Here is a 456,913-nt window from a genome sequence, read left to right on the forward strand (position 1 = left end):
CCCCCAGGCGATTCTTGGCCTGCGCGTCATCGCCTGCTTCGACGAACTCATGGTCGGCGAGGTCAATTCCCGTGCCCTCGCCGCGGCCGCCGCGGCCCTTGCCGGCTGCCCGGCAGGGTTTCGCAACGGCGACAGGAGCAGACAGCTGCGCATCGATCCGTCAGGGAGCCCGGGCGCGGGTGCCCGCCCCGCCGAGGTGAGCGCACTGGTCCTGCCGGATGCCTCCGAGGTCTGGCTCGAGAGAGAGGGGCAAGCCCTGCCGAACGACGACCTCATCCTCGAACGGTTCGGCCTGGCCATCGGGGTGAGGTTCGGATTCGAACGACAGCAGCTGGAGACTCCGCGGGACGTGGCGCTCGCATTGGACACCACCGCGCCCACCGAGGAGCGGGTTGCCGCGGCGGTTCGGCTCGGACTCGTGGCCGGACACGGGTACCGGGTGCTCGTCGCTCCGTTGTTTGCCGTCTTCGACAGACGTCCCGCCGGTCCCACCGATGTCGTCGCCAGCGAGTACGGCGCCCTGCAGGTCCTCATCGTCGCCGACCAAGCTGAGAACATCGCCGTGACACCGGCTGGCCTTGGCCCCGTCGGCTTGATCGGCGACCTGCCCCGTTCGCTGCGCGCCGCCGTGGTGGCACTGCGTCTCAGCCGTCCTCCCGAGGAGGGCCTCGTGCGCGCGGAGAACTTCGGCGGCCTCGTCGAACTGCTCGCCGAATCGCCCGACGCTGTCGACCCCGATGCCGCCCGCATCGACGAGATCATGGAAGCACCCTGGGCGGAGTCGACGGTGCGTGTTGTCCTCGAGGCACCGACGATCAGGCAGGCGGCCAGAGACCTCGGTCTCCATCACAGCACCGTGCAGGGCAGAGTCGAGCAGCTCGCTCGCTGCCTCGGCTACGACCCGCTCACCGGGTACAACAGAACCCGGTTGGGCATCAGCGTGCTCAGGTGGCGGCTGCGCAACTCCCACGTCCTCGAACTTCCCGGGCCTGTGGGCTGAAGGCTGGCACTACTCCCTCCCGGAGCTGATCCACGTCGGATTGTTGACGATGTTACGGCTGCCCTCGACCAATGACCGGATGGAATCGAGCTGAGTCATGTCATCGGCGTCGAGACGCAGATCCACGGCCCCAAGGTTCTCCAGCGCACGCTCGGGTTTGCGCGAGCCGGGAATCGGAACGGCGGAGACTCCCATCTGGGCGGCGCGGTGGAGGAGCCAGGCCAGTGCGACCTGAGCGTTGGTGGCGTCGTGACGTCGAGCCACCTCGGCGACGATCTCGACGATCTTCTGATTGGCATCCCACGCCTCGCCCATGCGGGAAGTGCCGCCGCGGAAGTCGCCGGCGACCTGCTCCTTGGTCAGCGTGCCGGTGAGGAAGCCGCGGCCCAGGGGGCTGTAGGGCACGAAGCCGACCCCGAGCTCGGCACAGGCAGGAACGACACGGTCCTCGACGTCGCGAGACCATAGGCTCCACTCGGACTGGAGAGCGGCGATCGGGTGGACCGCGTGCGCTCGCCGCAGCTCTTCGGAGGTGACCTCCGAGAGGCCGATGTGGCGGATTTTGCCCGCCTCGACCAGCTCGGCCATGGCGCCGACGGTCTCCTCGATCGGAACATCGGGATCCGGGCGATGGTGGTAGTAGAGATCGATCGTGTCCACGCCGAGGCGGGCCAACGAAGCATCGCAGGCTGAGCGAGCATATTCCGGGCGTCCATCGGTGCGTTTGGCCGGGGCATCCGTCCCGTCCCTGGGAGCGGTGATTCCGAACTTCGTGGCCAACTGGACCTCGTCGCGGCGCTTGGCCAAGAACGGCGCGAGCATCTCTTCGTTCGTTCCGGCCGTCCGGAAGCGCCCTCGCGAGGTTTGCCGTAGACATCAGAGGTGTCGAGGAAGGTGATACCAGCGTCGACAGCGGTGCTCAGGGTTTCCCGTGCCGCTTCATCGGTGGTGCCGCCGTAGACGTGGGACAAGGCCATGCAGCCGAAGCCGATGGGGGAGACGGTGAGGTCGCCGAGGTGAGTGGTGGTCATGATGGATCTCCTACTGAGGCGGTTGTACGTGATGGGATAGTGGCCGTTGTTGAGTCGTCGCTGGCTGTGCCTGCGTATTTGGCGATCTTGTAGTCCGTGGTGGTCAGGGCCAGCTCCAGTTCGTGGATCTGGGTGAGAATGTGTTCTCGTTGGTCGACCATGATCTGCAGACGCTGCGGTGTCGTTGCCTCCCCGGCTCGGACCAGTTCAACATAGCGCTTGAGCTGGCTGATGCCCATGCCGGAGGTGCGCATGCGCACGAGGAAGTCCAGGCGTTCGACGGTCGCCGAATCGTAGACCCTGTGCCCGGAATGGGATCGGGCCACTTCAAGCAGGCCGGCCCGCTCGTAGTAGCGGGCGGTGTGCGCCGTGATGCCGAGGAGTTCGCTGACCTCGGAGATCGAGAGAACCTTCTCGGGATCGACCGACAGAGCCTGCCTCAGATCTGCAGGGCGTGAGGTGTCTGCCGTGTGCTGGGTCATGGAAACAAACCTACGACTGTGAGTGCACTCTAAGTCAAGGGGTACGGGAGAAACTCAGCGCGAGCCTCAGATAGCGGTGCCTGAGTACCGCCGGCTTTTCCTTGATTGTCCGCGCAAGTGGCTGGATACTTGACCCTATGTCCGCGTCGCAGCAGTCCCTCCGTGCCGTTGTCTTTCTTGGGCTGAGTGTCGATGGCCGCATTGCGCGGCCGGACGGGGACTTGGAGTGGCTGACCAGCCGCGGCGAGGCCGCCGGAGATGCGGGCTTCACGCCGTTCGTTGAGTCGGTTGACGCGGTGATGATGGGCCGGAGGACCTACGAGGCGATCGCTTCCATCCAGGAGTGGCCCTACCTCGGTCGCCCGATCCACGTCATCAGTACGACCCTCGACGCAGATGCAGACCCTCGCATCATCGTGCACCGCTCACCCGAGGCGGCCATCGACGCAGCGGAGCGAAGTGGCTGCAAGTGCGTCTACGTCGACGGTGGGGCGACCGTCCGGTGGTTCCTTGCAGCCAAGCTTGTCGACGAGCTCACGCTCTCCCAAGTGCCTGTGCTCATCGGCGATGGGCCATCACTGTTCGGGTCACTTGGCGGAGATGTGGATCTCGAGCACGTGCGCACCACAGTCCTCGACGGCGGGATGGTCCAGACCACCTACCGAGTTTTGGGCGGACCAACGCCTCACACGTCCGAGTAGATCACGGTGATCGAGAAGTATCACCTGTGGCGGGGTGAGACTCGGAGAGTGATACGGGGCTAAGAGCGGGGGTTCTTCCACCGCCCGTGTCGTCGTTCGAATGCGAACCTCTCCGCTCGAAGTTGCCTGACTCGTTCGACGACGTCTGGGGCGTAACTGTAGGCCGCATCCGTATCAACAATCCCCTCGAGCACGACGGTGTACTTATCGAGTGGCAGCTCGATATGCCGACACAGTGCCTCACGAGCAACCGACGTGTGCTCTGTCTTCTCCAGATCGAGAATCATGCGATCGTGCGCGGAGAGTTCGTTCACGGTGCCAGGGACCATAAGCGCCAGTGTGGCATATTCATTGTGAGACTGTCGCGACTGGGCATTGAAGGAGAATCACGGTGAACGATGGAAGCTCAGCGCGCATGTTGATTATGGCTACTGACGAATCGGTAGCGCTCTACCGTTGGAAAGAAGCTCCCTGGGTAGAGTGGGTGTACCTCGGATGGGTCGTCGCGGGAGCGCGGTCGCGGTCTGGTTTCTGACCTTGATCGTCAGGAGACAGCGTGCATGGTTGCCACTGACTGTTTTGGGTGTCGCGTCTGTCGGTCTGATCGCTGGCGGGTTCTTTCTTCAGATCGGGCAGGGAACCTATACAGATGATGAGGCAATGTGGGCCTGTCCGTCGAGCCTCAACGCAATGCGGATCACCGAAGCAAACGGACTGAATCTGCCGGAGGCAATCGTCGAGTGCCGTGCCGATGCGAAACGAAACGTGGTACTCGGTGGAGCAATGGCAGGAACAGGTATCTTGGTCGCAGTTGTGACCTGCTTTGGGACCAGCATCGTTCGAAAGCGGACCACAGTGTTCTCTGACGAGGGGGTGAAAGCATGAGCGGTCAGACTGTGTATCTGATCTTCGCTGAGCAGGCCTCCCCATTCGATGCTGAAGAGAGGATCGACCCGCTGGTCGGAATCGTCAGCGACGAAGTCGAATGCTTTCGCCTTCGCAGAGAGCATCCTGACGACGCGATCAGCTGGGAAGAGCACGAGGTTGATGACGCAGGCGAGCATGTAATCACCTCCGGGGGCGTGGTCTACGCCTATCACTACATGGCCACAGTTCGAGCAACACCAGACGGGGGAGAGGCCATCGAGCTCCTGACGGATGCTGCCGTCGAGAACGTCTTCTTCGAGGAAGAGAACGCGCGGAAGATGCTTGAGGTCGGAGACCTTCAGGTCATCACCATCGGCGAGCTGAGACTGCACGGCGATTTCCAGATCATCGAATAGCCAGAAACTTGAGTCTGTGTCAGCGCACGCCGACGCAGAAATCTCACTGAGATGCGAGGCAGAACCCTGGAACCTGGCGCGTCACTTTATGACCGATGCCCCTTCACATTGCCCGTAGAGAGCAGATAGCTGAGCACGTCGGTGACTGTGACCACCGCATGGCTGCCATCAGATCGCTCGACCAGTGCCAGCTGTGTTCCTGCATCCTTCATTGCACCGAAGGCGCGACCGACGGTCATCGTTGCGGGCAGGACCTCGACCGAGCGAGCCACCTCGGTGACGGTGTCCCCGCCATCGAGACCGAGCACATCGCGGACATGGACCACGTGAGTCGGTGGTTGCCCAGACGCTGTGTGCACGAGGACGCGTCGGTGGCGATCGCGGCGCGCGGCCTCTCGCACTGTGTCCGCTGTCGCCTGCGGGCCGACGGCAGTCAGTTTCCCCTGCTTCGCCACCAGTTCGCCGAGGCTGAGCTGAGTCAGCTCGAGAGCACCGAGCAGTGCATCCGAGGACTCCCGTTCGATAGTCCCCGCCTGCGCCGAATGGCGCAGCAGCTCGCGCAGGTCATCAGAGGTGTGGCCCTGATCGACCTCGTCGACGGGTTCGACGCCGACGAGTCGCAGGCAGGCGTTGGCCGCGTTGTTGAGCACGTGGAGCAGGGGCCGGGTGAGGAACATGAACGCCCGCATCGGCAGCGCGAGTAGGATCGCGGAGCGCTCCGGGTGCGCCACAGCCCACGATTTCGGGGCCATCTCACCGACGACGAGATGGAGGAACGTGACGATGATGAGGGCGAGGACGAATCCCGTGAGGTCGGCGATCCACAGCGGAAGACCCAGAGCCTCGGCGACCGGCGTGATCCAATGATGAACCGCAGGCTTCGTGATCGCACCCAGCGCCAGGGTGCACGCCGTGATGCCCAGCTGGGAACCGGCGAGGAGGACGGAGAGCTCGGTGGAGCTGCGCAGCGCCGCTCTGGCCGAGCGGCTGTCGGCCGCCGCATCTTCCAGCCGGTGGCGTTTGGCGGCGATGAGAGCGAATTCCACGGCGACGAAGAACGCGCTGAGGCCGATGAAGAGGACAGTGAGGGCGACAATGACCCAGGGGTTGCTCATCGCTGAACCTCGATTCCGATCCGCAGCTGGGAGGGCACGTGGGAGGCCACCTCGAGGACGTCGACGGTGAGCCTGACCGGACTCGGGGCTTGTGTGCCGGCGAGCTCGGCAGGATCGATAGGCAAGGTGATCTCGATCCGGTCACCGACCTCGGGGAAGCCCTTGGCCTCTTCGATGACAAGGCCCGAGAGCGTCTGCGCCGAGGTGGCGGGCAGGTCGCGTTCGAGCGCGCGGGAGAGCTCGTCGAGGGGCATCGCCCCCGGAGCCGTCCAGGTGCCGTCATCATCTGCGACGATCTCCTCGATCGCCTCATCGTGTTCGTCGACGATGTCACCGACGAGTTCCTCGCCGAGGTCCTCGACCGTGACGATGCCGGAGAACCCTCCGTACTCATCGACGACGCAGCCCATCTGGGCCCGGTTCTCAGCCAAGGTGCGCACGGCGTCGGGCAGGGGCAGGGACTCGGGAACGAAGACCGGCGGTTTGAGCAAGGGACGCAGATCGTCTCCGTCAGCGGCGGAGAGGACGTCGAGGAGATCGATCGTGCCCACCACTTCCTCGGCGTCGTTGAGTACCGGGTACCGGGAATGACCGGTCTGCATGAGAGTTCGCACCTGATGAAGCGGCGTGTCCTCGCGGATGACGTCGACCCGTGAGCGGGGCACGGTGGCGTGGTCGACGCTCTGTTGTGGGAAGTCGAGGATGCGGTCGAGGATAAGGGAATCTTCGTCGACGAGATCCCCACTCTGTCGTGAGTCCGCGACGATATGTTTGAGATCGCGACGGGTCGCGGAGTGGTCGACATCGTGGACAGGTTCGATCCCGAGGACCTTGAGCAGGGCGTTCGAGGCCTTGTCGAAGATCGTGATGAGCCAACCGAATACGGCGAGATAGATCGCAGTCGATCGCGCAAGCCAGATAGCCAGGGGCTCAGGCCGGGCGATCGCGAGGTTCTTCGGAAACAGTTCACCGAAGACCATCTGGATGATCGTCGCCACGACCAGGGCGAGCACAGTGCCGATGACGACTCCGGTGCCGGTGGGGATCGCGGTCCCGCCGAGGGCCTCACCGACGGCAGTGCCGATGAGGGGTTCGGCGACATAGCCGACGAGCAGCCCGGTGACGGTGATACCCAGCTGAGCACCGGAGAGCATAAACGAGGTGCGGCGAGTGATCGATTGAGCGCGCTCGGCGGCTTTGTCACCGGCGGCCGACCGGGCAGCCAGGCGAGAACGGTCGACGGCCATATAGGCGAATTCCTGGGCCACGAAGTAGCCGGTGGCCACTGTGATGAGCAGGACGACGAGCAGGCCGATGAGAAGCGAGAGAAGCCAGGTCAACGGAGTTCACCTGCCCGCGCGGGGTGTTGCTGAGGTCTGATACTGCCAATGATGTCCCAGCCGGGACTTCGATAGTCGTCCATGGTCCTTCCGGAAGTCTGCATGTAGGCGGCTGACTACGATTATCCAGATGAAAGCTGGCAGCGCGCTGTGGGTGGGTGCTGCGACGAGGTGACGACTCTCGCCACGCTTCTATGACCACTGAACACGTGTGGTGCAGGTGGCCAGTTTGCAAACTGGCCACCTGCACCACAAGTGATCGATCGTCCTCGGGCCCTACGTCCTCGGGCCCTACGACCCCACGAACGCCGTCGCGAAGAACGGCACGAAGGTCACCAGCGCTAGGGCGGCCAAGAGCACCAGGGCGCTTGGGATGGCAGCCTTCGCCACGCTCATCACGCTCATGCCCGACATGCCGGAGGCGACGAACAGGTTGAGCCCCAGCGGCGGCGTGATCATGCCGATCTCCAGGTTCATCACGACGATGATGCCGAAGTGGATCGGGTCGATGCCCAGCTCCATGGCGATCGGCAGAAGGATCGGCGCGAGGATGAGGATCGCCGAGGATGTCTCCATCACACAGCCCACGAACAGCAGCAGGATATTGACGAGGATGAGGAACTGCCAGGGCTGCAGGTCCCAATTGGTGATCGTCTCCGAGATCGATCCTGGGATCCGTTCGCTGGCCAGGACGAAGGTGAAGAGGATGCCGTTGGCGATGATGAACATGACCATCGCCGAGGTCTTCACCGACGAGAGCGTGACTTCCCAGAGCTGCGAGATCTTGATCTCGCGGTAGATCACCAGGGACACCACCAGGGAGTAGGCGACTGCGACGGCCGCCGCCTCGGTGGGGGTGAACCAGCCTGAGTAGATTCCGCCGAGGACGAGGAACGGCAGTGCCAGTGCGAGGATGGCGTCGCGGAAGGCCTTGAGTTTGTCGGCATTCGACAATTTGAAGCCGGCACCCGCGTGTCCGTAGCCGTTCTTCCATGCCACGAACACGGCCATGCCCAGCAGCATGACACCGGCGAGGACGCCCGGCAAGATTCCGGCTAGGAAGAGATCGCCGATGTTCTGTTCGGTGGCGATGCCGAAGACGATGAGCGGAATCGACGGGGGAATGAGGATGCCCAAGGACCCCGAGGTGGCCACGAGTCCCGTGGAGAACTCCTTCGGATAGCCGTTTCGCATCATGGCCGGGATCATCAGCGCGCCGACGGCGACGACCGTGGCCGGTGACGAACCGGAGACCGCGGCGAAGAACATGCACGCGAGCACCGTGGTGATCGCCATTCCGCCGCGCAGGTGCCCGACCATCGCTGCACCGAAGTCGGTCAGGCGCCGCGAGATTCCGCCCCGGGACATGATGTTTGCCGCGAGGATGAAGAACGGGATCGCCATGAGCGGGAATGAGTTGAGCGCATTGAACAGCCGTTCCGAGACCTGGGTCATCGGGATGAGCGTGAAGTAGTAGAAGTAGACGAGGCTGGTCAGGCCAAGGGCCACCGCGATGGGCGCCGAGGTGACGAGCAGCAGAATGAGGACTGCAATGAGAACGAATGTTGCTTCGAGCATCAGCGATCCCCTTCCTTCGTGTCGTCGTCATCGATGGCGATGTCGTTCACGTCGATGCCGACCGCCGCGGCTTCCTCGGCAAATACGTCCTTGTCGAGTTCTTCGGCCGGGGCCTTGATGGCACGGATGAGCATCTCGGCCGCGCGGATGAAGAACAGCGTCATCCCCACAGCGAGCGAGAGTTCGACGACCCACAGAGGCAGCTTGAGCGCCGGGGTGATCGTTGTCCGCGAGAAGGGCTCACTGATCAGTGCCCATGACAGGTAGGCGATGAACCCCGCGTAGACGAGGGTGGCCAGACCGCCGAGGACGACGAAGAACTTCTTCTTTTTGCCCTTGAGCAGCGTCGGCATGATGTCGACGGCGACGTGCTCGTTGTGTCGCAGGGTCACGACTGCGCCGAAGAAGGTCGAGCAGATGATGAGGTAGATGATGGCCTCTTCGGACCAGAACAGGACATCACCGGTGATGTTGCGCAGAAGCACGGCGAAGACCGCGAGTGCTGTGGCGCCGATGAGACTGGCGCCGGCCAGGAAGTTCTCCACCCGGCTCAGATACTTGTCGAAGGTTCTCATCGTCACTCCCGTTCCTTGTCACGCTGCAGGAGCTCGTCAACGACCTCGGGGCCGATGACATCCCGGTACTTCTCGTACTCCGAGGGCACCACCATGTCCTTGAACGACTGGCGCTCCTTCTTCGTGGGCACGACGATCTTCGTGCCACCGGATTCCTCGATGAGTCGCTTCGACTCCGCGTTGACCTTCTGCGACTCCTGCCGGTTGAATGCGGAGGCTTCATCGGCAGATTCGTCGACGACGGCCTGCAGGTCATCGGGCAGTTCGTCATACCAGCGCTTGTTCACGGTGAGGATGTAGCCGATGTAACCGTGATTGAGTTCGGTGACGTACTTCTGGACGGTGTGCATCTTCTGCGACTCGATGTTCGAGTATGTGTTCTCACCACCGTCGATGAGTCCCTGCTGAAGTCCGTTGTAGACCTCGGCGAAGGCCAGGGGCGACGGGATTCCGCCCCAGGTCTCGAACTGAGTGCGCAGCACGTCCGAAGGTTGGATGCGATACTTCTTGCCCTTCATGTCATCCGGGGACAGCGTCGCATTGTTCGAATGGATCTGCTTCATTCCCGAATCCCACAGGCCCAGAACCTTCAGTCCATTGGCCTCGAGGTCGGGGTTAGCGTAGATGGCCTTGCCGATCTCGGTGTCGGGACTGACGATCTCCGGGATCTCATCCGGGTGATCGAAAATGAACGGCAAGTCGAGAACCTGCAGGCTCGGCGCGATCGTCGTGAACTTCGCGCTCGCCGGGGCGAGCATCTGCACGGCGTTGGACTGCAGCGCCTGCATCTCGTCCTTGTCGCCGTAGAGTTCCGAGTTCGGGAACACCTCGACCTGGATGCGGCCATCGGACTTCTCTTCGATCTGCTTGGCGAAGAAGTCAGCGGCGAGTCCCTTCGGCGTGCTCGTCGAAGTCACATGGGCGAAGCGCAGTTCGAACTTCTCCTGCTTGCCGCTGCGCGCGGGATTGCACCCGCTCAGGGCCAGCAGGCAGATCGACAGGCAGGCAACCAGCGGTTTCCACCTGGGTCGTCGTATCGACGTCATCGTCAGCTCCAGTAATCGAGACCAGTGTCATGTCAGTCTCCGAGGTGACCAGTGCAGACATCGCAGTCTGCTGCACAATGCACGGCAACGTGCCTTGGCGGTGCGCTGAGTCACACAAGGAGTCAAACGATTTGAGCTTAGACGAGAATCAGTCGATTTCCAATATTATCTACCAAAGAATGCATTATTTCTTGAGATGTGGGAATCCAAGGGCGATGGATACAGAGAACGGGGGAGTGGGGCTGCTCAGTCCGCGTCGAAATCGAAGGGGTCGGAGATCGGCTCACCGGCCGTGGACTCGGCCAGGCGCAGGAATCCATTGGTGATGTGATCGCCGAGGTGCTTCGCCGCAGCGTCCGGATCGATGCGTTTCACAGCATCGACGATGGCCTGGTGCTCACTGTGGACCTGATTGAGTCGGTCCGAACTGTCGAGGGTGAGATCCCAGGGAAAGGCCCGCCACCGGGTGGCGATGTCATCGCGCAGGGCCGGGAGTCCGCACCGATCGTAGAAGAAGAAGTGGAACTCCTCGTTGCGGGTGTTGCGGCCCATGGCATCGCCCTCTTCGCTGGCGGAGTCCAGTGCCTCGAGGAGCTTCTCGGCCTGGCGCAGCTCGTGACGGGAGATCCGGGTCGTGGCGCGGGCGATGGCGAAGGTCTCGGTCAGTTTGCGTGTGACGAAGAGAGATTTGAGGCGGTCGACGTCGACGCCGGCCACGCGCACGCCGCGATGGGCCTCGGAGGATACGAGGCCTTCGGATTCGAGGATGCGCAAGGCTTCGCGGACAGGAGTGATCGAGGCCTTGAACCATTCGGCGACCTCGTCCTGACGCAATCGTTCACCGCGTTCGAGCTCGCGGCCGAGGATCTTCCGACGCAGGCCCAGGACGATCTTGTCCCGCTTCGTCGATGCTGATTCCTGCTCCACTCCACAGCCTTCCGTCGCCGCTCGTCGTGCCTCGCCAATTGCCTTCGCTTCGTGAAGTGTATCCCGCTGCAAGGTTTCAGCGTGAATAATGCATGATCCAGAGAATGATGTATTCTGTCGTGGAAAGCTTATGAAATCTCGTTGTGGAGGCCCCGTGCACGCCGAACTTCCGTTGTCCGGTATCACCGTCATCAGCTGCGAGCAGGCCGTGGCGGCACCGTTCGCCTCCAGGCAGCTCGCCGATCTGGGTGCGCGCGTGATCAAGATCGAGCGCCCCGGAACCGGAGACTTCGCCCGCGGCTACGACACCACCGTCAACGGCATGGCAAGCCACTTCGTATGGCTCAACCGCAACAAGGAGAGCCTGAGCCTCGACCTCAAGCACCCGCAGGGCAAAGCGATTCTCAAGAGCCTCGTCGCCGAGGCCGACGTGTTCATCCAGAACTTCGCCCCCGGAGCCGCCGAACGCTTGGGCTTCGGCGCCGATGACCTGCGCGGGACCAATGACCGACTCATCTACGCCTCGATCTCCGGATACGGACCAGACGGGCCGTACAAGAACGCCAAGGCATACGATGCACTTGTGCAGGCCGAAGCAGGATTGGTCTCCGTGACAGGGACCGAGGATCACCCCGCGAAGACGGGGATCTCAACGGCGGACATCTCCGCCGGCATGTACACCTATTCCGGCATCCTCACCGCCCTGTTCAACCGTGAGAAGACAGGCGAAGGCGCCACCCTCCAAATCAGCCTCTTCGACTCCCTCGTCGAATGGATGGGCTACCCCCTCTACTTCACCCACGGCAGCGGCACCCGCCCCACCCGGGCAGGGACCTCCCATGCCGCCATCGCCCCCTATGGTGCCTTCACCTGCGGCGACGGAACCCAGATCATGCTCGCAATCCAGAACGAACGCGAATGGAAGAGCTTCGCCATCCAGGTCCTGGGCCGCGATGACATGGTCACCGACGAACGCTTCGACCGGGCCGCCCACCGATACGCCCACAGGGACGAACTCCAGACCATCATCGAAGAAGTCTTCGCCGACTTCACCGGTGCGCAGTGCGATGAGCTCCTCGAAACTGCCAAGGTCGCACACTCGCGACAGCGCGACATGACCGAGATCGCCGATCACCCGCAGCTGGTCGAACGTGACCGTTGGCAGGATGTCGGCTCCCCGGTGGGACCGATCTCCATGCTCGTGCCCCCGGTCGAAATGTCCGGTGTCGTTCCTCGGATGGACCCGATTCCCGACGTGGGCGACCATACGGAGTCCATCCTCGGTGATCTCGGATTCAGCCCGGAGAAGGTTGCCGAACTCCATCGTGAAGGAGCCATCTGAACGCCATGGCCGATCAATCCGCACCCGCAGCTTCCACCGTCGCCTACACTCCGCTGCTGCCCACTCACGGTGACGGCCCGGCCATGCGGCGCCTCGACATCGACGGAGTCGAAACGGTCCACGCCGATGTGGCCGGCCAGTCCAGGTCCTTCCTGCAGGTGGCACCGTCGACGCTGACCGACCTCGCCGAGGTCGCGTTCAAAGAGGTCTCCCACTACCTGCGCACCGACCACCTGGCCAGCCTGCGCGCGATCATCGACGATCCGGAAGCCAGCGCCAACGACGTCTTCGTCGCACTGGACCTGCTGCAGAACGCCTCGGTCTCGGCCGGAGAGATCCTGCCCATGTGCCAGGACACCGGCACCGCGATCGTCTCCGCCAAACGCGGACCCAATGTGCTCACCGACGGTGACGACGCCAAACATCTCTCGGCCGGCATCCACCGGGCCTATGAGGAACTCAACCTCCGCTACTCCCAGCTCGCCCCGGTCAGCCTCTTCGAAGAGAAGAACACGGGCACCAACCTGCCCGCGCAGATCGAAGTCGGCTTGAGCCCGGCCGATGACTACGAGCTGCTGTTCATGGCCAAAGGCGGGGGAAGTGCGAACAAATCCTTCCTCTACCAGGAGACGAAGGCCGTGCTCAACGAGGACTCGATGCTGAAGTTCCTCGCCGAGAAGATCTCCACCCTGGGCACCGCGGCCTGCCCGCCCTACCACCTCGCGGTCGTCATCGGAGGGCCTTCAGCGGAGTTCACGCTCAAGACCGCGAAGCTCGCCAGCGCCCACTACCTCGACGACCTGCCCACCACTGGTGACGCAACATTGGGTCACGGCTTCCGCGACACGGACTTCGAAGACACCGTGTTCAAGCTGACCCAGACGCTCGGCTTCGGCGCCCAGTTCGGCGGCAAGTACTTCTGCCACGACGTACGCGTCGTCCGACTCCCACGCCACAACGGATCCCTGCCGATCGCAATCGCCGTCAGCTGCTCAGCCGATCGGCAGATCATCGCCCGCATCAACTCAGACGGCGTCTTCATCGAAGAGCTCGAACACGATCCCGCACGGTTCCTGCCCTCCATGGGCCGGGTCGAGGAGATCGAATCCGGCAACGTCACCGAGGTGGACCTCGACCGACCCATGCCCGAACTCCAGTCCCAGCTGAGTGGGCTCGTAGTCGGCGACCGGCTCTCGCTGACGGGCACGGTGATCGTGGCCCGCGACATCGTCCACGCCAACCTGCGACAGCGTCTCAATGAGGGCGGCGAACTTCCCGACTACTTCAAAGACCACCCGATCTACTACGCGGGACCGGCGAAGACACCCGAGGGAATGCCCTCGGGATCGTTCGGGCCGACCACTGCCTCACGGATGGACACCTACGTGCGGCAGTTCCAGGAAGCCGGCGGATCGATGATCATGCTCGCCAAGGGCAACCGGTCCAAACAGGTCAAGGACTCCTGCGCGGAGTTCGGCGGCTTCTACTTAGGCTCCATCGGCGGACCCGCGGCACGTCTGGCCCAGGACTGCATCACCTCCGTCGAGGTCCTCGACATGGAAGACCTTGGGATGGAGGCGGTCTGGCGGATCAAGGTCGAGGACTTCCCGGCCTTCATCATCACCGACGACAAAGGCCACGACTTCTTCGACACCACCGGACCCGACACCACGATCGGACTCGGACGCACACGCACAGCCAAGGACGGCGCCCGCCTGGACTGAACACGGCACGGACCACAACGAACACGGCCACGCCGGGCCACCTCGGCGAGGCATTGAAAAGAATTTTCAGCATCAGAGGATAAGGAATTCGACATGGCAGTCAGCAGCGAAGAGCAGATGATGATCGACACGGTCGCCGAGTTCATCGACCACGACGTCAAACCCCACGTCAACCGGGTCGAGCACGCCGACGAATACCCGGAGAAGTGGATCCAGACCATGAAGGACATGGGCATCTACGGTCTCGCGATCGACGAACCCTGGGGCCCGGGCAAGGTCTCGACCGAGGCCTACGCGCTCATCACGCAGGAACTGGCCCGCGGGTGGATGTCCCTGGCCGGGGCCATGGGCGGGCACACCGTCGTCGCCAAGCTCATCGCCGAATACGGCACGGCCGAGCAGAAGGACAAGTACCTGCCGCGCATGGCCACCGGCGAACTGCGCGCGACCATGGCCCTGACCGAACCCGGCGGCGGCTCCGACCTGCAGGCCATGCGCACCGTCGCGACCAAGGACGGCGAGGACTACGTCATCAACGGGTCGAAGACCTGGATCACCAACGCCCGCAAGTCCGACCTCATCGCCCTGCTCGTCAAGACCGACCCGAGTGCCGAACCTCGACACAAGGGCATCTCGATCATCCTCGTCGAAAAGGCCGAGGGCTTCACCGTGTCGAAGAACCTCTCGAAGCTGGGCTACAAGGGTGTCGAGACCTGCGAGCTCGTGTTCGAGAACCTGCGCCAGTCGCAGTCCCAACTGCTCGGTGAGAAGGAGGGCGTGGGCTTCAAGCAGATGATGAAGGGCTTGGAGATCGGCCGCATCCAGGTGGCCTCCCGCTCACTCGGCGTGGCCCAGGCTGCCCTCAATGACGCGGTGAAGTACTCCCAGGAACGCGAGTCCATGGGCAAGCCCATCTGGAAGCACCAGGCTGTGGGCAATCAGCTCGCGAAGATGGCCACGAAGCTCGCGGCCGCCCGTCAGCTCGTCCTCCACACCGCTCGCACCTATGATTCCGGTGATCGCGTGGACATGGAAGCGGGTATGGCCAAGTATTACGCCTCAGAGATGGCCGCCGAGGTGGCCCTTGACGCTATCCGTGTCCATGGCGGTTACGGATACTCCACCGAGTACGACGTCGAACGCTACTACCGTGATGCTCCGCTGATGATCGTCGGCGAGGGCACCAACGAAATCCAGCTCGGCGTCATCGCCAAGCAGCTCATCGGCCGCAACAAGGCCTGAGAAGGAGTCTCACTATGACGCATAAGCCCAGGCCTAGGCCGAACACCCCGCACTTCATGACCGAGGACAGGCTCGAGATCCAGGCGCTCGCCCGCGAGTTCGCCCACGATGTCGTCCTGCCGCTGGCCAATGAGCTTGACCCGATCGAGGGGCAGTTCCCCGATTGGTTCATCAAGCAGATGGCCGATATGGGGTTCTTCGGTATCCTCATCCCCGAAGAATACGGGGGCCTGGGACTCGGCGTCTTCGAGTACTGCCTCGTCGCCGAAGAACTCTCCAGAGCCTGGATGAGCGTGGGTGGACTGCTGGCTCGGGGCAACGGGATGGGCGGTGGCTTCTCTCCTGAACAGGAAGCCCGCCTTTTGCCGAAGGTCGCCACAGGCGAATACCTCGGCGCCTTCGCCCTGTCCGAGGCAGAAGCCGGATCCGATGTCGCCAACATCCGCTGCAAGGCCACCCGTGCCGAGGATGGCGGCTGGGTCATCAATGGCACGAAGATGTGGTGCACGTTCGCCGATCAGGCCGACTATGTGATTCTCTTTGCCCGCACCTCGACCGATGAGGCCAAACGCCACCGGGGAATCTCGGCATTCCTCGTGGAGAAGAATCGTGGTGAGTTCCCTGAGGGTATGTCGGGGACTGCGGTGAAGAAGATCGGGTACTTCGGATGGAAGACCTGGGATCTGGCCTTCGACGACTTCCACCTGCCAGCCGAAGCACTGCTCGGTGAGGAAGATCGTGGCTTCTACCAAGCCGTCTCAGGACTCGAAGTGGGCCGTGCTCACACGGCGGCCAGGTCGATTGGTTTGGCACAGGCGGCATTGGAGGATTCGATTGCGTATTTGAAGCAGCGGGTCCAGTTCGGTCACCCCCTGGCTGATTTCCAGCATCTGCGGTTCAAGGTCGCTGACATGGCGGCCCAGATCGAAGCCAGCCGTGCTTTGATGTATCACGTGTGTACACAGATCGATTCTGGTGCACGCTGTGACAAGGAGGCTGCCATGGTCAAGTACCTCGCGGCTGAGATGGCGGAGAAGGTCACCTCGGAGGCCGTGCAGATCCATGGTGGTGCCGGGTACACGAAGGACTTTGCCGTCGAACGTCACTGGCGTGATGCCCGGTTGACGAAGATCTTCGAGGGCTCGTCTGAGATCCAGATGCGCATCATCTCCGATGAACTGTTAGGACGTTGACATGACTGAGATCAATCTGCAGGACTGGGTCGGCCGATCCAGCACCGAAGAAGACATTGCTTCGAGCGTCAGTGCTGCCCGCTTGGCTACGTTGCTCGAACAGGACGTATCGTCGTCGACCGAGCCAGCGAAGCTGTTCCCAGTGGGACACTGGTTGCACTTCGCCGAAGACGACGTTCCGATGAGCGAGCTGGGAACAGACGGTCACGTGAAGCTCGGCGGATTCATGCCCCCGGTCGGACTGCCTCGGCGCATGTGGGCCGGCAGTAACCTGCAGTTCCATTCACCGATTCTCGCCGGGCAGAAGCTGTCACGGACGACGACCATCGAATCGATTACGGAGAAGACCGGCGGCAGTGGTCGCCTATGCTTCGTCATCCTCCGCCACGAAGTCTCCGCCGATGGAAACCTCGCGACAACGGATCGACACACGATCGTCTACCGGGAAGCCACCTCGGCGCCGGAGGGATCCACGGCGGCACCAGCTCGGGCCGATTCACCTGCACCGGAGGGATGGGGCTGGGTGCGCTCGGTGCGACCAAACGAGGTCACCCTCTTCCGCTACTCGGCGTTGACGTTCAACTCCCACCGCATCCACTACGACCACCCGTATGTGACGGGCGTCGAAGGCTACCCGGGACTCGTCACCCACGGCCCGCTGACCGCCACGCTCCTGCTCGACGCATTCATGAAGAACCACCCAGAGGCCACGGTCGCGACGTACGACTTCCGCGCGAAGTCACCCCTGTTCGCGAACGAGCAGATCCACCTCGTCGGACGTCGCACAGATGCCGGCGTGTACGAACTCGAAGCCATCGGACCTGATAGCAAGACCGCCATCGCCGCCACCGTGACAACAGCAGAGAGCTGAGGAGCACCCATGTCTGAGACACGACCCGCACCACTGGCCGGACTCAAGGTCATTGAGATCTCCGCCTTCGTCGCAGCACCTTTGGGGGCGATGACCCTGGCGCAGCTGGGTGCCGACGTCATCCGCATCGACCCGATCGGCGGCAACATCGACGCCAACCGGTGGCCGATCAGCGATGACGGGACGAGCATCTACTGGGCCAGCCTGAACAAGGGCAAGCGCTCGGTGACCCTCGATCTCAAGTCTGAGGAGGGTCAGAAGATCGCCACGGACCTCATCGCCGAGGCGGGCACCCTGGTCACGAACCTGCCCGCCCGTGGATGGTTGAGCTACGAGAACCTCTCCCAGCACCGCGAAGACCTCGTCATGCTGCGGCTCAACGGCTCCCATGATGGGAAGCCGGCCGTGGATTACACGATCAATGCGGCCAGCGGCTTCCCGATTATTACCGGCGATGACGAGCGTCCCGTCAACAATGCTCTGCCGGCCTGGGACGTCGCCGCGGGGCTCTATATTGCGAACGGGATCATGGCTGCTGAGCTGGATCGTCGGTCCTCGGGGAAGGGGCAGGAGATCACCCTCGCCCTGTCTGACGTTATGCTCGCGACTGTCGGCAACCTTGGCTACATCGCCGAGGTGCAGGCGACCGGGAAGACGCGTGGGCCGTTGGGCAATGGACTCTATGGTGCCTATGGGCAATCGTTTAAGACCTCGGATGGTCGCGAGATCATGGTTGCCGTCATCTCGAACAAGCACTGGCGGGGGCTGGGGAAGGCGACGGGGCTGAGCGAGAAGCTTGAGATGATCGGGCCAATGCTCGATGTCGACCTCTCGACTGAGGGCGGTCGGTTCGAGGCTCGCGAGGCCATCGATGCGGTGCTGCGTTCGTGGTTCGCCTCACACACGGCCGGTGAGGCTGCAGAAGCGTTGAGTGGTGCAGGTGTGCTGCAAGGGGAGTTCCAGACGTTTGAAGAGCTCGTCAACAACGATCCATGGTGTTCGTTGGAGAACCCGCTGTTCGGTGAGATTGAGCAGCCAGGAGTGGGGACTGTGCTGGCGCCACGGGTGCCGTTGGCGTTCTCAGGGTCGCCTGCGGGTGTGGCCGTTCCTGCTCCTAGGCTGGGTGGGGATACGGAGAGTGTTTTGGCGAAACTTGAGAATTGAGGATTTTACCAGGTTGATGTCCGATGTGAATCTTGATCAAAAATGACCAACGACCAACCTCGAACAAAGAATAGTTTATAAACGCACGTTACATGTATTCGATGATAAGGGCACTAGGGTGGTCGACCTCATGCAACTTAAAAGAAGACATGAACAAAGGCGATGACAGCTCAAATCTCTACGGAAACAGGAAAACCGATGCTACTGTGACAGGGTGATCGACGACACTCAAGACAAAGTCAGCGTGCAGCCCTCCATATCATCCATTGCTGACCTGCTAAGCGTGCTCGCACCCTATACTGCTGATGAGCGCGAGATTTGGTATCGGGGGCATAGAGATCACACCTGGCTACTGACCGCCTCGGCCTTCAGGACGGCAGGGGTCAGATCAGATGAACGAAATATGCTCGCACGATTCAGGCAAGAAACTGCGATCTCCGGAGCGTCGCACTCCTTGGATGAGTGGGGGTGGGTGTCGTTCTCACAGCATCATGGCCTCCCGACGCGACTTTTAGATTGGACTCAGAATCCGCTTGTCGCCTTGTACTTTGCAATAGAGCTGGAAACGACAAATTTGCCGGAAGAAACTGAGCCTGACGGAGAACTCAACATCCTATGGCCGCATGACCTGAACAAGGAAGCCGGCGACAGCGATCAGGGGCATCCTAAGCTTCTTTCTGACGCGGAAGGTCGGCTTGAGTATTATCGGCCGGGAAGAGATAACGAAAATCCATCGAAGCCAAGAGCTGTGATAGCCCCAATGGCATTCGACAGGATTAGATTCCAAGCTGGAACCTTTACAATCGAACAGGCCCCCCAGGGAGCGCGAGACGGGGAGCCGCTGCGCAGCTCTCGTGCAACTCGAAATTTTTCAATTCCAGGAAAAGCGAAACGACAATTGCGGGACGAGCTCGAAATACTTGGTTATAACAATGTGACTATATACCGCGACCTTGACCGGATTGCAGCGCGAATAAAAAATGGCGCGACGAAGGGGTTCTAATGAGAATACGCACCGCGCTATTAGATGAGATCACGCTACTGAGGTTTAATCGCTTGAGGTCCGTTGTAAACTTAGATCCGCCTTATCAACGAGAGGGGGGTATATGGTCAACTGATACAAGACGAACGCTCATAGATTCCATCATAAACGGACTCGACATACCTAAGCTATATTTCGAGGCCAATAGCTCACATAATCTAAACGCCGACGGCCTCACTTACCAGTATTCGGTCATAGACGGGAAGCAGAGGCTGGAAGCAGTCATATCCTTCCTTGATAACGAACTCGCATTAGATGACAAGTTTATATTTTTTGAGGATTTGTCTGTGAGCGCTGCCGGTATGACCCTTGATGAGCTAGATCAGCAATATCCACTTTTGGCTCGTCGTTTTCTTGAATACCAGTTGCCGATTGTTAGAGTCGAAAGCGACAGTGACGACTTGATTGAAGAAATGTTTCAGCGTCTAAATGCATCGAGTTCTTTGAATGCAGCTGAGCGCAGGAACTCGCTGAGTGGGCCGACTAAAAAAGCCGCTAACGAGCTCGCCGAACATGATCTGCTGAGAGAGTCGTCGCCGATACGGAACGCAAGATACAAGTATCGCGAATTGGCGGCGAAGTTTCTTGCTATAGAGCACCAGTTTGATGTGCTGGGGCACGTGACGGACACTAAAGCCGCTACGCTGTACAAGCTCTTTCAGGACACGCGCGGAGAGTCGCCGCGAATTACTTCAGATAGAATGGAGTGGTATTTCAGTCAAGCTTCCGGCCTTCTTAGATCGATGAGGCCGGTGTTTCAGGAAGACGACCGCTTGCTGGCTTCAATCGGAACTGTTGTCGTCTATTATCTTTCTTTTCGCAATGCGAATTTTTCCCGAGTCGTGTCCCGCGATGCTCTTGTTCGCTTTGAAAGTGCGCGCCGAGAGGCGGGGGCTCGGGATGAGCGGAAGGGCCCAGGCCAAGAGAGTGACTATCTGATTGAGTACAATTCTCTCGTGCAATCGACGAATGATGGGGCTGCCTTAATGCGACGCTCCGAGATCTTGGTGGCCTTTGTGGAGAACGAAGGCGGGCCTGCATGGTACGAGCAGTTAGTCGAGGTCGAGGAAGACTTTTTCCCTGAAATGGATGATATCGAATCGGACAGTATCTAATGTTGACAATTTGTGTTAACGGGCTGGAGACGGCCGAGCGTCTTGAATTTCACTATTAAGTGCCCGTATGGGTACGGCTACACTCTCGCATTCTGATCTGACTCATTATAGCTCTGTGGCGTGAGTGACCATTGAGCCGGACGATCTTTCGATCACCTAGATGATCGCTGCGCTATGAAGTCGTGAACTTCAATTTCTAGTTCTTCAACGGATTTATCATTATCTCTTAGTTTCGCAGCCCATGGTCGTCCGGGATGGATCATGTCCCATTTCGGGCGCTGCATATCTTTTCTGCCTGTTCCCGGCGCGTGGTTGCCAAGGCCATCCAAAAGAGAATTCCATACCGGTGTATGCTCCCTGATAGAGACGATTTCTGCCAACGGGACCCAGGTTGGTGCGACCACAAGGTATCGAACGGAGAAATCGCAGATATCTACATTGGTTGCTTGTGCTATGGAAGTTCGATGAGATGAAATCCTGTTTTTTAAACGATTTCCATCCAAGATGTTTTTCTGGTCTGGGTCTCCTTTCCTTTCGCTTTGGGCCTCAGCTTTACCGATATATAGTGGCCATGTTCCAGCAGTTTGTCGATTTTTTTCGGCAATCGTGTTGTACAAGGGGAAGTTTCCCGAATAGTATAATGCGTATATTCCTTGACCGCTGAAATTCGGAAGATTATTGATTGGTACAACTGGGCGCTGGTCGAGTGCCCGGGATATACTTTCTCCGAGGTTTTCGTACGAAAGTGGATCGAACGCAATGTCTTGCTCTAGCCTGATGTTCGTGAAGTGATAATCATAGCGAGACTTGTGGCCGTCTTTGTGCGTGTTTGTTTCTTGAATTATGCCACCTTAACAGAACGTGTTGATTCTTTCGTTACTTTCGCTGAACCCTCAAAACGTAGGTGATTAGCAACGCTGCTCATGACCTGCTCGGCAAGTCTTACGGGCACTGCATTTCCAATTTGTCGCATGGCTTCTCCCCACGCGCCGTGCAACGCGTAGTTATCCGGGAAAGTTTGCATACGTGCGGCTTCGCGGATCGTGAAGTATCGGATTCGACCGTTGGGAAAGCGAATCATGTTTTCGCCTCCAGGCACACCGTGGGCGCCGGCTTTCAGCGTCTTGGCTGGTGAGTCGATGGGTGACCCAGTGTGTCCAGGGTAGCTCCTAGCTCCGGGCTGGAGTACATGGTTTAGCGATTGGTTCGCGTTTGAGCGGGATGGTTTTGGGAGATCGCCGATGGCGTCTCGGACAGTCTTCCATGGGTTCAGGGAAGGGTCACCGGTCGCGCGCTCTACGTTGATTTGCTGTTGACCTGCTACTTCGTGTCGTGACCAGTAAGTTCCGTCTAGTTGTGACTGGAGTAGGGATGACCCAGAATGGGTTGGTTCTGGGAAGGACCATTGCGCTTGTACGTCGGATCTGAATCCGACGATGAATACGCGATGCCGGTGTTGGGGGACTCCATAATCTGCGGCGTTTACCAGTTTTACGACGACATTATAGTGCAGGTCGTCTTCTGAAGAGGTATGAACCTGCTCTAGCCGACGGAGGTGCTCAGTCCAGGTCTCGCCATCACGTTCTCTGAGTAGAGGGTGCTCAAGCCGCAGCCGTATGTAGCTGAAATAGTCTTGAAACGAGGTGCGCGTCAAACCTCGAACGTTTTCTACTACAAAGGCGCGGGGTTGTACATTGGCAATGGCTTCGGTCATGGCTGGGAACATGTCTCTAGGATCGTCTGCAGCGCGCGCTCTACCGCCTAAGGAGAACGGCTGACACGGGGGACCTCCAGAGATGATGTCTATGTTGCGTCCGGCGAATTGTCTCCAATTGACATCTCGTACGTCTCCTCGGATTACGTCTAGGTTTCGAACTAGCGGGTAATCCCGTTTTGCGTTGTTCGCGAGAGTGTCACAAGCCCAGCGATCCCACTCAATTGCTGCCACGTGGTTGACTCCTGACGATGCCGAGCCCAGCAACATCCCGCCGCCTCCTGCGAATAGCTCAATCCCACTTAAGCTCATTCAGTCGGCCCTCTCTAATGTTGAAATGTTATTTGCTGCGAATGGCACCATAGGTGACTGAATCTAGTATGGCCCATCTATTTCTGATTGTTGCATACAGCGGTGACATGGTGGTCTAGGTGCTTCGGCGGGTAACACAATAGATCAACGAAGCGGAGGGGACGGGATGAATCCTGAGTAGTGGACACGCTGAGACTGGCCCATAATGGGCCGGAGAATGCGAGTAGAAACCATGCCGAAGAAGAAGTACTCGGACGAGTTCAAAGCCGACGCCGTCGAGCTGTATGGGACTCATCCTGACATGTCCTATACCCAGGTCGCTGCTGACCTTGGCGTCTCCCGCGGCGCGATCAAGACGTGGGTGTTCCAGACTCGGAAGGCTACGTGAGCGGTACCCAAGAGCGCCCGCTCATCCGGAGACACCGGAAGAGGAGGTGGCTCGCCTACGGGTGGAAAACGACTCGTTACGAGCCGACAAACGGTCTCTGCGCACTGATGTAGAGCGTTTGGAAGAAGAACGGGCGATACTGCGCAAGGCCACGAAGTATCTCGCGGCAGAGACGACCTGGTGATCCGCTTCCAGCTCGTTGACGACCACCGAGACATCCATGGGGTGAAGCGGGTGTGTGAAGTGTTGGGTATTCAACGCTCAAGTTATTACAAGTGGCGAGACTCACGTCAGGATCGAGCTGATCTTCAGGCAGCTGATGATGCTCTGGTTCCGCAGATCGCTGACATCCATCGAGTTTGGGATCGCACGTATGGGTACCGGCGGATCACCGTCGAGTTAGCCGCAGACGGGCCGGTCAACCATAAACGGGTCGCTCGGCTGATGCGTGCGAACAACATGTCGGCATTCACTTGCGCAAACCGCAGATCACCACGGTCAAGGATCCGGGTGCCCAGGTCTTTGCTGATCGGGTGAAGAGGGACTTCACCGCAGACCGGCCCGGTGAGGTTTACGTCGGCGACATCACTTACCTGCCATATGCTCACGAGGGGAAGTTCTTGTATCTGGCGACGGTGATCGATGTGTGTTCGAAGCGAATCGTGGGGTGGTCGATAGCTGATCATATGCGCACCAGCCTCGTCGAAGACGCTCTACAGAACGCATCAAATAATAGAAAAACACTATGGGATGCGATTTTTCACAGTGATCACGGACGACAATATACGTCCACGGCGTTTCAGGCTACGTGCCGCAGTTTGGGGGTGGTCCAGTCGATGGGTGGGACTGCTGAAGGTTTGGTTGACTTCACGACTGGATAAATTCCAGGAAGGATAGAAGTCATGCCAAAGATCTACACCGATGAGTTCAAGCAATCAGCGCTCGAGCTCTTGGACGATGGAATGACCCAGAAGCAGGTGTGTGCCGACCTCGGTATCTCGAAGTCAGCTCTCCAGGCCTGGGTGCGTGACTCGCGGCTACGCGAGCACGGACTCGAGCCCTCCCGTGATGTCGAGGAGTCACGCGCCCAGGCGGCAGCGCTGAAACGCATTCGCGAGCTCGAGCGTGAGAACAAGATCCTCCGCGAGGCCGCAGCGTACCTCTCGCAAGCGAACTTGAAGCTCGGTGGCCATCACCCAAAATGATGTACCCGCTGGTCCTTGACCTTGCTGCCACCGGGGTGCCGGTGGCAGTGACCTGTCGGGTGCTCGGCTTTACCAAGCAGGGGTTCTACAAGTGGTGCGCTCATCCGGTCTCAGCTCGGGACTGGGACGAGGCACATCTGATCAATGCCGCCTACGACGTTCATACGGACGATCCTGAGTTCGGGCACCGGTTCATCGCCGATGAACTCCACGCCGCGGGTCTGCAGATGTCAGAGCGTCGTGTGTGGCGATTGTGCTCGCAGCAGCAGTTGTTCTCGCACACGATCAAACGAGCCCGGAAACACGGCAAGAAGCCCGGCCCGCCAGTGTGTGACGACCTCGTCGAACGCGACTTCACGGCCAAGGCAATCAACGAGTTGTGGCTGACCGACGTTACCGAACACCACACCAGTGAGGGCAAGCTGTACATGTGCGCGGGCAAGGACGTGTTCAGCAGTCTGAGCATTATTCACCTAATGCAACAGTCTAGCTTTCACCTGTCGACGCTCCCTCTCAGAGGGCAATGTCACATAGGGTTGAAGGGGCTGATGCAAGGAGAGGTGACAAATCCCGTGCAGGACGTGGTCGAACCCTTCGGCTAGTGCATGGGCACGAACATCCTTGAGTTTGCGAGCAGACCGGTCCAATTTAAATCACGATTCATTCCGGTGCACTCGAGTGAAGCTGCCAATTCCGATATTCCTCCTGCCTCCTTGCTGGGAGATTCAGCATTTGAGATCTCAACGTCCTGAATTCCTTGTTCCGGCACACTTACCGGACGTCGCTGTCTGCATGAGCACTCCAGTCAGAGGGCAGGGCAACGACGTTGGTCTGCTGGACTGCACAGATCCACCACTTGCCGGCGCACTCGATCAGCGTCCACGTGCCCGAGTTACACCGCACATCACCTTCACCCGCAGTCGTCTCCTGAAGCGTGTGCACAATTGCAATCGTTGGGGCGAGGAAGCCAACGCTCTCCACCTTCAAGGCAACGTGAAGACCGTGCGCGTGCCCTTCCAAGCGTTCTTTGTGATAGCTATGGATCGCGTCCCAACCAGTCATTCTTTGACCTGCGGCAGTGACTTGGACGGCGTCTCGACTGAAATGGGCATCGAAGATGTCGGCGTCTTGCTGATGGAATCCGTCTTCAAGCCGTTTAAATACTGAAGTGATTTCGCTTCTGGCTCGTTTGTCTGAATTGTCGATCAGTCCAGTTGGGCGCACCCTGACTCCTCCGAGATGACGTGTGTCTGCACCTTGTGAAATTCTACGCCTGCGAAGGAGACAGGCACGGTGTCATCAGGGCCCTCGTGCCCTATCCGAAGACGGCTGCTTGTCTCGACGAACCTCGGGTAGACACTGTTCTGTCATTCGTCGGCTCGGCAAAGGCGAGATAGGACGGAAGCTCGCCGAAATAGGTGAGGTACAGTTCGTGCATTGCTCTGGTGCAGGCGATGTAGAGCATGCTTTTGTCGACGTCGGACGTGTACCTGTCAGCGGACACGCCAGGCACAATCACCGTATCGAACTCGAGACCTTTGGCCACGTGAGCCGAAGTGATGACCACTCCGCTTGCGAACTCCTCGCTGTCATAGTCGAGTAAGGTCATGTCAGCACCTGCCTCTCTCAACGCATCATGCAATTCCCTGGCTTGTTCGATTGTTCGGCACACAATGCCCAGCGACTGCTGTGGCCCTGCTGAATGAGAATCGATCAGATTCGTGATCACGGCCACCTCGTCGAGTGTGTCCTCGGTGCGAATGACCTCCGGGGGTCGGCCGTGCCGATCGACCGATTCGAGGCGATCATTGTGTGAGATGCCCTGTGCGAAGGAAATGATCTCAGACGTCGAGCGATAGCTGCGATACATCTCCAAACAGTTGGCCTCGGGGAAGATCTCGCGGATCGTCGACAGGCTCGAGGAGCTGAATGGGTTCACCTTCTGATCAGCATCGCCAAGAATCGTCATGCGACAGGGGAAAAGCGCTTTGACTACGGCGTATTGAGCCGGCGTGTAGTCCTGCATCTCATCGACGAGTAAGTGGCGGATATTCTGATAGGTTTCAAACTCAGTCGTCCTCAGCCGCGTGAGAATAAGCGGAAAGACATCAGCGTATTCGAGTCGATTGCGCCCGGCCATGACAAACAGCCCCTTCTCTTCGCGTGAGGCCAGGAACGCCTTATACATCGACAACGGGTCCTTATAGGGGAACAGTCCGAGAACCTGCTTCCTGACTTCCCGTTCGTCAGCGGTCTTCCACCCGCGACGATCCTTCTTAAAACGCTGTCCCAGAGTGGTCACGGCAATCTTCGCCGCGCGTTCGAGACAAGCGAAGACGGGCAGGAAACTGCATCGTTCGAAGATTTCGGCCATCTCCGCAGCCGAAATCTCCTCCCCACGATGGCTGACCGCACTCGGGGCGAGTGTGGTGGCGATTTCGGTGTGAATCCAGGTTTCGAGATCATCGACGAAATCAGCTCCGGCTTTGTGCCGCATCCGATCGGAAGCCGCGTCGTGAGGATGCTCGAGAACGTGAGAGACCTGCTCATTGAAAGTCTGGAAGCCCAGTTTGGGAGGCAGATATTTCTCTGCCAGGGTCCCGAAATCGATTTCAGCGATCTGTTCCTCACCGAGTTCCGGCAGCACTCCGGAGATGTAGTCGGTGAAGACCTTGTTGGGCGAGAGGATCATGACATTTGACGAGTTGAGGCTCTCTTTGAACCGGTAGAGCAAGAAGGCGACTCGGTGAAGAGCGATCGATGTCTTGCCGGACCCAGCCACGCCTTGCAGGATGAGCACTTCAGCGGCCTCGTTGCGAATGATCGCGTTCTGCTCACGTTGAATGGTCGCGACAATGTTTTGCATTTTGTCATCGGCGGAGCGGCTGAGTTCTCGCTGGAGTATCTCATCGTCGATGTTGAGAGCCGACTCGATGACATATTCCATCTGCCCCTGGGCGATCTTGTATTGCCGTTTGCCAGTGATTTCACCATCAATCTGGCCAGCAGGGGCAGTGAAAGATGCTGGGCCCGACTCGTAGTCATAGAACAGGCTCGATACAGGCGCCCGCCAGTCGTGTACGAGGATGTCCTTGGTACCAGGGCGATAGAAATTGTGGACGCCGATGTAGATCTCCTCAGCAGGAAATTCATCGGAGGCATCCGCCGAGTAACCTGTGCGCTCAGGCTTGTCGCGGGTGAAATCGACACGACCGAAATAAGGAGAATCCTGAAGTTTCTCGATCCTCTTGCGCGTCTTTACCGTGTACTCTCCCAGGCCGACGGCCGTTGAGACCAGTGTGCGGATATTTGCCTTCTCCGCGGCGTCCATATCGCGTTGGTTATTCCAGATGAGTTCCTTCTGCGACTGGATCGTGGCATCACTCGTCGCGATCTGATCGGCGACTCGGACGAGTTCGGTGTCGATGAGGGCAAGAGTCGCCGCCAGCTTCTGTCGCTCCTCAGTTTCCATCTGGGATTCTGTCATGAGTGCTCCGTTCCACAGGGGTATCCACCTATAACTCTACATTTACGTAACTGTAGAGTTGAAGTCGGGCCACCCGGAGGTAACGCGCTCTGGAGTGTGGGGGGTTCTACACGCTTCCAAGTTCGGCGATGAATTCGTCGGCCTTGGCCAGTTGCACCACGAGACGCTCCCGCCGCTGTGCGGCGTCCTGCCGGAAGGCCTCCAGTGCTTCCTCGGCACCAGCGCCGGCTCCAGAGGCGCGCGAATCGATGACCGATAGCAACTCCGACATCTGCTCGAGAGAATAGCCGAGGGGCTTCATGTTCTTAATGAGAACGAGACGCCCGAGGTCGGCGGGAGAATAAAGCCTGAATCCTCCGTCGGTTCGCCCAGAAGGAGCGACCAGGCCGATCTCGTCGTAATGTCGTATCGTCCGCAGTGACAGGCCAGCGCGGTCTGCCACCTCTCCGATGTGCATTACATGGTCATCGGTCACACTACCCACCCACACTTTCGTAATCTCCTGGCGGCGCACACCTTGCCCCGAGTTCATGATTTCGCACCTGTCGATACAGTCTACGAGCATTAGGTCGCGAGACGACCACATTGTCGACTCAACACTCACGTAAGGGTAGAGTTAAGGCCATAGGCAACCGCGCTGCTCACCGACCGCCCTGGCACTGATGAGGGCAACGGCAGCGGTTGACTCCGTATCGCTTTCGCCGTCTACCGGGCGGTGTCTTTGCCGGGACAGCCTGGACCTGTCCCACGACTTAGGAGGTTTTCACTATGGATCCGGTCACTCGTCTCGAACTGGTACGCGCCATATCGTCTGCATTTGGATCGACCTCGGTCTCCTCAACTCAGTTGATTGAGGCCGCCCGCACAGCCCACGCCCGGAAGGAGGTACTCGAGACACTGTCGCAGGTCGATCCGGATGCCTCTTTCCGCACCGTCCGTGACCTCTGGACGGTCTTTCCTGAGATGCCTGTCGACGTCTGACATCACACGCTCATCACACACGTGAAATCTCTACAGAAAGTAGGCCGATTTGCCTGTCAATCCTCGTATCAACGAAACAACTGTCCAAGTACTGTCATCACTGTATGAACACTCACGCAGCTTCGCCTCCGATCATGGGCGTGAAATCGAGGCGATCAACAACAGCAATAGCGTCGAGGTCGCCGAGTTCCTGACCCGCGTCCTCGCCGAAGACGCAGCACGTGCGATCAGATGCCAACACTTGCTCGAGCAGGTCTTCTCCGGCGAAGACGACTTCCTCTCCGGGCTGGCGGAATCAAGCACTCAAGAGACGCAGACACCAACCGTGTCAGGGGACGCCGACGCTAGTCTTTTGCGGCCATGAACGGTTTGCACATTAGATCGGGGTGGGCTCGGCTCACCGATTGCAGGCGCCACTGGTCGCTGAACACCGCGATCAGCTCACCGTCTGCCCGCTCGAGGACCTCCACACCGCGTTCGGCGTTAAGAGTGCCCGCCGATCGCTCATCCGTACGACGCGCCAGCGAATAGTTCAGCATCTCCAAGCGGATCGGAGCACCCAGCTCGCCGCGCAGTCGGTGGTCTGCGACCTCGAATTGCATGGGACCGACAGCGGCGAGGACGGGAGCCTGGTCTCCACGCAGATCTGAGCGAAGCACCTGAACGACACCTTCTGCCTCCAGTTGGGCGATCCCGCGACGAAACTGTTTATAGCGACTGTTGTCCAAAGCCCGGGCCACAGCGAAGTGCTCCGGTGAGAAGGTAGGCATCGGCGGGAACTCAACAGGCGTATGCGTGTAGAGGGTATCGCCAATCGTCAATGCTGAGGCGTTGACGAGACCGACGACATCGCCAGGGAACGCCATATCGACGACGTCGCGAGACTGACCGAACGTCTGCTGAGCATATTTGGTCGCGAATCCGCGGCCCGTGCGGGCAATGGTCACGTTCATGCCGCGTCGGAAGATTCCTGAGCAGATGCGCATATAGGCTAGGCGGTCACGGTGTGCTGAATCCATGCCCGATTGAAGCTTGAAGACGAAGGCACTAAACGGTTCTTCGAGAGCACGAGTCTCGCCGTTGGCGGTGTTTCGAGCTTCAGGTGCTGGGGCGAGGTCAACGAGGATGTCGAGGAGGCGTCGTACCCCGAAATTGCGAACCGCGGCGGCAAAGATCACTGGTGTGGACAGGCCAGCAAGAAAGGTCTCCTGATCGTGATCGTCGCCCGATGCGCTGAGCAGGTCCGCCCCTTCGAGGGCCGTCGTCCAATCCTGGCCGACCCGTGCAGCGGCCTCGTCTGGTGCGAAATGCTCCTCCGGTGCAATCTGTGCACCTCCAGCGGTGGCTGTGAGCTCAACATATTCGCCGGTTTCTCGGTCAAGGAACCCGTGGAAGTCTCCCGATATCCCCACCGGCCAGGTCAAAGGGGTCGGTTCGAGGCCGGTCTTCTCAGTGATTTCGTCCATGAGCTCAAGGGGATCCAGACCTGGGCGATCCCATTTGTTGATGACTGTGATGATGGGAATGCCGCGATGTCTGCACACCTCGAAGAGCTTCATCGTCTGAGTCTCGATGCCCTTGGCTGCATCGATGAGCATGATGGCAGCATCGACTGCTGCCAAGACGCGGTAGGTGTCTTCGGAGAAGTCGGCGTGGCCTGGGGTATCAAGCAGGTTGAGGACGGTATCGCGATACATCAGTTGAAGCGATGCCGAGGTGATGGAGATACCTCGATCTTGTTCCATGTCCATCCAGTCGGAGACGGTGCTTTTGCGACTGGCCTTGCCATGTATGTGACCGGCCTCGCTGATGGCATGAGCGTGGAGGGCAAGTGCCTCAGTGAGGGTCGACTTGCCAGCATCCGGATGACTGATGACGGCAAAGGTGCGGCGGCGAGCCCCCTGCCTGACCGCCTCGACAGCGTCGTCGTGGGTGTGTCCGTTCGTGTGGTTCGTTGTCATCTCGCCTCTCCATCAGTTCCTCGTCATTGACGTTCAGGAGGCTGGTCTAGGCGAAGATGACGACAGCAGTCACCAAAGGGGCCCGCCGATAGGCTCGCACAAGATGGCGTTTGATCGTGGTGGAGATCAAAGCCTCCAGACCGTTCGTGTCGTCAATTTCAGACGTCGCCGGCTTCGCCAAGGCCGAGTCGACCTTCTTTGCCGCTGAGTTGAAGATTGTCTCGTCGTGGATGAATCCGCGAGAGATGAACTCCAGTGGTTCGGCCAAGGTATTGGTATCGGCGTCAACGATCGCGACGACGGTGACCACTCCACCCTCTTGGAGTAGTCGGCGCTCTCCCAGGGTCTTTTCGGTGACTTTGCCAACGGTGTCGCCATCGACATAGACCAATCCAGCCTCGACCTTGCCAGAGATCCGAGCAGCACCGTCAACGAGGTCGACCGTGTAGCCGTCAGCTGCGATGAGGACGTTGTCAGGCGTGATTCCTGTTCGGATCGCCAGATCGGCATTGGCTCGTAAGTGTTTGGATTCTCCGTGCACGGGCATCACGGAGGTCGGTTTGATGAGGTTATAGCAATAGATCAACTCGCCCGCAGAGGCGTGCCCAGAGACGTGGACTTTGGCATTGCCTTTATGCACGACACGCACCCCAAGGTCCGTGAGTTTGTTGATGATGCCGTAGATCGCATTCTCGTTGCCGGGGATCAGGGAGCTGGCCATAAGGACAACGTCGTCGGCATTAAGGCGAATCTGGTGAGTGTCGCTGGCCATGCGCGCCAGGGCCGCCAACGGTTCGCCTTGCGACCCGGTGCACACGATCGTGACCTTCTCATCAGGCATAGTGTGCAGCTTCTTGAAGTCAACGATGAGTCCACGCGGAATCGTGAGATATCCCAGATCCCGGGCGATACCCATGTTCTTGACCATGGATCGACCGACGAAAGCGACCTTGCGTCCATGGGCGTGCGCGGCGTCGAGGACCTGCTGGATGCGATGAACATGACTGGCAAAGCTGGAGACAATGATGCGTTTCGGTGCCGTGGCGAAAACATGATCGATGGCTGGAGTGAGTTCACGCTCGGAGGTGGTGAACCCGGGGACTTCAGCATTGGTCGAGTCTGCCAGGAACAGGTCAACGCCCTCATCGGCAAGTTTGGCGAAATGCCGCAGGTCGGTGATCCTGTCATCGAGCGGGAACTGGTCCATCTTGAAATCACCAGTATGTAGAACAAGGCCGGCCCCGGTGCGAATGGCCACGGCAAGGCCATCAGGGATTGAGTGGTTGACGGCGACGAATTCGAGCCCGAAGGGTTCAGCGTCGTGCCGGTCGCCGGCCTCGACATGAATCAGCTGCGGCGTGATCCGGTGTTCCTTGAGCTTGGATGTGATGAACGCCAGAGTGAGCTCGGAGCCAATGAGGGGAATATCGGGACGTTCTCTCAGCAGGTAGGGAACCCCGCCGATGTGATCTTCGTGGCCGTGAGTGAGTACGATGCCGACAATGTCAGCCAGGCGGTCTCGGATGGAGGTGAAGTCGGGAAGGATGACATCAATGCCTGGTTGGTGCTCTTCCGGGAAGAGGACACCACAATCGACGATGAGCAGTTTTCCGCGGTGTTCGAAGACTGTCATATTGCGCCCGATTTCACCGAGTCCTCCCAATGGTGTGACCCGAAGGCCTCCAGGTTTGAGTGTGGAAGGAGCGGTGAGTGTACGCGTAGAAGAAGCCAAAGAATGGGTCTTTCTTTGTTGAGTGGAACCGCACTATGGCTGGTCCGACTGGTGGTAGTCGATGCCATGGAAACTGGCAGCAACCGAGATCGAATTCCAGTTTAACCTTACGTTACGTGAGAGTTCCACTGGGGCCCGAGGGCAAGGCGACCGGCTCACGTTGCCATCCAGCAAACCTTCCGTTACGGTAGTGTTGCTGAGAAGGTGCTGCACCAATCCAGGCCAGCCCACTCCGCCTTCTGACTGCCCGATCCCTTGAGGAAGCCGACCGCCCTCGGGGGATCGGGCTATCCACGATCTCGAGGATTCTCCGCCCGCACATTCACGTAGCGGTAGAGTTTGCTGTATCAGATTCCCCCTCGACCATTGACTGCACGAAAGGCTCTCCCGACTCATTTCCTCCCTCGACTCTCGCCGTTCAACTCATCGGTCCATCGGCCTGGCCTGGATCGTCACTGTCGTGGCTGGCGGAGTCATCTCTGCAATGACCGCACCTGGACAAACAGCCGGCCTCTCGGTGTTCACTGAGCCGCTTATTGCGAGTGTGGGAATCGACAGAACCGCCCTGTCCTTGTCCTATCTCACCGCCACTCTCATTGGTGCCGCGTTCCAGCCTCTCATCGGTAAGGCCTCGGACCGCTGGAACGCTCGCGTCGTCATGGCTGTCATCGCCATTGGGTTCGCGATCGTGCTGGTGGGGTTGAGTTTTGCCCACGAACTGTTCGGGCTGACCTTCGGCTACATTGGAGTCCGCATGGCCGGGCAAGGGGCACTGAGCCTGACCGTAGTCACCGCAGTCTCCCGGGCCATCGATCACCGTCGGGGCCTGGCGCTGGGAATCGCTTCGGCGATCGGATCGACGGGCATTTCCTTGGCGCCGGTCGCCCTGGAGCGCCTGATCACCGCAGTGGGCCCAGCACAGACCTGGCGGTGGGAGGCCCTCGCTGTCATCGTCGTGGCCATGCCGGCCATTCTGTTCGTCCGATCGACTGGCCGCCGCGAGTACACAACTGGCAACTCATGCGACCCTGACATAGAAGATGACACAGGAACGTCCGTAGACACGGACAGCGCGCAGGTTGCCGATGTGAGGCCCTTAACCGATTGGACACTGTCCCAAGCTCGACGGACCGGAATGTTCTGGGTCCTCGCTGCGGCTGTGGCCAGCTCGTCGATGCTCAGCACCGGCCTGGCCTTCCACCAGATCGCGGTCCTCGGCGGACAAGGACTGAGCCCGGCCGAGGCGGCGGCGAATTTTATTCCTCAGACCATCGCGGCACTGTTGGCGACCCTGCTCATCGGTGCTCTCATCGACTCGATGAATCCCAAGATCTTCATCATCTTCTCCATGGCCACCACCTCAGCCGCACTGCTCATGTTGCCCCTGATCTCTCCCGGATGGACAGCCATCACCTATGGCCTCATCCTCGGTGCCGCAGGCGGGTGCCTGCGCGGCATGGAAGGAGCGACCTTCGCCCGCTATTACGGAGTGACCAACATCGGGGCAATTCGAGGACTAGCCACCGCGATCAGCCTGGGAGCATCCGCCCTGGGCCCCTACGCCATGGCACTGGGCACCGATCTCACCGGCAGCTTCGCACTCCCGGCCGCCCTGCTGGCAGTGATTCCGATCGGCATCGCCACCGTCACCGTTTTCACCTCTCAACCTCGTCATCACGATCCATTGGTGACAGGTTGAGCGCCAAGCACGAGCGCCGCACGATTTTTGACCGTTGGTGCACAGTATTTCGTGTGCCTTTCGCTGGCCCGAACTTTGTCCTTCGTCACATTACAGACAGCGAATTAGCATCGACTCTCACGTCACGGTAGAGTTGGAAATCGTTCGGGTCGTCCAGGCCCCTTCATTCTCAGTTTCCTGATCCGACAGGCACCACGTCACACTGCTGGCAACTTCGCCGTTTGATCACTGTTCGCGCTTCTACACACGAAGCACACTACTGCCCGGAAGGTAGAAGATGACCACTGTCACTGTCGAAACCGACGACACCAAACGGTACAGACCAGAACCCTCGGTGTGGACCGCTCTGCGATCGCCGAAACTCCTCACCCGTGAGGCACTTGCAGGCCTCGTCGTGGCCCTTGCGCTGATTCCCGAGGCGATCTCGTTCTCCATCATCGCTGGCGTCGATCCCCGAGTCGGACTCTTCTCCTCCTTCATCATGGCCGTCTCTATTGCCTTCCTGGGCGGGCGACCTGCCATGATTACTGGCGCTACCGGTGCTATCGCACTCGTCATCGCCCCCATCGCCCACGAGTACGGGCTCGACTATTTCATCGCCACGGTCATTCTGGCCGGTGTTTTCCAGATCGTCCTCGCCCTCTTCGGTGCTGCCAAACTCATGCGATTCGTCCCGCGCAGCGTCATGGTCGGCTTCGTCAATGCCCTGGCCATCCTGATCTTCATCGCTCAGTTGCCACAGCTCATCGGAGTTCCCTGGATGGTCTACCCACTCGTTGCAGTGGGCCTACTCATCATGGTCTTCATGCCCAAGATCACCAAGATCATTCCAGCTCCATTGGTCTCGATCGTCATCGTCACCGCCGCTGTCATCATTGCCGCGATCAACGTGCCGTCCGTTGGAGATCAGGGTGATCTGCCCGATAGTCTGCCGCAGCTGTTCTTCCCCGACGTCCCGATCAGCTTTGAGACCTTCCAGATCATCGCGCCCACCGCCCTGGCGATGGCCCTGGTCGGATTGATGGAATCTCTGATGACTGCGAAGCTCGTTGACGACGTCACCGACACGCACTCGAATAAGACCCGAGAAGGCTGGGGACAGGGAACCGCGAACATTCTGTCGGGATTCTTCGGCGGCATGGGTGGTTGCGCGATGATTGGTCAGACGTTGATCAACATCAAGGCCTCTGGAGCCAGGACTCGGATCTCGACGTTCTTGGCTGGCCTATTCCTCCTCATTCTCGTCGTTGCCTTGGGTGATGTCGTCGCAATCATTCCCATGGCTGCGCTCGTGGCTGTGATGATCATGGTCTCTGTCGGTACCTTCGACTGGCACTCGATCAAGATCTCGACCCTGAAGCGCCTGCCCAAGAGCGAGACCTTCGTCATGCTCGTCACCGTCGTTGTCGTCGTTGCTACCCATAACCTCGCCATCGGTGTCATTGTTGGTGTGTTCGTCGCCTCGGTGATGTTCGTTCGGCGTGTGGCCCACTTCGTCTCTGTCGAACGCGAGCTTGGTGAGTTCAAGGGACGTGCGGAGGCGAAGTACACCGTCACTGGCGAACTCTTCTTCGCCTCGAGTAATGACCTCACGACCTTGTTCGAGTACACGAAAGATCCTGATCACGTGGTCATCGACATGTCCCAGTCACACATCTGGGACGCGTCGACCGTGGCAACACTCGATGCTGTCGAGACGAAGTACGAACAGCAGGGCAAGAGGGTCAAGATTATCGGAATGAATGACTATACCGATGATTTCCATACCCGTCTCACCGGCGGTCTTGGTCAGGGCCACTGACCCCTTGGTCTCCTAATGTGCGGTCGCTGAGATCTCAAGAGTGTAGGCGACGACGGTGCTGAATACTTCAGACGTATGACGGATGAGGAGTTCAGCATCGTCATGTTTCGCCACACCGACTAACCCTTCCCACAACACGGTGAGGTAGTGGCCACCTGCCAACCGGTCCGCCGCTAGGAGAGGACCAGGTCGAGCAAGAGGGGTCTCACTGTCTGTTGGCATTGGAGCAGAAGACGAACACCCATCTGTTCGCAGGTTGTCGATCAGGGTCTGAAACGACAGTCGAGCAGCCTGGCGGAGGTCGACGTCGGCTATCGGAGATGAGTGACTTCCGCTGGCTATAGCTCGTGACATCAAGGTGGCGGTGAGGTCGTCGACGTCGAGGTCGGACAGGAGTTCGTCCCAGCGCTCGTCATCGCCGGGCAGCGGCTGCTCGGCAAGCGATCGGCCGACGGCACTCTCAGGAGAGGGACGATCGTGCCTGTTGTCTCTGCTGACGACATCGTAGGCGCGCCTGCTGGAAGAGGTCACTTTCCCACAATAGATCCGAAGCCCAACTTTTAATATGCAATCCGGAATATTTACCCCTGAGGACCTCAAAGACGAGGCCTCCTCAAGTGAGTTAAAGATCAAGCGGACATCCGAAGACGCCCGCTTGATCGGCCCGGTCAGGGCCTGACAACGTTGCGGCCCGGGCATGTCTCCGAACCTCAACAACCACATTTTACGCCCAGCAAAGCCTGTCAGTAACTGATCCTCGACTTCCAGCCGGAATGAAGCCGGCGCGGGCGACGAATGCCGTGCGCGGCCAGCTAGCTCACGTGCGCAGTAAGAAAAGCCGACCCGTCTCACCCCGGCTCAGCCAAGGTGTCGTGAGTGACGGAGGCCTGGCGGTGTCGGTACAAGGTTGCCCTGGACCAGCCCACCAAGCGTGCTGCATCTTCAGCGGTTCGACCTTTCGCTCGGGCATCCTCGGCAATCGCGAGCTTCTCAGCGATCTCGTCCGGGTCGAGCGGCGGCCGCCCGAACTTGGTGCCGTTGAGCTTGGCTGCGACGATGCCTGCGTTGACACGTTCGGTGATGAGCTCACGTTCATACTCAGCCAGAGTGGCGAGCATTCCTAGCATCATCCGACCCGATGACGTCTCGGGATCAATATTGTCTGAAATAGAACTGATCTTCACACCCCGGTCGCGGAGATGGTTCACGGTTGCCAGAACGTCGAGGAGTGAACGGCCGAGGCGATCGATGCGCCACACGACGACGGTGTCACCATCTTCGGCATATTCGATTAACCGTTTCATTCCCGGTCGTTGTTTCGCCGCCTTACTGCCGGAAGTCACATCAGAGAACACGTCCCGTTTCTGGACTCCCGCACCGACGAGTGCATCGAGCTGGAGCTGCGCATCCTGACCGGCGGTACTGACTCTCGTGTATCCCAGAAGCCTCATACTTCAAGAATGACTCACAAATACCGAAAAGTCACCACGGTAAGACATTCTCCGTCGAGACGGGTTATCGAGACATGTTTTGCCCCTTGAACTCGGACCGCAAAATTTGTGAGTCGCAGCGGTAAATGGCACGTTTCTCGCGGCGTTTAGTGGCCGATGAGGAGAGCCTGCCGAGCTGCCTCTACAACCTCGGGCGTCAACTCGTTGAGGTCGTTCACGGTCTGCACGCGCTCGATCTGGGTGAGTAAACGGTCGACGAGGCGGAAGTTGCCTGCGGTGATCCGGACGATAGTCGCGATCGCGGTTGCGTGGGCGACGCCACCATCGGTTGCCTCGCCCTCAGCTGGAAGTCGTCTGGCCAGGACTGCGGTGAGTTCGTCCGCGCTCAACTGGCGGTACTCGTGAGCGAAGCCGATACGGCTGTAGAGCTGCGGGTAGCGGGCGAGGCGTTTCTCGATGCCCGGCATACCAATGAGGATGACGCCCATATGGTGATGGTCGAAGTAGTCACGGACTTGCTCAAAGCCGGTGGCCTTAAGACGGTCGGCTTCGTCAATGATGAGCAGCTCGGTGCGTCCGCTGGAACGGGACTCGGTATGGACGTAGGGGTCGACGATGCCGTGCTCGGCGAAATCGACGGCGTAGGAGATGCGTTGACATGCTCGTGGCAGGCCCTGGTCTATTTGTTTCGGGGTGGCCACGACCGTGGGAGTGAAAAACGCAGTGCGGGCCTCGAGAACACGTTCCGGCACAGGGCCGAGGGTGTCGGAGAAAAAGGATTCCCATTGTTCCCAGTCATCGACTCCGGAATAGTGCCGGGCGGAGAGTGTCTTGCCGACCCCCGGTGGCCCCCAGCACAGGCCAATATAGCGATGAGTGCGCACCGCGTCAGCGAACTCGGCGAAGCGGCGATGCTCATGAGTCGTCTGGAACGGTGGCAAATCGGGCCGTGGCGGGGCGCTGGAGTTGATCTCCCCGAAATCGCCGAAAAGGAATCGGCTTCCGTCATCGTCCTTGCTGAGGAGACTGTGTTTCGGGTCAGTCGGTGGCATAGAGTCGCAATCCGTGTCGTGGTGGGACTTCGTCGCCGCCGACCGGTTCCGCTTCGGTTGGTTCAGGCGGGACGTAACGGTTGTCAATCGGCAGCGCGTCGGCGAGGCTGCGGCGGTGGCGCAGCTGTCGCTTGAGGTCACGGCGACGTTGCGACCGGGCAGCCTGCAGCTCTCGCAGCGAGACGGACTCGGCGGCGAGCTCGGGAGCGATCGCGCGGCAGAGGTAGTCATCGTTGAAATAGACGCGGATCTCGCCGACATCGCGCGGGTCGAACCGGATAGTTACCTGTTCACCGACGTAGGCGGCCAGCACCGGGGACACATACCGGGTGGAGGAGAACTGAATCCCGTCGCGTTGGACCTTCCTTGTAGTCGCCGCAGTCAGCAGAAGTAGGTCCAAATCCTCCGGCCGTACTGGGGCTCGCGGTATGAAGCCGGAAGCTGCCCAGCGGTGGACGGGGGCTTGGTGGGTTTCGGAGTGTGGGCGCTGGTTGTATTCGGTGACAATGAATCTTTCCAGGATCGCGTCGAGTTGCTCAAGACTGAGCGCCGGGTCCGTGAGAGGTTCTCCGTTCGTTCCGTGCGGGATATACCCGGGTAGGTGCGGCAAGAGCTCGGTGGTGATGGAGCCATAGAACCGCTCGATCTTCCCTCGCCCCTGCGGAACGCCGATGCGTGAGTGGATGAGCTGTATCTGCGTGTCCAGGCAAACCCGTTCGAGGCGGACGGAGGTGAAGTCCGAGCCGTGATCGGAATAGAGCACATCTGGCAGGCCGCAGACCGGCCAGGCAGGATTCGTCTTCTGATTGACCGCTTGGTGTAGTGCCAGAGCTGTCTGTTCGGCTGATGGGGCACCCAGGAAAAGGGTGTAGCCGGCGACTGCGCGGGAGTAGTCATCCAGCAGCACCGTCAACCACGGCCGAACCGGCACGCCAGCTTGGTCGAGTACTGCAACGTCTAAGAGCGTGTGGTCGGCTTGCCACTGTTCGTTCGGGTTCAATGTGGTGCGGCGGAAAACCAATTCGAACTGGTCCCGGTAGGCGGCATCGCCGTGCTGGGCGAGTGTGCGCAGGCCCGGGTCGATGGCACCAATGATCCCCCGGACGCTGGAGTAGCTTGGCGCGGGCAGTCCCCGATCGGCAGCTATGCCGCTGACTCGGCGATGAACAAACGCGACTGAGGGCTCGGGGCAACGAAGCGCCAGAGCTTCGATCATCTCCACAATCTCGGGCAGTATTCGCCTCGTGCCGTTGTCAGCTCGCCGGAGGCGCTGCAGGCCATTGGACGTCGGGAAAGCACCATACTTCGCGGCCCAGCGTGACAACGTTCGCACCGGTACTCCTGATTCGGCCGCGATCCGTGTCCAGGGGACACCGTCATCGTGCTGGCGCAGCAGAGCGAGCCTCTCCTCTGGGGTCCTCTGCGCCATGACGGTCACCAGTCCTGGATCAGGTCTCGGGATCGGCGGCAGTCTTCGGCGCGACTGTCACCGCTTCGGGAGGCCGCGGTGGTAGGTGGCGATACAGGCTGGTACGGGTGATCCCGGTTTTGGCCACGATATCGGCGATGGTGTGTCCGGTCGTGCGCAGGTGCTCGGCGTAGGCCAGTTTGTCCGGATCCACCACTGATGGCCGTCCGATGCGTCGGCCCTTCGCGGTCGCTACCGCTCGAGCGTGGGCGGCACGCTCCAGGGTGTATGTGCGTTCCATCTGTCCGAACAACGCCAGTAGCACGACCGATAGCTGCGCCATCGGATCATCCGGGTTCGACGAGTCCACTCTGATCGGGTCGGCGAGGTTGCGCACACCGATGTTGCGTTCGGAGAGGTCATGAATCAGGTTCAGAGTATCGCGCACCGTTCGCCCAAGCCGATCGAGAGTGTGGACGACGATGACGTCACCGTCGCGGGCATATTCCATGACTGCACGCAGCCCGGGGCGGTCGACCGTGGACCCGGACTTTTTGTCCACATAGATCCGTTCGGCCGCGATTCCGGTCTGGGTCAGAGCATCGATCTGTCGATCCAAGTCTTGTTTGACCGTCGAAACCCGCGCGTACCCCAATTCCATGCGCCCAGCGTACCAATCTTCGTGTCTGTACGGAATGTATGGGACGTTGTTCTGGGCCTTACTTATGGGATGGAAAATCAGGTTCTGGCCCGATCGATGAGGTTGCTCGTCTTCGGTGTCCCACTACCAAGGAACTGGGACACCTGGCCCGACATGTTCGTGGCTGTGAGTTTCAGTGACGCATGGCGGTAGTTGTAGAGCCTGAAAAGGCGACTAAATGCGAGAAGGATCTACTGGCCAAGTCTCCTCCCGGGCAGAACGTAGTCGCCGAGACTACGGGGGCGGTAACGACTCATCGCATTGAGTAGCTCATGAGAGACGACCGCGCCTCGAACCGAATGCCGATTAGCGCGAAGATGCGCACGAACTAACCAGGCAGCATCTCGCCTCGGCATTCGTTTAGTCGAGTGATTCGCTGTCGCCTCATGCTCAATGACGACAGGTTCCGGGTAGAGGAGCCCAAAAGACGGGGACCATCACTGCCCACACTGCTATGCAGTAAGGACACAACACTCCGGTGACAGAGAGGCTTTGAACTCTCGGTCCGAGTCTGCGTTCACTCGAACTTCACTATCTGTCTTCGTTATCGTTCTAAGATACTGAAATGGAACCTGTTGAACCCGAGTCTGCGCAACTCGAACACCGTGACTTACTGTCCGGACTCGTACAGATGCACGTCCTTCATCATGCAGCCCAAGAAGAGATCTACGGCACGTGGATGATCGACGAACTAGCGACCCACGGCTATCGACTCTCGCCTGGCACCCTGTATCCGATGCTCCATCGCATGGTCGATAACGGCTACCTCACCGTCCGATCCGAGCGCGATGGCCGCACTGTCCGCAAATTCTACTCAGCCACAGCAAAAGGTCGCGAAGGACTGGCTCTGGCACAAGAACGCGTTCAAATCTTCATCCGGAAGGAGCCTGGAAATGACTGACACCACCCCCACCCACTTGAAAGGACAGGGCTCTGCCTGGGAAGTGTTCCGCATCTTCCTTCGCCTTGGTCTCACATCCTTCGGCGGACCAATCGCACACTTGGGCTATTTCCGCACTGAAGCTGTCGAGCGGCGAAAATGGTTAGACGAACAGGAATATGCCGATCTGGTCACCCTGTGCCAGTTCCTTCCCGGCCCGGCCTCCAGCCAGGTGGGATTCGCAATCGGCATGCACCGCGCCGGGGCCCTGGGGGCATTGGCGGCTTTCCTCGCTTTCACTGTTCCATCTGCTGTGATCATGGTGGTATTCGCCTATGGTGCGGCCCTGTTTACCGGGCCCGTGGGCGAAGGTCTACTCAACGGCCTCAAGATCGTCGCCGTCGCTATCGTCGCCCAAGCTGTCCTCGGCATGGCCAGAAACCTCACTCCGGACAAACAACGCGCATCGATCGCTGCAGTTGCCGCGGCCGCAGCCCTGCTCATCCCCGGGGCATTCGGGCAAATCACTGCCATCGCACTCGGCGCTATTGCCGGTTATCTGCTGTGTCGTAAGAGCAGTGGAGCGACTGGGGGTGTGTTGCACTTCCCAGTCAAACGCCGCGTAGGAATCACCAGCTTAGTAATATTCATGACGCTACTTTTTGGCCTGCCCCTAGTCGTGGCTGCGACGGGATCGTCGAGCCTGGCGGTCTTCGATGCGTTCTACCGAGCCGGCGCGTTGGTCTTCGGTGGAGGACATGTCGTGTTGCCACTGCTCCAGGCCGGTGTCGTCGACACAGGGTGGGTCAGTGACCAGCAGTTCCTCGCCGGATATGGTGTCGCACAGGCCGTTCCCGGTCCATTGTTTACCTTCGCGGCGTACCTGGGGGCGATCTCAGATGTTGGCCCTGGTGGTGTCCTCGGTGCGGGTGTTGCTCTTGCGGCCGTGTTTCTACCGGGGTTTTTGCTGCTGGTTGGTGTGCTGCCGTTCTGGAATGTTCTGCGTCAGCGGGCGTGGTCCCAGGCCGTGATGAGTGGGGCAAATGCTGCGGTGGTTGGGATTCTCGCGGCCGCTCTCTATCAGCCGGTGTTCTCTACGGCAGTGACCGGGCAGGGCCCATTTGCTCTTGGTCTCGTCTGCTTCGTGCTACTCATCGCCTGGAAGCTTCCGCCATGGATGGTTGTCGTTGTTGGGGCTGCTGGTGGAGTTGTCCTCGCACTGCTGACGTAGGAGCCCACATCGCTAGCAAATGAGACTTGATAGTGTCTCCTTGCCGTTGGAGATCCTCGTAGCAATCGTCGCTGACGGCCTCCTGCTCGCTGGTCATCTCTACATCGCACAGCTTTGCTTCGATTACGGAATAATCCTCGAGCGAAGCTGATCGATGAACTCATCCGCTGCAGCAAGTTGCTGAGCGAGCTTTTCCCGTCGTTCGTTCGCGTCGTCGAGAAATTGCGTCATCGCATCTTCTCCATCGGCGCTTGAAGAATCACCACTGCGAACACTCTCCAGTGCCCTCAAAAGATTCCCCATCTGCTCCAGCGAATACCCCAGCGGCTTCATTCGGCGGATGAGCATGAGCTGGTCATGATCGTCCTCGGTATAGAGGCGGAAACCACCTTCCGACCGTCCGGACGGGGTCAACAGGCCGATCTGGTCATAGTGGCGAATTGTTCGCAAAGACAACCCTGTGCGCTCAGCCAATTCTCCAATGTGCATCATCCCTGCCTCAGGCATGGCGGCAGACCCTCCTCAATTCGCATCAACTCTTACGTTACGTTAGAGTCAATTTTAGTGCCCACACAATTGTGCGGTGGCCTCCTGGTTTCCAGGCCCCAGAAAGGGGCCCGCCGGACTCGCGCAGAAATGCGCGCTCAATCTTCGATGGTGTCACACTCGACCCACTCCTAACCTTGGAGACTCATTAAATGACGACTGCAAGTACGACCGCCGACGACCGAAGTCGATACCACCCCGACCCCTCAGTGATAACCGCACTGAAGACCCCACGCATCCTCACTCGGGAAGTCCTCGCGGGACTAGTCGTCGCGCTGGCACTGATTCCGGAGGCGATCTCGTTTTCAATCATCGCCGGCGTCGATCCAAAGGTCGGCCTGTTCTCCTCGTTCATTATGGCCGTCACTATCGCCTTCGTCGGCGGACGCCCCGCGATGATCACCGCCGCCACCGGTGCGATCGCGCTCGTCATCGCACCCGTGGCCCGTGAATACGGATTGGATTACTTCATCGCCACCGTGCTGCTCGCCGGGGTGCTACAGATCGTGCTCGCTGTCTTCGGCGCGGCGAAACTCATGCGGTTCATCCCGCGCAGTGTCATGGTTGGCTTCGTCAACGCTCTAGCGATCCTCATCTTCACAGCTCAGCTCCCGCAGCTCATCGGTGTGCCCTGGATGGTTTACCCGCTCGTCGCAGTCGGCTTAGTCATCATGATCTTCATGCCAAAGATCACCAAAGTCGTCCCGGCTCCGCTGGTCTCGATCATCATCGTCACTGTCGCAGTCATAGTCTTCGCAATCAATATCCCCGCTGTCGGCGACCAAGGCGAACTCCCACGGAGCCTGCCCGAACTGTTCGTCCCGAACGTTCCACTGACATGGGAGACGCTGACAATCATCGCCCCTTACTCTCTGGCGATGGCCCTCGTTGGACTCATGGAGTCCCTGATGACGGCCAAGCTTGTCGACGATGTCACCGACTCGCACTCAAACAAGACTCGTGAAGGTTGGGGCCAGGGAGTGGCGAACATTCTCTCGGGATTCTTCGGCGGCATGGGTGGCTGCGCCATGATCGGGCAGACCATGATCAACGTCAAAGCCTCCGGTGCCCGTACCCGCATATCAACATTCCTGGCAGGAATGTTCTTGCTGATCCTCATCGTCGCCTTTGGCGACGTCGTGGCGATCATCCCGATGGCCGCGCTGGTTGCTGTGATGATCATGGTCTCGGTCGGAACCTTCGACTGGCACTCGATCAAGCTCTCCACCCTCAAGAGAATGCCCAAAAGCGAAACCGCTGTCATGGTCATCACCGTCGCTGTGGTCGTCGCGACTCACAACCTCGCCATCGGCGTCGTTGTCGGTGTGTTCGTGGCCTCGGTGATGTTCGTCCGTCGCGTTGCCCACCTCATCGACGTTCGCCGGGAGATCCAGGAACAGGACGGGCTGCAGGTCGCTCACTATACAGTCGAAGGACAGCTACTTTTTGCCTCCAGCAATGACCTGACCACACTGTTTGAATATGCTGCCGATCCGGATCGGGTGATCATCGATCTCACGAAATCTCACATTTGGGACGCGTCAACTGTCGCCGCACTCGATACGATCGAGACGAAATACGCACACCACGGTAAGGCTGTCGAGTTTGTGGGCATGAACGACTACACGACTGCGTTCCACGCTCGACTCACCGGCGGCCTCGGCGGCGGCCACTAGAGAGAATACCGCCTTCTACGCCATTAAGCCGGGGTGCTGGCAAGGCTGACGTTAGTCTTCAGGACTAGTCGAGCAGTCTTGCAGGAGTCTCTACAGTGCGTCTCACAACCTACCCGCCTCAAAAGTCATGGCATGGGAGACTCCTTGCGGCTAGAACTCGAACACGTAGGCAATGAGGTTAGCACCGCCACTGAGTGTTGTCAGAAGACCGCCATTTACTGCTGAAGCTCACACGCAAAATTTGCCACGGCCAAACCGATCGGCAGTCTTACTAAACTATAGATTTCCGAGACACCCTGAGCCGCGGTGTGTCTCTCAGGCTGTGGTACTGGACCTTAAGTAAGTCGTGTGCGGAGGATGCGGAGGAACTCGTCGGCACGCTCTATCTGCCGGGCGAGTTTGTTTCGCTTGGTGGTGGCATCGTCGATTAGCGCGAGCAATTGTAGGCGTGCTTGGCTTCGCTGGTCCTCGGCTGCGTCGCTGTCGACAGTATCGAGGAGAGTGAGCATTTCGCCCATCTCGACGGTCGAGTAATTCAAGGCCTTCATTTGCCGGACTGTCATCAGGCGTCGCAAATCGTCGTCGGTATAGACCCGAAATCCGCCCTCGGTTCTAACGGTCGGTGGGAGCAGGCCCATGTCTTCGTAGCGTCGCAGGGTTTGTGAGGATAGCCCTGACTTCTCTGCCATCTCACCGATGTGCACGTTAGCCTCCGTCTCTGTGCTCGCGATTTGCATCAACCCTACCGTGACGTCATTGTTGGTAGTGTATTTGGCCATGCCGAAGGTGCTCTGCGCGTTGCCCCTCGCTTCTTTAGAGCCCCATGTGGCTACAACCGCGACTCCCGCCGGCGAGAGGACTTCATGCCCGGAAACACCCCGCCCCCGCGAGCACTATGGATCGATGGCCTGAGGGGGGTCGCCATCCTCCTCGTCATGGTCTGGCATGCCCTAGTCATCGGCGACGATCAGCGCGTGCAACACGGACCGATCTGGGAGACTTCCGTCGCCTTGCAAGGCCTGCGCATGCCGACACTCTTCTTCCTCTCTGGCCTGCTCCTTCCCCGCGCCCTGGAAAAGCCGGTCGGGTCCTACATCTGGGGCAAGTGGACGAATCTCGTTTGGCCATATCTCGTGTGGCAGCTCATCGCCCTAGTGCAAGCCCCCGACCTTAGCGTGCTCAGACTCACTGACTGGGGACCGCACAACTATCTGTGGTTCATGTTCTACCTCATGGTGTACTTCGCAGTGGCCCTAGTACTGCGATGGATGCCTCCGATAGCGATGCTCGCTGTTGCCCTGGTGGCATTCATCGTCCTCGGAATCGTCGCCGAGGAGGGCAGTCAGCCAATGCGACTGGGCATCTACGCCGTATGGTTCTTCGCCGGCGCCGCCACCGGCCGAGCCTTTGCCGAGGAGAAGCCGGGATTTTCGTGGGACCGCGCTATTGTCCTCTTCTGCTTCCTGGCAGCGGGATGGGTCAACCGGAACATCGCTGGCTTGTCCACGAACCCGGAGGCCAATCCGTTCGTCTTCGTCTATGTCTCCGTCCCGACGGTCGGTGCGGCCGTGGCCGCAGCGCTTATGTTCGCCGGCCACCGGGTCTTCCTGCCGGTGCAGTGGGTCGGCCGCCATAGCGTGATCTTCTACACGGCACACTTCGCCGTCCAGGTCTTCGTCATCGTGGCCTTGGTCGATACGCAACTTGGCGGGCCCGATGCGGCGGTGCTCGGCTTCCTGGCATCGGTCGCAGTTTGCTCGCTCCTCGCTGCCTTGCGCGGTGTCATGGTCGTCAGCGTTCTCTTCAGCTTCCCGGCGCGGTTAATGCCACGAGCCGTGCGGCCCGTCTCCAATATGACGTCACTATCTGCGCCCTAGGGTGGGCGTGGGTCATAACTCTGGGTTCACAGATGGTGACGTCTACGGTCGAGTCTCTTAGCTCCCGGGGCACGCAAGATGAGACCATTCGGGTGCCACGACAGCTGCCAGATCGGACTATTTCGTGAGGGCCGCTTCTTCAGCAGCAACCCGTCCAGCACTTCCACGCTCAGCAAGTTTGCCGATCACGCTAGCCCGCAAGCGAGCTTGCTAACGTTCGGCGTCTGGCATCGTTAAATGCCCCGTCGACGAAATTCTTCCGAGCTTCTCACCATCCTTGCCTTTCCTTTCAGGATCAGTTCTAGGTGCATCAATGATGCATTGAATGCAATACTGGTGACGTGAGTTCTGGACATGGCGGCGTGACCGCTCTGCGGCTGCTTGGGAACGTGCGCCCGCTGGATGAGAAGCAGTTTGTCTACGATGCGATGCTGGCGGGCTGGAGTGATCAGCAGTCCAGTCGAGGGCTCGCCGGCTCGACGATTTACAGCAGAGTGCTCGTGATCCGCCGATTCGAAGCATTCACAGGGCGCTATCCGTGGGAGTGGTCGGCTGGTGATGTTGAGGACTATACGACGAATGCGAAGTCGGGAACGCGCCCTGCGGCGCGGTCGACCATTCGTGCGTTCCAGGCAATCATTCGTCTCTTCTGCGACTATCTGTGTGATGGACGTTACGAGTGGACGTCCGAGTGCGAGCGTCGGTTCAGTCAGGCGCCTCAGCAGATCTGCTACGAGTGGAATACCGCCGCGCATCTGGTCGACTATGAAGGGCGTGCGCAACGTCGAGCGCTCACTTACAACGAGCTCGAACAGTTCTTCGACGCCGCAGACGCCCGAGTCGAGACCATCCTCACGCAGGGGCGCAAGGGTGCGCTTGCTGCACTGCGGGACGCTCAGATTTTCAAGACCATCTACGCCTACGGGCTGCGCCGTGCCGAGGCCGCCGGGCTCGATGTCGCGGACCTGCGCCCCAATGGTGCAACTCCTCGGTTCGGCCGATTCGGTGCCGTCGAAGTTCGTTGGGGCAAGGGCTCGCGTGGCTCAGGGCCGCGCCGGCGATCGGTCCTGACCGTCCCGGAGCTAGGCTGGGTGACCGAGGGGCTCGCGCAATGGGTCGATCACGCACGGCCCCGGTTCTCCGACGAACCAGGCATGCTCTGGCCGACGGAGCGCAGAAGCCGAGTCAGTGTCCGCTATATCAACTCGAGGTTCGCTGACCTCCGCGACCAGCTGGGCCTTCCACCGGAGCTTAGCGTGCATGCGCTTCGTCATACCTACGTTACCAACCTGATCGAGTGGGGATACTCGGAGAAGTTCGTCCAAGATCAGGTAGGCCACGCCTACGCGTCCACCACCGCGATCTACACCTCGCTCGGTGATGACTACAAGACCCGCATGGTGACCCGAGCACTGGCCCGAATCTACGGAGGAAATGATGCCGACAACCGCTGATCAAAATCCGATCGCCTGGCAGCTGCGGCAGGTGATGGCCGCCGCTGGGATGTTCCAGACGACCGACCTCATTGAACCGCTTCGCGAGCAGGGCGTGCAGCTGTCTCGCGAGCAGATCTACCGTCTCGTTTCGAAGACGCCGGAGCGCCTCAACATCGAAGTCCTCGCCGCGCTGTGCCGCATTCTCGATTGCACACCCAACGACCTCATCGAGGTCGCACCGGTTGCTACAGCTCATGTGCCTCGAGCCGTAGGTGAGCCGCGCAGCTCTGGGCCTTCCATTGGCACGCTGCGGCCGATCCCTGCGAAACTCCGCCGCCCCCCAGAGTGAGCGAGGTGCCGGCATGAGCCCTGGATCGAAGCGTAGATGCGACTCGTGTGGCCGCGACGTCAAGGCCAGGTACGAGATCCTCGAACAGCGCATCTGCAACGCCTGCTACTCCCGCTTGCGCCGGAACGCAGCACCTTGCCCGATGTGCGCCCAGATGAAGGTTCTGGCCTTCCGCTCAGGTGACAGCCAGATTGTGTGTGCCGCGTGCGCGGGTGTTCCGTCGCGTTTCGGATGCGACCGCTGCGGGAGCGAGGAACACCTGGCCGGGTCGCACTGCGGGCGCTGTCGCCTCGAGGACCGGCTCGACGACGTCCTCGCTGACGCCAACGGCCGTGTGCATCCGCTACTCGTGCCATTGCGCACTCACCTTCTCAGCGCCAGGGACCCACGTACGGCAGTCCGGTGGCTCCGCCACGAACCGATTGATCGCACGCTTCGAGCCATGGCGAGGGGCGCGAAATCCATTAGCCACGACACTCTCAACGAGCTAGGGCAGTCGACTCGTATCCGCTACTTCCGTCGAACGCTGATCGCTGCCGGTTCCTTGCCTGCGATCGACGTCCGACTCAACGATCTGGAGCTACGAAGTAGGGCGCTCATCGAAGCTCTCCCGGCTGAACACGTCGTCATCATCACCAGGTTCTTTAACTGGGAGACACTGCGGAAGCTGCGCCGCAGGCCGCTCGATCGCCCCATCAGCGTGGGAGTGGCCAACGCCCGAACCACCGAGCTTCGCAAGATTGCCGCCTTCCTTGCTTGGCTCGGTGAGAACAACTTGAAACTCTCCACGCTCAACCAGGTGGCCGTCGATCGTTATCTCGCTCACCACGACCCGAATCTGATCATCGGAAGATTTCTTGCCTGGGTGGTCCGACACCGGATTACGCAACACCTTGACGTGCCTCGTGCCCAGTCGACAGCATCGTCGGCGACCATCGCCGAGGACGCCATCTGGGAGAAGGTCGATGTTCTCCTCCAAGCTGAGTCCACCCCGATGTCGAGTCGGATCATCGGGCTGTTCTTACTGGTGTTCGCCCAGCCGATCAGGGATTCCGTGCGGCTGAGACGCGACGATGTCCAGTTCACCGGAGAGAACGTCAAGGTCCAGTTCGGCAGCACCCCGGTCGTGTTGCCTCCGCCGGTTGCCGAGCTCCTTGTGCGCTACCTCGACGACACGTCCGACTGCCTGCCTTATGCCGGGTCACCACCTGGCTGGCTGTTCGAGGGCGTTATGCCCCAACAGCACCTAAGCGATGCCAGCGTCAGGTTCAATCTGGCCAAGCACGGGCTTCACGCTCGAGAGATCAAACGCGCCCGACTCGATCACCTCGTACAGGTGCTGCCAGCGAGCATCGTCGCGGACATCACCGGAGTCACTGTCAACACTGCGCTACGTCACTCATCGAACACGCGAGCCGACTGGGGAATATACCCGGAGTTGAGAACCCGGGAGTGCAAGGAACTCGACCTAAGCGAATAATGCCGACTACCGGCAACAGAATCATCGGCTATGCCATCGATTCGAGGATGAAATCTCGCCTGGCTGTGGCGGCGATTGATGATGCTGTGGCCCGTCGTGGCGGGTCTGGAATGATTGCCGGGTGTGTCGTTCACTCGGATCGCGGCTCGCAATTTCGTTCTCGGAAGTTCCAGCAGGCTCTACGGCATTACGGGCTCGTCGGATCGATGGGTCGGGTCGGTGCTGCTGGTGATAATGCGGCGATGGAATCGTTCTTCGCCGTGTTGCAGAAGAACGTCCTCGATCGGGGCCGTTGGGACACGCGAGCGAGGTTGCGCACAGCGATCGTCCACTGGGTCGAGCGGACCTATCACCGGAAGCGTCGACAGCGACGTTTGGGTAAACTGACCCCGGTTGAATACGAGCTTGTTCACCAAAAGGCCGTCGCCCTGGCGGCATAAACCCAGGAGTCAACCAAACCTTCAGCAGTCCCGAGTAGTCGAAGCACTTGCCTGCAATGGTCTCTCGATAGGCGTCAGAATTGACTCGTTGCAGACACCGGGTGAAAGTGCTGCGGTGTTTGGCATCAGCACCAAGTTCGTCGAGGACACGGATGCTGTCAGTCTTCGACGTGGGTTCGACAAGCCTTGCGAGGACGAGCTGGAAGAATGCTTCGTCATCGACCACGTCGAATCCGAGTCTGTCGTAGGCGGTGCGGATCGTGTCAATGAGCAGCCGTGATGCTGATCCCTTCACTCGCCGACGCGACGTTGTCGAGACGTTGCCGCCGGTGTCGAGGTCGAGGGCTAGTTGTCCGGTGGACTCGTTGATCTTTTCCCGGCCGGCTTCTTCGAGTGCTGCGAGTTGGGCTGGGGTGTGAGCGGAGCCGAGGTGTTCGATGACGGTGAGTTTGCCGTGGCGTTTCGTCACGATCTGGACCGCGGTTGCCCCAGATGCGGTCGGGACTTTCCTCAGTCGCAGGCTCATGCCTTCATTCTACGGACCCGATTAGTGTCCCAAATTCCCTACATACAGTCCGGTCACCAGGAGGTATGCCGTCGAATCATTCACAATCGGCCAAAGTGAAGCAAGTCAGGTGTTCCTTGCAGAACCCGCAATTCGCCGAGATTGATCAGGCGGGTGTCGGTCGAGTGTTGGAACCGCGGGTGCCGCTGCAGTTCAGTGGGTCGCCGGTCGCGGATGCCATGGCCGCGCCGATGCTTGGTGGTGATATTGATGCGGCGGTGAAGGATCGGCTGAAGCGCTGACTGGGAAGTCTTCGGGAGTTGAAGCTCAAGACGTTAGCGTCGTAAAAATTAAGGCCGTTCATGTGGCGCGCGAGCATCTTCAAAGTGTAAGTAGTATTCAAAGTATCGGCTGAAGCTCAATGAGATGAAACCGTGGCGTCATTGAAACATGTTAAATAAATCTGAAGCGGAGGCGTTATTTTGGCAAGAATTGGCAGAATTTTCTGGGGAGTTGCGTCGGTGAACTTACATCCAACCACGGTTGACGCTGAGTTGCGGGAAGTCAGAGCTTCTGGCGAAGGAATTCTACTGCAACTGAGCACTTTTGGGTCAGCTGACCGCCAGTCGAGACCTAAAGTTAGTCAAACCATTCAGTTCGACAAAGAGCACGCACTTGAGTTGCGGCGTGCTATTGACAGACTTTTTCCTCCCGAAAGCTAGTTCCCAGAATGTTCTTAACGGCGATCGGGGTGCTGATGCTGAACGAGATCGTGCATTAGTTCATACTTCATATTTCCACTTAGTAGAAGATTTGACTTAGTAGGAGAAGCGGGTGGCGCTCCCAGCGCGGGTCAGGATTCGGGAGCCAAATGTGCAAGCGATGGAATTGTTTTTTCGTACGGTGTGTCTGTGAATGTATTTAGAATAGCTTCAAAGATTATCGTCGCCCCTCTTGGGGGGACTGCCATTCCGATCTGCTTTCGAACCGATTCTTTGGAACCGTAAAAAACGAACTTGTCATCGAAAGTCTGCAGCCGAGCCCGTTCCCGATTAGTCAGAGCGCGATTCTGTGACCAATGATAAATGTGGGTGCCGCCGCCGCCGGAGCCTGTGACTGTGTAGGAAGGCTTTTCGGCGTCCAATCGGCGATATATGGACGATAGCTTCGTCCGTGTGTTGATTTGCAGATGTGCTGGCATATCTGGGACCCAAGCGTTTCCGCCAGCGGGAATATGGCTCAACCGTTCAATGACTCTGTTCGATTGCCGGGTCTTCTCTTGGTTTGTCGCCCAAGCTGGTATTCCAGACAATGCAGTTTGAGCGGAAACGTCTACGTCGGCATAAGGGCCGGGACTGGGAATTCCAAATTCCCGATCTATATCGTCGCGGATGCCAATGACGATCATGCGGTGCCGTGCTTGTGGAATCCCGTACTCTTCGAACTTGTAATAGTGTGGATAAACTTTGTATCCGGCGTCGACCATATCGGCCAAGATCTGCTTCAGCGCCATTCCGCCTTTGGCTCGGATTCCTCCGACGTTTTCCGCGAGAAACCAGGCGGGCTTGAACTGTCGGAGTGCTTCCAGCCCATATGTATACAGTGGTCCATATTTGCCGTCGAATCCAAGTCGCTCCCCGACGATGGAGAAGTCGTTGCAAGGAAATCCGAACGCAAGTCCGTCAATCCCGCCGAGCTCGTGAAGGCGCTGGTAATTCAGATCACGAATGTCGGCATGAACCACTGATGGATCGTTTGGATTGCCGCAGACGTTCGCGGCGTAAGTCTTGCACGTGTCTGCGTCGTAGTCGGTGGCCCATTGGTGAACAATCTGCGCTGTCGGGTTCTTCGCAGCTTTGGCTGCCCAGCCCAATCCGCCCGGCCCTGAAAAGAGCTCACCGAGTCTGAACGTCTTATATTCAGTCGCCGCTGATTCCGGTTCCGCAAGTTGTGCAGCGGAGGAGGTCGTCTGTTTCACTGTTCTCTTCTCTAGTCCGATTCGGCGATTCTGAACTCAAGATTACTCAATCTCGCAGCGTATCGCTGCCAGCCGAGATCCTGCACTCCACATTCGTGAGTGATTGCAAACCAGGTGCGTGATACACAGGGTGTGAAGCGCTCGTGAACATCTCGGTTTGTGAAGTAACGGATGAAGATCGTTGTCGGTCACTCTTCACCTTCTTGGTGCTGAGATCAGTGTGACAGTTGGTGCTGAGATCAGTGTGACAGCCAGCACTGACACAACGGCTTGGCGAGTTCAAAAAGGTGAGCACCACGTGTTGTCGGTTGCGAGCTTTTGCGAATGGGAAGGTAGCCCCTCTCGAATTCTGAAGCCTGGCCTGTCAACAAGTCGAGCGGCGTAGTGCGGCCGTATAGGCCGCAGATCAAACAGATAGATCCGGTTGCAGGAAGCTTCCGCGAGGCGGGAACTAATTGTGTCGTTCCCGTCCGTTACGATGAGTCTGAGTCAGCCAAGGAAGGGAAATGATGGGCTCCAGAATTGAGACGGTCCGCCGCATGGTCGATGACGCCCGCAGGGCCAGAAGGCTTTCTTTTGATGATGCTGTTGCCGACGTTCGGACCATGCTCTCGGGTTTCAGCCCTGATTCCTTGTCCGATTTGGATGCACTGGTGGTGGAACACCGGGTGGCTGCTCAGAAGGCTACAAAGCTCTCCGAAAAGACCACTTCGCATGCAGGTTACGAAGACGCGCGTGCAATCGGCTGGTATGTACCGCATGTTCACCCAGGCGGAGTCTGGGAGGGGTTGCGAGATCGAATGGGCTCCAGCGGACTGAGCGGTGCAGTGGAGTCAATCGGCAAGGCTGCAGACGCTGTTATGTCGCACCTGGCTCAGCCGTTGGTCAAGAACGACAAACGCAGGGGCTTGGTGATTGGCAATGTGCAGTCAGGGAAGACGGCCAACTATGCTGCAGTAGTCGCCAAGGCCCTGGACGAAGGCTACAAATTCATCATTGTCATGTCCGGGATTCATTCCAACCTGCGGCAGCAGACTCAGCGACGACTAGAGCGCGATCTTGGTACGCAGATTGACAAAGAAGACTGGCACAGGCTGACGTCAATCGATGGCGACATCGGACGGGCGGATATCAAGAATGCCAGTGGAATTGTCAGTAAGTCCGACCGCATTCTGGCAGTCGTCAAAAAGAACTCAAGGCGGTTGAAGAACCTCGCTGATTTCATCGAAACAGTGGATCCCGCGACCCTAGCAAATACTCCGGTTCTCATCATCGATGACGAATCAGATCAGGCAACCCCCGACTCATCTGCGTCCAAAGAAGCTGAACCAACGGCTATCAACCAGCGGATGAAGGAAATCTGGCAATTGGTTGGCAACGGCAGCTACGTCGGATACACCGCCACGCCATTCGCCAATGTGTTCATGGACCCGAACGACGACACTGATCTGTATCCGGCTGACTTCATCAGTGTGCTTCCAACACCAGGCGCCTACTTCGGCGCCGAAAAACTGTTCGGCCTGTCACAAGACAGCTCTGCCCGAGTCTCCGATCTCATCAGACACATTGATGACAATGAGCTCGAAAACCTTGTTCCCGCGGGCGGGAAGAACGCACCACCTTTCGAGCCACGTGTGACGCCTTCGTTGGAGTCCGCTATCAAGTGGTTCGTTGTTGCTGCTGCGGTTAGGAGACTGCGAGGACAAGCGGGAGAGCATTCGACAATGCTTGTCCACACTACTCACCTAGTTAACCCTCATTTCGCGATGCGTGAGGAAATTCAGTCGTTCCTTCACCCATTGCGCAGGGCGGCCTTGGATGGAGACGTTGACAGCTTCTACGACGTATTTCACGAAGAGATGAACCGCTCGGCCGAACTCTACACAGGTAGTAGCGCCGCTCCTGCTTGGCCAGAAGTGAGTACTGAAATTCGCAGTGTCCTGCGTACTTTGGATGTTGCGGTCGACAATGGCTCTGCTGACGTTGAAGATCGTTTGGACTACACGGGAGACAAACCCAAAACGGTCATTGTGATCGGTGGTGGAACGCTCTCGCGGGGACTGACTCTTGAAGGGCTGTTCGTGTCGTTCTTCTGCCGTACTTCAAATGCCTATGACACCCTACTGCAGATGGGCCGTTGGTTCGGGTACCGCCAAGGGTATGAAGATCTCCAACGGGTTTGGGTCAGCTCTCGATTGGACTCAGATTACCGATTCCTTGCAACAATTGAAGCTGATCTGCGCTCTGAGATCGATAAAATGACCGCGGCACACCGCACTCCTCGGCAGATAGGACTTCGGATTCGCCAACATCCAGGGCGTCTAGAAATCACCTCAAAAAATAAGATGAAGCACGTAGTAAATGTGCAGGTCGACTTCGAGAGCTTTCAGCTCCAGACAACACGATTCGACATTCGAGAGTTGGAACAGTCGAACGAACCAGTGCGAGACTTCTTGGAGTCATTGGCCGAACACCGGTTTGCTGGATCTTCAGGGAAGTCTGTGCTCTACAAGGATGTTTCCGCGGGAAGCGTCGTTGATTTCATACGCGAGTTTAACGTGCACCAGAGCTATTCCGACCTTGTGCGGGGTGCAATCGACTGGTCCGAAAACAAGCTCCCTGACACGCTGTGGAATGTGGTCCTGAGCAGTGGAACGGGCCAGGAGCAGTTCAACGTCGGCGAGGTGAGTGTCAATACTGTCAGGCGTGGCCCGCTACAAACCCGCGCAGATGCGGAAATCGACATACGGGCCCTGATGAGCGCTGGAGACCTCATCGCGGACCTGAATATCGAAAGAGCCGGCTCCGGCGTGATCCCCGGAAAAATGAAGAACGACGATCAGAAGAATCTGCGCAAGAGTCCAGACGGTGCCAGCGGGCGTGGCCTCCTGGTCCTTTACCCAATCAGCCGCACTTCGAAGGACAGTAGCGTGACTAGACGGCCAATGGTCGATGCTCTTTCGGCAATAGATCCAGCCCTGGTTTCAGTAGAACCGTTGTTCGGAGTCGGCTTGGTCGCGCCTTCGGACACGATGAATGTCCTCAAGGACAAGGGCGACTTTGTAGCCGTGCAACCGAACTACACAGACGACGAAGAGGTCATAGAGGAGCCGCCAGCAGACGACGAGAAGGACTTCGGCGGGGATGACGTGTAATGAGAATTGACAGTGTTCTATCCGAAGCTTTGGATTACGGCCAAGTATTAGGCGAGCACGAAGCCAGGGTTGCGCCTGTGCCGGGACTGGAAGTGGGCTCTAGAGTCTGGATTGGCACTGACAACGAGGACCGCCACGTCGCCTATTTTGAAGTTGCAGGAGAGCGATTCAATGCATTCGCGGTGAGTGAAGTCTTGGAAGTCTCATGGGTGGCGACGGCGGTCGGTGATGAATCCGACTTACAGACGGCTAAAGTCATATGTCGCGATGGCCGACTGAATGATGTCTTCCTCTCACTGATAGAAGACGTGGTTTCGCAACTAGGGGAGGGCGACTCTCTTGATGTCCTCTTGGGCTCCGTGGCGGCGTGGAGGCGACTTTTGCAGATCGTCGACAATGGGCTGCCCGAAGCGGCCGCAGCCGGCCTATATGGCGAGCTACTGTTCCTGGAAATACTGGTCGAGAACTGCGGGCCCCAGCAGGTCAACATCTGGCAGATCAGCGAGAACGATGTCCACGACTTCATCGGCACTGAAGTGCGTGCTGAAGTCAAGACTTCATCGTTTCAGAACCAACAGTCCGTGACCGTCCATGGTCTGAAACAGCTTGATGCGGTGAGCGGTGCAGATTTGTTTCTTGCAGTCGCCGAAATCCAACGTCATGGAAACGGGGAGACCATCGATGATGTCGTGAGTCGCCTCTTGGACCGCGGCGTAGACATTGACGCTCTGAGCAAGAAGCTCGAAGCGAGAGGCTTTGTTAGAGGAATGAGCTCCGCGACTGCACTTGAAAAGACATTCGACCTGCAGTCGTGGAGGTTCTGGCCGATAACCTCAGCTTCTCCGGTGATTTCAGCTTCCAGTCTGGGCGCAGCCACCACAACCGCGGTCGCTGACGTTTCATATTCGCTTAATCTCTCGTCATTGGGTGAGGCGATGTCCAGCCTTGACTGGAATCGCTTCTCTCTCTGATATCGCAAAGGAATACCATGAGCACAACACAGCTCAAGCTCTATTCGAAACCTCGTGGCGCGGGTGATCAGACGAGCGGCGGCCGAGGGAAGTTGTTGCGCGCAACCACAGACCTCACCAGAGTCCAAGTGCTTGTCCGGGAGACGCTTCAGAATTCGTGGGACGCTGCCGATCTCGACGATTGGGTCCCGGCCTATGGGGTTCATATATACCGTCCGAACGATGAAGCGAGGGCAGTACTGACTGACAGTATTTTCGCTGAACTTCCACCGTCTCTCTCGGTGCTGGAACAGAGTCTGCAGGACCCTGATATGCACGTGATGGAGATCTATGATCGAGGAACAACTGGACTGAACGGTCCCGTACGTGCCAGCGAAGCCGTTGACCCTGAATCACCGAACAATTTCAATGCTTTTGTATTCGATATCGGAACTACCAAGGCAGATGGAGCGTCTGGCGGTACCTTCGGGTTCGGCAAAACGGCTACTTTCGAAGTATCTCACGCGCACAGCGTTGTCTACTGGTCGGTTTGTGCGACCAGCAGCGGAGAGCTCGAGCACCGTATCATCGCCTGCACTCTTCACGAACCGTACGATCAAGATGGAGCTCGTTATACCGGAGCACATTGGTGGGGCAATCCAGACGACTCTGAAATCGTGCCATTGCGAGGTGACGCTGCTCAAGAACTCGGCGAGGCCCTCTTTAAGACGTCATTCGGTGAAGACGAAACCGGTACGTCGATCCTCGTGATTGACCCGGAGATGACTGACGTCACAGATGGCGACCTTGAGACTGTAGCCGAGCGGAGGCCCGTTCGCTGTGATGCAGAAGCTGACGTCCTTGTTGATGAAATTGTGGAGGCGCTTGCAGACAACGCATGGCCGAAGGTTGTCTACGCGGGCGGAGAGTATCCGCCGATGTTGTTTAAGATCTTCCGCCGTGACGAACAGCTTGAGGTCGCGGCGAAGATCCGTTCAAATTACACTCGCTACTCGACGTCACTGACAGAAGTTCGAAAGACTCTCAAGCAGCTTGAAGGACCTACGGAAGATTCCTCTGAGTTTCAGGTTTTGAAGAGCCCTCCCCCAATTCCTATCAAGCTCCGTCCGGCGCGGACTTTCGATGCGCCGCACTCTGCTTTTTTCGGTGACAGGTTGGATTCAGTTTCTGGATATTTGCACCTTATGCTCACCCTAGACAGTGGTGCGGGCGCCGTCAGCAGTAAGGGTGGTTCAGTGGGAACTGCTCCACGCAACCAGCTGTGTTTGATGCGGTCGAAGGCAGAGTTCGTCGTCTATTACGACAAGATCATGGAAATTGAGCTTGATGGATTGCAATGGACAGGCGTGTTCAAACCGACTCCGGAATGTGATCACCATTTCGCTTCTTCCGAACCGCCTACACACGATGCATGGACGCCGAATACTGCTGAAAGCGAAATATCAAGCTATGTCGTTCGCCGTACTTTAGAGCAAGTCCGAAAGAAGACGCGTGATTTCCTTGAGGCTCAACAGGGCGAGATTAAGGCGGCTAACCGATCAGTTCGAGACGTCTCGGCTGCGCTGCGCAGTTTTTTGCCAGTCTCTGTTTTCGATTCGGTCTCGGATCCGTCTGCCGATCGGCGGCGAGGTTCGACTTCGAAAAAGAAGCGCAGCGGTTCCCCTGAAGTCGTCGTTACGTCGGTGACCCAAGGCGAAGGCTATCGGATCGAGTTCGCAGTGAAGTCGTCGAAAGGCAGTGCTGTTGCGGTGAAGGCAACACCGTCAGCCCGGACGGCCGACGGAAGAATGAATTTGGAAGACCGCGAGTACCAAGTCGAGTGGGCGGGACAAACTCGAGGCGCAAAGAACGATAAGACAGTCGTATACAGGGCGGGTGCTCAAGGGGCACTTAAGCTGAGCACGACTGCGCCCATTGCCCTTGACTTGGACTTCAGGGCGGAGGCAATTGGGTGAGCTCCATCAGACTCTTCCCTTATCCGAGAATCGACAATGCTGTCGAGTGGTCGCGAACGAGCATCATGTCGAATGGTCAGCCTGTGGCTGTCGACGGACTAGCCGATCGCTGGGACGCGGACTCAGTACTTTCCTTCACTGTTTCAGTCTCAGTGCCGAACTCTAAGATCGAATCGCTCAATGACGGCGGGCCGGTGCTCAACCTCTCAATAGGATGCAAAGAGACTGGCGAAAGCACCTATTCACGTGCTCAGTTCTCTAAGGATTCGTCGAAGGCATATGCGACTGCCACGGTCATATTGAACGGATCGGCAGTAGCTGAGCAATTGGAGCTCAGAGCGACAGTCACTGCCCCGTTCGGCAACAGCGCCTGGCTCAGTAGAAGGATTATTGCGTCACGCCCGGTGGAGAAGATCAACCTGGATTCACATCTTGTTGGATTCCCAACCTCGGCTGTGTCGTTCAAGGCCAACAACCTAGCTCCCGCTCCGTGGGTGGTCAGAATTAACGCAGTTTCGCTCAGCGATCCATGCGCCAATTCCATAAGGCTGTTGCTGAACGAAGACTATCCTCGGGTCGTCGAGCTCATCGAGGGACGCGCTCGGCCGTATGTGGAGGAGGCACTTCAGGTCACGATCATCCGATCCTTGCTGTCTACTGCGCAGAGGCTATCCTCGATTGAAGGTGGAATTTCTGTCGTGGCAGACGTCATCGCTGAATATCCCGATTCAATTGCGGCGGCCGCGGAGAAATCCTGCCGCGACTACCTCAATAAGTCGTTGCCTGCCGCGCTCACCCTTTTGGAGAGGGAACCGGAGACTGTCGAGCACTTGATCACCAGTGCAGTGGGTTTCTTGAAGGGACGATGATGACTGAATTCCAGCTGTATCCACGGCTGTCCCCAGATATCGCCGATGCGATCCGGATCGAATTGATTCGCAGTGAGAGAGTTTACGAATTCAAACCGGAGAAGCTTGAGGAAGCTCTGTATGCCGCAGATTCGTTTCCGGCAACAGGAGGTCGGCGGACGAACGCGAATGACCTGCTGGACCTGCGCGACGAATGCCTCAAAGCAGTTGCCTTCTCAGGAGCGTCGAGCTCGCTCACTACTTCCAAGTTCGATTTGCAGCTGGGGCGGGTGCTCTACAAAAGATCGATCGGTTCAACCGGAGAATTCGGCAATGCCCGATTCTGGGACTTTCTGACGCTGATACTTCTGCCTGATATTGCGTCGGCGCGCTTTCCAGGCACGACGAGCAACCTCGGTGCACGATTCACTGGAGGCAACCGTCGACACGTACTTCAACGACTTTGGCGCCGATGGAAAGTGTTCGGTGAGGAGGTTGTCGAGGGTGGGCGCCTCACCGAGGATGACTACGTAGCACTGTTAGAACGTAGACTCACCAGCGAGCGCCCTGCGGTTGCTGCTAAAGCAGCCGCCGCAATTCTCGAGTCGAAAAGGTCCGGCACCAGGAGGCGCGAATACGCGCGAGTACTGATGCGGCAATTGGTCCAGATTTCAGGCATCGTGGAAATTGGAGACGACGAACCGGAGCATCTCGATGCTTTGATGCGTCATGTCAGAGGAAGCGTTGAACTGATGTTTCAAAGCGCTTGATATTGTCTTGGCCTAGGCTCGAGTGGGCCAATGGTTGCATCCGAGCGATACTGTGTGCCGGCAAACGTTGAGTCACTCAACTATCGGAGGGAGCTGGATCGTGGAGTCATCTTGGGCTTCGTCTGAACAAGCACGGCGTACGATGGTGGCCAACAGGAGTCGAGACACCAAACCCGAGCTGGCTTTGCGTTCGATTTTGCACTCGCGGGGACTGCGTTTCCGCGTGGATAGCTCCCCACTGAATGGCGTCCGGTCACGGGCCGACATTGTTTTCTCCAAGGCGAAAATCGCGGTATTCGTCGACGGGTGCTTCTGGCACGGTTGCCCGGATCATTTCATCATGCCCAAAACAAATTCGGACTATTGGTCAACGAAAATCGGAAGCAATACGAGCCGAGATAGGAAGGTCGACCAAACGCTGGTGGACGCGGGGTGGCTCGTGATGCGAGTTTGGGAACACGAAGATTTCATTTCAGTTGCAGCCCGTATCGAAGCTGCCTGGAATGAGGCCACGAGATGATCCGAATTGCACGGCCAGACAGGCACTATGATCTGTCTTGGCCGGATGAACTAATTATCTTGGACCGATAGAAGGGCTTCCCACGCAAACGTTGCCACCCAATGCGACGACATGTACTCATCTGACGCGGCCGCTTCAAGTCCTGGCACCATGAGGGCGTCGACGCCCGCGAGCATGCCCTTGGTTTGAGCGAATAGCTCGTAGTCTCTTGCCTGATCGGCGATCTGTTCGACCTGAGTTCCACAACTGAGCGACGATTCGCCGAATCTCGAAGTATTCGTGCTGGTCATAGGTTCGGGAGGAGTGTTTGTGGGACACTAACGGTCTGTCTACGATGGGTTCATGTCGCCTCGCTTGCGGAAAGTTACTACCGGATCAGGAGCCACGGCCGTCCAGATTGTGCGCAAGGTCCGCGGCAAAGTCACCGTCCTCGAACACCTGGGCTCTGCTCACACACCGGCAGAACTGACCGCGTTGCTCACCGCTGGAGAAGACAAACTCGCGTCCTACGGGGCGGCCGAGCAACTCGAACTCGAGCTGGGACTGCCCGCTGACCCCGACGTCACACCGCATACCAAAACCGTCGTAGGTTCACGCTCTGCTGTGCTCGTCGATGCGATCACCGAGTCCTGGAACCGGCTGGGCTTCAGTGAGGTCGTCGATGACCAAGCCTTCTTCCACCTCGTGTTAGCTCGCTTGATCGAACCGACGTCGAAGGCCGACAGCATTCGTGTCCTTGCCGAGCTCGGCATCAATCCGCCCCACCACAATACGTTCCTCAATTGCCTCGCCCGGGCAAGGGACCGTGACTACCGGTCACAGATCGCTGGGAAATGCTTCGACCACAGTGTGTCCACGTCGGGAATCAGCCTTCTTCTGTATGACGTCACGACCTTGTATTTCGAAGCTGAGAAGGAAGACGACCTGCGGAAAGTTGGATACTCGAAGGAACGTCGTGTTGACCCGCAGATCGTTGTTGGTCTCCTCGTCGACCGGACCGGGTTCCCACTCGAGATCGGCTGCTACGAAGGATCCAAAGCAGAGACTCACACGATCATCCCTGTCATCAAGGCCTTCCAAGACCGGCACGGTGTCACCGACATGGTCGTCGCCGCTGATGCCGGCATGCTCTCAGCCAAGAACCTTACTGAACTGGATCAGGCTGGACTACGGTTCATCGTCGGATCCCGGCAAACGAAGGCCCCGCATGATCTGGCGACGCACTTTCAGTGGAACGGGGACTGGGCCGCTGATGGGCAGGTCATCGACACGATCACCCCGAAAGGGACCAAACGCCTCGACCCTGACCGAGTGAAGAAGAAGCGAGAACCAGTCTGGTCGGCTGAGGAGTTTCCGGATGCGTGGCGAGTGGTCTGGCAGTACCGGCGGAAGCGGGCGATGCGTGATGAGCAGACACTGAATCTGCAGAGGAACAGGGCATTGGCGATCATCGAGGGCGAGAAGCCCGCGAAGAAGGCCCGATTCGTCAAGGTCACCGATGAGGATAAGGAATTCGACGAGTCCTCGTACAAGCGAGCGATGAAGCTTTCAGGCTATAAGGGTTACGTCAGCAATATCCCGGCTGACATTATGTCCGCAGCCGAGGTGATCAGTAGTTATCACGACCTCTGGCATGTCGAGCAGTCGTTTCGGATGTCGAAGACCGACCTACGTGCCCGACCAATATTTCACCGAACCAGGGACGCGATCGAAGCGCACCTGACTATCGTGTTCACGGCGTTGGCCCTTGCCCGTTTCATGCAGGATGCGACTGGAGCGTCGTTGAAGAAGATCGTGACGACTCTTCGGCCGTTGCGAGAGTTCACTGGGCGTGTGGGCGGGCAGGAAATCACGTTCGATCCCGAGGTGACCGGGCTGGCTAGAGACATCGCTGCGGCGCTACTGCCGGGACGTTTTCCGGGGCACTAAAGTTGTGGAACTCAGGTGGAATGAGGCCACGAGATGATCCGAATTGCACGGCCAGACAGGCACTATGATCTGTCTTGGCCGGATGAACTAATTATCTTGGACCGATAGAAGGGCTTCCCACGCAAACGTTGCCACCCAATGCGACGACATGTACTCATCTGACGCGGCCGCTTCAAGTCCTGGCACCATGAGGGCGTCGACGCCCGCGAGCATGCCCTTGGTTTGAGCGAATAGCTCGTAGTCTCTTGCCTGATCGGCGATCTGTTCGAGGCTCGGTGCCAATCTCAACACCGACGCCGCGACAGAGAGTCCCAGCCCGTAGAGATGGCTCTGCTGTCCGTCCGTGGGGTCGAGAACTGTGACCGGCGACAGTGCAGGGGATTCGGGAGACAGATCGGAGAGGAACGTTGGCAACCACACGCCCAGTTCGACGTCAGTGAAAACCTCGGCCATGAGGTCGGCCTCGCATAGCCCGGGGGAGAGGAAGTCGTGGCCGCTGCGCTCCTGACGGAAGTTCCACGCCTGGTCCTCGGCATAGAAACGATGAGCAGCCTCGGCGAGGGCATCGACGACGTCGCGCCGGTCCTGGGCACGGGCACCGACGAGAATGCGGCGCAGAGCGAATGCCGTGTTCGAATGCACTCCATGACGAACCGGTGCGGCGACCTTCGGCAGCCACTCGAGGACCAGCTCAAAGATGGCATCGGCGAGGACCTGAGTGTTCTTTCCCAGCGCCCGCAGGTCAGCGATCTCACTGGTGTGGAGGACTCGATTGAGTTCCACTGCCCACGCCCATCCATAGGGCCGTTCCCAGCTCGGATTGTCTTGGAGGAAATCCGCCTCGGCGCGCATGTTCGCCTCACCGAGGTGCGACGTGAGGATCGCGATGGCTTCGTCGCGCCATTCCGCACTACGGGCTGCCTCGGTGCCCAGGAGCGAGGCCAACAGGTAGTGCATGTGCACACTTGAGTGCCAGTCGAAGGAGTTTGCGAAGGCCGGGTTCTTCTCGCTTGCCGGGACGATGTCGATCAATCTGCGTGCGACGTGGTGGGCGGCGAAGAGATACTCGCGGGTGATGTTGGCCAGGGCTACCTCGGCGAAGGGGCGGACAAAGTCAGCAGTGGATGTCATGGGAACGATTCTGCAACCCAGGGTCGTCGCCCATCTGAAAATCAGACAGTGGACATCCAGAACGACTATTGGAATCGATGAAGCGACGTCATTAGGCTCGAAGCACCACCTCAGCCGGACAGCGGTGGCCCTTTCACTTCACCCATCCACACAGAATCTTGTGCTCGACAGGGCACTCAACATGCCGAGGAAGTCATGTCCAATTCTCAGATTGCCGACCCCGCGGGACCGGCCAGCTCGCGGGATACGAGTCCTACTCAGCAAAAACAGCCGATCGGGCTCTTCACCCTCTCGTCCATCGAGATGTGGGAGCGCTTCAGCTTCTACGGACTCCAAGTCATTCTCGCCTATTACATCTACTACTCGGCCGGCGACGGTGGATTGGGGCTGACCGAAACCGAAGCTCTGGCCATCGCCGGCGCCTACGGTGGCGCCGTCTATCTCGGTCAGCCCGTGGGAGCCTGGTTCGCCGATCGGCTGGTTCCGGCTCGAACAATGGTGATGGCCGGAGGCGCTGTCATCATGGCGGGGCACATCAGCCTCGCGGCCCTACCGGGAATGGCGGGGCTTCTCACGGGCCTGGCGCTCATCACGATCGGCACGGGTGCGCTCGCGCCCAACACTCATGCCATGGTGGGTCGGCTGTACGCTCAACCATCACCTCGGCGGGATTCCGGTTATGCGATCTTCTACACAGGTATCCTCATCGGTGCCCTGTTTGGCCCACTTGCTACCGGGTACCTCCAGGTCGAACTCGGGTTCCACTATGGGTTCGGTGCCGCGGCAGTCGGCATGGCAATCGGTCTCATCACATATTTCCTCGGTCGCAACACAGTGCCCGAAGAATCTCGGATCGTCCCGAACCCGCTGAGTTCGCAGGGCAAGTGGAAAGCTGCAGGGTCCGGCATCGCTGTGGTTGCCGTCATCGCCATGCTCGTGAGCACGGGACTCATGTCCACCGGCAATCTCAACAACTACGTGCTCGGGACGATCCTCATCGTCGCCGTCGTGTACTTCGTGGCCATGCTGCGATCGAAGAACGTGACCGTGGACGAGCGCCTGAAGGTCAAGGCGTTCATCCCGCTCTTCATCACCGGCGCGATTTTCTGGACTATGATCCTCCAACTCTTCACCACATTCGCCGTCTACGCGGATTCACGGGTGGAACTGAACATCGGCAGCTACTCGATGCCCGCCGCTTATATCAGCACATTCGAAGTCATCGCCGGCATCATCGCGGGGCCGATCATCGCCGCGTATGGGCAGAAGCTGGCGAACCGACCCAACCGTCGCGTTCCGAGCACGACGTCGAAGCTCGCATTCGGTTTCGTGTTGATGACGCTGACGTTCGGGCTCTTCGCGATCTTCCCATTGATCTTCTCCGGCCTGATTCCCCTCGTCGCTGTCATCGCCGGCATGATCGTCATGGGCATCACCGAGGTGACCTACGCACCGATCGGCATGTCAGTGGCCTCCCAGCTGTCTCCCGTTGCCTTCAACTCCCAGATGATGGCCCTATGGGGTTTGACCACAGCCGCCGGTGCCAGTCTCTCCGGCTTCATGGGACAGCTGTACTCCGAGACCAGCGAAGTCGGATTCTTTGCCCTCATGACCGTGATCAGTCTGCTCACGGCAATCTTCCTCTACGCAATCCGCGGCCCACTGCGGAAGCTCGGCGTCGCCTGACCTTCCACAGCTCTGCACCTTCCCATGACCAAGGAGTTCCTCATGCCTGTCGCTGACCGTATCTACCGCGGCGGAACCATTCATACGATGGATCCGATGACACTAACAACAGACGCCGTCGCCATCGACGCGGGAACAATCATCGCCATCGGCGATGCCAACTGCACGACAGCGTCCGGTCCCGACACCGAAGTGATCGATTTGAACGGTCGGACACTGATCCCCGGGTTCCATGACGCTCACGCCCACCCCGTCCTCGGCGGGTTGGGGATGGTGGAATGCAACCTCGACGACATCCACGGCTACCAGCCTTATCTCGATCGAATCGCCGAGTACGCTGATGAACATCCAGTCGACGAATGGGTGCTCGGGTCCGGGTGGTACGGGGACGTTTTCACCGATGGATTCCCTCACCGCCGCGATCTGGACTCCGTTGTCAGCGATCGCCCTGCCTCGATCACCAGCCACGATGCTCACGGCACTTGGGTCAACACCCGTGCCCTCGAGGTCGCGGGGATCACTCGCGATACTCCTGACCCTGATGGCGGACGTATCGTCAAGGACGCCGAGGGCAATCCCACGGGGTTGCTCTTCGAAGGCGCAGCGGAACTCGTCACAGGCCTGTTCCCTCCGAAGACCCCGGCGGATGTGGAACTGGCACTGAGGAACTCGCAGGACTACTTCCATTCGCTGGGCATTGTCGGCTGGCAAGATGCCGGCGTCGGGGTCCTCACCGGCTCACCGGTCGACACCTTCCACCCATACATCTCGACTGCCGAAGACGGTAGATTTGCCAGCAAAGTCACCGCCGCGCTGTGGTGGGACCGTGCCGTCCCCTACGCCCAGCAGATCGAGACCGTCAAGGAACGGCGAGCCACGATCCAAGGCATCGACCACAACCGGCGCCGAGGTGGTCTGCAGGCCACGGTCGTCAAGATCATGCTCGACGGTGTCTGTGAGAACCTCACCGGCGCTCTCAAACGCTCCTACCGCGGTCACGATCACGAACATGGTCTGCTCATGTTCGAGGCCGATGAACTCAACGAGATCGTCAGCGGCCTCGACGCCAACGACTTCGACGTCCACATCCATGCCGTGGGCGACAACGCGCTCAAACTGGCTGTTGACGCACTGACCCAGAACGGTGGACCGTCGCCGGCGCGTCGTCACCAGGTCGCCCATCTCGACATCGCCGACCCCGCCGAACTGGCTCGGATGGCGGAGGCCGGAATCATCGCCAATGTGCAGCCCTTGTGGGCCAGGCGTGACTCTGTTCTCGTCGACACCAAGTTGCCGCTGCTCCACGAAGATCAGCAGTCTCATCACTTCATCTTCGCCTCGATGAGGGACGCCGGCGTCCGGCTGTCTTTCGGCAGCGACTGGCCGGTCTCGAGCCCCGATCCGATCTGGGGCATGCACGTGGCAGTCAACCGGACGGCCCCGCATAATGATCCCCATGGTCAAGACGATGTCGCGCAGAATGAGCCACTGCTCGGCGATGAGAAGATCACCGTCGGGCAGGCGCTCCGTGCCTATACAGTCGACGCCGCCTATGCCAATGGGTTCGACGACGTTTCGGGGAGCATCGCGGTGGGCAAGTCTGCGGACTTCGCGATCCTCGACCGGGACCCGTTCGAGGTGGTGCCGGGGGATCTTGGTGACATTCTGGTGGAGACTACAGTGTCTGCGGGAGAGGTTGTCTATCAGCGGAGTTGATTCCTTTTCCTGAAGGATGAGCCGTTGACGACTGTGGTCGGGATATTCGCCGCAGAGTAGATTGTGGACCGAGTGTTTCCCTGACGGACGACAGAGACAATGGCGATGTCGCCACAAGTACTCGGTAAAACGGTCGTTGGCCAGACACGTTGCGCGCATGACTCGACCGAGCTCAACATCATTGCCATTCGTTTCGCTTGCCGTAGGCCGTACTACCCGTGCAATCTCTGCCATACCGAATGCGCCGGGCACCTCGCGAAGCAATGGCCCCGCGAAGAGTGGAACCGGTGTGCCATTCTCTGTGGTGCATGCTGGACACAGCTGACGATCGAGGCTTATATGGGGTGGACGCGTGCCCGAGGTGCACTGCACAATTCACCACCGGGCTCTAAGGCACATTCGTCGTCTATTCGGCACGAGTTTTTCGAACATCTGACTCATAGTGCCAACCACAGGTCAGGTTCAGTTCATGAACTGCATGATTAACAGCATCGTGGCCATGCCAAGGCTTTCGAACATCAGCGCGGGCCGTTTGCGGGTTAGAGCCTGTACCGCGCAGAGCGCAAGTAGCAGCGATACGACGATGACGCTCAACGTGATGACACCGCTGGCGAGAGAGCCGTCGAAGGCCTGCCCGTGGTGCTGATGAACGGCGTGGGCATCGGCACCCGCAGAAGCATGATGGGCGCCATGGTTGAGGACCTGCCAGGCCATGATCGGATAAGCGGCCGCGGACAGGATCGCGGACGATCTTCCTAGGTGAGGGAACGGACGGGCTTTGTGCCACTCGGTTGGTCGCTCCAGCGATGATGACTCGGCCGTGCTGTCCATGGAATTGTGAGCGGGGGCGTGAGCAGTGGTGGCGCTGATAAGAACCTTCTCGGGCAAGGTGGTCATTGCCCTCGCTGTCGGCTTCTCCTTCAGCCTCGACCCGAGTCTCATCGCAATACACAATCCGACGAGGAGCAGCAGTCCCGACCAGAGGACCGGTGGCAGAGCATTGACGAACGCCAGGTCGACCATGGCCAGAAACATCACCGATGATGCGGTGATCGCCATGCGACTCCGTGAATTGATGGCCCCGATGACACAGGGAACTGCCGCAGCGACCATGAGAATGGATGCGATGTGGCCCATATGATGTTCGCCCTCCTTTGGGCATCGGTCGTCCGTGTTTGCATACAGACGACCAGGTATTTGTGAGAGTACCGGAAAGGGCGGTGTTCGAGCATTCAGTCTCGAACACCGCCCTCAAGCGAATGTCAGCCGCACTCGCAGGAACTGCCGCTCTCGGATGCGCAATGCCCCGACTTGGGTCGTGGCACATCGAGTGCGGGGTTCTGATCGAAGAAGCCGTAGGGTTTCATCGAGAAGCCGAGGCGGTCGACAGGCATGATCGGCCAGTCTTCGGGCCGCGGGAAGTGGGTCATCGCAAACGAAGGCCAGAGGACGATGTCATCACCGTCGACCGGACGCTGCTGCTCGACCCACTGGGTGATGGTGCCCTGTCCCGGGTTCTGGTTCGGATAGGTCCCGGATGGGAAACGCTCGTTCTCGTCGAACTGAGTCAGCCACACGTGCTTCGACCCGAATCCGGCGCGCTTCGAGATCGACGATCCCTCGGCGGCCATCATCGTCGGCTCGTCGGGCATGTGCAGCTGGTAACCGACGGGGAACCCATGACGGTTCTGCTTCTCGGGGTTGATGACGTGCCAGACTCGACCGACTTCTCCATTGGCGAGCCTGCCGCCCTCCTCGGTCAGGCGAGTCTGCTTGCGGGTGAACGCATTGCCGTAAGGGTTGTCGTCACCGAAGGGAACGCGCACGACTTCCTGTTCGTCGACCGCGTTCTCGATGCCGTCGACCTGCATGTCCAGGCGGGCACAGAACATGTGCTGGTGGAAGGGCATGCCGAGGCCTTCGTCGCCGAGCGGCGATGACCAGCGCTGACGCTGGGACTCATCGCCGTAGGCCGCGGTGTAGACGATGCCTGTGGCCTTGCACTCGAGCTCGATCGTGCCGTCGAGGTAGAGGTACCAGTAGAAGCCGTAGTCGTAGTTGCCGACGGTGATGAAGAAGGAGATGACGATGCGGCGGTTGCGGCGCACATCGGCAGCTCCGGTGAACTCATCGGTGTGTTTGAACAGGATGCCGGCGTCCTCTTCATGGATGCAGATCGCGTTCTTGATGGTGTGTGCGTGGCCCTGTTCGTCGGCGAGCACGGCATCGGAGTACTGGATCTCGCCGAGGCAGTCGCAGCCGAGTTCGAGCGAGTTCGCGCTCTTGCCCATCGAGTACTCGCCGGCGTCGAAGTAGTTCTGCCAGAAGCGCACCGGGCTCGGATCGCCGTAGGGAACGACCATCTCAGCAACGGAGGCACGGTAGACGATGGGGCGCTGTCGGCCGTTGTCGTCGAAGCCGATCTGGTGGAGGACGAGACCCTCGACCGGGTCGAAGCCGAGGCGCACCTGCCACTTCTCCCAGCTGAGCACGTCGCCCTTAAGGGAGAAGCTCACGCCTTCAGGCTGTGAGATCTCGATCGGCTTCTGCGTCGTGCGAGGTTCCGGCAGCCAGGAGTCGAGGTGGTAGTCGAAACGTTCCTTGGGCACCGGGACGATGTCGGTGTCGATGACGTCGATGACCTCGCCGGTGTTGAGGTCGAGGTAGGCGACGAGTCCCTCGAGCGGGTGTGCCCAGGCATTGTCCTGCGGATCCGACTGGATGAAGGACGAACCCCGCACGAGGCGACGGCCCTCCTCCCCGGGAATGTCGAAGCGGCCGGCAGACAGGGCGCAGATGCGCACGGTCTCGATGTCGGTGATGCCGCGCGCCTCGACTGCGGCACGGAAGGTGGCGTCGTTGCGGATCAGCTGCTCGGCCGATTCGTACTCGGTCATCGTGATCGGTGCCTGACCCTCGTTCGCGACGTCGAGGACTCGGGCGAGAAGAACCTTGCGTTCGGTTAACGAAACAAAGACTTCGGTCTGTTCGCCGCTGCCGCGTTCGACGAGGAGTGAGCGCACGCGACGATCCAGGTTCGTCGCGCCGGCGATCACGTCACGCTTATCTGGTTCGACGAGGCTGACAAGAGCGAACAGTGTCTGCTCGCTGACGTGGCCCGCGTCGACGATGATGGCGCGGTTGAGTTCGATCTCCTCGCCGGTCAGGCGGTCGAGGGGATGTGAACTGGTCGACGTGGGTGACGTCGCCGAGGTGGTCGTAGTCATGGTGGTTCAGACACCTTCCTGTGTTGTGAGTGACTTGTCGAGTTTGTTGTCGAGACTGGCCTGGAGGGTCTCGGGATCGAGAGCGGGACGATACGCGCGGATCCTGGCGCCTCGGATATAGCCGACGATTGCGAGGGCGGCAAGGACGATGAGGGTGCCGAGGGTGAGCGCGGTGAACGGCCCTTGGTCGACTCCCCATTCGTCGAGGAAGTCGTACTCGAGGCCGAAGAGCCGATCGAGAGTGCCTGGGAAGATCGCGACCCAGGACCCGAGCAGGATCCAGAGGAAAGCGATGCCGCCGAGGATGGTGAAGCCTATGTTGCTCACGGGCACGCGGAACGGACGCTCGATTTCCGGGTGCTTCCACCGCAATCTGATGGCCGCCGGAATAATGAGCAGGTAGCTGAGCAAGAAGGTCGAGATTGAAATCGAGAGCACGACGCCGAACAGCGCTCCTGCGTCACCACTGAGTTGCATGGCGGCGATGAGGAAGACGGTGGCAACAACCCCCGAAAGCAGATTGACGTTGACAGGAGTGCCCAGTCTTCGGGAGATCTTGCCGAAGAACCCGCCGAAGAAGGCGCCGTCTGCGGCGGTGAGCGCCTGCATGCGGTCACTCATGATCATCCAGGCAGCGCCCTGTGAAGCGAGGATGATGACGAACAGCAGAGCTGCGACGACGACCATGACATCTGCGGCGGGACCGTAGATCGTAAAGACGGTCTTGACTGCATCGAGCATGCCTCCGATTCCCGTGATGGTCTCGGTGGGAAGTACGAGCAGCATGGCCAGGACAGGCAGGAGGTAGCAGAGAGCCGAGATGAAGCCCGAGCGTGCGATTGCGGCCGGGATGTCCTTTTTCGGGTCCTTCATCTCATCCGATGCGCTGTTTGATGCCTCGAAGCCGAGGTAAGAGAAGAGCAGCAGCGGAACGAGGCCGAGGAATCCGCCGAGGCTGGGGCTGAAGTCGGAGAGGTGCAGTGGCTGCACACCGTGCTGTGCTGCGTAGATGATCGTGGTGAAGAGGAAGAACGCGATGAAGATGACCTTGAGCGCACCGCCGAGAGTGGGCAGCCACTTGGCTTTCGACAGCGACACGATCGCGGCGAGCACAGTGATCCAGATGAAGACGATCTTGAAGACCCAATCGCCGACCGATCCTGCCTCAAGCGGGCTGATGAACTGGTTCCATGTTCCGGTGGCCAAGAACGCCATGGAGCCGCCGACCCACACCGGCTGAGTGACCCAGCTGAGGATGGACGCGATTGCGCCGGCGGGCCGGCCGAAGGCTTGGCGGACCCACAGATAGGCACCGCCCTCGCCGACGAACGAGCTGCCGGTCTCGGCGAAGACGAGGGCATAGGGCACGAGGAAGAAGATGGCGAGGACGAGTGTCCAGGTGAAGGTTTCTGCGCCGAAGCCTGCTGTCTCAGCGAGGACTTCGATGCTGAGCACAGCCGACATGACAATGAGCACGATGTCGAAGCGACCGAGAGTCTTCTTCAGATGCTGCTTCTGTTCGTCCGCGTATGCGGTGGTCTGTTCGTGTGAAGACACCATCCACCTCCTTGTGAGTGGGCGTCCATTTGATTCTTTGGGCTACACCACAAAGAATGGCATGAACGACCAGCAATGAACAGAGGAAAGTGGCACTTTAGACATAGCGATCAGTGTTGAACTAAATCACTTCAGGAGATAATGAAGGTATGGCGAGACCGAAGAATCAGAAGGCGCGTCGTGAGCAGCTGGTCCACTCGGCAAAACGAGCCATCGTTGCACGGGGCCTCAACGGCCTGCGCGCGATCGATGTTGCCGCGTATTCGGAGCTAGGTGCCGGGTCGGTTGCGTACTACTACCCGGACCTCGGCGATCTGGTGCGCGATGTCCACGAGGACGCTGTTTCGCGCTTCTATTGGAATCGGAGGCAGCAGGAGGCCGAGAGTGAGAACCCAGCGGTCAGGTTGCGGCGTACGATCCGCAGCGGAATTCCGACGTCGCTTGATGACATCGACTTCCAGGTTCTCAACGAGCTGCACACTCACGCCTACCGGGATGCGTTTCATGCGCAGCTCATGGCCGAACTGTACCGGCTCGAGGTCTCGCTCTACGTTGATGTGCTGAGCAAAGGTGTGGCAGCCGGCGAGTTCACGATGGCGCTGCCGGTCGAGACGGCGGCGAGCAATCTGGTGGCGATGGAAGACGCCTACGGCCTGCACTTCATGGGCGGGACACCCCTCGAAGCCGATGACATCTATCGGATGATCGCTGCCAATGCGGAGGTCATGACGGGGTGCATGCTCGATCGGCCGACCGAATCGCGGTGAAGTTGTGGCAGTGGCCACTCAGTCTGATTCTGCAAGTTGCGTGATCGCTCAACATTGATTTTGTGACTGACGCACTTCAGTGTGGTTGTGTTTTTTGGTGAACTTGTCCCGTCATGATTTTCGCCGGTGTGGTCGTACTCGGACTTTCTGCCCTTTCAATCGACGAACATGCCCGCGAACTTCGTGTGCTTTCCGGCTGGCAGCCGTTTTCTTGGTTGTAGACCGTTTCACGGCGCGAACGAATTTTATCCTGTCAGTCCATTGGAAAAGTCCGGTGAACCGATAGACCGCCACAGCCTCGGTCCCGAGCTTGCTGGCGAACCTTTTCGCGACCGAAACCTCCGATCGTCCCGAAGCTGTTCGTAGGCGTTGCGTCGCACCGAACAATAGAGCCAGCACCGCCTGCGCTGTGAGCGCCAATGATCCGGAGGCCGCCCGATGTATCCCTCTACGGGTTATTACTGTGCGCGGCTGGCGACGGGATTTCCCGTTGACGTGAAAAATGACTGTGATTGCTTCTTCGTCGACAACTACTTCAATGCCTGCAAAAGACATGGTGTCGTGGCCGACTGGTAAGCGAATTGCCTCTGGGCAAACTAGCATCCACCGATAATGCTGTGTCAGTTCTGCAGCCAGATACCGGGCATCTACATCTAGCTGTACATGGCGCGATGTTGCAACAAACTCTGAGAGCATGAGTAGCTCCGCACTGCTGAGCACAATTACGGCCGCCATCGGCGCCGATTTTTTGATGGCTGGCGCCGCTGTACGCACTGAGACTTTCGGAGTCAGATTGGTGTTCGAAGCCGGCTTAGGTGGAGGCGATTGCAGAGAGTTGGCAGGTTTAGGCCGAGGCATATTATTCTGAGCCTTCGGCTTCCCAGAATTTTCGTCGGATAGCAGTGCCTCGTGATGTCGCCACATGATGTCGGCTGCCTGCGTCATTCCGAGTTCACGTAATGCGTCGCAACCACGTCTAATCAACGCTGAACTTTTTGCCGACTTTGTAGCGTTCGGTGGCATGACAATGCATGCGACCGTCTCATACATCGAAGGTGTCGTGTGACTTGCCCGCTGGAGCTCCGCCAGCTGCGTCACGGGTGCAATTCTTTTCGGATTGAAAAGTTCGAGCGCGCCCACGAGTTGCTGACTGGCGTCAGCCCGTAGATGTGTATTTCGAATTATTTCGGTGACACACTCTGGTACCTCTACATTGCGGATCACATACGCTGCGTGTGCCCAGCGGCCGAATGTATACGGAGAGCAAAGAGGGCGAAAGTGTGCCTCGATGTCGACAGTAGTGAGTGTGTAAGGGTGGGTCATTCGTTGGGCCCAGTCCTCGACCATTCGTGCGGGCACAGGGCCGACTAGCAGGAGGTTCCTGTACTGTTCGGCGATCGCCTGACGCTTAACGCGCTGTGCGTGCTCTTCTTCTGTGTATGCCTTTGTAGTTGCGCTCATCCCGACTCCGCTCTGCGCCAATCTGTTCGTTGATACTGATTGAAGCACACGCCTGTGACATATGTAGTCGAGCTTTTGTGTTGGCTGTTAGGTGGCGTCGACTGGAGAAGGCGGGGGACTTAAAGTCACCGAGAGGGAACGCAGGTTGCTTGCCGATCGTGCAATCGCGTCAAACAAAGATCCAGCCCGGTCGGACGGGTCCGACCGGGCTGAACGATTGAGACAATAGTAGCGCTAGAAGCGTGGGCTGCGAGAGGTACGGGCAATCACCCCCACTGCAGCCAGGTGGTCTTGAAGTCCGAGTAGTTCTCCAGGGCGTGGACGGAGAGGTCTCTGCCGAATCCGGACTGTTTGAATCCTCCGAACGGTGTCGTGAAGCCGAGGGCATCGACGGTGTTGACAGAGACCGTGCCCGCGACGAGGTGGGACGAGACGCGGTGGGCCCGGGCCATGCTGCCGGTCCACAGTGAGGCCGCGAGACCATACGGCGTTCCGTTCGCTTTCTCGATCGCTTCGTCCTCGGTGTCGAAGGGCGTGACGAGAGCGACGGGACCGAAGATCTCATGCTGGTGGAGGCGGTGATCGGTTGGGAGGCCGGTGACGATCGTAGGGTCGATGAACGCTTTGGAGCCATTGATCTCCGGGCGATTGCCGCCCTTGACGATGGTGCCGTCCGCGCGGGCCTCCTCGACGCACTCCCACACCTGATCGGCATGCTTTTCAGACACCAGAGACCCGATCGCCGTTTCCGGGTCCAGGGGATCACCGGGCTGGAAGCCATCGGCCGCGGTTGTGAAGAGTTCGAGGAAGTTCTCATAGACGGAGCGCTCTACGAAGATACGTGAGTTCGCCGAGCACACCTCACCTTGGTTGTAGAAGGCACCGAATGCCGACTTCTGGGCTGCGGTTTCGAGGTCGTCGCAGTCGGCGAAGATGATATTCGAACTTTTCCCACCGGCTTCGAGCGCCAGACGTTTCATGTTCGACGTCCCGGCGTACTGCTGGAGCTGCATGGCCACCTCGGTGGACCCGGTGAAACCGAGCATGTCCACGTCCATGTGCATGCCGAGCGCCTTACCCACGACCGATCCGCGGCCGGGGACGACGTTGAGGATGCCCGTCGGAACCCCGGCCTCGGCGGCGAGTTCGGCCAACAGCAGGATCGAGTGCGAGGCTTCGACCGGGGGTTTGACGACGAGCGCATTGCCTGCCGCCAGGGCTGGAGCGATTTTCCACGTCGCGATTTCCAGCGGGTAGTTCCACGGCACGATGATGCCGATGACCCCGAGCGGCTCACGGGTCACCAGGGCGGTCGACCCTACCGGCGTGACCGGGATTTCGTCCGCGGTCTTCTCGATCGCCTCCCCGTAGAAACGGTAGAGCGCGGCGGAACCAGGGGCATCGATCGTCGAAGATTCCCCGATCGGCTTGCCCATGTCGAGGGTGTCGAGCAGAGCGAATTCGTCGGCCCGAGCCTCGATGAGATCAGCCAGGCGCAGCAGCACTTCACGGCGATGGGTGGCCGAGGTTCGCGACCACTCCCCGGATTCGTAGGCCGCACGTGCCGCACTCACCGCAGCATCGACATCGGCCTGCCCGCCGAGGTGGAGCTGCGAGATCGTCTCACCGTTGGCAGGGTTCGTCTTCGCCTGGATCTGGCCCGAGCGTGCCTCGACGCGCTCGCCGTTGATCACGGGACGTCCGTCGATGGTCAGCTTCGCTGCCTTGTCATGCCAGGTCGTGGCGGTGGTGGGTGCTGGGATCGTGTCAGTCATTGGTGAGTCTCCAGTCGTGTGTGGTGGTATGGATGGCTAAGCGCTCGCCGAGGCTGTTGCCGGGGTGTCGAGATCATCGTCCTTGAGGAGGTCGACGCCCTTGGTCTCTGGAATCGAGACAACGGTGATGATGCCGACGACGCCGACGACGGCCAAGAAGAAGCCCGGGCTGAGCATGCTGCCGGTGTTCTCGATCAGCCAGGTCAGGGCGTAGGGTGCGGTTCCGGCGAACAGAGCGGCCGTGAGCGCATAGGCGATCGAGAGCCCGGTCTGCCTGGTCCGCGTCGGGAAGAGCTCGACGACGGTCACGGCGTGAGTGCCGAGGATGATGGCGAGGATGAACGCCAGGCCGAAGGTCGAGACGAACGCGGCCAGGTCGGACTGGACCTGCATGAGCATGAACAGCGGGATCGCGAGAACTGTGAGGGAGACAGCCGCAGTCATGAGCACGGGCTTGCGACCGAACTTGTCGGAGGCGATGCCCGAGAGCGGAACGATGATGAGTCCGAGTGCCGAAGCCAGGGTCGAGAGCAGGGCCGCTCGGCCGGGGTCGAAGCCCAGCTCGGTCTCCTGATAAGTGAGCAGGTAGACGAGGACGACATAGAACGTGACGTTCATGAAGATCTCCATGCCACACGTCTGGAGGAACTGTTTGGGGTTGCGCTTGAAGACCTCACGCAGCGGTGACTCGGAGACGGTCTCCATCTTCTGCAGGGCTTCGAACTCTGGAGTGTCCTCGATCTTGCGGCGAATGTAGAGGCCTACGAGACCCAGTGGAACGGTGATGAGGAAGGGAATCCTCCAGCCGCCCGCCAGCACCTGTTCGGGGCTGAGTACCTGGGTGAGCAGGAAGACGACGAGGGATGCGAGGAGGAATCCGAGCAGGGAGCCGAATTCCAGCCAACTGCAGCCGAAGCCTCGGCGCTTTCTGGGTGAGAACTCGCCGAGGAACGCCGCCGCGCTGCCGAATTCGCCGCCGGCGGCCAGTCCCTGCACGATGCGGGTGACGATGAGGAGGATCGGCGCGAGCATCCCGATCGTCTCGTAGGTCGGCAGGATGCCGAGGACGAGAGTCGAAGCCGCCATGGCAAGGATGACGACCGAGAGGGTGACCTTGCGACCGAGTTTGTCGCCGAGGCGACCAAAGATGATCGCACCCAGCGGACGGACGAGGAAGGAGACGGCGAAGACGGCGAAGGTTGCGAGCAGGCCCGCCGTTTCGTCGCCTTCAGGGAAGAAGATCGCTGCGATCGTCGTCGCCATATAGGCGTAGACGGCCCAGTCGAACCAGTGGACGAGCACGCCGATGGATCCGGCTGCGACGCTCTTCTGCAGGCCCTTCTTGTAGGCCAGGTCATTCGCGTCGGCAGGGTGTGCACCGCTCATATCGAGTTCCTCCTTTGGAACTTCAGGTCCGCCGGGGACCTTGTTCTGTGGTGTTGCATGCTGTGCGTGTGGCCTCAGACTGAGACCGATGGTGCGGGTAGTTCAGGAACGCCTGGCGCTGACGTCTGCTGCGGTCCACGCCAGAGCCGTGGCGCCGTCGAGGAGCGTGCGTTCAGCCTCTTTTCCGACACAGGATTCGGCGAAGGCGGCCTGGTGGTTGCTGGCCTCACCTCCGACCCCGATGTAGGGGTGGATCGCATTGACGATCTGGGACACATTGCCCATATCCGTCGAGGCGCGATTCATTGTGGCCGCGACCGGGTCGACGTCGAAGTTGCGTCCGAGGGCGATGGCATTGCTCCGGTAGGACTCCAGCGCTTCCTCATCGGTGCGCATCTCGGCATACCGTTTGCTTTCCGGAGTGATCGACAGGCTCGCTCCGGTGGCCAGCGCCCCGGCCTCGAAGCAGTTGATGACCTGCTTCTCGACTTCGAGCAGTTCGTCGGTCGATTCGGCCCGGACGTACCATCGACCCTCCGTCTTCGCCGGGATCGCGTTCGGTGCTTCACCGCCGTTGGTCATCACACCGTGAACCCTGACCGTCTTCGGCAGCTGTTGACGCAGCAGACCGAGGGCCACCTGGGCGACGAGGAATGCGTCATTGGCGTTGATGCCGCGCTCCGGGTAGGCGGCGGCGTGAGCAGCCCGGCCGGTGTATTCGACATGCCAGTGCGTCACGGCGAAGGGCTCGGCTTCGGCGACATCGACGGGTGCGGGGTGAGCCATGAGGGCGAAGTCGAGCTCAGTGAACGCGCCGCGTTCGAGGAGTTCGATCTTCCCACCGCCGCCTTCTTCGGCCGGTGTGCCGATGACCTCGACCGTGATGCCGAGTTCAGCGGCGACTGAGGCAAGGCCGATGGCCCCTCCCACGCTCATAGCGGAGATGAGATTGTGCCCGCAGGCATGACCGAGTCCTGGCAGCGCGTCGTATTCGGCGAGGAATCCGATGGTGAAGTCGCTGGTGCCGAACGTTGCACGAAAGGCGGTCTCGAGTCCGAGGTAGGGATGTTCGACGGTGAAGCCGTGAGCGGCCAAGACGCCGGCAACCGAGGCGGAGGACCGAAATTCCTGCCACCCGAGTTCGGGGTCGTCGTGGAGCGAATCGGACAGACCGATGAGTACCGGGCTCACCTCGGCGAGGCGGGCCGCGATCCGATCCTTCACGGACTGATCTGCGATCGTCACTGAAGCGGCGCCCGGTGTCGTGGACTGTTCGACGTCGGTGGGCTGGCTCATCGCTCGTCTCCGGGGACACCGTAGGACGGTGAGGCTACGGGATTGAGACCGCGGGTGATGTAGTCCTCGCGTTGGGGCATCCAGATGTCGAGAAGCTCACCGAGCTCACCGATGGGATCCTCCTCGGCCCAGTCCACGCGCAGATCAGTCACCCTCCACCCGGCGTCGCTGACGACGGCGAGCCCGGCCGAATGCACGGGACCGGCCTCTCCTCCGGCGTCGAAGGCGGCCTGGAAGGCTGCGAAGAGGCGACGTTCGATCGGTCCCGTCGTGGACAGGGCGGTCTCGATGAAGGCATCGAGGACGTCGAGCGACTTGAGCATGTTTCCACCGGCCACGGCATTCTGCTCGGTGCGGGCACCGAAGATCCCGAGCGCCTCGGCACCGGAATGGGCAGCGGTGTTGCCGGCGCCGTCGATGACGAGTATCTGGCGGTAGGCGATGATCTCGGACTCGACTTGGTCGACGATGGAATCCAGGGCAAGCTGCGCCGGCTTCCCGGTTGCCATCTCGTCGAGGATCCGCCCGCCGAGGCGGGGGTCGGTGACGTTCTGCGAGTTCACCCCGCCGATTCCATCGGCCAGGTTGAGACACCGAGCGGATACGGCCGGGGAGGACGAGGCGATTGCGGCACCGAACTCACCGGTATCTGGATCGTGGAGGAGTAGGGAGAAGGTCACTTGGCCACCTCGGCGGTGGGGGATGCGGCCTTGGATGCGCTGGGTTCGCTGATGACGGCGGTCGCGTCGATCTCGACGAGCCACTCGGGGCGGGCCAGGGCCTGGACGACGATGCCGGTCGAGACGGGGTAGACGCCCTTGAGCCATTTGCCCACGGTGCGGTAGACATCCTCGCGGTAGCGGGGATCGATGATGTAGATGGTGACCTTGACGATGTCCTCGAGCCGACTGCCCGCCTCTTCGAGGAGCATGGCGATGTTGGACATCGCCTTCTCCGCCTGCGCGGTGACGTCACCGATGCCCACGGACTCGCGAGTCTCCAGGTCCTGGCCGATCTGCCCGCGGAGATAGACGACTCCACCGGCGACGACGGCCTGGCACAGATCGTTGTCGAGATTCTGTTCGGGGTAGGTCTCTTTGGTGTTGAACATTCTCAGACGTGTGTGCGTGGGTTCGGCCACTGCGGTCTCCTCTTCGAGCTGATCGGAACATGTCGAACGGGTTGTGGGGCCGTTCGGTGTGTGGTTCCATTCTCGGAAACATCGGAGTATCTGTGAAATAGTTATTATCTAGAGACTCCATCTGAAAAACAGATTCCAAATCTGAAGAATAACTTCACTGACGAAGAGGTCGCCATGGTCCACAGGTTCTCGATCACGCTCACCCAGCTCTCGTACTTCGCAGAATGCGCGAAGACACTGAACATGACCACGGCCAGCCAGGAGCTCCACATCGCCCAATCGGCGGTGTCCACGGCGATCAATCAACTGGAGAAGGCGCTTGGTGCCCCGCTCTTCGTGCGCCAGCACTCCAAGGGCCTCGTGCTCACTCCCGCCGGTGAAGGGCTGCTGCACGAGACCCGCCAGATCTTCGGGCTCATCACTGATGCGGTCGAGTCGATCCAAGCCGGGCAGAACGAGGTCCGCGGCACGATCGTCCTCGCTTGCTTCAAGACCCTGGCCCCGTTCATCCTTCCCCAGCTCATCGGGCGGCTCAACGAACGCCACCCCGAGCTGTCGATCGAGGTTGTCGAGGGTGACCATGAGGAGTGCATGGCCGCGCTGCGCAGTGGGCGGGCGGAGATCGCGATCAACTACGACCTCACCGACGCCGAAGGTATCCAGGCCCAGCGGGTCGGCGAGGTGCGACCGCACGTCATCGTCGACACGAGCCACCGGCTGGCCGGGAAGAAGAGAGTCAAGCTGTCCACGCTCGCCGAGGACCCCCTCGTCCTCCTCGACCTGCCCGACAGCCGCGAGTACTTCCTCACCATGCTGCGTTCGGCCGGCATCACTCCCAAGGTCAAATACAAGTCCTCGAACTACGAGACCGTGCGCTCGATGGTCGCGATGGGGCTGGGGTTCTCGATCCTCAACCAGCGCCCCGACATCGAACAGACCTACACCGGCGCGAAGACGGCGATCCTCGAAATCGCTGACCCTGCTCCGAGCCTGCACCTCGTCGTCTCGGCGTTGTCGCAGGCGGCAGGAACAGCGAAGGCGAGGGCTGTGACGACGATGATGCGCGAGATCTTCGCCGAGGCGGCCTCGCCCGAAACCTCTGCCTGACCGTGTCGATTCCGCTGAGCTTCGAGATACCCGGAAATGATTGACTCCTTACGGCTACATCTACTCAGTAGATGCAATTGACCGTCAACAACTATTGGCATTGACACTCTCAACTGCGGTTTGCTGGATCACGAGAGGGCGGACACCATCATCGCCCCACGAGCAAAGACGCAAGTGCCGTATCTGCAGGTCAGACGCGGTTTTCGAGAACAGGAGTGTCCCATGCCGGGCAAGGAAACTGAGACCACTGAAGTCGTCATCGTCGGCGCGGGCCAAGCCGGAATCGCGATGAGCGAGCACCTGCAGTCCAGGGGAGTGCCGCACATCGTTCTCGAGAAGAACCGGATCGCCGAGGCGTGGCAGTCCAGGCGTTGGGACTCCCTCGTCGCCAACGGCCCCGCCTGGCACGACCGGTTCCCGACTCAGGAGTTCGCTGACGTCGACCCCGACGGATTCGCGACCAAGGATCAGGTCGCCGAATACTTCCGCACCCTCGTTGATGACAACAATCTCCCCGTGCGCACCGGAGTCACCGTGACCACAGTGACCGAACGCGAGAATGCCCGCGGCTATCTGGTCGAAACCGACCAGGGGACCATCGCTGCTGACTACGTCGTGGCCGCTACGGGCCCGTTCCAGACTCCGACCATTCCAGCCATCATCCCTGAGAGTTCCGGGATCACCCAGATCCACTCAAACTCCTACAAGAACCCCGCACAGCTCGACGAAGGCGCTGTACTCGTCGTCGGTGCGGGATCCTCAGGCGTTCAGATCGCTGCAGAGATCAAGAAGTCCGGCAAGAAGGTCTACCTGGCGGTGGGTCCACACGATCGCCCGCCGCGGGCCTACCGCAACCGCGACTTCTGCTGGTGGCTCGGAGCCCTGGGCAAATGGGATCTGGCCGCACCACCTGTGGGCGCCGACCACGTCACGATCGCCGTCAGCGGCGCCGAAGGTGGGCATACCGTGGACTTCCGCAACCTCGCAGCCTCGGGAATCACCCTCCTGGGACGGGCCAACTCTTATCTCGACGGCAAACTGCAGATCGGCTCCGACCTAGGCGCAAACATCGCCCGCGGTGACGACAACTACCTCTCCCTGCTGCGCGAGGCCGATGAGTACATCGAACGCAACGGCCTCGATCTGCCACCCGAGCCTGAAGCACACGTCCTCGGCCCTGAACCCGACAGCGTGACGAACCCGATTCTCGAACTCGACCTTGCTGACGCGGGCGTGACCACCGTGATCTGGGCGACCGGATTCGGTGTCGACTACTCCTGGCTGCAGGTCGACGGTGTCCTTGACGATCGCGGCTACCCGGTCCAGCGGCGTGGTGTCACCCCTGTTCCCGGCATGTACTTCCTGGGCCTGCCATGGCTTTCGCGCCGTGGCTCGAGTTTCATCTGGGGCGTGTGGCACGATGCGAAATATCTTGCCGACCAGGTCGATATCCAGCGGAAGTACCGCGACTATGAGCCAGATCATAACGCCCTTCTCGAGGCCGCAGTATCGTGAGATCCGAGGGACAACCTCGGCGATCATGACGCATCCTCACGACGAAAGAAGGCACCAGCGGTGACCGACAGCGCTTCCGCCCCAACCCGCACCGAGACCGATTCGATCGGCAGCCTCGAAATCCCCGCTGCAGCGTATTGGGGTGTGCACACTGCCCGCGCGAACGAGAACTTCCCGATCGCGCGCCGACCGGTTTCCGTCTATCCCGATTTCGTTCGTGCCTTCGCCTGTGTGAAACAGGCGGCGGCACGGGCGAACCTTGAGATCGGTGCCCTTGATGAGCAGCGGGCCAACCTCATCGACGCCGCCTGCGAAGAGATCAAGGGCGGGCGACTCCACGACGAGTTCACCGTCGGCGTGATCCAGGGTGGGGCGGGCACCTCGACGAACATGAACGCCAACGAGGTGATCACGAACCGCGCACTTGAGATCGGCGGCCACGCGAAGGGCGACTACTCGTTCATCAACCCCAACGACCACACGAACCACAGCCAGTCGACGAACGACACCTACCCGACGGCGATCAAGATCGCGCTGGCCTTCTCACTGCAGAACCTCCTCGGCGAACTCACGCTTTTGGCGGATGCCTTTGCCGCGAAGGGTCGCGAGTTCTCCGACATCATCAAGGTCGGTCGCACTCAGCTCCAGGACGCGGTGCCGATGACCCTGGGCCAGGAATTCAACGCCTTCGCCACCACCCTGCGTGAGGACGTCCAGCGGCTCGAAGACGCGGTCGCACTCCTCGGCGAGGTCAACATGGGCGCTACGGCGATCGGAACGGCGATCAACGCCCCTGTCGGGTATCAGGAAGCGGTGATCAAGCACCTGCGCACAATCACCGGACTCGAGCTCGTCACCGCCGGCGACCTCGTCGAATCCACCTCGGACACCGGCGTCTTCATCACCTTCTCCGGGGCGCTCAAGCGCAGCGCTCTGAAGATGTCGAAGATCGCCAACGACCTGCGTCTGCTGTCCTCAGGTCCGCAGGCCGGCTTCGGTGAGATCAACCTGCCTGCCCGTCAGGCCGGCTCGTCGATCATGCCCGGCAAGGTCAACCCCGTCATCCCCGAAGCCGTCTCCCAGGTCGCCTACTCCGTTGCCGGTGCCGACGTCACCGTGTCCATGGCCGTCGAGGCCGGCCAGCTCCAGCTCAACGCGTTCGAGCCGGTCATCGCCCATTCCCTGTTCCAATCGATCACCTGGCTCGAGCGTGCCTGCCAGACCTTCCGCGTCAACTGTGTCAACGGCATCACTGCCAACGAGGCGGCCCTCGAGGACACCGTGGCCCGTTCCGTCACCGTCATCACCGCTCTGGCCCCGGTCATCGGTTATGCCCCTGCCGCGCAGCTGGCCAAGCAGGCGCTGGCGACGAACGAGCCGATCTCCGACCTCGTCGTGGCCCAGGGGCTCCTCGATAGGACTCAGCTCGAGGAGATCCTCAAACCCGAACGCCTCACCGGCCTGCCTGCCGACCATGGTGTGGAGAACTCGGCAGATAGCGCCGAGGCGGTGCCCCGTGACGAGATGACCTCGGAGCTGCCGGTGGTGCCATCTCCAGAGTGACCAGACTTGGCCGTGGGCGGTGTGAGGTGGGGTCCGCTGGTCAGCGAACCGGTGGAGCGTCGGAACTCGACGAGGGGTTCCTTGTTGCTGTCGTATTCTTCCGTTTACCTGGGTGGCCGCTAACGGCGGTGCCAGGAGCTGGCGCACAGGGCATCGCAGGAGCTGTGCGCCGACGAGCGCAGTGAATATTCCTTCGCCGAGTGCTAAGCTGGGGGCATCAGACATCGTCTCCCTCTGAGTCCTCGGACTCAAGGAGACGATTTTCATTTGCGCGATAATGAGCTGCATGCACTTCACAAAAGCGTTCAAAGAGCGCGAGGATCTGATTACAGACTTGGCTGAAGCTGGGCTGAAGATTCCGAATCACGCACGCGCCCTCGGTTTCCTCACTCGGGTGGGCTACCACCGGTCTGGAGCATACCGCTACGTGTTCCGTGAGCTGCTGCCTGCCGACCAGATCAATGCCGCAATGCGCGAATACCGAGCTGCCACGTACATGACAGGGGCGAGCATCGATCATGTCATAACTCTTGAAGAGTTCGACATGAAGTTGGCCCGCATCTGCCTAGACGGGACTTTGGACTTCGAAATTCGCTTGCGTGCTTCGATTGCGCACGCTTTGGCCAGGTTGGATCCGGCTGCGCACTTAGACCGAAACTGCCTTGACACCGCGAAGTGCAATACGCTGATCCCCAGGAGTCAGCCACCTCAAACTAAATTCCAGGCCTGGAAACGCACCGTCGATAGAGCCATAGGAAGTGCGAAGCCGGAAGAGGACTTTGTTGCTCATCACCTAGCGAAATATCCCTCTCAACCATTACCGGTCTGGGCCGTAACCGAACTTCTCAGTTTCGGGAGCTTGCCGTATCTCTTCGAGCTGATGAAGTCCGCTGATGCCCGGGCTGTGGCCAATGATTTTGGCTTCATGCATCCCGCCCCGTTCGGGAAAGTCGTCCGGGCAGTCGCCGATTTGCGCAACTACTGCGCCCATGGCTCGCGGCTTTTCAACCGACACTTCAAGCGCGCGCAGTCGATCGCGCCCAGGCACACAGCTGGCCCATTGCTGGACCACGTCTCAACCCCTGGATATTCTCGCACTTCAACTGAGAGCAAGCGGCTCTATATAAATGCCGCCGTCTTGGCCTTCATGCTTAGGTCACATTCTGAACCGAGTGATTGGCCTGCCAGGTTTCGAGATCACATCCTGTCCTTCAGCCTCCCGCTAATCACACCCGATGGACATCGTGTAGTCACGCCGGAGTTGGACATGGGCTTCCCTGCGAGTTGGAACACCAAGCTCCTGTGGCAGTAACTTCTGGACGATAGTCGACCACCAGGTTTGGGTGGAGAGCAGACACTTACACGACCCCCGTGCCTTTTGGGGTCCGCAGGTCACCTGCCGTACCTATCCATCTCAATCCTTCTTGAGCTCCAGTACTTCCCACGCAAAAGTCGCAACCCAGTGTGAGGCCATGTACTCGTCGGAGACTGCGGCTTCGAGTCCCGGTGCCATGAGTGCGTCGACTCGGGTGAGGAAGCCCCTGGTGCGGTCGGCGGGGTCCAGATTGCCTGAGTCCTCGGTAATCTGAAGCAGTCGTGGAGCCAAGCGCATGATCGAGGCGGCAACGGAGAGCCCTAGACCATAGAGGTGGCTCTGATAGCCGTCCGTCGGATCGAGGACCTCGACGGGGGAGAGTGCGGGAGACTCCGGCGTCAGTTCCGAGAGGAAGTCCGGCAGCCACACGGCGAGCTCGTCGGGGGTGAGGATCTCGGCCATGAGGTCGGCCTCGCACAATCCGGGGGAGAGGAAGTCCTGGCCGCTGCGTTCCTGAACGAAGTTCCAGGAATGATCGTCGGCGAAGCAGCGACGAGCGGATGCCGCGATTGCGTCGACGACGTCGTGTCGGCCGAGTAATCGTGCGCCGAGCAGAATGCGGCGCAGACCGAAGGCGGTATTCGGGTGGATTCCGTGGCGGACGGGTTCGGGCATGTGTGGAAGCCATGCCACGGTCAGGTCGAAGACCGTCTCGGCGAGCACCTCGGCGCCGGGAGCCAGATCACGTAACTGTGGCTCCTCGCTGGCCCGAAGTGCACGCACGAGTTCGACGGCCCAGGCCCAGCCATAGGGACGTTCCCAAGTCGGGTGCTCGCGGAGGAACTTTGCTTCGGCGGCGAGATTCTCGGTGCTGAGGTTCGAGGTGAGGACTGTGATGGCCTCGTCGCGCCAGGGTGCGGACTGGGCAGTCTCGGTGCTCAGTAGGGTCACGAGCAGGTAGTGCATGTGCACGCTGGAGTGCCAGTCGAAGGAGTTCGCGAAGGCCGGGTTCTTCTCCCGCGGTTCGACGATGTCGGCAGGTGAACCGGCGACGTGGTGGGCGGCGTACGGATAGTCACGGGTGATGTTGCTCAGGGCCACCTCGGCGAAGGGGGTGACGAACTCTGCAGACTGCGGCATGGATCCTCATCGGTTCGGGGATTTCACTCTACTCGGACGGGGCGCGTTGGCAGTTAGAGTGAGAACTGGCAGCGGCTCAATGAGGGGAAGGTGGGCGCGGGGTGGCGAGGTTTCCTCAGGTCTATGGCAAGACGGTCGATGAGCACACGCGTTGTGAGCATTATGCGACCGAGCTCGACATCATCGCCATTCGCTTCGCGTGCTGCGACCGGTACTATCCGTGCCACCTCTGCCACGCCGAGACCACCGATCATCCCGCCCAGCAATGGCCGCGTGAGAAGTGGGATCAGGCGGCCATCCTCTGCGGAATGTGCTGGTCACAGCTGACGATCGACACGTACCGGAGTACCGATGCTTGTCCCGAGTGCGCGGCGGCATTCAACCCTCGGTGTGCGGCGCATTCGAGCTACTACTTCAAGGGCTGACTCAGCGACCGCCACGTAGTTATCGCGGATTCCGCTGGGCGCCGTCCTCTCGTGCAGCTTGCTGCGAACCTCAGCTCACGAGGTGGCCGTCAATATTTACTTTAGGCAATCTAAAGTAAATATTCTCGGGCGGATGGTGACTTTAGCTCTGACCGCCATCGTTGCCAGGCTCTGCGTCCAATTCGTCTTTGCTGTTGCGATCAAAGAGGACGATGAACGTGGCGCCTGCCAGGATCAGCCCTGAGGCAATGACCGCGATGGGTCCGAAGTCGAAGGGCAAGACGCCGCGCAAGATCTCACGGACCGTTGAACTCGGATCGGCAAGAGTGGCGGCGACGAAGATCGCGACCAGGATTGAGACACCCAGGGCTGCGAGACGATTCCATCTGCCGCTGATGCGTCCCGAGAGTAGTCGCCCGGCCTTGATGATTCTGCCTGTACGCAGAATACGTAATGCGCCGACGAGTCGAATGATGCGAAACAGCTGCACGGGGCCGAGGGCGAAGATGACTCCGATGATCACGAGAACTGTGAGCACGATCAGCCACAGGTGCCGTTTGAACCAGGACTTCTTGTCAGGAGTAACGAGGAAGAGTATGAGCGTCTCACCTACGAGGACCAAGCCGGACAAGAGATTGATGACTCTGCCGGCGTCGCTCCACGGCTCAGAGAGGAAGGTGAGGAAGATTGCTGGGATCGAGACGAGTGCGGCGACCAGAACCGGCACTGCCAGGCGTTCCTGCCAGCGTTGCTCCCGGGTCGCTTTTGAGTCATCAGTCATCGTCACTATCAGGATAGTTGGTTGGCGCTGTGCTACCCCTCGAGCAGACCCCGAATGTCCTCGGCCGTCACCGTCTGGCTGAATGCCTGCCCGTTGGGGCCGCGCCCTTCGAAGGCTCCGCCGTCGGTCATGAGCGAGGAGAAGAGCTCGGCCTTCTTCTTCTGCAGGGCCAGGACCTTCTCCTCGATCGTTCCCTCGGCGACGTAGCGGTAGACCATGACGTTCTTCGTCTGTCCGATCCGGTGCGCTCGGTCGATCGCCTGATTCTCCGTCGCCGGATTCCACCACGGGTCCATGAGGAAGACGTAGTCGGCCTCTGTGAGGTTGAGGCCGAACCCGCCGGCCTTGAGGCTGATGAGGAACACCGGGGCGGCACCGGACCGGAACTCTTCGACGACCTGGCCGCGATTGCGAGTCGAGCCGTCGAGGACGACGTAGGGGACACCTCGGCGATCGAGATCCTCGGCGATCTTGGTCAGGAATGAGGTGAACTGGCTGAACACGATCGAGCGGTGGCCCTCGGCAACAACATCCTCGAGGCGCTCCATCAGCGCCGCCAGCTTACTCGAGGGCACACCTTCGTGTTCGCCGTCGACGATGCGCGGGTCCAGGGCGAGCATGCGCAGCAGGGTCAGAGACCGGAAGACGATGAACCGCTGCTTGTCGTACTCCCTGTCGATGAAGCCGAGGATCTTCTTCCGCTCCTTCTGCAGCACCCGATCGTAGAGCTTGCGGTGCGCGGCATTGAGCTCGACATTGATGACCTGCTCCTGCTTCTCCGGCAGATCGGCTGCGACGAGATCCTTCGTGCGGCGCAGCATGAACGGCCTGATCCGCTTCTGCAGCTGTCCCATTCGTCCCGGATCCTCACCACCTTCGATGGGCCGCACGTATTCCTTCTCGAAACGATGCGAGCTGGGGAAGAGTCCAGGTGCGGTGATGGAGAACAGTGACCACACATCGCGTAGAGAATTCTCCAGCGGAGTGCCCGTCAGAGCCAGGCGGAAGGGTGCGTTGACCGACTTCGCGGCCTTGTGGACCTGCGAGGAGCTGTTCTTCACGAACTGTGCCTCATCGAGGATGAACCCTGCCCAGTCCAGGCGGGAGATCGGGTCCTCGTCCAGGCGCAGCATCGCATAGGACATGACGATGAGATCGGCACCGGCGACCACCTCGGCGAGGGGCTTCTGCCTCTTCTTCGTCGACTCGGAAACGACACGAACGTCGAGGTCAGGGGTGAACTTCGCGGACTCCTTTGCCCAGTTGTCCACCACCGAGGTGGGAGCGACGACGAGGAACGGCGGGTGCGGTTCCCCGCTCCCAGAGTTCGCGTGCTCGGCCTTTGCGTGGGCGATGAGTGCCAGGGTCTGCAGGGTCTTGCCCAGGCCCATGTCGTCGGCGAGGATCCCGCCGAGGTGGCACTTGTGCAGCAGCGCCAGCCACCGGAATCCCTGCACCTGGTAGGGCCGCATGGTGACGCCGTTCAGGTGAGGGACTTCGACGGCGGGCAGGTGGTCGAGGTCGAGCAGAGCCTGCGCGGATTCCTGCCACGACTGGGCGGGCTGGGCCTCGTCAGCGAGCTCCTCGAACTCCGACCACAGGCCCACATGCAGGCGCGTGATCTTGGGCGACTCGGGTTCCCACTCGGGGATGAGATCGGCCTCGGCCAGGAGCGCCTTGAGCTTGTCGAAGGCGGGTTTGTTCAGCGAGAGGAAGGTGTCATCGACGAGCTTGATCTTCTTCGTCCCCGACGCCAGGGCTTTGTAGAGCTTGACGAAGGGGATGGGCTTGCCGTCGATGGTGATCTGGAAGCCGAGGTCGAACCAGTCGTTCTTCTCCGACTCGACCGAGGTGATCGTGATGTTCGGTTCCCCGCCGAGCTCACGATAGGGCTGCTTCTTCCCGCGCGTGATGACCTTGACGTGCTCGATCTCCTCAAGCCCAGGCAAGACATTGACGACGAAGTCCGCGGTGTCGACGTCGGAGAGCTCCATGTCGCGGGGGTGACCGGGCGGTTGGGTCTCAGCGAGGACGGACGCGACTTGGTCGAGCACGCCGCCTTCATGCTCTAGGTCGCGATTGTCGCGCGGGTCCGGAGTCGGGGTGGGGCGAGCGCCGGCTGTGGTGCGGATGGCGGAAGTCCCGAGCTTCGACAAGGGCACCACGGGCAGGGTCCGGCGCGGTCCCGAGTACTCCCAGCACCACTGCAGGCTCAGGTGGTCCTTCGCCCCGTAGACCATGAAGAGGACCAGCCGCGGCTGGCTGAACTGGGGGAACTTCACCGTTTCGTCGGTGCTGACGACCTCGGCGGAGGTGCGCAGCAGCGGGTAGTACTCCTCGAAGAACTCCTCGGATTCGCTTGCCGGGATCGTGATCGGGCCGGGCGATTGGAATACTGAGAGTGCTGACTGTGCGGTCGGTTTGGCCGCCGGTGCCATGGCTACGGTGAAGCCCGTGCGCAGATCGACGCCGAAGAACCCGTGCGTCCAGATGGGCTTGGTCAGACCCGGTGAGAATTCGCGTTGATCGATCGTGACCCGTGGCTGCACCCGCAGCTGGTTCTTCACCCGGTTGACGTCGATGATCGCCTTTGACTCACGCCCGATGTGCACGTCCATGCCCTGATTGACGCCGACGAGTTCGATCCCAAGTTCGGCGGCCTGAGCGAACATGTCCCACAGCAGCGGAGTGTGAAAATCGCCGAGGTTGTACGGCGCGCCATCGGGTGTGAAGTCGGTTTTGTCCCGGGTGCGCAGTCCCGAAAGTTGGGTGAACCATTCCTGGTGGCGGGGATCGACGTTGAACTGTCTGGCCATGCGATCGATGGTGCGCCAGGTCAGGGACTTCTTCACCCAGTTGCCGGATTCGCTGAGGATCAGCGGGCGGATCGCAAGGCTGGGATTGGAGCCGGGGGAGACCTCCTGCTTCTCCAGCACGACGGAGTGCTTCGGTTCGAACCAGGTGCGGGCCACGACCTCGACGAGCTCGAATCCCAGGGCCACAGGCGTATGCTCCTGCGGAGCCACCTCGGCGAGGGAGGCGAAGGCATCACGCCAGCCGGCAGCGTGATGGGACGAAGCATGGTCAGTGTCGGGCACTGTGCCATCTTCTCATTGAGGGCGGACATGTCGGTTCTCAGCGCCCACAGAACATCGTGTGGACACGCGATGTGGACACAGTCTTCGAAGGAGAACAGACTGTTGATCATGGGCCACGAGGGGGAGTGCGAATACACCGATGCGCAGAAATGGATGGTCATCAAGGGCCGGAAATGGCGCAGAACCGATCCGGAACTGCCTGAGGATATGGTCGCAGAACTGAAAAGCCACCTCGGCACAGCGCGCAACGCTGTCCGCACCGCACAGAAGACGGGTACGGACGAGGATGTCAGTGTTGCCCGAAATCGGGTCTCTATCGCCAAGCACGGACTCGGAGAACGAGGCGACTATTGGTGGCAGATGGACGTGGACCAGCGAATTGCGCGCGCTGAGGAATCCTTGGCCCGTCTGCGGTGAGGACCGTGGAGCGGTAAGTGCGGCTGCGCGATTAGGGCAGGAATGACGGAGCGCGCGAACGGTGCCGATTCGTACTGGCTTGGGCCCTCCGCTGTGATACCTGGCGGAGTTAGAGTGAAGAATGCCCGCTTATCCCGAAATATTACAGACTGTTCTCGACACGACTGAACCGCGGAGACTGGCGGAGTTCTATCGCCAGTTGCTCGGCTATTCCTATCGAGATGGTGATGCTCCTCCAGCGGAAGACCAGTCTGATGATGCCGACTGGTTGGTGCTCGTCGACGCAAACGGAGGGAGACGACTGGCCTTCCAGTGTGTCGACGAACTTCCGCCGACGACATGGCCGAGTTCGGAAGTCCCGATGCAGCTGCACATCGACGTCACTGTCGCAGATGTCGCTGAACTCGAATTCCATCGGGATCGCGCCTTGGGCATGGGCGCGAAGCTGGTGCTTGATCGTAGGGAAGATCCCGATGAGCCGCTCTACGTGCTCGCAGATCCTTCGGGGCACCCGTTCTGCATCTTTGTCGCGTAGGGGTCGGTGAGAGCGCCTGCGTCAGGGGTTGAACAGTTCGATCTCGTCCGGGGCGTAGTAGTCCTGTGCCCCGGCGCCCGTCCGCACGAGGTACTTTCCGGTCTTCTCATAGAGATAGACGACGGTGCCGACACTGTGTGCCATTGCTCCGGACGTGACCTGGACGGTATCGCCGATATTGAACTCAGTCATGGTTCAGTCTAAACATGCCGACTCGAGGAAGAGGCCAATACACTGGACTCAGTCAGGCAATGATGAGGCACCGACGACGCGGCGGCGAGGGGAACGGCTAGTGGGGTGGAGCACCAGTGAGTTGGCGGAGCTGACCGGGACGACGGTCAACACGATTCGGCACTATCACAAGCTCGATCTGCTCGCGGACCCCGAGCGGATGAGCAACGGGTACAAACAGTACGGACCCTCACATGTGCTCAGGCTCCTGCAGATCCGACGACTGCGCGAACTCGGAATCCCCCTGGCCGACATCAGCTCCGTTGAAGACGACCACGAAGCGCAGCAGCTCGCGCTCAAGCGGCTCGACGTCGAACTCGGGGAGAACATCGCTGAGTTGGAAAAGGCCCGTGAACAGATCGCGAAGCTGCTGCAACACGGCGCCCCAATCGACACCGCCTCAGAATTCATCGACATCGCGGCCACGATGTCCAGCCCCGATCGCAGCCTGATGTCCCTCTACTCGCGTCTCTACGATGAGGCGACGATGGCTGAGATGAAGACGATCATGACCGCGACGACTCCCTATGACCGAGAAGTCAATGACCTCGCCGAGGATGCCGATGACGCCACTCGCGCGAGGCTGGCCGAAGCGATTGCGCCAAGTATGAAGGAGCATCTGGAGACCAACCCCTGGCTGCTCGCCCCGCACCACGGGATGCGCGGAGACGTCGCCATGGGGCAATCGGCCATCATCGGATCGATCACTGAGCTCTACAACGAAGCCCAGATCGACGTCATGCAACGAGCCTTCATCCAGGTATACCCGACCTTGGACGTGGCGGAAGAACACCGTGAGCGTTTCACCGCCTTCATCAAAGCCCGCATAGCCGAGGAATCTGGCTGAGGATTTCCTGAGTTCAGTCCTCCGGACTTGACCCTGTTCTGAGAACACAGTTTCCACTGGTAGTAATCAATCGGACTACTTCCAGAGGACATCATGAACACCGTCATCACCTTCTTCCAGGACCTCGCCTCCCACGTCCCCGACCTCCTGCAACCGCTCATCATCGCGCTCGCCGGCGCAGTGCCCTTCGTCGAAGGGGAGATCTCTGCCGTCATCGGCGTGTGGGCCGGACTCAACCCGATCGTCGCAGGCCTCGCCGGGGCCATCGGCAACTTCGTCTGCGTCACCGTCATCGTGTTGCTCGGTGCCCGGGCACGCAGGGCCGTGGTCACTCGCCGGAGCCGAACTCGGGAGAGCATTCCCGTTGGGGTCGGAGGGCCCGGAGCAGCCATTGCCGACGAGAGCACACCTGCCGATTCGAGCACAACGGCGGAGGGTGAAGCGAGGTTCCTAGACCAGCCACCTGTCGAAAAGAAGCCCGAATCGAAGGGCCGCATCAAGTTCAAACGCTTCCTCAACCGCTTCGGAGTCCCGGGCGCGAGCCTGCTCGGCCCCCTGGCCATCCCCACCCAGATCACCTCGACGATCTTGGTCAGCGCAGGCGTCAAGACCTCCTGGATCCTGCTGTGGCAGGGAATCGCCATCGCAGCCTGGACGACTTTGACCACGCTTATCGCCATCGGAGCACTCGGCCTCATCACCAGTTGAACTAGAAAGGAAGAGTCATGACCACCGCATACCGACACAGGAAAGCCCTCACCTATTCGGCCCTGATCCTCGTGGCCACCGGACTCCCGTTCGCGATACCGTTCTCTGCCACGCTGCTCGGCTGGGCACTCGAAGTGCCGATGCGCCTGGCCTTCTCCGAGTCGATGCTGGCCACACTCGGCGTCTTCCTCGCTTGGTTCGTCATCTCCCGGCTCATCGACGTCATCCTCGATGGCAGCGACATCGGCGGCACGCTGACCGGACGATTGGTCTCGGCCGGTGCCTCGATGGTGCTCCTGGGCGGCGGTTACTTCCTCATCGTCGACTCCGCGCTCGCCTCACTGCTCATGGCCGTCACCGTCTGCGGACTGCTGTTCGCGCTGAGCTTCGCCATCGACCGTGGAATCGGTGCATCCCACGTAAGATGAAGTCAATGAATGATTCCGCCGCTGACAGGTCCCACACCGCCGCCCCCGCACTCATCGGGGCGCTGCTTCACCTCGCCGCGATCGACGCGGGCCTCGGCTCGGCCACGTCATCTGCGCTGAGTCCCGAGGACAGCGAGATCCTCACCGAGGTGGAAGTTGCCCTGCGCAATCAGACCTTGAGCGGGCGAGGCGTGGACGATGCCCTCGCCGAGGTGGCCGGATCCATTGCCAGCGTGCGCAGGTCTGCCAGCCCGGTGCCGCTGACCGCAGCGAAATACGAGAGGCAGCGCACCGCCGTCCTCGGCCACCTTGGCGTGGCCTCGAGCAAGGGCGCGAGCGTGTGGCCGCCGACGAGTCAGACCGCCGTCCAGCGCTTCGGCTCCTGGAACGAGGCGCTGAAGGCTGCAGGGCTGGCGACGAGCTCGGTCGGCCGCGCAAAGGGTCAGCTGCGCTTTGATGAGGCTGCCTACGATCAGGCAATTGCGACGTTCGTCGCTGACTGTGACGACCGTGATCTCGGTGCCACCTACAAGGCCTACGGCGAATACGCCGCCGAACATAAGGGTGAAGTGCCCTCGGCCGCGGCGGTGCGGAAGTTCTACGGAAGCTGGAGCGCAGCGCTCGCCTCGGCGGGGTGAGGGTCTGGTCGCCATCGGCTACCCGAACCTGCAAAAGCGCGGCGCAGGTGGAGTGGTCGTGCAGGTTCGGGTAGCTGGTGGCACAAGGACGGCTCAACACCGCAAATGTGCAAATACACAATTCTGAGTCCCACCTCGGTGTGAAATTTCATTGTCGCCGAAGTGCGCACAGGGAAGAGTGATGACAGTCACTTTCAATTCTGTTCATCTGCACTCCGGGAGGCACCACCATGAGTTCGCCAACTCGCACCGACGACGGATCCGTCGACAACTCGGGCACCGGCACAGCCGCCAGCGCTCGCCTCGATCGCGCGAAGATGCGCAAGATCGCGACCGCCAGCGTCATCGGCACCACCGTGGAATGGTACGACCTGTTCCTCTTCGGCACCGCCTCGGCGCTGGTGTTCAATCAGGTGTTCTTTCCTGAGCTCTCACCGGCTTTGGGTACGATCCTCGCGTTCCTCACCTTCGCCGCTGCCTACCTGGCGCGCACAGTGGGAGCGGTCCTGTTCGGACACTTCGGCGACCGCCTCGGGCGCAAGTCGATGCTGCTCGTCTCCCTCCTCGTCATGGGTGGTGCGACCCTGGCCATCGGCTTGGTCCCCGACTTCAACACGATCGGCATCGCCGCCCCGTTCATCCTGCTCACCCTGCGCATCATCCAAGGGTTGGCGCTCGGCGGCGAATGGGGCGGGGCGGTTCTCATGACCGTCGAACACGCACCTGAGGAGCGCCGAGGCTGGTACGGCTCGATGGTCCAGGTGGGCGTGCCCGTGGGGACCCTGCTGGCCAACCTCGCCTTCCTCATCGTCACCGGTCTCGTGTCCGAAGAAGCACTCATCTCCTGGGGCTGGAGGGTCCCGTTCATCGCCTCCGTGCTGCTCGTGGCCGTCGGCATCTACATCCGCCTCAACATCGAGGAGACGCCGAGCTTCCAGCAGGTCCGCGAACAGGGTGCGAAGGCCAAACTGCCCTTCGCCCACCTCATGCGCCACTACTGGAAGCCCGTCATCCTCGGCGGCGTCGCTACCCTGTCGACCGGGTCAACATTCACGCTCATGGTTGCCTCCGGCGTCAACTACGGAACCCAGGAAAAGGGGCTGTCGAGCAACTTCATGCTCTGGGTCGTCCTTGTCGCCTGCATCATCGGACTCGTCTTCATCCCGGTCTTCGGCCGCCTCTCCGACAAGGTCGGACGGCGCCCGATCATCGCCGCAGGAATCGCCGGCGAAGTCATCCTCGCCTTCCCGTTCTTCTGGCTCATGAACACCGGCAGTCCCGCCGCAGTCTTCCTCGCCTACGGGCTGATGATGATCGCCTTCTGCGCGAACTACGGACCGATCGCGACCTTCCTCGCCGAGCTCTTCGGCGCGAAGATCCGCTACTCCGGACTGTCCGTGTCCTACATGCTCTCGGGCCTGCTGGGCTCGGCAATCACCCCCGCGATCACCGTGTGGCTGCTCGACGTCACCGGCAAGTCCGACTCGATGGCCTGGTACATCGCCGGCTCCGCGGTCCTGTCCCTCATCGCCCTGTTCCTGCTCACCGAAAACCGTCTGCAGAGCATCGACAAGGCGGATACCGCTGAGGCCGGAGTCAACGCTGACACCACCGCCGAGGTGGGGGTGGAGAACCGATGATCCGCCGCATTGAAACAGCCCCGGGTTTGGCCCCGAGTATCGGCCCGTACTCACAGGCAGTGGTTGCCAATGGGTTCGTCTTCACCACCGGGCAGGTGCCCTTCGCCGCCGACGGCATCACGCCTGAAGCGTTCGAAGACCAGGTGAGGACGTGCCTGGGCAACCTGCGATCGGTTCTGGAAACCGCCGGCAGCGGCATCGACCAGGTCGTCAAGGTCAACGCCTATCTGACCGCGCCGGAACAACGGGAACCATTCAACCGTGTCTATGCGGACTTCTTCGGAGAGGCCAAACCGGCACGGACCACCGTGTGCGTCTCCATCTGGGACATCTCGCTTGAGGTCGAATGTGTCGCGGTTGTGGGAGACATGTCCGAAGCCAAGGGTGGGGCTGCATGAGTGCTGCGATCCCAGCTGAATTGATCGAGGCGCTCCGGGAGGTCGAGTTGCCGACGCTCGGTCACTTCCTCGAGGAAGGGTTCTGCACGCCGCGCATGGTCCCGATCAACGCGGGAGCGCAGATGGTCGGTCCGGCTCGAACTCTTGACCTGCGCGAGCCCGATGCGCTCGCCGTCAATCGGGCACTGCACGGACTGAACCCAGGTGACGTCCTCGTCATTCGGGTCGCAAGCGGTATCCACGCCCCGGTCGGGGCGGTCACTGCGGCTGCAGCGATCGCGCAGGGTGCCGCAGGCATCGTCGTCGATGGTCCCGTCACCGACGTGTGTGCACTGCACGACGTGCAGGACCGGTTGCCGGTCTTCGCCACGGGGCTGATCGCACGGACGACGAAACGCACCGGTCGCCTCGGCGATGATGTCCTCGATTGTGCGGTCGACATCGACGGCGTCATGGTCAGCCCAGGTGATCTGGTGCTCGGCGATCGTCAGGGTGTGCTGGTTCTTCCGCCGGCAGGGCCAGGGGACGAAATCCTTCAGGCGGCGTTGGCCTCCGATCGTGGCGAGTCGGCGCTGTTGGCGAGGATCGCGGCGGGCGAGGATCTGCGGGAGCTGCTGCCGGGATAGGCGTTCAGAGGCGTTCGATCATAGTGTTGCAGGCCTCGTATTCCCATATGACTGTGCGTGAAAACGTGACGTTTTCCAAAGCGCACCTCCTGAAAAAAGCGCGCGTCGAAGCGAACCCATGTGATGTCTGCCAGTTTGCGTCAGAAGAAGTGTGGTGCGCGGGCTCTGAACCTTTATCGGAAAACTCCGAGATCTCGCTCGCTGGGTGATTGCCCCTGAGGTCCGGAATCAGCGGCATCGCGACAGCGGTTGGTCCACCGGTACTGGCACGGGCGGCGTGCGACGTCGATATAGACTTCGCAGGAATTTCGTGTGTACGCGCGGTTCCTGGAGCCAGTCTCTACGTCAACGAGCGGCACGCTGCCGTGCGGTCCACTGGGAACCGCACAGCGGACAGAACCTCACTCGAGAAGGCGTCCTCCCTTGATGACGGAGTGAATTGAGCTGTCTGCGTCGCCCAGTACTGAAACGTCGTCCAGCGGATTGGCGTCGAGGACCAGCAGGTCGGCGGAAGCCCCTGCCGCTACCACGCCGAGGTTGCCTTCCTGTCGGAGCAGTTCGGCGGCTGTGGTCGTGGCCGAGCGCAAGACCTGGTGGGAGGTCTGAACTTTGGCGCGAATGGAAAATTCCTGGCCCTGGTGTGGGTGCATTCCGCCCAGCAGATCAGAGCCGTAGGCGATCTTCACATTGTGCTCAGCTGCCAGCTTCAGCGCATCCAGGCCAGCGTAGAGGACGTCGTCGATCTTATTCTGGCTAGCTTCCGGCAGGCCGAATTCAGCGCCATCCTGCTTCAAACGCTCGTATGTCACGAGGGTGGGGACGAGGAAAGCGTTCTTCTCGAGAAGGAGTTCGACGCTCCGGCGATCGATGAGGTTGCCGTGTTCGATGGAGCGAACGCCGAGTTCAAGACCGCGATTGACCGACTTCGCAGTGTAGGCGTGTCCGAGTACATACCGATTCGCCGCTTCTGCTTCCTCAACTGCTGCTCGGATCTCATCGTCTGAGAACTGGGTCGAATCGACGCGGTCAGTGGGGGAGGCCACTCCGCCTGAGAGCATAATTTTGACGTGATCCGCACCCGTGCGCAGATTCTCCCGGGCGGCCTTTCGCACCGCGTCAGCTCCATCGCAGACAATGCCGATATTCGGACAGCACAGGTGCTTGTCCATGACATGAGTCCCGGGCCCGCGCATATCTGCGTGCCCTCCGGTCTGCGACAGCGCCTTGCCGCCGAAGAACAGCCGCGGCGCAGGGAAGAGATTCTCGCGCGCTGCCGCCGCAATACCGAAGTCTGCGCCTCCGGCATCACGCACGGTGGTGAAACCGCGACCGAGCATGTCTCCCATCAGGCGTGCGGCCTGGGCGCCGAGGTAGTAGGGAGATTGATCGCCCAGGTTGCCGAGGTTCGCGGTGGCAGCCAAGACATGGACGTGAGCGTCGATCAGCCCGGGGGAGACGATTCTGCCTTCGGCATCGAAGCAGTCGGACCCCGAAGGAGGGCCGCTTCCGCCGACCTCGATGATCTGCTCGCCATTGATGGTCACTGTCGTCGGCTCGGATATTGTTGCCGTATCCACGTCGAGGACCCGTGCGTTGATGATCGTGCTGATGCCCTGACCGAGATGCATTCCGTGTCTCCTTCATTGGATCCGATTAGGATGATGGGCCCAGAGTAGATGAAATGCAACATTTTTTGCAATGGAGGTCCGAACTGTGAGCAGCTTCTCCGAGTGGGTCGACACTCTTCGATCGGCTGCACGGCTGACGCGTGCGACGAAGACGATACTGGGTGTGATCAAGACGGACCCGGAAGAGGCTGCATACTGCTCTGCCCAAGCTCTTGCTGACATAGCAGAGGTGAATGTCGCCACTGTCGTTCGGGCCGCTCAGTCTCTCGGATACTCCGGTTGGCCGGCCCTCTCCGCCGAAATCCGCACCCGCTATCTGGCGTCGCTGAGCCCACGCAGTCTGTATCTGCACAATCGAAGTCAAGGGCTGTTGGCGACAACGATCGACAAGGACATCGAACTGCTCGAACGAATGCGCGATGGTCTCGATGAGAGCGCTTTGAACAGAATGAGCGAGCACATCATCGCCTCCGAGTCCACGGGTGTGTTCGCGACGGGCTCCTACGCGGCCCCCGGAATGCAGCTGTCGCATGTGGCCCAGATGCTCGGCTACCGAGTGCGTCTGCATTCGGGCTCAGTGACGTCGATGGTGAACGAGGTCAATCTCCTCACCTCGCATGACTGCTTCCTCGCAATCACGCTGTGGAAGTCCTCCCGTGCCGTGGTGCAGCTGGCCGAGGTCGCGCGTGAGCAGGGGGCCAAGGTCCTCGTCATTGCCGATCGACGGACTGCGTTGACCGACATTGCCGACGAATATGTCCTCGTGCCCGCCGAGTCCTCCGAGCTGATCTCATCGCTCGTGTGTGCAACCAGCGCCGTCCAGTATCTGCTGGGGTGCCTTGCCCGACATGACGAGGAGCGGACCCAAAGCATGCTCGGACGCATCGACGACCTCTGGGGAGCCACCTCGGCGATCGCCGAAGAATGAGACGTTTGCAAAATATGTTGCATTCACCTGTGCTCATCGTTGAGAATCGTGGTCAGCGCATCTGTGCTCCACGACACAAGGGAACCCTATGAACCTCACATTCGTCATCGTCCTCATTGCCTACGTGGCGATCATGATCGCCATCGCTGCGTGGTTCGGTCGTGCTTCTGCCATGAAGGACGGCGAGGACTTCGTCCTGGCCGGCAAATCCCTGCCCACCTGGGTTCTCGCCGGGACCCTGCTGGCGACCTTCGTCGGCTCCGGTTCGATCATCGGCGGAGCGAACTTCATCTTCAGCAATGGTCCGCTGGCGGGGATTCTGTTCTTCGGCGGCACCTTCTGCGGGATCATCGTCCTGTACTTCATCGCTCCCAAAGTCCGGAGAAACGGGTTCCGCACCGTCCCGGAACTGTTCGAATCCAAGTTCGGCCGACCGGTTCGCGTTGCGGGCACCATTGTCGTCCTCGTGGCGTTTATCGGCATCACCGCGTACCAATTCACCGGAGCCGGTTATATCCTCACTCTCATTACGCCGCTGAGCACAACGCAAGCGACGATCGTCGCCACGGTGCTCATCACGTTCCTGTCGCTGTCAGGCGGGCTGAAGTCTGTAGCCTGGACCGACTTCCTCTCGGCCGTTCTCATTGTGATCTCCCTGCTTGGAGCTCTCGTCTGGGTGTTCCTCAATGATCTCGGCGGTTTCGGCAGTTACGTCGAACGGCTGGACCCTGCGTTCAAGTCCTTCACTGGTGTACTCACACCCTGGCAGATCCTGGGCTACTTCCTGCCACTGTTCCTCCTCATCCTCGGAGATCAGAACATGCACCAACGCCTCGCATCCGCCCGCTCTCCCAAAGTCGCCCGCAACGCGACGATCCTGTTCTTCATCGGAGCTGCGCTGATCGTCGCGCCGATCATTCTGCTTGCCTCAGGCTCATCCATTCTCATACCCGAGACCAATCCGGACATGGCGGTCCTCGCACTCGCAGAAGGCGAGTTCACGCCCGCGGGCATCGGTGCCGTACTCCTCGTGGCCGCACTTGCGCTCATCATCACCACCGGGTCGTCCTACCTCCTGACTTGTTCCGGCAACGTCGTCTACGATCTCGTATTCATCAAAGACAAGGAACGAGGAAACTCCAAGAAGGGGGTCCTGGTCGGCAGGGCTTCTGTTCTTGCGATCGCGATCTTGGGCTTCATCATGGTTCAGTTCTTCGAATCTGTGCTCGCTCTTCAGATGTACGCCTATACGATGTATGGCGCCGCGATCACCCCGACGGTTCTGGCCGCCCTGTTCTGGAAGCGAGTCACGGCAGCTGGCGCATTGTCGTCAATGGTCGCAGGTGGCGTCGTGACGGTTCTCTGGGAGGTCAGTGGCAGATCCGAGGACATCAATTCCGTCATTCCCGCGCTGCCTGCAGCGATCGTCGTCCTTGTCGTGGTCAGTCTGGTGACCAAGCCGACTGCCGCTCGGAGGAAGTCACCTGAGATGGACAGCAAGATTGTGCACGAGTCGTAGAAGCAGCTTCAGAGCGTACCTGCTCCGGCCACCTGAACCTGCAAAAGCGTCGTGCAGGCGGCGGTGTCGTGCAGGTTCGGGTAGCTGGGGCTGAGGAGCTCACCGCGACGCGGCGAATGCCTCCAGCCGGTCGCATGCGTCGTTGATCGTCTCGGGTGAGACGGCGAATGTCAGGCGCAGGTAGCCTTCTCCGGCGGGTCCGAAGGCGGAGCCGGGGATCGTGGCCAGGTTGTGGTTCTCCAGCAGCGCTATCGCGAGTTCCCAGGAACTCAGTCCCCACTCCTTGACGTTGACGAAGGCATAGAAGGTGGCTTCGGGGCGGATGACGCGCAGCCCGTCGATGGCGTTGATGCGATCGATGAGAATCTCGCGCCGTTCGGCATAGGAGGCCACCATCATGCCGACGTCCGTCTGTGGTCCCTCGATCGCGGCGATCGCAGCCTCCTGAACGAATCCGGGCAGGCTCGAGGTCAGTCCCTCCTGGAGCAGGGACATCGGAGCGATGAGGTCCTCACCTCCGATGACGAAGCCGCAGCGCCACCCGGTCATCGCATAGGTCTTCGAGAAGCTGCCGATGGCCAGGAACCGGTCGAAGTCTGGGCGCACCTCGGCGATGGATGTGAACACGGCATCGTCGAAGACCATCTGGTCATAGACCTCGTCGGAGATGATGGTGAATCCGTGCTCATCGGCGAGATCGGCGATCTGCTCGAGCTCGGCCCGGTCCATGACCGAGCCCAGCGGGTTCGAGGGGCTGTTGATGATCACGGCCGCGGTTCTGTCGGTGATGGCGGCCTGGACATCCTCGGCGCGGAGCTTGAAGTCGTTGACCTCCCGCACGGGAACCGACACAGCCGTCCCGCCGAGGCGGTGGACCTGACCCATGTAGTTCGGGAAGCTGGGATCGGGGATGATGACTTCTTCGCCCGGGGAGACGGTGACGTCGAGGGCGAAGGTCAACGCCTCCATGGCACCGAAGGAGACCATGACGTTCTCCGGGCCGATGCCCCGATCCCAGCGGCCGGAGTATTTGCGGGCGATCGCGCTGCGTAATTCGGGGATGCCGGCATTGGCGACATAGCGGGTGTTGTTGTTCTCGATGGCTCTGATACCGGCGGCCTTGATGTGCTCCGGGGTGTTGAAGTCCGGCTCGCCGACGGTCAGTTTCACCGCATCGGGGAAGTCGAGGGCGAGGTTGAACATCTTGCGAATGCTCGAGGCCGGGTAGTTCTCTGCCACCGGTGAGATGCGGCGGTACGTGCGGGTCATGGAGTCCTTCTTTCGCTACTCGTGCAATCCGGCCAGGCGGGAGCCGAACTGGGCGAGCAGGCTCGTCTTCTTTGCGCCGGTGATCCGTTCCCACTCATCGGCGATGTTGAAGATCTTGTACATCGAGCGGATGCCCAACCACCGGATCGGCTCGGGCTCCCACTGGCCGGAGTAGTGGTCGTTCCAGGGCAGTTGTGTGAGTGCTGTCGAGGCTCCCGATGCCCGGTCGAGAAGCGTCTTCGCCGCCAAGTGCGTGGCCGTGACTCCGTGTCCGGCGTAGCCGCGGGCCACGCCGATGCGCTGGTTGGTATCGAAGAAGATCCCCGCGCACCAGTCCCGGGTCACACCCAGGGCACCGCGCCAAGCGTGGTCGACCTCGAATTCGAGGTTGGGAAAGAGCGAGGACAGGCGCGTGCTCAGCAGCTCGACCACCTCGGCGGGGACCTGCCCGTCACCGGGCAACCGCGAGCCGAATTCGTACGGTGCACCGCGACCGCCCAAGGCGATCCGATCGTCGTCGGTGCGTTGGGCGTAGATGAAGGTGTGCGCGGTGTCGCCGAGGCATTCGCGGCCGTCCCAGCCGATGTCCTCCCACGCCGAGGCGGGCAGCGGGTTGGTCGCGATCATCGACGAGAACACGGGGATGACCTGACGTCCTTCCAGCCCGGGCAGGTCACCGGTGACGGTGTCCGAGTAGCCCTCGAGGCAGACGAAGATCGTGTCCCCGGTGACCGGGCCGCGATTCGTTGCGACCACACCCTTGCCGATGTGACCCGCCGAGGTGTCCTCGCAGATCGTGACGCCCTGATTCTTGAGGACTGCTGCCAAGCCACGCGTGAGGAGTGCGGGGTCAATGCGGGCGGTGCCGGGGAAGAATACGCTGCCGTGAGCGTTGTCGACGTTGATGTGTGCCTTGGTCGCCTCGGCGTCGAGGAACTGCATGTCCTCGGGTCCGTAGCCGTACTGTTTGTCACCCTCGTAAAGTTCGCGCAGTCGGGTTATTCCGGCCTCGGACTGGGCGATGTCGATATGGCCGCCGCGGACCTGATGGGCGTCGATGCCCTCGCTTTTGAGAACCTCGAGGACCTCGTCGATGGAGTCGAAGAGTGCAGACTGGAATGACCTCACGGACTCCACCCCGCTCAGTCCGGCAGAGCCGACCGGGCCGTTTGGGTCGGTGTCGTTGGCACGGTCGACCGCCTCGGCGTACTTGGCCCTGTTGCCGGGCATCAGTGTGGAGAGCCAGCCGCCGTTGCGACCTGAGGCACCGTAGCCGATGTGCTTTGCCTCGACGATGGTGATCTGCCAGTCGGGGTGAGTCTGCCTGGCGTAGTAGGCCGACCACAGGCCGGTCATGCCGCCGCCGACGATGATGAGGTCCTGCTTATCGGTGGGCAGTGGGGAGGGAATGGTGGTCTCGGGAGGGGACTGGGTCAGCCAATGGGAGGCCTCGCCGTTGAGGTAGGACATGGAATCAGTTCTATCCCACCGTTGGAGCGAAGTAAATGGTTGCAGGGCGGCGTATTGCCATATGGATTCCGTGCAGTCCAGGGGCGGTTTCATGACTCGGATCAGTCGATGAACCGCGGCTCTGGATAAACTGGCACCATGAGCGCAATGGAGCCGATCAACACCGACGATTTCCCTCTCGACCACGAGCCCATCGAGGACTGGCAACGGGTCGGTGCAGCCACCTCGGCGACCGACAGCGATGCTGGTTCACGCGTTTCGCCTGCCGACGCGACCACGGCTTTTGCAGAACTCGGTTCGATCGCCGGCGCCGACTACGGCCTGTGGGAGATGAGCGCTGGTGCCATGCGCGATGTCGAAGGCGATGAGGTCTTCATCGTCATCAGCGGCACCGGCCGCATCGAATTCGACGAACCTGACCTGCCTCCAGTTGAGCTCTCGCCCGGCACATTGGTCCACCTCGAAGACGGGATGAAAACTCGCTGGCACGTTGACGAAGCACCCCTGCGGAAACTGTTCATCGCGCCCAGCGAATAGCGGGTCTCACGCACCCGTACGGTGGCGAACCCACACATTCGGCTCGATGTAGACGGCAGTGGCGTGCTCGACATCGCAGGCGGCTCCCAAGACGACTCTGGTTAGACTGGCAGGCAAGTCGACTGGGGCGAAAGGGTCAATGATGATCGACCAGGCTTTTCCGCGGGACCTCGTAATGATCGGCGCGGTGTTCGGACTCGCGGCGTTCATCTGGTCAGGATGGGCGCAGGAGGGCCCGCCGGGTCGCGCCGTCTTCCGCGTCATCCTCGGCGCACTCTCCGTGTGCGGACTCGCCTTGATGGTGCCCAGCATCCTGCTGTCGATCCGACACTGGGACGAAGCGACGGCGATCGCCACCGGAACCACGACCGTCACCGTCTACATCGTCATCGTCTGGGCTGAGATCATCGTCGGCGGTGTGCTCGGTTTCCTCGCCATCCGTTCGGGGCACTCGGACTGGGTTGCGCCGCTGATCTTCGCGATCGTCGGCATCCACTTCTTCGCGCTCGCCATGGTCTTCGCCCAGCCCGTCCTCCACCTCGCCGCGGCTCTGCTGACCGTGGTCGCGGTTGTGGCGCTTCTTCTGCCGCGAGATATCGCCGCACCGAGTTTCTGGTGTGGTCTGCTCGGCGCACCGGTGTTCTTGAGTATCGGACTATGGTGCCTGATGGCCGGTCGCGACGCTCTTGCTGTGAGCTGAGCGCGCTGGCTGCGAACTGACAGCCGGGCACCACTGACATTCGACACCACAGTGTTCTATCGTGAGGGAATCGACGGGAACCGGGAATGCAGATCCGCAGACTTCCACACCGTCAGTGATCTGATTGAAGGAGCCGACAATGAAGACTGCTCGCCGCTTGGAGAACCTCGGCACCGAGACCTCGTTTCGGGTTGCCCAGGACGCCGCCGACTGGAAGGCCCGCGGCAATGTGGTCTATCCGTTCCACCTCGGCGATCTCAATTTCCCCATGGCACCCCACATCGTCGAGGCCATGGACAAGGCGATCAAGGACGGCAAGACCGGCTACTGCCCGGGCCCGGGGATCCCGGAACTGCGCGCAGCACTGGCCGATGACATCGGCTCCCGACGTGGGATGAGCATCGACCCCGCCGAGGTGGTCGTGACCACAGGTGGCAAGCCGGTCATCACGAAATTCCTCCAAACCGTCATGGATCCTGGCGAAGGCGTGCTCTACCCCAGCCCCGGCTTCCCGATCTACGAATCCCAGATCGAATACCTCGGCGGCACTGCCCTGCCCTACCGGTACGTGCCCACCGACGACGGATTCGCCATCGACCTCGACCACCTGCGGGCCTCGATCGACGACCAGACCGTCGCCATCATCTACAACGACCTGCAGAACCCGATCTCGGCCGAATCCACCGATGCCGAACGTGAGGCCATTGCCCAGATCGCCCAGGAGTTCGATCTCTGGGTGCTCTCCGATGAGGCCTACTTCGAGATGCGCTACAAGGGGAAGTCGAAGTCCATCGCCGCGCTTCCCGGCATGCGCGAGCGCACCGTCATCCTCTACACGTTCAGCAAGAAGTTCGCGATGACCGGGTCCCGCTTGGGCTGTGCTGTCGCACCTCGTGAGATCGCCGAGGTGATGTCGACGTTGAACACCAACGACGAATCGTGCACCACCCATTACGTCCAGTGGGCAGGCATCGCCGCACTGCAGGGACCACAGGACGGCGTAGGGAAGATGCTCGAGGTGCTGCGCAAGCGTCGGGACGCCACCTGCTCGATCGTCAACTCGATTCCGGGCATGAGCGTGGCAACGCCTGGCTCAACGTTCTACGTCTTCCCCGATGTCACCGAGGCGATGGCGGCCATGGGGATTGCCACGCTGGGTGAGTTCTCCACCGCGGCACTCCACAACACGGGAGTCTCCTTCTGCACCCGCGAACACTTTGGCCGGAAGCAGGAGTGGGAGGACCGCAGTTACATCCGTCTGGCCTACTCGGGCATCGGCGTCGACGAGATCAATGAAGGTCTTGGGCGCCTACGTGACTGGGTCACGCAGGGCTGAGCCAGCTGGTCGCCGCCGGTCGAGCCAGTTGGCCGGTCGAGCTGATTAGTCGGCGGGTTCGGGCTCAGGTTTCCGATCATTGATGAACGGTGACTTCTCCGGCTCGGGGTGCCGCATCTTCTGAACGACGATGATGGCGATTCCGAGAGCAACCGCGCCAATCGCTGCCCACACATTGGTGCGCAGGCCGAGGACGACGAAGCTGGGGTCGAGGCGAATGGACTCCCAGACGATGCGTCCGGCGCCGTACCAGACGAGGTACATGCCGAAGAGGCGTCCCCACTGGAAGAACAGGTGGCGGCCCAACCACAGCAGGACCAGGGCGCCGAGGCTGTTCCAGATGACCTCGTAGAGGAACGTCGGGTGGAAGAGGGTGTCGACAGGCAGCCCGGGAGGGAAAGCCGGATTGTTCGGGTCGATCTCCAGGCCCCAGGGAAGTGTGGTCGGTTGGCCGAAGAGCTCCTGATTGAACCAGTTGCCGAAGCGACCGCACGCCTGGGCGAGGATCAGTCCCGGGGCGATGGCGTCGAGAAGTGCGGAGAGTTTGATGTTGAGCCGGCGGCACATGATCAGCGCGCCCAGGGTGCCGCCGATGAGTGAGCCGAAGATGGCGATTCCGCCCTCCCAGATCGCCCACACAGAGCCGGGCTCAAAGGGATTCCACGGATTGCGACCAGGGCCGAAGTAGTCCGTGTAGTGGGTGATGACGTGGTAGATCCTGGCCCCGATGATGGCCATCGGGACGGCCAGGGTCGCAATGTCGAGGACTTGCCATTCCTCGACTCCGCGCTTGGTCAGACGGTGATTGGTCAACACGATGGCGATGACGATTCCCGCGAGGATGCACAGCGCATAGAAGTGAATCGTCAGGGGGCCCAGCGAGAAGCTGGAGACGCTCGGGCTGGGAATAGAGGCCAGAACATCGTGGGGCAGCGTGGGCAGGTCGTCGACCGCTGGATTGGCAAGCACGGTGCCAGTCTATTTCCTCGACCCCCTGAAGAGCCATTCCAGCAGCCGTGCGCAGCTTCGTCCACCGGTTGAGGGGTGCCAGCACCGTCGAGTGAGATGATGACACCTATGGCACTCGACTTCACCCTCGTTCAACTGCGGTACTTCCAGGAGGTTGCCCGCAGGGAGAATATGACCGAGGCGGCCAAGCATCTCAACGTCACCCAGTCGGCGATCTCAACGGCCATGGCTCAGCTCGAGCGGACCCTGGGCATCGACCTGTTCATCCGGCAGAAGAACCGCTCCGTGGTCCTTTCACCTGCAGGCAGACGTTTCCTCTTCGAGGTCAATCCATTCCTCGAATCCTCCGATGCCCTCGGCGAGACCGCCCACGGGCTGGCGCAGTCGCTGAGCGGGAATCTCACGGTCGGGGTTTTCTCACCGATTGCTCCGACCCGGCTGCCGCTCATCCACGCCGAGTTCGAGAAACGCTACCCCGATGTGCGGGTCAACTACTTCGAGGCCGACCTCCACGAACTCCAGACCGCGGTCATCGCCGGATTCTGCGACATTGCGCTGACGTACACGCTGGGGCTGACCGACCGGTTCGACTCGTTCCTCATCGACGTCGTCAAACCTCACGCACTCGTCTCACTCAACCACCACCTCGGCGGGGGAGCGGAAGGACCGCGTCCGATCCATCTGAGTGAACTCGCCGACGAAGACTACATCCAGCTCGATCTGCCGTTTTCCCGGCAGTACTACGATGAGCTCTTTCGCATCGCCGGCATCGTGCCGAAGGTGCGGCACAGCTTCGCCGGCTATGAGACCGTCCGATCATTCGTCGCGATGGGCCACGGATACTCGCTGCTGAGCCAGAGCGTGTCCTCGGGAACGTACATCGGGTCGATGACCGTCGACGTGCCGCTGCTCGACGATTTCCCGAGCATCGACCTGTCCATGGTGTGGCCCAAAGAGGTACGTCTGAGCCGACGAGCGCGTGCGTTCAGCGAATTGACCAGGGAGATCCTGGGACCCGCGGAGCAGTAGGCCGACGGCAGGCCCGGGCTAGTCAGCCGGCCCGAGGTGGACGGCTCCGGGACCGAGTCTCTGGGGTCAGTTTCCGAGTCCGAACAGCCTCTGGACGAGGTTGCCCTTCTGCTCGGGTTCCGGATCATGTCCGCCGCACCACTGCTGTGCAGGAACCTCGCGTTTGACGGAGTCGATGTGGAGTCCGCATCCGTCCCAGGTCGTCTTGCCGCAGGTAGTGCAGGTGACTGCTCGGCACATAGTTCGTCTCCTTGAGTGGTCTGTGGGTATGGGGCCTCGCGCAGTTGTGTGACTGCGAGTTTGAGCCTGCGAGCAGTCTCGCACGGCACCGTGCTCGGGCGCATACCCGCGCCACTCAACAACTGGACTTACGGCTCATCAAGTAGATCTATGGCCAGGTTAAAAAGTATCTGTTGGACTGATGCACGAAGCCGGGCAACAATGGTTCCACACCTGAGGACTAGGCAAGGGAGCTTCTATGTCCGCGACACCTGCGACCCCCACGACACAACCGAAACAGTCCGGCAAGACCACGAGCATGCAGAAGAAGGTGCTCGTCGGCGGCAGCATCGGCCAGTTCGTCGAGTTCTACGACTTCACGCTCTACGGGCTCTCGGCCGTCATCCTCTCCGAGTACTTCTTCCCCGACGGTGACCGTGTCACCGGCCTGCTCGTCATCTTCGCCACCTTCGGCGTCGCCTTCGTCATGCGGCCCCTGGGCGGACTGTTCTTCGGTGCCCTCGGCGACAAGGTGGGCAGGCGCAAGACTCTGACCGTCACGATCTTCCTCGTCGGCATCTGCACCGCGCTGATCGGCATTCTGCCGGGCTTCGACCAGATCGGCTGGTTCGCGCCCATCCTGCTCATCCTCGCCCGACTGGGCCAGGGCTTCTCCGCTGGCGGCGAATCGGTCGGCGGACCCTCCTTCGTCTACGAGCACGCACCGGTGGGCAAGCGCGGACTGTGGATCAACATCACCCTGGCCGCCACTGCTCTGCCCTCTGTCTTCGCCGGCGGCCTCATTCTGCTGCTCTCGACTGTGATGAGCGACGCGTCCTTCGACTCCTGGGGCTGGCGCATTCCCTTCCTGTTGGCTCTGCCGCTCTCGGCCGTCGGTCTCTGGATCCGCTCGCGCACCGACGAGTCCGATCTGTTCAAGAAGACCGCGGCCGAACGCCCCAAGGAGTTCAGCCCGATCCGCGACTCCTTCCGCGAGAACTCGGTGGGCATGCTTCAGGTCTTCTTCGTCCTCGGACTCACCGCCCTGGGCTTCTACATGCTCTCGGCCTACTTCGTCACCTACATCCAGACCACCGGCGACCTCACCCGCGAACAATCACTGCTGACGAATGCCATCGCCATGGCCAGCTACACGATCTTCCTTCCCATCGCCGGAGCCATCGGCGACAGAGTCGGACGCAAACCCATGCTCATCGCCGGCTCCATCCTCCTGGCCATCACATCGATCCCCGCATTCGGCCTGGTCACCAGCGGCAACATGGGCCTGGCGTTCCTCGGACAGACGATCTTCGTCATCTCCCTGTGCTGCTACGGCGGAGGCTGCTACACCTTCTTCTGTGAGCGCTTCTCCACGAAGACCCGTTTCACCTCGGCAGCGATCAGCTACAACATCTCCTACGCCATCCTCGGCGGAACCGCTCCGTTCGTCGGCACCTGGCTCGTCGACATCACCGGCGTCAACACCGCACCAGGGTTCTACATGACCATCTGCGCGGTGATCGTCCTCGTCCTCATCTTCGTCACCCGCCTCCCCGAGACCCGGGGCCGGCTGGGGTGACCGCCGGGCCACCTCGGCGATCCGAATCCCACTTCAGCACCAGACTCGCAAGAGAAAGAGACGCACCATGACCACAGCATCCCCCGGAACTTCGACCGCAGCCTCCTCGTCTGCGGCAGCGTCCAGCGACGCTGCCTTCCTCACCGACTTCCACCACGTCGCCACATTCGGCGCCACCGACAACGATGGCGTCGACCGGCAGGCACTGACTCTCGAGGACAAGCAGAGCCGTGACTGGATGCGCGGCTGGGCCGAAGGCAACGGCTTCGAGGTGCGCGTGGACGCGATCGGCAACATGTTCGCCTGCCTCGAACTCGTCCCCGACGCCCCCTACGTCCTCATCGGCTCACACCTGGACTCCCAGCCCCTGGGCGGCCGCTTCGACGGCGCCTACGGAGTCATCGCAGCCCTCTTCGCAGCCCTGCGCGTCAAAGAGAACGTCGCCGAATCCGGACAGAAGCCGCGCTTCAACATCGCCGTGGTCAACTGGTTCAACGAGGAGGGCGGACGCTTCGCCCCATCCATCATGGGCAGCTCCGTCTACGCCGGACTCTTCGGCCTCGACGAGATGCTCGCCGTCCAAGACCTCGAGGGAACCTCCGTCGCCGAGGCGCTCGCCGCCATCGGCTACAACGGCACCGACACCCCGCCCGAGGCGATCTCTTACGCGGAGATCCACATCGAACAGGGCCGCATACTCGAGCGTGAGGCCACGAACATCGGCGTCGTCGAATCCAGCTGGTACACGCAGAAGCTCGACATCGACGTCCTCGGCGAACAGTCCCACACCGGCGCCACCGCCATGGCCGATCGCCACGACGCCCTCGTCGCAGGCGCAAAGATCGTCCTCGCCGTCGCCGACGTGGTCAACGAGTTCGCCGACGAAGCACTCGTGTCCTCGGTCGGCCAGCACGTCGTCGAACCCAACTCACCCATCGTCGTCCCCCGCCGCGTGCACATGGTCGCCGACCTCCGGTCCTCCGATCCGGACATCGTCAAGGCCGCCCGGGATACCCTGCACCAGCAGATCGCGAGCATCGCCCTGGAGCATGACATCACGATTAAGGTTGAGGACTTCGACGTCCGCGGCAAGCTCTATTTCCCGGAGACCGGTGTCGAGCTGGCTGAGAAGGCCGTGGCCAATGAGGGGCTGTCGATCCGGCGCCTCGAGACCATGGCCGGCCACGATTCCGTGGCCATGAACCACCGGGTGCCCGCCGTGATGATGTTCGTGCCCAGCGTCGACGGCGTCTCCCACTGCGAACGCGAGTTCACCACCGACGAGGACATGATCCGCGGCCTCGGCGTCCTCACCAACGTCGCCACGGAGTTGGTCAACGGCGAACTCAGTGAGGACCGCGACGGTGAAGTGTGGGTCGGGAAATCCGTCGCCGAGGCACGCGCATGACCAGCAGCGAACCCTGGGCACTGTCCGCGAGCGAGGCACTGACGAAGTTTCGGTCGAAGGACCTCTCCCCGGTCGAATACCTCACCTCCCAGATCGGAAGGATCACGTCCGAGGACGAGCGCATCAATGCGGTCACGGAGGTCGTGGAGGAGGCGGTCACCTCGGCGAGGGAGGCCGAAGGCTTCTACGCACACGCATCGAATGATGAGCTCACCGAGGCGGCCGCCGCCCGGCCATTGCTCGGCCTGCCCGTGATCGCCAAGGAGAAGCACGCGATCGCCGGGCGGACGCTGAGCCAGGGGCTCATCCACGAACGCGACACCGTGGCCGGAGCAGACGGGGCGATCATCGCCCGCATCCGCGCAGCCGGAGGGTTCGTCCATGCCCGAGCGACCTCGCCGGAACTCAGCTGCGCGACGGTCACCCATTCCCCGATGTGGGGCGTGACCCGCAATCCGTGGAACCCTGAACTCTCACCCGGCGGGTCCTCGGGCGGCTCGGGCGCGGCGCTGGCGGCGGGCTTCGCGCCCCTGGCCACAGCCTCGGACATCGCCGGATCGACCCGGCTGCCCGCCGCGTTCACCGGCACCGTCGGATTCAAGGCACCCTATGGTCGGATTCCCGGCGTCCAGCCCTTGGCCGCCGACTGGTACCGCGGGGACGGACCGATGGCGCGCACCGTCGCCGACACCGCTCTGCTTGCCCGGGTGATGGTCGGCGTCGATCCCAGCGACCACGCCACCATCACCTCACCCGGTTTCCTCGACGGCTTCGATGCCACCTCCGCCGAGGTGGTCGAAGGGTTGAAGGGGAAGCGGATCGCTCTCTGCCTGCGCCTGGGTGACTTCCCCGTCGGTGAGGACATCATCGCCAATACCCGGGCGGTCGCCTCGGCGCTCGAGGCTGCGGGGGCAATTGTCGAAGAGGTCGAACTGCCGTGGAGGGCGGAGCGGATCTTCGAAACCGCGTTCACGCACTTCGGCAATATCCTCGCCCCCGCGATGCGGGCCGCGACGCGCGGGCACGAGGACACGCTGGCCGACTACACGCTCCAGATCATGGCCGACGCCGAGGCGGTCGCCAGCCGTCATACGTTCTACGAAGGGCTGGCCGCTGAGGCGCAGATCCAGGCGGAACTTGCGACCGCAATGGAGAGATTCGATGTCCTCCTGGCCCCCACCTCGGCGGTGGCAGGACTCGAAGCCGATGCCAGCTACCTCGACGGGATCACGATCGACTCGAACGGTGTGGGCCGGGAAGAAGTCGGTGCTGGTAATGGCGCTGGCGGCGACGGCGGGGGAGTGCGGCTCGAGCACTATTGGCAGTCGCACATGACGATGCCCTTCAACATCTGCAACCGGGTGCCGATCGTCAACGTGCCCTCCGGCATGGCCGACTGCGGAATCCCGACGGGCCTACAGGTCATCGCCCATCCCTTCGACGACCGCACGGCCTTCGACGTCGCCGCTGCAGTCGAGCAGCTGGTGCCGTGGACGGGGATCGCACCGGGGTGATTGCTTGCCACGGCTGAGCAGCATGTCGTCTGACACGTCGCTCAGCCTTCTGGCACGATGAGGAGCGTGGGCGAAACCAACGGAGCGCAAGGGGAGCAGGGTTCAATGCAGAGCCTCGAACAGACACTGGCTGCAGTCGAAGGAATCGGTCGAGACCTCAATGCCGTCACCTCGGTGATGGGCGATCGCGCACGCACCCTTGAGAAGAAGTCAGCGGAGCGTGCCGCTGCCGGTGAAGAAGCACGAGCTCTCGAGGGCATTCCCTTCGCGGTCAAGGACGTCATCAATGTGGCTGGATTCCCCACGACGATGGGGTCGAACGTCAGCAGTGGACCCGACCCGAGTGCATCGGCTCCGGTGGTGAGTCTCTTGGAGCGCGCCGGTGCGCTGCCGGTGGTGAAGACGAACTGTCAGGAGTACTCCTACGGCATCCTCGGTGATGAGAGTGCTTTCGGGCGAGTCATCAACCCGGTTGACCCCGCGCTGTGCACCGGTGGGTCAAGCTCGGGGTCGGCAGCTCTCGTTGCTGCCGGAGTGGTGCCGTTGGCGCTGGGAACTGACACCGCAGGTTCCGTGAGAGTGCCCTCCGCCTGTCAGGGCGTCATCGGGTTCAAACCGACCTTCGGCACAGTCTCGGCCGAAGGGGTCTTCCCACTGTCGCCGTCCTTCGACACGGTGGGCCTGTTCGCACGAAACCTGCCGCTGCTCACCGCAGCCTTCAGGGTGATCTCTGGGAATGGGGCGGATGCAAGTCCTGCAGTCTCCTCACCTGCAGAGACGCCGAGGATCGACCTGAGCCTACTCAACGCGGCAGACGAATCGGCCGCGGGGGTACGAGCGTGGGCGAGCGAACATCTCAGTGGATCGGGGAAGGCAACGACCACCTCGGCGAACGTCGATTATCTGACGGAGCTCATTGAGCGGGGGATCGACTTCTATGACATTGTGCGCCGCTATGAAGCCTATGTTCTGCACAAGCAGTTCCTGGATGACCAGGGCGAGCAATACCAGCCAGGCGTCTGGGCGAAGATCCTATCGGGCCAGAACATCACCGAGGCCGAGTATCAGTCCAATGTGGCTTCCTTGGAAGAACTTCGGGCTACCGCCGAATCGTTCTTCGACGACGTTGACTTCATCATCACGCCTGCCATGGACGGTGAAGTGGCTGCGTGGGATGAGCTCGGACCGGAGTCTGCCGCGAAATTCATGCGCTACTCCTTGCCTTTCAACGTTCTCGGGTGGCCGGCAGTGACGTTGCCGATCGGAGCAACCGTGGGGGAGGCCCAGAGCCGCATGGCAGCTGGGGCCAACTCACCTGGGTCGGCCAAGCCGGCGAAACCCGAGTCGGTGCAGATCGTCGGCCCACCGCGCAGCGACGAGAGACTGCTCGAATTCGTCAACGGGCTCTGATCGGGTCTCGGCTACGCTGAAGACAAATTCAGCAGCCACGAACGAAGCGGAGCCGCCCCGTCATGAGGCCCACGCACAGCCAGATGATCACGATCACCGACGATATGCGGGCGAACGTGGCGATGGTGCCAGCCCTGGTCGTCGGCCTCGTGCTCGTCCTGGGCCTCGACTTCAACCCGCTCGGTGCGGAGGCAGGGCAGCTGGGGGATGTCGTTGAAAAGCTCATCGCGATTTTCCTCTTCGCATGGCCGATCTTCGCGCTGATCTATCTGCTGTGGACTCACGCCGGGCTGCACGAGCTCGACGAAACCGAGCTCATAGTGCACTCGCGCTGGGCGCTGGCTCGCAAGCGGCGCTGGTGGTCGCGATACTTCAGCAACGGCGGGGCCGTGTCATGGGCGACTTTGGCTGCGTACGTCGCGATCGTGCTCAACATCTACCTCGTCACCATGGGCTCGGACGGGAGCATCGTCCTATCCGTGATTCTCGGGCTGGCGAACGTGGTCGCTTCGTGGTCGGTCATGGTGTACTCGTTTGCTCTGGAGTTCATGCGACTCGACCTCGGCGGAGGGGGAAGCCTCGGCGCCAGGCAACTCGAGTTCGACATGCCGGAAGAGCGGGCATTCGGTGACTATCTGACGTTCGCGGTGCTGTCCTCGACGATGACGGCAGCTCTGCCAGGGCGAGCAATCACCCGCGAGGGATGGAAGATGGTGCGCAGCAATGTCATTGTCGCCTTCGTCTTCAACTCGGTCGTCGTGGCGACGCTGGTGTCGATGTTCCTGTCCTACCTCAAGATCTGAGGAGTGTCTGACCGGCGCGGTCAGGCGAAGCGGTGCCTACCGACAAGTGCAGCGCACAACGAAAAGTGCGGTGCCGCCTGCTTAGTGAACAGGCGGCACCGCACTTCATGGTGTTGGTCTTGAGGGTCAGCTCATTGTGCTGTCCTCACAATCTCCAGCAGCTGTCAACGGGTGCCTTGCCGTCGAAGGTGCGATTCGTAAACAACTCGACGCGAGGCAGCGAGGCGATGTAGCCGCCGATGTGCGTCGGGCCGAGATTGCCCTCGAACGCAACCTTGTGGCCGGCGTCGCACCATTTCGAGGCCAGTTCTTTGCCCATTTCGAAGGGCACGACGTCATCGAGGCGGCTGTGGTTGACGAGGACCGGGATGTCTGGGATCTCGGCATCTCCCAACCGCTGCTTATCGGCAACATCCATGAACTTCTCTTGGACGAGGTCCTGGAATGAACTTCCGTCCTTCGTCAGAGTGCTCGTGTCGAGGAAGGCGTTCGACAGGACTGCTTCGATCGTGCACTGGTTGGAGGCGCTTTCGACTCTGTCCAGGCCTTCCTGATTGAGGAATTCAGTCAGGTCGACATCTGCCTGATCGGCGAACGAGGAGACTCCGTAGAGCAGGAGTCCTGTCTGCATGCTGGAGAGGCCGGAGACCGTCTTGTAGAGGTCCGTCGGAACGGCACCCGCCGAGGCGGAGGCGAGGCTGAGGTCTGGCGCCCAGTCATCCGCGAGTTCCAATGCCGCGGTCGTGGCATGTCCGCCCTGCGAGTAGCCGCGCAGCTGAAGCTTCGTGTCTTCATTGATGGTGCTGCCTTCGACGTTCTGAACCGCCTTGGCCGCATCGAGGACGGATCGACCTTCCTCCACGCGGTTGAGGTAGCTGTGTGCGCCTTCGGTACCGAGCCCGACATAGTCGACGACGAGAACCGGACGCTTCGCCGCCAATGCAGAGGTCACGGAGATGCCCTCGTATTCGGTGCCCATTGCCATCTGCCGGCTGGGAGCGCACTTATCGGCGATGCCCTGCGTGCCAGGTGAGATGACGACAGCGTCTTTCGCGTCGCCCTCCGCACCTTCCGGGGTCAGCAGCGTGGCAGTGGCCGCTCGTGCTGTGCCCTTTTCGTCGGTGGTCTTGTACATATACGTCGTGGACTTCGCATTGTGCTCAATGAGCTTGATGGGATCGACGTAGAACTTCGACGGCGTCTGCTTGACCACGCCGCCGTTCTCCTCCGGCAACTGGTCCGGCGTCTGGTAGAAGTCCTCGGGGACGCCGGAGTCGGGAAGGTCTTCGAGCGCTGCTGCGTACTCGACATCAGCAGTGGAGATCTCATCCGACTTGTCGACGGCTGCCTTCGCATCCTCGACGCTGACGCTCTCTGGGACATTGCTTCTGTTCAGGGAGTCCGAGTCTTCGGCCTGCCTGTCCTCGATCATGCTCTTGGCTTCGTCTTCGCTCTGCGGGACCAACGATTGTGCCTGGGCGGGTGCCGACACTGTGCCAAGTGCGAGTGTCAGCCCGGTGATGGTGGCAGCGCTCAGCATTGCGAAGCGTCGTGCGTGTGGAAGCGTTCTATGACGGGACGTGCCCATATGTGTCTGGTCCTGTTCTGTCATGTGTCTCGGCATTGAGGATGCGCGAACAGTTGTGGTGTCGCCGACCGACGGGACAAGTGTGCCCGTCCTTCCGATCGTCTCTGATGCAAGGCCTGTATGGTGACAGGCATCACAATCCTACTCGAGGGTAGAACTTATCAGTAACATTTCTTATCGGTCAATCGAGAAGCGCGAATGTGCAGGTGGGCCAGTCGCCGGGTGATACCTGTCGGCAGACATTTCAAGTCAGGCTGAGTAGGTTGCAACCTACTCAGCCTGACTTGAAATGTGCATTTTCCGCATGCACTCGCGATGTTCCCGCTGCTGCGGTGACTCCAGCTTTAGCCTCGGCTGCGCTGGGCGTCCAGTGCCTCCACATCCGGGTAGATGGTCTCCGAAGGGGCAACGCTGCGGTTGCGGAGCATGAAGAAGTAGAGGAGGAATGTCACCACGATGCCGACGATCCACGAGATATCTGCGCCGCCGAGCTTCTCGACCATGGGTCCGGTGTAGAAGGACTGGGCGAGGAACGGAATCTGCACAACGACACCGACTCCATAGGCCACCAAGGCTCGCCAGTTCCACTTGCCGTAGCGACCCTTGAGGTCGTAGAAGGCGGGGATGTCGAAGCGGTCCTTCGAGATCAGGTAGTAGTCGGTGAGGTTGATGATGCTCCATGGAGTGAAGACCATAAGCAGGGCGAGGACGAAGTTCTTGGCCTGCGCACGGCAGAGATCGGTCTGCGACGGGCAGATGACGCCAACATCACGCTCGTGGCACCGCTGCTGAACTGGACCGCGGCCGAGATCAAACTCTGGCGCGGCCATCCCGTCGACGAGGTGATGCGGCGAGCCGACAGCGGAGCCATCCTCAGCGACTACCTGGCGATGCAGGTTCCGGCCAGGATGGTCCGGGCCGTGGCCGCCGATGTCAGGGGCGATCACGACGGACGTGCCGCTGCCTTGCGGGCGCTGCTGGACGTAGACCCCTGGACTCAGGAGCGGAACTCGTTCTGGCCTTGGGCCGCCGAAGTCGTCGATGCCCTCATCATCCTCGGCCACTCGGACCAGGCCCGGCAGATGTCGGACGACTTCGTGGCCAACACCCATGAATCCAGGTCCCATGTGCGCGCATTGGCCGCGGTCGCCTCGGCGCGGATCAGCCAGGACAGCGGCGACATTCCAGCCGCGGAGGAGAGCTTCTCCCAAGCGCTCGAACTCTTCACCGACGGACAGCAGGACACTGCAGCCGCGCGGGTGCTGCTCAGCCGCGGGCAGATGCTGCGCCGGGCCAATCGTCGTCGCGACGCCGTGGAGAGCCTGGTCAGAGCCCGCGAATTCTACGAAGGCGTGGGCGCCACGGTCCTCGTCAAACGCTGCGACCAGGAGCTGCGCGCCACCGGCATGTCCTGGCGCGGGATGTCGGAGTCCGAGGCCACACGCACCTCGGCGAAGAATTCCACCGACTCAGGCGGCTACGTGCCGCTGACCCCACAGGAGAGGTCCGTGGCCGACCTCGTGGTGCAGGGAATGACCAACGCAGAGGTCTCGCGGAAGCTCTTCATCGCAGAGAAGACCGTGCAGTACCACCTCACGCACATCTACGGGAAGTTCGGGATCCGGTCGCGCACCGAACTCGCCGCCGTCCACCTGTCCGGTGACGTGCCGCCGGTGTGAGGCAGCGATGGGTGTGAATGAGCGAGGGCGTCACGGCAATTGCCGTGACGCCCTCCGCGTTGCTCTGTGACTGAGTCAGCTCAGTTTACGAGTTCTGCTCAGCCTTCGGGATCGAGGACGAAGTTGTAGATCGTCATCTCACCTTCGGCATCCGGGTTGTCCTTCGGCTCGAGCAGCAGCTCGGGCTTGACCGCCGAGGCGATGTCGTCATCGTTGTGCGGATCGCCGGGGAAGTAGAGCTGCGAGGTGATGAGCTTGTGACCGGGAGCGTGCACCTTGAAGTGCAGGTGCGCCGGACGCCAGGCGTGCCACCCGGCAGCCTCAATGAGCTGGCCGCAGGCACCCTCTGTGGGGATCTGGTAGGGCGCAGGGCGGATCGTGTGGATCTCGTACTCTCCGTCTTCGTTGGCGACGAAGGTTCCACGCAGGTTCCACTCGGGCAGGCCCGGGGCGAACTGCGAGTAGAAGCCCAGGTTGTCGGCGTGCCACAGCTCGAGCTTGGCTCCGGGGATGGGTTCACCGGTGGTCGAGGTGACCTGGCCCTTGAACATGAACGGGGTGCCCGGTTCGTCGGGGCGCATGTCGATGGTGCCGTTCCACTCGACCTCAGGCGATCCGTCGAGGTAGTAGGGTCCCTCGATGGTGCCCTTCGTTCCCTCACGGTCCTGGTTGGCGACCTCTTCAACTGCGTGCTCGATCCACACGTCGAGGAAGAGCGGCCACTCGCCGTCTTCGCCGACCTTGATCAGCCACGCCTTGAGGGCGTTGTACTCCTCGTAGCTGACCTGCTCCTCTTCGACGATGTCGGTCAGCGCCTTGACAGCCTTGCCGGCCAGAAGCGCCACGCGCTCGTGGTCGACGACTCCGCCGCCGGCCTGAGACTGGCGTTCGCGGAAGCGGGCGGAGGCATTGGCGCCCGAGTCCGCAGCCTTGGCGGTGGTCTCAGTCTGGAAACTGTTCTCTGACATGTCTACTCCTTTGTTGATGTTGTGTACGTCAGGTTTGTGGGGGTGGTCAGCGGTCGATGCGGTAGTGGGTCAGCTTGTCCTCGTCGACGGCATTGCCGACGCCGGGAACGGTGGGGGCGTGGATGTGCCCGTCCTTGATCTCCAGCGGGGAGGCGATGAGATCATCGGCCATGTCGAGGAAGTTCGACATCTCGCCCGGGTACCGAGAGGAGTGCTCGAACGCCGCACCGAAGGTCACCGTGGCGATGCTGCCCAGCTGCGTGTCGATCTGATTGCCCATGAGCACGTCGAGCCCGAGGGCCTCGGCATAGGACAGGATCTTCTGCGACTCCGTGAAGCCGGTCCGCGCGGTCTTGATCGACAGGGCGTTGGCTCCGCCGGTCTGGATCTCGCGAGCGGCATCGCCGAGGTTGGGCGCCGATTCGTCGGCGACGATCGGAATCGGTGATTTCGTCACAAGCTGACGGCGGGTGAGCACCTCGGCGGCATCATTGGGTTCTTCGAAGAACCGGAGGTCGAGCTCGGCTGTGGCCGTGAGCACCTGGGCAGCCTCGGTGGCGTTCCAGCCACGGTTCGCATCGAGGTAGAGCAGGGCGTCAGGCCCCAGCGCTTCACGCAGGGCGGCGACGAGCTCGACGTCGAGAGAGACAGGCCGGCGGCCGACCTTGATCTTAAACGAGCGGACACCGTAGGTCTCCGTGAATGACAGTGCCTCGTCGACGACCGCCTGGGTGGGTGAGAAGCCGAGCATATGCGAGACCTCCAAGGAGGAGGCGAACCCGCCGAGGAGGCGGTGAACAGGGGTCGAATACGCCTGGCCGATGAGGTCCCAGAGGGCGATGTCGACGCCGCCCTTGGCCGTCTGGTTTCCGATCGTGCGATGCAGTTTGGAATGGATCGTCGCGCGATGAGGGGATCAGCGCCGATGAGTGCATCGGAGAAGACCGTGTTGATGACGGCGATGACAGACTCAACGGTCTCCCCGTATGTGTAGGGGCGGGGCGGAATGTCCGCAGTGCCGACGAGGCCGTCGTCGGTGTGGAGGCGCAGCAGCACGTGTTCGATGTGGTGGACCGCGCCGCTGGCGAACTTCAGCGGCTTCTTCATCGGGATCCGGTAGGGCACCGTCTCCAGGTGGGTGATCTTCACGATGTGTGCTCCTTCGGTTCGGCAGGTGATGCGGCCGGATCGGTTGCTGTTTCGTCGATGACGTCGGAGACCACCTCGGTGATGATCCGGGCCATTCGAGTCACGGTCTGGGTTTCTTCGTTCGTGCGCCACGCCAGGGCGAGCTCTGTTCGAGGTGCCTCGGTGATCTCACGGAAGTGGACGCCGGGGATCTCCAAGGCCGTGGCCGTGCGGGGGACGATGGCCGGCCCCAGCCCGGCGGCGACCAGCGACATCAGAGTCGACGTCTCCGAGGCGCGGATCGAATAGTCGGGGGACGCCGACTGCTCGGAGAGGAACCCCGTCGTGACGGCCGAGACCACGGAGTTCTCCGGGTAGCCGACCAAGGCTGTCTCGGCCAGCTCTGCGGCTGTGATCGACTCGAGGTCGTCCAGCGGGGAGCCGGTCGGCACCGCCAGGATGCAGGTCTCATCTCCGAGCACCTGGTAGCTCAGTCCCTTCATCGGGGAACCGTAGCGCAGGAGCGCGATGTCGATGCTGCGCTCGAGCAGCTGGGAGACGAGCCGAGGCGTGGTCATCTCTCCGCTGACACCCAGCTGCAGATTGGGTGCGGCCATGGCTGCGCGGCGCACGACCTGCGGCATCACCCCGTAGGTCGTCGAACCGGTGAAGCCCAAGCGCAAGGGACCCTTGAGCCCCGCGCCGATGAGTTGGACCTCGGTGCCGAGAGTGTCGAGTTCGGACAGGACCCGCCGGGCCTGCTCGAGGAGGTGGCTTCCCGCCGAGGTCAGGGCGACGGTGCGGGTGGTCCGGTTGAGCAGGGTGGTGCCCAGCTGTCGCTCGAGTTTGCGGATCTGCTGGGAGAGATAGGGCTGAGCCAGCTTGAGGCGTTCCGCAGCCTTGCCGAAGTGGCGTTCCTCGGCCACGGTGGCGAAGTACTGCAGCTGGCGGGTCTCGAGCATCATTGCGAGGCACCCGTCAGGTGTGCCGATTCTTCGTCCACCGTGTGGATTCCGCGGAAGTGCGCGGCGTGGACGAAGTCGGCGAAGTTCAGAGCGGCACCGCGGTGGGCGGCGATGCGCAGTGCCAGGCGCAGCACCATCTTGATGTCACGGGCGGTGATGTCGACGAAGTCATGGACCAGGCGGTTAAGCAGGTCCGCGTTGAGCTCGATGTCGTTGCCGCGGGCCATGATCTGCCAGATCTGACGGGCATCCTCGGGACTCGGGGCGTGGTATTCGATGACGGCGGCACAGCGAGCGAGGATCGCCTCGTCGACTCCGTTCATCCGGTTCGTCGTGAGGAAGAGGAGCCCGTCGAAGTATTCGAGGGTGCGCAGGAACTCTGCGACGATCGCGTTCTGGACGAGGTCGAGGCCGCGTTCGAGGACGAAGACATCGGCCTCGTCGAGGAGGAGTACGGCATCCCAGCGCTTGGCCCGGTCGAAGATGACCTCGAGGTTCTTCCGCACGGCCTCGGGCGTGATGCCCAGCGATCCGGAGTGGATCGAGTACAGCGGTTTGCCGATGACCTCGGCATACACCTCGGCGGTCAGGGTCTTGCCGACTCCGGGGCGACCCTTGGCGAGGATGACGTTGCCGGCGGACTTGCCGTTGATGATGTCGCCGGTGAAGACGCCGATGTCCGAGGTGAGAATGGTGAGCAGTTCGCGCTGTTCGTCGGGGAGGACCAGCTTGTCCTGCAGGCTCGGGTCGTAGGCGTAGGCATCGAGGTTGCCGGTATTGACGTCGAGGTAGTCCTGGGCGCCGAGGTCGAAGACGCGCACGGCGGTGAGCAGCGGAATCGTTCCCAGTTCGTCTTCGTCGAAGAGGACGGCGGGGGTGGATCCGCGCAACCCGGCGATCTCATCGGGGGCGACGTCGTTGACGACCTTGCGTCCGGCACGACGATTGGCAGCGCGGTGGTCGTCGGTGCGGATCGCGCGCCCGGTGAAGATGTACTGGGAGCCGAAGCCGTGGTCGATGATCTCCTTGAACTCGGCCAGGCGAGTCGAGTATTCGTCCTTGAGTGACTGATTCTCGCGGAAGGCTCCGGCCGCGGTCAGTGCCTCTTCGGGGGTCTTGCCGACGATCTCGGTGTCTTCGAAATAGAGGACGCGGGGGACTCGGGAGGGGCGCTTGACCGTCGGATTGTCGGCCTCGAGGGTCAGCTTCACGCGGGGTCCGCGGGTCTTGTCGCCGTGTTCGACCGCGATGGTCATCACGAGGTACGGGTGGACGTAACCATCGGATTCGCGCACGTAGAGCCAGCCGTCGATGCGGCCCGCGCGGAGGAATTCGCGCAGGACCTCGGCAGCTGAGGTGATGTCGGGGATGACCGGGTAATCACCGCTGCGGCTGGCTTGGATCGCCGCGACGGTGCGTTCGAAGGGATGTTCGCCGAGCTTGGCTGCCGTCGTCGCGAGATCGGTCAGTGCCTGGTCGGTGAGGTCGCGGTCGGGGATTCCGATCTCCTTGGAGCGCCAGTTCTGAGCCCGGGTGCGGGTGGTCAGAAGGTCCTGGGACTCGGTGCCCGCGACGACCGCGGTGGGGGCAGTGAACATCGTCGTTCCTCTTCTCTGATGCTCGGAGATTCGGTGTTTCACTCGTCACACTATGCCCTTTTCATCATTACTTACAGAATCGATATCGTCTCGATTGAGAAGTAGGTGGCATAAATGGATGGGGAGGTGGCATCGACGACTGCGAGGTGGCACGGATGCTCGAGCCCCACCTCGGCGAGGGTGTCTGATATTTCGGACGGAACTTGATCCAGACCACTTTCGCAAATCTCGCCAGCCGTCAGAATGGATTGTGTAGTCAGGGACGACAACGGCTCTGGGGAATCAATCTCCGCACAGCCGAACCCCCGGAACCATTCCGCTCTGCCGGACACGATGACAAGGAGAGTCACATGACCACGAAGCCCGGCTTCACCCAGCACGATCCCTCACGCGTGATCCGCGCCGATCGCGGCACCGAGATCACCGCCAAGAGCTGGCAGACCGAAGCACCCAAGCGCATGCTCATGAACAACCTCGACCCCGAGGTTGCCGAACGTCCCGAAGACCTCGTCGTCTACGGCGGCACCGGTCGTGCGGCTCGCTCCTGGGAGGCCTACGACGCGATCGTGCGCACCCTCGATGACCTCGAGGATGATGAGACTCTGCTCGTTCAGTCGGGCAAGCCGGTCGGTGTCATGCGCACCCACGAATGGGCACCTCGTGTGCTCATCGCCAACTCCAACCTCGTCGGCGACTGGGCCAACTGGGAGCACTTCCGCGAGCTCGAGGCCGAGGGCCTGATGATGTACGGCCAGATGACTGCCGGCTCCTGGATCTACATCGCCACCCAGGGCATCCTCCAGGGCACCTATGAGACCTTCGGCGCCATCGCCGACAAGCGCTACAACGGCACCTTGGCCGGAACCCTGACGATCACCGGCGGCTGCGGCGGCATGGGTGGGGCCCAGCCGCTGTCCGTGACGCTCAACGGCGGCGCCTGCCTCATCATCGACGTCGACAAGACCCGCCTGGACCGTCGTAAGTCCAAGCGCTACCTCGACGAGGTCGAGACCGATCTCGACACCGCACTCGCCAAGGTCATCGAGGCCAAGAAGAGCAAGCGGGCCCTGTCCGTGGGACTCGTCGGCAACGCCGCTGAGATCCTGCCGATGATCCTCGACCGTCCTGAGGCCGCAGAGGTCGACATCGTCACCGATCAGACCTCGGCGCATGACCCGCTGTCCTACCTGCCCATCGGCGTCAGCGTCGATGACTGGCACGACGAGGCCGAACAGGACGCGGAGAAGTTCACCATCCGCGCCGAAGAATCCATGGCCAAGCACGTGCGTGCCATGGTCGAGTTCCAGGACCGCGGGGCCGAGGTCTTCGACTACGGCAACTCGATCCGCGACGAAGCCCGCAAGGCCGGCTACGAGCGCGCCTTCGAATTCCCCGGCTTCGTCCCGGCCTACATCCGCCCGCTCTTCTGCGAAGGACTCGGACCCTTCCGCTGGGTCGCCCTGTCCGGTGATCCCAAGGACATCGAGGTCACCGACAAAGCTCTGAAGGAACTCTTCCCAGAAAACGAGCACCTCCACACCTGGCTCGATGCCGCCAACGAGTACGTCGAGTTCGAAGGCCTGCCGGCACGCATCTGCTGGCTCGGGTACAAGGAGCGTCAGCAGGCCGGTCTGCTGTTCAACCAGCTCGTCGCCGAAGGCAAGATCTCGGCCCCGATCGTCATCGGCCGCGACCACCTCGACTCCGGCTCGGTCGCCAGCCCCTACCGTGAGACCGAATCCATGCTCGACGGCACCGACGCCGTGGCCGACTGGCCGCTGCTCAACGCCATGGTCAACACCTCATCGGGTGCCACCTGGGTGTCCATCCACCACGGCGGCGGAGTCGGCATCGGCCGCTCCATCCACGCCGGTCAGGTCTCCGTGGCCGACGGCACCGAGCTCGCTGCCAAGAAGCTCGCCCGTCTGCTCACCAACGACCCGGGCATGGGCGTCATCCGCCACGTCGACGCCGGCTACGACCGCGCCGCCGAGGTCGCCGAGGAGCGCGGCATGCGCGTTCCGATGATCCCCGAGCTCGACAAGCGCGACGAGGAGTCCGCCGCGCAGTAACGGCTGCGGGTAGGCCGCGGGGTAGTCGCGGCTGACTCGCCAGCGCGCCTGCACGCCAGCGCGCCTTCGAAAGGGATCGATCTAAGTTGAATAGCCCAGCTTCAAAGAGGGGCTCTGAAACTTCGATCGGTCCCTTTCTCATGATGCGTCCAAATCTCTGGGCGTCCCATGCTCGAGCCGCGACGCTTCACTCTGCGGAACAGTACATAGGTTGCAGCCTGTGTACTGTTCTGCAGAGTGATACAGGTATCTGGTTCTGCCGGTGAGCAGTGCAGGCGGTTGCCCGAGTCTACGAGGTCACAGGCGTGGTTACTATTGAGTTATGACGACTTCGAACACACCTTCCGCACGGGTTCACAGCAATGGAGGAGGAGCCGCTGACGACTTCACCTTCCCCGTCACCGAGCTGGTCGGACTGCCCTTCACCCGCGCCCAGAAGAATCCGCACGGTGCCTGCCTGAGTTGGCCCGAAGGCCGCATGGACAACACCGAGTTCGCCGCGGCAGTGGCCGCGACCGCACGGGAGATGAGCACGAAGCACGGCATCGGCCGCGACTCCGTGGTCGGCGTGCTGCTGCGCAACGTCCCCGAGGTCATCACGACGCTGTTCGCGACCTGGTCACTCGGCGCCGCGCTGACCCCGATCAACCCGGCGCTCAAAGACGACGAGGTGCTCTTCCAGGTCGATGACTCCGGTACCTCCCTCATCGTCGGTGATTCCCGCGCCGAGGCGCTGGCCGGCTCCCGAGAGATCGGTTTCCTGTCCGTAGGCGACGACTGCTTCCGCGGCGATGGCGACCCTGTGGGCACGGTCGATGTCGTTGATGACGACACTTCGCTCATCGTCTATACCTCGGGAACGACCGGCAAGCCCAAGGGCTGTGTGCTGGGCCAGGCGAACATCTCGGCCATGATCTGGTCGATCCTCAACGGGCTCGAATTCGGCGAAGATGCCCGCAGCCTCCTTGTTCTCCCGCTCTTCCACTGCAACGGACTCCTGGCCGGCGCGGTCGCCCCGTTGATGGCCGGCGGCAGCGTCCACATCATCCCGAAGTTCGATCCCACCAACTTCTGGGACGTCGTCGAGGCCGAGCGCCCCACATACTTCTCCGCCGTGCCGACGATCTACTCGGTCCTCGAGGCCATGACGAAGCGAGACGTCGACACGAGCTCACTGCGGTTCGTCATCTGCGGCGCCGCCCCGATGTCGGTCGATGCGATCACTCGCTTCGAGGACCGTTTCGATGTCACGATGCTCGAAGGCTACGGCCTCTCCGAATGCTCGGTCGCCGCGACCCTCAACCGCAATGACGGCACCCGCCGCCCCGGCACCGTCGGAACAGCACTGCCCGGGCTGAAGGTCGGGATCAAGGACCCAGAGGGCAATCTGGTCGAGGCCGGAGAGACCGGTGAGGTCGTCGTGTCCGGCAAGACCGTCATGCGCGGCTACCTCGGTCGCCCGGACGCCACAGCCGAATCACTCAGAGACGGCTGGCTGCACACCGGAGACGTCGGCTACCTCGACGACGAGGGATTCCTCGTCCTCGTCGACCGGATCAAGGACATGATCATCCGCGGTGGCGAGAACATCTACCCCAAGGAGATCGAAGACGCCCTCTTCGGCCACCCGCAGGTCACCGAGGCCGCAGTCGTCGGCAGCCCAGATGACAAGTACGGCGAGGTGCCGGTGGCCCATGTGGCTCTGCGCTCCGGAGCTGAGACCACTGTGGAGGAGTTGCACGAATTCCTCGAATCGCGCCTGGCTCGCTTCAAGGTCCCGAACGAGATCTACATCGTCGAGAGCCTGCCGAAGAACTCCGTCGGCAAGATCCTCAAGGGAGATCTCCGCGAGAAGTGAGGCCCTGGGCCTCAGCTTAGGCCGGAACTGAGCTCAGTCCGGATCGGGTTCTTGTGACTCGAAGATGTAGCTGTGGGCGTAGAGGGCTGCCTCGATGTTGAGCCGATTCGATCCCAGGTCCGTGCCGAGGATCGACTCGGCCATCTCCACGCGGTAGCGGATCGAGTTCTTGTGCATCGTCATCGCGGCAGCCGTGGCCGTGTAGCTGAGATCGTGGAGCATATAGGCCAGCAGCGTCGAGCGGTGCCGGGTATTGGCCTCGGAGTCCTCGGCCAGCGGGCCGAGGACGGAGCGCACCCAGTTCCGGCCTGCCTCGACGTCGGTGGACAGCAGTGAGACGAGAGCCATTCCGGGGTCGTCGTGGGAGCGCAGCGGCACCGGCGTCCGTCCGGCAAGGCACACGTTCTGAACTCGCAGAGCTTCTTGGTGAGAGAGTCGAAATCCTTGTGCCCCGGTGTGGGCAGAACCGAGCGCCAGGTGCACGGCATCGGAGACGCTCGGCCGAGTTCGATCGCGGAGGGACTCCTCGTACTCCCAGCTTTCGGGCACCGTGATCCATCCCCAGGCGGTGTCCTGGTCGCGACTGATGATCAGGGCCGAGCGTGGAGAGCCCATCGCGGCGGCCGCGGCGTTGATGGCGGAGGTGAATCTGCCCAGGCCATCGATGGCGTCCGGCGCCGAATGGTGGGTCCAGGCGATGACCGCCACGTGTCGGGCGGTGAGACTGTAGCCCAGTGTTGCCGCGGCCGCCGCTGCGTCGATGTCCCCGCCTTCGATGATGCCTCTGACCTGGGATTCGCGTGCAGTTGTGCGGTTGGCCAGCCAGGCTTCGCGTTCCTGTTCGTAGAGGAGAGCGACCTTCTGTGACATCCAGTCGATGTATTCCGAGACCTCATCGACCAGCCGCTGGAACACTGCTGATGCCATATCGTCCGGAAGCTCGGCCTCGGAGCTGATGTAGTCGTAGGCGGTCTGCAGCAGCCGCTGCTGACCGAGGCGATAGGCCCTGACCAGGGCGTTGACTGAGATCCCGCGTTGGGCCAGTCGTCTGGCGTATTCGTAGGCGGCGACCGGTGGTTCGAGGTTGTCCGGAGTGATCCCATGCTGGAGCGCATGGAAGATGGTTTCGATATTGCCGTCGATGCTCGCGCGCAGCAGATCGAGGAGCGTGCGCTCCTCCCCGAGCTCGGGGATCCGCGTGGCCAGATAGTCGTAGACGGTCGCAGTCAGCTCCGGCACGCGCGGACTCAGCTCCGCGGCGATGCGGGAGAGCTGTGCCACCACCTCGGCGGTGGCGGGTGTGGGACCTGGCCCGTCGCCGGGCGTCCACGAAGGAGAGGCGACCATAGGAAAATCGTAGCGCGATCTGTCAGCTGTGGTGAGGACTTCGTTGAAAGCTCTGAAAGACTGTTTGTAGCTTTGACCCAAGGATGGGGAATGCTTTGACATCGCGACCAGTGTGCTGACCATCGTGCCTGGATACGCTTGATCTATGCAGACTTCGAATACCGCCGAGGCGGCTGTGACCACAGCCTTCCCCGTGGCCGATCTGGTGGGGCTCCCCGCCGACCGTGCCCGCTCCAACCCGGACGGACCGTGCCTCAGCTGGCCCGGCGGCAGCTACAACAACGCCGAATTCGCCTCTGCAGTGGCCGCGACCGCGCACGCCATGAGGTCCCGCTTCCGCATCGGCTACGGTTCCGTGGTCGGTGTGCTGCTGTGCAATACCCGCGGGGTCATCGTCACGATGTTCGCCACCTGGTCCCTGGGCGCGGTGCTCAACCCGATCGACCCTGCCCTGAGCGACGAGGAGGTGGGCTTCCAGCTTGATGACTCGGGCGCCGTTATGCTTGTCGGCGACACCCGCGCCGAGGTGGTGGCCGACGTCCATAGCCTCAGTTTCCTCTCCGTCGACGACGACTGCTACCGCGGCGGTGCCGAACCGTTGCGCGACCTCACTGTCCGTGACGGCGACGGATCGCTCATCGTCTACACCTCAGCTGCGACGGGCCCGCCGAAGGGCTGCCTGCTCAGCCACTCCAACGTCTCGGCCATGGTGTGGTCGCTCCTCAGCGGGATCGACTTCGATGAGGGCACGCGCAGCATCCTCGTGCTGCCCCTCTTCGACGGCCACGGCATTCTTGCTGGCGCCGTCTCACCCCTCATGTTCGGCGGCAGCGTCCACGTGCTGCCGGAGTTCGATCCGACAACCTTCTGGGACATCGTCGAAGAGGAACGACCGACCTACTTCTCGGCAGCACCGACGATCTTCTCGGCCCTGGAATCCGGCAGCGACCCCACGGCCGATACCTCCTCCCTGCGGTTCGTAATCTGTGGGGACGCCCCGATGTCGATTGACGCGATCACCCGCTTCGAAGCGAAGTTCGACGTGCCCATTCTTGAAGGTTACGGTCGCTCGGAATGCTCGGCGGCGACGTTCAACCGCAACGACGGCACCCGCCGTCTGGGAACCGTGGGAACAGCACTGCCGGGAATCACCGTGGCCATCCGGAACCCGAACGGCCAGCACCTGCCTGCAGGAGAAACCGGTGAGGTGCTCATCTCCGGACAGACCGTGATGCGCGGCTTCCTCGGCCGTCCCGAGGCGACAGCCGAGACGATCAAGGACGGCTGGCTGCACACCGGAGACCTCGGATTCCTCGACGAGGACGGATATCTGACCCTTGTCGAATGCATCAACAGCGCCAAGGCAGTGGCGTGAGTCGCCGATCACGAACTGTCCGAAATATCGGACAAATTCCTTCGCTGACGCTTCAGTGGTGAGCCCGCGCGTCCATACTGAGAGTGAACTACTCTCGATCGCGAAGGACACCCCCTTGCAGCTCATCACCGGGATCAGCGAACTCGTCGTCAATGACCTCGACACACTCGGCGCTCTCAACGTCGTTGAGGACGCCGCAGTGCTCATCGACAACGGTCGGATTCTGTGGTCGGGGCCGTCCGCCCAGGCGGACACCGCACTTCAGGACCACCTCGGCGAGGCCGATTCCACCACCGCCGAGGTGGTCAACGACGATGACATCGAAAACGGCACCCTCACCTCGGCGAGCGGGGGAGTGGAGCTGGAGACGATCGACGTGGACGGCAAGGCCGTCCTGCCCGGCTTCGTCGACAGCCACAATCACCTCATCTTCGCCGGTGACCGGTCCGAGGAATTCGCCGCGCGCATGGCCGGACAGAAGTACTCCGCCGGTGGCATCGCCACGACCGTCGCTGCCACCCGGGCCGCCAGCGATGAGGAGCTCGAGGCCAACCTCATCCACCTCATGAGCCAGGCCACCCGGCAGGGCACGACGACCTTCGAGGTCAAGTCCGGCTACGGGCTCAGCGTCAAGGACGAGCTGCGGGCGCTGCAGATCATCAACCGGCACACCGAGGAGTCCACACTCATCGCCGCCCACGTGGTGCCGCCGGAATTCAAGGACAACCCGGAGGCCTACGTCGACCTCGTCATCGACGAGATCATCCCGGCCGCGACCGGCCAGGCCAAGTGGATCGACGTGTTCTGCGAAAAGAGCGCATTCACCGAAGACCAGACGCGTCGCATCATCGAAGCCGGCAAGGCCGCGGGCATGAAACCGCGCCTGCACGCCAACCAGCTCACCGATGGGGGAGCACTCAAGCTCGGCGCCGAACTCGGCTGCGTGTCCGTCGACCATGCGACCTTCGCCTCCGATGAGGACCTCGCAGTCCTCGCCGCAGCCGGCACCGTCGTCACGCTGCTGCCGAGCATCGAATTCTCCACCCGCCAGCCCTACCCCGACGCTCGCCGCTACGTCGAGGCCGGCGTGAGACTGGCGATCGCCACGGACTGCAACCCGGGCTCAGGATTCTCCAACAGCATCCCCTTCACGATCGCCATCGGCGTGCGCGATATGCGCTTCACCGTCGAACAGGCCGTGTGGGCCGTCACCGCCGGTGGAGCCAACGCCCTGCAGCGCACCGACGTCGGCCACCTCGGCGCCGGAGCTCGGGCCGACCTCGTCATCCTCGATGCCCCCAGCTACCGGCACCTGGCCTACCGGCCCGGGGTCCAGCTGGTCGAACGCGTCTACTCCGGCGGCGAACTCGTCGCCGACAACCGCCCACAGGTCTGACCCACAGGTCTGACCCGTCCAGAGCCGAGCTCGGCCCGCCCACGTCTTCACCGTCTGATGACACACACGAACGCATAACTCACTCAACCGAAAGGTCCCAGATGTCAGTCTTCATCGATCTCGATCCCGATACCCTCACATTCGCCCAGGTGGTCGACGTCGCCCGCCACGATGCGAAGGTGGCCCTGAGTGAGACCACCCTGGCACGCGTGAACAAATACCGCGAAGCCATCGACGCCCTCGCCCAGGCCGAGAAGCCCGTCTACGGCGTCTCCACCGGCTTCGGGGCACTGGCTCAGCGCCACATCCCCGCCGAACTGCGCACCCAGCTGCAGAAATCGCTCATCCGCTCCCACGCCGCCGGCGTCGGCGAACCCGTCGAACGCGAGGTCGTGCGCGCCCTCATGCTGCTGCGCGCCCGCACCCTGGCCACCGGCCGGGCAGGTGTCCGCGCCGAGGTCCTCCAGACCTACGTCGATCTCCTCAACGCCGGCATCACACCGGTCGTCCACGAATACGGTTCGCTGGGCTGCTCGGGTGACCTCGCTCCACTGTCTGCCTGCGCACTCGTCGTCATGGGCGAAGGCGTGGCCGCCGGACCCGACGGAGTCGCCGGACCCGCCGATGAGATCCTGGCCGCGGCCGGCATCACCCCGGTGACCCTGGCCGAGAAGGAAGGCCTGGCGCTGGTCAACGGCACCGACGGCATGCTCGGCATGCTCATCATGGCCCTGACCGACCTGGAGAACCTGCTCACCGCCGTCGACGTCTCCGCTGCCATGAGCATCGAAGGCCTCTTCGGCACCGACGCGGTCTTCGCCCCCGAACTCCACTACGCACTGCGCCCCCACGACGGCCAGTCCGCGGCAGCCGCGAACATGCTGACCTCGCTGAAGGACTCCGGCATCACCGCCAGCCACCGCGACTCGACTCACCTCGTCCAGGACGCCTACTCGATGCGCTGCGCCCCACAGGTCAACGGCGCAGCCCGCGACGCCGTGGCCTTCGCCACGCAGGTCGCCGAGCGCGAACTGCGTGCGGCCATCGACAACCCCGTCGTGCTCACCAACGGCATGGTCTCTTCCAACGGCAACTTCCACGGCGCACCCCTGGCCCACGCCCTGGACTTCCTCGCCATCGTCGCCGCCGATGTGGCCTCGATGTCCGAACGCCGCACCGACCGGATGATGGACGTCACCCGCAACCAGAACCTCACCCCGTTCCTCGCCGATGACGCCGGCGTCGACTCGGGCCTGATGATCGCCCACTACACCCAGGCCGCGATGGTCTCCGAGGCTAAGCGCAACGCCAGCCCTGCCTCGGTGGACTCGATCCCGTCCTCGGCGATGCAGGAAGACCACGTGTCCATGGGCTGGTCGGCCGCCCGCAAGCTGCGCAAGGTCGTCGACAACCTCGCCAGCGTCGTCGGCATCGAGTTCTACGCCGCCTCCCGGGCCTGCGATATGCGCGAAGCGTCACCGGCACCGGTCACCGGCGCCGTGATCTCCGCGATCCGCGAAACCGTGCCCGGCCCCGGCCCGGACCGCTTCCTGTCCCCGGAGCTGGCCGAGACGATCTCCAAGGTCAAGGACGGCTCCCTGGTCGCCGCCGCCGAGTCGGTCTCACCGCTGCAGCACACCGTCACCGAAGCTGCCGGAACCTGGATGCCCGAGGGCGGATCACCGGCGGTCAACGACCCCGAGTTCACCGCCCTGGGCAACCTCGATGCTGCCGCCGCAGCCTCAGGTACGGATGCGGCAACGACTCACCAGGATGCAGCCGACTCCAACGGTTCGGGCGAGGCGAACTGAGATGAGCGATGTCGTCTCCCTCCTGTCCCAGATCGAGGACACCGGCCGTGACACTCGCGGTCCCGGCTACCAGCGGTCCGGGTTCTCGAACACCGAACGCGAACTGCGTGACTGGTTCCTCGCCGAGGCGGCCCGTCGTGGCCTCGACACCGAGATTGATGACAACGGCATCACCTGGGCGTGGGCGACTGCGCCCGGTGACAATGCCGTCGTCACCGGCTCCCACCTGGACTCCGTCCCTGGCGGCGGAGCCTTCGATGGCCCCCTCGGTGTCGCCTCGGCGCTGGCGGCCTTCGACGAACTCAAGTCCTCCGGTGCACTCGAACGCGCCCAGCGTCCACTCGCGCTCGCTGTATTCCCCGAGGAGGAGGGCTCGCGCTTCGGCGTCGCTTGCCTGGGATCACGCCTCATCACCGGCGCCATCGACTCAGACCGGGCGCTGGGTCTCACCGACGCCAACGGCGACACCTTTGCCGATGTCGCCCGCGGCTACGGTCTCGACCCGAACCGCATCGGCACCGACACAGCCCGACTGGAGAAGGTCGGATCCTTCATCGAACTCCACGTCGAGCAGGGTATCGGGCTCATCAACACCGACCAGGCTGTGGCGATCGGCTCCTCGATCATCGGCCACGGCCGCTGGCACTTCGCGTTCTCCGGCCAGGGCAACCACGCCGGGACCACGCCGATGAGCCACCGCGCCGATCCGGTCGTCGCCGGCAGCCGCGTCATCGGTGACATCCCGGTGCTCGCCGCCAGCCACGACCAGGCGGTCGCCACCGTGGGACGCACCCTCATCCACCCGGGCGGGACGAACGTCATCGCCTCGGGCATGAGCTTCTGGCTCGACATCCGTCACGCCGACGACGCTGTCGTCAAGCAGGTCCTCGAGGCGATCTCGAAGCGCGCCCGCGAGCATGCCGAGGGTGCCGGCGTTGAGGTGTCGATCTCCCAGGAGTCCTACTCACCGACGACCTACTTCACCGCCGAACTCAACTCCCGGCTGACCTCCGTGCTGCCAGACGCACCGCTGCTGCCCTCGGGTGCCGGACACGATGCGGGCATCCTGGCCCCACACGTGCCCTCGGCGATGCTCTACGTACGCAACCCGACCGGAGTCTCCCACGCACCCGAAGAGGCCTGCGAAGTCGATGACCAGCGCGCCGGAGTCTCCGCCCTGGTCAAGGTCCTCGAAGGGGAACTGGGGGCCGCATCATGAGCACGCGCTTCTGGTGCGAGACCGCCTGGGTCGACGGGCAGGTCGCCACCGGCGTCCTGCTCACCGCCGATGAGACCGGCACCCTGACCTCGGTCGAGACCGGGATCGACACCCCACCCACCATCGCCGAGGTGGTTCCCGGCTTCACCCTGCCCGGTGGAGTCAACGCCCACTCCCACGCCTTCCACCGCATCCTGCGCGGACGCACCCACGGCGACGGCGGGACCTTCTGGACCTGGCGCGAAGTCATGTACTCCGTGGCCGCGAAGCTGAGCCCGGAGAACTACGAAACCGTGGCCCGCGCGGTCTTCGCGGAGATGCTCGCCGGCGGCTACACCTCGGTGGGCGAATTCCACTACGTCCACCACGCACCCGACGGGACACCGTATGGTGCCGGCGATTCCACCCGCGCACACGCGATGGAACGGGCGCTGGCACGAGCGGCCACCTCGGCGGGGATGCGGATCCGACTCCTCGACACCTGCTACCTCACCGGCGGCATCGACTCCGAGCTCTCGGCAGAACAGGCTCGGTTCGGTGATGGAACCATCGACGGTTACATGGACCGCCATGCCGCGCTATCGGAGTCCTTCGCCACCGAGTTCCCGGTCATTTCCCCTGGCGAGAGCTTCGTCCACGTGGGATCGGCCATCCACTCGATCCGCGCGGTCCCGGCAGCCAACCTGCCCAGATTCGCCGAACTTGACGAACCAGTCCACGTGCACCTGTCCGAGCAGCCAGCGGAGAACGAAGCCTGCCAAGCCGCCTACGGCACGACACCCACGCAGGTCCTCGACCGCTCGGGTGTGGTCGCGTCGAACCTTTCGGCCGTCCACGCCACGCACCTCAGCAATGACGACATCGCGAGCCTGGGCGGGGCCGAAGCCAACATCGTGATGTGCCCCTGCACGGAGGCCGACCTGGCCGACGGCATCGGACCGGCCCGCGAACTCGCCGATGCGGGAGCGACGATCTCGATCGGCTCCGATCAGCACGTCGTCCTCGACGCACTACGCGAGACCCAGGGCCTGGAAGCCGGGGAGCGACTGCACTCGGGCCAACGAGGACGATTCTCACCGGCCGAGCTCATCAGCTCCCTGACCACGGGCGGGGCACGCAGCCTCGACCTGCCCGTCGGCGAACTGGCCGTGGGCAAGGCGTGTGACTTCATTGCGGTGAGAACCGACAGCATGCGCACCTTCGGATCGGTGGGGGAGCAGGTCATCCTCTCGGCCACCTCGGCGGACGTGGCAATGACCGTCAGCGGCGCACATGTGCGAGTCCGCGACGGCGTGCACACCGAACTCGGCGAGATCTCGGAACTCTACCGGGCTGCGTTCGCCGCCCTGGGGATGGAGGACTGAGCCGTGGCTGAGGTTCCGGCACTGCGGCGCTCGATCGCGATTCTCAGGCACCTGGCCTCATCGAATCGTCCGATCACCGCCGGTGCCCTGGTCCGGGCGCTGGAGATCCCGCGCTCGAGTGCCTACGAGCTGCTCACCGTGCTCGAGGAACTCGGGCTCGTTGTCCGCACCGAATCCGGTTACGTGCTGGGCGCCGGCGTGCACGAACTGGGAAGTTCCTACCTGCGCACGAACCCGCTGCAGCGCCTGGCTCAGCCCATCGTGCGGCAGCTGGCCGAGGAGACCTCGGCAACGGCACAGCTGGCCGTGATCCGCGGCTGGGAAACCGTGTACGTGCTCAAAGAGCAGTCGTTGAAATCGGTCGCGGTCATCACCGCCACCGGAGTGCGCATGCCCAGTTACCTGACGGCGACCGGGCGGGCGATACTCGCGCATCTGCCCAAGTCAGAGGTGCTGGCGATGTTCCAATCCGAGTCCGGATTCGTCACTCGCACCGGGCAGGGCCCGACGACGGTGAAGGCACTCAATGCGATCCTGGCTCAGGACAGGCGGGCCGGGTGGGCGATCGAACACGGCGAGGTCACCCCCGGGATCTCAACGATCGCAGCTCCCGTCTACGATGTGCTCTCGCGTCCGATCGCCGCAATCGGTCTTTCGCTCGCCGGTGACGCGCTGGGCTCTGGAGCCTCCGGTGACGCGCTGGACGAGGACGCTGTCACTGAACCGCTCGTGGACAAGGTCCTCGCCGCCGCCGCCGAGGTGACCGCTAAGCTGCGGTGACCTCTCAAGCGTCGGCGACCGTCCTCAGCCAGAACAACAAAGCGGACCACTTGGTGTCGAAAGAGCCGGTTGTGGCGTCTCCCGTCGAAGCTAGGTGGTCCCCTCGATGAAGCGTGGGGCCACCGCTTTCACTAGTTGAGAGATGTGTGGAACTCATAAACAGCGCTCCTGATTTTTATGACTTAGAAGTTGTTCTCATAAAAATGACGTCAACGCTTTATGAGTTCTGCCGCCGTCCGGCACGCTGGGCAAAGGCATCGATCGCCGCGAGGATTTCGTCACTGCGCCAGAACGGACCCAAGCCATGTTCAGCCTTCGAGCTGGCAATTCCTGCATCGACGAGCGCTTTCAAGGGTGGATAGATGTTCGGTTGTGCAACTCTCAGTTCCTCTGCGGCGGTGGCGGAATTGAGGACCGGGTGCTCGATCAGGATGTCGAGCAATCTCCAAGCATTTGAATTCTTCCTGGCGGTCAATTTCGAATCCCAGCTCTCACGAATCCTTCGCAGATCTGTCACGAGTTGAGTACTGTTATCTATCGCCCGGAACGCAGCCTCTGCGAAAATTCGAATGATCGGATCGACATTGCCTCGCCGATACTCTGTCAATGCGCTGTGGTAACGAGAAACATCAGCAAGCAGTCCAGCTGATACTGGTACAGCTACATTGCGAGTGATTCCCCGCTGTCGAAGCATTGTCTGCACAATCGCGCGCCCAGTTCTCCCATTGCCGTCTGTGAACGGATGGATCGTCTCAAACTGTGCGTGCGTGATCGCTATCGCCGTCATCGCTGGAACATCGGCCCGTTCTGCAAAAGCTGTCAAGTCTTTGATGAGTTCCGGCACTCGGGAATGATGAGGTGGCACGAACTCCGCACCTACAGGGGAATCGGCACGGGTACCTATCCACACCTGTTCGTCCCTGAACTCGCCCGGAGTGTGTCGAGTCTGAGTCCCCATGAGTACTTGATGGATCGTTCGTATCGAATCGCTTGAAATGGAATCAGCGCTTTTGAGTGCTGTGAGCAGAGCGTTCGTATTTGCCGCAATCAGCTCAGCGTTGCTGCCAGACCGAGCTCCGAGCTCTGCGGAGAAGATTGCGCGAGCGCTGGCTGTCAGGTTTTCAATTTGAGATGACGATGCTGCCTCTGACCGCAGGAGGACTGGTGCAAAACCTGCAATTTGAAATCCCAGTTCGGCGTCGAATCGGCTCAGCTCCCGAATTGCTTCCTCAGCGACTGCGGCTACTTCAGGGTCTATAGCGGGGGTTCGGTCAGCGATCGTCGGTGGAACTGAGGAGTCATATTTCACGCTTCCAGCATGAATCGCTGCGCTCGGGCCAAAGCCTGAGCGCGATGTCCAGTCGTAGGTCTCGGCCCCGATCGGCGGCCAGTTTGGAGCGTTGCTTTGTGCTGGTTCGAGGTTTCCGGAACTCATCGTCACCATCCCAAAAATTATGAATTATATAAGTTTCTCATAAAAATGACGTCAGCGCTTTATGGGTTGTGCCGCCGCCGAAATGACCTCTGGCTGCGGTGACCATCCTCATCCAGAACAATCGAGCGGACCACTTGTCGTCGAGGGAGCAGGTTGTAGCGTCTCCCATCGAAGCTCAGTGGTCCGCTCGATGTAGCGTGGGGCCAGAGTGAGGCTCAGAGTCCGAGCACGCGCTTTTCGCGGGCGATCTCTTCGACGATCTGGTGGTCGCTCTTCAGCTCCTTGATCAGAGCGATTCCGAGTACGACGACGATGACGGTGAATGGCACAGCAGAGAGCATCGCCGCCTGTTGCAGAGCCTGGAGTCCGCCGAGGAGGAGCAGCACGATCGCGCAAGCGCCGGTGAGGAATCCCCAGGTGGCGATGACCGGTCGGTTCGGCTCGAACGAGCCTCGCGAGGACAGCGAGCTGAGCACAAAGGTGTTCGAGTCAGCAGAGGAGACGAAGAACAGGATCACCATAATGATGGTGAAGATCGAGGCCAGGAGCGACAGGGGCAGTTCCTCGAGGAGGCTGAAGAAGGCGGTGTCGAGATTGGCCGAAGTCGCCTCACCGATCTTCGCTCCGCCCATGTCGAGCTTGATCGCGGACCCGCCCATGATGGTGAACCAGAGGAAGAACACGGCGCTTGGAACGAGCAGCACACCAGCGACGAACTGGCGGATCGTGCGGCCCTTGGAGATCTTGGCCAAGAAGATTCCGACGAAGGCGCTCCAGGACAGCCACCAGGCCATCATGAAGTAGGTCCAGCCGAGCATCCATTCGCTGTCTGCAGCACTGGAAGGCGTCATGAAACTCAGCTGCAGGAAGTCGCCGGCGAAGGAACCGACCGAGCGCACGAACAGATTGGCGACGAAGCCGCTGGGCCCGGTGATGAAGACGAACAGGCCGAGGATGGTCGCCATGGTCAGGGTGATCTGGGAGACGTATTTGATGCCACGGCCGACGCCGGACAGAGCCGAGCCGGTGAAGAGCAGCGTCAGCACACCGATGACGACGACCTGCAGAGTCAGGGTGGCGTCGACGCCGAACACGACTTTGAGGCCTTCGCCGATCTGAGAAGCGCCGAGGCCCAGCGACGTTGTCGTTCCGAATAGGGTGGCGATGATGGTGAGGATGTCTATGAACTTGCCCACCCAGCCGTCGACGAACCGTCCGAGCACTGGGCGCAGCATCGTTGAGACGAGAGCCGGCCGACCTTTCCTATGTGTGGAATAGCCGATGGCCAGGCCGAAGACTCCGAAGATCGCCCAGGCTTGGAAGCCCCAGTCGAGGTAGGAGAACTGCATGGCGCGGACTGCGGCGTCCATGGTCTCCGGCTCCGCCAGGCCATGCGGCGGGACCATGAAGTGCGACATCGGTTCGGCCACACCGTAGCTGACGAGGCCGATGCCCATGACCGCTGCCAAGACCATCGCCAGCCAGGCGAAGGTGCTGTATTCCGGCCTCGAATCCGCTGACCCGAGGCGAAGACGGCCGAATCTGCTGGCGGCGAACCACACGAGCATGACGATCGCGGCGAACGGCACGACGAGGTAGATCCAGCCGAAGCCCGATGACACGGCGGTCATCGCAGTGGTCATGATGCTGCCCAGGCTCTCCGGCGATATCGCGGCCCAGAGCACGAAGGCGATGACGAAGGCCACCGACCAGTAGAAGACGCTGCCGATATTGCTGCGCCGAGCGGAGCCGGTATCTTGTGATACTGCCTGCTCAGCGTCGGTGGTGCTTGCCGCGGGGTCAGGCTCCGAGTCGGCTTCAGATCCGGGGTCAGGCTCCGGTTCGGGTACGTGGTTGTCCAGCATCGTCATCGTGGTCTCCAAGCTCGAGTCCGCCTCGGCGGCGGGCAGGAGCCTTCGTCAGGGGGCGGTGGGGGTAGTGCGCTATGGCAAGAAACAGGCTCCGCGAACTGGGGTGTTCGTGGAGCCTCGTAGGTGACGAGTGTATGCGCTTATGTCAGCAAAGCCTGCCTCGATTCGGCACTCTGCCGAAGAGTGTGAGGTTTCTCGCCCTTGAGAGGACTGGGCGCGTCAGCGCAATGGGCCGGTTATGTCAGGCGTTCGAGTATTTCGACTGCCCGGTCGGTCCCGTTCTCGGCCGTGATCTCCTCTGCCAGGTGTACGGCGTTCCTGCGATAGGTTTCCGTTTCCACGAGGTCAGTGATCCGCTCGGCCAGAGTGTGCGCTGTGATATCCGCACGGGACAGTAATCTCGGGCCCGCACCGAGGTCGTGGACCCGGTTGGCCCAGAACGCCTGATCACCAAGGAAAGGGCAAATCAGGCTGGGGCAGCCAGAGGCCAGCCCGATCCCTGTCGTGCCTGCCCCGCCGTGGTGGACAACGGCGGACACGCGGGGAAACAGCCAGTCGTGCGGCGCCCCGTCGATGACGAGAATGTCGTCAGTGCTTTCAGCAGTGGTTCCTCCCCATCCGGTGGCGACTATCGCTCGGACACCGGTCATCTTGAGCGCCGAGGTGATAGCCTTCCCCCGCTGGTCGGCACCCTGTTCGAATCCCATGGATCCGAACCCGATGTAGAGAGGTGCCTCCCCAGCAGACAGGAAGTCGCTGAGCTCTGCCGGTGGTTCCCACGTCGTCCCACGTCCGGTGAACCAGTAGCCTGTGACGTGGGACGTCGAAGGATAGTCGGCTGGGACAGGAACAACATGTCTCGAATACGGATAGAGGATGTCCGCGGTTCTACCGTCCGGGCCGAGGAGCGGATCGGCCCACCGTGACAGTGATGTGAGACCGAGCTTGCGGCGAAAGTCGTTGACCATGCCGCTGTACAACAGCGACGAGGCACGAGTGAATGCATAGCTCCAGCGGTTCAGCTGAGGTCCCATGTCTCGTGGGATGAACGAAATCGGGTAGGACGTGGTCGGAGTGTAGAAAGGCAGCGGAAGCGAAAGCACCGCCCGAATACCGAGATGCTCGGCCAAATGCGGAGCGCCGAGGCACTTCGGATGATAGACGATGATATCGGGCTGGGTGCTGCGCACCGCTCGGAGCTGATCATCGAAGCTCTCTCGAATGCCCGCGGACATCGCCTTCGCCGCTCGCCGCATGTCGCCTGGACCAGCGATGGTGCCAAAGGAATCCTGCATGACATCGAGCATGAGCGAGTTGCTGGGAACGAAATCGACGCCGAGAGAACGGACATCGTCCTCGTAGCCTGCGGCGGTCGCGACAGTCGCCTCATGCCCCGCGGACTTCAGTGCCCGGCCCAAGGCAATATAGGGTTCGACGTCGCCTTTGGTGCCGAACGTGAGAATGAGTGCCTTCATTCCTCCACGGTAGAGCGCGCCGTGGCTGAGGTAAACAGTTCAGATTTCGAGCGTGAGTAGGTGGTAGCTCATGGTCTTTCCGTGCCCGTCGAGGTTGGGAGAACCGGTGACTCCGCCGCCGAGCAGCCCGGTGAGTTCGAAGCTGAAGGAGTGCAGAGGCGGCAACTCACTGCGAGTGACAGCCTCCGCGTTGAGGCCGAAGTGGAGGGCAACGCGTTCAGCGCTGAGCTCCTGATCGAGGCGGCTATACGCGGACTGGTCATGGGCGATGACGCCGAGGATGAGGGTATCGCCCTTGTCTCCGGTGCGTACCGATGCGAGTTCGTCGATGGTGGTCATTCGTGTCCTCCCATTCGTCTGGCGGCCGGGCTTGTGTCCGTGAAGCCCCCGAGTACCGGTCCTTCCGCTGATTCGTCGACGAATTCGACGCTCAGCAACTCCTCGATGGTCTGTCGATCCACACTGCACGACTTGACCGAGACCACGCTGTGCACGGATTTCCGGGCACCTCCACCGCCGGCCGGGCCGTTGGTGTAAAGCGCCTCGACCTCATCACCGATGATCGCAGCCTCCTGCCGGGTCGCGGCGCTTCCGACGATGCGCAGACGCACCTCGGCGGGGTCATCGACCTTCACCAGACCGCGGAAAGCCGCGGCCATTCCGATGTATTCGACGAACACCGACTCGGGATCGACACCGTAGAGTTCCTCGAGTCTTTCGAGAACGATCGCCGCCGCCAACTCGGCACGTTCCTTCGACCGGAGTCCGGAATAGCTGATCTGTCCTTCTCCCTGCCACCCGGAGTCGTAGCCGAGCGTTACCTTGAGATCACTCGGCCCAGGAGATCCCGTCCCTCCGCTCACACGCACCTGGTCGTCGCCGACCTCTTCAAAGCTCACATGGGAGAAGTCGGCGATGACATCGGGGGTGATGTAGGCGCTGGGATCGGCGACCTCGTAAAGGAGCTGTTCGGTGCAGGTGCGGGTGGTGACTTCGCCGCCCGAACCCTCGAGTTTGCTCAGAAGAGCCTGCGCATCGGCATCGACATCGGCGAAGGGGAATCCGAGGCGAGCGAGACCGGTGACGGGCTTCGTCACCGGGTCGGCGAAGTAGCCGCCAGTCACCTGACCGGCGCATTCGAGCAGATGCCCGATGACCGTGGCACGACCGATGCGATCGGCATCGCCGTGGTCCCAGTCGAAGTAGTGAGCCAGGGCGCCAACATAGAGCGAGGGGTCTGCGACGCGACCGGTGATGACGATGTGTGCGCCGGAGTCCAGGGCTCGCCGAATCGGCTCGGCGCCCAGATAGGCATTGGCCGAAATCAGCTCACCGTCGGCGGCGGATGCTGGCTGCCCCGTTTCCCAGGTCAGCGGATCCTCATCATCGACGATGCCGAGGACGTCGTCCCCGGTGACATAGGCAACGGGCAGGTCGACGCCCAACTCTCGAACCGCCTCGGCGACGGCCTGAGCGGCAGCCCGCGGATTCGCGGCACCGCCGTTGGTCACGATGCGGGTGCCGTTGGCGAAGCAGTGGCCGGCCACTGACCGGATGCGTTCGACCAGGGTCGGGTCGAAACCGGTATTCGCAGTCTCCCGCTCGCGTCGCTGGGCAGCGGCGACAGTTCGCTCCCCGAGGAGTTCGAAGATGAGGAAGTCGAGCTTGCCGTGCTCGGCCAAGGCGATCGCAGGGTCGAGGCGATCCCCGGCGAATCCGGCTCCGGCTCCCACCCGCACATGGTGTGCAGGTTTGGGCGGCGACGAGAGCCCGGACTGGCTCAATAGGTTCAAGCTACCCACAGGGGAATCACTCCGATCACGATTGCGGCGATGAGCACGATGATACTGACCAGCCAGGCCCAGCCGATGAGGCCGAGGATGTGCTTGCCAATCGGGACGTTCGCCAACCCGACCAGCAGGTAGAACGACCCGGTCAGAGGGCTGATGGGGAACCCGAGTGTTTCCTGCCCGATGATAGAAGCCTGCGCGAGCATCACAGGCTCGATGCCGTAGTTCGATCCCACTGCAGACAGGACGGGCAGGACGCCGAAGTAGTAGGCATCGGGGCCGAAGAACAGGCTCATCGGCACACCCAGCACTGCGACGACGATGGGCAGGATCGGCATGATCCCGGCCGGCAGGACTTGGACCGCGGAGTCGGCCATCGACTCGATCATTCCGCTTTCATCGAGGACGCCGAGGAGGACGCCGGCGGCCAAGAGTGTACTGGCCATGAGCATGGCTGATTTGGCACTGATGTCGAACTGCCGGGACTGATTCTCCAGGCCGCGGAAGTTGATGATGAGCGCGAGGATCGTGGCCACGAGGAACGCAATGGCCGGTGAGACGATGCCCCACATCAGCACCACGAGAGTCGCGAGCAGGATCAGCCCGTTGACCCACAGCGGTATGTTGCGGTGGTCCTTTTCGACGACGGCGTCAGCCTTGCCAGCATCGGATGCTCCGTCGCCAGTGGCCGCAGAGCTGCCAGTCCCGCCCGAGGCAGTGCCGCGGGCGTTGGAATCCACCATCACCGAGGTGGTTCGTGAACCCCCGTCATCACCGCCGGAAGAACGCGCGGCCGAGTTGCCATCGTGAGTATGGACAGCCTCGGCGAATTCGGAGGGCTTTCCCTTGGCGATGCGTTTGGCCTCGCGGCCGCCGAGGAACCAGGCGACGCCGAGTGCGGCGATGACTCCGACGATCTGAGCGGGGATCAGAGGTGTCCACACCTCATTCGCCTCGACGCCGACGGTGGCCGCAGCACGAGCGGTCGGTCCGCCCCAGGGCAGCATGTTCATGGCGCCCGCGCCGAGACCCACACATGCTGTCAGCGTCAGGCGACTCATGCCCAGGCGCTGGTAGATCGGCAGCATGGCCGGAATGGTGATGAGGAACGTGGTCGCGCCCGCGCCATCCAGATGGGCGACGGCGGCCAGCAGCGTCGTTGCCAGCGCGACTGTCTTCGGTGACGAGCCGCCGAATCTGATGATCTTGTCGATGATCGGGTCAAAGAACCCGACATGGCGAAGGATGCCGAAGAAGACGATTGCGAACACGAACATCACGACGACACTGGCGACACTGGTGATGCCGGCCAACGCGAATTCGCTGACTTGGGACGGTGAGTTGCCTGCGATGAGAGCCGCGACGATCGGGACTCCAGCCAGCGCAACGATGGGTGAGACCTTCTGCATGAGCAGCAGAGCGAGGATCACCAGCATTGATACGTATCCAATGAGTGAAAGCACCTTTGATTCCTTTCTCAGAGATCAGCTTCTATGATCCAGGCTCATTGAGTGGCTCGTCCAATACCGATTCGCTCTACACTGATGACCTATGGTTATCAATCTGGCGATGTACCACCTGCGCACGATCGAGGCGCTGCACCGGCTGCGCAGCTTCACTCTCGCTGCCGAGGACATGCAGATCTCTCAGCCTGCCGTCAGCAGGGCGCTGGCCGAAGCCGAACGGCGCATCGGCGGCAGACTCTTCGACCGCAGCACACGCTCGGTCGTGCCGACTCGTCTGGGCGAGGAGGTCTCCGCCCATGCCTCCATGGCCGTCGCCACCTACGATGAGGCGCTCGAACGGATCTCTCGGCACATGAATGGTGATGACGGGGTAGTGCGGGTGGCATGCCTGCCCTCGGTGACGGCAACGCTGCTTCCCTCGGTGATCTCTGACTTCCGACGAGATCTGCCGCAGGTGGGTCTGAAGATCCATGACGAACCGCAGGAGAACGTGGCCGAGAAGATCCTCAACGGCACCGTCGATCTGGGAATTCTGGCTCTTGACTCAAGCATCCCGGCCGAGCTTGAAGTCGAAGGGGTTGCCTCAGACCGGTTGGTGGCGATCATGCCCGCTGGTCACCGACTCGCTCACCGGGACGAACTCGACTGGTCCGACTTCGCTCGTGAGAAATTCATCGGCTTCGACGCCGTGACCAGCATCGGACCCTTGGTCACCCACGCCTTCGCCAAACACGATGTGGACGTGGACATCGTGCAGACAGCGCGCAGCATCCCGGCTGTCGGCGGACTGGTTTCGGCGGGCCTGGGTGTCTCCGTCGTGCCGGAGATGGTCGTTCCATTGGTGAAGTTCGAGGGCATCGAAAGCGTACCGATCGCACCAGCCATCGAACGCACCCTAGTCGTCGTCCACCGCAAGCGCGGTCCCCTCCCAGCCGTCGTCGACCGGTTCCGCCAGAGCCTGCTGTCGTGACAAGTCGCGCGCCTTTCAACAGTGGCGAGCAATGTGCTTCGGGCTGTCGGCGACAGCGAGGTTGCGGTCGCGAAGTACGGCTGAGTCCGGTGTCTCTGGATCTTCACAGATCTCGCCCCAGTCGCGAGGGAGATTGTCGGTGTATTCGATGTCGATGACCGCCTGTCCGTAGACGCGACTGTATTCCCCGCACTCTCGGAAAGCAGAGCACTCTTCGGCGACGGCAAAGTCGAAGCCGACCTCGTCGTGCAGGGTGCGGGAAAATTCTGCGGCGTTCTTCTGTCCGACGGCGAGTCCGAGGCGGTGAGAGAGTTCCACGTAGTTGCTCGCGAGAGCCGCATTGTCGTCGATGTCGATTGCCTTCTGCGAGCGAGTGAACGAGTCGAAATTGTCGAATTCGATGGCATCGAAGCCTGCCTCTGCGCACTCGCGTATCCACGGACTGACAGTGTCGAAGACCCTCTCACGTTTGTCACCGGTCGACGTGTCGATCAGAACTTCATCAGGCCACTCGGGATCGACAAGCCGCTCGCGGCTTTTGGACAGCAGCAGATCAGAGTCCCAGAGCTCGAGTTCATCAGGCTGTGTCTGAAAGCCGTTGACGTAGCAGATCGAGTAGCGACTAGGGGCTGGTTCGTCTGACTTGTCGCGGGCAACGATGCTGACGTCCTCGGTCGGCTTGTACGCGCCGCCGAGTTGGTAGTCGGGGAGACCTCCGGCGGGCGGAAGCTCCACCGCATGCGCAGATGGCGTGCCGTCAGCGGAAGAGCTTCGGGGCGGATTCGACGCGCACGCTGAGAGCAAGGCTGCGACCAAGACTCCGATCACCAGGATTGAGCCTTTTAGCCGCATGAACCAGATCCTACACAGCCTGGCTCATCGAAGTCCGAGCCTTACAGGTATGGCTTCGTGATGAGCTCCAGGTACATGCCCGAAGGGTCCAGGAAGTACACGCCTCGACCGTCGTGCTCGGTGTTCGTCTCGTGCAGGCGCTTCCGTTGCGGATCTGCCCAGTAGTCGAGGCCGCGTTCGTCAAACAGTGCCACCGCTCTGTCGAAATGATCATCCGTGCAGATGAAGGCCATATGCACGGGCTGGATATCGACGGTCGGAGGGGGAGACGCGAACTGCAGCATCACGCCGTCGTCGAGCATGATGTTGGAGAAGAGTCCCCACGACTGAGTGTGCTCGACCTCGAGGATGTCGACATAGAACTGAGCCGATTCCACCGGATCGGCGGCGGCGATGATGGTGTGATTGAAGATTGCTGACATGGTGTCCTTTCGAAAAGTGGATTCTGTGCGGGAGAACTTCTCGAAAGGGGTGGACCGCGAACTCTGCGCTCGCGTCCACTGCGGCTCAACGGTCGACCGGGTTACCGATCCGTGAGCGGCTGAAAGCCTGTCCGGTCATGGTCCAAAGTTTAATCGACTCGATGGTCAGCTGCCTATATGTAAGGGATACAGGGTTCTCTGGATTCAGCCGCTCTCAGGGCATGAAAGCTCGAAACGGTTGGTAAGTTCTGCTCGATGCAGGCGACTGGATCAAACAGAACTTACCAACCGTTTCGCCTCGTCTGACGTGTGTGAGGATCGTCTGAGGCCAGAAGGTACGCGCGCTATGCGCAGGCGCCCTCACCGCCGCCGCAGCACCACAGCCACCTCGAGATGCTTCGTATGAGGGAACATGTCGAAGACCCGAGCTTGGCTGACCGTATAGCTCGGCATCTGGTCGAGGTCCTTGGCCAGGGTGAGCGGATTGCAGCTCGAATACACAATGTGCTCGATCCCGGAATCCTCGAGCGCCGTCGACAGCCTGGCCCCGATTCCTCGCCGAGGTGGGTTGACGATCACGCAATCCGGTCGTTCACCGCTGGCCAAGTTCGCCTCGGCGAACTCCGTGGCGTCGTCGGCGATGAACTCGACCGTGGCGCCGGACTGGGAGTCGAAGCCGAGCTCGACGGCACTGATCTTCGCGGATTCGATGGCCTGCTCGCTCAGCTCCACACCGGTGACCCTGCGCGAAGTCTGCTGACCAGACTCCTTCGCGCAGTACAACGCGAACCCGCCCACGCCGCAGTAGAGGTCCCACAGCGAAGCCGGGGCAATCTCGTCGACCCACGCGGCGACTTGGTTGTAGAGACCGATCGCCACATCAGTGTTGGTCTGGAAGAAGGACTGCGGACGCAGGTGCAGGTCGACTCGGTCGAGGTTCATGCGCAGAGAGTCACCGAGCAGCATCTCTTCCCGACTGCCTTCGAGTACCGCCTTGTGCTCCGGCAGCAGATTCACCGAGATGACTGTCGCCGTCGGGAGCAGCGCCCTGAGTTCCTGGCCCCTGGACTGCAGCACGTCGAGGCCGTGCTGGGAGCGGACGACGAACCGGGTCATGAGGTCACCCGAGGGAGCCGCGGTGATGTGGACGAACTTCAGCTCACCTCGGCGAGCCTTTACGTCATAGGGCGCCAGCCCGGTGCCGTTGAGGAAGTGCGCGATCGTCGGGATGACCGCGCGGATCTGCGGGGCTTGGATTCCGCACTCGCGCAGATCGACGCCGTGGAAGTCCTGATCCAGGATTCCCAGGGTGACAGAGCCAGCCGAACCTCCCACGGCCAGCTTGGCCCGGTTGCGGAAATCGCGGTCGAGACCGACCGCGGCAGGCAACCAGGCATCGGGGGAGTGGCCGGCCAGCACCTCGGCGCACCAGGCTTCCTTGTCCGCCACCTGATCGCGGTGGGGTGTCTCGATGAACGTGCAGGAGCGGCACAGTCCCGCGTTGAAATAGTGACAGTCCAAGTGCCCGTGAGCCGCCGAGGTGGGGGTGAGGGGCAATGATGTCATGACCCCATTTTACGGGGTTCAGCGGAAAGCAAATGGCGACAACAGCGCGATAGTGTTGACCTTGAAGTTCGGCAGGGTCGGCGAAGCCCCTGAGATGAGGAAGGACGTGATGGCTCAGCTGCGTGCTCCGCTCCTAACTCCGGTGCTTCGCGTCGACAAGCAACTCGATGAGGATCGACGATGACGATCATCACTTTCAGCATCGTCGCCATCACCGTGCTGATCTCTGCTTTCGTGCAAGGCTCCACGGGCATGGGCTTTGCGATGGTCGCGGCCCCAGTCGTGAGCATCATTGACCCGAGCCTCATCTCATCCCCGTGATGTTGCTCGTGTTGATGATCCCGCTGAACTTCTACATCGCGGCCCGGGAGCGCTCCGAAATCCACTGGTATGGGGTGAAATGGATCAGCGTGGGTCGCTTCGCTGGGACCTTCTTCGGTCTGTGGATTCTCGTCATCGTCAACCTCCACCAACTTGCCTTGCTCATCGGCTGGTCGACTCTGGTGGCCGCTGTTATCGCACTCCTCGCCCCGAAGTTCACCCCGAACAAGCCGGTGTTGGCCATAGTCGGTCTCATTACCGGCGTCACAGAAACCTCGACCGGCGTCGGCGGACCACCCTACGCCTTGGCCTACCAGCACAGCCCGGGCCCGGAGCTGCGCTCGACGGTCGCAGTGTGCTTCCTCGTCGGGGAAGTCATCTCCCTCATCGTCCTCGCGATCAGCGGTCAGGTACATGGGCCGGCGATGCTGTTCACCGCGGCCATGTTGCCCTTTTTGGCCCTCGGTTCGTTTCTCAGCAAGTACGTCCACCATCGACTCGATGGACCGGTGCTGCGCTATATCGTCCTCGGCTTCGCAATCATCTCGGGCACCATCGTTATCGTCCAGGCATGAACGATGGTCTGTCGGACGAAGCCGAGCCTGAACTGCCCCGCGGCGTCAGGCGAAGGTGAAGCTGAGGATCATGAAGAACCCGAAGGAGATGAAGGGAGCCAGGACCGCGATGGCGATGGCAACGACGCCCTGAGTCCTGGCGCGGCTGGTAGCAGCTGCGACAATGCCCATGATGAGGCCTGTGATTCCGAGTGCGGCACACAGAACCTGCAGTCCGGCGAATGCGATCGCGAGGTTCTGATACCAGCTGGGGGCGTCGGTGAAGTAGTAGCCGCCTGTGTTCTCCATCGGGCCGATGGTGATGCCGAGAATGATCGAGACGAGCAGGGACAGCCCCGCGGCGATGATGGTGAGGACAAGGGCGAGCTTGCCGAGCAGCGGTCGGTTCGTACCTGCGGGAGACGTCCCGTCATGGTCGGTCTCAGCGTTGAGTGAGGCAGGTGTTTGGCCGACGACGCTGCCGTGACTGTGACTGGCACCGTGCACGTGATTTCCCAGTCCCAACGCTGCGGTAGAGGGCTGCTGCGCTGCCAACTCATCATCGGTGGGCTGGGGATACATGAAGTCCGGCGAGGTCATGTCTTCGACACTATCGACGCCGACTCCTGCCCGCCCATGCGGCTTCCCTGTACCCGGGGTCGGGAAAACCTGACCATCTGCTGGGGCTGGAGGGCTACCGTTGGGCGGCGATGCGGAAGCGTTTCTGCGTCACCTCGATCGGGGTTCTGCGGGTCGCGAGCCGATCGAGGGCGACGAGGTTGTCGGCCACCGTGAACCCCGGGACGTCCCAGGGGATATAGGCGAGGTACTCGATGATCGCCTCGACGTCGGCGAATTCCATCATGCCGGTCCACTCATCGGCGTCGGTGATGGTGAAACCCTGGGCCTCGAGTTCCTCGAGGCAGGGTCCGAGCTGGTTCTCCGGCGCTTCGGGCCGACCGCCGAACCAGAGGCGGAATTCGCCGGCTTCCGTGCCGTCGACCTGCTGGGTGAGGAAGCGCCCGTCGGGTGCGATGACACGGGCGAGCTCCGCCGGGTCATAGCTCTCATGCCGGTTCATCACGAGGGTGAAGTAGTCGTCGGGCCATGGCATAGGCTGTCCGGTCTCGCTGTCGTACTCACGTACCTCGATGCCGTATTTTTCCAGCGCCGAGGTGGCCAACTCCAGGTTCGGCTTCCATCCTTCAGTGGCATGAACCGAGGATCTGCGGCTGATGAAGCCTCCAACGGTGCTGACGCTTTTGACGAGTCTGCTCAGGCGCTCGCCTCCGCCGGTTCCCATGTCGAGGCACGGCTGCAGACGTGCCATCGCCTTGGCGCACGTGAGATCAAAATCCCAGGGCGGATCATCGGCGACGAGGCGGGAGCCGAGGGCGCCGAAGTCCCACCCGGTCATCACCGCAGTCTCGTGGATCCACTGCCATCGGGCGTATCGGTCCTCTGCAGATTCGGCCACGCTGCCAATCCTTCCGTCACGGTGCCGTCCTCTCGGCCCTGACTCCACTATGAAATCTCCGGGATGGGAAAACAAGCAACCGGGCACGCAGGGCTGAAAATGATCGGAAACTGCAACAGCTCAGGCGCGGATACTCCGGACGACAGCGCGGACCAGACGCCACCTCAGACGAGGAAGCAGAACACGAGGACGAGGACGTTGAGCACGAGCATCCCCAGGCAGTTGAGCCAGAAGTCGCGGCCGATGTATCCCGCGCGCAGATGGGCCCCGGCGGCGGTGAGGAAGTAGACGATGAGGCCGACGATCGCGGCCAGGCCGACTCCTGGAATCCAGAAGCCTGCGATCAGTCCCGCCACGGCGAGGAACTTCACCACCGCCAGCACCCACCACCAGTCACGGGGAAGTCCAACTCCGTCCAAACAGTCGGCGATGACCTTCGGCGGCCAGAAGGTCAGGAGTCCGTCGACGCCGACGATGAAAGCCATCACCGCCACCGGCCACCAGGGATCGGGGAGCAGGGTCATGGTGAATCATCTCCGTGAATCGGGGCGCAGTCTCATACGGGCCTGCGCAGCTGGGTGTGGAAGGCGATGCTCTGCGAGAGCGCATCGGTGGCCTCGTGCAGACTCATATCGCTGGCCGCCCACCGAAACAGGATGCCCAGATAGGAGTCGTAGAGTGCAACGGCACTGGCCTGGGAATATGCTTCGCTGATCCCGATCGAGATCAGACTCGAGGACAGCTTGTCCTGCAGGTCGGTCGCCAGGGTCTCGAACACCTGAGGTTTGCCGGCCACGCGCATCAGCGCGGCCGCATAGTCCCGGGATAGGTCCTCGTGAGCGGCGAAGAATTCGAGGAAGGGCAGGAAGATCCCCACGAGGTGATTCTGCACCGCCGAGGTGGCCGCTGGTTTGGCGCCGCCCCGTGCAGGAGGTGCCTCCTCGGTGATGGCGCGGGCTCGCGCTGGGAGGGTGTAGGTCCCGGATTGGAGCTGTCCGATCCATCGGTCGTAACAGCGGACGAGGAGGACATCCTTGTCACCGGCGGCCATCACTCTGCCCACGGACACCTCGGCGTGTTTGGCGATGCCTCTGACCGTCGTGGCCTTGTAGCCGAGCTCGAGGAAGAGGTCGGCGGCGGCGGAGATGATCTTCTCCTCGGTTCTCAGGCGACGACTGGTACGTGAGTGAACATGTTCAGTGGACATAGTCGGATCATAGGCCTTTCCGTGTTCAGTTACCAGGGCGGTCTCCCAGATTGCTCGTCAATTGAAGTGGGGTGCGCAGTGTTGCCCGCGAGTGAAAGTTAATGTACCTTAACTTTATGACCGTCGATCCGCCCAGCTCCGGCACCTCCGTCACTGCTGCACGCCCGAAGAAGGTCTCGACGTTCTTCCTGCTGGGGCCGGCCTTCGTCGCGGCAATCGCATACGTCGATCCCGGCAACGTCGCCGCGAACCTCAGCGCCGGCGCCCAGTACGGGTATCTGCTCGTGTGGGTCCTCGTCGCGGCCAACCTCATCGCCGTGCTCGTCCAATACCTGTCCTCGAAGCTCGGACTCGTTTCCGGGCAGTCACTGCCCGGGCTCCTCGGGAACAGGCTCAGCCGTCGGTCTCGACTGGCGTACTGGGCGCAGGCGGAGGTCGTGGCCATCGCCACCGACGTCGCCGAGGTGATCGGCGGCGCCATCGCTCTGAAGATCCTCTTCGATCTGCCGCTGTTATTGGGCGGCCTCATCGTCGGCGTCGTGTCCCTGTTCCTGCTCTCGATCCAGTCCACCCGCGGTCAGCGCCCCTTCGAAACGGTGATCATCACCCTGCTCGCAATCATCGCCATTGGCTTTCTAGCAGGCCTGTTCGTCGGCGATGTGAAGTGGGGACAAGCGGCAGGTGGAATCGTGCCCAGACTCGAAGGCACGAACTCGGTGGTTCTGGCAGCCAGCATGCTGGGCGCGACCGTGATGCCCCACGCGATCTACCTGCATTCGGCGCTGTCCGTCGACCGTCACGGCACCGCCCCGCGAGCCTCGATTCCTCAGCTGCTCAAGGCCAGCCGCTGGGATGTGGTGCTCTCCCTCGTCATCGCCGGCTCGGTCAATATCGCGATGCTGCTCCTGGCAGCGGCCTCACTGCGCGGCCAGAGCGGAACCGACACGATCGAGGGTGCGCACGCGGTCGTGACGGCCAACCTCGGCGAGATCGTGGGCCTGTTCTTCGGTATCGGACTGCTCGCCTCCGGCCTGGCGTCGAGTGCTGTCGGATCCTACGCGGGGGCATCGATCATGCAGGGACTGCTGCGAGTCAACGTCCCGATCGTGTGGCAGCGTGCGGTGACGATGATTCCCGCGCTCATCATTCTCAGCCTCGGCGTGGACCCGACCTGGTCGCTCGTCCTCAGCCAAGTCGTGCTCAGCCTCGGCATCCCTTTCGCCATGATTCCCCTGGTCAGGCTGACGATGAACCGGAGCGTGATGGGTCAGTACGCGAACTCACGGATCATCACGATCGTCGCGATCCTGGCCTCGGGGCTCATCATCGCCCTCAACGTCGTCCTCATCGTGCTCTTGGCACTCGGCATCGACTGAGGTCAGCCCGCGCAGGCAGTTGAACTCGGGCAGGCAGGCGAGCCTGTCGGTTTCACCCGTCCCGCAGGTCCGTGGGCTCGACCATGGTTCGAGGCTTCGACCTCACCCACCACGGCCGAGGTTGGCCTTCCTCCCGTGCCCTCCGTCGTTCCTGACCGGTGGCGTAGCGGTAGGTGAAGACTCGTACCCGGAGGAGGGCCGGTGCCTGACCGTCGAAGGGGTCGGGGCCCAGCTGCGTGCGGATCTGCGAGTCCCCGTTCCCGATGCGCTCGAGCAGCGCATAGAACCAGGACTGCCGGTAGTCGCCGAGGGCCGCGAACCACATCAGCCAGTCCAGGCGCAGATGATAAGGCGCAACAATGGGGGAGCGACGATGCACATCCCCGGGCTTGCCCTTGAACACATAGGGGCGCCACTCGCCTGAGTCCATGGTCGCATTCGGGTCGAGGGTGCCCTCGATGATGATCTCATCACGGAACTCGGTCATCGAGCCGAAGGCGCCGTAGGCGTTGCCGAGTCCCCACCGGTTGAAGCTGGCATTCATCTTCTGACGTGACGAGAACAGGTTGCGCAGGGCGGGGACGTTGAGCACGCACTGCCAGATGACGAAGACTGCGATGAGGATCGCCCACCACAGGGGAAGGACGTTAGCCGACCCGAACTCAGCGTTCGACGTCGACGACCCGGCCACCTCGGCGAGGGACCCGATCGGCCAGCCCCATCCGGGCCAGGGCCCACCGACGATCCAGGCGAGGAACGAGTCGCTGATCCCGGCGAAGGCGAGCAGGATCGTCGCCCAGTTCAGCCAGGCATAGTTGCCGGTGATGACCAGCGCCAGCTGCGTAATGATGATGGCGGCGGCCGCGAACGAGGCGATGGGCTGAGGGAGGAAGAGCAGCCACGGTGCGATGAGCTGGACGACATGGCTGCCCAGCGTCTCCCCACGATGCCACCACCCGGGCATGAGGTGGGCGCGGCGGCTGAGTGGGCCCGGCATCGGCTGGGTCTGATGGTGGTAGTCCATGGCGGTGAGATCCCGCCAGGAGCTGTCCCCACGCATCTTGATCATGCCCGCCCCGAACTCGATGCGGACGACGAACCAGCGGAGGAAGAGGATCATCAGCAGTGAGGGGGCCACCTCGTGGGAGCCGAGGAATCCGATGAGGAACCCGGCCTCGAGCAGGAGTGATTCCCAGCCGAAGCCGTAGAAGCGCTGCCCGATGCTTGAGATCGAGAAGTAGAGCCACCACATGAGTCCGAACACGGGGATCGTGGCCCACGCTGGACCGGCTTGGGGGAGGCCGATGACGACGGTCATGGCCGCGAGCATGCCGACTCCGCACACGATGCGCAGTCGGCGGTCGGTGTAGGCGAAGCGCTTCCACCGGAACAGGCTCGGCGCCTGAGCGGAGGTGGTGGCCGCGATGAATCGTGGTGCCGGGGTCAGCCCGTGCTCACCGAGGAGAGTGGGAAACTGGTTCCAGGCGCTGAGGAAGGCGATGAAGAACAGGGCAGCGAAGCCGCGTTGGATGACCTCTCTGGCGATCGTGTAGTCACCGGCGGCCAAGAATGACAGCACCGCGGTCATGTCCACGGTGATCACCTCCCGGTTCTCGCGTCCGCGTGAGTCTCCTCGGGCCCACGCCGTTCCCTGTTCTGACTATGGTGCCCGGAGCGAGATCGCGCAATACCCCGAAGTGGCGCACAAACTCGAAGCGGCGCACAAACTCGAAGTGGCGCAACACTGCGATGAATGCGCCGAGGCTGCCCCCGGTTTCGGGGACAGCCTCGGTTCACGTTCGGCTATGTTCGCAGCCGGCTGCGGTTCAGCGCATCAGCGGGGATCGTCTGCCGGTTCCGGCTCGACTTCCTCCACGTCATCGGGTGACTCGGGCACAGCCGGAACCGAATCCGTGGCAGGGGGAGTCGGCGGGGTCACGACCGACTGGTACGAGTGCTCGTGCGAGTAGGCGAGGAACGACAGGTGGTTCTCGTAGCGGTCGAGGACGTCGTCGATGATCTGCTGCCCACTCAGGCCCATGAGGTCATAGCCCTCGGAGCCGGTCTGGGTGAAGACCTCGATCCGGTAGTACACGTCATCGCCGCGCGGGGCATTGCGTGCACCGAACGAGGGAACGTTGTGTTCGACGGCGGCGACCTGATAGTGGAAGTTTCGCTGTTCGTCCATGTCGACGATGAGCGTGAACTCCGTGATTCCCGATTCTGGGCCCGTCTGCTGAGTCAGCTCGACGGTGTAATCGAGTTCGCGGAACTCGGCGGCCACGGCTTCCAGCGCGGGTTCGACCACTTCGTTGACGAACCTGTCGACGGACTTCTTCGACGGGTAGGAGCGCAGAGTCGCCAGGCGCTGACGCCAGGTCTTCTCCGGAGTCCTGCCACCGTGGGCGGCCGTGGTCCGTCGCTTGCGGGTCCGGCCCTCTCGTTCGGCTCGCTCCATGCGCAGCACCTTCGAGAAGGAGGCCATGACGAGGTAGGCGATGACCGTCACCGGCAAGGCGAAGATCAGGGTCGCGTACTCCATCGTCGTCACCCCTCCCGCGACGAGCATGGCGATGGTCAGCACGGCAGTGACGACTGCCCAGAAGATCCGCAGCCATTTCGCGCCGTCTTCTTCGGGGTTGGGGATCGTCGACGAGAAGTTCGACATCACCATCGCGCCGGAGTTGGCACTTGTGAGGTAGAAGAGCAGACCTGAAAGCGTGGCCAGGCCGATGAGGAAGGTTGAGCCCGGGAACATGTCGAGGAGGGCATACCACCCCTGCTCGGGAGAGTCGATGGCCTGCTGTGCGAAGTCGTCATTGCCGCTGAAGACCTCGGACAGGGCGGAGTTGCCGAAGATCGAGACGATGATGAAGTCGCAGAGCACCGGTGCCGTGATGGCCGCGATGACGAACTCACGCAGGGTGCGTCCGCGGGAGATGCGGGCCAAGAACAGTCCGACGAAGGGACCCCAGGCCAGCCAGAACGCCCAGAAGAACAGAGTCCAGGCACCCATCCAGGCGGACCCGTCGTCGACATAGGCAAACGTGGACAGTGTGCGCTCGGGCAGGGTGAAGATGAAGCGCCCGATGTTCTCGACCAAGGCATTAAGAAGGAACGCCGTCTTGCCGGTGACGAGGATGTAGAACATCATTGCCGCACAGGCCCAGAGGTTGAGCTCGGAGATCAAGCGGATGCCCTTGTCCACACCGGAGGTGCAGGCAGCGATCGTCATGACGACGGCGACGAGGACGAGGGCGATTTGGAGGGCGAGGCCCTGCGGAAGACCGAAGAGTTCGGAGAAGCCGACGTTGAGCAGGACGACGCCGATGCCCATCGAGGTGGCCACGCCGAAGACAGTGCCGACGAGGGCGAAGATGTCGATGACGTCACCGGTGGCACCGCGCACGCGCTTACCCAGCAGCGGGTAGAGAACGCGCGGATCGACAGGGGCATGCCCCAACGGTAGGCGAAGTAACCCATGGCCATGCCCAGCAGTGAGTACATCGACCAGCCGGCGATGCCGTAGTGGAACATGGTCCACACGACGGCGTCCTGCGCGGCGGCGGCCGATTCGGGATCGGCGTTGACCGGCTGGAGGAACTGGGTGATCGGTCCGGTCACCGAGTAGAAGAGCATGTCGATGCCCACGCCCGCGGCGAAGAGCATCGCAACCCAAGTGAAGAGGTTGTACTGGGGGCGGGAATGGTCCGGTCCCAGACGCACGGAGCCTTCCTTAGACAGGGCGACCCAGAGGACGAAGGCGATGACGACGGTGACCGTCAGTACGTAGTACCAGCCGAGGTTCGTCGCGATCCAGTCGACGATCGACTTCATCGTGGTCTGTGCGAAGTCGGGCATGAGCATCGCCCAGATCGAGAAGCCGAGGATCACCGCCGAGGAGATGATGAAGACCTTCCAATTGACCCGAGATCCCCGCTCGTCCGTGAGTTCCGCGGGGCCGCGGCTCATCTCCGTGCTGGAGATCGGAGGGCGCTTCTCAGGGTCGATGTCTCGGCTTGGCCTGTCGGTTCCGCCGAAGCGCTCACGCTCGACGATCGGCCGTTTCATCTTCTCGTCGTTGGGATCCTGCACGCATTACCTCCGGTCGGAAAATCTGGACTGACCCGCATTGGGCACCGATCTATCTTAGGCTCTCGGTGTTTTGCCAGAGAATCCGCCCCCTGTTTTCAGGGTGCGGTCGTTACGGTTCGGTGCGCCGTGTCGGTGCGCCGTGTCGGTATGCAGCGGAGGCGAGGAAGGGGCTGTGACGGCCTGGTGTTCAGCTGCGGATCTGCCCGGTTTGTGCGAGCCGGGTGACCGCCTCGGCGAATTCGCGGGAGTGCTCGGGATCACCGCCGATGACCTGCATGTCCTGGCGGTCACGGAAGTGGGCAGTTGTCATCAGGTCCCGGCCCACACGTCGCGAACTGGCTCCCGTCAGTTGGCTGGGGCTGGCCTGATCGAGGACCGAGGTCCGGTCGGATCCGAGGATCGAGGCGCGGACGAATCTCTGATCTGTGGCGATGAGGAGCTGAGATTGCGGGCTTCGTTCGCTGTTGAAATGCATGAGCACTCTCTCACCGTCTCGGAGCATGTCGAACGGCGGCTGACCTGGGGCAGGTCGATGATGATGGTCGGATCCGGACTTTGTCGAACGCTGTGTTTCCTGAGTGCTCGGCCTGGGACGGTTCGCGTCGATGCGAGCAACCCGGGCGACGGCCCAGGCGCGGACTCCGATGACGGTGATCAGGGTCAACGGCAGGGCGATTGCGGCCATGGTCAATGTCGATTCGGTCGGCTGTTTCGGGAGGTCTGTGAAGCCGAGGCCGATTACGAGGGCGAGGATGGCCATGATGACCCCCGACAGGATGGTGAGACCGAACAGGTCACGGTTGAACGCCTCGCAGATGGAGGCGAATGTGAATCCGATATTGGTGCTGGCCCAGCACAGGAGGAAGACGGTGAGGGCAGACGCTGGCGACGTCGAGTAGTCGCCCCACACGGTTTCCGGACTTCCCGGGAATTTGGCGAACGAGTGCCAGATGAATATCGAGGCTGCGCAGAAGGCAGCGAAGATCGGTCCGACTGAGAGAACCTTGTACCAGGGTTGCCGGATGAAGCCGGTGAACGAATCTGGCTTCTTGGAATCGTGCGGGTCTGTGTCCGCACGGGCTTTCTTCGGCGTATCGTCCTCGACGAAGCAGAGGATCGCGATCACGTGAATGGCGCCGAGAACCATGAAGCCCCCCGAAGCGGCAGTGGTCGGATCGGCGTCGTCGAGGCCAGGGGGACGCGCTCGAGGATTGATCCCGGCATTGATCATGAAGAAGACCGCCGTCGCGATGCCCGCGAGCCCGATCGCGTAGACCACCGTCGTTCTGAAATCATGTCGTCTGCGCCTCATACCGCAATTCTTACAGGTGCGCACTTCGCCCGCATCCGGAAGGTGTTCCAGATTCGCACCGTTCGCTGCGGTCAGCCGCGAACCTTGCCGGTACGTGCGAGCCGGGCGACGGATACGGCGAAGGCCCGGGACTGTGCGGGGTCTCCACCGACGACGCGCATGTCCGAACGGTCGTGAAAGTGCGCAGTCGTCATCAGGTCGTGTCCCACGCGCTGTGAGGTGACTCCCGACAGTTGCCCGGGCTCGGTCTGATCGAGGATGAAGGTCCTGTCAGATCCGAGGATCGAGGCGCGGACGATCCTCTGGTTCGTGACGATGAGGAGCTGGGGTTCCGGTGTGCGCTCACTCTTGAAGTGCATAAGCAGCTTTTCGCCGCGGCGGAGCATATCGAACGGTGGCCCACCAGGGTAGGGAGTTCCCTGAGCTGTGGGATCGATGCCGTCCCACCGAGGTTGCAGATGCTGCAGTTGGCGATGATCGGCGGCGTCCCAGCGAGCTACTCGAACTTTCGCCCACGCACGGGCCCCGACTAGGGCGAATAGGCTCACAGGGAATGCGATGACACTGCTAATCAGAGCACTGCTGGTCGATTGGGCCGGAAGGAACAGGAAGCCGACGGTGATTCCGAGGCCGACGAAGGCCATGGCGACGAGGATCGTGACGAAGAGTGCGAACAGGTCGCGATGGAATGCCTCGGCGCAGGAGGCAAATGTGAAACCGATGTTGACGGCACTCCAGCAGGAGAGGAAGACGATGAGGGCAGGCGACGGCGAGGATCCGTAGTCTCCCCAGACTGTTCCTGACTCTCCCGGGACGGCGGCGATCGCATGCCAGATGAAGATCGAGGTTGCGGCGAAGACCGCGAAGACCGGTCCCACAGAGAACACCCGATACCCCGCCTGCCGGATGAAGCCCGTGGCCGAATCGGGGATTGTGAGTTCGGCCCAGCCTCCATCCGCGGCGATAGCATCATCGTCGGTGAAGAAGTAGATGGCAATGGAGTGGACGAGGCCGAGGATTCCGAACCCCACGATAGCCGCGTACTTGGGGTCGATGTTTCCGTCGTTGACCATCAGAAGATCGATACCGGCGTTGATCGTGGAGAAGGCGATCAGCGCGAGGACAGTGAGTACGACGCCGTAGACCACTGTCATGAAGAATTTGTGTGTTCTTAACCTCATGCTCTGCAGTCTTACAGCTGCGGTCGTCGCAGACGATGCAGGAATGTTCCAGATCTGTGTCGCGCTCAGCCCAGCTCGTCACGCTCAGGCTGGTGTGCTCCGTCGGCTCAGCTCGTCGCGTCAGCGGCGGACCTGTCCCGTGCGTGCAAGGCGGGTGACCGCCTCGGCGAAGGATTGGGACTGTTCGGGATTGCCGCCGAGAACGCGCATGTCCTGACGATCACGGAAGTGGGCGATGGTCACGAGATCGTGCCCCTCGCGCTGTGAGCTGGCGCCGACCAGCTGACTGGGACTGGCCTGCTCGAGGACGAAGGTCCGATCGGTTCGGATGATCGAGGCGCGGACGAATCTGGTGGTCGTGGCGATGAGCATCTGTGGTTCTGGAGTGTGGTTGCTGCGAAAGTGCATGAGCAGCCGTTCACCGCGTTCGAGCATGTCCTGCGGCGGAGGCCCCTGAGGGCGGCGCTGCTTCTGGGAGCGGCGTGGTTTCGAGGAGCTGCCGTGAGGATGGGCCGCGTCGTAGCGATTGACTCTCACGATCGCCAATACGCGGGCACCGATGAGGGCGAGCAGGCTCAACGGAAAAATGATGAGGGCCAATATCAGTGCCGAGCCCGTCGGCTGGTCAACGAGGAATATGAAACCGAAGGTGTTGCCGATGGCGACAAGAAACATCACGATCATGGCAGCGATGAAGAGGCCTGGAACGTCACGGTTGAAGGCCTCGGCGATGGCGGCGAACATGAGCCCGATATTGGTGCAGGCCCAGCACAAGAGGAAGAGAGTGAACGCGGGGGTCACCGAAGTGGCGTAGTCGCCCCAGACCGTTCCTGGAGTTCCCGGGTATTCGGCGAATGAGTGCCAGATGAAGACGGAGGCTGAACAGAAGAACGCGAAGATCGGCCCCACGGACAGCACCTTGTACCAGGCCTGGCGAATGAAGCCGGTGTACGAATCGGGTGGTCGGGGGATATTCGGGTCGGGCGGGGTTTCGGAGGATTTCGGCGAGTCATCCTCGTCGAAGAAGATGATCGCTACGGAGTGGTAGAGACCGAGCAGACCGAAGCACACCGTGGCTGCGCCTTTGGGATCGAAGTCTCCGACAAGACGGTTGGCTCGAGGGTCGATCCCGGCGTTTGTGAGGGCGAAGATGACCAGCATGAATAGCGCGAGAACTACTGCATACAACAACGTGGTGCTCAATTTATGCGTTCTCATCCTCATACCGACAATTCTTGCAGGCCTGGACTGCACTCGCAGTCGAAGGATGTTCCAGATTCGTCTCGTGGTCAGTCTGTACCCATGACCAGAGCCAGTTTCCGCACACCGATGAGCAGAGGAATCGTGACCAGCAGAGTGAGGCTGGCGACGAGTAAACCGGCGAGGGGGTTGGCCGCCTCCAGCCATCCGAACGCCATCATGATGCCGACGCCGAGTGCGACGAAGAGGAGGAGACCCAGGATCGACAGAACCACGATCTTTCGGACGAGCATGGCCAAAGATAAATACGCGAGCCCGATGTTCGTACTCGCCCATGCCGCTGCGAAGACCGCGAGGCAGGGCAGGGGACCGGAGAGGAATTCAGCCCACATGGAACCCGGTGTGCCCGTGTCGACGGCGAAGCTGCGGCAGACCAGCATTGCCAGAGACAAGCAGACTCCCTGGACCGGGCCCATCACCAGAATCCCAGACAGCGAATACTCGTGGAGCACGGTCTGGAACGTAGGTCCCGACCCTTCACGTTGCTGCCGCTCGTGCATCGCGGACCGGCGCCCGAACGAGACCGCGACGGAGAACACCGATAGCAGCCCGAGCAGACCGAACGCCAGACCGGGTGCATTCGACGGGTCGGCGTTGTCGTCAGATCTCAGCGGCTGTCCGGCATTCATCACAGCAAAGAGACCGATGAGCAGTCCGGCGGTGATCACACCGGTGGTGATGGTGCGTCCGAGGTGCATGGTCATGATCGTCTGCTCCGCTGGGTCTGCTCAGGTCTCAGACTCGACTGTAGACGAGGACTGCTTCCGATCCCATCGGCTACGCTGACTGCATGCGTGCAGGTGAAGTGTCCGAGGTCAGCCAGGACTACCTCAAAGCGATCTGGTCGGCTCAGGAATGGGGCGGAACACCGATGACCGCGACCGAGCTCGCGAACCGCTTCGGCACCACGAAGGCCAATGTCACCGAGGTGCTCAAACGCCTCGACGAGCTCGACCTCATCGTCCGCGTCCCCTACCGCCCGCCCGTGCTGACCGCGAAGGGCGAGACGATCGCCGTGTCGATGGTGCGTCGGCATCGCCTGCTCGAGACCTTCCTCGTCGAATCCCTGGGATACGGCTGGGATGAGGTCCACGACGAAGCGGAGATCCTCGAGCATGCAGCCTCCGACCGACTCGTCGACCGCATCGACGTCTTCCTCGGCCGCCCCAAGACTGACCCCCACGGTGATCCGATACCGGGTCCCGATGGGCAGGTCGAGTCCCACGCCTCTTCCCTGATCCTCGCCGAGGCGGGCCCTGGGTCCTACACGGTCATCCGGGTCTCGGACGCGGACCCCGAAGCGCTGGCCCACCTCGCCGAGGTGGGAGTGGTCCCGGGTGCCCAGGTTGAAGTTGTGGACGAAGGTCGTGCGCCAGCTGCCGACCCCTCGACTGCAACGGTCACGATCGACGGCGAAGCAGTCGAGATCGACCGAGCGGTCGCCTCGGCGGTGTATCTGGCTCAGCGCTGAGGCGGACCACCCGGACTAACGCCCTCGGATCTCCCCAACGCCAGTCAGATCTGCCTAACGCTCTGCGTATCTCGAGTCCGCGAAGTAGAGAGCGAGTTCTGCCGAGGCGGCCGGGCTGTATCCCTCTTCGATCACGAGCCGCGGTACGTCCGCCCATAGTTCCGGTTCGAAGGGGACTCCGGGCACATGATTGGGATGTGTGTGCCGTCGATGGGCAGGATGTGCCGGGTGTACATCAGAGTCGATCGACTGAAGGGAGTCGAATACCGTTAGGTAGAGATCCGGGGTGAAACCGCAGTTGCGGGCCGCGGTGGCAACCTTGACCCAGCTCTCGGAGCTAACGATTCGCCCGGCCTTGAGTGTGTTGTTGATGAAGTTCTTGATGGTGGCATTCTGCGGATGAGGAGAGTGCAGGAGGAGGACTCGACCCCAGATGAGGGCCTCTTCGTCAGTGAATCCCGGCCAGTGATTTCCAGAAGATGCGGACACGGTGAAACCAACTTCCTCGGGCGCAGCGCGCCCGGATCGAATCTTGCCAACGCCGTGCGGCGCTGACCCGTTCTATCCCTGGGGCACCCGGTCGATGACGGGTTGCCGCGTGGCCGGCCAGGTACCGATGGCCACGACTCGTGAACGTATGAATGATTCTATCCGCAGCGGCTGACACGAGCTTCGATGAGGTCTGTTCCGGTCGAAACGCACTTCGGCCCGGACCAATGCATCAGATGCTGGTCCGGGCCGAAGAGGTGAACGAATGTGTCTTAGCTGAAGAACGTGCGCAGACTGAGAACGCCGATGGCACCGATGCTTGCGGCGGCTGGCAGGGTGATGATCCAGGCCATGGCGATCGGCCTCATCAGCTTCCAGTTCGCCGAGCGGTTGACCAGTCCCACGCCGATGATCGCGCCGATGAGGATGTGGGTTGAGGAGACGGGCAGGCCGCTGATCGAGGCAGCCATCACGACTCCGGCAGCGGCAAGCTCGGCGGCGAAGCCGGAGGCCGGGTGGATCTCCGTGAGCTTGGTTCCGACCGTGGCGATGACCTTGCGGCCGATGAACCAGAGGCCGGCAACGAGGGCGATGCCGCAGGTGAGCATGGCGGCGAAGGGAACGGTCGCTTCGGAGTCGATGGTGCCGGTCTTGAGCACGTCGAGGACGGCGGCGAAGGGCCCGATGGCGTTCGCAATGTCGTTGGATCCGTGGCTGAAAGCGAATGCGGAGGCGGTGAACACCTGCATCCAGGAGAAGAGGATGAAGGTCGCTCGGGGCACTGTCTGCTTGCGCAGGGTCTTGGCGAAGACGAACACTGCCATCCACACGGCGAGGCCGATCATCGCCATGAGAAGGGTGCCGCCGATGGGGCCGACCGTCACGTCAAGATTCTTCAGGCCCTTGAACAGGAGCATCGCGGTGAGGATGATGGCACCGCCGGCCGCGATGAGCGGAACCCAGCGCTGCAGCGTGGAGTGCGAGCCGACCGTGGAAGCTGTCGTCGCTGACGGGCCGCTTTCGAGGCCCATCTCCGCCTCTGCCGCCTGATTGTCACCGCCGGTCGACGACAGCATGTGGGGCTTCAGGGTCTGTGACAGGGCATCGCCGAGGACGTACTTCTTGATCGCCCCGTAGATGAGGAAGGCGACGATGGCGCCGAGTGCGGGGGAGAGGACCCAGGAGATCGCGATCATGCCGACCTCTGACCACTGCACCATGGCGAACCCGCCGGTGCCGGTGACGAAGCCGATCGTCAGGGAGGCACCGATGATGCCGCCGATGATCGAGTGGGTGGTCGAGACCGGCCAGCCCATGCGGGTGGCGATCAGCAGCCACACTGCGGCACCGAGGAGGGCCGCCATCATGATGTAGACGAAATCCATCGGGTTGAGGGAGACCGCATTGAGGTCGACGATCCCGCTCTTGATGGTGTCGGTGACCTCGCCACCGGCCAGCAGTGCACCGCTGACCTCGAACACGGCTGCGACGAGGAGGGCCTGCTTCATCGTCAGCGTGCCGGCACCCACCGAGGTGCCGAAGGCGTTGGCCACATCGTTGCCGCCGATGTTGAAGGCCATGAATGCGCCGAAGATGACTGTCGTGATGAGCACCATGCGCGGTGCGCCCTGGCCGACATAGCCGAACGACCACAGAGTGAAGGCGATGAGACTGCCCGCAAGCAGCAGGCCGAAGGCGAGGTGCCAGAGGCGATCATTGCTACGACCGACGGTCTGCGTCGGCGTGAAGGTCTCTGGGGCCAGGACCTGGGGCATGCGTGTCTCCTTGCGAGGATCATGAGGTGTGTTTCCGGCTGATGCCCATGATTCTCACTCCAAATGTCCGCAAGGTTAAGGAGCAGGTGAATGGAAGGTGAACACACCGCACGCAGGTGACGAACGTCAGATGCACAATAGATGTAGTTTCCCTGGTGTTCACGTGAAATTCCAGGTCAGATGCTATGAAGCCAGCGTCCTGTGGCAGTGAGTCTGGTACGGGAGAGTAGGAAGATATTGACCTGTGATGATGGACACGCGGGCACGAGTGAATCGTGCCCGCGTGTGGGGATAGGCGCCGAGGTGGCGCTGGAGCCTCAGCCCTGGCGTCGAGGCAGGTTCCACCGTGGTTGCGGCTGGGACGGCTTGCCGTGCTGTGGCATATAGCCGCGCTCGGCCTGCAGATGTCCCTTGTCATGGCTCTTCGACGTGGCATCGGCGTCGAGGCCAGGGATCTGCGCCTCGAGCTTCTTGTTTGCCTGGTCGGCGCCGATGATCGGCATTTCGCCCGTGATCACCGGTTTCTCGGTTCCTTTGTCGTTTCGCATGGTGTTTCCCTTCTCTCGTGATTTCCTGCTCTGCTTCTGTGCAGCCGATGGGTTCTCAGTTGTGCGCAGCGCCGAATACAGTCCGGCCCACTGCTGGGGTTCAAGGTCTCGTGGCAAGGTGTCTCCTCTGACGTCATTGCGGTCCATGGTCGATTGCAGTGTGGTGCGGTCGGTGAGGTTCATCGTGGTAAGGATTCCTTTCATTCCACGTCCGCGTCCGGTGAAGGCGTTTCGGACGAACTGCTGGTAATCCGACCTGTGCCTCTCAGGCACGAGGCTGGCTGTGAGGCGATCGATGGTGAGGAGTCCACCGTCGACGCTGGGCTTCGGTGTGAAGGCGTGGGCAGGTACGCGGTCGATGAGTCGGAAGTCGTACCAAGGTGCCCATTGGGCGGTCATCATGGTCGAGCCGCCGACTCCGGCGCGTTTGCGGGCGACCTCCCATTGGGTGAGCAGAATCGCGTTCTGCCATTTCCTGGCGCGCAGCAGTCTGCGCAGAATGGGCGTGGTCAGGTGGAAGGGCAGGCTACCGACGATCACCGACTGGTCGAGCCGGGATTTCAGGACATCGGCGTGCTTGACCTGGGCGCGCGGGAATGTGTGTTCAAGGTGACTGATCCTCGTCTCGTCGAGTTCCACGAGCGTGAGCGGCCTGCCGAGTTTGTACAGCTGGGCAGTCACCGCGCCGGTGCCGGGCCCGATCTCCAGGATGGGGCCGGTGGTGGCGCGGGTCAGCTCCGCGATCGTGTGCAGAGTTGAGCGTGAGTGCAGGAAGTTCTGGCCGAGCTCGTGCCGGCCGCCGAATGATGAATGGGTTCGCAAGGGTGCGCTCCGGAAATGAAGAAGGGAGCACCCAAGGCAGCGCAATGCGCAGTGACGTATGTCAGTGAATTGCGGCTTCGCCCCGGATGCTGATGATCGTCCGGGTCGACAGCGCGCCGCTACAGATCCTGCTCGATCGGTTCGGCTGCGACAGATCCGTCAGTGGACTGTCGGTGCCGATGCCTCGATGAGGTCAGTGGATCACAGAATGTGAATCGAGCGCGCCGTCAGGCGCGGCGATCACGAAAGTAGAAGCTCAGCGCTGTCATTGCGCTGCGATTTAATGTTCCCATGCTCAATAAGCTAGCACGCGACCTTGCCGTTTTTCCAGGGCTTGAGCCGAATCCGACCGAAACCGGGACGAGCGGCTGAACTCGCCGAGGTGGCCGTGACCTATTCGATGATCTCGCCGCTGATGACGTCGCCGCCGCCGTTCTCCGGGGGCCTGCGGTGGGGATCCTGCCGAATGGCCTGAGCGGTCTTGCGCAGGCGCCAGCCGAGTGCGACCAGCGCGATGCCGACGAGGACGATGAAGCCTGCGAGAGTGAAGATGAGCGCAGTGACGCCGGCGTCGGGGGCGAAGAGGAAGAAGAATCCGAGGACGATGCCGAGGGCACCGATGGCTGTGAGTGCCCACCACATCCGCACACCCAGGCGGCGAATGAACAGGGATACGGTCACGGCGAGGAAGCTGAAGAAGATGACTGCGAACCCGGTCAAGATGGTGACGAAGGCCGCGAAGAACATGGGGGAGAAGAAGATGAGCGCCCCCAGCAGAATCAGCAGCACCGAGCGAGCCACCAGGCTTCCCGAGCGCGTGCCCTTCGGCGCCAGGACGAAGGAGGAAACGGCGATGACGGCCAGCCAGATGGCGAAGATGCGCACGACCACCTCGGCGCTGGTGCCGGGCCAGACCATCATCAGGAGCCCGACGAGAATCGCGATGACGCCGTTGACGATAACTGATCTGCTGGTGCGTTTCAGGTCCATGCCTCAAGCGTAGTCACTCGGGATGGTAGCTCGCTGAACACCGTGGGCGTCGTGCAGCCCGAGCGCACTCGATTTGGCCTAACTGACGGCGCGAGCTCGGTTGAGATTGCCTGGGCGCAATCTTTGAGGGCTTTGGCGACACTGGTGTCCCGTTCGGCAGGGAGCATGATGGGTGTGCCAAGTAGGGCCAGTGTTGCATGGAGTTTTGTACCGGACCAGACGGGTGCAGCGATGGCCACGTACCCTGAATCGCTGGAGCGGAGTCCGAGTCCGGACTCGCGAGCATCTTCGACCAGGGCATCAAGTTCGCGCCGGTGCTCGGGTGGCAACATGCTCATCGTGCGAGCCTCTGCCGCCTGCTGTGCCCCGTACGCCAACCAGATCTGTGAGTGGGCGGAAAACATGTCGAGCTGTGTCCCTAGTGGAACCGTGAGCAGTATTTCATCCGAATGGTTTTCCTCGATGTGAACGACCACCGGGCCGTTCGAGCCGTAGATGCTCAGCGCGGTTGTGAGCCTAGTTGACCGAACCAGCTCCGCCATCCTTGGTGGAGCGACCGTCATGAGCTGTTTTCGCCCCTGATGGAAGGCGGAAAGCTGAGCGAGAAGCGAGCCTATTGTGTACTTCGATCCAGTGCGTTCGAGCAGACCTGATTGCTCCATCGAGGAGAGATATCGGTGTGCAGTAGTGCGATTCAATTTAGTTAAATCTGCCGTGGTCTGTGCGGTGAGATGTTCACGATGCGGACCTAGCAATGAAAGGATCTGCGCGGTTCTTCCAACCGCCTGGATATCGGCAGACGGGTAGTTCCGTGCCGAATCTGCGTCGGTCGTTGAATCACCTGTGGTCTTTGCCAGGGAAGCACCTTTGTCGGAAATAGCCATGTTGTTCATTATGCGCACATTTCTGTGGTGGTCAACTCGAAAAGAATAGCGAAATCAAGCTTGACGTGTACATCGTGAACTCCATATGCTCAATGTGAACATTTGACCACAGCAAGGATGCGTGGAGGAACCATGGAGACAACGAAGCAGCCGGCTCCCAAATATGACCCGGCTACCGCGACACACGATGCGGCTGCGTGGAAGCAGTCACGGAACGGGTTGGTCCCTGCCGTTGTAGTCGGCACGACCCTCGAGTGGTACGACGTGATGATTTACGCGCAGGCGGCGGCAATCATCTTTCCGACGCTCTTCTTCCCCGAAGTCGGTCCAGCGATCGGAACCATTGCGGCATTCGCCACATATGGCGTCGGATATCTTGCACGCCCACTGGGTGCCGTGATCTTTGGCCACATTGGAGACCGATTCGGTCGCAAGGTCGCACTCGTCATCACTCTGCTGCTGATGGGAGGCGCGACAACGCTCATCGGATTGCTGCCCACATTCGCCACCATCGGTCTGTACGCGCCGTTGCTGCTCATGGTCCTCAGGCTTATGCAGGGCCTGGGCGCGGGCGCCGAATATGCCGGAGCATTCGTCATGATCGGTGAAATGGCCCCGCCGAAGCGCCGCGGATATTGGTCATCCATCCCCGGAATCGGCATCTACGCCGGTGTTGTGCTTTCTGCTTTGGTGGCAACGACGGTGTTCTCGGCTCCAGAAGAATGGGTCGCCAGCTTTGGATGGAGGATTCCATTCCTCGTCAGCATCGTGCTCGTTATCGTCGGCCTATTCTTCAGAATGCGTATCGCCGAATCACCGGTCTACGAGAAGCTCGAGCAGGACCGCTCGGCTCGTGCACTGCCGTTCGCTGAGGTATTCCGCAAGACACCGAAACGTCTGTTTCTGGCTGTGCTTCTCACCGCACCCATCGGTTGGAACTCCTATGTGAGTCTGACCTACTCCATCAGTTACGCCAAAGAGATCGGCTATGACAGTAGCACCGCGATACTCGGTACTCTTGTTGCTTCAGTGCTTGCAATCATCCTTGTGCCTGTCACAGGTTGGCTGACTGACAACGTTGGCCGGCGATCGATCTATATCGGCATCTGCGTAGTCGGAATGGTGACGGCGTATCCATTTTTCATGCTCCTTCAATCGGGCTCGATCATCGCTCTCTACTGTGCACACATCCTCATGGTCTTCGGCGTCTACATCATCACGGGTGCGCAGGCGGCCTACCTCACGGAACTGTTCCCAGCTGAGTTTCGCTACACCGGCGTCGCACTCTCTCGCGAGATTTCCACCGCACTGTTGGCCGCACCCGCCCCGGCGGCGGCTGCAGCGCTCTACCTGTGGTCGGGTGGCCCGTGGTGGACGGCCGGGATCATGGTTCTCTGCAGTGCCGCGTGCCTCATCGCAGTCTGGGTGCTGCCGGAAACCAAGGCCATCAATATGAACTACACCGCAGCAGATCTAGATCAGGCAAAAGCCTGAATCTATGGCACTGCCCAAAGAACTGCCGCATTGTGAAAGGACACCAAAATGACAAATGAAACTGTACTGCGCATCCTCGACGGAATGATTGATCCTCACTGTCATCCGGCTCCTTCTGCCATGCCCCGCGAATTCGATGCCGCTACTGGAGCCCGGGACGGTTGGGAACGCGTAAAAATGAGGGCGATGGTTTTCAAGTGCCATCATCACAACACTCAGATGGACGTATTAGCGCAAAAGAGGCTTCTTGAGGACATTCCGACTGAGATTATCGGGGCTGTGGCACTGAACTCGAGTATTGGTGGACTCAATCTCGCCCAGGTGCAGATGTGTCTTGGGCTTGGTGGAAAAGTGGTCTATCTGCCCACCGTCTCGTCAGGCCGCCACATCGACAACCACGCAGAATCGCACGGGTTCCCGTCCACGACTGTCGAGGTCACTACCAAGCGCATCGAAGTAGTCGGACAAGACGGAGATGTCGTGCCGGAGCTTCCGCCGATCTTCGACCTCATTGCTGAGAAGGACGCCGTGCTCAATGGTGGTCATCTGCACCCGGACGACATGGAGGTTTGTTTCACAGCAGCACGCGAGCATGGCGTCAACAAACTTGTCATCTCTCATCCTGATTTCGTCATCGGAGCTGAGCCGGAACAGTGCCGGAAATTCATTGATATGGGTGCAAAGGTCGAACACGAACTGCACATGTACGATCCGGGAGCAAAGATGAAATGGCCGCTCGAACAGCTGCTCGAGTGGATCAATGTCTTGGGTCCTGAAAACACACTCTTGGGATCTGACCTAGGGCAGAAGGGCTTCCCCTGGCCTGTAGACGGCTACATTCGGGTCGTTGAAGGCCTACTGGAGCTTGGGCTGTCTGAGGACGCTTTGCGCACAATCGTTCACACAAACCCACGCACACTGTTCAATATCGAGGACTGAGGAGAAGCTTCCATGTACGACAAATCAGATCCGCGGTCCCAGCTCGCGCAATCATCTTCGGCGCCTATTGGCTCGGACGACATCGCTGCCCCCGAAACCCACGTTTTCACCGATCCACAGACTGCCGTCGCCACTGACGATGGTGCGAATGTCTGGTCGGCCCGCGGTCAGAATTTTCTCGTTCGTTACGTCGAGCTCGACTCAAAAGCGAGTCTCGATTGGGACGAATCTCGCGGCTACGTGCTCATTTCGGCGATTGAGCAGGCTGCCGTAGAAGTGAACCTCGGAGGCGACATCGTCCGATTGGACGGTCGCGGGATCATTGTGGTCCCGCCCGGAAAGAGCCGCATCAGTGCAGAAGGTGCAGTTGTTGTGGCGGCTGTGCTGGACACAGTGGATGTATCCACAGGCGAAGAAGCGGTCAACGCAGGTTCCTATGAACAGCCACATCCGCGCGTCGCCCGTTTAGCAGACGATGCACCCGCTCCCCAAGATCTTACTGCTTACCCGCTTTCCGACTACCCGGCGGAGGATGGTCGTTTCGGTACGATCTTCAGAACTCATACGCTGATGATCAACTTCCTCGACGATCAGGTTGGTCCGCGAGATCCGGAGAAGCTCTCTCCACACCACCATGACGACTTCGAGCAGGGATCGCTGACCATCCAAGGCAAGTGGCGCCACCACATTCGCACCCCCTGGACAACGAAGCAAAGTCAATGGCGAGAAGATGTGCACACGACTGTTTCCGGTCCATCGTTGACTATCATTCCACCGCCAACGGTTCACACTAGCCAGGGTCTAGGCGATGGAACCAACCTCATGATCGATCTCTTCAGCCCGCCCAGAGATGATTTCGCCGCTAAGGGCTGGGTCGTAAATGCTGAGGACTTTCCGCAATGAGCGGCCTGAGAAGTCGCTTGGGAGACAGTGTCACTGTTGGAACATTCCTCAAACTGCCCATAGTCGAGTCAGTGGAATTGATGGCGTTGGCGAAGTTGGACTTAGTAGTCGTCGACCTTGAGCACTCACCGATGTCCATGGAATCGGCGGCTCGACTGCTGGCGATGGCCAAGGCACTCGGACTTGGAACGTTGGTGCGTATCCCCGCACACGGGTACGAATGGATCCAGCGGAGCCTGGACGCGGGTGCTGGTGGGGTACTGGTTCCTCACGTCGACACCAGGGAACAGGCCGAACGCGCTGTCGATGCCGCACGTTTTCCACCTCTGGGTTCGCGCGGTTTCGGCCCGACCACTCGGGCAGGAGACTGGGCACTCGAATCGACAGGAACCTACGTCCGTAACAGTGAGGAAGCTGCAGTAGTGGTCCAAATTGAGTCCTCAGCTGGAGTGGAGAACGTTCGCGAAATCATTGATGCTGGCGTGGACTCAGTTTTTGTGGGTCCAGCGGATCTGTCGGTCGCAATGGGCGTCAGGGGAGACAGCACGGAGCTTGCTCATGCTCGCGATGCGGTATTGACCGCAGCCAAAGACCGGGGGATCTCCTGCGGCATCGCCTCGGGAGATGGCAGCAGCGCTAAACGGCTGATCTCGAGCGGGTTCTCGTATGCGGTGGTCGGCAACGACGCTACGATGCTTGGCCAGAGCGCTCAAAGGATGATGGCAGATTTTCTCTCCTGATCCAACTTCCAAACTGCCCAGGTCGAAAGTCGACCAGGGCCCTCAGCGCTCCAACTGCAGGAAGCTTCTTCGTGTGCTCTTTTCCCTTATAGGGGAGTCAGCTCAGGTCCTGCAGTACGCGATTTCGCCTGGACCCCCTCCTCCGTGCTTTCCTCCACGGAGGAGGTCGTGTCGTTCTCGCCGCCGGGCAGCTTGATCGACGGGGGCAGGTGCATCGTCTCGTTCAGCCGCATCGAATCGGAGAGAGCACGGACCATCCCGCTGAGATCATCCAGCGAATGGCCGGTGTCCTTGGCTCCGAAGGTGGCGCTCAACGAGGGGGTTGCCGCCGAGGTGGTGCTGTCGGTGCTCGTCGTCCCGCGGGACGTCCTCGGCTGTGGTCGCCGCCTTCGGGGTGTTGCCTTCGAGGAAGCGCAGCAGCTCGACGGGGAAGGGAAGGACCAGTGTCGAGTTCTTCTCGGAGGCGACTTCGACGATGGTCTGGAGGAGACGCAGCTGCAGGGCTGCCGGTGTATCGGCCATCGCACTTGCGGCCTGGGCGAGCTTGTTCGAGGCCTGGAATTCGCCGTCGGCGATGATTACGCGTGAACGGCGCTCACGTTCGGCCTCTGCCTGACGCGACATCGATCGCTTCATCGACTCCGGCAGGGCCACGTCCTTAATCTCGACCCGGTCGATATGGACACCCCAATCGACGGCGGGGCTGTCGATCATAATGGCCAGACCCTGGTTCAGCCGCTCCCGATTCGTGAGCAGATCGTCGAGTTCGCTCTGGCCGATGATCGAGCGCAGGGACGTCTGCGCTACCTGTCCGACGGCGAGCTGATAGTTCTCGACATCGATGATGGCACGTCTGGGATCAACGACCTTGAAGTAGATGACCGCGTCGACCCGGACGGTGACATTGTCGCGGGTGATGCCTTCCTGGGCGGGGATCGGCATGGTGATGATCTGCAAGCTGACCTTCTCCATCCGGTCCACGAACGGGACGATGGCCGTCATCCCGGGGCGCTTGGGTTCATCAATGACTCGGCCGAGACGAAACACGACACCGCGCTCGTACTGTTTGACGATCTTCAGACTGTTTCCGAGGCCGATGGCACCGAGCGCGATCAGACCGAAGATGAGAATTAAGAGGAACATCGAACCGCCTCCTCAGACGATTGACTGTCCTTTCAACGCTACGCCTGCGCGGGCAGAAAAGACCCGCCTCGGCGAAAATATCGATCCGACTCCTGGGCGTGACTCAAGGAGGGCGCGAACAGTTCAGCGGTTCGACAGAACAGCCGCGAGCGCCTCAGCGCGTCGGTGCTGTTGCCCGTTCCCGAGCCAGCAGGCGCTTGCCCGCAGGGTAGGCGGCAAGGGACTGCGGCAGATTGATGGGCCGCCCCGAGGCATAGGTGGCGATGACCTCGCCGGTATCGGGCTGATTCGGGCTCACGCCGTGAGCTTCGACGCCGATTCTGCGCAGAGTCTGCTTCGCCACCGGAATCGGGGAGTCGAAGAGCGTGATCGCCCCGGCCCGGGCGGCCATGATCCGTTCGGCGACCAGGCCGTAGTGGGTGCATCCGAGCACGATGGTCTCCATGCCGGGATCCATCTGGTTCAGTGCGGCGTCGATTGCGGCGTCGATGGTGGGCAGATCAGCGTCGTTGATCGCCTCGGCGAGGCCCGGGCAGGCCACCTTTGACACGGTGACCTCGGAGGCGAAGGTGTCGATGAGGTTCTGCTGGTAGGCGCTGCCGGTCGTCGCAGGGGTCGCCCAGATGGCGAAATCCTGCCCCGTCCCGGCCGCCATCTTCACCGCTGGAACGGTGCCGATGACGGGAATGTCGGGTTCATAACGGGCGCGGACGGCCTCGAGTGCTTGAACGGAGGCGGTGTTGCAGGCGATGACGATGGCATCGGGCTCCCACTCGGCGAGCACGGCTGCAGAATTCAGAGCCCTGGCTTCGAGTGCTTCCGGGCTGAGGCTGCCATACGGGGTGAAATCCGGGTCCATGGCGAGAACCAGATCCGCATGAGGCGCCAGATGGAAGAGGGCATCGGCGGTGCCGAGCAGCCCGAGTCCGGAATCGAGCAGGCCGATACGCGTCATGAATCCTCTTTCGGGTAGGCGAATTCCTTGATCTCCTTCAGGTGCGCCTTCGTCAGACCCTGTGCGAACTTCGGAGCAATGAGCTTGAGACGGTTCGACGAATAGTGCTCGACGAAGTAGTCGCGCGTGGCCGGGGCAGCGAGGTCATCATCGATCCACACAGCCCGACCATGCTCATGCTCAGCCAGCCAATCCTCCATCGCACGGGCCTTCCACCACAGGTGCGGATTGTTGGCATACCGATTATGGGTCTCATCGGGCATCTCGATGACCTCGAAGGAGTTGCGCAGACCGAACTTCGGCTCCAACTCCGTTTTGCACCGCTCTGACCAGGTGGAGAGCCACACGATGTCGACCTCGTGGGTCTCGACGAGGCGGTCGAAGAAGGCGATGACCGCGGGTTTGTAGTGGAGTTCGTAATGCCAGGCCTGGAGCTTCTTGCGCCCTTCGGCCATGATGCGCAGCTTGGGCACCGGGTAGGAGTTGAGCACCCCGTCGACATCGAGGAAGACAGTGACATGCCGAGCCTGCCGACGCGCTGATGTCGGCGAGGGGGATGCAGCTGCCATTGTTCCTTCCTGGGGAGTCGCGTACCGGCTAGTCTGAGAGCAGACGGAGTCGGCCTGGGTGGGCCGATGAATTCCAAGAATACCGCTCGAAACTGAAGAAGGACGAGCACCCCGTGTATACGGAGATGCGCATTCCCCGACTGCGCGCCGCACTGTGGACCTCGACCCCGGATGGCACCCCATCGTCTGACCTCGCCGAGGTGGCCGTGCGGGTCCCGCCCGCGACCATCGCACCAGCGGCGTCCGTGATCGTGCCCGACGGTTGTATGGACCTCATCGTCATCGATTCCAGGGTCGTCATCGCCGGAGCAGACTCCAGCGCCCGCACGTTCAGTGCTCCCTCGACTCACGGAGAAGCAACTGGCAGCGCGTCGGTGCCGGCCGTTGCAGAGCCGATCGTGGGCCTGCGGTTCGACCCCGGTGTGCTCCCGCAGCTGCTGGCGACCTCGGCAGCCGAACTCGTCGACCAGGTCACCCCGCTCGATGCGGTGATCGGACGCAGAGCCTTAGGTGCCGGAACTTTCGCGGACGACTCCGCCAGTCGGCTGGTGAGCATTGCGGAGGCACTGACGTCCCGCGTTGAGTTCAATCACAGGCCGGTCGAGCTGGCGATGCTCTTGGATGTCAGCGCCGACCAGCAGCGCAGTGATATCGCCGAGGTGGCTGCGCAGTTCGCGTACTCACCGCGGCAGCTGCGGAGGCTCTCTGCCGACTGGTTCGGGTACGGGCCCAAGCACTTGGCGAAGGTTCTGCGTTGGCAGGCAGCTCGGGCGCACATCGACGCCGGGCGCACCCGTACAGCGGCCGCGGCGGCGGCAGGATACGCCGACGCGGCACACCTGTGGAGAGACGAGAAGTCACTGCTGGGGCTGTGAAGTCAGTGCTCGGGCTGCGAAGTCAATGCTGCGAAGAGGTCGATCGTGTTGTCATCGGGATCAGAGACCACGGCGTAACGCTGACCCCAGAACGCATCCCAGGGTTCATGGACGACGCCGGCTACGGGATCTGAACCGGCGCCACCGGCAGTGAGCTGGGCGAATGTCGTATCGACAGCCTCGGCGTTGGAACAGTCGAAGGCCAGGGACATTTTGTGACCACCGGTCGGCCACGTCCACTCAGGATCGATGCTGAGTATGACCGCCTCGGTGTCAAGCAGCAGGCGGAGGCTGCCGGAGGAGAACTCCGTGTGCGGTGCATCCGCGCCGCCGTCGACGAGGTCGAGGCCGAGCGCGGAGTAGAACTGTACGGCGGAGGGCATGTCTGCGGTGATGATTGAGATCGCGTCGAGTTTCATGCCTTCAGGCTATGCGCATGAGGACCGGCCGGGCATGAACAGAACGGCCATCTTGGCGCACCAATGTTGCACACGGCAGGGCCTCAGAAGGCACCGTCTCAGTCGGCTTCGGGGAGGTATTCCTCGAACACGGCTCGCAGCTGCGGGGTCAGAGGCGTGGGCTTCGCAGAATCACGATCGATGTGGACGAGCACGACGCTGTGGTCGAAGACCTGTCGTCCGTCCTGGTCACCGCGAGTGTTGATGGTGAACGAAGAGTTGCCGAGCTTCGTCACGGACACGCTCATCGTCAGCGCTGGTCCGTACATCACGGGCACCAAATAGTCGATGGACTGGTGTGCGACGAGGAGACCGCCGCCGGTGATGTGGCCGGCCTTGATCTCATGCATCCATCGGATCCGACCCTCTTCGATGAGGGTGATCAGGCGAGCGTTGTTCACATGGCCGAGCATGTCCTGATCGGACCAGCGCACCTCGGGGGAATACTCGAACGTCTTCACAAATGACCTCTCATCTCTCGGCAACCGGCACTCATCGTGTCAGATTATCGATAGGTGCCGAAATCGACCTCGGTACCGTCCTGATCGATCGTTCTATAGTTAAACAGGACTGGTCGACGAAAGGAAATTCCGATGGCGTTCTCAGCCGCGGCGATTCCTGATCTCCTCGTTGACGGCGCCCACGACTTCGTGGAGGTCGCCGATGATCGCGTAGTCGGCGCGCTGGACCATCGTCGACTCCTCATCGGTGTTGATCGCGATGAGCGTCTTGGCGCCCTCGATGCCGGCCATGTGCTGGATCGCTCCGGAGATTCCGCAGGCGATGTAGACGTCCGGTGAGATCCGACTGCCGGTCTGCCCGACCTGCTCCGCATGCGGCCGCCATCCCAGACCGGTCACGACACGAGAGACACCCAATGCCCCGCCGAGGTGGTCGACGAGTTCGAGGACCTCGCCGAATCCGTTCTCCGAACCGACCCCGCGACCGGCGCCGACGACGGCCCTGGCCTGAGTCAGACCAGAGGTGTCATTGCCATCGACAGCTTGGACCTCGGTGCGGACCACACGTGTGCGCAGGTCATCGGCTGCAATGTCGAGTTCGTAGTCGAGCACTTCGGGGCTCGTTGCAGTGGTCTCCTCCGGAGTGCAGGCGTGACCGGCGATGGTGAGAACCTGCAGGTCACCGTCGAGGACGAGCCTTTCGAAGGCCGTCCCGCCGAGCACCTGCCGCAGCAGGCCCCCCTCATCGGCGGCCACGACATTGGCCGCCATCCGCGCCCCGGTCCTCACCGCCACATGCGCCATGAGCTCCATCCCGCGAGGGGTGCCCGAGGCCAACACGGTCCCGGTCTCCGGCGCGATGTCGACCAGAGCCTGCGCCCAGGCGGCCGCAGAGTAGGTCTCGAGGTCAGGATGCTCGAGGTGGTGGATCGTCTCCACGCCGAGGGCTGCCAGCTGGTTGGTGGCGGCCTCGGTGAGCGCGCCGATCACGGCAGCCTCCACCCTGAGGCTTTCATCTGAGCAACCCTCCGGGCGCTGGGCAACCTCTCCCTGGGTTGCTGAGTGACCGGAAGGTTGCTCAGCGGGGAGAGGGGCAGCCAGCGCGGTGAGTGCCTCCGCGTTCGTGCGGGCGAAGGTGACAGCCTCGGCGGAGGTCAGCACCACCTGGCCGGTCTCATCTGTTTCGACGAATACGAGAGTCATGACCTGATCACTCCGATCTCTTCGAGAACATCGACCAGGGCGCCGGCCGCATCGGGGCCCTCGCCGAGGATGGTGACCTCGCTTGTCTTCTCCGGCGGCAGTTCGAGGCCGATGCGCGGATTTCCGGTACCAGGTTCGGGCGCCTCGTATTCGGCGATGCGAGCCTTCTTCGCCTTCATTCGCCCGGTGATCGAGGGATAGCGTGGGTCGACGCCGCCTTCCTGCACGGCGATGACGGCAGGCAGTTCGAGGGCGAAGACCTCAGTCCCCGTCGGCCCGATCCCGCGTGCCTCAATCGTCCCCGATCCGTCGCTGCCTGCGCTGTCTCCGCCGGAGGCCAGCGTCTGGATCCCGGTCAGCACCGGATACTCGAGGTCATAGGCCAGGCGGATGCCGACCTGGAAGTCACCGGTGTCGGCGGCATCATTGCCCAGCAGTACGAGGTCGAAGGATTGTCCCTGTTCGGCACGATCACGGATGACATCGCCGATGATCTGGGCGATGTCCTCGGGACCGAACGCGCCAGGATCTTCAGCTTCGATGAGAATCCCGTCGTTGGCGCCCACGCCCACGGCCGCGCGCAGCTGTTCGACCGCCTCGGCGGGGCCCACGGTCAGGACCGTGACGGTGCCATCGGTGGCCGCTGCCGTCTGGATGGCCAGCTCCACCGCACATTCCTCGTGCGCCGAGGTGGTGTGGCCCAGGCTCGAGTCGTCGATGTCCGTGCCGGAGGCGTCGAGCGTGACCTGGCCCGAGATGTCGGGGATGCGTTTGATGCAGACGAGGATGTCCATGACCTACCTCCGGATGCTCTCGTTGTCGGGGTCGAAGAGGGGAGTAGCGTCGATCGCGGCCACCGTGACGGGGTAGGCCTCCTCCATGTAGACGACGGTGAGCTGGTTGCCCAGGACCGCCTCGGCGGGAGGAAGGAAAGCCATGAGGACATGCTTGCCCAAGCTCGGAGCCGACCCCGCCGAGGTGACCCATGAGTGCCGTCCGTGCCCGTCGACGAGCGGCCCACCGTCCTTGGACAGGATGGGTTCCCCTCCGAGCATGTAGCGTTTCTCCCCGCTGCTGCTCGTGTGGTCATCGACCGTGAGTGAGCAGAGGACCGTCTTCGGGTCCTCCTCTCGGTGGCGCAGGTGGGCGTCTCGGCCGACGAAGTTCTGCGACTTCACCTTCGGTCGGGCCATGCCGACCTCGATGACGCTGCGTTCGGAGTCGAGTTCGGCGCCGAAGGCGCGGTAGCCCTTCTCGATGCGGCCGGTGGTTCCGTAGACGCCGAGCCCCACCGGCACGAGACCATGCTCACGGCCTGCTTCGGTGAGGACATCCCAGAGTCTGAGCCCGGATTCCATGGGGACGTAGAGCTCCCAGCCCAGATCACCGACGTAGGAGATTCTGGAAGCCAGGACCGTCAGCGAACCGATCTCGATGGTCCGGGCAGTACCGAACTTGAAGCCTTCGTGGGACACGTCTGCCTTTGTGACCGGGGAGAGGATGTCCCGTGCTCGTGGGCCCCAGAGGCCGATCGTCGTCCATGACGAGGTGAGGTCGGCGATCTGGGCTCCTGTCTCCGGGAGCCGGTCGGTGAACCATTTGACGTCGACCATGCCGTGGGCGGCTCCCGTGACCACGCGGAACCGGTCGTGGGCCAGCCGCATGATCGTCAGGTCGGAGCGGAATCCGCCGGCTTCGTCGAGGACGGGGGTGTAGACGACGCGGCCGATGCTCACATCCATCTGCGCCAGCACGATCGATTGGACCGCGTCGAGGGCGGCGGGACCGAAAACGTCGAAGATGACGAAGCTCGAGAGGTCGACGAGACCGGCACGCTCACGCATCGCCAGATGCTCCGCGTTGGTGATCGGTGACCACCAGCGTGAGTCCCATTCGGCGGTGCGATCCATCACGTGCTCGCCGAACTCTTCGAGCAGGGGTGCATTGGATTCGTACCATTGCGGGCGTTCCCAGCCGGCGACCTCGAAGAAGACGGCGCCGAGTTCCTTCTCGCGCTCATGCATGGGGGAGAGGCGGACGTTGCGATCGGAGGTCCACTGCTCGCCCGGGTGGACGATGCCGTAGGTCTTGATGAACGCTTCCGAGGTTCGAGCCTTCACGTGCTCGCGGGTGCGCTGATGCGGGTGGAAGCGGGCGATGTCGGCACCTTGGACGTCGATCTCGGGCAGGCCGTTCGTCATCCACTCGGCCACGGCACGGCCCACGCCCGGGCCTTCCTTGACCCACACCGCAGCCGCCGACCACAGACCCTTGACCTCGGGTGATTCGCCAAGAATGGGGGCACCGTCCGGTGTCAGGGAAAGCAGCCCGTTGATGGCGTAGCGGATCTCGACGTCGGGGTTGGAGAGGACATCGGGCATGAGTTCGAGGGCCTGTTCGAGCTGCGGGTCGAAGTCATCATCGGTGAAGGGCATCTCCGTGGGGGAGAGCTTCGCGGCCTCGATCGAGGGGATTTCGTCAGGTTCGTGGAGGATCGCACGGTGGGCGTAGGAGCCGATCTCCATGTCCGAACCGTGCTGGCGTTCGTAGCAGAAGGTGTCCATGTCGCGCACGATTGGAAAGGAGATCTCACCCGTCTGCTCGGCCAGCTGTGGGACTGGGCCGACGCTGATCATCTGGTGCACGGCCGGGGTCAGCGGGATTGCGGCACCGGCCATGGCTGCGATGCGCGGACTCCAGACTCCGCAGGCGATGAGGATCTTATCGGTCTCGATCACACCCTTCGTGGTGTGCACTCGTGCGATCGCCCCATTCTCGACGTCGATGCCGGTCACCTCGGTGTTCGGTGACACCGTCAGTGCTCCCTTGGCCTGCGCGGATTCGCGCATCATGGTGCCCGCACCCACGGAGTCGACGACGCCGACCGTCGGTGTCCAGAAGGCACCGACGATGACGGACGGGTCGAGGAACGGGACCTTCTCGACGACTTCTTCGGGGGTGACCAAGTGGGATTCGATGCCCCAGGCCTTCGCCGAGGCCATCCTGCGCCGCAGCTCCTGCATGCGCTCCTGGGTGCGGGCGACCTCGAAACCGCCGGACTGTGTGAAGACGCCGAGTTCTTTGTACTGACGCACGCTGTCGAGGGTGAGGTCGGTGATCTCGCGGGAGTGATCGACCGGGAAGATGAAGTTCGAGGCATGTCCGGTCGAGCCACCCGGATTGGGCAGTGGACCCTTGTCGACCTGGACCATGTCTCTCCAGCCGAGTTCGGCCAGATGATGGACGAGGCTGTTGCCGACGATGCCCGCACCGACGACAACGACACTGGCCTGAGTGGGAATGGAAGCCATGGCAGGCTCCTCTCCGAAGGCATCTTCGCCTTCAACGGCACATGTTGCGTAATAAGCAACGTGACGCACCATGTGAAACTGAGTGCTTTGATCGTCCTCCGCTCGCCGAGGTGTGTCAAGGGTTTGTTCGGCAGTCGATCCTCAGTGCTGGAGGCTCAGCCCTCGCGCCACCCGAACCGTGAGGAGATGTCGGTCGCCGCAGCCACCAGCAGGTCCTTCGCAGCACCGACCTTTTCGTCGGTGAAGCGGAAGCCCGGACCCGAAGCCGAGATCGAGGCGATGACATCGCCGTGGGCATTGCGGACCGGGGCGGAGACGGCGGTGAGGCCGACCTCGAGCTCATCGATGACGATCGAGAATCCGGCGGCGACCACCTCGGCGACTTCAGTGAGCAGGCGGGGGATCGAGGTCACCGTGTGTGGGGTATAGGTCGGCAGCTTCGACTCGAGCACGGTGCGGATCCCGGCTTCGCTCAAGCCGGACAGCAGGACCTTGCCGTTCGAGGTCGCGTGCAGAGGGATGCGCTGGCCGACCCAGTTGTGGCTCTGGACCGAGGCGTTGCCCGATACCTGGTCGAGGTAGAGGGCTGCGCCATCGGAGAGGACTGCGACGTTGATCGTCTCGCCGGTGCGCTCGGCCAGAAGTTTGGCAATCGGGCGGGCCTCTTGGACGATGTCGAGACGGGCAGTGGTGGCTCCGGCAAGGCGGAGGATGCCCAGCCCCAGACGGTACTTTCCGCGATGCTGGTCCTGTTCGACGAGGCCGCGAGCCTCAAGCGTAGAGACGATGCGGGAGGCCGTTGACTTGTGCACGCCGAGTTCGGCGGCGATCCCGGTGACGCCTGCGAGCCCGGTGCGGGCGATGACTTCGAGGATCGTCACGGCACGGTCGACCGACTGCACCGAGCCGGAGTGCACGGAGCTGGAGTGCGTCTCGCTGTTGCTCATTTCGAAACTGTAGCTCACATGACACAACACGGACAGGGGCGAACCACGGGTGATGTAGGGTGAATGCCGCCGGAGTGCCGATGGTGCCGCGGCGTATCTTTCCCCGACGGAGTTGAGCGCTATGACCAATGGGACCCAGTCGATCGATCGTGCGGCAGAGATATTGTCGCTGGTGGTGAAGGCGGATGACCCGATCTCCTACACGGAGGTGGTGGAGTCGACGGAGTTGGCGCGCTCGACGGTCTCACGCCTGCTCTCCGCCCTCGAACGCAACGGGCTCGTCGAACGTGACGGGGACGGGCTCTATCGCGGCGGGTCGCTGTTCGCCACTTACGCGTCGCGTTTTGACCGGGTTGAAACTCTGGTGACCGCCGCCGATCCCACTCTCCAGCGGCTGAGTGAAGAGACCGGTGAGACGGTCAACCTCGCCGTTCCCAGCTCCACCGGCGTCGTCCAAATCGCACAGGTCGATTCGACCTTCGTCCTCGGCGCCACGAACTGGGTCGATGTCGAGGTGCCGCCGCACTGCTCGGCACTGGGCAAGATCATGTACGCCTTCGAGATCATTCCAGTACCCTCGGGCCGTTTGGAACGGCGCACCCCCTACACATTGGGATCGCGGAAAGAGCTCATGGACAACCTCGCCGAGGTGCGCGAACGTGGGTATGCGATCGTGCACGAGGAGTTCGAGGAAGGCCTCGATGCTCTGGCCGCACCAGTATTCGGCCTCGACGGCAGGGTCGTCGCGGCCGTCGGCATCTCGGGTCCGACCATGCGCATCGCCGACCACCACGAGACCGTCGGCAAACTCCTCGTCGACGAAGCCGGTCTGCTCTCCCGCAGCCTTAAACGCAAGGTCACTCACCGGTAGACACGGGCATGGTCTCGCGGGCCGGGCCCGTACCTACCTCCTCAGGAGGGCCTTGGGACCTCGTCGTTGTGTCCAAGAGCCGCAAGCTGCCTGCGCCGCCAGATCTCCGTGTCTTTGATCTGATTGAACGTGTAGATATGCAGCCCGGCCACGCCCATGCTCGGGTTGTCCAGGACGGGAGCGAGCTTGTCGAGGAACTTCCGGGGGTTGTAGCCGCCGGGTTTGGCCATCTTGGTGAATGTGACGGTGTTCTTGCGCAGGAACCGCGTCGATTCGCCGACCCCGATCTTCGTTGCGACTCGGGCCAGCTTCGCCAGTTCTACCTTGCCTGCGATGCCGAGGATGAGCGGCAGGTCGATGCCTCGCGCTCGCACCCTGGCCAGCCAGGTGGCGATGGTTCCGGGGTCGAAGCACAGGTTCGACACGAGGTGGGTGGCGTAGTCGCGCTTGTCCCACATCGCTTGGACGGTGACATCGTCGGGGATGAGCGGGTGGGTCTCCGGATAGGCACCGACGCCGAGGTGCTGGATCGGTGCCGCCATGCTCGCGAGGTCGATGATGAGATCGAGTGCACCCGCATAGCCACCTGCAGGCGGGGTGGCGTCGCCGGCCGGGACGAAGATCCGATCAATGCCGGCCTGCGTCAGGCGGTCGACGATCTCCTCGAGTTCGGTTCTGCCTTGGACCATCCGTGCCGCGATGTGGGGGACGGCAGTGAAGCCGAGCGCCTGCAGCTGTTCTGCCGTGGACAGAGTCGCCTCGAGAGTCAGGCCGGTCGAGGCGGTCACGGTGATCACGCGGCCGGGTACGACATATTCGTGGACACGGTCGACCACGCCCGCGGTGGGAAGGATTTCGTACCGCGCGGACTTCAGCAGTGAGGCCAGAACTTCCTGTGACATCCTCGGCTCCCTTGAGAGGCTCCTGGGAAGTGGTCGACGAATGATGATTCTCTTCGGAAACCCTTGCGTCCGCCGATACTTCGATCCTACACTAATTGTACCCATAATATGGGAATCCAGTTCCATATTATAGAACTGTTTGAGGCAGGGAACATCATGGACAACAACGTTCCATCAGTGGACCAAAGCGACAGACTAGTCCCCATCAACCTACGCCAATCAGGCCCCACGCCGGTCGAGATGCTCATCGACACCCGGGTGCGAAAGTCACCGTACTGGGAGCTGTCCATGCAGGAAGGCTGCTGGCGGGCCTCGATCTACAACCGGATGTATCACCCACGCGGCTATGTGCCCCGCGACGACGGCGGGATGATGGTCGAGTACCAGTCCCTCGTCAACGACGTGACCTTGTGGAACGTCGCCGTCGAACGTCAGATTCAGGTCAAGGGCCCCGACGCCGAGGCGTTCGTGAACTATGTCATCACCCGCGACGCGACCAAGATCCCCGTCATGCGAGCGCGCTATGTGATCCTGTGCAACGAAGCCGGAGGCATCCTCAACGACCCGATCCTGCTGCGAGTGGCGATCGACGAATTTTGGTTCAGCCTCTCCGACACTGATCTCATGCTCTGGCTGCAGGGCGTCAACGTCGGCAAGGGATTCGACGTCACCATCGCCGAGATCGACGTCTCGCCGGTGCAGGTTCAGGGACCGAAGTCCGTCGACGTCATCGCCGACCTCGTCGGTGAAGAGGGACGCACGCTGCCCAGCTACGGACTTATGGAAGCCCAGGTCGGCGGGCACGACGTCATCATCTCCCAGACCGGGTTCACGGGGGAGAAAGGCTACGAGATCTACCTCAAGGACTCGACGAAGTACGCCGAGGACATGTGGAACGCGGTGCTTGCCGCCGGCATTCCCTACAACCTCAAGGTCGTTGCCCCCAGCCATCACCGCAGGATCGCCGCGGGAATCCTCTCGTGGGGCCAGGACATGGACTTCGAGACCTACCCGTTCCAGGTGAACCTGAGCTACCAGGTGCCGCGGAAGAAGGAGGCCGACTACGTCGGCAAGGCCAAGCTCGAAGCTGTTCGTGAGCAGATCGCTGCCGGAACTCCACCGTTCAAGACGCAGCTCGTGGGGCTTCTGGTCGGCGGCAAACCGATCACGGACTACGCGCCGGACTTCTGGCTGGTCAGCGCCAGTGCAGATGGTGAGTCGGTCGGCTATGTGACCTCACCGTGGTATTCGCCGGAGCTTGAGGCCAATATCGCGATGGCCCATGTGCCGGTTGGAGCCACGGCGTTGGGCACAGAGTACTGGGTGCACCTGCCCGAGCCTTTCGCCGACAACCCGGGAGAGCCCGTCCGCGCCGAGGTGGTGGAGATGCCGTTCCGTTCGAGCGTCAATCCCAACCAGCGCGAACTGCTCAAGGGCCGGGGCCTCGACGCCGCCGTCTGATCCGCGGCGGTGAGTGACTGTCTAGCGAGCGGTCTCTGCCTCGAGATTGCGTTCCCCTGATCCGAGCGCGGTCACTGTGCGATATGCCGGTGGCCGCGCTCGCCTCTGCCTGACACCCGCAACTCCAATTCCTCCCCGCGCCAATAGCAACCGCTGGTTTCACTCGAGGCACCGGAAGTGCCAATTCATACATGTGCGGCGGGGTGATTTGCTGCTTGTGGTGAGGGGTAGCCCGCCGGCGATCGCGCAAAGAAGTGCGGCCACCGGAGTTGTCTCCGATGGCCGCACTCTCATAAAACTGGAACCGTTCTGCACTGCGGTTCAGCCTCCGCGGATCAGTCTCTGTGTCTCAGGCTGCTCCTCACCGCGGTGGCCCCTCAGCGGGTCACTTCTTGCGCAGTGACTTCACCTTCGCGAGCAGTTCGTTCTCCGCATTGGGTCCTGCCTTGACGCCGGTGGGCAGACGGAACATGAAGACGATGCCGACGGCGAGCCAGAGTCCGAACATCGCCCACGACTGCCACGCCAGCTGCGCGGAGTACGGGGTGATGGGCAGATAGAGGATGAAGAGCGCCAAGGTGAGCACGGCCGAGATGATGCCGATGATCATGCCGCCATTGCCCTTGCCGCCGATGCGCAGAGGACGGTCCATCGCAGGTTCGCGCTTGCGCAGAATGATGAACCCGACGCTGACGAGGAAGTAGGCGATGACGATCGCCGGTGAACCCGCGTCGACGATCCACCCCAGAGCGGCCGAGCCGAGGAACGGGGCCAAGGCCGAGAGGATTCCGATGAAGATGATCGAGTTGACGGGGGTGCGGTACTTGGGGTGCAGCTTGCCGAACCAGGCAGGGATCATGCCAGCCACGGCCATGGCCCACATCAGGCGGGACGAGCCCATGAGGAATGCGTTCCACGAGGTGATGATGCCGGCGAGCCCACCGGCGATGACGAGCTTGCCCCAGAAGGCGGAATTGAACATCGCCGCCAACGCGTCGGCCGTGACGAGGTCATGGGTGGCCAGTTCCGAGGCCGGCATCGCCAACGAGGTCATCCAGATGATGATGATGTAGAACGCGATCGCCATGAAGACTGAAGCAACGACGAGCTTCCCGATCTTTGCCGGTGGAAGCTTGATCTCCTCCGCCGACTGCGGGATCACGTCGAAGCCGACGAACAGGAACGGCACGACAGCGACCACGGCGATGAAGCCTGCGCCGCCACCCGTGAAGAGAGGTTCGGTGTTGGCAGCTTCACCTCCGACGAGGCCACCGGCCAGAAGGAGGAAGGCGACGATGATGAGGAATGAGACGACGAACGTCTGCACCAGTGAGGCAAGCTTGACGCCGCGGATGTTGATCCAGGAGATGATGATCGCGGTGACCGTGCCGACGAGCGCCCAAGTTAGGTAGACGTCGAAGCCGGCGATGGTCCACAGCTTGATGTGTTCGAGGTTGGGGAACAGATACAGGGCGGTCTTCGGCACAGCAACTGCTTCGAACATGACAACGCTGATGTAGCCGCCGGTGATCGCCCAGGACCCGAAGAGCGAGACCTTGGGACCCATCGCCCGGATGAGATAGTTGTGCTCACCTCCAGCGTGCGGCATGGCCGCGACCATCTCGGAATAGACCGTGCCGACGAAGCACATGATGATGCCGCCGACGACGAATGCGAGAATCGCACCCAGGGTGCCGGCACCGCTGAGCCATTCTCCGGTGAGGACGACCCAGCCGAAGCCGATCATCGCCCCGAATCCGATGAATAGTGCATCGACTGAGCCAAGCGCCTTGACGAAACCGTGGCCTCGGTCATCGACCTCTGTCTGCTGCTGTTGCGACATCGCATCCCTCTCTTCAACCTACTGTGCTGTTGTGCACAGTAGCAGGATTCTGAGAGTTTCCGGCCGGTAATCTCAACGTCAGCTCCGAAACGGACGCGGGTGCCATTGCGCAGCGCAAGTCGGCTTTCATCCAGCGCATGTGAAACGGCGAGAACACGTGCTGTGAGTTTGCCGTGCCACGGTTTCGGTGGGTGTCTTGGTGCTAGATTTCTCGCTGTGCACAGCACTCATCGTGATGCCATCACCCGTGTGGTGATCGGATACCTCACAGCCCTCGTGATCGGTACGGGACTGCTGATGACGCCTGCCGCTACGGTGGCACCGGGCGGCATCTCGCTGCTGTCGGGACTCTTCACCGCCACCTCGGCGCTGAGTGTGACCGGATTGGCGGTTCTCGACACCGGAGGAGATTTCACCTTCTTCGGTCAGGCGGTCATCCTCGTCCTCATTCAGATCGGCGGCCTCGGCGTCCTCCTCTTCACCGCTCTCCTGGCGATCGTGGTGGCGGGCAAGGCGGGTCTGAGGCTTCGCCAGTCCGTGGCCACGGAGACCAGGAGCTCAACGATCGGAGGAATCGGACCCATGGTGCGGCGCATCGTCGCGCTTGCCGTGGGGGCAGAGCTCGTCGTCGCTGTGGCACTCTTCCTGCGCCTGCGCCTCTTCTACGACGAACCGCTGGGTGCTGCAATATGGAACGCGGTCTTCCACGCGGTCTCAGCCTTCAACAACGCCGGCTTCGGTCTGCGCAGCAACAACCTCATGGACTTCGTGGCGGACCCATTCATCTGCGGCCCGATCAGCTGCGCCGTCATCCTCGGCGGCCTCGGGTATCCCGTGGTCATCGAATTGGCCAGACGCTACCGGTCACCGTTGACCTGGAGTCTGACCACCCGAGCCGTCGTCGTCATGACACCGGTGCTGCTCGTGGGCGGGACGATCTACATCGCGATGATCGAATGGAACAACCCGAACACCATGGGGACTCTCGACGCCTGGGGCAAGATCCAGGCCTCGGCATTCCAGTCCACGATCACCCGCACGGCCGGGTTCAACTCGGTCGACATCTCGCAGATGCATCCCGCGACCTGGCTGGGACTGGACATCCTGATGTTCATCGGAGGCGGACCCGCCGGTACCGCCGGTGGTGTGAAGATCACGACCGTCCTCGTGCTCGGGGCCATGACCTGGACAGAGTTCACCGGCGGTCGAGCAGTGAACCTGCTCGGACGGCGAGTGTCCCGGTCCGTGCACAGGCAGGCGACGACAGTCATCGTGTTGGCCCTGACTCTCATCGTTGCCGCAACCATGATCATCATGCTCGATGCTCCGTCGCTTGGCCTCGATCGGATCCTCTTCGAGGTCATCTCAGGCTTCGGCACCGTCGGGCTGTCGACGGGGATCACGACAGATCTGTCGGGACTCAGTCAGGTGGTCATCATCATCACGATGGCCCTGGGGCGACTCGGCCCCGTGACAATCGCCTCGGTGCTGGCACTGCGAGTGCGCCCGCAACGATTCGAACTGCCGAAGGAAAGGCCGCTGATCGGCTGATGGATGACAGTACCGTTGACAGCCCAGAGAGGACGTCGAAATGAATGAGAAGTCATGGTTGTCTCGGCCCGCGGTGTTCTTCGCCGGAAATCCGAAACCTGCCGCCCGACATGGAGCGGTGGCCGTGATCGGCCTGGGCCGCTTCGGAGGATCCCTGGCGAGGGAGCTCGTCAAGCACGGGGTCGAGGTCATCGGCATCGATATCTCCGAGGAGGTTGTGTCGGACTACGCCGAGGTGCTGACCTACGTCTCCCGCGGTGATGCCACCGATGAGACGGTCCTGCGCCAGATCGGCATCGAGGAAGTCGACCGGGTCGTCATCGCTGTGGGCAGCGACCTCGAAGCGAGCATCCTCATCACCTCACGCATCCTGAAATTGGGCAATCAGCACATCTGGGCCAAGGCCATCACCGAACCCCACGCCGAGATCCTGCATCAGTTGGGGGTCAAGAATGTGGTCAGCCCGGAGAACGACATGGGTCGACGCCTGGCCCACCTCATCAAGGGACACATCTCGGACTTCCTGCCCATCGACGAGGATTTCGTCCTTGCCAGAACCACACCGCCGGTGCGAGTCGCCGACGTTCCGCTGGCATCGCTGGGTCTGCGCACGGAATACGGCGTCACGATCGTCGCCTTCAAACGCGATGGCGGCGGCTCATGGGACATCGCCGACCGTGACGTCACGCTCTATGCCAACGATGAGATCCTCATCGCCGGCACCCCGCGGAACGTGGAGACCTTCAGCGAACTCGACAAGGACAACGACAGCTAGCGCGATCCGATGCCCTCGTCGACGGCGGTCGTCACTCGCCGAGGTCGACGACCTCGAACTCGAGGAGGTTGGCCTGTTCCGAGACCGGTTCTTTGCCGCTGGTCTCGTGTGAAGGCTTGCGGCCTTGGCGCCAGTTCTCGAAGTCTTCGCGTGTGGCCCACTGGGTGTAGACGAAGTACTGGTCACCGCCGGAGACCGGACGCAGCAGCTGGAAGCCTTCGAAGCCGGGTGAACCGTCGACGGAGTGCTTGCGCGCAGCGAAGCGCTTCTCGAGTTCGCCGCGTGCAGCTTCGGGAACGGTGAGGGTGTTGATGGCGACGACTGACATAGACGCTCCTAAAGAAGAGGGTTCGTGACGCCGAGGCGAGTCCGGAGACTGGGATCGACGTCGAGCTGTGGTTTCGACCGGCAACCAGTGGCAATGGCCGGTCGGTCTTCAGCCTACGATCCGATTCTGGATCTCCGCTGAAGTTCTCACCGGGTCAGTTCGTCCGCGGTCTTCTTCGTCGTGTCGATGACGCCGAAGGCAGTACCGGAACCGGCGCCGAGGTGGGGTGAGGTGAACGCGGAATCGGCAGTGCCGTGGCAGTCGGGGCACGTGACGGATTCGGGTTTCCGGCTCATCGGAAAGTCCTGTTCGGTGTCGCCGCAGGTCGTGCATCGGTAGACGTAGGTGGGCACAAGATCACTCTTCTCGAAATCATTGCCGACGGATCAGCGCCGACAGATCAGCCTTGATGTATTCCTACACCGCCACCGGGGAAGACTCAAGTGTGCTGGCGAGAATTCACTGCTCGGCCACCGCGATTTCGGTGAAGTGAAGCTCGGGGTCGTGGCGTTTCGCAGCACGTCGGATCCGCTCCGCTGTGAGCCGGCTGATCTCGGGGAAACCGTCCTCGGAGTCCGCGCCGACCAGGCTGCGCGCGTTCTTCGTCTGCAGCGGTTCCGGGGTCTGGATGAGGATGAACGTGCGTGAGCCTGCATCGCGTTCGTTAGCCGCCATCACCGCCTGCGCAGTTGTGCCAGAGCCGGCGAAGAAGTCGAGGACGATCGCCCCGGGGTCGAAGAAGGTCTGTGAGGCCACAAGTGTCTTGACCAGTTCGACGGGCTTCGGATAGCTGAAGATCCCACCCAGCCCGAGATCCTCGAGATCGTTCTGTCCGCCCAGGGCCTTGATGATCGAGTAGAGCTTGGAGCTCGCCTTCTCTGCCGGCGTCACCCGCACCACGGCATGCTTGCCCGCAGGACCCCAGGGACGCAGAACATATTCGCCCGTGCCCAGCTTCGCATCCACCTCGGCGAGCTTCTTTGGGCCCTTGACCTCGAGGATGTCCTCGTACATGAGCCGACGTTCCTGGCCACGGGCGTAGCGGCCGAAGCCGGCGCGCAGCACATCGGTCTCGACGAGCATGCGTTTGCCGTCGATGATCTCCAGCTTCGCCGGTGCCTTCTTCTCGGTCAGGAACGCACCCGCCTGATCAGCGACTTTGGCCCACACATGGACGTAGTCGTGACCGCGGACGAAGGAGGGGGAGTTGCCTCCGCCCTTCGCACGCTGATGGATCAGGGTGCCCAGCGAATTATCTTCGCCGAAGATCTCGTGCCCCAGCAGCTGCGCCCAGGCACTCTCACCATCGTCGAGGTGAATGAAGATCACACCGTCCTCGCGCATGAGTTCGCGTGCGAGCATCAGCCGCGGCGTCATGAAGTTCAGCCAGCTCGCGTGATCGTGCCCGTGATCCTTATACGCCAGCGCATTGCCCGTGTTGTAGGGCGGATCGATGTAGACGACCTTGATCCGCCCCCGATGCGTGGCCAGCAGCCTGGTCAGCGCCGGCAGATTGTCCCCGACGACGAGCATGTTCTCATCGATCGTGGGCACGTAGGTGTCACCCTCGCGAAGAAAGTGCGGACCCTCGCCGAGGTGGCCGGAAGCATCCGTGGAGATCAGCCGTCGACCGAGTGCGAAGGCAGCGTCCTTGCCAGTCCAGTTCAGGGCCGTCGACATCCTTCTCCTTCTCCGCGATCGGTGCCAAGATTGCTGTATGAGTATTTCACGAGTGGCCGTGGTCGGTGCCGGAATCGTCGGAGTGGCGCTCGCCCGCGAGATCACCAGCCGGTTCCCGGACGCCGAAGTCACCGTCTTCGACAAGGCCGAACGCGTGGCCGCACATCAGAGCGGGCACACCTCGGGTGTCGTGGATCCCGCCCTCGCCGCGCAGCCGGGATCGCCGGAGGCGAAGCTCGCCCACCGAGGTGTGGAGCTGTTGGTCCCGTTCGTGTCCGAACGCGGCATCCCCTACCGCGAGTGCGGTCAGCTGCTCGTTGCACAGAACACGGACGAGGCCGACCGGCTCGAGGAGATCCTCGCCCGGGCCGAAGCGAACTCGATCCCGGGAGTCCGACTGCTTGACCGCAAGGAGATGCGGGAGATCGAACCTAACGCCAGGGGCGTCCTCGCACTGTACGCACCGCACACGGCCGTCACCGACTTCACGGCTCTGACAGAGGCGCTCGCCTCCGATGTCAGCGCGGCCGGCGGCACGTTCCGCCTCAGCACAGAGGTCACCGGCTTCGATGTGATGAGCAACGAGGTGCGCCTGCGCATGCGCGCGGCAGCACCGGAGTCACACGACGGGGTGGAAGACGATGGCGATGCTGGTGGCGACGATGCCGCCGGCAGTAGCGATTCCGAAGGCCGTGACGAATCTTCAAGCCGCGACGAGTCTTCTGAACGCAGCGATATCGACGATCAGGTGCACGAGGCTCCGCGAACGTATCGCGGGGACAACACCACCGGACCGGTCATTGACTTCCGCGATGAGCTGCGCAGCCGCTTCGGCTCTCAGGACTGGTTCAAACAGGTCGAAGACACGATCGGCAACATCAGCGACCGGTTCACCAATCCCGCTTCGGGGCGAGAACGTCCGGCTCCCCATGAGCGCGATCGCCCGGCTGCCCGCGAGCGTGATCGTCCGGATCGTGCCGAGGGCACGGAGGTGTTCGACCTCGTCATCGTCTGCGCCGGCCTCCAAGCCGACCGGCTGGCGGTGGCCTCCGGCTTCGACGACGACCCCCGCATCGTCCCGTTCACCAGCGACTACTACGCCGTCGACGCCCCCGCCGAGGTGGTCCGGGGCATCATCAGCACGGTTCCCGATCCGAGTTCCCCGTTCTCCGAGAGGTCCGTGGTCAGGGGCATCAACGACGGACTGGTCCTGGGGCCGAACACCATCGTGTCCCTGGGGCGCGAACGCTATGACAAGCACGGCTTCGACCTCGGCGATATGGGATCGACGGTCGGCTTCAAGGGGTTCTGGAAGTTCGCCGCACAGACAGCGAAGACCGCCGCCCGTGGAGCTAAATCGGCCGTGAGCACCTCCGCCTTCGTCGAGGAGATCCGGAAGTTCGTTCCGGCCATCGACGCCTCGGCCGTCCGGGCAGACTCCCGCGGTATCCGCGCACAGGCCATCGACGCCGAGGGCACACTCGTGGACGAGCTGCGGGTGACCACGCGCGGCAGGCTCACCATGGTCAGAAGCCTCCCGAAGTCAGGGGCCACCTCGGCGCTGGCGACGGCCGAACGCATCGCGAACCAGGTCTTCGACGGGCCTGCCGACGCGGACGACTGAGACGTACGACTCAGCCGGAGTGGCGTTCGAGGAACTCGTAGACCTCGGTGTCGTCGACGCCTGGGACAGCGCCCGGGGGCACAGCCGCGAGCAGGGATGCGTGCATCTGCGCCGAGGGCAGCGCCTGGTTCTCCCACTTCTCGGCGAGGTCCTCCGGCGCCTGCCGGCAGCAGGCGGGATCCGGGCAGGCCGACTTCGACCGGATCGGTGATTCTCGTCCTTCGAACCACTTCACGTGGGCGAACGGAACGCCCACGCTGATGGCGAAGTCACCGCCGGGGAGCACGCGTGCGGTGCACCAGAACGACCCCTCCGGGGTGTCCGTGTACTGGTAGTACGGGCTGAACCTGTCGGCGACCCGGAATACCGTGCGCGAGGTGAACCGTTTGCACGCGAACTGCCCTTCGATGGCGCCGAGCGGGTCGGTCGGATACGGCAGACCGTCATTCGAGTACGCCTTGTGGATCGTGCCCGAGCGATGGACCTTCATGAAGTGCACGGGCAGTCCCAGATGCTCGGTGGCCAGGTTCGTGAACCGGTGGGCGGCCATCTCGTAGCTGACTCCGAACATATCGCGCAGGTGCTCGACCGAGATCTCACGCTTGCGCTTCTCCTCCACGAGCATCGGCACGGCAGCGCTCTGCGGCAGCAGCACCGCCGCGGCCAGATAGTTCGCCTCGACCCGCTGCTGGAGGAACTCGCTGAAGTCCTTCGGGGAATCATGGCCGAGAACGTGGGCGGCGAGGCTGGTGAGGAGATGGGAGCGCGGATCCGCGGCGGCATCGGCGTTGGGCAGGTAGAGACGGTTGTTCGCGGTATCGGAGATCGACCGGGTCGAATTCGGCAGGTCAGAGACATAGTGGAGGCTGAATCCCAGCTTCTCCGCGATCATCGCCGTCTGCCGCTGTGACACGGTGCCGGACTCGTAGTCGGCTAAGCGCAGCAGCTCCGCGGCCTGGGCCTCCAGGTCGGCGAAGTAGTTGTTCTTCTCGCGCATCCTCTCGCGCAGCTCCCGGTTGGCCCGACGGGCCTCTTCCGGTGTCGCGGCCCGACGTTCGAGAACCTGGCCCAGCTGCCTCTGCAGACCCACGATCGCTTCGAGCGCATCGTGGGGCAGCGATTTGATCCGCACCTGCGGCAGACCCAGCGAGGAGTACATGGGGGAGGCCTGGTTGCGTTCGGCTTCAAGCTCGAGAGCCTGTCTGCCATCGATGGGCGTGGGATCGATGAGCTCGGCGACCTCGGTGTGCAGGGCCTTCGCGATGGCACTGAGCAGGGTGACAGAAGTTTCTCGCTTGCCGTTCTCAATCGTCGAGATCTGGGAGGCTGCACGCCCCACCTTCTCGCCCAGCTCGGTGAGGGTCAGTCCGCGCTGTTTGCGAAAAAACCGAATTCTTCTGCCGATGCTCAGGGTATCCGCTTCTGCTTCTGCATCCCTCAGATCGGTCTCGTTGCTTGTCATTGCGGCTCCAATCGTCATCGTGGCGTGGTTCACATGCGCTGAAAATCAGTATGACAGAACGCCGGAATTTCTAAAACCGGAAAACTGCCGATTATTCATCGGAGAAATGTCTGTCGGGCCCCTTGCGGTCACGGCAGACTGATCTCACCAACCCCGAACGACGAGGAGTGAATGAGAATGACTGAGAACACCACGCAGAGCAACTTGCACGATGCTGAGGCCATCCGCCGCGATTGGGCCACCAATGCCCGCTGGTCGGGAGTTGCTCGTGACTACGAGCCCGAGGATGTCGTCAAACTGCGCGGTTCGCTGATCGAAGAGCACACGCTGGCTCGCCACGGTGCCGAGCGCCTCTGGAACCAGGTGGCCTCCACCGACATCAAGTCCGGCGACTACGTCAACGCACTCGGTGCGCTGACCGGCAACCAGGCAGTGGAGCAGGTCAAGGCCGGCCTCAACGCCATCTACCTTTCCGGCTGGCAGGTCGCCGCCGATGCGAACAATGCCGGACAGACCTACCCTGATCAGTCGATCTACCCGGCCAACTCGGTGCCGCAGGTCGTGCGTCGCATCAACAACGCTCTGATGCGCGCCGACCAGATCGAGACCTCGGAAGGCAAGAAGAACGTCGACGACTGGTTCGCACCGATCGTGGCCGACGCAGAAGCAGGCTTCGGCGGTTCGATCAACGTCTACGAGCTCATGCGCTCGATGATCTCCTCCGGCGCAGCCGGTGTGCACTTCGAAGATCAGCTCGGTTCTGAGAAGAAGTGCGGCCACCTCGGCGGCAAGGTTCTCGTTCCGACCTCGCAGCACATCCGCACCCTCAACGCGGCTCGCCTCGCAGCCGACGTCGAGAACGTGCCCAGCCTCGTCATCGCCCGTACCGACGCAGAAGCGGCAACGCTGATGACCTCGGACATCGACGAGCGCGATCAGCGCTTCGTCACCGGTGAGCGCACCTCCGAAGGCTTCTACAAGATCACGAACGGCATCGAAGCAGGCATCGCCCGCGGACTGTCCTTCGCTCCCTACGCGGACATGCTGTGGATGGAGACCTCCACACCGGACCTCGAAGCTGCCAAGAAGTTCGCGGACGCCATCCACGCGGAGTACCCGGACCAGATGCTGGCCTACAACTGCTCGCCGTCGTTCAACTGGCGCAAGCACCTCGACGATGCCACCATCGCGAAGTTCCAGCGTGAGCTGGGAGCCATGGGCTACAAGTTCCAGTTCATCACCCTGGCCGGCTTCCACGCGCTCAACTACTCGATGTTCGATCTGGCTCACGGCTACGCCCGCAACCAGATGACCTCGTACGTCGAGCTGCAGGAACGCGAGTTCGCTGCCGAGGACCGCGGCTACACCGCAACCAAGCACCAGCGTGAGGTCGGAACCGGATACTTCGACCTGGTCTCGACCGCGCTGAACCCAGAGTCCTCGACGACAGCTCTGGCCGGTTCGACCGAATCCGCTCAGTTCAGCTGAGCCCGCGGTGACCATCGCGGTCATCGGATGACAGGCACCGGCTCTGCCGGTGGACCGGTCACATAGTACTCGGCGCGGGTCGACAGTGTTTTCACGGGGTTTGCACTGTTGATCCGCGCCGGCACACCGGTCATCTCAACACCAACCACAACCTCGGCGACACAAGCAGCACCACCGAAGCACCGCACCACCGAAGTACCGCACCACCGAAGTACCGAAGCACCGCCATCGCACCACACATCAGCAGCACACATTCCGACGGGTGAGGAGAAGCCCCATGTCTCACATCAAAATCAACGCCCCCATCGAACCAGGCTTCGACACAATCCTCTCGGAGTCCGCCCTCAACTTCATCGCGGCACTCCACGATCGCTTCAGCGACCGTTTGGGCAAGCTGCTCGGTGTCCGTGGACGTCAGGCGCAGAGCATCCGGAACGGCACGTTCCCGAGGTTCACCCCCGACACCGCAGGAATCCGGGCCGACACCACCTGGAAGGTCGCCGGCTCGACCGGAGCTCCCGGTCTCGAAGACCGCCGCGTTGAGCTGACCGGCCCCGTCTCCGAACCCGAAGTGATTGCGGCACTGAACTCCCGTGCGAAGGTCTGGCTCGCCGACCTCGAAGACGCGACCAGCCCGACCTGGGCCAACATCATCGGCGGACAGCTCAACCTGTTCAACGCCATCCGCGGCAATCTGCCCGGCGTGAACAACCGCCAGCAGCCCACCATCGGACTGCGCCCCCGCGGCTGGCACCTGCCCGAGAAGCACCTGCTCCATGTTGACGGCCAGGGCAGGGAGACAGAGACCTCGGGCGCCATGGTCGACTTCGGTCTCTACTTCTTCCACAACGCACGCCGACTCGTCGACAGCGGCTCGGGACCCTACTTCTACCTGCCGAAGCTCGAATCCTTCCGCGAAGCACGCCTGTGGAACGAGATCTTCGTCTTCGCTCAGGACTACATGGGTCTGCCGCAGGGAACCATCCGAGCCACGGCACACATCGAGACGATCACCGCTGTGTTCCAGATGGAAGAGATCCTGTGGGAGCTGCGCGACCACTGTGCAGGACTCAACGCGGCCGGCTGGGACTACCTGTTCTCGCTGGTGAAGAACTTCCGCAACTCCCCGGAGTGGGTGCTGCCGGATCGTGAGCACCTGACCATGGGACTGCCGCTGCTGCAGGCATTCGCCGACCGTCTCGTCTCAACCTGCCACCGTCGCGGAGCACACGCGATCGGCACCATGAGCAACCTCATGACCACGCACCCGGACAAGGAATTCGTGGCCTCAGAGATGGTGAAGATGCGCGAAGACAAGGCTCGCGAAGCCTCACGCGGCTTCGACGGCACCTGGGTGGCCGAGCCGGGACTCGTCGATGACGCGCTTGAGGTCTTCGACGCAGCACTCGGCGACAAGCCCAACCAGCTCGACAACCGCCGCGTCGATGCCCACGCCTGCGCCGAGCACATGCTCGACGTGTCGGGACTGGACAAGACGGTCACCGAGGAAGGCGTTCGCCTCAACATCCGCGTGGCCATCGGCTACATGAACGAATGGTTGGGCGGCAACGGCAACGTTGCCCTCGAGAACCTGCTCGAGGACGCCTCGACCGCAGAGATCTCGCGGTCCCAGATCTGGCAGTGGATCCGACACTCGGTGACCTTGGACAACGGCAAGCAGCTGACCCGCGACCTGGTCGAGCGCTACATGGGCGAGGAGCTCGCAGTCATCGAGCGCCACCCCGCCGACCACTACACCGAAGCGGTTGAGATCTTCCGCAAGAGCGCACTGGGTGAGGACTTCCCCGAATTCCTCACGATGCCCGCCTACTCCGACCACCTGGTCGACAGGGTGTCGAAGGGCACGGTGTTCGCGGCCTGATCTGAACTCACCGACTACCCGGATGTCGGACAACAGCCACTCGACAGGCTGCGGTCCGACATCCGGGTTTCTCTGTTCTGGCTCAGCTCGAGCGGAAGAGCTCAGCTCCACTCAGCGGGAGGCCACGGCTGGCCGTTGGCCTGGGCATTGAGCTGGCAGGAGATCGCCCCATCGATGGACTCGCGGATGATGTCGGCATGCCCGGCATGACGAGCGATCTCCGTGGTGAGATGGCACAGGATCCACCGGACATTCATGACGAAGTCCTTGGGCATCCAGGGATTGCCCGGCATCGGAACCACGGTGCCCAGATCGGTTCCATTGACTGCGACAGCCTGACGAGCCAACTCGATTTCGGCGATGCTCTTCTCAAAAATCACCACCACCTCGGCGATGTCGAGGTCGGGAACCGCTGAACCATCGAACATTCCATCGAGTCCGAGCCCGTCGTTGATCGTCGGATACTCCTCTTCATCGATGTATCGCTCGGGCTCCTTCACCTGCAGCAGCCACCCGTTGAGGACCTGCGCCGCATGGGCCAGCAGACCCGCGATGCTCAACGGGCTCGTGGTCGGAGTGCTGCGAGCCTGTTCATCGGTGAGGTCGAGGGCCGTGAGCTTGAGCTGCGTGCACTGCTGCTCGAGGTAGGTGAACAGCGCGTCGGCTTCGGTCGTGACTGATGGGGCGAAGAATGCCATGAGAACTCCTGATCGTGTGTCGTCGATCCGGTCATCCCCGGATCATTGATACCAGTGTCTCCAGCAATGCGGACATATAATGTCCGCTATGACCGTTGAATCTCGCCTGCTCTCCCTCTTGGGGATGCTCGCCGCGGGACGGACCTACACCGCGGGTGAGCTGGGCGCACACTTCGGTGTCACCCCACGCTCGGTTCGTCGCGATATCGCGAGCCTGCGGGAACTCGGCTATGTCATCGAATCCCTCCCCGGAGCGACCGGCGGATACCGCGCCCACTCGCGCACAGTCCTGCCTCCACTGCAGCTGCAGACCGGTGAAGCGCTGGCCACGGCCGTCGGTCTGTCCCTGCTCAACGGAGCCGGGCTGAGCACGACTGATGCGGAGTCGGCCACCGCGAAGCTGCGCACAATCCTGCCTCCGGTCATGCGCAAGACGATCGGAGACATCAGCACGGCGGTGTCCGTCCTCCCTGGTCACGAACCCGGAGTCGACATGACAGCGGTGATGACGACCACCTCGGCGATCGCGTCGAGAAACGTCCTCACGTTCGCCCATGAGAAACGACGCCCCACCAGATCAGAGACGAGATCCGAGACGACGCAGCGCCGCGTGGAGCCGGTGCGCATGGTCGTCCTCGGCGGGCACTGGTACCTATACGCCTGGGATCTCACCCGCAGTGACTGGCGGGTCTTCCGCCTCGACCGGATGAGTGAGATCCACGAAACGACGTTCGCCTTCGTTCCCAGGGACCATCCCGACGCCGAGGTGGCCGTGAGTTCCGCTGTCACCACCGATGCGTACCGCCACACGGTGATCCTGGACGTGGACGCCACCGTGGCCGAGACCAAGGCGTGGTTTCCGACGCGGACCGCGACGATCACGAAGTCCGGCGATGGTGCCCGCGTCGAATTCGGGGTCGAGGACCTGGCGTGGGCGGCCGTGATCACGGCCGCGACTCCCGTGGATTTCCGGGTCATCGAGCCACCGGAACTGCTCGGTGCGCTGCGTGAACTGGGACAGCGGGCGGCCCAGGTGAGCAGAACCGGCAGCACGGAAATGGTGGCAGCCGAACGGAGCGAGCAGTGATGTGCGCCCGGATTCGAAGCACAGCCGGTCTCGGGGTGCGGCGGCGGTGACCGGGGGATGTCCTGTGGATGATACGGGAATGAACGAATCAGGCCCGAGCCAATATACTTCTTAATATGACGATTCTCATTGGCTATCTTCCTGCTCCTGAGGGTGAGGCGGCTCTGCGCGCGGGCTTCGCAGAGGCCAAACTTCGGTCGAGCAATGCTGTCGTGATCAACTCCCAACGACGCGGAGCCAGTGGAACCCCAACCGAGATCGACCAAGACGTCATCGACCGCATCGTCTCTCTGGGCAAGGATTCAGACGTCGAGGTTGAGGTGCTCCAGCCTGATCACGAGGACGACCTGCCGGGAACGCTCAACGAACTCGTCGAAGAGCACGACGCTCAGCTCATCGTCATCGGACTGCGCAAACGCTCTGCGATCGGCAAGTTCATCCTCGGCTCACAGGCACAGCGGATCCTGCTCGAGGCAGAGGTCCCGGTCCTCACCGCTAAGGCCTGAGCTCAGCCACTCGAGACGAAAAATCTCGTCGGACTAGCGGGTGGGTTCGAGACCCCAACCCCAGGCGAGCAGCTCCGGCAGTGACACACCCTGGGCATTGCTGAGGTCGGCGATCTGCGTGCGGCAGGAATATCCATCGGCGAGAACGACCCGAGTCCGGTCACCATCGCCGGCAACGACTCCCGTCCCCGCAGCTCCACCGGCCCCGACCGCATTCGGGATCCGGTCACGCAGCGCCTCCTGCTCGCGCAGCGCCGGCAGCAGAGCCACCTCGGCCACGGCGACCGAGGTCTCATAGTGGCCCTCTTCGACGCCGAAGTTTCCGGCCAGGCCGCAGCACCCGCCCAGGAACTTCGAGGCAGCACCGGTCCTGGCCAGGAGTTCCTTGTCTGCAGCGTTGCCGAAGATCGCCGACTGATGACAATGCGGCTGCACGAGAGCCTCGACCCCATCCAGGTGCGGGAGTTCGGCGCCGATGCTGAGCAGGTATTGAGCGAAGGTCTGCACCCGTGCCGCGACCCGGGCCGCGGCTTCATCGGCCAAGAGCTTCTGTGAATCGTCCTTCAGGGTCGCCAGGCATGAGGGTTCGACCCCGATGATCGGCACATCTCCGGTCGCATCGAGTGCACTGATCGTTTCCCCCAGGTTCGCCTTCGCCGCGTCGAGCTGCCCGGTTGAGATCAGCGGTAGGCCACAGCACACGGTCTGGTCGATCACACGCACGGTGACGCCTGCACGCTCGAGCACGGCCACGGCGGCAGCGAGGATGCGAGGAGCGAAATGATTCGACCACGAATCGGCGAACAGAACGACTTCGCGTGTCTTCATCCCGGCCCTCACCTCGGCGGGGGTGGAGCCTGAGGTCTTCCACCACTTTCGGAAGGTCGTGGCCGCGAACTGGGGGATGGACCTGCGGACATCGATCCCGGACATCTTCTTGGCCACGCTTGTGAGCCCAGGCAGCCCTGAGACGCGGTTGATCACGGGCGCCAAGGGAGTGATGGCGCGTGCCAGCTGCGGGAGGAACCCGAGCGAGTAGTGCTTTATCGGGCGCAGCCTGCCCTTGTACGACTGGTAGAGGACCTCGGCCTTATAGGTGGACATGTCCGTCCCCGTCGGGCACTCGGTGCCGCAGGCCTTGCAGGACAGGCAGAGATCAAGGGCGTCGGCGACCTCGGGGGACTGCCAGGAGGAATCGAGGAGATCCCCGGACACCATCTCCTGCAGCACCCTGGCGCGACCACGGGTGGAATGGCGTTCATCGCGGGTGGCCTGGTAGGACGGGCACATGACGCCACCGCTGTGAGCGGAATCGGCGCGGCATTTGCCGACACCGGTGCACCGATGCACGGCCGAGGCGAACCCAGCGGACTCACCCTCGTAGCTCATCGCCAAACTGCCGGGCAGCTCCTCCCGCAGCGGCAGCTGGGTCAGTCGCAGCGACTCGGTCAGCGCATCGGGATCGACGATGACACCCGGATTGAGCAGATACTGCGGGTCGAAGAGCTCCTTGACCTCCTTGAACAGATCGAGCACCGCCGGCGGATAGACGAGACGCAGCAGCTCGGACCGAGCCCGACCATCCCCATGCTCACCGGAGACGGACCCGCCGTAGCGGGCCACAAGCTTCGTCGCAGCGACCATGAACGTCCGCATCACCTCCGGACCGTCGGGATCTTCGAGCGGGAAGTCCACCCGCATGTGCAGGCACCCGTCACCGAAGTGGCCGTAGGGAATGCCCCACAGCCCGTGCTCGGTGAGCAGGTCCATGAGATCACGCAGGTAATCGCCGAGGTTGTCGACCGGAACCGCGGAATCCTCCCACCCGGCGTGGGCGTCACGACCATCGGGTGTCCGCGACACGAGTCCGGCGCCGTCGGCACGGATTGCCCACACCTCGGCGGCGGCCTGGGCACCGAGCACCGCAGAGTCCAAGGCAGCAGACTCACGGATCAGCCGTTTCGTCTCATCCACCAGCTCAGCTTCGTCCTCGCCGGTGAGCTCGACCACGAGCCAGCCAGCACCCTCGGGCAGACGTGGGACAGCCTCGGCGCCCTTGGTGTCGATGACCCGATCGAGCATGCGCTTGTCTAGGCCCTCGCAGGCCGCGACCGGGAAACCCTTGAGCAGGGGAGCGTCGTGCGCGGCTGCGACCATGTCCTCATAACCGAGCACCACCGCCGCGGTGTGGGCTGGGTCCTTGACCAGACGCATCTTCGCGGCGAGGACGATGCCCCAGGTGCCTTCGGACCCGGCGAAGGCTCGACGCAGGTCGAAGTCGTTCTCCGGCAGCAGGGATTCGAGTCCGTATCCGGAGACCTGACGAGAGAAGGTGCCCAGGTTCGTCCGGATGGTGCCCAGCTGCCCGGCAACGAGCTCGTGCAGGCGCGGGAACGTCTCTGAGGCGTCGGTGTCGTCGAGCGTGACGACGGTGCCGTCGACGAGCATGACGACCAGGGCGAGGATGTTGTCGCCGGTGCGACCGTAGCCCAGCGCACGTGGTCCGCAGGCGTTGTTGCCGATCATTCCGCCGATCGTGCAGCGGGTGTGGGTGGAGGGGTCAGGGCCGAAGCGCAGTCCGTGGGGTCGCGCCTGCGCCTGCAGGTGGGCGTGGATGCATCCGGCTTGGACCCAGGCCGACTGTGCAGTGGGGTCGAGTGAGATGACCTCATTCATATGGCGGGAGAAGTCGAGGATGATGCCTGTGCCGATCGCGTTGCCGGCGATTGAGGTGCCGGCTCCGCGGCTGGTGATGGGAACACCCAGCCGACGTGCGATCGCCAGGGTGGATGAGACGTCTGCTTCGTCGTGCGGGAACACGATGGCCCGCGGGACCAGGCGGAACAGGGACGCATCCGAGGTGTAGGCGGCACGGTCGGTGCCATCGACGCTGAAGTCACGGACGCCCGCCGTCCCCAATTCGGTCGAGAGAACATCGGCGAGGGACATCTCTGTCTCCGCAGATGTTCGAAGTCCACCAGTGCTCTGCGCCGAAGTCGTCATGTTCGCATTGTGCCACTTCGCGTATTTCCCATGTACTCCCAAGCTCAGCGTGGGACAGCGGCGACTCTGCACGGAGCTAGTCGCCGCTCAAGTGAAAACGGGCCGGAATGTTATTGAACTGTTATAAAAATATGCCGGAAGAGTGACTTCTCTTCTATAAATCAAGAATTATTGGATTATTGTCATATGCGTGGTATTTAATAGAACTACATCATTAGCTGGCATCGAGCCAGAGTCGTAAGTAAGGGAAGAAACCATGTCGCGTCGCGCTCGTGAACTAACAGTTGACCAGACAGCCTTAGTTGGTGCAGTTCGGAAGGTTTCTCGCCAGCGAGCAAAAATCAACACTGATTACGTGATGGCGATTCTTCGGGCCCGTGAAGAGGGGGCAACCTTCGGTTCAATCGCCGAGGCGGCAGGCACCTCATCGCAGGCGGTGCAGGAGATTGTGCGTCGGCATGGGCAGGTCCAGCGCCCCGACACCGCAGAATCTGCTCCGACCCCCGCATAATAAGGCCGGCAGGGTGCCCGCGAAGCACTCGAACGCTGCAGTTCGACCGAGGTGGGCAATGCGACCTGCGCATCACAGCGAAGTGATCGGCGCGGGCGCCCACCTCGGGTGTTGAGCGGAGGCCGAAGTCATTCGTTTCATCACTATTTGATAACAAGAGTTCTTTATTGTGGAAATCATGTGAAAACCGTGCATGTGCCATTAACGCAACGATTGACCTGAGGTAATGAAGGCGCCTTCTGACCACGATCGTTTGTGATCGAAAAGTTTGCTCTCGGATCATCGATTTCAGTTCCCGGCAGTGAGGCTCAAGTGGCGGAATTCCTCAGAGTCGATCGACCTCAGCAGGGTGCTTGAGCGGCTTAGATACAAGAAGTACACACTCGCATCTGTATTGCAGTGTTGTTACACGCGAGTGTTCACGACGGCCGACTAGAGTTGCACCATGAGCTCCGAGACCAGCCTTGTGCACAGTGATGTCAGTGAACTTCCCCTGATCCGGATCGCCTCGGATCTGGCCACGATGGCCTGGGAGCAGATGGTGGCCTGGCGCAGTTCCCTCGGCGCGCAGCTTGACGCCTCGGTGGTGGACACGAAGACCTCACCCAATGACCTCGTGACTCTCGCAGATGCGCAGATCGAATCACTGGTCCGCGGCTACCTGGCGAAGGTTCGACCCGCTGACGTCATGGTCGGCGAAGAGGGTGCCCCAGCGCTGGACCCCACCGGCTTCTTCGACACACAGCTTCTGAGCCGACTCAACTGCTTTGATCCTGGCAGCAATGACCTGCTCGACATGAGCGATGGCGGTCAGCCCCTGGAATGGCACGTTGATCCCATCGACGGCACCGTCAACTACGTGCGCAACATCGAGCACTATGCGTTCTCCGTCGGTGTCTGCGAGGCAGGCGAAGACCATGGGCGGGGACTGGGCGAGGAGGGATGGCTCATCGGACTCGTGGCATCCCCGGGGCTGAATGCCACCTGGCTAGGTGCGAAGGGGCGGGGCGCCTATCGCGTCGAGGGGCAGCTGTCCAGGTTCCGAGGGGCGACACCAGCCATCCCGGCTCGACGGCTGCACGGCACGCCGGCCGGGCTCTCGGGCAGACTGTTGGCAACCGGCTTCGCCTATACCGGGGACAATCGTGGTCCGCAGCTGGCAAAGCTGCTGACCCTCATGGACGGCTACGACGATATCCGCCGCTGCGGTTCGGCAGCCATTGACCTGTGCATGCTCGCAGAAGGCAAGGTCAACAGCTATGCCGAACGAGGCCTAGGAATCTATGACTATGCCGGCGGCGGAGTCATTGCCGCCGAGGCCGGCGCCTTTGTGCACCGCGGTGGATCCGGTGGCCCGACCGCCGCCGCAGAATCCGAGCAGGAAGCGCGACGACTCATCGCCTCGATCTGACAGGCCCCTATCTGACAGGTCGATACGGCTGACTACTTCCGCCGTGAATGTGAGATGAATAATGTTAGATTACTGTCACGTATTGTGTGAAGCTTAGGCTAAGCTAATTCACGGTTCGTGTTCATCTGACATCAATGACTTTTGCAGGAAGTAGATCACTATGGGTTCGCCTCGCCTTCGTTACACCGCCTTGGCCGGTGTGGTTGCACTCGCTCTGACCGGCTGCGGCCAAGCAGCCGCCGATGACACCGGCTCCGACGCCAAGGCCGGCAGCACCATCGACATCGAGGACAACAACGGAGCGCAGAGCGTAGCCAGCCCTCCTGCTTCTGTGGTGGCCACAGACAACCGCACCTTCGAGACTCTCGACGCCTGGGGCATCGAACTCAGCGCCGGTGCTGTCGCCTTGATGTCTGAGGACCTCAGCTACACGAAGGACGATTCGGTCCTCGACCTCGGTTCGCATCGCGAGCCTGACCTTGAGAAGATCGTCGAGGCCAAGCCGGACCTCATCATCAATGGTCAGCGGTTCGCGCAGTTCCATGACGATCTCGCGAAGTTGGCTCCCGACGCTACGGTGCTCGAACTCGACCCCCGCGACGGCGAGGACTTCGGCTCCGAACTCAAGCGCCAGACGACCACTCTGGGAGAGGTCTTCGGCAAACAGGACGAAGCGCAGAAGATCATCGACGACTATGACGCCTCGGTGAAACGAGCCAAGGCCGCCTATGACAGCAATGACAGCGCCATGGGCCTCATCACCTCGGCGGGTGACATCGGCTACGCCGCTCCTTCGGTCGGACGAACCGTCGGGCCGGTCTTCGACATCCTCGGCCTCGACCCGGCGCTCGAGGTCGAGGCGAGCAGCGAAGATCATCAAGGAGATGACATCTCGGTCGAAGCGATTGCCGATTCGAAGCCCGACCTCATGGTCGTTCTTGACCGTGACGCCTCATTCGCACCCGAGGAGCGCGATGAAGGATCGGCGCCCGCAGCCGAGGTGCTGGAGAAGTCCGAAGCGCTCAAGGACGTGCCCGCAGTCGAAGACGACAAAATCGTCTACTTCCCGCAGGACACCTACCTCAATGAAGGCATCCAGACCTATACCGAATTCTTCAACTCCTTCGCGGACAAGCTCGAAGAGCAGAAGTAATACTGATCGACCGCGACTGAGATCGAGAGAATGACGAGTACACGCAACGGCTCTGCCGATCACACGGCCGCCCCCAGCTCGGGGGCGGCCGGTTTCGCGGCACCCGAGGCCACCTCGGCGAGGAAGAATTCTGCCGAGACGAAGAGCCCGCTGCTGAGCTGGAAGCTGGCAGTGGGCATCATCGGTGTCCTGCTCCTCCTCGTCCTCTCTCTATTCACCGGCGTCTACGACATCTTCGGCGGTGACGGGGGAGCCGAGATGTTCCAGATCACCCGTGTTCCGCGCACCATCGCCCTCGTCCTCTCCGGCGCGGCCATGGCCATGTGCGGGCTGGTCATGCAGCTGCTGACGCAGAACCGGTTCGTCGAACCGACGACGACCGGAACCACGGAATGGGCCGGGCTGGGCCTCATGCTCACCGTCATCGTCTACCCGGACGCGTCGATCCTGGCACGGATGATCGGGGCCATCATCGCCGCCTTCATCGGCACGCTGGTCTTCTTCCTCTTCCTGCGCCGCGTCTCGCTCAAGTCGTCTCTGATCGTGCCCATCATCGGCATCATGCTCGGCGCAGTGGTCGGAGCGATCTCGACCTTCGTCGCCGTCCAGACCGATATGCTCCAGAGCCTGGGCATCTGGTTCGCCGGCAGCTTCACCTCCATCCTGCGCGGCCAGTACGAGATCCTGTGGGTCGTCGTCATCGTCGTCATCGCGGTCTTCATCGCCGCCGACCGCTTCACCGTTGCCGGTTTGGGCAAAGAGGTCGCGATGAACGTCGGGCTCAACTACAACCAGGTCATCCTCATCGGCACCATCCTCGTGGCCATCGCCACTGGTGTGGTCACGGTGGTGGTCGGAAGCCTGCCGTTCCTCGGCCTCATCGTCCCCAACATCGTGTCGATGATCCGCGGCGATGACCTGCGCAGCAACCTGCCCTGGGTCTGCCTGCTGGGTATTGCCATCGTCACGATCTGCGACCTCATCGGACGAGTCATCATCATGCCCTTCGAACTGCCCGTCTCCGTCATCCTCGGAATCGTCGGTGCCGCAGTATTCGTCGGACTCCTCCTGCGACAGCGAAAGCGGGGCTGAGGCACACCATGAGCGCAGACACGACCGAGTCCACAGCGTCCACGACCACCTCGGCGACGATTCACTCGAAGCGGGACTCAGGACCACCTCGGCGATCGTCGGGGTCCTTGGCCACGTCGAAGGCCAAGCGGCGGTACTGGTCGATCATGGCCGGGGTCATCGTCGCCTCGTTGGCTATCGCGTTCGGCCTTCTGGCCTGGGACAACCCGATGCCGATCACCGACGAAGGCTTCTGGCTCATCGCGCAGATGCGGATGAAGAACCTCGTCGTCATCGCAATCGTCGCCCTGTGCCAAGCCTTTGCGACCGTGGCCTTCCAGACGGTGACGAACAACCGGATCATCACGCCCTCGATCATGGGCTTCGAATCCCTCTACGTCGCCATCCAGACCGGGGCCATGTACTTCTTCGGAGTCACCGCAATCGTCGACCTCAAGGGCCTGGTGCCCTTCACCGTGCAGCTGCTGCTCATGGTCGGACTCTCACTCGCGCTCTACGGCTGGCTGCTCTCGGGCAAATACGGCAACATCGCGATCATGCTGCTCATCGGCGTCGTCATCGGCGGCGGCCTCGGATCGATCGCGACCTTCATGCAGCGGACCCTGACACCCAGCGAATTCGACGTGCTCGCTGCCCGACTCTTCGGCTCGGTCTCGAACTCAGACTCCAGCTACCTGCCGGTCTCCATCCCGCTGTGCCTGTTGGCATGCGCTGCGATCTACATGATGTCCTCGCGGCTCAACGTCCTGGCCCTCGGGCGGGACACGACCAGCAACCTGGGACTCAACCACAAATTCGAGATGATCAAGGTCCTCTTCTTCGTCTCGATCCTCATGGCCGTGTCCGTATCGATGATCGGACCGATGATCTTCCTCGGCTTCCTCGTCGCGATGCTCGCCTACCAATTCTCCGACACCTACGACCACAAGTACGTGCTGCCGATGGCGGGCCTCCTCGGGTTCGTCGTCCTGGGCGGGGCGTACTTCATCATGAAGAACCTGTTCTACGCCGAGGGCGTCGTCTCCATCATCATCGAGGTCATCGGCGGCGGCGCATTCCTCTTCGTCATCATGAGAAAGGGACGCCTGTGATCACGCTGCGCGATGTCCGCAAGTCCTACAGCAACGACGTCGAGATCGGTCCCATCGATCTGCAGATCCCTGCCGGGGGAGTCACCGCGCTGGTCGGGCCCAACGGCGCCGGGAAGTCAACGCTGCTGACGATGATCGGCCGCCTGCTGGGCATCGACGAGGGGGCGATCGAGGTCGCCGGCTATGACGTGTCCTCGACGAAGTCGAAGGACCTGGCGAAGATCGTGTCCATCCTGCGCCAGGAGAACCACTTCATCACCCGGCTCACAATCCGCCAGCTCGTCGGCTTCGGCCGTTTCCCCTATTCCAAGGGTCGCCTGACGGCCGCCGATGAGGAGATCATCTCCCAGGCCATCGACTTCCTCGAGCTCAACGACCTCGAGGACCGGTTCATCGACGAACTCTCCGGCGGACAGCGGCAGCGTGCCTATGTGGCCATGGTGCTGGCCCAGGACACCGACTACGTTCTGCTGGACGAACCGCTGAACAACCTCGACATGAAGCACTCGGTGCAGATGATGCAGCACCTGCGTCGGGCCGCCACGCAGATGGGTCGGACCATCGTCATCGTCCTCCACGACATCAACTTCGCCGGACACTACGCCGACCACATCTGCGCAGTGAAGACCGGCAGCGTCGTCGAGTTCGGAACGCCCGAGGAGATCATGACCGCCGAGGTGCTTTCGCGCGTCTTCGACACCCCGGTCGAGGTCATCGACGGCCCGCGCGGCCGGCTGGCTGTTTACTACTGAAGCGCTGTCGACCTATGAGTGCGGGTTGTCGACGGCAGGCCGGACCCACACCCAGCGGCGAGCCGCCACGATGAGCATGGTGACGAGGCCGAGGATGAGGATCCCGTCGGCGGCGATGTAGAACAGGTGCAAGCTCGACCCGCCGTCGTCGACACCGGCGAGGACAGCATCGGTGCGGTTGTTGAGCAGGGGGCGGATGACGGTGACCTTGATGATGAGGACGGCGATCATGCCGCAGGCCAACCACCGGTACAACCGGCCCACATGGTCCTTGAGCACCGACCACAGCATGATCACCGCGATGCCGATCTCCACCCAGTTCATGGCCGTGAAGACCAGTCGGCCGATGCCCAGGCCCAACGGGATCGTGATGCCCGGGGCGGTGAACTTCAGCGGCGCCTCGATCAGCGAGATGCCGATGATGAGACCGAGCCAGATGGCGGGAAGTATGACGCGGGCACCAGCGGAGAGCCGGGTGTCCTGAGAGCTGAAAACATTGGCCATGCCCCGAATTCTACTCCCGGTAGAAAGTGTGCGTTGCGGAAGTGCGGCACCAGGGCCGGCGGGGCGGGAAAGAACTGCCGTGCACACCTGCCGGGAAGAGCACTCCCTGCGCTCTAGACTGGTGCTCATGCGTCTGTTCTCCAACGCCGTCGTGCGAAGTTTTGACCCCGCCGCCCCCGACACCACCTCGGCGGTCGCACCCGACTCGATCCTCGTCAACGGCGAGAAGATCGTGGCCGTGGGCACCAGGGCTGAACTGCTCGACATCGCCGCCACAGAATCCTCGACAACGGCAGCGCTCGCCTCGGCGGGCGGAATCGGTGCCACCACGGTGATTCCAGGCCTCGAGATCGAAGAGATCGACTGCGCCGGCCAGGTCATCCTGCCCGGCCTCGTCGACGCCCACATGCACTCCGTCCACTACGCGGACTCCCTGACCGACCTTGATCTTTCCAACGTCCGATCCCTCGCCGAGGCGGTCGAGGCCATCCGTGAACGCGCCAGTCAGATGCCCTTCGGTGAATGGGTGGTCGGGTCCGGGTGGGACCTCAATAAGTGGGATGACCCGCGATACCCCGATCGGCAACTGCTCGACCAGGCCGTGCCCGACCATCCCGTGGCGATGTGGTCGGTCGATCTGCACACGCTTTGGACGAACGCCCATGGACTCGAGATCGCCGGCATCGATGACCTCACTGCAGATCCGTTCGGCGGGGAGTTCGTGCGCGACGACGAGGGATGGCTGACCGGACTGGTCCGCGAAGACGCCACCGACCTGGTGGCCCGCTACATTCCCGAACCCACGCGTGAGGAACAGGTCGAACGACTCGACCGCACCCAGAAGCTGTTCCTGTCCCAGGGACTGACCGGGATCCATGACTTCGACTCCATCGCCTCGACCCTGGGCTGGTATGACCTGCGCGAAGCCGACCAGCAGCACATTCGAGTCACGAAATACCTGCGCGGACCCGAGGTGCCCTGGGCGATCGAAACCGGATGGCACACCGGCGACGGCGATGACTGGCTGCACCGAGGCGGGCTGAAGCTCTTCTCCGACGGAGCCCTGGGCTCGCACACCAGCCACATGTCCTCACCGTTCCCCGACCCGAACGCACACGATGACGCACACGACAGCGAGCGGGACGTCGAAGCCGAGCAGGACGCCGAAGCAGTGGAGACGACGGACCGTGAGCGGGACGACGCATCCGGGGACCTCGGTGTCTCCGCAGAAGCATCCGAGCAGGAGTACTACACATACCCCGGATCACTGCCCGAAGAGGCACTGAGCACCGAGGCGGTCGACGCCAACTACGGGATCGCCCAGATGTCAGAGGACGACCTCTTCGACAACGCCAGGCTCGCCACCGAGGCCGGCATCTCGGTGGCCATCCACGCCATCGGCGACCAGGCCAACCACCACGTGCTCAACGTCTTCGAACGCCTCCGCGAAACCACGAAAGACGCCGAGGAGCGCTTCGAGCGACCCCTGCGTCACCGGGTCGAACACGCCCAGTTCATCCAACCGGACGATGTCGCCCGATTCGCCGAACTCGACGTCATCGCCTCCATGCAGCCACGCCACTGCATCTCTGATCTGCACCTGCTCCACCTCATCGACGAATCGGCCCAGCTCGCCGCCTACGCCTGGCCCGACCTGCTGAGCGCGGGAGCGCATGTGGCCTTCGGCTCCGACGGTCCGGTCGAACCAGCCAATCCCTTCGCCGCGATCTATGCGGCGATGACCAGGGCCAACATCTCCGGAGATACGACGACGAGCTTCCAACCTCGGCGGCGGCTCTCTGCCACGGAAGCCATTCGGCAGCACACCTTCGGCCCCGCGTACGCGGCAGGACTCGATGATCGCCGAGGTTATCTGGCACCGGGCATGGACGCTGACTTCATCGTCGTCGACACCGACCCCTGCACCGCCGAGGGTCTGACGGAGCTGACCACGCTCGACCACGACGGGCTGCTCGGCTATGAGTCCGAGGAAGCGCTCTTCGCCCACGCCGAGGCGATCCGTGACACCACGGTCGCACTGACCGTGGTCGGCGGCCAGGTGAAGTACCAGGCCTGACCTGCCGCGCACCCGCCGACCGTTGCGTTGCGACGGCCCACCCCTCATCTCGTCCTGCCGATAAGGATCCTTACGCATGCCTCGTTCGTTCATGGCTCAGGCACAGAAGATCGATGCCGCCACCCCCGCTTCCCGCAACCGCGAGGTCGACTTCCTCCGTGCTGCTGCGATCACCGTCGTCGTGCTGGGACACTGGACGATCATCGCGGTCAGCTCCACCGGAGGCATCGAACCGCATGGACTCCTCGATGAAGCCCGCTGGACTCACCCGCTGACATGGGTGTTCCAGGTGATGCCGATCTTCTTCCTCGTGGGCGGCTACTCCAACGCACTGTCCTGGCGTTCGGCCAGGAGGAATAACACCGGCTACGCCGAATGGCTGCGGGCTCGCCTGCGCCGTTTGGGACTGCCGCTGATCCCACTGCTGCTCGTCTGGCTGGTCACCTGCATCATCGCCCTGAGCGCCGGCGCCGAGCCGGCCGCGGTGCAGTTGGCTTCACAGATGGCGCTGGTGCCCACTTGGTTCCTGGCCGCCTACCTGCTCGTCGCCATCGTCGCCCCACCCTGCCTGATGCTGTGGGAGAAGTGGGGTTGGTGGTCGATCATCCTCGGCATCGCCGCGGCCGGAATCATCGACCTCATCAGCATCACCACTGGCAGCATCCTGGCCGGCTACCCCAACTATCTCCTCGTCTGGGCCAGCTTCCACCAGTTCGGCTACGCGTGGCTTGATGGCAGACTCTCGAGCCTGAAACGCTGCCTGCTGCTCTTCGCCATCGGTGCGATCGGGCTCGGACTCCTCGTCGGCTTCGGCCCCTACCCGGTCTCGATGATCACCGCCGGTACCGATGCGATCTCCAACTCGGCCCCGACCCGGGTGACCATGGCGTTCCTCGGAATGGCACAGGCAGGAATCGTGCTCATGCTGCAACGCCCGCTGGCGGCACTGCTGCGCAGCCCCGGACTGTGGATGCTCACCGTGCTGGTGAACCAGCGGATCATGACCTGGTTCCTGTGGCATCTCACCGCGCTGACGGCACTGGCCCAAGTGCTCCTGGCACTCGACGCCGAGGCACTTCTGCCCACCCCGCTGACCGGTGTGTGGTGGCTGACCCGTCCGCTGTGGTGCCTGGGGCTGCTCGCGATCACCGGCCTCCTCGTGGTGATCTTCGGCCGGTTCGAGACACCGCAGTCTGATGATCGCCCAGCACCGAAAATTTGGATGCCGATCCTCGCCGCCGCATCGATCTGTGCGGGACTGGCGATCATGGCAGACGTGGGAATGGTCGACGCCAACGGTGTGACCTGGATCTGGCCGCTGCTGCCGTTGGCGGGCATGCTCGTCTTCGGTGTCGTCCGTCTCCCACGCTCATTCGCCCGCCGAGCACGCTCATCCGCCCGCCGAGGTTGACTCCGCACAGCGAAGAGCCGACCCCGCACAGCGAAGAGCCGACGTCCTCGCTGGGACGCCGGCTCACCTCGGCGAAGGTGCCTGATGTGGGGATCAGGCGGCCCGCCTGTCAGATGTGGCGACCGCCGGAGATCTCGGTGACGGTGCCGGTGAGGTAGCTGGAGAGGCCGGAGGCCAGGAACAGCACTACCGAGGCGACCTCTTCGGGCTCACCGGGACGGCCCAGGGGGATCTCGGCGAGCTTCGAGTCGATGGCGTGCTGGGGCATGGCCGCGGTCATCGCGGTGTTGATGAAACCGGGCTGGATCGCATTGATGCGGATGCCCTTGAACGCGACCTCCTTGGCCACGGCCTTGGTCATGCCGACGATGCCGGCCTTCGCTGCCGAGTAGTTCGACTGTCCGAGCATGCCGACCTTGCCGCTGATGGAGGAGACGTTGACGATCGCGCCGCCGCGGTCCTGTTCGCGCATGAGACCGGTGGCGACCTTGAGCCCGTTCCAGGTTCCGCGCAGGTGGACGGAGATGACGTCGTCGAACTCCTTCTCGGTCATCTTCCGGATCGTCGCATCGCGGGTGATTCCGGCGTTGTTGACCCAGATGTCGACGCCGCCGAAGGTCTGTGTGGCCGCCTCGGCGAGTTTCTCAACGTTGTCCAGTGAGGCCACATTGCACACGACTCCGGCGGCAGATTCTGCGCCGCCGAGTTCGGCAACGGCTGCCTGCAGGCTCTCCTCGTTCATGTCGCCGAGGACGACCTTTGCCCCGGAGTTCACGAGGCTGCGGGCCATGGCCAGGCCGAGTCCCTGCGCGCCGCCGGTGACGACGGCGACCTTGCCGGTGAGCAGTCCGGGGATCTCGGAGATGCCCTGGGTGGTGGAGGCGGTGGTGGCTGGTGCGTCGGTCATCAGGTCCTTCTTTCCTTGCATGAGGATGTGTCTTCTCAGCGTGTAGACGAGTTACAGGTTGAACTGTGGTTTGTGGGCGCCCTTGAGCAGCTGTCGGGCAACGACGACGCGCTGGACTTCCGAGGTGCCCTCATAGATGCGGAAGAGACGAGCGTGACGGTAGAAGCGCTCGACGGCGGACTCGCGCATGTAGCCCGTTCCGCCCTGGATCTGGACACCCTTATCGGCGATGCGGCCCAGTGCTTCGGAGGCGAAGAGCTTCGCAGAACTGGGGCCAAGCTTCCGATCCTCCTCGGCATCCCAACGTTTCGCAGCCGCGAGCACCAGGGCCTTGGCGGCGGCCACCTCGGTATAGATATCGGCGAGCATCGCCTGGACCAGCTGGAACCGAGCGATGGGCTCTCCGCCCTGTTTCGCCTCGGCGGCGTAGGTCACGGACTCATCGAGAATGCGCGTGGCCTGGCCCACGCAGATCGCGGCGATGTGCAGACGGCCCTTGTTCAGTGAGGCCATCGCGGCGTAGAAGCCCTTCTCCTCCTCTCCGCCGATGAGGTTGGCGGCGGGAATGCGGACGTCGTCGAAGAAGATCTCCGAGGTCCAGGCTCCTGCCTGCCCCATCTTGTTGTCATGAGTTCCGACGGTGACGCCGGCAGTTTTCGTCGGGACGAGGAAGACCGAGATGCCCTTCGAGCCCTTTGCGTTCGGGTCGGTGCGGGCGAAGACCATGAGGACATCGGAGGACTCGGCGTTGGTGATGAAGCGCTTGCTGCCGTTGATGACGTAATCCTCGCCCTCGCGCACGGCTCTGGTGCGCATGCCCGAGGGGTCGGAGCCGGCTTCGGATTCGGTCAGGGCGAACGAGGCGACGACATCGCCGGAGGTCAGCTTCGGCAGCCACTGACTCTTCTGCTCGTCGGTGCCGTAGTTGACGAGGACTTGGCCGGCGATTCCATTGTTCGTGCCGAACACGGAACGAAACGCCGGAGTGGTGTAGCCGAGTTCCATGGCCAGCTGGGCATCCTGCTCGGCATTCATTCCCAAGCCGCCGTACTCCTCAGGCAGCGCCCAGCCGAAGAGCCCCATTTCGGCGGATTCCTTGATGATCGTCTCCGGGATGGCGTCGTTGGCCTCGATGTCGAGTTCGATGGGCACGACCTTCTCGCGGACGAATTCGCGGACGATCGAGAGGACGTCGTCGAGTTCCGAGGTATCCATTCTTCGTTCTCCTTGTGGTTGAGGTGATGTCTGTGTGGTCGCCGAGGTGGCTGCCGGGTTTCGCCGAGGTGGTCTAGAGGCTGTCGAGCCAGGCTCGGACCCGATCGGAGTCGGCCCCTAGTTCTGGCGGGGCGAGGTCGTAGGAGACCTCGGACTTCGACAGGGTGATCGGATTGCGGATCGTGGGGATGACGCGCTCGCCGCCGCCGGTGTCGACGATGGGTTCGAGGCCGAGGTCCTTTGCGCGTTCGACTCCCTGGGCGATGGAGTTGATCGGTGCGCAGGGCAGGCCGACGGCAGTGAGTTTCTCGAACCACTTCTGAGCCGTGTGGGCTTGGAGGGCCTCGAGAAGTTCGGGTTCGAGCTGGTCGCGATTGGCGTTGCGGGTCTTGGCCTTGGCGAAGCGTTCGTCCTCGGCGAGGTCCGGCCGTCCCAATGCGGTGGCGAGCTTGGCGAACTGACCGTCATTGGCTGCAGCCACGATGAGTTCGCCGTCCTTGGTCGCCATCGGCTGGTAGGGGTAGAGACTCGGGTGGGCGTTGCCCATGCGGGTCGGCGTCACACCCGCCGCTGCGTAGGCGCCCGACTGGTTGGCTAGGCCGGACATCGCTGAGGACATGAGATTGGTCTGGACCAGCTGGCCCTCGCCGGTGAGGTTCTTGTGCTGGATCGCGGCCATGATGCCTATCGTCGTGTGCAGGCCGGTGATGACGTCGAAGATCGCGACACCGGCGCGGAAGGGCGAGCCATCCGGGTCGCCGGTGACGCTCATGAATCCGGACATCGCCTGGACGAGCAGGTCGTAGCCGGGCAGGGCATTGTGGGCGCCGAAACCGGTGACCGAGGCGTAGATGACCTCGGCATTGGTCTCTGACACCGAGTCGTAGTCGAGGCCGAACTTCTTCAGCCCACCGGGTTTGAAGTTCTCAACGATGATGTCGGCCCGGGCGGCGAGCTTCTGGGCCACGGCGAGGTCATCAGCGTCAGAGAAGTCGAGGACGATGTCGTATTTGTTGCGGTTGATCGACAGATAGTAGGTGGCATCGTCATCGCGGACCGGGGGTGCCCAGTGCCTCGTGTCGTCGCCACTCGGGCCCTCGACCTTGATGACGGTGGCGCCGAGGTCGGCGAGCATCATCGTCGAATACGGGCCAGCGAGGACTCGAGAGAAGTCGACGACGAGCTGACCGCTCAAGGGACCATTGCCGGTGCGGGGGAGGAAGCCGGCGATGGACTCGGCCCGATTGCTTGCGGTCTTACCCTGATCCGCTGGTGCCTGGCTCGCGGCTGACTCGCCATTCATCGATGAACGCTCCCGGTGATTCTGCTCGTCTCTGAAGTTCTTCAAAGTGTTTCACCCCACAATATAGCAAAGTGAGTCATAATGAGAAGTGATTGTTATCGCAATGATAATTAAGTAGGCAGCGTGGCAACAGTTGCAGTGACTGGTGCAGCCGACGTGGACGTAGGGGAACAGGGGAGCCAGACATGATGGAGATTCAGCAGGTGCGTGCCTTTCTCGCCGTCGCCGAGGAACTGCACTTCGGCCGGGCCGCCGAGCGCCTGGGTGTGCTTCAGCCCCCGCTGAGCCGCACGATCAGGGCTCTCGAGGACGACCTCGGCGTCACCCTGTTCCAACGCACCACCCGGAATGTGAAGCTCTCGCCCGCAGGTGAGGCGCTGGTTGAGCCGGCGCGGAAGATGATCGAATTCCAGAGCCTCGCGGTCGACTCCGTACAGCGAGCGGCAACGGGGGAGACTGGACGCATCAGCTTCGGTTTCGCCCGGTCCTCCTCGCGGACCTTAGCCGCCAGCCTGGTGACGGCCTCGCGGAGACAGAATCCCGGAATCGTCTTCAGCCTCGAATCCAATGTCTTCGCCGAGGAGGGCCTGGCCCGACTTATCGACGGAACCCTTGACCTCGCGCTGGTGAGATGGGGCAAGCAGCCACCGGAAGTGACAGGGCGACCGGTAATGGTCGAGCGTCTGTGCGCGGCCCTGCCCGAGGGTCATCGCCTGGCTGGCCACTCGGCCCTCCGCGTCGAGGACCTTGCCGACGAAGACTTCATCACCCTGCCGGAACACCCCAGCTCGACCCTGCGAGAGAACACGATGCGACTGTGCCGCGATGCCGGCTTCTCGCCTCGTTTGGTCCAGGCTGCCCCGGACTCGCAGACGATCGGGGCCCTCGTCGCCTCGGGCCTGGGCATCTCGATCACCTTCGACTCGGTTTCGGCGAATACGCGTGAGGCCGGCACGGTTGCCGTGCCCCTCGACATTCCGCAGGACCCCTCAACGCTGTACCTGGCGCACCGGACCGAGCATGGCAAGACCGCCCTGGCTGCGGTGCTCGCCCTCGCCGAGGAGGTCCTGCCGAGCGTGGGGTGAGCGACTCCGGACGTGCTCGCCCCGCCGATTACAACTTCGCGTTCCAGGCATCGAGGCGCTCGCGCAGCAACTCGGCAGTGATGTCGGTCCGTCCGATCCCGAGATAGTTCGGCAGCCAGGTCTCGACGCGGTCGTGTGCTCGAGCTGCGGCTTGCACATCCCAAGCGTTGATATCGCTGATCGGGCGGCCCAGGAGTCGTTCATACTCGGCAAGAAAGAGTTCAGCGGCCTCGGGGGAGCCGAGGAGGACGAGATCTTGTCGGCACCAGGCGACGTCGACACCGCGTGGGCCGCATTTGGCGCCTGACCAGTCGACCACTCCGGTGAGGCGCTCGCCCTCCCAGAGTGCATTTCCGCACCAGAAATCTGAGTGGGTGAGCACGGCCTCGTTCATGTCCAGGCGGTCCCATTCCCGTTGGGCTCGCTTGATGATCGGAGCATGCCCACGAGGAGGTTCTGCTGGAGTCGGTCGCAGTCCGGTGCCATCGATTTCGTGAATGTGCACGAGGGCAGCCGCCATTTCCGTGGCCATCGTCATCGGCGAGAGGTCAGGAAGCGGCGTACTGCCGGCAATGCGTGAGGTGACGATGACGGGATTGTCGAGTTCGGTGCTGGCCGCGACCAGATGAGGGACCCAGACGCCAAGTGCGGATAGTCTCTCTAAGATTTCGGCTTCCCGGACCGCCGCATCGTGGTGTGCAGGAAAGGCTCGAACCACAAGTTCGCTCTCACCGTCTGTAGTGAGGATGGTGGTCGCGTGCTGACCGCCGGTGAACTCTTCAAGGAAAGTCAGCTCTCGCCCCAGCAGTGATGAGGCCGATCTCATCGCGCGCAGTTGGGCTTCAGTCATGATCGCTACGCGGCCGCGGGGCGAGCATCCGTTTCAGCCCAGCGGCGTATCGCCGGGCCATCATTCGCTGCGCTGCAACGGACATCGGCGCGGCGGCTTTCAACAGCCGGTGCCCGGGAACGGATTCCGAAGTGATGGAGACGCCGAGGCGACCGTCCGAACCGACGGAGACGAGGAACGTCTGCTCACCCGACTCCAGATGCCCGGGCAGGGTGCGGTAGATGAAGCCGGCCCGGGCCTTCTCATCGATGACCTCGAGAACGATGCATGATCCCACCGGCAGCACCAGATCCCGGCCGCGCCACCGCCTCGGCGCCGAGGGCCAGACTGGATTGAGCCACAGGTCGATGACCTGGCCAGGATGCACGCGGCGCGAAGGGCGAGCGATGACTCCGGCCGATTCCTGCAGCGTCCAGGTGAGGATCGCTTCGCGTGCGCGGGGCAGCAGGTGCGCCTCGCCGAGGTCGAGATGATGCTCCAGATGGTTCACTCCTCCATTGTCTCCTCATCCGCGGGTGCGACCTTCCCCGAGCCCGCCCCGCTCTCCTTGTCTTCGGCCGCAGTCGTGCATACGATGTGATCGGGTCACTGAACGAACGCTCGCTTCACCGCGAGGGCCGCTCGCCGTCTACAGGAACATTGGAGTTCACCTATGTCAGATCGCACCGAAACCTCTCCCCAGTCAGGCCGCCGATTCACCGGCCAGGTCGCCCTCGTCACCGGCGCCAGCCGTGGAATCGGACTCGGCATCGCCCAGCGGCTGCAGGCCGAAGGGGCGACGGTCATCCTCACCGCCCGCAAGCCCGAGGCCCTCGCCGAGGCGGTCGCGCAGTTCCCAGAAGGCACTGCCCTGGCCATCGCGGGGAAGTCTGATGACCCGGCGCACCGGGCGGAGGTCTACGACACGATCGCCGAGAAGTTCGGTCGACTCGACGTGCTCGTCACGAACGTGGGCATCAACCCGGTCTACGGACCGCTCATCGACCTCGATCTCGATGCTGCTCGTAAGATCCTCGACGTCAACGTCCTCGGCACACTTGCCTGGGTCCAGGGCGCCGTCCACCACGAGAAGCTGGGCTTCCGCGAGAACAAGGGCCGGGTCGTGAGCATCTCCTCGGTGGCCGGTCAGGTGCCCAGCCCCGGAATCTCCTTCTACGGCATCTCAAAGGCCGCAGTCTCGCACCTGACGAAGTCGCTGGCAGTCGAACTCGGACCCGACATCCGTGTCAATGCTGTCGCTCCTGCCGTGGTGAAGACGAACTTCGCCACCGCGCTCTACGAAGGCAGGGAAGAGGAAGTCGCCTCCAGCTACCCCGCCAAACGGCTCGGCACTCCCGAGGACATCGCCGCTGCAGTGGCCTACCTGGCTTCTTCCGACGCGGAATGGATCACCGCGCAGGTGCTCACCGCCGACGGAGGAGTCATCACCGCTGGCGGAAAGGCCTGAGCCTTCCCCTGGGCAAAGGGGTGCGGCCACTCTGGCTGAACTGTTCTTCAAGTGGTGGTCGTCCGAACACGGTTCGGGCGGCCACCTCTTTACGCTAAGTGCCGCTGTTTCGCAGCAGGCGAGCTGCCGGTCTGACTAGTTGCCGACGGGCTGTCCTGCTGCGTGACGGCAGATCTTTCCATAGCGCTCGGCCACTCCGGCGGGATCGAGCTCGCCGCCGGGGCGGTACCACTGGGACACACCGGTGCAGATCGTGGTGATGGCGCGGGAAGCGTCCCGCGGGAATTCCGTCGCGAAGCTGCCGTCGGAGACGCATTCGGCGACCACCTCGTCGAGAAGCTTCTGCTGCCGGTCACGTGCGGCAATATGGGCGTCCCGCGATTCGCCCTGCAGGCTGCGGATCTCGCTGAACGCGATGAAGGCGATGTCTGACTGCTGGGCGTGGAAGAGCAGGAGGCATTCGATGAGTCGCTCGAACCGGGGGAGGGGCTCCTGTGGCCCGTCGGACAGGGCCTCAACGCTGCGCGACCACAGATCTGTCATCGCCAGCCGGTCGATCTCTGCCAGGATCGCCTGTTTCGATTGATAGTGGTGGTAGAGGCCGGGAACGGAGAGGCCTGCCGCATGAGCGAGCTGGCGAATGCTGGTTCCGTGAAATCCGCCGAGAACGAAGTTCTCCAGCGCCGCCTGCAGGATCGGAGAAAGCAACGGCGTCTGATAGTTTCTCCAACTGCCCACGAAAATTCCTTGTCTCAAGCGAACGGTGATGACTGCTTCCAGTCCTAATCTACGGGTACTCAGGGGCTGAGTGCCGACGCTCCCACTGCGAAGCGCAGTCGACCCCTTGTGCCTTTCGGTTCCTGTGACTTAGGATACAGGCAATACCGAGCGAGCGCTCGGTCGGTCCAGCCGAAAGCCCCCAGACCAGGAATGGATGTTCGATGACGAATGAACGCCTGAACGCCGCAGATACGGCCCCCGCCTCGTCGCACGTGTGGACACAGCTCTACCCTGCGGGTGTCGGCCTCGACCCGGATATCCGCGAGGAATCAGTGGCTCATGCCTGGAACGCCCGCGTCGACAGTAGCCCTGGGCAGACTGCCATCGTCTATCAGCACCGCAGCTTCACCACCGCGGACATCGATGGGGATGCTGAAGCCCTCGCGGCTGGTTTCCTCGCCCGAGGCTTCGGGAAATCCACGATCATCGGCATCTATCTGCAGAACGTTCCGCAGTTCGCGGTGGCGTTGCTGGCCGCGTGGAAGCTGGGTATCGTCCCGCTCGTCCTCAACCCCATGTACCGGGGGCGAGAGCTGCGGACGCTCATCGATGATTCCCAGGCTGCAGCGATCATCTGCGACGAAGGTGACCTCGAATCCCTCGTGCAGACCGTGGCCGACAGCTCCGTGGGCTGGGTGCTCACCACCACCGATGGCGAGTACTCGACGGAGCGCAGCGAATCGCCTGCTGGTTCCGGGCCCACCCCTTCGGCACCGACGCCTGCTGGCAGCACGGGCGTCGACATCGACTCGTGGCGAACGTTCCTCGACGCGCACCGGGCAGGCTCGACCAGACACGGGGAGCTGCTGCCCGGTCTCGACGACCCTGCTCTGCTCACCTACACGTCCGGCACCACAGGGCCGGCGAAGGGGTCGGTGGCCACCCACCGGAATGTGATGAGCGTGGCCATGGGTTACGGGCAGTGGCTCGGGCTGGGCGAGCAAGACGTGATGCTCGCTGTCGCGCCGCTCTTCCACATCACGGGAGCAGTCGCCTGCGCCGCAACCTCACTGGTCTTCCCGATCACCCTTGCGTTCACCGGTCGCGTCGATGCTGACAAGATCGTCACGGCCGTTCGGGACTATGGAGTGACGGTGACCATCGGCTCGATCACCGTCTACAACGCTCTGCTCGAACACTCCACCGCCACCTCGGCGGACTTCGCCAGCATTCGCTTCCTCTACTCCGGCGGCGCCCCCGTGCCGCCGGCCACGGTCGATCGGTTCCGGAAGAAGTTCGGACACTATATCCACAACATCTACGGAATGACCGAAACCGCCTCGGCGGTCATCGGAGTCCCACCGAACACCAAGGCCCCCGTGGACCCGGCCACCGACACCCTGGCCATCGGAGTGCCCTTTCCCGGACTGGAAGCCCGTGTCGTCGGCATCGCCGATCAGCAGGTCGTGACCGATGGCAGCGCCGGTGAACTCGAACTGCGCGGACCGCAGATCACTCCCGGCTACCTCAATAAGCCCGAGGCAAATGAGACCGCCTTCGACGATGGGTGGTTCCGTACCGGCGATGTCGCCGTCATCGACGAAGCGGGGTGGATCTACCTTGTTGATCGGATCAAGGACCAGATCAACGCCTCGGGCTACAAGGTGTGGCCGCGAGAAGTTGAGGACGTCCTCTACGAACATCCTGCCGTGCTCGAGGCCGCTGTGGTCGGAGAGCCCGACGAATACCGAGGTGAAACGGTCGTCGCCTTCGTCTCGCTGCGTACGGGAGAGACCACCACGGGTGACGATCTCATCGCCTTCACGAAGGAACGGCTCGCGGCATACAAGTATCCGCGGACCGTTCACATCATCGGCGACCTGCCCAAGACACACACCGGAAAGATCCAACGCAGGCTGCTGCGCGGCCAGAGCACGACGGGGAACAGACCATGACGATAGGAGTGCACATGACTGAGCCAAGTATCGGCCGTCGCTTCGAAGGCCAGGTTGCCCTGGTGACCGGAGCTAGCCGTGGAATCGGGCTCGGGATCGCCAAGCGGTTCCAAGCCGAAGGCGCAAAGGTGGTGATCACCGCGCGTAAGCCTGAGGCCCTCGCCGAGGTGGTCGCGACCTTCCCGGAGGGCACCGCAGTCGGCATCGCCGGAAAGTCCGACGACGCCGCCCATCGTGCGGAAGTCTTCGACACCATCGCCTCCACGTACGGCCGGCTCGACGTTCTGGTCACGAACGTCGGAATCAACCCCGTCTACGGGCAGATGATCGACCTCGATCTCGACGCGGCCCGCAAGGTCCTCGACGTCAACGTCCTGGGCACCCTCGCCTGGATCCAGAACGCCGTCCATCACGAAAGGCTGGGATTCCGAGAGAACAAGGCGCGGATCGTCAGCGTATCCTCCGTCGCCGGTGAGGTGCCCAGCCCCGGCATCGGACTCTACGGAATCTCCAAAGCCGCCGTCTCCCACCTGACCAGAACCCTGGCAGTCGAACTCGGGCCAGACATTCGCGTCAATGCCGTAGCGCCGGCCGTGGTCAAGACGAACTTCGCCACCGCCCTCTACGAAGGCAAGGAGCAGGAAGTCGCCGACGCCTACCCGCTCAAACGCCTCGGCGCCCCAGACGACATCGCAGCCGCGGTGGCCTATCTCGCCTCATCCGATGCCGATTGGATCACTGCACAGGTACTCACCGCCGACGGCGGACTCATCACCGCAGGAGGAACAGCATGACCGCATTGCCCACTGAAGTCGAGGAGCTGCGGCTCCGGACCAGGACCTTCATTCGTGAGGTCGTCATTCCGGCCGAGCCTCGGCCCGGGGTCTACCTCGACGAAGAGGTGCGTCTGGAGCTGCAGGCCAAGGCGAAGGCCGCCGGTGTCTTCGCGCCTCATGTGGCCAAGGAATGGGGCGGACAGGGCGTACCGATCGAGCACTGGTCGCCGATCTTCCAAGAGGCTGGTTACTCGCCGATCGGGCCCGCCGTCCTCAACTGCATGGCTCCCGACGAAGGCAATATGCACATGCTCGGACTCATCGCCACCGACGAGCAGAAACAGCGCTACCTGGCACCGTTGGCCGCCGGCGATGTCCGATCGTCCTTCGCGATGACCGAACCGCATCCCGGTACCGGATCGGACCCGGCTGCCTTGGCCACCTCGGCGGTCAAGGATGGCGAGGACTGGGTCATCAACGGTGATAAGCGCTTCATCTCCGGGGCGGAACTCTCGAGTTTCTTCATCGTCATGGCCGCCACGGATTCGAGTGCGTCCCAGGGGGAGGGAGCTTCGGGAAGAGGGCAGTCGGCGACGATGTTCCTCGTCGACCGAGACACCCCCGGCATCGAGGTGGGCCGGTCGATCCACACCGTCGACCGGACCATCGCCGGCGGTCACCCCTACGTCCACTTCACCGACGTGCGCGTACCCGAATCCGCAGTTCTCGGCGCGCCCGGACAGGGATTCGCCTACGCCCAGGTCCGTCTGGCACCGGCTCGACTCACGCACTGCATGCGGTGGTTGGGTCTGGCCCGCCGAGCCCTCGACACCGCGCTCGACCGGTGTGAGAACCGCGAGGTGTTCGGCGACATTCTGGCCCGACAGGGACTGGCCCAAGAGCTGATCGCCCAGTCGGTCATCGACATCGAAACCGCTGACGCCATGATCACAAAGACCGGGCTCGTCCTCGAAGGAGATCAGAAGCAGGCAGGCTCTCTGTCCTCGATCGCCAAGGTCTACTGTTCGGAAGCCGTCTATCGGGTCATCGACCGAGCCGTGCAGCTGTGCGGAGGCGACGGGGTTTCAGATGAACTTCCGCTCATCCAGTACCTCAATGAAGTCCGGCCCTTCCGCATCTACGACGGCGCCACCGAGACGCACAAGTTTGCGATCTCACGCCGCGCCTCGTCGAAGCGTCGGAAGGAAGTCGCCGCAGGCGAGCCACGTCGCGATGTCGTTGGTGGTACCCCTTGAGTGCAACTCTCGTCGATGTCGTCGACACCTTCGCTGAAGCCGCCGAACTCTCGGCACCGCCATTGCTCGTCACCGAGCCGCTCACGGAGTACTTCGACGCCTGCGGGATCGGCAGCGGCCGGCTGCAGTGGTCGAGGATCGGAGAGGGACAGTCGAATGTCACCTACCGGATTCGCCGAGGTGACGCTGATGTTGTCCTGCGACGTGGCCCCAGGCCGCCGATTCCGAAATCGACCCATGACATGGTGCGCGAGGCGAAGATTCAGATCGCGCTCGGTGCCCAGGGGGTCGATGTTCCACGGATCCTGCAGGTCTGTGAGGACGAGTCGGTTCTCGGAGTCCCGTTCTACATCATGGATTTCGTCGACGGCCTCGTCGTCACCGATGCACTCCCGGCGATCCTCGATGAGCGGACCGACAGGCAGAGGTTCAGTGAGATCCTCGTCGATCAGTTGGCGTCTCTGCACAGCGTGGACGTGACCGTCCCCGACGTGGCGGCTCTCGGACGTCCGGACGGATACCTCAAGCGACAGGTGGCTCTGTTCTCCTCGCTGTGGGACCAGAACACGACACGCTCCCTGCCCGAAGTCGCCCGCATCGGTCAATGGCTGGAGGACAACCGACCGGAGACGCAGCGCCACTCGGTGGTCCACGGTGACTACCGGGCCGGCAACGCGATGATCAAGCCGGACCGGCCGATCGAAGTGGCCGCGATCCTCGACTGGGAGATGTCGACGCTGGGCGATCCTTTGGCGGACTTGGGGTACTTCACCGCGACCTACGCAGATCCCAAGTATCCGCAGACCATCATGGATCTCACGCCTGTGACCAGTCAGGACGGTTTCCTCGATCGCGCGCAGATGATGCAGAGGTACCAAGAACACACGGGCCTCGACCTCTCCGCGCTGCCCTGGTATCAGACCTTGGCGCTGTGGAAGGCAGCGATTTTCAGTGAAGCGATCTATACACGTTGGCTCTCGGGCGAAGCTCCGGCCGCTGGCGACTTCACCGGTTCACTCAAACAGGGTGTTCCACTGCTCCTCGAGTCCGCCTCGGCGATCTCGAAGAACCTTGAAAGGTAGAGAAATGACAGCACAAGCAGCAGCGGCAACGGCGCCTCTGCGTCTGAAGAGGCGTTCGGTCTTCGCCAGCACCATCGGCAATGTTCTGGAGTGGTACGAATGGAGCGCCTATGCGGTGTTCACTCCATTCATCGCCGCGGCCATGTTCAACAGTGATGACAAGGTGTCATCGGTCCTTGCCACGCTCGGCGTTTTCGCAGTCGGATTCCTGATGCGGCCCCTGGGTGGAATCGTGTTCGGCAAGATCGCAGACCGCAGAGGCCGGAAGTTCGTCCTCATCGTCACCATGCTCATCATGGCCGGAGGGTCATTCCTCATTGCGATCATGCCCGGGTACGGGCAGATCGGCATCTTCGCCTCGATCATGCTCCTTCTCGTTCGCGTGGCCCAGGGCTTTGCCCACGGAGGTGAATCGGCGACCGCGAACTCCTATATCGCGGAGATCGCTCCCGCGCATCGGCGCGGTTTCTGGGGCAGCATCGTCTTCGTCGCGATCTTCGGCGGATCCGTGCTGGCCTACACCATCGGCGGCATCATCACGAACGTCTTCTCCGAAGCAGCTGTCGGCGACTGGGCATGGAGGATCCCCTTCGCACTCGGTGGTCTGCTCGCACTGGTTGCCCTCTATATGCGCCGGGGCATGATTGAAAGCGACGTGTTCGAAGCCGAAGAAGCCGATACAGCTGCGGTCGTACCGCTCGATCGCCGACGAGTCGCCCGCGCCATCGTCCTCGTCGTCCTGATGACCTCCGGCATCACCGCGGCCCATTACACCTGGTCGTCCTACGCTTCGACATTGGCGATCACCGAACGCGGCATGGACGCACAGACGGCATACTGGGCCACGGTCGGCGCACAGATCATTGCGCTCATCTCCCTGCCGTTCTGGGGAGCGCTCTCGGACAAGATCGGTCGTCGCCCGGTCATCATCGGCTTCGGTCTCCTCATGGTCGTCTTACAGTTTCCGCTCATGGCCATGATCACCTCGGCGGGATGGACACTGTTCGTGGCCTCCTCTGTTGCCCTCCTCATCGTCGCGATGTCCGGTGCGCTGCTGTCCGCGGTGCTCTCGGAAGCATTCCCGACGAAGGTGAGGACCCAGGGCATCGGCTTCGCCTATTCGGTGTCCGTCGCAGTCTTCGGTGGCACGGCGCCCTATCTCAACGGGCTGTTCAATTCGCTCGATCTCAGTTGGCTCTCGAGCGGCTGGGTGATCCTGCTGTGCCTCGGTACGGTCATCGCCATGGTCCTGCTGCCGGAGACCAGGGGCAAGGACCTCGCAGAGATCTGAACCCTGCCCCCGGAGATCGGCTCCAAGTGCGACTTCCGAGTGCGACTTGAGGAACTTCTGGTCCGATCTGCGAGCAGTTTTTCGGACCAAAAGTTCCTCGAGTTGTTCGGTCCAGGAGTTCCTCAAGTTGTTCGGCCCAGGAATTCCTCGAGTTGGGGCGCGGCAGCTTCGGGACGACTCCGTCAGTGTGGGCTCGCGTGCGATTTCCTCGACAGAATCGCACGCGAGCCCACAACCACGGACGGAGCAGCCGACTCACCGGTAACCGCGCCCATCACGGTGTTTGTCCGCCGTGATCGCAGACACTAGACTTGGCCCCATAAGTTCATAGCCACACCGGCTATAGGAATATAGCCACACACAATTGAATACTGCCGTTAAGACATGACGTGGGAGAGCTGCTTCAAGCAGCGCCGTAGGTGCAATTCCCTCCCCGGGAAACTCTCAGGCCCAGTACCACCGATTGCAGGCATATCTGAAGGACCGCCACCGCGCTCGCGCGCTGTCAGTCTGACAGAACGGGGAGGACCACCACTGCTCAGTGCGTCCTCCATAGGCGGGCGCGACACCGACCCGAGGACGGCAATGACCAGTTCACTCGCCCACACAAGTTCACTCGCGCACACCACAGCGCCCACCGGAGACACGGAACGCCCCTTCTCCGACCGGCACATCGGCCCCCGCGCCGACGACACCCAGGCCATGCTGGTCGAACTCGGCTACGACTCCCTCGAAGCGCTCTCCAGCGCAGCCGTCCCAGAATCCATTCAGATCGACGGACTCGACCTGCCCACCGGTCGCTCCGAAGCCGAGGTCCTCGATGACCTCCGCGCGATCGCCGGTCAGAACATCATGCGCACGCAGATGATCGGCCAGGGCTACTACGACACGATCACCCCGGCCGTCATCCGCCGCAACCTGGTCGAGAACCCCGCCTGGTACACCGCCTACACCCCGTACCAGCCCGAGATCTCCCAGGGTCGCCTCGAGGCTCTGCTCAACTTCCAGCAGGTCGTCCAGGATCTCACCGGCCTCGACATCGCCAACGCCTCCCTCCTCGACGAGGCCACCGCCGTCGCCGAGGCGGTCCTGCTGATGCGTCGGGCCGTGAAGAAGGGGACAACCGTCGTCCTCGACTCCGAACTCCACCCGCAGACCATCGCCGTCGTCCGTGCCCGCGCGAAGGCCATGGACTTCCGCGTCACCGTCGCTGACCTGGCCAAAGGCCTCGTGGGCGAAGACATCTTCGGCATCGTCTGCGCCCAGCCCGGCACCACCGGCGTCATCCGCGACTTCACCGAAGCCGTCGACGGCGCCCATGACCGCGGCGCCCTCGTCACCTTCGACGCCGACCTGCTGGCCCTGACCCTGCTCAAGGATCCCGCCTCCCAGGGCGCCGACATCTCCGTGGGCTCGGCCCAGCGCTTCGGTGTTCCCCTGTTCTTCGGCGGACCCCACGCCGGCTTCATGGCTGTGAAGTCCGGTCTCCAGCGTCAGCTGCCCGGCCGCCTCGTCGGTGTCTCCAAGGACGCCCAGGGCAAGCCCGGTTACCGTCTGGCCCTGCAGACCCGTGAACAGCACATCCGCCGCCAGAAGGCCACGTCCAACATCTGCACCGCGCAGGCTCTGCTGGCCAACGTCGCATCGATGTACGCCGTCTACCACGGCCCCGTCGGCCTGACCCGCATCGCCTCCCGCATCCACCGCCTGGCCCAGGCCTTCGCGACCGCTGCGGACACCGCCCCCGGCGCCGAGGTGGTCACCCGTGAGTTCTTCGACACCGTGGCCATCCGCGTCGCCGACGCAGAAGCCGCCCGAGTCGTGTCCGAACGTGCCGGCTTCAACATCCGCGTCATCGACGACTCCACCATCGGCGTCTCCTTCGGCGAATCCCACTCGGTCGCCGATGCCAACGGACTGCTCGAAGCTCTGGGCATCATCGCCCGGGTCGATGAAGCGAACTTCGAAGCCGCCTCGGCGGGCACATTCGGAGCCAACCACGTGCCCACCCCGGCCTTCGACGAGAAGTTCCACCGCACCACCGAGTTCCTCACCCACCCGATCTTCAGCGCACACGGCTCCGAAACCTCGATGATGCGCTACCTGCGCACCCTGGCCGACCGTGACCTGGCACTGGACCGGACGATGATCCCGCTGGGCTCGTGCACGATGAAGCTCAACGCCGCGGCAGAGATGGAACCCATCACCTGGCCCGAGTTCGCCTCCATCCACCCCTTCGCCCCGGCCGAGCAGACCCACGGCTGGCGCACCCTCATCACCCGCCTGGAGAACTCGCTCGTCGAGGTCACCGGCTACGACCGCGTGTCACTGCAGCCCAACGCCGGCTCCCAGGGTGAGCTGGCAGGACTGCTCGCGATCCGCAACTTCCACGTCGCCAACGGCGACACCGACCGCGACGTGGTCCTCATCCCGCAGTCAGCCCACGGCACCAACGCCGCCTCGGCAGTCCTGGCCGGTCTCAAGGTCCAGGTCATCGCGACCGCCGAAGACGGATCGGTCGACATCGCCGACCTCGACGCGAAGATCGAGAAGAACGCGGACAAGCTCGCCGCGATCATGATCACCTACCCGTCGACCAACGGAATCTTCGAGTCCGAGGTCCGTGACGTCTGCGAGAAGATCCACGCAGCCGGCGGCCAGGTCTACGTCGACGGTGCGAACCTCAACGCCATGGTCGGACTCGCCAAGCCCGGCGAATTCGGCGGCGACGTCTCACACCTCAACCTGCACAAGACCTTCTGCATCCCTCACGGCGGCGGCGGACCCGGAGTCGGACCTGTCGCAGTGCGCGAACACCTCGCTCCTTACCTGCCCGGCGATCCCACCTCGGCGGAACTCGTTGCGGGTAAGGAAGACGCTCACGAACTGCCGATCTCGGCCTCGATGTTCGGCTCCGCCGGCGTCCTGCCGATCAGCTTCGCCTACCTCGAACTCATGGGTGGCGACGGGCTGCGTGAGGCATCCCGTGCGGCACTCCTGGGCGCGAACTACCTGGCCTCCAAGCTCCACGACGTGTTCCCCATCCTCTACTCGGGTGAGCACGGACTCGTCGGCCACGAGACGATCCTCGACCTGCGTGAGCTGACCGCAAAGTCCGGCGTCACCGCCGAGGATGTGGCCAAGCGCCTCATCGACTTCGGCTTCCACGCCCCGACCCTTGCGTTCCCGGTTCCAGGGACCCTCATGGTCGAACCGACCGAGTCCGAGGACAAGGCCGAACTCGACCGCTTCATCGAAGCCATGCGCACCATCCGCGCAGAGATCGATGCCATCGGCGACACCTACTCCTACGAGGAGTCACCGCTGGCCGGCGCCCCGCACCCGGCCACCGTGGTGATGGATGACTGGGACGCCAAGTACTCCCGCGAAACTGCCGTGTTCCCGGTCAAGGGATTGCGCCAGACCAAGTACTTCCCACCGGTGAGCCGGATTGACGGTGCCTACGGCGACCGCAACCTGGTGTGCAGCTGCCCACCGCCAGAGGCCTTCGAAGACAACGAGGAAGAGGACGACTGATGAGTACTGAGAATTCGACGCGAGAGACCCCGCTGCACGATATCCATGCCCAGCTGGGCGCATCCTTCACCGACTTCGGCGGCTGGGACATGCCGCTGAAGTACGGGTCCGAACTGGCTGAGCACCGTGCCGTGCGCGAAGCCGCAGGCATCTTCGACCTCTCCCACATGGGCGAAGTCCGCCTCACCGGCTCCGACGCTGCGGCATTCCTCGACTACGCGCTCGTGGCGAAGTACTCGAAGATGAAGATCGGCAAGGCCAAGTACGGTGTGCTCGTCAACGAGGCAGGCTACCTCCTCGATGACCTCATCACCTACCGGATCGGAGACGAAGAGTTCCTCATCGTCCCCAACGCCTCGAACACTCCGACCGTGGTCGCAGCATTGAAGGAACGGCTGCAGGCCTTTCTGCGTGACGAGTCCCCGGGTGCCGATGCCAAACTCTTCGACGAGTCCGACGTCACCGCTCTCATCGCCGTGCAGGGGCCGAACTCAGAGGCCATCATCCTCCGCGCCCTCGACGAGGGTGCACACGGGGAATTCGGGCCAGCGACCACCTCGGCGGATGGATCATCGGCCAACGATGCAGCCGTCGACGGATCCGCGAATGATTCCGCGGTGAACTCGACCGGAATCACCGTCGGCGAGGCGGTCCGGGAGCTGAAGTACTACGCGTGGATGCCGCTGACGATCGCGGGCATCGACATGATGCTGGCGCGCACCGGCTACACCGGCGAAGACGGCTTCGAGCTCTACATTCCCAACATCGCCGCGCCGCGTCTGTGGGAGACCCTGACGACTGCTGGTGCCGACTACGGCCTCGTGCCCTGCGGCCTGGCCTCGCGTGATTCGCTGCGCCTGGAAGCCGGCATGCCGCTCTACGGCAACGAACTCAGCCTCGAGACCTCGCCGTTCGACGTCGGACTCGGCCGCATGATCGGGTTCACAACGAAGGAGAACTTCGTCGCTCGTGAGGCATTGGCGAAGCTGGGGGAGACTGAACCGGCCCGCGTACTCGTCGGACTCACCTCGGCGGGCCGTCGCGCCGCACGATCGGGAGCGAGCGTCTTCGCCTCGGCGGACGAGGTCGGTGCCGAAGGCGGGACAACCGTCGGGACCATCACCTCCGGACAGCCTTCGCCGACGCTCGGGCACCCCATCGCCCTGGCGTTCCTCGATCGCGGACTCGCCGATCCCGGCACACCAGTCTTCGTCGACATCCGCGGCAAGGCGCATGAATTCTCGGTGACCGAGTTGCCGTTCTACAAACGCGGCGAGAACTGATCCGTTGAACCTGGTGCCGATGCCCCCGGTGACTCGTACACTGGGGGCACCTGCTCACCCACACAGCTGTCAATCAAGCAGAAAAGGACGATCATGGCGCAATTGCCCCCACTTCCAGAGAACTTCACCTACTCCGCCGAACACGAGTGGATCAACGCCAGCGCTGACGCCATCGTCGGCAACACGGTGAAGATCGGCATCACCGCAGTCGCCTCTGACGCCCTCGGCGAGGTCGTCTACGTGGACCTCCCCGAGATCGGCGACACCGTCACCGCAGGCGAGACCTGTGGCGAGGTCGAATCGACCAAATCGGTCTCTGACCTGTACTGCCCCGTGACCGGCGAGGTCACCGCCATCAACGAGGCCGCCACGGACAACCCCGGCGTGCTCAACTCCGACCCCTACGGCGACGGCTGGCTGTTCGAAGTCAACGTCACCGAACTGGGCGAAGTGATGGACGCAGCAGGCTACGCAGAGGCCAACTCCCTCTGACACACCCTCCGACCGATGGGACCGACCACGGCTGGAGTCATCCGGACTGACTGGGCCGGAACGACCCGGCCCGGTCGGTCCCATCGATCACCCGAAAAGAATCGGAGTATCTTCCATGCCATTGAGCGTCTTCGATCTCTTTACCGTCGGCATCGGCCCGTCGAGTTCCCACACCGTCGGCCCGATGCGAGCGGCATCGAGCTTCCTCACACTACTGGGCGACAAGCGAGGATCCACCGCAAGCATCAAGGTTGATGTCTTCGGATCCCTCGCCGCCACCGGTGCCGGACACGGCACCTTCGACGCCATCCTCATCGGACTGGAAGGCTGTGCGCCCGACGCCGTCGAAGCCAATGAACTCACCGCCCGCCGGACCCGCATGTCCGAGACCGGGACGATCCTCCTCGGCGACGCAGTCGGGGACGGCGTCGAGATCGCCTACACCGAGGACGACATGGTCAAGCGTCCCCTGACTATCCAACCTCGCCACACCAACGCCATGACCATCGCAGCCTTCGATGCCGAGGGCCAGACCCTGGCCGAAGAGACTTACTATTCTGTGGGTGGTGGCTTCGTCACCTCCGAGACCGAGTTCCTGGAGAAGGAGCAGGCCGCCGAGGTTGTTGCTGAGTCGGGAGAGGACGACACCAGCGAGTTCGCCGTTGCCGATGCTGTCGTCGACGCCGAGCTGCAGTCCTACAGCGAAGAGCTCCCGTACCCGTTCCACTCGGCCGTCGAACTCCTGCAGCGCTGCAAGGAAAGCGACATGTCGATCGCCGAGATCATGCTCGCCAACGAGAAGTCGATGCGCGATGAGGACGAGATCCGTCACGGCCTCCTCCACATCTACTCCGTGATGGAAGAGTGCGCTTCGGCGTCCCTGGACCGCTCGGGCTACCTGCCGGGCGGGCTCAAGGTGCGCAGGCGCGCCCACGACTGGTACCTCAAGCTCAAGGCCGAGGATCCCGACCGCGACCCCGGCTACTACCTGGAGTGGGTCAATCTCATCGCCATGGCCGTCAACGAGGAGAACGCCTCGGGCGGACGCGTCGTCACCGCCCCGACGAACGGCGCTGCCGGCATCATCCCCGCAGTCCTCCACTATGCGCTCAACTACGTGGATTCCGTGGTCAAGGGCGGCGAGGCTGCCAAGCACGCGGCGATCGTGGACTTCCTGCTCACCTCGGCGGCGGTGGGCGTCCTCTATAAGGAGAGAGCATCCATCTCCGGCGCGAGGTGGGCTGCCAGGGCGAGGTCGGATCCGCGTCATCGATGGCTGCCGGGGGACTGGCCGCGATCATGGGCGGCACCCCGGAGCAGATCGAGAACGCCGCCGAGATCGCCATGGAGCACAACCTGGGCCTGACCTGCGACCCGATCTCCGGGCTCGTGCAGGTCCCCTGCATCGAACGCAACGCGATCGCGGCAGGCAAGGCCATCAACGCCTCCCGGATGGCCCTGTGGGGCGATGGCCAGCACAGGGTCAGCCTCGACGAGGTGATCGAGACGATGCGCCAGACAGGTGCGGACATGAGCTCGAAGTACAAGGAGACAGCGCAGGGCGGCCTCGCCGTCAACGTCGTCGAATGCTGAGGTAGCCCGCGGGGCTGTCGTATGGGCGGCCCTTCCAGCGTCCTCGAGGCTGCCGCGCTAGGTTTTCACCCTCCGGTGCCGTCGAAACCCCGCCTGCGCGTCGAAACATCGCTGTGGGCATAGGGGCTTCGACACGCAGGCGCTGTCTCGGTGAAAAGTCGCTTCCTGCTGCCTGTTTCAGCTGCGTGAGAGGCCGGTATCTGACACCCGCTGCCCTCGCCCGCATCCATGCATTGCCCTATCCAGCAACCCTCCCTGCCTTTCCCGCCGTCCAGCCGGATGGCTGTCTCCGGCACCCCGAATAGTCATCCGGAAGTCATGCCCCGAGGTGGCGTCGAAACGTGGAACAACCGTGGAACCGCTGTTCCAAAAGTGCTGAAATGTAACGAAACGATAACGAAGCTCTACCCCGGAATGAGCGCGGAAGAGCGCCCTGGCGCATCCCAGAGATGCCATGGGGAAACCCCGGTTCGTGACGTCGGGAACACGCGCGGGAATCACCACTGAATGGGGCGTGAATCACCGGTTTTCGAGTTGACGCTCATCCTCAGGTCGTTAGGTTTGAAGGCGTGAGAAACGCAGTCGCTGAACCTCAAACAGAAACCGATGTCCGTGTTCCAACTATGGAAGACGGTCAACACATGTGGAGACTGGCTAAAGATTCGGCCGTTCTCGACCTGAACTCCTCGTACTCCTACATTCTGTGGTGCCGAGACTTCTCGGCCACCTCGACGATCGCGCGAATCGGCGGAGAGCCCGCCGGGTTCGTCACCGGCTACACCCGCCCGGATCGGCCTAACACGCTGATGATCTGGCAGGTCGCAGTCTCGTCGGACTTCCGCGGACACGGATTGGCGAAGACCATGCTCAACGAGCTGGCCGATCGCACCAATGCGCTCCGCCTGGAGACGACGATCACCGATGACAACGACGCTTCAAACCGTCTGTTCCAGTCATTCGCTGAGCAGCGTGACGCTAATTGCGAACGAAGCGCGCTGATCACTCCGGATCTGTACCCGGACGGTCACGACACAGAATACCTGTACGAGATCGCACCACTGTGATGCACCGCTGAAAAGCCTGGTGCCACCTGGCGTCCGAGGGATCAACTGATTCCGTCTGAGGGTGCCGACCGGCGACAGCCGTACCCGATGTTGATCGGTCGCGGCCACCGCCTAGGCGCTTGCTCACGAGGCAAGTGCGTAATCCAGAAGTCGAAAGGACTCAAGTGATGACCGAAAACTCTAAGACCACGAAGCCCGACATCTTTGAAACCCGCGAATCAGAGGTGCGAGGATACTCGCGCTCCTGGCCCGCCACCTTTGCCAAGGCACAGGGTGCGAAGCAGTGGGGCGAAGACGGCAAGGAATTCATCGATTTCTTCTCCGGCGCCGAGCACTCAACTACGGGCACAACAACCCCGTCGTGATGAACCCTCTCATCGAGTACCTCCAGTCGGGTGCAGTCCTGCACTCGCTGGACATGAAGACCCCGGCCAAGCGTGAGTTCCTCGAGACCTTCCAGGACCTCATCCTCAAGCCACGCGGACTCGACTACACCGTGATGTTCCCCGGACCAACGGGAACCAACACCGTCGAGGCTGCCCTCAAGCTGGCTCGTAAGGTCACCGGACGTCAGCACATGCTGTCCTTCACCAACGCATTCCACGGCATGACCCTGGGATCGCTGTCGGTGACCGGTAACTCGATGAAGCGCGAAGGCGCAGGCATCCCGCTGACCAACAGCTCGAAGATTCCCTATGACGACTACTTCGACGGCGAGATCCCAGACTTCCTGTGGCTCGAGAAGGTCCTCGAAGACTCCGGCTCCGGCGTCGACAAGCCAGCCGCTGTCATCGTTGAGACCGTGCAGGGTGAAGGCGGCCTCCGCGCCGCACGCGCCGAATGGCTGCGCGCCCTGTCCGAGCTGACCAAGAAGCACGACATCCTGCTCATCGTCGATGACGTGCAGGCCGGCTGTGGCCGTACCGGATCCTTCTTCAGCTTCGAAGAGGCCGGCATCGAGCCAGACATCGTCTGCCTGTCGAAGTCGATCTCCGGTTCGGGTCTGCCGATGGCACTGACCCTCTTCCGCCCCGAGCTCGATGTTTGGGAACCGGGCGAGCACAACGGAACCTTCCGCGGAAACAACCCCGCATTCGTCACGGCGACCGCCGCGATCAAGAACTTCTGGGCTGACAACACCTTCCAGAACGAATTGGCCGACACCATCGCCGCACTGCACCAGCGCCTCGACTCGATCGTGAAGAAGGCAGAGGGAGCATCCATCCGTGGACGCGGCCTCCTCGCCGGACTCCACTTCGAGGATGACGAGGTCGCCGGCAAGGTGGCAGCAGAAGCCTTCGACAACGGCCTGCTCCTCGAGACCTCAGGTCCCAAGGATGAGGTTACGAAGATCATGCCTCCGCTGACCATCTCCTCGCACGATCTGGAACAGGGTCTCGACATCATCGAGGCTGCTGTGCTGAAGTTCGCTCCGGCCACCAACGCAGAACCTGCGGCGGTCTGAGCCAGCTCCCAGCTGAGCGCGAGAGCCTGTAAAGCTGAGTTTCGGTTCGCCGAGACTCGACCATGAAACTTGAATGACGCGTTGCCGGTGGATCGGTCGACATTTCGACTGATGCATCGGCAACCCGTCTGATACCCCGATTGAAAGGACCACGAATGTACGTAGTCAACCGCGATGATCTCAACGACACCGACCGCGACATCAAGTCAGAGACCTGGCGCAGCCGCCGCATGGTGCTGGGCAAGGAGCGCGTCGGCTTCTCGCTTCACGACACCGTGATCTACGCCGGAACGACCTCGACCTTCCACTACCAGAACCACGTCGAAGCCGTGTACTGCGTGCAGGGCAAGGGCACTCTGACCGATCAGGAGACCGGCGAGACCTACCCGCTCTCGGACGGCACCATGTATCTGCTGGACGGACACGAGAAGCACACCGTGGTCGCCGAGGAAGAGCTGCGCATGGCCTGCGTCTTCAATCCGCCGGTCACGGGCCGTGAGACTCACGACGAGAACGGCGTCTACCCGCTCATCGTCGAAGAGGACTGAAGTCCTTCCGTGAGCTGAGAAGCTCACTCGCCGGGGTGGCTGATCCTTTGCTCAGTCACTTAGGCGCCGTCCGGCCTCCGGACACCAGGAATGGTGGACACGGAACCGAGAGAAGCCCGCAGAGCGCGGGGTTCGACCTCGGCTCCGTGGCCACCATTTCCTTGCGCCCGAACTCTTCGGTTCTGTCGAGACTTCAGATGTGATAATATCCAGATCATTCACACTTCAAGTATCGTGACGCCGCCTGCCGACTGAACATCTCAAGACTCCAACTCTGGCATCACTCAGTTCAAATCCACTTTTGGAGTCTCCATGAAGTTCATCAGACGTGCCTTTGTATCCGCTATCGCTGCTGTGGCACTTGTTGTCGGTCCCGCTGTTTCCGCTGAGGCAGCGGGTGGCTCTTTTGATGTGACGAAGCTGTCTGCGAAGAGCATCGTCGTCAGCAATTCGAACTGCCGAAATATCGATGTGAATATGTCGCACAAAAAGTCGGGGGTCAGCGAATGGATGGTCGACGCTGATGTTACTCGTGGTGGAGGAGTGGTTGACTACGCCTTCTTTGCGAACGATGGAAACAGCAAGCGCACACGTGTAATGGTGTGTCCCGACTGGTCTGGGCTTGGGAAGTACTCGCTCGGTCCGTCGGAGGTGATAGCGAACAACTCGAGCTACTCCAATTTCGTCGACCGAACCGACTACACCAAGGGCTCCTTCTACGTCCGCGGTAAGACTTACGCATCGCTGTCCACCAAGCGCAGCGGTAAGACCGTCTCGCTGACCTCGAAGACGAAGGTCTACAACCCTGAGAAGTACGGCAAGGTCAACTACAACCCCAAGGTGAAGTTCCAGGTCAAGTCCGGCAGCAAGTGGAAGACCATCAAGACGGTCACCGCCAATAAGGGCAAGGCTACGTACAAGGTCAAGACGAAGAGCAAGAAGTCCTACCGGGTCACCTTCAGCCAGGTGAGCTGGGCGACCGGCGCCACCTCGAAGTCAGCGAAGAGATGACTTCGGAGTAGAGCAAGCGCTGATCAAGATCACTCGCGGATGATCAGCTCTGTCCCGTGCATATATCCCCGGGATCCTTCGAACGGGCCCAAAGCTTCGAGGACGGGCATACCCAAGACGGCGATGTCGGCAGTCTGTCGAGTTCCGGCCGACTTGGCCATGAGGTTTTGATTGTAACGGAGCTCGCCGATCTCAGCGTCGGTGACAGTCCAGATGACCACCTGCGGTGGATCATCATCGGTGAACGTCACGCGTCGGGCATCGGCCGTGACCGACCATCCGGTCGCCTCGGCGAGGGCTTCGGCCAATTCTGTGCGATCCAACGTCATGGGAGCATCCTTCCCTTCGTTTTGTAGTGAATGCGCATCGGGCGCTCCCTGGATGGGAACGCCCGATGCGATTGTGCTGTCACTGCGTGACCAGGACGCTGGTGTCACTCGTCCGGGCGGACCTTCTTGCCGCGGTCCTGCCAGAACTTTGCAGTGGTGACTTCGTCTGTGCCGTCCCAAGCGTCGATGTCGGTGTTGATGCGCTTGAACGTGGGCAGATCGGAACGGTGGAAGACCGGCTCAAGTCCCTGTCGACGCTGCTGCTGGTAGTTCTTCAGCAGGTTGAACACCAGCGGTGAGAGCATCAGCAGAGCGAAGAGGTTGATGAGAGCCATGATCGCCATGAAGATGTTCGCCGCGGTCCAGACGATGTCCAGTGCCGCGATCGCCCCGATGAAGACCGACACCATCACGATCACCTGGTACACCCGCATGGCAACTTTGCTGGTGGTCAGATGCTCGATATTGGCTTCGCCGTAGTAGTAGTTGCCGAGGATCGAGGAGAAGGCGAAGAGGAAGATCGCGAAGGTGAGGAAGTGGATTGCCCACTGGCCCAGCTGCCCGCTCAGCGCCGTCTGCGTCAGCTGGATTCCTTCGGCAGAGCTGCCGTATTCGGGGTTCGACAGCAGGATGATGAACGCTGTGATCGAGCAGACGAGGATCGTGTCGAAGTACACGCCCAGTGCCTGCACGAATCCCTGTTTGGCCGGGTGAGACGCCGATGCTGTGGCTGCGGCATTCGGGACGGAACCGATTCCGGCCTCATTGGAGAACAGGCCGCGCTGAACGCCGATCAGCATGATCGAGCCGAGCGTTCCACCGGCGATGGAATCCATGCTGAACGCATCGGTGAAGATGGTGAGGATCATGTCGGGGACGGCGCCGAGGTTGAGCACCACGACGATGATCCCGACGATCAGGTAGAGACCGGCCATGATCGGCACGAGGTAGGCGGAGACGTTCGAGATGCGCTTGGCTCCGCCGACGAAGATCAGGTAGGCGCCGACGGCGATGACCACACCGGCGATTGCTGAGAATGCGAAGTTCGAGTCCTCGACATTGAACGATGCACCGACCGCGTCGACGATCGAGTTCGACTGCACCGTGTTGAACACGATGCCGTAGGTGATGGCGACGATCACGGCGAAGACCAGGCCGAGCCATTTCATGTTCATTCCGTGCCGGATGTAGTAGGCCGGGCCGCCGCGGAAGTTCGGGCCGTCCTTCATCTTGTAGACCTGCCCGAGAGCGGACTCGGCGAACGCAGTGGCACCGCCGACGACGGCAGTCAGCCACATCCAGAACACCGCACCAGGCCCGCCCAGCGAAATGGCCAAGGCCACGCCGGCGATGTTGGCCGTGCCCACTCGCGAGGCAGCAGAGATGGAGAAGGCGCGGAACGGGGAGATGTTCTTATTGCCTTCGGAGTCTCGTCCACCCGGCTCGGCGAGCGTGCGGAACATTTCGGGGAGCATCCGCACCTGGATCACTCCGGTGCGGATGGTGAAATACAGACCAGTGGGAATCAGGACTGCAACGAGTACATAGGACGATACGGAATCGATCCCGTTGAGTGCGTTCTGCAGCATCTCCATGGAACTGAGCCTCCTTCGGCAATCATGCGGTCAGAGGTTCGGGCGGAAGAGTGCCTGAACGTCCGCTGTGTATGCCTTCAGTCTGCCACTAACCCACTCCTGCAGTGCGCAGGCAGGCGGCGTTTGGCTCATTACCGACCACGAGGCAGTCGAGCGAGCATACGGAATCACGGCCGCACTTGTGAGCGCCTGCTCTGCCAGGGTTCACGTCACGTCTACCCAATCATCATCCTGCCCTTGCTCTGGTTGCCTAGTCTGATCCGCAACGAACTGCGCCACCGGCCGCTCACCGCCGCTCTGAGCCGCCACCCCTGAGGAGTCCCCGCCATGCCAATCACTCTTTTGAACCAATCCACCGCCGAAGTCACGCACACCCGTGTTCCCCCGCTGGTCATCGCTCACCGAGGAGCGTCCGAGCAGCATCCCGAGAATACGATCCCCGCCTTCGTCGCCGGCATCGATCAGGGTGCGGACATGATCGAGATCGACGTCCACATGAACAAAGACGGCGACCTCATCGTCATCCATGACGACCCCCTCGACCGCACCACCAACGTCCGCACGATCTACCCCGACCGTGCCGATACCAGCGTGAGCGCCATGACGACTGCTGAGATCGCCGCCCTCGATGCGGGCTCGTGGAAGGGGCAGGTGTACAACGGCGTCAGGGTCCCTCACCTCGCCGAGGTGCTGGATCTGGTGCACGTGACCCGCACCGGGCTGCTCCTCGAGGTTAAGAAGCCCGCCCAATATCCCGGAATCGCCGAGGTGCTCGTTGAGTCCCTGACTGCCGTGCCTGAATATCTGGACCGGGCTTTGGCCGCGGGAATGCTCGTCGTCCAGTCCGGCGACTGGGCCTTCGTTCGCGAGTTTCACGCTTTGGCCCCAGAAATCCCTGTCGGTGTTCTGGGTCGGCCCTGCCCCGATGAACTGCTCGACTTTGCTACCTGGGTCGATCAGATCAACCCGCAATACACCGCAGCCGACGCGACCTTCCTCGGCCACGTCCACGAGCTGGGAATGTCGAGCCTGGTGTGGACCGTCAACAGTGTCGAGGACATGGAGAAGGCCATCGACCTCGGCGCCGACGGCATCATCACCAACAGGCCCGACCGACTTCTCGAGGTCGTCGAAGACCTCTGAGGTCGGAGGACCTCTGCAACTGACCTGGGCTCAGCGCCTGGTCTGCGACGTTCGGGTACTCACTCCCGTGGCGCCCGCGCTACATGGCTCAGCGGTGCTTCCCAAGCGGACGGATCGGTCACGGGGAAACGTCGGCCGGACACCTCCTCGGCGATGATCCGAATGAAACGATTCTTCGCACCTCCTTGCCACGGGGATACGTCGAGGCCGACGGTCTCCCGCAGCTCCTCAGGATCGTTGATCTCCTTCGCTATGCCCTTGATCACCACGCTCCAGGCAGTGTTGGTTGCAGGCTCGAATTCGTCGATCTCGAACGCCACACGGGGACGGGCGCGGATAGCATCGACCTTGCCGCCCTCCGCTGACCGGAAGACGATTGCCGAATGTTCGACAGAATAGTTGACGGGGAAGATCTCGGGCGCGTCATCGCCGATGACTGCCAAGCGACCAATGGCGCTGGCGCGCAGGTAACTCCAGCAATCGGTGACGTCCAGGACCATGTTCGACTCGACGTTCATCGCTCTACCTCTCTTCGGGGCGGAGGGTCACCGCGTGTATGGAGCAGCCTCACCGCCAACTTCTACTTATCGTAGAAGAATGTGGTGTAGATGTGAATAGTGCGCCACGGGGTGAGCTCGTGGATCTCAGAACTGCCGGATCGAACGACACGAATCGACAGAGGCCATCCGAGTCGCACCTTCTCAACCAGGGCCGCCCAATGAGACGCTGGGGGTATGGCCAATGAACTCGCGTCGTCCACCAGCCCGTACCTCCGCGCCCACGCCGACAATCCCGTCGACTGGCGGATGTGGACGAAGGACAACCTCGCCGAGGCGGCCCGTCGTGACGTGCCCCTGCTCATCTCGATCGGCTACTCCACCTGCCACTGGTGCCACGTCATGGCCCACGAGTCCTTCGAGGACGAGGCCATCGCCCGCATCATCAACGAGAACTTCCTGCCGATCAAGATCGACCGCGAAGAGCTGCCGGACATCGATGCGTATTACATGAACGCCCTCCAGGCGATGCGTGGACAGGGCGGGTGGCCGATGACGATCTTCGCCACGGCTGCCGGCAGTCCCTTCTATGCTGGCACGTACTTTCCACCGGCTCCGCGAGGCAATCTGCCCGCGTTCACGCAGGTGCTCTCGGCCGTGTCCCAGACATGGACGGATCGCCGCGACGAGGTGACCGAGATGACCCAGCGCATGGACCGGGGATTGGCCGACATGGCCAGCGCCGTCTCCGACGCACTGCCGGCCGAAGCTGCCTCTGAATTGCTGAGCGCCGAGGAGCTCGATTCGGCCGCCGAGTCCCTGCTCGACTCCTACGATCCGGCGTGGGGTGGGTTCGGCAAGGCCCCGAAGTTCCCGCCGCTGATGAACCTCATGCAGCTTCTGGCCACGTTCGTGCGATTGGGCGGAACCACCTCGGCGAGGGAGGGAACACTTGCTCCGGGAAAGGTCGACAGGGTCGGCGCCGACGGTCACCTCGAGGGTGAACTCGTCCTCGACTGCCTCATCGCGGTACGCAGCACCTTCGCGCGGATCGCGAGCGGCGGCATGCGTGACCAGGTGCGCGGCGGCATCGCCCGCTACAGCGTCGACCGGCAGTGGTTCGTACCGCACTTCGAGAAGATGCTCTACGACAATGGACTCTACCTGCGCGCCGTCGTGCAGTGGGCGAAGGTCGAACGCGCGCTGAACCCCACCTCGAAGTGGTTGGCGCTCGCCGAGCGGGAGATCACCGACACCGCGAACTTCCTCCTCGCAGACATCTCCGACGGTGATCGCTTCATCGCCGCCCTCGACGCGGACTCCCTCAACAGCGATGGAGTGCTGGAGGAAGGCGCCGCCTATGTCGTCACACCCGAGGAGTTCGCCGAGGTGGGGGAGGAGGGGCTGCTCCAGCTCGTCGATTCCCCCGCCGCCGCGGAGCTGTCTGGCTCCGTCGTGGCTGCGATCCGCATCATCGACTGGTTGGGCATGGACGAGGTGCCCTTCGATGAGAGCCACCCGGCGCCGTGGGAGACCTCGGCGACGGCTGCGCAGAGGGACGGGCTCAGGAAGCTGTTGGACCAGCGGCCCCAGCCTGCTCGCGATGAGAAGACGATCACCGAATGGAACTCGCTGGCGATCACGGCACTGGCCGAGGCAGCGCTGTACACGGATGCTGCGCTGTCTACTGATGGGTCGCTACCCGCTGATGCGGTGCTCTCTGCTGATGCATCGGTCGGCTGGGGGAGTCAGGCCGCGCACCTGTGGGATGCGATGGTGGCACGCTTCGGCGGCTCCGGCTCGGGACCGAGTGCCGATTCTGCCGCTGGCTTCGATTCAGGTGACAGCCCGCGGCTCGACGTCCGCCGCAGCTTCACCGGTGATACCCCGGGGCCCGGCCAGGCGGGCCTCGCCGACTGGGCCCAGTTCATCACCGCAGGGATCACGGTCCGCCAGCTGCCGGATTCGTCGGTGCAGGTGAACGACCTCAAGTCATGGGGTACGACAATGTTCGCAAACTTCACCGCCGAGGATGAGGTGCTCGAGGTCTTCGACTCCATGGGTGATGAGATCCTCGATGTGAGAGCTTCCGACCCGGTCGACAATACGGTGCCCTCCGGCCGCTCGGCGGCGGCAGAAGTGGCTCTTCTGCTCGCGGAGATCGGCGTGGACGGAAGTGCAGGCAGCAGTGTTCATGCCGGCAACGACGTTGCCGATGACCTCAGCGCCGGCGGACTTCTAGAACTGCGCGACCGACTACTCGGCGTCTACCGGGCGCTCGCCGGCCGAGCACCTCGCGGCTGCGGCCACGCGCTGTGGCAATCGGAACGGGCACTCAAACCGGTTCGCGTCGCAACGCGCAATGCGACACTGAGCGACATCGCGGCCAAGCACCCGGCGGTCACGCTCATCACCGGAGCAACAGGCGTTCCTGCCGAAGACGGTTCCGAGGTTGAGGTGCCCGAGGGCGCCGCCATCGTCTGTCAGGGAACGCAGTGCTCATTGCCGGTGACGACGGCCGAGGATCTGAAAAAGCTGCTCGACGCTTAAGCGTCATTCGACGAGCTGCAGCCCCCGGAAGCGGTTGAGAGCGGCCGCGATCTCCTGGGCTCGCGGTCGGGCGACATGTCCCGGATGGTCGCGGTTGCCGGTCAGGCCATCGACGCCCTGCGCATCGAGCATGTCGTCGATCTCGGCCAGCGCCTCGGTCAGTGAGGTCCGGTTGTCGAAGATCTCTGCCATGTACTCCAGCGCCTCGGCGATGCCCGCCGTCTGCTGCACATCGACGAGCTGAGACACGGCGCTGAGGTCGATGAATGCCTTGCCGAACTGGACCTGGCCGAGGCCCTTCGCCTTCGCTGACTTCGTCTTCGAGCTCGGGCGCAGTGCCTTTGCCGTCGGTATTCGGGGCCGAGGCGATGCAAATGTGTCGCTGCTGCCACCGGCTGAGTCGGACTTGTCATCGCCTGAGCCGGCTGGGCTCGTACTCGCGAAATCTGCCGGGTTCACACCGACGAACTCATGCGCCTTCTCGGTGACCTCCTGCGGTACGTAGGCGTCGAGGGCGATGACGTGGTCGGCGACTTCGAAGAACGCACTCGATCCACCGGCGACTAAGACCGTGGACACCCCTCGTTCGGAAAACAGCGGGCGGATGCGGTCGACGAACGGTGTGATGGGTTCGCGGTCGGCCGGGATCAGCGCACGCATGCGCTCATCGCGGATCATGAAGTTCGTCGCCGAGGTGTCTTCGTCGATGAGCAGTGAACGTGCACCGACCTCAACAGCCTCGACGAGGTTGGCCGCCTGCGAGGTCGAGCCGCTCGCATTCGTTGTGGTGAAGGATCCTGTGTCAGTGCCGGATGGGAGATTGTTGATGAAGGGCGAGATGTCGTCGCCGGTCACGGCGCGACCGTCCTCGGCCCGGATGGAGGTGGCGCTGGGTTCAGTGATGACCCATTCGCGTCCGTCGCCGGCGATGTGCGGGTAGACGCCGCGTTCGAGAGCACGCAGGATCGTCGACTTGCCGTGGTACCCGCCGCCGACGATGACGGTGACGCCATGCGGGATCGCCATGCCCGTGAGGCTGCGTCCGCTCGAGAGCGTGACGGTGTGTTCAAGTGAGGTGGGGCTGGTGAACGCCACAGCGTGAGAGTCCATGGGCAGATCCGAGTCTCCCGAACGCCTCGGCAGGATCGAATCGTTGCCGATGAACGCGAGGAGCCTTTCCTCGCCGAGGTGGTTCTGCAGTTCCAATTGATCCCGGTGGAGCTGGACGTGCTCGTGTAGGTCATCAGCGCGCAGATTGGAGTGAACGAACATGGCCTGAGCGAGCTCGGGCACATCGCGGGTGAGGATATCGGCCGCCTGATGGCCCAAGATGCGCCGGCCACGAGCAGGGAGATTGATGAGCAGGCGTGCTTCGAAGCCGTCATCGTCGATGACGACATTGGTGCGCTCAAGAACTTCTTGGCCCGGACGTCCGAGGATGATCGAGCGCCGGTCGTTGCGGTGCAGGAACGAATCACGACGCGGAAGAGGAAGTCAGAGGCCGCGATGCGATCTGCCCGTTCGGTGGTGATGTCAGTGGGGAACCCCGCCTCGGCGCGGTTGATCCTGATTCGGACCTTCGACGGGGAAGCAAAGGGGTCGACCTGGACTCGATCGATGAACACGGTGACCGGCCCGAACTCGTAGCTGCCGCGGATCTGCTTGTAGTTTCCGTAGCTGCGGCCATCGAGGTTGTGCAGGGTGGATGCAAGATTCGATCGTGGGGAGTTCATCCGTGGAATGCTACTTGATAGAGGTCAACGCAGGCCAAGAGTCAGCCCGTGCTGGGTGCGTGCACCAGGGTCGGCTACACGCATGCCGCAGGGTCAGTCGCGTGCGCGTCCCAGATAGAATTCGGCGGCGTTGTCCCAGAACACTGCGGTGAGCTCGTCGGGTGACAGAGTGTCTCGGATGATGTCGAAGTCTGCGTTCTCGAACGGTCGAGGTGCCCTGGTCGATGGCAGGTCGGTGCCCACCATGAGTGCCGAAGGATCGACGTCGACGATTGCTCTCATCGTGGTGGCCGGGTCGAGTTCGACACGACCGAAACCTGTGGCCTTCACCTTCACACCCCGTTCAACCAAGCGCAGAAGCGCAGGCAGTCCGTCGCGGTGCATGCCGAAATGGTCGATGCTCACCGAAGGCAGTCCGGCGATGCGCTCGCCCAGGTCGTCGTCGATGCTGCGGGAATCGATGTAGAGCTCAGAGTGCCATCCGGCGAGGTCATGGACCCGGCGCGCCATGTGTTCCATGTCGTCTAAGACCGCGGAGCCTCCTCGGGCGACGTTGAAGCGCAGCGCCTTGATTCCGTCGCGGTCGAGTTCGAGGATGCGTTCGTCGCAGGTATCGGTCGGAAGCTGGGTCACGCCGACGAAGTCGGGCCCAAGAGTGCTCAAGGCATCGACGAGGTAACACTGGTCGAAACCTTGGAATGATCCGGCGACGACGGCTCCACCTGCGATGCCCAGGCCGCTGATGCGCATCAGGTAGTCCTCGACCGTGAACGGATCCGGCAGGTAGCCGTTGTTCTCAACCAGGGGATGTTTGGGATCGATGATGTGCAGGTGCGCGTCGAAGACCGGAGTCGGAGAATTCATGGCCCCAATTTACCCCCGTATCCGGCAAGCTACGTTCCATCTCAAAGGGTGGCCACTCGGTCGGCAAGAGTGAAACTCGAATGGCTGAGTCCCGGCCTGTGTCGGGGTGCCCTGCGACGAGGTGGGGTGCATTGCCGTGAGAACTAAGGCTTAGTCCCACCTATCGGCACTGCGGGTAACGATCTCGACAATATGACCACAGGTCGGGACGCGAGAGAAGAAGGTGAGCGGACGCTCGGTATATTGTGAGGTGGTTCACAACAGGCCCTGAACAAATTGGCTTGAGCTTTTCGGCCCGAGCATCTGAAAGGACAACGATGTCCGGACGACCTTCCGAGGCGCCGCCTGCGAATCCGCTTCCGCAGACGAACGTCGACGAACTGATCGCGCAATACGATGAGGAACTTCCTCAGCGCACCCTGACCCGCAGGCTCGACCTCGGTGTGGGGATCGTGTGTTTCGTCGTGTCATTGTTCGTACTCAAACAGGTCTTCTTCCCGTTGGCCCAGGGCAACCAGTACTACCTCATGTGGTTCCTGGCGTTCGTTCTGCCGCTCGTCTTCATCTGCTATCGGCCAGGATTCGGACGCAAGACCGACGTCGCAGACCAAGCAGCGGAGGTTGCCGAGGCTGTCGATAGCACCGGCACGGTCGACAGCGCCACGACAGCTGGCAACCCCAAGACGGCCGGCGAACCAAGGCGAAGCGTCGGTCGAACGACAACCCCTCGATCATCGATTGGGTCCTCGTCGCCCTCACGTTCCTCACCTGTGCCTACCCGGTGCTGCCCTTCTTCTCCGGCGGCTTCAACGAGTTCCTCAACCGGCAGGGTTCGCTGACCTCACTCGACGTCATGATGGGCGGAGTTCTCCTGCTCCTCGTTCTCGAGGCAACACGGCGAACCACGGGCCTGATCCTGCCGATCTTCTGCCTCGTCTTCTTCCTCTACAGCTACTACGGGGCCTATATTCCGGTCAGTTGGCCAGGCTCCCACGCCGGCCAGAACTTCGATCAGATCGTCAACGCCCTCTACAACGATGCCTCCGGCTTCTACGGCATCCCCCTCGACGTCGCTGCCACCTACATCGTCCTCTTCACGATCTACGGTGCGGTCCTCGACAAGACCGGGGCAGCCAGCTTCTTCATCGACCTCAGCTTCTCCCTATTCAAGAAATCGAAGGCCGCACCCGGGCGCACCGTCGCACTCTCCGGTTTCCTTCTGGGTACGGTCTCCGGCTCCGGCACAGCCACAGCGGTCTCACTGGGCGCCGTGACCTGGCCGGTGCTGAAGAAGGCCGGGTATCCGAAGGAGAACGCAGGCGGAATGCTCGCCGCCTCCGGCATCGGCGCGATCCTCTCACCCCCAACCCTCGGCGCCGCAGCCTTCATCATCGCGGAGCTGCTCAACGTCTCCTACGGTCTCGTCCTGCTCTGGGCAGTGGTCCCGACCCTCCTGTACTACCTGGGCATCTTCCTCGCCATCGAGATCGACTCCCGCAAGATCGAGGTCGACTACACGCCGCCCCCAGGCCTGCGCGCGTGGCCCATCCTCAAGAAGGGGTTCTACCACTTCATCTCATTGGGCATCATCGTCGTCTTCCTCTCCATGGGCATGGCACCCTTCAAAGCCGTCGTCTACGCCACCCTGGTCGGGATCGGCTTCGGAATCATCGAGATCGTGCTCTCCCGCCTCGGCGAGCCGAAGACCATCCTGGCCGCAATCTGGGACGTCTTCTACGGTGCTCTGTCCACGGGCATCCGTTCGGTCCTGCCGGTGACCAGCGTCTGTGCGGCTGCAGGCATCATCGTCTCGACGATCACGAAGACCGGCCTCGGGCAGGTCATCTCCGACATCCTCATCAAGGGTGCGCAGTCACTGTCGACAGACCCGACCGCGGTCCTCATCTTCACCTGCATCTTCGCTGCCGTGGCCGTGACCATCCTCGGCCTGGCGGTGCCGGTGACGGCCTCGTTCATCATCAGCTGGGTCATCGTCGGCCCGGCACTGATCTCACTCGGTGTCCCCGAGGCGGCCGCCGCGATGTTCATCTTCTACTACGCGGTCCTGTCCGAGGTCTCACCCCCGACCGCTCTGGCGGCCGTCGCGTCCTCGGCGATCACCGGCGGTCGAGTCATCGCAACGATGTGGCAGGCCTGCAAGTACGCGATCCCCGCCTTCCTCGTCCCGCTGGCCTTCACCTTCACCCCCGAAGGCGCCAGCCTCGTGGCACAGGGCGGATTCATCGGCGCAGTGTGGACCGGGCTCGTCTCCGCGTTCGCCGTGGCCGCACTCGCCGCCGGTGCCGGTGGCTGGATCATCCGCCGTGCGGGCTGGCCCGAGCGCATCCTGTGCTTCATCGCCGCAGGAGCCCTGCTCTACCTCCAGCCCATGTCGATGATGATCGGGTTCTCCGCTCTCATCCTCGCCGTCATCGTCCACCTGCTGCTGCGTCGCAAACCGAAGACCACCTCGGCGACTATCAGCGACAGCGGACCCACCGAAACACACTCGACCGGATCTCCGGCCGAGTCCAACTGAGAAAGGGACGAAGTCCATGAAGCGAACAAGGATGTTCACAATCACGGCGTCAGCCGTCGCCGCGGTGCTGGCGTTGAGCTCATGCGGCGGTAAGCAGGAAGCCAAGCCGGCGGGCGAGGGAGGTGGCGACTGCACCGCGGCCTCAGGGCAGATCACGGTTGCCACAGGTAACTCGACGGGCGTGTACTACGTCCTCGGCGGCGGTCTGGCGCAGATCATCTCGGACAACACCGACCTCAAGGCCACCGCGGCCGAGACCGGTGCCTCCGTGCAGAACCTGCAGCAGCTGGCATCCGGGGACTACGACATCGCGTTCTCGCTCGCCGATACCGCAGCCGATGCCGTCAACGGCGACGCCGACTTCAAACAGCCCGAGGACATCTCGGCGCTGACGCGCATCTACTCGAACTTCACCCACGTGGTCGTGCGCAAGGATGCGAACATCAAGTCCGTCGAGGACTTCAAGGGCAAGACGATCTCCACCGGCTCACCGAAGTCGGGCACCGAGGTCATCGCCAACCGTCTCATCGAAACGGCCGGGCTCAAAGAGGGAGACGTGACAACCCAGCGCCTCGACCTGACCAAGACGGTCGACGGGATGAAGGACGGCACGATCGACGGCATGGTGTGGTCCGGCGGACTCCCGACAGCCGGCGTCACCGACCTCTTCACCTCCAACGGCAAAGACGTCGAATTCCTCGACATCTCCAAGCTCGAAGACCCGATGAAGGAGATCAACCCGGTCTACGAGGTCGACGAGATCCCGGCCGACACATACAAGGGCGTCAAGGCCGTCAAGACCATCGCCACTCCCAACGTCCTCATGGTCCGCAACGACATGGACGAAGGTACCGCGTGTGCGCTGACGAAGCTGGTCTATGACAAGAAGGCCGATCTGGAGAAGGTCCACGCAGCGGCGAAGGACATCGAGCTCGACACCGCCGAGGCACCCGATCCGATCAAACTCCACCCAGGCTCGCAGAAAGCCCTGGACGAACTGAACAAGTAAGTAGGTCGGCTGACGCCACGCGGCGGGCTGTGCTGGAGGCTTCAGGCGGCCGCGCCGAGCCGAGCCGAGCCGCGCCGTTGAGCGTCAACCGAAAGGGATCGATCGAAGTTTCATAGCCCACGTTCAAAGCGGGGCTATGAAACTTCGATCGGTTAGTTGCTGCGTGTAGCCGCGGGCAGCCCGGGCGGGATCGTCGCAAACCGCGTGTGGCCGCGGGCGGGAGGCGCGCGACAGGGGCGATCGAGTGGACTGCGCGCGAATCAGACAGTCTGAGTCAGACTGATCGGGTTGCAATCAGCTCAGTCTGACTCAGTGTGGCGAACTCCGTGAGTTGGAGCGCTCTGCGTGCGAATACTCCACCGCAGCCCCGGCGCCCCCGCCCCCACGGAAGCGCCCCCGCGTTCACCCCTGCAGGAATGCCTTCGCAGCAGCACCGAGCGAGACGACATCCTCAATCGCGACCATTTCGCGCGCCGAGTGCATCGAGTACAGTGCCGGTCCCACATCGACGGTGGTCATGCCCAGGCGGGTCGCGGTCAGCGGGCCGATCGTCGACCCGCAGGGCATCGCATTGTTCGACACGAAGTTCTGGTACTCGACCCCGGCCGCCGCGCAGGCCTGTGACCAGGCCGCGGTGCCCACGGCATCCGTGGCATAGCGCTGCTGGGCGTTGAGCTTGAGCAGCGGACCACCGCCGAGGCGGGGGCGGACATGAGGGTCGTGGCGTTCCGGATAGTTCGGGTGGGCGGCATGCCCGGCATCCGAGGATACGCATATCGACGAGGCCAGTGCAGCCAGGTACTCGCTGCGCGTCGAGCCCGGGAACAGGGAGGCGATGATGCGTTCGGTGACGTCAGCGAGGAACGGCCCGCAGGCACCGGAACGCGAGTTCGACCCGATCTCCTCATGATCGAATCCGGCGAAGAGCGCGATGGAATCCAAGGACGCAGCATCGACGTCGACCAGGGCATTGACTCCGGCGTGGACGGAGAGCAGGTTGTCCAACCTCGGCGCGGCGAAGAACTCTTCCTGGGCACCGAAGAGCCCTGGGGACTGGACGGGGATCGTGTAGACGTCGTGTCCCACGACCTGCTCAGGATCCACCTCGGCGGAGGCGGCGAGGATCTCGATGACATCGGCTTCGGCCAAATCTGCCAGGCCGATGATCGGAGTGGTGTGGCGCTGCTTGTCCAACGTCAGACCGTCATTGACCTGCCGGTCGAGGTGGATGGCCAACTGCGGGATGCGCGCAATCGGCGGGGTCTGAGCGAGGACGACGGAGCCGTCGGCGAGGCTGAGCTGCCCGGCCAGTGCCAGTTCTCGGTCGAGCCATGAATTGAGCAGCGGGCCGCCGTAGATCTCGACGCCGATCTGGCGAGTTCCCTCGGCGGTGAACTCATCGCCGGGCTTGAGCTTGAAGGCTGGGGAGTCCGTGTGAGAACCGAAAACGCGGAAGCCGGGAATCGTGGTGAGGCGTCCACCCGAGTTATCGGACTGTTCACTCGCGTCAATCTCGGCGGCATCGGCTTTGCCTGCTGGAGTCCGCCATGCGATGATCGCACCGTCGCGAATGACATAGTGGCCCTGACCTGGCTCGAGAGACCAGACCTTGCGCTCATTGAGTCGGCAGAAACCTGCGGCCTCCAATCGTGCAGCCGCCGTCGCGGTGGCATGATAGGAGCTGGGAGAAGAACTGATGAAGTCTGTCAGATCGGCTGCGACCTGGGTTTTCGTACGTGATCTCACGGGCGATGTACTCATTTCCACAGCCTATCGTTTGCGGTAGCTTTGGCCACAAGGGCATTGGTTCTCGAATCCGCGTCGACACGGCGGCGGGGGAGGGGCCAGTGTCACAGGAGCCATCGACCGCTCGGACTTCGTCGTCCATCGCCCGAGTACCAGCGCCGAGAAGTAACGCAATGCAAGGAGTGTTCGAAGTGAACCAGTTCGTGACCGAATGGAACACCTGGAGGGATTCTAGGAACTCGGCACTGGCGACTCCCTTCGGCTGGCTCAGCGTGTCCGGTCTGCACTGGCTCGAAGAGACGACGACCTGGCCCGAGGCTCCCGGTACCTTCACCATTGATGACGATGGCTGGGTCAGCGTGGCCCTTGAACCCGGGACCAAAGCCGGTCCTGCTGCCGCGACCTTCGACCTCATGAGCAAGTCCGCCGAGGCGGGCCCGAACACCAATGATGCGTCTCCTTCCAGCTCGGCTTCGGTGCCGAGCGACACCACGGTCCTGCCGAAGATCCCAGAGATCTCAGGGCCGGAGGTGCGCGTGGAAGAGAACGGATTCAGCGCGAAGCTGCCCACCGGTGGTCCCTCCAGTGGTTCACCGTCGGCAGTGTGCTCTACGAACTCATCGACCGTGCCGGCCGAATCGGGATCCGGGTGCGTGATTCCAAATCGCCGCTGCTGGGCAAGTTCTTCGAAGTTCCCGTCTTCGACCCGAACCCCAACTTCGTATTCCTCGCCAAGTTCACTCCCTTCGACAAGCCCGAAGTGCACACGATCAACACCGCGCAGGATGACCTGCAGGTCCAGACCCCTGCAGTCGGAACCGTGACCTTCACCAGCGAGGCAGGCGAGGTGACGCTCTTGGCCACAGGCAACCCGGCCAGCGGTCTGCAGCTGGACTTCCACGACTCCACGAACGGCGTCTCAACACCCGCGTGGAGAACCCTCGACCTGGGCATCCCGAACCATGACGGCTCACTGGTCGTCGACTTCAACCGGGCCGTGAACTACCCGTTCGCATTCACCGCCTTCGCCACCTGCCCGGCCCCAATCGAGGGCAACGTCGTTCCGTTCGACGTCACCGCGGGGGAGCGCACACCACCGTTCTACTTCTCTGAAGCCGGCATCAACGTGCCGTTCCTGTTCTATGTGTGGTGGGACGAGGAGAGCGCCAAGGTGACCCGGCCGTGGTACGACCGGTTCGGGCTCGACATCACGCTGCTCAACCCGAACCACGAACACAGCGCTCTGTCGCTGGTCGGCTTCGACGGTGTCGCCATGTCCGGAGGCGAAGTAGCGCCTCTTACGCGCAAGGCGAGGTCGCGCCTGGTCAAGGTCGCGACCGAGGCCCTGACATCCCGCATCCCCGTGATCGGCATCGGCGCCTATGCCGAGTTCGTTATCCGAGCCCAGCGCGAACTGCGCGAATCCGAAGGCTACGTCGACGGCATCGAGGAAGAGTACGCGGGCACCGAGGGCAAACTGCTCATCGTGATGAACAATGAGCTCGCGCCCCAGAACGCCGGCTTCGACGTCGTGCACACCGATGCCAGCGGACTCCTCTACATCGAGATGCCCTATGACATTCCGCTGGAGTCGAATTTCGCTGAGATCGAGGACTTCGAAGCCGCGATGGAGTCCGATGCCCCGATCAACAGTTGGGAAGAGTTCGACTTCCGCGTGGTCAGCCTCATCCGCCAGCACCGCTGAGGACTCGGCGGCACACGCACACGCCGAATGAGCCGAATGAGCCGAGAGCCCGAATCTCAGCAACCTGAAGGGCGCTGAGCAACCCCGCTAAAGGTTGCCCAGCGCCCTTCGGGTTGCCGGGATGAAGCCCGCCTACACGCTGCGCCTACACGCTGCGCCTTCGTGCCGATCTCACCAGATGGTGACGCGCTCCTCGGGGGCGAGGTACATGCCGTCGGTCTCCGTGACCCCGTAGGTGTCGTGGAAGGCGGTCATATTCTTCACTACCTGGTTGCAGCGGAACTCCTCCGGAGCGTGCGGGTCGATGCTCAGCCGACGCACGCGCTCCTCGGTGCGCATCTTCGCCCGCCAGGCCTTGGCCCAGGCTTCGAAGAACGTCGCGGCCTCATCAGCTGACGGCACCCGTCCCAATTCCAACTCGAGGGCTTTCCAGCCGATGGACAGTCCGCCCAGGTCTCCGATGTTCTCACCCACGGTCAGCGCGCCGTTGACGTGCTGCGCTTCGTCCAGACTGGCGGGAACAAGTGCCTCGTACTGGGCGATGAGGGCGTTGGTGCGTTCCTCGAAGCGCTCCCGATCCTCGGCCGTCCACCAGTCGACGAGGTTGCCGTCGCCGTCATAGCGTGAGCCCTGATCGTCGAAGCCGTGCCCGATCTCGTGGCCGATGACCGCGCCGATGGCACCGAAGTTCGCCGCCACATCACCGGCGGCGTCGAAGAACGGTGGCTGCAGGATCGCGGCCGGGAAGACGATCTCGTTCATCACCGGGTGGTAGTAGGCGTTGACGGTCTGCGGCGTCATCAGCCATTCGGTGCGGTCGATCTCCTTGCCGATGCGCTTGATCTGACGCGCATGCTCGGCGCGGGCGCAGCGGCGGACGTTGCCGACCAGATCCGAGGAGTCGATCGCGGCCGGGTATTCGCGCCACACCTCGGGGTAGCCGACCTTCGGCGTGAACTTCGAGAGCTTGACCAGGGCCTTCTGCTTCGTCTCCTCACTCATCCAGTCGAGCTCGTTGATCGACTTGTCGTAGGCCTTGATGAGCATGTCGACGAGGTGGTCGATGGCGTCCTTGGCCTCCGGTGGGAACTCCTGGGCCACGTAGAGCTTGCCCACTGCCTCGCCGAGGAGGCCCTGCACCAGTCCGACACCGCGCTTCCAGCGCTCCCGCAGGGCAGGGGTGCCCGAGAGGGTGCGGGCGTTGAAGTCGAAGTTCTCCTCGACGATCTCATCGGTCAGCAGCGAGGCTGTGGCGGAGAGGACCGAGAAGCGCAGCCAGATCTTGATGGTCTCGATGTCGGTGCGCTCCCACTCCTCGGCCATGCCGGTGACGAAGGAGGGCTGGCCGATGACCAGGTAGGTCAGCTCGTCGTCGGCATCGGCGGTCAGGGTGGAGAACCAGGAGTCGAAGTCGAAGCCTGGACCCAGTTTGCGCAGCTCATCAAGGGTGACCTTGTTGTAGGTCTTCTCCGCGTCGCGGCAGGCGACCCGGTCCCAATGGTGGCGGGCCAGGGAGGTTTCGAACGCCATCACCTTGGCGGCCACCTCGGCGTCGGAGATGTTGCTCCTGGTGCCGATCCCACCGAGGGCGGACATCTTCTTCACGTGCTCGACGAACTTCACGCGCACCTCGGCGTGGTCGTCGTTGAAGTAGTAGTCCTCGTCGGGCAGGGAGATCCCGGCCTGGTCGAGGTAGAGGGCGTAGATGTCGGAGTCCTTCGCATCTGCGGTGACGTAGCCGCCGAGCACGCCGCCGATGCCTTCGACCTCGAGGCGGCCGAGGAGATTGGCCAGTTCGGACTTGTCCTCGGCAGCGTCGATGGCGGCGAAGGAGGAGTCCAGGGGAGTGACTCCGAGTGAGTTGATCTGGTCGAGATCCATGAACGAGGAGAACACGTCGGCGACCTTCTGGCCTTCGCTGCCCGGCTCCTGCGGGGCGTCGGAGACGGAGGTGATGATGTCGCGGACCTTGGTCTCTGCGGTGTCGAAGAGTTCGCGCATGGCGCCGTCGCCGGCACGGTCGTCGGGGATGGTGAACGTGTCGATCCATTCGCCGTTGATGTGGCGGAACAGATCGTCCTGAGGGCGCGCCGAGGCGTTCGATGTTTCAGAAGTCATGGTGCAACAGTATCGTGATCAGTAGACAGAATGGCCAGGTGTCACCGGTGCGGATTCGCTGGTGGCCCGCGACAGTTGTGGGTATCGGATCGAGCAGGAGAATCGTATGAAGATGGCATCCGTGGTGTTCGTGTGCACGGGCAATATCTGTCGTTCGGTCACGGCCGAACGTGTGCTTCAGCATCATCTGGAGCTCAACGACGCCGAGGCTGTTGTTGACTCGGCCGGCATCAGTGATGAAGAGGCCGGCAACCCCATCGACCCCACCCAGGCGCGGGTGCTGGCCACGGCCGGCTACCGCACCGATGATCATGTCGCCCGGCAGATCACGTCCGAGTGGTTGTCCGAACGTGACGTGGCCATCGCGATGACCCGCAGGCATTACCGTGCCCTGCAGAACCTCATCGCAGAGCTCCCCGCCGAGGTGCGTCCGCGGTTGCGTATGCTGCGCGAATTCGATCCCCGGGTGACTCCAGGCGAGACCGGTGATGCCCCGGCGCCGGACGTTGAGGACCCGTGGGCAGGGGAATTGAAGAAATTCGAAGAAACTCTTGAGACAATTGAAATGTCCGTGCCGGGAATCACAGACTATCTGCACTCTTTGGCCGAGCAGACTCGGTGATACTGAAGGTAATTGTTGAAGGAGAAAACTGACATGACTCGAACCACGTGGTCCGCCCTCAAGCTCGGCTTCGCCGCCCTGCTCGTGGCTGCCTTGAGTGTCTTTGCTTTTGCCCCGGCCAGTGCTCACGACCAGCTCGTCTCCTCGAATCCCGAGGATGGATCGAAGGTCGACCAGCAGCCGGAATGGATTGAGATGGTCTTCTCCGGTGAGGTCCAGGAGGTCGGCTCAGAGGTCAAGGTCGTCATCGACGGCAAGAACGTTTCCGCTGGTGAGCTCGCCGTAGACGGCAAGAAGCTCACTGTGGCCCTGCCCGACAACCTCAAGCCCGGCGACTACAAGGTCACCTGGCGTGTGGTGTCCTCGGACGGTCACCCGATCTCCGGTGACTTCGACTTCACAATCGCTGACGCCGAGGGCGCTGGCGGTTCGGTCGAGCAGTCCTCGCAGGCCGGACTCGGCGGCGGCGTCGTCGACGAGCCCAGCAAGGACACCGAAGAGCGCGGCGAGATCGGCGAATCGACCGGAAGCGATTCCGGCATGTCGACCCCGATGATCGTGCTGCTCGCTGTTGGTGGCCTGGCCATCATCGTCATCGTCGTCCTCCTCATGCGCCGCAAGGCCCAGGGCCTGCCCGGCACCAAGAACGACGACTCGGGAGACGGTCCGAAGCGCGACTGAGTTTGTGACGTGATGCGTGCAGGGCACGTAATCCACAGAGCGGGGCCCGGGAGTGATGAACTTCCGGGGCCCCGCTCTGTGCTGGTAGTGCGGCGTGGACGCGCTGGCCTGGCCGCGCGTGCGTCAGGCGGCTGTACGGTTGCCGCGCGCTCGGTCGGCGAGCAGGCCGATGAGCACCGCGACACACCCGATCGCTGAAATCGCGAGGGCCAGGAAGATGCCGTCCGCGTTCGGATGGCCATCTGCACCCAGGTGTGCGGCCAGCACCGCCCCGGAGATCGCGCTGCCGAAGGAACCGCCGACGGTGCGCAGCACCTGATTGAAGCTGACCGCACTGCCCAATTCCTCAGTTGCGACCGTGCGGGCGATGAGCGCTGGCATGGCGGCATAGGTGGTGCCGACACCCATCCCGACGACGAACATTCCGATCAGGATTTCCCAGAGCTCGGTGTGAGCGAAGAGGAGCAGCACCGATGACGCGGTGACCAGAGTTGCGCCCAGCGGCAGCAGGGTCGTCATCTGAATCCGCTTCGTCAGATGTCGAACAAGACGGTTGGCGAGGAAGCTGCCGACAGAGAACGGAAGCATCACGAAGCCGGCCCAGAACACCGGCAGGGAGACACCGTAGCCGGTCTCACTCGGCGCCTGCGCGATGATGCTGCCGATCGAGAGCACCATGTACATCACTGTGCCGAGGGTGATGGCCGTGAGGTTCGCGACGAGTGCGTCCGGGCTGCGGAGGACCCGAAGGTTGATGAGCGGATGCTTGACCCTCAGCTCCAGCAGGACCCAGATCGTGAGCAGGACGAGCGCGACCGCGAAGCAGCTCAGGGTCGCCGGGGTCGCCCACCCCCAGGTCTCTCCTTCGCTGACTCCGAGCAGCAGTGCCGCGAGTCCGAAGGCGAGCACTGTCGCACCGGGGACGTCGAAGCGGACACGCGGTGCCTGGGTGTCCGGTCCCGATGGGACGGCGACGATGACGACGATCATGGCTGTGGCGACGAAGAGTGCTGCGAACCAGAATGCGAACTGGTAGTCCAGCGATCCCGCGATGAGTCCCGTCAGGGGGTACCCGATGCCCATTCCCGTCGACACGGTCACCGACAGGCTGGCGATGCCGCGCGTGCTCTTCTCCACAGGCAGATACCGGCGGGCAAGGGCGATCGTCATCGGTACGATGCCGTAGCTCAGTCCCTGCAGGGCGCGCCCGATGAGGAAGACGGCGAAGTTGGTGGCAAGTGCGGCGACCACCGAGCCGACCAGGATGATGGTGAGAGCACCGACGAGGAGTCTCTTCTTATGCGGGCCATCGCTGAGGCGGCCCATGACCGGGGTGACGATCGCGCCGACGAGCAGGTTGATCGTGAGCATCCATTGTGCGGCGCTGATCGAGACATGGAATTCTGTCGAGATCGTCGGTACGAGGAGCATGCCCAGCGAGCTGACGACCGCCGTCGACAGTGCCGCATAGACGAGCGCGGGAAGCAGTCGACCGCCTGGTTGAGGCTCACTCATCCACGGACTCCTGCATGAGTTTGCGCAGCACGGGAACTGCCGCCGACAGTGTCGCACGCTCGGAGGCATCGAGATGTTCGACAAGCGCGTCGGCGAACCACCGAGTACCGGCCTCATGTTCGCTCTCGAGAGCGCTGCGCCCCGTCTCGGTGATTTGGACGCGGACCTTGCGACGGTCGACGTCGTCTCGTGCCCGGGTGACATAGGACAGCTCTTCCAGCTCGCGCAGTGCCACGGCGACCGCCTGCGGAGTGATCCGCTCTGCTACTGAGAGTTCGGATGCCGTGGCCGGTCCCCGTTCGTTCAGGTGAGTGAGGATGCCGGACTTCCCTCGGGAGGTCGTCCGTTCCGCGTAGAAGCGGCGGATGAGCGGACGGAGCGCGCTGCGGAACTCGGCAGCAAGGTTCGGATCGGGCATTACCTCATTGTACAAACAAATTGATCAATCTACTTGCCTATTCCGGAGCGAACGGTCACAGAGGCACGGGAAGCGCTAAGCCGCACGGACCAGCAACGTGGCTACAACGGGACAGCAGAGTCGGAATAGAACTACGTCGAGCCGCTGTTGTCCCTGGTAACTGATCTTTCTACTTTCTCGAACGAAGGGCCGCATCGCTTTGTCCGTTCCACTGAATATTCTCGACCTCGTCCCCATCCGCGAAGGATCTACCGCCAGCGAAGCCATCGACACCTCGATGCAGGCCGCACGCCTGGCCGATGAGCTCGGCTACAGCCGTCTGTGGTTCGCCGAGCACCACAACACCATGGGACTGGCCGCGAGCGCGACGGCGCTGCTGATCTCCCAAGCCGCGTCGGTGACCGAGAAGATCCGTGTGGGGTCAGGCGGAGTGATGCTGCCCAACCATGCACCGCTCATGGTCGCCGAGCAGTACGGAACACTGGCCAACATTCACGGCGATCGCATCGATCTGGGGTTGGGCCGCGCGCCTGGCACCGATGGAATGACAGCGCAGGCGCTCAGCCGTTCCTCGGCTGAACCGCAGTCGTTTGCCCAGAACATCTATGACATGCAGGGCTGGTTCAGCTCCGAGGGCAAGGCTCACACGATGCCGATCGAATCCGCTGTTTCTGTCGGAACCGAGGTCCCCATCTGGGTGCTGGGGTCGACGACGAACGGTGCCGCGATCGCCGGTCAGCTGGGGCTGCCGTTCTCGCTGGCCTCACACTTCGCACCCGACCAGATCGATGCCGCGATCCGCGTCTACCGCGAATCCTTCACCACCGAGGCTCCCACCGCACAGATCGACAAGCCCTACGTCATGGCTGGGATCAATGTGCTGGTGGCCGAGACAGACGAAGAGGCTGAGCGCGAGTTCACGACCGTGAAGCAGATGTTCGCCGACATCGGCCGCGGCCGCCGCCGTCATCTCCAGCCGCCCGTCGACCCGAGTGAACTCGCCGGAGGCGGCGAGAGCCCGATGCTTCGAATCAGCGCGGTCGGCTCACCCGAGACGGCAACCCGTCAGTTGTCGGAGTTCGTCGAGCGCACCGGCGCCGACGAGCTCATCACCGTCACCTACGCCTATGAACCTGCAACGGCCGAGCGTTCCCTCAAGCTGCTCGCCGACGCCTGGTTCTGAAGCGGTTCGAACTGGCGGTCTCAACCATCAGCGATCCCCTCGTTGGGCACCCTTCGGAATGTCGAGGGGTGCCTGTGCCAGGGGATGGAATTCCTTCAGGGGCGCCTGTTTCGCAATGTCGGCCATCGCTTTTTTGAAGGCTGGTGATGAGGGCGGATTCAGCACTAGGTGGGGCAGTTGCGGGCGGAATGAGTCCATCAGCGGTTTCAGCGGACCAGAGAGCATTGAAGCTACAACGCTGCGTTCGAACTCGACGGAGTCCGACATGAGAAACCGAACGAAGTCTGATCCGTTCTCGTAGCCATTTCGGTGGGCAAGGGGATCGAGGAGTGCACGCAGCCGGTCAAAGTCGACCTTGCCGAATGTAGTGTCTCCGAACGCGTCGGCGACTAGCGAGAGATCTTCGTGAGAGTCAATGAGATCTGCGATCGTTCTCTCTATCGTTGTGCACGGCAGACCCTCAACTATGGTGATGTCGTCGCTGGTGATCGCGCGTCGCCGGAGACGAACGTCTTCCCTCCTCGTTCGCTTTCGCGAAGTCGACACGAATTCAATCTTGTCGGGAATGAGCTGTCCGATGCCCCACAGTTCTGCGGCAGACCGATGAGTGACTGTGAATCCTGCTGGATCGTCCTCCATGCGTTCGAACGCGAAGCGATGGGGGTCAAGTGACAGCCAGGCCGCTTTAAGTGCTGAATTTTTCCCGAACGCACCCTCGGCGGTGGCGTACACACCATGAGCGAGGCGCTCAATCACACCCTGATCGGCGAGACGACTGAGCGCCAGTCTGGACACGCCCCGACGCAGGGCCTGCTGTGTTGTCAGCATGCCACCTTGCTCGGACGCGAGATCCAGCGCTACAGTTACCATCTTGGACATACACCAATTGTATCTCATATAGATACTTTCGGTGCATATGCCTCACCCCACCAGCCGCACATGCGCAGCCAGACCGGCATCCTCTTCGGCCAGTACCCTCGCGGTCGAGAGGATCGTTGTCTCCATCGCCGAGGCGGCCCTGGTCGGCCGTACGTCCGCTCGGGTGGCGAGGCTGACCGTGCGTGACAGGCTCGGCTCCAGCAGCTGTGCCGAGGTCAGCCGGGGGCGGTCGACGAGGACCATGGCCGGGACGATCGCGACCCCGAGTCCGCGTTCGACGAAGCGCAGCACTGCGTCCATCTCGGCTCCCTCGACGACGATGTTCGGCGCTAACCCGGCCGCGTCGAAAGCCGCCGAGGTGGCTTCGCGCAGATCGTATCCGTGATGGAACAGCACCTGGGGGAGTGCGGCAACGTCCGCCAGAGTCACCGTGTCACCGGGCAGAAACTCAGCACCGCCACGAGGTGACTCTGCCGCGGCGATGACCACCAGGTCCTCGCTGAGTACCCCCTGCATCCGCAACCTCGGCATCTGCGCACTCGGGCTCAGCGTCCGGGTGATGAGTGCCAGGTCCAGCTCGCCGGCACCCAGCGCCTCGATGAGTTCCCGCGAGCCCTTCTCAACGAGCTCGAGCTCGACTCCGGGGTGCTCGTGGTGGAAACCGCTGATGGCCTCGGCGACCAAACTGACGCACAGCGTCGGGGTCGCACCCAGACGGATGCGACCCTTGCGCAGTCCCGCGAGCTCATCCATGTCACGACGGACCGCCTCGGCGTCGGCGAGCATTCGTCGGGCACTCGGAAGCAGCGTCTCGCCCGCGGCGGTGAGACTGATGTGTCCATGGGCGCGATGGAAGAGCTCGGAGCCGAGCTCCTTCTCCAGCGTCGAAATCTGCCGACTCAACGACGGTTGTGCCAAGTGAAGCGTGGCGGCGGCCTTCGTGAAGTGACCGGTGTTGGCGACCTCGACGAAGCTCGCGAGCTGTTCCAAATTCATACCCATAGCGTATCGCTATCGAGTTAAGCGAAACAATACATTGGACGCATGAAGTGGCCGAGCCTAGCGTGGAATGCATGAACATCACACAGGGAAATGCCCGCACCAAAGAACACACGATCTCCACCTCGGTGCTGGTCATCGGCACCGGCGGATCCGGCCTGCGTGCCGCGATCGAGGTTGCCGAATCCGGCACCGACGTCCTCGCCGTCGGCAAACGACCCAAGGACGACGCCCACACCTCGCTGGCGGCCGGCGGCATCAACGCGGCCCTGGCCACCATGGACCCCGACGACACCTGGCAGCAGCACGCGGCCGACACGATCAAGGAATCCTATGACCTCGCCAACCCCCGCACCGTCGAAATCGTCACCCAGGGAGCCGAACAGGGAATCGCTGACCTGGAGCGATACGGAATGGACTTCGCGAAGGAGGACGACGGTCGGATCTCGCAGCGCTTCTTCGGCGCCCACACCTGGCGTCGCACCGCTTTCGCCGGCGATTACACGGGACTTGAAATCCAGCGCACCCTCATTCATCGTGCCGAGGCCCTGAACGTCCCCATCCTCGACCGCGTCTACATCACCAAACTCCTCGTCGCCGATGGCCGCGTCTTCGGTGCCTTCGGCTTCGACATCGTCGACGGTTCCCGGTACCGCATCCATGCCGACGCGGTCATCCTCGCCGCCGGCGGGCACAACCGGATCTGGCGCCGCACCTCGTCTCGCCGCGACGAGAACACCGGCGACTCCTTCCGTCTGGCCGTCGAAGCCGGAGCTCGCCTGCGCGACGCCGAACTCGTCCAGTTCCACCCCTCGGGCATCATCGAACCCGAGAATGCCGCCGGAACCCTGGTCTCCGAGGCTGCCCGCGGTGAGGGCGGCATCCTGCGCAACGGACTGGGGGAGCGGTTCATGGAACGCTACGACCCCGAACGCATGGAACTCTCCACCCGCGACCGCGTGGCCCTGGCCGCCTACACCGAGATCGCAGAGGGCCGCGGCACCGAAAACGGCGGTGTCTGGCTCGACGTCTCTCACCTGCCGCGCGAGACCATCATGAACCGCCTGCCGCGCGTGTTCCAGACGATGATGGAGACGCAGATGCTCGACATCACCCAGTCGCCGATCGAGATCGCCCCGACCGCGCACTACTCGATGGGCGGGGTGTGGGTCGACCCGGTCGAGCACAGCACCGACGTCGAGGGACTGTGGGCCATCGGCGAGGCCTCGTCGGGGCTGCATGGGGCCAACCGCCTCGGCGGCAACTCCCTCATTGAACTCCTCGTCTTCGGCCGCATCGTCGGTCAGTCCGCCATCGCGTACTCGTCTGACCTGGGTGCGCAGGTGCGGTCGCAGTCTGCCATCGCCGAGGCGCGGGCTGAGATCGATGATCTCCTGTCCTCCGAAGGGACGGAGAACGTCCGCGCCCTGCAGCGCGAGATCCGCAACCTCATGACCGAGCACGCCGGCGTCGTCCGTGACGAGGCCGGGCTGCTGGCAGGACTCGAAAAGCTTGCGTCGATCGAGGCGCGCATGAGCGAGGTGGGCATCCACCCCGACATCGCCGGCTACTCCGACCTCTCGCATGCCTTCGATCTCAAGTCTTCGGCACTGGCGGCCCGGGCGACGCTGGAATGCGCACTTGAGCGCAGGGAGACCCGCGGCTGCCACAACCGCAGCGATTACCCCGAGCAGGATGAGAAGCTGCAGGTCAACCTCGTCTGGTCACCTTCGACCGGGGTTGTGAAGGAGAGCATCCCGGCAGTCGATCCCGAGGTCGCCGAGCTCATGCGCCACGAGGAGATCAGCCAGGTCGGCAAGCTCGTGGAGTGAAGCGGCATTCCTTGGTCCGCGAGTTCACCGCCAGAATCATTATTAGGCGGTGAGCTCGCGCTTCCAGTCTCCGACCAGGCTGATCAGGGTGAAGCCGGTGAGAAAGGCTGGGAAGGTGGCGAGGAGTCCGAGCCCGACGATCTCGATGCTGGTGTCGGCGGTGTCTTTGATGAAGAGAGCTGCGGTCACTGCCAGTGCAGTGGCTCCCCAGGCGGTGCCCACGACCGCGCCCGGAACTCGAGGCAAAGCCTTCGACAGCATTCCGGTGATGAAGCTAAGGGTGATGGCGCTCCAGATAACTGATTCCACGTTGATCACATCACCGAATACCCAATTCGTGGGTGCCCGGGAAACTCCTCCGCTAGTGTGCTCGGCTTTGAGCGCAGGAATAGCGCCGAGGACTACAGTAACCGACAAGGTTCATTGAGTAAAGAATGTGTCGCTTTATGTATTTCCGGCGTTGTCGGTATTTCCGGGTTAGTCCCTCGTGCATGCGCGCCTTGAGTCGTTAGTGATGCGTCTAGACCACAATGTCGAGTGCAGCCAGGATGTCCGCATCGGCGAGCACCTCGACTGAGGAGACTCTGTCATGCGAGAAACGGAAGAGGTAGATCGCCTGTGGACTGCCGTCGGTGACATATGCGGCGGCGGGACGACCATCGATGTGGACCAGTCTGGTCGCCTGCGCGCGTCCGTTGAAGACTCGGGCCACGGCATCGGGGCCAGCGACTCCACTATCGAGGAGCGGGGCACCGAACTCCGCTCCCGCTCCGGCCAACCCCACAGCTGCTGGATCGCTGCGCAGTTCGATTTCGGGATCAAGCAGTTGGAGCAGGCTGCCGAAGTCTCCGTTCCGGGCGGCGGCGAGAAAGGCCGTGATCGCAGTTTCTTGCCTGTGGTGAACGCCAGCGACATCGACACGGCGCAGACGGGCACGTGCCCGCGAGGCGAGCTGACGAGCCGTAGCAGGACTGCGGTCGACGATGGGTGCAATGTCGTCGAAGCCCAGCGCGAAGAAGTCGTGCAGGACCAGCGCCAGACGCTCCAAGGGACCCAAGGTCTCAAGGACGATGTTCAAGGCGGCCGCCAGATCGTCCTTGAGCAGGGCGCTGTCTTCCGGTTGATCCGCCGGGGCATCCTCTTTCGAAGCCGCCTCACCCAAAGCATCGTCGCCCGACGAGACCCAGCGCAGGTCTTCGCGTCGCGCGGCGTCACGGCGGATGAGGTCGATGCACACCCGGGAGGTCACCGTCGTCAACCACGCCTCGAGGTTGTCGATGCCCGCGATGTCTGTGCGCTGCAATCGAATCCACGTCTCCTGCACCACGTCATCGGCGGCCCACGGGGATCCCATGGTGCGGTAGGCGATGGCGAACAGCTTGGGTCGATGCAAGGAGAACTGCTCGGCCACCTCGGCGAGGGACTGGGGCGTCGAATTCGATGTCAAGGCCATCCTGCCGGTGGTGACTCGTCACGTTTTCGTCATGGGAAACGACTCATGGGTAGGTTCGGCAGACGTCGGACTAATCAACATCCGTACCAACACCAGCCAAGGAGCAATTGTGACTCTTCTGCCGACATCCATTCTTGACGAGCTGCGAACAACTGTCCAGGGGCGCGTTTGGTTCCCCGGCGACGCAGATTTCGACGAGGTCCATCGACCATGGAATCGTGCCATAGGCCAAGACGTCCTCGCCGTGGTCGAAGCGGCCGACGTCGCCGACATCAGCAACCTCGTGCGCTTCGCCCGGGCCCAGGGCATATCGATCGCGACCCAACCCTCCGGTCATGGGGCGACCGGGCGTGCAGGCGGGGCGATCCTCTTACGCACAACCCAGCTCAACTCGATCAACATCGACCTTGGCCGGCGTACGGCCACGATCGGATCCGGCACGAAGGCCGGGGCGCTGCAGAGGGCCGCGGCCGATCACGGGCTGACGGGGCTGCCCGGCAGCTCACCGGTGGTGACGGTGGCCGGTGTCGCCCTCGGCGGTGGCCTGAGCTGGTTCGGTCGCTCCTTCGGATGGGTGGGTGACAACATCCGCGCCTTCGACATCGTCGACGCCGAAGGCCGGGCCCGACGGGTCTCGGCGGATGCGGACCCTGAGCTCTTCTGGGCGCTGCGCGGGGCGGGAAGTGAGCTCGTCATCGTCACTGGTCTTGAGGTCCAGTTGCACGAGGCTCCGGAGGTGTTCGGAGGGCGCCAACTCTGGCCGGCCGTCCATGCCAGAGAGGTCGCCGAGGTGTTCCGGTCGATGACAGCGAGCGCGCCGGACAATCTGAACCTGTGGCTGGAGCTCCTCAGCTTCCCCGGCGCCGACCCGATGGTCGCGATCGACTCCACCTACCTCGGGGCCGAAGCCGAGGCCCGCAGTCTGATGGCTGCGACCGACGAGTTGCCGACGCCGCTCTCCGACACTCGCGCACCGATGAGCGTCGCAGATCTGGGAACTATCACCGCCGAACCGACCGACCCCGTTCCCGGCAGCTCCCGCGCAGAGCTGCTCACCGCACTCGACGACTCAGCCCTCGACGCCCTGCTCGAGTCGCCCATCGATCCGCTGCTGTCGGTCCAGGTCAGGCACCTCGGCGGGGCGCTCGCGCGAGCAACCGACAATCCACACGGGCCACTGAGCGAACCATTCAGCGTCTACATGTTCGGGCTGCCCATCACCGAGGAGGCCGCTGAGTCCATTACAAAGAAGCAGGCAGATCTGGCGCGGGCCCTGCCGACGACCGGACGCAAACCCGTGACGTTCCTCAACCCGAGCGAGAGCCTCGCGGATGCGCTGCCCGAAGAGTCGTTGCTGCGGCTGCGTCGGTTGAAAGAGGAACGCGACCCTGGCGGTATCTTCCGGGGCAACTACGCCACCTTGGGCTGAGGGCTCTCTTCTGGTGCGATCGGCGTAACTTCGCGTCAGTGTCACAACCCGGAGTGCCAAAACCTCCCGTTGCAACGAGGTGTTTTGGCACTCCGGGTGCGGGTTGCCGGAACGCTGCGGATGCTGAACCGGCCGATAGCTATCAGCGAGGCGTGGAAGGTCAGACCGACTGCGTCGTCGCAGCCGGAGCAGCCGACGACTCCGACGTACCCGCACCCGCATCCGCCGCAGCCGCCGCCGACGCACCCGAACCCCCGCCGCGCACCGACCGGTACGCCACAATCGCCAGCACAATGCCGATCGCCGAGGTGAGCACTACGAGCCCGACGGACCCGTGGAACCCGGTGAGCAGCGCATCGAGATCGTCGGCGCCAGCATCGATGCGAGCACCGCTGAGCGCGCCGTAGAGTCCTGCGGCCAGCGAGGTGCCCACGCAGCCGGCGATCTGGAAGCTCGTCGAGACCACGGTGACGCCGTGCGGGCTGGTCTCACGGTCGAGATGAGACAGGGCGAAGGTCTGTGCCGGTCCGATGACGAACGCGGTGGCCAGCACGGCCGGGATGTAGAGGATGCCGAACAGCAGGATCGACGTGCCGCCGGCGGCCACACCGACCAGGGTGACGAAGACGGCCATGACGAGGAAGCCCAACGGGATCGACCACTTGCCGCCATGGCGATCGAAGAGGCGGCCGGCCACGGGGCCGAGGATCACGGTCAGCAGGATTCCCGGTGCCAGCGTAATCGAGGCGCCCATGGGTTCCATGCCGCGTGCACCCTGGAGGAAGAGCGGGATGACGACATTCATGGCGAAGACGAAGAGCAGGCCGAGCATCGTCATGATCACGCCGAGCACGAAGGGCTTGCTGGAGAAGGGGCGCAGGTCGAGCAGCGGGTGTTCGATGCGGCGCTGACGGACGATGAAGAGCCACAGGGCAATGAGTCCGACGACGAAGGCACCACCAGCGATCAGGGCAGAACCGCCGAAGGCCGCGGTGACGCCGTAGAGGATGCCGACGAGGGCGAGGGCCACGAGCAGGAACGATGGAATGTCGAGGACGGGGCGGCCCAGCTCGGCGACGGTGCGCAGGAAGATGGCGCCGGCGATGAGCACGACGACGCAGAGGCCGCCGAAGACCCACATCAGGGTCGTCCACGGGGCGATGGTGAGCAGTGCGCCGGAGAGCACGATGGCCAGCGAGGGCCCGAGCGTGGTCATGGCGGCCATGATGCCCATGTTCATGCCGAGCTTCTCCCGCGGCGAGACAGCCAGAGTGATGTTCATGCCGATGGGCGTGAGGAGGCCGGTGCCGATGGCCTGGAGCAGGCGGCCGATGAGAAGGACGCTGAAGGTCGGGGCGAGTGCGCCGATGACGGAGCCGATGACCATGATCGCGACGACGCTGATGAACAGCGTGCGCGTGGGAAAGCGGTGGTAGAGGACGTTCGCGACGGGGACGAAGACTGCGGCGACGAGCAGGTATCCGGTCGTCAGCCACTGGACGCTGCTCACGTTGATGCCGAAGTCGGACATGATCGGCGTGAACGCGACGTTGAGGAACGTCTCATTGAAGGTGGCGAGGAACGCGGCGGCTGCGGCGACTGCGATCATCCAGCCTGCGCGTCCTGTGGATCGCGGGCGGGTTTGGACAGATGAGGTCATCAGTTCTCCTGACATGTCGGCGGGTGTTGTTGCTCGACCGTGCCGTGTCAGAAGTGCCCAGAAGGGTCTTCGCGTGTCGTGTCATCGAAGCGCATGATGGCCAAATGGCCAGACATCAATGTAGCAGTTCTCAGAAGTTTTCATAAGCGAGAGAAAATCCCAGGACCCAACGGGAGCCGCCGAGGTGGTCGTGCACCTCGGCGGCTCCCGTTGGGTTGTCGTAGTCGCTCAGTCCTCGTCTTCGATCTCGTCGATTCGGACGGCCTCGAGCTGAGCCTGCCTGATCTTGCGTCGACGGGAGATCGTCATGATGACGATGGTAATGAGGCCGCCGACGGCTGCTCCGATGATGATCGACGTGCTGCTCGAGCTGACGAGCATCGTGCCCAGGCCGACATCGATGAGCGGATGTCCGGTGGTCTGGTGGAAGACGATGGCGATGAGCCAAAGGATGACAATTATTGCGGAGACGAGCTGGGAGAGGATGAGGCGCTTGGGAGCGACCCGTGCTGCGGCGGATGTGAAGTCGATTCCCTCGCGCTTGCAGTAGCTCGATACTGCGATGCTGATGACCGCTGAGCCGAGGACGATGGGCACCGTCCACAGTCCGGCTCCGATCACGGCGAAGAGCAGTCCGAGAGTGAAGAACACGTAGACCGAGACAATCGACCCGAATGTGTATGCCCGCAAGATGACATCGCGTTCGCGCTCATCTCCGATGGATGGGTCGTTGAGTCCGGCAAACCTGTCGGCCAGCTCGTTGGTCTTGCGGTTCTTGTTCGCGCTGTTCATGATTCCTCCTGAAGCGAGAAGATCTCTTCGACTGTCGTGGCCAGGGCCTGAGCGATCCGCAGGGCAAGGTACACGCTGGGTGCATAGTCGCCGCGTTCGGTCGCGATGATGGTCTGGCGGGATACGCCCGTGAGCTGGGCCAGCTGAGCCTGTGTGAGTCCGGCTGATTTGCGGACCTGCTTGAGGCTCGAGGTCTGAACTTCCACTTCGCCTCCCGACGTTCATTACGCAATGTCAATGATGCTTTACATAAAAAGTAAAACATCTTTGACATTGCTATGTCAAGAGTCTTTGACATTTGAACATCGCAGCCGGTGCCGCAGGTGACTAAACGGAATAGCTCGAGAGGAGGCTGCTGATCCTCTTCTTTACGTTGGAATGCTTGTCGCTCAGTAGTGCACATCTCTGCTGCAGCACGCTGACATCCAGAAGTTGTTCTTTTATCAGTGCATCGACGAATCCACGGTCCTTCTCTCGCGCAGCTCCGAGCTTGGCTATCGCTAGATCGTGCGGTTCAAGGAAGTGCGGATCGGCAGGTTCGGAGGATCGGAGTGGCCAACTGACCAGGCGGTCGCGCCAGCCTTTGGGTAGATAGGTCGCAGTCGTAACGTGAACGCCTTCGGCATAAATGCCGTACATCTGGTGAAACGACGACATTTCGCCGATTGCCCCTTCGACGTGGTCTGCCTTTGCCCGGTCTGGGTCGTTTAGGAAGGCGATATCGGCTTCCATGGACGCGGTAGCAAGTGCAGGCAGGTCATCTTCATCGAAGGTGCCCAGGATTGACTGGGATCCGATGACCAGGACGTCCTGGTCGCCAGTGATGCGGCAGGCGGCTCGGAGAATGTGCGCGAGCTCTTGGCGATTCATGCGGCGTCGTGTTCTTGGTTCCAGTGTTCACGAAATGAATGCAGAACCATTTGGCGTTCCCCGTCCGAAAGCACGCCTGCGAATGGGCTGTTCTGCCGCAGCTCCTTCGAGGTGTCGTCAGTCCCAGTAAGTACCCCGGCGACATTGTCGACGCCGCTGTCGATGACTCGCTCCCATTGCTCCAAGTACTGAGTCGTCATGCCGTCGGTGCGGTGTTTCGTCTTCCAGTCCTCAATGTTCGTCAGTGCTGCCTTCAGGACCTTTTGCGGGTCAAGCATGAGGTGCGCCAAAAGTGCGCGGTGCAGCCAGAGCGATTTTTCCTGCTCGCGCGTGAGGGGCGGTTTGATCAGGCCCGGGCCGAGGAATCGAGAATTCGGCGATGAGTGCCGACTTTTACGAAGCTGAGTTCATTGCGGTTGCACAGATCGACGACGTGCTGACGCGAGACGCCAAGTCTCTTCGCCGTCTCGCCTGTTGTCAACCAGTAGTCGTTCATGGCTTCAATTCTACGCTAAACACCAAAAACGCAACAGGCCTCAAAGTCTCCTGTCCTCGTCTGTGCGTCATTCGGTAACTGATGCATCTATCAATGTATGCATCTGTTAGCGTGGAGATATGAACGATCTGCTGACGCTCCCGTGGGAAAGCACCGACGACTCCTCTCCGATCGCCGCTCGGATGGCTGCCTGGGCCGCACGTGAAGTCATCGAACAGCGCTACGAGCCGGGCGCTCTGCTTACAGAGGCCGACCTCGCCGAGGCGCAGAAGGCCAGCCGAACCCCGGCGCGCGAGGCGATGCTCCAACTCGAGCGCTGGAGACTGGTGCGCCTCGTGCCGAAGAAGGGCGCGATCGTCACCACGGTGACCCGCCAGGAGCGCCGCGACCTACTTGCGGTGCGCGCTATGTTCGAGACCGACGCCGTCCAAGCACTGACTCTCGACAGCGACTTCGCTCCGCTGGCCGCAGACCTGCGCACGCTCCTCGACCGACAGCAGAAGGCACTGACAGACAGCCATCCACTCGACTTCGCCAGTGCCGACTACGCCTTCCACGCCCGCATCATCCGCAGCGGCGGCAACACCATCGTCGACGAAATGCTGACCACGATGGGCCCGCGCCTGGCCCGCCTGACCTACCAGGCCGTCATCGACAACCCGAACCCACTCGACCTGCTCTTCGACGAGCACGCCGAACTCACCGACTTGGCCGAACGCGGCGACGCCAAGGGCTTCGGCAAGGTCGTGCGCGAGCACATCAAGTCCTCGCACTTCCCCGAAACCAGGAACTGATGAAGTCCAATCCCGCACTGAGCGCTCATACACCGACAGTCGCAGACCAAGACTCTCACCCTCGCCGAGGTAGTGCTTGGCTTCGCGTCGTCCCCGCGATGTTCCTGCTCGCCTGGGGTGGCAACCACTTCACGCCTCTGGTCCACATGTACGAAGAGGACGGCGGCTACGCCATCTGGCAGGCCAACCTTCTGCTAGGCATGTACGTCGGGGGACTGATACCGGGACTCCTGGTCGCCTCGGCGCTCTCCGATCGACGCGGACGCAAACCGATCCTCGTCGCCGGAACCCTCGCCGCGATCATCGGCAGCGTTCTACTGGGCATCGGTTTCGACCTCTTCTGGCTGCTGTGCGTGGGCCGCGTGCTCGCCGGAGTCGGCGTAGGTGTCGCGATGTCGGTGGGTACGAGCTGGATCAAGGAACTCTCCTTCCCGCCGTTTGACCACAAGGCCGGAATCACCGCCGGCGCTCGCCGCCCGGCACTGACGCTGACCGTGGGATTCGCCATGGGTGCTGCCGTCACCGGTTGCCTGGCGCAATGGGGGCCTTTGCCCGAGATGATTCCCTACGCGGTTCACGCTGTGCTGAGCATCGCGGCGCTGATCATCGTCTGCACTGCGCCGGAGACTCTGACGAGGGAACATCGGTCGGTTCAGCACTGGTGGCGGGGCCTGCGGATTCCGCTCGTCGGCCACCGCACCTTCATCCGTCTCATCATTCCCGCCGCCCCGTGGGTCTTCGCCGCCGCAGGTGTCGCCTATGCGGTTATGCCCGCACTGGTCCAGAACGCGCTGGGGGAGTGGACAACCATGTACGCAACCGTGCTCACCGTCGTCACCCTGGGGGCCGGAGCGCTGGTGCAGAACCTCGTCCCACGCATCAACAAGTGGACGGGCGGACGTGCGCTGGTCGTCGGGCTCACGCTCATGACGATCGGCATGGGGTTGGCCGTCGTCGCAGCCTTGGTCGCCGACCCGATCGTCGCCTTCGTCGTCGCCATCGTGCTCGGCATCGCCTACGGAATCTGCGTCGTGGCCGGACTTGTCATCGTCCAGGCCATCGCCGAGCCGAAGGACCTCGCGGGGATCACCGGCGTCTACTACTCGCTGGCCTACTCCGGCTTCCTGCTGCCCACAGTGCTCGCGGCCCTGCTGCCGGTCATGCCCTACTCCGTGTCGCTGGGCGCGGTCGCACTCGTCTGCCTGCTCAGCCTCGGCTGCGTGTCCCTGGCATCAAAGAGCCGTGCCTGAAGTCCGTGCTTCGGCTTCGCCTACATCTAGCGCTAAAACGCCCCGTTGCAATGGGGCGTTCTAGAGCTCGTGGTGGTGGGTGTGCCTTTGCCTGGGAACAACTGCCGCCCAAGATCCGTTCACACGAGCAGAGCCACCGTCGCACCTAGGCTATGAAGATGGAGGTGACATCGTGAGCCAAGAACCACCGTCATTGTTTGAGCCTGACGACGTGGGCCGTCCGCTGGCCGATCGTCTGCGCCCGGAGTCCCTGGAAACTGTCATCGGGCAGGATCATCTTCTTGGCGATGACGCACCGATTGGTCGGATGGTCGCCGAGAGCAGGCTGGTTTCGATGGTGCTGTGGGGGCCGCCGGGTTGTGGGAAGACAACCATTGCGAGATTGCTGGCCGAACGCACCAACCTCGTCTTCGAGTCGGTCTCAGCCACTTTCTCCGGTGTCGCTGAACTCCGGAAAGTCTTCCAATCGGCAGCCAAACGGCGTGAGATCGGTCAGGGCACGATGCTGTTCGTCGATGAGATCCATCGCTTCAACCGTGCCCAGCAGGACTCCTTTCTCCCCTATGTAGAAGACGGCACGATCGTGCTCGTCGGCGCGACCACGGAAAACCCCAGCTTCGAGCTCAACTCCGCATTGCTGTCCCGCTGTCAGGTATTCGTCCTCAAACGCCTCGACGAGGAAGCGCTGACCACGCTCATCGCACGGGCAGAGGAGGCCATCGCCAAAGAACTGCCTCTTGATGCACAGGCACGACATGCCCTGGTGGCGATGGCGGACGGCGATGGCCGCTACCTACTCAACCTCATCGAACAGCTCCAAACCATCAGCGGGAGACTCGACACTTCGGGCCTGGTCGAACTGGTTCAGCAGCGAGCACCCATCTATGACAAGGCCCAAGAGGGGCATTACAACCTCATTTCCGCTCTGCACAAATCAATGCGCGGGTCTGACCCTGATGCTTCGTTGTATTGGTTGGCACGAATGCTCGAGGGCGGAGAGGACCCCCTCTACATCGCCCGACGGCTGGTCAGATTCGCCAACGAAGACATCGCGATTGCCGACCCGCAAGCCGTCCAACAAGCGCTGGCGGCATGGGATGTGTTCGAGCGGCTCGGCTCCCCAGAAGGTGAACTCGCGATCGCCCAGGCCGTCGTCTACCTTGCAACCGCACCGAAGTCTATCGCCGTCTACCGTGGGTTCAACGCGGCAAAGAAGCTCGCGAAGAAAACGGGCTCTCTCATGCCTCCGGCGAATATTCTCAACGCTCCGACGAAGCTGATGAAGAGCCTCGGCTACGGGGAAGACTATGAGTACGATCCGGACAGGCCAGGAGGCTTCTCCGGTGCGAACTACTTCCCCGAGGGTATGAATCCGCAGAAGGTATATCGGCCCACCGCCAACGGGTACGAACACATCATTGGCCAGCGAGTGGCCAAATGGGATCGGATGCGTGCAGATATCCGCGGACAAGAAGAACGCGTCGACACCGAGTGGCCCGACGACGGCGACAAGTGAACGAAACACAGGCTCGCTGTCGAAAACCTGCTGCCGACTTCTACCGTCAGTGCTAACTCATACCGTTGCAGCAGGGTGATTTAGAGCTGAGGGTGGTGGGTGCAGGCCGTTCGCAAGGAGCTCGAGACGCAAGCCCACTTCGCCTACATTTAGCGTTAAGTCATACCGTTGCGACGGGGTGTTTTAGCGTTCCGGGTGCCGAATGACGCTCAGGGTGCGAAGCGACGCTAAGTGTGCTGCGCGAGCCATCAGCCCCAGCACCCCACTCAACCCCGCAGCGCGTCCTTCCGCAGCCGGGCCTCATGGCTCGACCGCGAGGGGTTGAGGCGCTTCAGCAGGGAGAGTGCCAGCACGGCACCGACGATGGCGCAGCCGGCGGGCAGCAGCATCGCGGTCTTCGCATCCGCGGAGTCTATGATGTTGCCGGCGATGGCCGAGCCGAAGGCGACTCCGAAGGCCAGTGAGGTGCCCAGCCAGGCAAAGGCTTCGGTCAGGCGCCGGGGCGGGGCCAGCTGCTCGACCACGGAGTTCGCGCCGATGAGGCTCGGGGCGATGGTCGAGCCGACGAGGAAGAGCAGTACGCCGAAGGACCACATGTTCTGTGCCAGCAGCATGAGGCTCACGGTCACGGCCAGGAGTGATACGGCGACGCCGAAGCGGTGATGGCTCGGCGTGGTCCAGGTCTTGGCGCCGTAGAGTGCACCGCACAGCAGTGACCCGAGGGCCAGGGCGCTGAGCAGCAGTCCGGCCAGGGACTTCACGCCCTGCTCCTCGGCGAAGGCCACGGCGATGACGTCGATCGCGCCGAAGTTCACGCCGAGGAAGATGTTGACGATGATGATCGCGAAGATGCCGGGGTTGGACACGACGTGTCCCTTGGCCTCGGTGCTGCGCTCGATCGGCGGGGGCTCGGTCGATTTCTGGATGTAGAGCAGCGTGGAACCGACCGCAGCGGAGACCATTGAGAGGATGATGCCAGCAGGTGGCCACACGGCGGTGGCGAGCACGGTGGCCACGACCGGTCCGGAGACGAAGAGCAGCTCATCGGCCACCGACTCCCAGGAGAAGGCGGTCTGCAGCTGGTTCGGGCTTTTGACGGTGTGTGACCAGCGCGAACGGATCAGCGATCCGACGGATCCCACTGTGGCTCCGCCGATACCGGCGAAGATGAGCAGCAGGACGATTGGCCATTCCTCGTAGACGCTGACGATGAGGAGGGCCAGGGCGATGAGGTGGACGATGACGATGGGCACCATCACCCGGGCTTGGCCCAGGCGGTCGACCATGCGAGCAATCCCGGGACCCGCCAGCGCCTGCACGACCATGAAGACAGCGGCGACGATGCCAGCCATTCCGTAGGAGCCGCTCACGCCTTGGATGAAGAGAACGATTCCCAGGCTCAGAACGGCGATCGGCATCCGCGCAACAAGACCGGCCAAAGAGAACTTGAGAGCACCGGGAAGAGACAGAATTTCCCGATAGTTGTTGAACACCAGGAAAGTCTACCCAGCGCACGCAGCGTCCACCATACGGATACGGCGTTATTACCGGTGAGTCGAGTCACCTCGGTGAGGGCAGGCGAGTGCCGAACGGCAGCTCCAGACACGACTCCGCCGCGTATCCGCCGCGCACCCCGACCGAGGTGTCAGGGGGAATGTAACAAAAGCTATATAATTGCCGTTATTGCAACCTTCTCCCCGCCGGCGTTCCCGCCGCATTGACTGAACCCGGAGTGCCGATGTCAGACCACAGCAGTGTCGATGATCTGTTCGACAGCCAGGAAGAGCGACCTCAGCGACCCCGCCGCAAGAAGAAGGTGTGGCGCAAGATCCTTGTCGCTCTGCTGGTGATCGTCATCCTCGGCGTGCTCGGTGTCGGCCTCTACCTGTGGAACGTGGGGCGGACCTTCGACAACAACGCGAACAAGCTCACCGACGAGCAGATCTTCGGCACGGAGCGTCCCGATGACCAAAAGGAAGACGGCGGCACGAACATCCTGCTCCTGGGTTCTGATGAGCCGATGGACCAGGTCGACGTCAACGACTCTCGCGGACTGCGCTCGGACACGATCATGGTCATGCACATCCCCGAGTCCGGTTCCAACGTCCAGGTCATGTCGATCCCGCGTGACAGCTGGGTCGATATCGAGGGCCACGGCAAGGCGAAGATCAACTCGGCGCTGTCGACCGGTGGTCTGCCGCTGGCCGTGTCCACGGTCTCGGACTTCATCGGCACCGAACTCGACCACGTCGCGATCATCGACTTCGAAGGCTTCAAGGCCCTGACCGACAGCCTCGGCGGAGTGATGGTGAACTCGGAGCAGGCGTTTGAGAAGAACGGCTACACCTTCGAAAAGGGAGAGAACGTCCTCGACGGCGACGAGGCGCTGACCTTCGTGCGAGAACGCAAGTCTTTCCAGGACGGTGACTTCCAGCGCGCCCGTAACCAGCAGGCCTTCATCCGGGGACTGACCAACGAGATCATCTCCGCCGACACCCTGTCGAACCCGAAGAAGATTCAGGACATGGTCAAGAACTTCTCTCCGTACATGTACGTCGACTCCGGTCTCGACGCCCAGTACATCTCCGCCACGGCCTTCGCCATGCGCGACGTCCGCCCCGGCGACATTGAGTTCTTCACCTCCCCAACCGCGGGAGTCGGCACCTCGAGCGACGGTCAGTCGATCGTCAATGTCGACGAAGAGGAACTGAAGAAGGTCCAGGACGCGTACAAGAACGACACCCTCGATGAGTACGTCCAGAACGCTCCGGAGTCGCACCTGTAAAAGTCAGACCCGATACCTCGCCGAGGTGGCCCCGCCCACCCGTGCACGTGAAGAACCCCGCCCCCTGAGTTCTCAGGGGCGGGGTTCTTCGCACCCGTATCGGGTGATGTCGCCTCAGTTGCCGAACTGGACCTTGTGGACTCCGTGGGGTGCGCCCCATTCTCCGCCGTTCGACACCTCTTCGTTGGCGACACCGACGGACATCGTCTCGCCGGTGACGGTGTTCTCATAGGTCGAATAGATGGTCCCTGCGGCTCCGTCGCCGCCGGTCCTGACCCAGTGGGTCGCATCCTCGTTGCCGTGCTCGTTCAGAGCCTCGACGACCTGCGGTGAGGCAAAGGCTTCGACCCGCTCCGAGTTGTCTGCACCCCAGGCTCTGACGAGCTCATCGGCGTAGATGCCGGTGTCGGTGGGATAGTGAACCGATTGCGGTGCGGCGTCGGCGGCTGAGCTCGTACCCTCTGCGGGCGCGGGTGCCGCCAGTGCGGGGCCACTGGCCAGGCCGATTCCTGCGAGGCCGGCGACGGCTGCGATTCCCAGAGCTGCTGCGCGATTGCGAATGGTGGTCTTCATAGTGTTGATCCTTCTTCTTCGAGGGGTGTCTTCTGTCAGAGATGCCACCGGACGGGTGGCACATCAGCGACGCGGTCCAGTATTGCCGCCGCGCTTGAAGTCAGTACCACAGCGGCTGGGAGGACGCTCGGAGTGAGTAACAGCTTGGAGACGAGTTGTCTGCAGGCATGAGGCGGTGACTGGCACATACCGGGGCAAGGACATTCAAGCGGCAACATCTATTGCCTGATAGCGGGGTGCGACACGGCCCTCGGCGGAGTCGACCCGACCGTGACGAACGGTTGTTGCGAAGCACCGTTTGCTACGTTTTCGACAGAACAGTGAAACCCGATCGTGACCGGACCTCGCCGAGGTTGCCCGCCGTCCCCGTCGACCGCGCAGACCTGCACGTGGTCCCCGCCGGTTACCCCAAAGGCACTTCCCGTCGGTTTCGCTGTCCTCGCGTGAAGTAGACCGCAGCCAGCACTGTCGCGATGACAAGCAGACCGAGAGCTCCGATGAGAGCTGCCGTCAGCCCGAGTAAGGCGAGAAGTCCGCTGGTGGCCATGATGCCCAGGGCATTCGTCGTCCGCAGCAGTGCGAACATCTCCGCTCGACGTTCCTCCGGTGCAAGGCTGTCGAGTGCGAGCAGATAGAAGGTGTCGAGCATCGGCAGGAACCATCCGACGATGAGGGCACCGGCAAGTGTCAGCGCAATATGCCCATCGATGAGGAGCAGGGAGAAGGCGAGCGTGGTGATGGCGAAGAAGGTTGTGACCTTCCACCGCCCGGGCATGCGGTTGCGGATGCTCACCCAGACTCCGCCGAGGACCGAGCCGATGCACATCGCCAGGGCAAACAGGAAGGCCCAGGCCGGGCTGAGCCCGAACGACAGTGCGAAGGACACCGCTCCCACCTCGATTCCCGCAATGGAGGCTCCGGTCGCGCCGGAGGCGAACAGCCAGATCCAGACCGCACCCGGCACCGGAGCTCGACGTCCCGAACCCGACACAGCCGCAGGCGTCGACCGGGCCTCGGGGGTGGCGGGGATGAGCAGCATCGGCCCCGCGCCGAGGGCGGTGACAACAGCCATCGCCGCGACGGGTGACCAGGCGCCGAGTAGGGATGCCAGCACTGGTGAGGTGGCGAAGGCGACCTCGTTGAGGGTGGCAGCGATTCCCAAGGCGCGTGGCATTCCCGAGGGCTCAACGAGGTGGTTGAGCAGTGTTCGCATGTAACCGTAGGCCGCACCATTGACCAGACCGGCCACGACGACGGCGACGACGAGGTAGCCGAACGGTGCCGAGGCAGCGGCCAGGATCGTCACCGCGAGCAGCCCGAGCGTCCGGAAGGCGATGAGTGTGCGCAGGTAGCCGACGCTGCCGAACCGGCGCCCCAGACGAGAGATGGGCACCGAGCCGAGGATCTGTGCCGCCGTCATCGCAAAGACCAGGCCAGCACCGGACGCGGCGGACCCGGTCAGCGGCAGTGCGAGGAGCGCGAAGGCAATGGGTGCCGCCGCCTGCGGAACACCGAACGTCCCGTACCCGATCTGCCAGCGCAGCACGTTGATGCGTGAACGCGACGAACCGCCCTCGCCTTGCGATGCATCAGCCTCAGGTCGTGTCATCAGGCACCGATGACCACGCGGATGAAGTCGACCGAGGCCTCCTGACCTGCTGTGTAGGAGTAGCCCTGGTCGGTGGAGATTCGTGTCGACATTCCCGCGGACAGCCTCAGGGATTCGTCGTTGAGTTCGAGCACGAGTTCCCCGGACAGAACGTGGAGGATCTCCTCGGTGCCGGCACGGTCGGCTTCGGCCTGATACCGCACACTTGGCCCAAGATGCCACCGCCACAGCTCGGTGCCGGGAACGGAAGATGCGCCGAGGATATAGGCGGTGCTGTCGTGCGGACCCTCCCAGGCCAGGGTGTGATCGTTGCTGGAATCTGAATGTTCGGTGCTGCCGAGGGTCGCAGACCGCCCCGGTTCTGATGGCGAGGGCGTCGAGCTGCCGGGTCCCGACGCAGCAGCATCGCTCAGGGCCAGATCGGCGAAGCTCACATCGAGGGCATGGGCGATGCGGTCGATGGTGGCCAGACTCGGGTTCGCCTGGCCCAGCTCGATCTGAGTGAGCATACGTCGGCTCAGCGCAGCCTCGTCGGCCAGCCCTTGAATGGTCCACCCCCGCGCCTTGCGAAGGCTGCGGACCCGGTGTCCGACGCGATCGAGGAAGGTCTGGATGCGCGGGCTCTTCATTGACATGATGAGCACTATACTGCACTCTGAGTCTGAGCACTATATTTCCCGAGCGAAGGAAGCCAGTTGGTACAGATCGAAGCGTTCGCTGTGGAGCAGTGGATGAATACCTACGAAGATTCGTGCCGCTTCAACTTGGCCGAGACCTGCGTGCGATCGTTGACCCTGAACGAACTCGTCGACCTCACCGGGGACCGGTCGGCCTTCTGGGAGGCGCTTGGCCAGACGCAGCTGACGTACGGGCCCATCATCGGCAGCCCCCGACTGCGAGAGCTCGTGGCCGAACTCTACGAACACAAGAGCGCCGACGATGTGATGATCACACATGGCGCGATCGGCGCTAATTCTCTGGTCTACTCCGCCCTAGTTGAACGCGGCGACCATGTCGTCACTGTGGTCCCCACATATCAGCAGCATTACTCGATCCCGGAGAGCATGGGCGCCGAGGTGGACCTCGTCCACCTGCGAGCAGACGATGGCTGGCTGCCGCGCCTTGCTGACATCGCTGCCGCAGTGACGTCGGAGACGAAGCTGATTGCGCTGAACAATCCGAATAACCCCACAGGTGCGCTGATTCCCCGCGACCGTATGGAGGCCATCGTCGACATTGCCCGTGAGGTCGGGGCCTGGGTGGTCTGCGACGAGGTCTACCGCGGAGTCGATCAGGACGGCGACGGGTTCTCTGCGTCAATCGTCGACCTCTACGAGAGGGGCATCTCCACAGGAAGCATGTCGAAACCCTATGCGCTGGCAGGTCTGCGGTTGGGATGGATCGTCGGACCTCGCGACTTCCTGGAATCTGTTGGGACCCACCGCGACTACACCACGATCAGCGTCGGCCGCATCGACGACGCGCTCGCCGTCGTGGCCCTGGAGAACCGAGACACAATCCTCGCCCGGTCGCGAGCGATCACCCGGGAGAACCTGGCCGTCCTCGACGACTGGGTCGCCTCACGGGAGGACGTCAGCTATGTGAAGCCGCAGTCTGGCACCACATCACTCATTCGTTACACTGCGGACATCGACTCCTACGACTTCTGCCGTCGGCTCCTCGACGAACACGGAGTCATGTTCACTCCCGGCGATGCTTTCGACATCTCACGCACTTTCCGCGTCGGCTTCGCCGACGACACGGAGACGTTGAGGTCTGGGCTGGCGCTGACCGGAGACTTCCTCGACGGTCTCGGGAAATAAGCAGGGCATCATCATTGCCTCGCCGAGGTGGTTCTTCGTTCTCGTCGGACGTGATCCGGGCCATATGAAGACTGGGGTCGAGGCCCTAGAGTGGGCTCTGAGATTCATCCCATTCGTCACTTGGAGGAAGTGGACGATCCGAGCAGAGAGCGGAGGCCCGCATGACCTACGTGATCGCGCAGCCGTGCATCGATGTCAAGGACAAGTCGTGTGTCGACGAATGTCCTGTCGATTGCATCTACGAAGGTGAACGCAGTCTCTACATCCATCCCGACGAATGCATCGACTGCGGTGCCTGCGAACCGGTCTGCCCCGTCGAGGCGATCTTCTATGAAGACGATGTCCCGGAGGAGTGGGCGGACTACTACACCTATAACGTGGACTTCTTCGACGAGCTCGGTTCGCCGGGAGGCGCTGCAGCCCTGGGCAACACCGGCCGGGACCACCCAGCCATCGCCGCCCTGCCGCCTCAGAATCAGGACGTCGAGCTGTAACCAGCTGGTGGCTGGGAGCCGCTTCGGGCTACTCCAGCACCCCATCCACCAATGTCCGAGCGTCGTGCTGGACGGCCCGCAGATGGTCCTCATCGCGCAGTGACTCGGCGTAGATCTTGTACACGTCCTCCGTGCCGGAGGGTCGCACCGCGAACCAGGAGTTCTCGGTCGTGACCTTGAGCCCGCCGATGGGGGCATTGTTTCCCGGCGCCGAGGTGAGTGTTGAGGTCACCGATTCACCGCCGACGGTCGTCGCCTTCACCTGGGAGGCGTCGAGTGCCCCCAGCTTCGCCTTCTGCGCGCGGGTGGCCGGGGCGTCCTGGCGGGCGTAGGCGCTGGTGCCGAAGTTCGCAGCCAGTCCCGCATAGCGCTGGGACGGAGTCTGTCCGGTCTTCGCGGTCATCTCAGCGGCTAGCAGAGCCATGATGATGCCGTCCTTGTCAGTCGACCAGACTTTGCCGTTGCGGCGCAGGAACGATGCGCCTGCGGATTCCTCACCGCCGAAGGCCAGTGTCGAATCGAGGAGTCCGGGGACGAACCATTTGAACCCGACGGGAACCTCGAACAGTCGCCGATCGTGGGCGGCGACGATTCGGTCGACGATCGAGGAGGTGACCAGGGTCTTGCCGATGCCGGCGCTGGAGGACCATTCGGGTCGGTTGTCGAGCAGGTAGTCGATGGCAGTCGCCAGGTAGTGGTTGGGGTTCATCAGCCCGGCGTCGGGGGTGACGATGCCATGGCGGTCGGCATCGGCGTCATTGCCCGTGGCGATGTCGAAGTCGTTGCGGGAGGCGATGAGCCCGGCCATGGCGTAGGGCGAGGAGCAGTCCATGCGGATGTTCTCGTCCCAGTCCAGGGTCATGAATGACCAGGTGGGGTCGATCTCAGGGTGGACGACGGTGAGATTGAGGTCGAAGTCCTCGGCGATGGCGGCCCAGTAGTCGACGCTGGCTCCGCCCAAGGGGTCGGCGCCGATGTGGATGTCGGAGCTGCGGATGACGTCGAGGTCGATGACCGACTCGAGGTCCTCGGTGTAGTTGGAGATGAAGTCGAAGTTCTCGGTGTTCTCCAGGTGGAAGGCCCGTTGGAACCCGGTGCGTGGAATCTTCTCCCAACCGGCCTCAAGGTAGGAGTTCGCACGCTCGGCGATCCACGTCGTCGTCTCTGAGCCGGCCGGGCCGCCGTGCGGCGGGTTGTACTTGATGCCGCCGTCGGAGGGCGGGTTGTGGCTGGGGGTCACGATGATGCCGTCGGCCTGAGCATCTGTTGCGGTCTTGCCCGCGTTGAAACCCAGAATCGCGTGGGAGAGCACAGGAGTAGGGGTGAAGCCGTCACGCTCATCGATGAGCGCCGGCACCTCCGCTGCGGCGAGGACCTCGAGAACAGTGAGGAACGCTGGTTCGCTCAACGCATGGGTGTCACGGCCCAAGAAGATGGGCCCATGGATGCCCTGCTTCTTGCGGAAGTCGACGATGGCGGCGGTGATCGCTGCGATATGGGCTTCGTTGAACGCACGGTTGAAGCTTGACCCGCGGTGTCCCGAGGTCCCGAAGCTCACAGCCTGCGCGGGCACGGAGGAGTCGGGGACGAGATCGTAATACGAATCAAGCAGTGCGGAGATATCGACGAGATCCCTGTCCTGGGCCAGCTGGCCGGCGCGAGTAGTCATAGAACTACTGTGCCAAACTCCAACCGCCTCGCACAGTTGTGTCCACGGGGTTCTTGCATCGTGGACTGTGAGGGTCCGCAAGAGCAAGTAAATGGAGTGGAGCACTCCTAGTCGCTTGCGCTATTTACCTTGATCATTCGACCGCGGGATTATTAGCCCGAGTGATTGTATGAGGTGAGGCATACCCGTGGATGGCGAATTTCCTTGTTGGTTGAGTCTTGGTTGATCCTCATCAGCAATATGGCATCGTGAACAGGCCTCACTGATTCGATCCCACGGGAAGTCGTCGGGCAATTCCTTCTTGCTCTTATGCCGTCGGGTGACTAGAGCGAGGTCTTGCTGGGCGGCTTCCTGGTTGGGGTAGCGGCCCACTTGCTTGTAGTGAGCAATAAGCCAGACTTCGAAACACGGTACAGAGACAATTCCTCGAACCTGCGTGGACTTCGTTGACATTGACTCGCAGCGTCTGAGGAAGTCGCGCCGGTCAACACCGTCGTGATCGACAACTACCCAAACTTCGTCAAAGTTGGAGACGTCACCCTGCGGGCTGTCCAACTTATGCAGCACTCCAATGGGATCCCTCCCAGAGACCGGCCTGGTATCTACGTGTAGGGATTTGTCTCGGTTGGCGAGTCTCTTCAATTCGTCCAGGTAGCGTTTTTCGGTGATGCGGCCATTCGTGACAAGCAGAACGGTCTTCTTCGGCTTCCGTCCTCGCGAGGGCTTTCTTCGAACCACGGCGAATCAGCCTGCGTTCCGAGTCCGGGCCAATCCAGAACGGAATGGTTCTGTGACATTAACGTCGGGAATCGCACCAAACCGGCCAGCCAGATAACGCTTCTGTTCATTGTTTCCTTTGCGCGAGTCGAACTCGGCCAGCGAGAAAAGTTCGCTAGCCCCTTGCTCGTCCTTCTCGCAGAACCATACTTCCTCAGGTTCCAGTGTTCTCGTTGGTGAATTGGAGAGTAACGAGGTGTCGTGCGCAACGAAGATGAGCTGTGCGCCGAGGTGATTGATGTCCTCGTCTTTGAACATCTCGAGCAGCGAGGAAGTCAACCTTGGATGCAGGCTCGAATCCAGTTCGTCAACGACCAGCACACCACCTGTGCTCAATGCTTCGAGCGCGGGCAGTGCAGTTGCCATCCAGGTGATTGTGCCAGAACTCTGTGCGTTGAGAGGCAGTGAGACTTCGCCTCCATTGGGGCCGGTATGCGTGAAAACTAGCGAACGACCTAGGCTGGTAAGTAACTCCTCGGGTACTTCTGTTGCCGGGTCGTCTTCCATCGCCGCATACAGTGCTTCGACCTTTTTCACCAGATCCGCCGGTACCTCCCGCTCGTCGAGCCGGACAGAGGTAATGCCGAGATCTGCAGCTGATGCAACGCTATTGACAAGTTCTTGCCACTCGGAATCACCATCGGCTAAGCGGGCCATCACCCATTGCAATCGCGTGGTAGTTCCACGTTCGCCAACTTCGATGAATTGAATGCTCGGGAAGTGCACCAAGCCCCGTGCGATCGGTGCCAACATTGAGTGATCGTACTGAAGCGCCGTCCCCAAATATGTGGCCGTGCGTGTTGTGATTCGGCGGACTTCCTGAGAAGGGCCCTTCAATGTGGATCCCGTACTCAGGAGCAACTCCGAAGATTCGTCTTCTTGAACTCGCGTGAACAGATTTCGACCCGTTCCATGTGGGTAGCTCTTCAAAGACTCGTAGCTGATTCCCCATTGTTCAGCGGTCACTTCGTAGTCATAGCGAACGTCGTTCACTATAAAACTGAGAAAGTATTCTGTTGGGCCGGGCAGGTCTGTGCGTCGAAAATGCGGAAAATGAAGCAAAGCGCGAGGCCGCTGAACGGACTTGATCAACGTTTCCAACGCATCGAGCAATGTACTCTTGCCTGCTGCGTTCGGCCCGAAAATCGCTGCGCAACGTACTGTCGAATCAACCCAGGACTGACCGGGGCGCGGGATCCTCGTACGTAGCGTTTTGGACGTGAATTCAAGAGACGCATCGTCGGCGAAACTACGGAAATTTTTGACTCGGAATTCGAGTAGCATTCCTCAACTATAGGTTCATGTTGATCTAGAGGCAATATTTCGGAAAAAAGTTACAGGAAACGGGCGTAGATGCGGGTGTTCCAGTCGCAGTGGCCCACTGCTCTTTCTCACACCTTGTCGAACTGTCGACTGAATCGGCTAACGCCGTCTCTTGGCAGATGCCTCTTGCTCAGTAGCGCGGTGAAAATTTATCAAGGCTTCAAAGCGGTCTTTATGTTGTCCTGGCGACTGCAGCGTCAGCGGAGTCTCGGTCTCGAGCAACTCCAAGCTCTTCGCGTACACGGCGTCCCGGAATCCACACTGAATTGTCCGGACGGATCTATGGGGCTCAAGCGCCGCTTGAACTTCTGCGGAGCTGAAGCCGACCGCATCCATCGGATCATCTTTGCGTAGGATCTCGTCTCGGCCGTGCAGAGTCCTTACTTCACCCACGGCTCCTCGCCGTTTTCGGACACGATCGGCTTGCCGTGGTCGAGGTTCCAGGACCCCATGCCGCCGGCGACGTTATAGGCGTCGAAGCCGTTGTTGCTCAGCCAGGCGACTGCGCGGTGGGAGCGTCCGCCGGTGCGGCATATGACGTACATGTCGTCATCGAGGGGGAGATCGTCGAGTCGGGTGGGCAGTTCGCCCAGCGGCACGTGCAGTGCGCCCTCGATGTGCCCGGCCTCCCACTCGTCGTCCTCACGAACGTCGATGATGGCAGCGCCTTCGGGGATCTCTGTCACGGAGACTGATTCTTCATCCATGCTCACAGTCTAGGCATGAGCACATTCGCCGTGCATCCCGCGACCGTCGACAGCCTCGTAGAGCACAGCACCCAGTCCTATTGACACCGCGCGGCCACGTATCTGACCTGAGGTGAATCAGTGTCTGATGGTTGCCTGACAAACCTGGAAACTTCTCTACGCCCTCTTCTGTTGTCGGCGGCCCCGTGTGAGACTTGGGGCAAGAATCGTCTGTGAAGGGAATGTTGATGAGCAGCAGAGACATAAGCAACGAATCCACCGGCGAGAAGAAGGCACGCGATGCCGCGGCGAAGCTCGACGAGGCGACAGAGCCACTGGGCGGCACCTCCGAAGTCGATTCGCAAACGCAGGTCGGCTACACCGAAGAGAACGTCGAAGACCGTGCCCAGGATACGGCCGCTGACATCGGTGTGACCCTCCACCGCAACCCCGACGGCTCACATACGGCCGTTGATGAAAGCGCTGTGAAGGCTGCTGAGAGAGAATCCGATGCGAGCCCAGCAGCAACGGGCAACACGACAAATACAACAGGTGGGGCTGACACTGGGTCCCTCGAGCAGAAGGACGTCGTGAAGATCATCCGCGACAGCGGCTATGTGATGCTCACGACCGCCCTCGACGACGGCAAGCTGCTCGCCCATCCGATGGTGCCCCAAGAGGTCACCGACGACGGTGACGTGTGGTTCTTCATCGGTCTGCAGGGCGACCAAGCAACAGCACTGCTGCAGAATCAGCAGGTCAATATCGCCGTCTCCGAGGCGGGCAATTGGCTTTCTGTGGCCGGTCGGGTCGACTTCGTCGATGACCAGGCCAAGCTCGCTAAGCTGTGGAACAAGGAGGCTGCCAGCTGGTTCGAAGGTGGCCTGACCGACCCGGAGCTCGGTCTGATCAAGGTCACCGGAGAATCCGCACAGCACTGGGGTCTCAAGGGAGGCAAGGTCGCTGGCTTGGCTCAGATCGTCAAGGCCAAGGTCACAGGGCAGCGCACCGGTGGAGGCAGCAGCACCACCGAGCTCTGAGCCCAGGCCGCGTTGAGCACCGCAGCTGGGTACGTTCTTCGCCGAAGGGGACTGCAATGTCATTCCAGGCCTATCTCGACACCATTGAAGACAAGACCGGGCTCACCCCGCGCGAATTCATCGACATCGCCAAGGACCGCGGTTATGACGATGAGTCGGTGAAGCCGGGGGCGATTCTTGAGTGGCTCAAAACCGATTACGGGCTTGGGCGCGGTCACGGGATGGCCTTGGTCCATGTCATCAAGAAGGGACCCCAGATCGATGCCAAGCATGTCGGCACAGGCGGATCCCACAGTGACGCCTCAGACATGCTGTGGCTTGATGGCAAGGCGAGCAAGCCCGCATGATCACTCTCACCGACCAGACTTGATCAGCGTCCCATCTCACACCACACTTCGCAGCTTGCGGTCTAGCATGGAGACATGGCAAAGACGATCGTCATCATCGGTGCAGGGCTGGCCGGAACCACCGCCGCCCGGGAGCTCAGCGAACGCGGTCAGGCGGTCACACTCGTCGATCCGGCCGCGGGGGAGACCAGCGAACGGCCCCCACTGTCGAAGCACCTCTTCGACGACTCCAGGTACCACCTGCCCTTCCATCTCGAGGCAAGTGACCTCATCACCTTCGTCCGTGACAAGGCCACAGAGATCACCCTCGCCGAGGTGGCCGACCAGTCCCAGCAGGCCGGCACCGTTCACCTGGCGTCGGGGGAGACCCTGGACTTCACCCACTGCATTCTCGCCACAGGCATGGAGGCGAACCGACCGGAGATCCCCGGATACCCGGACGCCCTGCCCGTGTACAACCTGACCGAAGCTGAATGGATCCGAAAGTTCGTCGCCGAATCCGATGGACCATTGAACGTCGGAGTCCTCGGCTCCGGATACTTAGGCATGGAAGTGGCGACCTCGGCGGTCGCTGCCGGACATGAGGCCACCGTCTATCTGCGCGGTGATGAACCTCTGCGGAAACAGCTCTCAGCACACGTGCGCACGGCACTGTTTGAAAAGCACAAAGACGCCGGTGTGAAGTTCGTGGCCCACACCAGCAGCCCGGACGACATCCCGGCAGATACTCACAACCTGTTCGTCACCAGCGTCGGTGCTCGCCCGGCTCTGATTCCCATCGATGGCGTTCGACCCGCCGAGGCGTGGGAGGTGAATGAGAAATTGGCAACATCTCACGCCGGAGTCTGGGCTGCAGGTGATTGCGCACTCATCACTGACGGAGTCTTCGCTCTCGACCAGCCGTGGGCGTGTGAACCCGTGGCCGAGAGCCACGGCAAATACCTTGCCGAACTGCTCAGCTCCGACGACGGCGAGACCGGCGAACCCTGGTCAGATATCCCGTGGCACTGGAGTTTCCAGGGACCGGAAAAGGTCTTCACTGCTGGCCTGACCAGCCCCGATGCGACAGATACGCTCATCAGGCACGATCCCAGTGGCAAGAAATTCCAGGTCTTCCACTTCAACGGATCAGCCCCAGGTGCACGGCTCGTGGGAGTCGAGACGCTCAACTGGCCTCCTCTGCAGGCCGCGGCTCGTCGGGTACTAGCCGGTAATAACATTCCGACTCGTGCTCAGATCGAGGACCCTGACTTCGACCTCAAGGCTCACAGCCGACTGTGAGAATCGGCTACCCTCATCACGTAGACTTCCTGATGTTCGCCCCAGTCGCCGACGAGAGAAACTTCTGTACATGGATATGGCTAAGCTAGCTGATGAGCATGGGCTCGAAAGAGTCGGCGGGCGGCCGTCACTGCCCCAGTACATCAAGCAGCTGATCACTCGCAGCGACTTCACGTTCACTCTGGCCAAGTACAAGATGCAGAGTGAGAACGAACGCAACCGTCTCGGCATGCTCTGGGTGCTGCTGCGACCGGCATTCTCGGCACTCATCTACGGCACGGTTTTCGGCTTCATCATGCAGGGTGCCACAGCTCGCCCGCCGGACTTCGCTCCTTTCGTCATCATCGGCGTCTTCGTCCTGGAGTTCTTCAACACCTCGATGAACGGCGGTGCGAAGTCAATCATCTCGAACGCCTCTCTCGTCCAATCCTTGCCGTTCCCGCGCATCGTTCTGCCTATCGCCACGGTGTTTCAGAACCTGCTGAACTTCATCCCCACCTTCATCTTCATGGCACTCCTTGTCATGCTCTGGGGAGCGCGCCCCAGTTGGGACTGGTTCCTCTTCATCCCGCTGGTCATTCTGTTCTGGATCTTCAACCAAGGCGTAGCGTTTATCTTCGCGCGGGCCACTGTCCACTTCCGTGATCTCTCCCAGGTCACCCCCTTCATTTCGCGCATGATCTTCTACACCTCCGGTGTCTTCTTCGACCTCAAGGTCATGGTCGAAAAGATCAATCCCGCTCTGCAGCCCTACGCTGATTGGCAACCGCTGAACAATGTGCTGGCGATCGCTCGCGGAATCCTGATGAAGGACGGAGTCATTCCGTACGACTACTTCTGGCACCTTGCCATCTGGGCTTTCGGTATTTTCATCATCGGTTTCGTCTTCTTCTGGCAGGCCGAGGAAAGGTTCGGTCGCGATGAGTGAGACGGAAGAGACGGAAACGCACGATACCGGCAGCCTCCCTGAGGTCACGAAGAATAACCCGCCCGTTGTGGTCTGTGACGACGTTCACGTCCGCTACAAGACCATGGCGACAGGCAAGAAGCTCAAGCTCGGCAGCAAAGACGTGATGACGAAGCGGCGTGGTCTCCGAGAGGTTCATGCTCTCAAAGGCGTCAGCTTCGTCGCCCACAAAAACGAATCGATCGGCATCATCGGCAGCAACGGATCAGGTAAATCCACACTCATGCGTTCGATTACGGGTCTGACGCCCACCTCGGAGGGCGCGATCTACGCAGCCTCGAGGCCGAACCTCCTTGGTGTCGGCGCAGCGTTGATCCCCGACCTCTCCGGTGCGCGCAACATCGTTCTCGGCTCCCTGGCTCTCGGTCTGACCCGCGCCGAGGTGGAAGAGAAGTTCGACGATATCGTTGAGTTCACCGGACTGCGCGATTTCATCGATCTGCCGATGCGAACCTATTCCTCGGGTATGTCCCAGAGGCTGAAGTTCGCCATCGCGACCTCAGTCCAGCACGAGATCCTCATCGTCGACGAGGCTCTCAACGTCGGCGACAAGAAGTTCCGTGACCGATCCGAAGGGCGGATCCGCTCGATCCGCGAGAACGCCGGCACGGTCTTCCTCGTCTCCCACTCGATGCGCTCGATCAAAGACACGTGCAACCGCGCACTGTGGATCGAGCAGGGTGTCCTGCGCGCCGACGGGCCAGCTCTCGAGATCATCAGGGAATACCAGGCCTTCACGAAAGCGCAGAAGGACTGATCGCGAAAGCGACCAAAGGACTGCTGTCACGCGCGGTCACCTTGTGAGACGCGCTCGTTCATCGCCTGGCAAATAGGGCATCGCGCGCATCATCCAGGGCATTTCCGCCGGTGGAGAGTTCGGTTCGGTGAAGGCCAGCGAGGTCAACCACGTCGACCTCTTCGTCCGGTCCGGGGGCTTTCCCACTCCGGTGTCGTTCCCTTTCGTCATCGGCCGTGATCTCGTGGGTACCCTCGTCGCCATCGGGGAAACAGCCGAGAACTTCAGGTCGGGCGATCGAGTGTGATCCAACAGCCTCGGCTATGAGGGTCGCCAAGGCACGTTCGCCGAATTCGTCGTTGCACCGGTCGAACGGCTTTACCCTCTTCCCGAAGGCCTCGACCCTGCCGAGGCGGCCCCTGTCCTGCACGTGGCAGGAACCGCCTCTATCGGACTCGTCCGAGAGGCGGCGCTGCGACCGGGGGAGACTATCGTGGTCGGCTCAGCCAGTGGGGCAGTGGGCACAGCGATCGTCCGACTCGCGGCAGTCATGGGTGCCCGTGTCATCGCCGGTGCCTCAACCGGAGACGAACATTGGGTGAGCGACTGCGGAGCCGACCTTGTCATCGATAAGCATGCCCCTGACTACTACATGCAAGTCGAGCGGGCTGCCCCGCGCGGCGTCGACGTGTGGTGGGATGCCAGCGGCGACGATGACTTCGAAAAGTCAGTTCCCCTGCTCGCGCACGGTGCGCGGGTGATCGTGATGGCCGGAATGCAATCCTCGCCGAGGGTGCCTATCAACCAGCTCTACACCCGCGATGCCAGCGTGCTCGGGTTCGCGATCAGCAACGCCTCGGCCGCGGACCTCGCCGAGGCGGCGAAGGTGATCAACCAGATGCTGGCAACTGGGCGTCTGAAAGGTCGAGTGGGTGCGACGTTCCACCTCGCTGAGGCGGCCGACGCCCACCGCGCCCTCGAAGCCGGGGGAGTTTACGGCCGACTCCTCATCGTGCCGTGACGTTCGGCACTAGGCCAGTGTGACTACCCCGCAGAAACGAAGGGACCGACCCTGTACGTGAACGGGAACCCACTGAAGGCATATCGCGAGAGGTCCAATAGCCAAATGGAAAGTCTTTTGAGGTAGGGCGGTCTAGTTTTCCTTTACGACATCCCGTAAAGAAAAAGTAGACATCGTAGAATCGATTCGCTTCCAATTCGTGGCTCCGCCCGTTGAAAGGCAGGCTACGTAGCTCGGTCCATCCTGCTCATACTCTGCTGTCGGATTCACTGTACAGACCGTAGGCGTTGACTGGCTGGAGATAGTGAGCATTCCTGCCGGTAGCATCCCCGCGGACTAGGCGCCCATCCTGTACGAGTCGATCCAGCGCACCTCTCGCTCCGGCTAGTGTCAGTCCTGTCAATTTGGAGTAGTCGCCGGATGAAATTCGATCTTGAACCTCAAACCATTGGCTAACAACTTCGGAAGCTGCATCCCCTCCTGGAGTGATGAACCAGAGGACTCGCTGGCGTTGCAACATCTTGCGGTCGGCGGTCTGTCCTCCCACGATGCGGCGAGCTTCGTTCGAAAGTGTCCACACATTCTTCAGCGGAGATATCAGAGGCTGCCCATCAACTACACATCTGTGTGCAATCTCGAGGGCCTCTGCGGCTTCTTCGGTTGTACGTTGCAATATCTTAGACATGCGCTTCACCGTTGTGAACGGATTTCTCAACAGCGTGTGAACAATGAGCGCGATTTGGACGTCGCGTTGCCTGGCCGCTGGCTGAATCTTCGAAGTCAACCGAATGATCGGCAATAGTGGCTGTCCACCCGCGAGGCGAACTCGAACTCGAGGTCCAGGCTCTTCAACAAGCAGTGGTGGTCGGTGTCCGATAGTGACCATTTCTCGGTACATTCTGTCTACCCCGACTCCTTGCTTATCGACCAGGCCAAGTGCACGGGAGGCATCTGCCAGCGCGGGGTATCGACTGAACCGCTGGGTCAACACGTTGTCTGCTGAAATTCCGCCGACAAAACCCCCTGGAGATATGACCGTCAGTGACGCATCGGCTTCAATCCAGGTCGCCGTCGTTGGCTCCTGCAGATTCCAGTCGCGATGGACGACTCCGTTGAGGACTGCTTCTCGGGCAGACCGCGTCGGCAACTGCCTAAGCGCGCGTTCCGAAAATTCACCAGGGAGCGTAACCCTGTCGTTAGCGGCATCCAGAAGTGCTTCGACCCGCTCAATTTGTTCGAGGAGACTTAGGCCTTCGTAGGCTGAATCGGAGGCAAGGATATCTCCGCCTTCGACATCGAGTCGGGTCCACGTAAGCCACGCGCGCGGAGCAGGGCAGAAGAGAATCGCTCCCGCCTCGGTTAGGTAGCCGTCAACGCTGAGCACGCCAATCCGGCGTAACATGTCGGCGGGAGCAGCCGTAGCCAGGTCAGTCTGAGCGTCATCGGATCCGTCGCGCCTCGCCAAGTAATCCCGGGCGACTGCAACGGCCGCTGGCTTCACGCTATCTAGGGTGAATGCTGTGAGCCGAGCCATAGAGTCCCAACCGCTGCGATCTTGTCGACGGGCCCACCACTCACCGCGATCTACGGGGACGGAGGAATCGCCCACTCTCCAGCGGATTCGTCCGCCTGTATCGTCCACAGGCTCGCGTGCCTCGGCCACATAGATAACTAGCAGCCGAATTCCTTGCTCTATACGTTCTTCTATCTCGGGAGCGACTTCGACTCGTCTGTAAATCTGTTGACGTAACCATTCGATGTCTAGGTCTGTACCGAGAAGATCGCCAGAGCGGTCTTCAACTCCGATGATCAATGCTCCGCCACCAGGGGTGTTCGCCATGGAGGCAACTTCATTCGCGAGCTGATCAGCGGCTTTCGTGTTTTCCGGTGTACCAGGAAGTAGACGCCCGGCGGCACCTCGGCGTCCGGCTTCTTCTTTGAAATCCACTCGCTGCCGTTCGGCGCTGTCAGGCAAGGTACCGTTTCGCAACGAGTTGAGGCATTCATCCACCTCTTCGCGAGACCGTGCGCGGTCCCTCATCAGTTCTGTTCCTGGCTCAAACGAAAACTCATTCTGCGGTTGACTCATAACTTTTACTTTACACTACCCGCTAAAGAGAAAGTTTGTTGTAGAAGAGCCAGGAGCTTTCGCTTTACCAGCCGTGAAGCGGAGTGGTCTTAGTTCTCCCGGCGGTTTTAGATTCAGACCGGTCGACCACGCGATGAGAGCTGAATAAGCTCGAAGTCGATAAGCGGCGCCCCGGTTGTTCGTCGCTTATCGTTCACCCTTCACTGTAAGAGGTCTCTCACCCCTCGCTAGCTGCGCCGTCTTTACCAGCCGCAAACTGCGCGAAGTACTCCAGCGCCTCGAACGAGTCCACGGCGTCCGGGGTTGCCACCTTCTCCAGTGGATGCCCCTGGATGAGACGCTTGACCGGCACTTCGAGCTTCTTACCCGTCTTGGTGTGCGGGACGGCGGGCACGGCGATGATGTCATCGGGCACGTGTCGAGGTGAGGCCTTTTCCTTCAGATCCCGGGCGATCCGCTTCCGCAAGCTATCATCAAGCGAACCCCCCTCAGCCAACACCACGAACAACGGCATCCAGTACCCGCCGTCGGGCTGTTCGGCTCCGATGACCAGGGATTCGGCCACCTCGGGGATGCCATCGACGACGTCGTAGATGTCGGCGCTGCCCAGGCGCACGCCCTGCCGGTTGAGGGTGGCGTCCGAGCGGCCGGAGATGATGACGCTGCCGTGGTCGGTGATGGTGATCCAGTCGCCGTGGCGCCAGACTCCGGGGAACATCGAGAAGTACGTATCGCGGTAGCGCTCACCGTCCGGGTCGTTCCAGAACTTCACCGGCATCGACGGCATCGGGGCAGTGATGACCATCTCCCCGACCTCGCCAACCAAGGGCTGACCAGTATCGTCCCAGGACTCCAACGCCACACCGAGGATGGGCCGTGAGAGTTCCCCGGCCCAAATCGGACAGTTCGGTGCGGACCCGGCGAAGCCGCTGACGACGTCCGTGCCGCCGCTCGTCGAGGCCAGCTGCACGCGCTCGCCCACGGCATCGCGCACCCACGGGAAGCAGTGGGCGGGCACCGGGGCACCCGTGGCGCCGATCGTCCGCAGCGCGGAGAGGTCGAACTCCGTGCCCGGTTCAAGCCCGGCCTTCATCCCGGCCAGGAAGATCCCGGGACTGACCCCGAGCACATTCGCCTTCGTGTCCGCGGCGATCTCCCACAGCCGACCCGGCCCCGGATAGAGGGGACTGCCGTCGAAGCACACCGTGGTCGCACCGCCCACCAGCGCCGAGGCGACGAGGTTCCACATCATCCAGTTCGTATTCGTGTACCAGAAGAACCGGTCACCTGGCCGGATGTCGAGGTGGAGACCCAGCAGGCGCAGGTGATCGATGACGACCCCGCCGTGGCTGTGCACGATCCCCTTGGGAATCCCCGTCGTGCCCGAGGAGTACAGCACCCACAGCGGGGTATCGAAATCGACGCGCGCGAACTCGGGCTCAGCATCCCCGGAGGCGATATCGTCCCAGGTGGTGAGGTTCGTGATCTGCCCGTGTTCATCGATGAATTCCTCGCCGAGGTTGCCCACCCCGACCACGGCCCGCAGGCCCGGCATCCGGTTGGCCAGATCCGCGACCTGGTCGCGGCGGTCGAAAGCCTGCCCGTTCCACAGGTATCCGTCGGCGGCGAAGAGGACTTTCGGTTCGAGCTGGCCGAGTTTCGTCCCGGCACCTTCGGCCGCGTAGTCCTGGGCGCAGGCGGACCAGATGGCACCGAGCGAGGCGGAGGCGAGGAAGGCGATGAGAGTGTGGTGGGTGTTCGGGAGGTAGCCGACGACACGGTCGCCTTGTTCGACTCCTTGCTCGCGCAGCCAGGCGGCGACGGATCCGACCTGGCGGCGCAGTTCGCGCCAGGTGGTTTCGGTGCGCTCACCGGATTCTTTGATGGTGATGATCGCCGGTTCGTCGGCAAGTTTGTCGTCGAGGCCGGCTCGCAGTGCGTGTTCGGCGTAGTTGAGACGGGTGCCGGGGAACCAGGTGGCGCCGGGCATGGACCGGTCGGCGAGGACTTCGTTGTAGGGCTCGTCGGCGATGACGTCGAAGAAGTCCCAGACCGCACCCCAGAACCCGTCGAGGTCGCTGACCGACCAGTTCCACAGATCGTCATAGCCGGCCATGGTCTGGCCGGAGCGTTGGTTGGCGAAGTCGATGAAGTCGGCGATCTGCGGTCGCGGGGTCTGGTCAGGGTCGGGAAGCCAGATCGGTTCGGCGGTCAATTCTTCTCCTCAGCACAGCGGTGGGCGGTAGCTATAGCGGTCTCCACCAGCTGAAACGAAGCGGACTCGTTCTCCAGTGGGGCCGTTGAGTCCCACCTTACGCCGCTGACTCTGCTGCCTTTGTCGGCTGTCCATAACGCAACTGCGCCGCTGAGAATTCTCAGCGGCGCAGTCGATCGGTAAGCGGGTTCAGGTTCAGCCCCACACGCCACGGGTGTCGTGGACGATCTTCTGTGCGAGCAGCGAAGCATCCAAGTTGATGAACTCGTTGTGGTCGACGAGAAGGAGAACGATGTCGGCCTGTTCGATCGCGGTTTCGGTCTCGGTCAGTGTCACGTTATCGCGTGACTCCAGCTCGGCCGGAAGTTCGTCAATGTTCGGCTCGACGGCGAGGATCGTCGCCTCAGGAAGTTGATCAGCGAGACGATTGACGATCTGACGAGCTGGGCTCTCACGCAGGTCATCGATGTTCGGTTTGAACGCCAGTCCGAGCGTCGCGATCTTCACTTCGTTGATGCGTTTCGCCTGTGGGATGAGCTTGTCCAAGACGAATCCGGGCTTCGAGTCGTTGACATCGCGGGCGGTCTTGATGAGCGACGACTGTTCCGGAGCTGTTGCGACGATGAACCACGGGTCCACTGCGATGCAATGTCCGCCTACGCCAGGTCCGGGTTGCAGGATGTTGACGCGAGGATGGTGATTGGCCAGTTCGATGAGTTCCCAGACATTGATGTCGAGTCCGTCGGCGATCATCGACAGTTCATTGGCAAAGGCGATGTTCACGTCGCGGTAGGCGTTCTCGGTCAGCTTGGACAGCTCCGCCGTCCGAGCGTCGGTCATGAGGAACTCGCCCTCGCAGAACAGCTGGTAGAGGTCGCGGGCGCGCTCGCCGGCGTTGCCGTTGAGGGTGCCGACGATCCGATCGTTCGTGCGCAGTTCGATCATGATTCGGCCGGGTAAGACGCGCTCAGGGCAGTGTGCGAAGTAGACCGACTTCGCCGTGTTTTCTTCGAGAGTCAGATCCGGGCGCTGCGAGAGAATCGTTTCGGCCAGGAACTCGGTTGCTCCGGGAGGCGACGTCGATTCGAGGATGACAAGTTCATTGCCCTCGAGCAGGGGTGCGATCTGTTTGCCAGCAGTTTCGATGTAGGAAAGGTCGGGCTTGTGCCCATCCTTGAACGGCGTCGGCACGGCGACGATGTAATTGTCGGCGTGCGGAGTCTCGGTTGTAGCGCGCAGAAAGCCCTGGGAGACGACGCCAGCAACTGTCGTCGACATATCAGGCTCGACGAACGGGACTTCGCCCTGGTTGATGAGATCGACAGCCTTCTGGTTGATATCGACGCCGACGACGTTCGCTCCAGAGCTAGCCAGCACGGCTGCAGTGGGGAGTCCGATATAGCCGAGTCCGATGACGGCAACCGAAGGGCGATTACTCTCGGGAGTAGGGGTCATAGATCTTCTCTCTGGGTTCTAGCGTCGGTCGTGGACAGCGATGGACATCTGCAGCCCACGACCGGTGCTCTGCGTGACGCACAACAAATGAAATGTTATTGGATAATGTCGCGGCCACGAAACAGTGGGCGGTTCAAGCCGCTATTGGTGATGTGGCACACCTTGCGGGTCAAGGTTCGGTAAACTTACCGTGTATTTCTTCTCTTCAGGATAAGCCCACTGTTGAGATGTGATTGAATCTTGTAAAAAGTGAAGAATTGTTCGCGCACCTCGGCGGGTCTGGCCTTGAGTCAACGGTCGGCCCGCTTTCGTGCGTTGGGAATAGGTCTTCAAGTCACGAAGGAGTTGCATTGAGCGCTGGCAAGTCAGGTATCCCCCAGAAGGTCATGGTTGTCTACGGGACCAGACCGGAGGCGATCAAGGTGGCCCCGGTGATTAAGGCGCTTAATGCGGATCCGAATCTAGAACCGATCGTCGTCGTCACTGCTCAGCATCGTGAGATGCTCGACCAGGTCAATCAGGTCTTCGAAATCGAGCCCGACGTGGACCTCAATCTCATGGCGCACGGACAGACTCTCAATACCATCGCGGGCAGCGTCATCAGCAAGATCGACGAAGTACTTGCCGACCACGAACCAGATGCCGTTGTTGTCCAAGGCGATACGACGACGGTGATGGGTGCCGCGATCGCGGCTTTCAACCGTGAGATTCCAGTTGTCCATCTCGAGGCAGGATTGCGCAGTGGGGATATCAATTCACCGTTCCCCGAAGAGGCCAATCGGAAGATCGTTTCCCAGATCGCTCGCGTGCATCTGGCACCGACTATGGTCTCTCGGAGCAATCTGCTCGCGGACGGGGTTCCTGATGAGAATATCCACGTTATCGGCAATACGGTCATCGACGCTCTGCAGTGGGCCGTTGAGCGTCCGGTCGAGTTCAGCCTTCCTGAGCTTCAGACGTTGGAGTCTGATGAGCGCCGAGTTCTGCTGGTAACCACTCACCGCCGGGAGAACCTTGGCGATAACATGGTGAACATCGGCAGGGCTATGCGGCATCTGGCTACGGCCTATCCCGATCTGCTCATCGTCTGGCCCGCGCACAAGAACCCCAAGGTCCGCGCGTCGATCGCTCCTCAGATCGAAGACCTCGACAACGTGATCTCAATCGAGCCCGTTGAATACGGCGAGTTCTCGCACCTCATCAACGCCTCCGACATCGTGCTCACCGACTCGGGAGGAATCCAGGAAGAGGCACCCAGCCTGGGCAAGCCGGTTCTGGTTCTCCGAGAAAACACGGAACGCCCCGAAGCTGTGGATGCAGGGACGGTGAAGTTGATCGGTACTGCAACCGAGAAGATCATCTCCGAGGTTTCACGACTCCTCGATGACAAGAAGGCCTACCGGGACATGGCCAATGCTGTGAATCCCTACGGTGACGGCCATTCAGCTGGACGCAGCGTCGATATTCTCAACGAGCTTCTCGGCGACAACTGAACCTTCGGCCAGAAGCAGTAGTGTCCACGGCTGAAACCGAAGCTGTGAACATTGCTGTTGGCCAACAGCAGATCGTCGTCGACAGTTCACGTATGACCTGAGTTCCACAACTGAGCGACGATTCGCCGAATCTCGAAGTATTCGTGCTGGTCATAGGTTCGGGAGGAGTGTTTGTGGGACACTAATGGTCTGTCTACGATGGGTTCATGTCGCCTCGCTTGCGGAAAGTTACTACCGGATCAGGAGCCACGGCCGTCCAGATTGTGCGCAAGGTCCGCGGCAAAGTCACCGTCCTCGAACACCTGGGCTCTGCTCACACACCGGCAGAACTGACCGCGTTGCTCACCGCTGGAGAAGACAAACTCGCGTCCTACGGGGCGGCCGAGCAACTCGAACTCGAGCTGGGACTGCCCGCTGACCCCGACGTCACACCGCATACCAAAACCGTCGTAGGTTCACGCTCTGCTGTGCTCGTCGATGCGATCACCGAGTCCTGGAACCGGCTGGGCTTCAGTGAGGTCGTTGTCAAGCACCGGGTTTCGTAGAGGCTCCTTTTCTTGGTTTCCTAAGCAGCCGCGGGTTCAATCGCGGACTGGTTGATCCATTCCGAATGGACCTCGAACGGCGGGCGGTAGTCAATCGCTGAATGCAACCGTGTCTGGTTGTACCAGGCCACCCACTTCGACGTCTCCGCCATCACCTCGATCAACCCCGACCACACCTTCCGGTCAATCAACTCTGCCTTGTAGACCGAGTTCAGAGCCTCGGCCATGGCATTGTCGTACGAGTCTCCACGTGACCCCACCGACGCCACGACCTCGGATTCCGCCAGGGTCTCGCCGTAGCGAATCGATCGGAATTGAACGCCGCGGTCGCTGTGGTGGACAAGCCCGGAGACATCTTCACCACCCCTATATTTCGCCGCCAGAGCCATCGTCAGAGCGTCCCTGGCCAGAGACTCCCGCATATGGTTCGTCACCTGCCAGCCGACGATCTCCCGGTGGAACACATCAAGGATGAACGTCGTGTACACCCACCCAGCAGACGTCGGAACATAGGTGATGTCAGCGACCCATAGACAATTGGGTGCCGGTGCTGCGAACTCACGCTCGACAAGATCATCCGGACACTCCTCAGCCCTAGCCGAAGCCGTCTTCGGACGCTTCCGCTTCCGCCGGATCCCGTCGATGCCCAACTGGCGCATCAACCGCTCCACCGTGCACCGAGCAACATGCCCGAACCGATCGGTGTACTCGCGGTTGATCGCCTTCCACATCTTCCGCACCCCGTAGCAGGAGTAGTTCGCCTCATAGACGTCCTGGATCACCACCATCAGCGCCTGATCCCGACGGGCCCTAGCCGATGGCTGACGCTTCTTGAACGCGTAATACGAGCTCACAGCAATCCGTGCCGCCGTCCTCTTCAGGGCGCGCACGATTGGCTCGACTCCGAACTCGTCGCGATGATCGTCGATGAAGGTGACGATTACTTTGATGGGCGGTCGAGCTCCGCCGCGAAGAAAGCCGAGGCACGGCGAAGAATCTCGTTTGCCCGTTTCGATTCAGCCAACTCAGCCCGCAACCTACGGTTCTCAGCCTCAAGATCAACGGAGTCCGCCGGCGTCGCTGTGCCCGAGTCTTTGTGCTTACGCACCCACACCCGCAGCGCTTCCTTGCTCACCCCGAGCTCTTTGGCTACACGGGCAATCGCTCCGTTTGCGGTGTTCGGATCCGCTTGAGCATGGATGACGAGCTCGACGGCACGAGCCTTGAGCTCGTCGGTGTACTTCACTGGCATGAGAGAATCTCCTTCTTCCAATCTCCCTGCCTCTATTATCCCCGGGGCGATTCACGTCGATGACCAAGCCTTCTTCCACCTCGTGTTAGCTCGCTTGATCGAACCGACGTCGAAGGCCGACAGCATTCGTGTCCTTGCCGAGCTCGGCATCAATCCGCCCCACCACAATACGTTCCTCAATTGCCTCGCCCGGGCAAGGGACCGTGACTACCGGTCACAGATCGCTGGGAAATGCTTCGACCACAGTGTGTCCACGTCGGGAATCAGCCTTCTTCTGTATGACGTCACGACCTTGTATTTCGAAGCTGAGAAGGAAGACGACCTGCGGAAAGTTGGATACTCGAAGGAACGTCGTGTTGACCCGCAGATCGTTGTTGGTCTCCTCGTCGACCGGACCGGGTTCCCACTCGAGATCGGCTGCTACGAAGGATCCAAAGCAGAGACTCACACGATCATCCCTGTCATCAAGGCCTTCCAAGACCGGCACGGTGTCACCGACATGGTCGTCGCCGCTGATGCCGGCATGCTCTCAGCCAAGAACCTTACTGAACTGGATCAGGCTGGACTACGGTTCATCGTCGGATCCCGGCAAACGAAGGCCCCGCATGATCTGGCGACGCACTTTCAGTGGAACGGGGACTGGGCCGCTGATGGGCAGGTCATCGACACGATCACCCCGAAAGGGACCAAACGCCTCGACCCTGACCGAGTGAAGAAGAAGCGAGAACCAGTCTGGTCGGCTGAGGAGTTTCCGGATGCGTGGCGAGTGGTCTGGCAGTACCGGCGGAAGCGGGCGATGCGTGATGAGCAGACACTGAATCTGCAGAGGAACAGGGCATTGGCGATCATCGAGGGCGAGAAGCCCGCGAAGAAGGCCCGATTCGTCAAGGTCACCGATGAGGATAAGGAATTCGACGAGTCCTCGTACAAGCGAGCGATGAAGCTTTCAGGCTATAAGGGTTACGTCAGCAATATCCCGGCTGACATTATGTCCGCAGCCGAGGTGATCAGTAGTTATCACGACCTCTGGCATGTCGAGCAGTCGTTTCGGATGTCGAAGACCGACCTACGTGCCCGACCAATATTTCACCGAACCAGGGACGCGATCGAAGCGCACCTGACTATCGTGTTCACGGCGTTGGCCCTTGCCCGTTTCATGCAGGATGCGACTGGAGCGTCGTTGAAGAAGATCGTGACGACTCTTCGGCCGTTGCGAGAGTTCACTGGGCGTGTGGGCGGGCAGGAAATCACGTTCGATCCCGAGGTGACCGGGCTGGCTAGAGACATCGCTGCGGCGCTACTGCCGGGACGTTTTCCGGGGCACTAAAGTTGTGGAACTCAGGAGCCCGTTGAATACGGCGAGTTCTCGCACCTCATCAACGCCTCCGACATCGTGCTCACCGACTCGGGAGGAATCCAGGAAGAGGCACCCAGCCTGGGCAAGCCGGTTCTGGTTCTCCGAGAAAACACGGAACGCCCCGAAGCTGTGGATGCAGGGACGGTGAAGTTGATCGGTACTGCAACCGAGAAGATCATCTCCGAGGTTTCACGACTCCTCGATGACAAGAAGGCCTACCGGGACATGGCCAATGCTGTGAATCCCTACGGTGACGGCCATTCAGCTGGACGCAGCGTCGATATTCTCAACGAGCTTCTCGGCGACAACTGAACCTTCGGCCAGAAGCAGTAGTGTCCACGGCTGAAACCGAAGCTGTGAACATTGCTGTTGGCCAACAGCAGATCGTCGTCGACAGTTCACGTATGACTATGCGAGTCAGGCGGTCAGCTGTACGGTAGCGGCTTTCGGTAGCACCTGTGTAGCGAAGTGGTGTGCAACTCAGAAGAGACTCTGACCTGAGTTCCACAACTTTAGTGCCCCGGAAAACGTCCCGGCAGTAGCGCCGCAGCGATGTCTCTAGCCAGCCCGGTCACCTCGGGATCGAACGTGATTTCCTGCCCGCCCACACGCCCAGTGAACTCTCGCAACGGCCGAAGAGTCGTCACGATCTTCTTCAACGACGCTCCAGTCGCATCCTGCATGAAACGGGCAAGGGCCAACGCCGTGAACACGATAGTCAGGTGCGCTTCGATCGCGTCCCTGGTTCGGTGAAATATTGGTCGGGCACGTAGGTCGGTCTTCGACATCCGAAACGACTGCTCGACATGCCAGAGGTCGTGATAACTACTGATCACCTCGGCTGCGGACATAATGTCAGCCGGGATATTGCTGACGTAACCCTTATAGCCTGAAAGCTTCATCGCTCGCTTGTACGAGGACTCGTCGAATTCCTTATCCTCATCGGTGACCTTGACGAATCGGGCCTTCTTCGCGGGCTTCTCGCCCTCGATGATCGCCAATGCCCTGTTCCTCTGCAGATTCAGTGTCTGCTCATCACGCATCGCCCGCTTCCGCCGGTACTGCCAGACCACTCGCCACGCATCCGGAAACTCCTCAGCCGACCAGACTGGTTCTCGCTTCTTCTTCACTCGGTCAGGGTCGAGGCGTTTGGTCCCTTTCGGGGTGATCGTGTCGATGACCTGCCCATCAGCGGCCCAGTCCCCGTTCCACTGAAAGTGCGTCGCCAGATCATGCGGGGCCTTCGTTTGCCGGGATCCGACGATGAACCGTAGTCCAGCCTGATCCAGTTCAGTAAGGTTCTTGGCTGAGAGCATGCCGGCATCAGCGGCGACGACCATGTCGGTGACACCGTGCCGGTCTTGGAAGGCCTTGATGACAGGGATGATCGTGTGAGTCTCTGCTTTGGATCCTTCGTAGCAGCCGATCTCGAGTGGGAACCCGGTCCGGTCGACGAGGAGACCAACAACGATCTGCGGGTCAACACGACGTTCCTTCGAGTATCCAACTTTCCGCAGGTCGTCTTCCTTCTCAGCTTCGAAATACAAGGTCGTGACGTCATACAGAAGAAGGCTGATTCCCGACGTGGACACACTGTGGTCGAAGCATTTCCCAGCGATCTGTGACCGGTAGTCACGGTCCCTTGCCCGGGCGAGGCAATTGAGGAACGTATTGTGGTGGGGCGGATTGATGCCGAGCTCGGCAAGGACACGAATGCTGTCGGCCTTCGACGTCGGTTCGATCAAGCGAGCTAACACGAGGTGGAAGAAGGCTTGGTCATCGACGTGAATCGCCCCGGGGATAATAGAGGCAGGGAGATTGGAAGAAGGAGATTCTCTCATGCCAGTGAAGTACACCGACGAGCTCAAGGCTCGTGCCGTCGAGCTCGTCATCCATGCTCAAGCGGATCCGAACACCGCAAACGGAGCGATTGCCCGTGTAGCCAAAGAGCTCGGGGTGAGCAAGGAAGCGCTGCGGGTGTGGGTGCGTAAGCACAAAGACTCGGGCACAGCGACGCCGGCGGACTCCGTTGATCTTGAGGCTGAGAACCGTAGGTTGCGGGCTGAGTTGGCTGAATCGAAACGGGCAAACGAGATTCTTCGCCGTGCCTCGGCTTTCTTCGCGGCGGAGCTCGACCGCCCATCAAAGTAATCGTCACCTTCATCGACGATCATCGCGACGAGTTCGGAGTCGAGCCAATCGTGCGCGCCCTGAAGAGGACGGCGGCACGGATTGCTGTGAGCTCGTATTACGCGTTCAAGAAGCGTCAGCCATCGGCTAGGGCCCGTCGGGATCAGGCGCTGATGGTGGTGATCCAGGACGTCTATGAGGCGAACTACTCCTGCTACGGGGTGCGGAAGATGTGGAAGGCGATCAACCGCGAGTACACCGATCGGTTCGGGCATGTTGCTCGGTGCACGGTGGAGCGGTTGATGCGCCAGTTGGGCATCGACGGGATCCGGCGGAAGCGGAAGCGTCCGAAGACGGCTTCGGCTAGGGCTGAGGAGTGTCCGGATGATCTTGTCGAGCGTGAGTTCGCAGCACCGGCACCCAATTGTCTATGGGTCGCTGACATCACCTATGTTCCGACGTCTGCTGGGTGGGTGTACACGACGTTCATCCTTGATGTGTTCCACCGGGAGATCGTCGGCTGGCAGGTGACGAACCATATGCGGGAGTCTCTGGCCAGGGACGCTCTGACGATGGCTCTGGCGGCGAAATATAGGGGTGGTGAAGATGTCTCCGGGCTTGTCCACCACAGCGACCGCGGCGTTCAATTCCGATCGATTCGCTACGGCGAGACCCTGGCGGAATCCGAGGTCGTGGCGTCGGTGGGGTCACGTGGAGACTCGTACGACAATGCCATGGCCGAGGCTCTGAACTCGGTCTACAAGGCAGAGTTGATTGACCGGAAGGTGTGGTCGGGGTTGATCGAGGTGATGGCGGAGACGTCGAAGTGGGTGGCCTGGTACAACCAGACACGGTTGCATTCAGCGATTGACTACCGCCCGCCGTTCGAGGTCCATTCGGAATGGATCAACCAGTCCGCGATTGAACCCGCGGCTGCTTAGGAAACCAAGAAAAGGAGCCTCTACGAAACCCGGTGCTTGACAACGACCTCACTGAAGCCCAGCCGGTTCCAGGACTCGGTGATCGCATCGACGAGCACAGCAGAGCGTGAACCTACGACGGTTTTGGTATGCGGTGTGACGTCGGGGTCAGCGGGCAGTCCCAGCTCGAGTTCGAGTTGCTCGGCCGCCCCGTAGGACGCGAGTTTGTCTTCTCCAGCGGTGAGCAACGCGGTCAGTTCTGCCGGTGTGTGAGCAGAGCCCAGGTGTTCGAGGACGGTGACTTTGCCGCGGACCTTGCGCACAATCTGGACGGCCGTGGCTCCTGATCCGGTAGTAACTTTCCGCAAGCGAGGCGACATGAACCCATCGTAGACAGACCATTAGTGTCCCACAAACACTCCTCCCGAACCTATGACCAGCACGAATACTTCGAGATTCGGCGAATCGTCGCTCAGTTGTGGAACTCAGGAGCTTCTCGGCGACAACTGAACCTTCGGCCAGAAGCAGTAGTGTCCACGGCTGAAACCGAAGCTGTGAACATTGCTGTTGGCCAACAGCAGATCGTCGTCGACAGTTCACGTATGACTATGCGAGTCAGGCGGTCAGCTGTACGGTAGCGGCTTTCGGTAGCACCTGTGTAGCGAAGTGGTGTGCAACTCAGAAGAGACTCTGACTAGCTAGCCTGAGGCTGAAGCCAATTGCTATAACGTTTGAGCACGTGCTGTTCGTTGTCAGCTCGACGACTGAACACCAAGGCTCGGAGTCGAGTATCCGGGTCGACATCGGAGAGCGAGAACTCGGCGGTCAACTCGGTGCTGTACCAGCGTTCTGCGATTTTGTTGCGCTCTCGGTAAAGATAGACAGCCCATTCCCTACCTTCGACCTCGTCCGAATTACAACGGGCTCTGACGATTGCCCTACCGTCCTCAATTTTTAGATCCACATGGAATATAAACGGATCGACTCTCCGAATTCTAATCGATTGGTTTGAGGCAGCATGCCATTGTTCGTCGGCTGAGATTGCAACATTCTCACCGACTTGGCGACTGGAGAACAGTACGGGGTCATACTCGGCATGTCTCCCTGTGAAAACTGAGGATATCGTTTCCAGTTTTGCCGCTGTAGGCCCAGGCGCCAATGTCCCCTGGGCAACCAGCGTTGGAATTATTGAGCCAAGACCTTTAACCGGGGGGTTAGTGTGCTCGAGCAACTCCCAAACGGCGTTCGCCGACATCGATGTGGTGGTACTGGTCGCGTCGAACGCTTTGACTGGGCTATCCGGGTCATTCAGCAGTTGGACAGAAGAACGTATCCTGTAGTCCAAATCTTCTTTGTGGTAAAAGTTCTGGATATCGCGGAAGTCAGAAGCATCTTGGTCGTAGTGGCGGCGATTCCGAATCGGCATGAATTTCTGCGGCCAGTACCCATCATCAAACGGGAACTCGTTGAGGTCGGAGTATGTCATCTGGATGATGTCGTAGGCTACCCGCCCCTGTGCGCGTTCTTCGGAATCGAGGAGACGTGAAGCCTGTAGAAATTCGGGTTGTGCTAGAGGGTAGAGAGTGAGAGCGTTTCTGTCATATCGATGGATCATTTCTCCGAAATGGTCACGATTGCGGAAACTCGCATAATGCAGATTGAGCTGCTCTGAGAGTGATAAATTCTCGCCGATACTCATGCTTTCGGCAAAGACTTCTGTTGCTTCAGCTCGAATATCGGCGGGAATATACTGATGATGCCTTACAACAGTCGGAAACAGTTTCCGTGCGTCTTCGACGACAGTATCTGGTTGATCTGCCAAATAACTAAATGAGGGGTGATTGCGCATGTTCTGATACGCACGTCTAATCAATTCCCCTGACCCGCCATGGACTTCGAGTCGCAGTTCTTGCGGCCAGGTGACTGTGTTTCCTGCTGGCCATGAAAATCGTGCTCCAGCAAACCGGCTTTGGAATATTTCGAGACTGGTATGAGCGTCATTGCGAACACCTGTAATTTGGGTTTCGCGAGCCCAATCTAATTGCAAAAACCTACGGAGACCGACCGCTACCTGCAGGTCGCGTTCTAACACCTTTCGGGACTGTGCGCCGCGAGCTGTTCGCGGATCACCTGTCATCATTGAAAACTCGTGGTGGACGCCAGCTGAGGCAGCAATTGCCATTGCGATTCGGGAGTCTCGCCCACCCGACAATGCGTGTCTCTTGTCCCTAATCGGGGATGCCGCCATTAATCGAAGCTGGTTCTGGGCACGTTCAATACCCGCGGCCAGCAGATCCTCATAGGAAGCGCCCGAGTCCGCCGCAAAGCGATCTTTTCGCTCTTCCCTGATGCCAGTTTGGCCGACGATAAGCTCAGCATCGGCTGGCAGTGACTGAACCCCATCGAACATTGTTTTGTGCGAGTAGCTGCTCTGCAAAATCGTGTGCGTGCTCAGCAAATGGGACGCAGCAACTGGCCAATAGACTGAGACTGGCCGGCCCAGCCGCCGCAGTTCAGCCGCTATCGAAGTTTGGTTGTCACCAATGATAAGAACTTGGTCTTTGCCCCTGTGGAACGTTGTGTAATAGAGCCTGTAGTACCCCATAAAGTCTGTGACGACGCGGTATGAGTCTTCAAATTCATTATGGAACACCATGAACCATTGGCCAGCCCGATTTTGGACTGAGTCATAGCTGAAATTCAGTGGAGTCTTGTGATCGAGCGAGATGACTCCAGCATCGGTCCACATTAGACCCCGACCGAAGACTGGTGACATGAAGTTGCGACTTCTGTCAGCGGAATTTTCGTGGAAGTTGCGGCGGGCATGGACGACTATCGTTAGGCAGGAAGATCGCCGTTTTAGCCTCTGCTCAACAATATTGCTGCTCATATTCTGGTGCTCTCCAAGCGAATCACAAAGGAATGGAGCGTTCTGTACCGCTTCTTCAGAAGCGGTGTGGGGAACCCAGCACGAAGGACCTTTTCGACAGCGACCTCAGCTTCTGCGGGGTTCCCAGCAACGTAGCGTGCGAGAAAGCTGAGCTGATCCAATTGCAATTCTCTAATACAATACTCGATCGTGTCTGGTCCCATTTCTCGAACCCGCTCAAGGTGCGAGATCACGGCGAGACGTTGGTCGACAGCGAAGTCGTGAGTTAAAACTCGTCGTGATATCGAATCAGGCCGCCGGTGGCGTACATATGCTGAATTGGGCGCCGTGTCAACAGGTATCAGTTCCAGTGGATGAAGGAGCAGCTGACTCATGAACGCCACATCCTCACCACTACGCATGCCGACCGGGTACTGCATCTTCCGCGCAACCCGTGTCGGAATCAATTTGCAGGCGTTGAGGCCAAGCAATCCAAAGGCGCGTGTGAGTTGAGTGCGTCGCCCAACAAGGTTCGCGAGTCTTCGGTTGTTGGGAATGTCGGTGTATGAAACCCCGTTGATATCAACGTCGCGAAGTGGCGCGGCAACGATTGCGTCAGTTTCTGCCGACAGCCACATATTGAGGACATAGTTCGATTCTAACTCGTCGTCGTCATCCAGGAAGGTAATGAATTCGCGGGTAGCAGCTTCAATTCCGATGTTTCGAGCGGCTGATGCACCTTCGACTTCCGACTTCAGGAAGCAGATACTCATTCCGGCATGCTCAGCTGCGAAAGCGTTCACCACGGCCTCCGAATCGTCATCTGGTCCGTTATGGACGATTATGAGTTCCATCCGCGAAGAATGCATTGTTTGTCTGGCTACGGAAGCCAACATAGTCGGAAGGCGATCGGCTCCAAGTCGCGTTGCGACGATAATTGAAACCCCGTCGGAGTGGGCGAGTTTGAGGGAACGTAAGTCTAAAACCTTCGAGTCCACTCTTGCCGGATTCTGATCCCGTGTTCCTGTTACTTGGGTGGTGGTAGCAGGATATTTGTTCGACACTGCATGCGCATGCCCGATTCCCACCGCCGCCAGCGCATGAAACACTTCCGTCGAATTGTCACTGACTACCGATGTTGATCCGACCCGAGTAATCGAGTTTGGATCCCTGGTGAGTAGTCCTACCGTAAGCAAAGCAGATGTTCCGGTGACAGCATCGGCCTTTTCCGCCATATTCGATATGGACCGGTTCCCACCTACGTGGGTGCTGGCGTTGAAGATCCCTACAACACCAGATGTGCGTGCTAGATCGAAGAGTGCTCGCACGCGTTCCGCTGGGGCTCCGTGCCCCGGGATTACAGTTGGCTCCGAAACTGCACTTTGATCGACTATTAGCGCATCAACTGAAGGCGAAAGTTCGGCCAAGTCGACTAAGGGGAATGTGTCAATGGTTGGAGAAAGATTTCTCAGTTTTTGAGAATCTTCAGTACCTGCAACAAATGCGATTCGTAGTGCCCGGGGTTCTGTTCCCGTACGCGATTGATTCCCATTCAAAGCTCCAAGGACGTGTTCTATACCGGAGGATTTCTCAATAGCTGCGATTTCATTCGTGAGACGGGAATCAAAAACGAGAGTCGGGGACTCGTCGGCTCTGCCGGTAGATGCTTGCGAAATTTCGGCGGTTACCAGATTCGGAATGGTGGCCAGCGGGGATAGGCCAGTATGATTGATTGTGTCGCCCTGTGGTAGCACGATGGCTTTGGCCCGCGAGATCAGCAATCCAACGAATTGGGCAATGAGGTCTCCCGAATAGGGATTTGTGTTGAGAGTTTCTACCGCTTGCTCAGCCATGGAAACAGGTGGGGCCCAAACGAAAGTTCGTCCGCTTCTTCCTGCTGCGATGGCAGCGGGAAGGGCCACGTGCCACGGGGCATCGATTAGAAGCGTCTCCTGAGAATATTCAGCAAGATGATCACGAATTTCGGAGGCGACGATTTCGACCCAACGGTCGAATCTCAGCGCCCCGGCAACAGCGATTCGCGAGTCCAAGTATTCTTCGAGTACGTCGGTGACGACAGGGCCTGAGAAGGACGAAGTAGATCGGGCCGCTCCAGCAACTGTTCGCAGAGCCGCATTAGCATTTTGCTGATCCTGCACTTCAGCGGTGTACGCGAAAGGAACGATGCCAATGGCACCTACGACGATTCGCGGGTCGGTCAAGATGCGTCCAGAACCTGTCTCGGCGTTTAGTGCCGATATGCGAACGTATTGATCGTTGTTCCCGGAATCCTCATTTGTAAAGTTGAACTCCGAGCCTAGGGGCCCGTTATAAAGGCTATGTTCCTTCGGCTGGGAATTTTCCGGGATAAGGTTTATGCGACGGGAGTCGAGTGCCAAGAGACCCCGAACAAACAATTCCAGATGCTTCAGGCGTGACTTATCATCCTTGGTCACTGGAATATGACGATCGAGTGCTCCCTTTGCCTCGTCAAATTCGCCCGCAAGTACTAATTCATCGACCTCGCGGTAAATCGTACCTGCAATTCCTGAAGGCACATCTGACTGTTTACCGGAGGCCATTTTCTCATGTTGATCAATAACAATGCTACGCCATTGCTGGCCAACGACTTCGGACCGGTACTTGGACACACTATTTTGTGCCTGATCCGCCAATCTAATGTGGGATCCTTTAGACGCGTTGTTACTGAGGACGAAATCGCGAATCTGCTCGGTGGACGTGAAAGTCCACTGATCGCCGATGATGTCGCGTGCTCCGTCACGTTCCCAAGCAAGCGGGATCGATCCCGACATCGCCCCTTCAATCGCAGCCAGATGGAAAGTTTCACGACTGCTCGGGGACAATAGCCATCCGATTTTCCTCAGCCAGTTGGCCATGTCTGGAGCAAATGGTTCGAACGCGATCGCTCGAAGCAACTCCGGTTTCTCGCCTACTCTGGTGTAGAAGTTGCGATAAGCATCCTGGTGTGCTGCCTTCTTCCACTCCCATGCATAGTTCCACGGAGCGTGCCCTCGAATGTGCAACGTATATCGAGAGTCAATTTTCAGAAGACTTTCTAACAGATCGAGTGCGCGATCAGGTCGTTTCAGTATAGGAACCATACCGACGAGACCAAGGTGGAATCGTGCATCATCGTACTTAGGGCGGTCAAAGTCGAAGTGATTGACCGAGTTCGGGATCACTCTGATTTTCTCGAGCGGCCATCCTCTGAGCTGATGTGCCTTCTGACGATAAAACTCTGAAGCAACGACAATGGTCGAAACTTTTTCGATATTGAGCTCGGTGATCCAATCTGCCAGCAGTTCGTACCCGTGGAGATGAACGATCAGCGTCTGATGGGGTGCGAGATTCTGTGAGTACCAAATGGCGTTCTGCACAGCAAATTCGCTAAGAACGACATCTGCCCACTCTAAATAGGGCTCGCTCGCACGGGGTTGAGCACGGGCGTGGTGTTTGAAAACGTCGAATCGTACATCGAACAAATCGTCGGCTAGGAACGCCTCAATGAGATCACCTGCGAACTTGAAGTCGCTTCCAGCGATAACCAGCCGCAATTTTTCCGATTGATTGTGGTGCAATGGAGGTGCAACAGCCTCGTCAAAGGGGTCTGGCGTAGAACGAATGGTTGAGATGTGTTCGCTGTCTGACCGAACCTTTTCGGAATTAGGGCGAAGCTCGATAGGAGTGCGCCCCTCTGCGGCCGCGAGAAGGAGACCGAAACGTCTTGCCAGTGAATCGTCGGGGATCAGTTCCCATCCTTCTGTTCCACGGCTCATCTCAGACACGGTGACTGCCCCCGGCAATGATCTAAGCACTTGTGAAAGATCCCTGGGCGCATCAGCTGCCGAGCCATCCCGTTTGGATGATGGGTTAGAAGTTACTGCGGAACCGCTTCTATGTGAATAGTGGATGTAGATGCGTGGAATAACTGACCGTTGTTGCAGCTGCTGGCCGAAGTCGTCCAGTTGTTCGACGTCTGAGTTTGAGAAAAGGCCTTCATGGATATGCAACGCTGTAACATCAGCGAGCTCGTCGCTGGCCACACCTTCAACGGTTCCATCTGGTACGGGCAAGAGCCGCACCTTGGAAGAAGCGGCAGGGAATGCAGAATCAATCGTGGATCGCTGAACTTCGTCTGCCACGAGTATGCGAGCAGACGCGCCGGAGATAACCTTGAGATCGGCGAACGACGATGGAGAGAAAGCGCCGCCTGAATGAGGGCGATCAAGCGGAACTGTCCAAAGCCGGCTATTCAATCGACCGGAGCCGGCGACGTATCTCGCAAGGGACAGTCCCTGGACGAGTACTACATCCGGATCGAGCACTTCAGCTTCTGCGATGATGGTTCTGGCTCGGAAGCGAGGCAACAGCCCGTGCTCGTCCAAATGTTCGGGATCAGAATCCTCAGGTTGGACTACTATGCCGCCGCATTTCCAGATGTCGTCGTGGCCATTTGTTCCGTCGACCTCGCGAGTGAGCACGTGAACAGACCATCCGCGAGCTGTCAGATTCGAGACGAGTGAATCGATCCAGACTTTGCCAAGTCTGTCGCTGTTGTAACCCACGTCTGCAGCGACCAACACAGAAAATTGCTCAGTCACGTTTATCGCTCCGAACTTTGAACGGTGATTTCTCGCTCACTATCGCCTAAAGGAGATTGCATACCTAAGGATGAATTGAAGCTGGAGGTCAGCTCGACCAGTTCTGCCCATAGGGAGGACTGTGTTGCTTCTTCTTCTAGGTCAACTTCAGGTATGGTGTCTAGCCGAGCAGTGAAGGTTGAAAGTACACGGGCACTCATCGATCCAGTCGGGTGCGATGTGGGGACAAACCAGGCCTGTCCGCCACGTGCGCGCAGGAGCCTTCCAGCTTCAAAAATCTCTTCCGCGAGGTGACGAGACTGATGGTCATCGGCACCGATCCAAGGACCCGATTGGAAAGCGCGGCCTTCGACGATGAACGTCTCGATCAACGGATTGGAAGCAATTTCACAAAGCATCCCCGGCACCCCCTGCACTACCGAACGATGCTTTTGAACAAGATGAATGAATTCTTCGGATCCGATACACAGCACAGCCCCGGATTCAATTTGCATCCCTGCTCCGGTGAGGTTCCCTAGGCTAGGGCCATTTTCAATCTTGGCGACCGGCGGAGCCGACGCCCGCCCGATTGCGGTGAGGACCATATCGCGGTTGGAGGGCGGTCCTGGATAGCTTGTGCTCATGCCTCAGTTCCTCCGTCTCTCGCATCTTCGCACGATCCAGAGGATCTTCTATGAGCGCTACCAAACTTTCCCTCGACCAAGTTCCACAATACGGAACGAGCTGCGTGTGAATCTCCGATTGGTGTGCACGCGTCTAAGTTCATTGTCGAGAGGACGCTACCTTCTTCTGCGAGTGCCCAGACTTTGGCTGTGGAGCCACGATAATCACTCCACTTTGAAGGTAGATAAGGGTTGATTGAGTGGCCGGACCCGGAACGTGCGTCGGTGACGATGAGAAAGTCCAACTCCTGCGCGACGGCGAGAAATTGCAGATATGGAAGGGAATTGTTGAATACAACGTGCTCTTCGAGGCCCGAAACGCCGACGCCGTCGAGCGTCCGCTGCACAAGCAGGTTGAACTGCTTGCGAGAGAAGCTAGCTGGCTTTACACCCCCTGATGTTTCAGGAATGTAGTTGGTGAAGACATGCAGACGGATTCGCGAGCGGATATGTTCGGGCAATGATCGAAGCGCATCAGTGATTTCGGTTATACCACGTGCTGTGTAGAATTCCCCGAAATAGCCGAGATGAACGTGCTCGTCGTCGACTTCGTAATTGACTTTCTCAAGCTCGTAGAAACCGGGAGCCAGCGTCGGATGATGAGCAACTAGTGAATGAGCCTCAACTCTCTCTCGGAGGTCGCTCCGATCGATCGTGTCGAGCATTATGGACCGTTGGTGTTCGTTCGTAAAGATGATCGTGTCGGCATACCCGTAGACGAGCAGCTCGGCAAAACGGAAGATTGTGAGGTCTTGATCTTGCAGTGGCCCGAAATCAGATTCCCATGTTTCGATTAATGGCTCAGTAAAATCATCTCGAGGGAGATCTCCGCCTCGAGGCTCGCCTTCTACATCGAGAGAAAGCGGGTCAGAGAACTCCGCGGTCCAAGGCAAATTCGGATTGCCGAGTTTGATGCGTATTCCAGCGTAGAGGGATGGGGCCCACATGGCTCGGGTGTATAGCCTGCGGTAGTCAGACCCGCTATCAATTCTGTTTTGTGCAGATCGTGCTGCGCGTTCCGCGAAGGCCCGGTAGGGAGACCACGATGCCCAGGAAGGCGACAGCGGCAAAAACTCCTTCGAGGAGACATACGGGCGCGATATAGTTTCGACCGTTTGGTCCTGCTTCTTGTGCTGGAGAAAGGAGCAGGAGATGATATCGAAGTTCTCGGCGAAGACACGCAGTCGCTTGGAGGCGACTGTTGATCCGGTGTCTTGAAACGGAGAAAAATTATATAGCACCGCTAGTGATTCTGCTTGGTTTCTTACAAGATTCCATGGGAAGTCGAACTGCGCTCCAGCGAAGGTGAGTTCGTCATTCAGGAGACGTCGCTGTTTCCCTCCGAGCGCATAAACTTGAGCCGCTTGATTAAGGGCAGCTGCGGTGAAACTCTCGACAGCTATTGAGTCTGCTCCGCTGACTGTCCATTTTGCATCGCGAATTGACGATACCGCTCTAACCGTGCGCGCTGCTAATTCTTGAATGAGGTCACTGGAGAAACGGCCCGATTTCATCGGCAATGTGCTCTGTGATCCGTTTCGGAGTACCTGCGCAGTCCTTCAAATCGAAATGCGCTGGACGCGCGGGCCATGACCCAAGCTCGCAGACCGAACTCGCCTCCGTCTACAGCGGTGACGGGCATTTGAACTGTGCTGGGCAGAGTCAAGTACGCAGTAGTAGCGGTATGCAGAGCGGAGACAAGTTCTGCTCTGCTCGATCCGTCCGAGAATTTCCGAGAAATCCCAGTGTCGTCAATGAGCTGGAGTTCTGGTGTCGCGATTGCCGTCGGAGTTTCGAATGAAAGAGCAGGCGAGGCGAGATCGACAATACACGTCTGAAGGTCACTTGACTGCTTAGCCCCGTGATCCGGTGGAGGTGCCGGCGTCAATTCCCTACTCAATTCGATTCGCTTGCAGACGCGGGCACGGAAGTGGTTTCGTCGGAGACTGCTAAAGAGTACTGCAAGAAGCGCACTTCCCGGCGAAGGCTGTGGGCGAGCTGGACAACATCGGCTCGGACCTCGTCCTGGGTCGGCTCAGAAGCTGCTCTTGCGCGGACCATGGCTAGGTCCTCGCTGATGCTGTCTAGGCGGCCGAGCAATGCTGAGTTGTCAGTGGCAATACTGCTACGCTTGGCAACCGAGTCCCTAAGTGCTCGAGCACCAGAATTAAGAACTCTGGTTTGCAAGTGCACTAGACCCGCACAAGTGATCATCCACAGCCCGGCACACATCGCTGCGAGAGTCCAACGGTCGAAGATCGCAAAGATCATCCCTGCGACGGGAAGTATTACTGTTACGGCTAGCATTCCCCGATACGCCACGCGATCTCGCGAGTTCATCCTATGGCCTCCAAAGCAATTACCGACTCATTGGCATGAACGGTACCGGAAGGTAGTCGGCAATGTCCTTCTCGGTATCCCAACCCATGCCGCTACTACCGAAGTCAGATGCAAGGGTCCCGACCAGTATATGGGATGGGTGCCGGGTCAGAAGACTGGTCTCATTCTCGATCGCAAAAATTTGACTGGATATGCAACTGTATTCATGAATAGTTCTGTTCAGAGCTCGTGGCAACGCGAATACTCCTTCTCGATTCGGCGACGCCGCGTTAATTAAAAACAGTAGTGTCCCTGGGCGTATCCGAATGCGTGGACATTACCGTTTGCGAGCAGTAGGTCGTCATCGACGTTCCAAGTGTGAGAATGATTACCGCGGACTTGGACGAAGTTGAATCGATCGGCCGAGTAGATTTTTGCACCATCTGCGACAAGACGCTGCTGAAGCTCGGTGTCCTCGCCGAGAGTGCGTTCCGCGAACGGATTGTCCAGAAGCGTGGACCGATGAGTCATCAAAGTCGGTCCCATGACGAGATCGGTGAACCGATGCTCGCGTTCGGGGAAGCGGCAGATGACGATGTCGCGGCCCCGAATGTGCAGGTAGTGTGCCTGCTTGCCGACGAGATCGGCATTCGAATAGCGCAGGGCTGCAAGTTGGTCGCCCAGATAGTGCGCTCCGTACACATCATCGTCGTCCATCTTCGCGATGACTTCGCCGGAAGCCGCCTGAACTCCGCGATTGAGGCAGACTCCCAACGGCTGCGCAGCGTCGACCTCGACGATCTGCAGATGGTCGATCCCTGCTTCTGCGGCGCGTGCTCGCAGATCGGCAGGTGCCGCGAACCCGTGGGTCACCAACACGAGTTCCCTATCCGTGTGCAGCTGTTCGGCATGGGTCCGCAGAACCTCGCCGAGGTGGTCGGGCCGATTCGTCGACACCACCGCGGAGATGGATGTGGGGAATGGCTGCACATAGTCCAGTCCGAGTGAATCCATCACCGTCATCGCTCGGTGCGTGTAGGTGTGCTCGGCCCAGATGCGTCGTTGGGCCAGATGGGCGGTGCGGTCTCTCAGCTCAGGGCTGCGCACATAGGCTCGCAGCGTCCATTCTGCTTCCTCCTGCGTTTCGGGCTGAGGAACCTCGGCCGTGGGGAAGAACTCTCGGGTCGCCGCACTCGGAGCGGTGACGACGGGGGTGCCGGCGGCACTGATCTCGAAGATCCTGCGCGCGCACATGCTCGGGGAGCCGGTGACGGAGTTGACGTTGAGGAAGACCTTGAAATGTTTGTAGGCGGTGAGCAGATTGCGGTACGGAAGCGACCCGACCACGCGCCCGGCCAAGTTGCCGGGGAACTGATAGCGCTCATCATTGCCGAGGAAGCGGGAGAAGATCTCCAGACCGTACTGCATCCTCGGCGATACGGCGTCAGCCGCGCCGAGCAACAGGTCCATCTGCTCTCTGCGCTCCGGATACTTGTGGGCGAAGTACATGCCGGCAAAGGCGATGTCTCTGGCCGCCGCATTCCGTGCGGGTCGTGAAGGATTGTGGATCGCCGGCTGTGCGGCGAAGGGCAGGGCGGCGACTCTGTCATGGCCCAGTCTGGATCGATATTCGGGGACCAGCCTGACATCGCTGGTGAAGACGACGTCGCACATCTGCGCCAGCGGCAGGAAGTCCTCGAAGTGCGGGGGATCCTCCTTGTTCCAGAAGACGGTCGGGATGCCTCGTTGACGGCACTCGCCGAGCAGCTCGGTGATCTCTGTACTCGGCCCGGACGGACTCGTGAGCTTGAACTTCCACTGACCGTCGTTTCCATTCCAGGCGGATTCGACGAAGACGAAGTCGAGGCCGTCGAGGTCGGTCGACCACTGTGTCGGCGACAGCGGTCGGAGCGACCATTCATAACCGAAGCTCTCGGCCGAGAACTCGTCGAGGACGACCCCGACCGACAACTGATCGAAGACCGGGGTGCGATGAACCATCGGCAAGGGAGGGAACAGGTCCGCAAGGACCTCCTCTGACAGGCTTCCTGTGGCGACCTTGACGGAGGCTTCTGCGGTTCCCTGGACCAACGAGCGGCGACGCCGCCACTTCGCGACCTGGCTGATCCCGCCGGTGCGCAGATGCCACACAGCGGTCCTCAGTGTGCGAAGCGGTGTTCGGGGCACGGGTCGGGTCCTCTCAGAAGCGGGCAGGTATCGGGCAGCGAAGCGCCGCAGCTCAATTGCAATCATCCTTGTGGCAGCCCTGGTTTGGAGACGAAACCAGGGCTACTTCATCTGTATATTGCAACCAATTCTTAATGTTCGCGGTGTTCGTTCTGACTGGAACCTGTTCGGTCCAATAGTACAATCGGGAAGTCGAATGAGGCTCGGTTCGTCTCAATGAGACGGAGGTCACGGGAGTGTGATTTCCTGAGCCTGGCCAGTGCACATCGAGAGAAATGAGGACAGTGGGAAGCAATTCGGGGCCCATTCCCTCACGGACCCCCATGAGGCGGCACGGCAGAGCCATGGCGCTGTCACTCATCGACGGTCTCGTCTTCGCGTTTCTCGTCGTAGCGATGACACTCGTGAGATACGACTTCCATGCCTCTCTCGTCAACGTGCCCGGAATGCTCGTCTGTGCGGCGATCGGTCTGAGCGTCTTCCTCATCGGCGGGCCTCTGGCGATCTACCGCGGTCGCTACCGACGTGGCTCGACCGATCAGTTCGCTGCAATCGTGGGAACGGTTGCACTGGGTGTCGGCATCATGTGGGTGGTCGAATTCGCCTTCGCCAGTCGACTGCTCATCCCGACCAGCGTCCCCATCACGGCGGGAGCGCTCATGGTCGTGATCAAGAGTCTCGAGAATTGGATTCGACGCAACTTGAGGCAGCGCAGCCTCACCACGTCCGGTGCATCCCGGCCCACGATCGTCGTGGGCGCGGGCAACCAGGGCATGCTCGCCCTCGATATGATCGCTCAGGACACGCACAACGAATTCGTCGCCGTCGGCATCCTCGACGACGACCCTGCCAAGCGGCATCTGCGCTACAACGGAATTCGCGTGCTCGGACCGATCACCGACATTGCCGACCATGTCGATCGCACCGGTGCCGGGGCCGTCATCATTGCGATCGCTGACCTGCCTCCCGAGGAACTCTCCCGTATCGCTTCGAATCTCGAGTCTCGGCCGGTCGAGATCAAGATCATGCCGAAGCTCTCGGACTCCGCGTTGGCACGTCCCGAACCGGACGCCCATGACGTCGCCGACCTGCGTCACCGCAGCTTCCGCGATGTCAGCCTCGAAGACCTCATCGGACGCAAACCGATCTCGACGAATATCGACGACATCGCCTCGGCGATCACCGGCAAGGTTGTCCTCGTCACCGGGGCAGGTGGCTCCATCGGCTCACAGCTGTGCCGTCAGGTTGCCCGGTTCGACCCGGCCCGACTCGTCATGACCGACCGGGACGAATCCGGTCTGCACGCCACTGAGCTCGGTCTCGAAGGCTCAGCCCTTCTGACCAGTGACGACCTCGTCCTCGGGGACCTGCGCGATCCGGCATTCATCGATGCCCTCGTCGCCGAGGCGAAGCCGGACATCATCTTCCACGCCGCAGCTCTCAAACACCTGACTTTCCTTGAGCGCTTCCCGGAGCAGGCCGTGCGCACGAATGTCGGAGCCAGCCTCGACCTGCTCAACGCAGCAGTGGCTCACGACGTCGACTCCGTCGTCCACATCTCCACCGACAAAGCTGCCGGTGCGACCTCGGTGCTGGGACGGACGAAGTTCTCCATCGAGCGGGCGATCGCTTCTGTGGCCGCGGCAACCGGACGACGGTATATGTCGGTGCGTTTCGGCAACGTGCTCGGTTCCCGGGGGTCCGTGCTCGAGACCTTTGTGGCTCAGGTGGCGGCCGGTGACCCCGTCACAGTCACCGATCCCGAGGTCACCCGATACTTCATGACTGCCGACGAGGCCTGTGAGCTCGTCCTGCAGGCGGCTGCGATCGGTGGCCCCGGAGAGACCTTGGTCCTTGACATGGGCGAACCGATCCGCATCGCTGATCTCGCCAAGCGAGTGATCGCGCTGTCAGGTCGCAGCGATGCGCAGATCGTGTACACCGGTCTGCGCCCGGGGGAGAAGCTCACTGAAGCGCTGCTTTCGCCGGGTGAAGTCGACAGCAGACCCAATCACCCGCTGATCACTCAGGTCCCGATCGCTCCGATCGATCTGGAGAAGCTCGGTGCTCTGGTCGCCGAATCTCGTGACCCGCAGGTATTCACTCACCGATCGGTCCTCGAGGAACGCTTGACGAGCCTCCTCGGCTCCGAGTCAGTCCCGGTCACCGATGACGCGACGGCGGCCATCGAACCGGCATCGACGTCATCAAAAGCCTCCGAGCCGGGAGCAGATCCTCATGACACCGGAGTCGGCCTCTGATGGCTCTGCAGTCGCTGGTGATCCTGGTTGTGGCCGCGGTGGTCACGGCTCTCAGCGCCCTCATCGCCTTCCCCTTGCTGCGGCGAGCCGGCGTCGTCGATGTCCCCTCTCATCGCTCGTCGCATACACTGTCGACTGTCCGCGGCGGGGGAATCGCCATCGGCTGCGGCATCACCGTGGCAACGATTCTCGCCATGGTCTGGAGCGTCAGCGAAGACGGGGTCTTCGGCCTCGGCGGCGTCCTCCTGCCGATCGGTTTCCTGGTGCTGACCTGGTGCTATTCGGCCATCGGGATGAGCGACGACCTCGACTCCCTGCGTCCTGCCGGGCGACTGATCGGACAGGTCATCCTGGCTCTGCTGTTCAGCGCGATCATCGCGATGTTCTCCACTCAGGGAATCGCCCACGTCATCGCCTTCGCTGTCATCGGAGTGACCACGGTCAACGCCGTGAACTTCGTCGACGGACTCAATGGCTATGTCACCGAGTGGACCATCGTCACAGCCGGATGGTTCGCCTTCGTCGGCTCCTGGGTGGGTGAGAACGATATCGCTCTGCTGGCTCTGGCGCTGGCCGGTGCTGCTGTCGGGTTCCTCCCGTTCAACCTCGGTCGTGCCAAGGCGTTCCTCGGCGACACGGGCAGCTACGGAATCGGAGCGGCCGTCTTCGCTCTTGCGGTATGGCTGTTCGTCCAAGGCGTCCCGATCGTCGTCATCATCGCGCCGATGATCTTCGTCTTCTTCGACGTCGGTCTCACTTTGGTCCTGCGCCTGTTTCGGGGAGAGAATATCCTCTTGCCTCATCGTGAACACATCTACCAGCGGATCCAACAGTCGGGCTGGCCGCACAGCTCCGTTTCGCTCTTCCACGCCGCATTGAGTGTCCTCGCCTGCATTATGGCCGTCCCGACTCTCATCAGCGGAAATACGGCGACGACGTACCCGGCCCATGTGTTCTGGGTCGGATTGCTCGCCCTTTATGCGCTCTTGCCGCTGTGGCTGCGGCGACGGGCGCCGAAGGAGGCGACGATCGCATGAGAATCGTTCTGCTCAGCCATTATTACTATCCCGAGGTCGGAGCACCGCAGCGACGGTGGCGGATCCTCGTCGACCACCTGCGCGCTGCCGGACACGATGTCATCACGGTGGCACCGCATCCCCATTACCCGTATTCCGACCGCGACGGGTTCTTCGGATCGAAGGTCGGGCGGGGGCGCCGTCGAGTCGACGTGCGCCTCGGCGGTACATGGGACACAGGCGTCGACGGTGAGCGGATCCTTCGCGTGCCGTACCTGCACAGCGGATCGTCGATGGCTCGTCAGCTGCTCGATCAGACGGTATCGGCGACAGGTGCGATGTCGGCGGTCATTGACCGGCTGCGGGGCAGAATGCGTCCCGACGTCATCGTCTCCACGACTCCGGCGCTGCCGTTTCTGCTGGCAGGAGACTCCTTGTCGCGACTGCTGCGAGTGCCGCATGTCGCTGAAGTGCGCGATGCGTGGCCTGACCTCATTTCGGAAATGAACTTGGTGACGGGAGCGGTCGGGCGATATCTTCCCGGGACGCTGACGCAGCGTCTCGAACGTCGACTGCTGCCGGACCTGCTCACTCGTGCCCAACGGCGTGCGGCGGTCGTCGTCGTCACCACGGAAGGTTTCAAACGTCGCCTGGAACAGCGTGGAGTGACCGCCGAGGTCGTCCGCAGCGGAGTCTCACCGGCGGAGTTGGAAGGCGCATCCGGACTGACCGCCACGGGAGCGATCCCCCTCGTCCCTGCCGCAGAGGAGACGGGCACCGCCGGCGACGCCGTCAAAGGCAGGACTCCTGCCGATCGTCGAGGGCTCCACCTGCTGTACGTGGGCACTGTCGGGCGATCCCAGGATCTCAGCACCTCGATTCGAGCGTTGGCCCGCGCCGAAGGTGTGCGACTGCGGATCGTCGGCGGCGGCGTCGATACCGGCGAGCTCAAAACCACAGCTGCAGCGTATGGGGTGCCGGTGGAATTCCATCCCCAGATCGCAGGCGCCGAACTCGCAGCCCATTGGGAGTGGGCAGATGCCGGATTGGTCAGCCTCAGCTGCCTCGATTCCTATGAATGCACAGTCCCGTCGAAGCTCTACTCCCTGATGGCCCGTCGAATTCCGGTCCTCGGAGTCGTCGCCGGTGAGGCCGCCGACATCATCACGCAGACCGCAGCAGGAGAAGTCGCGGTTCCCGGTGATGTCGATTCCGTGGCCGCGGCGATGTCGAGGATGCGAGAACGAGTCGAAACCGGTGAGGAGTTCGGATCGAATCCGCCTACAGGTCAGAACCCACGCGACTGGGTGATTCGACACGCTTCGGCAGCCGCAATGGGGCGCACTTACGAACGCGTCCTCGAACAGGTGGTCTCGTGAACCTGAGCTTCCTCGCACGACAGCTGACGAACGTCGTTGTGACGACTGTCGGACACATCAACGACGACCGCGTGTTCTTCGGCATGCAGTTGGCACGTCGCCTGCCGGGCCCAGCCTCGCGTTTCGTCGGACATGCACTCGGACGCCTGCCGGGCGACGCCAGCCGGGCGGCTTCTGCGTGGCTGCTCGGAGAAGAGATGTCGGCGAAGTCATTGGTTGCCGGCTCTCCTTCGCCTTCACGCCTTCTCGGTGAGATCGCACTCAATCTGGGCCTCCTCGACGAAGCCGAGTCGATCGCAGCTGCTATTCCCGGTGCACGCGCACTGAGCTCACGTATCGAGTGGACCAAGGGGCACATCGACGAAGCCATCGCAGTTCTGCCAGACGGCGCTCGGCGGACACGACTGATCGATGAGCGACAGTGTCTGCAGCCTCATTGGTGGCCGGAGGTTTCCAGCCACATCACGGCTCGCCGGGCACGCGGCAATGCGGAACGTGATCGAAGTCGGCAGCCGACGGTTCTGCACGTGCTGACGAACTCCTTGCCTCATACCCGTTCCGGTTACGCGTACCGCTCACATGCCATCCTCACGACTCTGCGGGACGCGGGTCATCAAGCAGCTGCGGTCACGCGCCCGTCGTATCCCGTGACCGTCGGACGACTGAGTCGGGGACCGGTCGAGGTCGTTGACGGCGTCGAGTACATCCGTGACGTGCCGCTGAGACCGCGTCCCACACCATCCGCGCGCTGAGTGAGCAGGCGAATCATATCGCCTCGGAAGCACATCGACGTGGAGCACAGATCCTTCATACGACAACGCACTACGTCAATGGCTTGGCTGCCGGTGCGGCCGCGGCGGCTGCGGGCCTGCCGTGGGTCTACGAAGTCCGCGGTGTCTTGGAAGAGACATGGGCGGCTGCAGGAAGCAGTCCGGAAGAGCGCTCAGCGCGTCGGGACAGTCAGCGCTTTGCACTCATGCGCTCCAAGGAAATCGAAGTCGCGACGGCGGCAGACGCGGTCATCACCTTGGGCGAGACGATGCGTGAGCACCTGATCGCCGGGGGAGTTCCGGCAGAAACCATCACCCTCATCCCGAATTCGGTCTCCGAAGCCGTCGTCGACACCGATGTCACCCGCACTCCGGCCGAGGTGAGGACGAGCCTAGGCCTGCCCGAAGACGGGGTCTGGGTCGGCACGGCAGCGTCGATCGTCGGATACGAAGGACTCGACGACCTCGTCGATGCCGTCATCCTCGCCCGGAGCCAGGGCACGGACCTGCGTCTCCTCATCGCCGGCGACGGTGTCGCCCTGCCGGTACTGCGCGAACGCGCAGCTGTTCTGGGAGAGAACGCCGTCTTCACCGGACGGGTCTCCCAAGCCCAGGCAATTGAATACCAACTCGCGCTCGATGCGATCGTCGTGCCGCGCAAGGACGAACCAGTCTGTCGTTTGGTCACTCCGATCAAACCGATCGAAGCGATGGGCCTTGCGCGACCCGTGGTCATCTCCGACCTGCCGGCACTGCGTGAACTGGTTCCGGACAACGCTGGCTTGGTCACAACGCCGGAGAACCCGCAGGATCTCGCGGGACTGCTGTCCGAGCTCGCCTCCGATGACACCGCGAGAGCCAGATTCGGAGACAATGGACGAGCACACGTTCTTGCAACTCGCAGGTGGAAGGAAATCGGACGACGATATGGGCAGGTCTATTCTCAACTCGTGGGGAGTGATGCGCGATGAGTGAGACAAAGAACCCCCTTGGGCTGAGTTCGATCCCGTCCGTTTCGAGCGAAGGCCTCGTACCCGTCGGTCGGCGGACGAGTCTGAGCAGCTACCTCGCCGCGCTGTGGAACCGTCGGCACTTCATCATCGCCGAGTCCCGAGCCAAGATGTCGAGTTCGACGCGGAAGAACATCCTCGGATACGGCTGGCTGTTCCTCAATCCACTGCTGTCGGTGCTCGCATTCTGGTTCATCTTCGGATTCATTCTGCAGACTTCTCGAGGAGTTCCGAACTTCCTCGGCTTCCTCGTCGTCGGAGTGTTCTTCTTCGGGTTCACCGGCAAGTGCATGACCGGCGGAACCGGAGCGATCCGCTCGGGTGCGTCGATGATCAAGGGATTCCAGTTCCCCCGTGCTGCGCTTCCGATCTCTACTGTGGTCCGCAATTTCCTCGACTTCATGCCGACACTGCTCGTCATGGTCATCGTGCTGGCGGTCGTGCCCCCGCTCGAAGTCATCACCTGGCGTGTCATCCTCGTCATCCCCGTCATCATCCTGCAGACGATCTTCAACGTCGGTCTCGCCTGCTTCCTAGCTCGTCTTGGACACAAGATCCCGGACCTCACGAACTTCATGTCGATTGTCAGCCGATTCTGGCTCTACGGATCGGGAGTGTTCTTCTCCATCGAAGACCGTTTGGGAAATCACCCGGCACTTTTGGAGGCAATGCAGTACAACCCGATGCATGCCTATCTGACGCTGGTGCGCAACTCACTGCTCTACGGAGTCGATTCGGATCCGAAGATGTGGATCGTCGGCACAGTCTGGGCCTTTGGCCTCCTGATCGTCGGATTCCTGTTCTTCTGGAGAGGGGAGGAGAACTATGGCCGACTCTGAGGTCCAGGAACCCAATATCATCGCGGAGAACGTCCAAGTCCGGTACACGGTCAATACCAACGATCCGAGCCAACGGGCCAAGGGGCTGCGTCGACTTTCCAACGCCGTCGCCGGACGCGCGGGCCAGACGACTGTCCGCGCTTTGAGAGGAGTGAACTTCCTCGCGCGCGAGGGGGAGATGGTCGGAATCGTCGGAGCTAATGGCTCAGGCAAGTCGACGTTCCTCCGCAATGTCGCTGGCGTCGAACAGCCCGACAGGGGCCGTATCCTGGTTCGTTACCAACCCCTCCTGCTCGGCGTCAGTGCGGCGCTCCAGCCAGCTTTGTCCGGCAGTGAGAATGTGCGTCTTGGGTGCCTGGCGATGGGGCTCTCCCCCGAAGAAGCCGAAGATGCCTTTGACTACGTGGTCGAGCTGTCAGCATTGGGAGCTGCGATTCACCGACCTATGGGCACGTATTCGTCAGGGATGGGCGCTAGGTTGCGCTTCGCCATCGCTTTGGCGGCTCGGCCGAAGATCATGCTCATCGACGAAGCCCTCTCGACGGGTGACGCGACCTTCGCCGAGCGCAGTGAACGTGCGATGGACGAGCTTCTCGCCGAGGCTGGAACGGTTCTGCTCGTCAATCACGCGGCTAAGGTGATTCAGGAGCTCTGCACCCGTGCAGTCTGGATGCACCGTGGGGAGATCCTCATGAACGGGCCTGCCGAGGCTGTCGCAGAGAAATACCGCTGGTGGGCGTGGAATGTTGCCAAGGGCAAGGAAGACATCGCGGACAAGCTCCTCGCCGATGTGGTGAGCAACGCGGTCAAAGAGGAGATCAATATCCTCGAACCCGAACTCATCAGCAACCCTATCCCGCGCCATGCCGCCCGACCGACGAAGAAGAAGGCTGCTCCGGCACGCCATGTGAAGCGACAGGACACGGTCGACGAAGTCGAAGAGACTCCGACTCCGATGTTGGCCGCTGCCGAGGAGCAGGTCTGGCCCAAATCTTTCGACGCGGAAATGCCGAAGGCCAAATTCCCTGCGTTGCCCAAACCTGCCTCTCAGGCAGTGAGCGCGCCACGAATCACTGATACTCCGCCGTTGCGGCTGAATCCCAGGAAGAGCAGAGTCGTGTTGAGGGCAGCAAATCCAAATGATCGCGCATCGTCGGTTGCCGCTGCCGATGACTTCACTGGCCGCAGACTCGCTTCTCGCGCGCGCAAGATCGCCGACGAGCGATATGAGGAGCGGCAGCGCTTGCGGCAGGAAGATGAAACGTCTGCCGTCCATCAGGATTCGAACCGATGAAGATCGCAATCTTTGGTTCCTGTGTGAGCCGTGATACGGCGGAGTTAATGCCCGAAGCTGAGGTCGTCGCTTACGTAGCCAGGCACTCGGTGACGAGCCTGGAGTCTCCGCATGGGACAGCCGGAATCGATCTCAGCGACCTGACCTCCGCGTTCCAGAAGCGAATGGTCAGCAGTGACCTCAAGGGGAGCGGCATTGAGAGGATCGTTAAGAACGCTAGGGACCTCGACGTTGTCCTTCTCGACTTGGTCGATGAACGACGAGGATTCTGGAAGTTCCCCGACGGTACGACTATGACGAATTCGATCGAAGTCGAGTCTTGTGGTGCCGCGCGTGTAGCACGTCGCGACGGTGCTCGACTAATCGAATTCGGTACGGGAGAACACTTCGACCGGTGGAAGCCCGGCTACATCGAACTCATCGATGGGCTCAAGGACTCCGGTCTCTGGGAGAAGACTATTTTGCTCGACATTGAGTGGGCCGGTGCATTCGACGGGGCCCTGCATCCGCACAGCGATAGTTTGGCCAAAATTGGTCGCAAATGGCGCCGACTACAACGCGGAAGTCGTGAAGCTAGCCGCGGTCTGTCTCGTGGGCAAGGGATCGCTGAAGCACTGACTAACTTGCGACACGTCCGTCCGACGGAAGCAGAAGAATATGCGGATAGAGCTGCGGCCGCGAACGCAGACTATGTCCGATACCGCAGTGTTGCCCAGTCGCTTGTCGCGTCAACAGTTACAAGGACTAGCAGTCAGGTCCGGATCAATAGAGAACACAAATGGGGTCCGCAACCGTTCCACTACCGCAACGAAGACTACAGATCGATTGTGCAAAGCATTCGCGAACTTGTAGCGACCACGGGGACGTCTTCGACGAACACTAAGTGAAATAGTAGAGGCGAAAATCGGCGCCAGACTTGACCAATTGTTGATTCCGAGGGAACAAAGCAAAGTTATTGCAGTGGACATCAGGCGAAGTATCCAGGGGAGCGTCTTTGCGCTCGCCCTCTTTTTGGCAGGGTGCACAGGATCCGATTCCGACGGACCAGCGCCTTCGTCGGAACAGACCGCAGAACCGAATCCTACTCCTACCGAATTCGAGCAGTCATTTGCCGACGCAACCACCGGCGAGGCGTCTGCTATCACTGCGACCGGTGAACGGCTTGGGCCTCGAATCTCCTCAGAGAATGTCGGTATCTCCTTCGAAGCAACCGACTTAGCCGATCCTCGGCTGGACCCAGGCTCATCCAACCTCGAGGAACAACTGAAATCTCTCGGTTCACCTGTGCTCCGTTTCGGAGGCAATGCTCTGGACCGGCGTACATTTTGGACGTCGAAAGGCGAGAAACCGAAACATTCTGAGAAGACCACGATCACTCCCGACGACCTGAAGCGACTGAAGAAGCTTGTCGATGCCACCGGCTCCACGGTCACTCTCGGGATCCCGCTGGGTACCTACGATCCGGCTCGGGGAGCCGACATGGCCGCACATGCGGTCGACATCCTCGGCGATTCCTTAGTGGGTCTGGCCATCGGCAACGAACCGAACGGATATACAGTCAAAGATGTTCCTGACGGTGCGGTTCGCGGCAAGGGGTGGACCAAGAAGAAGTACGTCGAACAGCTTGAGGTATATGCGAAGGCCATCCATAGGAAGCGACCCGATGCCCCTGTCATCGGACCAGACGTTTACGACGGTGCCTGGATGGAAGCGTTCGCCGATTCGTCTGTCAAGCACAAGACCGCGATCTCTCAGCATTGGTACCAACTGCCGGAATGCGACTCCGGGAAAGTGCCGGGGCGTGGTCCACAGGCGGAGAACCTCATCGATCCCCTAGCGAAGAAGTCGGCCAAAGAGAACCTGGGCATCGGCAAAGAGAAGGCCGATGCGGCTGGCCTGCCGCTGTGGTTGGAAGAGACTGGGCCGACAAGCTGTCCGGGAACAAACGACACTTCGCTGACCAACGCTTCGGCGCTGTGGGCCGCCGACTACACTCTCTTCGCGGCCCAGCTCGGAGCGGAGCGAATGGCGATGCATTCGATGCTCGGCGCCTGCAATGGGGGAGCACCGATGTCACTCATCTGCGATCCGGCCGACCACGGGCAGAAGTCCGATACTTTTGTTCCACGACCGAACATGTTGGGGCTCAGGCTCGTCGTCCCGAGCATCGGTGGAACGTTCACCAAGACTTCAGTCAAGGGCGGTGGAAACATGAGCGCCTACACCGTGTCGAAGGACAACGGGAAGACACTCGTGACGACGATCATCAACGCCAACGACGCTGCAGAGGTCGGTGGCAATCCGGTGACGTTGAAGATGCCATCAGGGTTCTCAGTGGACAAAGCCTCCCAGGCGTATGGGCCGTCCAACGATGCGAAGAGTGCGACGAAGGTGATTCCGGCCAATCCTCTGCCGGACTCGATCCCTTACAGTGGCCCGAAGAAGACCGATAGCGCGAGTGCGTCAGCGAGCCCGGGTGCTAACGATGACGAGCTCAATATTGATATCGCAGGCAGCTCGGTGACGGTGTTCATCATGCGCAAGAAGTAGGGTCAGTACCCCAGCGACACCAAGTAGCGGAAGAAGTCGGGCAGGTCCTTGCCAGTCAGTGCGTCCTTGAGTGCAGGCATGCCTTCGGCATCGAAGTCGATGATGACGGTTCCATCGTCTTCGCGGCGGGATGTCGTGGGAATGGTGACCACAGCTGTGTCATCTGATTCGAGTTGGCGGAGGGTGTTGGCGATCTTGCCGAGCTCCAGTGTCGTCAGTCCCGCATCGTGGTGGATGCCGCTGGCGAAATGACCGAGCACTGTTGCGCCCTTGTTGGGATCCTTTGCCAGGCCGCTTGTCTTGAGGGCCTGGATGAGGGCGCGCAGTGCGGCGCGCTGGTTGCGGGTGCGTGTTTGGCCGGCGTCGTCGATCGGGTCAGCCGTGGTGAAGATACCCGCAGTATCGGCAGTGAGATGGTTGGTGCCCTCGATGAAGTCGGTGCCGCCTGCAGAGAATTCTGCGCGGCTGTAGACGGGGAGGCCGCCGAGTTCGGTGATGACCTGGCCCAGTGCTGCCGATTCGAGTTCGGCGACGTGATCGATGCGCACGCCGAGGATGTCTTCGGTCATGGCGACGATGACCTGTCGACCGCCTTCGTCGGCGATGGCGGCGAAGGTCAGTCCTGCTTCGATCTGCGCCGAAGGGTTGAGCGTCATTACGGCGGCGAAGTCATTGGCTTCAGGGATATGGATGATGGCGAAAGTGTCACCCTGGCTGGTGGTCTCCTGCGTCTGACCGGGATGCGTGATCCGCAGCAGGAGCGTGCGAGCATCGGTGGTTCCGGGGCGGATGTCATCGGGTGGGAAGATCGCTTCGTCGGCCAAGACGCGGGAGGCATCGTCGAACTCGGCTCGGGCGCTGTTGAGGTCCTTGATGGACCCTACTGCCGAGACCATCTTCTTCAGCTTCGCCATCGCGGTGCGTCTCCCTCGGTGTGATCAGTACTTAGCCTGCAGTTTCAATCATAGCGGGGACGAGGCAACAGATGTCGTCGGGTGGGTACGGGAGTGCAGGGCCACCTCGGCGTCACTTCTTGGTGGTGCCGCTCAGCGCACCGAACAGGGTCAGCCCCATGCCCAGGGCCAGAAGGATCGCGGCGGCGATGAAGCTGCCGATGATGGTCTCGCTCAGGGCGATGGCCACAAGTGCGGGGCCGGCGATCTGGCCGAGGCTGTACCAGGTCATCAGCTTCGCGGCCGCGGCTGAAATGCCCATCTGCGTGCCCACTCCGATGACCATCATGACCACTCCGATGAAGGTTCCGCCGAAGAGGATGGCGGAGACGAAGAGCAGGATGGGGTTGGTGGCGAAGACGGCGAGGACGGCCCCGCCGACCTGCAGCGAATAGCACAGGGCAAGCCCTCGGCGGGTGCCGATGCGAGCTGCGACGTTCGACCACATCAGAGGTGAGACCGCGGTCGCCGCTCCGGCGACGATCCAGGTCGATGCGGCTGCGCTCTCGCCGAAGACGGGTTCGGCCAGAACGACGAGGTAGGTGCCGATGATGATGTAGCCAGCCCCCTGGAAGAAGTGGCCTGCGGTCAGGGAAGCCAAGGCTCGGCGCTGGCTGGGCTTCGCCGCGAGGTCTGCTGTTTGCGCGTGTGGGGGAGTGGTCTGTGCGGGTTGGCCTTTGTCTTTATTGCGGGCAGGCAGAGGCCAGTTCCAAGCGATGAGAGTGAACACGGCGCTGATGAGTGCGCAGACCAGCCAGAGTCCGCGCCAATCGAGGACACTGCTGGCGGCCAGAACGATGACCCCGGAGATGAGAATGCCGGTGCCTACACCGGCATAGACGACTCCGGAATCCAGGGGTCGGCGGGCCACGAACGGGATGCGCCCGGTGATGGAGACGAAGATGAGACCTGAGGCGACGCCCGCGAGAGTGCGCACCACACCCTGCCACGCGAGACTTTCACTCACCGGCACGGCGAAGAGGCACAAGGTGGAGGCAACGAGAGCGACCCGGTAGGTGACGCGGTCGGGGTCCACCCAGCCCCGGGCAATGACCAGGCAGCCGAAGAAATATCCGACATAGTTCGCGGTCGCGATCCAGGCACCCGGCGCCGTGGACCAATGCAGGGCAGCGACCATGAGGGGCAGGACAGGGGTGTAGAAGAACCGTCCCATGCCCATCGCCAGCGCGAGGCCGAGCGTGCCGCGGAAGGCGGTGGGGTTCACAGCGTTGCCGGTACTGGGTCCCACGGTCATGCCTCCTGTTCGCTCGTCCTCGGGAATGATGTCACGAAAACGGGGCGACCGCCTCGGCGAGGGTGGGAACGAGACGACGCGGGTGCCGATACTCCCACATTTGGGGAGTATCGGCACCCGCGTCGGGATGGCCTTGCTGAGTCGGGGCTCAGGCGTTGACGGCGACCCGTTCCTTCTCGTCAGGTTCGCCACCGGCGGTGGCTGCCGGGGCACCGTGAACATCCGGCTCGAGTGAAAGCTCATCGAAGGGGCTCGAACCGTTGAGTGCCGCACGTGCCTGATCGAGGTCGATCTCGCGGGTCCACTTGCCGATGAGCAGGGTGGCCACGGCGTTGCCGGTGAAGTTCGTCAGAGCACGGCACTCGGACATGAACTTGTCGATGCCGACGATGACGCCCATGCCGTCGAGGAGTTCGGGGCGGTGTGACTGCAGACCGGCGGCCAGCGTTGCCAGTCCCGCACCGGAGACTCCGGCGGCACCCTTCGAGGCGATGATCATGAACACCAGCAGCGAGATCTGCTCGCCCAGGCTCATCGGCATGCCCATGGCGGTGGAGACGAAGAGGGAGGCCATGGTCAGGTAGATGGCGGTGCCGTCGAGGTTGAACGAATACCCGGTGGGCACGGTGATGCCCACGACGGGCTTCGAGACTCCCGCATGCTCCATCTTCGCGATCAGACGCGGCAGAGCCGACTCCGAGGACGAGGTGGAGAAGATGAGCAGGAATTCCCTGGCCAGGTACTTCAGCAGCAGGAAGATGTTGAGGCCGGTGACGATCTTGAGGATGGAGCCCAGGACGATGACGATGAACAGAGCGCAGGTGAGGTAGAAGGCTCCCATGAGGGTCGCCATCGCACCGATTGCGGCCCAGCCGGTCTTGCCGACGACTGCGGCGATGGCACCGAAGGCGCCGACGGGGGCGGCCCACATGATCATCATCATGAGCTTGAAGACGACGGCCTGGATGTGGCCGATGCCCTTAAGCACTGGTTCGCCGGCCTTGCCCATGGACTGCAGGGCGAATCCGACGAGGAGGGCCAGCACCAGGGTCGGCAGGACCGGGACGCTACCTGGGATGAGGCTCATGAGGAAGTCGACGGTGCCGTTGGATTCCCCGCCGGCAGCAGCCTCATAGGGTTCAAGCTTCAGGCCCTCGCCGGGGTGGATGAGGTTGCCGACGACGAGGCCGATGACCAGGGCGAAGGTGGCCATGATGAGGAAGTAGATCAAGGCGATGCCGCCGACCTTGCCGACGGTGGCCGCCTTGGCCACGGAGCCGACGCCGAGCACGATGGTGCAGAAGATGATCGGGGCGATGATCATCTTGATGAGTGCGATGAACGCCTTGCCTAGCGGTTCGAGTGCCTTACCGGCCTCGGGGGCGATGAGACCGATGGCGGCACCGGCGAACACGGCGATGATGACCATGATGTAGAGCCAGTGCGTACGGTCCTTCTTGCGCTGCGGTGGGGTGGGACCCGCCTCGGCGACGGTGTTGTCTGATGGCAACGTTGCCATGTCTCCTCCTTGAGTGGTGGTGCTCGCGACATCGGGCCGCGAAGAATTTCTCAATGAGCATTCCAGAGACTGTGACGGCTGTCTCGGTTGCGTTCATAGTGTTCATGGCCGCGATCACATCGTCGGCTAGTCTGGGGCTGTACGACATCACGAATCGAAGGGAATGCTCATGAGACTCGATACAGCACTTCTGCGCGCCGTGCCCGGTGCGTTCATCCTCAACTCCGGCATCGGCAAGCTCGGCCTCGACGAGGCATCCGCCGCCGGCCTGCAGCAGATGGCCGCCAATGGTGTCCCGATGGTCGAAGAGATGACCCCGGCCCAGTTCGGGAAGTTCCTGTCCTACGGTGAGATCGCCGTCGGTGCCGCACTGCTGCTGCCCTTCGTGCCCACCCGCATCGCCGGAGCCGCGCTGACGACGTTCTCCGCCGGGCTCGTTGCGAACTACTTCTCCATCGACTCCATGACCCAGGACGACGGCATCCGCCCCTCCGAGTCCGGCACTGCCGTGGCCAAGGACACCTGGCTGGCCGCGATCGGGCTGGCCCTGATGTTCACGACCGGAGACAAGAAAAAGAAGAACAAGAAGAACAAGAAGTAGTCGACGGCGGCATCGTCATCGACGAAGGGGCAGTTGGGCAGTGAAGGCATCGGGGACGCTCGGCCGTACCCGGCACCGGCGGCGCAGCGGCACGTTGGCGCGCAGGCTCTTCTTCATGCAGCTGGCGCTCATCGCCGTCGTCTGCGTCGCACTGTCCATCACCAGCTACGTCTCGACGCTGGGCTCTGCCCGGCAGGCGACCTCGGAGCGGGTGCTCTCCATCGCCGAGACCCTCGCCCATGACCCCTTCGTCATCTCCTCGGTGGAGGATGCCGATGCCTCGGCGAAGCTCCAGCCCTATGCGCTGACCGTCATCGACACCGCCGAGGTCGACTTCGTGACGATCATGGACCGCGACCGCACCCGCTACACGCACCCGGACACCCGGCAGCTGGGCAAGGACTATATCGGCAGCATCGATCAGGCGCTGTCCGGTGAGAGCCAGGTCGAGGAGTACGAGGGCACGCTGGGGGAGTCCGTACGCGCGATCGTGCCCGTCACGGACTCATCCGGCGAGGTCACGGCCATGGTCGCGGTCGGGGTGACGCTGAAGACCCTGTCGGTGGCCCGGGCTGCCGCACTGCCGCAGATCATCATCGTCGGCCTCGCCGCGATCGGTCTCGGTGGGTTGGGCTCCTGGATACTCAGCCGCTACCTGCGCCGAGTCACCCTCGGCTACGGGCCCGAGCAGCTCAAGTCTCTGTTCGCGTTCTACGACTCCGCACTGCATTCGCTGCGCGAGGGCCTCATCCTCGTCGACGATGATGGGCAGCTGGTCCTCTACAACGATGAGGCCGCTGAGCTGCTGGGTCTGCCCGATCCCGATGACCGCACCCCCATTCCCCTCGCCGAGGTGGCCCTGCCCTCGTCCGTGCAGGCTCTGCTTTCGTCGGGTCGGGATGCCGTCGATGAGATCCACCTGACCCGTGACCGGGTGCTCGTGGTCAACCAGAAGCAGGCGAGCCAGCCGGATCGTGGCAGGCTCGGTTCAAGCTCCGCGGGAACGTCTGATTCTGGGGGAACGGTGGCGACCCTGCGCGATCGCACGGACATTCAGGAACTCACCGGTGAACTCGAGACGATGCGGACCCTGTCCGAGGCTCTGCGAGCCCAGACCCATGAGCATTCCAACCGTCTGCACACCGTGGCGACGCTCATTGAGCTAGGGCGCTCGCGGGAGGCCTTGGACTTTGCGGTTCGTGACCAGCAGGAGTCGCAGCGGCTGACCGATTCCTTCGTCGACTCCCTCGACGAACCCTTCATCACAGCACTGATGATCGGCAAGGCTGCTCAGGCTCATGAGCGCGGCATCGAACTCACCGTCACCGCCTCCGGTGAGCTGCCGCCGAGCAGCCTTGACGCCCGCGACCTCGTCACCGTGGCCGGCAACCTCCTCGACAACGCCTTCGATGCCGCGGCAGATTCTGAGGAGCGACATGTGTGGGCGGACTTCGTTGCCGCCGACGGGGAGCTCATCATTACGGTGGCGGACTCGGGACCGGGCATCGACACGGAGGAGATCGACGCGATCTTCCATCTCGGCACCTCTGCGAAGGCCGCTCCGGCTGGATCCGGTGGGCGCGGCTTCGGCTTGGTGCTGGTGCGCCAGGCTGTGACGAGACTCGGCGGTGATCTCGAGGTCGAATCCGACGGGGGAGCGATCTTCACGGTGACATTGCCGCTGACTGCCGATAGCCTCGGCGAGGGTGGCAACGATTCCGAGAGTGGACGGGAAGGAGGCGACGATGGCCGATGAACGCGACCTGCGGGTGCTCATCGTCGAAGACGACCCGATGACCGCCGAAGCTCACGCGGACTTCGTGCGCCGCGTGCCCGGATTCGTCGTCGCCGGCACCTGCCTGTCCGGCCACGAAGCTCTCGAGAAGTTCGAGGCTTTCGGAGTGAGTGGGGAGCCGGTCGACATCGTGCTGCTGGACATGAACCTCACCGATTCGCACGGGCTCGACGTGGCCAAGCGCATGAACGCCAAGGGCTACGGTGCCGACATCATCGCGATCACTGCGGTACGCCACCTGCAGGTCATCCGGTCCGCGATCTCGAGCGGGGTGACGCAGTATCTGATCAAACCGTTCACCTTCACCATCTTCCGCGAGAAGCTGGAGAACCAGCGGGACTTCCGCCTCAACCTCGACGGTGCCGGCGCCGGTTCCTTGGCCACGCAGGCCTCGGTGGACAACGCGCTCAGCGCCCTGCGTTCGGTCTCCTCGGGCCGCTTGCCCAAGGGGTTGATCGAGGAGACTCTGACGGCGATCTCCGGTGTCGTGCGGGATGCTTCCTCGGCGGTATCAGCGACCGAGGTTGCAACGGCATTGGATCTTTCACGCGTGACGGTGCGCCGGTATCTGGAGCATCTGGTGAAGACGAAGCAGGCGGTCAAGCAGCCACGGCACGGGACGCCGGGGCGGCCCGAGTATGAGTATCGGTGGGTGTGATGTTGAAGCCCCTGTAAGTGGGCTGAAGCAGATATTCACGACGACTCGACCTCCCGAATCTGTCAAAACCGTACCGAAAGTGGTACGCTTTTGGCCTAAAGGGAGAGGTGGGGTCATGAGTTACCGGCACGATCTGTGGGAGATTGCTGCACAACAGCACGGTGTCGTCACGATTGCCGAAGCTGAGGATGCAGGAGTGCCCGCTGTAGAGGTGCGCAAGCTTGCCCATCGAGGTGCACTGCGGGCGTATGGCAAAGGCGTGTATATCCACCGTAGTGTGCCCACGACAGACCTGACCGAGCCGGCGGTGGCGACGGCGCTGGCTGGTGACGGAGCATTCCTCGAGAGGGAGACTGTTCTCGATATGCGGGGCCTGGGACAGTTCAATCCACACCGCTTCAATCCACACCGCATCTGGGTGGCGACTCGTCGCCGAGTTCGCAGGGCCCTTCCCGAATGGGTCGTGCTCGAAGCGCGGGTGGACATCCCCGAAGAGGACCTGACGCATTACGAAGGTATCCCCGCGACCACTGTTCGTCGCGCCCTCGTGGACGTGCATGACAGGATGCCGTCGGAGCGGTGGAAAACGCTTGTCGAGCAGGCGCGTCAGCGTGAGTTGATCGACAACCACGACGCGGCGAATCTGACAGGTCAACAGGGTGCTTCATGAACACCGCGACACCACCTTTGAACTTTGCGCAGTTGAACACGCGTGTAGAAGAAGCTGCTCGAGACCTTGGGGTGCCTGTGGCTCGTGTGCGTAGAATGCTCTGCACGCTGATCGTGTCCCAAATGCTGCCCGATGCCGTCGCCATCAAGGGTGGCATGGGGGTCAAGCTTCGTATGGGGGAGAGTGGGACACGAGCTACAGCGGACCTCGACGTGTCGATGCTGCGGCGGGGTGAGGAGTTTGAAGAGGCATTCCGGGTCAGTCTGGTGCCAGGCTGGGGCACGGTGCCAGCGACCAAGGGTGCACGTAAACAGGATCCTGACGCGCCGGGACGCGTGGCGTTTACTGCGGATTTGAAGTCTCGGCCGCTGCGCGACCCCGGGCTTGCTCAGCCTCAGTACGTGATGCGCCCCTACCGGGTTACTTTGTCCTTCCTTGGCAGGGAATGGGGTGGTCTCGATCTGGAAGTGTCCAATCCTGAGATCGAGCCGCATGCTCATACCCGTCGCCAGATCGACGGCGAGCTCATTGAGTTGAGTAGTCGATTTGGCTTCGGAGCGCTACAGCCAGTCGAGCTGATCGACCTGGAGTACCAGATTGCGCAGAAGATCCACGCGTTGACTGATCCCGACTACTCCCGCGCCCATGACCTAGTGGATCTGCAGCTGCTGTGGGCCGCTGAGCCTGAGCTGGACTCCGTGCGAGAATTCTGCGTGCGCACATTCAACTTCCGCCGCGCACAGGAGTGGCCTCCGGTGCCGTTGCGCCCTATGGACGATTGGGAGCCCGCATATAACCTCTCCCGCGAAGAGACAGAGATCGATGGAGACTCACTGGTGCTGGCAGATATCGGTTCGGCGCGAGAGTGGCTTACGCAGATAATTACGTCCATTAATGCAGCTGCAGTAACGTGAAAGCCCGATTATGGGCGGTGATTGTCAGCACGCCTTCCGGCATTGCTCCCTTGGCCCCTGCCGTCACGAACTCTTCGTATACATGGCCACGATCTCGCGCTTGAGGATTTTGCCGCTCGGTCCTTTGGGCAGCTCCTCGACGAATTCGATGATCCGCGGAATCTTGTAGGCAGCGAGGTTCTCCCTGGCGAATCTCTCCACCTCTGCAGCGTCGAGGTGGGCGCCGGGGGATAGGGCGATGACAGCGGTCACCTGCTGCCCGTATTTCTCATCGGGGGTACCGACCACGCTGGCCTGAGCGACCCCGGGGATCTCGTAGAGGACCTCTTCGACCTCACGCGGGTACACGTTGTAGCCGCCGTGGATGATGAGGTCCTTGATCCGGTCGACGATGAAGAGGTATCCGTCCTCATCCAGGTGTCCCAGATCGCCGGTGCGGAACCATCCCTCGTTATCGAGCACCTCGGCGGTGGCCTCGGGCTTCTTCCAATATCCGAGCATGACTGCCGGGCCGCGGAGGGCAACTTCGCCGACCTCACCTGCAGGAAGCGATGATCCGTCCAGGTCGATGACCTTGACTTCGAAGCCAGGAGTCGGCAGGCCGACGCTTCCGACCTTCCTCGTCCCGAACAGCGGATTGAACGTGCCCAGACCGGCAGTCTCCGTCAGCCCGTATCCCTCCGCCACGGGTGCAGAGAAACGCGCTTCGACCTTGCGGATCACCTCTCCGGCGATCGCCGCACCGCCGGAGCTGACGAGTCGCAGGTTTGGTGTCGCGGCCCCATCGGCGTTCGTGAGCACCGACATCCACATGGTGGGCACACCGGAGATGATGGAGACCTCGTCCTTCGCCAGCGCATCGACGAAGGCCTGCGGATCCCACCGTGGGAAAAGCGTGAGAGGGGCACCGGCACTCAGCGCGGGCAGGGCCATGTCGGCGAGCCCGAAGACGTGGAACAGCGGCAGGCCGGTGGCCGACCGGTCATCAGGGGAGGTCTGAGTCATCTCCTTGACGATGTCCGTGGTGGCGATGAAATTGCCCAGGGACAGCATGGCACCCTTCGGCTTGCCGGTGGTCCCCGAGGTATAGAGCAGGGCGGCCAGGTCATCCCAGTCGAATTCGACATGATCGAACTCGGCGACGCCGTCCTCTCTCAGCCGAAGGCTCGGCCCCTCGTTGCCGACCAGGGGTAGGGTGTCGAAGTCGATGCCGCGACCGCTCGCGGCGCTTCGTCCGGCCTCGGCCATGGCTGGGTGGGCCACAAGCCGACGTGCGTCCGAGTCCTCGAGGATGTAGTCCAGCTCCCGGGCCGTCGAGAGTGGATTGACGGCGACCGTCGCAAGTCCGGCGGCGTGGGCGCCGAGGAATTCGATGAGGAACTCCGGGCACGAGGGGGCGATGAGCACCGTCCGATCACCCGGACGAAGCCCGGAGGCACGGCAGCGATCGCGTGCGGCTTCGATCTCGCCGAGGAAGCGCAGCTGGGACAGCGAGACCCGGTCCGGGCCAGGGGGAGTGCGCACTGCAATGGAGTCCGGGATCGTCTGCGCCCAGGGGATGAGCAGATCGATGATTGACGTGCGCATGGTCGCGGCCATAAGACTCCTTCGGATCACGACGGTGCAGGAGCGGACCCGTGCAGGGTCCGGCGCCCATCATCGCCGCTCTGTTTACTTGAAACTGAGTGCGGGTTCAACTATAGATGGATGTGGCCCTGCACACAATGAGGTGAGGTCACTTTGCAGAGAGGAAGACGATGGAGCTCAAAGGACGAAATGCAGTAGTCACCGGCGCCGCAGGAGGGATCGGCGCCGCAATCGCCGCAGCCCTGCAGGAACGTGGGGCGCGCGTGCTCCTCGCCGACCTCGCCGAGGAGGTCGCCGACACCGCGGCGAAGCTGGGGCAGCCGCATTGGATAGGAGACGTCTCCTCTGCGAACGGCGTGGCCGAGCTGTTGGACACCGCCGACCGTGAACTGGGTCAGGTGGATCTCTACTTCGCCAACGCTGGGATTGCCGGCGTCACCGGACTGGGTGGCGACGGCGACTGGGACCGGATCATCGACGTCAATCTGCGCGCCCACATCCGCGCCGCCGAACGACTCGTCCCCGAGTGGACAAGGCGTGGGGAAGGATATTTCGTGGCCACCGCCTCGGCAGCGGGACTGCTCACCCAGATCGGACAGGCAGGATACTCGGTGACCAAGCACGCCGCCCTCGCTTTTGCCGAATGGCTGTCCGTGACCTATGGCGACGAGGGGTTGCGCGTGTCCGTGCTCGCCCCTATGGGTGTGAACACGAAGATCCTGTGGGGAGAAGATTCCAATGCGATCACCGGAGAGGCCTTGACGGGGCAGCGGGCAGTCGCCGAGGCGGGCAATGTCCTCGAGCCGGCAGACGTCGCCACAACCGTCATGGCCGCCATCGAAGCCGAGACCTTCCTCATCCTGCCCCACCCTGAAGTCCTCGACATGTACCGCATGAAGGGATCGGACTACGACAGGTGGCTGCGCGGCATGCGCCGCTACCAAGCGAAGCTGCAGGGGAACTGATGAACTGAAGACCATTGCGGAAACGATTGAGCGGCAGGGATCGTCCCTGCCGCTCAATCTGTGTCTGGGTGCTCAATCTCCGATGCTGTTGGCGTGCAGGTGCTCGCCGGGAACGGCCGTCGGGGACTGCCTGACCTCCTTGGGGTTGGTCTCTCTCAGGGCAATGGCGCAACCGATAGTGATGAACGCCGTGGCGCAGACGAAGAGCGCGATGCCCACGGTCGAGCCATCCATCTTCGCGATCAGCCAGGTCATCACGATGGGCGTCGAGCCCGACACGATGATCGCATTGAGCTGATAGGCCAAGGACACCGAGGAGAAGCGGATCTGTGGTGCGAACAGCTCCCCGAAATACGAGGCGACCGGAGCATAGACGAGCGACTGGAATATGGCGGCAACGCTGACCGCGATCGTGAACATGGCCATGTTCGCTGCGTTGATGAGAGCGAAGTAGGGGAACGCCCAGATGAGGATCCCGACTCCGCCGATGATGATGACCGGTCGACGTCCGATCCGATCGGCCAACCTGCCGCCGAGCAGAGTCACCGGGATCGCGACGACGGTGGAGAGCATGGCCGCAATGAGCATGCTGTTGTAATCCATGCCGAGGTACGTCGTGCCGTAGGACAGGGCACCGGCGATCGTGATGTAGAAGACGCAGTTCGTGGCCGATAGTGTGCCGGAGGCGAGCAGGATCGTCTTCCAGTTCGACTTCACTGCCTGCCACAGCGGTGCACGCACAACGGCGGGTTTGTTCGCCGAGACTTCCGAGACTTCGCGTTTGAGGGCTTCGAATTCGGGGGAGTCCTCGATCTTGAGCTGGATGTACATGACGACCGGCACGAGGAGCGCGGTGGCCCAGAACGGGACCCGCCAGCCCCAGGAGACGAAGGCTTCATGGCTGATGGACGTGGAGACGATGACGAAGACGAGATTGCCCAGCAGGGCTCCGCAGGGGACTCCCACCTGCATGAAGGAACCGGAGAACGCTCGGTGTTTGGGTCCTGCCGACTCGCTGAGCAGCAGTGCAAGGCCACCCCACTGTGCTCCGCAGGCGATGCCCTGGATGAATCGGCAGGTCACGAGCAGGATCGGTGCGATGAGGCCGATGCTCCCGGTCGAGGGTAGGCAGCCGATGGCGAACGTGAAGATCGCCATTCCCAGCAGGGAGATGACGACCATAGGTTTGCGGCCGAGTTTGTCGCCGTAGTTGCCGGCGAGCAGGCCGCCGATCGGTCGGGCGATGAAGCCTGTGGCAAAGGTGGAGAACGACAGGAGTATGCCGTTGATACCTTCCGCATCGGGAAAGAACACGTGGGGGAAGACGAGTGCGGCTGCGGTGCCGTAGAGGAAGAAGTCGTACCATTCGATCGATGAGCCGACGAGGCCGGCCGCGCGCAGTCGTCCGTGCTTTCCGGCGTGGACCTTCGAGTCTCTGCGATTGAGGCTGGCGGTGGAGTTTGAGGGCATGCGGAGTCCTTTGTTCGTTGAAGACTGCTCGGCGGGTGATGACTGTCGTGGCAGTGATGTCACTCGAAATAGCGGCGCGGGTTCTTCACCAGCATCGTGTCGATGTCGTCCTCGCTCACACCGCGTTCGAGCAGAGTCGGAATGACCTCGTCTGGGATGTGACGGAAATGCCAGTTGGGCTGCGCTGTCTCCTTCTCCTCCTGCGTGAAGTAGTCGATATAGCACGATGCGTCATGAGCGAGAGTGATCTTCTCGGCATATCCGCGGCGGACGAGTTCGACGATTGTCTGAACGCGTTGCTCGGTTGGGAGATAGGCATCGATTCCGAAGCGGTCCATCCCGAGGAAGGATCCGTTGTCTGCGATCGTCATCAGGTAGTCGATATCGGTCGAATCCCCGGAGTGTCCGATGACCACTTTGCTCAGATCCGCGCCCTCCTCCTTGAGGACTCTCTGTGCGACCAGGCCCGATTCGGTGCTCGGGTTTGTATGGACCGTGATGGGCACACCGGTCTGCGCGCTCGCCTGACCGACGGCGCGCATCGTGCGTTCGACTCCAGGGGTGAGGCCGGGCGTTTCGATGGCGCACTTGAGGAACGCCGCCTTGACTCCTGTGTCTGCGATGCCGGTCTCGATATCAGCGACGAAGAGACCGACGAGCGGCTCCGGCTCATCGATGAGCAGGCCAGGGCCGTGGTAGTCGAATTTATGCGGCAGATCATTGAATGTGTAGAGCCCGGTGGCCACGACGATGTTGAGATCGATCTGCTCCGCCAGCTTCTGAACCCGGGGAATGTAGCGTCCGAGTCCGACGACGGTGGGGTCGAAGATCGTGTCGATGCCTGCGGCCTTGAGATCATTGAGCTTTGCCACGGCGTCGGCGATCTTCTCCTCCTCGTCCCACCCCATGTCGTAGTTCTGCCGCATCTCCTCGTTGACGATGAAGATGTGCTCGTGGACGAGGGTCCTGCCGAGGCTGCTGCTGTCGATGGGGCCGGTGACAGTCTGCACTTGTGCCATAGGTGCTGCTCCTTCGCATACGTGGCTCGACCGTGCACCAGATGCCACAGCCACTTGAAGTGATGCGGCTCACACGGCTACTCTTACGTTATCGAATATGAACTCAATTTCAAGTGTGGCTTGGCACCCACAGAAAGGCAGACCATGACAACTCCCATTCGCCCCACCTCGATCGCCGACCTCGAGGCACTCGTCGGCCAAGAGCTCGGCCCGACCGACTGGCATGTGCTGGTCCAAGACGACATCAACGCCTTCGCCGATCTGACGAATGACCATCAGTGGATCCACGTCGATGAGGAGCGAGCGGCCCAGGGGCCGTTCGGCGGAACGATCGGCCACGGCCTCTTCACGCTCTCCCTGGGGCCGGCTTTCATGGAGGAACTCATGGCCTTCGACGGCTTCGCGCACAGCCTCAACTACGGCTACGGCAAGGTCCGCTTCCCGAATCCTCGACCGGTGGGCTCACGAGTTCGCATGCATGCCACCGTCACCGAGGTGGAGCGAAAGAAGTCCGGTTCCGCCCAGATCACGACGACCCAGGTCTTCGAAGCCGAAGGCATCGACAAGCCCGTGTGCGTGGCCGAATCGATCGGCTTCTTCACCGAGCACGGCGCAGAAGTCTGACACCCAAGCCTCCCCACACGACTGAAGGAATCCGCATGAACATGTCAACACTCTTCAACCTCGACGGACGCAGCGCTCTCATCACCGGCGGTTCGCGCGGCATCGGCCGAATGATCGCAGAAGGATTCGTCCAACTCGGCGTGCGCGTCTACATCACCGCCCGCAAGGCCGAAGAATGCGACGCTGCGGCCGCTGAGATGTCTGAACAGGGAATCTGCACCTCCATCCCCGGCGACATCTCCACACCGGAAGGACTCGACACCGTCGTCTCGCGACTGCGGGAACATGAGTCGAGCCTGGACATCCTCGTCAACAACGCCGGAGCCGCCTGGGGCGCACCCTTCGACGAGTTCCCCGAACACGGCTGGGACAAGGTCATGGACCTCAACCTCAAGGCACTGTTCTTCCTCACCCAGAAACTCACCCCCGAACTGCGTGCAGCCGCTGCCGGCGAGGACCACCTCGCCAAGGTCATCAACATCGCCTCCATCGACGGCATCCGCACGAACCCGAACGAGACGTACAGCTACCACGCGAGCAAGGCCGGAGTCATCCACCTGACCAAGCGGCTTGCCGCTCAACTCGCCCCGGACGGAGTGATCGTCAACGCAATCGCCCCCGGAGCCTTCCCCTCACGGATGAACAAGGACGCCCGCGACCACGGTGATGAAATCCAAAAGCGTGTCCCCGCAGGACGCATCGGCTCACCCGAAGACATGGCCGGGGCCGCAACCTACCTCGCCTCACGCGCCGGAGACTACGTGGTCGGCGAGACCATCGTCGTCGACGGCGGAGTCGTCGCATCAACAGGCCTCTAAGACGAAGTGAACAAGAAAGGCCAGACATCATGAAGGCAGTACAGCTCAACGCCACCGACGGGCCCAGCGCACTCGGCCTCGTCGACGTCGAAGCACCCGCGGCTGAACCGGGCACGGTGCTCATAGACGTCGCCTATGCAGGCGTGACATTCCCCGAACTCCTGCAATCCCGCGGGCAATATCAGATGCAGCCGCCCCTGCCCTACACCATGGGGTCCGAGGTCGCCGGAACGGTACGCGAAGTGGGGGAAGGAGTCACCGGCTTCGCTGTCGGAGATCGTGTCCTCGGCGTTGCCGGCACCGGAGGCTACGCCGAGATCATGGCAGTCCCCGCCGCGAGCGTCCTGCCCCTGCCGGAGACTGTGTCCCTAAAAGCTGGGGCGGGAATGCCGATGAACCTGCTCACAGCCGACTTCGCACTGCGTGTACGAGGAAACCTTGAGGCAGGGCAGAGCGTCCTCATCCACGGTGCTGCCGGAGGTCTCGGCAGCGCACTGGTCCAGGTCGCGCTCGCCTACGGTGCCGAGGTCATCGCCGTCGTCTCGACTGAGGAGAAGGCGGAAACGGTGACCAACCTCGGCGCTCAGCATGTGGTCTTCGCCGATGGATTCAAGACGAAAGTCAAAGAGATCTACCCACACGGGGTCGACCTCGTCGCAGACCCCGTGGGAGGGGACCGGTTCACCGATTCCCTGCGGTGCCTGACGACGTTCGGCACGCTCCTCGTGCTCGGTTTCACCGCGGGCCAGATTCCTGAAGTGAAGGTCAATCGACTGTTGCTGAACAACATCTCCGTGGCAGGCGTGGGCTGGGGTGCCGCGTTGGCCGGCGGCCCGAGATGGTGGCTCAGCAGTGGGAGTCGCTGTGGCCGCACCTGTCAGCGGGGATCCTCAACCCGAGCATCCACGCTGTTCTGCCGATGCAGGAGGCAGGGAAAGCACTCGAGATCATCGACTCCCGCTCGGTTCGAGGCAAAGTGCTCCTCGACGTCAACGGAGACGAGAACGATCCAGCCGCCTCGGCGAGGTGAGCATTTTTCGCAGAACCGAAAAATTTCGCTGTACTGAAACATTTCGCTCTACCGATCAGAACTGATGAGAAAGCAGGAACCATGGACTTCGCACCTGACGAGAAGACCCGCGAATACCAGGACAAACTCAACGCCTTCATGGACGAATTCGTCTACCCGGCAGAGTCGGTCTACCACCAGCAGCGTGCGGAGGCCGGGGATCCGAACTTCCACCCGCCGATCCTCGAGGACCTCAAACGGGAGGCGAAGAGCCGGGGACTGTGGAACCTGTTCCTGCCCTACGAGGGATGGGGTGCGGGGCTGACGAACGTGCAGTACGCCCACCTCGCCGAGATCACGGGCCGAAGCCCGGAGATCGCGCCCGAAGCCATCAACTGCAATGCCCCGGATACGGGAAACATGGAAGTGCTCACCCTCTTCGGGACCGACGAGCACAAAGAGAAATGGCTCAAGCCGCTGTTGGCGGGAGAGATCGCCTCAGCCTTCTGCATGACAGAGCCAGCCGTGGCCAGCTCCGATGCGACGAACATCGAAATGAGCATCGCCTCCGACGGTGACGACTACGTGCTCAACGGTCGGAAGTGGTTCGCCTCGAATGCGCTCCACGCCAACTGCAAAGTCTTCATCGTCATGGGCAAGACCGACCCGAGCGCCGAGACCCACCGCCAGCAGTCGATGCTGGTCGTGCCCAAGGACACTCCGGGAATCACGATCGTCCGCGGACTGCCTGTGTTCGGGTACATGGACCGCGAGGGCCACGCCGAAATCCTCTTCGAGGACGTGCGGGTGCCCAAGTCCGCACTGCTCTCCGGTGAAGGCGAAGGCTTCGCCATCAGCCAGGCACGATTGGGCCCCGGCCGCATCCACCACTGCATGCGGTCGATCGGCATGGCAGAACGCTCCCTCGACCTGCTCATCGACCGGGCCCAGCAGCGGGTGACCTTCGGCCAGCCCGTCGCCGAGCGGGCCAACATCCAAGAGTGGATCGCCGAGGCGCGCATCGAGATCGAAGCCACCCGTCTCCTCGTGCTCAAGGCGGCATGGATGATGGACACCGTGGGCAACAGAGAAGCGGCGACGGAGATCGCGGCCATCAAGGTCAAAGCCCCCGAGATGGCGCTGAAGATCGTCGACCGCGCCATCCAGGTCCACGGCGGCGGTGGCGTCACCGACGACTTCCCGCTGGCCGGCTTCTATGCCCACCTGCGCACCCTGCGACTTGCCGACGGACCCGACGAGGTGCACAAGCGCTCGATCGCCCGGCGGGAGCTGCGCCGGCGAAAGAATGCTCGGGAAGCCGGATGAGCGTCGAGCTCAACCTGACTGCGCTCGCCGTCTGGATGCGCGGCGTGGGGGAGTCCGTCGTCGGTGTCCTCACAGGGACTCGGGTCGGACAGGGGCAGTCGAACCTCACGTACCGCATCGATGACGAGGCCGGGCAGTCCTGGATTGCGCGCAGGCCCCCGCTGGGAAAACTGCTCGCCTCGGCGCATGACGTCGAACGCGAGCATCAGATCATGGCGGCGCTGCAGGGAACGGGAGTGCCCGTGCCCACCACGATCGGTGTGTGCACCGACGAGGCTGTTGCCGACGTTCCGGTCTTCCTCATGACACATGTCGAGGGCACAGTCATCGACGATGAGGAGGCCGCGCGATCACTGGCTCCGAAGGTGCGACGCAGCTTCGGCCTCAACCTCGCACGCACGCTTGCCCAGATCCACGCCGTCGACATCGATGCTGTGGGGCTGGGCGAGCTCGCCTCGCGGAAGCCCTACGCGCCGAGGCAGCTCAAACGGTGGAGCCGACAGTTGGAGGAGAGCCGAACTCAGGATCGGCCTGACCTTGATGCGCTGACAGATCTGCTGCGCGAGCACGTTTCGGCACCGGATGAGATCGCGCTGGTCCATGGTGACTTCCACGTCCGCAATGTCATCATCGACGACAGCACGGGCGAGATCCGTGCTGTTCTGGATTGGGAGCTCTCGACCCTGGGCGATCCTCTGGCCGATATGGGCAGTGCGCTGGCGTATTGGACGCAGGCCGGTGAGATGCCGGGCGGAATGTTCACTGCCTCCACCTTGGACGGCTTTCCCACGCGGGCGGAGATGGCTGCGGAGTACCTGCGTGCTTCGGGACGCAGTGGGCAGGCGCTGGGTTTCTGGCATGTGCTGGGAGTGTGGAAGGTCGCCATCATCGCCGAGGGCGTCTATCGCAGGGTCCTCGACAATCCAGAGAACGCTGCCGGAGTCACTCTCACTGCGGAGAACATTCAGGCGATGGTCGACCACGGTTGGGACGTCGCTCGGGAGAACGGGTTGGCGTCATGAGAGAGTCGGGGACCGCGGTCGGTGTGTCGGCGGATTGTATGATGGGCTGATCATGTCGAAGAGCGAAGAACAGGGTCAGGAACCGCCCGTACAGGGCGCTACCGCACCGAAGCGTGATCTCCCGTCGACCCCGCGCGGCCTGAGGACTCGGGCCGCTCTCGTGGCTGCGGCTCGCACTGTCTTCGAACGCGATGGGTTCATCGATTCGCGGCTCACGGACATCACGAAGGAAGCCAAGTGCTCCACCGGCACCTTCTACACGTACTTCGACAGCAAAGAAGAGGCTCTCGCTGCAGTTCTGCATGAGGCGCAAGAAGATATGCTCCACCCCGGCCCGCCGCAGGAGCACCACGAGAATCGCAGCGTCATCGAGTCACTTGATGCCGGCAACCGTGCCTATATCAAGGCGTATAAGCGCAATGCCAAACTGATGCTCCTGCTTGAGCAGGTCGCCGCGGTTGATCCGGAATTCAGGCAGCTGCGCCTGGATCGGGGGCAGGCCTTCGCCAAGAGAAACTGCAAATGGGTGAGGAAGCTCCAGGACGAGGGCTATGCTGATCCGAGTCTTGACCCGGTGATGTCTGCCAGCGCATTGTCGCTGATGGTCGGACGTATGGCGTATTACAAGTACGCACTGAAGCAACCAGGCTGGGGCTCGGATGACCTCCTTGCGGAGACCGCAACGAAGCTGTTGGTCAATGCGCTGGGCATCCCGGCCGACGGTTCCCGCCGCACTTAGGAGTCAGCAATGACAACGACAACGACGTCACACGAAGAACCCATCGGTCATCCCTTCGACAATGGCTCGGTGGCAGCGCGCTTGGCCGAGCTGCCGGTCACCGCTGAGGCGCGGGAACTGAGAGTGAGAACGCAGCGCGGCGATTTCCGCGGCTTCCGGGCCACTCCTGCCCGCCCTGACCCGGCCCTCGGCGATGCGCTGCTGCTGCACGGGTGGCCGGAGTTCGCATCCTGTTGGGAGTCCACGGCTGCGCTCCTTCTTGAGCAGGGGATGAGCATCGTTGCCTACGACCAGCGGGGCTATTCGCCCGATGTGCGCCCCGAATCGGTCGACGAATACACGATGGCTCACCTCGTCGCCGATCTCGATGTGATCTCACGTGAGGTGGGGCTCGAGCGCTTCCACCTCGTCGGTCATGACTGGGGTGGGATGGTCGCCTGGCACTATGCGGCCAACCATCCCGAGCGGCTGCTCACCAGCACCGTCGTCTCGACTGCGCACCCGATCGCCCATGCCAAGCAGGTGCGAGCGGACCCGGATCAGTACGAGCGCATGGCCTATATGCGTTCGATCCAAGACCACCCGGAAGGCGTAGCCAGGACGCTGCTGCGCAACGACGGTCAGCGCCTCATCGAACTCTACGGCGGTGACGTCCCCGACGGCATGGCGGCCTCCTACGTGGAGCGGCTGAGCGAACCCGACGCGATGCTCTCAGTCCTCAAGTACTATCAGGCCGCTGATGGCCGCGAACGGACAGCGAGCACTCCGATCACTGTTCCAACGACCTTCGTGTGGGGCAGCGAGGATGTTGCCTTCACCCGCGGATCGGCTGAACTCAGCGCCAGCTACGTCGAGGGCCCTTACCGTTTCGTCCCACTTGTGGGCGCCTCGCACTGGCTCCCGGAATCACGGCCCGAGGACATCGCACGTGCCGTCCTCGAGCGGGTGCGGGAGCACGCGGCTTCATAAGTGCAGGCAGGGCAGGTGCCTATCGACGGTGCTCGCGCCGCTGGCGATCAATAGTCATTGCGATAAGACCCAATCGGCGACCGCATACAGCGTCTCGACCTCGGTGGGCAGCTGCGTGTCGTCAGAGGGCAGTGCTTGTGCGATCGAAAGCCCGTTGACGAAGGTGAAGAGGATACGGGCTCGTCGAGCATTGTCACCTGGCAGCAGTGCGCCTTCGTCCTCGAGGGTATTCAGGCAGTATTCGATGCGGCGGTGAAGCTCTCGTTCGCTGGCCAAGTACTGTGCCCTGGCCCCTTCCGAGGGCTCGGTTGCGATGTAACGGTCGAAGGTCTCACGCCACGCGTCTCGTGGATCGGCTCCGGCCGATACGAGAAGCCGTTGCAGACATGCCACGAGTCTCTCCCGTGCAGGTATCGAGGTGTCATGAATTGCGTCGACGGGAATGATCAGGTCATACACCCGAGCGATCACCTCATCCATTAGCGCACGTTTGGTGGGGAAATGGTGTTGGAGCGAACCCGTGCTCACTCCGGCCCGCTTGGCAACTGCCCGCACGCTCATCATCGCTCCGGGCTCTTCTCCGAGCATCGTCGCGGCGGCCCACAGGATCTTTTCTCTGCTGCTGATGCCCTCTGGTGGTTGAAGTTCCATCATCCCCCTTCCAATACGCCGTATTAGTAGTTTACGCTAGTGACCATCAAGTCACCAATACACTGTATTGCTCTAGAGGGTATTGCGGTGGTCACTGTGGAAGGAATCTCATGACGACGTCAAGTAGGCCTGTCTGGCTTCTCAGCCCTGAGGGGAGACCAAAGGACTTCTCTGCAGTTCCCAGTGGAGTGGAATATCACCGAGTCCTCGCCGGCAACCATCGGCGCATAGGACGCGGCATCCTTGCGATCGTGCTGCTGCTGGCAGGACTGGTCTTCTTCTCCCTCGCCGCCAACTGGCTCAACGCCGTCATCGACACGGGGCTGGGAAACAGTCCTTCCGACTACACGCCGGCCCGGCATGCCGGAAGCATGATCGGCCTTGCCCTTCTCATCCCGTGGAGCATGCTCATCCAGCGCCGGCTCTACGGAAAACCCGCAGCGTCGCTGCACTCCGTGTCCTCGCGGTTCCGATTCGACCTGCTCGGCAAATCGCTTCTGGTGTTCGGTCCTGCGTGGCTCTTCGTCAACGCCATCGGCTTTCTGGGGCCGGTTGAAGAGGTCCCTTGGGCGCACACGGATCTCATCGCAATGTTCATCATCACCTTCCTCCTGACTCCGCTGCAGGCGGCGGGTGAGGAATACGGCTTCCGCGGATTGGTCTTCCGCATCCTCGGGAGCTGGACGCACAGCCGGCGCCTCGGGTTGATCATCGGAATCGTCGTCACCAGCGCGGCATTCACCGCCATGCACGGATCCACCGATCCGTACATCATCACCTGGTACCTGACTCTGTTCAGCTGCTTGTCGATTATCACTTGGCGCACGGGTGGGCTTGAGATCGCAATCGTCCTCCACGCTGTGCTCAACACCCTGAGCTTCCTGGCAGCGTTCTATCTGCGGATTGACTTCGGAGCGGCCATCGGAGACCGGTCCGCCGGGGTTGGAACGCCTTACCAGCTGCTTCCCGCGTTCGTGATCGCGGTCATCACGGCGATCATCTGGTGGTGGACACGCAAATCAGGCCCTGCGCGCACCCCAAGTGATCAGTTGCCACGCGGAGACGAGGGCTGAGACGTCTTCTCCACTGATGCCGATGTGCGGGATATGCTCACAGTCTGACCCCATCCTCTGCCCTTGATGCGTCACTGCAGCAGGCCAGAGCGAAGCATACGTGAGGAGACATGAGCAAGATGCGCGCGGTAGTCCAGAACGAATTCGGCGCCCCGGAAGTCCTCACGCTGATCCACGACGCACCGATACCCGAACCCATTCCCACCGAGGTCCAGGTGCGTGTCAGCCATGTGGGAGTCAACCCGGTGGATGGAAAGACCCGTGGCGGAGCATCCGTAGCAAAGCTCATGGGTGCTTTCCCCATCACCGTCGGATGGGATATCGCAGGCGAGGTCTCCGCCCTGGGCAATGGGGTGAATCGCTTCTCCGTCGGTGACCGTGTCTTCGGGATGCCTCGCTTTCCCTACCCGGCCAATGGGTATGCCGAATTTGTCACCTCACCGTCTCGCCACCTCGTGCGCATTCCCGATTCTCTGGATTCCGCGACTGCCGCGTCGATCCCTCTGCCTGCCACGACGGCGTATCAGATCGTGCACGAAGCCGCTGATGTGCGCGGCGGTCAGAGCGTGCTCGTCCTCGGCGGTGGCGGCACCGTCGGGACCTACGTCGTGCAGATGGCGAAGAAGCTCGGCGCGACTGTCATCGGTCACGCAACAGGGGAGAAGCTGAAGCATCTCAAGTCTCTTGGTGTGAATCGGGTGATCGACTATGCGAGTGAAGAATTCGACGACCCCAACCTCGGCGGCGGTCCGGTTCGCGATGTCGACGTCGTCATCGACCTCATCGGTGGGGAGTTCGCCCTCCGCGCAGTTCCACTGACCAAGCCAGACGGGATCGTCGTAGGAGTGCCCTCGGGACAGCAGCAGGGCCTCGACGCCGCAGCCGCCCAGGCAGGTGTCCGATGGACGAACGTCATCGTCGAACCGGATCATGTCGCGCTCGAATACGTGGCTGAGCTCATCGAGAACGGGGAGCTTCATGTGCCCGCTCCGGCCACAGCCCTGCTCGAGGACGTTGTGGAGGTTCATCGGCAGATGGACGAGGGGCACCTGCCGAAGACAGTGCTGACGCTGTGACCGCTTGACGATCACACCTCCACGGGGCGCTCGCGCCGTGCCACACTGATCCCATGACGGACGTGAATGCGATGTCTTCGACGGAGAAGATCGAACGCGGTGCCACCGCTGTGCACCAGGTGGGTCTGCAGGGGGCGGCGATTGATGCGCTGCCGGCAGGAGCTGTTCCTGGAACTCGAGCAGAGGCCTACTCGATGCAGACCCGCTATGCCGAGTTGGAAGGTCAGCCCACCCTCGGATGGAAGATTGCGGCGACGAGTGAGGCCGGGCAACGGCACATCAATGTCGAGGGCCCGCTGGGCGGTCGCGTGCTCGCTGATCGCGTCCAAGGCGATGGGGAGGCCGTGTCGCTGAGCGGCAATTCGATGTGTCTGGCCGAGCCGGAGTTCGTGTTCGTCCTCGGCACGACGCTGCCGCCGCGCCCAAACCCTTACACCCTCGACGAGGTTATGGAGGCGGTGGATGCGCTGCACTTCGGCATCGAACTGCCAAGTTCCCGCTTCACCGATGTCACCACAGCCGGTGCACTGCAGATGATCGCCGACAACGCCTGCGGCCACCGATTCGTACTGGGGCCAGCGGCGAAAGAATCCTGGTCCTCGCGCGATCTGGCAGAGGTGTCGATGACCGCCGATGTCGATGGTCCATCAGGGTCCCGGACCATTGAGGGCGTAGGTAGAAACGTTCTCGGTGACCTAGTCGCCGCATTGACCTGGCTGGTCAATGAGCTCTCAGCTGTCGACATCGGTCTGGAGGCAGGGGACTTCATTACCACGGGCACGTGCAGCGAACCCATCCCAGTGGAACCAGGCGACTCCTTGTCTGCGAAGTTCGACGGTCTGGGCGTTGTCGCCTGCACGTTTGTTGACTGAATCGGTGGGGTGGAGGTTTCTTCCATGCAACCATCAAACAGATGACGCAGCCTGACGGGCAGAACGAAGACGGCCCGTGTCATACCCGTCTGCCATGCTGTTTCCATGTCTGAAACGCAGCCTTTTCAGAGCAATGTCGACCAATCCGATCTCAATGATCTCAACGACCGACTGGCCCGAACTCGCTGGACGGACCAGCACCTCGGTATCGGCTGGTCGCATGGGGTCAACGGCGACAATCTGCGAGAGATGGTCGGTAGCCAGAGCATTTGCTTCGCTTCAGTTCGTCCCTCGCGTAGAATAGGGATAACTAATAAAATCTCGTTCGAGGTGGTGGGCGCAATGACAACTTCTGTGGATGTACTTCAGTACATCAAGTTTGCATTGCCCGAGGTTAGTGTCACGAAAGCCATGAAGCTGGTCTATTACACACAGGCTTGGTCACTGGCATGGACTGGACAAGATGCTTTCTCCGATCCAGTTGTAGCTTGGCAGTACGGGCCGACCACAGAACTCGCGTACAAGAATTTTACCGCCACGGTGCCTCGATCGGACGGCATTTCCGCCGAGCTCAAGAGCGTCGTCGATGCGATAGTCGGTTATTACAATCAATTCACGGCTACGCAGCTCGTGGATCGGACTCATAGCGAGTCGCCTTGGAAGAAGACGTTCAACTCTCTTAGCGGGGGGCACGAAGCTGGCAGGGCGATTGCCCCGACGGATATGAAGAAGGAGTACACGATGCAGGCGCTGAAGGGCGAGGGTCCAACTAGGCCTAGTTTTGATGCTGCCATCATCGGTGATGAGAAGTTCGAAAAGCTTCTGAGCAAGATCCGCACCGAGCGGAGAGAAGCCCTGGACCTCCTCGCATCTAGGTGATCGAGTATTTAAGCGTGGATCTTGTTATCAAGATCCACGACAGAGAGTCCTCGGCTCCTCTACTTGAGTACGGCAAGCTCGAGTCGGCGGTCCTCTCGCCACAGACCGACTATTTCGGCCAAGTGCCGTATGCGACTCTGTTTGAGAAGGCAGCTGTCCTCTTATCTCATATCGCCAACGCTCATGCCTTTCTCGACGGGAACAAGCGTTGTGCGTGGGCCTCATGCGAGCTATTCCTCTTGGCCAACGGCGTGGAACTCAACCTCGGGACACAGTCACTTGTTGCCTTCATCGAGGACGAAGTTGTCGACAACAATCTGTCTGTTAAGGAGATAGCGGTCTGGCTCAGTCAACGCCAGGCTTGAATAACTTCTACTTCGCTGGTGGGTCTGCTCCTAGCTTCAGGCCGCGAAGACTCCCGGTGTCGTTCCCAACGTCCGGCGGAAGTGCCGGGTGAGATGGGACTGGTCGTGGAAGCCCGACTGGGCGGCCGCCTCCGCGGGGGAGTGGCCGGTCAGGAGCAGTCGGCGGGCGCGGTCCACGCGACGGCCGATGACGTACTGGTGCGGGGCGATCCCGTAGGTCTGGGTGAATACCCGGACGAGGTGACTGCGGTGGGCACCTAAGTCAGCGGCCGCCTCGGCGATGGTGAAGGTCTCGTCCAGGCGATCATCGAGCAGATGACGCAGACGACGGGCCAAGGGCTTGTCAGAAGCAATGTCGACCGGTGACTTCAGATGCGGCTGCACGAGCTCGCGCAGGGCAAGGACCCCGCACTCGGCGGCGAGGACATCGGCTGGATCATTCAGTGCGGCATGGATCTGGTCGACAGTCGACGTGACGCTCGGATCGAAGAGCGTCGGAGCCTCCGCCGCAGCATCGACGGCGCTCAGGGACAGCCATTCGGGTTCGAGGTAGAGCACGCGTTTGCGGAACGGAACATCAGGAGTCGCCGAGCGACCATCGTGGGGCACCTGCGGCGGCAGCAGCGTCACCGTCGAGTTCGTCGTCCGGTGCTCGTGCCGGTCCAGATCGTAGGTGACGGTGCCCTGATCGACGAGCAGAACCGTCCACGAATCATGAGTGTGGGACGGGTAGGCATGATGCTCGAACTGTGCGTGGAGGACCTCCTGCACCTGGGGCACATTCGGGTGCCATGCGTGGATCACATCTGCCATGTCACAAACGTACAAGACCCACCTGTGGAAACCGGCCAGAGTGGGAGCATGCACGAAAACACGAACACAGCAGAGACAGATGCAGGCACCTCCACCGATACGGTCGGAGCAACCGGCACCGAAGTGGTCCGATTCGATACGAAGGTCGTCGTGGTGCTCCGCGATGACCTGCTTCCCTGGCAGGAACTCAACGTCACAGCGTTCCTGACCAGCGGTATCGCCCACAGCGAACCGGGTTTGGTGGGGGAGAACTACCGCGACGGTGACGGCAATGACTATCTTCCGATGCTGCGCCAACCGGTCCTTGTTTTGACGGCAGATGGAGGGCTGCTGGCGAAAGCGCGGGAGAAGGCGCTCGGCCGCGGGATTCCTCTGGCGATCTATACGGAGGAACTGTTCTCGACCGGACACGACGCCGCCAACCGCGAGGCCGTGGCCTCGGTTGCGGCTGAGGACCTCAACCTGGTGGGGATTGCTCTGCGGGGGCCGAAGAACGCAGTGGATCGGGTGGTGAAAGGCGCGCGGATGCATGGGTGACCAGGGGCGCCCCACTATTTGTCAATTTCAGTGGTATCCAAAGAACAGGATTCGGTTGCTCAGGCCGAATGCTCAGCGAAAGGGAAGTAGCCGCGCTCTTGGTTCTCCAGAGCACCCGTGACTTCGGCTCCGAGACTGTTCCGAACGTGAGAGCGGACGAGATCGGCTGCCGCAATCCCATCGCCGGCAATGACGAGCTCGAGGATCTGATGGTGCTGATTCTGATCGATGGTCCGGGGCTTGGCGCCTGCCGGGAGTTCTAGGCCGATACGTCTGTACCGATCCGATTTGTCCCATAGGTCGTCTAGGAGCTTGATCATCACATAATTGTGAGAGGCGACGTAGATCGACCGATGGAATGCCCGGTGCGCAGTGATGGCTTCCTCGCCCCAGTCCCGAGTGACAGGCAACAGCTCATCGGCTGCAGCTTTCATCGCAGCAATGTCCCGGTCGGTCCTGCGTTTCGCAGCCAGTTCGGTGGCGGATGGGTCCAGCGAGTACCGAACCTCAAGAAGATGGCGCGCTTCGGACGCGCTCATCGGAGCGACGCGTGCGTCCCGATGCGCATCTATCGTGAGCCAATCTTCGCTCGCCAGTCTTCGGATTGCCTCACGAAGCGGGGTGATGCTCATCCCCAAGTCGGCAGCGAGTTCATATTGCGACAAACGCGAACCGGGAACCAGCTCGCCTGATGTGATCCGACGCCGCAGCTCCGCGTATGCCTGCGCACCTTTGCTCGGCATTTCGCCAGCGCCATTCATGGTGACCTCATTCCCAAAAAAGGCCCTCTCGGCCTTGTACCGCTCGTCCGGCCAGTGTACGGTATAAGCATCTTATAAGTGTCTTATAAGATCTAAATTTGAAGAAGGAGGACCATGAGGATTGTCTCTGCTCATGCGGGTACCATTCCGATCAGTTCGTCGATGCGCAATGCCTACATCGATTTCAGCAAGATGGACTGCACGATCCTGGCGCTTGTCAGTGATGTCATTGTCGACGGCAAGCCGCTGGTCGGCTATGGCTTCAACTCGAACGGTCGGTACAACGCGACTGCAATCTTGAACGACCGCATCTTGCCTCGACTCGAGAACGCATCGATTGACGAGCTCACCGACAATGGCGAGCTCTCCCCAGCCAAGGCGTGGGACATCATGATGGCCAACGAGAAGCCGGGCGGTCACGGCGAACGTTCTGTCGCCGTAGGCGTTGCCGATATGGCACTTCACGACCTGGCAGCCAAGATCGCAGGAGTTCCTCTGTACCGTTGGATCTCCGACCACTACGGTGACGGCAACCCCGATGACGACGTTTTCGTCTACGCAGCTGGCGGCTACTACGCCCCAGGCAAGACGCTGAGCGATCTTCAGGACGAGATGCGAGGCTTCCTCGCATCCGGCTATGAGAACGTCAAGATGAAAATCGGCGGTGCCGACCTCGCTGAAGACCTCGAGCGCATCGAAGCCGTCATCGACGTACTCGACGGAGACGGCTCGCGACTCATGGTCGACGTCAACGGCAAGTTCGATCTCCAGACCGCGCTCGAATATGGCAATGCCATCGACCAGTACAACCTGTTCTGGTACGAAGAGGTCGGAGATCCTCTCGACTACGGACTCAACGCAACACTGTCGGAAAGCTACCGCAACCCCATTGCCACCGGTGAGAACCTCTTCTCTGTCCAAGACGCCCGTAACTTGATTCGATACGGGGGCATGCGGGCCGACCGCGACTACATCCAAGTCGACCCGGCTCTGAGCTATGGGCTCACAGAGTACCGACGTGTCCTCGACATGCTCTCCCAGCACGGATGGTCCTCACGCCGTTGCATCCCGCACGGCGGTCACCAGTTCTCGCTGCACATCGCTGCCGCGCTCAAGCTCGGCGGAAACGAATCGTACCCAGGGGAGTTTCAACCCACCGGCGGATTCACAGACGACGCCATCATCTCCCACGGCCGAGTATCACCCGGTGACCTTCCGGGCATCGGGCTGGAAGGAAAGGCCGCGTTCTACGACGTGCTCCGGGACCTGCACGCCTGATCTCAGCACATCTGGCTGGCGGCCCTCCGTGGCCTTCTCGGCAACAGGGCCGCCAGCTGCTTCTTACTATCTGCATGTCCCGGGTAGCCATCTCGATCGCCGTCAACGCAGCCGGCTCTTCTTGTGACACCAACCGGCTTCTACACACCCGGCACCAGACGACGGAGTCAAACCTCGCAACACATGCGAGACACGATCTGACACCGCAATATGTACGCCGAGCAAGAGACCAAAGAAGGTACAGCAATGGCAACAGCACACTCTCATCTCAACGCCATATGGGGAAGCCTGTGGACGTCGCACAACGAGATCAAAAGGCTTCTCACATTCTCAAATCGACGGAAGCCGTCTCCCATCCAAACGATGGCCATGAGTGGCACGGCCGAGGAGACCTCTACCGAAGAACGTTCCAGTGACACTAATGCTGAGCGTGAAACAGATACAAACTCCTCAGGGCCCGGTTACACTCCCGCACGCCTGACCGGTCTGGTGCTAGGGCCACTGCTCTTCACCCTCACCCTCGTCTTCTTCAAACCTGACGGACTCAGCCCGGAGGCGCAAGCAGTCCTCGCCAGCACGCTGTGGGTTGCGACTTGGTGGATCACCGAGGCGATCCCGATCCCTGCCACATCCCTACTTCCCGTGGTGCTATTGCCCCTCACAGGTGCGCTGGACGGGGATTCGGTCGTTGCAGCCTATGGCAATGACATCATCTTCCTTTTCATCGGCGGCTTCACTCTGGCGATTGCCATGGAAAAGTGGAATCTGCACCAACGCATCGCACTCTCGATCGTTGCAGCGATAGGCACGAGCCCACGCCGAATTGTGCTCGGGTTCATGGTCGCGACAGGCTTCCTCTCCATGTGGGTATCAAACACCGCTGCCACAATGATGATGATCCCCGTCGGCTTGGCGGTTGCCTACCAGGCCGCACGTTCTCTGCGTGGGGGCGAATACCACGACGAACTTCCCAAGTTTGAGAAATCAATCATCTTCGGAATCGGGTATGCAGCCACCATCGGAGGGCTGGGAACGCTGATCGGCACGCCACCTCTCGCTGTGCTTTCTGCAACGGTCGGAGAGTTGTTCGGCGAAACCATTTCGTTTGCGCAATGGATGCTGTTCGGAGTCCCCATCGTCATTATTCTGCTGACGCTCACCTGGCTCTACCTCACGGGCGTGAAATTCAAGGTCCGCTTCAAGCAGCTTCCCGGCGGAGAAAAGCTCATCAGAGACGAGAAGGCTGGGCTCGGCTCAATGTCGAGCCAGGAGAAGACGGTGCTCGGTGTCTTCATCGCTGTTGCCTTCATGTGGGTCACCCGTTCATTCATCTGGGAAGACCTGCTTCCGGGGATCAGTGACGGCGTCATCGGCATCATGGGTGCGATCATGCTGTTTACCCTGCCAAGCCGCGGCACTCACGAGAAGCGCATCCTCCGTTGGGAGGATTCAACGAAGATTCCGTGGGGCATCCTCCTGTTGTTCGGCGGCGGCCTGGCAATTGCCGCAGGCTTCGTCGACAGCGGTCTCTCAGAATGGATCGGCGAACAGCTGCGCACGCTGGACGGGATCAACGTCTTCCTCGTGATCGTCATCTCCACCGCACTCGTGCTGTTCCTTACCGAGATCACCTCGAACGCGGCGACTGCAACGATGATTCTTCCGGTCATGGCAGCATTTGCCCTTGCCCTCGGCATCCACCCCTACGCGCTGATGGTGCCATGCGCAATGGCTGCCAACTGCGCCTTTATGCTCCCAGTAGGGACACCGCCGAATGCCATTATGTTCGGAACGGGCAAAATCACCATCATGGACATGGTGAAGTCCGGCTTCTGGATCAACATTCTCGCCCTGGTGTTCATCATTGCGGCAGTGTTCCTTGTGCTCCCTTGGCTGTGGGGGATCGACCTACTCTCGACCCCTGCCGCATTTCTGTGAATGGCCGTAGCGGATCGGGTGGTCATGGGGAATCGGATGTACGAATGAGGTGGCGGGGCATGAGTCTGGGATCGTGCGAAACGGCGGGCAACCTCGGCGGGGTAGGACTCAGTGGTGCGGGCCGGGAGCGGAATCCCGCCGGACGGTGTCTCGGTGTGCGATCGCAGTGCTCATCTCATCGATAGCAGTGCGAATCGTGTCGCCGTAGCAGTTGCGGTCATGATTCGGTTCCTTCTGTTGCAAGGGCTGGTCGTGGGCAAGGCATGAGGACTGTTGTCAGGTCGCCATCGTCGGCCGACCGGAGAGTGACCGGCTGGTCCGTGCCGCGAATGTTGAACATCAGATCGCCGCCGAGGGCGTGGCTCAGCGCCGGATACAGGGTGATCAGTTCGAAACACAGCGTCAGGTCAGGGCCACTTGCAGAGCCTGCGAGTTCGATCGGCGTCATGCCGGGTATGAGCAGGCTTGGCTGCTGTCCGGCTACCCGTATGCCAACAAACTCAGGCGCCTGCTTCTCCAGAATGTTGAGTAGTGACTTCTTCTCTATCGTGAGGTGAAGCGTCACCGGTGACAGTACAGAGATCATCTCTCGGTAGTCGGGAAATACTACCGTGCGCAGGGGCAGGTCGGCAACAGTTCCGTCGATGAACTGGATGCCCAGGGTTATCGTCCCAGCTGTGAGCTTGACGGTCGGACTCCGCCGTAATTGTGAATGAAGACGGCGAAGATCATCTCCGTCAACAGTCCCGGACCAGGTGGTGGGCCCTGCAGGCTGGTGCACCAGTGTGCGAATTGCGAGCCGATACCGATCCGTGGCAATCAGCGTGACGGCATCTGATGCGACCTCGACCCGGATGCCGCTGAGAATCGGTGTGCTGAGGTCATCGATTGTGGTGGCAAGGACCTGGTCCAAGGCACCAGCGAGGACTACCCCCGATATCGTACCGAGAGGCTGATGGTCGTCGTTGCCCAACGTCACCTTGAGTTCCGAAGCCGCTTGCCGCGCTTCGGCGGCATCTACATCTACTGCGCCAAGCTGATCGTCGATCATCCGTACGGCATCGTCTTCGTCCGCGGCGAAGAATCGACTGATGGAGAGAAGTGGCATGCCGATCGCCCGGAGCAACCGAAGCCGATACGCGAGACTCAACTGCGATTCTCCGTAGCGCCGGTAGCCCGTCAACGCGTCGACGTCGGCAGGTCGGAGCAGACCGGTATCGTCATAGAAGCGCAGAGCGCTCGCCGTCATACCGGTCAGCTTCGCGAACTCTCCGATCGACATCAGTTCATTGTCAGTCATGTGACCATCATCGGGCCTCAACTAAGTTGAAGGTCAACCCACCAGTGTCGGTGTTCAGCGCGAACCCTGCCGGCGGCACGCTCTTTCGTTGAAGTTGCCTGGACGTTCTGCGGAAGCAAGGATGTGTGCATGGATGAGTCTCGAAGTGACCAGAGCGGCCAGTTGTCCGGATGCCGCGTGGTCCTGACCGCTCAGCGGAAGGCTGAACAGTTCGCGACCGCCCTTGAAAGGCACGGTGCGGCCATCGTTCATGCGCCCACACTGTCGGTCATCCCCAACGTCGATGACCCCGAACTCGTCGCACGCACCCGCGCACTCATCGACGCCCAACCCGACATCGTTGTAGTCACAACCGGAGTCGGTTTCAACGGCTGGGCCGAAGTCGCCGAGGCCGAAGGACTCAGCCAACAGTGGGCCGCCATGCTCACCGGAGCCCGGATCATTGCCCGCGGTCCCAAGGCTCGCGGGGCGATTCAGGCTGCCGGGCTGACACCGGCCTGGGTCGCTGAATCCGAGACCAACTCCGAGATCCAGCAGGTCCTGCTCGAACAGGGAGTGCATGGCCTTCGGATCGCGGTGCAGCACCACGGCGCTGGCGCCGACGGTCTGGACGAGGCCTTCGCCGCAGCCGGTGCCGAGGTCAGCTCGTTGGTTGTCTACCGGTGGGGTCCCGCACCGGATCCAGACGCCGTGGCGGCAGCGGTCGAACTCGTCGCGGACCGCCGTTGTGATGCCGTGGCCTTCACCTCGGCGCCCGGGGTCACCGCCTTCCTGGACGCTGCTCGTGACCAGGGACTACTGCCTGAGGTTGTCGCCGCGTTCACCGACAAGAACGGTGTCCTCGCCGCTGTGGTCGGCAACGTCACGGCGGCACCACTGGTGGAGCACGGAATCGAGCCGTTGATCCCCGAGAGGTTCCGCTTGGGCGCCCTCGTGCGCACCCTGGTCGCCGAACTCACAACCCGAAACTGACGCCGGTGAGCCGCTCGGATACCTCCCATAGGTGACGAGCGGTGGTGAGGTCGCTGGCCTTCGCCGATCGTCCCACCAGGGTGGGGGAGCCACGCAGTTCCCCGCGACCGTCTGGGCCGACATAGCTTGCTCCGGGGAGGTCCTGGGTCGCGGCGAACAGTGTGGGCAGGGCGCCGTGTTCACCGCTTTGAGCGAATAATCGTCCTGCGAGATTCGCCGCGGCAACGAGTACTTTGGGCTGACCTTTGGTCCCGAGGTTCGTTGCCGCGTAGCCCGGATGCGCGGCCACAGAGCGAACACTTGAACCGGTCCCGTCTAGGCGGCGCTGGAGTTCGAGGGTGAACAGCAGGTTCGCCAGCTTGGATTGGCCGTAGGACTCTGCGAATCCGTATCTGCGTGTGCTCAAGGTCAAGTCGTCGAAATGGATCTCACCAGCTTTGTGCGCACCGGACGCCACAGTCACCACTCGGTCGGTGACATGCGGCAGGAGGAGATTCGTCAGTGCGAAATGACCCAAATGGTTGGTGCCGAACTGCAGGTCGAAACCGTCCTTGGTCTGAGCGCCTCGGTGTCCGGCGACTCCTGCATTGTTGACCAGAATGTCGAGTCGACCACTCCACGACTGTGCGAACGATCTGATCGAGGACAGATCGGCGAGGTCGAGTTCCCGGACTTCGGTGCTCCCACGCATGGTGCGAGCAGCATTCTGGCCACGTTGCGTGTCACGGACGGCCAGAATGACGTGGGCTCCTGCTTGTGAGAACGCGGTTGCGGTGGCGGCTCCGACTCCGCTGGAAGCCCCGGTGACGACCACCGTGCGGCCATCCATTGAGGGCATGTCATCCGCGGTCCACCGATATTTCACCATCGTCCGAGGCTACGCAGTGGACTGTGCACGAGCAAGGCCTGGCCGGACGTCTCCGCTTTCAAGCTTCCTCGTCTATTCGATAAGTGAACGAACCGTGGTACTCATACACCCGCCCCAGTACGGGGACGTCAACGGTGAGCCGTACGTACTGGCGAGCCACCTCGTCGACATAGCGCTCGCTTAGGGCGATCACCGGACGAATCACCTTCGGAACAGGCAGACGAACCGGCCCCAACCGCACGGTGACGCCACGGCTGCCCAGGCTCACGCCACCGTCATCCGCCGCGACAGCGAAGGCCGCCTCCACTAGAGCTGGTCGGCCCAGCACATCGACGACGTGACCCGACTCGGACAGGGACACCGCGTCGACCATCGTCCAGGTGCCCGACTGCAGTTTTAGGGTGCGGGCCGCGGTCTGCTGGCCGTCAACGGTGCGGTTTTCGATCCGAAACGGGACCTGGTAATGCATTCCGGGCACGATCACATGACGTTGTGCCAACCACCCCAGCACCGGTCGCAGCCACCACCGTGTGGCGCCGAAACGTTCGAAAGTGCCTTCGCCGATACCGACCGAGCCTGCGGGGATCGCTGCAAAGTAGCGTTGCAGCACCGGATGCAGCTCAGGCAACTGGGAACCCAGGGCTCGCTCGTACGGCGATCTCGTCTCAGGTTCCATGCTGCGAGTATATGCGCAGGTTAAGGCGTGGTGTCTGAGGTTCACAGTCCCGAGAGAGCGATGTAGCGGTCTGTGAACCGACCAGCATCATTGAGGACGTGGCCCACGCGCTTGGGGGTGCGCAGGATGACCTGGCGGCGCAGTTTGATTCCCGCTTGGGCCAGCGAAGTGATCCTCTCCTCGAACACGTGCATGACGCTTAGATTGCGCAACCACACGTCGAAGGCCAGGTTGGCCGGCCCTGCCGAGGTGCCGACGTAGCGGATCTCGGGATGCGCGGACAGCGCCGAGGCAACCGTGCTCAGTTGGCGTGGTGGGATGTCGGCGAAGTACCAGACGTGGACCGGCCATTCGCTCCACGCGCTGGTCACATCTGCACGCGGCAGGAACTCTTTGGTGTGTATGAGCCGAGAGATCGCATCATGGACCTTCTGCTCGCTGACACCGAGCTCACGCGCCAAAGCTGCAACAGGCTTGCGGGCATCCTCACCCAATCTGGCCATCAGATCACTGCGAAACTGCGGGTCCAGTGTTCGTGCTGCCCTGGCCCGCGGGGGACGTGGGGCCGGCAACAACGCGACCTCCTCGGCGTCCAAGGCCCTGAGGCTCCATTTGGCACCCGTCTTCAGAGTCGACGTGGCAATATGCGTCTGCACCTCCCGGATGCCCGGCAGAGAAGGCAGAGTGTCGAGCAGAACGGTCGCGAGCGACTCATCGTCGGGTGCGATCAACGTGGCGATCAGGCAGGTGCCCGAGGACGTCACGTCCAAAGTCATCGCCATCGGAAGCTCCACCAGGGTCTCTGTGACTGCGGCCAGTGATCCGGGTTCGCAGTCGATCTCGACGAAGGCGAGATTGCGGCTGATGTTGAAACCCGAGGGGTGACCGATGACCTTGACCACCCCGGCAGCACGTAGGCGCTCATAACGTCGGGCGAGGACGACGGGGCTCTGCGCCAGGACTCGTGAGAGTTCACTCCAGGTTGCTCTGGGAGCGAGCTGGAGTGCGTGAATCAGCCGGGCATCGCTGTCTGAAATCAGAGAATCCATCACAATGACGTCAATTGTCACAGATTTTCCACGATCTGGTGTCTGGAGCACACTGCGTGACTAGCATCACTTGGCAGATCGTTTGACCCAACGACGGGAAACGACTCGATGCGAAAGGCACAACATATGGAGAAGACCACGTCGACTCTGGCTCAGACGGTCGGCCATCCGCTGCTGTGGTTCGGTGCGATCGCCGTCCTCGTCATCATCGCCGTCCAAAGCGTGATCTACCTGCGGGCGGCGAAGCGTGCCGCGGTCAAGGTGGGTATGAGCGGGACCGAGGTGAACACGGCCTTCCGCGCCGGAGGCATCTCCGCGATCGGTCCCTCGATCGCGGTCTGTTTGGTGGCGCTCGCCCTGCTTCCGCTCTTCGGCACACCCAGCACGATCACCCGCCTGGGACTCATCGGCAGCGCCGCCTACGAGACGATCGCGGCCAACCTCGCCCTCGGCGTCATGGGCACCGGACTCGGTGAGCCCAACGTCGACGGCAACATGCTGGTGACCATGCTGCTGGCCCTGGCCATCGGCGGCAGCGGCTGGATGGTCGTCACCCTCATCATGACCCCGATCATGAAGCGCGGCATGGGCGAGGGGACGACCACGAAGACCGCACGCAAACGCTCGGCACGCTGGGCGCTCCTGCCGACCGCGGCACTCCTGGGAGCCTTCTTCACTCTGGGTCTGAAGGAGTTCGCGGCCAGCTCAGATGCCGCGATCGTCTTCTTCACCTCGGCGGGTGTGATGCTTTTGCTCACGTTGGTCGCGCAGTGGCTGAAGAAACCCATGCTGCGCGAGTTCGCACTCGGTGCGGCCATGATCGTCGCCATCGCCGTCGGCTACTTCATCTCATGAGATCCAGGGAGAACACCATGTCCGCAATCACGAACTCCACCACAGCCAATCCCATGGCCGATTTCGACAAGACGACGTCCACATGGGGGCCGATCACCATGCTCGCCGGTATGATCGCCATGCTCTCGGGCCCGATCATGCTCGTCGCGTTCGGAGGCTACTCCATCGAACCGATGACCCTGGTCACCTGTGTTGTGGCGATCGCCGCGGTGATGGGCGTCATCTGGGTCATCGAACCCATCTCGTACTTCCCGATCCTGGGTCCGGGCGCAATGTATCAGGCCTTCCTCATCGGCAACATCTCCACGAAGCTCCTTCCCGCAGCCGTCACCGCGCAGGAGAGCATCAAGGCCAAACCGGGCACGCCTCAGGCGCAGATCGCAGCGGCCCTGGCCATCTGCTCGGCCGCACTCATCCACGTCATCGGGCTTATGCTCATCGTCGGCGTCTTCGGCCAATGGCTGCTCACCGTCTTCCCCGCTGATGTGCTGGGTGCTGTGACCACGTACGTGGTTCCCGCGGTCCTCGGAGCCTTCGTGATGCAGAACGTGATCGGCAACCGCAAGCAGCCGAAGCTCATCGTCACGGCACTCATCGTCGGCATCGTCGTCATCTATGGGTTGGCCCCGCTGACGCCGGCCTTGGCCATCGCGGCTCCGTTCCTCGGCGTGGTCCTCACTGCCGTCATCGCGATGCTGATGTTCAAACCAGCACCCAAGACCGAATCGACCGAATCGACCGAATCGACCGATTCGACAGTCTCGGCCGGATCGACCGACGCAAGCTCGCAGCCCGACGAGCGTTCGCAGCCGCTTGCGAGTCCGCGAGCTGAGGCGTCCAAGCAGGACTGACGCCGACCGGACCAGACTGAAGCCAGCGACACCACGCCACCAGTGAAAGGCACCACCATGACCGCAGACCCCGCCACACCTCCCCGTCAACAGCTGGAAGCGGAACACCTGGACGCCATCGTCGAGAGAGCCGATGCCGCAGCCTCGGAATTCACCGCGATGGCAGATTCGATCTGGGACGATCCTGAGATGCGCTGGGAGGAGTTCCGCGCCCAGGACAAGCACCAGGCCGCTGCCCGGGCACACGGATTCACCATCACCGAGGCGGTCGGAGGCATCCCGACCGCGTTCAGTGCCCATCGCGGCACCTCTGGACCGATCATCGCCTTCCTCGGCGAGTACGATGCCCTGGCCGACATCAGCCAGGAAGCAGGCAACCCCGCACGCACACCGGATCCGGCGAACACCTCGGGCGACGGGCACGGCTGCCACCACCATCTGCTCGGCTCCGGTGCGCTCATGGCCGCGGTCATCACCGCCGAGTACTTCGAGGCCGCCGGCATCGAGGCACAGGTGCGCTACTACGGCTGCCCGGCTGAAGAGGCTGCCGCCGGTAAGACCTTCATGGTCCAGTCCGGAGCGTTCGACGATGTGGACGCTGCCGTCACCTGGCACCCGTTCCCGACCACCAACGCCAGACAGCACCTGACCCTGTCCTACTCACAGGTCTACTTCCACTACACCGGGCTCGCCGCACACGCGGGTGCCATGCCCCACCTGGGACGCTCCGCCCTCGATGCGGTCGAACTGCTCAACGTCGGAACGAACTTCCTGCGCGAGCACATGCCTGACAGCGCTCGCGTGCACTATGCGATCACCGACGCCGGCGGCAGGTCTGCCAACGTCGTCCAAGCCCACGCCAGCGTCTACTACGTCGTCCGGGCCGAGGACACCCAGCAGATGCAGGACCTCTACGAACGTGTCGTCAAGATCGCCCGCGGTGCCGAGCTGATGACCGAGACCGAATTGGAGATCGAGTTCGACGGTGCCTGCGCCGAGGTGCTGCCCAACGAGGCACTCGAACACGCACTCGATGGTGTGCTGAACCAGCTGGGCCCGGTGCCCTTCGATGCCGATGATCAGGCTGCAGCCGCCGGGTTCGCCGTCAGTCTGGATGATCGGGCCATCGCCGAGGCGAAGCGCAACGTCGGATGGGCCGCTGATGACAAGCGAGCCATCCATGACGACATTGCTCCATTCCATCCGGACATGCCTCGTAACCAGGGAACCGGGTCCACCGATGTCGGTGATGTGAGCTGGGTGGTGCCCACAGTCCAGATCAGCTCGTCCACGGCAGCACTGGGCACTCCGTTCCACGCCTGGCAGACGGTGGCACAGGGCAAACTGCCGTCCGCGCACAAGGGCATGATCCACGCGGCCAAGTCCATGGCGGCTACCGCGACGGCGATCGCAACTAATCCTCAACTCTTGGCCGATGCCCAACGTGAGCATGGCCAGATCATGGCGAAGACGCCGTACCTGCCGCCGATCCCAGACGGCGTCGTGGCACCGCCGCTGCGTAAGGACGGACGCTCGGCCGGGCAGTAGCCGAACCGCGCGGCGGTCGCGACTTCAGGGGCCTCGGCGCACGACGCCTATTGAGGGTCGTCCTGCCCCGGTGTCTGTTCGATCTGCATCGCCTTGAATCGGTTGAGCCCACTGATGATATGGGTCTTGCTCACCGCGGCGACCCATTCCTTGTCCTCGGCTCTCGCCGCAGAGATGAGCTCATCGTGGTGATTCATGCTCGACGACACATCGTTGTCCGAGTATGACGCGAACAGTTTCGCCACGACGATGGGAATCATGAGGTTGTACGTCGTCGAAATGAGGGATTGGGCTGCGCTGTTGCGGATGAAGATGGCGTGGAATTCGTTGTTCACCGAAGCGATGTGGTGCCGCGTCATCGGATCGGACCCCAGGCTCTTCATCTGCTCGGTCAGGTCGGACAGTGAGGAAAAGTCATCCTCGGTCAGCCGCCCGACGCTTTCGGACATGACGTAGGGTTCGATGACGGCACGTGAGCGATAGATCTGTTCGATCTCCGCAGCGTCATAGCTGCGCACACGCGTCCCGCGGCGCGGGACGACCTCGACGACACCGACGCCCACCAATTCGCGGAAGGCCTCGCGGATGGGAGTCCGGCTCACGCCGAGGCGACCGGCGAGGTCGTTCTCACGTATCCATGACCCTGGCGGCAGATCCCCGGACACCACCAAGCCGAGGATGCGTGAGCTGACTTCGGTCCAGTGTGAGTCGCCGAACTGGGGCAGCGTCGCGTCATTGTCTACAGGCATGTGGAACTATCCCCACGATGCGTTGGCGAGTTCCTCACGGGTGCCACCTCGGCTGACGAACGAGGAGACTGGGAAGTTCGTCTCTTCGATGAGACTTTCAGATATATGTCTGACACGGCTCAAGTCTATGTCGGTGGAGATGCCCATTCCATGAAGCAGGTGGATGAGATCCTCGGTTGCCATGTTGCCCAGCACGCTCGGGTCCCGGGAACCACATGTCTCCGCCGAGCCCGGCCACCGAGGATTCGAGCCAGTCGGCGCCGGCAGACAGGGCAGCCAATGCATTCGCCGGGGCGAAGCCGTTGCGGTTGTGCAGATGCGCACCGACTTCCAGGCCTGGGAAATCGCGCTTGGTCTCGCTGATGCCGGAGAAGACCTCCAGCGGCGTCTCCTCGCCGGTCGTCGTGGCGAGGTAGATACCGTCGGCGCCGACCTCGAGCGCCTTCCGAACGACCTTGTCGCGTTCCGCCTTCGACACCGGTCCATAGCAGGGGGAGAAGAAGGCGCAGGCGACGGCGACGATGAGTCGTTGACCTGCACCTTGTGAGACCTCTCTGATCTCCTCCAGTTGGGCCAACAGGCCGTCCGTCGTCGTCCCCTGGTTCTTCGATGCCATGCCGTCCTCTGCCGGAATGACGAAGGTCAGCTCGTCGATTTCGCACTGTGCGGCTCGAACCGCACCTCTGGCATTGGGGACGAGAGCGCGGAAGCGCACATGAGGTGGGCGGGGGATTCCGGCCAGGACGGCCTCGGCGTCGGCCAATTGCGGCAGGACTTTCGGGTGAGCGAAGGAGGCGACCTCGATCTCCTTGAATCCGGCGGCTATCATCTCGGACACGATGGCGATCTTACGATCGGTGGACAGCGGTGTCTCGATTGCTTGGAGACCATCTCTGAGCCCCACCTCGACGACGCGAGCACTCTCTGGCAGATTCCACATCAGCGGATCACTCCCTTGTCTCTCATAGCTGTGAGCGCGTCGTGGTCGTAGCCGACCTCTGTGAGCACCTCGAGGGTGTCCTGGCCGAGCTCGGTCCGACCCACCGTACGGCGGTGTCGGTGCGGCTGAGCCGGGGGAAGGCGTTCTGCATCGTGACAGCCCCATATTCCTTGCTCTCGACCTCGACGACAGATCTGCGGGCCTTGTACTGCGGATCGCTGAGCATGTCCTCGACCCGGAAGATCTTCCCGACCGGCACGGAGTGCTCGTTGAGGAGTTCGACCAGGTCATCGGCCTTGTACTGCAAAGAGAATTCGGCGACCAGCTCGTCGAGCTCAGCCTGGCGCTCGCCTCGAGCCGTATGGGTGGAGTACTCAGGATCGTCGGCGAGTTGGGGATTGCCCATGGCCGCAGCCAAGCGTGCGAAGACCGTGTCCTGATTGGCGGCGATGATGAGCCATTGTCCATCTGCGGTGGGGTAGACGTTGCTGGGAGCGATCTTGGGCAGGGTCGAACCGCTGCGTTCTCGTTGGATTCCGTCGTCGGCCCATTCGGGCACCATGGACTCCATCATTGCCAGGACGGATTCGTAGATCGCGGAGTCCACCACCTGGCCGAGACCGCTGTTGTGCCTTTCCTGGAGTGCTGCGAGAACGCCGATGGTTCCGAACAGGGCCGCCAGGGAATCACCGATCGACACCCCGACCCGTGATGGGGGAGTGGATGGGTCGCCGACGACGTAGCGCAGACCGCCCATGGCTTCGCCGATGGAGCCGTAGCCGGCCTGCTTGGCATAGGGGCCCGACTGGCCGAACCCGGAGACGCGCAGCATGATGAGCCCGGGGTTGTTCTTCTGGAGTTCCTCGTGGCTGAGGCCCCATTTCTCGAGCGAGCCCGGGCGGAAGTTCTCGACGACGATGTCGGCTGACTCGGCTAATGCTCGTGCTGCTTCCTGGCCCTCCGGGGTGCGCAGGTTGAGGGTCACGGATTTCTTGTTGCGGGCCAGGACGGACCACCACAGTGATGAGCCCTTGATGGTGGCCTGTCCCCATTGGCGCATCGGATCACCGTTCTTGGGGTCCTCGATCTTGATGACCTCGGCACCGAGGTCGCCCAGCAGCTGTCCGCAGAACGGTCCGGCGATGAGCTGTCCCATCTCAAGAACTCGGATTCCCCTCAGCGGTCCTGTACCTGAGGGACGCGATGTCTCTTCGTTCACTGGTTCTCCTTTGAAACAACAAGTTGCATACAATTATGCGAAATTCTGAGGTATGCTTTCAATCGTTCCCAGCAATGGAGCCGATTCTAGAAACACCATACACTGATCTGTATGCAATCAACGAAGTTTGTCTACCAGGTAGGACCGGAACAATCATGACAAGTCGAGATGTCAAAGAGGACTCTGCGCCGGCGGAGCAAGTGCAGGAGAGTGCCACGTCCTTCGATCGCACGATCATGGGGCTGCCGGTCCTGGCGTTCATTCCGATGGCGATCATCGCCCTCGTTGCAGTGAGCCTCACCTCCGAGGGGACCGGAATGACGGCGGCCTTCGCCGTGGTCATCTCCTTGGGCGGAATCCTGATGTGGGTGGGAAACTCCATCCCCTATTTCAAAGTGATCGGCGGCGGGGTCATTCTCTGCATCCTCGTTCCCGCGATCTTCAAGTACGTCGGTGTGATGCCCGGCTCCATCGAAGGCTTGGTGGCCAGCTTCTATGACACCTCGGGGTTCGGGGAGTTCGTCGTGGCGGCGCTCATCACCGGCAGCATCCTCGGGATGCCGCGCAGCCTGCTCATCAAGGCCGGCGCCCGAATTCTCATCCCGATCATCGTCACGATCGCTGTGTGCTTCACTGTCATCGGACTGATCGGGCAGGTCACCGGCGTTGGTGCAGGCTATGCGATCTTCTTCGTCGCCGGACCGGTGCTGGGCGGCGGTGTCGCGGCCGGAGCCATTCCGATCTCAGAGATCATCGCTCAGAACAGCGGTGGATCTGCCGCGGAATACCTGACGTCACTGGTGCCGGCAGTCGCAGTTGCCAACATCATCTGCATCATTGTTGCCGCTGTTCTCAACAATGCGGGAAAGAGGCATGGGCACCGCTTCAAGGCCTTCAACGGCAAGGGAGTCCGCCTGCCCGAGGCGACTGCCGAGAAGCTCCAATCGCCGACCGCGGCCGTCAAGTTGGCTGCGATGGGCTTCTTCATCGCCGGTGCACTCTTCACCGTGTCGAACCTGCTCAGCGATCTGTTTCCGGTGCTCCACGCCTACGTGTTCCTCATCGTCATCTGCGCACTGGCGAAGATCTTCGTCCCGATGCCGCAGTACGTGGAGGAGTCCGTTGACCTCTGGTACGTCTTCGTTGCCAATGCGATGATTCCTGCGATCCTCGTCGCCATCAGCGTGATCGCCATCAATATCGATGAGGTTCTCTCGCTGGTCTCGGACCCCGGATACATGGCCATGACTCTGCTGACCGTGGTCATCGCCGCTCTCGTCGCCGGCTTCGTCGGCTGGCTGGTCAAGCTGTACTGGATCGAATCGGCGATCTCGGCGGGATTGGGACTGGCCGACTTCGGCTCCAGCGGTGACCTCGCGGTCCTTCAGGCCTCACAGAGGTTGAACCTGCTGCCCTTCCTCTCGATCTCCTCACGCATCGGGGGTGGAGTGGTCCTCGTCGCCTTGTCCGCGTTGGCTCCGTACCTGCTGTAGACGCCGACTAGCGGTAGGTGACCTTCTCCGGAACCTGATGGCCGTGCTCGTTGAAGGAGACGAGGCTGGTGCCGCTGCGGCCGGTGATGATGCGCGTGATCCCGGTATTGACGGTGACCCGGTTGAACGCCATCCACTGATCGAAGCCACCGCCGAGCAGCCTGGCCGCCGTCCACGCGATGGCCCCGGCGCTGGAGACGACGATCGTGGACTCGCCAGAACTCATTGCCGCACACGCATCATCGAGGGCGGTGTTGACGCGGGTGGTGAACTCCTTGAAGGTCTCCGTATAGTCGCCGTCGTGCTCACCGCTGGCCCAGCGGGCAGCTCCGCGCTCGAGCTCGGCCTGGAAGATCTTCGAATCCTGCTTCGCACGCGGATCGGTGTCGGTCAGCGCCCCGGTGAGTTCCCACGCTTGGTACTCGTTCCAACCGGGGTCGATCTGAGGCTCCAAGGCGCTGCCGAGTCCGGTCTGGATGCCTTCGGCGGTCTGTCGCTGGCGCAGCATCTCCCCGTGGACGATGCGAACCGGCGCGACGTGCTGTGCGCCGAGGTGCTCGCCGGTGATACGGCTCTGCTCCTTGCCCAGATCGGACAGTCGGTCATAGTCATCGGTGCCGAATGATGCCTGGCCATGCCTGACCAGATACAGAACACTCATGCTTCTCCTCATCTCGACCGTCCGCCATTGGAGCCGGTGCGCGCAAATGCCTATCGAGTTCGAGTCTACGGTGCCGAACGATCCTAAGCGATCGTTCGGTCGAACTTTTCGTGGAGAGGTGCGGTGGAAGCCTATTGAGGTGGTGCGGACGCGGGGAACAGCTGTTCTGACAGCCGCAGTACCTCCCGCAGTGCGGGACTGTCATCGTACTTTTTCCAGGCCATGAGCAGTGGGAAGGGTCCTTGCGCATCATCAAGAGGGACGAATGTGACGTTGGGGAAGGTGACGTTGTGCGGCACCGAAGACACCGTGACAGAGCAGCCGAACTCCGCACCGACCATAGAGAGAATGGTCCAACTGTCGGGAGCCACCTGAACCACATTGGGACTGAACCCCGCGGCTTGAGCCAAAGTGTAGAGGCGCTCGATTGTCGTCGAGCCTGGGTTCGGAGGCAAGGTGATGAAGTCCTCGTCTGCCAGCTCTGCCATTGAAACAGATTCCCGACCAGCCAGCGGATGCTCATTGTGAACGGCGACGACGAGAGTCTCCTCCGCGATCACTCGCGTTTCGACAGCCTGCGGAACGAACGGGTAGTGGCCGAACGCGAGGTCGAACGAGCCATCGGCGACGCTTTCAATGGACGGTAGGGCAAATGACGCGGACTGCAGGCTCATCTGGATCCCGGGGTGAGTCTTGCGGACCAGCTTCGACAGGCGACCCACGAGAGTATGCGTCGCGATTCCGGTGAATGCCAGGCGCAGGTGTCCGATTTCTCCCTGTCCTGCCGACTTCACTGCAGCAGCGGCCAATTGGAAGCTCAAGAGTATGTCTCGTGCAGGCTGCACAAGTGCCTCGCCGGCAGCGGTCAAACGCACGGTCCGCGTGCTGCGCTCGAAGAGCTGAGCAGACAGAGTCTTCTCCAGATTCTGGATGAGCCTGCTGACCGGTGGCTGTGACATCTGCAGACGCTCGGCAGCACGACCGAAGTGGAGTTCTTCGGCTAAGACGAGAAAAGCCCTGATCTGCTTGGCGTCCATACGACATCCTCATCGATCTGTGCGGCGCGGTCCCGGAGGGCCGGTCGGTGTTGATTATTCATGTTGAACGAGCATTAATACTAGAGACAATAAGTATTGGACTAGCATAAATGATTTTGGCAGGATGATCGAGGTCACAGTCAGTCGATGCTCAAGGAGGACGCGATGGACAAGACGACGAGCCTGTCAGAGGCGATCAGCACCCATCTCCACGATGGGGACACCGTCGCGCTGGAAGGCTTCGGCCACCTCGTGCCGGTTGCCGCCGCGCACGAGATCATCCGACAGAAATTCTCGAACCTCACCCTGGCGCGCATGTCCTGCGATGTCATCGTCGACCAGCTTCTCGGCGCCAACTGCCTCACCGGTCTGATCGCCGCCTTCGTGGCCAACAGCTCGGCCGGATCGCTCTACGAACTGCGCCGGAGAATCGAGCACTCGGATCCGGAACCGCTGTGGTTCGACGAATACAGCCACGGCGGAATGGTGGCCAGGTACCAGGCCGGTGCCTCGAAGCTCCCATTCCAGCCGATCGCCTCTTATCGGGGCAGTGATCTCGCCCAGAAGAATCCTCGCATCAGACCCGTGGAAGACCCCTTCGGCGGCCCACCGATCTACGTCGTGCCCGCACTCAATCCGGACCTCACGGTCATCCACGCTCAACGTGCTGACTCGGCCGGAAACGTGCAGGCCTGGGGGATGTTGGGAATCCAGACCGAAGCGGCCTTTGCAGGCCGGCGACTCATCGTGACCGTCGAAGAGATCGTCGACGAGTCCATCATCCGCTCCGACCCGAACCGCACCATCGTTCCCTCCCACATCGTTGACGCTGTCGTGGAAGTTCCGCGCGGTGCGCACCCGCACGCTGTGCAGGGCTACTACGACCGCGACGATGCCTTCTCCCGAGACTGGTCGGCACTGGCCCGAGACGCCGAAGCGGTGAAGACCTGGCTGCAGACCAACATCCATGACACCGCAGACCACGAGGAGTTCCTCGCACTGCTGGGAGCCGACCACTTCGACAAGTTGGGCATCCGGGACGCCTATTCGACACCCGTCAACTATGGAGGCCGGGAATGACCGCTGACACCTCTGACCACACCGACACGAAGAAGGACGGTGGGGATGTCACGAGCAGTGAGCTGCTCACCATTCATTCGGCCCGAGCACTTGCCGGACGCCGCGTCGTCTTCGCCGGGCATGGCCTGCCGACGCTGGCCACCTCTCTGGCCCAGCGCACTGTGGCCCCGGAGATCGAGATCGTCTACGAATCGGGAGTCACCGGAGCCAGGCCGCCGGACCTGCCGCGCACCATCTCCGACTCGGTGCTGGTACCTGGGGCCGCCTCGGTGATTCCGATGACTCACCTGTTCAACTACGTTCTGCAAGGTCAGCGCATCGATGTCGGATTCCTCGGAGCCGCACAGGTCGACCGCTATGGCAGCCTCAACTCCACCCTCATCGGCGACGACTGGGAACACCCGGACAGCAGGCTCCCCGGCTCCGGCGGCGCCATCGAAGCCATGGCCGGGGCGGCCGAGATCTTCCTCGTCATGCGCCGCCACACCCCGCGCACATTCGTCGAGACTCTCGACTTCGTCACCTCGCCTAGCCCTCACCGGGCGGTGCAGTCCGAGGTCGGCACCATGCCGGCCGGCGCTGGAGTCACCCACGTGATCACGGACCTGGGGATCATGACCCGATTCGCACAGGACGAGGAACTCACGCTGAGCGCGGTCCACCCAGGAGTCGACCCCGCCGAGGTGGTCCGACAGACCGGATGGGACCTGAAGGTCGCGAGCGATCTCGAGACAACTCAATCACCCACGCCAGAAGAGCTGGCGGTGCTCAGAGACGATCTCGACCCCACCCGCATCTATCTGCGCTGAGCCCACCCGACTCATCCAACCGAAGTAGGAAAGAGCTATGTCAAAGACGACAAGTGACACTATCGCCACCCCTCCCGATCCCAATGTGACCAAGCCCGAACTGCGCCGTGCCGCCTGGTCGTCGTGGCTGGGCAGTTCGCTGGAGTACATGGACTTCACCCTCTACACCTTGGCCTCGGCCTTGGTCTTCGGGCCCCTCTTCTTTCCCAACGAAACGCCTGCTGTGGCACTGATTTCCAGCCTCGGCGTCTATGGGTCCGGGTTCGCCGTTCGACCGATCGGCGGCTATATCTTCGGCCGCGTCGGCGACAAGCACGGTCGACGCATCGTTCTCATCGTCACCCTGTCCATGATGGGCATCGCCACCATGGGAATCGGGCTCCTGCCCACCTACGCACAGATCGGAATCTGGGCCCCGGTCTTCCTCGTCATCCTGCGCCTGGTGCAGGGATTCGGGGCCGGCGCCGAACTCGCCGGAGCCTCGGTGCTCCTGGTCGAGTCCTCACCGGTGCGCCGCCGCGGACTCTTCGGCGCAATCGTCGCGATGGGGACCAACAGCGGAATCTACCTGGCCACGGTCCTGTGGACGCTGCTCTCGCTGCTGCCGGACGAGGCCTTCCTCAGCTGGGGCTGGCGAGTGCCCTTCCTTCTCAGCATCGTCACCACATTCGTGGCGCTGGCCATTCGCACGAAGGTACGAGAATCTCCCGTGTTCGAGGAAGCGAAGGAGCGGCGAGCAGAACTTGCCGCAGCCAAGGCGGACCAGCCGTCCATCCTGGTCGAAGCCCGACGGTCGACGAAGTCGTTCCTGCTGGCGCTGGGTATCCGCATGGGCGAGAACTCTGCGGTCTACCTGGTCAAGGGCTTCATGGTGGGCTGGGTCGTGACCACGACGGGCATCGAGTCCTCCACTGTCACTACGGGGATCATGATCGGCACCGTCATCGGGTTCGCCACGGTTCCATTCTTCGGCAAGCTCAGCGACAAGCTGGGACGCCGTCCGGTCTTCCTAGGCTTCTCTCTGTTTCAGATCCTGTTCTCGATCCCGGCCATGCTGCTCATCGACACCGGCAATCCGATTCTCATCGCCTGCGTCTTCGCAGTCTTCGTCGGCGGACCCCTGCCGAACCTCTACGGAGTCGAATCCAGTTGGCTGGTCGAGCTCTTCGGATCCAAGCACCGCTATACGTTCATGACGACAATCAAGGAGATCGGCTCGGTTGTCTCCGGTGGACTTGCTCCTGTCATTGCGGCAAGCCTCGTCGCCGTGATCACGGATTCCTGGTGGCCTGTCGCGATCGTCCTCATCCTCTTCGCCAGCTGCGGACTCGTGGGTGCTTGGTTCGCACCCGAGACTCGTGGCCGTGACCTGACCGCCGAGGCTGATGCTGTTGATGATCGGAGTGAGCTCGGGGCCAAGGCGCAGGAAGTGCGGGTCTGACGCGGCAGCGCGTCAGGGTTCATGCTGGTCGGCGCGCTGGTCGGCGCGGCGTTCCGTGCATTCCTGTTGGAAGTCGGCCGAAAAGGCGTCGTAGGCCTCAGCGGACATACTGGGCAGGTCAGCATCCCAGCTGTTCGATGACTGCGTGTCCTCATCGGGATAGGCGCGGTCGGTTGGCCAGCCGAGCATGGTGATGGATTCGCACCTGACTCGAGTGTCTGCAATGTCGACGGAATCCTGCCCTGGGCCACCGCTGACAGTGGTCTCTTTGGCGGTGAATCGCGGGTCGTGGAACAGCAGGATGAAAATTGTGATCATCCCGAGGTAGATGAGCACGAGAACGAGCGGATGTGTCTTTCGCTTCATGGTCATCCATCATCGGTCTCGTTTAGGAAGCCGACCGTCCTAAACTCTCATGCCGAGAGCGCTGACCGACTCTCGAGGTATTCCTCCTTGGCGTTTCGGGGCGAGCGGGTCGGAGACGCGAATGCGGTGGCGATGTTTCGTGCCTGGGCGATTCCGGCGCTTCGATTGTCGGCGTTGTGCTCGCCCTCGACGTCGTAGATGAGGTGGCTTTCCACATCGGTGATGCCGCAGTAGGCGAAGATGCCGATGTCGAGCTGGGCATACATCGCGTCCCCATACCCGTATTTGTCATAGGTGCGCTGCTTGGAGCCGCCGACCCCGATGAGTGCTGTGGGCGCGCGGGGGAGAAGCCCGTTCAGCGGCTCCTTGCCTCGATCAGCAACACCCGAGCCATACTGATAGGCCCAGTCGCCAGTGAAGACCCGCTCAATCCAGCCCTTCATCATCGCCGGCATCGACCACCAGTAGACGGGGAAGACGAACGCCAGCCGGTCAGCAGCCTCGACCCGCTGGTGCATGTCGGCAATACCGGGTGGGATCGGGCCGCCCCAGAAGTGACTGTGGTCCGCCTCGGTGAATCGTGGGTCGAAACCCTCGGTGTGGAGGTCCAGGATATCGATCGAGTGACCGGCAGCTGCGAATGGTTCGTGGAAGGAATCCATCACCGCGCCCGGATAGCTTGTGCGGATCGGGTGGGCGAAGACGGTCAGCAGGTGCATGGATCTCCTTTCGTCAGCACGGCGCCCGCCGCACTGCGGGCCGCAGTGATTGCTCGCGGGCCCAGGTATGAGGCTGTTGATGTTGCACCCTCGAAGATGATGAGCAGCTCATCGCACAGAGTGTCATCTTCACGACCGAGCTCGTTGACGACGAGGTAGCCGATCAGCTCTCGCAATCGCCGCCGATATTCCGCGACCACGGTGGAGACCCCAGCCCCGGCGCCAAGCGTGTCGGCTTCGCCTTGGGCGCGCAGGAACAGGCAACCTCGGGCACCTTCTGCTTCTATCCAACGTTCAAGGCCGGTGAGCAGCTCGTCGAAGGTCGACGCTGTGCACGTGCTGAAGAAGCGTTCCATCCGCGCCTGGAGAACGGCGATCGTGAGCCCGGTCTTGCTGCCCAGATGCTTGTACAGGGTCCTTGAGGAGACGTTTGCTGCCTTGGTGAGGGCATCCATGCCGGTTGCCGCGAAGCCGTTCCGGTCGAAGACGGGCTCACAGTTGGTGACGATGTCGGTGCGTGTAGTGGACATGACGACAACGGTACAACGATCGTTTTACATTGGGCAAGCCCGTAGGAGATGAGCGCAATATCCATGAGTTTTCTAGCTTCTGATTCAGTCCAGTACTGATGCTCGACGTGGCCAACAATTCAGAGTAAAATCGACAACATCATGATCGGTTCGTTCGTCCCCTTGAGGGGCGGGCGAGCCGATTTTCTTCACTCTTGGAGGCAGAGTGGCTGATTACGAAAAACCGTGGCTCACTATCGTGTGAGCTTTAGCGATAAGTGGCGGTCTTCTGTGAATGCTCGATGGCGGTCTTCGAATCGTTGGTTAACGGCTACTCAGAGAGAGCGTGCCCGCCTATAGAAGGTTGCTCGAGACATTCCGAGATCTCGAGCAACCTGCGCGGCTGGTTCACCGCTGTCGACCAATCGAATCGCATTACGGATCTGGCTGTCGGTGATCCGGCGCGGTCGGCCACCTAAATCAAGCCCGGCGTCACGGCGTTTCTTGATGGAGCCGGTGATTCGCTCCCGTTTGATCTCATGCTCCATCTACGCCAGTGCGGCCATAATGGTGAACATCATTGACCCCATCGGGGTGGCGGTGTCAACATCTCCTCCGCCGAGATTGAGGACTCGCAAGCCGGCCCCACGACTTCGAAGCTCTTCGGCGAAAGTGAGCATGTTCTGGGTCGATCGGCCTAAACGATCGAGAGTGGTAATGACGAGAGTGTCACCTTCGATAAGTGCTGCGAGTGCTCGCTCGAACTCAGGTCGTGAGGCTCGCGCTCCAGAGGCGCCGTGGTCGATATAGAGATCATCGCGTCGGACTCCGGCAGCGAGGAGGTCGGTTGGTTGCCGATCAGTGGATTGGTCGCGAGTGGAGACGCGCGCGTATCCGATTAGTTTCGCCATGTGGATGCTCCAAGGTGTCTCATAACTAAAGATGATTACACCGATTCAATCCTAAGGTTACAAGACATAGTTATAAGAATCTCTCACCTAGCTAACGATGCCGAGAATCCGCAGAGGTCACTCGATCCGGCAGCCCAAGTCTGGGACGCCGGTGAGACGTCTCGTATCCCTAGGTGTCAGTTTCAGAAGCTGTCTGCACTGATGTCAGAAGTCATCTGCACACGGCTAGAGAATGGCGACCACGAACACAAGGACCACGATTCACCTACACAAACCCGATGGATTCCTACTTTCAGGCAGTGCTGGAACTGGTCGCTGTCCTGGCCTGATCGACTACACAGCAACAGACTGTCACCCGTGCGGTTGCGCAGGGGTGACAGTCTGTTGCTGTTCTTAGCGTGATTAGGATCGTGGGTTTCTAGTCCCTAGATCTTCGCTACTGCTTGCTGGTCATTTGGCGGGCTGAATTTCGCTCTCGGTAACCCATTTGTGGTTGGTCATTGTCATATCACCCATGTCGAGGTCGACCATGTAGACGGTCTCATCAGTCGAAGAGTCGATTGTTGCCTTGGCCCCTTTCATTCCGGGCATGTGATCAGCATCGACAACGACCTCCGTGCCTTCCTTCAATGGCGGCTTGCCTGGGTTCTCCAGCTCTTCCTGTACGACCCATTTGTGGTCAGTGACTGGGTCACCGCCATCGGTAGGTGTGTAGCTGATCGAATATGTCGTGGTGTCGAAGGCACCCGAGATCGTCGCATCTGCTCCTTCCATCCCCTCCATATGGTCAGCAGTCAGCACGACGTCATCACCCACGGCGTACTTGGGATCGGCGGCCTTCTTGATGCCTTTTGGAGGCTGACCACCATCGGCGGCATGTGCATGACTCTCACTCGATGGTGATTTGGTCTGTGTCTGGTCTTGAGATTGAGGAGGTGATTCGTCTTCGTCGGGACTGTCGGTGCACCCTGACAGTGCCAGAGCTCCTGCGGTTGCAATGGCTGCGATGGTTGTCAGTGTGGTGGACTTCTTCATACTTCTCCTTCTATTTCTCGTGCCCTAAGGGCCCGCTTTCTCAACAATGTTCGACCTAGTGGCATGGTGGACTGACTCAGTTGCGGGTCTTCGTCGGTGAGGCTGTCAGGAATGGTGCGATGCGCCCATTCGAGTGGAGGTGCCAGACCTGCTGGCTGGTGCAGGGGCGAGTTGTGCTGGGTCGAGATCGATGCGGCGCAAGAGTTGTGCGTTGAGTGCGACGACGATCGTGGACAGGGACATCAGGATGGCCCCGACTGCCGGGGACAGAACGAAGCCGATGGGGGCCAGGACTCCGGCTGCTAGGGGCACTGCGAGGACGTTGTAGCCGGTGGCCCAGGCCAGGTTTTGCAGCATCTTTCGGTAGCTGGCTCGTGAGAGATCGATCATCGAGAGGACTGCCCTGGGGTCGTTTCCGGCCAGGACTACCCCGGCTGATTCCATGGCCACGTCCGTGCCTGCACCGATCGCAATACCGACTTCGGCGCGGGCCAGGGCCGGGGCGTCGTTGACGCCGTCACCGACCATGGCCACGGCCTGTCCACGGTCTTGGAGCTCGGCAACTTTGGTGTCCTTGTCTTGAGGGAGGACGTCGGCGAAGACCTCGTCGATTCCGAGATCCTTAGCCACTGCGTCAGCGACTTGCCGGGCATCACCTGTGATCATGGCAACAGCAACCCCACGCTCGTGCAAGGCCGCAACGGCGGCGCGTGATTCGGGGCGGACCTGATCTTCTAGGGCCAGTGCCCCGATGATCTGGCCGTCGCGGACGACGTGCAGGATGCTGGCTCCTCGGCTGGCCCAATCGCTTGTCTGGTCGGCAACATCGCTCGGCGCCCTCAGGCTGAGTTCGCGCAACATGTTTGGTCCGCCCACAGTGATCTCGGTGCCGTCGACTTGAGCGCGCACGCCTCGACCGGTGGCTGAGCTGAAATCAGTGCCAGTCAGACCGAACTGGGATGCCTCAGCGTTGTCACCGGCGGCTGCGACGATGGCACGAGCTACTGGGTGTTCACTATCAGCCTCGGCTGCGGCGGCCAATGCCAACAGTTGCCCCTCGGTGATGCCGGAGGCTATTGCGGTATCAGTCACGGCGTGAGCGCCTTCGGTGAGGGTGCCGGTCTTGTCGAAGAGGACCACATCGATGGTGCGCATGCGCTCCAGGGCAATACGATTCTTAATCAGCACTCCCGCCTTGGCGGCTCGTTCGGTTGAAATGGCAATGACAAGCGGAATAGCCAGGCCTAGAGCGTGGGGGCAGGCGATAACGAGAACGGTCACGGTCCGGATGACCGCATCATCGGGTTGGCCCAGCAGGAGCCAGACGATAAACGTGATGATGCCCGCACCCAGGGCGAACCAGAATAACCAGGCGGCTGCTCGGTCGGCCAGTGCTTGGGCTCGTGATGATGATTGTTGGGCTTCGGCGACCATGCGTTGGATGCCGGCCAACGCGGTGTCGTCGCCGACGGCTTCGACGGAGACTCGCACGGAGTTGTCTGTCGCAACTGTCCCAGCGACCACGGGATCGCCGATCTCGCGGGCCACGGTCTTTGATTCCCCGGTGATCATGGACTCGTCGAATTCCGCAGTCCCTTCGACGATGTTGCCATCAGCAGGTACGCGAGCACCGGACCTGACGAGGACAATGTCTCCGGCTGCCAGGTCGCTAATTGGCACGGTCACAGTTCCGGAGTCGGTGATCTTATCGGCTTCATCGGGGAGGAGTTCGGCGAGTGCGTCGAGGGCACCAGAGGCCGCACCCAGGGCACGCATCTCCATCCAGTGGCCCAGCAGCATGATGACGACGAGGAGAGCCAGCTCCCACCAGAAGTCGAGCATGAATCCGCCGATACCCAAACTGGTCACCCATGAGGCGACAAAGGCGACGGTGATGGCCATCGCGATGAGCAGCATCATTCCGGGCTGTTGGGACTTCAGCTCCGACCAGCCACCGGTGAGGAACGGCTTACCGCCGTAGATGTAGATGATGGTGCCCAGTATCGGCGGGATCCAGTGCGCTCCGGGGAACTCAGGGATCGTGTATCCGAGGAGACCGGCGAACATCGGGCTGAAGAATACGACCGGAATCGAAAGGATGAGGCTGAGCCAGAACTTATTTTTGAACATCGCGGCGTGGTCACCATGACCGGCATGACCTCCGTGATCGGTGTGATCACCATGTTCGGTATGGGACGAATGGTCATCGGGGTTGTGATGACCGGGGCTGGTGGACTCTGTCCGGGATGCCTCAGCCCTGGCGTGATCGGGTTTTTGCATGCCGGGCTGGTGGTTGTGGTGGTGTGGGCTGCTCATGATGGCCTCCTGTAAGCGGCGCGGGAGCGAAGGTGATGTTGAGGGGGTTTCAGGTGCGCATGAGCCTGCCGATGGCTTCGGAGACTTCGTCGAGCTTTTCGTCAGCTTCGGCCCCGCCGGTCTTGGCGGCATCGGCGACGCAAGTGCGTAGATGGTCATCGAGGAGCCCGCGGGCGACATTGCGCAGGGCCGACTGGATTGCCGAGACCTGGGTCAGGATGTCGATGCAGTACTTCTCCTCATCGACCATGCGCTGGATACCCCGGACTTGTCCCTCAATGCGAGAGAGACGTCTTTCGTACTGCTTCTTGTCCTGGATGTAACCGTGTTCGTGGCCAGTGGTGTGGCAACTGGCAGTCTGGTCGACCGCTGGAATTTCGGATGGCTCGCCGGCGGCCATGAGAGAGGGGTCGGTGGTAGTCATTAGTGACTCCTTGGGTTTCATCTGCTGTTGGTCGACCGCTCATCGGGTGATTGTTGCGTGTCGTGAACGTACGTAGTCGCAGGCTGTTGCTGACAACGACGACGTTGGAGAATGCCATCGCAGCACCTGCGGTTGTGCAGGCGAAGGGTAACTAGTGGGAACTTGGTGGCGGGTACAGCGTTCAGTGCGCCCCAACTTACGCCGGCTCTGCCTGATACCCGGCTTCTTTGACCGCGTTGATGACAGCTTCGGGCGCGATTCCCATCTCTGAAGTGATGACAAGTGTCCCGGACTCGTGTGACACATCAACCTCGGTTACGCCTGGAATTTCCTGGACTTCTTCGCGCACTGACATCTCGCAATGCCCGCACGTCATCCCAGAAACCTTGAACTCGATTGTTTGTGCCATGGAAACCTCTTCTCAGCGATACCGCGGGTGGGTATCCGTGGCTGACTTTATACCCATAGGGGGTATATTTGTCAACCAGTTGGATAGTTGTCGATAGTGCCCCACAGCCCAGACAAAGAGACTACTGGAGGTGGGTGTGATGATAACGGCGACGATCCCAAGCAGGACTTTCCGTGTTCGGACGCACGAATCGAATGTAGCTGAAATCCTCAGATGTCCGTCATTTGATATACGGTGTCTGCTGAATGAGACACACTTCGCGGTACGCCCTCCATTGCGAATACTGACCCTTAGCAGAAACAGGACTTTCGACAAAGAATCGAGATGATGTGAAACGCCTAGTAATCGCCGCAGCGACCCTGGTACTAACACTGACCGGATGCTCGTCAGCTGATGCGGACCCTCCGGCGGAAACAACCCAAGCCGCATCGTCAGATCTTCTTGCCGACTATGGTCTCGCTGAGATGAATGCCAGCGAAGCCATTGATCATCTCGACCGGATCAAGGTGGCCAATCGTCCCACTGACCTGCTGGCCTCCGTTGAACCAGACCAGTTGGTGCTCACCGATGAAGAGCAGGAAGTGACCCTGGATATGCCAGACGACTCCACCTACATCTCTATTGCCCCGTATGAGAATCAAAGTCACGAGTGCTTCTACCACAGCCTGACAACCTGCCAAGGTGAGCTTGCCAATGAGAGAGTCACCGTTCAGATCACCGACGACTCCACTGGCGACGTTATTGTCGACGAGAAAGCAACGACGTACGATAATGGTTTTGTTGGTTTCTGGGTACCCAGAAACCTCGAAGGCACCATTGAGATCAGCCACGATGGAATGGTCGGTACGACAGACTTCTCCACCAGCGATGACGGTGCCACATGCATCACCGACCTCCAGGTCGCTTAACAGGGTGCCTCGGCCTGCTTTCCTTGATCGGCAGTGATCGCGCCACCGGGTAGCCCTCATCGGCGCCAAAGTCGGCCCCGCCTGGCAGATATCATGCTTAGCACGCTCCTGAGTTCCGAAGCCCTGAGCAAGTAACAAGCCAGCACGTAACCGAGGAGCATGGAAGGGACGACTGCAAGCATTGCGAAGAAGGCACCCCCTCGGCTGGTATCCAACTCGGGCCCCACCAGTGCGAGCACGGCCCACCCAGCTCCAGCTGCTAACGCTGCAGCGACCGCGAACTTCAGATGAGCTAGCAGCAGCGACCGGCCTCCGAGGCGGCCAATCTGACGACGCATTTGGAGAGCAGTCAAGACCACAGCCAGGACATAACCGAGGCTCATCGAGGCCCCGATCCCGGCAACTACCAGCTCTTGCGGGAGGAACGCAGCCGCGCCGACTCCCGCGGTAGTGAGCAATACTTGAAAAATCCTGATAAAAAACGGGGTTCGGGCATTCCCGTAGGCGTAAAACCCTCGTTGGAATAGGTAGCTGGCGCTGAACGGCACTAGACCGATCGCCATGGCTTTGATGACCAACCCGATGGCTTCTGCCTGCTGACCGCTACCGCCTCCCAACACCATCGCGACCTGATCGGAGAGCACGATGAGAGTCACCGAGGCGAACACATTGACCAACCCGACCACACGAACGCTCTTGGTCAAGTTGCTGCGGATACCGTCGGTGTCGTCGTCGGCTACAGATCGGCTGAGTGCGGGCAGCAAGGCAGTCGCCAATGACACAGCGACGATCGAATGGGGCAGCATGAAGACCAGGTAGGACAGTGAGTAGGCAGCGTTGGAGGCGATTGCTTCCTCGCCCGTACTCGTTGCTGTCGATGCCACCTGGGAGATCACGATAAACCCGAGGTGTCCAACAAGTAGTGAAGCGAAGGCCCAGCCTGCAACCCGGGCGGCGTTGCCCAGCCCTCTTCCGCGGAAACCAAAGGTAGGTGTGTAGCGAAACCCGATGCGTCTCAGCGACGGGATCAGAATAAGTGCCTGGCAGGCCACTCCCACCGTCGCGCTACCCGCTAAGAGCGCGATCTTTGCCCCATTCCAGCTGCCGATGGGATGTTGGCCGGTCTCGCCGGGACCGAAGAGGGCGATGAAGATGATCAGACCGACCATGGCCACTACGTTGTTCACAACCGGCGCCCACATATAGGGCCCGAATGACGATCTCGCGTTGAGCACCTGCCCCAGTACCGTGTAGAGGCCGTAAAAGAAGAGTTGCGGCAAGCACCAGATGGCGAAGGCGATCGCCAGCGCGGTCTGCTCGGCAGGCCAGGTGGGAGCTGAGTAGATTCGAATGAGTATGGGCGCGCACAATGTTGCGGTCACTGTGAAAGCAATCAGCATGAGCAGGGCAAAAGTCAGGAGCCTGTTGATGAAGTCCCGACCTTCGTCGTGATGTTTGCTGGCGGCTACGAGTTGGGGAACGAGGACCGCGTTGAGCACTCCACCAGCCAAAAGCATGTACAGCGTATTGGGGACTTTATTGGCGACGTCGAAGGCATCTGCGGCGCCCCCGATTGTGACGCCAACTGCCATCGCCAGCAAAATGATTCTGGCGAACCCGAGAATTCGTGACACGACCGTGCCAATGGCCATTACAGCCGACGATCTTGCCAGCGCTGAGTCTTTCACGTCAGCCATCCGCTCTCCTCAAGTTGCTGTCTTAAATCCGGGCAGCAACCGGATCGTCTACAAGAGTAGATGATTTGTGTCTACAGTCGTAGACTTGCTCTTATGAGCACTCCACCAACACTAGGATTACGAGTACGGGCGATGGAAATGTCCGATCTCTCCTTCGTATGTGCATCGATGCGCGAGCATTTGCCGGGCGGATTCTTCGCTGAGCTCGGAGACGGCTTCCTCTCGGCATATCTACGCACCTATGCGACCAGCCCTTCGGGATGTGCGTTTGTTGCCGAAGTTGATGGAAGGCAGGTCGGGTTCCTCGTTGGCTCAGTGGATCGCGAAGCGTATCGTCACCACGTGATGCGCGCAGACCGCGGACGTCTCCTTCGGAGAGGAATCCTCAGCCTGGCTCTGCGCCCAAGCCTGGCGATTCGTTTCGCCCACACTCGAATGAATAGATACTTGCGAGGTCTGCGGCGATGTTCCAGAGTCGGGTCTACTTCTCCCAGTGACAGTCGACTCGGCATCCTGTCCCACATCGCAGTAGCTACCGATGCCCGCGGTGCGGGCGTCGGCAGGGATCTCCTGGACAGTTTTCTGACTGTCTGTTCTGCTCACAAAACACCGCGCCTTCAGCTGTTTGTGGACCCGTCCAACACTGGGGCGCGTCAGTTTTATCAATCGAACGGATGGACCGATGCGAGCCAGCAAACCGATGCCGACGGTCGGCAGTGGAACACCATGGAAATGACCCTCGAGGCGTGATCACCTCGATCCGGAATGCAGCGCTACTCATTGGCGGGGCATGCCTGAGCGTGTCAGTCCTCGGGTGTACAAGCATGGATGCTGCCGACCAGCCAAAATCACAGTCCTCAGAGTCGTCAACAATCTCTGCTCTACCTGATCCAACGCCCTTTACGGTAGAAGAATATGAACCGGTAGCCGAATTGAAACAGGCGGCAGTCGACTTTCTGGAATCTGCTCTGACAGTCGATGCCAATGATGCAGCGATACCCTCTCGCGAACGCGTTCCTCCCGAGCTCGCAAGCGATACGGCATTTGATGACCTTGCACCATTGCTTGGAGACAACGCGATCTCGACAGAGGTCGTGTACCCGCAGCTCGGAGGTCTCACCCGAACGAAAGCCTCAATCATCGCCTTGGTTGACACTCAAAGGTTCGAGAATCAGCAGATTGTGCGCACCACCCGTGTCCTTGACCTCAGGCTGACGCGCTCCGACGGCAAATGGACAGTCACAGCAGTCAAGTCAACGGGAGGAAACTTGAAAGGATCCGGCCCGACTCAGCCGACAGATTCATCAGAGCCGTCTAGTGAGCTCGTGGCTCAGGTGCTGGAAGACGATAACATCGCTCTTACCGATACCTCGATCCAAGATCTCCTTGAGGGAGACATTGACGCAAGAGTCCTGGAAGTTGTTCGAGGCTTTGCGCGCGACCATCAGCTCAGTGTCGCTGTCCTGCGCACTGGTCACCCCCGAGATGTTTTTGGTACCGACCGGCAGAGTAACCACACTCGCGGAAAAGCAGTCGACATCTGGGAGATCGATGGAAAACCTGTGTCGTACTACGCTCAGCAGTCGGCTGATGACAATCCGGCCCGAGCACTCATGGAAGCTGCGTTGGCAGATGGCAGTGACGAGGTCGGCGGACCGTGGGCATTCGCGACCCGCGACGGTGCAACCTTTTCCAACATCGTTCATCAAGATCACATCCATATCGGCTACGAGAACTAAAATACGTTTGCTCTACACTGGTAGACGGCTCGTCTGAAAGGGGCACTCTTCGATGGCGCGTAGAAAGCTTGGCCAGTTGGAGGCTGAGACCCTTGCGGTGCTCGCTGGACAAGATCGTCCGGTGACCATTCCTGCTTTACTTGAGGGCCTCGTCGGGCCTCCGGCACGCACTACCGTCCACACTGTCCTCGCCCGTCTGATCGATAAAGGCATGGTCAAGCGAACGCTACAAGGCAGAAGCTATGCGTATGAACTGACCGTTGACGAGTCAGAGGTCGCCGCGGAGAAGATGTTTTCTCCGTTGAGGTCGGCGAACGATCCAACGCTTGTGCTGAGTCAGTTCGCTCGTGGCCTTGACTCCGATGAATCCGAAATGTTGCGACGAATACTGCGTGACAGCCCAGAGACGTCATGACAGATTTGACCCTCTTCCCGCTGCTGGGCTTGGCAGTACTGACATACGTCAGTTCCTGGTTCAGCCTGCGAACGCACCCGGCGTGGACTGCCCGGACGTTGGCGCTGTTGGCGCTGGCCACTTTGGTATCGCTGGTTGCTGTGGCGTTGACGGCTATTGCCACCTTCTTCACCCAACTCGTTCCCCACCATGTCGTCCACTCCAACCTCATGCTCAGCCTGATCTCTGCGCATGGGGGAGTCAGCTTCGTGATGGGACTGCTGGCTCTGTGCCTTGTTCTTCTCGCCACCATTCGCTTGGCGGTGCTGGCAGTGAAAGGGGTGAAGGAGCGCACACAACTGCCTCACGGTGGAATAGTCGCAGATAGCGAGCCTTTCGCGCTTGCCATTCCCGAGCGAGGTGGGAGGATTCTCATCTCCACTGCACTGAGAGACCTCCTGACGCGGGAGGAACTGGCCGTTGTTTATCAACACGAGCAAGCACATCTGGATCGCAAGCACCACGTGTATATGGGAATCGCCCACGCTTTGGTGGCCGTCCTTCCTGTGCTGTCCCGGCTCGAACCTGCGATGCGACTGGCAGTGGAACGATGGGCCGACGAAGAAGCTGCAACTGTCGTTGGTAACCGTCGCCTCGTCGCTGAAACCATTGGAAAAGTAGCGCTCTCTCGCACAGTTTCGCCTTCTGCCAATGGGCTTGGCGTCGCGGACCACGAAGTCAGCCGGAGAGTTCAAGCACTCCTGGACCCGGATGCATCACAGGGACGACTGCAAGGGACAGCAGTCTTTGGCGGATCTGGCCTCGTTGCAAGCGGGCTGGCAAGTTCTCCGTTACAGCTCCACCACCTAATGACCTTAGTGGCCCTCTAGCGTCGTCTCCGCTTCGGATCGGAGATAGAGGGGACGCAGCAGTATCCGCGAAGCAAATCTTCTTCGGAGCCGTACGTTTTCTCACCTTGAAAATCGCTACTTGCCGTCCCTGGGAGAACGGGGCGACGACCAGCCTGACGCCCGCAACCATCGTTGCCATCCAGCAAATAGACTGATTTCTCCACACCCGTTCGCGTGCGGGCGCTTCTACCTCTGGAGAAGCTTGGCCCCGTCGGGTCGCAGCTCACCGGTCGGAGAGACATGACGGTAGAGAGTCTGACGGGTCACTCCGAGTTCTTTGCATAAGCCTGCAACATTGGTGCCAGATTGCCCCATCGACGCCATTGCCAGTCGAACTTTGGCGGGTGTCATCTTGAAAGGCCTGCCACCCTGACGACCGCGGGCGCGAGCCGAAGCTAGGCCAGCTTTGGTGCGCTCAGAGATGAGTTCACGTTCAAACTCAGCCAACGCCGCAAAGATACCGAACACTAGTTTGCCCGACGCTGTGGTCGTGTCGATCGCAGCCCCTTGGCCAGTTAGCACTTTGAGCCCCACCCCCCGCTCGGTGAGGTCGTGGACGATATTGACCAGATGACGCAGGTCTCGGCCAAGGCGGTCGAGCTTCCACACGATCAACGTGTCACCGGCACGAAGAGCCTTGAGACACGCAGCAAGCTGCGGTCGATCCTCCTTCTTCCCGGATGCCTTGTCTTCGTAAAGATGTTCCCGAGAGATGCCGGCGCCAATCAGTGCATCAAGTTGGAGATCGGTCGCTTGAGATCCGTCGGCCTTCGACACTCGCATGTACCCGATCTCCACGACACAGCCTCCATCACTTATTCGTTCGTTTATATGACACCAGAGCTATTGCGTCACCGCCATCAGGAAACTGTCATTTAACCCGTTAATTATTCTAAGTATCGCAGACGGTGCGGACGAGAGTTATTGTGACATGTCGGCGCGGATGCGGTGTCGTGATGAGAGTAAACCAACTCGAGACAATCACTGACGCCGTCGTCGAAGCCGCTACAAGTATCCTTGCCATCGGCAGCTAACGCCAGTATGCGATGAACAATCACCGCCATTACCGCTGAAGCTCACAGCTGTGTAGGGTAGGCGCGTAGGCTTTGGTTAGAAGCGCGTCCTTGCCTAAGACGCCGAGGGAGGACATTCAATGGCAGATTTCACCTGGGTTCCCACCCAAGCCCCCTCGATTGAGACCTTCCTTGGCTTCGAGCTACAACCAATCCCGGTCATCCCCGTCCTCGCCGGGATTATCGCCCTATTCTACATCATCGGATGGATCCGCCTCGCAGTCCAGGGACGCCGCTGGCCAGTCTGGCGAGGAATCCTATTCCTCCTCGGCTGCCTACTGCTCGCTGCAGTCATGGGGCTGGCGATCGAAGGATACGGGCAAGTCATGTTCTCAGTCTTTATGTTCCAGCAGATGACGCTCATGATGGCGGTACCACCTCTTCTACTCCTTGGTGCTCCAGGGACCCTTCTTCTACGTTCGTCACCGCGGAATCTACCGGGGCGAATCGTTCTCAAACTCGCAATCTTCGGTCTACGCTCGTGGGTGGGCAAGGTCGTTGTCCACCCGCTGTTCTCGATTCCTCTATTTCTCGTGCTCTTCTATGGCCTCTACCTCTCGAATGCTGCGAATTTCGTGCTGAGCTCAGGCATTGGTGGCCATATCGGCCTTGAACTCGTCTTCCTGTTCACTGGAATCATCTTCAATGCGACGCTTATTCCGGCAGACCCGCTTCCTGTGCCCGAGTCTCACGTTGTACGGATTTTTCATTCTTTCCTCGAAGCCGGCCTTCACGCGTTCTTCGGTGTCATTGTCATGATGGCAACTCTGCCTTTAGTCGACCGATTCACCCAGATGCCAGCAAGCTGGGGCATCGACGTGATGGAGGACCAGAAGCTTGCGGGCGGTATTGCTTGGGCCTACGGCGAGGGGCCAGCGGTGGCAATTCTCCTCGTCGTACTCATTACTTGGTCCCGTCAGGAGTCGAAGAACAATGCATCCCGTGATCGCGAAGTCGCGCTTCACGGAGACAAAGACCTTGATGCCTACAACGAATACCTCAGGGCACTCAACCGCGGTGAGATCACGATCTGAACACCCAAACGCACTCCCATGACGAGCAGCACCTGGTACAGCTCAGTTCTATTTTCCAGTCAACGCATTCCTGCATCCTTCGCAAAGTCAACATGCACTGTATAGTCAGTGAATGCTGACTATAGTCCGTTGTGTCGCTGTAAAGAACCGATCGGTCTCCTGCCATGCCGTAGCGTTTGACCTCGGTCTCACGCGGGCGAACGAGACGAATTTTCTGGCGAATCTGTGACCCTGGTCGGCGGCAGCTCTCGCCCTTTCTGCCGCTCTTGGGCAGCACGGACGCAACGTGACATTCCTGGGCAGCCACAAAGGCGGCCGAAGGGCGTGCACTGGCGACCACGACGGGCAGTCATGGCTAACCCCAGACCCAGCACTGGTACTCTAATCCCGTTGTCTACAGGAGGTAGAAATTGGCTCTCACAGTGATCCCGCGGCCCACGAACCGGATGTTGACCGTTCTCGCACTGGTGTTGGTAGCTTTCCTGCTGCCGGTCGCACCGGCCTCGGCACACGAAACCGTGACCGGGACAAACCCCGAAGACGGGCAGAAACTCAGTACCACCCCCGAAGCCATCGAAATTTCGTTTAGCGATACTCCGCTGTCGATGGGATCGAAGATCCAAATCACCGACTCTTCAGGCACGAACTGGGCCAAAGGAGATGTCGAAATCGATGGCGACGCGGCTGTTCAACCCATTAAGTCCGGGGCGCCTGCCGGAGAATACACAGTGACCTGGCGAGTGGTCTCGTCCGATTCTCATCCGATCGACGGCACGTTCTCCTTCACCGCGACGAACGGTGCCAGCCCCTCCTCGGCCCCTAGCCCCAAACAGACAGAGAACGACTCCTCGGCCCCAGAACCCTCGCAAACGGAAACCGCGCAGGCTGCTGACGAAGAGGACTTGAAGTTCCCCGCGAGCTTCATCGTCGTTTGGATCCTTCTCTTTGTCGCAGCGGTGCTCGTCATCGTCACGCTCGTCTTGCAACAGAAGCATAAAAGGCAATGAAACATGAACCAGCACTTTGAGCGGCGAGTCCACACTGATGAATAGTACGACTCCCGGTCGTCCGGCCACGAGCGGGCGCTGGCAATCCATAGTGTGGCTTCTGGCTACTCTGGCTGTTGCCGTCGCCGCTGTCATAGCAAGCGCGGCCTTCTCCGGTGCGGCAGCAGAACGTGAGGCGTTGGACCCCGGGGCATTTGTGCGGTGGGCGCTACCGATTGCCTTGACCGTGCATCATCTGGTGTTGGGGGTGGTCGTTGGCTGCCTGATCTTCGCGGCAACACTCGTTCCGTCCAAAGACACTGACACGACAGAAGGGTATTCGGCTGCCCATCCAGCATTCGCTCGCGTGCGAACCGTCGCCGTCGCCGCATCGTTCGTGTGGCTGGGTTCAGTGGTGGTGGTGACGGTGCTGACCTATGCCAATCTCGTGGGCCAGCCAGTATCGGGTAGTGCGGCCTTCTTAAGTCAGCTGGCCTACTTCCTCACTGACCTCATCGTCGGCCAAGCCTGGGGTGCAATCACCGTCATTGCCTTCCTCGTTTGCAACTTAGCCTTCTTCTTTCGCTCCACCACCGGCCTAGCGTGCACAGCCCTGCTCGCGCTGACTGCCATCGTCCCCATCTCGCTAATCGGTCATGCTGCAGGCAGCGACGACCACTATGCCGGTGTCGGTGCGCTGGCCGTGCACTGGCTCGGAGTCCTTGTCTGGGTTGGTGGTGTTGCAGCACTTGCCGTCACCATCCCCGTGCTGGCCTCAACGAGTACCATGCTTGTGACAAAATCGGTGATCGCCCGCTTCTCTGCACTGGCCGGGGTAGCGTTCGTCCTCGTCCTTAGCTCCGGTGTGATCAACGCTGCCCTCCGACTCGGCGAATGGGACGGGCTGCTGAGCCGCTACGGTCAACTGATCCTCATCAAGTTCTCCGCAACCCTGTTGCTCGGAGCCATCGGTTTCGCTCATCGCCGATGGGCCATGACTCAAGTCGGAAACAAGGCCGGCACACTACTTGCTTGGCGCTTGGTCATTGCTGAAGTCCTCATCATGGGCGCAGTCATCGGCGTCACCGCGGCACTGGGACGAACGGCCCCACCTGTCCCCCTGGAACTCGAGCCAGCGATCACCCCCGCCGAAGTCCTCACCGGCTATCCCGTGCCACCGGTCCTGACCGGGTACCGGTGGCTCAGCGAATGGCGGTGGGACTGGCTCTGGTTAGCGTTCATCCTCACTGTTGCCGCCGTCTATCTCCTCGGGGTTCGCAAGACTCGTATGAGCGGAGACAAATGGTCACGGAAACGCACTGTCAGCTGGTTAGCCGGCATTGTCCTGCTGGTTTATGTCACGTGTGGTGCCCCAACGATCTATGGCATGGTCCTCATCAGCGCCCACACCGTCATGCTTCTGGCCATCGCAGTGCTCATTCCTCTTCTCTTGGCGTTCGGCGCACCCCTGGACTTGTTGCGCCTGAGTGTGCCCCGGCGGACCGATGGTAGTCGGGGACCGAGGGAATGGATCGAGGCAAGCACCCCGATAGTCAGTTCCGTGGTCAGGAATCCGCTGTTCAGCGGTGCAGTTTTAGTCCTGTCGCTCATTCTGCTTTACTACACTCCGTTGTTGCGGCTGTCATTAGATTTCTGGATCGCCCACCAAGTCACCAATCTGTACTTCCTGATCATCGGATTCTGGTTCATGGCCTCGGTCATGCGGACTCGAATCAAGCCGCGAACACGTCTCCGGCAGATCCTTGCTGTTGCTGGGGTCGCAGGTATCCTCCTGCTCTGGGCCAATATGCTCGCATTCGGTGTGAGTCCAGTCCTCGAGGTGGACTGGTTCAGCAGCCTTGACCGAACATGGGGGCCGTCAATCGCCGTCGATCAGCAAAATGCGGGCACGGCAGTTCTCCTGATCGGGGTTGCGCCTCTGGCAGTTGTGCTCGCCACGTTCCTTCCGTACAAATCCCGCCTACCTTCCACCAGGCCTACAGACACCAGCCGGTCCTTACCCGATGTCTCGCACTGATCAGATGAAGCTGTTTACCATGACGAAGCGCAACTACTCCCGTGAAGAACCAACGTCGTAGTCGTTGTCGCACACGGTAGCGCTCCTGACGCAGTTGATGCATGCGCACAACTGATGGTCGAGTGAGACACGTTCTGTGCTTCCTCTTCAGCCATGGTTCAGATGTGTCGGTGAATGGTCGCTCAGACCACGGTGGAAAAGCCGCCAATGAGACCCTGCAGTCCGTTGACCCATTGAGTCCATACTCCAGTGATCAGGAGTATTCCGATTCCGATGAGAACGGCTCCTCCAGCACGGGTGATTGCTGCATGGTGATCTTTGACCCACCTCATGCGGCCGCCGCCTCTGATGAGTAGCAAAGAGACAAGCAGGAAGGGAATGCCAAGGCCCAGGCAATAGCTGAGGGTCAATATGGTCCCGCGAAGCAAGGCACCGGATCCTGTCGGCCCGAAACTCGTGGTCAAGGCAAGTACTGCCGCTAATGTCGGCCCCATGCACGGGGCCCAGCTGAACGCGAATGTTCCGCCGAGAAGCGGTGCTCCCCACAGTCCCGCCTGAGGGCGGCTCTTGATACGCCACTCCCGCTGGAGAAGACTCAACCCTCCCATGAAGATGATCCCTGCCACGATGACGATCGCACCCATGATGCGATTGATCACGTCCGCCCAGGCGCTGAGAAGTATTCCCGTGAGAGAAAAGACGAGTCCAATTGAGACGAAGACAGCCGAAAAGCCGAGCATGAACAAGAACACACCAATAACCACGCGGAATGTCTTCTGATCTTCGAGTGACTTCCCAGCAAGTCCAGTGACATAGCCAAGATAGCCAGGCACCAGTGGTAACACGCATGGCGACAGGAACGAGATGATCCCGGCAACCACGGCAATCGGGATCGCCAGCAGCATCGGGCCCGAGCTTGCTATCTGTGAGAACTGTTCACCGATCGTTGCCACAGCGATCACGTGTCCTTGGTGATTACATCGGAAATAAGGCCGTCGAGAGTCGAGCGATCGACGATCCCGACGACACGAGCAGCAGGACGACCCTTGGAATCGAGAACCACCGTCGAAGGCACAGCCTGAGGAGGCAGAAGACCGCTCAACGCCGCTACCGCCTGACCTTCCTTATCGAGCATGGAGGGGTAAGTGATGCCGAATTGTCGAGCAAATGCGTTGGCCGCGGGGGCTTCATCTCGGACATTGATGCCTAGGAAGGTCACTCCCTCCTCGCGGAACGATTCGTAGCTTTCCTGAAGGTCTGGTGCCTCTTCTCGACACGGTGGGCACGCTGCGTACCACAAGTTCAATACCACTGGACTGCCCTGCCATTCTTGCAAGTCGAAGGCATCCCCGTCCGTCGTTTTTCCAGCCAACTGCACAGGAGTTGAGCGTTCCGCTTCGGGAATCTGGGTGATCACCCCCGTGCCCGCCACGTACCCCTGATCATTTGATCCGGAAGTGTCCTCGACGCCTTTGTCGGCGGGAGCGCATCCGGTGATCGCACCCAGCGTGACCGCGAGCAAAGCGCTCCCGTAGGCCAGGCGGGAAAAGGATCGAAGTCGCGATCGCTGCGCATAGGTGTTTTGCACGTTGGCTCCTTGGGCAGTATGAATTCTTAAGATAATTCTACAATTCGTAGAAATCAGACTCGAATCACATGGCCTGCCAGCGGGGATATGGATCACAGCTGTCTAAGCTCACCGCCGAGCAGGCAGGAGGGTGATGGCCATTCCTTATTGGGCATATCCGCTTCCGCGCCGCAGCGCTTACCGTTGAGCCTCTTTGTGTACCACTGTGGGTCAAAAACGGCTTCACGGTATCGGTGATCAAGCATGCGACTCTAGATTACACATAGGTCAGCTGGCACTGTATAGTTCAGTACATGCTGACTATTGCTTCACGCCTCGACGTCATGAACCGGCTCGGCCGGGCTATGGCGGATCCGACGCGCTCCAAGATTCTGATGACGCTGCTCGACGCTCCGAGTTACCCGGCTGTGCTCTCTCGAGAGTTGGAATTGACGCGTTCGAACGTGTCGAACCATCTGACCTGCCTGCGCGATTGCGGGATCGTGGTCGCTGAGCCGGAGGGCCGACAGACGCGATACGAGATCGCCGATCCGCACCTCGCTGCTGCGCTCGTCGCGCTGGTGGACGTGACGCTGGCCGTGGATGAGCACGCGCCGTGCGTGGATTCGGCGTGCATAGTGCCGGGGTGCTGCGGAGCGGGGGCCGACGCGTGAGCGCGGCGTGCGGCTGCGAGCACGAGCCTGCTGCCACGGCGGGAGAGGAAATCGAAGAAGTAGAGAGGCCCTGGTGGAAGGATCGCGGAATCATGGTGCCGGTGTTCTCCGGCGTTGCGTTCCTGACCGGGCTGATCTTCGATTGGTCCGCCCTCGAGATCCTGGGGCTTGTGCTGTTCTGGATCGGTCTGTTGCTGGGCGCGTCGACGTTCACTCCGGGAGCGATCCGGAAGCTTTTCAAGGGCAAGCTCGGTATCGGGCTGTTGATGTCGATCAGTGCGATCGGCGCTGTCATCCTCGGGTATGTCGAGGAGGCTGCGGCTCTGGCGTTCCTGTATTCGATCGCTGAGGCGCTGGAGGATAAGGCGATGGACCGCGCCCGGGGCGGGTTGCGGGCGTTGCTGAAGCTCGTGCCGGAGACGGCGATCGTGTTGCGCGACGGCGTCTCCGTCGAGGTCCCCGCGAAGGAGCTGGTTGCCGGGCAAATCTTGCTCGTCCGCCCAGGCGAGCGGATCGCGACCGATGGGATCGTCCGCTCGGGGCGCTCCAGCCTGGATACGTCGGCGATCACTGGGGAGTCGATTCCGGTCGAGGTCGATCCGGGTGATGAGGTGTCGGCGGGCGCGATCAACAGCTCGGGCGCGCTGGAGGTCGAGACGACTGCGGCGGGCACCGATAACTCGCTGACCACGATCGTCGAGCTGGTGGAGCAGGCACAGACGGAGAAGGGCGAGCGTGCTCGTCTCGCGGACAGGATCGCCCGTCCACTGGTGCCCGGCGTTCTGATCCTCGCTGCGGTGGTCGCGATCCTTGGGTCGCTGTTGAGTGACCCGGATGTGTGGATCACGCGTGCGCTCGTCGTGCTGGTCGCCGCCTCTCCATGTGCGTTGGCGATCTCGGTGCCGTTGACGGTCGTCGCCGCGATCGGTGCGGCGAGCAAGTTCGGCGTGATCATCAAGTCCGGTGCCGTCTTCGAGCGCTTCGGCCCGATCCGGCACGTCGCCGTCGACAAGACCGGCACCCTGACCCGCAACGAGCCCGCGGTCACCGCCGTCCTGACCGTGGACGGCGTTGCTGAGACGCAGGCGCTGGCCTGGGCGGCGGCGCTGGAGCAGCACAGCACGCATCCCCTCGCGGCAGCGATCACGGCATCTGCACCCGGTGTGCCCGCAGCTGCGAACGTGACCGAGCAGACCGGATACGGCGTCGAAGGCATTGTCGACGGCGCTCGTATCACCGTCGGCAGCCCCCGCTGGCTCGACGCCGGCGAGCTCGGTGGCCAGGTCTCAACCCTGGAAGAGCAAGGCATGACCGTCGTGATCGTCCACCGCGACGGCTTCCCGGCCGCGGCGGTTGGTGTCCGTGATGAGCTGCGCCCTGAAGTCTCCGAGGTCGTCGGCACGCTCGCGGATCAGGGCATTGGGATGACGATGCTCACCGGAGACAACGCCCGGACCGCTGGTGCGCTGGCTGGCCAGGCGGGCATCAATGACGTGCGCGCGGAGCTGCGTCCCGAGGACAAGTCTGCTGCGATCGGTGATCTGTCGAAGGTGGGGTCAGTCGCGATGATCGGTGACGGCATCAACGACGCCCCGGCTCTCGCGGCCGCGGATATTGGCATCGCGATGGGAGCTACCGGCTCCGACGCAGCGATCGAGTCCGCCGACGTCGCCTTCACCGGCCACGACCTCCGCCTGATCCCGCGTGCGTTCGATCACGCCCGCCGTGGTCGGCGGATCATTAATCAGAACATCATTCTGTCGCTGCTGATTATCGCCGTACTGCTCCCTCTGGCCCTGTTTGGGGTCCTGGGGCTCGCCACTGTCGTCCTGGTCCATGAGGTCGCGGAGGTCGTCGTGATCCTCAACGGTCTGCGTGCTGCCCGCACCCGCAGATCACGATTGGAGAGCTGATGCTCACGACCATCGGATCAGCGATCGGACTGTTCGCTGCGACCAACATCGACGACATCGTCGTGCTCACAGTGCTGTTCCTCGCCTCTCGCCGAGGCCAGCTTCGTCCATGGCAGATCGTCGTGGGCCAGTACCTCGGGTTCATCACCCTCGTCGTGATCAGCGTGGTCGCTGCGCTCGGTCTCACGATCATCCCGGATGAGTGGGTGGGATTCCTCGGCTTGATCCCGCTCGGCATCGGTATCTGGGCCCTCGTGCGCGGCTTGCGCCGCAACGGCGATGACGATGACAAGATCGCCGCGGTCGGGCTGTGGGGCGTCGCCGGGATCACGATCGCCAACGGGGCCGACAATATCTCGCTCTACACGCCCATTTTCCGCACCAGCTCGCCCGGCGACGTCACGATCATGATCGTCGTATTCCTGATACTCGTCGCCGTGTGGTGCGCGGCCGGACGCCTAATCGGAACTCACAAGGCCGTCACCGAAACGCTCGAACGCGTCGAGCACTGGCTCGTCCCGGTCGTGTTCATCGGACTGGGCCTGTTCATCCTGGTCGAGTCCGGCGTCATCATCCGCCTCATCGAGGCCCTCGCATGACCCCGGACGCGACCTCCGACATTGAGCCGGCGTCGGTAGAGCCGCCGCAGAGGGGGCGCTGGCGGCTCACCGCAGCGTCGCTCCTGCTGGCCCTGGTCGTCGTCCTAATCGATCAGGGAACGAAAGCGTGGGCCCAGGCCACGCTCATCGAGGGTGAGCGAATCCCGCTGGTCGGTGACCTGCTGGGCTTGCAGCTCGCCTACAATCCCGGCGCGGCGTTCTCCTTCGGCGAGGGGTTCACCTGGGTGTTTGCTCTGGTGGCCGTGGCCGTCGCCATTGCCGCGCTTGTCTTCGCGTTTCGTGTCCGACGGCCCGGGTGGGCGGTGGGGATCGGTGCGCTCGGCGGGGCCGCCGCCTCGCACGCCGGAGACAGACTCTTCCGCCAACCAGGATTCGCGCAGGGGCACGTCGTGGACTTCCTCGCCTACGGCAACTGGTTCATCGGCAACATCGCTGACATCGTGATCGTCATAGTAGCGGTTGCAGGAACGCTCTTCATGATCCGCGACGACCAGAATTGAAATGATGACCAATCGAGATCAGGCTGCAGTATCTCGACGGCCGCTCGTACTGGGAGGTGCTCGACCGCAGGATCGCCGAAGCACTGTACGTGCGCACCAACGCGAGCAACTGAGCATCGAGAGTTCCGGCAGGCGGATCAGCATTTACAGTGAAGTCAGCCGCGGTCGAATTTACAATCACAATCGTGAGAACGATGCCCTAAGCCTGGATCCAGCCAAGACTGGGCGACCAGTAGTGACTGGATATGTCTTTTGGGTTCTGGATAGCATCATGATGCCTTCCGTTCTCCATCGCTGTTCTCAATATTGTGGCTTCCAGACTGGTGCATGAGATTGCAAGGGCGGTTGTCATTGTCATTGAGCGCAGATCCGTTTACACGAACCGCAGTTTTTCCACCCATCCGATGTGAGTGATGCCAGCATGATGCCATCCTCGAAGACCTACGTGAAAGTGAGCGACCGTTGAGCCGCAGCGTGAAAATCTCCCTAGCAATGATCGGCGTCGCCGCCCTCGTCCTCGCCGGTCTGCTGGTGTTCAATGACGACAGCAACGAACCAGAACCGGAAACTGCTCCCACCAGTGCAGACACCGCCGACTTACTGGTCCGCGATGACAGCCCCCGCTTGTCTAAGGGTGGCGAAGCAGTGTTCGTGGAGTTCCTTGATTTCGAGTGCGAAGGCTGCCTGTCTCTTTACCCGGTCATCGAGGACCTGCGAAAGGAATACGGGGACCGTGTCACATTCGTCGTGCGACATATGCCCTTACATAACAACTCCGTCAACGCAGCCCTGGCCGCCGAGGCGGCTGCTGAACAGGGCGAGTTCGAGGCGATGTATCAACGTTTGTTCGAAACGGTAGACGAATGGGGCCACCAGGAGACATCACAACGCGAGAAGTTCTCTGGTTACGCTAAGGAACTCGGCCTGGACATGGACCAGTTCACCGCATCCTATGATGATCCGGCCACTCTCGAGCGCGTTGAGCAGAGCCAGAAGGACGGGCAGGCCCTCGGTGTCACCGGCACGCCAACGTTCTTCCTCGACGGCGAGAAGCTCCAACCCGAAAGCGTCACTGACCTGGAGGAAGCTTTCGATGCTGCCCTCCAAGACTGAGACCGGCAACGAGACGGAGACACAAGAAGCCCCGGTCACCTCGCCCCATGGCCTGGCAGCGTTGTTCGTCGTAGGCGGGCTCATCGGGTTGATAGCGGCTGTGGTGTTGCTGGTGGAGAAGATGACACTGGCCGCCAATCCGGACTATATCCCCAGCTGCAACGTCAACCCAGTTCTCTCCTGTGGCTCGGTAATGGCGACTCCGCAAGCCGCGGCATTTGGTGTTCCGAACCCGATCATCGGCGTCGCAGGTTTCGCCATCGTCGCGGCTATCGGCGTAGGTCTTTTCGCTGGAGGGCGATACACCGCCTGGTACTGGGCCACCATTCAGATCGGTGTCACGTTCGCGGTCATCTTCGTGCACTGGTTGATCTATCAGAGCCTCTACGTCATCGGGGCTCTTTGTCCCTACTGCATGGCAGTGTGGGCAGTGACGATCCCCATCTTTTGGTACACCTCTACCCGAAACCTCAGATCTCTGAGCAAGGGACAAAAGTGGATCAACCTGCTCCACGAATACCGTGGAGCGATCCTGACTGGCTGGTTCCTCCTCATCATCGTTTTGATCGCCAACCGCTTCTGGGACTACTGGTCCACTCTCGTGTGATCCTCAACGCGATGAGTCGTCACCGCTCTAGGTAGTCTCGACGACCACGATATGGACCGGAAGAGATTCGCCTATTAATCCTTCTCGACTTGAGCCGCCATCTCAGTCTGTAAAATAGCCGTCGTTTATCACTGAAGTTCACAGTCACAATTAGCGGTATGCGGCTTGGGTTGGCGGCTTTGCTGTCCCGCAAGCGGATCCTCAACTGACACCGGCGCTTTATACCCTGGGATGACGTTTCGCGCAGGCGACTTCTGACATTCCGCAGCATTGTGCACACGAGTACCGAACGACCAGTATTCAATAGCTGACTGCAAAACACCGAGAACACGGGACTGAACGTGCAGGCGGCTTCTGAAAATGACAGCCGGTGTGTCACGTAAACGAACATTTAAGTGACGAGGTGTGTAGATGCTGGTTGGGTACGTTCGAGTCTCGAAGGCTGATGGTTCACAGACAACTGACCTCCAGCGGGACGCGTTGTCTGCTGCTGGCGTCGATGATGCGCAATTGTATGAAGACAGAGCTTCAGGCAAGAAGGACGACCGACCACAACTGATCGCATGTCTCAAGGCTCTACGTTCAGGAGACACCCTGGTGGTGTGGAAACTCGACCGGCTCGGTCGAGATCTTCGACATCTGGTCAACATCGTTCACGATCTCACTGACCGCGGCGTCGGGTTGAAAGTCCTCACCGGCCAAGGCGCGGCCATCGATACAACGACCGCGTCAGGGAAGCTGGTGTTCGGGATCTTTGCTGCCCTGGCTGAGTTTGAGCGCGAACTCATCTCCGAACGCACGAAAGCCGGTCTGGAATCTGCCAGAGCGCGAGGACGCAACGGTGGCCGTCCCTACAAAATGACTCCGGCCAAAGTACGCCTCGCGATGGCTTCTATGGGCCAACCAGGAACCAATGTGGGTGCACTGTGCCGGGAGCTCGGGATCAGTCGCCAAACCTTGTATCGACATGTGTCACCGCCAGGCGAGCTGCGCGACGCTGGCCGCGACGTCATGTCGGCAGCCAAACGATAGTCAACCCATTTCAGGGTCGTCGTCGCTCGACGGCAATCGTGTCGCGCCAGCGGTCGGCAAGTGGCCCGTAGGTCATGTAAGCAATACGTTCTCGCCGTCCGACAGTTCGAAAACCAGCGTGCTCGTGGAGACGAAGGCTGGCGGTGTTCTCGGGAAAGATCGACGACTGTATCGTCCAGATGCCACGTTGGTCGGTGAGACTGATGAACTCAGACAATAGCTGAGTGCCGACACCTTTGCCTGAAGCATCGGGGTGCACGTAGATCGAGTGTTCGACGACGCCTCTATAGACCTCGCGAGACGATACCGGCCCAGCGCCCACCCATCCTAGAATTCTCCCATCTGCATCCACGGCGACACGACACAGATCCAGCCGCCTGGTTGCACAAAAGTCCTCCCAGGCGGCTGGTGGAGCAGCTTCGAAGGTGGCGTGGCCGGTCTCGATTCCCGTGCGATACAAGTCCTTGACCTCGGACCAGTCAGAGCTGACCATCTCTCGAACATGGAGGTCGCTCATGACATCAGGCGCGAATGAAGTTTCTCGACGCGTCTGCGGATGTCGTCGCGGACGAGGCGCATGCGTTCGATGCCCTCGATTCCTCGCTCAGACGGCTCGTCGGTATCCCAGTTCTCCAATTCTGTGCCCGCAGGCATCTCCACGGTCGCTTCACGTCCCAAGGTGATGACGATATCGGCCGCTTTGAGCTCAGCCTCGTTGACAGGCTTTGGACTGCCGTGACTGATATCGATGCCCAGCTCGTCCAACGACTGCACCGAGAGTTGGTTGAGTGATTGACCGGGCTTTATGCCAGCAGAGACCACATCGATCGTGTCGCCGGCGAGATCGCTCATGAGCCCCGCGGCCATTTGGGACTTTCCGCCGTTTTTCACACAGACAAAGAGAACGCGTGGTGGAGTTGTCATCGTGTCTCCTGGTATGCACTGCGTCCGTGCTCCAAGCCGGTCGGAATGCCAATCGAGACCGGCTCAGCGGGCGCACCGCAGCACGAATCAGCCTCGACAGTATCGGCAACAGGTGCGTCACAAGAGGACCCAACGTCGGCTGAACACACGCCTGTTTCAGGAAGAACCAATTCGACTCTCTCTGCGGCAGCCTGATCGCCTGCCAGGGCTGCAACGATGGAGCGGATCTGCTCGTATCCGGTGAACATCAGGAACGTGGGCGCACGACCGTAGGACTTCATGCCCGCGATATAGAAGTCCTTCTCCGGATGCGCCAGCAGGTTGGCTCCGTGGGGCGGAACGGTTCCACAGCTGTGATATTCGGGATCAATGAGCGGACCCAGCTGTGTCGGTGCTTCAACAACAGGATCGAGTTCGATGCGGATCTCGCGCAAGAAGTCGAGGTCCGGCCGGAATCCGGTGGTCGGGACGACGCGGTCGACGTTGAGCGAGACTGACCCGTCGGGCGTGGTCCCTGAGACAGTGAGTCCATCAGTGGTGTTGAGCTCCGTAATGGTCACTGACGTGTGGACGTCAATGCGTCCGGTCTCGACGAGGTGGCGCAGACGGGTGCCCAGCGCTCCACGAGCCGGGAGCCCATCCTGGTCGCCGCCACCGTAGACGCTGGCGGGGTCGGCTCCGCGAATCGCCCAGCTGATGTGTGTGGTCGGTTCTGCTTCGTTGAGTTCGCCCAGAGTCAGCAGCGTATTTGCGGCCGAGTGCCCGGCACCGACGACGAGGACGTGGCGGCCGGCGAACTCATCCCGGTCTCGTCCAAGAACATCGGGCAAAGGCGAGGTAACCAGTCCGGCTTCTCTTGCCGCGGTCTCACCGATGGCTGGAAGGCCCGCTTGGCCGAGAGGGTTCGGGGTTGTCCATGTGCCGGAAGCATCGATGACGGCGCGTGCGTGATGATCTTCGATCACTCCGTCGGCAGTCTGGGTGCGGACGAGGAAAGCCGTGGCATCGCGATCTGGTGTGCGTGTCCGGTCCATACCAAGACGGCTCACAGCGATGACGCGGATCTGTGTGCGGATTGCATCGCGCAGCTGTGGAGTCGCGGCCAAAGGGGCAAGGTATTCGTTGACGAGTTCAGTTCCGGTCGGCAGATAATCACTGTCGGGTTCTTGCCAGTCAGTGCCTTCGAGGAGAGTGCGAGCGGCGTGATCAATGTTGTACTTCCATGGGGAGAACAGACCGATATGGCCCCATTCGCTGACGGCTGCTGCCGGTGTAGCTCCGGCTTCGAAGACGAGTGGTTTCATCCCACGCGTGACCAGATGGGCGGCAGCAGCTAAGCCAACGGGGCCAGCGCCGATGACGACGACCGGAAGATCAGCGAGGGTCGAGTTCTCAGGGATAATGAATCTCCTTCTTAGCAGTGGCAAATTGATCGATGAAAACCGGGCGAGTAACCACTCTTCCGCGGAGACCGTATCCACGAAGTCTCCTCACGGACAATCGCCGACAAAGTCTCAAACTCCCACCGTCAAACATCGATGTGTGTCGATATGTATTCAAGCACCACGTATCGACAAATGTCAATGTCTTGGCATAATAGAGATGTGATGACTGAACAAACTCTCCCGGCCGCAGTGCCGCTCTCGTGCTGCCCGTCGTTGACGATGAGACCTTTGGGCCAGGACGATGCGGTGGAATTTGCTCGGCTCTTCAAGGCTGTGGCGGATCCGACCCGATTGCGGCTGGTGTCGCTGGTGGCGGCGAATGTGAGTAATGAGGCGTGCGTATGTGACCTCACCGAACCCGTCGGGTTGGGCCAACCAACCGTGTCCCATCACTTGAAGATCCTTGTCGATGCCGGGGTACTCGACCGCGAGAAGCGCGGCGTTTGGTCGTACTATTCGATCAAGGCGAGTACTTTGGACAAGCTGGCTGCTTTCCTCTCTCCCGCGTGACCAATCCGGTGACTGGGCGACCGCGAGGTGGTCTTGCCGCGCTGTCTGCCGCGCAGATCACCAGCTGGGGGTTACTGTACTATTCGCTTCCAGTCGCGGTGACACCGATCTCCCAGGACACGGGGTGGAGCCCCACAGTGATCACTGCTGCTCTCTCGGCTGGTCTCATCGTCTCAGCTGTGGCAGGTATTCGAGTCGGGCGCATCCTCGATGCCAGCGGTCCGCGAACGGTCATGACGGCTGGTTCGGTCATCGGTGTCGTGGCGTTGTTGCTAGTGGCGTGGTCGCCGTCGCTTCCCGTGTTTTTCACCGCGTGGATCCTTGCCGGATTTGCACAGTCCGCGGTTCTTTATCCTCCAGCATTTGCTGTCATCACTCGGTGGTATGGAGCCGATCGGGTCGGACCGTTGACGACGCTGACGCTGGTCGGAGGACTAGCATCGACGGTGTTCGCGCCCTTGGTGGTCGCCCTCATCGATGGTCTCGGTTGGCGCGGCAGCTACGTGGTGATGGCCGGTGTCTTGGCTGTGATCACAGTGCCATTGCATGCGCTTTTTCTTAATGGGCGCTGGTCTGATGATGCTGTCTCGCAATCTGCAGCGGTATCCAAGGCCGAGGTGAGGCAGGTGACTCGCACACCGAAGTTCATCATCTTGCAAATCGCCATGGCAGTGGCCACGTTCACTTTGTTCGCGGTGACGATCAACATCATTCCGCTGTTTCTTCAACGTGGCATGGGCTATTCACTCGCCGCTGTGGCCCTCGGGCTCATCGGTGCCGGACAGGTCGTGGGCAGGATCGGATACCCCCAGTTCGCACGATCGACCTCGGCACGCACACGCACGGTCACCATCTTTGCTATGGGTGCAGTGAGCCTGTTGACGCTGGCTCTCGTGCCTGGTCCGTCATGGCTGCTGATCGTGGTTGCGATACTTGCCGGTGCTGTGCGGGGCTGTCACACGCTGCTTCAGGCCACAGCGGTCTCGGACAGATGGGGGACGAAGAACTTCGGTACGATCAACGCAGTCTTCACCGCACCGATGACGTTTGTCGGTGCCTTTGCCCCTGTGGCCGGACCCGCTTTAGCAGGTCTGCTGGGCGGATATCCTGCTATGGCAATGGTGATGGCGGTATTGCTCATTGGTGCTGTCGGGCTGACGACTCGATCCTGATGTGAGGTTCCAGGGTTCTCTCGTCCACGGTGTTGCCAGCCGCGGTAGTACTCGATCCGTATTGGTACCGTGGTAGCTACTGTGCTTGAGTGCTTCGCACGTATTTGTTCACGTCCGCGACAGCAGACTTCGCTGTGCGGGCGGCACCGATGATGGTCGCGGAGGCAAACCCCGTCCAATCGCCATACCCCAACAGGTGCAGTCCAGAAGCATCGATGCTTTGAGTCCCCTCTGTGACTGGATGCCCGTTCTTCCAGGTCAATTCGAGCCCATTGAGATGGTTGAGGTGTGGTTTGAAGCCGGTGCACCAGATGATGGCATCACAGCTGTACTCGCTACCATCGGCCCACGAGACCCCAGCCGAGGTCAATCGCTCGAACATCGGCAAAGCGTTCAGGTCACCACGGTCGCGTGCAGCCTGAACGGGCGGGACCATGACGATATCGCCGAGCCCCGACACACCATCGTGGTCGCGCCCGGCCCGCTGGGCCGCCTCGCGGGCGGTGGCAACATCGAAGAGGACTCGTCCATCGACGTCGTCAGGCATGAACCGTGGTCGGCGCTGCGTCACCCACAGTGTCTGCGCCACGGTCGAGACTTCCGCGACGATCTGAGCGGCGGAGTTCCCACCGCCGACGATGACGACCCGTTGGTCGGTGTAGTCCTCGGGCGAATCGTATTCCACGGTGTGTAGCTGCCGTCCCGTGAAATCCTCACAGCCCGGATAGGCCGGAACATATGGGCGTTGCCATGTTCCGGTGGCGCTGATGACCGCCGTGGTCTCTAGGGTGCCGGTATCGGTATCGACGAACAGTTGCCCCCGGTCCTGGTAGACATTGCTAACGTGGACCGGTCGGTGAACCGGTAGATCGTAGCGGTGTTCGTATCGGGTCAGGTAATCAATGACATGATCGGCGGTGGGAAACGACTCGCCCTTCTGCGCAGGCATCGGCCAGCCCGGCAACGGACTGTACCCGGCCGGTGAAAACAGACGCAACGACTGCCACCCGTGCTGCCAAGCTCCGCCGGCGCCGGCGTGGTAGTCGAGAATGACGAACTCGAGACCCGTCCTGCGAAGAAAGTATCCAGCTGCGAGACCCGCCTGCCCACCGCCGATGACCACGACATCAGTCACCCGATGCACTCAATCTTGACCAAGTAGGTCAGCCACAAGCGCCTCGATGCGGGTCTTGATATCGTCGCGGATCGGGCGAACCGCTTCGATGCCCTGGCCTGCTGGGTCATCGAGTTCCCAGTCCTCGTAGCGCTTTCCCGGGAAGAAGGGGCATGCGTCGCCACAGCCCATGGTGATGACCACATCTGAGTCCTGCACAGCCTCGTCTGTGAGAACTTTCGGCTGCTCGGCGGTGATGTCGATGCCGACTTCGCTCATCGCCTCGACAGCGATTGGATTGATGTGTTCGGCCGGGACCGATCCAGCCGAGCGGACTTCGATGCGGTTGCCCGCAAATGGCGCAGATAGCCGGCAGCCATCTGCGAACGGCCAGCGTTGTGGACGCACACGAACAAGACAGAGGGTTTCTGGTCAGCCATAGGGGTGGTCTCTCTTTCGATCAGTTAGTGAGGGAATCAAGTAGGGCCTGGACGCGGGTAGCAAGGTCGTCGCGGATGAGTGCCACGCCCTCGGGGGAGGCCAATGCCGGGTCGGCGACTGACCAATCTTCGTAGCGCAGGCCGGGCACGATGGGGCAGACGTCACCACAACCCATCGTGATCACGACATCAGCCGCACGGATCGCGTCATCGGTCAGTGGCTTCGGGAACAATTCCTCGACGTTCTCCCCGTCGATGTCGCTGATGAGTTCGGCAACATGCGAGTTGAGTCCTGCCGCCGGAGTCGAACCAGCGGATCGGGCGATTACGCGGCCCCCTGAGAGTTGGCGTGTAAGGGCCGCGGCGAGTTGGGATCGGCCGGCATTGGCGACACAGATGAAGAGCACCTGCGGAGGCGCGCTGGCTCTGTCCCGGGTGATGTCAGCCAAGCGTTGCTTCGCGAAGCGCTCGGTCAAGGGGACGAGGTAGCGAGTGATTTTCGCCGATCGAGCCAGCGCCGTGTAGGAATCGCGCACGATGCCGGTGACAGTCTCTGGCGACACACCAGCTGACGCTGCCGATAGGTCTGTGATCAAACGGTTGATGTGGGCATCCATGTCGAAGGCACTGACAGCCACTGTCGCCTCAGGCTGCGGGTTTGGTGCGATGACGGTAGGGGCAAAACCTTCCAGTAGAGCGCTCACAGCGGCCTGGCGTCCGGCTGCGATGCGATACCAGACCCAGGTGCCGCGACGTTGAGACTCGAGCAGCCCCACTGTCTTCAGTACTTTCAAGTGATGAGAGACAGTGGGCTGGGAAACGTCGGCCAGCTCTGCAAGATCGCAGACACATGACTCCCCACGAGGGTCGGTACAGATCGCTGAGAGCATCCGTAACCGCAGAGGGTCAGCGAGTGCTTTGAGTGTTCCGGCAAGCGTCGTCGCGACGTCGACAGCAATGGCGTGGGATGGATCTGGGGCACACGTTTCATCGTCAGTGGGGATCATAGTGGTTTCAGTCATGACGATTTCGCCTCCACAGCGTAGGGGTCAGTGCGGAACCATGCTTTCGCGGCCCAGAGCGAAACATAGACGAGTCCGACCAGAACCGGAACCTCGATGAGAGGGCCAACGACCCCAGCCAGGGCCTGTCCACTGGTAGCACCGAAAGTTCCGATGGCGACGGCAATGGCGAGTTCGAAGTTGTTGCCTGCTGCGGTGAAGGCCAGTGTTGTGGATCGAGCGTAGCCAAGACCGAGGCTCTTGCCGAGCAGGAGCCCGGCGAACCACATCAGCGAGAAGTAGACCAGCAATGGCAGTGCGATTCGAACGACGTCCAAGGGCTGGCTGGTGATCTGTTCGCCCTGGAGTGCGAAGAGTAAAACGATTGTGAACAGGAGACCGTAGAGCGCCCACGGTCCTACACGGGGAATGAACTTCTCCTCATACCACTGACGGCCGCGACGTCTCTCACCGATCCATCGGGAGGCGAATCCGGCGATCAGTGGGACGCCGAGGAAGACGAGCACGTTGAGAGCGATCTGGCCCATTGACACTTCGAGGCCTTGAGTATCAAGTCCCAACCAAGTGGGTAGGACGGTGAGGTAGAACCAGCCGAGGACTGAGAACATGACGACCTGGAAGACTGAGTTGATCGCGACCAATACGGCCGTTGCTTCTCGGTCACCGCAGGCGAGGTCGTTCCAGATCACGACCATGGCAATACATCGGGCCAGGCCAACGATGATCAATCCCGTGCGGTATTCGGGGAGGTCTGGCAGGAACGTCCAGGCCAGAGCGAACATGACTGCGGGTCCTGCGAGCCAATTGAGGACCAAGGACGAGATCAGCAGTTTCTTATCGCCGGTGACGGCGGCGACCTTGTCATAACGGACTTTAGCGAGGACGGGGTACATCATGACCAGCAAGCCGAGGGCGATGGGTACTGAGATGCCGCCGATTTCCAAATGTGAAAGAAGCTCGGAGACCCCGGGGATCAGGCGGCCGAGGAGGAGGCCTGCGATCATGGCCAGGCCAATCCAGGCCGGCAGCCACTTGTCTAATGTCGACAGGCGTGCAGGTGTCGTCTGTTGTGTGGTGGTATCTGCAGTCATGCCAGGAGCTCCTCGATCTTGTTCACGATGTCAGGGCGCGGGTGTGCACCGATGAGGACGTCGCGTCGTTGGCCGTTACGGTAAAAGCCGAGCGTAGGAATGGATGTCACTCCAGCCGCTGTGACCGCTTCGGGATTGGTATCAGCGTCGATCTTGACGACCTTGACTCGTCCTTCGTATTCGTCAGAGAGCTGGTCGAGTATCGGTGCGATCTGCTTGCACGGTCCACACCAAGTCGCCCAGATGTCGACGACCACGGGAATGTCGGAATCGATGACCTCGGTTGTGAATGTGGCGTCTGTGACAGTCGTCGTACTCATGCTGGGACCTCCAACAGTGTTTCGGTGTGGGATATGTCGGTTGTGGCAGAGAGGAAGTGTTGGGCATCTATGGCTGCTGAGCAGCCTGTGCCAGCAGCGGTGATCGCTTGCCGGTACCGGCTATCGACGAGATCACCGGCGGCAAACACTCCGTCTTGGTTCGTGGCTGTCGACGGGTGAGTGACCTGTACGTATCCATCGGAGTTCAGGACGACCTGTCCGGTCAGGAGCTCTGAGCGCGGATCATGGCCGATCGCTACAAATACCCCCGACACCGGCAGGGTCCGTTCGGCCCCGGATACGGTATCGCGCAATCGCAGCCCCTCGACTTGAGTTTGACCGATGATCTCGGAGACCTCGCTGTTCCAGGCGACCTCGATCTTCTCGTTGGCCATGACTCGGTCGGCCATGACCTTCGAAGCGCGAAACTCCTCGCGCCGATGCACGATTGTCACCTTGGAGGCGAAACGAGTCAGAAACAGCGCCTCTTCCATGGCAGAGTCGCCACCGCCGATGACGGCGATCTCTTGTTGTCGGAAGAAGAAGCCGTCGCAGGTTGCGCACCAGGACAGGCCGTGGCCGCTCAATCGATCCTCTTCGGGCAGGCCGAGCTTGCGGTAGGCCGATCCTGTAGCAAGGATGACCGCGCGGGCGTGGAATGTTTCACCCAGGCCGGTTTCGACGGTCTTGACGTCACCAGTCAGATCGAGACGGATGGCGTCATCAAAGATGATGCGTGCACCGAACCGTTCGGCCTGCGCACGCATTGCCTCCATCAGTTCCGGGCCCTGGATTCCATCGATGAAGCCAGGGAAGTTCTCTACTTCGGTCGTGGTCATCAGTGATCCGCCAGCGGTGACGGAACCAGCGAGGACCACCGGAGACAAACCGGCCCGGGCTGCGTAAACAGCGGCGGTATAGCCGGCAGGGCCAGACCCGACAATCACTAACTCTTGAATCGACATGCTTCTATATTGACATAGATCAATATAGAGCGCAACTGCTAGATCTTCCACCAACTCTCATACCCTTTGCCAATGCACTGGCTCATCTTCAGCGCCAATGCCTACCGAGGGAGTGCCTCATGTGCGGGGACTGCTTCAGAAAATGCCGCGTGACAGGTTGAGCAACAGATCTCCCGCCCGTCCGGCAGCAGCCTCGAGGGGGCGCCGGTACCATTTCGATGAATTCGCACTTCTTCGCAGATCGTTGCGTGTTCTAGACACAGGCCGACACCGCAATGGACACACACCGCGACTGCCCTCGCCGTGATTTGCTCGCTGCTCGCGTGCTCCCAGCAATTCATAGTCATCCTCCCTGATTTGAGAACTATCGATATAGAGCCTAATTGGCGCATCGATAAGCGTCAATGTAGAGCGCTGATGCGACTGAGCCATCCGGTTCGCTAGTGCCGCGGAGGCGGCCGCTCGCACAATTGCATTCTCGGCGGTGGCACTGCGGGAAGTTTGAGATCTCAGCCTAAGCGGCTCGGGTTTGAAGCCCCCGCATCCGGCAAGGTTGCTGCCAGAATGTGAGCGGAACACGGTAGCTGTCTGAAGCTGGCCCTAGGAAAGTGCGTGCAGTCGACATCTGAAAGATGTGCAGCCGCCTTCTGAATCTGACACTCGCAGCCCGACTTCACAGGGCAGAGAATGTCTCGATAACCTGTCTCATTGTAAACTGTCTTGCATTCGTGACTTTTCGGTGTTTGTGAGTCATTCTTGAAGCATGAGGCTTCTGGGATACACGCGAGTCAGTACCGCCGGACAGGATGCGCAGCTTCAACTCGATGCACTCGTCGGTGCTGGGGTTCAAAAGCGGGACGTGTTCTCTGATGTGACTTCCGGTAGTAAGACGGCGAAACAGCGCCCCGGCATGAGACGACTACTTGACTATGCCGAAGACGGCGACACCGTCGTCGTGTGGCGCATCGACCGGCTCGGCCGCTCACTCCTTGACGTTCTGGCAACCGTAAACCTCCTGCGCGACCGAGGTGTGAAAGTCCGTTCTGTTTCAGACAACATCGACCCTGAGACTTCATCGGGGCGCATGATGTTGGGAATGCTCGCCACCCTGGCCGAGTATGAGCGTGAACTCATCACTGAACGCGTCAATGCAGGCATTGCCGCAGCTAAGCAGAACGGCACCAAGTTCGGGCGGCCGCCGGTAGACCCGGACGAGATCGCCCAGAAGCTCGAGATCGCCGAAGACGCCCGCGGCAAAGGACGCACTGCTGAAGACGCAGCACGCTTGGTGGGCTGGTCGCGAGCCACGTTGTATCGACACCGTCAGGCCGCCGGCACCCACGACACACTGGCGGAGCCGGTGTGAGATGGACGGGCCGGAGAAGAGGCGCATCCTTCGGCTCCACGTTGAAGACGACATCGCTCTGACAACTCTGGCCCAAGACGCCGGTCTCGGCTTGCGCACCCTGCAACGCTGGCACCAGCAATACAAGACCGGCGGGATCGCCGCTCTTGAATCACAGACCCGACACGACTCTGGTTCCAGGCGTACCCATCCTGAACTCAAAGCGTTCATCGAACGACTCGGCCTCACGCGCCCACGCCCGAGCATTGCTACTCTCCACCGCCTCACGGTTAAAAAGGCGAAACGAATAGGCGAGGCGGCACCAAGCTATGGGACGGTCCGCTCCATCCTGGAAGGCTTGGATCCGGCGATGGTGACTCTCGCCCTCGATGGTCCTGTCGCGTACAGGGATCAGTACGAACTCATCTACCGGCACACCGCCGAGCGCCCCAATGACACCTGGCAGGCAGATCACACGGAACTCGACATCCTCATCACCGATGCCAGTGGACGCCCGGAACGCCCGTGGCTGACGACAATCATCGACGACTGTTCCCGAGCAATCTGTGGGTACATGGTCTTCACCGGAGCACCCTCAGCAATGAATACCGCGTTAGCACTCCGGCAAGCGATCTGGCGCAAAGACGACCCCGCCTGGGCAATGTGTGGCATCCCCAACGTCCTCCACGTCGACCACGGCAGCGACTTCACCAGCCACCACCTCGAATACACCGCCACCGCGTTGAAAATCCGGATCATCTACTCAACCATCGCCCGCCCGCAAGGCCGCGGCAAGATCGAGCGCTTCTTCGGCACCCTCAACACCGAACTCCTCTCCATTCTGCCTGGATACACCGGAGGTCCCGAGAAGAAACCGACGCCCGCAATGGACCTGACCGCCCTGGACCAGGCGATTGGTGACTTCATCACGGCATACAACGAACGCCCGCACCGAGAGATCAACACCAGCCCCAAAGCAGCCTGGATCGGTCAAGGGTGGCTCCCAAGAATGCCCGAGACACTGGCCGAACTCGACGGACTGTTGCTGACCGTGCCTAAACACCGCACCGTCCGCCGCGATGGCATCCACTTCCAAGGTCAACGCTATCTCTCACCCACACGCGCCCCACTCGTGGGGAAACCAGTGACGATCCGCTATGATCCCCGTGACATTTCAGAGATCCGAGTCTACGAACGCGACACCCTCATCTGCGTGGCCATCGACCAGACGAACCCGAACCAGAGGCTCAGCCTCCGAGAAGTCGAATCAGCTCGCCGGGCCCGCCGCCGTCAGTTGCGCAAAGACATCAATGAACGCATTCCCAGAACCACACATCGGAAAGAACCACAACGAAATGACAAGCCTCGACGTCGGCGGTCGAAGCTGCGCACCTATGAAGAGGACGAGTAATGGCACGAGACTTCATCATCACCAAGGAACACCGCCGCTTCAAAGAATTCGCCACGGCGGTACGCAAAGACAAGACCATCGGCATCTGCCACGGTGAAGCAGGTGTCGGCAAAACACTCTCAGCCCGCCGGTACGCCCACTGGGATGAAGTCGGCACTTTCGTGGACGAATGGGGCCCGTACTGAAGACGATGCGAAGGTCCACGCCACCGCTCACCGATCCCGAACCGTCTTCTACACCCCCGAAGTTCTGCCTAGGCATAAGCAGATCATGACCGACATCAAACATTTACAGATGCGGGTCGGCATCTGTGTTGACGAACACTTACGGACAATAGGTAAGGTCACCGGCTTCCGCGTCGGTGACGTAACAAAGCTCGTGGAACTGATCATCATCGACGAGGCTGAACGGTTGACTCCGACGGCGCTGGAACTCCTTCGCGATGAACACGATCGGCACGGGTTGGCGATCATTTTCATTGGCATGCCCGGAATCGATCAGCGATTTCGTCACTATCCACAGCTGTACTCGCGTCTCGGGTTCTCCCACAATTACCGTTCACTCGGCCGTGACGAGCTCCTCTTCGTTCTCGACAGGCAATGGAAACGCTTGGGTGCAACTCTCGACATGGACGACTTCACCGACGCACAAGCGGTGGCGGCGATCGAGCGAATCACCCGTGGGAATTTCCGCCTCCTCGAGCGGCTCTTTCCACAGATCAAACGAGTCATGAGAATCAACCAGCTTGAGACCGTCACTGACGATGTCGTCGAAGCTGCTGCGAGCATCCTTGTCATCGGTAGCTAACGCCATTATGCGATGAACAATCACCGCCATTTAGCACTGAAGCTCACACACTATCGATCAGCAAGTGGACCACCTCGCTGATCGAGGAGTTGACGTACGTCCGCGAGATCAGGCCCTTGCCTTGCTAGCTTCCACGGGGTACTACCGACTCACTGGGTATCTGTACCCCTTTCGCGATGCCGAGAGATACCGAGATGAGGACGGTCGATCGCGTGTTCGCGTCCTCGAGACTTATCGCCCAGGGAGCTCAATTGAGTATGTGCAAGAAATCATCGATTTCGACAGAAAATTGCGCTTACTCGTTTTGGAGGGGGGTCGAACGCATTGAAATAGCTGTGCGTATGCAGGTTGGATACGTCTTGGGGCGCACTTCGCCATTTGCACACCTGAACTCAACCACTTTCCAGCCAAACTTTGTCCAGCCCCGCCTTGATAGTGAGATGCCCATTCAGCACGCGGTCTGGTTGAAGCGGGTTGCTGAGCGGCGCGATAGTTCAGATGAAGCGTTCGTTACACACTTTCGAAGTAGATATGACGACCAGATGCCTATATGGGCGCTGACAGAGATTCTTGAACTTGGCCAACTGCCCCGCCTCTATAAGGGCCTCAACGACGAATCTTCACTGGAAATCGCCCAAGCATTCAATGTCCCGACCAAGAGGCTCATGAGCAGCTGGCTGGCAAGTCTCAACTATGCGCGCAATGTAGCTGCCCATCATGCTCGACTCTTCAACCGGAAGCTTCAGAATTCCCCAGGCCGTCCCAAGCCCGATGTCATCCCCGTGCTCAACCATTTGCGCGAGTTCGAGCTCAAGGGTGGTTATGGTGCCTACAACATTCTCGCAGTGGTGGCCTATCTGCTGACGTGCATCGAGGGAGGCGAGACCTGGACTTCCAGCTTGGTCGCGTTACTCAACTCGTTTCCGCGGTCTGACATTCTTGACCTTTCGTCGCTAGGCGTTCCTGACGACTGGTCTGACCTCGAGCTTTGGAATTGATCGGTTCTTATCCAGAAGTCAAAACCAGTGACTAGGGGGCACAGCGTTTGACGGACTTCGGTTGTACTGCGTGAAATCAGGTGGGTGCTCTGCGAATGGGGCGAGGACGTCCTATGCATCGCTTGCCTAGATTGGGGTCGCCCTCGATATCGGAGGCGACACGGCTACTCGCAGCGGCGGTCAAACTACAGTCAAAGGTCTGATGAACATGCCGCTGGAATGACGGGAAACCTCGGCGAAGGTGACGATTTCGGGTGACCTGGTGACGGTGTTGGACTATGCTGGCAAAGTTGCCGGAAGCGACCCACAAGGTCGAAGCTCGCTCTTGTGCGTGCCGCTTCTGCACTGCGCATGGTCGCCGATTCCTTCACAAAGGGGTTCGAGTACGCACCAGCGCAGACGTCACCGCACCACCATTCGCGTGGCCTTCAGTCCTGACCGACCGCTGTTCCGAGCACCCCACGGTGCGGGCACGGCGATTGACGAACTTCGATGACAGCACTGGTATCCCGCCGGCCGTCACACGACCAAAAGGATCAATCATGACGACTACGACCGAAACCGCCGCAACGTCGGCACAGACCTCAGCTCCTGCCATCACCGATGGGGAGATCTTCGCCGCTCACGAGGGCGGAAAGCTCTCCGCCGAGCTCACCAGCCCGCTCGAGACTCAGCGCGATCTCTCGATCGCCTACACGCCAGGCGTGGCCAAGGTCTGCACCGCGATCAAAGACGAGCCGGAACTGGCACGCACCCACACCTGGACCGGTCGCCTCGTCGCCGTCATCTCCGACGGCTCGGCTGTCCTGGGGCTCGGCGACATCGGCCCCAAGGCCTCACTTCCGGTCATGGAAGGCAAGTGCGCGCTGTTCAAGAGCTTCTCCGGCCTCAACGCCATTCCGATCGTGCTCGACACCAATGACACCGATGAGATCGTCGAGACCATCGTGCGCATGGCCCCGACCTTCGGTGCCGTCAACCTCGAGGACATCTCCGCACCGCGCTGCTTCGAGATCGAGGACCGGGTCAAGGCCGCCCTCGACATCCCAGTCATGCACGATGACCAGCACGGCACCGCCGTCGTCGTCCTCGCTGCGCTGACCAACGCTCTGCGCGTGGTCGACAAGTCATTCGAGTCCCTGCGCGTCGTCGTCTCCGGTGCCGGTGCTGCCGGTGTGGCCGTGGTGAAGATTCTGCGTGATGCCGGCGTCGGCGACGTGGTCGTCCTCGACTCCAAGGGCATCGTCGAAGCAGGACGCAGCGACCTTACCGAGACCAAGCAGGCGCTGGCCTCCGAGACGAATCCTCGCGGAATTGCCGGTGGAATCGACACCGCGCTCAACGGTGCCGATGCATTCATCGGCGTCTCCGGCGGCACCATCGCCGAGGAGCACCTGTCGCAGATGGCCGATGACGCGATCATCTTCGCCCTGTCCAACCCGAACCCCGAGGTTCTGCCCGACATCGCAGCGAAGTACGCGACCGTCGTGGCCACCGGACGCAGCGACTTCCCGAACCAGATCAACAACGTCCTCGCGTTCCCCGGAATCTTCCGCGGCGCCCTGGACGTGGGAGCCACCGACATCACGGATGCGATGAAGCTCGCCGCCGCGCGTGCCATCGCCGACCTCGTCGGTGACGACCTGCGCCCGGACTACATCGTGCCCGGCGCACTCGACGAACGCGTCGCTCCTGCTGTGGCTACAGCGGTTGAGACTGCCGCCGATGCAGATGGTGTTGCTCGGGAGTAAGTTCCCTGGAGTTCCTGAACCTCCTGGCTGCGACTAGGTGGTTGTAGACAGACGAATGGGCGCCGGTGCTGATGCACCGGCGCCCGTTCTGTCGTTCGTCTCAGACTGCGTCAGCCCTTGGGGCAGGCCTAGTAGCCAAGCTCAGGAATCCTCAGGAGTCCTCGGGAGTCTGATCTTGGTGATTGGTGTGGGGCCTGACGGCGTCGACTGCGCGCTTCATTGCCGACTTCGTCTCAGCGGGTGCGCTCTGTGCTGCCTTCGACTCGGCCTGCTTCTGGGACCGGGGGCCGGTGGCGCCCTTGAGCCCTGAAGTGTTCTTCGCATCCTCAGACGCATTGGCCGCGAACAGGGTGTTCCTGATCTCCTGCGTCATCTCACCCAGGCCGCCCGGGTTCGAGGGCATGAACAGCACGTTGGAGCGACCCTCTTGGGCTACGTTCTGCATGGTGTCGAAGTACTGGGTCAGCATCAGCAGCTGTTCGGCCGTCCTGTCGATGCCCACCGACTGCAGCTTCGAGTACTGTTCGGCGATGCCTTCGGCAATGGCCTTGCGCTGTGCGGCGACACCTTCACCGTGCAGACGCATCGCTTCGGACTCCGCCTGCGCCTGCGTGACGCGCTTGATCTTGTCGGCCTCGGCCAGGGACTGGGCGGCCACACGGTCACGCTGAGCAGCATTGATCGAGTTCATGGAATCGCGAACCTTGGAATCCGGGGTGATGTCCGTGACCAGAGTGCTCACAATCTTGAACCCGTAGCGGCGCATCGACTCCGAGAGCCGGCGTTCGACGTTTTCAGCGATATCGTCCTTCGACTCAAACGCCGTGTCCAGAGTCAGGCCCGAGAGTGCGGAGCGCACGGTGTCGAAGACATAGGACCTGATCTGCTCCTCGGAGTTCGCCAGCTTGTAGTAAGCGTCGGTGACATTCTCCTCCTCGACGACGTACTGCACGGCGACGGGGACTGTGACGAAGACGTTGTCGCTCGTCTTCGACTCGATGTTGACCTCGAGCTGCTGAACACGCAGGGAGATCGGTTTGCTGATCGTTTCGACGAGGGGCATCTTGAAGTTCAGGCCCGGCTTGGCGACCTTTTTGAACTTGCCGAAGCGCTCGACGATGACGTTCTCCTGCGTCTTGACCGTGAAGAACATGCTGGTCCTCAACTTGCCGAACAACAGTACGGCCAGGATGAGGACGACGACTACGACGGCAATGACGCCTCCGGTGAGAATTTCCATGGCTCCTCCGAGCGTGGGTGGGTGCGCTGTTTCCTACAACATCTGTTGCTGACCCACTCTAGTCGTCACGGAGCCTGCGGCGCGAGGGTCGACTGCTGCGAAACCATCTACTGTGCGGTTTTGATCTCCACACGCAGTTCCGGATGGGTGGCTGGCTGTTCGTCTTCAGGGAAGGAATCGACGATCTGATCGACGAGAGGCTGCAGGAAGAGCCTGCCGAGTTGGCGGACCATGGCGGTGACAACCTGTTCGACACGGTCACGGTTGGCCGATGCCTGCCCAGCGTTGCGCATGGCCTCGACGCTTTCCATCGTCAGAGAGGCCAGACGTGAGATGAGCATGCCGTCAGCAGGCATCTCCAGGACCTGACGCCGCAGGTAGTCGACGACGAGGGGATTGTCCGCGAGCATCTGTGCCACGGTCTCGTCGCGGACGGTGACATCAGCGACCGTGTCCGCCGAGGTGGAATCGGCACGATCAAGGGCGGAGGCGAAGAGTCCCACGATCCAGGTCTCGACCGCTTCCCTGGTGCCCTCCTTCGACCCGAAATAGTGACCGATGAGCCCAATGGCGACGCCGGCTTCGGTGGCGATGGCGCGCAGCGGGGTGCCCGCGAAGCCCTTGACCGCGAACTGGTGCAGGGCGGCATTGCGAATCCGGGCACGACTTGTCAGGTCGTCGTGGCCGGCAGCTGGGAGGCCGGTGCCCTCGTTCTCCGCCATGGCGCTCCTCACGGTGTGATCGGTGGTCATCATCTGTCTGCACGGTCTGTCGCGGACGCTGTGTCCTGGACAATTCTCGCATCCAGGCCATTGAACAAGCTTTCAATAGCTTATACAGTCTTTCAATACGAGGGAAGTACTTCTTGAGTTGAGGAAAACTTCGCAGGATCACCAGCAGGGTTCAACGGGAGGACCATCAATGAGCGAGCACGATCTTCTGGCCGGGGTCACGGTCATCAATCTCGCGATCAATCTGCCGGGCCCCTACGCGGCCGCACGGCTGTCCAGCCTCGGGGCGCGGGTGATCAAGGTCGAACCCCCGACGGGCGACCCGGTCGCCCACATCGTCCCCGAGTACTACCGGGAGCTGACCGCCGGTCACGAAATCCTCACGCTCAACCTCAAAGATGACGAAGGGATCGCCCGGCTCCACGAACTCGCCGCCGAAGCCGATGTGCTCATCACCGCCATGCGGCCGCGAGCGGCACAGTCGCTTGGACTGCCCTCCATCGTCGAGAGCTACGGGCTCGTCTACGTCGAGATCGTCGGATTCGCGGGGGAGCGGGAAGACATCCCCGGACACGACCTCACCTATCAGGCCGCTCACGGAACCCTTGTTCCGGGCATGACCCCGACGATTCCCGTCGCTGACATCGTCGGCGGAGAAAGCGCAGCGACGGCGGCGCTGGCCGGACTGCACAAGCGCGACTCGCAGACCGGCGGGAAGAGGACAGGCATCGTCAACCGCGTCGTCCTCGATGAAGCCGCAGCCCGGGCGGCAGGACCAGCCAGGCACGGTCTCAGCTCACCAAGTGGCCCACTGGGTGGGGGATCACCGTTCTACCGAACCTATGACACCGCTGATGGGACCATTGCCGTCGGCTGCGTCGAACCGGTCTTCGCCAAAGCTCTGGCCCAGCATGTCGGCAGCGATCACGCGAGCCTCGAGGCGGCCTTCGCCGCAAAGCCCACGAGCGACTGGATGGAGCTGGCCCGAGCCCACGATCTTCCCTTCGAGCCGGTCACCGCGGCTTCGGCCGGCACAGCCCTGCCCGTGACACCCGGCGCCTGAATTACCCGAGGATAAACAGACTTCAAAGGATAGCACTCATGATTCTCGACGGATACCGCGGTACCTGGGAGACACAGGAAACAGATGACCTGCGCGAACTCGTGCGCAACTTCATGAACAAGGAGATCGTGCCCCACCAGGACACCTTCATCGACAACCACCAGGTCGACCGTGAACTGTGGAACCGGGCCGGCGATGCCGGACTGCTGTGCATCTCCATTCCCGAAGAATACGGCGGAGGCGGCGGCACCTTCGCCCATGAGGCGATCATCATGCAGGAACAGGGGTTCGCCGGCGATGCGGCCTGGGGCAACAGCGTCCACTCCACGATCATCGCCCACTACATCAACACCTTCGGCACCGAAGAGCAGAAGAAGCGGTGGCTGCCCGGCATGGCCACCGGCGAACTGGTCGCCGCAATCGCCATGACCGAACCCGGCACCGGATCCGACCTGCAGAGCGTGAAGACGAAGGCCGTGCGCGATGGCGACGAGTACGTCATCAACGGCTCGAAGACTTTCATCTCCAACGGGACACACTGCGACATCCTCGTCATCGTCGCCCGCACAAGCGAGGAACCCGGCGCCAAGGGCGTCTCCCTCATCGTCGCCGAGGTGGCCGACCTTCCCGGTTTCTCCCGCGGTCGCGTCCTGGACAAGGTCGGCCAGCGCGGCCAGGACACCCGCGAACTGTTCTTCGAAGACATGCGCGTGCCCGTCGACAACGTCCTCGGCGGAGTCGAAGGCCGCGGATTCATCCAGCTCATGCAGCAGCTGCCACAGGAACGCATGGCGATCGCCGTGGCGGGAGCGACGACCGCCGAGGCTGCCGTGCGCGAAGCAGTGGCCTATGCGAAGGAGCGTGAGGCCTTCGGACAGCCGATCATGAAGTTCCAGAACACCAAGTTCGTCCTCGCCGAGTGCGCCACCGAAGTCTTCTCCACCAGGACCTTCGTCGACCACCTCACCCAACTGCACATCGACGGAAAGCTCACCACCGAACAGGCCTCCGCCGGCAAGTACTGGGCCACGGACGCGCAGACCAATGTCATCGACCGCTGCCTGCAGGTCTTCGGCGGCTACGGCTACATGATGGAATACCCGATCGCGCGTATGTACGCCGATGCCCGTGTGCAGAAAATCTACGGCGGCACAAACGAGATCATGAAGGAGCTCATCTCCCGCGGGCTCTGAGCAGTCTCTCTGAGCAGGTCCGGTGGCGCAGTCTCTACATTGGAAGTACATCTGATGTCAGACGTATACTGGAGGTCAGATACGGATCGATCTGTGGAGGGCGAAGATGGCGAAAACGACGACATCTGATCGGATCAAGGACCTCATCCTCTCCGATGGACTCAGGCCCGGCGATCTCCTGCCCACCGAAGGGGAACTCTGCGACCGCCTCGGCGTCTCCCGATCGAACGTCAGGGAAGCCATCCGCAAACTGTCGACGCTCGACATCGTCGACGTCCGGCACGGGCACGGAACCTACGTCGGCGAGATGTCCCTCGACGCGCTCGTCGAAGCCCTGGTCTTCCGCGGCGTGCTCAGCCCAGGCGATGACCTGCGGGCACTGCGCGACGTCGTCGAAGTCCGCCAGGCCCTCGACTTCGGAATGTCGAAGGCGATCGTGAAGAGTCTGGAGGGCACAGCGAACCCCGAGCTCTCAGCACTTGTCGACGACATGGTCGCCATGGCCAAAGAGGGACGATCGTTTCCGCAGCAGGATCGGGCCTTCCACACGGGGCTGCTGTCGGCCTTGGACAATTCGCTCGTCGGCCAGCTCGTCGCCGCCTTCTGGGATGTGCACACGGCAGTGCTGCCCCGGCTCAACGTCGCCGTGGCCGCCGACCTGGAACAGACTGCAAAAGCGCACGGAGAGATGCTCGAGGCGGCTCAGGACGGAGACGTCGAAGCCTTCCATGCTGCGATCACAGTCCACTATGATCCGATTGCCCGAGCCCTCGACCGCGACGTCGACTGAGAGAAGAGAACTGATGGAAGTCATCATCGCCCCTGAACCCGAACTGTCGACGCTGGTCGCCGACGCCATCGAGCGGCTCGTTCGCGAGGACCCCTCACCCGTGCTGGGTCTGGCCACCGGGTCGAGCCCGCTCAGCGTCTACGATGAGCTGACGAAGCGTCACGAACAGGACGGACTCTCGTTCGCGAAGGTTCGCGCCTTCATGCTCGACGAATATGTGGGACTGCCGGCCTCGCATCCGCAGTCCTATCACAACGTGATCGACACCGAATTCGCCTCCCGCGTGGACTTCGCGAAAGGTGCGGTGCAGGGCCCGGATGGGACGGCTGAGGACCTCAGGGCCGCCTCGGCGGAATATGACCATGCCATCGCCGAGGCTGGGGGAGTCGATCTGCAGATCCTCGGTATCGGCACCGACGGTCACCTCGCCTTTAATGAGCCCGGATCATCCCTGTCCTCACGGACGCGGGTGAAGACCTTGGCCCGTCAGACGCGCATCGACAATGCTCGCTTCTTCGACGACGATGTCGACGCAGTCCCGCAGCACTGTCTGACCCAGGGGCTGGGAACGATTCTCGAGGCCCGTCACCTCATGCTCATCGCCACCGGCGGTCACAAGGCCGAGGCCGTGCACCAGATGGTCGAAGGTCCGGTCTCCTCGATGTGGCCGGCGACCGTACTGCAGATGCATCCTCACGTCACGATCCTCGTCGACGAGGAGGCCGCCTCGAGGCTGCAGCTGGGTGACTACTACCGTCACATCTACGCGAGCAAGCTCGAGGGGCAGAGGCTCTGAGCGCAGGGTTCGTTGTGCCCTGCAGACTGGAAGTCAGTCAGGCTGGCAGCTAGTTAGTCAGACCCGGAGTCATTCAGTCAGGCTGGCACGCGTCGACGAACCAGGATGTGATCGTCGACGGGTGGGTGATCGCTGTGCCCACGACGACGGCTTCGGCACCGGCGGCCATGGTTGCTGCCGCGTCGGCCGGTGAGTGGATGCGTCCCTCGGCGACAAGCATCGGTCCCAGAGCCGCCTCCCGGATCTCACGCACAAGCTCAAGGTCAGGACCGGTCGTCGGCAGGCGCTCGCCGGAGTATCCGGCCAGGGTGGTGCCGATGAAGTCGGCACCGGCGGCGGCCGCGGATCGCGCATCCTCGAGGCTGCCGCAATCGGCCATGACCAGGGCGTTCGTCTCCTCATGCAGACGCGCGACGGTCTGAGCCAGGCTCAAGCCGTCCGGGCGTGGCCGACGGGTGCCATCGAGTGCCACCACATGAGCGCCGGCTGAAGCGACGGCGTGTGCGTGCTGGAAGGTCGGCGTGATGACGACGCCGGAGGAACCGTCCTTCCACAGGCCGATGATCGGAGTCTCCACCGCAGACCGAGTGGCCTGGATGTCACTGATGCCTTGGATACGCACGGCGGCCGCACCACCGCGCACAGCCGAGGCCGCGACCTGAGCCATCGTCCGAGGATCCCGCATGGGTTCACCCGGGTAGGCCTGGGCCGAGACGATGAGTCCTCCGCGAAGGGAGTCGATGATCTCCTGCTTGGTCAACATCACTGCAACTCCCCGCTGCTGGTCATAGTGGTCTCGTCGGTCGATACCCGGCCGCTCGACCACAGGCTCGCCGCGCCGATGAGAGCCGCGTCCTGTCCCAATTGTGCCGGGCGGAGAGACAGCCCGCGAACAGCGGGGATGAGTTCGGTTTCGAACGCTTCCCGCAGCGGGACCCACCACAGCTCACCGGCTCCCGAGAGTCCGCCTCCGATGACGACGACCTCGGGAGACAGCACATTGGCCACACCACCCAAGGCCGAGCCCAATGCTCGGCCTGCCTGCTCGAACGCACGTTGTGCCGGTGCCTCGCCGGAGTCGGCGAGTTCGGCCAGCTCACGTGTCGTCGACACCCGCGGCCCACCTGGACCTTGGTCCCCAACTGCTCGGTGGTAGGCCGAGAGCACCGCGGGCCCGGAGGCGATCGCTTCCAGATGTCCCATGCCGCCACAAGGGCAGGGCAGTCCCTGTGCGGCGGCGACCGGCAGGTGACCGATGTGCCCCGCCGCTGCATGGCGGCCCGTGAGCAGGCGGTTCTCCGTGATGAATCCGCCCCCGATGCCCGTACCCGCGGCCACGAGCAGTGAGCTCTGGGTTCCGCAAGCGGCACCGGCAAGAGCCTCCCCGAGAGCATGGGCATGGACATCGTTGACAGCTCGCGTTTCGGCCCCGAGACGCGCCGTGATCTCGGCGGTCAACGCTGTCCCTGCCCAACCGGTTATCGAGTCTGTGGCCGAGACGACGGTTCCCGTGTCCGGATCGATGACCCCGGCGGATCCGATGCCGATGCGCCAGGTGGGGGTGGAAGCATCTGGAGTCGACACTTCGGTGTCGCGGATGACCCCGCGAGCCACCTCGGCGATGGTGCCGAGAATGGCGCGAGCACCTGCGGCTGCCGGCGTCGGCACCTCCCGGAGGTGGTCCACGACGCCGTCGATGACGGAACCGGCACGGATCTTCGTGCCTCCGACATCGACGGCGACGACTGGGGGTGAGGTCACAGGAGCCCCTCGGCGGAGATGACCTCCCTGACGCGGTCGGTCTCCTCTGCATCGAGTGCGAGCATCGGTTCGGCCATGCGGTTGGAGGTGATCACGCCCATGAGCTGCAGGGCCGTCTTGAACGCTCCGAGGCCGGCGGCACCGGGGGAGACGCGGCCAGGGGTGGGTGCGGCGGTGATCTGGAACAACCTTGCCAGGCGGTCCTGCTCGGCCGCGACCGTCGTCCAGTCACCGGCTCGGGCGGCGTCGAAGAGGCGCACGTATCCGGTTGGGTCGACGTTGCCCAGGCCTGGGACGATCCCGGCGGCACCGCCGAGGAGCGCACCGTCGGCGACCACCTCGTGGCCGGTGAAGACCGCGAAGTCGGGCAGATCCTTCGTCTCGATGAGGAGGCGACGGAAGGACACGTCGTCGGCCGAGGAATCCTTGACCCCGGCCAGCACACCCTCGCGGGCCAGGCGCACGGTGACGTCATGGGGCAGTTTGGAGTGGGTTCGCACGGGGACGTCGTAGGCGAAGACGGGAACGTCGAGGTGTTTCGCGACCGTGCGGAAGTGCTGTTCGATTTCGGCAGAATCGGACAGTGCATAGAACGGGGTGGTGACCACGGCAGCGTCTCCGCCGATCGCGAGCAGGCGCTTGGCCTCGTCGAGGACGCGGCCGGTCGTCTGTTCGCTGATGCCGACCAGAATCGGGACCCGACCAGCGGCGGCTTCGAGCGCGATGGTCAGCACCTGATCGCGTTCGGTCGCGGTGAGATAGGGGACCTCACCTGAGGAGCCGAGAACGAAGATGCCGTGCACTCCGCCGTTAACGAGATGTTCGACGAGGGCCGAAATGCCCTCGCGGTCCAGCTCGCCACTGTCGGTGCGCGGAGTCAGCAGTGGGGGGATGATGCCGTGGAATTCACTCATTGGTCTGTCCTTGCTTGATGTTGTTGCTGTCCCCCGCCGAGGTTGTCGTTGGGGAGGTTGGGATGCGACGTGTGTACTGGTCACGTTTGCCGTAGATCGTCAGTGCGGTCACGTCGTGGTCGGCGCGACGGGCCTTCGAGCCGGTGAACAGGGAGATGATGTAGCCGAAGACGACGGCGCCGACGAAGGCCACTGCCGAGACTGCGAAGGGTGTCAGGCCCGCGACATCCTGGACGTACCAGGCGACCGCGGCACCGAGCACGAGCCCGCTGAGCACTCCGGCGCTATTGGCCCGTTTGGTGAAGATGCCGAGCGCGAAGACACCGGCGAGGGGAACCCCGAAGAGTCCGGTGATGGACAGGAAGAGATCCCAGGTCTGGGCCTGATCGGTGGCGGAAAGGTAGAGGGCGACTCCGACCGAGAGCGCTCCGACGATGACGATGACCAGTCGGGAGAAGCCGACGCCGGTGCGTGCCAGGCCGTTCTTGGGCGGGAAGAAACGGTCCCTGATATCGACGGTGACGCAGGCGGAGATCGAATTCAGGCTCGACGAGATCGTCGACTGTGCGGCCGCGAAGATCGCGGCGATGAGCAGACCTGAGATGCCGGCCGGCAGCGCGGTGACGGCGAAGTAGGGCACCAGGGCCGAAGTGTTGAAACCTTCAGGCAGAGCCTCGGCGTGCTGGTAGTAGCTGTAGAGGACGGTGCCGATTCCGTAGAACAGAGGAATGGTCAACAGGGCGAGGAACCCGTTGACGATGAGGGACCGGATCGTGCTCTTCGGAGAATCGGTCGTCTGATAGCGCTGCACCACGTCCTGGCTGGCGGTGTACTGGTGAAGGTTGTTGAACACGGAGCCGAGGAAGACGATCGGGATGGCCGCTGCCGCTCCACCGAACTTCCAATTGTCGGCGGAGATGAACTTATCGTCTGCTGCTGCATCGGCGGCGACTGTGGCCAGACCCCCATCGAGAGCGGCGATGCCGAAGACGAGGATCACGGCTGCGCCGACGAGGAGGATGATGCCCTGAACCACGTCGGACCAGATGACGCCTTCGATGCCGCCGAGGAAGGTGTAGACGACGGAGAGAACGCCGACCGCGGCGGCGACGAGCACGGGGCTGATATTGGTCACCGAGCTGATGGCCAATGTGGGCAGATAGACGACGATGGCCACGCGTCCGATGTGGAAGAGCACGAACAGGAGTGATCCGAGAACACGGATGGTGGGTCCGAAGCGTTCCTCGAGGTACTCATAGGCAGTGGTGACGTCGAGCTTGCGGAAGAAGGGGATGTAGAACAGGACGAGCAGTGGGACGATCGCGAAGATTGCGATATTGCCGGCCGCGTAGGACCAGTCTGTGAGGAAGGCCTGCTCGGGCGTGGACATATAGGTGATGGCGGACAGCGTCGTCGCATAGATGCTGAAGCCTGCCGCCCACGCGGGGATACGACCGTTGGCTTTGAAGAAGGAGTCAGTTCCGGCGCTCGCCTTGCGGGTGAACCAGACCCCGATTCCCAGCGTAGCCAGCAGATAGATGATGATCACGGCCCAATTCAGGCCTCCGAGTCCCGGAGCGTCCATGCTCCCTCCTCACGTGAGTCCGAACGGGATCGCGTCGATGCAGATCCCGAGTGAAACATAAGACGTATGATGTCCTACGTCACGAATGTACGGGAATGTGTTCGCGGACACAAGCCTTGGGGGAGACTCGGGTGGAGGAGCGGCGTCATGCGTGTTGATTTTTCATTGTGAAACTAACTGTGCACAGATATGCTATATGTGTAAGCAGTTAGGAAATAACGATGCCGAATACAGCACTCCCTATCACCTTCACGCTCAAGGACGCGCTCCTGGCCGGCGTGCAGAAGCACCATGTGTACACGCTGCTCGAGCAGGGCGAAATCGAGAGAGTAGGGCGAGGGGTCTACATGCGCCCTGGTGTCATTGATCCCGCGTTTACGTCCCTCGCAGCAGCGACGGTCGCGCAAGAATCCGCCACTTTATGTCTGACCAGTGCCCTCGTTCACCACGATCTGAGCGATGCGATACCGTTCGAATCAACCATTGCTCTGCCTCGCGGCACCCGTCCTCCTTCGGGGATTGCCAACGTGAAATGGCACAGTTTCGATTCATCGACCTTCAGTCTTGGGCGTGAGCAGATCACGATCGACAATGATCTTTCAGTTTCGGTCTATTCGTCAGAGCGCACCATAATCGACTGCTTCCGTCTCATGCACATCGAGGGAAACGATGTTGCCCATGAGGCACTTCGCCGCTGGCTGCGACGCCGTGGCAATACTCCATCGGCCTTGCTGAAAACTGCGTCATCGTTCCCGAAGGCACTGCCGAAACTCCGAATCGCACTGGACGTGTTGCTATGACACCTCCTGTCCCACCCAGAGACAGCCCTGCGGGGCGGGCGTACAACGATCTGCGCAATTTGGCGCAACGGCATCAGCGTGACCCGGCTGAGTACATCACTTTGTATGCGTTGGAAGGCCTCCTCGCGCGCATCGCGGCTTCTGGATTTTCACCCGACTTCGTACTCAAAGGTGGAGTGCTCATGGCGGCCTTTGCCTCTCGCAGACCCACACGCGACGTAGACCTGGCCGCATCTGGCTTTCCCAACGACGTGCCTGAAGTAGAGCAGCGGATTCGGGAAATTGCCGCGATCACGATTGTGGATGGCCTGGAATTCGACTCGAACTCGGTGCGCGGCGAGCCGATTCGAGATGAAGCCAATTACACAGGTGTTCGTGTGAAGGTCGTTGCACAACTGGCAACTGCCAAGGTGGCGCTCCATGTTGATATCAACTTTGGTGACCCGATCTGGCCTGCCCCGACAGAGACTGAGCTGCCGCTTCTCCTCGGCGGCACACTGCGATTAACTGGTTACCCAGACCACATGGTGCTCGCTGAAAAGATCGTGACTGCGATCGAACGTGGTGAACTGAACACTCGTTGGCGCGATTTCACGGATATTGTCGCGATTGCGCGCACCCGCAGGATTCGAGGGTCGGACCTGCGGCAAGGTATTGATGCCGTCGCCAGCCATCGGAATGTTGAGATTGAACCGCTTGAGTCCTTGCTGGGAGCAATGCCCGAACTGGTGCAGCTCAAATGGGAAAATTGGAGAAAGCGGCAACGGTTGGAGAGCACCACCCCGGAGAGCTTCCGTGAATTGCTGACTTCGTGTTTCGCCTTCGCCGATCCGGCACTTGCGTCACGCGTGGAACACCTCCAATGGGACCCGGTGGCGCAGAGGTGGAGGGACCTGCCCAGCTGAGCAACCCCTCAAGACCGAGACCGTGGCCATGTGGGAAGATTGAAGGCGTGTCGAAAATTCTTGAGATCCTGACCCCGGAGGGTCTGCCGCCACTGGTCGAACGCCCCGGTGTCTCCTTCATCATGCCGGTCCTCAATGAGGCTGAGCACATCGCCAAAGCGATCACCACGATCTTGGCCCAGGACTATGAGGGAGACAAGGAAATCGTCCTCGCTCTCGGGCCGTCGACCGATGACACGAACCGCATCATTGCGGATATGGCGGCCAAGGACCCGAGGATCCAGACCGTTGACAATCCGCAGGCTGCTACGCCGATCGGCCTCAACCTCGCCATCGCTGCGACCCATCACCCGGTGATCATTCGCGTCGACGCACACTCCGGGCTGCGCACCGACTACACGGAGCAGGCCATCGACACCCTGCGCCAGACCAAGGCCGCGAACTGTGGCGGGCTCATGCTCGCTCGCGGTCGCACGTCTTTCCAGAAGGCCGTGGCCCGGGCCTACATGTCCCCGGTCGGACTCGGCGGTCCTGCCTACCATTCCGGTGACGAAGCAGGGGAGGCCGAGTCGGCCTACCTCGGCGTGTATCGACGTGAGGTCTTCGCCCACCTCGGCGGGTTCGACGAAGGCATCAAACGCGGACAGGACTGGGAACTGAACCTGCGCATCCGCACCGCAGGCGGTCGCATCTGGTTCAACCCGGACATGGAGGTCACCTACTGGCCGCGTGACTCCTGGTCGAAGATCGGTCAGCAGTTCTGGGCCACCGGCATCTGGCGCGCCGAACTCATCCGCCGCTACGGATCGGCCAACTCGCTGCGTTACTTCGCGCCACCGGTGCTGGTCCTCGGGATGGGAGCCAGCGTCATCGAAGCCCTCCTGCAGCTCACGGGGCGGACGAAGACGTGGCCGAAATTCCTGCGCCGCTTCACCTCTTTAGTCCACGTGCCCAGCCTGGGATACGTGTCGGCAATACTCGCGACCGCCTCGGCGGCCAAGGACTGCGGACGACGCGAACGCGCCTGGTTCGGCCTCATCCTGCCCACCATGCACCTGTGCTGGGGAGCCGGCTTCCTGCGGGGCCTGATCACCGGTGCCGGATCGACGAAGGACGGCAGCCGTTGAGCAAGAAGAATCGTCGGTACGGCCGCAGCGAACGTGAACAGAACACTCGTGCACAGGCCGGAAGCGAGCAGCCTGCCGAAGAGTCGATCGAGAGTGGACGGGCTCCGGTGCCCGAGCGGCCGACCCCGAAGAAGTTCAACGCACCGCTGTGGGCCGGCATCATCGTCGTCATCGCTGTCGTCGCCGTCCTCGGGTTCAGTATGTTCAGCAGCAAGGACCACCTGACTGTGGACGCGCTCGAAAAGCCCGTGGTCGCCGCGCTCGACGGCGGTTCCGACGTCTACCCGGCGAACTCCAAATTCTCCTTCACCGAGAACGCGAAGTTCGGCTACCTGCCCGCACCGACTCTGTCGGAACTCGGCGATGGCACCATCGTCGCCGCGGATCCGAAGTCCGCGCCCAAGGCGATGGAGCTCGAAGACGACCTGTCCTCGCTGGATCGTGATTCGTTCCTTGACCAGGACATCAAGCCTCCGCGCAAGAACACCGCACCCGGTGAGCCCATCACCTGGGATCAGATGGTCGATGAGATGGCCGGAGCCACCGTGCTCATGCCCCTGATCGAATCGCCCCAGGTGGCAGACCCGGTGTTGAAGAAGATCGCCGAGGCGGACATTGCCGAATCGACGATCGTGCGCACCTCCAATGCCGAGGTCGCCAAGGCCGCATCCGACGCCGAGGTGGCCGTGATGTTCACCGGTGATCCGACTGCTACATCGCAGCAGTCGTTGTCCGAGGTGGGGTACACGATGATGGCTGTCGATGCGGCAGATGCCTCGAAGTGGACCGGCACGGATCTCGACATCTGGGCCACCGGAGTCAAGGACGAGAAGCGGCTGAAAGAACTCGCCGAGGCGGGGATCTTCGGAGCCCTGAGCACCAACCCGTACTCCATCCAGCCTTCAGAAGTGAAGTCCAACTGAAACACTGAACTCGACACTTGAACACCGCACTCGACCAACGATCAGGAGATGACATGACACAGCCCATCGGCAACCCATCACACATCGGCAACCTCGACGCCGCGCAACTCGGCCCGCAGCCGACCTACCTGCCAGATGACCATGCGGACGTTGAAGCGAGGAAGCGCCTCGACGCCGGCGAAGAGCCCATCGATGTCGCAGCTGGCCTGCCTGCCTCATCTCTGGCCTGGGCGATCCTGGCCGATGAAGCACACGGTGAGGGGCGACTCGTCGACTCCTACGCCTATGCCCGCGTCGGCTACCACCGTGGCCTCGATTCCCTCCGTGCCGCCGGATGGCGTGGGGCAGGCCCGATCCCGTGGAAGCATGAGATCAACCGCGGGTTCCTCCGCGCGCTCAACGCCCTTGGCCGTGCCGCTGGCGCCATCGGCGAGGGTGAAGAGGCCGCTCGAATCGAAGAGTTCCTGCGCTCGTCCGACCCTGCCGCCATCGACGCGATTGCGGCGGGGGAGTAAGCGGCTCCTCAGTAGAACAACTCTTTATCGCGGGAGGTCGGCCCCATGCAGTCTTGGGAGCCGGGTCACGCCAGCTCCTGCAGGTAGGCGCTGAAGCCGCCTGCGGCTCGTCCTTCCAGCCTAGCTGAGGTGAGGACCCGGCAGGTGTCTGTGCGCAGCACCCGGCCGCCGGCATCGAGAACCGCAGCCACCAAGGCCGCGTCCTCACCGCATGGCAGGGGCGGAAATCCGTCGACGAGTTCGAAGTAGGATCCGCGGACACCAAGGTTGGCCCCGAAGACAAATGGGTGGTCCTCGCCCAGTTCATGTGCGGCATGCCATTTGGCAAGGAGTTCGGACGACCCGGTCTCGGGCCGCGGAGCAACCGTGCCCACGACGCAGTCGACACCGAGTTCGGCATGACGGATCTGGGAGGCGATCCAATGTTCGGGCACGCGGCTGTCGGCATCGGTGAAGGCGAGCCACATCGCATCAAGCGCCGGCTGGGTGTGAATGCCCCTTTGTCCGATGAAGTACTCGGCGGCGGTATTGCGAGCGATCCCCACATTGTTGAATGAGACAGTGACCACCTCGACAATCGGATTCCGAGACGCGAAGTCCGTGACCAGGTCGAGCGTGCTATCCGTGCACGCATCGGCCACGACGATCACCCGGATGTGCGCGACTGCGGAGGTGTGCCGTGCGTACGAAACTGAGGCCATCACCGATTCGAGGCAGCCTTTGATCTCATCTTCCTCATTGTGCGCCGGGACGATGACCGCGAAGACATCAATCATCGGTGTCGCCCCCGGCAGCTGCTTCAGAAGAGTTCGAGGACTTGGTCACAGTGAGGATGTCGAGACGATAATTCGCATCGGCATGGAACTCGAGCCTGTGATGAGGCCAGAAGCTCAGGCAGCTGTCGTGGACCTCATCGGCATTCAAAGGCCAATCGCGGATCTCACCCTTCCAATGGCAGAGCACCAACACAAATCTGCGAGTCGTGGACTCATCGATGCGCTGCAGAGTCTGATGCAACTGGGTTCGAGACAGGTAGAAGCCCGTCTCCGACAGGACAACACAGTCGAAGAGTCCCGCTGGCCATTCGAAGGGGACCGTGGCGCGAACGTAGCTGACTCGGGAGTTGTCTGGGCGGTGCGCTTCAGCAATTGTCAGAGCCTGGCTGCTGGCATCGACAGCGGTCACGCGTTCACTCACCCCAGCGAGTTCTTCGCTGAGGACCCCGACGGAGCAGCCGATCTCCAACGTATGGGCAAACGAGGTCTGTGGAAGGTGAGCGAGCAGAGTCGCACGTTTGGAGATCTCGTAGGTGGAATCACGCACGGCCCAGGGATCACTGCGATCAATGTGGACGCCGTCGAAGACCCGTGAGGCTGTGTGCGCGTCATTGACACCCGCCTCGGCGGCTGTCTCTGACTTGTCGGCGCTGAAATCCGTGACCTTGAAGGTGTCTCCGCCTCGGTCGAAGTGCTCCAACTGTGCCCGACTGAGGATCGCCTCATCGCCGGTCTGGTCGGACAGGGGCAGAGTCTGCGAGGGGTAGCATTCGAAGACCTCCTGCCTGTCCAGGTTCTGAGGATCGGGTAGGAAGCGCCACGATCGCCACTGTGAGTCTTCGGGGGTGGCCCAGTGCCAATACCAGATGGGATACTCGAGCACCGTCGCCCTACTTCGCCGTCCCACGGCCAGAGCGGCCTGACCAAGTGCCTCATGATCGGCGTGCCCATCACGGCTGTATGGGGCAACGATGGAGACTGGACCCGGAGCTGCACAGAGCTCTGACACTATCTCCTGCATCACCTGGTCGCTGTGCTCGGCCAAGCTTCCGTCATCGAATTCGAGGTATCTGCTCGTCACTGACGGGCCCAGCGTGCTCAGTGCAGCATCGAATTCCTGCAGGCGAACCTGTTTGAGGCGACCTTGAGTGTGTGTGGTCGAATGAGGGTGGGAATTCTCCCCGGCTGTGAACAGAAGCACCCTCACATCTGCGTCGCATGCCCGAACGTGAGACAGCAGCGAAGCGGCGCCGAATGCTTCGTCATCGGGGTGTGCCGCGAGCACCAGGACTGACCCGCCCTCAGCACAGACATCGTCGGTCAGGAGGGGAAGGTCGAGGGCTCCGGCCTGGACCCACGCCTCTTCGCTGGTGCTCTCATCCAGGTGACTGAAGCTCATCGTGCTGTGAAATCCTTCACGAGCGCTTCGCCCAGGGACGCCTCGTCGCGGGGCCCGTGGTGTTGACTGAGGTAGACGGTGAGATCCGCGTCGGCCTTCGCGAAGGTACTGTCGCCGGTGAGCGCGGCAGGCCCCGCGAGCTCTCGGCTCAAAAGCTGAATCTGCTGGGCACCGCGATAGACGATGTTGCGCACCCGCAGGGCTAACGACCAGGCACCATCGCGTGAGAATTCCTCGTCACCGTCTGCGGCCTCGGCCGCCTGAGCGAGTACCGCGCGGGCGGCGAAGATCTCCGCATCGAGCTGTCCCAGGCACAGGTCTCCCATCGGTGCAGGGGTGGGGCGCGCGAAATGTCGGCGGGCCGCATTCTGCGCCAGGCCCAGGGCACCACCGAACCAGCAGGCGGCGACCCTGATCCCGCCCCAGGCGAACGAGGGACGGTCGAGATACCAGCCGGGCGGACCGACCACCTCGGCGGGCGCCTGGTCGAAAGTCACAGACCCGCTGGGGATCTCGCGGAGTCCAATGCTGGGCCATGCGGTTTGGTCGGGATGGACTCGCGGATCATCCATGCCCACCGCCACGGCCTGCCCGTGTCCGTTGCGATGGGCGATGACGATGGCATGACTCAACTCTGATGCCAAGGAACACCACGCCTTCTCGCCGGTGATGACGGTGCTGCCATCCGTTTCGGCAACAGTGACGACCTTTCCAGGGACTTCCGCAGCATAGACACCCCATGAGGTCTGGTCTCCGGGTGGCTCGAGACCCGCCTCGGCGATGATGCCGAGGGCATCGATATGGGGCTCGAGCATGCGGGCGACGGCCACATCGATCGACGCGACCATCGACAGAGCCTCCCACTGGTGCAGTTGGGACGAGGTGCCGGTGAGGTCCAAATGGTTCTGAAGTGAGGTGATCTTCGTCGGTGGGGCAGCGCCGTCAGTGACCAGCTGAATCAGGGCCTCACGCTGGGAGGACGCTCGCGGGAGCTCGAGCCAGGGGGCCAGTGGAGAGAAGACATCTGAGTCGGAACTAATGGAGTCTCTGCTCATGTCGTTTCCTTCGGGGTAATTGGTGCCTGGACGGAAGAGAGAGGGGTGCTAGGAGTCCATTGCGGTGCGGAGGCGTTCGATGAGGTCGTCGAGTCCGTCGTCGAACTCTCGGGCGGAATGGTTCTCAGCGAGTTTGCTCTGCAGCCGTTGCACCGTCGGATAATCACCAAGATTCTCGTTGTCCTGCTCGTCGTTGCTGTTCTCCGCAAGCGGAACTGGACTGACGCCGAGGGCCGATACCTGGAGCAGAAGATCGCCGAGGAGGAAGCTGGTGAAGGCTTTGTAGGCGCTGACGGCACGATCGTCGGAGAACCCATACTCCTTCAGTGACGTGAGGAAATAGTCGACCCAGCGGATGCTGCGCAAGGGTGGGCGCAGCCACGGGGCATCTGGCGGTTGGGTGATCATCAGGGGAAACATCTTCGGATGGGTCAGCGCGAGCTTGCGCATCGCATTCGCAACGTATTGAAAATAGCCCTCCCAGGACGAAGGCTTCTCCTGCATCAGATCGTCATTGAAGAGATCGTCGATGAGTTCTCCGACGGCCGCAGAGATGAGTTCCTCGCGCCCGGGAACATGTCGGTACAGGGCCATGGCCTCGACACCGAGTGCGGCACCCAGCCGTCTCATGGTGAGGGCTTGGACTCCGTTGTCGTCTATGAAGGTGATTGCAGCCTGAACGACATCGGTGCGACTCAGACGCCGGCGAATCATGGAATCTCCTCACATCGGTGAATCGGCGGACATCCGTGAAGAGGCCCGGCCCGCATTCATCCTAGCGGTCCTGTGGTCACCGGAGACGACTCTGCGCCCCGAACTCAGGTGAGTTCGGGGCGCAGAGTGCACTGGGGATGTGCGGGTATCGAAGGGATCGATCTTCAGGCCTTGGCGGCCCGACTGCGGCCGGTGATGAGTCCCCAGGCGATGAGGACGATCAGTGAACCGCCGATGGCGCACAGCCAAGTGGAGATATCGAAGAACGAACTGACTCCCGCGCCGAACACGGCACTGCCGATCCAGCCGCCCAGGAGTGCGCCGATGACGCCCAGGATGAGGGTGGCGATCCAGCCGCCGCCCTGACGTCCTGGCAGGATCAGCTTTGCGATAGCCCCGGCGATGAGGCCGAGGACTAGGTAAGCGATGAAGCCCATGGGTAGTTTCCTTTGATAGTGCGGGGAGGCGCGAGGCCTGAGGCCTCTCGATGTTTACACTGTAATCAATGTTTACAGTGTAAGCAACATATCAAGGGAATTGAGTGCTGGGCAATGCGGTCGGTGCCTCAGGCTGAGATGACTGCCGCTCCGCCTTCGATGTTCTGGGCGGTGAAGACCGCGTCGAGCAGTCCGGGGAAGCGGGCGTCGAGATCGTCCTTGCGCAGCGAGTTCATGATCGACGTACCCTGGTACTCCTGGCGGATCACACCAGCCTCGCGCAAGGTTCTGAAGTGATAGGTCGACGTCGACTTCGATACCGGCAGCTCGAATGCAGCGCAGGCGTGATCGTCGTCGGCGGTGTTCAGGCGGCAGGCGATGTGTCTGCGAATCGGGTCGGCGAGCGCGGCGAGCACGGTGTCGAGTCGCATCTCATCCCGTTCGGGATGGTCAAGAGTTCTCATGTGCAGCCTCCTCGTCTGAGTATCTCGGTGATCTTCCTGTCACATTGTTTCACTGTCCTTTGATTGTACGTCTTTCTTCGTAGTACGGTAAACGTCGAAGTACGAGGAGCTTCGTACTTCATCTCGAGTCCAGCATCCACGACTCGAGCCCACTACCGATGATCACGAGGTCTTATGTCCAACCTGCTGTTCGAACCACTCACCCTGCGTGGCGTGACTTTCCGCAACCGTGCTTGGGTGCCGCCGATGTGCCAGTACTCGGCAGACCACCTCGACGGCGTTGTCACACCATGGCACTTCGTCCACTACGGATCGATGGCCAAGGGCGGCGCCGGCGCCATCATCGTCGAAGCCGCTGGCGTCACTCCTGAAGGACGGATCTCTCCGCGGGACCTGGGTATGTGGAACGACGAGCAGCGTGATGCTCTGGTGCCGATCGTCGACTTCATGCACTCTCAGGGAGCGGCGGCCGGAATCCAGCTCGCCCATGCAGGGCGTAAGGCCTCGACCTACCCCGACTTGGGACACGGCAACGAAGGCAGCCTGTCCGAGAGCGAAGGCGGTTGGGAGACTCTCGCGCCCTCTGCAGTGGCGTTCCCCGGACTGAACACGCCACGTGAGCTCACCGAAGCAGAGATCGCTGAGACTGTCACTGCCTTCGCGGACTCAGCTCGCAGGTCGATGGAAGCCGGTTTCGACTTCGTGGAAATTCACGGTGCGCACGGCTACCTGCTCCATGAGTTCCTCTCCCCGCTGTCCAACACCCGCAACGACTCTTATGGCGGAACCCCGGAGAACAGGGCCCGTTTCCTCCTCGAGGTCGTTGACGCCACCCGCGCCGAGGTGGGCGAAGACGTTCCCGTGCTCGTACGCCTATCCGCGACGGACTGGACCGAAGGCGGGCTGACTCTCGACGATACGGCTCAGCTGTCGGGGTGGTTGAAGGACCACGGGGTTGATCTGGTCGACGTTTCGACTGGTGCGAACGTCGTGGCCAAGATCCCGGTTGGCCCCGGCTACCAGACGAGCTTCGCTGCCGGAATCCGCAAGCAGGCCGACATCCCCACCGCCGCAGTCGGACTCATCACCGAGCCGTTCCAGGCCGAGCACATTCTGGCGACCGAGCAGGCCGACGTCATTCTCCTTGGCCGCGAATCGCTGCGCGATCCCAACTTCCCTATTCGCGCCGCAGCCGCACTGCGTCACGAGATCGACTACAAGCCGACACAGTACCTGCGGGCGCATAAGTAGGCTGATCGGTCTGAGACTGTGAGCATAGGTGCGGGTGGAGCAATCGACTCCGCCCGCACCAGCGTCATATCAGCCCGCCGATCCACAGCCCCAATCCTGCCGCTGCGGTCGCCAACACCAGTGTGCCGAGGCAGTTGAACAGGCTGAGAGCCCACCGGCGTTCCTGGATGAGGCGAACGGTCTCGAAGCTGGCGGTCGAGAAGGTCGTGTAGCCGCCGAGGAACCCAGTGCCGATGACCAGATGCCACGACTCAGGAAGGATCTGATCACTGGCCAGCCCGGTGAGCAGACCCAGCACCAGTGAGCCGCTGACATTGATGACGATCGTGCCCCACGGGATGCCGCTGCTCACGCGAGACTTGATGATCCCGTCGAGCAGCATCCTCGCCGCGGTGCCGATGCCACCGGCCAGTGCGAGTGCGATGAAGATCAGCGGAGTCATTTCGCACCTCGACTGTGCGCGACAGCTGCCGTGGCGATGCCAGCCCACGTGGCCAGACCACCGACGAGCACTGTGCCCAGACCGTAGGCGATCCCGGCACCGACATCACCCTCGCCGAGGAGGCTCGCCGTATCCGTCGCCAGTGCACTGTAGGTGGTGAAGCCACCCATGAACCCGGTTCCGAGCACGATCCGCAGCCGGCGTCTGCGACCCTCATCAGGACCCATTCGAGCCAGGGCATCGAGAAGCAGCCCCAGCAGGAAGGCGCCGAGGATGTTGACGGCAAAGATCGCCCACGGAATGCCGTCTGCAGAGGGGAACGCGAGTGTGATGGCCTCACGGGCAGCAGTGCCGAACGTGCCGCCGATGAGCGCCAATCCCAGATAGGGCTGGCGCAGATGGGCGGGCCTGTTGCTGCTGCTGGGGGCGTTGCTCATGGGAACTCCTACCTTCTGGGCATGCTGACGCCGGTCGAGGTAGGGACTGTTGTCGGAGAACCGAGGTTGGGTACGGCGAGCCCCACCGCCGTGACGCGCAGGCGTCTTCTTCATTCTGCCACACGGGCACGCGAAGAGGCCGCCGGATGACTGACATCCGACGGCCCCTGATTGGGGGTGGTGGCTCAGCCCTCGCGGATCGTCATCCGGCTCAGCTTGGCGCCGTCGACGGCGAAGGCGAACGAGGACCGCCCATTCGCATGTGTTGAGCGCCAATCGCCGATGACGGTGACCTCATCGCCGTTGACACTGACCTCTTCGGGCGTGAGAGTGCCGGTCGCGCCGATGAATTCCTTGTCGCTCCAGGCCTTGATGGCATCGCGGCCGGTGAATTCTCTGCCCCAGTCATCGACGGTGCCGTCGGTGGTGAAGGCGTCGAGGAAGCCCTGTGCGTCGTGGGCGTTGACGGTGTCGATGAAGCCGGCGACGGGCTCGGGAATCTGCAGATCTGACATGGGTGCTCCTTAGCTTCTTGGGGTCTGTGCTGTGCGTGCGGTGTGTCAGCGAGTGGTGTATCCGCCATTGGCGAAGATCGTCTGGCCGGTGATCCACCAGCCCTCGGTGGCGAGGAACCGCACGATCGGAGCGATGTCCTCGATCTGAGTGAGCTGATTGCCCATGCCCTGCGACTTGTGGAACTCCACCCGTTCGGGTGTTTCCTGACCGTAGAAGAACGGAGTGTCCATCGGTCCCGGGGCAATCGCCGTGACCGAGATTCCACGCTCAGAGTACTCCTTCGCCGCCGCCCTGGTGAAGTGCTCGACTGGGCTCTTTCCGCCGGCATAGGTCGAATACCCGTCCGTGAATGCCGCAAGCAGTGCTGTGACGATGGTGATGATCTTGCCGTTGTCGGCAAGGTGCTTCCCCGCTTCCTTGATGAAGAAGTAGGCGGCCTTGGAGTTGATGTCGAACATCGAGTCGTACTCGTCTTCGGTGGTGTCCGCGATCGGCTTGCGCAGCACCTTGCCCGTCGTATTCACTGCGATGTCGATCGTTCCCAGCGCCGAGGTGGCGTCAGCGAACAGCTTCTCGACGTTGGCGGGCCGGGTCAGGTCTCCGGTCAGGAGCACGCCCTTTGCCCCGCTCGACTCAACCGCGGCGAGCGTGGCCTCGGCCTCACTGCGGGAGGATTCGGAATTGTAGTGAATGGCGATATCGGCACCCGCCTCGGCGGCCTGCTGGGCGATGAGCCCGCCCAGATTCTTTCCGCCGCCGGCGATGAGGATGTGCTTGCCCTGGAGTGATTGATCGGTCATGGCATCTCCGTTGTATCGGTGGTACATCTGACTATAGCGACAATACACGATAATATAGCGACATGACAGAGGCGGCTTCGCTTGATACACGGACTCGGCTGCTCAATGCGGCTGCGGACCTCATTGCTGCAACCCCCGGGGAGGACTTCTCCCTGCGCGCGGTCTGCGATGCCGTGGGCGTGAAGATGCCGACCCTGTATCACTTCTTCGGCAACAAGCAGGGGCTCATCGAGGCCGTCATCGAACGTGGCTTCGACATGTATCTGTCTGCCAAGTCCGCCTCCGAATCCAGCGGCGATCCGATCCAGGACCTGCGGATGGGCTGGGATGCTCATGTGTCCTTCGGGTTGGAGAACCCCGGTTTCTACACGCTCATGTACGGCAAGGTCAGACCGGGGTACTCACCGGAGGCGCAGTCGAAGCCGAGCGAGATCCTTCGTTCGCTGACACGTCGGGCCGAGGCGCAGGGTCGACTGGTGGTTGGCTATGAGCAGGCCGCGGCCCACATACTGGCGACGAATATCGGAGTGACACTGCGGCTGATCATCCAGGGCCGAGCCGATCCGGATCTCTCAGCAGGAGTGCGTGAAGGCGTGCTCGCCGCGATCACCGGAACAGCGCAGGCCGGCGATGATGGGCAGCACTTAGGGCACTCGGTGATCGAACGTGCGGCAGCGCATCCGGAGATTCTGGGCACGACCGAGACCGCGCTGCTCATCCAATGGGTCGGCCGCCTCGGCGAGAGTGAGGGGTCAGGGCAGGGTCAGTGACGGGCGTGTGAGCGAGCCGAGTTGTACCTGTCGACGGCACGGCGCAGACGCTGCAGACCGTCTTCGATGCGCTGCGGTTCCGCCGAGGCGAAGCACAGGCGCAGCGCGTTCGTGAAGTCACCGGTCTGGGAGAACGCGGTTCCGGGAATGTAGGCCACGCCTTCCTCCAGGGCCCCCGGCATGAGGTCCTCGGTGTTGATGGTCTCGTCGTTGAACGTCACCCACAGGAAGAAGCCCCCGTCGGGATCAGTTGACCGGATCTCCTGACCGAAGAGCCGTTCGAGCCCGGACGTCATGGCGTTCTTGCGCTCGCCATAAGAGCTGCGCAGGTGGGCGACGTGGGTCTCGGCGTTTCCGTCATTGAGCCACTTCGCGACCATGTGCTGGGTGGGCAGGCTCGTGCACGAGTCCATGGTCTGCTTGGCGTTGATGATGAGGCCGCGCAGCTCGGGATCGATGTCGAGCCAGCCGATGCGCAGGCCGGGGGCGACGAACTTCGAGAAGGTGCGCACACCGAAGATCAGCGGATCATTGGGGCTGAGCTGGCTGAGTGAGGGGATGTCCTCCCCGGAGAAGCGCAGAGTGCCGTACGGATTGTCCTCGAGGATGACCGAATTGTGGCGGTGGGCGAATTCGAGGAGCTTCTCACGGCGGGCCAGGGACATCGTCACACCGGCCGGGTTCTGGAACGTCGGGACCGTATAGATCACCGAGGGGGCGCGACCGGCCCGGGCCACGATGTCGTCGAGCGCGTCGACCTGCATGCCCTCGTCGTCGACCGGCACCTCGGCGATCTCCGCTTCATAGCTCAGTGCTGTGGCCGAGCCGTTCGTGTACGTGGGGGCCTCGCAGAGGACGAGATCGCCGGGGCTGACGAAGAGTTTGAATCCGAGGTCGATTCCCTGCATGCCGCCGGTGGTGATGACCAGGCGCTCACGGTTGCCGAAGTGCTCGGCAGGGATCTGCCCGGTCTCCTGCAGGTAGTTCAGCAGCGCGTCGATGAGGACAGGCTCGCCCTGCGTCTCCCCGTAGGTGAAGCTCTCCGGAGTGAAGACGCTGTTCGCGATTCGAGCGAAATCCTCGGCCGGCAGCATATCGGGGGCGGGCGAGCCCATGCCGAACTTGACGATGTCATGGTCGTAGGCGGCGAGCATCGCCACGGAGGAATCGATGACAGAGCCGACGAGGCTGTCGGCCCGGCTGGCGAAGGGAAGAGTGGGACGCGATGACGCTGAGGATGAAGCTGACGGGCTCGCGATTGACATGACGACCTCCAACGGGGCTGCAAGCCTGACGTCGACGTCACCGGCGATGTTCAGGAGCAATGTGCCCGAACGACGGAACTACTGGTGGTCTCAGCATAAGTACGACGAGCTCGGCGGGGCAAGAGGCGTGGCTGGGCGGGTGAGTCGGCAGATCGACGGCGGGCCACCTCGGCGAGGGTGAGGCCTATGCTGGTGGCCATGGCCGACTCCAGAGAGCGTGACATCAGGACTGCACCCATCGATGAACAGCTGCCCGCACTCGTCGACGAATACCGGGGCAAGCTCCTGGCCTGTTTGGACGGGATGAGCGAGGACGAGGCCCGCCGTTCCCTGGTGCCCAGCCGGACGACTCTGCTGTCCTTGGCCAAGCACGCGATCTTCGTCGAGACCGTGTGGTTCGGGGAAGTCGTGACCGGGCGGTACCGAACCGAATACGGACTGCCGAGTGACTCCGGAGACTCGTTCATCCTTGCTGATGAGGACACGGTGGAAAGCGTCACTGAGGCGTATTGGCAGGCTGTCGAGCGCTCACATCACGCGGTGGAGGAGATGACTCTGGACACGGTGCTCACCGGGCACCGGTCGGGGCCGATGCCGCTGCGCTGGATCTACCTTCATATGCTGCGTGAGCTGGCGCAGCATTGTGGCCATGCAGAGATCTTGCGTGAGCAGATCATTGCACAGCGGACTCAGCGCTAGAACCTGCTCGCGGTCGTGTCATAGTGACCCAGTAGACTAATGCGGTAATGACATCCCCTCCCTTCACTTCGAGGTGAACAACTCTCATGCCAGCAATCGTTGTCGTCGGCGCCCAATGGGGCGACGAAGGTAAAGGCAAAACGACCGATATCCTCGGCACCAGCGTCGACTACGTGGTCAAGCCCAATGGTGGTAACAACGCGGGTCACACGGTTGTCGTCGGCGGTGAGAAGTACGAACTCAAACTCCTGCCGGCAGGCATCCTCTCACCGAATGTCACCCCGGTCATCGGCAACGGCGTCGTCGTCAACCTCGAAGCCCTGTTCGAAGAGATCGAAGCCCTCGAATCCCGCGGGGCGGACACGTCAAAGCTGCGGATCTCGGCCAACGCCCACCTCGTCGCCCCCTACCACCAGACCCTGGACAAGGTGACCGAACGATTCCTGGGCAAGCGCGCCATCGGCACCACCGGCCGCGGCATCGGACCTGCGTACATGGACAAGATCGGACGCCTGGGCATCCGCGTCCAGGACATCTTCGATGAATCGATCCTGCGCCAGAAGATCGAAGGCTCCCTGCGTCAGAAGAACGAACTCCTCGTCAAGGTCTACAACCGTCGGGCCGTCGACGTCGAGGAGATCGTCGAATACTTCAAGCCCTTCATCGAACGACTGCGACCCTACGTCGCCGAGACCGAGCAGCTGCTCAATGACGCGCTCGACCGTGACGAGGTCATCGTCATGGAGGGCGGCCAGGCCACGATGCTCGACGTCGACCACGGCACCTACCCGTTCGTGACCTCCTCGAACCCGACTGCCGGCGGATCCTGCGTCGGCTCGGGCATCGGACCCACCCGCATCAACCGGGTCGTCGGAATCGTCAAGGCCTACACCACGCGTGTGGGTGCCGGACCGTTCCCCACCGAGCTCTTCGATGACATGGGGGAGTACCTGCAGAAGGCCGGCGGTGAGTTCGGAGTCAACACCGGACGCCCGCGCCGCTGCGGCTGGTACGACGCCGTCATCGCCCGCTACGCCGCACGCGTCAACGGCTTCACCGACTACGTGCTGACGAAGCTCGACGTGCTCACCGGCATCGAGTCCATCCCCGTCTGCGTGGCCTACGAAGTCGACGGCGTCCGCCAGGACGAGATGCCGATGTCGCAGACCGAGTTCCACCACGCCAAACCCATCTTCGAATACTTCGAAGGCTGGGCAGAGGACATCACCGGGGCCCGCACCTTCGAGGACCTGCCCGAGAACGCGCAGAAGTACGTGCTCGCACTCGAAGAGCGTTCGGGTTGCCGGATGTCGGTCATCGGCGTCGGTCCCGACCGCGAACAGTCGATCGTTCGGCACGACCTGCTGGACTGAGCGTCCGACAGTCAGCAATGGCTGCGTCTCATCGGCGGTGATCTTCTCTATGGAGGTCACCGCCGAAGTCGTCTCGGTCTCCGATTCCTGAATTCCGGCACTGGCCGTCGCCGGTTCAGGCGACTCATCTCATATTCGCAAGTTGCGTTGAGAACCCACCTTGTTGACTGCTAGCGTCGAACGCTATGTTCACTACGCTGTTCGCACCGATGCGAACATCAGCTTCTTTGCCGCCGAATCGTCCGATGCGAAAGCCCTTGGCCGCCGCGGTCGCGCTGATCACCCTCATGTCGACGACGGCCTGTATGCCCGACATCGACCGCAACGAGGGTTTTCCGCCACCACGGGTCACTGCCATTGCAGCCGGATCGCCGGGAGGCGGACTCGACCTGGCCGCGCGGATGACGAAGGACGGGCTCGAAGCCGCCGGCGTCGAAAGTCTGATGACGATCGAGAACATGGGCGGAGGCGGCGGCAATCCTGCCCGCGCGGCCGTCCTTCAGCGTGAGAATGACGGAACCAGCGTGGTCTTCGAATCCAATCGTGTCTTCCTGTCCCACATCACCGGGACCACCGACATGTCACTTGACCACTTCACCCCGATCGCCCAGCTGACCACCGACTATGAAGTCTGGCTGGCCAGGTCCGACTCGGAGTTCGACTCACCACAGAAGGTTCTCGATAGCGTCAAGGACGATCCCAAGTCCGTGAAGTTCGGCATCGGCACTATCCCCAGCGATGACCAGCTCAATGTGCTCCGACCGGCCAGTGAATACGGCATCGGGGACCTGGCGTCGTTGAACCTGGTTGCATTCTCCGACGGAGGCGACCTCAACAACGAACTTCTGGGTGGTCGCGTTGACGTTGCTTCGACAGGACTCTCAGAAGCGATGGAGCTCGTCGAATCCGGCGACGTCGAGATCATCGCCGTTTCAGCGCCGAAGACTCTCACCGACGGCCCGGCCAAGGGCGCACCGACCTGGCACGACCTCGACATGGACATCACGATCAACCACTGGCGCGGCGTCTTCGGTCCCGCCGGAATGTCGGACGAAGCCGTTCGATGGTGGCAGGCCTCCCTCAAGAGCAGCGTCGAGTCGGACGAGTTCAAGGACCAAGCAGATGCCTTGGGCATCGACCCCGCATATATGCCGGGCGACGAATGGTTGGATTCGGTCATTCTGCCTGAGAAGAAGGAATCGACCGAAGTGCTCGAAAAGGTGGGATTGGCGAAATGACATCTGAATCGACACTGACCGAGACGTCGTACGAAGCGGGGGCGAAGACAGAGAGCACCGCCCTGTCGACGGGCATCGCCGCAGTAGTCCTCGGCGCCATCGCCGTCTTCTATCTGGTCAACGCTCTACTGCTGCCGAACACGGAGACCGACGAAGGGATCGGGCCCAAAACCTTCCCTGTCGTCGTCGCCATTGTCCTGATCTGCACCACCGCACTCGGCGTGCTCACCCTGCTTCGCGGACGCGTCGAGGTGCAGGCGGTGTCGAAGACGGAGCTGCTGCGAGTCGTCATCTGCATCGTGCTCTTCGCACTGTTCGCTGCGTCGATCTTCCTCATCGGATTCGCCGAGGCGGCTGCCATCTTCTCGGTCCTGACCTCCACATTCGTCTTCGGAGTCAGGCTGTCACTCAAGCGCGCGGCGTGGCTGCTGGTCGTGGGCCTGGTCATCGGCCTGGTGCTCTTCCTCGTCTTCGACGTGTGGTTGAACGTGCTCCTGCCCGTCGGCTGGATCGAGTACCTGCTCTTCGGAGGACTGAACCTATGAACTCGTGGACCGAACTGCTGGGCGCACTGGGCTCGATCGCCACGTCGCCGATTCTCCTGCTCGTCATCCTCCTCGGCGTGCTCCTCGGGACCGTCGCCGGTCTCCTCCCCGGGGTCGGACCCTCGACAGCGATCGCACTGCTTCTGCCGGTGGCGATCACCATGCCTGCCGAACTGTCTCTGCCGCTGATGGTGTCGTTGTATCTCGGCGCCGAATACGGTGGCCGGATCTCGGCGATCCTGCTCAACATCCCAGGCGACCCCGGCGCGATCATGACCACGCTCGATGGACACCCGATGGCCCTCAAGGGCAAAGCCGCCACAGCCCTGACGATCTCAGCCCTCGCCTCGTTCGTAGGCAGCCTTCTGGCGTTTCTGGGGCTGGCATTCATCGCAGGGCCGATGTCCGAACTGGGGTTGGCATTCGGCCCGGCCGCCTACTTCGCCGTGGTTGTCATGGCCCTCGTGCTCAGCGCCACGCTGGTGGGAAATGCTCCGATGCTTGGTCTGACCGCTGTGGTGATCGGTGTCGCGATCTCAACAGTCGGCATCGAACTCCAATCGGGGCTGCCGCGATTCACCTTCGGGACGTTCACACTGCTTGAAGGCATCGAACCGATCGTGGCGATCATCGGAGTCTTCGGCGTGGGTGAGATCCTTGCCAGCACCATGATGGGCAACACCAGCCAGGGACTGTCTCGGCTCAGCGGCCGCTTCTTCCCGAGCACGGGCGAACTCAGGCAGGGAACTCTGCCGAGCCTGCGCGGCTCGGTCATCGGATTCGTCTCCGGAGTCCTTCCAGGAGCGGGGACAACGATCGCCGCATTCTTCTCCTACGGTCTGGAGAAGCGTCTGGCACCCGCCTCGGCGGGGATGGGCAAGGGGGCAGTGCGAGGACTCGTCGCACCAGAGGCAGCCAACAACGCTGCCGTGTCCGGGTCCATGGTTCCGCTGCTGACTCTTGGCATCCCCGGATCAGGGACGACTGCGGTGCTGCTGGCCTATCTGATGATGTACGGGCTCAACCCCGGGCCCGGCTTCTTCGATGCCAACCCCGTTTTAGGTTGGACGATCATCGGCGCGCTTCTGATCAGCGCCATCCTCGGCGTGATCATCAACATTGCGGCCTCCCCGCTCCTGGCCAAGATCCTCGCGATTCCCATGCCGTATATGGCACCAGTGATCCTCATGCTGGCTCTCATCTCCTGCTACAGCATCCACAACTCGGCAACCGACGTCTACATTGCACTGGGCTTCGGTGTTCTAGGCTACGTGATGCGTCTGGTCGGAATGTCACCAGCGCTGTTGGTCATCGGACTGGTGTTGGGTGAAATGCTCGAACGCAACCTGCAGCAGGCACTTGGCCTGACCGGTGGAGACTTCGGGGCAGTCATCTCACAGCCGATCGTGATCGTGTTCCTGGCCATCGCTGTTCTGTCCCTGCTGACAGCATTGCCGTGGAAGCGGATGCTGAGGAATAAGGTCTCTGTTGGCGAGAAGGAGAAAGCCAACACCCGACACTGAGTCGATCCCGGCACCCGCGACTCGGCGCTCACAAAGACGCAATGAACCGACCCTCCGACGGCTCTTGTCACTTTAGATATATTGGTGATATATTTCATGACGTTCGCGCCAGCACATCGCAGTGCCTCGGAGGTCACCATGGCTCATACCCCTGCACCACAGTCCAAGTTCGTAGAAAAACGATCAATCGACTTCATTCCACCGTCGGAACGACACGGTCGCCCACTCTCCCTGCTCTTCGTCTGGTTCGCGGCCAACAGCTCGATCACCGCGCTTGTCACAGGTGCACTGATGACGATTTTGGGCAACTCGGCACTGTGGTCGATCCCTGCGATCATTCTCGGCAACATCCTCGGCGGCTACATCACGGCGCTGCACTCCGCGCAGGGGCCACAGCTGGGTGTTCCACAGATGATCCAGAGTCGAGCGCAGTTCGGCTATTACGGGGCGATTCTTCCGCTGGTCCTCGCGCTGATGATCTACATCGGCTTCTTCGCGACCGGGCTCGTCCTGGGCGGACAGGCTCTGGGGCTGTTGCTCCATATTTCGGCTCAGATGGGAGCGGTGCTCTTCGCGGTTTTCTGCGCGGTCTCGGCGATCGTCGGGTACCGCTGGATCCACAGATTTTCGCACTTCCCTGCGCTGCTCAGTGCCATCGTCTTCATCGGGCTGATCATTGTCATGACAACAGGGGACATGGGGGCATCGCTTGGCGCAAGCCATGGCTTCGCATTGGCACCGTTCGTCCTAGGCGTATCGCTTGCTGCGTCATGGCAGCTGACCTTCGGCCCCTACATCGCCGACTACAGTCGGTACCTGCCCGAAACCACATCCCAGCGGGCAACCGTCGGATGGACTTTTCTCGGCAGCGTCCTCGGTGCAACGCTGGCCATGGTCGTAGGATCTTTTGCCGCGTTCCTCGGAGAGGATGCCTTCCACGGCCAGGAAGTCGGATACATCACCTCGCTGGCAGGCAAACTTGGTGTGATCGTCTTGCTGGCAGTGATCCTGGGCAAGCTTGCGGGTAACACGCTCAGTGCCTACGGCGGTTTCATGTCGATCACAACTATCGTCTCAGCGTTCACCGGCCAAGACCGACTGAAGTCCTACACCCGGTCCCTGTTCATCATCGGCGTGACCGCAATAGCCTTGCTGATTGCCCTGGCCGCGACCGACGACTTCCTCACCGTATTCCAGAACTTCCTGCTGTTCCTGCTCTACTTCATGACCCCCTGGTCCGCAGTGAACCTCGTCGACTACTACTTGGTGCGGAACAAGAAGTACGACATCGCCGCACTCTTCGACCCGAACGGAATCTACGGAAAGTTCAACTGGGTGGCCTATATCGCCTACCTCGCCGGGGTCATCGTCCAGATCCCTTTCATGAACAGTGCCGTCTACGTCGGCCCGATCGCCTACCTGCTCAACGGTGCGGAAATCGCCTGGATCCTCGGTGTCCTCGTTTCCGCAATCCTCTACTTCGTCATGACCAAACCACTGCGCCGCCGCCTGCGCGTGGCTGGAATCTGAATACCACCCATGGTTTGAGCACACCCATCCATCCCCCCAGACATATCGCTACTCAGCAAAGGAAAGACACGATGAAATACGATCCTTCTTCCGCGAATCGACCACTCCAACACTCGCCGTTCAAGGCGCTGACGGTGCCCCGTCCCATCGGTTGGCTCTCGAGTGTGAGCGCAGAAGGCGTGGAGAACATCGCTCCGTACAGCCAATGGCAGAACCTCACCTTTGACCCACCCATGGTTATGTTCGCAGCAAACCAATACCCCGATGGCAGCCGTAAAGACACCGTCATCAACGCTGAGAAGACCGGATGGTTCGTCTGGAACATGGCAACCTGGGGCCTGCGTGAACAGGTCAACATCAGTGCCCAGGCTCTCAAGCCTGGCGAGAGCGAATTCGACAAAATGGATGTGACTCGCAGCTACGCGGACCTCTCACCGAGCCCGATGATCGCGGAAAGCCCATTTCAGTACGAGTGCAAATACATCACTACTCACCGGATGCCCGGAAACTCCAACGTCGGCAGTATTGACATCGTCTATGCTTCGGTTGAGCGGATCCACATCGATGACAACTACCTCACCGACGATGGAATGATCGACATCCTCAAGGCCAAACCCATAGCAAGAATGGGCTACTACGACTACACGGTCGTGACCGAGAAGTTTGAAATGCGAGTACCAGAATCAGATAGTGACGCTCAGGCAGGTCTCAGCGGCAACCCCACCTGAGACTGGCAGGGAGACCTCTCCTGGACACAAGAACAGCCGAGTCCGGAACCGATAAGCGGTTCCGGACTCGGCTGTATTCATACCGTCTGCCGGTGAGGCAAAGGGCGATCCTGCCGCAGGGCTACTGCTCGTTCAGGACATGTGCGCTGCTCTAGTCGCAAAGTCGACGAGGTAGTCGTTGAGCTTATACGCGGCATCTGCCGCCACTTCCGGCTCTTTGTCAGCGGAGCCACGGAGCATGCGCGAGTGGCATTCGGAACTGAGCGCGATCTCTTTATCGGCGTCGGCGACGTGCGAGATCCAGTAACGGCGCGATAAGTTCTGCAACGGAAGCAGCGATTCGACGAGGTAAGTATTGTTTGCCGAGGCAGCTAACAGGCGGTGGGTCTCACGCACGGTCTCGGCGTACTTTCCGAGGGGGAGCTCGGCCCCATCAAGCACTTTTGCGAGATCTCGCATCTCCCGACGCTGCTGATCCGTTGCCCGTTTCGCAGCCAAGCTGACGGCTACCACATCGAGTTCGCGCCGCACCTCGAGAATTCGCAACTCCGTCTCCAAGGTCAGCACCGGGATATGTATGCCGCGACGAGGGCGAATATCGACCATGTGTTCGTGGGAGAGTCGTTGGAGGGCTTCACGGATCGGAGTGCGGCCCAAGCCGACCTTCTCCACAAGCTGGTTCTCCGTGACGTAGCTTCCGGCGGAGAGGCTGCCGTTGATGATCATGTCCTCGATCGCGGCATAGGCCTTTTCAGAGAGAGTCAATGCGGGCGAACCATTCTTCGTAATCAAGGTTTGTTTGCCCCGATTTTACTGCATGCCCGGTGAGATACGGTGAGAATGGACCGTGCAACTGGATATTCTCGCTTGGGGAAAGGACACCGCATGTCGCAGCAGCCGCGATTGACCGAAGCCGCCTATCAGGGTCCCGCTCTCGAAGCCGATCGTGACTTCTATCGGCCCATCGGTGAGCAGACCGAACGGCGCGAAGTCGTCGGGGAGTTCACTATCCCGATCCGTTCGGGGCAGGCGTGGGAAGTACCAGCCGGCCATGTCTGTCGGATCTCCACCGTTGAGGGGCCGCAGGTCGGGGACCTCAACCTGTGGAATCGACACGATCCGCGGGAGAGGTTCTGGGCCTCGCGGACTCGTCAGCTGCAGGCGGCGCACGTCTCGACGTTCGACCGGCTGTGGTCGACACTGCCGTTCCTGCGTCCCATGGCCACGATCGTCGGCGACACCTTGGCCGACTATGGCACAGATCCAGAGGGCGGTCGCCTCCACGACACTCTCGGCACTCGTTGTGATCCCTACGTCTCCACGATGCTCAACGGAGTCGACTTCGACTATCACTGCCACTCGAATCTGGTCCGAGCCATCTTCCCGTTCGGGCTGACCGAGTTCGACGTCCACGATGTCCTCAACGTATTCCAATGCACGGGACTGAACGACATCGACGAGTACTTCATGAAGACCTGTCCCGCCCAGCCGGGTGACCATTTCGAATTCTTCGCGGAGCAGGATCTTCTGGCCGCGCTCTCGACATGCCCCGGAGGAGACCTGTCCAAGCCGATGTTCGGCGAGGGCAACGAAGACCCGGTCGAGAACTGCCACCCACTCAAGGTCACCGTCTATGCGCTGCCGGAGAACCTCCTCGGCGAGTGGAGCGAACCGAGCTCACCGAACTACCGGGGCGGGCACGGGTTGAAGCCCCAGGCCTGGGCGTGAGCTTAAGCGCTCAGGGTTGGACTCGACCGATCTGGAAGTGATCTCAGGCGCTCTGGGTGACGGCAGAGCGCGGGCGCCGCCACTGAACCAGCGGAGGAGCGCCGCGCATAGGGCCAGAAGCGCCACAGAACCGCCGTACCAGCAGGCGGTTGCGAAGAGTCCGATGGCGGGGACGAGGATCCCGGCGATGACGACCGGAAGCCCGAATGCCAGGTAGCAGACGACGAAGACTGCGGCCATCACCTCGGCGTTGGCCTCCGGCTTCACGACTGCCTGGATGGTCTTCAGGGCACCCGGGAAAGCCGTGCCGAAGCCGGTTCCGGTGATGATGACGGCGAGGCAGTACAGTTCGGGCGAGGTGAGGGTCAGGGCCACCAGGGTGAGAGTGCTGCCGACTGCGAGTGAGATCGTGCCGTAGAGGGTGACGGTGCGCGCGGATCGGTTGCGCATGAAGAATCCGGCCAGTCCTCCAGCGCCGGCGAGCATCGTGACGATGAGTCCGCTGACGAGGTGGGAACTGGAATGGAACTCGGTGGTGATGATGTTGGCGCCGAGGGAGAGGTATAACCCTCCTGTGGCCCAGCCGGCGACGAAGGCCGGCACCGCGAACAGGAATGCCCTGCGGACTTCCCGCGGCAGGGCCGCTCGCGGCAGCAGTGATGCCCAGGCTCCTCGGCGTCGGGCCGAGGTCTCCGGCAAGACCCAGATGATGGTGGCCAGCAGCAGATAAGTTCCCACGAGGGTTCCGAAGACCACTGCGGCGCCGCTGCCGTCGACGAACAGGGAGAGAGTCGCTCCCGCAAACAGCCCGCCGATGGCCAGGCCTGCCATCGCAGAGATTGCGTTCCACGAGGAGGCAGAGCCCGGCTTGTGCGGCAGTTCCAGATCGACGACCGTCGCCGAGAGGGTCGACAGCAGAATTCCACTGGCAATTCCTTGGACGACTCGGGAGAGGATCAGTGCCGCAGCACTGTCGGCATGCCAGAACAGAACCATGCTGATGGCAAGCACGACGAAGGCCGTGCAGATGACGGGGCGACGTCCGATGTGATCGGAGAGTGCGCCGGCAGTGAGCAGTGCGGCCAGCAATGCCACGGCATAGGCGGCGAAGACCACCGTGATCATCACCGGAGCGAAGCCGAACTCGTCCTGGATAACGGGGTAGAACGGCGACGGAGCGCTGGCGCCGGCCATCATTGCCGAGGTGGCAATCAGGACCAGGCGCAGACGCCAGCGCTCGCGCGACCACCAGACATAGGTGGGTGCCGGCTGAACTGCGGGAGCAGGAGCTTCTTCCATAGTGTTCGAAACTTTTGGAACCATTCTTGGAGGCTATACGACATTCTCAAACAGTTCAACTATTATCGAACTATGGTTGCCAATGAGAAACTGCCGCATCCCGATCGTGAGGACATCGAACTGACGTCTGTGCTATTCGCGCTGAGCGACGAGGCCAGACTGGCTCTGGTCCAGCAGCTGCGATCCGGGCCGCTGGACATGGTTGACTGCTCGGCTCTTGGTCCGGATGTGCCGAAGTCGACGCGCTCGCATCAGGTCAAGGTGCTGCGCGAAGCCGGTGTCATCATCAGCGAACTGCACGGGCGGAACCGTCGCCTGACACTGCGTCGGGACGACATCGATGCCCGTTTCCCGGGCCTGCTGGAGTCCGTGCTGCAGGAGGAATCTGCTCTGCAGGAGTGACGGTGCTCAGCGCACAGCCATGTCCCAGCTGTCGTCGGGCAGTGCCTGACCGGTCTCCAGGTAGGACTTGAGTCCGGCGAGAACCGCGGGCCAGCCCTTCGAAACTCCGGTGTGCAGGCCGGCGTCGGCGAAGTTCGTGTGGGTGACGGTCAGTTTCACCACTTCGCCGGACTGCTCGATAAGGTAGGAGGCGACGGAGCCCTCGTCGTCGAGATCCTGGTCGATGGGCTGGAAGGTGAAGACGAGTTTTTTCGGTGGATCGGTCTCAAGGATCTTGCCCCAGACATCGGCTTTACGGTCCGGTCCGCCTTTGTGATGAGCCCATGACGACCCGACCTGCCAATCGGAGACGACGGCGACATCGTCCCAGTACAGGCGCGTGATCTCGGGGTCGGTGAGCGCGTCCCACACCTGCTGCGGAGTGGCTCGGATATAGGTGACATAGACGAAATCGGGAAATTCTTCGGTGGTGGTCATGGCTGTCTCCTCAGCTCTTCTCTTGACGGCGTCGATGACGTCGAAGTGGTGCTGGTCGAACTCGCGGGTCCATCGATTCTGCATCTCATGGATCGGGTGCGAGTTCAGGTAGTGTCGTCGTTCTCGTCCGTGGCGGACGATCGCGACCAGGTCGGCGTCGACGAGCAGATTCAAGTGCTGTGTCACTGACTGTCTGGCCATCGAGAGGCCTTCGCAGAGTTCGCTCAGTGACTGCCCGTCCTCTTGGCGGAGGACGTCAAGGAGTCGTCGGCGGGTTGGGTCGGCGAGGGCTTTGAACACTTTGTCGAGTGTGTCGGCGTCGGTCACATCTCTAATATGCAGGTATTTACCTGCATATGTCAATGGGTTGGCGGCAGCAAACTGAAATAGGGTTCCCAGTCCCTCAGTCATAGGATCGAATCAGACAATGATTACGCCTGCGCGGCACACCAAGGAGGTCGACACATGACGCACGTTTCGCTTCTCAGTCGGTATGCGGATCGGCTCGGGTTGAGTGATTCCGCCCCCGAATTACACCGACGTGCTCAGGGGTCTTGTGCGCAGATTGTCGAACTTCTCGACGAGATCCTGGTCGCGCACACGCACTCGATCTGCTTTGAGAATCTCGACGTCGTTGCCTTTCGCGCCAGGGGAGACCTGGAAGCCGTCGCCATCGACGTCGACGGAGCCGCGGGCAAACTGCTCACTGATGGTCGGGGCGGATACTGCCACGAGCATGCGTCACTCATCCGCGGGGTCGTCACCGAACTGGGGCTGAGGGCACACCCGATTCTGGCCCGAGTCCACCTCGGCGACGGGCAGACGGCACCGGGAGCACTGACTCACCAGGCGACCATCGTCGACCTCGACGGCCGTCGTTTACTCATTGATCCCGGCTTCGGCGGGGGAACACCGGAAGCTGCGCTCGAACTCTCCGAATCCGCTGCGGCCAGAATGACGTCCCACGGCGAACACCGAATCGTCCCAGCGAGGACTGCTCTCACGCCTCATCTGCGCGCCGACAGCGACTGGGTGCTCCAATCACGAACGCGAGATGACCAGGACTTTCGCACCGTCTATGCGTTCAGCGAAGTCCCTCGCCCGCAGGCCGATCTCGACCTGGCGAACTGGTTCACCTCGACTAAACCCAGGGCGCGGTTCACCGGTCCGCCCATTCTCGCTCTGCCGCTCCCTGACGGCGGCAGGATCACTTTGGAGGGGCGCCGACTGCGGCGCATGATCGGCGGTGTGCGACCCGACCGACACGAACGGACCCTGTCTGATGCCACGGAATTCGCCGAGGTGCTGTCGACTGAATTCGGACTCGACCTCGACAGGGAATTCACTGACCTGGTGTGGAGCGCGACCGCTGAGGGGTGAAGTGCCCGGTCTGAGGATCTGCGGGCAGACCTGAACAGCGGCCGGTGGACCAGGCCCGTGTCAGACCCCGGGTCTACACTGCTGTCATGTCCGCGGCGACTCGGGATGACCTCATTCGCAGGCCACACCCGCGCCTGAGCCCCTTCGTGGGTGACTATGTCGCCTACGACGTTTCGGGCGTCCCCGCCGGGACACATCTCGGGCTGCCATCGGGCACCCTGACGTTCATCGTCTCCATCGACGAACCGCTGCACCAATACGACGCGGCAACCGAAAGCACCGAGTCCTTCGACGTACTGCTCGCAGGCCTGCATCTGCGGCCCACCCTCATCAGGCACAACGGCGCAATGGCCGGAATCCAGATCAACTTCACCCCCTTCGCTCCTCGCATCCTCTTCGACACCCCTGCCGTCGACCTCGCTCACCGCACGCACGACCTTGCCGAGATCTCACGCCCCATCGCCGCCGAGCTGCACGAACGCGTCAACGAAGCCACGACCTGGTCTGCCCGCTTCGACGCCATCGACGAGGTCCTCGTGCGCGCCGTCCACGAAGGCACCCAGCCTCGGCCCGAGGTGGTCAGCTCCTGGAAGCAGATCGCCCGCAGTCACGGCGGGCTGCCCGTCTCACTTGTGGCGAATCGGATCGGTTGGAGCAGACGCCACCTCAACGGAGTGTTCCGTGCAGAATTCGGCATCGGACTCAAGGAAGCGGCGCGGGTCATGCGATTCGATCGGGCGAGACGAATGATCTCGGCGCAGTCTCGAACGTTGGCAGATATCGCCGCGACCTGCGGTTATGCCGACCAATCCCATCTCAACCGCGACTTCCGACTGCTCACAGGGACCAGCCCGTCCCTGTGGCTGACCCAGGACCCCGTGGTGCGGCAGGACCGAGATCGCTGGTCGCTGGATCGGTAAGCGCCGCCTCGGCGAGTGTCGGTGCAGCTGCACCCTTTGTCTCCGCGGCCCGCGCAGTTCCCAAATGTCCAAGCCGCTGAGGTGGCGCCGGGTCCACGATGGTGTGGACCGATACGACGAGGAAGGGACACATCATGTCGACGACCACCGGAGCCAATGTCTGGCCCACGTTCCGCTACCGAGATGCGAAGGCCGCGATCGCGTTCCTACAGGACGCCTTCGGCTTCGAAGTCGTCGCTGAGTACACGAACGCCGATGTCCCGCAGCGAGTCGATCACGCCGAACTGCATTGGCCAGAAGGTGGGGGAGTCATGCTCGGCTCCACGCGCGACGACGGCGGTGTCATGACGAAGACCGGAGTCGCAGCAGGCTCGGTCTACATCGCCACGGGCCGAGTCGAGGAGCTCTATCAACGCGCGATCGCGGC

General features: G+C 61.6%; 413 protein-coding genes, 20 pseudogenes, 2 riboswitches and 2 other annotated features (2 of these 437 only partly in view). Of the genes and pseudogenes, 229 read left to right on the plus strand and 204 right to left on the minus strand.

Annotated features, from left to right (window positions below; all coding sequences use genetic code 11):
* Positions 1–1,000: the 3' portion of a helix-turn-helix domain-containing protein gene (locus PGC08_RS01345; protein WP_271709316.1), read on the plus strand. It extends 35 nt beyond the left edge of the window; the window shows 1,000 of its 1,035 coding nt (coding positions 36–1,035); its start codon lies off the left edge, out of view; the stop codon is at positions 998–1,000.
* A gap of 9 nt (positions 1,001–1,009) precedes the next feature.
* Here PGC08_RS01345 and PGC08_RS01350 read toward each other — a convergent pair.
* Both PGC08_RS01350 and PGC08_RS01355 read right to left on the minus strand, forming a co-directional pair.
* Positions 1,010–2,031: pseudogene (locus PGC08_RS01350) on the minus strand (aldo/keto reductase).
* Positions 2,028–2,513: a MerR family transcriptional regulator gene (locus PGC08_RS01355; protein ID WP_235349961.1), complete on the minus strand. Its 486-nt coding sequence runs from the start codon at positions 2,511–2,513 to the stop codon at positions 2,028–2,030. Before PGC08_RS01355 ends, PGC08_RS01350 begins: the two are co-directional and overlap by 4 nt.
* A 137-nt stretch (positions 2,514–2,650) precedes the next feature.
* Between PGC08_RS01355 and PGC08_RS01360 the strand changes: the two genes are divergently transcribed.
* On the plus strand, positions 2,651–3,214 hold the full coding sequence (locus PGC08_RS01360; RefSeq protein ID WP_127361781.1) for a dihydrofolate reductase family protein: 564 nt from the start codon (positions 2,651–2,653) through the stop codon (positions 3,212–3,214).
* 59 nt (positions 3,215–3,273) lie between these two features.
* On the opposite strand, the gene PGC08_RS01365 is transcribed toward PGC08_RS01360, so the two are convergent.
* Entirely contained in the window at positions 3,274–3,543 is a 270-nt protein-coding gene (locus PGC08_RS01365) for a DUF3263 domain-containing protein (RefSeq protein ID WP_125177772.1), read from the minus strand.
* A 235-nt stretch (positions 3,544–3,778) separates the two neighbouring features.
* On the opposite strand from PGC08_RS01365, the gene PGC08_RS01370 reads away from it, so the two are divergent.
* Together PGC08_RS01370 and PGC08_RS01375 are read left to right on the plus strand one after the other, a co-directional pair.
* Complete coding sequence (locus tag PGC08_RS01370) at positions 3,779–4,099, plus strand: hypothetical protein (RefSeq protein WP_271709317.1); 321 nt, start codon at positions 3,779–3,781, stop codon at positions 4,097–4,099.
* Positions 4,096–4,497, plus strand: coding sequence for a hypothetical protein (locus PGC08_RS01375; protein WP_271709318.1), 402 nt, complete (start codon positions 4,096–4,098; stop codon positions 4,495–4,497). Before PGC08_RS01370 ends, PGC08_RS01375 begins: the two co-directional genes overlap by 4 nt.
* An 86-nt stretch (positions 4,498–4,583) precedes the next feature.
* Here PGC08_RS01375 and PGC08_RS01380 read toward each other — a convergent pair whose 3' ends face one another.
* The 6 genes from PGC08_RS01380 to PGC08_RS01405 all read right to left on the minus strand — a co-directional run bounded on the left by PGC08_RS01380 (position 4,584) and on the right by PGC08_RS01405 (position 11,078).
* Positions 4,584–5,612, minus strand: a complete 1,029-nt coding sequence (locus tag PGC08_RS01380; protein WP_271709319.1) for a CNNM domain-containing protein — start codon at positions 5,610–5,612, stop codon at positions 4,584–4,586.
* Complete coding sequence (locus PGC08_RS01385; RefSeq protein ID WP_271709320.1) at positions 5,609–6,952, minus strand: hemolysin family protein; 1,344 nt, start codon at positions 6,950–6,952, stop codon at positions 5,609–5,611. The genes PGC08_RS01380 and PGC08_RS01385 overlap by 4 nt, the downstream gene beginning before the upstream one ends.
* Positions 6,953–7,243: 291 nt before the next feature.
* Positions 7,244–8,530 (minus strand): TRAP transporter large permease, encoded by a 1,287-nt coding sequence (locus PGC08_RS01390; RefSeq protein WP_271709321.1) that lies wholly within the window; start codon positions 8,528–8,530, stop codon positions 7,244–7,246.
* Positions 8,530–9,105, minus strand: coding sequence for a TRAP transporter small permease (locus PGC08_RS01395; protein ID WP_271709322.1), 576 nt, complete (start codon positions 9,103–9,105; stop codon positions 8,530–8,532). The genes PGC08_RS01390 and PGC08_RS01395 overlap by 1 nt, the downstream gene beginning before the upstream one ends.
* Before the next feature lie 2 nt (positions 9,106–9,107).
* Complete coding sequence (locus tag PGC08_RS01400) at positions 9,108–10,151, minus strand: TRAP transporter substrate-binding protein (RefSeq protein ID WP_271709323.1); 1,044 nt, start codon at positions 10,149–10,151, stop codon at positions 9,108–9,110.
* A gap of 246 nt (positions 10,152–10,397) precedes the next feature.
* Complete coding sequence (locus PGC08_RS01405) at positions 10,398–11,078, minus strand: GntR family transcriptional regulator (RefSeq protein ID WP_164743140.1); 681 nt, start codon at positions 11,076–11,078, stop codon at positions 10,398–10,400.
* Positions 11,079–11,232: 154 nt separating this feature from the next.
* On the opposite strand from PGC08_RS01405, the gene PGC08_RS01410 reads away from it, so the two are divergent.
* The 8 genes from PGC08_RS01410 (at position 11,233) to PGC08_RS01445 (ending at position 20,771) form a co-directional block, all read left to right on the plus strand.
* The gene (locus PGC08_RS01410; protein ID WP_271709324.1) at positions 11,233–12,420 is read left to right on the plus strand and encodes a CaiB/BaiF CoA transferase family protein; all 1,188 of its coding nucleotides are present in this window, start codon (positions 11,233–11,235) and stop codon (positions 12,418–12,420) included.
* 5 nt (positions 12,421–12,425) lie between these two features.
* Positions 12,426–14,144, plus strand: coding sequence for a FumA C-terminus/TtdB family hydratase beta subunit (locus PGC08_RS01415; protein WP_442868143.1), 1,719 nt, complete (start codon positions 12,426–12,428; stop codon positions 14,142–14,144).
* Between the two features lie 93 nt (positions 14,145–14,237).
* Positions 14,238–15,386 (plus strand): acyl-CoA dehydrogenase family protein, encoded by a 1,149-nt coding sequence (locus PGC08_RS01420; RefSeq protein WP_271709325.1) that lies wholly within the window; start codon positions 14,238–14,240, stop codon positions 15,384–15,386.
* 14 nt (positions 15,387–15,400) lie between these two features.
* Positions 15,401–16,579 (plus strand): acyl-CoA dehydrogenase family protein, encoded by a 1,179-nt coding sequence (locus tag PGC08_RS01425; protein ID WP_271709326.1) that lies wholly within the window; start codon positions 15,401–15,403, stop codon positions 16,577–16,579.
* Position 16,580: 1 nt separating this feature from the next.
* Positions 16,581–17,450 (plus strand): FAS1-like dehydratase domain-containing protein, encoded by an 870-nt coding sequence (locus tag PGC08_RS01430; protein ID WP_271709327.1) that lies wholly within the window; start codon positions 16,581–16,583, stop codon positions 17,448–17,450.
* Between the two features lie 9 nt (positions 17,451–17,459).
* Positions 17,460–18,614 carry a CoA transferase gene (locus PGC08_RS01435; RefSeq protein WP_271709328.1) on the plus strand — a complete coding sequence of 385 codons (1,155 nt, stop codon included), beginning with the start codon at positions 17,460–17,462 and terminating at the stop codon, positions 18,612–18,614.
* Between the two features lie 214 nt (positions 18,615–18,828).
* Entirely contained in the window at positions 18,829–19,617 is a 789-nt protein-coding gene (locus PGC08_RS01440) for an FRG domain-containing protein (RefSeq protein ID WP_271709329.1), read from the plus strand.
* Entirely contained in the window at positions 19,617–20,771 is a 1,155-nt protein-coding gene (locus tag PGC08_RS01445) for a DUF262 domain-containing protein (RefSeq protein WP_271709330.1), read from the plus strand. The genes PGC08_RS01440 and PGC08_RS01445 overlap by 1 nt, the downstream gene beginning before the upstream one ends.
* A 152-nt stretch (positions 20,772–20,923) precedes the next feature.
* Here PGC08_RS01445 and PGC08_RS01450 read toward each other — a convergent pair whose 3' ends face one another.
* The gene (locus PGC08_RS01450; protein ID WP_442868144.1) at positions 20,924–21,388 is read right to left on the minus strand and encodes an Eco29kI family restriction endonuclease; all 465 of its coding nucleotides are present in this window, start codon (positions 21,386–21,388) and stop codon (positions 20,924–20,926) included.
* A 224-nt stretch (positions 21,389–21,612) separates the two neighbouring features.
* Positions 21,613–22,797 carry a DNA cytosine methyltransferase gene (locus PGC08_RS19485; RefSeq protein ID WP_442868145.1) on the minus strand — a complete coding sequence of 395 codons (1,185 nt, stop codon included), beginning with the start codon at positions 22,795–22,797 and terminating at the stop codon, positions 21,613–21,615.
* A 217-nt stretch (positions 22,798–23,014) separates the two neighbouring features.
* Between PGC08_RS19485 and PGC08_RS01455 the strand changes: the two genes are divergently transcribed.
* The 5 genes and pseudogenes from PGC08_RS01455 to PGC08_RS01465 all read left to right on the plus strand — a co-directional run bounded on the left by PGC08_RS01455 (position 23,015) and on the right by PGC08_RS01465 (position 24,992).
* The gene (locus tag PGC08_RS01455) at positions 23,015–23,185 is read left to right on the plus strand and encodes a transposase (RefSeq protein ID WP_271709331.1); all 171 of its coding nucleotides are present in this window, start codon (positions 23,015–23,017) and stop codon (positions 23,183–23,185) included.
* A 243-nt stretch (positions 23,186–23,428) separates the two neighbouring features.
* Positions 23,429–23,722 (plus strand): IS3 family transposase, encoded by a 294-nt coding sequence (locus PGC08_RS19490; RefSeq protein WP_442868175.1) that lies wholly within the window; start codon positions 23,429–23,431, stop codon positions 23,720–23,722.
* Positions 23,723–23,760: 38 nt separating this feature from the next.
* Positions 23,761–24,027, plus strand: a pseudogene (locus tag PGC08_RS19495) (transposase); the annotation flags it as partial.
* Between the two features lie 60 nt (positions 24,028–24,087).
* Entirely contained in the window at positions 24,088–24,390 is a 303-nt protein-coding gene (locus tag PGC08_RS01460) for a transposase (protein WP_009885489.1), read from the plus strand.
* Complete coding sequence (locus tag PGC08_RS01465; protein WP_271709332.1) at positions 24,387–24,992, plus strand: IS3 family transposase; 606 nt, start codon at positions 24,387–24,389, stop codon at positions 24,990–24,992. The genes PGC08_RS01460 and PGC08_RS01465 overlap by 4 nt, the downstream gene beginning before the upstream one ends.
* Positions 24,993–25,161: 169 nt before the next feature.
* Here PGC08_RS01465 and PGC08_RS19500 read toward each other — a convergent pair whose 3' ends face one another.
* The 3 genes from PGC08_RS19500 to PGC08_RS01480 form a co-directional block, all read right to left on the minus strand.
* Positions 25,162–25,614, minus strand: a complete 453-nt coding sequence (locus PGC08_RS19500; RefSeq protein ID WP_164513915.1) for an SgcJ/EcaC family oxidoreductase — start codon at positions 25,612–25,614, stop codon at positions 25,162–25,164.
* Between the two features lie 91 nt (positions 25,615–25,705).
* Positions 25,706–27,877, minus strand: coding sequence for a HelD family protein (locus PGC08_RS01475; RefSeq protein WP_125240302.1), 2,172 nt, complete (start codon positions 27,875–27,877; stop codon positions 25,706–25,708).
* A gap of 106 nt (positions 27,878–27,983) precedes the next feature.
* On the minus strand, positions 27,984–28,334 hold the full coding sequence (locus tag PGC08_RS01480) for a MerR family transcriptional regulator (protein WP_125240875.1): 351 nt from the start codon (positions 28,332–28,334) through the stop codon (positions 27,984–27,986).
* A gap of 573 nt (positions 28,335–28,907) precedes the next feature.
* Here PGC08_RS01480 and PGC08_RS01485 point away from each other — a divergent pair.
* Complete coding sequence (locus PGC08_RS01485; protein ID WP_092104909.1) at positions 28,908–29,222, plus strand: hypothetical protein; 315 nt, start codon at positions 28,908–28,910, stop codon at positions 29,220–29,222.
* Here the strand turns inward: PGC08_RS01485 and PGC08_RS01490 are convergent.
* On the minus strand, positions 29,203–30,819 hold the full coding sequence (locus PGC08_RS01490) for a peptide chain release factor 3 (RefSeq protein WP_125240301.1): 1,617 nt from the start codon (positions 30,817–30,819) through the stop codon (positions 29,203–29,205). The two genes, PGC08_RS01485 and PGC08_RS01490, sit on opposite strands and share 20 nt — an antisense overlap.
* 46 nt (positions 30,820–30,865) lie before the next feature.
* The gene (locus PGC08_RS01495; RefSeq protein WP_125240300.1) at positions 30,866–32,452 is read right to left on the minus strand and encodes a ribonuclease J; all 1,587 of its coding nucleotides are present in this window, start codon (positions 32,450–32,452) and stop codon (positions 30,866–30,868) included.
* Positions 32,453–33,095: 643 nt separating this feature from the next.
* Between PGC08_RS01495 and PGC08_RS01500 the strand changes: the two genes are divergently transcribed.
* Both PGC08_RS01500 and PGC08_RS01505 read left to right on the plus strand, forming a co-directional pair.
* A complete protein-coding gene (locus PGC08_RS01500; protein ID WP_442868146.1) occupies positions 33,096–34,250 on the plus strand; it encodes an MFS transporter in 1,155 nt (384 codons plus the stop codon).
* A 277-nt stretch (positions 34,251–34,527) separates the two neighbouring features.
* Positions 34,528–36,051, plus strand: a complete 1,524-nt coding sequence (locus tag PGC08_RS01505; RefSeq protein WP_125240298.1) for a SulP family inorganic anion transporter — start codon at positions 34,528–34,530, stop codon at positions 36,049–36,051.
* A 12-nt stretch (positions 36,052–36,063) separates the two neighbouring features.
* Here the strand turns inward: PGC08_RS01505 and PGC08_RS01510 are convergent, their stop codons facing one another.
* The 5 genes from PGC08_RS01510 to PGC08_RS01530 all read right to left on the minus strand — a co-directional run bounded on the left by PGC08_RS01510 (position 36,064) and on the right by PGC08_RS01530 (position 40,623).
* Positions 36,064–36,582 (minus strand): hypothetical protein, encoded by a 519-nt coding sequence (locus PGC08_RS01510; protein ID WP_125240297.1) that lies wholly within the window; start codon positions 36,580–36,582, stop codon positions 36,064–36,066.
* A 317-nt stretch (positions 36,583–36,899) separates the two neighbouring features.
* Positions 36,900–37,502, minus strand: coding sequence for a recombinase family protein (locus tag PGC08_RS01515; RefSeq protein WP_125240296.1), 603 nt, complete (start codon positions 37,500–37,502; stop codon positions 36,900–36,902).
* A gap of 146 nt (positions 37,503–37,648) precedes the next feature.
* Entirely contained in the window at positions 37,649–38,554 is a 906-nt protein-coding gene (locus tag PGC08_RS01520) for an AAA family ATPase (protein ID WP_009883806.1), read from the minus strand.
* On the minus strand, positions 38,541–39,983 hold the full coding sequence (locus tag PGC08_RS01525) for a Mu transposase C-terminal domain-containing protein (RefSeq protein ID WP_050773396.1): 1,443 nt from the start codon (positions 39,981–39,983) through the stop codon (positions 38,541–38,543). The genes PGC08_RS01520 and PGC08_RS01525 overlap by 14 nt, the downstream gene beginning before the upstream one ends.
* Before the next feature lie 19 nt (positions 39,984–40,002).
* Positions 40,003–40,623: a recombinase family protein gene (locus PGC08_RS01530; protein WP_025777886.1), complete on the minus strand. Its 621-nt coding sequence runs from the start codon at positions 40,621–40,623 to the stop codon at positions 40,003–40,005.
* A gap of 718 nt (positions 40,624–41,341) precedes the next feature.
* On the opposite strand from PGC08_RS01530, the gene PGC08_RS01535 reads away from it, so the two are divergent.
* Positions 41,342–41,563, plus strand: coding sequence for a PadR family transcriptional regulator (locus PGC08_RS01535; protein ID WP_241212426.1), 222 nt, complete (start codon positions 41,342–41,344; stop codon positions 41,561–41,563).
* Positions 41,556–42,773 (plus strand): chromate efflux transporter, encoded by a 1,218-nt coding sequence (chrA, locus tag PGC08_RS01540; RefSeq protein WP_009883802.1) that lies wholly within the window; start codon positions 41,556–41,558, stop codon positions 42,771–42,773. Before PGC08_RS01535 ends, chrA begins: the two co-directional genes overlap by 8 nt.
* 123 nt (positions 42,774–42,896) lie before the next feature.
* On the opposite strand, the gene PGC08_RS01545 is transcribed toward chrA, so the two are convergent.
* Positions 42,897–43,280 carry a MerR family transcriptional regulator gene (locus PGC08_RS01545; protein ID WP_009883801.1) on the minus strand — a complete coding sequence of 128 codons (384 nt, stop codon included), beginning with the start codon at positions 43,278–43,280 and terminating at the stop codon, positions 42,897–42,899.
* A 191-nt stretch (positions 43,281–43,471) separates the two neighbouring features.
* On the opposite strand from PGC08_RS01545, the gene PGC08_RS01550 reads away from it, so the two are divergent.
* Positions 43,472–44,995 (plus strand): SulP family inorganic anion transporter, encoded by a 1,524-nt coding sequence (locus tag PGC08_RS01550; RefSeq protein ID WP_009883800.1) that lies wholly within the window; start codon positions 43,472–43,474, stop codon positions 44,993–44,995.
* Positions 44,996–45,330: 335 nt separating this feature from the next.
* Here the strand turns inward: PGC08_RS01550 and PGC08_RS01555 are convergent, their stop codons facing one another.
* Positions 45,331–45,774: a MerR family transcriptional regulator gene (locus tag PGC08_RS01555; RefSeq protein WP_249356821.1), complete on the minus strand. Its 444-nt coding sequence runs from the start codon at positions 45,772–45,774 to the stop codon at positions 45,331–45,333.
* An 84-nt stretch (positions 45,775–45,858) separates the two neighbouring features.
* On the opposite strand from PGC08_RS01555, the gene PGC08_RS01560 reads away from it, so the two are divergent.
* The 3 genes from PGC08_RS01560 to PGC08_RS01570 all read left to right on the plus strand — a co-directional run bounded on the left by PGC08_RS01560 (position 45,859) and on the right by PGC08_RS01570 (position 48,657).
* Positions 45,859–46,872: an acyltransferase family protein gene (locus tag PGC08_RS01560; protein ID WP_137826018.1), complete on the plus strand. Its 1,014-nt coding sequence runs from the start codon at positions 45,859–45,861 to the stop codon at positions 46,870–46,872.
* Positions 46,873–47,213: 341 nt separating this feature from the next.
* Positions 47,214–48,326 carry a tyrosine-type recombinase/integrase gene (locus PGC08_RS01565; RefSeq protein ID WP_271709333.1) on the plus strand — a complete coding sequence of 371 codons (1,113 nt, stop codon included), beginning with the start codon at positions 47,214–47,216 and terminating at the stop codon, positions 48,324–48,326.
* Positions 48,307–48,657, plus strand: coding sequence for a helix-turn-helix domain-containing protein (locus tag PGC08_RS01570; protein WP_249356819.1), 351 nt, complete (start codon positions 48,307–48,309; stop codon positions 48,655–48,657). Before PGC08_RS01565 ends, PGC08_RS01570 begins: the two co-directional genes overlap by 20 nt.
* A 175-nt stretch (positions 48,658–48,832) precedes the next feature.
* On the opposite strand, the gene PGC08_RS01575 is transcribed toward PGC08_RS01570, so the two are convergent.
* Positions 48,833–48,997, minus strand: a complete 165-nt coding sequence (locus tag PGC08_RS01575) for a hypothetical protein (RefSeq protein WP_271709334.1) — start codon at positions 48,995–48,997, stop codon at positions 48,833–48,835.
* A gap of 102 nt (positions 48,998–49,099) precedes the next feature.
* Here PGC08_RS01575 and PGC08_RS01580 point away from each other — a divergent pair, with 102 nt between their 5' ends.
* Positions 49,100–50,137 (plus strand): hypothetical protein, encoded by a 1,038-nt coding sequence (locus PGC08_RS01580; protein ID WP_137826015.1) that lies wholly within the window; start codon positions 49,100–49,102, stop codon positions 50,135–50,137.
* Between the two features lie 14 nt (positions 50,138–50,151).
* Positions 50,152–50,577 (plus strand): annotated as a pseudogene (locus PGC08_RS01585) (transposase); the annotation flags it as partial.
* 31 nt (positions 50,578–50,608) lie between these two features.
* Here PGC08_RS01585 and PGC08_RS19505 read toward each other — a convergent pair.
* Positions 50,609–51,103 (minus strand): annotated as a pseudogene (locus tag PGC08_RS19505) (IS1634 family transposase); the annotation flags it as partial.
* A 65-nt stretch (positions 51,104–51,168) separates the two neighbouring features.
* Between PGC08_RS19505 and PGC08_RS01590 the strand changes: the two are divergent.
* Positions 51,169–51,384: a hypothetical protein gene (locus PGC08_RS01590; protein WP_271709335.1), complete on the plus strand. Its 216-nt coding sequence runs from the start codon at positions 51,169–51,171 to the stop codon at positions 51,382–51,384.
* A 551-nt stretch (positions 51,385–51,935) separates the two neighbouring features.
* On the opposite strand, the gene PGC08_RS01595 is transcribed toward PGC08_RS01590, so the two are convergent.
* Entirely contained in the window at positions 51,936–53,060 is a 1,125-nt protein-coding gene (locus PGC08_RS01595; protein ID WP_271709336.1) for a DNA cytosine methyltransferase, read from the minus strand.
* Positions 53,061–53,566: 506 nt separating this feature from the next.
* On the opposite strand from PGC08_RS01595, the gene PGC08_RS01600 reads away from it, so the two are divergent.
* The 7 genes from PGC08_RS01600 to PGC08_RS01630 all read left to right on the plus strand — a co-directional run bounded on the left by PGC08_RS01600 (position 53,567) and on the right by PGC08_RS01630 (position 63,208).
* Positions 53,567–56,215, plus strand: a complete 2,649-nt coding sequence (locus tag PGC08_RS01600) for a Z1 domain-containing protein (protein ID WP_271709337.1) — start codon at positions 53,567–53,569, stop codon at positions 56,213–56,215.
* The gene (locus PGC08_RS01605) at positions 56,215–57,186 is read left to right on the plus strand and encodes a PD-(D/E)XK motif protein (protein WP_271709338.1); all 972 of its coding nucleotides are present in this window, start codon (positions 56,215–56,217) and stop codon (positions 57,184–57,186) included. Before PGC08_RS01600 ends, PGC08_RS01605 begins: the two co-directional genes overlap by 1 nt.
* 17 nt (positions 57,187–57,203) lie before the next feature.
* Entirely contained in the window at positions 57,204–59,141 is a 1,938-nt protein-coding gene (locus PGC08_RS01610; RefSeq protein ID WP_271709339.1) for a hypothetical protein, read from the plus strand.
* Positions 59,142–59,206: 65 nt separating this feature from the next.
* On the plus strand, positions 59,207–60,010 hold the full coding sequence (locus tag PGC08_RS01615; RefSeq protein WP_271709340.1) for a hypothetical protein: 804 nt from the start codon (positions 59,207–59,209) through the stop codon (positions 60,008–60,010).
* Complete coding sequence (locus PGC08_RS01620) at positions 60,007–60,759, plus strand: hypothetical protein (protein WP_271709341.1); 753 nt, start codon at positions 60,007–60,009, stop codon at positions 60,757–60,759. Before PGC08_RS01615 ends, PGC08_RS01620 begins: the two co-directional genes overlap by 4 nt.
* Positions 60,760–60,901: 142 nt before the next feature.
* Positions 60,902–61,279 carry a very short patch repair endonuclease gene (locus tag PGC08_RS01625; protein WP_442868176.1) on the plus strand — a complete coding sequence of 126 codons (378 nt, stop codon included), beginning with the start codon at positions 60,902–60,904 and terminating at the stop codon, positions 61,277–61,279.
* Positions 61,280–61,621: 342 nt separating this feature from the next.
* A complete protein-coding gene (locus tag PGC08_RS01630) occupies positions 61,622–63,208 on the plus strand; it encodes an IS1634 family transposase (protein ID WP_096168633.1) in 1,587 nt (528 codons plus the stop codon).
* A gap of 87 nt (positions 63,209–63,295) precedes the next feature.
* Here the strand turns inward: PGC08_RS01630 and PGC08_RS01635 are convergent, their stop codons facing one another.
* Positions 63,296–64,339, minus strand: a complete 1,044-nt coding sequence (locus PGC08_RS01635; protein WP_271709343.1) for a DUF2891 family protein — start codon at positions 64,337–64,339, stop codon at positions 63,296–63,298.
* 195 nt (positions 64,340–64,534) lie between these two features.
* Between PGC08_RS01635 and PGC08_RS01640 the strand changes: the two genes are divergently transcribed.
* A complete protein-coding gene (locus PGC08_RS01640; protein ID WP_271709344.1) occupies positions 64,535–66,025 on the plus strand; it encodes a peptide MFS transporter in 1,491 nt (496 codons plus the stop codon).
* A 96-nt stretch (positions 66,026–66,121) separates the two neighbouring features.
* Entirely contained in the window at positions 66,122–67,741 is a 1,620-nt protein-coding gene (locus PGC08_RS01645; RefSeq protein WP_271709345.1) for an amidohydrolase, read from the plus strand.
* Between the two features lie 462 nt (positions 67,742–68,203).
* Here PGC08_RS01645 and PGC08_RS01650 read toward each other — a convergent pair whose 3' ends face one another.
* From PGC08_RS01650 to PGC08_RS01660, 3 genes are all read right to left on the minus strand, one after another.
* Positions 68,204–68,878: a hypothetical protein gene (locus PGC08_RS01650; protein WP_271709346.1), complete on the minus strand. Its 675-nt coding sequence runs from the start codon at positions 68,876–68,878 to the stop codon at positions 68,204–68,206.
* Between the two features lie 125 nt (positions 68,879–69,003).
* The gene (locus PGC08_RS01655) at positions 69,004–70,968 is read right to left on the minus strand and encodes a primary-amine oxidase (RefSeq protein WP_271709347.1); all 1,965 of its coding nucleotides are present in this window, start codon (positions 70,966–70,968) and stop codon (positions 69,004–69,006) included.
* A gap of 6 nt (positions 70,969–70,974) precedes the next feature.
* On the minus strand, positions 70,975–72,528 hold the full coding sequence (locus PGC08_RS01660) for an APC family permease (protein ID WP_271709348.1): 1,554 nt from the start codon (positions 72,526–72,528) through the stop codon (positions 70,975–70,977).
* 146 nt (positions 72,529–72,674) lie between these two features.
* Here PGC08_RS01660 and PGC08_RS01665 point away from each other — a divergent pair, with 146 nt between their 5' ends.
* Positions 72,675–73,292, plus strand: a complete 618-nt coding sequence (locus PGC08_RS01665; protein ID WP_271709349.1) for a TetR/AcrR family transcriptional regulator — start codon at positions 72,675–72,677, stop codon at positions 73,290–73,292.
* 111 nt (positions 73,293–73,403) lie between these two features.
* Here PGC08_RS01665 and PGC08_RS01670 read toward each other — a convergent pair whose 3' ends face one another.
* From PGC08_RS01670 to PGC08_RS01695, 6 genes are all read right to left on the minus strand, one after another.
* The gene (locus tag PGC08_RS01670) at positions 73,404–74,753 is read right to left on the minus strand and encodes a hypothetical protein (protein ID WP_271709350.1); all 1,350 of its coding nucleotides are present in this window, start codon (positions 74,751–74,753) and stop codon (positions 73,404–73,406) included.
* 266 nt (positions 74,754–75,019) lie between these two features.
* Positions 75,020–76,528, minus strand: coding sequence for an aldehyde dehydrogenase family protein (locus tag PGC08_RS01675; protein ID WP_271709351.1), 1,509 nt, complete (start codon positions 76,526–76,528; stop codon positions 75,020–75,022).
* Positions 76,529–76,564: 36 nt separating this feature from the next.
* The gene (locus tag PGC08_RS01680) at positions 76,565–77,914 is read right to left on the minus strand and encodes an MFS transporter (RefSeq protein ID WP_271709352.1); all 1,350 of its coding nucleotides are present in this window, start codon (positions 77,912–77,914) and stop codon (positions 76,565–76,567) included.
* A gap of 102 nt (positions 77,915–78,016) precedes the next feature.
* On the minus strand, positions 78,017–79,210 hold the full coding sequence (locus tag PGC08_RS01685; RefSeq protein ID WP_271709353.1) for a M20 family metallopeptidase: 1,194 nt from the start codon (positions 79,208–79,210) through the stop codon (positions 78,017–78,019).
* Positions 79,207–79,890 carry a DUF1028 domain-containing protein gene (locus PGC08_RS01690; RefSeq protein ID WP_271709354.1) on the minus strand — a complete coding sequence of 228 codons (684 nt, stop codon included), beginning with the start codon at positions 79,888–79,890 and terminating at the stop codon, positions 79,207–79,209. The genes PGC08_RS01685 and PGC08_RS01690 overlap by 4 nt, the downstream gene beginning before the upstream one ends.
* Complete coding sequence (locus PGC08_RS01695; RefSeq protein ID WP_258771798.1) at positions 79,887–80,351, minus strand: RidA family protein; 465 nt, start codon at positions 80,349–80,351, stop codon at positions 79,887–79,889. Before PGC08_RS01695 ends, PGC08_RS01690 begins: the two co-directional genes overlap by 4 nt.
* A gap of 174 nt (positions 80,352–80,525) precedes the next feature.
* On the opposite strand from PGC08_RS01695, the gene PGC08_RS01700 reads away from it, so the two are divergent.
* From PGC08_RS01700 to PGC08_RS01715, 4 genes are all read left to right on the plus strand, one after another.
* Positions 80,526–81,458: a LysR substrate-binding domain-containing protein gene (locus PGC08_RS01700; protein ID WP_271709355.1), complete on the plus strand. Its 933-nt coding sequence runs from the start codon at positions 80,526–80,528 to the stop codon at positions 81,456–81,458.
* 222 nt (positions 81,459–81,680) lie between these two features.
* Positions 81,681–82,973 (plus strand): flavin-containing monooxygenase, encoded by a 1,293-nt coding sequence (locus tag PGC08_RS01705; RefSeq protein ID WP_127362636.1) that lies wholly within the window; start codon positions 81,681–81,683, stop codon positions 82,971–82,973.
* Between the two features lie 60 nt (positions 82,974–83,033).
* Positions 83,034–84,536: an aspartate ammonia-lyase gene (locus PGC08_RS01710; protein ID WP_271709356.1), complete on the plus strand. Its 1,503-nt coding sequence runs from the start codon at positions 83,034–83,036 to the stop codon at positions 84,534–84,536.
* Positions 84,537–84,822: 286 nt separating this feature from the next.
* Positions 84,823–85,848 (plus strand): Abi family protein, encoded by a 1,026-nt coding sequence (locus PGC08_RS01715; protein ID WP_271709357.1) that lies wholly within the window; start codon positions 84,823–84,825, stop codon positions 85,846–85,848.
* Positions 85,849–85,950: 102 nt separating this feature from the next.
* Here PGC08_RS01715 and PGC08_RS01720 read toward each other — a convergent pair whose 3' ends face one another.
* Entirely contained in the window at positions 85,951–86,991 is a 1,041-nt protein-coding gene (locus PGC08_RS01720) for a DUF2891 family protein (RefSeq protein ID WP_271709358.1), read from the minus strand.
* 101 nt (positions 86,992–87,092) lie between these two features.
* Here PGC08_RS01720 and PGC08_RS01725 point away from each other — a divergent pair, with 101 nt between their 5' ends.
* Positions 87,093–87,416, plus strand: coding sequence for a CHY zinc finger protein (locus PGC08_RS01725; RefSeq protein WP_096145676.1), 324 nt, complete (start codon positions 87,093–87,095; stop codon positions 87,414–87,416).
* A gap of 142 nt (positions 87,417–87,558) precedes the next feature.
* On the opposite strand, the gene PGC08_RS01730 is transcribed toward PGC08_RS01725, so the two are convergent.
* Positions 87,559–88,197, minus strand: coding sequence for a hypothetical protein (locus PGC08_RS01730; RefSeq protein ID WP_009883487.1), 639 nt, complete (start codon positions 88,195–88,197; stop codon positions 87,559–87,561).
* A 32-nt stretch (positions 88,198–88,229) separates the two neighbouring features.
* Complete coding sequence (locus tag PGC08_RS01735) at positions 88,230–91,295, minus strand: DEAD/DEAH box helicase (protein WP_271709359.1); 3,066 nt, start codon at positions 91,293–91,295, stop codon at positions 88,230–88,232.
* Positions 91,296–91,364: 69 nt separating this feature from the next.
* On the opposite strand from PGC08_RS01735, the gene PGC08_RS01740 reads away from it, so the two are divergent.
* Entirely contained in the window at positions 91,365–91,712 is a 348-nt protein-coding gene (locus PGC08_RS01740) for a biopolymer transporter Tol (protein WP_244223241.1), read from the plus strand.
* A gap of 121 nt (positions 91,713–91,833) precedes the next feature.
* On the plus strand, positions 91,834–92,247 hold the full coding sequence (locus PGC08_RS01745) for a VOC family protein (RefSeq protein WP_271709360.1): 414 nt from the start codon (positions 91,834–91,836) through the stop codon (positions 92,245–92,247).
* Positions 92,248–92,268: 21 nt separating this feature from the next.
* Here the strand turns inward: PGC08_RS01745 and PGC08_RS01750 are convergent, their stop codons facing one another.
* Positions 92,269–92,439 (minus strand): hypothetical protein, encoded by a 171-nt coding sequence (locus PGC08_RS01750; protein WP_164743291.1) that lies wholly within the window; start codon positions 92,437–92,439, stop codon positions 92,269–92,271.
* A gap of 121 nt (positions 92,440–92,560) precedes the next feature.
* On the opposite strand from PGC08_RS01750, the gene PGC08_RS01755 reads away from it, so the two are divergent.
* From PGC08_RS01755 to PGC08_RS01785, 7 genes are all read left to right on the plus strand, one after another.
* Positions 92,561–93,325, plus strand: coding sequence for a MerR family transcriptional regulator (locus PGC08_RS01755; RefSeq protein WP_271709361.1), 765 nt, complete (start codon positions 92,561–92,563; stop codon positions 93,323–93,325).
* A gap of 93 nt (positions 93,326–93,418) precedes the next feature.
* Positions 93,419–94,033: a small multidrug efflux protein gene (locus tag PGC08_RS01760; protein WP_271709362.1), complete on the plus strand. Its 615-nt coding sequence runs from the start codon at positions 93,419–93,421 to the stop codon at positions 94,031–94,033.
* 17 nt (positions 94,034–94,050) lie between these two features.
* The gene (locus PGC08_RS01765; protein WP_271709363.1) at positions 94,051–94,461 is read left to right on the plus strand and encodes a hypothetical protein; all 411 of its coding nucleotides are present in this window, start codon (positions 94,051–94,053) and stop codon (positions 94,459–94,461) included.
* Between the two features lie 5 nt (positions 94,462–94,466).
* A complete protein-coding gene (locus tag PGC08_RS01770; protein WP_271709364.1) occupies positions 94,467–95,099 on the plus strand; it encodes a homing endonuclease associated repeat-containing protein in 633 nt (210 codons plus the stop codon).
* A 230-nt stretch (positions 95,100–95,329) separates the two neighbouring features.
* Positions 95,330–96,739 (plus strand): MFS transporter, encoded by a 1,410-nt coding sequence (locus tag PGC08_RS01775; RefSeq protein ID WP_271709365.1) that lies wholly within the window; start codon positions 95,330–95,332, stop codon positions 96,737–96,739.
* The gene (locus PGC08_RS01780) at positions 96,736–97,137 is read left to right on the plus strand and encodes a RidA family protein (protein WP_069599285.1); all 402 of its coding nucleotides are present in this window, start codon (positions 96,736–96,738) and stop codon (positions 97,135–97,137) included. The genes PGC08_RS01775 and PGC08_RS01780 overlap by 4 nt, the downstream gene beginning before the upstream one ends.
* Entirely contained in the window at positions 97,134–97,763 is a 630-nt protein-coding gene (locus tag PGC08_RS01785) for an RraA family protein (protein WP_271709366.1), read from the plus strand. Before PGC08_RS01780 ends, PGC08_RS01785 begins: the two co-directional genes overlap by 4 nt.
* Before the next feature lie 401 nt (positions 97,764–98,164).
* Here the strand turns inward: PGC08_RS01785 and PGC08_RS01790 are convergent, their stop codons facing one another.
* Positions 98,165–99,391 carry a metal-dependent hydrolase family protein gene (locus PGC08_RS01790; RefSeq protein WP_069599287.1) on the minus strand — a complete coding sequence of 409 codons (1,227 nt, stop codon included), beginning with the start codon at positions 99,389–99,391 and terminating at the stop codon, positions 98,165–98,167.
* Positions 99,392–99,476: 85 nt separating this feature from the next.
* Here PGC08_RS01790 and PGC08_RS01795 point away from each other — a divergent pair, with 85 nt between their 5' ends.
* Both PGC08_RS01795 and PGC08_RS01800 read left to right on the plus strand, forming a co-directional pair.
* The gene (locus PGC08_RS01795; RefSeq protein WP_271709367.1) at positions 99,477–100,319 is read left to right on the plus strand and encodes a MurR/RpiR family transcriptional regulator; all 843 of its coding nucleotides are present in this window, start codon (positions 99,477–99,479) and stop codon (positions 100,317–100,319) included.
* A gap of 88 nt (positions 100,320–100,407) precedes the next feature.
* Positions 100,408–101,838, plus strand: a complete 1,431-nt coding sequence (locus PGC08_RS01800; RefSeq protein ID WP_271709368.1) for a sodium:solute symporter family protein — start codon at positions 100,408–100,410, stop codon at positions 101,836–101,838.
* Between the two features lie 99 nt (positions 101,839–101,937).
* Here PGC08_RS01800 and PGC08_RS01805 read toward each other — a convergent pair whose 3' ends face one another.
* Complete coding sequence (locus tag PGC08_RS01805; protein ID WP_271709369.1) at positions 101,938–103,107, minus strand: pyridoxal phosphate-dependent aminotransferase; 1,170 nt, start codon at positions 103,105–103,107, stop codon at positions 101,938–101,940.
* A gap of 15 nt (positions 103,108–103,122) precedes the next feature.
* Entirely contained in the window at positions 103,123–104,577 is a 1,455-nt protein-coding gene (locus PGC08_RS01810; protein ID WP_271709370.1) for an NAD(P)/FAD-dependent oxidoreductase, read from the minus strand.
* A gap of 138 nt (positions 104,578–104,715) precedes the next feature.
* Here PGC08_RS01810 and PGC08_RS01815 point away from each other — a divergent pair, with 138 nt between their 5' ends.
* From PGC08_RS01815 to PGC08_RS01825, 3 genes are all read left to right on the plus strand, one after another.
* Positions 104,716–105,114, plus strand: a complete 399-nt coding sequence (locus PGC08_RS01815) for a cupin domain-containing protein (RefSeq protein WP_226829966.1) — start codon at positions 104,716–104,718, stop codon at positions 105,112–105,114.
* A gap of 139 nt (positions 105,115–105,253) precedes the next feature.
* Positions 105,254–105,814, plus strand: coding sequence for a hypothetical protein (locus PGC08_RS01820; protein ID WP_271709371.1), 561 nt, complete (start codon positions 105,254–105,256; stop codon positions 105,812–105,814).
* Between the two features lie 139 nt (positions 105,815–105,953).
* Complete coding sequence (locus PGC08_RS01825) at positions 105,954–107,150, plus strand: pyridoxal phosphate-dependent aminotransferase (RefSeq protein ID WP_096163135.1); 1,197 nt, start codon at positions 105,954–105,956, stop codon at positions 107,148–107,150.
* A 45-nt stretch (positions 107,151–107,195) separates the two neighbouring features.
* Here the strand turns inward: PGC08_RS01825 and lgt are convergent, their stop codons facing one another.
* Positions 107,196–108,119, minus strand: a complete 924-nt coding sequence (lgt, locus tag PGC08_RS01830; RefSeq protein ID WP_096163134.1) for a prolipoprotein diacylglyceryl transferase — start codon at positions 108,117–108,119, stop codon at positions 107,196–107,198.
* Positions 108,120–108,227: 108 nt separating this feature from the next.
* Between lgt and PGC08_RS01835 the strand changes: the two genes are divergently transcribed.
* Complete coding sequence (locus PGC08_RS01835) at positions 108,228–109,148, plus strand: LysR family transcriptional regulator (protein ID WP_096163133.1); 921 nt, start codon at positions 108,228–108,230, stop codon at positions 109,146–109,148.
* A 66-nt stretch (positions 109,149–109,214) separates the two neighbouring features.
* On the opposite strand, the gene PGC08_RS01840 is transcribed toward PGC08_RS01835, so the two are convergent.
* Positions 109,215–109,388: a hypothetical protein gene (locus PGC08_RS01840; protein ID WP_096162499.1), complete on the minus strand. Its 174-nt coding sequence runs from the start codon at positions 109,386–109,388 to the stop codon at positions 109,215–109,217.
* Positions 109,389–109,626: 238 nt separating this feature from the next.
* Between PGC08_RS01840 and PGC08_RS01845 the strand changes: the two genes are divergently transcribed.
* The 5 genes from PGC08_RS01845 (at position 109,627) to PGC08_RS01865 (ending at position 116,081) form a co-directional block, all read left to right on the plus strand.
* Entirely contained in the window at positions 109,627–110,946 is a 1,320-nt protein-coding gene (locus PGC08_RS01845) for an MFS transporter (protein ID WP_226830416.1), read from the plus strand.
* Between the two features lie 67 nt (positions 110,947–111,013).
* Positions 111,014–112,354 (plus strand): M20 family metallo-hydrolase, encoded by a 1,341-nt coding sequence (locus tag PGC08_RS01850; protein WP_271709372.1) that lies wholly within the window; start codon positions 111,014–111,016, stop codon positions 112,352–112,354.
* The gene (locus PGC08_RS01855; protein ID WP_271709373.1) at positions 112,351–113,868 is read left to right on the plus strand and encodes an amidase; all 1,518 of its coding nucleotides are present in this window, start codon (positions 112,351–112,353) and stop codon (positions 113,866–113,868) included. Before PGC08_RS01850 ends, PGC08_RS01855 begins: the two co-directional genes overlap by 4 nt.
* A gap of 66 nt (positions 113,869–113,934) precedes the next feature.
* Positions 113,935–115,278 carry an amidase gene (locus PGC08_RS01860; protein WP_271709374.1) on the plus strand — a complete coding sequence of 448 codons (1,344 nt, stop codon included), beginning with the start codon at positions 113,935–113,937 and terminating at the stop codon, positions 115,276–115,278.
* A 62-nt stretch (positions 115,279–115,340) separates the two neighbouring features.
* Complete coding sequence (locus PGC08_RS01865) at positions 115,341–116,081, plus strand: DUF1345 domain-containing protein (protein WP_226823967.1); 741 nt, start codon at positions 115,341–115,343, stop codon at positions 116,079–116,081.
* 145 nt (positions 116,082–116,226) lie between these two features.
* On the opposite strand, the gene PGC08_RS01870 is transcribed toward PGC08_RS01865, so the two are convergent.
* Together PGC08_RS01870 and PGC08_RS01875 are read right to left on the minus strand one after the other, a co-directional pair.
* On the minus strand, positions 116,227–117,693 hold the full coding sequence (locus tag PGC08_RS01870) for a lipase family protein (protein WP_271709375.1): 1,467 nt from the start codon (positions 117,691–117,693) through the stop codon (positions 116,227–116,229).
* A gap of 320 nt (positions 117,694–118,013) precedes the next feature.
* Positions 118,014–118,364 carry a cytosine permease gene (locus PGC08_RS01875; protein WP_442868147.1) on the minus strand — a complete coding sequence of 117 codons (351 nt, stop codon included), beginning with the start codon at positions 118,362–118,364 and terminating at the stop codon, positions 118,014–118,016.
* Between the two features lie 81 nt (positions 118,365–118,445).
* On the opposite strand from PGC08_RS01875, the gene PGC08_RS01880 reads away from it, so the two are divergent.
* Entirely contained in the window at positions 118,446–119,348 is a 903-nt protein-coding gene (locus tag PGC08_RS01880) for a LuxR family transcriptional regulator (protein ID WP_258771807.1), read from the plus strand.
* 98 nt (positions 119,349–119,446) lie between these two features.
* Here PGC08_RS01880 and catA read toward each other — a convergent pair whose 3' ends face one another.
* The 6 genes and pseudogenes from catA to PGC08_RS01900 all read right to left on the minus strand — a co-directional run bounded on the left by catA (position 119,447) and on the right by PGC08_RS01900 (position 124,007).
* Positions 119,447–120,316 (minus strand): catechol 1,2-dioxygenase, encoded by an 870-nt coding sequence (gene catA, locus PGC08_RS01885; protein WP_101639333.1) that lies wholly within the window; start codon positions 120,314–120,316, stop codon positions 119,447–119,449.
* A gap of 46 nt (positions 120,317–120,362) precedes the next feature.
* Entirely contained in the window at positions 120,363–121,067 is a 705-nt protein-coding gene (locus PGC08_RS19385; protein WP_333937535.1) for an enolase C-terminal domain-like protein, read from the minus strand.
* A 78-nt stretch (positions 121,068–121,145) separates the two neighbouring features.
* Positions 121,146–121,214: pseudogene (locus PGC08_RS19390) on the minus strand (hypothetical protein); the annotation flags it as partial.
* A 74-nt stretch (positions 121,215–121,288) separates the two neighbouring features.
* A pseudogene (locus tag PGC08_RS19395) lies at positions 121,289–121,423 on the minus strand (enolase); the annotation flags it as partial.
* A 38-nt stretch (positions 121,424–121,461) separates the two neighbouring features.
* A complete protein-coding gene (locus tag PGC08_RS01895; protein WP_101639335.1) occupies positions 121,462–122,409 on the minus strand; it encodes a LysR family transcriptional regulator in 948 nt (315 codons plus the stop codon).
* Positions 122,406–124,007, minus strand: coding sequence for an ATP-binding protein (locus PGC08_RS01900; protein WP_271709377.1), 1,602 nt, complete (start codon positions 124,005–124,007; stop codon positions 122,406–122,408). Before PGC08_RS01900 ends, PGC08_RS01895 begins: the two co-directional genes overlap by 4 nt.
* A gap of 350 nt (positions 124,008–124,357) precedes the next feature.
* Here PGC08_RS01900 and hutU point away from each other — a divergent pair, with 350 nt between their 5' ends.
* Both hutU and PGC08_RS01910 read left to right on the plus strand, forming a co-directional pair.
* On the plus strand, positions 124,358–126,079 hold the full coding sequence (gene hutU, locus PGC08_RS01905; protein ID WP_271709378.1) for a urocanate hydratase: 1,722 nt from the start codon (positions 124,358–124,360) through the stop codon (positions 126,077–126,079).
* A gap of 322 nt (positions 126,080–126,401) precedes the next feature.
* Positions 126,402–127,937 (plus strand): class I adenylate-forming enzyme family protein, encoded by a 1,536-nt coding sequence (locus tag PGC08_RS01910; RefSeq protein ID WP_271709379.1) that lies wholly within the window; start codon positions 126,402–126,404, stop codon positions 127,935–127,937.
* 33 nt (positions 127,938–127,970) lie between these two features.
* On the opposite strand, the gene PGC08_RS01915 is transcribed toward PGC08_RS01910, so the two are convergent.
* Positions 127,971–129,284: a PucR family transcriptional regulator gene (locus PGC08_RS01915; protein WP_271709380.1), complete on the minus strand. Its 1,314-nt coding sequence runs from the start codon at positions 129,282–129,284 to the stop codon at positions 127,971–127,973.
* A gap of 145 nt (positions 129,285–129,429) precedes the next feature.
* Here PGC08_RS01915 and PGC08_RS01920 point away from each other — a divergent pair, with 145 nt between their 5' ends.
* From PGC08_RS01920 to PGC08_RS01945, 6 genes are all read left to right on the plus strand, one after another.
* A complete protein-coding gene (locus PGC08_RS01920; RefSeq protein WP_271709381.1) occupies positions 129,430–130,659 on the plus strand; it encodes a class I adenylate-forming enzyme family protein in 1,230 nt (409 codons plus the stop codon).
* Between the two features lie 115 nt (positions 130,660–130,774).
* On the plus strand, positions 130,775–132,055 hold the full coding sequence (gene hutI / locus PGC08_RS01925) for an imidazolonepropionase (protein WP_271709382.1): 1,281 nt from the start codon (positions 130,775–130,777) through the stop codon (positions 132,053–132,055).
* A 101-nt stretch (positions 132,056–132,156) separates the two neighbouring features.
* Entirely contained in the window at positions 132,157–133,866 is a 1,710-nt protein-coding gene (hutH, locus tag PGC08_RS01930; RefSeq protein ID WP_271709383.1) for a histidine ammonia-lyase, read from the plus strand.
* A gap of 1 nt (position 133,867) precedes the next feature.
* Positions 133,868–135,085, plus strand: a complete 1,218-nt coding sequence (locus PGC08_RS01935) for an allantoate amidohydrolase (protein WP_096177664.1) — start codon at positions 133,868–133,870, stop codon at positions 135,083–135,085.
* Complete coding sequence (locus PGC08_RS01940; RefSeq protein WP_009883527.1) at positions 135,082–136,449, plus strand: formimidoylglutamate deiminase; 1,368 nt, start codon at positions 135,082–135,084, stop codon at positions 136,447–136,449. Before PGC08_RS01935 ends, PGC08_RS01940 begins: the two co-directional genes overlap by 4 nt.
* Positions 136,450–136,452: 3 nt before the next feature.
* Complete coding sequence (locus PGC08_RS01945; RefSeq protein ID WP_096162488.1) at positions 136,453–137,229, plus strand: IclR family transcriptional regulator; 777 nt, start codon at positions 136,453–136,455, stop codon at positions 137,227–137,229.
* A 217-nt stretch (positions 137,230–137,446) separates the two neighbouring features.
* On the opposite strand, the gene PGC08_RS01950 is transcribed toward PGC08_RS01945, so the two are convergent.
* The 6 genes from PGC08_RS01950 to PGC08_RS01975 form a co-directional block, all read right to left on the minus strand.
* Positions 137,447–138,673, minus strand: a complete 1,227-nt coding sequence (locus PGC08_RS01950) for a Fic family protein (RefSeq protein ID WP_226829684.1) — start codon at positions 138,671–138,673, stop codon at positions 137,447–137,449.
* 206 nt (positions 138,674–138,879) lie between these two features.
* Positions 138,880–140,535, minus strand: a complete 1,656-nt coding sequence (locus tag PGC08_RS01955) for a BCCT family transporter (protein ID WP_096158058.1) — start codon at positions 140,533–140,535, stop codon at positions 138,880–138,882.
* 236 nt (positions 140,536–140,771) lie between these two features.
* Complete coding sequence (locus PGC08_RS01960; RefSeq protein ID WP_096158059.1) at positions 140,772–142,010, minus strand: glycosyltransferase; 1,239 nt, start codon at positions 142,008–142,010, stop codon at positions 140,772–140,774.
* 39 nt (positions 142,011–142,049) lie between these two features.
* Entirely contained in the window at positions 142,050–142,349 is a 300-nt protein-coding gene (locus tag PGC08_RS01965; RefSeq protein ID WP_271709384.1) for an AtuA-related protein, read from the minus strand.
* Positions 142,346–143,743, minus strand: a complete 1,398-nt coding sequence (locus PGC08_RS01970; protein WP_271709385.1) for an acyclic terpene utilization AtuA family protein — start codon at positions 143,741–143,743, stop codon at positions 142,346–142,348. The genes PGC08_RS01965 and PGC08_RS01970 overlap by 4 nt, the downstream gene beginning before the upstream one ends.
* A gap of 56 nt (positions 143,744–143,799) precedes the next feature.
* A complete protein-coding gene (locus tag PGC08_RS01975) occupies positions 143,800–145,263 on the minus strand; it encodes a CitMHS family transporter (protein WP_167854133.1) in 1,464 nt (487 codons plus the stop codon).
* 88 nt (positions 145,264–145,351) lie between these two features.
* On the opposite strand from PGC08_RS01975, the gene PGC08_RS01980 reads away from it, so the two are divergent.
* Entirely contained in the window at positions 145,352–146,236 is an 885-nt protein-coding gene (locus PGC08_RS01980) for a LysR family transcriptional regulator (protein ID WP_096158062.1), read from the plus strand.
* Positions 146,237–146,251: 15 nt separating this feature from the next.
* On the opposite strand, the gene PGC08_RS01985 is transcribed toward PGC08_RS01980, so the two are convergent.
* The 3 genes from PGC08_RS01985 to PGC08_RS01995 form a co-directional block, all read right to left on the minus strand.
* On the minus strand, positions 146,252–146,971 hold the full coding sequence (locus tag PGC08_RS01985) for an endo alpha-1,4 polygalactosaminidase (protein ID WP_271709386.1): 720 nt from the start codon (positions 146,969–146,971) through the stop codon (positions 146,252–146,254).
* A 158-nt stretch (positions 146,972–147,129) separates the two neighbouring features.
* The gene (locus tag PGC08_RS01990) at positions 147,130–147,510 is read right to left on the minus strand and encodes a VOC family protein (RefSeq protein WP_271709387.1); all 381 of its coding nucleotides are present in this window, start codon (positions 147,508–147,510) and stop codon (positions 147,130–147,132) included.
* Between the two features lie 360 nt (positions 147,511–147,870).
* The gene (locus tag PGC08_RS01995) at positions 147,871–149,076 is read right to left on the minus strand and encodes a methyltransferase domain-containing protein (protein WP_271709388.1); all 1,206 of its coding nucleotides are present in this window, start codon (positions 149,074–149,076) and stop codon (positions 147,871–147,873) included.
* Positions 149,077–149,256: 180 nt separating this feature from the next.
* On the opposite strand from PGC08_RS01995, the gene PGC08_RS02000 reads away from it, so the two are divergent.
* Complete coding sequence (locus tag PGC08_RS02000) at positions 149,257–149,397, plus strand: hypothetical protein (protein ID WP_271709389.1); 141 nt, start codon at positions 149,257–149,259, stop codon at positions 149,395–149,397.
* Complete coding sequence (locus PGC08_RS02005; RefSeq protein WP_271709390.1) at positions 149,397–149,972, plus strand: sulfite exporter TauE/SafE family protein; 576 nt, start codon at positions 149,397–149,399, stop codon at positions 149,970–149,972. The genes PGC08_RS02000 and PGC08_RS02005 overlap by 1 nt, the downstream gene beginning before the upstream one ends.
* 45 nt (positions 149,973–150,017) lie before the next feature.
* On the opposite strand, the gene PGC08_RS02010 is transcribed toward PGC08_RS02005, so the two are convergent.
* The 4 genes from PGC08_RS02010 to PGC08_RS02025 all read right to left on the minus strand — a co-directional run bounded on the left by PGC08_RS02010 (position 150,018) and on the right by PGC08_RS02025 (position 152,635).
* Positions 150,018–150,551 (minus strand): hypothetical protein, encoded by a 534-nt coding sequence (locus tag PGC08_RS02010; RefSeq protein ID WP_271709391.1) that lies wholly within the window; start codon positions 150,549–150,551, stop codon positions 150,018–150,020.
* Between the two features lie 94 nt (positions 150,552–150,645).
* Positions 150,646–151,428 (minus strand): class I SAM-dependent methyltransferase, encoded by a 783-nt coding sequence (locus tag PGC08_RS02015; protein ID WP_009883539.1) that lies wholly within the window; start codon positions 151,426–151,428, stop codon positions 150,646–150,648.
* Positions 151,429–151,592: 164 nt separating this feature from the next.
* Positions 151,593–151,952, minus strand: a complete 360-nt coding sequence (locus PGC08_RS02020) for a DoxX family protein (RefSeq protein ID WP_009883540.1) — start codon at positions 151,950–151,952, stop codon at positions 151,593–151,595.
* A 32-nt stretch (positions 151,953–151,984) separates the two neighbouring features.
* Positions 151,985–152,635, minus strand: a complete 651-nt coding sequence (locus PGC08_RS02025) for a TetR/AcrR family transcriptional regulator (protein WP_009883541.1) — start codon at positions 152,633–152,635, stop codon at positions 151,985–151,987.
* A 116-nt stretch (positions 152,636–152,751) separates the two neighbouring features.
* On the opposite strand from PGC08_RS02025, the gene PGC08_RS02030 reads away from it, so the two are divergent.
* Positions 152,752–154,011: an Nramp family divalent metal transporter gene (locus PGC08_RS02030; RefSeq protein ID WP_009883542.1), complete on the plus strand. Its 1,260-nt coding sequence runs from the start codon at positions 152,752–152,754 to the stop codon at positions 154,009–154,011.
* A gap of 52 nt (positions 154,012–154,063) precedes the next feature.
* Here the strand turns inward: PGC08_RS02030 and PGC08_RS02035 are convergent, their stop codons facing one another.
* From PGC08_RS02035 to PGC08_RS02065, 6 genes and pseudogenes are all read right to left on the minus strand, one after another.
* Complete coding sequence (locus PGC08_RS02035; protein WP_271710091.1) at positions 154,064–155,599, minus strand: lipase maturation factor family protein; 1,536 nt, start codon at positions 155,597–155,599, stop codon at positions 154,064–154,066.
* A gap of 246 nt (positions 155,600–155,845) precedes the next feature.
* Positions 155,846–158,082, minus strand: a pseudogene (gene betT / locus PGC08_RS02040) (choline BCCT transporter BetT).
* A gap of 211 nt (positions 158,083–158,293) precedes the next feature.
* Positions 158,294–159,418, minus strand: a complete 1,125-nt coding sequence (locus tag PGC08_RS02050) for a hypothetical protein (protein WP_271709393.1) — start codon at positions 159,416–159,418, stop codon at positions 158,294–158,296.
* Positions 159,419–159,489: 71 nt separating this feature from the next.
* Positions 159,490–160,572 (minus strand): hypothetical protein, encoded by a 1,083-nt coding sequence (locus tag PGC08_RS02055; RefSeq protein ID WP_271709394.1) that lies wholly within the window; start codon positions 160,570–160,572, stop codon positions 159,490–159,492.
* Between the two features lie 147 nt (positions 160,573–160,719).
* The gene (locus PGC08_RS02060) at positions 160,720–161,790 is read right to left on the minus strand and encodes a hypothetical protein (protein WP_271709395.1); all 1,071 of its coding nucleotides are present in this window, start codon (positions 161,788–161,790) and stop codon (positions 160,720–160,722) included.
* 98 nt (positions 161,791–161,888) lie between these two features.
* Positions 161,889–162,563, minus strand: coding sequence for a hypothetical protein (locus PGC08_RS02065; RefSeq protein ID WP_096162466.1), 675 nt, complete (start codon positions 162,561–162,563; stop codon positions 161,889–161,891).
* Between the two features lie 86 nt (positions 162,564–162,649).
* Here PGC08_RS02065 and PGC08_RS02070 point away from each other — a divergent pair, with 86 nt between their 5' ends.
* Positions 162,650–163,330, plus strand: a complete 681-nt coding sequence (locus PGC08_RS02070) for a metal-dependent transcriptional regulator (RefSeq protein ID WP_101639345.1) — start codon at positions 162,650–162,652, stop codon at positions 163,328–163,330.
* Between the two features lie 54 nt (positions 163,331–163,384).
* On the opposite strand, the gene PGC08_RS02075 is transcribed toward PGC08_RS02070, so the two are convergent.
* The 5 genes and pseudogenes from PGC08_RS02075 to PGC08_RS02095 all read right to left on the minus strand — a co-directional run bounded on the left by PGC08_RS02075 (position 163,385) and on the right by PGC08_RS02095 (position 168,838).
* A complete protein-coding gene (locus PGC08_RS02075) occupies positions 163,385–163,819 on the minus strand; it encodes a hypothetical protein (protein WP_096162464.1) in 435 nt (144 codons plus the stop codon).
* A 34-nt stretch (positions 163,820–163,853) separates the two neighbouring features.
* Positions 163,854–163,965, minus strand: a riboswitch (SAM riboswitch).
* A gap of 126 nt (positions 163,966–164,091) precedes the next feature.
* Entirely contained in the window at positions 164,092–165,594 is a 1,503-nt protein-coding gene (locus PGC08_RS02080) for an inorganic phosphate transporter (protein WP_271709396.1), read from the minus strand.
* A 617-nt stretch (positions 165,595–166,211) separates the two neighbouring features.
* Positions 166,212–166,964: pseudogene (gene erm, locus PGC08_RS02085) on the minus strand (23S ribosomal RNA methyltransferase Erm); the annotation flags it as partial.
* A 393-nt stretch (positions 166,965–167,357) separates the two neighbouring features.
* Entirely contained in the window at positions 167,358–167,954 is a 597-nt protein-coding gene (locus PGC08_RS02090; protein WP_096177676.1) for an HdeD family acid-resistance protein, read from the minus strand.
* Positions 167,945–168,838 (minus strand): IclR family transcriptional regulator, encoded by an 894-nt coding sequence (locus tag PGC08_RS02095; RefSeq protein ID WP_271709398.1) that lies wholly within the window; start codon positions 168,836–168,838, stop codon positions 167,945–167,947. The genes PGC08_RS02090 and PGC08_RS02095 overlap by 10 nt, the downstream gene beginning before the upstream one ends.
* 132 nt (positions 168,839–168,970) lie before the next feature.
* On the opposite strand from PGC08_RS02095, the gene PGC08_RS02100 reads away from it, so the two are divergent.
* The 4 genes from PGC08_RS02100 (at position 168,971) to PGC08_RS02115 (ending at position 172,914) form a co-directional block, all read left to right on the plus strand.
* Positions 168,971–170,332, plus strand: a complete 1,362-nt coding sequence (locus PGC08_RS02100) for an MFS transporter (protein WP_271709399.1) — start codon at positions 168,971–168,973, stop codon at positions 170,330–170,332.
* 48 nt (positions 170,333–170,380) lie between these two features.
* Positions 170,381–171,271: a DUF6282 family protein gene (locus PGC08_RS02105; protein ID WP_271709400.1), complete on the plus strand. Its 891-nt coding sequence runs from the start codon at positions 170,381–170,383 to the stop codon at positions 171,269–171,271.
* 12 nt (positions 171,272–171,283) lie between these two features.
* Positions 171,284–172,174 carry a hypothetical protein gene (locus PGC08_RS02110; protein WP_271709401.1) on the plus strand — a complete coding sequence of 297 codons (891 nt, stop codon included), beginning with the start codon at positions 171,284–171,286 and terminating at the stop codon, positions 172,172–172,174.
* Positions 172,175–172,254: 80 nt separating this feature from the next.
* Complete coding sequence (locus PGC08_RS02115) at positions 172,255–172,914, plus strand: HpcH/HpaI aldolase family protein (protein ID WP_442868166.1); 660 nt, start codon at positions 172,255–172,257, stop codon at positions 172,912–172,914.
* Positions 172,915–173,181: 267 nt separating this feature from the next.
* Here PGC08_RS02115 and PGC08_RS02120 read toward each other — a convergent pair whose 3' ends face one another.
* From PGC08_RS02120 to PGC08_RS02130, 3 genes are all read right to left on the minus strand, one after another.
* Positions 173,182–174,057, minus strand: coding sequence for a slipin family protein (locus tag PGC08_RS02120; protein WP_271709403.1), 876 nt, complete (start codon positions 174,055–174,057; stop codon positions 173,182–173,184).
* 154 nt (positions 174,058–174,211) lie between these two features.
* A complete protein-coding gene (locus tag PGC08_RS02125) occupies positions 174,212–175,012 on the minus strand; it encodes a glutamate racemase (RefSeq protein WP_271709404.1) in 801 nt (266 codons plus the stop codon).
* Positions 175,009–175,581 (minus strand): HAD domain-containing protein, encoded by a 573-nt coding sequence (locus tag PGC08_RS02130; protein WP_271709405.1) that lies wholly within the window; start codon positions 175,579–175,581, stop codon positions 175,009–175,011. The genes PGC08_RS02125 and PGC08_RS02130 overlap by 4 nt, the downstream gene beginning before the upstream one ends.
* 113 nt (positions 175,582–175,694) lie before the next feature.
* Between PGC08_RS02130 and PGC08_RS02135 the strand changes: the two genes are divergently transcribed.
* Positions 175,695–176,456 carry a helix-turn-helix domain-containing protein gene (locus PGC08_RS02135; protein WP_125177830.1) on the plus strand — a complete coding sequence of 254 codons (762 nt, stop codon included), beginning with the start codon at positions 175,695–175,697 and terminating at the stop codon, positions 176,454–176,456.
* A gap of 2 nt (positions 176,457–176,458) precedes the next feature.
* On the opposite strand, the gene PGC08_RS02140 is transcribed toward PGC08_RS02135, so the two are convergent.
* The 6 genes from PGC08_RS02140 to PGC08_RS02165 form a co-directional block, all read right to left on the minus strand.
* Entirely contained in the window at positions 176,459–176,875 is a 417-nt protein-coding gene (locus tag PGC08_RS02140; protein WP_069599336.1) for a VOC family protein, read from the minus strand.
* Between the two features lie 98 nt (positions 176,876–176,973).
* The gene (locus PGC08_RS02145) at positions 176,974–177,375 is read right to left on the minus strand and encodes an acyl-CoA thioesterase (RefSeq protein WP_271709406.1); all 402 of its coding nucleotides are present in this window, start codon (positions 177,373–177,375) and stop codon (positions 176,974–176,976) included.
* A 141-nt stretch (positions 177,376–177,516) separates the two neighbouring features.
* Positions 177,517–178,578, minus strand: a complete 1,062-nt coding sequence (locus tag PGC08_RS02150; protein WP_271709407.1) for an electron transfer flavoprotein subunit alpha/FixB family protein — start codon at positions 178,576–178,578, stop codon at positions 177,517–177,519.
* The gene (locus PGC08_RS02155; protein ID WP_271709408.1) at positions 178,575–179,372 is read right to left on the minus strand and encodes an electron transfer flavoprotein subunit beta/FixA family protein; all 798 of its coding nucleotides are present in this window, start codon (positions 179,370–179,372) and stop codon (positions 178,575–178,577) included. Before PGC08_RS02155 ends, PGC08_RS02150 begins: the two co-directional genes overlap by 4 nt.
* 3 nt (positions 179,373–179,375) lie before the next feature.
* Positions 179,376–181,889, minus strand: a complete 2,514-nt coding sequence (locus tag PGC08_RS02160; RefSeq protein ID WP_271709409.1) for a GcvT family protein — start codon at positions 181,887–181,889, stop codon at positions 179,376–179,378.
* A 155-nt stretch (positions 181,890–182,044) separates the two neighbouring features.
* Positions 182,045–182,836: an IclR family transcriptional regulator gene (locus PGC08_RS02165; protein ID WP_271709410.1), complete on the minus strand. Its 792-nt coding sequence runs from the start codon at positions 182,834–182,836 to the stop codon at positions 182,045–182,047.
* 121 nt (positions 182,837–182,957) lie between these two features.
* Between PGC08_RS02165 and PGC08_RS02170 the strand changes: the two genes are divergently transcribed.
* Positions 182,958–183,707 carry an IclR family transcriptional regulator gene (locus PGC08_RS02170; RefSeq protein WP_009883455.1) on the plus strand — a complete coding sequence of 250 codons (750 nt, stop codon included), beginning with the start codon at positions 182,958–182,960 and terminating at the stop codon, positions 183,705–183,707.
* 41 nt (positions 183,708–183,748) lie between these two features.
* On the opposite strand, the gene PGC08_RS02175 is transcribed toward PGC08_RS02170, so the two are convergent.
* Positions 183,749–184,609 (minus strand): methylenetetrahydrofolate reductase, encoded by an 861-nt coding sequence (locus PGC08_RS02175; protein ID WP_271709411.1) that lies wholly within the window; start codon positions 184,607–184,609, stop codon positions 183,749–183,751.
* A gap of 156 nt (positions 184,610–184,765) precedes the next feature.
* On the opposite strand from PGC08_RS02175, the gene PGC08_RS02180 reads away from it, so the two are divergent.
* Positions 184,766–186,070, plus strand: coding sequence for an aminomethyltransferase family protein (locus tag PGC08_RS02180; protein ID WP_271709412.1), 1,305 nt, complete (start codon positions 184,766–184,768; stop codon positions 186,068–186,070).
* 385 nt (positions 186,071–186,455) lie between these two features.
* On the opposite strand, the gene PGC08_RS02185 is transcribed toward PGC08_RS02180, so the two are convergent.
* Positions 186,456–187,913: an APC family permease gene (locus PGC08_RS02185; RefSeq protein ID WP_271709413.1), complete on the minus strand. Its 1,458-nt coding sequence runs from the start codon at positions 187,911–187,913 to the stop codon at positions 186,456–186,458.
* A gap of 216 nt (positions 187,914–188,129) precedes the next feature.
* On the opposite strand from PGC08_RS02185, the gene PGC08_RS02190 reads away from it, so the two are divergent.
* Together PGC08_RS02190 and PGC08_RS02195 are read left to right on the plus strand one after the other, a co-directional pair.
* Positions 188,130–189,464: a TrkH family potassium uptake protein gene (locus PGC08_RS02190; protein ID WP_271709414.1), complete on the plus strand. Its 1,335-nt coding sequence runs from the start codon at positions 188,130–188,132 to the stop codon at positions 189,462–189,464.
* 40 nt (positions 189,465–189,504) lie between these two features.
* On the plus strand, positions 189,505–190,239 hold the full coding sequence (locus PGC08_RS02195) for a potassium channel family protein (protein WP_009883450.1): 735 nt from the start codon (positions 189,505–189,507) through the stop codon (positions 190,237–190,239).
* A gap of 31 nt (positions 190,240–190,270) precedes the next feature.
* On the opposite strand, the gene PGC08_RS02200 is transcribed toward PGC08_RS02195, so the two are convergent.
* The 3 genes from PGC08_RS02200 to PGC08_RS02210 form a co-directional block, all read right to left on the minus strand.
* Entirely contained in the window at positions 190,271–190,567 is a 297-nt protein-coding gene (locus PGC08_RS02200) for an antibiotic biosynthesis monooxygenase family protein (protein WP_009883449.1), read from the minus strand.
* 146 nt (positions 190,568–190,713) lie between these two features.
* Positions 190,714–190,920: an FmdB family zinc ribbon protein gene (locus PGC08_RS02205; RefSeq protein ID WP_009883448.1), complete on the minus strand. Its 207-nt coding sequence runs from the start codon at positions 190,918–190,920 to the stop codon at positions 190,714–190,716.
* A gap of 106 nt (positions 190,921–191,026) precedes the next feature.
* On the minus strand, positions 191,027–192,247 hold the full coding sequence (locus PGC08_RS02210) for a site-specific DNA-methyltransferase (protein ID WP_009883447.1): 1,221 nt from the start codon (positions 192,245–192,247) through the stop codon (positions 191,027–191,029).
* A gap of 37 nt (positions 192,248–192,284) precedes the next feature.
* Between PGC08_RS02210 and PGC08_RS02215 the strand changes: the two genes are divergently transcribed.
* Positions 192,285–193,871, plus strand: coding sequence for an FAD-dependent oxidoreductase (locus tag PGC08_RS02215; protein WP_271709415.1), 1,587 nt, complete (start codon positions 192,285–192,287; stop codon positions 193,869–193,871).
* Positions 193,872–193,881: 10 nt separating this feature from the next.
* On the opposite strand, the gene PGC08_RS02220 is transcribed toward PGC08_RS02215, so the two are convergent.
* On the minus strand, positions 193,882–195,333 hold the full coding sequence (locus PGC08_RS02220; protein WP_271709416.1) for an XRE family transcriptional regulator: 1,452 nt from the start codon (positions 195,331–195,333) through the stop codon (positions 193,882–193,884).
* Between the two features lie 177 nt (positions 195,334–195,510).
* On the opposite strand from PGC08_RS02220, the gene aceA reads away from it, so the two are divergent.
* Together aceA and aceB are read left to right on the plus strand one after the other, a co-directional pair.
* Positions 195,511–196,821, plus strand: coding sequence for an isocitrate lyase (gene aceA / locus PGC08_RS02225; protein WP_069599346.1), 1,311 nt, complete (start codon positions 195,511–195,513; stop codon positions 196,819–196,821).
* A 277-nt stretch (positions 196,822–197,098) separates the two neighbouring features.
* Positions 197,099–198,703: a malate synthase A gene (aceB, locus tag PGC08_RS02230; protein WP_069599347.1), complete on the plus strand. Its 1,605-nt coding sequence runs from the start codon at positions 197,099–197,101 to the stop codon at positions 198,701–198,703.
* A 101-nt stretch (positions 198,704–198,804) separates the two neighbouring features.
* Here aceB and PGC08_RS02235 read toward each other — a convergent pair whose 3' ends face one another.
* The gene (locus PGC08_RS02235; protein WP_271709417.1) at positions 198,805–199,401 is read right to left on the minus strand and encodes a mycothiol transferase; all 597 of its coding nucleotides are present in this window, start codon (positions 199,399–199,401) and stop codon (positions 198,805–198,807) included.
* An 88-nt stretch (positions 199,402–199,489) separates the two neighbouring features.
* On the opposite strand from PGC08_RS02235, the gene PGC08_RS02240 reads away from it, so the two are divergent.
* Positions 199,490–200,488: a helix-turn-helix transcriptional regulator gene (locus tag PGC08_RS02240; RefSeq protein WP_271709418.1), complete on the plus strand. Its 999-nt coding sequence runs from the start codon at positions 199,490–199,492 to the stop codon at positions 200,486–200,488.
* 116 nt (positions 200,489–200,604) lie between these two features.
* The gene (locus PGC08_RS02245; protein WP_009883440.1) at positions 200,605–200,994 is read left to right on the plus strand and encodes a universal stress protein; all 390 of its coding nucleotides are present in this window, start codon (positions 200,605–200,607) and stop codon (positions 200,992–200,994) included.
* 33 nt (positions 200,995–201,027) lie between these two features.
* On the opposite strand, the gene PGC08_RS02250 is transcribed toward PGC08_RS02245, so the two are convergent.
* Complete coding sequence (locus PGC08_RS02250) at positions 201,028–203,997, minus strand: FAD-binding and (Fe-S)-binding domain-containing protein (protein WP_271709419.1); 2,970 nt, start codon at positions 203,995–203,997, stop codon at positions 201,028–201,030.
* A 355-nt stretch (positions 203,998–204,352) separates the two neighbouring features.
* On the opposite strand from PGC08_RS02250, the gene PGC08_RS02255 reads away from it, so the two are divergent.
* The 6 genes from PGC08_RS02255 (at position 204,353) to PGC08_RS02280 (ending at position 210,007) form a co-directional block, all read left to right on the plus strand.
* The gene (locus tag PGC08_RS02255; protein WP_271710093.1) at positions 204,353–204,508 is read left to right on the plus strand and encodes a hypothetical protein; all 156 of its coding nucleotides are present in this window, start codon (positions 204,353–204,355) and stop codon (positions 204,506–204,508) included.
* 445 nt (positions 204,509–204,953) lie between these two features.
* Complete coding sequence (locus PGC08_RS02260; protein WP_271709420.1) at positions 204,954–205,919, plus strand: inositol monophosphatase family protein; 966 nt, start codon at positions 204,954–204,956, stop codon at positions 205,917–205,919.
* A 160-nt stretch (positions 205,920–206,079) separates the two neighbouring features.
* Entirely contained in the window at positions 206,080–207,072 is a 993-nt protein-coding gene (locus PGC08_RS02265) for a siderophore ABC transporter substrate-binding protein (RefSeq protein WP_271709421.1), read from the plus strand.
* A gap of 30 nt (positions 207,073–207,102) precedes the next feature.
* Positions 207,103–208,164, plus strand: coding sequence for an ABC transporter permease (locus tag PGC08_RS02270; RefSeq protein WP_271709422.1), 1,062 nt, complete (start codon positions 207,103–207,105; stop codon positions 208,162–208,164).
* An 8-nt stretch (positions 208,165–208,172) separates the two neighbouring features.
* On the plus strand, positions 208,173–209,255 hold the full coding sequence (locus PGC08_RS02275) for an iron chelate uptake ABC transporter family permease subunit (RefSeq protein WP_271709423.1): 1,083 nt from the start codon (positions 208,173–208,175) through the stop codon (positions 209,253–209,255).
* Positions 209,252–210,007 carry an iron ABC transporter ATP-binding protein gene (locus PGC08_RS02280; protein WP_271709424.1) on the plus strand — a complete coding sequence of 252 codons (756 nt, stop codon included), beginning with the start codon at positions 209,252–209,254 and terminating at the stop codon, positions 210,005–210,007. Before PGC08_RS02275 ends, PGC08_RS02280 begins: the two co-directional genes overlap by 4 nt.
* A 12-nt stretch (positions 210,008–210,019) precedes the next feature.
* Here the strand turns inward: PGC08_RS02280 and PGC08_RS02285 are convergent, their stop codons facing one another.
* Positions 210,020–210,511, minus strand: a complete 492-nt coding sequence (locus PGC08_RS02285) for a hypothetical protein (RefSeq protein ID WP_271709425.1) — start codon at positions 210,509–210,511, stop codon at positions 210,020–210,022.
* Between the two features lie 127 nt (positions 210,512–210,638).
* Here PGC08_RS02285 and PGC08_RS02290 point away from each other — a divergent pair, with 127 nt between their 5' ends.
* Both PGC08_RS02290 and PGC08_RS02295 read left to right on the plus strand, forming a co-directional pair.
* Complete coding sequence (locus tag PGC08_RS02290) at positions 210,639–212,588, plus strand: amidohydrolase (RefSeq protein ID WP_164513923.1); 1,950 nt, start codon at positions 210,639–210,641, stop codon at positions 212,586–212,588.
* Positions 212,589–212,664: 76 nt separating this feature from the next.
* Entirely contained in the window at positions 212,665–213,999 is a 1,335-nt protein-coding gene (locus PGC08_RS02295) for an acyltransferase family protein (RefSeq protein WP_271709426.1), read from the plus strand.
* Positions 214,000–214,108: 109 nt separating this feature from the next.
* Here the strand turns inward: PGC08_RS02295 and fabG are convergent, their stop codons facing one another.
* From fabG to PGC08_RS02310, 3 genes are all read right to left on the minus strand, one after another.
* Positions 214,109–214,906 carry a 3-oxoacyl-ACP reductase FabG gene (gene fabG, locus PGC08_RS02300; protein ID WP_271709427.1) on the minus strand — a complete coding sequence of 266 codons (798 nt, stop codon included), beginning with the start codon at positions 214,904–214,906 and terminating at the stop codon, positions 214,109–214,111.
* A gap of 51 nt (positions 214,907–214,957) precedes the next feature.
* Positions 214,958–216,121 carry an acyl-CoA dehydrogenase family protein gene (locus PGC08_RS02305; protein ID WP_271709428.1) on the minus strand — a complete coding sequence of 388 codons (1,164 nt, stop codon included), beginning with the start codon at positions 216,119–216,121 and terminating at the stop codon, positions 214,958–214,960.
* Between the two features lie 73 nt (positions 216,122–216,194).
* A complete protein-coding gene (locus tag PGC08_RS02310; protein WP_083248629.1) occupies positions 216,195–217,424 on the minus strand; it encodes a CaiB/BaiF CoA transferase family protein in 1,230 nt (409 codons plus the stop codon).
* Positions 217,425–217,609: 185 nt separating this feature from the next.
* Here PGC08_RS02310 and PGC08_RS02315 point away from each other — a divergent pair, with 185 nt between their 5' ends.
* Positions 217,610–218,509 carry a LysR family transcriptional regulator gene (locus tag PGC08_RS02315; protein WP_271709429.1) on the plus strand — a complete coding sequence of 300 codons (900 nt, stop codon included), beginning with the start codon at positions 217,610–217,612 and terminating at the stop codon, positions 218,507–218,509.
* 28 nt (positions 218,510–218,537) lie between these two features.
* Here PGC08_RS02315 and PGC08_RS02320 read toward each other — a convergent pair whose 3' ends face one another.
* Together PGC08_RS02320 and PGC08_RS02325 are read right to left on the minus strand one after the other, a co-directional pair.
* A complete protein-coding gene (locus PGC08_RS02320) occupies positions 218,538–219,359 on the minus strand; it encodes a phosphotransferase family protein (protein ID WP_271709430.1) in 822 nt (273 codons plus the stop codon).
* Entirely contained in the window at positions 219,352–219,849 is a 498-nt protein-coding gene (locus tag PGC08_RS02325; RefSeq protein WP_235349772.1) for a DUF1990 domain-containing protein, read from the minus strand. Before PGC08_RS02325 ends, PGC08_RS02320 begins: the two co-directional genes overlap by 8 nt.
* Before the next feature lie 162 nt (positions 219,850–220,011).
* Here PGC08_RS02325 and PGC08_RS02330 point away from each other — a divergent pair, with 162 nt between their 5' ends.
* Positions 220,012–220,806, plus strand: a complete 795-nt coding sequence (locus PGC08_RS02330; RefSeq protein WP_235349771.1) for an SDR family oxidoreductase — start codon at positions 220,012–220,014, stop codon at positions 220,804–220,806.
* 135 nt (positions 220,807–220,941) lie between these two features.
* Here the strand turns inward: PGC08_RS02330 and PGC08_RS02335 are convergent, their stop codons facing one another.
* Positions 220,942–221,544, minus strand: coding sequence for a TetR/AcrR family transcriptional regulator (locus PGC08_RS02335; RefSeq protein WP_235349770.1), 603 nt, complete (start codon positions 221,542–221,544; stop codon positions 220,942–220,944).
* Between the two features lie 203 nt (positions 221,545–221,747).
* On the opposite strand from PGC08_RS02335, the gene PGC08_RS02340 reads away from it, so the two are divergent.
* From PGC08_RS02340 to PGC08_RS02400, 13 genes and pseudogenes are all read left to right on the plus strand, one after another.
* Positions 221,748–223,481, plus strand: a complete 1,734-nt coding sequence (locus PGC08_RS02340; protein ID WP_271709431.1) for a class I adenylate-forming enzyme family protein — start codon at positions 221,748–221,750, stop codon at positions 223,479–223,481.
* A gap of 14 nt (positions 223,482–223,495) precedes the next feature.
* Positions 223,496–224,275: an SDR family oxidoreductase gene (locus PGC08_RS02345; protein WP_271709432.1), complete on the plus strand. Its 780-nt coding sequence runs from the start codon at positions 223,496–223,498 to the stop codon at positions 224,273–224,275.
* Positions 224,272–225,513, plus strand: a complete 1,242-nt coding sequence (locus tag PGC08_RS02350) for an acyl-CoA dehydrogenase family protein (RefSeq protein ID WP_235349767.1) — start codon at positions 224,272–224,274, stop codon at positions 225,511–225,513. Before PGC08_RS02345 ends, PGC08_RS02350 begins: the two co-directional genes overlap by 4 nt.
* Entirely contained in the window at positions 225,510–226,595 is a 1,086-nt protein-coding gene (locus PGC08_RS02355; RefSeq protein ID WP_271709433.1) for a phosphotransferase family protein, read from the plus strand. The genes PGC08_RS02350 and PGC08_RS02355 overlap by 4 nt, the downstream gene beginning before the upstream one ends.
* Positions 226,596–226,599: 4 nt before the next feature.
* On the plus strand, positions 226,600–227,886 hold the full coding sequence (locus PGC08_RS02360; protein ID WP_271709434.1) for an MFS transporter: 1,287 nt from the start codon (positions 226,600–226,602) through the stop codon (positions 227,884–227,886).
* 380 nt (positions 227,887–228,266) lie between these two features.
* A riboswitch (glycine riboswitch) is annotated at positions 228,267–228,355 on the plus strand.
* Between the two features lie 116 nt (positions 228,356–228,471).
* Positions 228,472–231,423 carry an aminomethyl-transferring glycine dehydrogenase gene (gcvP, locus tag PGC08_RS02365; RefSeq protein ID WP_083248630.1) on the plus strand — a complete coding sequence of 984 codons (2,952 nt, stop codon included), beginning with the start codon at positions 228,472–228,474 and terminating at the stop codon, positions 231,421–231,423.
* Positions 231,423–232,706, plus strand: coding sequence for an aminomethyltransferase family protein (locus tag PGC08_RS02370; protein WP_271709435.1), 1,284 nt, complete (start codon positions 231,423–231,425; stop codon positions 232,704–232,706). Before gcvP ends, PGC08_RS02370 begins: the two co-directional genes overlap by 1 nt.
* 93 nt (positions 232,707–232,799) lie before the next feature.
* Positions 232,800–233,198 carry a glycine cleavage system protein GcvH gene (gene gcvH / locus PGC08_RS02375; protein ID WP_271709436.1) on the plus strand — a complete coding sequence of 133 codons (399 nt, stop codon included), beginning with the start codon at positions 232,800–232,802 and terminating at the stop codon, positions 233,196–233,198.
* Positions 233,199–233,313: 115 nt separating this feature from the next.
* Positions 233,314–234,791: pseudogene (locus tag PGC08_RS02380) on the plus strand (L-serine ammonia-lyase).
* Between the two features lie 641 nt (positions 234,792–235,432).
* Positions 235,433–235,855: a diaminobutyrate acetyltransferase gene (ectA, locus tag PGC08_RS02385; RefSeq protein ID WP_009883418.1), complete on the plus strand. Its 423-nt coding sequence runs from the start codon at positions 235,433–235,435 to the stop codon at positions 235,853–235,855.
* Positions 235,856–236,022: 167 nt separating this feature from the next.
* Positions 236,023–237,320: pseudogene (gene ectB / locus PGC08_RS02390) on the plus strand (diaminobutyrate--2-oxoglutarate transaminase).
* Between the two features lie 155 nt (positions 237,321–237,475).
* The gene (locus PGC08_RS02395) at positions 237,476–237,868 is read left to right on the plus strand and encodes an ectoine synthase (protein ID WP_231445084.1); all 393 of its coding nucleotides are present in this window, start codon (positions 237,476–237,478) and stop codon (positions 237,866–237,868) included.
* A gap of 312 nt (positions 237,869–238,180) precedes the next feature.
* A complete protein-coding gene (locus PGC08_RS02400; RefSeq protein WP_271709437.1) occupies positions 238,181–238,879 on the plus strand; it encodes a hypothetical protein in 699 nt (232 codons plus the stop codon).
* Between the two features lie 29 nt (positions 238,880–238,908).
* On the opposite strand, the gene PGC08_RS02405 is transcribed toward PGC08_RS02400, so the two are convergent.
* Positions 238,909–239,208 carry a hypothetical protein gene (locus PGC08_RS02405; protein WP_271709438.1) on the minus strand — a complete coding sequence of 100 codons (300 nt, stop codon included), beginning with the start codon at positions 239,206–239,208 and terminating at the stop codon, positions 238,909–238,911.
* Between the two features lie 104 nt (positions 239,209–239,312).
* Positions 239,313–240,803: an alanine/glycine:cation symporter family protein gene (locus PGC08_RS02410; RefSeq protein ID WP_271709439.1), complete on the minus strand. Its 1,491-nt coding sequence runs from the start codon at positions 240,801–240,803 to the stop codon at positions 239,313–239,315.
* Between the two features lie 327 nt (positions 240,804–241,130).
* Here PGC08_RS02410 and PGC08_RS02415 point away from each other — a divergent pair, with 327 nt between their 5' ends.
* Positions 241,131–241,946, plus strand: coding sequence for a glycerophosphodiester phosphodiesterase (locus tag PGC08_RS02415; protein WP_271709440.1), 816 nt, complete (start codon positions 241,131–241,133; stop codon positions 241,944–241,946).
* 59 nt (positions 241,947–242,005) lie between these two features.
* Here the strand turns inward: PGC08_RS02415 and PGC08_RS02420 are convergent, their stop codons facing one another.
* The gene (locus PGC08_RS02420; protein WP_271709441.1) at positions 242,006–242,464 is read right to left on the minus strand and encodes a pyridoxamine 5'-phosphate oxidase family protein; all 459 of its coding nucleotides are present in this window, start codon (positions 242,462–242,464) and stop codon (positions 242,006–242,008) included.
* Between the two features lie 216 nt (positions 242,465–242,680).
* Between PGC08_RS02420 and PGC08_RS02425 the strand changes: the two genes are divergently transcribed.
* A complete protein-coding gene (locus PGC08_RS02425) occupies positions 242,681–244,993 on the plus strand; it encodes a thioredoxin domain-containing protein (protein ID WP_271709442.1) in 2,313 nt (770 codons plus the stop codon).
* A 3-nt stretch (positions 244,994–244,996) separates the two neighbouring features.
* On the opposite strand, the gene PGC08_RS02430 is transcribed toward PGC08_RS02425, so the two are convergent.
* From PGC08_RS02430 to PGC08_RS02440, 3 genes and pseudogenes are all read right to left on the minus strand, one after another.
* On the minus strand, positions 244,997–246,265 hold the full coding sequence (locus tag PGC08_RS02430) for an ABC-ATPase domain-containing protein (protein ID WP_333937919.1): 1,269 nt from the start codon (positions 246,263–246,265) through the stop codon (positions 244,997–244,999).
* 54 nt (positions 246,266–246,319) lie between these two features.
* Positions 246,320–246,726: pseudogene (locus PGC08_RS19405) on the minus strand (ABC-ATPase domain-containing protein); the annotation flags it as partial.
* Positions 246,727–246,819: 93 nt separating this feature from the next.
* Positions 246,820–247,590, minus strand: coding sequence for an amidohydrolase family protein (locus tag PGC08_RS02440; RefSeq protein WP_193084241.1), 771 nt, complete (start codon positions 247,588–247,590; stop codon positions 246,820–246,822).
* A gap of 317 nt (positions 247,591–247,907) precedes the next feature.
* On the opposite strand from PGC08_RS02440, the gene PGC08_RS02445 reads away from it, so the two are divergent.
* The 3 genes from PGC08_RS02445 to PGC08_RS02455 are packed head-to-tail and all read left to right on the plus strand — an operon-like array spanning position 247,908 to position 251,138.
* Complete coding sequence (locus PGC08_RS02445) at positions 247,908–248,429, plus strand: hypothetical protein (protein WP_271709443.1); 522 nt, start codon at positions 247,908–247,910, stop codon at positions 248,427–248,429.
* Positions 248,324–250,129: a TRAP transporter permease gene (locus tag PGC08_RS02450; protein WP_271710031.1), complete on the plus strand. Its 1,806-nt coding sequence runs from the start codon at positions 248,324–248,326 to the stop codon at positions 250,127–250,129. Before PGC08_RS02445 ends, PGC08_RS02450 begins: the two co-directional genes overlap by 106 nt.
* Before the next feature lie 16 nt (positions 250,130–250,145).
* Positions 250,146–251,138, plus strand: coding sequence for a TAXI family TRAP transporter solute-binding subunit (locus tag PGC08_RS02455; protein WP_271709444.1), 993 nt, complete (start codon positions 250,146–250,148; stop codon positions 251,136–251,138).
* A gap of 402 nt (positions 251,139–251,540) precedes the next feature.
* Here PGC08_RS02455 and PGC08_RS02460 read toward each other — a convergent pair whose 3' ends face one another.
* A complete protein-coding gene (locus tag PGC08_RS02460; RefSeq protein WP_271709445.1) occupies positions 251,541–252,899 on the minus strand; it encodes a M18 family aminopeptidase in 1,359 nt (452 codons plus the stop codon).
* A gap of 589 nt (positions 252,900–253,488) precedes the next feature.
* On the opposite strand from PGC08_RS02460, the gene PGC08_RS02465 reads away from it, so the two are divergent.
* Positions 253,489–254,589: a DUF1684 domain-containing protein gene (locus PGC08_RS02465; protein ID WP_271709446.1), complete on the plus strand. Its 1,101-nt coding sequence runs from the start codon at positions 253,489–253,491 to the stop codon at positions 254,587–254,589.
* Between the two features lie 171 nt (positions 254,590–254,760).
* Here the strand turns inward: PGC08_RS02465 and PGC08_RS02470 are convergent, their stop codons facing one another.
* A complete protein-coding gene (locus PGC08_RS02470; RefSeq protein WP_271709447.1) occupies positions 254,761–256,707 on the minus strand; it encodes a M13 family metallopeptidase in 1,947 nt (648 codons plus the stop codon).
* A gap of 106 nt (positions 256,708–256,813) precedes the next feature.
* Between PGC08_RS02470 and PGC08_RS02475 the strand changes: the two genes are divergently transcribed.
* Positions 256,814–257,329: a low molecular weight protein-tyrosine-phosphatase gene (locus tag PGC08_RS02475; protein ID WP_009884606.1), complete on the plus strand. Its 516-nt coding sequence runs from the start codon at positions 256,814–256,816 to the stop codon at positions 257,327–257,329.
* A gap of 33 nt (positions 257,330–257,362) precedes the next feature.
* Positions 257,363–258,010: a copper resistance CopC family protein gene (locus PGC08_RS02480; protein ID WP_009884605.1), complete on the plus strand. Its 648-nt coding sequence runs from the start codon at positions 257,363–257,365 to the stop codon at positions 258,008–258,010.
* 123 nt (positions 258,011–258,133) lie between these two features.
* Here PGC08_RS02480 and PGC08_RS02485 read toward each other — a convergent pair whose 3' ends face one another.
* Positions 258,134–259,525 carry an MFS transporter gene (locus PGC08_RS02485; protein ID WP_101643391.1) on the minus strand — a complete coding sequence of 464 codons (1,392 nt, stop codon included), beginning with the start codon at positions 259,523–259,525 and terminating at the stop codon, positions 258,134–258,136.
* Positions 259,518–259,943, minus strand: coding sequence for a MarR family winged helix-turn-helix transcriptional regulator (locus tag PGC08_RS02490; RefSeq protein WP_009884603.1), 426 nt, complete (start codon positions 259,941–259,943; stop codon positions 259,518–259,520). Before PGC08_RS02490 ends, PGC08_RS02485 begins: the two co-directional genes overlap by 8 nt.
* A 199-nt stretch (positions 259,944–260,142) precedes the next feature.
* Between PGC08_RS02490 and PGC08_RS02495 the strand changes: the two genes are divergently transcribed.
* On the plus strand, positions 260,143–261,126 hold the full coding sequence (locus tag PGC08_RS02495; RefSeq protein WP_069599368.1) for an LLM class flavin-dependent oxidoreductase: 984 nt from the start codon (positions 260,143–260,145) through the stop codon (positions 261,124–261,126).
* A 27-nt stretch (positions 261,127–261,153) separates the two neighbouring features.
* Here PGC08_RS02495 and PGC08_RS02500 read toward each other — a convergent pair whose 3' ends face one another.
* Positions 261,154–261,954, minus strand: coding sequence for a type IV toxin-antitoxin system AbiEi family antitoxin domain-containing protein (locus PGC08_RS02500; RefSeq protein ID WP_442868148.1), 801 nt, complete (start codon positions 261,952–261,954; stop codon positions 261,154–261,156).
* 93 nt (positions 261,955–262,047) lie between these two features.
* Positions 262,048–263,001: a LysR family transcriptional regulator gene (locus PGC08_RS02505; RefSeq protein WP_193084235.1), complete on the minus strand. Its 954-nt coding sequence runs from the start codon at positions 262,999–263,001 to the stop codon at positions 262,048–262,050.
* A gap of 77 nt (positions 263,002–263,078) precedes the next feature.
* Here PGC08_RS02505 and PGC08_RS02510 point away from each other — a divergent pair, with 77 nt between their 5' ends.
* Positions 263,079–264,836 (plus strand): FAD-dependent oxidoreductase, encoded by a 1,758-nt coding sequence (locus tag PGC08_RS02510; RefSeq protein WP_271709448.1) that lies wholly within the window; start codon positions 263,079–263,081, stop codon positions 264,834–264,836.
* 42 nt (positions 264,837–264,878) lie between these two features.
* On the opposite strand, the gene PGC08_RS02515 is transcribed toward PGC08_RS02510, so the two are convergent.
* Positions 264,879–265,145, minus strand: a complete 267-nt coding sequence (locus PGC08_RS02515) for a hypothetical protein (RefSeq protein ID WP_271709449.1) — start codon at positions 265,143–265,145, stop codon at positions 264,879–264,881.
* Between the two features lie 211 nt (positions 265,146–265,356).
* Positions 265,357–266,283 (minus strand): sigma-70 family RNA polymerase sigma factor, encoded by a 927-nt coding sequence (locus PGC08_RS02520; protein ID WP_271709450.1) that lies wholly within the window; start codon positions 266,281–266,283, stop codon positions 265,357–265,359.
* Positions 266,284–266,398: 115 nt separating this feature from the next.
* On the opposite strand from PGC08_RS02520, the gene PGC08_RS02525 reads away from it, so the two are divergent.
* Positions 266,399–267,718, plus strand: a complete 1,320-nt coding sequence (locus PGC08_RS02525; RefSeq protein WP_271709451.1) for an FAD-binding oxidoreductase — start codon at positions 266,399–266,401, stop codon at positions 267,716–267,718.
* Between the two features lie 160 nt (positions 267,719–267,878).
* Here the strand turns inward: PGC08_RS02525 and PGC08_RS02530 are convergent, their stop codons facing one another.
* From PGC08_RS02530 to PGC08_RS02555, 6 genes are all read right to left on the minus strand, one after another.
* Positions 267,879–269,378 (minus strand): MFS transporter, encoded by a 1,500-nt coding sequence (locus tag PGC08_RS02530; protein WP_271709452.1) that lies wholly within the window; start codon positions 269,376–269,378, stop codon positions 267,879–267,881.
* A 228-nt stretch (positions 269,379–269,606) separates the two neighbouring features.
* Entirely contained in the window at positions 269,607–270,170 is a 564-nt protein-coding gene (locus PGC08_RS02535; protein WP_009884596.1) for a hypothetical protein, read from the minus strand.
* Positions 270,167–270,376: a helix-turn-helix transcriptional regulator gene (locus tag PGC08_RS02540; RefSeq protein WP_271709453.1), complete on the minus strand. Its 210-nt coding sequence runs from the start codon at positions 270,374–270,376 to the stop codon at positions 270,167–270,169. The genes PGC08_RS02535 and PGC08_RS02540 overlap by 4 nt, the downstream gene beginning before the upstream one ends.
* Before the next feature lie 121 nt (positions 270,377–270,497).
* Positions 270,498–271,040, minus strand: coding sequence for a DUF6036 family nucleotidyltransferase (locus PGC08_RS02545; RefSeq protein WP_271709454.1), 543 nt, complete (start codon positions 271,038–271,040; stop codon positions 270,498–270,500).
* Positions 271,037–271,330, minus strand: a complete 294-nt coding sequence (locus tag PGC08_RS02550) for a hypothetical protein (protein WP_271709455.1) — start codon at positions 271,328–271,330, stop codon at positions 271,037–271,039. The genes PGC08_RS02545 and PGC08_RS02550 overlap by 4 nt, the downstream gene beginning before the upstream one ends.
* A gap of 56 nt (positions 271,331–271,386) precedes the next feature.
* Positions 271,387–271,536 (minus strand): helix-turn-helix domain-containing protein, encoded by a 150-nt coding sequence (locus tag PGC08_RS02555; RefSeq protein WP_271709456.1) that lies wholly within the window; start codon positions 271,534–271,536, stop codon positions 271,387–271,389.
* A 119-nt stretch (positions 271,537–271,655) separates the two neighbouring features.
* Between PGC08_RS02555 and PGC08_RS02560 the strand changes: the two genes are divergently transcribed.
* From PGC08_RS02560 to PGC08_RS02570, 3 genes are all read left to right on the plus strand, one after another.
* The gene (locus PGC08_RS02560) at positions 271,656–272,330 is read left to right on the plus strand and encodes a GntR family transcriptional regulator (RefSeq protein WP_101639057.1); all 675 of its coding nucleotides are present in this window, start codon (positions 271,656–271,658) and stop codon (positions 272,328–272,330) included.
* Complete coding sequence (locus PGC08_RS02565; protein ID WP_271709457.1) at positions 272,330–273,580, plus strand: MFS transporter; 1,251 nt, start codon at positions 272,330–272,332, stop codon at positions 273,578–273,580. The genes PGC08_RS02560 and PGC08_RS02565 overlap by 1 nt, the downstream gene beginning before the upstream one ends.
* Positions 273,581–273,752: 172 nt before the next feature.
* Entirely contained in the window at positions 273,753–275,096 is a 1,344-nt protein-coding gene (locus tag PGC08_RS02570) for a replication-associated recombination protein A (protein ID WP_271709458.1), read from the plus strand.
* A 266-nt stretch (positions 275,097–275,362) separates the two neighbouring features.
* Here the strand turns inward: PGC08_RS02570 and PGC08_RS02575 are convergent, their stop codons facing one another.
* Positions 275,363–276,589: an MFS transporter gene (locus PGC08_RS02575; RefSeq protein ID WP_271709459.1), complete on the minus strand. Its 1,227-nt coding sequence runs from the start codon at positions 276,587–276,589 to the stop codon at positions 275,363–275,365.
* A gap of 245 nt (positions 276,590–276,834) precedes the next feature.
* Between PGC08_RS02575 and PGC08_RS02580 the strand changes: the two genes are divergently transcribed.
* The gene (locus PGC08_RS02580; protein ID WP_271709460.1) at positions 276,835–277,881 is read left to right on the plus strand and encodes an LCP family protein; all 1,047 of its coding nucleotides are present in this window, start codon (positions 276,835–276,837) and stop codon (positions 277,879–277,881) included.
* Positions 277,882–277,995: 114 nt separating this feature from the next.
* Here PGC08_RS02580 and PGC08_RS02585 read toward each other — a convergent pair whose 3' ends face one another.
* The 3 genes from PGC08_RS02585 to PGC08_RS02595 form a co-directional block, all read right to left on the minus strand.
* Complete coding sequence (locus PGC08_RS02585) at positions 277,996–278,454, minus strand: hypothetical protein (protein WP_271709461.1); 459 nt, start codon at positions 278,452–278,454, stop codon at positions 277,996–277,998.
* Between the two features lie 403 nt (positions 278,455–278,857).
* Positions 278,858–280,063: an MFS transporter gene (locus tag PGC08_RS02590; protein ID WP_271709462.1), complete on the minus strand. Its 1,206-nt coding sequence runs from the start codon at positions 280,061–280,063 to the stop codon at positions 278,858–278,860.
* Positions 280,063–280,698, minus strand: coding sequence for an XRE family transcriptional regulator (locus tag PGC08_RS02595; protein ID WP_271709463.1), 636 nt, complete (start codon positions 280,696–280,698; stop codon positions 280,063–280,065). Before PGC08_RS02595 ends, PGC08_RS02590 begins: the two co-directional genes overlap by 1 nt.
* A gap of 96 nt (positions 280,699–280,794) precedes the next feature.
* Between PGC08_RS02595 and PGC08_RS02600 the strand changes: the two genes are divergently transcribed.
* Together PGC08_RS02600 and fdxA are read left to right on the plus strand one after the other, a co-directional pair.
* Entirely contained in the window at positions 280,795–281,886 is a 1,092-nt protein-coding gene (locus PGC08_RS02600; RefSeq protein WP_442868149.1) for an aminotransferase, read from the plus strand.
* Positions 281,887–282,047: 161 nt separating this feature from the next.
* On the plus strand, positions 282,048–282,380 hold the full coding sequence (gene fdxA / locus PGC08_RS02605; protein WP_009884581.1) for a ferredoxin: 333 nt from the start codon (positions 282,048–282,050) through the stop codon (positions 282,378–282,380).
* Between the two features lie 28 nt (positions 282,381–282,408).
* Here fdxA and pgm read toward each other — a convergent pair whose 3' ends face one another.
* From pgm to PGC08_RS02620, 4 genes are all read right to left on the minus strand, one after another.
* On the minus strand, positions 282,409–284,049 hold the full coding sequence (pgm, locus tag PGC08_RS02610; RefSeq protein WP_193081445.1) for a phosphoglucomutase (alpha-D-glucose-1,6-bisphosphate-dependent): 1,641 nt from the start codon (positions 284,047–284,049) through the stop codon (positions 282,409–282,411).
* Between the two features lie 120 nt (positions 284,050–284,169).
* Positions 284,170–284,787 carry an RloB family protein gene (locus PGC08_RS19510; protein WP_442868150.1) on the minus strand — a complete coding sequence of 206 codons (618 nt, stop codon included), beginning with the start codon at positions 284,785–284,787 and terminating at the stop codon, positions 284,170–284,172.
* Positions 284,788–284,793: 6 nt separating this feature from the next.
* Positions 284,794–286,110: an AAA family ATPase gene (locus tag PGC08_RS02615; RefSeq protein WP_271709465.1), complete on the minus strand. Its 1,317-nt coding sequence runs from the start codon at positions 286,108–286,110 to the stop codon at positions 284,794–284,796.
* Positions 286,111–286,529: 419 nt separating this feature from the next.
* Complete coding sequence (locus PGC08_RS02620) at positions 286,530–286,856, minus strand: rhodanese-like domain-containing protein (protein ID WP_096167848.1); 327 nt, start codon at positions 286,854–286,856, stop codon at positions 286,530–286,532.
* 227 nt (positions 286,857–287,083) lie between these two features.
* Here PGC08_RS02620 and PGC08_RS19410 point away from each other — a divergent pair, with 227 nt between their 5' ends.
* The 5 genes from PGC08_RS19410 to PGC08_RS02645 all read left to right on the plus strand — a co-directional run bounded on the left by PGC08_RS19410 (position 287,084) and on the right by PGC08_RS02645 (position 291,227).
* Complete coding sequence (locus tag PGC08_RS19410; protein ID WP_333937538.1) at positions 287,084–287,875, plus strand: pyridoxamine 5'-phosphate oxidase family protein; 792 nt, start codon at positions 287,084–287,086, stop codon at positions 287,873–287,875.
* A gap of 56 nt (positions 287,876–287,931) precedes the next feature.
* Positions 287,932–288,222, plus strand: coding sequence for a DUF4287 domain-containing protein (locus PGC08_RS02630; RefSeq protein WP_271709466.1), 291 nt, complete (start codon positions 287,932–287,934; stop codon positions 288,220–288,222).
* 75 nt (positions 288,223–288,297) lie between these two features.
* Positions 288,298–289,503, plus strand: coding sequence for an FAD-dependent oxidoreductase (locus PGC08_RS02635; protein ID WP_271709467.1), 1,206 nt, complete (start codon positions 288,298–288,300; stop codon positions 289,501–289,503).
* A gap of 76 nt (positions 289,504–289,579) precedes the next feature.
* A complete protein-coding gene (locus PGC08_RS02640) occupies positions 289,580–290,431 on the plus strand; it encodes an ABC transporter permease (protein WP_333937539.1) in 852 nt (283 codons plus the stop codon).
* Positions 290,424–291,227, plus strand: a complete 804-nt coding sequence (locus PGC08_RS02645) for an ABC transporter ATP-binding protein (protein WP_271709469.1) — start codon at positions 290,424–290,426, stop codon at positions 291,225–291,227. Before PGC08_RS02640 ends, PGC08_RS02645 begins: the two co-directional genes overlap by 8 nt.
* Before the next feature lie 58 nt (positions 291,228–291,285).
* On the opposite strand, the gene PGC08_RS02650 is transcribed toward PGC08_RS02645, so the two are convergent.
* Positions 291,286–291,636 carry a hypothetical protein gene (locus PGC08_RS02650; RefSeq protein ID WP_233429394.1) on the minus strand — a complete coding sequence of 117 codons (351 nt, stop codon included), beginning with the start codon at positions 291,634–291,636 and terminating at the stop codon, positions 291,286–291,288.
* On the opposite strand from PGC08_RS02650, the gene PGC08_RS02655 reads away from it, so the two are divergent.
* Positions 291,637–292,227 (plus strand): zinc-binding dehydrogenase, encoded by a 591-nt coding sequence (locus PGC08_RS02655; RefSeq protein WP_050773424.1) that lies wholly within the window; start codon positions 291,637–291,639, stop codon positions 292,225–292,227. It begins immediately after the preceding gene.
* A 247-nt stretch (positions 292,228–292,474) separates the two neighbouring features.
* Here PGC08_RS02655 and PGC08_RS02660 read toward each other — a convergent pair whose 3' ends face one another.
* From PGC08_RS02660 to wecC, 3 genes are all read right to left on the minus strand, one after another.
* Positions 292,475–294,316 (minus strand): DUF5635 domain-containing protein, encoded by a 1,842-nt coding sequence (locus PGC08_RS02660; RefSeq protein ID WP_101583859.1) that lies wholly within the window; start codon positions 294,314–294,316, stop codon positions 292,475–292,477.
* A gap of 217 nt (positions 294,317–294,533) precedes the next feature.
* Positions 294,534–296,531 carry an acetoacetate--CoA ligase gene (locus PGC08_RS02665; protein WP_271709470.1) on the minus strand — a complete coding sequence of 666 codons (1,998 nt, stop codon included), beginning with the start codon at positions 296,529–296,531 and terminating at the stop codon, positions 294,534–294,536.
* Positions 296,532–296,726: 195 nt separating this feature from the next.
* Positions 296,727–297,986 (minus strand): UDP-N-acetyl-D-mannosamine dehydrogenase, encoded by a 1,260-nt coding sequence (wecC, locus tag PGC08_RS02670; protein ID WP_271709471.1) that lies wholly within the window; start codon positions 297,984–297,986, stop codon positions 296,727–296,729.
* A gap of 386 nt (positions 297,987–298,372) precedes the next feature.
* Here wecC and wecB point away from each other — a divergent pair, with 386 nt between their 5' ends.
* The gene (gene wecB / locus PGC08_RS02675; protein ID WP_271710034.1) at positions 298,373–299,479 is read left to right on the plus strand and encodes a non-hydrolyzing UDP-N-acetylglucosamine 2-epimerase; all 1,107 of its coding nucleotides are present in this window, start codon (positions 298,373–298,375) and stop codon (positions 299,477–299,479) included.
* Between the two features lie 206 nt (positions 299,480–299,685).
* Positions 299,686–300,003: pseudogene (locus PGC08_RS02680) on the plus strand (IS1634 family transposase); the annotation flags it as partial.
* Positions 300,004–300,044: 41 nt separating this feature from the next.
* On the opposite strand, the gene PGC08_RS02685 reads toward PGC08_RS02680, so the two are convergent.
* Entirely contained in the window at positions 300,045–301,040 is a 996-nt protein-coding gene (locus tag PGC08_RS02685; protein WP_125178023.1) for an IS3 family transposase, read from the minus strand.
* Positions 300,876–301,004, minus strand: a sequence feature (AL1L pseudoknot). Its footprint overlaps the gene before it by 129 nt.
* Entirely contained in the window at positions 300,965–301,276 is a 312-nt protein-coding gene (locus tag PGC08_RS02690; RefSeq protein ID WP_009883477.1) for a transposase, read from the minus strand. The genes PGC08_RS02685 and PGC08_RS02690 overlap by 76 nt, the downstream gene beginning before the upstream one ends.
* A 55-nt stretch (positions 301,277–301,331) precedes the next feature.
* On the opposite strand from PGC08_RS02690, the pseudogene PGC08_RS02695 reads away from it, so the two are divergent.
* Both PGC08_RS02695 and PGC08_RS02700 read left to right on the plus strand, forming a co-directional pair.
* A pseudogene (locus PGC08_RS02695) lies at positions 301,332–302,603 on the plus strand (IS1634 family transposase); the annotation flags it as partial.
* A 15-nt stretch (positions 302,604–302,618) separates the two neighbouring features.
* Positions 302,619–302,945 (plus strand): annotated as a pseudogene (locus tag PGC08_RS02700) (UDP-N-acetylglucosamine 2-epimerase); the annotation flags it as partial.
* Positions 302,946–303,145: 200 nt separating this feature from the next.
* Here the strand turns inward: PGC08_RS02700 and PGC08_RS02705 are convergent.
* A pseudogene (locus PGC08_RS02705) lies at positions 303,146–304,417 on the minus strand (IS1634 family transposase); the annotation flags it as partial.
* A 55-nt stretch (positions 304,418–304,472) separates the two neighbouring features.
* On the opposite strand from PGC08_RS02705, the gene PGC08_RS02710 reads away from it, so the two are divergent.
* The gene (locus PGC08_RS02710) at positions 304,473–304,784 is read left to right on the plus strand and encodes a transposase (protein ID WP_009883477.1); all 312 of its coding nucleotides are present in this window, start codon (positions 304,473–304,475) and stop codon (positions 304,782–304,784) included.
* Positions 304,745–304,873 (plus strand) — a sequence feature (AL1L pseudoknot). (Overlaps the previous gene by 40 nt.)
* On the plus strand, positions 304,796–305,704 hold the full coding sequence (locus PGC08_RS02715) for an IS3 family transposase (RefSeq protein WP_241211601.1): 909 nt from the start codon (positions 304,796–304,798) through the stop codon (positions 305,702–305,704). Its footprint overlaps the feature before it by 78 nt.
* 41 nt (positions 305,705–305,745) lie before the next feature.
* Here the strand turns inward: PGC08_RS02715 and PGC08_RS02720 are convergent.
* From PGC08_RS02720 to PGC08_RS02745, 6 genes and pseudogenes are all read right to left on the minus strand, one after another.
* A pseudogene (locus tag PGC08_RS02720) lies at positions 305,746–306,063 on the minus strand (IS1634 family transposase); the annotation flags it as partial.
* Positions 306,064–306,377: 314 nt separating this feature from the next.
* Complete coding sequence (locus PGC08_RS02725) at positions 306,378–308,573, minus strand: hypothetical protein (protein ID WP_271709472.1); 2,196 nt, start codon at positions 308,571–308,573, stop codon at positions 306,378–306,380.
* On the minus strand, positions 308,570–313,174 hold the full coding sequence (locus PGC08_RS02730; protein ID WP_271709473.1) for a glycosyltransferase: 4,605 nt from the start codon (positions 313,172–313,174) through the stop codon (positions 308,570–308,572). The genes PGC08_RS02725 and PGC08_RS02730 overlap by 4 nt, the downstream gene beginning before the upstream one ends.
* A gap of 2 nt (positions 313,175–313,176) precedes the next feature.
* The gene (locus tag PGC08_RS02735) at positions 313,177–313,797 is read right to left on the minus strand and encodes a hypothetical protein (protein WP_271709474.1); all 621 of its coding nucleotides are present in this window, start codon (positions 313,795–313,797) and stop codon (positions 313,177–313,179) included.
* Positions 313,794–315,356: a hypothetical protein gene (locus tag PGC08_RS02740; RefSeq protein ID WP_271709475.1), complete on the minus strand. Its 1,563-nt coding sequence runs from the start codon at positions 315,354–315,356 to the stop codon at positions 313,794–313,796. The genes PGC08_RS02735 and PGC08_RS02740 overlap by 4 nt, the downstream gene beginning before the upstream one ends.
* A 1,093-nt stretch (positions 315,357–316,449) precedes the next feature.
* Entirely contained in the window at positions 316,450–318,342 is a 1,893-nt protein-coding gene (locus PGC08_RS02745) for a glycosyltransferase family protein (protein WP_271709476.1), read from the minus strand.
* 284 nt (positions 318,343–318,626) lie between these two features.
* On the opposite strand from PGC08_RS02745, the gene PGC08_RS02750 reads away from it, so the two are divergent.
* The 9 genes from PGC08_RS02750 to PGC08_RS02790 all read left to right on the plus strand — a co-directional run bounded on the left by PGC08_RS02750 (position 318,627) and on the right by PGC08_RS02790 (position 329,461).
* A complete protein-coding gene (locus PGC08_RS02750) occupies positions 318,627–320,603 on the plus strand; it encodes a nucleoside-diphosphate sugar epimerase/dehydratase (protein ID WP_271709477.1) in 1,977 nt (658 codons plus the stop codon).
* On the plus strand, positions 320,603–321,640 hold the full coding sequence (locus PGC08_RS02755) for an MraY family glycosyltransferase (RefSeq protein ID WP_271709478.1): 1,038 nt from the start codon (positions 320,603–320,605) through the stop codon (positions 321,638–321,640). The genes PGC08_RS02750 and PGC08_RS02755 overlap by 1 nt, the downstream gene beginning before the upstream one ends.
* A complete protein-coding gene (locus PGC08_RS02760; RefSeq protein WP_271709479.1) occupies positions 321,637–322,998 on the plus strand; it encodes a glycosyltransferase family 4 protein in 1,362 nt (453 codons plus the stop codon). The genes PGC08_RS02755 and PGC08_RS02760 overlap by 4 nt, the downstream gene beginning before the upstream one ends.
* Positions 322,995–323,750 carry a hypothetical protein gene (locus PGC08_RS02765; protein WP_271709480.1) on the plus strand — a complete coding sequence of 252 codons (756 nt, stop codon included), beginning with the start codon at positions 322,995–322,997 and terminating at the stop codon, positions 323,748–323,750. Before PGC08_RS02760 ends, PGC08_RS02765 begins: the two co-directional genes overlap by 4 nt.
* Positions 323,751–323,800: 50 nt before the next feature.
* On the plus strand, positions 323,801–324,739 hold the full coding sequence (locus tag PGC08_RS02770) for a glycosyltransferase (protein ID WP_442868167.1): 939 nt from the start codon (positions 323,801–323,803) through the stop codon (positions 324,737–324,739).
* Positions 324,736–325,617 (plus strand): ABC transporter permease, encoded by an 882-nt coding sequence (locus PGC08_RS02775; RefSeq protein WP_039209145.1) that lies wholly within the window; start codon positions 324,736–324,738, stop codon positions 325,615–325,617. Before PGC08_RS02770 ends, PGC08_RS02775 begins: the two co-directional genes overlap by 4 nt.
* Entirely contained in the window at positions 325,604–326,911 is a 1,308-nt protein-coding gene (locus PGC08_RS02780) for an ABC transporter ATP-binding protein (protein WP_271709481.1), read from the plus strand. The genes PGC08_RS02775 and PGC08_RS02780 overlap by 14 nt, the downstream gene beginning before the upstream one ends.
* Positions 326,908–327,798 (plus strand): DUF6270 domain-containing protein, encoded by an 891-nt coding sequence (locus tag PGC08_RS02785; RefSeq protein WP_271709482.1) that lies wholly within the window; start codon positions 326,908–326,910, stop codon positions 327,796–327,798. The genes PGC08_RS02780 and PGC08_RS02785 overlap by 4 nt, the downstream gene beginning before the upstream one ends.
* Positions 327,799–328,195: 397 nt before the next feature.
* Entirely contained in the window at positions 328,196–329,461 is a 1,266-nt protein-coding gene (locus PGC08_RS02790) for a hypothetical protein (RefSeq protein WP_271709483.1), read from the plus strand.
* A gap of 2 nt (positions 329,462–329,463) precedes the next feature.
* On the opposite strand, the gene PGC08_RS02795 is transcribed toward PGC08_RS02790, so the two are convergent.
* From PGC08_RS02795 to PGC08_RS02805, 3 genes are all read right to left on the minus strand, one after another.
* Positions 329,464–330,375: an LCP family protein gene (locus tag PGC08_RS02795; protein WP_271709484.1), complete on the minus strand. Its 912-nt coding sequence runs from the start codon at positions 330,373–330,375 to the stop codon at positions 329,464–329,466.
* A 112-nt stretch (positions 330,376–330,487) separates the two neighbouring features.
* Complete coding sequence (locus tag PGC08_RS02800; RefSeq protein ID WP_125240371.1) at positions 330,488–331,669, minus strand: YbfB/YjiJ family MFS transporter; 1,182 nt, start codon at positions 331,667–331,669, stop codon at positions 330,488–330,490.
* Between the two features lie 148 nt (positions 331,670–331,817).
* Positions 331,818–333,188, minus strand: a complete 1,371-nt coding sequence (locus PGC08_RS02805) for a cation:dicarboxylate symporter family transporter (protein WP_271709485.1) — start codon at positions 333,186–333,188, stop codon at positions 331,818–331,820.
* 169 nt (positions 333,189–333,357) lie between these two features.
* Between PGC08_RS02805 and PGC08_RS02810 the strand changes: the two genes are divergently transcribed.
* From PGC08_RS02810 to PGC08_RS02830, 5 genes are all read left to right on the plus strand, one after another.
* Positions 333,358–333,789 (plus strand): hypothetical protein, encoded by a 432-nt coding sequence (locus tag PGC08_RS02810; protein ID WP_180957414.1) that lies wholly within the window; start codon positions 333,358–333,360, stop codon positions 333,787–333,789.
* Between the two features lie 40 nt (positions 333,790–333,829).
* Positions 333,830–335,545, plus strand: coding sequence for an ATP-binding protein (locus PGC08_RS02815; RefSeq protein WP_271709486.1), 1,716 nt, complete (start codon positions 333,830–333,832; stop codon positions 335,543–335,545).
* Positions 335,535–336,242: a response regulator gene (locus PGC08_RS02820; protein WP_096161066.1), complete on the plus strand. Its 708-nt coding sequence runs from the start codon at positions 335,535–335,537 to the stop codon at positions 336,240–336,242. The genes PGC08_RS02815 and PGC08_RS02820 overlap by 11 nt, the downstream gene beginning before the upstream one ends.
* 115 nt (positions 336,243–336,357) lie before the next feature.
* Complete coding sequence (locus PGC08_RS02825) at positions 336,358–336,912, plus strand: type IV toxin-antitoxin system AbiEi family antitoxin domain-containing protein (protein ID WP_271709487.1); 555 nt, start codon at positions 336,358–336,360, stop codon at positions 336,910–336,912.
* Positions 336,909–337,826, plus strand: a complete 918-nt coding sequence (locus PGC08_RS02830; protein ID WP_271709488.1) for a nucleotidyl transferase AbiEii/AbiGii toxin family protein — start codon at positions 336,909–336,911, stop codon at positions 337,824–337,826. Before PGC08_RS02825 ends, PGC08_RS02830 begins: the two co-directional genes overlap by 4 nt.
* A 63-nt stretch (positions 337,827–337,889) precedes the next feature.
* Here the strand turns inward: PGC08_RS02830 and PGC08_RS02835 are convergent, their stop codons facing one another.
* Entirely contained in the window at positions 337,890–339,425 is a 1,536-nt protein-coding gene (locus tag PGC08_RS02835) for an AMP-binding protein (RefSeq protein WP_096178981.1), read from the minus strand.
* Positions 339,426–339,583: 158 nt separating this feature from the next.
* Between PGC08_RS02835 and PGC08_RS02840 the strand changes: the two genes are divergently transcribed.
* On the plus strand, positions 339,584–340,378 hold the full coding sequence (locus PGC08_RS02840; protein WP_271709489.1) for an SDR family oxidoreductase: 795 nt from the start codon (positions 339,584–339,586) through the stop codon (positions 340,376–340,378).
* Positions 340,379–340,450: 72 nt separating this feature from the next.
* On the opposite strand, the gene PGC08_RS02845 is transcribed toward PGC08_RS02840, so the two are convergent.
* Positions 340,451–341,848, minus strand: coding sequence for an MFS transporter (locus tag PGC08_RS02845; protein ID WP_096168219.1), 1,398 nt, complete (start codon positions 341,846–341,848; stop codon positions 340,451–340,453).
* 59 nt (positions 341,849–341,907) lie between these two features.
* Positions 341,908–342,867: a phosphotriesterase family protein gene (locus tag PGC08_RS02850; RefSeq protein ID WP_271709490.1), complete on the minus strand. Its 960-nt coding sequence runs from the start codon at positions 342,865–342,867 to the stop codon at positions 341,908–341,910.
* Between the two features lie 144 nt (positions 342,868–343,011).
* Here PGC08_RS02850 and PGC08_RS02855 point away from each other — a divergent pair, with 144 nt between their 5' ends.
* Genes PGC08_RS02855 through PGC08_RS02885 form a run of 7 tightly spaced genes read left to right on the plus strand, consistent with a single transcriptional unit; the run spans position 343,012 to position 349,374 of the window.
* Positions 343,012–343,491 (plus strand): MaoC family dehydratase, encoded by a 480-nt coding sequence (locus PGC08_RS02855; RefSeq protein ID WP_125187700.1) that lies wholly within the window; start codon positions 343,012–343,014, stop codon positions 343,489–343,491.
* 35 nt (positions 343,492–343,526) lie between these two features.
* Complete coding sequence (locus tag PGC08_RS02860; RefSeq protein ID WP_271709491.1) at positions 343,527–344,309, plus strand: SDR family oxidoreductase; 783 nt, start codon at positions 343,527–343,529, stop codon at positions 344,307–344,309.
* 29 nt (positions 344,310–344,338) lie between these two features.
* On the plus strand, positions 344,339–345,376 hold the full coding sequence (locus PGC08_RS02865) for an NADPH:quinone oxidoreductase family protein (RefSeq protein WP_333937541.1): 1,038 nt from the start codon (positions 344,339–344,341) through the stop codon (positions 345,374–345,376).
* Positions 345,377–345,420: 44 nt separating this feature from the next.
* Entirely contained in the window at positions 345,421–346,644 is a 1,224-nt protein-coding gene (locus PGC08_RS02870; protein WP_009881667.1) for an acyl-CoA dehydrogenase family protein, read from the plus strand.
* Positions 346,641–347,666: a phosphotransferase family protein gene (locus tag PGC08_RS02875; RefSeq protein WP_101639003.1), complete on the plus strand. Its 1,026-nt coding sequence runs from the start codon at positions 346,641–346,643 to the stop codon at positions 347,664–347,666. The genes PGC08_RS02870 and PGC08_RS02875 overlap by 4 nt, the downstream gene beginning before the upstream one ends.
* A 52-nt stretch (positions 347,667–347,718) precedes the next feature.
* Complete coding sequence (locus PGC08_RS02880) at positions 347,719–348,405, plus strand: TetR/AcrR family transcriptional regulator (RefSeq protein ID WP_271709492.1); 687 nt, start codon at positions 347,719–347,721, stop codon at positions 348,403–348,405.
* Positions 348,406–348,414: 9 nt separating this feature from the next.
* Positions 348,415–349,374, plus strand: coding sequence for an alpha/beta fold hydrolase (locus tag PGC08_RS02885; RefSeq protein ID WP_009881664.1), 960 nt, complete (start codon positions 348,415–348,417; stop codon positions 349,372–349,374).
* Positions 349,375–349,428: 54 nt separating this feature from the next.
* On the opposite strand, the gene PGC08_RS02890 is transcribed toward PGC08_RS02885, so the two are convergent.
* Positions 349,429–350,028, minus strand: coding sequence for a TetR/AcrR family transcriptional regulator (locus PGC08_RS02890; RefSeq protein ID WP_226838945.1), 600 nt, complete (start codon positions 350,026–350,028; stop codon positions 349,429–349,431).
* A gap of 107 nt (positions 350,029–350,135) precedes the next feature.
* Between PGC08_RS02890 and PGC08_RS02895 the strand changes: the two genes are divergently transcribed.
* The 5 genes from PGC08_RS02895 (at position 350,136) to PGC08_RS02915 (ending at position 354,290) form a co-directional block, all read left to right on the plus strand.
* Positions 350,136–351,098: a CPBP family intramembrane glutamic endopeptidase gene (locus PGC08_RS02895; RefSeq protein ID WP_271709493.1), complete on the plus strand. Its 963-nt coding sequence runs from the start codon at positions 350,136–350,138 to the stop codon at positions 351,096–351,098.
* 110 nt (positions 351,099–351,208) lie between these two features.
* Entirely contained in the window at positions 351,209–352,174 is a 966-nt protein-coding gene (locus PGC08_RS02900) for an NADP-dependent oxidoreductase (RefSeq protein WP_271709494.1), read from the plus strand.
* Between the two features lie 53 nt (positions 352,175–352,227).
* A complete protein-coding gene (locus tag PGC08_RS02905) occupies positions 352,228–353,046 on the plus strand; it encodes a 2-keto-4-pentenoate hydratase (RefSeq protein WP_271709495.1) in 819 nt (272 codons plus the stop codon).
* Positions 353,047–353,151: 105 nt separating this feature from the next.
* Entirely contained in the window at positions 353,152–353,925 is a 774-nt protein-coding gene (locus PGC08_RS02910; RefSeq protein ID WP_009881659.1) for a type II toxin-antitoxin system antitoxin SocA domain-containing protein, read from the plus strand.
* Between the two features lie 14 nt (positions 353,926–353,939).
* Entirely contained in the window at positions 353,940–354,290 is a 351-nt protein-coding gene (locus tag PGC08_RS02915; RefSeq protein WP_271709496.1) for a type II toxin-antitoxin system death-on-curing family toxin, read from the plus strand.
* A gap of 36 nt (positions 354,291–354,326) precedes the next feature.
* Here the strand turns inward: PGC08_RS02915 and PGC08_RS02920 are convergent, their stop codons facing one another.
* Positions 354,327–355,103, minus strand: a complete 777-nt coding sequence (locus PGC08_RS02920; RefSeq protein WP_096146893.1) for a helix-turn-helix transcriptional regulator — start codon at positions 355,101–355,103, stop codon at positions 354,327–354,329.
* 48 nt (positions 355,104–355,151) lie between these two features.
* On the opposite strand from PGC08_RS02920, the gene PGC08_RS02925 reads away from it, so the two are divergent.
* Positions 355,152–355,640, plus strand: coding sequence for a DUF2000 family protein (locus PGC08_RS02925; protein WP_241211337.1), 489 nt, complete (start codon positions 355,152–355,154; stop codon positions 355,638–355,640).
* Between the two features lie 59 nt (positions 355,641–355,699).
* Here PGC08_RS02925 and PGC08_RS02930 read toward each other — a convergent pair whose 3' ends face one another.
* A complete protein-coding gene (locus tag PGC08_RS02930; protein WP_271710036.1) occupies positions 355,700–356,179 on the minus strand; it encodes a FadR/GntR family transcriptional regulator in 480 nt (159 codons plus the stop codon).
* An 87-nt stretch (positions 356,180–356,266) separates the two neighbouring features.
* Positions 356,267–356,401, minus strand: a pseudogene (locus PGC08_RS02935) (GntR family transcriptional regulator); the annotation flags it as partial.
* A 114-nt stretch (positions 356,402–356,515) separates the two neighbouring features.
* Here PGC08_RS02935 and PGC08_RS02940 point away from each other — a divergent pair.
* Both PGC08_RS02940 and PGC08_RS02945 read left to right on the plus strand, forming a co-directional pair.
* Positions 356,516–357,679 (plus strand): enolase C-terminal domain-like protein, encoded by a 1,164-nt coding sequence (locus tag PGC08_RS02940; protein ID WP_271709497.1) that lies wholly within the window; start codon positions 356,516–356,518, stop codon positions 357,677–357,679.
* Positions 357,680–358,042: 363 nt separating this feature from the next.
* Positions 358,043–359,617: an SLC13 family permease gene (locus tag PGC08_RS02945; RefSeq protein WP_271709498.1), complete on the plus strand. Its 1,575-nt coding sequence runs from the start codon at positions 358,043–358,045 to the stop codon at positions 359,615–359,617.
* 217 nt (positions 359,618–359,834) lie between these two features.
* Here the strand turns inward: PGC08_RS02945 and PGC08_RS02950 are convergent, their stop codons facing one another.
* On the minus strand, positions 359,835–360,917 hold the full coding sequence (locus PGC08_RS02950; RefSeq protein WP_271709499.1) for a DNA polymerase III subunit beta family protein: 1,083 nt from the start codon (positions 360,915–360,917) through the stop codon (positions 359,835–359,837).
* 129 nt (positions 360,918–361,046) lie between these two features.
* Here PGC08_RS02950 and PGC08_RS02955 point away from each other — a divergent pair, with 129 nt between their 5' ends.
* A complete protein-coding gene (locus PGC08_RS02955) occupies positions 361,047–361,889 on the plus strand; it encodes a uroporphyrinogen-III synthase (protein ID WP_271709500.1) in 843 nt (280 codons plus the stop codon).
* Here PGC08_RS02955 and PGC08_RS02960 read toward each other — a convergent pair.
* Genes PGC08_RS02960 through PGC08_RS02970 form a run of 3 tightly spaced genes read right to left on the minus strand, consistent with a single transcriptional unit; the run spans position 361,873 to position 364,482 of the window.
* Positions 361,873–362,757 (minus strand): oxidoreductase, encoded by an 885-nt coding sequence (locus PGC08_RS02960; RefSeq protein WP_271709501.1) that lies wholly within the window; start codon positions 362,755–362,757, stop codon positions 361,873–361,875. The two genes, PGC08_RS02955 and PGC08_RS02960, sit on opposite strands and share 17 nt — an antisense overlap.
* A gap of 58 nt (positions 362,758–362,815) precedes the next feature.
* Complete coding sequence (locus PGC08_RS02965) at positions 362,816–363,433, minus strand: DUF4166 domain-containing protein (RefSeq protein ID WP_271709502.1); 618 nt, start codon at positions 363,431–363,433, stop codon at positions 362,816–362,818.
* Between the two features lie 41 nt (positions 363,434–363,474).
* Complete coding sequence (locus PGC08_RS02970; RefSeq protein WP_271709503.1) at positions 363,475–364,482, minus strand: Lrp/AsnC family transcriptional regulator; 1,008 nt, start codon at positions 364,480–364,482, stop codon at positions 363,475–363,477.
* 126 nt (positions 364,483–364,608) lie between these two features.
* Here PGC08_RS02970 and PGC08_RS02975 point away from each other — a divergent pair, with 126 nt between their 5' ends.
* Genes PGC08_RS02975 through PGC08_RS02985 form a run of 3 tightly spaced genes read left to right on the plus strand, consistent with a single transcriptional unit; the run spans position 364,609 to position 367,736 of the window.
* The gene (locus PGC08_RS02975; protein ID WP_271709504.1) at positions 364,609–365,337 is read left to right on the plus strand and encodes a DUF5058 family protein; all 729 of its coding nucleotides are present in this window, start codon (positions 364,609–364,611) and stop codon (positions 365,335–365,337) included.
* A gap of 17 nt (positions 365,338–365,354) precedes the next feature.
* Positions 365,355–366,188, plus strand: a complete 834-nt coding sequence (locus PGC08_RS02980; protein WP_271709505.1) for a hypothetical protein — start codon at positions 365,355–365,357, stop codon at positions 366,186–366,188.
* Between the two features lie 57 nt (positions 366,189–366,245).
* On the plus strand, positions 366,246–367,736 hold the full coding sequence (locus tag PGC08_RS02985) for an amidohydrolase (protein ID WP_271709506.1): 1,491 nt from the start codon (positions 366,246–366,248) through the stop codon (positions 367,734–367,736).
* Between the two features lie 47 nt (positions 367,737–367,783).
* On the opposite strand, the gene PGC08_RS02990 is transcribed toward PGC08_RS02985, so the two are convergent.
* The 3 genes from PGC08_RS02990 to PGC08_RS03000 all read right to left on the minus strand — a co-directional run bounded on the left by PGC08_RS02990 (position 367,784) and on the right by PGC08_RS03000 (position 370,644).
* Positions 367,784–368,485: a GntR family transcriptional regulator gene (locus tag PGC08_RS02990; RefSeq protein ID WP_271709507.1), complete on the minus strand. Its 702-nt coding sequence runs from the start codon at positions 368,483–368,485 to the stop codon at positions 367,784–367,786.
* Positions 368,486–368,582: 97 nt separating this feature from the next.
* The gene (locus PGC08_RS02995; RefSeq protein ID WP_271709508.1) at positions 368,583–369,425 is read right to left on the minus strand and encodes a hydroxymethylglutaryl-CoA lyase; all 843 of its coding nucleotides are present in this window, start codon (positions 369,423–369,425) and stop codon (positions 368,583–368,585) included.
* 22 nt (positions 369,426–369,447) lie between these two features.
* Positions 369,448–370,644 carry a CaiB/BaiF CoA transferase family protein gene (locus PGC08_RS03000; RefSeq protein ID WP_271709509.1) on the minus strand — a complete coding sequence of 399 codons (1,197 nt, stop codon included), beginning with the start codon at positions 370,642–370,644 and terminating at the stop codon, positions 369,448–369,450.
* 155 nt (positions 370,645–370,799) lie between these two features.
* Between PGC08_RS03000 and PGC08_RS03005 the strand changes: the two genes are divergently transcribed.
* Entirely contained in the window at positions 370,800–372,137 is a 1,338-nt protein-coding gene (locus tag PGC08_RS03005) for a 2-hydroxycarboxylate transporter family protein (RefSeq protein WP_271709510.1), read from the plus strand.
* A 7-nt stretch (positions 372,138–372,144) separates the two neighbouring features.
* Here the strand turns inward: PGC08_RS03005 and PGC08_RS03010 are convergent, their stop codons facing one another.
* A complete protein-coding gene (locus tag PGC08_RS03010) occupies positions 372,145–372,798 on the minus strand; it encodes a histidine phosphatase family protein (protein ID WP_271709511.1) in 654 nt (217 codons plus the stop codon).
* Positions 372,799–372,929: 131 nt separating this feature from the next.
* Positions 372,930–373,835 (minus strand): LysR substrate-binding domain-containing protein, encoded by a 906-nt coding sequence (locus tag PGC08_RS03015; RefSeq protein ID WP_271709512.1) that lies wholly within the window; start codon positions 373,833–373,835, stop codon positions 372,930–372,932.
* A 147-nt stretch (positions 373,836–373,982) separates the two neighbouring features.
* On the opposite strand from PGC08_RS03015, the gene PGC08_RS03020 reads away from it, so the two are divergent.
* Genes PGC08_RS03020 through PGC08_RS03030 form a run of 3 tightly spaced genes read left to right on the plus strand, consistent with a single transcriptional unit; the run spans position 373,983 to position 377,165 of the window.
* Positions 373,983–374,915, plus strand: a complete 933-nt coding sequence (locus tag PGC08_RS03020) for a CoA transferase subunit A (protein ID WP_205677695.1) — start codon at positions 373,983–373,985, stop codon at positions 374,913–374,915.
* Positions 374,912–375,724, plus strand: coding sequence for a 3-oxoadipate--succinyl-CoA transferase subunit B (locus PGC08_RS03025; protein ID WP_009881646.1), 813 nt, complete (start codon positions 374,912–374,914; stop codon positions 375,722–375,724). The genes PGC08_RS03020 and PGC08_RS03025 overlap by 4 nt, the downstream gene beginning before the upstream one ends.
* 37 nt (positions 375,725–375,761) lie before the next feature.
* On the plus strand, positions 375,762–377,165 hold the full coding sequence (locus tag PGC08_RS03030; protein WP_271709513.1) for an MFS transporter: 1,404 nt from the start codon (positions 375,762–375,764) through the stop codon (positions 377,163–377,165).
* Between the two features lie 12 nt (positions 377,166–377,177).
* On the opposite strand, the gene PGC08_RS03035 is transcribed toward PGC08_RS03030, so the two are convergent.
* The 6 genes and pseudogenes from PGC08_RS03035 to PGC08_RS03060 all read right to left on the minus strand — a co-directional run bounded on the left by PGC08_RS03035 (position 377,178) and on the right by PGC08_RS03060 (position 382,835).
* Positions 377,178–377,531 carry a hypothetical protein gene (locus tag PGC08_RS03035; RefSeq protein WP_035278087.1) on the minus strand — a complete coding sequence of 118 codons (354 nt, stop codon included), beginning with the start codon at positions 377,529–377,531 and terminating at the stop codon, positions 377,178–377,180.
* 47 nt (positions 377,532–377,578) lie between these two features.
* Positions 377,579–378,250, minus strand: a complete 672-nt coding sequence (locus tag PGC08_RS03040) for an NAD(P)H-dependent oxidoreductase (RefSeq protein WP_009881643.1) — start codon at positions 378,248–378,250, stop codon at positions 377,579–377,581.
* Positions 378,238–378,780, minus strand: coding sequence for a TetR/AcrR family transcriptional regulator (locus PGC08_RS03045; RefSeq protein WP_009881642.1), 543 nt, complete (start codon positions 378,778–378,780; stop codon positions 378,238–378,240). The genes PGC08_RS03040 and PGC08_RS03045 overlap by 13 nt, the downstream gene beginning before the upstream one ends.
* Positions 378,781–379,094: 314 nt before the next feature.
* Positions 379,095–379,670 (minus strand): annotated as a pseudogene (locus PGC08_RS03050) (recombinase family protein).
* A 450-nt stretch (positions 379,671–380,120) separates the two neighbouring features.
* The gene (locus PGC08_RS03055) at positions 380,121–380,705 is read right to left on the minus strand and encodes a YdhK family protein (RefSeq protein WP_009881640.1); all 585 of its coding nucleotides are present in this window, start codon (positions 380,703–380,705) and stop codon (positions 380,121–380,123) included.
* A 105-nt stretch (positions 380,706–380,810) separates the two neighbouring features.
* Complete coding sequence (locus tag PGC08_RS03060) at positions 380,811–382,835, minus strand: copper-translocating P-type ATPase (RefSeq protein ID WP_425590853.1); 2,025 nt, start codon at positions 382,833–382,835, stop codon at positions 380,811–380,813.
* 6 nt (positions 382,836–382,841) lie between these two features.
* Here PGC08_RS03060 and PGC08_RS19515 point away from each other — a divergent pair, with 6 nt between their 5' ends.
* Positions 382,842–383,036: a hypothetical protein gene (locus tag PGC08_RS19515; protein ID WP_425590852.1), complete on the plus strand. Its 195-nt coding sequence runs from the start codon at positions 382,842–382,844 to the stop codon at positions 383,034–383,036.
* A gap of 34 nt (positions 383,037–383,070) precedes the next feature.
* Here PGC08_RS19515 and PGC08_RS03065 read toward each other — a convergent pair whose 3' ends face one another.
* Both PGC08_RS03065 and PGC08_RS03070 read right to left on the minus strand, forming a co-directional pair.
* Complete coding sequence (locus tag PGC08_RS03065) at positions 383,071–383,445, minus strand: metal-sensitive transcriptional regulator (RefSeq protein ID WP_009881638.1); 375 nt, start codon at positions 383,443–383,445, stop codon at positions 383,071–383,073.
* Between the two features lie 196 nt (positions 383,446–383,641).
* Entirely contained in the window at positions 383,642–383,854 is a 213-nt protein-coding gene (locus PGC08_RS03070; protein ID WP_009881637.1) for a heavy-metal-associated domain-containing protein, read from the minus strand.
* 329 nt (positions 383,855–384,183) lie between these two features.
* Here PGC08_RS03070 and PGC08_RS03075 point away from each other — a divergent pair, with 329 nt between their 5' ends.
* Positions 384,184–384,762 (plus strand): CueP family metal-binding protein, encoded by a 579-nt coding sequence (locus tag PGC08_RS03075; RefSeq protein ID WP_035278083.1) that lies wholly within the window; start codon positions 384,184–384,186, stop codon positions 384,760–384,762.
* Positions 384,763–384,818: 56 nt separating this feature from the next.
* Here PGC08_RS03075 and murJ read toward each other — a convergent pair whose 3' ends face one another.
* A complete protein-coding gene (gene murJ / locus PGC08_RS03080) occupies positions 384,819–386,459 on the minus strand; it encodes a murein biosynthesis integral membrane protein MurJ (protein ID WP_009881635.1) in 1,641 nt (546 codons plus the stop codon).
* 93 nt (positions 386,460–386,552) lie between these two features.
* Between murJ and PGC08_RS03085 the strand changes: the two genes are divergently transcribed.
* The 4 genes from PGC08_RS03085 to PGC08_RS03095 all read left to right on the plus strand — a co-directional run bounded on the left by PGC08_RS03085 (position 386,553) and on the right by PGC08_RS03095 (position 389,482).
* Complete coding sequence (locus tag PGC08_RS03085) at positions 386,553–387,209, plus strand: GNAT family N-acetyltransferase (RefSeq protein WP_165770811.1); 657 nt, start codon at positions 386,553–386,555, stop codon at positions 387,207–387,209.
* Positions 387,210–387,283: 74 nt separating this feature from the next.
* Positions 387,284–388,198 (plus strand): hypothetical protein, encoded by a 915-nt coding sequence (locus tag PGC08_RS03090; protein WP_131259914.1) that lies wholly within the window; start codon positions 387,284–387,286, stop codon positions 388,196–388,198.
* Between the two features lie 52 nt (positions 388,199–388,250).
* A complete protein-coding gene (locus PGC08_RS19520) occupies positions 388,251–388,613 on the plus strand; it encodes a BlaI/MecI/CopY family transcriptional regulator (RefSeq protein WP_009881633.1) in 363 nt (120 codons plus the stop codon).
* Complete coding sequence (locus PGC08_RS03095) at positions 388,610–389,482, plus strand: M56 family metallopeptidase (RefSeq protein ID WP_009881632.1); 873 nt, start codon at positions 388,610–388,612, stop codon at positions 389,480–389,482. Before PGC08_RS19520 ends, PGC08_RS03095 begins: the two co-directional genes overlap by 4 nt.
* A 207-nt stretch (positions 389,483–389,689) precedes the next feature.
* On the opposite strand, the gene PGC08_RS03100 is transcribed toward PGC08_RS03095, so the two are convergent.
* The gene (locus tag PGC08_RS03100; RefSeq protein ID WP_096146886.1) at positions 389,690–390,301 is read right to left on the minus strand and encodes a recombinase family protein; all 612 of its coding nucleotides are present in this window, start codon (positions 390,299–390,301) and stop codon (positions 389,690–389,692) included.
* Positions 390,302–390,656: 355 nt separating this feature from the next.
* On the opposite strand from PGC08_RS03100, the gene PGC08_RS03105 reads away from it, so the two are divergent.
* From PGC08_RS03105 to PGC08_RS03115, 3 genes are all read left to right on the plus strand, one after another.
* Positions 390,657–391,610, plus strand: coding sequence for a cytochrome c oxidase assembly protein (locus PGC08_RS03105; protein WP_009885553.1), 954 nt, complete (start codon positions 390,657–390,659; stop codon positions 391,608–391,610).
* Between the two features lie 410 nt (positions 391,611–392,020).
* A complete protein-coding gene (locus PGC08_RS03110; RefSeq protein WP_166826435.1) occupies positions 392,021–392,617 on the plus strand; it encodes a copper resistance CopC family protein in 597 nt (198 codons plus the stop codon).
* Between the two features lie 16 nt (positions 392,618–392,633).
* Positions 392,634–394,634 (plus strand): cytochrome c oxidase assembly protein, encoded by a 2,001-nt coding sequence (locus tag PGC08_RS03115; protein WP_228278183.1) that lies wholly within the window; start codon positions 392,634–392,636, stop codon positions 394,632–394,634.
* A gap of 182 nt (positions 394,635–394,816) precedes the next feature.
* Here PGC08_RS03115 and PGC08_RS03120 read toward each other — a convergent pair whose 3' ends face one another.
* Both PGC08_RS03120 and PGC08_RS03125 read right to left on the minus strand, forming a co-directional pair.
* Positions 394,817–395,596, minus strand: coding sequence for a cytochrome c biogenesis CcdA family protein (locus PGC08_RS03120; protein WP_009885369.1), 780 nt, complete (start codon positions 395,594–395,596; stop codon positions 394,817–394,819).
* Entirely contained in the window at positions 395,593–396,222 is a 630-nt protein-coding gene (locus PGC08_RS03125) for a TlpA family protein disulfide reductase (protein WP_271709514.1), read from the minus strand. Before PGC08_RS03125 ends, PGC08_RS03120 begins: the two co-directional genes overlap by 4 nt.
* A gap of 293 nt (positions 396,223–396,515) precedes the next feature.
* Between PGC08_RS03125 and cmtR the strand changes: the two genes are divergently transcribed.
* The 7 genes from cmtR to PGC08_RS03160 all read left to right on the plus strand — a co-directional run bounded on the left by cmtR (position 396,516) and on the right by PGC08_RS03160 (position 402,660).
* A complete protein-coding gene (gene cmtR / locus PGC08_RS03130; protein ID WP_009885367.1) occupies positions 396,516–396,875 on the plus strand; it encodes a Cd(II)/Pb(II)-sensing metalloregulatory transcriptional regulator CmtR in 360 nt (119 codons plus the stop codon).
* Positions 396,872–398,788: a heavy metal translocating P-type ATPase gene (locus PGC08_RS03135; RefSeq protein WP_029417811.1), complete on the plus strand. Its 1,917-nt coding sequence runs from the start codon at positions 396,872–396,874 to the stop codon at positions 398,786–398,788. Before cmtR ends, PGC08_RS03135 begins: the two co-directional genes overlap by 4 nt.
* On the plus strand, positions 398,788–399,387 hold the full coding sequence (locus PGC08_RS03140; RefSeq protein ID WP_009885365.1) for a cadmium resistance transporter: 600 nt from the start codon (positions 398,788–398,790) through the stop codon (positions 399,385–399,387). The genes PGC08_RS03135 and PGC08_RS03140 overlap by 1 nt, the downstream gene beginning before the upstream one ends.
* Complete coding sequence (locus PGC08_RS03145; RefSeq protein WP_009885364.1) at positions 399,384–399,908, plus strand: signal peptidase II; 525 nt, start codon at positions 399,384–399,386, stop codon at positions 399,906–399,908. Before PGC08_RS03140 ends, PGC08_RS03145 begins: the two co-directional genes overlap by 4 nt.
* 492 nt (positions 399,909–400,400) lie before the next feature.
* Positions 400,401–401,021: a DsbA family protein gene (locus tag PGC08_RS03150; RefSeq protein ID WP_009885363.1), complete on the plus strand. Its 621-nt coding sequence runs from the start codon at positions 400,401–400,403 to the stop codon at positions 401,019–401,021.
* Positions 401,002–401,628, plus strand: a complete 627-nt coding sequence (locus PGC08_RS03155) for a vitamin K epoxide reductase family protein (RefSeq protein WP_009885362.1) — start codon at positions 401,002–401,004, stop codon at positions 401,626–401,628. The genes PGC08_RS03150 and PGC08_RS03155 overlap by 20 nt, the downstream gene beginning before the upstream one ends.
* A 411-nt stretch (positions 401,629–402,039) precedes the next feature.
* Positions 402,040–402,660, plus strand: coding sequence for a recombinase family protein (locus tag PGC08_RS03160; RefSeq protein ID WP_009885361.1), 621 nt, complete (start codon positions 402,040–402,042; stop codon positions 402,658–402,660).
* A 10-nt stretch (positions 402,661–402,670) separates the two neighbouring features.
* Here the strand turns inward: PGC08_RS03160 and PGC08_RS03165 are convergent, their stop codons facing one another.
* From PGC08_RS03165 to PGC08_RS03175, 3 genes are read right to left on the minus strand one after another with little or no spacing between them, the layout of a single operon-like run.
* Positions 402,671–403,177, minus strand: coding sequence for a GNAT family N-acetyltransferase (locus PGC08_RS03165; RefSeq protein ID WP_009885360.1), 507 nt, complete (start codon positions 403,175–403,177; stop codon positions 402,671–402,673).
* Positions 403,174–403,584, minus strand: a complete 411-nt coding sequence (locus PGC08_RS03170; RefSeq protein ID WP_029417808.1) for an arsenate-mycothiol transferase ArsC — start codon at positions 403,582–403,584, stop codon at positions 403,174–403,176. Before PGC08_RS03170 ends, PGC08_RS03165 begins: the two co-directional genes overlap by 4 nt.
* A complete protein-coding gene (locus PGC08_RS03175) occupies positions 403,581–404,984 on the minus strand; it encodes an FAD-dependent oxidoreductase (RefSeq protein WP_029417806.1) in 1,404 nt (467 codons plus the stop codon). Before PGC08_RS03175 ends, PGC08_RS03170 begins: the two co-directional genes overlap by 4 nt.
* 207 nt (positions 404,985–405,191) lie before the next feature.
* On the opposite strand from PGC08_RS03175, the gene PGC08_RS03180 reads away from it, so the two are divergent.
* Positions 405,192–405,539, plus strand: coding sequence for an ArsR/SmtB family transcription factor (locus PGC08_RS03180; protein ID WP_035279754.1), 348 nt, complete (start codon positions 405,192–405,194; stop codon positions 405,537–405,539).
* Between the two features lie 98 nt (positions 405,540–405,637).
* Positions 405,638–406,711 carry an MFS transporter gene (locus PGC08_RS03185; protein ID WP_442868168.1) on the plus strand — a complete coding sequence of 358 codons (1,074 nt, stop codon included), beginning with the start codon at positions 405,638–405,640 and terminating at the stop codon, positions 406,709–406,711.
* Between the two features lie 76 nt (positions 406,712–406,787).
* Here PGC08_RS03185 and PGC08_RS03190 read toward each other — a convergent pair whose 3' ends face one another.
* The 7 genes and pseudogenes from PGC08_RS03190 to PGC08_RS19525 form a co-directional block, all read right to left on the minus strand.
* On the minus strand, positions 406,788–407,846 hold the full coding sequence (locus PGC08_RS03190; protein WP_271709515.1) for an ArsO family NAD(P)H-dependent flavin-containing monooxygenase: 1,059 nt from the start codon (positions 407,844–407,846) through the stop codon (positions 406,788–406,790).
* Positions 407,847–407,855: 9 nt separating this feature from the next.
* A pseudogene (locus tag PGC08_RS03195) lies at positions 407,856–408,265 on the minus strand (arsenate reductase ArsC).
* 20 nt (positions 408,266–408,285) lie between these two features.
* A complete protein-coding gene (locus tag PGC08_RS03200; RefSeq protein ID WP_029417800.1) occupies positions 408,286–409,287 on the minus strand; it encodes a metalloregulator ArsR/SmtB family transcription factor in 1,002 nt (333 codons plus the stop codon).
* The gene (gene arsB, locus PGC08_RS03205; protein ID WP_009885352.1) at positions 409,284–410,378 is read right to left on the minus strand and encodes an ACR3 family arsenite efflux transporter; all 1,095 of its coding nucleotides are present in this window, start codon (positions 410,376–410,378) and stop codon (positions 409,284–409,286) included. The genes PGC08_RS03200 and arsB overlap by 4 nt, the downstream gene beginning before the upstream one ends.
* Complete coding sequence (gene trxA, locus PGC08_RS03210) at positions 410,375–410,698, minus strand: thioredoxin (protein WP_009885351.1); 324 nt, start codon at positions 410,696–410,698, stop codon at positions 410,375–410,377. The genes arsB and trxA overlap by 4 nt, the downstream gene beginning before the upstream one ends.
* Positions 410,695–411,663 carry a thioredoxin-disulfide reductase gene (trxB, locus tag PGC08_RS03215; protein WP_029417799.1) on the minus strand — a complete coding sequence of 323 codons (969 nt, stop codon included), beginning with the start codon at positions 411,661–411,663 and terminating at the stop codon, positions 410,695–410,697. Before trxB ends, trxA begins: the two co-directional genes overlap by 4 nt.
* A gap of 101 nt (positions 411,664–411,764) precedes the next feature.
* Complete coding sequence (locus tag PGC08_RS19525; protein WP_081448665.1) at positions 411,765–412,055, minus strand: DUF2180 family protein; 291 nt, start codon at positions 412,053–412,055, stop codon at positions 411,765–411,767.
* 371 nt (positions 412,056–412,426) lie between these two features.
* Between PGC08_RS19525 and PGC08_RS03220 the strand changes: the two genes are divergently transcribed.
* The 6 genes and pseudogenes from PGC08_RS03220 (at position 412,427) to PGC08_RS03245 (ending at position 417,975) form a co-directional block, all read left to right on the plus strand.
* Positions 412,427–413,029 carry a recombinase family protein gene (locus PGC08_RS03220; protein ID WP_029417797.1) on the plus strand — a complete coding sequence of 201 codons (603 nt, stop codon included), beginning with the start codon at positions 412,427–412,429 and terminating at the stop codon, positions 413,027–413,029.
* A 1-nt stretch (position 413,030) separates the two neighbouring features.
* The gene (locus PGC08_RS03225) at positions 413,031–414,419 is read left to right on the plus strand and encodes a Mu transposase C-terminal domain-containing protein (protein ID WP_009885348.1); all 1,389 of its coding nucleotides are present in this window, start codon (positions 413,031–413,033) and stop codon (positions 414,417–414,419) included.
* A pseudogene (locus PGC08_RS03230) lies at positions 414,419–415,226 on the plus strand (AAA family ATPase). The gene PGC08_RS03225 and the pseudogene PGC08_RS03230 overlap by 1 nt, the downstream one beginning before the upstream one ends.
* 64 nt (positions 415,227–415,290) lie before the next feature.
* A complete protein-coding gene (locus tag PGC08_RS03235) occupies positions 415,291–415,554 on the plus strand; it encodes an Abi family protein (RefSeq protein WP_165770809.1) in 264 nt (87 codons plus the stop codon).
* Positions 415,555–415,567: 13 nt separating this feature from the next.
* The gene (locus PGC08_RS03240) at positions 415,568–416,224 is read left to right on the plus strand and encodes an Abi family protein (protein ID WP_096146875.1); all 657 of its coding nucleotides are present in this window, start codon (positions 415,568–415,570) and stop codon (positions 416,222–416,224) included.
* Between the two features lie 542 nt (positions 416,225–416,766).
* Positions 416,767–417,975 carry an NAD(P)-dependent malic enzyme gene (locus tag PGC08_RS03245; protein ID WP_069599444.1) on the plus strand — a complete coding sequence of 403 codons (1,209 nt, stop codon included), beginning with the start codon at positions 416,767–416,769 and terminating at the stop codon, positions 417,973–417,975.
* Positions 417,976–418,126: 151 nt separating this feature from the next.
* On the opposite strand, the gene PGC08_RS03250 is transcribed toward PGC08_RS03245, so the two are convergent.
* Positions 418,127–419,215: an SPFH domain-containing protein gene (locus tag PGC08_RS03250; RefSeq protein ID WP_009885181.1), complete on the minus strand. Its 1,089-nt coding sequence runs from the start codon at positions 419,213–419,215 to the stop codon at positions 418,127–418,129.
* A 107-nt stretch (positions 419,216–419,322) separates the two neighbouring features.
* Positions 419,323–419,937, minus strand: coding sequence for a TetR/AcrR family transcriptional regulator (locus tag PGC08_RS03255; protein WP_096168229.1), 615 nt, complete (start codon positions 419,935–419,937; stop codon positions 419,323–419,325).
* 199 nt (positions 419,938–420,136) lie between these two features.
* Here PGC08_RS03255 and PGC08_RS03260 point away from each other — a divergent pair, with 199 nt between their 5' ends.
* The 4 genes from PGC08_RS03260 to nagB all read left to right on the plus strand — a co-directional run bounded on the left by PGC08_RS03260 (position 420,137) and on the right by nagB (position 423,788).
* The gene (locus PGC08_RS03260) at positions 420,137–421,009 is read left to right on the plus strand and encodes a CoA transferase (protein WP_125240384.1); all 873 of its coding nucleotides are present in this window, start codon (positions 420,137–420,139) and stop codon (positions 421,007–421,009) included.
* 38 nt (positions 421,010–421,047) lie between these two features.
* Positions 421,048–422,202 (plus strand): acyl-CoA dehydrogenase family protein, encoded by a 1,155-nt coding sequence (locus PGC08_RS03265; RefSeq protein ID WP_127362757.1) that lies wholly within the window; start codon positions 421,048–421,050, stop codon positions 422,200–422,202.
* Positions 422,203–422,308: 106 nt separating this feature from the next.
* Entirely contained in the window at positions 422,309–422,992 is a 684-nt protein-coding gene (locus tag PGC08_RS03270; protein ID WP_096147030.1) for a FadR/GntR family transcriptional regulator, read from the plus strand.
* A 13-nt stretch (positions 422,993–423,005) separates the two neighbouring features.
* Complete coding sequence (gene nagB, locus PGC08_RS03275) at positions 423,006–423,788, plus strand: glucosamine-6-phosphate deaminase (protein ID WP_069599449.1); 783 nt, start codon at positions 423,006–423,008, stop codon at positions 423,786–423,788.
* A gap of 73 nt (positions 423,789–423,861) precedes the next feature.
* Here the strand turns inward: nagB and PGC08_RS03280 are convergent, their stop codons facing one another.
* From PGC08_RS03280 to PGC08_RS03295, 4 genes are read right to left on the minus strand one after another with little or no spacing between them, the layout of a single operon-like run.
* Positions 423,862–424,551 (minus strand): N-acetylmannosamine-6-phosphate 2-epimerase, encoded by a 690-nt coding sequence (locus PGC08_RS03280; RefSeq protein WP_009885174.1) that lies wholly within the window; start codon positions 424,549–424,551, stop codon positions 423,862–423,864.
* Positions 424,551–425,549 (minus strand): ROK family protein, encoded by a 999-nt coding sequence (locus PGC08_RS03285; RefSeq protein WP_009885173.1) that lies wholly within the window; start codon positions 425,547–425,549, stop codon positions 424,551–424,553. The genes PGC08_RS03280 and PGC08_RS03285 overlap by 1 nt, the downstream gene beginning before the upstream one ends.
* Entirely contained in the window at positions 425,546–426,463 is a 918-nt protein-coding gene (locus tag PGC08_RS03290; protein WP_271709516.1) for a dihydrodipicolinate synthase family protein, read from the minus strand. The genes PGC08_RS03285 and PGC08_RS03290 overlap by 4 nt, the downstream gene beginning before the upstream one ends.
* Entirely contained in the window at positions 426,456–428,048 is a 1,593-nt protein-coding gene (locus PGC08_RS03295; protein ID WP_096147032.1) for a sodium:solute symporter, read from the minus strand. The genes PGC08_RS03290 and PGC08_RS03295 overlap by 8 nt, the downstream gene beginning before the upstream one ends.
* A gap of 221 nt (positions 428,049–428,269) precedes the next feature.
* Here PGC08_RS03295 and PGC08_RS03300 point away from each other — a divergent pair, with 221 nt between their 5' ends.
* Genes PGC08_RS03300 through PGC08_RS03320 form a run of 5 tightly spaced genes read left to right on the plus strand, consistent with a single transcriptional unit; the run spans position 428,270 to position 432,318 of the window.
* Complete coding sequence (locus PGC08_RS03300; protein WP_271709517.1) at positions 428,270–428,848, plus strand: type IV toxin-antitoxin system AbiEi family antitoxin domain-containing protein; 579 nt, start codon at positions 428,270–428,272, stop codon at positions 428,846–428,848.
* Positions 428,845–429,753 carry a nucleotidyl transferase AbiEii/AbiGii toxin family protein gene (locus PGC08_RS03305; protein ID WP_271709518.1) on the plus strand — a complete coding sequence of 303 codons (909 nt, stop codon included), beginning with the start codon at positions 428,845–428,847 and terminating at the stop codon, positions 429,751–429,753. The genes PGC08_RS03300 and PGC08_RS03305 overlap by 4 nt, the downstream gene beginning before the upstream one ends.
* A gap of 47 nt (positions 429,754–429,800) precedes the next feature.
* Positions 429,801–430,880 carry a glycosyltransferase family 2 protein gene (locus PGC08_RS03310; RefSeq protein WP_009885168.1) on the plus strand — a complete coding sequence of 360 codons (1,080 nt, stop codon included), beginning with the start codon at positions 429,801–429,803 and terminating at the stop codon, positions 430,878–430,880.
* A complete protein-coding gene (locus tag PGC08_RS03315; protein WP_271709519.1) occupies positions 430,877–431,803 on the plus strand; it encodes a hypothetical protein in 927 nt (308 codons plus the stop codon). Before PGC08_RS03310 ends, PGC08_RS03315 begins: the two co-directional genes overlap by 4 nt.
* A gap of 53 nt (positions 431,804–431,856) precedes the next feature.
* The gene (locus PGC08_RS03320) at positions 431,857–432,318 is read left to right on the plus strand and encodes a DUF3151 domain-containing protein (RefSeq protein ID WP_009885166.1); all 462 of its coding nucleotides are present in this window, start codon (positions 431,857–431,859) and stop codon (positions 432,316–432,318) included.
* 65 nt (positions 432,319–432,383) lie between these two features.
* On the opposite strand, the gene PGC08_RS03325 is transcribed toward PGC08_RS03320, so the two are convergent.
* From PGC08_RS03325 to PGC08_RS03350, 6 genes are all read right to left on the minus strand, one after another.
* Positions 432,384–433,094 (minus strand): glycosyltransferase, encoded by a 711-nt coding sequence (locus PGC08_RS03325; RefSeq protein WP_271709520.1) that lies wholly within the window; start codon positions 433,092–433,094, stop codon positions 432,384–432,386.
* The gene (locus tag PGC08_RS03330) at positions 433,087–434,493 is read right to left on the minus strand and encodes a PIG-L family deacetylase (protein ID WP_125177917.1); all 1,407 of its coding nucleotides are present in this window, start codon (positions 434,491–434,493) and stop codon (positions 433,087–433,089) included. Before PGC08_RS03330 ends, PGC08_RS03325 begins: the two co-directional genes overlap by 8 nt.
* Entirely contained in the window at positions 434,490–435,548 is a 1,059-nt protein-coding gene (locus tag PGC08_RS03335) for a hypothetical protein (protein ID WP_069599454.1), read from the minus strand. Before PGC08_RS03335 ends, PGC08_RS03330 begins: the two co-directional genes overlap by 4 nt.
* A 48-nt stretch (positions 435,549–435,596) precedes the next feature.
* The gene (locus tag PGC08_RS03340; protein WP_069599455.1) at positions 435,597–436,262 is read right to left on the minus strand and encodes a TetR/AcrR family transcriptional regulator; all 666 of its coding nucleotides are present in this window, start codon (positions 436,260–436,262) and stop codon (positions 435,597–435,599) included.
* 164 nt (positions 436,263–436,426) lie between these two features.
* Entirely contained in the window at positions 436,427–436,699 is a 273-nt protein-coding gene (locus tag PGC08_RS03345; protein WP_069599456.1) for a GlsB/YeaQ/YmgE family stress response membrane protein, read from the minus strand.
* Between the two features lie 128 nt (positions 436,700–436,827).
* Positions 436,828–437,163 carry an ArsR/SmtB family transcription factor gene (locus PGC08_RS03350; protein WP_101584593.1) on the minus strand — a complete coding sequence of 112 codons (336 nt, stop codon included), beginning with the start codon at positions 437,161–437,163 and terminating at the stop codon, positions 436,828–436,830.
* A gap of 174 nt (positions 437,164–437,337) precedes the next feature.
* Between PGC08_RS03350 and PGC08_RS03355 the strand changes: the two genes are divergently transcribed.
* Positions 437,338–438,414 (plus strand): NADH:flavin oxidoreductase/NADH oxidase, encoded by a 1,077-nt coding sequence (locus tag PGC08_RS03355; RefSeq protein WP_101584595.1) that lies wholly within the window; start codon positions 437,338–437,340, stop codon positions 438,412–438,414.
* 64 nt (positions 438,415–438,478) lie between these two features.
* On the opposite strand, the gene crcB is transcribed toward PGC08_RS03355, so the two are convergent.
* From crcB to PGC08_RS03375, 4 genes are all read right to left on the minus strand, one after another.
* On the minus strand, positions 438,479–438,856 hold the full coding sequence (gene crcB / locus PGC08_RS03360) for a fluoride efflux transporter CrcB (RefSeq protein ID WP_101584596.1): 378 nt from the start codon (positions 438,854–438,856) through the stop codon (positions 438,479–438,481).
* Positions 438,853–439,293, minus strand: a complete 441-nt coding sequence (locus PGC08_RS03365) for a fluoride efflux transporter FluC (protein ID WP_271709521.1) — start codon at positions 439,291–439,293, stop codon at positions 438,853–438,855. The genes crcB and PGC08_RS03365 overlap by 4 nt, the downstream gene beginning before the upstream one ends.
* Positions 439,294–439,478: 185 nt before the next feature.
* A complete protein-coding gene (locus PGC08_RS03370; protein ID WP_101584599.1) occupies positions 439,479–439,808 on the minus strand; it encodes a nuclear transport factor 2 family protein in 330 nt (109 codons plus the stop codon).
* 45 nt (positions 439,809–439,853) lie between these two features.
* The gene (locus PGC08_RS03375) at positions 439,854–440,609 is read right to left on the minus strand and encodes an SDR family oxidoreductase (RefSeq protein WP_101584601.1); all 756 of its coding nucleotides are present in this window, start codon (positions 440,607–440,609) and stop codon (positions 439,854–439,856) included.
* A 62-nt stretch (positions 440,610–440,671) separates the two neighbouring features.
* Between PGC08_RS03375 and PGC08_RS03380 the strand changes: the two genes are divergently transcribed.
* On the plus strand, positions 440,672–441,379 hold the full coding sequence (locus PGC08_RS03380; RefSeq protein WP_096161037.1) for a TetR/AcrR family transcriptional regulator: 708 nt from the start codon (positions 440,672–440,674) through the stop codon (positions 441,377–441,379).
* Here PGC08_RS03380 and PGC08_RS03385 read toward each other — a convergent pair.
* Positions 441,373–442,644 carry an aminotransferase-like domain-containing protein gene (locus PGC08_RS03385; RefSeq protein ID WP_101584611.1) on the minus strand — a complete coding sequence of 424 codons (1,272 nt, stop codon included), beginning with the start codon at positions 442,642–442,644 and terminating at the stop codon, positions 441,373–441,375. The genes PGC08_RS03380 and PGC08_RS03385 overlap by 7 nt on opposite strands.
* 198 nt (positions 442,645–442,842) lie before the next feature.
* Here PGC08_RS03385 and PGC08_RS03390 point away from each other — a divergent pair, with 198 nt between their 5' ends.
* From PGC08_RS03390 to PGC08_RS03420, 7 genes are all read left to right on the plus strand, one after another.
* Positions 442,843–443,343: a DinB family protein gene (locus PGC08_RS03390; protein WP_101584612.1), complete on the plus strand. Its 501-nt coding sequence runs from the start codon at positions 442,843–442,845 to the stop codon at positions 443,341–443,343.
* A gap of 86 nt (positions 443,344–443,429) precedes the next feature.
* Positions 443,430–444,716 (plus strand): adenylosuccinate synthase, encoded by a 1,287-nt coding sequence (locus PGC08_RS03395; RefSeq protein ID WP_101584602.1) that lies wholly within the window; start codon positions 443,430–443,432, stop codon positions 444,714–444,716.
* Positions 444,717–444,961: 245 nt separating this feature from the next.
* A complete protein-coding gene (locus tag PGC08_RS03400) occupies positions 444,962–445,954 on the plus strand; it encodes a Bug family tripartite tricarboxylate transporter substrate binding protein (protein ID WP_235349600.1) in 993 nt (330 codons plus the stop codon).
* On the plus strand, positions 445,951–446,499 hold the full coding sequence (locus PGC08_RS03405) for a tripartite tricarboxylate transporter TctB family protein (protein ID WP_235349599.1): 549 nt from the start codon (positions 445,951–445,953) through the stop codon (positions 446,497–446,499). The genes PGC08_RS03400 and PGC08_RS03405 overlap by 4 nt, the downstream gene beginning before the upstream one ends.
* Positions 446,496–448,022 carry a tripartite tricarboxylate transporter permease gene (locus tag PGC08_RS03410; RefSeq protein ID WP_271709522.1) on the plus strand — a complete coding sequence of 509 codons (1,527 nt, stop codon included), beginning with the start codon at positions 446,496–446,498 and terminating at the stop codon, positions 448,020–448,022. The genes PGC08_RS03405 and PGC08_RS03410 overlap by 4 nt, the downstream gene beginning before the upstream one ends.
* A gap of 138 nt (positions 448,023–448,160) precedes the next feature.
* Positions 448,161–449,552 carry a purine-cytosine permease family protein gene (locus tag PGC08_RS03415; protein WP_271709523.1) on the plus strand — a complete coding sequence of 464 codons (1,392 nt, stop codon included), beginning with the start codon at positions 448,161–448,163 and terminating at the stop codon, positions 449,550–449,552.
* Between the two features lie 14 nt (positions 449,553–449,566).
* Positions 449,567–450,280 carry a flavin reductase family protein gene (locus tag PGC08_RS03420; RefSeq protein ID WP_333937548.1) on the plus strand — a complete coding sequence of 238 codons (714 nt, stop codon included), beginning with the start codon at positions 449,567–449,569 and terminating at the stop codon, positions 450,278–450,280.
* 132 nt (positions 450,281–450,412) lie between these two features.
* Here the strand turns inward: PGC08_RS03420 and PGC08_RS03425 are convergent, their stop codons facing one another.
* The gene (locus tag PGC08_RS03425) at positions 450,413–451,045 is read right to left on the minus strand and encodes a GntR family transcriptional regulator (RefSeq protein WP_271709524.1); all 633 of its coding nucleotides are present in this window, start codon (positions 451,043–451,045) and stop codon (positions 450,413–450,415) included.
* A gap of 120 nt (positions 451,046–451,165) precedes the next feature.
* Between PGC08_RS03425 and PGC08_RS03430 the strand changes: the two genes are divergently transcribed.
* Positions 451,166–452,008, plus strand: coding sequence for an urea carboxylase-associated family protein (locus PGC08_RS03430; RefSeq protein ID WP_271709525.1), 843 nt, complete (start codon positions 451,166–451,168; stop codon positions 452,006–452,008).
* On the opposite strand, the gene PGC08_RS03435 is transcribed toward PGC08_RS03430, so the two are convergent.
* Entirely contained in the window at positions 451,958–453,331 is a 1,374-nt protein-coding gene (locus PGC08_RS03435) for an MFS transporter (RefSeq protein ID WP_271709526.1), read from the minus strand. The genes PGC08_RS03430 and PGC08_RS03435 overlap by 51 nt on opposite strands.
* Positions 453,332–453,379: 48 nt before the next feature.
* Here PGC08_RS03435 and PGC08_RS03440 point away from each other — a divergent pair, with 48 nt between their 5' ends.
* A complete protein-coding gene (locus tag PGC08_RS03440) occupies positions 453,380–453,709 on the plus strand; it encodes an ArsR/SmtB family transcription factor (protein ID WP_009884340.1) in 330 nt (109 codons plus the stop codon).
* Positions 453,710–453,715: 6 nt separating this feature from the next.
* Here PGC08_RS03440 and PGC08_RS03445 read toward each other — a convergent pair whose 3' ends face one another.
* Positions 453,716–454,513, minus strand: a complete 798-nt coding sequence (locus PGC08_RS03445) for an ArsR/SmtB family transcription factor (protein ID WP_096147045.1) — start codon at positions 454,511–454,513, stop codon at positions 453,716–453,718.
* A gap of 138 nt (positions 454,514–454,651) precedes the next feature.
* Here PGC08_RS03445 and PGC08_RS03450 point away from each other — a divergent pair, with 138 nt between their 5' ends.
* From PGC08_RS03450 to PGC08_RS03460, 3 genes are all read left to right on the plus strand, one after another.
* Positions 454,652–455,566 carry an arylamine N-acetyltransferase family protein gene (locus PGC08_RS03450; RefSeq protein ID WP_271709527.1) on the plus strand — a complete coding sequence of 305 codons (915 nt, stop codon included), beginning with the start codon at positions 454,652–454,654 and terminating at the stop codon, positions 455,564–455,566.
* 86 nt (positions 455,567–455,652) lie between these two features.
* The gene (locus PGC08_RS03455; protein WP_271709528.1) at positions 455,653–456,486 is read left to right on the plus strand and encodes a helix-turn-helix transcriptional regulator; all 834 of its coding nucleotides are present in this window, start codon (positions 455,653–455,655) and stop codon (positions 456,484–456,486) included.
* A 134-nt stretch (positions 456,487–456,620) separates the two neighbouring features.
* Positions 456,621–456,913: the 5' portion of a VOC family protein gene (locus tag PGC08_RS03460; RefSeq protein WP_101557510.1), read on the plus strand. 127 nt of this gene lie beyond the right edge of the window; 293 of the gene's 420 nt are visible here — the first part of the coding sequence; its start codon is at positions 456,621–456,623; its stop codon lies off the right edge, out of view.

Source organism: Brevibacterium sp. BDJS002 (genome assembly GCF_028201555.1).
GTDB classification, from domain to species: domain Bacteria; phylum Actinomycetota; class Actinomycetes; order Actinomycetales; family Brevibacteriaceae; genus Brevibacterium; species Brevibacterium aurantiacum.

Excerpts from the sequence above, each read along its gene's own strand:
- PGC08_RS01355 (WP_235349961.1), bottom strand. The coding sequence starts at position 2,513 with ATGACCCAGCACACGGCAGACACCTCACGCCCTGCAGATCTGAGGCAG.
- PGC08_RS01360 (WP_127361781.1), top strand. The coding sequence starts at position 2,651 with ATGTCCGCGTCGCAGCAGTCCCTCCGTGCCGTTGTCTTTCTTGGGCTG.
- PGC08_RS01365 (WP_125177772.1), bottom strand. The coding sequence starts at position 3,543 with ATGGTCCCTGGCACCGTGAACGAACTCTCCGCGCACGATCGCATGATT.
- PGC08_RS01375 (WP_271709318.1), top strand. The coding sequence starts at position 4,096 with ATGAGCGGTCAGACTGTGTATCTGATCTTCGCTGAGCAGGCCTCCCCA.
- PGC08_RS01380 (WP_271709319.1), bottom strand. The coding sequence starts at position 5,612 with ATGAGCAACCCCTGGGTCATTGTCGCCCTCACTGTCCTCTTCATCGGC.
- PGC08_RS01390 (WP_271709321.1), bottom strand. The coding sequence starts at position 8,530 with ATGCTCGAAGCAACATTCGTTCTCATTGCAGTCCTCATTCTGCTGCTC.
- PGC08_RS01395 (WP_271709322.1), bottom strand. The coding sequence starts at position 9,105 with ATGAGAACCTTCGACAAGTATCTGAGCCGGGTGGAGAACTTCCTGGCC.
- PGC08_RS01400 (WP_271709323.1), bottom strand. The coding sequence starts at position 10,151 with ATGACGTCGATACGACGACCCAGGTGGAAACCGCTGGTTGCCTGCCTG.
- PGC08_RS01415 (WP_442868143.1), top strand. The coding sequence starts at position 12,426 with ATGGCCGATCAATCCGCACCCGCAGCTTCCACCGTCGCCTACACTCCG.
- PGC08_RS01420 (WP_271709325.1), top strand. The coding sequence starts at position 14,238 with ATGGCAGTCAGCAGCGAAGAGCAGATGATGATCGACACGGTCGCCGAG.
- PGC08_RS01425 (WP_271709326.1), top strand. The coding sequence starts at position 15,401 with ATGACGCATAAGCCCAGGCCTAGGCCGAACACCCCGCACTTCATGACC.
- PGC08_RS01430 (WP_271709327.1), top strand. The coding sequence starts at position 16,581 with ATGACTGAGATCAATCTGCAGGACTGGGTCGGCCGATCCAGCACCGAA.
- PGC08_RS01435 (WP_271709328.1), top strand. The coding sequence starts at position 17,460 with ATGTCTGAGACACGACCCGCACCACTGGCCGGACTCAAGGTCATTGAG.
- PGC08_RS01445 (WP_271709330.1), top strand. The coding sequence starts at position 19,617 with ATGAGAATACGCACCGCGCTATTAGATGAGATCACGCTACTGAGGTTT.
- PGC08_RS19485 (WP_442868145.1), bottom strand. The coding sequence starts at position 22,797 with ATGAGCTTAAGTGGGATTGAGCTATTCGCAGGAGGCGGCGGGATGTTG.
- PGC08_RS01455 (WP_271709331.1), top strand. The coding sequence starts at position 23,015 with ATGCGAGTAGAAACCATGCCGAAGAAGAAGTACTCGGACGAGTTCAAA.
- PGC08_RS01460 (WP_009885489.1), top strand. The coding sequence starts at position 24,088 with ATGCCAAAGATCTACACCGATGAGTTCAAGCAATCAGCGCTCGAGCTC.
- PGC08_RS01465 (WP_271709332.1), top strand. The coding sequence starts at position 24,387 with ATGATGTACCCGCTGGTCCTTGACCTTGCTGCCACCGGGGTGCCGGTG.
- PGC08_RS01475 (WP_125240302.1), bottom strand. The coding sequence starts at position 27,877 with ATGACAGAATCCCAGATGGAAACTGAGGAGCGACAGAAGCTGGCGGCG.
- PGC08_RS01480 (WP_125240875.1), bottom strand. The coding sequence starts at position 28,334 with ATGCACATCGGAGAGGTGGCAGACCGCGCTGGCCTGTCACTGCGGACG.
- PGC08_RS01490 (WP_125240301.1), bottom strand. The coding sequence starts at position 30,819 with ATGACAACGAACCACACGAACGGACACACCCACGACGACGCTGTCGAG.
- PGC08_RS01495 (WP_125240300.1), bottom strand. The coding sequence starts at position 32,452 with ATGACAGTCTTCGAACACCGCGGAAAACTGCTCATCGTCGATTGTGGT.
- PGC08_RS01505 (WP_125240298.1), top strand. The coding sequence starts at position 34,528 with ATGACCACTGTCACTGTCGAAACCGACGACACCAAACGGTACAGACCA.
- PGC08_RS01515 (WP_125240296.1), bottom strand. The coding sequence starts at position 37,502 with ATGAGGCTTCTGGGATACACGAGAGTCAGTACCGCCGGTCAGGATGCG.
- PGC08_RS01520 (WP_009883806.1), bottom strand. The coding sequence starts at position 38,554 with ATGCCACCGACTGACCCGAAACACAGTCTCCTCAGCAAGGACGATGAC.
- PGC08_RS01525 (WP_050773396.1), bottom strand. The coding sequence starts at position 39,983 with ATGGCGCAGAGGACCCCAGAGGAGAGGCTCGCTCTGCTGCGCCAGCAC.
- PGC08_RS01530 (WP_025777886.1), bottom strand. The coding sequence starts at position 40,623 with ATGGAATTGGGGTACGCGCGGGTTTCGACGGTCAAACAAGACTTGGAT.
- PGC08_RS01535 (WP_241212426.1), top strand. The coding sequence starts at position 41,342 with ATGATCGACGAACTAGCGACCCACGGCTATCGACTCTCGCCTGGCACC.
- chrA (WP_009883802.1), top strand. The coding sequence starts at position 41,556 with ATGACTGACACCACCCCCACCCACTTGAAAGGACAGGGCTCTGCCTGG.
- PGC08_RS01545 (WP_009883801.1), bottom strand. The coding sequence starts at position 43,280 with ATGCCTGAGGCAGGGATGATGCACATTGGAGAATTGGCTGAGCGCACA.
- PGC08_RS01550 (WP_009883800.1), top strand. The coding sequence starts at position 43,472 with ATGACGACTGCAAGTACGACCGCCGACGACCGAAGTCGATACCACCCC.
- PGC08_RS01555 (WP_249356821.1), bottom strand. The coding sequence starts at position 45,774 with ATGGCCAAATACACTACCAACAATGACGTCACGGTAGGGTTGATGCAA.
- PGC08_RS01560 (WP_137826018.1), top strand. The coding sequence starts at position 45,859 with ATGCCCGGAAACACCCCGCCCCCGCGAGCACTATGGATCGATGGCCTG.
- PGC08_RS01570 (WP_249356819.1), top strand. The coding sequence starts at position 48,307 with ATGATGCCGACAACCGCTGATCAAAATCCGATCGCCTGGCAGCTGCGG.
- PGC08_RS01575 (WP_271709334.1), bottom strand. The coding sequence starts at position 48,997 with ATGCACACGGCCGTTGGCGTCAGCGAGGACGTCGTCGAGCCGGTCCTC.
- PGC08_RS01580 (WP_137826015.1), top strand. The coding sequence starts at position 49,100 with ATGGCGAGGGGCGCGAAATCCATTAGCCACGACACTCTCAACGAGCTA.
- PGC08_RS01590 (WP_271709335.1), top strand. The coding sequence starts at position 51,169 with ATGCCGTCGAATCATTCACAATCGGCCAAAGTGAAGCAAGTCAGGTGT.
- PGC08_RS01600 (WP_271709337.1), top strand. The coding sequence starts at position 53,567 with ATGATGGGCTCCAGAATTGAGACGGTCCGCCGCATGGTCGATGACGCC.
- PGC08_RS01605 (WP_271709338.1), top strand. The coding sequence starts at position 56,215 with ATGAGAATTGACAGTGTTCTATCCGAAGCTTTGGATTACGGCCAAGTA.
- PGC08_RS01610 (WP_271709339.1), top strand. The coding sequence starts at position 57,204 with ATGAGCACAACACAGCTCAAGCTCTATTCGAAACCTCGTGGCGCGGGT.
- PGC08_RS01615 (WP_271709340.1), top strand. The coding sequence starts at position 59,207 with ATGTCGAATGGTCAGCCTGTGGCTGTCGACGGACTAGCCGATCGCTGG.
- PGC08_RS01620 (WP_271709341.1), top strand. The coding sequence starts at position 60,007 with ATGATGACTGAATTCCAGCTGTATCCACGGCTGTCCCCAGATATCGCC.
- PGC08_RS01625 (WP_442868176.1), top strand. The coding sequence starts at position 60,902 with ATGGTGGCCAACAGGAGTCGAGACACCAAACCCGAGCTGGCTTTGCGT.
- PGC08_RS01630 (WP_096168633.1), top strand. The coding sequence starts at position 61,622 with ATGTCGCCTCGCTTGCGGAAAGTTACTACCGGATCAGGAGCCACGGCC.
- PGC08_RS01635 (WP_271709343.1), bottom strand. The coding sequence starts at position 64,339 with ATGACATCCACTGCTGACTTTGTCCGCCCCTTCGCCGAGGTAGCCCTG.
- PGC08_RS01640 (WP_271709344.1), top strand. The coding sequence starts at position 64,535 with ATGTCCAATTCTCAGATTGCCGACCCCGCGGGACCGGCCAGCTCGCGG.
- PGC08_RS01645 (WP_271709345.1), top strand. The coding sequence starts at position 66,122 with ATGACACTAACAACAGACGCCGTCGCCATCGACGCGGGAACAATCATC.
- PGC08_RS01650 (WP_271709346.1), bottom strand. The coding sequence starts at position 68,878 with ATGGGCCACATCGCATCCATTCTCATGGTCGCTGCGGCAGTTCCCTGT.
- PGC08_RS01655 (WP_271709347.1), bottom strand. The coding sequence starts at position 70,968 with ATGACTACGACCACCTCGGCGACGTCACCCACGTCGACCAGTTCACAT.
- PGC08_RS01660 (WP_271709348.1), bottom strand. The coding sequence starts at position 72,528 with ATGGTGTCTTCACACGAACAGACCACCGCATACGCGGACGAACAGAAG.
- PGC08_RS01665 (WP_271709349.1), top strand. The coding sequence starts at position 72,675 with ATGGCGAGACCGAAGAATCAGAAGGCGCGTCGTGAGCAGCTGGTCCAC.
- PGC08_RS01670 (WP_271709350.1), bottom strand. The coding sequence starts at position 74,753 with ATGAGCGCAACTACAAAGGCATACACAGAAGAAGAGCACGCACAGCGC.
- PGC08_RS01675 (WP_271709351.1), bottom strand. The coding sequence starts at position 76,528 with ATGACTGACACGATCCCAGCACCCACCACCGCCACGACCTGGCATGAC.
- PGC08_RS01680 (WP_271709352.1), bottom strand. The coding sequence starts at position 77,914 with ATGAGCGGTGCACACCCTGCCGACGCGAATGACCTGGCCTACAAGAAG.
- PGC08_RS01685 (WP_271709353.1), bottom strand. The coding sequence starts at position 79,210 with ATGAGCCAGCCCACCGACGTCGAACAGTCCACGACACCGGGCGCCGCT.
- PGC08_RS01700 (WP_271709355.1), top strand. The coding sequence starts at position 80,526 with ATGGTCCACAGGTTCTCGATCACGCTCACCCAGCTCTCGTACTTCGCA.
- PGC08_RS01705 (WP_127362636.1), top strand. The coding sequence starts at position 81,681 with ATGCCGGGCAAGGAAACTGAGACCACTGAAGTCGTCATCGTCGGCGCG.
- PGC08_RS01715 (WP_271709357.1), top strand. The coding sequence starts at position 84,823 with ATGCACTTCACAAAAGCGTTCAAAGAGCGCGAGGATCTGATTACAGAC.
- PGC08_RS01720 (WP_271709358.1), bottom strand. The coding sequence starts at position 86,991 with ATGCCGCAGTCTGCAGAGTTCGTCACCCCCTTCGCCGAGGTGGCCCTG.
- PGC08_RS01730 (WP_009883487.1), bottom strand. The coding sequence starts at position 88,197 with ATGACTGATGACTCAAAAGCGACCCGGGAGCAACGCTGGCAGGAACGC.
- PGC08_RS01740 (WP_244223241.1), top strand. The coding sequence starts at position 91,365 with ATGTGGACACAGTCTTCGAAGGAGAACAGACTGTTGATCATGGGCCAC.
- PGC08_RS01745 (WP_271709360.1), top strand. The coding sequence starts at position 91,834 with ATGCCCGCTTATCCCGAAATATTACAGACTGTTCTCGACACGACTGAA.
- PGC08_RS01750 (WP_164743291.1), bottom strand. The coding sequence starts at position 92,439 with ATGACTGAGTTCAATATCGGCGATACCGTCCAGGTCACGTCCGGAGCA.
- PGC08_RS01760 (WP_271709362.1), top strand. The coding sequence starts at position 93,419 with ATGAACACCGTCATCACCTTCTTCCAGGACCTCGCCTCCCACGTCCCC.
- PGC08_RS01765 (WP_271709363.1), top strand. The coding sequence starts at position 94,051 with ATGACCACCGCATACCGACACAGGAAAGCCCTCACCTATTCGGCCCTG.
- PGC08_RS01770 (WP_271709364.1), top strand. The coding sequence starts at position 94,467 with ATGAATGATTCCGCCGCTGACAGGTCCCACACCGCCGCCCCCGCACTC.
- PGC08_RS01775 (WP_271709365.1), top strand. The coding sequence starts at position 95,330 with ATGAGTTCGCCAACTCGCACCGACGACGGATCCGTCGACAACTCGGGC.
- PGC08_RS01780 (WP_069599285.1), top strand. The coding sequence starts at position 96,736 with ATGATCCGCCGCATTGAAACAGCCCCGGGTTTGGCCCCGAGTATCGGC.
- PGC08_RS01785 (WP_271709366.1), top strand. The coding sequence starts at position 97,134 with ATGAGTGCTGCGATCCCAGCTGAATTGATCGAGGCGCTCCGGGAGGTC.
- PGC08_RS01790 (WP_069599287.1), bottom strand. The coding sequence starts at position 99,391 with ATGCATCTCGGTCAGGGCATCAGCACGATCATCAACGCACGGGTCCTC.
- PGC08_RS01800 (WP_271709368.1), top strand. The coding sequence starts at position 100,408 with ATGAACCTCACATTCGTCATCGTCCTCATTGCCTACGTGGCGATCATG.
- PGC08_RS01805 (WP_271709369.1), bottom strand. The coding sequence starts at position 103,107 with ATGACCCGCACGTACCGCCGCATCTCACCGGTGGCAGAGAACTACCCG.
- PGC08_RS01810 (WP_271709370.1), bottom strand. The coding sequence starts at position 104,577 with ATGTCCTACCTCAACGGCGAGGCCTCCCATTGGCTGACCCAGTCCCCT.
- PGC08_RS01815 (WP_226829966.1), top strand. The coding sequence starts at position 104,716 with ATGAGCGCAATGGAGCCGATCAACACCGACGATTTCCCTCTCGACCAC.
- PGC08_RS01820 (WP_271709371.1), top strand. The coding sequence starts at position 105,254 with ATGATGATCGACCAGGCTTTTCCGCGGGACCTCGTAATGATCGGCGCG.
- PGC08_RS01825 (WP_096163135.1), top strand. The coding sequence starts at position 105,954 with ATGAAGACTGCTCGCCGCTTGGAGAACCTCGGCACCGAGACCTCGTTT.
- PGC08_RS01835 (WP_096163133.1), top strand. The coding sequence starts at position 108,228 with ATGGCACTCGACTTCACCCTCGTTCAACTGCGGTACTTCCAGGAGGTT.
- PGC08_RS01840 (WP_096162499.1), bottom strand. The coding sequence starts at position 109,388 with ATGTGCCGAGCAGTCACCTGCACTACCTGCGGCAAGACGACCTGGGAC.
- PGC08_RS01845 (WP_226830416.1), top strand. The coding sequence starts at position 109,627 with ATGTCCGCGACACCTGCGACCCCCACGACACAACCGAAACAGTCCGGC.
- PGC08_RS01850 (WP_271709372.1), top strand. The coding sequence starts at position 111,014 with ATGACCACAGCATCCCCCGGAACTTCGACCGCAGCCTCCTCGTCTGCG.
- PGC08_RS01855 (WP_271709373.1), top strand. The coding sequence starts at position 112,351 with ATGACCAGCAGCGAACCCTGGGCACTGTCCGCGAGCGAGGCACTGACG.
- PGC08_RS01865 (WP_226823967.1), top strand. The coding sequence starts at position 115,341 with ATGAGGCCCACGCACAGCCAGATGATCACGATCACCGACGATATGCGG.
- PGC08_RS01870 (WP_271709375.1), bottom strand. The coding sequence starts at position 117,693 with ATGACAGAACAGGACCAGACACATATGGGCACGTCCCGTCATAGAACG.
- PGC08_RS01875 (WP_442868147.1), bottom strand. The coding sequence starts at position 118,364 with ATGGTCTTCACTCCATGGAGCATCATCAACCTCACCGACTACTACCTG.
- catA (WP_101639333.1), bottom strand. The coding sequence starts at position 120,316 with ATGTCAGAGAACAGTTTCCAGACTGAGACCACCGCCAAGGCTGCGGAC.
- PGC08_RS19385 (WP_333937535.1), bottom strand. The coding sequence starts at position 121,067 with ATGCTCGGCTTCTCACCCACCCAGGCGGTCGTCGACGAGGCACTGTCA.
- PGC08_RS01895 (WP_101639335.1), bottom strand. The coding sequence starts at position 122,409 with ATGATGCTCGAGACCCGCCAGCTGCAGTACTTCGCCACCGTGGCCGAG.
- PGC08_RS01900 (WP_271709377.1), bottom strand. The coding sequence starts at position 124,007 with ATGTTCACTGCCCCCACCGCGGTCGTCGCGGGCACCGAGTCCCAGGAC.
- hutU (WP_271709378.1), top strand. The coding sequence starts at position 124,358 with ATGACCACGAAGCCCGGCTTCACCCAGCACGATCCCTCACGCGTGATC.
- PGC08_RS01910 (WP_271709379.1), top strand. The coding sequence starts at position 126,402 with ATGACGACTTCGAACACACCTTCCGCACGGGTTCACAGCAATGGAGGA.
- PGC08_RS01915 (WP_271709380.1), bottom strand. The coding sequence starts at position 129,284 with ATGGTCGCCTCTCCTTCGTGGACGCCCGGCGACGGGCCAGGTCCCACA.
- PGC08_RS01920 (WP_271709381.1), top strand. The coding sequence starts at position 129,430 with ATGCAGACTTCGAATACCGCCGAGGCGGCTGTGACCACAGCCTTCCCC.
- hutH (WP_271709383.1), top strand. The coding sequence starts at position 132,157 with ATGTCAGTCTTCATCGATCTCGATCCCGATACCCTCACATTCGCCCAG.
- PGC08_RS01935 (WP_096177664.1), top strand. The coding sequence starts at position 133,868 with ATGAGCGATGTCGTCTCCCTCCTGTCCCAGATCGAGGACACCGGCCGT.
- PGC08_RS01940 (WP_009883527.1), top strand. The coding sequence starts at position 135,082 with ATGAGCACGCGCTTCTGGTGCGAGACCGCCTGGGTCGACGGGCAGGTC.
- PGC08_RS01950 (WP_226829684.1), bottom strand. The coding sequence starts at position 138,673 with ATGGTGACGATGAGTTCCGGAAACCTCGAACCAGCACAAAGCAACGCT.
- PGC08_RS01955 (WP_096158058.1), bottom strand. The coding sequence starts at position 140,535 with ATGACGATGCTGGACAACCACGTACCCGAACCGGAGCCTGACCCCGGA.
- PGC08_RS01960 (WP_096158059.1), bottom strand. The coding sequence starts at position 142,010 with ATGAAGGCACTCATTCTCACGTTCGGCACCAAAGGCGACGTCGAACCC.
- PGC08_RS01965 (WP_271709384.1), bottom strand. The coding sequence starts at position 142,349 with ATGACCACCATCGACGAACTCGCATCGGTACGCACCGGAGACAAGGGC.
- PGC08_RS01980 (WP_096158062.1), top strand. The coding sequence starts at position 145,352 with ATGGTTATCAATCTGGCGATGTACCACCTGCGCACGATCGAGGCGCTG.
- PGC08_RS01990 (WP_271709387.1), bottom strand. The coding sequence starts at position 147,510 with ATGTCAGCAATCTTCAATCACACCATCATCGCCGCCGCCGATCCGGTG.
- PGC08_RS01995 (WP_271709388.1), bottom strand. The coding sequence starts at position 149,076 with ATGACATCATTGCCCCTCACCCCCACCTCGGCGGCTCACGGGCACTTG.
- PGC08_RS02000 (WP_271709389.1), top strand. The coding sequence starts at position 149,257 with ATGACGATCATCACTTTCAGCATCGTCGCCATCACCGTGCTGATCTCT.
- PGC08_RS02005 (WP_271709390.1), top strand. The coding sequence starts at position 149,397 with ATGTTGCTCGTGTTGATGATCCCGCTGAACTTCTACATCGCGGCCCGG.
- PGC08_RS02010 (WP_271709391.1), bottom strand. The coding sequence starts at position 150,551 with ATGACCTCGCCGGACTTCATGTATCCCCAGCCCACCGATGATGAGTTG.
- PGC08_RS02020 (WP_009883540.1), bottom strand. The coding sequence starts at position 151,952 with ATGACCCTGCTCCCCGATCCCTGGTGGCCGGTGGCGGTGATGGCTTTC.
- PGC08_RS02025 (WP_009883541.1), bottom strand. The coding sequence starts at position 152,635 with ATGTCCACTGAACATGTTCACTCACGTACCAGTCGTCGCCTGAGAACC.
- PGC08_RS02030 (WP_009883542.1), top strand. The coding sequence starts at position 152,752 with ATGACCGTCGATCCGCCCAGCTCCGGCACCTCCGTCACTGCTGCACGC.
- PGC08_RS02035 (WP_271710091.1), bottom strand. The coding sequence starts at position 155,599 with ATGACCGCGGTGCTGTCATTCTTGGCCGCCGGTGACTACACGATCGCC.
- PGC08_RS02050 (WP_271709393.1), bottom strand. The coding sequence starts at position 159,418 with ATGAGGCGCAGACGACATGATTTCAGAACGACGGTGGTCTACGCGATC.
- PGC08_RS02055 (WP_271709394.1), bottom strand. The coding sequence starts at position 160,572 with ATGACAGTGGTCTACGGCGTCGTACTCACTGTCCTCGCGCTGATCGCC.
- PGC08_RS02065 (WP_096162466.1), bottom strand. The coding sequence starts at position 162,563 with ATGACCATGCACCTCGGACGCACCATCACCACCGGTGTGATCACCGCC.
- PGC08_RS02070 (WP_101639345.1), top strand. The coding sequence starts at position 162,650 with ATGCGTGCAGGTGAAGTGTCCGAGGTCAGCCAGGACTACCTCAAAGCG.
- PGC08_RS02080 (WP_271709396.1), bottom strand. The coding sequence starts at position 165,594 with ATGCCCCAGGTCCTGGCCCCAGAGACCTTCACGCCGACGCAGACCGTC.
- PGC08_RS02090 (WP_096177676.1), bottom strand. The coding sequence starts at position 167,954 with ATGGACCTGAAACGCACCAGCAGATCAGTTATCGTCAACGGCGTCATC.
- PGC08_RS02095 (WP_271709398.1), bottom strand. The coding sequence starts at position 168,838 with ATGGCTATTTCCGACAAAGGTGCTTCCCTGGCAAAGACCACAGGTGAT.
- PGC08_RS02100 (WP_271709399.1), top strand. The coding sequence starts at position 168,971 with ATGGAGACAACGAAGCAGCCGGCTCCCAAATATGACCCGGCTACCGCG.
- PGC08_RS02105 (WP_271709400.1), top strand. The coding sequence starts at position 170,381 with ATGACAAATGAAACTGTACTGCGCATCCTCGACGGAATGATTGATCCT.
- PGC08_RS02110 (WP_271709401.1), top strand. The coding sequence starts at position 171,284 with ATGTACGACAAATCAGATCCGCGGTCCCAGCTCGCGCAATCATCTTCG.
- PGC08_RS02115 (WP_442868166.1), top strand. The coding sequence starts at position 172,255 with ATGGCGTTGGCGAAGTTGGACTTAGTAGTCGTCGACCTTGAGCACTCA.
- PGC08_RS02120 (WP_271709403.1), bottom strand. The coding sequence starts at position 174,057 with ATGTTCCTCTTAATTCTCATCTTCGGTCTGATCGCGCTCGGTGCCATC.
- PGC08_RS02125 (WP_271709404.1), bottom strand. The coding sequence starts at position 175,012 with ATGACGCGTATCGGCCTGCTCGATTCCGGACTCGGGCTGCTCGGCACC.
- PGC08_RS02130 (WP_271709405.1), bottom strand. The coding sequence starts at position 175,581 with ATGGCAGCTGCATCCCCCTCGCCGACATCAGCGCGTCGGCAGGCTCGG.
- PGC08_RS02140 (WP_069599336.1), bottom strand. The coding sequence starts at position 176,875 with ATGAAACTCGACGCGATCTCAATCATCACCGCAGACATGCCCTCCGCC.
- PGC08_RS02150 (WP_271709407.1), bottom strand. The coding sequence starts at position 178,578 with ATGACTCTCGTATTCGTCGAAACAGATGAGACCGGCCAGGTGGTGCTG.
- PGC08_RS02155 (WP_271709408.1), bottom strand. The coding sequence starts at position 179,372 with ATGGACATCCTCGTCTGCATCAAACGCATCCCCGACATCTCGGGCCAG.
- PGC08_RS02160 (WP_271709409.1), bottom strand. The coding sequence starts at position 181,889 with ATGGCTTCCATTCCCACTCAGGCCAGTGTCGTTGTCGTCGGTGCGGGC.
- PGC08_RS02165 (WP_271709410.1), bottom strand. The coding sequence starts at position 182,836 with ATGAGCAACAGCGAGACGCACTCCAGCTCCGTGCACTCCGGCTCGGTG.
- PGC08_RS02170 (WP_009883455.1), top strand. The coding sequence starts at position 182,958 with ATGACCAATGGGACCCAGTCGATCGATCGTGCGGCAGAGATATTGTCG.
- PGC08_RS02175 (WP_271709411.1), bottom strand. The coding sequence starts at position 184,609 with ATGTCACAGGAAGTTCTGGCCTCACTGCTGAAGTCCGCGCGGTACGAA.
- PGC08_RS02180 (WP_271709412.1), top strand. The coding sequence starts at position 184,766 with ATGGACAACAACGTTCCATCAGTGGACCAAAGCGACAGACTAGTCCCC.
- PGC08_RS02185 (WP_271709413.1), bottom strand. The coding sequence starts at position 187,913 with ATGTCGCAACAGCAGCAGACAGAGGTCGATGACCGAGGCCACGGTTTC.
- PGC08_RS02195 (WP_009883450.1), top strand. The coding sequence starts at position 189,505 with ATGAATGAGAAGTCATGGTTGTCTCGGCCCGCGGTGTTCTTCGCCGGA.
- PGC08_RS02200 (WP_009883449.1), bottom strand. The coding sequence starts at position 190,567 with ATGTCAGTCGTCGCCATCAACACCCTCACCGTTCCCGAAGCTGCACGC.
- PGC08_RS02210 (WP_009883447.1), bottom strand. The coding sequence starts at position 192,247 with ATGTCGACGGCCCTGAACTGGACTGGCAAGGACGCTGCCTTCGCACTC.
- PGC08_RS02215 (WP_271709415.1), top strand. The coding sequence starts at position 192,285 with ATGAGTATTTCACGAGTGGCCGTGGTCGGTGCCGGAATCGTCGGAGTG.
- PGC08_RS02220 (WP_271709416.1), bottom strand. The coding sequence starts at position 195,333 with ATGACAAGCAACGAGACCGATCTGAGGGATGCAGAAGCAGAAGCGGAT.
- aceA (WP_069599346.1), top strand. The coding sequence starts at position 195,511 with ATGACTGAGAACACCACGCAGAGCAACTTGCACGATGCTGAGGCCATC.
- aceB (WP_069599347.1), top strand. The coding sequence starts at position 197,099 with ATGTCTCACATCAAAATCAACGCCCCCATCGAACCAGGCTTCGACACA.
- PGC08_RS02235 (WP_271709417.1), bottom strand. The coding sequence starts at position 199,401 with ATGGCATTCTTCGCCCCATCAGTCACGACCGAAGCCGACGCGCTGTTC.
- PGC08_RS02240 (WP_271709418.1), top strand. The coding sequence starts at position 199,490 with ATGACCGTTGAATCTCGCCTGCTCTCCCTCTTGGGGATGCTCGCCGCG.
- PGC08_RS02245 (WP_009883440.1), top strand. The coding sequence starts at position 200,605 with ATGACGATTCTCATTGGCTATCTTCCTGCTCCTGAGGGTGAGGCGGCT.
- PGC08_RS02250 (WP_271709419.1), bottom strand. The coding sequence starts at position 203,997 with ATGACGACTTCGGCGCAGAGCACTGGTGGACTTCGAACATCTGCGGAG.
- PGC08_RS02260 (WP_271709420.1), top strand. The coding sequence starts at position 204,954 with ATGAGCTCCGAGACCAGCCTTGTGCACAGTGATGTCAGTGAACTTCCC.
- PGC08_RS02265 (WP_271709421.1), top strand. The coding sequence starts at position 206,080 with ATGGGTTCGCCTCGCCTTCGTTACACCGCCTTGGCCGGTGTGGTTGCA.
- PGC08_RS02270 (WP_271709422.1), top strand. The coding sequence starts at position 207,103 with ATGACGAGTACACGCAACGGCTCTGCCGATCACACGGCCGCCCCCAGC.
- PGC08_RS02275 (WP_271709423.1), top strand. The coding sequence starts at position 208,173 with ATGAGCGCAGACACGACCGAGTCCACAGCGTCCACGACCACCTCGGCG.
- PGC08_RS02285 (WP_271709425.1), bottom strand. The coding sequence starts at position 210,511 with ATGGCCAATGTTTTCAGCTCTCAGGACACCCGGCTCTCCGCTGGTGCC.
- PGC08_RS02290 (WP_164513923.1), top strand. The coding sequence starts at position 210,639 with ATGCGTCTGTTCTCCAACGCCGTCGTGCGAAGTTTTGACCCCGCCGCC.
- PGC08_RS02295 (WP_271709426.1), top strand. The coding sequence starts at position 212,665 with ATGCCTCGTTCGTTCATGGCTCAGGCACAGAAGATCGATGCCGCCACC.
- fabG (WP_271709427.1), bottom strand. The coding sequence starts at position 214,906 with ATGACCGACGCACCAGCCACCACCGCCTCCACCACCCAGGGCATCTCC.
- PGC08_RS02305 (WP_271709428.1), bottom strand. The coding sequence starts at position 216,121 with ATGGATACCTCGGAACTCGACGACGTCCTCTCGATCGTCCGCGAATTC.
- PGC08_RS02310 (WP_083248629.1), bottom strand. The coding sequence starts at position 217,424 with ATGAATGGCGAGTCAGCCGCGAGCCAGGCACCAGCGGATCAGGGTAAG.
- PGC08_RS02315 (WP_271709429.1), top strand. The coding sequence starts at position 217,610 with ATGATGGAGATTCAGCAGGTGCGTGCCTTTCTCGCCGTCGCCGAGGAA.
- PGC08_RS02320 (WP_271709430.1), bottom strand. The coding sequence starts at position 219,359 with ATGACTGAAGCCCAACTGCGCGCGATGAGATCGGCCTCATCACTGCTG.
- PGC08_RS02330 (WP_235349771.1), top strand. The coding sequence starts at position 220,012 with ATGTCAGATCGCACCGAAACCTCTCCCCAGTCAGGCCGCCGATTCACC.
- PGC08_RS02340 (WP_271709431.1), top strand. The coding sequence starts at position 221,748 with ATGACGAATGAACGCCTGAACGCCGCAGATACGGCCCCCGCCTCGTCG.
- PGC08_RS02345 (WP_271709432.1), top strand. The coding sequence starts at position 223,496 with ATGACTGAGCCAAGTATCGGCCGTCGCTTCGAAGGCCAGGTTGCCCTG.
- PGC08_RS02350 (WP_235349767.1), top strand. The coding sequence starts at position 224,272 with ATGACCGCATTGCCCACTGAAGTCGAGGAGCTGCGGCTCCGGACCAGG.
- PGC08_RS02360 (WP_271709434.1), top strand. The coding sequence starts at position 226,600 with ATGACAGCACAAGCAGCAGCGGCAACGGCGCCTCTGCGTCTGAAGAGG.
- gcvP (WP_083248630.1), top strand. The coding sequence starts at position 228,472 with ATGACCAGTTCACTCGCCCACACAAGTTCACTCGCGCACACCACAGCG.
- PGC08_RS02370 (WP_271709435.1), top strand. The coding sequence starts at position 231,423 with ATGAGTACTGAGAATTCGACGCGAGAGACCCCGCTGCACGATATCCAT.
- gcvH (WP_271709436.1), top strand. The coding sequence starts at position 232,800 with ATGGCGCAATTGCCCCCACTTCCAGAGAACTTCACCTACTCCGCCGAA.
- ectA (WP_009883418.1), top strand. The coding sequence starts at position 235,433 with ATGTGGAGACTGGCTAAAGATTCGGCCGTTCTCGACCTGAACTCCTCG.
- PGC08_RS02395 (WP_231445084.1), top strand. The coding sequence starts at position 237,476 with ATGTACGTAGTCAACCGCGATGATCTCAACGACACCGACCGCGACATC.
- PGC08_RS02400 (WP_271709437.1), top strand. The coding sequence starts at position 238,181 with ATGAAGTTCATCAGACGTGCCTTTGTATCCGCTATCGCTGCTGTGGCA.
- PGC08_RS02405 (WP_271709438.1), bottom strand. The coding sequence starts at position 239,208 with ATGACGTTGGATCGCACAGAATTGGCCGAAGCCCTCGCCGAGGCGACC.
- PGC08_RS02410 (WP_271709439.1), bottom strand. The coding sequence starts at position 240,803 with ATGGAGATGCTGCAGAACGCACTCAACGGGATCGATTCCGTATCGTCC.
- PGC08_RS02415 (WP_271709440.1), top strand. The coding sequence starts at position 241,131 with ATGCCAATCACTCTTTTGAACCAATCCACCGCCGAAGTCACGCACACC.
- PGC08_RS02420 (WP_271709441.1), bottom strand. The coding sequence starts at position 242,464 with ATGAACGTCGAGTCGAACATGGTCCTGGACGTCACCGATTGCTGGAGT.
- PGC08_RS02425 (WP_271709442.1), top strand. The coding sequence starts at position 242,681 with ATGGCCAATGAACTCGCGTCGTCCACCAGCCCGTACCTCCGCGCCCAC.
- PGC08_RS02430 (WP_333937919.1), bottom strand. The coding sequence starts at position 246,265 with ATGTTCGTTCACTCCAATCTGCGCGCTGATGACCTACACGAGCACGTC.
- PGC08_RS02440 (WP_193084241.1), bottom strand. The coding sequence starts at position 247,590 with ATGAATTCTCCGACTCCGGTCTTCGACGCGCACCTGCACATCATCGAT.
- PGC08_RS02445 (WP_271709443.1), top strand. The coding sequence starts at position 247,908 with ATGTCCGGACGACCTTCCGAGGCGCCGCCTGCGAATCCGCTTCCGCAG.
- PGC08_RS02455 (WP_271709444.1), top strand. The coding sequence starts at position 250,146 with ATGAAGCGAACAAGGATGTTCACAATCACGGCGTCAGCCGTCGCCGCG.
- PGC08_RS02460 (WP_271709445.1), bottom strand. The coding sequence starts at position 252,899 with ATGAGTACATCGCCCGTGAGATCACGTACGAAAACCCAGGTCGCAGCC.
- PGC08_RS02470 (WP_271709447.1), bottom strand. The coding sequence starts at position 256,707 with ATGACTTCTGAAACATCGAACGCCTCGGCGCGCCCTCAGGACGATCTG.
- PGC08_RS02475 (WP_009884606.1), top strand. The coding sequence starts at position 256,814 with ATGAAGATGGCATCCGTGGTGTTCGTGTGCACGGGCAATATCTGTCGT.
- PGC08_RS02480 (WP_009884605.1), top strand. The coding sequence starts at position 257,363 with ATGACTCGAACCACGTGGTCCGCCCTCAAGCTCGGCTTCGCCGCCCTG.
- PGC08_RS02485 (WP_101643391.1), bottom strand. The coding sequence starts at position 259,525 with ATGAGTGAGCCTCAACCAGGCGGTCGACTGCTTCCCGCGCTCGTCTAT.
- PGC08_RS02490 (WP_009884603.1), bottom strand. The coding sequence starts at position 259,943 with ATGCCCGATCCGAACCTTGCTGCCGAGTTCCGCAGCGCGCTCCGTCCG.
- PGC08_RS02500 (WP_442868148.1), bottom strand. The coding sequence starts at position 261,954 with ATGCTGACAACACAGCAGGCCCTGCGTCGGGGCGTGTCCAGACTGGCG.
- PGC08_RS02505 (WP_193084235.1), bottom strand. The coding sequence starts at position 263,001 with ATGAATTTGGAACAGCTCGCGAGCTTCGTCGAGGTCGCCAACACCGGT.
- PGC08_RS02510 (WP_271709448.1), top strand. The coding sequence starts at position 263,079 with ATGAACATCACACAGGGAAATGCCCGCACCAAAGAACACACGATCTCC.
- PGC08_RS02530 (WP_271709452.1), bottom strand. The coding sequence starts at position 269,378 with ATGACCTCATCTGTCCAAACCCGCCCGCGATCCACAGGACGCGCAGGC.
- PGC08_RS02535 (WP_009884596.1), bottom strand. The coding sequence starts at position 270,170 with ATGAACAGCGCGAACAAGAACCGCAAGACCAACGAGCTGGCCGACAGG.
- PGC08_RS02545 (WP_271709454.1), bottom strand. The coding sequence starts at position 271,040 with ATGAATCGCCAAGAGCTCGCGCACATTCTCCGAGCCGCCTGCCGCATC.
- PGC08_RS02555 (WP_271709456.1), bottom strand. The coding sequence starts at position 271,536 with ATGAACGACTACTGGTTGACAACAGGCGAGACGGCGAAGAGACTTGGC.
- PGC08_RS02560 (WP_101639057.1), top strand. The coding sequence starts at position 271,656 with ATGAACGATCTGCTGACGCTCCCGTGGGAAAGCACCGACGACTCCTCT.
- PGC08_RS02565 (WP_271709457.1), top strand. The coding sequence starts at position 272,330 with ATGAAGTCCAATCCCGCACTGAGCGCTCATACACCGACAGTCGCAGAC.
- PGC08_RS02580 (WP_271709460.1), top strand. The coding sequence starts at position 276,835 with ATGTCAGACCACAGCAGTGTCGATGATCTGTTCGACAGCCAGGAAGAG.
- PGC08_RS02585 (WP_271709461.1), bottom strand. The coding sequence starts at position 278,454 with ATGAAGACCACCATTCGCAATCGCGCAGCAGCTCTGGGAATCGCAGCC.
- PGC08_RS02590 (WP_271709462.1), bottom strand. The coding sequence starts at position 280,063 with ATGACACGACCTGAGGCTGATGCATCGCAAGGCGAGGGCGGTTCGTCG.
- PGC08_RS02595 (WP_271709463.1), bottom strand. The coding sequence starts at position 280,698 with ATGTCAATGAAGAGCCCGCGCATCCAGACCTTCCTCGATCGCGTCGGA.
- PGC08_RS02600 (WP_442868149.1), top strand. The coding sequence starts at position 280,795 with ATGAATACCTACGAAGATTCGTGCCGCTTCAACTTGGCCGAGACCTGC.
- fdxA (WP_009884581.1), top strand. The coding sequence starts at position 282,048 with ATGACCTACGTGATCGCGCAGCCGTGCATCGATGTCAAGGACAAGTCG.
- pgm (WP_193081445.1), bottom strand. The coding sequence starts at position 284,049 with ATGACTACTCGCGCCGGCCAGCTGGCCCAGGACAGGGATCTCGTCGAT.
- PGC08_RS02615 (WP_271709465.1), bottom strand. The coding sequence starts at position 286,110 with ATGCTACTCGAATTCCGAGTCAAAAATTTCCGTAGTTTCGCCGACGAT.
- PGC08_RS02620 (WP_096167848.1), bottom strand. The coding sequence starts at position 286,856 with ATGGATGAAGAATCAGTCTCCGTGACAGAGATCCCCGAAGGCGCTGCC.
- PGC08_RS19410 (WP_333937538.1), top strand. The coding sequence starts at position 287,084 with ATGAGCAGCAGAGACATAAGCAACGAATCCACCGGCGAGAAGAAGGCA.
- PGC08_RS02630 (WP_271709466.1), top strand. The coding sequence starts at position 287,932 with ATGTCATTCCAGGCCTATCTCGACACCATTGAAGACAAGACCGGGCTC.
- PGC08_RS02635 (WP_271709467.1), top strand. The coding sequence starts at position 288,298 with ATGGCAAAGACGATCGTCATCATCGGTGCAGGGCTGGCCGGAACCACC.
- PGC08_RS02640 (WP_333937539.1), top strand. The coding sequence starts at position 289,580 with ATGGCTAAGCTAGCTGATGAGCATGGGCTCGAAAGAGTCGGCGGGCGG.
- PGC08_RS02645 (WP_271709469.1), top strand. The coding sequence starts at position 290,424 with ATGAGTGAGACGGAAGAGACGGAAACGCACGATACCGGCAGCCTCCCT.
- PGC08_RS02660 (WP_101583859.1), bottom strand. The coding sequence starts at position 294,316 with ATGAGTCAACCGCAGAATGAGTTTTCGTTTGAGCCAGGAACAGAACTG.
- wecC (WP_271709471.1), bottom strand. The coding sequence starts at position 297,986 with ATGACCCCTACTCCCGAGAGTAATCGCCCTTCGGTTGCCGTCATCGGA.
- wecB (WP_271710034.1), top strand. The coding sequence starts at position 298,373 with ATGGTTGTCTACGGGACCAGACCGGAGGCGATCAAGGTGGCCCCGGTG.
- PGC08_RS02690 (WP_009883477.1), bottom strand. The coding sequence starts at position 301,276 with ATGCCAGTGAAGTACACCGACGAGCTCAAGGCTCGTGCCGTCGAGCTC.
- PGC08_RS02710 (WP_009883477.1), top strand. The coding sequence starts at position 304,473 with ATGCCAGTGAAGTACACCGACGAGCTCAAGGCTCGTGCCGTCGAGCTC.
- PGC08_RS02725 (WP_271709472.1), bottom strand. The coding sequence starts at position 308,573 with ATGAGCAGCAATATTGTTGAGCAGAGGCTAAAACGGCGATCTTCCTGC.
- PGC08_RS02735 (WP_271709474.1), bottom strand. The coding sequence starts at position 313,797 with ATGAGCACAAGCTATCCAGGACCGCCCTCCAACCGCGATATGGTCCTC.
- PGC08_RS02755 (WP_271709478.1), top strand. The coding sequence starts at position 320,603 with ATGGCTCTGCAGTCGCTGGTGATCCTGGTTGTGGCCGCGGTGGTCACG.
- PGC08_RS02760 (WP_271709479.1), top strand. The coding sequence starts at position 321,637 with ATGAGAATCGTTCTGCTCAGCCATTATTACTATCCCGAGGTCGGAGCA.
- PGC08_RS02775 (WP_039209145.1), top strand. The coding sequence starts at position 324,736 with ATGAGTGAGACAAAGAACCCCCTTGGGCTGAGTTCGATCCCGTCCGTT.
- PGC08_RS02780 (WP_271709481.1), top strand. The coding sequence starts at position 325,604 with ATGGCCGACTCTGAGGTCCAGGAACCCAATATCATCGCGGAGAACGTC.
- PGC08_RS02785 (WP_271709482.1), top strand. The coding sequence starts at position 326,908 with ATGAAGATCGCAATCTTTGGTTCCTGTGTGAGCCGTGATACGGCGGAG.
- PGC08_RS02795 (WP_271709484.1), bottom strand. The coding sequence starts at position 330,375 with ATGGCGAAGCTGAAGAAGATGGTCTCGGCAGTAGGGTCCATCAAGGAC.
- PGC08_RS02800 (WP_125240371.1), bottom strand. The coding sequence starts at position 331,669 with ATGACCGTGGGACCCAGTACCGGCAACGCTGTGAACCCCACCGCCTTC.
- PGC08_RS02805 (WP_271709485.1), bottom strand. The coding sequence starts at position 333,188 with ATGGCAACGTTGCCATCAGACAACACCGTCGCCGAGGCGGGTCCCACC.
- PGC08_RS02810 (WP_180957414.1), top strand. The coding sequence starts at position 333,358 with ATGAGACTCGATACAGCACTTCTGCGCGCCGTGCCCGGTGCGTTCATC.
- PGC08_RS02820 (WP_096161066.1), top strand. The coding sequence starts at position 335,535 with ATGGCCGATGAACGCGACCTGCGGGTGCTCATCGTCGAAGACGACCCG.
- PGC08_RS02825 (WP_271709487.1), top strand. The coding sequence starts at position 336,358 with ATGAGTTACCGGCACGATCTGTGGGAGATTGCTGCACAACAGCACGGT.
- PGC08_RS02830 (WP_271709488.1), top strand. The coding sequence starts at position 336,909 with ATGAACACCGCGACACCACCTTTGAACTTTGCGCAGTTGAACACGCGT.
- PGC08_RS02835 (WP_096178981.1), bottom strand. The coding sequence starts at position 339,425 with ATGGCCGCGACCATGCGCACGTCAATCATCGATCTGCTCATCCCCTGG.
- PGC08_RS02840 (WP_271709489.1), top strand. The coding sequence starts at position 339,584 with ATGGAGCTCAAAGGACGAAATGCAGTAGTCACCGGCGCCGCAGGAGGG.
- PGC08_RS02845 (WP_096168219.1), bottom strand. The coding sequence starts at position 341,848 with ATGCCCTCAAACTCCACCGCCAGCCTCAATCGCAGAGACTCGAAGGTC.
- PGC08_RS02850 (WP_271709490.1), bottom strand. The coding sequence starts at position 342,867 with ATGGCACAAGTGCAGACTGTCACCGGCCCCATCGACAGCAGCAGCCTC.
- PGC08_RS02855 (WP_125187700.1), top strand. The coding sequence starts at position 343,012 with ATGACAACTCCCATTCGCCCCACCTCGATCGCCGACCTCGAGGCACTC.
- PGC08_RS02860 (WP_271709491.1), top strand. The coding sequence starts at position 343,527 with ATGAACATGTCAACACTCTTCAACCTCGACGGACGCAGCGCTCTCATC.
- PGC08_RS02865 (WP_333937541.1), top strand. The coding sequence starts at position 344,339 with ATGAAGGCAGTACAGCTCAACGCCACCGACGGGCCCAGCGCACTCGGC.
- PGC08_RS02870 (WP_009881667.1), top strand. The coding sequence starts at position 345,421 with ATGGACTTCGCACCTGACGAGAAGACCCGCGAATACCAGGACAAACTC.
- PGC08_RS02875 (WP_101639003.1), top strand. The coding sequence starts at position 346,641 with ATGAGCGTCGAGCTCAACCTGACTGCGCTCGCCGTCTGGATGCGCGGC.
- PGC08_RS02880 (WP_271709492.1), top strand. The coding sequence starts at position 347,719 with ATGTCGAAGAGCGAAGAACAGGGTCAGGAACCGCCCGTACAGGGCGCT.
- PGC08_RS02885 (WP_009881664.1), top strand. The coding sequence starts at position 348,415 with ATGACAACGACAACGACGTCACACGAAGAACCCATCGGTCATCCCTTC.
- PGC08_RS02890 (WP_226838945.1), bottom strand. The coding sequence starts at position 350,028 with ATGATGGAACTTCAACCACCAGAGGGCATCAGCAGCAGAGAAAAGATC.
- PGC08_RS02895 (WP_271709493.1), top strand. The coding sequence starts at position 350,136 with ATGACGACGTCAAGTAGGCCTGTCTGGCTTCTCAGCCCTGAGGGGAGA.
- PGC08_RS02900 (WP_271709494.1), top strand. The coding sequence starts at position 351,209 with ATGAGCAAGATGCGCGCGGTAGTCCAGAACGAATTCGGCGCCCCGGAA.
- PGC08_RS02905 (WP_271709495.1), top strand. The coding sequence starts at position 352,228 with ATGACGGACGTGAATGCGATGTCTTCGACGGAGAAGATCGAACGCGGT.
- PGC08_RS02910 (WP_009881659.1), top strand. The coding sequence starts at position 353,152 with ATGTCTGAAACGCAGCCTTTTCAGAGCAATGTCGACCAATCCGATCTC.
- PGC08_RS02920 (WP_096146893.1), bottom strand. The coding sequence starts at position 355,103 with ATGGCAGATGTGATCCACGCATGGCACCCGAATGTGCCCCAGGTGCAG.
- PGC08_RS02925 (WP_241211337.1), top strand. The coding sequence starts at position 355,152 with ATGCACGAAAACACGAACACAGCAGAGACAGATGCAGGCACCTCCACC.
- PGC08_RS02930 (WP_271710036.1), bottom strand. The coding sequence starts at position 356,179 with ATGAGCGCGTCCGAAGCGCGCCATCTTCTTGAGGTTCGGTACTCGCTG.
- PGC08_RS02940 (WP_271709497.1), top strand. The coding sequence starts at position 356,516 with ATGAGGATTGTCTCTGCTCATGCGGGTACCATTCCGATCAGTTCGTCG.
- PGC08_RS02945 (WP_271709498.1), top strand. The coding sequence starts at position 358,043 with ATGGCCATGAGTGGCACGGCCGAGGAGACCTCTACCGAAGAACGTTCC.
- PGC08_RS02950 (WP_271709499.1), bottom strand. The coding sequence starts at position 360,917 with ATGACTGACAATGAACTGATGTCGATCGGAGAGTTCGCGAAGCTGACC.
- PGC08_RS02955 (WP_271709500.1), top strand. The coding sequence starts at position 361,047 with ATGGATGAGTCTCGAAGTGACCAGAGCGGCCAGTTGTCCGGATGCCGC.
- PGC08_RS02960 (WP_271709501.1), bottom strand. The coding sequence starts at position 362,757 with ATGGTGAAATATCGGTGGACCGCGGATGACATGCCCTCAATGGATGGC.
- PGC08_RS02965 (WP_271709502.1), bottom strand. The coding sequence starts at position 363,433 with ATGGAACCTGAGACGAGATCGCCGTACGAGCGAGCCCTGGGTTCCCAG.
- PGC08_RS02970 (WP_271709503.1), bottom strand. The coding sequence starts at position 364,482 with ATGGATTCTCTGATTTCAGACAGCGATGCCCGGCTGATTCACGCACTC.
- PGC08_RS02975 (WP_271709504.1), top strand. The coding sequence starts at position 364,609 with ATGGAGAAGACCACGTCGACTCTGGCTCAGACGGTCGGCCATCCGCTG.
- PGC08_RS02980 (WP_271709505.1), top strand. The coding sequence starts at position 365,355 with ATGTCCGCAATCACGAACTCCACCACAGCCAATCCCATGGCCGATTTC.
- PGC08_RS02985 (WP_271709506.1), top strand. The coding sequence starts at position 366,246 with ATGACCGCAGACCCCGCCACACCTCCCCGTCAACAGCTGGAAGCGGAA.
- PGC08_RS02990 (WP_271709507.1), bottom strand. The coding sequence starts at position 368,485 with ATGCCTGTAGACAATGACGCGACGCTGCCCCAGTTCGGCGACTCACAC.
- PGC08_RS02995 (WP_271709508.1), bottom strand. The coding sequence starts at position 369,425 with ATGTGGAATCTGCCAGAGAGTGCTCGCGTCGTCGAGGTGGGGCTCAGA.
- PGC08_RS03005 (WP_271709510.1), top strand. The coding sequence starts at position 370,800 with ATGACAAGTCGAGATGTCAAAGAGGACTCTGCGCCGGCGGAGCAAGTG.
- PGC08_RS03010 (WP_271709511.1), bottom strand. The coding sequence starts at position 372,798 with ATGAGTGTTCTGTATCTGGTCAGGCATGGCCAGGCATCATTCGGCACC.
- PGC08_RS03015 (WP_271709512.1), bottom strand. The coding sequence starts at position 373,835 with ATGGACGCCAAGCAGATCAGGGCTTTTCTCGTCTTAGCCGAAGAACTC.
- PGC08_RS03020 (WP_205677695.1), top strand. The coding sequence starts at position 373,983 with ATGCTCAAGGAGGACGCGATGGACAAGACGACGAGCCTGTCAGAGGCG.
- PGC08_RS03025 (WP_009881646.1), top strand. The coding sequence starts at position 374,912 with ATGACCGCTGACACCTCTGACCACACCGACACGAAGAAGGACGGTGGG.
- PGC08_RS03030 (WP_271709513.1), top strand. The coding sequence starts at position 375,762 with ATGTCAAAGACGACAAGTGACACTATCGCCACCCCTCCCGATCCCAAT.
- PGC08_RS03035 (WP_035278087.1), bottom strand. The coding sequence starts at position 377,531 with ATGAAGCGAAAGACACATCCGCTCGTTCTCGTGCTCATCTACCTCGGG.
- PGC08_RS03040 (WP_009881643.1), bottom strand. The coding sequence starts at position 378,250 with ATGCACCTGCTGACCGTCTTCGCCCACCCGATCCGCACAAGCTATCCG.
- PGC08_RS03045 (WP_009881642.1), bottom strand. The coding sequence starts at position 378,780 with ATGTCCACTACACGCACCGACATCGTCACCAACTGTGAGCCCGTCTTC.
- PGC08_RS03055 (WP_009881640.1), bottom strand. The coding sequence starts at position 380,705 with ATGAAGAAGTCCACCACACTGACAACCATCGCAGCCATTGCAACCGCA.
- PGC08_RS03060 (WP_425590853.1), bottom strand. The coding sequence starts at position 382,835 with ATGTTCAAAAATAAGTTCTGGCTCAGCCTCATCCTTTCGATTCCGGTC.
- PGC08_RS03065 (WP_009881638.1), bottom strand. The coding sequence starts at position 383,445 with ATGACTACCACCGACCCCTCTCTCATGGCCGCCGGCGAGCCATCCGAA.
- PGC08_RS03070 (WP_009881637.1), bottom strand. The coding sequence starts at position 383,854 with ATGGCACAAACAATCGAGTTCAAGGTTTCTGGGATGACGTGCGGGCAT.
- murJ (WP_009881635.1), bottom strand. The coding sequence starts at position 386,459 with ATGGCTGACGTGAAAGACTCAGCGCTGGCAAGATCGTCGGCTGTAATG.
- PGC08_RS03085 (WP_165770811.1), top strand. The coding sequence starts at position 386,553 with ATGAGCACTCCACCAACACTAGGATTACGAGTACGGGCGATGGAAATG.
- PGC08_RS03090 (WP_131259914.1), top strand. The coding sequence starts at position 387,284 with ATGGATGCTGCCGACCAGCCAAAATCACAGTCCTCAGAGTCGTCAACA.
- PGC08_RS19520 (WP_009881633.1), top strand. The coding sequence starts at position 388,251 with ATGGCGCGTAGAAAGCTTGGCCAGTTGGAGGCTGAGACCCTTGCGGTG.
- PGC08_RS03095 (WP_009881632.1), top strand. The coding sequence starts at position 388,610 with ATGACAGATTTGACCCTCTTCCCGCTGCTGGGCTTGGCAGTACTGACA.
- PGC08_RS03105 (WP_009885553.1), top strand. The coding sequence starts at position 390,657 with ATGGCAGATTTCACCTGGGTTCCCACCCAAGCCCCCTCGATTGAGACC.
- cmtR (WP_009885367.1), top strand. The coding sequence starts at position 396,516 with ATGCTGACTATTGCTTCACGCCTCGACGTCATGAACCGGCTCGGCCGG.
- PGC08_RS03140 (WP_009885365.1), top strand. The coding sequence starts at position 398,788 with ATGCTCACGACCATCGGATCAGCGATCGGACTGTTCGCTGCGACCAAC.
- PGC08_RS03145 (WP_009885364.1), top strand. The coding sequence starts at position 399,384 with ATGACCCCGGACGCGACCTCCGACATTGAGCCGGCGTCGGTAGAGCCG.
- PGC08_RS03150 (WP_009885363.1), top strand. The coding sequence starts at position 400,401 with ATGATCGGCGTCGCCGCCCTCGTCCTCGCCGGTCTGCTGGTGTTCAAT.
- PGC08_RS03155 (WP_009885362.1), top strand. The coding sequence starts at position 401,002 with ATGCTGCCCTCCAAGACTGAGACCGGCAACGAGACGGAGACACAAGAA.
- PGC08_RS03160 (WP_009885361.1), top strand. The coding sequence starts at position 402,040 with ATGCTGGTTGGGTACGTTCGAGTCTCGAAGGCTGATGGTTCACAGACA.
- PGC08_RS03165 (WP_009885360.1), bottom strand. The coding sequence starts at position 403,177 with ATGAGCGACCTCCATGTTCGAGAGATGGTCAGCTCTGACTGGTCCGAG.
- PGC08_RS03170 (WP_029417808.1), bottom strand. The coding sequence starts at position 403,584 with ATGACAACTCCACCACGCGTTCTCTTTGTCTGTGTGAAAAACGGCGGA.
- PGC08_RS03180 (WP_035279754.1), top strand. The coding sequence starts at position 405,192 with ATGACTGAACAAACTCTCCCGGCCGCAGTGCCGCTCTCGTGCTGCCCG.
- PGC08_RS03200 (WP_029417800.1), bottom strand. The coding sequence starts at position 409,287 with ATGACTGAAACCACTATGATCCCCACTGACGATGAAACGTGTGCCCCA.
- arsB (WP_009885352.1), bottom strand. The coding sequence starts at position 410,378 with ATGACTGCAGATACCACCACACAACAGACGACACCTGCACGCCTGTCG.
- trxA (WP_009885351.1), bottom strand. The coding sequence starts at position 410,698 with ATGAGTACGACGACTGTCACAGACGCCACATTCACAACCGAGGTCATC.
- trxB (WP_029417799.1), bottom strand. The coding sequence starts at position 411,663 with ATGTCGATTCAAGAGTTAGTGATTGTCGGGTCTGGCCCTGCCGGCTAT.
- PGC08_RS19525 (WP_081448665.1), bottom strand. The coding sequence starts at position 412,055 with ATGCGCCAATTAGGCTCTATATCGATAGTTCTCAAATCAGGGAGGATG.
- PGC08_RS03220 (WP_029417797.1), top strand. The coding sequence starts at position 412,427 with ATGAGGCTTCTGGGATACACGCGAGTCAGTACCGCCGGACAGGATGCG.
- PGC08_RS03225 (WP_009885348.1), top strand. The coding sequence starts at position 413,031 with ATGGACGGGCCGGAGAAGAGGCGCATCCTTCGGCTCCACGTTGAAGAC.
- PGC08_RS03240 (WP_096146875.1), top strand. The coding sequence starts at position 415,568 with ATGCAGGTTGGATACGTCTTGGGGCGCACTTCGCCATTTGCACACCTG.
- PGC08_RS03245 (WP_069599444.1), top strand. The coding sequence starts at position 416,767 with ATGACGACTACGACCGAAACCGCCGCAACGTCGGCACAGACCTCAGCT.
- PGC08_RS03250 (WP_009885181.1), bottom strand. The coding sequence starts at position 419,215 with ATGGAAATTCTCACCGGAGGCGTCATTGCCGTCGTAGTCGTCGTCCTC.
- PGC08_RS03255 (WP_096168229.1), bottom strand. The coding sequence starts at position 419,937 with ATGGCGGAGAACGAGGGCACCGGCCTCCCAGCTGCCGGCCACGACGAC.
- PGC08_RS03260 (WP_125240384.1), top strand. The coding sequence starts at position 420,137 with ATGAGCGAGCACGATCTTCTGGCCGGGGTCACGGTCATCAATCTCGCG.
- PGC08_RS03265 (WP_127362757.1), top strand. The coding sequence starts at position 421,048 with ATGATTCTCGACGGATACCGCGGTACCTGGGAGACACAGGAAACAGAT.
- PGC08_RS03270 (WP_096147030.1), top strand. The coding sequence starts at position 422,309 with ATGGCGAAAACGACGACATCTGATCGGATCAAGGACCTCATCCTCTCC.
- nagB (WP_069599449.1), top strand. The coding sequence starts at position 423,006 with ATGGAAGTCATCATCGCCCCTGAACCCGAACTGTCGACGCTGGTCGCC.
- PGC08_RS03280 (WP_009885174.1), bottom strand. The coding sequence starts at position 424,551 with ATGTTGACCAAGCAGGAGATCATCGACTCCCTTCGCGGAGGACTCATC.
- PGC08_RS03290 (WP_271709516.1), bottom strand. The coding sequence starts at position 426,463 with ATGAGTGAATTCCACGGCATCATCCCCCCACTGCTGACTCCGCGCACC.
- PGC08_RS03295 (WP_096147032.1), bottom strand. The coding sequence starts at position 428,048 with ATGGACGCTCCGGGACTCGGAGGCCTGAATTGGGCCGTGATCATCATC.
- PGC08_RS03300 (WP_271709517.1), top strand. The coding sequence starts at position 428,270 with ATGCCGAATACAGCACTCCCTATCACCTTCACGCTCAAGGACGCGCTC.
- PGC08_RS03305 (WP_271709518.1), top strand. The coding sequence starts at position 428,845 with ATGACACCTCCTGTCCCACCCAGAGACAGCCCTGCGGGGCGGGCGTAC.
- PGC08_RS03320 (WP_009885166.1), top strand. The coding sequence starts at position 431,857 with ATGACACAGCCCATCGGCAACCCATCACACATCGGCAACCTCGACGCC.
- PGC08_RS03325 (WP_271709520.1), bottom strand. The coding sequence starts at position 433,094 with ATGATTGATGTCTTCGCGGTCATCGTCCCGGCGCACAATGAGGAAGAT.
- PGC08_RS03330 (WP_125177917.1), bottom strand. The coding sequence starts at position 434,493 with ATGAGCTTCAGTCACCTGGATGAGAGCACCAGCGAAGAGGCGTGGGTC.
- PGC08_RS03335 (WP_069599454.1), bottom strand. The coding sequence starts at position 435,548 with ATGAGCAGAGACTCCATTAGTTCCGACTCAGATGTCTTCTCTCCACTG.
- PGC08_RS03340 (WP_069599455.1), bottom strand. The coding sequence starts at position 436,262 with ATGATTCGCCGGCGTCTGAGTCGCACCGATGTCGTTCAGGCTGCAATC.
- PGC08_RS03345 (WP_069599456.1), bottom strand. The coding sequence starts at position 436,699 with ATGGGCTTCATCGCTTACCTAGTCCTCGGCCTCATCGCCGGGGCTATC.
- PGC08_RS03350 (WP_101584593.1), bottom strand. The coding sequence starts at position 437,163 with ATGAGAACTCTTGACCATCCCGAACGGGATGAGATGCGACTCGACACC.
- PGC08_RS03355 (WP_101584595.1), top strand. The coding sequence starts at position 437,338 with ATGTCCAACCTGCTGTTCGAACCACTCACCCTGCGTGGCGTGACTTTC.
- crcB (WP_101584596.1), bottom strand. The coding sequence starts at position 438,856 with ATGACTCCGCTGATCTTCATCGCACTCGCACTGGCCGGTGGCATCGGC.
- PGC08_RS03365 (WP_271709521.1), bottom strand. The coding sequence starts at position 439,293 with ATGAGCAACGCCCCCAGCAGCAGCAACAGGCCCGCCCATCTGCGCCAG.
- PGC08_RS03370 (WP_101584599.1), bottom strand. The coding sequence starts at position 439,808 with ATGTCAGATCTGCAGATTCCCGAGCCCGTCGCCGGCTTCATCGACACC.
- PGC08_RS03375 (WP_101584601.1), bottom strand. The coding sequence starts at position 440,609 with ATGACCGATCAATCACTCCAGGGCAAGCACATCCTCATCGCCGGCGGC.
- PGC08_RS03380 (WP_096161037.1), top strand. The coding sequence starts at position 440,672 with ATGACAGAGGCGGCTTCGCTTGATACACGGACTCGGCTGCTCAATGCG.
- PGC08_RS03385 (WP_101584611.1), bottom strand. The coding sequence starts at position 442,644 with ATGTCAATCGCGAGCCCGTCAGCTTCATCCTCAGCGTCATCGCGTCCC.
- PGC08_RS03390 (WP_101584612.1), top strand. The coding sequence starts at position 442,843 with ATGGCCGACTCCAGAGAGCGTGACATCAGGACTGCACCCATCGATGAA.
- PGC08_RS03395 (WP_101584602.1), top strand. The coding sequence starts at position 443,430 with ATGCCAGCAATCGTTGTCGTCGGCGCCCAATGGGGCGACGAAGGTAAA.
- PGC08_RS03400 (WP_235349600.1), top strand. The coding sequence starts at position 444,962 with ATGCGAAAGCCCTTGGCCGCCGCGGTCGCGCTGATCACCCTCATGTCG.
- PGC08_RS03405 (WP_235349599.1), top strand. The coding sequence starts at position 445,951 with ATGACATCTGAATCGACACTGACCGAGACGTCGTACGAAGCGGGGGCG.
- PGC08_RS03410 (WP_271709522.1), top strand. The coding sequence starts at position 446,496 with ATGAACTCGTGGACCGAACTGCTGGGCGCACTGGGCTCGATCGCCACG.
- PGC08_RS03415 (WP_271709523.1), top strand. The coding sequence starts at position 448,161 with ATGGCTCATACCCCTGCACCACAGTCCAAGTTCGTAGAAAAACGATCA.
- PGC08_RS03430 (WP_271709525.1), top strand. The coding sequence starts at position 451,166 with ATGTCGCAGCAGCCGCGATTGACCGAAGCCGCCTATCAGGGTCCCGCT.
- PGC08_RS03435 (WP_271709526.1), bottom strand. The coding sequence starts at position 453,331 with ATGGTTCCAAAAGTTTCGAACACTATGGAAGAAGCTCCTGCTCCCGCA.
- PGC08_RS03440 (WP_009884340.1), top strand. The coding sequence starts at position 453,380 with ATGGTTGCCAATGAGAAACTGCCGCATCCCGATCGTGAGGACATCGAA.
- PGC08_RS03450 (WP_271709527.1), top strand. The coding sequence starts at position 454,652 with ATGACGCACGTTTCGCTTCTCAGTCGGTATGCGGATCGGCTCGGGTTG.
- PGC08_RS03455 (WP_271709528.1), top strand. The coding sequence starts at position 455,653 with ATGTCCGCGGCGACTCGGGATGACCTCATTCGCAGGCCACACCCGCGC.